This is a genomic window from Alcanivorax nanhaiticus (assembly GCF_000756665.1).
GTDB lineage: Bacteria > Pseudomonadota > Gammaproteobacteria > Pseudomonadales > Alcanivoracaceae > Alcanivorax > Alcanivorax nanhaiticus.
Window position 1 is genome coordinate 57,398 of record NZ_ARXV01000003.1, and the last position, 341,235, is coordinate 398,632.

Genomic DNA, 341,235 nt, shown 5'->3' on the forward strand with positions numbered 1-341,235 from the left:
GAAACATCAGAAAGGCAAGAAAGATTCCGAGTGTAATGGCCAGTGCATTGCTGGCTACGCGGGCGATATCGAAATCCATCTGGGTGCCGGGCTGAACCAGAATAATAAAGGGGGTACAAAAGCCGAGCCCATAAGGAAGCGTCTCTCTCCGGCTGATGGCAAGCAGGGCGATAAAGATCGGACCGCTGAGAGCCAGGATCAACAGCAAAAAGCTGTGATTGGCCATCGATAGCAACGGCAGTGCCAGGAACAGGCTGACCGGGCCTGCGAGGGCCGAGCTCAGAGTGGCGCGTTTGAGTACCAAATCCGGCTGGGGCAGGCGGGCAAAGGTAATAGTGAAAATGACTGGCATGATCATCAGCATGATGGCCATCGGGCTGGCGGTGCCAATCCAGAGAATGCTGGCGAGCAGGAAAACCAGGGCACTGCGCAGTCCGACCGCCGCCGCAACCTGCCAATCCCGATAGGGCTTCAGGGTTGGGGCGCGCAGCTGGGTATCTTCAGCAGAATACAGTGCCCGATTGGCCTCCAATGCCAGAATCAGGTCGTTTGTCAGATTGCGGGCCACGAGGAACAGCCGGCGCTGTAGTGCTGGGGCGTCTTCGGCTTGTTCCTGGCGTGCTATTTTCAGGTAACGGCGAAGGGCCTGGGCTTCTGTCATCGCCTGCTCTGCCGAGTGAGTCTCTCGCATGGCGGTAAACGAGGTGCGCAATACCACCAGCAACTTGCGCATCTCATCGGTCATCAGATCATCGTGGTAACGCATCAGCCGGCCGATGACACGGATGCGTGCCACCAGCGACAGAGTCTTGTGGCAAATCAGGATGGCGGCTCTGGCTCGGCCTGGCCCCTGGCTTCCTTCGTAGGCAACCGCTGAGCTATCGTCACTGAGTGCAAAGATATCCTGTAGCAGGCCATCAACCTGTTGATGGCGGCGGTCATGGGTGCCACTGAGATCCAACTCAAGCTCAAGATACGCGAGGGTCTGGTTGAGCGCGTTGCGGGCATGACTGCGTAGTAGTCCTTCCACACGGGCTGGCCAGAATAAATTGCTGACCAGAGTGGCACAGACTGCCCCCAGAATGATTTCACTGACGCGGGCCGTGGCGACATGGAAAATACCGATGCTGGAAGTGGCATGGGGGTTGGCGATGGGGATCACCACAATCAGAGTGGCGGTCACACCCGCCATGGCAAAGCCGTAGATGAAGTTGGCCTGACGTACCCAGGCTGACGCCCCCGCATTGAGACCTATCCATAATGTCAGGGCGGCAATGGCAAGTATCGGGTAGGGCAGCAGCCAGGCCAGAATCAGCAGGCCGAGCGCACCACCAACCAGGGTCCCGCCGATCTGACACAAGCCCTTTTCTATCACCAGCCCGGTTTCCGGACGTATCTGCAGAAATACCGCAGAGATGAGCGCCCAGTAAGGGCGCTCCAGTTGCAGCTGCATGGCGAGGAACAGCGCCAGCGCCATGCTGAGAATCCCTTTGCAGGCAAAGATCACCGAACGTTTGTCCGGGGTCAGTACCGTTGCCAGCCTCGGGTTAATCGTCATGCAGGCGAACTGTGGCAGTCATGCCGGCGGCCAGAACAATGTCGTCAGGAATGCTGTCCAGTTCGATATGAACCGGGATCCTCTGGGCCAGTCGTACCCAGTTGAAGGTCTGCTGCACTTCCGGGAGTAACTGTTGATCTGTGCGGGTGTTGGCGTTGGCGATGGCCTGGCCCACGCTGGTGACCTTGCCTTGCAGCGTGTGGGCACCGTTCATCAATACTACGGAGGCGCGCTGGCCGATGTGTACCAATGGCAGCTTGGTTTCCTCGAAGTAACCCGTGACGTAGAAGCTGCCGGCTTTGACCATGGACAGCAGCGGCTTGCCCCGGTCGGCAAAGTTACCCTGCTGGAGGGTCAGATTGACCACGGTACCATCGGCTGGCGCTCGCACTTCGGTACGCTCCAGATCCAGTTCCGCTGCAGCCAGTTTGGCGCGAGTCATGTCCAGATCGGCGCTGGCAAGTTTGACCTCCAGTGCAGCTTGTCGCTGCGCATCACCACTGCTTTTCTCCCGCCTGACTTCGGCCATGGCCAGTCGCGTCCGGGCGATATCCAGCTGCGCCCGGGCTTGCGAAACAGCAGCCTGATAGCGCAGTGGGTCAATGCGCAGCAGCAGCGTGTCTTTGCTAACGGTCTGGTTATCGGCGACCGGCAGAGCGGAAACCCAACCCGACACGTCCGGTGACACGGTGATGATCTGGGCGCGTACCTTGCCGTCCCGTGTCCAGGGGGCATAGAGGTAGTAATTCCATATCCAGTTGCCGGCGATGATGGCTAGCACCACGACCACTACAGTAACAAGAATGCGAAGGGGTTGAGACATGGTGTCCGTAGTCCTCAGAGCCTGTTTACGATCTATACGCAGCCGCGCCGGAGTCAATTTTTTGCGTCAGGTCGTGATTGCGGTTGTGACGTGTAGTCATTTTACATAAGCAAACGAAATCGCGGGCTGGCGGCACTCTCCACCTGCTCCACCTGAAAAGAATGGGCCCGGCCCTTCGGGTTGCCGCTGTAAATGGCGCCATGCTGTGTTGTGAACCTTGAGCTTGACCCGTCAGGCCCTGCGGTTCACGCCTTGCCTGGCGCCATTTACAGCGGCAACGCGGTTGCGTATGGATCATAAACAGGCTCTCAGCTCATCAAGCCCAGAGTCAGGGCCAGGTAGCAGACAAAAAGAGAAAGATAAAACCAGGGGCCTTTCCAGATGGCCCGATGCCAGCCCAGCTGACGTAACAGCAGCCAGCTGGCAGCGGTACAGGCCAGCGCTACCAATACAAACAGCACCATGGGACTGACCAGTAACCCACCAACCGGAATTTCATGCAGCCACATTGTCGTCCCCGGCGATGATACTTTCAGACATGGTAGCGGATATTGGCGGGGGGCTGTAGGCGCGACGTACTGCTGTAGGGGTGAGCCTTGGCGAGGTAGGGATACCAGAGGCGAGTTGCGAGTACCGAGTTTCGAAAATCAAAAAACAACAACCGGGCACGAGGTTTGAGGTTTTGCCTTTCGAAACTCGGTACTCGCAACTCGAAACTCATATCTCGCCCAGGCTCGGATCGCTTGCAGGCAAGCTCCTACAGCGGGGTATAGCTAGGGTTTTACCAATGCAAAAAGGCCCGCCCGGTTACGGGTGGGCCTTTTTGCATCAGGCATCACGATCCCATCAGATTTTCCAGCAGGCGCGTATAGATCCTGGTGAGCGTTTCCAGCTCGCTGATGCTGGTGTGTTCGTCCACCTTGTGAATCGTGGCATTGATGGGACCGAGTTCCACTACCTGGCTACCTGTTGGCGCGATGAAGCGGCCGTCGCTGGTGCCGCCGGCGGTGGACAGCTCGGTGTCGCGGCCAGTGACGTCGCGGATGGCATCCACGGCGGCATTCACCAGCGCACCGCGGTCGGTGAGAAACGGCTGGCCGGAAAGGGTCCAGGTCAGGTCGTAGTCCAAGCCGTGCTTGTCCAGAATCGCCTCGGTGCGTTCGCGCAGGATGGTGTCGGTGAGCTCGGTGGAAAAACGGAAGTTGAAAATGACTTCGCAGGTGCCGGGGATCACATTGGTGGCGCCGGTGCCCGCGTTGATGTTGGAAATCTGGAAGCTGGTGGCGGGGAAGAACTCGTTGCCCTGATCCCACTCCGCTGCGGCCAGTTCCGCCAGTGCGGGGGCTGCATCATGGACCGGATTACGGGCCAGATGCGGGTAGGCCACATGCCCCTGAATCCCCTTGACGACCAGTCGTGCCCCCAGTGAGCCACGCCGACCATTCTTGATCACGTCGCCCACGGTGTCGGTGGAAGAGGGTTCCCCCACCAGGCAGTAGTCGATGTGCTCGTTGCGCGCCTGCAGGGCTTCCACCACCTTGACGGTACCGTTCACGGACGGGCCTTCTTCGTCGGCAGTGATTAGCAGTGCCAGGCTACCGGTATGGTCAGGGTTGGCCGTGACGAAGTCCTCAATGGCCACCATCATGGCGGCAATGGAACCTTTCATGTCGGCGGTGCCGCGACCGTAAAGCAGATCGCCTTCCTCGGTGGGAGTAAACGGATCGTACTTCCAGGCCGACACATCCCCGGTGGGCACCACGTCAGTGTGACCGGCAAAGGCAAACACGGGCGCAGCATTGCCTCGCCGTGCCCACAGATTGCGCACTTCCTCAAACCACAGGGTTTCACACTCAAAGCCAAGCGCTTCCAGTTTTTCAATCATCCATTCCTGACAGCCTTCGTCTTCAGGCGTGACGGAGGCGCGGCGGATGAGTTCCTTGGTGTAGTCGAGGGTGCGGGACATAGGGTTTCCAGTATCGGAGCTGACGTCTTTCGGACCGGGGCGAGAAGCGAGTAACGAGTTTCGAGTTGCGAAGGTCAAAACCGGTTTTGATCTTCGAAACTCGTTACTCGAAACCCGCCGCTCAATGCCTGTTAGATGCTTCTGCGTATCAATCCGCGGGAACGCCGGCGTGTTGCGTGAAGCGTACCGCGTGTTGCATTAGTTGTGCTTATGCAGTTCTTCGTTCAGTGCAATGGCGCTCTTGTTGGTAAGGCATTGCACGGCACCGTTGGTGGTGTTGCGGCGGAACAGCAGGTCGGACTGGCCGGCCAGGTCGCGGGCCTTGACGGTTTCCACGATCTCGCCCTTGTCGTCCATCAACTGCACCTTGGAGCCAGCGGTGATGTAGAGACCGGCTTCGATGGTGCAGCGATCGCCCAGCGGGATGCCGGTGCCGGCGTTGGCACCCAGCAGGCAGCCTTCGCCGAGGGAGATGACCATGTTGCCGCCACCGGACAGAGTGCCCATGGTGGACGCGCCACCGCCGATGTCGGAGCCCTTGCCCACGAATACGCCGGCAGAGATGCGGCCTTCGATCATGCCCGGACCTTCGGTGCCGGCGTTAAAGTTGATGAAGCCTTCGTGCATGATGGTGGTGCCTTCGCCTACGTAGGCACCCAGACGGACACGGGAGGTGTCGGCAATGCGCACGCCAGCCGGAACTACGTAATCGGTCATCTTCGGGAACTTGTCCACGCTATTCACGGACAGCACCTTGCCGCTCAGGCGCGCCATCAGCTGACGCTCCTGCAGTTCTTCCAGATCTACCGCGCCTTCGTTGGTCCAGGCCACGTTGGGTAGCAGCGGGAAGATGCCTGACAGGTTCACGCCATGGGGCTTCACAAGACGATGGGAGATCAGGTGCAGCTTCAGGTAGGCTTCTGGGGTAGAGGCGGGCTCGGCATCGGTTTCCAGCACGGTCAGTACCACCGGGCTGCCGGACTCCTGGAACGCTACCGCATAGCTGGCTTCATGCTCGAAGCCGGCTTCGCGCCATTCGCGGGCGATGTGCTGAACCTGACGGTGGGTCAGTTCGATGGCCGCGTTGCCACCTTCATAACCCAGTTCCTCACGGATGACTTCCACCAGCTTGTCGTCCGGATTGATGGCCGGATCCGGATAATACACTTCCAGCCAGTTGTCGTTGCGGTTCTTGGTGCCGCAGCCCAGTGCGATGGCGAAATAGTTGCTCATGAGGTCCTCTCTGTAAATCGGTTGCGCAGGGCGCTTATTTCAAAAGTGCTTGCCACTCGTCGGCCTTGAAACCGGCGGTGAGAATCTTGTCGTTCTGCAGAATCGGCCGCTTGATGATGGACGGATTATCCAGCGCCACGGTTACCGCCTTGTCGGCATCCATGGTGTCTTTGGTGTCATCATCCAGCTTGCGCCAGGTGGTGCCACGCTTGTTGATGACGGTTTCCCAGCCCAGCGCATCCAGCCATTGCTTCAGGGAAGCCTCTGGCACGCCTTCCTTCTTGTAATCATGGAAGTGATAGGCCACACCGTTTTCATCCAGCCATTTCATGGCTTTCTTCATGGTATCGCAGTTCTTGATACCGAAGATGGTCAGTTCCATGTTTCTTCCTTTCCAAACCTTTCCGTAGGAGCGTCGCTGTTGGCGCGATAACAGACGCCTACGATGCAAGTTTCAAGGCGCGGGATCTGTCAGTGGGAAGCCCTGTGCGCATCTCCGCGATTCACCAGTGGTTTGATCGCTGCATTGAGCGTTTCAGATCGCAAACTCGTCAGGGCGCGTTGCAACTTGAAACTTGTAACTTGCGACTTTCTATAACGTATCCAGCAACGCCTTGATGCGCTTGGCACCTTCAATACACTCTTCCAGCGGTGCCACCAGCGCCATACGAATCCGGTTCTGTCCGGGGTTCTTGCCGCCAACAGTGCGCGACAGATAGCGGCCTGGCAGGACAGTCACATTCTGTTCAGCTTGCAGGCGCTTGGCGAACTCTTCGTCGCTGATCGGCGTTTTCGGCCATAAATAGAAGCCGGCTGCCGGGGCGGATACCTTAAGGGGGCCGCCGAGAATGTCCAGCACCGCATCAAACTTTTCACGATACAGGGCGCGGTTGGCTTCAACGTGTGCCTCATCGTTCCAGGCGGCAATGCTGGCCAGCTGATGATGAATGGGCATGGCGCAGCCATGATAGGTGCGATAGCGCAGAAAGCGTTTCAGTACTTCGCTGTCTCCGGCGACAAATCCGGAGCGCAGACCCGGCAGGTTGGAGCGTTTGGACAAGGAATGGAACACCACGCAACGGCGATAATCATGGCGACCCATTTCCGCACAGGCTTCCAGCAGGCCTGCCGGCGGTTTGTCCCGGTAAATCTCCGAGTAACACTCGTCTGAGGCAATCACGAAATCATACTTGTCAGCCAGCTGGATCAGGGCCTTGAGCTGGGACTTGCTGAGGGTGGCGCCGGTGGGGTTGCCAGGCGTGCAGATAAACAACAGCTGGGTGCGAATCCAGGTGTCCTCGCTTACCGCATCGAAATCCGGTTGCAGGCCGGTGCTGTCGGTGCAGGGCAGGTACACGGGCTCACCGCCGGCCAACAGAGTGGCGCCTTCGTAGATCTGGTAGAAGGGGTTGGGCATCAGCACCAAGGGTTGGCGCTGACGGTCAATCACCGCCTGGGTAAACGCAAACAGGGCCTCACGGGTGCCGTTAACCGGCAGTACCTGACTGCTGGCATCCATGCTTTGCAGGTGGAAACGGCGCGTCAACCACTGGCCGATCGCCTCGCTCAATTCGGGAATACCCGCAGTGGTTGGGTAATTGGACAGCCGTGCGGTGTTGTCCTTGATCACCTGCTGAACAAAATCCGGTGACGGGTGTTTGGGTTCGCCAATGGACAGGGCAATAGGCGACTTGTCAGAGGCTGGCAAGTCGCCGAACAGGGCTTTGAGTTTCTCAAACGGGTAGGGGTGCAGCCGTTCCAGATCTGGATTCATGGGTTAGTTGTTTCCGTTGTTCTTGTCGTCGAGTTCGCGGGTGAGAGTTTCTTGTAGCTCCTGGCACAGGGCAGGGTCAGAAACCGGTTCTCCGTCGAGGTCGGTAATGAAGAAGACGTCTTCCGCGCGTTCGCCCAGAGTGGCAATGCGGGCATTCTGTACCAGCAATTCGAAGCGCATAAAGATACGGCCGATATGCGCCAGTAGGCCCGGCCGATCCAGCGTCTGGATGTCCACGGCGGTACGGTCATTGACGATATCGTTGCTAATCACCACCTGGGTGGGGACATCAAAATGCTTGTTGCGGCGGGGCATGCGACGGCTCACCGTGGTGGAGAACCGGTCCGGGTGTTTGAGGGTCTCGGTCAGCGTTTTGCGGATCTGCTCGATACGTGCCCAGTCGTCACCAATCGGGGTGCCCTGTTCATCCAGCACGATGTAGGTATCCAGGCTGAAACCATCCACACTGGTGATAATGCGGGCATCCATGATGGTCAGCCCAAGGGTGTCGAGGGCATTCACCGTGGCGCTGAACAAGTTGCGAGTGTCCGGGGTGTAGATAAAGATCTGCGAGCCGCCGGCAATGGAGGTCTGGCTGGTTTCGCCAATCAGCACCAGCGGATCATTGGGGTTTTCACGATCCAGCATGGCTTCGGTATGCCAGGCAATGTCACGCGGGGTCTCCCGCAGGAAGTATTCATCGCCGATATTGGCCCACAGCGCTTCGATTTTGGCGGCATCGTGATCCTGGCCAGTGAGCAGCTTCAGAGCGGATTCCCGGGTTTCGTCGATCCAGTCTTGTTTGTCCACCGGATTGTTGAGGCCACGGCGCAGGGCTCGCTTGGTCTCGGTGTAAAGCTGACGCAGCAGGGAGGCTCGCCAGGAGTTCCACAGAGTAGGGTTGGTGGCATTGATGTCAGCCACGGTCAGCACATACAGATAATCGAGGTGTACCAGATCGCCTACCTTGCGGGCAAACTCGTAAACCACATCAGGATCGGAGATGTCTTTGCGTTGGGCGGTGACACTCATTACCAGGTGATTTTTCACCAGCCAGGCCACCAGCTTGCCATCCCAGGCGCTAAGGCCATGTCGCTGGCAGAAATTGAGCGCGTCCACTTCGCCGAGGGCCGAGTGGTCGCCGCCACGCCCTTTGGCGATGTCGTGGTAAAGCCCGGCGGTGTAGAGCAGTTCGGGCTTGGGCAGGCGATAGAACACTTCGGTGGCCAGCGGGTATTCGTCGCGCATGTCTTCATAGCGCAGCCGGCGCATGTGCTTGATCACCAGCAGGGTGTGAGCGTCCACGGTATAAATGTGGAACAGGTCGTACTGCATCATGCCGATGATGGCACCGAATTCCGGCAGGTAACGGCCGAGAATGCTGTAGCGTTTCATGCGCCGGAGCTGGGTGAATAGCGCATTGGGGCTGCGCAGCAGCTGCATGAACAGGGCGGTATTCTTGGGATCAGCCCGGAAGGCATCATCAATCTGGCGGCGGTTGTAAATCAGCGCGCGAATGGTGGTGGCGCGGATGCCCTTGAGGTCCGGGTTCTGGGCCATCAGCACGAAGGTTTCCAGCAGGGCAGAGGGGTGCTCGCTGAAGACCTCGGGATGGGTGATTTCCAGATATTCGTTGCGGACCTGGAAACGGCGATTCAATGGCCGTACCTGTTCCGGCTCATCGCTGCGCAGGATGGCTTCATCAAATAGCTGTAACAGCATTTCATTGAGTACGGACATTGCCAGGGCGACCCGGTAGAAGCCCTTCATGAAGACTTCTACCGCCAGATTGGCGCTGGAATCTTCGTGGCCCAGCCGTGAGGCCAGCTGGCGTTGGTGATCAAACAGCAGGCGGTTTTCATTGCGGCCGGTCAGGGTATGAAGTTGCCAGCGTACCTCCCACAGGTAATCCAGGCACTTGCGCAGCACCGAGTATTCTTCCTTGGTGAGAAACCCCACATCCACCAGTGATTCCAGGCTGTCGGCATTGAAATGGCGCTTGGCGACCCAGGCGATCATCTGTACATCACGCAAGCCGCCTGGCGCATTCTTGAGGTCGGGTTCCAGGTTGTACTCGGTGTCATTAAAGCGTTTGTGGCGGCCTACCTGTTCTTCCCATTTGGCAGCAAAGAACGCTGCGGAGTCCCACATCTGCTCAGGGCCGGTACGTTCTTCCAGTCTGATCCGAAGTCCATCATCTCCCGCCAGGGTGCGGGCTTCCATGATGTTGGTGGCAACGGTGATGTCTTCCCGTGCCAGATCAACACATTCGTCAAGGGTGCGAACCGCATGGCCGATCTCAAGGCCGATATCCCACAAAAAGGCCACAAAGCGCTCAAGCCGATCAAAAACGCTGGCATCGCTGTTATCAGCCAGCAACATCAGCAGATCCACATCGGAGCAGGGATGCAGTTCACCGCGTCCATAGCCTCCCACCGCGACCAACGCGGTGTCGGCCTGGTCGGCCAGGCCAAACAGGCTCCAGGCCGCGATCATGACCTGATCTACCAGGGCGGCACGGGCATGGACCAGATCAGTGATGTCGGTGCTTTCGAATGCCTGGTTCAGGCGCTGCTGGCCTTGCTCCAGGTACTGGCGGGCATACTGGCCGGGCTGAGGGCTCTCCTGCATGGCATCGAGGAGGGCTTGCTGGGTAAGCACGGGGGTGAGCTGCATTATGATCCTGTGGCGGTAAGGCTGATGAACAGCGGGCGTCCAGCCTCATGCAGGACGCGCGCCAGCCATCGGCAGAAAGTATCAGTACAGGTCGTTTTCTTCGTTGCGTGCGGTCAGCACTTCATAGCCATCGGCAGTGACAGCGATGGTGTGCTCCCACTGGGCGGACAGCTTGCGATCCTTGGTCACCACGGTCCAGCCGTCAGGAAGCAGCTTGTTGGCAGCCTTGCCGGCGTTGATCATTGGTTCGATGGTGAACACCATGCCTTCCTGCAATTCCAGACCGGTATCAGGTTTGCCGTAATGCAATACCTGGGGCTCTTCATGAAAGCCCTCGCCGATGCCGTGGCCACAATATTCGCGAACTACGGAGAAGCGTTCGCCTTCAGCCATCTTCTGGATACGGTGGCCGATGTCGCCCAGCTTGACCCCGGGTTTCACCATTTTGATGCCTGCCATCATGCATTCACGGGTGGTTTCCACCAGTCGCTTGGCCAGCACTGAGGGTTCACCCACAAAGAACATCTTGGAAGTGTCACCGTGCCAGCCGTCCTTGATAACGGTGACATCGATATTGACGATATCGCCTTTTTTCAATGCCTTGCTGTCAGAGGGAATGCCGTGGCAGACCACATGATTGACTGAGGTGCAGATAGACTTGGGAAATCCACGGTAGCCCAGGCAGGCCGGAATGGCATGTTGCCGATTGACGATATGATCGTGACAGATCCGATCCAGCTCCTCGGTGGTGACCCCGGGCTTGACGTACTCGCCGATCATTTCGAGGACTTCGGCGGCCAGTTTGCCGGCCTCGCGCATTTTGGCGATCTGTTCGGGGGTCTTGATGACGGCATTCATGAGATTCGAGGAAACTCCTGCTATTTCAGTGAGTTGGCTGTTTAGTGTGCCGAGACAAAACAGTAAAAATGGCAGCTTTTCGTTGCCTGAGGCGGGGTGCTGTGGTATAAAGCGCGCGCTTTCCCGCTCTCGGTCTGCTCTGCGGCAATGGTGCTGCATTGTAACCGTCGAAGCAGGGGAAGGAAATCACACATGCCCCGTCACATAACCCTGGGTGCCTTTACTCCTTATATAAGGTGGTACGGGTTGGGCTTATGCGGGGGCGTGGAGGCCTAACCCAAAGTGGAGTAAAACCAATGTCTAGCGTAACTATGCGCGATATGCTGAAGGCCGGCGTGCACTTCGGCCACCAGACCCGTTACTGGAACCCGAAGATGAACACCTACATCTTTGGCGCCCGTAACAAGATTCACATCATCAACCTGGAAAAGACCCTGCCTCTGTTCAATGACGCCATGGCGTTCCTGAACAAGCTGGCTGCCAGCAACAACAAGATTCTGTTCGTGGGCACCAAGCGCGCCGCTCAGAAGGCTGTTCGTGATGAAGCCATGCGTGCAGGCATGCCCTACGTTGATCACCGTTGGTTGGGCGGTATGCTCACCAACTGGAAAACCATCCGTCAGTCCATCAAGCGGTTCCGTGACCTGGAAGCTCAATCCCAGGACGGTACCTTCGACAAGCTGACCAAAAAAGAAGCGCTGATGCGCAAGCGTGAGATGGAGAAGCTTGAGCGCTCCATCGGCGGTATCAAGGACATGGGCGGTTTGCCTGATGCCCTGTTCGTGATCGATGTGGATCACGAAGACATCGCGCTGCAGGAAGCCCGCAAGCTGGGCATCCCGGTTGTAGCCGTTGTTGATACCAACTCCAACCCGGACGGCGTTGATTACGTGATCCCGGGTAACGACGACGCGATCCGCGCTATCCAGCTGTACGTGAAAGCGGCAGCCGACACCATTCTGGAAGGCAAGCAGTATGCTCAGAACCAGACCGGTGGTGAGAGTGAATTCGTCGAGGTAGAAGGCGAAGCTGAAGGCGAGAGCGCCGAAGGCTGATCTGCTCGGGCAGGCGCAAGCCTGCCCGTGTTACCGAAACCAACCGTTTTGAGAGGATAATCATGGCTGCTGTAACTGCTGCAATGGTTAAGGAACTTCGCGAGCGTACCGGTCTTGGCATGATGGAATGCAAGAAGGCGCTGGTGGAAGCCGATGGTGATATCGAACTGGCCATCGACGAAATGCGTAAGTCCGGTCAGGCCAAAGCGGCCAAGAAAGCCGGTCGTACTGCTGCTGAAGGTGCTGCGGTTGTTGCTACCAATGGCGACAACACTGTTGCCGTTATGGTTGAAATCAACTCCGAAACCGATTTCGTAGCCCGTGACGACAACTTCCTCGGCTTCGCTGACAAAGTCGCTGCTGCTGCTCTGGCTGCCGGTGAAACCGATGCTGCCAAGATCGCCGAACTGAAACTGGAAGACGGTTCTACCGTTGAAGAAGCGCGTCAGGCGCTGGTTCAGAAAATCGGTGAGAATATCCAGATCCGTCGTGCTGCCAAGCTGGAAGCCGAAGGTGCCATCGGTGCTTACGTTCACGGTGGCAAGATCGGTGTGCTGGTCGCCCTGAAAGGCGGCGATGCCGAGCTGGGTAAAGACGTGGCCATGCACGTGGCTGCTGTTAACCCGATGGTGGTTAGCGGTGACCAGGTTCCGGCTGAAGTTCTGGAAAAAGAGAAAGAAATCATCCGCGCCCAGCCTGATATGGAAGGCAAGCCGGCTGAGATCGTTGAGAAAATGCTCGGCGGTCGTATCAACAAGTTCCTGAAGGAAGTGAGCCTGCTGGATCAGCCCTTCGTGAAGGATCCCAATACTACTGTCGGTGCCCTGGTTAAGGCTGCCGGTGCTGAGATCGTCGCTTTCGAGCGTCTGGTTGTTGGCGAAGGTATTGAGAAAGAAGAAGTCGACTTCGCTGCTGAGGTTCAAGCTGCGGCGAAAGGCTAAGGCTGCCTGTCGATGAGAAAAGAGCGCCTTGCTGGCCTGCCAGCAGGGCGTTTTTTTCGCCTGTCAGCCGCGTGCGGGCTGGCGAAAAGAGGAAAGTGCTTGCAACCATCGTGCTTGGCGGTACTGTGAACAGGCCCCGGCAGGATGTGCAAACCGGAAACGGCAACCAACTGAATAATGGCGGGTATTCATGAGTGGCGGAGACTTGGACATGCCAACGAACAAGGAGCGCTCGCCGCGCTATAACCGTATTCTGCTCAAGCTGAGCGGTGAGGCGTTGGCAGGTGACGAAGGATTTGGTATCGACCCCAAGGTATTGGACGCGATTTCCCTGGAAATCGGTCAGCTGGTCGGTATTGGTGTGCAGGTTGGCCTGGTGGTTGGCGGCGGAAACCTGTTCCGCGGCGCAGCCCTGCAGAGCGCAGGTCTGGACCGGGTGGCGGGTGATCACATGGGTATGCTGGCGACCGTGATGAACGGTCTGGCTTTGCGTGATGCGCTGGAGCGTTCCAACATCCGTACCCGTTTGATGTCTGCGATTCCCATGAGTGGCGTGGTGGAGCACTATGATCACCGTAATGCCAATCGTCACCTCAAGAATGGTGAAGTGGTGATTTTCTGTGCGGGAACCGGTAACCCGTTTTTCACTACAGACTCAGCAGCATGTTTGCGTGGTATCGAAATCAATGCGGACGTGGTGTTGAAGGCCACCAAGGTGGACGGCGTGTACAATGATGATCCGGAAAAGAACCCGGATGCAGTCAAGTATGACACCTTGACCTACGACGAAGTGCTGGATAAAAAACTGGGCGTGATGGACCTGACGGCAATTTGCCTGGTGCGCGATCACAACATGCCCTTGCGTGTATTTGATATGAACAAGAAGGGTGCGCTGCTCAACCTTATGCTGGGCGGTAATGAAGGCACCCTGGTAGAGGCTGCGCAGTAAGCGCACCCGAAAAGATGGTGAGGAAATACCGGTGATTGACGATATTCGTGACGATGCGGAATCCCGCATGAAGAAGAGTCTGGCGGCGCTGGATACTGCCATGAAGCGCATCCGCACAGGCCGTGCCCACCCGAGCCTGCTGGACAATGTGACGGTGGATTACTACGGCTCTGATACTCCGCTCAAGCAGCTGGGGAACATCTCTGTAGAAGAAGGCCGGACACTGACCATTTCTCCGTTCGACAAGAGTCTGATTCCGCAAATCGAAAAAGCGATCATGACCTCGGATCTGGGCCTGAATCCTTCCACATCCGGTAACCTGATTCGCCTGCCGCTGCCGCCGCTGACCGAAGAGACTCGTCGGGATTTGGTCAAGGTCGTGCGTGGTGAAGCCGAACAGGCGCGAGTGTCCATCCGCAATATCCGCCGGGATGCCAATAGCGACCTGAAAGAGCTCCTCAAGGAGAAGGAAATCTCCGAAGACGAATCCCGTCGCGGCGAAGAACTGGTCCAGCAGCTGACCGACAAGATGGTGGCTGAAGTGGAGAAGGTTCTCAAAGAAAAGGAAGAGGAGCTGATGACCGTCTGATTCGGTCTCAGTTTCAAATTCGACTTGGCGGGCTGTGAAGCAGCCCGCTTTTGTTATTGGCGGAAGTTTTATGTCCAGTGACCAACCTCAATCCAGTGCCCCGGATATCGATTCCCATCAGGGAAGCCTGCCACGCCATGTGGCGATCATCATGGATGGCAATAACCGCTGGGCGCGCAAGCGAGGCTTGCCGGGCGAGGATGGGCATCGGGCGGGTGAACAGGCGGTTCAGACGATCATTCGCCAGGCTGCGACTCGTGGCGTCGAAGTGCTGACCCTGTTTGCGTTCAGTTCCGAGAACTGGCGCCGGCCTCCGGAAGAGGTGGCTCACCTGATGGCGCTGTTTCTCAAGGCGCTGGGGGGCAGGGTAGAGGAACTGCACTCCAAAGCGGTAAGTATACGCTTCATTGGTGATCGCTCTGCCTTCTCGGAGGATCTGCAAACCGGTATGGCTGAGGCGGAAGCGCTGACGGCCGCCAATACCCGAATGACTGTTGTGATTGCGGTGAACTACGGTGGTCAGTGGGATATCGCCAATGCGGCACGGCGCCTGGCTGAGAAGGTTGCAGAAGGTCGCTTGCAGCCGGATCAGGTCACCCCGGAAATGCTGGCTCCCCATATCGCCATGTCGGATCTGCCGCCGCCGGATCTTCTGATCCGAACTGGCGGGGACCAACGTATCAGTAATTTTCTGCTTTGGCAGTTGGCCTATAGCGAGTTCTGTTTCTCGCCTTTGTTATGGCCTGATTTTGACGCCAAAGCTTTTGATGACGCACTGCAGGATTACGCAGGCAGACAGCGTCGATTTGGCCGCTCCGGAGAGGAAGTGGCCAGTCTGAAAGGAGAATAACAATGCTCAAGTTGCGGGTGATTACCGCGCTGGTGCTGCTGCCCATCGTATTGGGGGCCATGTTTGGCCTCGATCGACTGCCGTTTGCCCTGGTGGCGGGCGTGTTTTTCCTGCTGGCAGGCTGGGAATGGGCTGCCATGATGGGGACCGTTACCCAGAAGGTACGTTTGCTGTGGACAGTGGTTTTGGCCGCGACGATGGCGCTGGCTGAGATATATCAGCCCGCCTGGTTGTTGAATGCGATACCGGTCTGGTGGCTGCTGGCTCTGGTTCTGGTGGTGGGCTACCCCGGCAATGCCAAATTATGGTATCGCCCCTGGGTTATGGCGGTGGTAGGGCTGTTGCTACTGGTCCCTTCCTGGGCGGCAGTGGTGCAGTTGCAGGATCAGGGAGCGTTGGGCCTGACAGGGCCGTTGGCGCTGCTGTTTATCCTCTTGTGGGTATGGGCTGCAGATACCGGTGCATACTTTGCCGGCCGTGCGCTGGGTAAGCACAAGCTTGCACCGCTGGTAAGCCCGGGAAAGACCATCGAAGGACTGATCGGCGGTGTTCTGCTGTCCTTGCTGGTTGTCGCCGCTGTCTATGCTTCCGGTCAACTGGATGCTGCCTTGCTGCCCCTGATGGCGGTGGCCTTGATGACGGTGTTGTCTTCCGCATTGGGTGATCTTTTTGAAAGCATGGTCAAGCGTCAGCGTGGCTTCAAGGATAGCGGTACCATCCTGCCTGGGCATGGCGGCATGCTGGACCGGATCGACAGTGTTACCGCAGCCATGCCGATCGCGCTTGCCGGCTTTAACTGGTTCGGCCTGCCCGGGGGCAGCCTGTGACACAGCGCATTACGGTCCTGGGTGCAACGGGCAGCATCGGCCAGCAGACGCTGGACGTGGTAGCGCGTCACCCGGACCGTTATGAAATTTTTGCCCTGACTGCCAGCACTCGCTGGGAGCGCCTTGCCGAGCAATGCCTCGCTACCGGGGCTCGCTATGCAGCGTTGACCGATGAGGCTGCAGCGGAAAAGCTGAGGAACCATCTGCGTTCTGCCGGGTCGGAAACTGAAGTGCTGGCGGGCGATACTGCATTGGCCAGACTGGCCGAACATGAGCAAGCTGACACAGTGGTGGCTGCCATTGTCGGTGCGGCAGGAGTGCATCCCACCTTGGCTGCGGTAAAAGCGGGCAAGCGTGTTCTGCTGGCTAACAAGGAGGCGCTGGTCGTTACCGGGGCCCTGTTCATGGATGCGGTTCGCGATAGCGGAGCCACTTTGTTGCCGCTGGACTCCGAGCACAATGCGATCTTCCAGTGTTTGCCGCCGGAGGGCGTCAATGCCGGGGTGGAGCGGCTGCTGCTGACGGCTTCTGGTGGCCCTTTCCGGGAGTTCAGTGCGGAACAATTGAAGCAGGTGACACCCGCTCAGGCGGTGAAACATCCAAACTGGGATATGGGGCCAAAAATTTCAGTGGATTCCGCTACCTTGATGAACAAGGGGCTGGAGTTTATTGAGGCGTGCTGGCTCTTTGATGTGCCTCCAGCCAAGATCGATGTGGTCGTGCACCCGCAAAGTGTGGTGCATTCCATGGTGGCGTACCAGGATGGTTCAGTACTGGCCCAGATGGGGACACCGGACATGCGCACCCCAATCGCCTGCGGCCTTTCCTGGCCGGAGCGCGTAGAATCGGGTGCCCAGCGGCTTGATTTTTCCCGCTTGGCGGGTCTGAATTTCGAGCTGCCGGATACCACGCGTTTCCCGTGCCTGGCACTGGCTCGAGCGGCCATGGAGACGGGGGGCACTGCCACGGCGGTGCTCAATGCGGCCAATGAGGAAGCGGTCGCCGCCTTTTTGGCGGGAAGTCTCGACTTTATGGGGATCCCGGCAGTGGTGGAACAAACCCTGGCCAAGCAGCAGGCACCGGTGTGTGCTGATGTGGAGGCCGTCATGAATATCGATCGGCAGGCGAGGGAACTGGCCTGCCGCCTGATCAAGGAGCGTGGATGCTGACGGTTCTGGCTTTTGTCGTCACCATCATCATTATTGTGGCCTTCCATGAGTGGGGCCACTTTCTCGCCATGCGCGCTTTCGGCGTTCGCGTGCTGACCTTCTCTGTGGGCTTCGGCCCCAAGCTGCTTCACTTCAAGGACAAGAAGGGCACCGTGTGGACCATCAGTGCGGTGCCGTTGGGTGGCTACGTTAAACCGCTGGATGCCCGCGAAGATGAGACTGCCGAGGGCCACCCAGGGGAATTCTCCTCCAAGCCAGCCTGGCAGCGGGTGGTGACCTATGCCGCAGGCCCGGTATTCAATTTTATTCTCGCTTTGTTGATCTACTGGGTTGTGCTGTTCAGCTATGGCGAGAGTGATCAGCAGGCTGTACTGGGGCCAGCAAGCCCTGGCAGCGTTGCCGAGCAGGCGGGCTTTCAGGCCGGCGACAGGGTTGTAGCGATCGGTGATAAAGAGATCCCGAGCTGGAAACCGGTCTATAACGAGCTGATCATGCATTTGGGCGAAGAGCAGCCGCTGGCGATCACTGTGGTGACAATCGGCGGTGAGCGCCAGACCCGCATGCTGGATATCTCTCCCTGGTCGGACGATCTGGATCAGTCTCCTCTCAAGGTGCTCGGGCTCAATCGTGGACTGGAAGTGCTGGAAGTTGTCGATGACAGCGCCGCGGACCATGGCGGGGTTGAGCCTGGTGATCAGCTGCTGGCCCTGAATGGTTCTCCTGTCTTGGGTTGGGATAGCTGGCAGGAACCGATCATGGCCTCTGCCGGTAAAGAGCTGGCACTATCCGTACTGCGTGACGGGCAGCGGGTCGAACTTGCCCTCACCCCTCAATCAGTGGTTGAGGAGGGCAAGAACATCGGTCGCATCGGTGTCCTGGCTGCCTTCAAGGGCGAGCGCTATCAGTACCACTATGGGCCTGTAGAGGCTGTCTCGGCGGCTGGCGAGCGTTTTGTGGAGCAGATCAATGTTATTTGGTCAGGCCTGGTGAAGTTGTTCACCGGCAAACTGGCACTGGATAACATTGGCGGGCCAATAACGATTGCTGAAGTGGCAGGGCAGAGTGCAGCATTCGGGCTGGCGAGTTTTCTGGCTTTGCTGGCTTATCTGAGCATTACGCTAGGGATTATCAATCTTCTGCCGGTTCCCATGTTGGACGGCGGCTGGATTTTCTTTGGAATCATTGAAATGATTCGCGGTCGCAGTTTACCTGAGCGCTTTCTTCTGGCCGCTCAAGGAGTTGGGCTGACACTGGTGGTCAGCTTCATGCTGTTAGCGATCTATAACGACTTGGTGAAGCAGTTTTCATGAGATTTGGGGACACAACCCGCCGCCTTTGCAAAGGCTGGCTGGCCATAACCTGCCTGGTAGCAGCGACTCTGGCCAACGCCAATGGCAACTTGCCATTCAAGGTTCACGATATCCGGGTAGAGGGCCTGCAACGTCTTCCGGTTGAGCGAGTTTATTCTGAACTGCCCATCCAGGCGGGTGACACAGTCACTCGAGACAATGTGGTGCGAGCTGTACAGACCCTGTTTGCCTCGGGCAACTTCGAGGATGTTCAGCTGGGCCGGGATGGTGATGATCTCGTCGTGGTGGTTGCGGAACGGCCCAGTATTGCCCGTATCGAATTGTCAGGTAACAAGTCCATCGATGAAGACAACCTGCGCAAGGGGCTGACCGAAGCGGGGTTGGCCGAGGGAGAGGTCTTTCAGCGCTCGACTCTGGAAGCCATTGCCGGTGAGCTTGAGCGACAATATGTCAGCCAGGGTCGTTATGGCGCCAGCATCAAGACCGAATCGATCCCGTTGCCCCGCAACCGTGTTGCCCTGAAGATTGAGATTTATGAGGGCAAGGCCGCCCGTATCCGCGACATCAATGTAGTGGGTAACCAACTGTTTGATGATGAGGAGCTGCTCAAGGATTTTGAGCTGCACTCCACCGGTTTCTGGTCGTTCATCAAAGGCGACGATAAATATTCCCGGGAAAAACTCAGCGGTGATCTGGAGCGGTTGCGCTCTTATTATCTGGATCGCGGTTATATCAATTTCTCCATCGAATCTACCCAAGTCTCCGTCAGCCCTGACCGTCGCAGCGTGTTCATTACTGTCAATGTGGCTGAAGGCGAGCAATACACGGTGAACAACGTCAAGCTGGCCGGTGATTTGGTGGTCGGTGAGGATCAGCTGAAGCCGTTGCTGATCGTCAAGAAGGGGCAGGTGTTCAGCCAGCAACTGATGACTTATACCAATGATCTGATCAAGCGCCGCCTGGGGAACGAGGGCTATACCTTTGCCGAGGTGCGTGGCCAGGATCATAACGCTGATGACGAGAACAATACGGTTGATGTGACTTTCTATGTAGAGCCCGGAAGAAAGGTGTATGTGCGCCGGATCAACTTCTCGGGGAATGCAAAGACAACCGATGAAGTTGTACGCCGTGAGCTGAGACAATTCGAAAATGCCCCTGCCAACACCTCGCTGGTGGACCTTTCCCGGCAGCGTCTGCAGCGTCTGGGTTACTTCAGTGTCGTCGAAGCTGACACTCCACGAGTGCCCAACTCTGATGATCTGGTAGACGTTGAATTCAAGGTCGAAGAGCAACCGTCTGGTTCCATCGGTGCCAATGTGGGCTACTCCGACGCTTCTGGTTTCATTTTTGGTGCCAACGTGACACAGAACAACTGGCGCGGCAGTGGTAACCGGGTGTCCTTTGCGTTGAGTCGTTCTGATGTGCGAGATTCCTATAGCTTCTCGCATTACAACCCGTACTACACCTTGGATGGTGTGAGCCGTGGTTTCAGCCTGTTCTTTTCGGAAATCGATTATGACGAAACCTCGGTGGCGTCCTATGCCGCGGATCGCCTTGGTGGCTCGGTGACTTTCGGGTATCCGATCTCGGAATATTCCCGTCTGAGTTTTGGCGGTACCTATGAACGCACGGATATCACTACCGGTGACTTTGTCGCGGTGGATATCTATAACTTCCTGGTCAAGGAAGGCAACAAGTTTGACGAATACAAACTGAATGCGTCCTTGTCCACCAGCACACTTAACCGTGGTATTTTTCCGGATCGCGGCTGGTCCAGCACCTTGGGCCTTGAGGTGGCCGTGCCCGGTTCGGATTACGGTTTCTATCGTGCCAACTGGACAGGGCAGAAATACTTCCCGATCAGTCGCCGCTGGACCTTGCGCATGCGCAGCGATGTGGCCTACGGTGATGGCTACGGCGATGATGAAGTGTTGCCGTTTTTCGAGAACTACTACTCTGGCGGTATTGGTTCCGTGCGCGGCTATGAGTCCCGCTCACTTGGGCCTCGCTCGGAAGGTCTCAGCTATTTCCTGAATGGCACCGTGGATCCGGACCCGGATCCGATTGGGGGCAACCTGTTGACGGAGGCCAGTCTTGAACTGATCTTCCCAACCCCGTTTGCTCCGGAATCACGAAGCGTTCGTACCTTCCTGTTTGTGGATGCGGGTAACGTATTCGAGACAGAGCGTGATGATATTTTTGCGGACTTTGAACCCCAGGATATCCGCACCTCTGCCGGTATTGGCCTGAGCTGGTTGACGGCTATTGGCCCGCTCAGCTTTAACCTCGCCAAGGCACTGAATGATCAGTCCGGCGATGACACTGAAGTATTTCAATTTTCTTTGGGACAGACTTTCTAGGAGTTTAATAATGATGAAAAAATGCCTACTCGCTGCCGTTTTGCTTTTTCCTGCCCTGGCAATTGCTGAAACCAGCATCGGGATTGTTTACCCGCTCAAGGCGCTGCAGGAAACCACGGCGGTGAAAAGCAAGATGTCCGCGCTTGAGAAAGAACTGGGTCCGGATGAAGAAAAGCTCAACAAGCTGGGTATGGAAGTGCAGGAACTGCAGGCCAAAATGCAGAAAGAAGCCATGACCATGTCTCCTGACCAGCAGGAAGAGATGAAGACCCGTGGCCAGCAAAAAATGCTGGAAATTCAGAGTCTGCAACGCAAGCTCCAGGGTCGTGCCCAGGCTACCGAGCGTGAAGTTATGGAAGAAATGGGTCCCAAGTTCCAGCAGGCTATCGAAGTGGTTGCCAAGGAAAAGAAACTGGATCTGGTGATCAATGCCCAGGCTGCCGTGTATGTAGGTGACAGCGCTGTTGATGTTACTGAAGCCGTGAGCCAGCAACTGAACAAGATGAAGTAATGCATACTCTCGGAGAACTTGCCCAAATCCTGAACGCGGAGCTGGTCGGCGACCCTGATCAGCCCGTGGATGGCATGGGTACTATCCAGTCAGCCACCGGGACCCAGATGACTTTTCTGGCGAATCCCCGTTATCGCAATTACCTGGAGCAGACTCGTGCTGCGGTGGTGTTGCTGCAGGAAGACCAGAAGGCGTTTTGCCCGGTAGCTGCGTTGATTGTCAAAGACCCTTATCTGGCTTTCGCCAAGGCAAGTGCGCTCTTTGATGTGGCTCCGCAGGCACAGCCGGGCGTTCATCCGTCTGCGGTTGTCGATGCTTCGGTCTCGATTCCGGCCACCGCCAGCATTGGCCCGAATGTGGTCATTGAGGCAGATGCCCAAGTAGGCGATGGCGCTGTGATCATGGCCAATGTGGTCATCGGCGCAGGCTCAATTATTGGTGAGCAGTGTCGTATCTGGCCAAATGTTACAATTTACCATGGTGTCACCTTGGGTCCGCGCACTATCATACACGCCAACAGTGTGCTCGGTGCGGATGGGTTCGGCTTTGCCTTCAACGGGGCAGGGTGGACCAAGGTGCATCAGGTGGGTGGTGTCAAAATCGGTGCTGATGTGGAAATCGGCGCAGGAACCACGATTGATCGGGGTGCAATTGACGACACCATCATTGGCAATGGTGCAATTCTGGATAACCAGATTCAGATCGCCCATAACGTAGTCATTGGCGACCATACTGCGCTGGCAGGAAAGGTCGGTATTGCCGGGTCTTCCAAGGTCGGCTCCTACTGTATGTTAGGGGGGGCGGTTGGAGTGGCTGGTCACATCGAGATTTGTGACAAGGTGCAGGTGTTGGGCATGACGCTGGTGTCCAGCTCTATTACCCAGCCAGGCACCTATGGCTCTGCGTTGCCAGCAGATGAACAGACCCGCTACCGGAAAAACGTGGCGCGTTACCGCAAGCTGGACGAGCTTGCCCGCCGCGTGCGCAAACTGGAACGTTTGAGTGATTAACGGCCGCAGATTGCGGCCCTGCCTGTGTGGAACACAACGATGATGGATATCCTAGAGGTCAGGGAATACCTGCCCCACCGTTACCCTTTTTTGCTGGTTGACCGTGTGCTGGAGCTGGAGCCTGGCAAGCGTGTAGAAGCGATCAAGAACGTGACGATCAATGAGCCGTTCTTCAATGGCCATTTTCCACATGAGCCGATCATGCCGGGGGTTCTTATCATTGAAGCCATGGCTCAGGCCGCGGGTATTCTGGGTTTCGTCACCGAAAACAAAAAGCCGGCAGATGGTTTCAATTACTTGCTGGTGGGTACCGACAAGACTCGCTTCAAGCGCCAGGTTTTGCCGGGTGATACTCTGCACCTGTTTGCTGAGCATGTGACCACCAAGCGCAATATTCTCAAGTTTTCCTGTGAAGCCCGAGTCGATGGCAAAATTGTCGCCAGCACCGAAATGCTGGTTGCTGAGCACAGAAGCTGATTGCGGTTTGCGGCGGGAAAACTAACGGTCGGATCAAGTTGCGGACTAACGTATACTGGCCCGACTGACACCAAGAACAAGTGATAATTACATGATTCATCCGACCGCCATTATTGATCCGGCCGCTGAGCTTGCAGAGGACGTGCAGGTCGGCCCTTATTCCATTATCGGCCCCGATGTGAAAATCGGTGCCGGTACCGTGATTGGTCCCCATGTGGTTGTTAATGGACCGACAACCATTGGCAAGAATAATCGCATCTTCCAGTTTGCTTCTGTTGGCGAAGAGTGCCAGGACAAGAAGTACAAGGGTGAGCCCACCCGCCTGGAAATTGGTGATGACAACATCATCCGTGAATCGGTGACGATTCACCGGGGCACCATTCAGGATAACTCCCTGACTAAAATTGGTAGCCGTAATCTGTTGATGGCCTATGTACATGTGGCCCACGATTGCATGATCGGCGACGACTGTATCTTTGCCAACAATGCCTCCGTTGCGGGCCATGCTCATGTGGGTAATGGCGTGATTCTGGGGGGGATGACCGGGGTGCACCAGTTCTGCAAAATTGGCTCTTATGCCATGACTTCAGGCTGCTCCCTGGTGCTCAAGGATATTCCCGCCTATGTGATGGTGTCCGGCAACCCGGCTCAGGCCCGCAGTATGAACTTCGAAGGCATGAAGCGTCGCGGCTGGTCCAAGGAAGTCATTGCCAATCTGCGTAATGCCTACAAGCTGATCTATCGCCAGGGGTTGACCCTCGAACAGGCGCTGGTGGAGCTGGAGGCCATGCCAGCCAGCGATGAGCTGCAGATTCTGATCGATTCCCTCAAGGCCTCCGAGCGCGGCATCACACGCTGATATGGAGTTTCGCAAGGACGCTCCGCTGATTGCCCTGATCGCCGGTGAAGCGTCCGGCGATATTCTCGGTGCAGGCCTGATGCAGTCGCTGCAGGCTCGTTACCCCGGTGCCCGTTTTATCGGTGTGGGGGGGAGCGAGATGGCTGCTGCCGGGCTCGATAGTCTATTCCCCATGGAAAAGCTCTCGGTAATGGGAATTACCGAGGTGCTTGCCCATCTTCCCGAGTTGCTGCGGTTGCGCAAGCAACTGGTCCGTTTCCTGTTGGAGCAGCAGCCAGATGTGGTGATCGGTATCGACTCGCCGGATTTCACTCTGCCGATTGCTCGCCGTCTTCATGAGCGTGGCCTGAAGACTGTGCACTATGTCAGCCCTTCGGTATGGGCCTGGCGTCAGGGTCGGATCAAGGGAATCAAGAAAAGCATCGATCTGATGCTGTGCTTGCTGCCATTTGAAGCGCGCTTCTATGAAGACCATCAAGTGCCTGTCGCGTTTGTGGGGCATCCGCTGGCAGACCGCGTACCGCTACAAACCGATACCCCGGCAGCCAGAAAGGCGCTGGGACTGCGCTCCGATGACACTTTGCTTGCCGTGCTTCCCGGTAGCCGCGGCGGTGAAGTCGGACAATTGATGCCGGTTTTCCTTGATGCCATGGTGGCTCTCAATGCAAGCCGCCCAGCGCTGCGGTTTGTCATTCCTGCTGCCAATGCGGCCCGGCGCGAACAGATCGAGACTCTCCTTGAGCAGGCCCCGGATTTGCCCGTCACCCTGGTGGATGGAGAAAGCCGTACGGTAATGGCGGCGGCGGACGTCATTTTGATGTCCTCTGGTACCGCTACCCTGGAAGGCTTGCTGGTAGGCAAGCCCATGGTGGTGGGCTACCGGGTTGGCAAGGTGACCTATGCCATTGCCCGCCGGTTGGTGAAGAGTGAATTTGTGTCGTTGCCGAATTTGTTGTGCCGCGAAGCGATGGTGCCTGAACTGATTCAGGATGATCTGACCTGTGATGCCATTGTTGCCGAGGTGAATCGCTGGCTGGATAACCCGGCTCAAGCCCAGGCGCTGGTTTCCCGTTTTCAGGCAGTGCATGAGCAGTTGCGTGGTGGAGCCAGTGAGAAAGCCGCTGACGCGGTAAGCCAGCTGCTGGAGCGCTGAGATGGATCCCTTTGCCGAGTATGGTTTAGCAGACCCCTTCATCCCGTCCCGTTTCAGCTGGTCACCTGGTATGCGGGTGGCGGGGGTGGATGAAGTGGGTCGTGGCCCTCTGGTGGGGGCGGTTGTGACCGCCGCAGTGATTCTCGATCCCGACCAGCCAATCACAGGCCTTGCTGACTCCAAGAAACTCACCGAAAAGAAGCGCTTGCTGCTGGAAGATGAGATCAAGTCCAAGGCGCTATGCTGGGCGCTGGGGCGTGCTGAGCCGGCCGAAATTGATGAACTGAATATCCTCCACGCCACTATGCTCGCCATGCAGCGAGCAGTGCAGGCGTTGTCCCTTGACGCTCACGCTGTCCTGATAGACGGTAATCGGGTGCCGGGGCTGCATTGTCCGGCTGAGGCTGTGGTGAAAGGCGATGGCAGGGTGCCGGCCATTTCGGCAGCGTCGATTCTGGCCAAGGTGGCCCGTGATCGTGAAATGCAGCAGCTTCACGAGCAATATCCCCAGTACGGTTTTGACCGCCACAAGGGTTACCCTACCAAGATTCATCTGGCGGCCCTGAATGAACATGGCGCCCTGGCCGAGCATCGTCGCTCCTTTGGTCCGGTGTCTGCCGCAATAGCACAAGGTAAGTTGTTTTGAGCCAACCGCGTTTTGTTCACCTGCGATTGCACACTGACTACTCCCTGTCAGACGGGGTAGTGCGGGTTAAAGAACTCATCAAAAGCTGTGTTGAGAAGTCAATACCGGCAGTGGCGGTTACCGACGACTCGAACCTGTTTGCCCTGATCAAATTCTACAAATCGGCCATGGGGGCCGGGGTCAAGCCGATCATGGGTGCGGACCTGTGGGTGCAGTCCACTCATCTGGAAGAGCCTGCCCGTTTGTCGTTTCTGGTTCAGAACGAAGCCGGCTACCAGAACCTGACGCTGTTGATCAGTCGTGCCTGGCAGACCAATCAGGATCGTGGCCGTGCGTTGATCAAGCCAGAATGGCTGGCTGAACTCAACGAAGGCTTGATTGTGCTGTCTGCCGCCAGCCATGGCGAGATCGGTCAGTTATTGCTGGCCGAGAAAAATGATCTTGCTGAACAGTTGGCAGGTTGGCTGGCCTCCATTTATGGCGACCGTTTTTATCTTGAGGTCCAGCGCACCTCTCGCCCAGGTGATGAAGATTGTCTGCATGCGTCTGTGGCGCTGGCTGCACAACTGCAACTGCCACTGGTTGCCACCAACGATGTGCGCTTTATCCGCAGTGAAGATTTTGAAGCCCATGAAGCACGGGTGTGTATTCATGATGGCAATACTCTGGATGACCCGCGACGACCCAAAAAATACTCCGAGCAGCAATACCTGAAGACCGAAGAGGAAATGGTCGAATTGTTCTCGGATCTTCCCGAGGCGCTGGAAAACACCGTCGAAATTGCCCGGCGCTGCACGTTGGATATTCGTCTTGGGGAAAACTTCCTGCCGGATTTCCCGATCCCGGAAGGGATGACCATTGAAGAGTATTTCGAGCAGGTATCCCGGGAGGGCCTGGAAGAGCGCCTCAAGGTGTTGCTCGACGACAAGGACCCTGAGTACCCGGAAAAACGAAAACCCTACGATGACCGACTCAAGTTTGAGCTGGATATCATCAATCAGATGGGCTTTCCCGGTTACTTCCTGATCGTTGCCGACTTTATTCAGTGGGGCAAGGACAACCAGGTGCCAGTAGGGCCGGGGCGGGGTTCTGGTGCTGGCTCTCTGGTGGCCTATGCATTGAAGATCACTGATCTCGATCCGATTGGTTACGACCTGCTGTTCGAACGTTTTCTTAACCCGGAACGGGTCTCCATGCCTGACTTCGATGTGGACTTCTGCATGGAAAAACGGGATCGGGTGATCAACTACACGGCCGATAAATATGGCCGCGATGCGGTAAGCCAGATCATTACCTTCGGTACCATGGCCGCCAAGGCGGTGGTGCGCGATGTGGCGCGGGTGCAAGGCAAGCCCTATGGCCTGGCAGACCGACTCTCCAAGATGATTCCCGGTGTGCCGGGCATGACCCTTGAGAAAGCGCTGGAGCAGGAAGAGACCCTGCGCGAGTTTCTGGAAAGCGACGAAAACTCGGACAAGGAATCCGCCAACGAGATCTGGGACATGGCCCGCAAGCTGGAAGGCCTGACCCGAAACGTGGGCAAGCACGCTGGGGGCGTGGTGATTGCGCCAGGCAAGCTCACCGACTTCGCGCCACTGTATTGTGAAGAAGATGGCACAAACCTGGTGACCCAGTACGACAAGGATGATGTGGAGGCTGCCGGTCTGGTGAAGTTTGACTTCCTCGGACTGAAGACCCTGACGATCATCGACTGGGCGGTGAAGGCGGCGAATGTTAAACGCCATCGTGAAGGTCTGGATGACCTCGTCATCGACCACATTCCTCTCGATGATAGCGGTAGTTTTGAGCTGCTAAAGCGGGGCGATACCACTGCGGTATTCCAGCTGGAAAGTCAGGGCATGAAGGAGCTGATCAAGAAGCTCAAGCCTGACGTGTTCGAAGACATCATCGCGCTGGTGGCCCTGTACCGTCCAGGGCCGCTGGAATCGGGCATGGTAGATAACTTTGTGAATCGTAAGCACGGCCGCGAACCGCTGGCTTACCCCGATCCTCAGTACCAGCATGAGTGGCTGGAGCCGATCCTGAAGCCGTCCTACGGGGTTATCCTCTATCAGGAGCAGGTGATGCAGATCGCCCAGGTGCTGGCTGGCTATACGCTGGGTGGTGCGGATATGCTGCGCCGGGCCATGGGTAAAAAGAAACCCGAAGAAATGGCCAAGCAGCGGGCGATCTTTGAGGAAGGTGCCAAGGGGCAGGGCGTTGACCCGGACCTGGCCATGAAGATCTTCGACCTGGTGGAAAAATTCGCCGGCTACGGCTTCAACAAATCTCACTCTGCGGCCTATGCGCTGGTTGCCTACCAGACGGCCTGGCTGAAGGTGCATTACCCGGCCGAGTTCATGGCCGCCACCATCTCTGCGGATATGCAGAACACCGATAAGGTGGTGACCTTTATCGATGAGTGCAAGACCATGGGCCTGAAGGTATTGCCGCCGGATGTGAACTCCTGTGGTTACCGCTTCACGGTGAATGTGGAAGGCGACATCGTGTATGGACTGGGTGCGATCAAAGGGCTGGGTGAAGGGCCAATTGATGCGATCGTTTCGGCCCGTGACGATGGCAATGGTGAGTTCAAGGATCTGTTCGATTTCTGTCGCCGTATTGATCTGAAAAAAATTAACCGTCGCTCCCTGGAAGCCATGGTGCGTGCCGGTGTGCTGGACAAGCTGGGTCCAACCCCGAACGGGCAGGGCGATAGCTTCCATGACCGCGCGTCTATCCTGGCGACGTTGCCGGATGCCATTGCGGCAGCCGATCAGGATGCCCGTAACGAAGCGGCTGGCATCATGGATATGTTTGGCGCGGTGGATGATTCCCCGGCAACGGCGGTGGAGTGGAAACTGGCGCGGAACTGGAGCGACGACACGCGCCTCAACGGAGAGCGGGATACCCTGGGGTTGTTCCTGACCGGTCACCCCATCGATCAGTACGAAGGCGAAGTGCGCCAGTTTGTGTCATCACGGCTGAACGCCTTGCAGCCGACCGCGAAAGGCGAAGCAGCCATGGTTGCGGGTTTGGTCGTGGCTCTGCGCATCACCCGTAGCAAGCGTAGTGGTGAACGCATGGCTTTTGTAACCCTTGATGACAAGACCGGCCGGCTGGAGGTGTCCGTCTTCGGCAAGACGTTTGCCCAGTTCGGTGATTTGGTGCAGAAGGATGCCTTGCTGATCTTCAAGGGTGGAGTGCGAAACGACGAATATACTGGTGGTTTCAACCTGATCGCAGATGAAGTGATGGACATGCGACAGGCTCGGGAGACTTTCGCCAGGCGCTTGCGTCTGGCGGTTACGGTCCAGGACGCCCTGCCTGAGCGTTTGCAGCAAACCCTGTCACCTTATCAAGGGGGAACCACGCCAGTATTGCTGGATCTGGATCATCAGGTCGCGGCGGCCAGCCTCTGGCTGGGTGACGCATGGAAAGTCAGCCCTCATGACTCCTTGGTGGAGGAGTTGCGGGTGCAGTTCGGCGACGATTCGGTGCGGGTAGAGTATTGATTGCCTCCTGTGCCGGCCGCGACACGCGTCACGTGGCATGCAACACGCAAATTACCTGTAGGCTCCCGAGCTTTACGTAGGGCGAAAATGGGTGAATGGCCATCTCCGCCATGGCGGATTTGATGGCAGCTGCAGGTCAGGCATTGAGGCACCAGAAAGCGGGTCTTTTGCGTGTTGCATAAAGCATGTTGCTTGCAGCGTCTCATGTTGAAACAGTTTGCAACCTTCATCACGGCGGCTTTTCTCGACCTTTTCATCCGGTTCCCGCTACACTTGGGCGGCATATATAGGGTGTGGACCTGAGGAAAGGGTCCTGCCATGACTCATTGAATACACAGGCTCAGCTATGAACCCGAATTTCCTCGAATTTGAACAACCTATCGCAGAACTGGAAGCGAAGATCGAGGAATTGCGCCTGGTGGGCAGTGGCAGTGAGGTCAATATTTCCGAGGAAGTGGGCAAGCTGCAGGAAAAGAGCATCAGCCTCACTGAATCGATCTTCAAAAACCTCTCCTCCTGGCAGATCTCCCAGCTTTCCCGTCACCCCCGGCGCCCTTACATGCTGGATTACATCAAGCGTATCTTTGCTGACTTTGATGAGCTGCACGGCGACCGTGCCTTCGCTGATGATCCGGCCATTGTTGGCGGGGTGACTCGCCTGGACGACCAGCCAGTGATGGTGATTGGCCATCAGAAAGGTCGCGAGGTGAAAGAGAAGGTGCGTCGCAACTTCGGTATGCCGAAACCGGAAGGGTATCGCAAAGCCCTGCGCCTGATGGAAATGGCAGAGCGCTTCAAGATGCCTATCCTGACCTTTATCGATACCCCCGGTGCTTTCCCTGGCATCGATGCGGAAGAGCGCGGCCAATCAGAAGCCATCGCGCGCAACCTGCGTGTCATGTCCCAACTGAAAATCCCGATTATCGCCACCGTTATCGGTGAGGGTGGCTCCGGCGGCGCACTGGCAATCGGCGTCTGCGATCACTTGCAGATGCTGGAGTTCTCTACCTATTCCGTGATTTCGCCGGAAGGTTGTGCCTCCATTCTCTGGCGCAGTGCCGACAAGGCACCGGATGCGGCGGAAGCCATGGGGCTCACCGCAGGGCGACTCCATGAGCTTGGTATCGTTGACCAGGTGATCAAAGAGCCATTGGGTGGCGCTCATCGGGATTACGATATGGCCGCAGATGCCATCCGCAAATCCTTCGTCAAGCAGTTGGGCATTCTCAAAGCCATGGACACTGAGGCGTTGCTGGAGCGTCGCTATGAGCGCCTGATGAGCTATGGGAATTTCACCACCGAGTCTGCTGACAGCTGATCATGACTGAGCCTGCCGGGTTTTGCCGTGAGCTGGCAGAACAGGCACCAGATGGTCCCTTGCTGCTGGCATTGAGTGGCGGGCTGGATTCCTCTCTGCTATTGCATCTTCTGATGCGGGCCGGTCTTGGCCCGCGTCTGTCTGTGGTCCATGTGGACCATCAGCTTCATTCCGAGAGCCAAAGCTGGTCTCGATTCTGCGAATCGCTGGCAGAGAGTCATGCGGTGCCCTTCATTCTGGAGCAGGTTCAGGTGAGCCGGGACGAAGGCCTCGAAGCCGGTGCGAGAGATGCCCGCTATGGGGCACTATTGCCGCTGGCGAAAGCGCTGGGAGCTACCCTGATCACAGCCCATCATCGTTCGGATCAGGCGGAAACCCTGTTGTTACGGCTGCTCCGTGGGGCTGGCGTACAGGGGTTGTCTGCCATGCGGTCTCTTGTGGTTAGGGATGGGGTGGATATCTGGCGGCCAATGCTGGCTCTGGATCAGGCTACTTTGACGGAATGGGCGCTTGAAGCGTCTATTCCGTGGCGGGATGACCCCAGTAACGAGGATGAAAGTCTGCGGCGTAATTTCCTGCGCCATCGTGTCGTTCCGCTGCTGAGAGAGCACTGGAAGGGAGTGGACGCCACCTTGGCCAGAGCTGCCGATCACATGTCTGAAGCTGCAAGCTTGTTGGAAGACATTGCCGTTGGTGATGCTTCTGAGATTGGGGTGGAGGGGCTGGTACTACCACTGGAACCCCTCCATCGTTTCTCTGAGGCTCGCCAGCGCAATCTGGTTCGTTGGTGGCTTCAGCAGCAGGGCGCCACTGCTCCCAGTCAGGCCGTGCTGGCCGAGTTGCTGGCAGTGCAATTCGCCGCAGCGGATAGCCAGGCACGAGTAGAGTGGGGTGACTGGGCCGCCCGACTGTATCGCGGGGCTTTGTATCTTTCTCGCCGAACCGGTTTTGCGCCCTGGGCCGGGCCTGAATGCTGGCCTCAGGGAGCAGCCCCCCCATCACTACCTAACTGGCGCTGGAGTCGAGAAAATAGCGACGGGGCTGTGCCGTTATGGCGCCCTCCTGGCGATCTGGTGCTACGCGGGGTGACCGGCAGCTGTAAGCTTCATCGACATGGCATGCATCAGCAGGTGAAGGAGCTATGGCGATCTGCAGGCGTGCCGCCGTGGCAGCGCCGCCAATGGCCATTGCTCTATCGCGATGATCAGTTGGTGTCAGTGCCCCTGGTGGGGCTGGCAGACGGTCTGGCGTTGGAGGATTGCGAGGCCTGGTTTTTGATTCCCACAATGTAGGCAGTGTAGCCAGTATAAAGAGTGGTGCTTTCTCTGCCGATTGGGCACACCTGTTGTTAAGGATTCATGAGCAACTTGTGTCAGTCATGACTGACATCAAAATACGCTCTCAGACCCTCGTCTTCTCCTCTCCGCTCTGCCACACTTCGCATCGTATACAGGCACTGGCCAAAAGGGCAGTTGTAGGCCGGTGTTCTGGGCCGCCCCTCCCTCACTCCCCCAGAAGCAGAGGAATGTCATGTTGGAAGTCATGCAACAGCGTTTACAGGAAACCTTCGGGCTCAGGGCGTTCCGCCCTGGCCAGCAGCAGGTTATCGAAACGCTGTTGTCCGGACGTTCAGCCCTGGCGGTGTTTCCCACTGGGGGAGGAAAAAGCCTCTGTTACCAGCTGCCAGCATTGATGCTGGAGGGATTAACCCTGGTCGTATCGCCGCTGATCGCGTTGATGAAAGATCAGGTGGATCAGCTCAATGCCCTGAATATTCCGGCAGCCCGGTTGGACTCCAGTGTGGACGGGGATGAACTGAAGCGAATCTATCAGGGGCTGGAGACGGGGAGCATCAAGCTGTTGTATGTGGCACCGGAAAGGCTGGCTAACGAGCGTTTTCTGGCGCGGCTCAAGCGCCTGAATATCAGCATGATGGCAGTCGATGAAGCCCACTGTGTCTCTGAATGGGGGCATAACTTCCGGCCCGATTATCTCAAGCTGGCTCGACTGGCCGATGAACTGAAGGTGGGCAGAGTGCTGGCCCTGACAGCCACGGCAACCCCGCAGGTGGCTGAACAGATTCGCAGCAGCTTTGCCATTGCCCAGGCGGATCATGTGCAAACCGGATTCTTTCGGCCGAATCTGCTGATTGGTGTCATGCCTTGTGCCGCTGAGGAGCGTAACGACCAGCTGTATCGTCAGATTATTTCTGCCTCCACGGGGGCATCTATTGTATACGTGACCCTGCAGAAAACCGCGGAGCAAGTGGCCGCTTTTCTGAAGCGCAAGGGTGTCTCCGCGCAGGCCTATCATGCCGGGTTGAAAGACGACAGGCGTCATCAGGTACAGGAAGCCTTCATGTCCGGTGCGGTGGACGTGGTGGTTGCCACCATTGCTTTTGGCATGGGGATCGACAAATCCGACATCCGAGCTATCTACCACTACAACTTGCCCAAGTCGTTGGAAAATTACATGCAGGAAATTGGTCGGGCAGGACGGGATGGCGAACGCGCCCATTGCACGTTGTTGGCCAGCCTAGATGATTTGACGGTGCTGGAAAACTTTACCTATGGCGATACCCCCGATGATGAATCCCTGTCGGGGTTGATTAACGGGTTGCTGAGCCAGCCGGATCAGTTCGATGTATCGGTGCATGAACTGTCCGGGCAATTTGACGTGCGTCCTCTGGTGATCAATACGCTGCTCACCTATTTGGAACTGGAGGGGGTTATCCGGGCAACGGCACCGTTTTACACTGAATACAAAGTGGGCTTTATCATTCCTCAGGAGCAGGTGCTGGCCCATTTTGATTCACAGCGAGCCGATTTTCTGGAAGCGCTTTTCTCATCAGGTAAAAAGGGCAGAACCTGGCTTACCTTGAAGCCTATTGAGGCGGCTCGTGAATTGCAGGTGGAAAGGATGAGAATCCTCAACGCGCTGAATTATCTGGAGCAGCAGGGCATGGTGGAATTGCAGGTGGCGGGGGTGCGCCAGGCTTTTCGCAAAGTGGCTATGCCTGCGTCGAGCCAGGAATTGATCGCCAGATTACAGTCCCAGTTTCAGCTTCGTGAGCAGCGTGACATCGACCGTCTCCAACAGGTGACGGAATGGGCACAACAAAGTCCTTGTTATCAGCAGGCCTTGGTCGCTTATTTCGGTGAATCACTGGCTGAGCCATGCGGCCAATGCAGCGCTTGCCAGGGACTGGTTGCCAGTATGCCAGCCAGAGCGCGCAGGGATGTGGATCCGTCAGTGATCCGTTCAGTGCAAAAAGAGGAGCATGCCGCCTTGTCCACGCCTCGTCAGCTGGCCCGTTTCCTGTGTGGCATCTCCAGCCCCAAGGCCAGCCGTGCGCGACTGGCCCGCCATTCTGCATTTGGCTCCATGGAGGAGGCTCCATTTTCAGAGGTGCTGGCTCAGTGCATGGATTCCCGGCACTGAATCCCTGGCGGTGGTCGGAGTGTGCGGCTCCCGGACAGTAAATTATTCCTTCAAGATGCAGATTCCCGATTGAGGCGGGCGACCGCTTCTGTTAATATTTTCTCCCGTCCTGATGTAGCGCAAGCCCCTGAAATTTCAGGTGTTCATCCATCACTTGCGTAGCTGGCCAACCCGATCAAAGAGCAACCCTTGCCCGTGATGTCATGAGCAGGGTGTTTTTTTTATTGGGGCCGGTTCACACTTGATGGCGCGCTACTAATCCATAAGGGAATCAGCGGTTTCTCTCTCTTAGCTGAGGTGGTACCAGCAGTTCCCAAGCAATCTGGTGAGTGCATGTCACGTTTCATCTTTGTCACTGGCGGTGTGGTGTCTTCCCTGGGTAAGGGGATTACCTCTGCTTCTCTGGCCACCTTGCTGGAGGCCCGCGGCCTCAAAGTCACCCTGATCAAAATGGATCCCTACATCAATGTGGATCCGGGCACCATGAGCCCTTACCAGCACGGTGAGGTGTTTGTGACCGAAGATGGCGCTGAGACCGATCTGGATCTGGGTCACTACGAGCGTTTTATTCGTACTCGCCTGAGCCGTCGCAACAGCTTTACCACTGGCCGTGTCTATCAGGACGTGCTGGACAAAGAGCGCCGTGGCGAATACCTGGGAGCTACCGTTCAGGTGATCCCGCATATCACTGACGAGATCAAGCTCAAGATTCGTGAAGGGGCAGGGGATGCTGATGTTGCCATCGTGGAAATCGGTGGTACCGCAGGTGATATTGAATCCCTGCCGTTCCTGGAAGCCGCGCGCCAGATGCGTGTGGAGCTGGGTTCCAGCCAGTCCTTGCTGGTCCATCTGACGCTGGTGCCCTATATCGCTACGGCTGGTGAAATCAAGACCAAGCCCACCCAGCACTCAGTGAAAGAACTGCGTTCCATTGGTTTGCAGCCGGATATTCTGGTTTGCCGCGCAGATGACCCGATTCCGCAGAGCGCCCGTGAAAAAATCGCCCTGTTCACCAACGTGGAAGCCCGTGCGGTGATTTCGTCACCGGACTGCAAGACCATTTACCAGGTGCCCCGCGGCATGCACGAGCAGGGTCTGGATGCCATTGTGGTCGAGAAGTTTGGGCTGGATTTGCCTGAACCGGATCTGAGCGAGTGGGATCGTGTAGTTGAAGCCCAGCTGAACCCGGAAGCGGAAGTGACCGTGGGAATGGTGGGCAAGTACATCGAGTTGGCCGATGCCTACAAGTCTCTCAACGAAGCCCTGATCCACGCGGGTATCAGTAACCGTGCCAAGGTCAACATCCTGTATCTGGATGCGGAAGATATTGAACGTGACGGCACAGCAGTGCTGGAGAATCTGGATGCGATTCTGGTGCCTGGTGGTTTCGGCGACCGGGGTACCGAAGGCAAGATTGCAGCGATTCGCTTTGCCCGTGAAAACAAGGTGCCTTATCTGGGCATCTGCCTGGGCATGCAGCTGGCAGTGATCGAATATGCCCGCGATGTGGCCGGCATCCAGCAGGCGCATTCTTCCGAGCTGAAACCTGGGACCCCGGACCCTGTGGTCGGCTTGATTACCGAATGGACCACGGAAGACGGCCGCAAGGAACAGCGCTCTGCTGAATCCGATCTGGGCGGCACCATGCGTCTTGGCGGCCAGGAGTGTGTGTTGGAAGCCGGTAGTCGCGCTGCCGAATGTTATGGCGCAACACGTATTGTTGAACGTCATCGTCACCGTTATGAAGTGAACAACAATTACCTGCCGGCTTTGGAAGAGGCAGGCCTCAAAATTGTTGGCCGTTCTGTTGATGGCGAGTTGGTAGAAGTGATCGAGGTGGCAGACCATCCGTGGTTTGTGGCCTGTCAGTTCCACCCGGAATTTACTTCCACGCCTCGTGACGGCCACGGGCTGTTCAAGGGTTATGTGGCAGCAGCCCTGTTGCACAAGGCTGCGCAATAAACGCACACAAGGAGCAGTGCCCTGTGAGTGATCAGAAAGTGATTCGCCTCGGCGAACTGGAATTTGGTAACGACAAGCCAATGGCGCTGTTTGGCGGCATGAATGTGTTGGAATCCCGGGATATGGCCATGCAAGTGGCCGAGGCCTACGCCGAGGTGACTGCCAAGCTGAACATCCCATGGGTGTTCAAGGCCAGCTTTGACAAGGCCAACCGTTCCTCCCTGAACTCCTATCGCGGGCCGGGGATGGAGGAAGGGCTGAAAATCTTCGAAGAAGTGAAGAAGACCTTCAACTGTCCGGTGATCACTGATGTGCATGAGCCCTACCAGGCGGCACCGGTGGCTGAAGTATGCGACATCATTCAACTGCCTGCCTTCCTGGCGCGGCAGACGGATTTGGTGGTAGCGATGGCGAAGACCAATGCCATCATCAATATCAAGAAGCCCCAGTTCCTGGCCCCCCACGAAATGGGACACATACTGCACAAGTGTGAGGATGCCGGAAACGATCAGCTGATTCTGTGTGAGCGTGGCTCCAGCTTTGGTTACAACAACCTGGTAGTGGACATGCTCGGCTTCGGCATCATGAAAAAATTCAACTACCCGGTGTTCTTCGATGTGACCCATGCGCTGCAGAAGCCGGGTGGTCGCGCCGATAGCGCCGATGGTCGCCGTGCACAGGTGGCTGAATTGGGCCGTGCCGGGATCAGTCAGGGCATTGCCGGACTGTTCCTTGAAGCCCATCCTGACCCGGATAATGCCAAATGCGATGGCCCCTGCGCCCTGCGTCTGGACCGTCTGGAGCCATTCCTTGCCCAGATGCAAACCCTGGATAATACCGTCAAGGCACTGCCTGCCTTCGAAAACCACTGATTAAGAGAGATTGACTGTCATGTCCAAGATCGTTGACATCAAAGCCCGCGAAATTCTGGATTCCCGCGGCAACCCCACCATCGAAGCCGATGTGATTCTCGAGTCTGGCGCAACCGGCAGTGCCTGCGCTCCCAGCGGTGCCTCAACCGGTTCCCGTGAAGCGTTGGAGCTGCGTGATGGCGACAAGAGCCGTTACCTGGGCAAAGGCGTTACCAAGGCCGTGGGGAACGTGAACTCCGAGATTCGTGAACTGCTGATCGGTAAAGAAGCCTCTGATCAGAGAGGCATCGACCAGGCCATGATCGACGCCGACGGTACCGAGAACAAAGGCAAGCTGGGCGCCAACGCGATTCTGGCGGTGTCTCTGGCGGTAGCCAAGGCCGCTGCAGCTGATCAGGGCAAGCCCCTGTACGAGTACATCTCCGATCTGCAGGACGATGACAACGAATACTCTCTGCCGGTACCGATGATGAACATCATCAACGGCGGTGAGCACGCTGATAACAACGTGGACATCCAGGAGTTCATGGTGCAGCCGGTGGGTGCCTCCACCGTGGCAGAAGCGATTCGCTACGGCGCGGAAATCTTCCACGCCCTGAAAGGCGTTCTGAAGAAGCGTGGTCTGAACACCGCTGTGGGAGATGAAGGTGGTTTCGCACCTGACCTGCCCAGCAATGAAGCGGCTTTGGAAGCCATCATGGAAGCCATCGAAATTGCTGGCTACAAGGCAGGCGAAGACGTGACTCTGGCGCTCGACTGTGCCTCCAGCGAATTCTACAAGGATGGCAAGTACGTGCTGGCCGGTGAGGGCCGCAGCATGACTTCCGCCGAGTTTGCCGATTACCTGGCAGAGCTGTGCGACCGTTACCCGATCATCTCCATCGAAGATGGTATGGACGAGTCTGACTGGGAAGGTTGGAAGATCCTTACCGAGAAGCTGGGCAACAAGGTACAGCTGGTGGGCGACGATCTGTTCGTGACCAACACCAAGATCCTCAAGAAGGGGATCGATGAAGGTGTGGCTAACTCCATCCTGATCAAGTTCAACCAGATCGGTTCCCTGACCGAAACCCTGGAAGCCATCAAGATGGCCAAGGATGCTGGCTACACCGCGGTGATCTCTCATCGTAGCGGTGAAACCGCAGACAGCACCATTGCTGATCTGGCTGTCGCTACCGCTGCTGGGCAGATCAAGACCGGTTCCCTGTGCCGTTCCGACCGTGTGGCCAAGTACAACCGCCTGATCCGCATCGAGCAGGAGCTGGGTCGCGTTGCCTACCATGGCCGCAAAGAGTTCAAGTTCCTCGGCTAATCCCTGATGAGCGACACCCGGGCCAGCAAGGCGTCACCACTGGAGGGCAAGCGGGCAGCACTCAAGCTGTCACCCGCTCGTCAGGTGGTTTTCGCTGTGCTGGCCCTGGTGTTTCTGGGGCTACAGGCGCGTCTGTGGTTCGGTGAAGGCAGTGTTCGGCACGTGGCCAGTCTCAAGGACGATGTTGCTGAACTAAAGCAAGCCAATGCCAAGCTGGCAGAGCGCAATCGCCTGATGGCTGCTGACGTTAAAGACCTGAAACAGGGTACCGAAGCGGTGGAAGAAATCGCTCGCAAGGATTTGGGTATGATCCGCAAGGGTGAAACCTTTTTTCTGATCCTCGAACAACCAGGGAGTACCGAGTGAATCCGGTAATCCGTGGTCCTCTTTATGCCGTTGTGCCAGCAGCTGGTGTCGGCCAGCGAATGAAAGCAGGTATTCCCAAGCAGTACCTGACACTGGCTGGCAAAACCATTACCGAACATACCCTGCAGCGCTTGCTTTCTTTTGCGCCTATCGAAAGCGTGGTGGTGGCGGTGTCCGCCGATGATCCCTGGTGGCCAACGTTGCCGGTGGCGACCCATCGCCGTATTCATGCGGTTACTGGTGGTGAAAGTCGTGCTGACTCGGTTCGCAATGCGGTTGCCCAGGTGCTGATGGATGGCGGTGAAGATGCCTGGGTACTGGTGCATGATATGGCCCGGCCATTGGTTCGCCTCTCCGATATCCAGAGCTTGTTGGCAGCCACAACGGAGCAGGGTGCCATTCTTGGCCTGCCAGTGGTGGATACCATCAAGCAGGCCGGCGCTGATCAGCGCATTGAGAAGACATTGGATCGTGAGTTCGTCTGGCGTGCGCTAACGCCACAACTATTCCCTGCTGCTGCCCTCTATGAGGCGCTAAGTGGTGACCTTGCTGCCGTCACCGATGAGGCATCCGCCATGGAGCGGCAGGGCTGGCGTCCTGCATTGGTGGCCGGGCACAGCGACAATATCAAGATAACGGTACCGGAGGATCTGCCACTGGCCCGTTTCTATCTGGCCCGACAATTCGAAGAGCAGGGAGGGCTGTGATGGCGATACGGATTGGTCAGGGCTTTGATGTTCATGCCTTTGATGACGGTGATCATGTGATGCTGTGCGGGGTGGCCATTCCCCATACCCATGGCCTCAAGGCTCATTCCGATGGCGATGTGGCCCTGCATGCACTGTCTGATGCCTTGTTGGGTGCGTTGGCACTTGGCGACATTGGCCACTATTTTCCGGATACCGACCCTCAGTGGAAAGGGGCCGATTCCGGCAAACTGCTGCAAGCCATCTATCAGGACATAACTGCAGCTGGCTGGCAGCTGGGCAATGCAGATCTGACCCTTATCTGTCAGGCCCCCAAGCTGGCCCCGCACATTCTCGTTATGCGTGAGCGGATCGCCGAACTGCTGGGGTGTCAGGTCGCGCAAATCTCGGTAAAAGCCACCACCACGGAAAAGCTCGGTTTCACTGGACGTAATGAAGGCATTGCCGTTCAGGCGGCGGTGCTGCTGGAATCCGTATGAGTTTGCCCCATGCCCATGGTGGCCCGGTGGCCGAGGCTTCGCTCAAGGCTTGCCCGGAAGACTTCCAGGTTTTCGAATGCATGCATGTGACCCCGGAGGGTGAGGGTGAGCATCTGTGGCTGGAGATCGAAAAAACCGGCTGGAACACTGAGGATGTGGCCATGTGGTTGGCCAAAGCCGCAGGCATTCACCGCCTTTCAGTGGGTTATAGCGGTCTGAAGGACAAGCATGCAGTGACCCGTCAGTGGTTCAGTCTGCATCTGCCCGGCAAGGTGGACCCGGATTTCGACTGGCCGGAAGGCGTTCACCTGATGCAGGCCCTGCGACACCGTCGCAAGCTGAATCGTGGTACCCACCGTGCCAATCGCTTCGTGATCCGGGCCACGCACTTCTGCGGTGATGCGGATTTACTGGAAGCACGGCTGGACGCGATTGCAGCCCAAGGGATTCCCAACTATTTCGGTGAGCAACGTTTTGGCCGTGGTGCCGGCAACCTTGTGCGAGGCAAAGAGTGGCTCATGGGCGGCGAAGCACCACGAAAGAAAGCGCTTCGCAGTATCTGGCTGTCTGCGGTACGTAGCGATCTGTTCAATCAGGTACTGGCCGAGCGGGTGAGCCGGGGAGTCTGGAACCGGGTTCTGGCGGGTGACATCCTGCAGCCGGAGGGAAGTCGCGGTTTGTTTATGGCAGATGATGACGCTGAAGCTGCGGCACGGGTTATCAGCGGCGAAGTCCACCCCACAGCCCCTATGCCGGGCGTTGCGGGCATGGCATCATCTGGCCCTTGTCGGCAGTTGGAACAGCAGATTCTGGCGCCGAGTCAGGCCGTTATTGACGGGTTATGTCGGGAAGGGGTGGATGAAATTCGCCGCGCTACCCGGTTACCGGTACAGGACTTGCAGTGGTCCTTACAGCAGGATCAGGAAGGGGAAAACACCCTGCAGGTGGCATTCAGGCTGCCCGCAGGTGCGTTTGCAACAACAGTCATGGCAGAACTGGTGCGCTCACCGGAGCCTTCTGCATAGAGAACGAACTACAACATGGATATCCAACTCAGCGGCATCGGCATGACCTCTGCGCGGACTCGGGATCGTCTGGTGCAGCGCTTGCGTGAGACTGGCATTGAGGATGACCGGGTGCTGGATACGATCCGCAACACACCACGTCATTTTTTCATCGAAGAAGCCCTGGCCCATCAGGCCTATGACGATACCGCCTTGCCTATTGGTCATGGTCAAACCATCTCCCAGCCCTGGGTGGTGGCACGCATGACCGAACTGCTGATGGATGCTGGACGTCGAGGAAAGGTGCTGGAGATTGGCACAGGCTGTGGCTACCAGACGGCCGTATTGGCTCCCTTCTGCGATGAACTTTATTCCGTGGAACGCATCCGACCCTTACAGGAGCAGGCGAGAAAACGACTTTTGCGCCTGGGACTGGCCAAGGTGCAGTTGAAGCATGCCGATGGTGGCTTTGGCTGGAAAAGCGAGGCTCCGTTTGATGGCATCCTGGCGGCCTGCGCGCGCCCGGATATCCCGGATGACCTGCTGGAACAACTGGCCGATGGTGGTCGTCTGGTCATGCCGGTAGGGGATGATCGAAAGCAGATCCTGACGGTCGTCGATCGTGAAGGTGATGAGTTCCATACCCAGTCGCTGGATGCGGTGCGGTTTGTGCCATTCCAGCGCGGGGTGATGCGGTAAAAGCGAGTTACGAGGTACGAGTTGCGAAAACCTGAAAGCGAGAAGCGAAAACCTATTCCATTTTGTGGTTTTTCGTTTTTGCTTTTCGAAACTTGAAACTCGCTCGAGAATAACAAACCCGAAATCATGCCAGCTGTATGGCTTGGTGTATGAGGACAATCAATGATTCAACCCGGTATTTTCTTTCGTGGTATGGCCATGGGCGCGGCGGACGTGGTGCCGGGGGTGTCCGGCGGCACTTTGGCATTGATTACCGGTATCTATGAAGAGCTGATCGATACGCTCGGTGGTTTTACCCCGCGTTTGTTGGGTGTCTGGCGTCGTGAAGGTTTTGCGGCTTTTTGGCAACAGGCGAACCTGACCTTTTTGTTAACCCTGCTGACGGGTATTTTCACCAGCATCGCGTTGCTGGCACGCCTGATCACCTGGTTGCTCGAAAACCACCCCGTTCCCGTGTGGGCATTTTTCAGCGGACTGATTCTGGCGAGTATTTTTCTGGTGTTGGCTCCCTTGCAGAAGAGGGGGCTGGTTCAGGGATTGGCACTGCTTGCCGGCACCGTGATCGCGGTGATGATTGGCCTGGCCCCAGGCTTGTCCGGTGGTGGCAGTGCACTGGTTTTCTTTCTCAGCGGTATGCTGGCGATCTGTGCCATGATTCTGCCCGGCATTTCCGGAAGTTTTATCCTTCTTTTACTGGGCATGTATCAGCCGGTGCTGGAAGCTGTTAAAAGCTTGCAGTTGCCCCTCTTGTTGGCGTTCATGTCCGGGTGTGCGATTGGCCTGTTGAGCTTCGTGCATATTTTGAAATGGACCCTGCATCGTTATCACGACACCGTCATGGCGTTGCTGGCCGGCTTTATGGCTGGGTCGCTGGTGAAACTCTGGCCTTGGCGTGTCGCGGATGCTTCCGGGTTGCAAGACCAATGGTTCAGTCCTGCCGGTTATGCGGCCACGACAGGGGAAAATGCCCAGACCTTGTTTGCCATCGCTACCGCGCTCACCGCTATCGCTTTGGTCTGGCTACTGCATCGGTTGGCTCCTGTGCATAATGATGCCATGACTTCCCGGCAAGACTGATTCCTTCAGCGGCGTTTGAGGACGATTCGTATCAGCAATCACAGCAGGAAAATGACAGAACTGATTCGCACGATGGTGGCGACGGTCTTTCTCGTGCTGATGAGTGGCTGCAGTGCCAGCCTGGCCCCGGTGGTGGATATTTACGGGCAGGATACCCGACAACGGAAAGTCACCTCCGGAACGCATCATGTCAGGGAAGGGGAGACCCTGTACTCTATCGCCTGGCGTTACGGTTGGGATTATCGTGAGTTGGGGGCCGCCAATAATATTCCTGCGCCCTATACCATTTACCCTGGCCAGCGAATCTCGCTGGCGCTGAAGTCAGACACGACGAAGCCGGCCAGTAAGCCGAAGCCTGCCACTACATCTTCTACTTCAAGCAAACCGGAAGCCAGGCCAGTACCGAGCAAGCCGGCAAGCAAACCCGTGACGAGCAAGCCTTCAACATCCTCCGGCGGTGCCAAAACGGTTGGTCCTGTAACCTGGCGCTGGCCAGCCAGCGGGACGGTAGTTGAGCGTTTTTCATCTTCTTCCACGGGGCGTAAGGGGATTGCCATTAGCGGTCGGCAGAACAGTCCCGTGGTGGCGGCCGCTGATGGTCGTGTGGTCTATCGCGGAAGCGGCTTAACCGGCTATGGCAATCTGCTGATTCTCAAACATAATGAACGCTGGTTAAGTGCTTACGCCCATAATGATTCGATGCTTGTCAAAGAAGGCGATGTGGTGAAGGCCGGGCAGAAAATCGCCACTATGGGAGCGTCCGGAACGTATCGTACCCAGCTGCATTTTGAGGTGCGCCGTGACGGTAAGCCTGTCGATCCCATGCAATACCTGCCCAAACAGTAATCCTGATATGAGTCTGTCTGATGAGTGACGGCAGTAACCGAGAACATCGCCTGCTGTTGATAGCGGCCCTGTCGTCCGTGGCGACGGCGTTGATACTGATAGCAGCGAAGACGGTGGCCTGGCTGATGACAGGCTCGGTCAGCATGCTCGCTTCGCTGGTGGATTCAGTGATGGATTCGCTGGCTTCCCTGATCAACTTTGTGGCGATTCGCTATTCACTGGTGCCTGCAGACGAAGAGCATCGTTTTGGCCATGGCAAGGCAGAGGCCCTCGCCGGGCTGGGGCAGGCAATTTTCATCGCCGGTTCCTCCATCTTCCTGATTCACCAATCCGTGCTGAAGCTCATGGACCCGACGCCTATCGAAGCAAGTATGGTGGGGATTGGCGTGATGGTGGTTTCCATTGCACTGACCTTTGGCCTGCTGATGATTCAGCGTTATGTGGTCAAGCAGACAGGTTCAACTGCCATTGAGGCAGATTCTCTGCATTACTTGTCGGATCTGGCCGTCAATGTGGGGATCATCGCTGTGTTGGCGGTGAGCAGCTTTGGTTGGTTGTGGCTGGATGGAGCTGTCGGCCTATTGATTGCCCTGTTTATCCTGCGTAGTGCCTGGCATATCGCCTCTGAATCCAGCCAACTGCTGCTGGATCGAGAAATGCCCGCAGACGTGCGAAACCGCATTGGAGCCATCGTTGCCTCACACCCTGATGCACTTGGATTCCATGACCTGCGAACCCGGCAAAGTGGTCGCACTTGTTTTATCCAGTTGCATTTGGACATGGATCAAAACCTCACTCTACGGGTCGCCCATGATCTTGCCGACAGTATCGAAAGCGGCATCAAGCAGGCGTTTCCCGGGGCGGATGTCATCATTCACCTTGATCCGGTGGCGGTGGGTCCGAGAGTGCCGGTGGAGCCTCCACCCAAACATTGATCGTCGCTTTGTACTGTACTGTCCGGTCAAGTTTGGCTGTCCGGTAAACATATTGTATTCATCTGGGCTTTTCTTTAGCTTGAATAGCACGTTTTCAGGGTAAGGAATGGCGATGAACAGCCAGTCACAGGCACGACAGATTCAGCGAGTCTGGCAACAGGGTTTGGCCCGGCGGCAGTTTCTCAAATGGGGGCTGGGAAGCGTTGCGACGGTGGCGGCAGTGGCCGCAGGAGGCTTCGCGCTATTGCGCCGGTCCCCGCGAGATGCGGTTTCGCGGCCTGGCTGGGCTGCTGATTTGTCCGATGACGAATTTCATCTCTTTGACAGGGCACGAGAGGTGCTCTTGCCCGTTGCCGGTACGGCGTTGGTGGATAGTGCCGCCATCCCTGTTGTCCAGAATATTCAACGAACCCTCAACTACCTTGACCCCGTGACCCGCAAGGAACTCGGGGCCGGGCTCGGCCTGCTCGATAATATTGCGGTGTTCACCCACGGTTGCCGGTTTGTGGACCTGGAACTCCCTGAAGCGCGACAGATGCTGGATCGTTGGGGGGAGGGCGGAGTATTGCAGCGTACTTTGGCTACGGTGCTCAAGCAGTTGGTATATAGCGCCTATTGGCAGGATCCACAGACCTGGCAACCGGTTGAGTTTGATGGGCCGGTGAGTGACAAGTGGGGGCTTTCCTATCTGGGTAATGCCCCACTGCCTGGGCCTTTGGAAGTGAGCGCTCAGGAGACGACAGTATGAGTAGCCCGATCATGAAAGCCTCCGGTCTTGAGGTTCATCAGGCCACTGATGTGACTGATAGCCAAATAACCCTTGAAGCGGATGTGGTGGTAGTGGGTTCAGGCGCTGGGGGTGCTGTCGCCGCCTACGAACTCGCCCGCCAGGGAAAGCGGGTCATCATTCTCGAAGCGGGCCCTTATGTGCCCTCCAAAGCCTTTACTGAAGACTTTACGGATAGCCTGCAAACGCTCTACCAGGATCATGGTGGTCAGGCCAATAGCAGCGGTGATTTGCTGGTGTTGCAAGGGGCCTGCGTGGGCGGCTCGACCGTTGTGAATGGGTGCGTCTGCTTCCGTACCCCGGATTTTATCCTGCAGGACTGGCAGCGTGATTTCGGGTTGTCTGAACTGACGGAAGCTGAACTTGGCCCTTATTTTGATGAAGTAGAGCGTAATCTTTCCGTCCACGACAATGGCGAGCATGAGATTGCCCGCCATGGCCAGGTGATTCGCGAAGGTGCCCGAAAACTCGGCTGGTCTACCAAGCCCCTGCGCAGGAATATCCGCCAGTGCGGGCTCACCGGACATTGTCTGTCAGGCTGCAAGACAGAGCGCAAGCAATCCATGCTGGTGACCTATCTCCCTTGGGCCCAAGCCTACGGTGCAGAGATCTATGCGGATACTCGAGTGGAGAAAGTGCTCACAGAAGGAGGGAGAGCCAGTGGCGTAGAGGCTGTGGTCACTGGCCAGGATGGGATCGTGGTGGCGTCCCTGACAGTCCGGGCTCCGCGAGTCGTTCTGGCTGCCGGGGCAGTGCAAACGCCTGTGCTGCTTCTGAAAAGCGGTCTGGCCAATCGTTCTGGCCAGGTCGGCAAAAATTTCGCCTGTCACCCCTCACTGCTGGTTGCTGCCCGCTATCCTCAGCCCATCTACCCCTGGCGAGGGGCATTGCTGGGGGTTCACATCGATGAATTCATGCATCCCGACAAGGGGGGATTCATCCTCGAGGATGGCGGCTTCGGGATAGTGGAAATGACCATGCTGGCCGAGCCGGGCACAGGGGAGCCCTTCATGGAATACATGGCCAATGCCAGAGACCTGGCTGGGCTGGTAACACTGATCCATGATCACAATGTGGGAACGATCTCCTGGGATGGCGAGCGCAAGCAGATTGACTACCAGCTTAGTGAGGCGGACTTCCCCTCAATGAAGCGAGCTATCAAGGCAGCCGCTAGACTCCATCTAGCCTCAGGGGCGACGGAAGTCTATGTGCCAGCCAGTGACCGGCGGATTATTCGTTCTGAAGACGATATCGATGATCAGGTCGATTCCCTCGAGAACGCGCCACAGCACCTTCGGATGGTCAGTTATCACCCCCAGGGGACTTGTCGGATGGGCGCGGATCCCCTGCAGAGCGTAGTGAAGGCCAATGGCGAGACCCATGATGTCGCCGGGCTGTATGTGGCAGACGCCAGCCTGTTGCCAACTTCGATCATCGTGAACCCGCAGATTACGGTGTATGCACTGGCAACCCGCATCGCACGGCAGATGGCTTAGACGCAGCCAGGTTCACCGCTGGTGGGTGAACCTGGTTACCCCGCAGACCGGCTTTTACGTCACCGCTGCCACCGTTAGCTTTGGTGTTTGTTACGGTTTGTTATAGACTCGGTCTGAAATCTCCACCAATAACAACAAGGGCCACGACTGGCCTGCCCAGGAGAGGGGTAATGAAGGATAAAAACCGTGCGCCTTTGCCCGGCTATCTGGCGGGGCTTGAACCGCTCAGCCGCCGAGGTTTCCTGCGTACTACCGTGCTTGCCAGTGCTGCGTTGAGTAGCGGCTGTGCCAGCCTGTTTGGGCGTAAGGATGCCCCTGAAACCCTCGAATACTATAGCCTTCAGCCAGATGAGATTGATGTCATCACCCGGCTGACTGAGGTGATGTTGCCCGCCGAGCAATTCGGGCTTCCATCAAGCACCTCCGTGGTTCCCACCGTCAAAAATATCGACATGATGGCTCAGCGTATGCCAGAGCAGACCCGTGATCTTCTGGGTTTGGGTATCTGGGTGTTCAATAATCGTCCCATGGTGAGCTTCAAATTCAGAAAGTTCACCTCCCTCCCGGACGACAAGGCGTTGGATTATGTCAACGCCATGCAGGAAGGCGCGTTCTTCGAACGAGGTTTAATGACCACTCTCAAGGCCTTGATTGCGTTGAATTACTGGCGCGACTCCCGCACCTGGCCGGGCCTGGAATACCACGGCCCTGTGACTGAAACCTGGGGTGTTCGTCGCCTCGGCAATGCGCCGCTGCCGAGAGCCTGATAGGGGGAATTATGGCTTTTGTTCGTGTACCAAGAGATGGGGTGCCGGTCACCCAGGCAAAAGACGTGGCCCTGGACCCGAGTCTTGGCAAACGCTTTACCCTGAAAACCGATGTGGTTGTGGTGGGGTCTGGTGCCGCAGGTTCCATGGTGGCTTATGAAATGGCCAAAGCCGGTCGCGATGTGCTGGTGCTGGAGTCTGGCCGTTACTATCCCAGCTCCGAGTTTACTGAGCATCTTGGCGATACCATGACCAAGATCTACCAAGATCAGGTAGGTCAGGTGAATACCACTGCTGACATTATCTTCATTCAGGGTGCCTGTGTAGGCGGATCAACCGTTGTGGGCGCCTGTGTAATGGAAGAGCCTGGTGATGCCATTCTCGATGGCTGGGCAGAGAAATATGGGCTTGATGCGTTGTCGGCAGAGAAATTCCGTCCTTATCTCGACAAGGTGGCGGATGAGCTTCAGATCCATACCAACGAAGCTCATGAGATTAATGCCTGTGCCCACAAGGTGATTCAGGGCTGCGAGAAAATGAAATTCTCGTGGAAGCCGGCCCAGCGGAACGTGAAGCAGTGTGCCTTGACCGGACACTGTCTGGCGGGCTGTCCCTCTGACAGAAAAATGAGCTCTCTGGTTACCCATCTACCTTGGGCGACAGCCTACGGCGCGCGTGTTTTCTCGGATACCGAGGTGATCAGGGTCAAAACCCGTGATGGCCGTGCCCGAGGGCTTGAAGCCCGTGTGGTAGATCCAGACAGCGGTGCTCATGTGGCAGATATGCATGTGGATGCGGACATGGTGGTGATGGCCGCCGGGGCCATCCACACGCCGCTGATTTTGCAACGCAGTCAAATTCCTGATCGCAGTGGTCAGCTGGGTCGAAATCTGGCCATTCAGCCATTCACTCAGGTGTTGGGCAAGTTCAAGGAGCCCTTGTATGGCTTCCGCGGTGCTCTGGTGGGTGTGCAGGTGGATGAGTTCACGCATACGGATGGCTATACCATCTTCTCTGGTCTGGCAGAGCCGGAATCGCTCCTTGCCCAGGGAGACATGAAGGCGGGCAAGGCTCACATCAATTTCATGAAGGACTATAAGTACTACGCCGGGGTGAATGCGTTCAGTAAGGATCTCGGCAAGGGCTATGTCCAGTGGGATGGTGATGCCTACACCGGTGACAAGACCATTCACTTCAATCCCAGTCGTGAAGAGTTCGAGAACATGAAAGCGTCGGCTACGCTGGCCGCAAGAATTTTCTTCTCGGCTGGTGCGGAAAAAGTCTTCCTGCCGACTTTCCAGAGTCTGGAAGCGGATTCAGTATTTGAGCTGGATGCGAAGATGGACAAGGTCGATTACGGAATCAAAGGTCTGTATACCTTCCGCTCCAACAGCTTCTCGCCCCATGGCACTTGCCGGATGGGCACGGACCCTTATCAGTCTGTCGTGTCTCCCAGCGGGGAATTACATGATACACCTGGTCTGTTCGTGGCGGATTCGAGCCTCATTCCTGAGTCCATGAGTGCGCCGATCCAATGGACGGTGCATGCCTTGGCGAAGTATGTCAGTGACCAGATTAACGAGAACGCCAGTAACTACTTCATCGTCTGATTGCTTTTTGATCCAACAGAACAACGCGCCTTCGGGCGCGTTTTTTGTGCATTACATTTAACGGCAAGCAGGGCAAGATTCATGCAAGCGCGCGGCTTTAGCGTCGTTCTTGTGCTCGTCAGTAGCTAAGCCCGGATCAAAACCCTTTCACCACAGCGCCCATAGAGAAACCCCATGGTCCTTTCTCGGTGATCTCTGTGACCTCTGTGGTAAATAATGCTTTCAAAGGTTTCGGGTATCGCTTTTCGTAACTCGACACTCAATACCCGCTTCTGTTTTCTCCTCTGTCTTTGTCTCAAAAGGCATCCCGTATGGCGTCAATTGTCTCCCTGCGCTGTGGTAGCATCCAAGGGTAAAAGACCTTGGAGACTACACCATGTCAGGTTTCGAATTTGCCACCACTCACCGTGTGCTGGTAGAAGCGGGGGCGGCGGCAAGGCTTCCGCAGCTGTGTCAGGAATTGGGAGCCAGTCACGTCATGCTGGTGACGGATCCAGGCATTCGCAGCACGCCCTTGTTAGGGCCGGTAGAAGAGAGTTTTCAAAGCGCCGGGATGCCGTTGAGCATTTACGATCATGTTAGCGCTGACCCGGCCGATCGTATTGTGATCGAGGCAGCAGACCAGGCCCGTGAGGCAGGGGCGGATCTGGTGATCGGCTTTGGTGGAGGCTCCTCCATGGACGTGGCCAAATTGGTCGCCTTGCTGGCCCATCCCCGGGCGACACAGGCGTTAACGGATATTTACGGTGTCGGTTTGGCCACGGGCCCAAGATTGCCATTGATACAGGTGCCAACAACCGCAGGTACCGGCTCTGAGGTTACTCCTGTGGCCATTGTGACCACCGGCGAAACCACCAAGGCAGGAGTGGTCGCACCTTCACTTTTGCCGGATCTGGCTGTGCTTGATGCTGAACTGACACTGCGACTGCCGCCTCATGTGACTGCCGCCACCGGTGTGGACGCCATGGTCCATGCCATTGAGGCCTACACTAGTGCACACAAGAAAAACCCTTACTCCGACATGCTGGCCAGAGAAGCCCTGCGTTTGCTGGGGGACAATCTGGTGGACGCGGTGAAAGAAGGGGGTAATCTCGCAGCCCGAGAAGCCTGCCTTCTGGGTGCCATGATGGCAGGTCAGGCGTTTGCCAATGCCCCGGTGGCGGCGGTACATGCACTGGCCTATCCATTGGGCGGTCACTTCCATATCCCCCATGGGTTGAGTAACTCCCTGGTGCTGCCGGAGGTGCTGCGCTTTAACGTCCGTGACGCTGCGCCGCTCTATGCCCAGCTGGCACCGATTCTGAGTGATCGTCCTTTTGCCGATCACGAGGATGGGGCAGGGGTGCTGATTGCCGCGTTGGAAAAGCTGATTGAAGAGGTGGGGCTGCCTACCCGTCTGAGAGAGGCTGGCGTTACTGAAGACAGTCTCGAAACTCTGGCCTCCGATGCCATGCTGCAGCAGCGTTTGCTGGTCAACAACCCCCGTGAAGTGACAGAGGCCGATGCGTTGGCCATCTATAAGGCAGTGTTTTAAAGGGTGAGAATATGAGCAAGAAAGCCCCGCGCCCTGAGCGTGAGGAATATGGCTACCTGTGTCCGGTAGATACCCGCTGGCGTGACAACGATATCTACGGTCACATCAACAACGTGGTGTATTACAGCTACTTCGATTCCACCATTAATCGTTATCTGATTGATGAGGGGGGGTTGGATATTCACGAGGGAGAGCATATTGCCTATGTGGTCAGCTCTGGCTGTGATTATCTGGAAGCGGCGGCTTACCCGGACAAGCTGGTGATCGGCATGAAGGTGGACAAGTTGGGCAGCAGCTCTGTGCGTTACGGCTTGGCACTGTTCGGCGAAAGCGGCTTGGCCAAGGCCACCGGGTTTGTGGTGCACGTATTTGTGAACCGGGAAACGGGAAGACCGGTGCCGATTCCAGAGCGGTTGAGGAGTGCATTGGCGGCATTGGAAGCGTAGTACGGTGATAGCGAGTTTCGAGTAACGAGTTTCGAAAGGCAAAACCAGAATAAACATGGCGGGGTGGTCAGGCGCTAAATTCGCTTGCAGTGAAGGTCCCCAGGTGTCATGAATAATGCTTGAGAGCGGAAGCAACGAGGGTTTTGCTCTTCGAAACTCGAAACTCGAAACTCGAAACTCGAAACTCGAAACTCGATACTCGAAGCGATGATCCTGGCAGGTCGCATGACGCGCGCAGCTGCCGCAGGGTGGCCCACAAAAAAGCCCGGCATAAGCCGGGCTTTTTTGTGGTGAAGCGATTACCGGGTCTTAAACAGACTGGGCAACCGGGATCTTCACGCTGTCTGCCACTTCCTGGTACTCCGGCAGTTTGTCGAAGCTCAGGTAGCGGTAGATTTCAGAGGACATGGAGTCGATGGTGTTCGCGTATTCCATGTACTCTGCAGGGGTCGGCAGCTTGCCCAGAATGGACGCCACAGACGCCAGTTCGGCAGACGCCAGGTACACATCCGCACCCTGACCCAGACGGTTCGGGAAGTTACGGGTGGAGGTGGATACCGCAGTGGACTTCGGCGCGATGCGAGCCTGGTTACCCATACACAGGGAGCAGCCCGGCATCTCGGTACGCGCACCGGCGCTGCCGAAGATGTTGTAGTAGCCTTCTTCGGTCAGCTGGTGCTGATCCATCTTGGTCGGCGGAGCGATCCACAGACGGGTCGGCATGGTGCCGCTTTCCACTTTCTGCAGCAGTTTACCGGCAGCACGGAAGTGACCGATGTTGGTCATGCAGGAACCGATGAACACTTCGTCGATCTTGGCGCCAGCCACCTCGGACAGGGTTTTGGCATCGTCCGGGTCGTTCGGGCAGCACAGTACCGGCTCTTTGATCTGGTCCATGTCGATTTCGATGACGGTGTGGTACTCGGCATCGGCGTCGGCACGCATCAGGCTCGGGTTGGCCAGCCACTCTTCCATGCCCTGGATACGACGCTCGATGGTACGGGCATCGCCGTAACCGTTGGCGATCATCCACTTCAGCATGGTGATGTTGGACTTCAGGTACTCGGCCACGCTGTCTTCGGACAGGGTGATGGTACAACCGGCAGCAGAACGCTCCGCAGAGGCGTCAGACAGTTCGAACGCCTGCTCTACGGTCAGCTCTTCCAGACCTTCGATTTCCAGGATGCGACCGGAGAACACGTTGACCTTGCCAGCTTTGGCGACGGTCAGGTGACCTTCCTTGATGGCCTGCAGCGGAATGGCGTGTACCAGGTCACGCAGGGTGATGCCTGGCTGGCGCTTGCCCTTGAAGCGAACCAGTACGGATTCCGGCATATCCAGCGGCATAACGCCGGTGGCGGCGGCAAACGCGACCAGACCGGAACCGGCCGGGAAGGAGATGCCCATGGGGAAACGGGTGTGGGAGTCACCACCGGTACCGACGGTATCAGGCAGCAGCATGCGGTTCAGCCAGGAGTGGATGATACCGTCGCCCGGACGCAGGGAAACACCGCCACGGTTCATGATGAAGTCGGGCAGGGTGTGCTGGGTTTCCACGTCAACCGGCTTGGGGTAAGCGGCGGTGTGACAGAAGGACTGCATCACCAGGTCAGCCTGGAAGCCCAGACAGGCCAGGTCTTTCAGTTCGTCACGGGTCATCGGACCGGTGGTGTCCTGGGAACCTACGGTGGTCATCTTCGGCTCGCAGTACATGCCGGCGCGCACGCCTTCCATGCCACAGGCCTTACCGACCATTTTCTGGGCCAGGGTGTAGCCCTTGTTGGAATCACCGGGCTGCTCCGGCTTGCGGAACAGTTCAGACGGATCCAGACCCAGCGCTTCGCGCGCCTTGGTGGTCAGGCCACGGCCAATGATCAGGTTGATACGGCCACCAGCGCGAACTTCGTCCAGCAGTACCTGGGAACGCAGATCGAATTCAGCGATCACTTCGCCGTTCTTCTCAACCTTGCCCGCGAACGGGTAAACGTCGATCTGGTCGCCGGTTTCCATTTTGGAAACGTCGCACTCGAAGGGCAGGGCGCCGGAATCTTCCATGGTGTTGAAGAAGATCGGAGCAATCTTGCCACCGATACACACACCACCAGCACGCTTGTTCGGTACGAACGGGATGTCATCACCGAAGTGCCACAGCACAGAGTTGGTAGCAGACTTACGGGAAGAACCGGTACCCACAACGTCACCCACGTAGGCAACGGGCAGGCCTTTGGCTTTCAGTTCTTCCATCTGCTTCAGCGGACCGATTTCGCCGTCTTTCTCAGGGAAGATGCCGTCACGGGCGTTTTTCAGCATGGCGTTGCCGTGCAGCGGGATGTCCGGGCGGCTCCAGGCGTCCTGGGCGGGGGACAGGTCATCGGTGTTGGTTTCGCCGGTTACCTTGAACACGGTCAGAGACATTTTCTCTGCCAGATCAGGGCGCTTGGTGAACCACTCGCCTTCAGCCCAGGACTCGATCACTTCCTTGGCCTTGGCGTTGCCGGCTTTCATCTTGTCTTCCACATCGTGGAAGGCATCGAATACCAGCAGGGTGCTTTTCAGTTGCTCGGCGGCCACTTCGGCCAGCTCGGCGTCGTCCAGAGCAGCGATCAGCGGAGCTACGTTGTAGCCACCCTGCATGGTGCCCAGCAGCTCAATAGCGCGGGTCTTGCTGATCAGGGGAGAACTGGCTTCGCCTTTCACGATAGCGGTCAGGAATGCAGCTTTAACATAAGCAGCCTGATCCACGCCCGGCGGAACGCGGTTAACGAACAGGTCCTGAATGAAATCTTCTTCGCCAGCCGGCGGGTTCTTCAGCAGCTCAACCAGGTCGGCGACCTGCTGCTCGTTCAACGGCTTGGGCGGCACACCTTCGGCGGCGCGCTCTTCTACGTGTTTGCGATAGGCTTCTAGCACAGCGTTTCCCTCTTACTCGGCTTTCTGTTACGAATCCTGCTGAATTCTTTTGGAAATCAGCCTTTTAGGGTGTAACTGGGGGTTGGAATTGCGCGCGGAGTATAGCGGATTCGGTATCAACTGTTAAGCGAAACGAGGGCCACGGTCATTCATCAGGTGAATACTCATAATCACTTGCGGTAAGTTTCTGCCAACTCAATATGGGGCACGTTTGCCTTCAGGAGGGCGGCGAAATCGCTTGTAGCTCCACAGGTATTGCTCTGGGCCTTCATTGATGAGGGCCTCGATAGAACGATTCAGCGCGCTCAGTGAGGCGTCTAGGTCCGCATCTGCGATGGACTCCTCGGCAGGGCGGAAGCGAAGCTCAAAGCCCTGTGTGCCAGGCAGGCGTTGGGCCCAGGCCATGAAGGGGCGAGCCCCCGTCTGCTGGATCAGCTTACAGGCGAGTGTGCCGGTGTAAGCGGAATGGCCGTAGAAGTCTGCATGGCGTCCACTGCGTCGATCTGGAACCTGATCGGGAAGAATGGCCGTCATGGCTCCCTTGCGCATGGCCCGCACCAGGCCGGCTACGCCGCGTGCTGTGGTGGGGTACATGGTAGAACCGAAATGTTCGCGCCCCTCGCGCACCAGGTTGTCTACTTCTGGCAGTCCTGAGGGGGCAAACATCACATGCAGATCATAGTGATCGGCAAGCCAGAAATTGAGAACCTCCCAGCAGCCCAGATGCGGGGCCAGGATCATCACTGGTTGGCCTGCATCGACTGCGGCCTGGAGAGCTTCTCCTCCATCTACAGACTGAATGCGCTGCATGCCGCTGTTGGGGCGAGACCAGAACAGAGCGATTTCGAAGGTGTTCTTGATGCTTTCCACCAGTGATTGGCGTGCCAGACGTCGGCGTTCGACAGGAGATAATTCGGGATAGCAAAGCCCAAGATTGATTTCGGAAACCCGGCGGGCTTCTGAAGGAAAGGCTGCGACAAGATGGCCAATAAAGGTGGCCAGCCAGCGGTTAACAACAAATGGCAGGCAGCCAATCAACCGCAGCATGAAAACAGCCGCGCGTCCCTTGACGGTTTGAATGCGTGGATTACTTCTTCTTCCCATGGCGGGAGAGTATAAGGTGCCTGAAGCTGGACGCCAGATGCGAGACGCAGAAAAGCACAAAAGTTCCGGGATGATGATCAGGTCGGGGGCCGCTATAATGCGCGCCGACCTTGAGGATGCCATGCACGATATATCCCACATTCAGCAGTTTCTTCCCTGTCCGACCCCGCAGTCCTGGATTGATTGGGCACTTCGGCACCCGGATATCCTGCTGATTGATCACGCTCATTGTGAAAAAAAGGCGGCGAGTACCGCGTTGAACCTGATGTTCCGTTACGTGGACCGGCCGGATCTGCTGGATGCACTCAGTCAGTTGGCACGGGAAGAGCTGCTGCATTTTGAGCAGGTGATCCAGATCATGCGGGAGCGCGGAGTCACTTATGATCACCTTTCGCCGGCCCGCTATGCACAGGGTTTGCGCAAACATGTGCGTACCACGGAGCCGGGAAGGCTGGTGGATACGCTCATCGTCGGTGCCCTGATCGAAGCCAGAAGCTGTGAACGCTTCGCGGCCCTTGCGCCCCATGTGGATGAAGAGTTGGGACGCTACTACCGCTACCTGCTAAAAAGCGAATCCCGCCATTACGAAGACTATCTGCGTCTGGCTGAACAATATGCTGGCGAATCCATCGAGGAGCGGGTGGCGTTCTTCAAAAGCGCCGAGCAGGACTTGATCGAGACGCCGGATGAGGAGTTTCGGTTTCATTCCGGCGTACCAAGGCAGTGAACAGTTAACAGTGAATAGTTAACAGTGAATAGTTAACAGCGTCGCGGATCAGGGCATTTTTATCTTAAACGCATGAGGCCGCGCCCATACTCTGGGCGCGGCCTCATTGCTTTGAACATCACCAAAGGCGCTGCTCGCGCAGCTGTTCACTGTTAACTATTCACTATTCACTGATCGCAAAGCTCTCCAACCGCAACCCAAGCTCACTATCCGCCACAATTTGCCACCCAAGCTTTCCCCAATCTCCCAGCACCCAACGTTTGCCGGTGCCGGTGGCGAGGGGGATGTCGTGGACATCGGGGCGGTGGGTGTGGCCGTGAATCAGGTGCTGGACGCCGGCGGCTTCCATGGTTTTGACTACTTCCTCCGGGGTGACGTCCATGATGTTCTCAGCCTTGTTGGCGTTGTTGCCCTGGCTTTGCATGCGCATCCCTTGAGCAATCATGCGGCGCTGTTCCAGTGGCTGCGACAACATGCCCTGTTGCCACTGGGGGCTGCGAGCCATGGCGCGGAACTGCTGGTACTCGGTGTCCAGCGTGCACAGGCTGTCGCCATGCATAAGCTGGACCGGGGTCCCGTACAGATCTACCACGGTACCTTCGTCCAGCAGGGTGCCGCCACAAGCAAGCGCGAACTCCTCACCAAGTAGAAAATCACGGTTGCCATGCATGAAGAACAGTTTGCTGCCGCTGTCCGCAAACTGGCGGAAGGCCTCGATGGCTGCCCTGTTGAACGGGGTGTCGTCATCGTCGCCAATCCAGGCTTCGAACAGGTCGCCGAGCACATACAGTGCATCGGTCTGACCCGCGTGTTTTTCCAGTAGCGCCTTGAGGGCATCCAAATGTTCCGGGCGCTCAGGGTCAAGATGCAGGTCGGAGATAAACAGGGAGTAAGCCATGGTCGTTACTGATCATCCTGCTCATCGGTCAGGCGGTAAGCCTTGAGAATCAGCACCGGATTTGCCGGTACGTCACGGGCCATCATGCCGCTAAGACGCTGGCTGGTGGTCCGTTCACGAGCAATGCTGTCTACTACATTCATCCCATCAGTCACCTTGCCAAACACGGCGTAACCCCATCCGCGCTGATTTTTGCCGGTGAAATCCAGATTGCGGTTATCTACCAGGTTGATAAAGAACTGCGCAGTAGCAGAGTGGGGATCGCCGGTGCGGGCCATGGCCAGCGTGCCGCGGCGGTTGCTCAGGCCATTGTCTGCTTCGTTTTGAATCGGGGCCTGTGTGGCCTTGCGTTGCCCGTCCTTGTCAAAGCCGCCGCCCTGAATCATGAAACCCTGAATCACACGGTGAAACAGGGTGCCATCATAGAACCCACCATCTACATACTTGAGGAAGTTGCTAACGGTAACCGGTGCTTTGTCTTCGTAAAGCTCCACGGTGATTGGTCCGGCACTGGTTTCCATACGGACCAGCGGATTGGCCAGCAAAAGACCAGGGAGAAGGATGATCAGGGCAACAGCAAGGCGCATGGGCTTACTCCTCGATCAGCTCGGCAGATTCGATCAGCACCGGCTCAACCGGTACGTCCTGATGGAAGCCGGAGTTGCCGGTGGCCACTGCACGGATCTTCTCGACCACTTCCATGCCATCGGAAACGGCACCGAATACGGCATAACCCCAGCCGTCCTGGCTGCGTTCTTTGTCCAGAAAGTGGTTATCGGCCACATTGATGAAGAACTGGGCAGACGCAGAGTGCGGATCCGGGGTACGCGCCATGGCGATGGAGCCAACCTTGTTGGACAGGCCATTGCCGGCCTCATTCTGGATCGGTGCGCGGGTGGGTTTCTGCTGCATATCTTCGGTGAAACCGCCGCCCTGGATCATGAAGTTGCTGATCACGCGGTGGAAGATGGTGCCGTCAAAATGGCCGTCCTTGACGTATTGCACAAAGTTTTCGGTGGTAACAGGCGCTTTTTCTGCGTCCAGTTGCAGGGTGATTTTGCCGTAGGTTGTATTCAGCACCACTTTCATTGGGTATTTCTCCACTGGTCGAGCTTGTAAGCCATGGCGGAAATTGCCGATGTGCAGGCCCGGAGTCTTTGACTGAAGGGGGCTGCACTGTACACTAGCGCACCTTTATTTTCACTGTATCCGGCGAAGGCAATGAGCGAAACCAAAGCGCCCAGCAATTTTATCAGACAGATCATCGACCGCGACCTTTCAGAAGGTAAAAATGACGGTCAAGTTGTCACCCGTTTCCCGCCGGAGCCCAATGGCTACCTGCATATTGGCCACGCCAAGTCCATTTGTCTGAATTTCGGCATTGCCGAGAGCTATCAGGGCGCCTGCAACCTGCGCTTTGATGACACCAACCCGGAAAAGGAAGAGGACGAGTACATCCAGTCCATCAAGCGGGATGTGGAATGGCTTGGCTTCGAGTGGGCGGGCGAGGTGCGTTTCGCCAGCAACTATTTCGATCGCCTCTATGAGTTGGCGGTAGAGCTGATCGAAAAAGGCCTGGCTTATGTGGATAGCCTGAGCCCGGAGCAGATTGCCGAATACCGTGGCAACTTCACGACTCCCGGGAAGGAAAGCCCTTACCGTGATCGCAGTGTCGAGGAGAACCTTGCGCTGTTTGAGAAGATGCGCGACAACCAGATGGAAGAGGGCGAGGCTGTTTTGCGTGCCAAAATCGACATGCAGAGCCCCAACATCAACCTGCGCGATCCGATTCTTTACCGGATTCGCAAGAAGGTACATCACCAGACGGGTGACAAGTGGGTGATTTATCCCATGTACGATTTCACCCACCCGTTGTCTGATGCTATTGAAGGCATCACCCACAGCTTGTGTACCCTGGAATTCGAGGATCACCGCCCCTTCTATGACTGGGTGGTGGAGAATACCTCCGTTGCAGCCAGCCCGCGCCAGTACGAGTTTGCCCGTCTCAACCTGAACTACACCGTGACCAGCAAGCGCAAGCTCAAGCAGCTGGTGGACGAAGGCCATGTAGACGGTTGGGATGATCCGCGCATGCCGACCATTTCAGGCCTGCGTCGCCGCGGGTACACTCCGGCCTCCATCCGTCATTTCTGTGAATCCGTAGGCGTGAGCCGTGCTGATTCGGTGGTCGACATGGCCATGCTGGAGGCAGCTATCCGGGATGACCTGAATCAGCATGCTCCCCGTGCCATGTGTGTGATGAATCCCCTCAAGCTGGTGATCGAAAATTGGGAAGAGGGCAAGGAAGAGTCCCTTACCGCGCCGGTACACCCGCAAAACGAGACCATGGGCACTCGTCAGGTTCCCATGACTCGTGAGGTCTACATCGACAAGGAAGACTTCCGCGAAGAAGCCAACAAGAAGTTCAAACGACTGGTGTTGGGTGACCGGGTGCGTCTGCGTTATGGCTATGTGGTGCGCGCTACCGATGTGGTGAAAGATGCCAGCGGCGAGATCGTGGAAATTCGCTGCAGCTATGATCCGGATACCCTTGGCAAGAACCCGGAAAATGATGAGGGGCAGGGCAAACTGCGTGGCGTGATCCACTGGGTAAGTGCCAGTAAGGGATTGCCCTGTGAAGTGCGCCTGTATGATCGCCTGTTCACTGTGCCGAACCCGGGTAAGGTAGAAGAAGGGCAGAGCTTTCAGGACAACATTAACCCGGAATCCCTGAAAGTGCTGAGTGGTTGCTGGGTGGAGCCCGGTCTGCGTGGCGTGCTGGCTGAAATTCGCTATCAGTTCGAGCGCGAAGGCTATTTCTGTGTGGACAAAAGCAGCAGTGAAGACAAACTGGTGTTTAACCAGACGGTAGGGCTCAGGGAGTCGTGGCCCAAAGACAGCTAAAAGAGCAGTGAATAGTTAACAGTGAATAGTTAATAGCTGCGCGGTTGTCCGTAGTGGTTGACTGAAAACAGAGAGGCCGCGCCCGGATGTTGGGTGCGGCCTTTTTTGTGGTAATGGTTTTCATCTTCTGTGGGGACTTGCTTGCAAGTGAAGAGGGTTTGGTCGAGGTTGGTAAAGCTTCGTTTGCAAGCAAACTCCCACATTGTGGCCTACAAAAAAGCCGCGAGCAGCATGGGCTGGTCGCGGCTTTTTTAAGGGCGGGATTTAGCCCAGTGCTTTCTCGCCAGACTGCAGGGTCTGGAAAATCAGGGTGTTGATGGTCATGGGGCCGACACCGCCGGGGACCGGGGTGTAGGCTGCGACACGGTCGACCAGCGGGCCCAGTTCGATATCGCCACATTTTTCCGGGTGGTAGCCTGCATCCACGACCACCGCGCCATCCTTGATCCAGTCTGCCTTGATGAATTCCGGTTTGCCCACTGCCCCCACTACGATATCCGCCTGTTTCACCAGATCCGCCAGATTTTGGGTGCGGCTATGACAGATGGTTACGGTAGCGTTGGCTTCCAGCAGCATCATGGCCATGGGCTTGCCAAGGATGGCACTGCGCCCGACAACCACGGCATGCTTGCCTTCCATCTCTACCTTGTAGTGTTCCAGCAGGCGCATGATGCCTTTCGGGGTCGCGCAACCGTAGGCTGCTTCACCCATGCTCATGCGACCAAAGCCCAGGCAGGTCACACCGTCCACATCCTTTTCCAGGCTGATGGCATCAAAACAGGCGCGCTCATCAATCTGGGCGGGAACCGGGTGCTGCAGCAGGATACCGTGCACGTCCGGGTTGTTGTTCAGTTCATCGATCTTGGCCAATAGTTGTTCAGTCGTGGTGCTTTCAGCCATTTCGATGGCTTCAGACTCCATGCCTACGCGGCGACAGGCATTGCCCTTCATCTTTACGTAGGTGGCAGAAGCCGGGTCGGCACCCACCAGGATGGTGGCCAGAATAGGGGTGCGGCCGTTGGCCTTGGCTTTCAGGGCCTCAACCCGTTGGCGCATTTCTTCTTCGAACTGCTGGGCCAGGGCCTTGCCATCGAGAATCTGGGCGGTCATGGAGTCTCTCTCTGCGTAAAGATAGTGGTTTGTCAGGGCGCGGGATTTTCGCACGGGCGCTCCATCGGCGCAAAAAAAGTAGTGCAGTCGAAAATCATGTTTATCCGCGCAAGTTGTTTAAAATCTGTGCGTTAGGGATTTTTTTGTTCCCGATTACGTTGACGCTTACCGGGGTGCCGAGTATTATGCGCGCCTCGCTTTCAAGCACTGTTAGCGTGACTGATAAACGGGGTGTAGCGCAGCCTGGTAGCGCGCCTGCTTTGGGAGCAGGATGTCGGGGGTTCGAATCCCTCCACCCCGACCATCAGTTTGAGCAGAACCTGCAATGCGCCTGTAGCTCAACCGGATAGAGCAACGGCCTTCTAAGCCGTCGGTTGCAGGTTCGAGTCCTGCCAGGCGTGCCAGGCAGGGAAAGCGACAAGTTTATGGTGACTGTAGCTCAGTTGGTAGAGCCCCGGATTGTGACTCCGGTGGTCGGGGGTTCAAATCCCCTCAGTCACCCCATACGCAGTACCGAAAAAGCCTCCGGGGACTCCCCGGAGGCTTTTTCGTATGTGGCCTGCAGATCCGCGCGCTAAACCGCCGGGTTATGTAGGCATTCCGGGCGGGTTTGATTATAATCTGCGCCCTTGGAATTCAGGTCGTCACGCATTCATGTCGGCGGCGAGCAGCAAAAAGTCTTTTTAAAGAGGATGTTATGCAGGTTTCTGTTGAAACGACTTCAGGTCTTGAGCGCCGTCTGACGGTGGGTGTTCCGGCGGAGAAGGTGGACTCTGCAGTAGAAAGCAAACTGCAGGAAGCCAAAAAGAATATCCGTTTGGACGGTTTCCGCCCGGGCAAAGTGCCAATGGGTGAAGTAAAGCGTCGCTTCGGTAGCGCCGTGCGTAACGAAGTGCTGGCTGACGTTATGCGTGAAGCCTTCATTGAAGCTGTGGAGCAGGAAAAACTGCAACCGGCCGGTATGCCGGGCTTTGAAGCGACCACCAACGAAGCGGGCAAGGACCTGGAATTCGTTGCTACTTTCGAGGTTTATCCGGAAGTTGAGCTGGCCGCTTTCGACGGTGTTGCTGTAGAGAAGCCGGTAGCTGAAGTGTCTGACGAAGACGTGGACACCATGATCGAAACCCTGCGTCAGCAGCGTGCCCAGTTCGAAGAAGTGGACCGTGCTGCTGCTGAAGGCGATCGCGTAAACATCAATTACAAGGGCCTGAAAGGCGATGAAGCCTTTGAGGGTGGCACCGCGGAAGGTCAGAACCTGGAGCTGGGCTCCGGTCAGATGATCCCGGGCTTCGAAGATGGCATCGTTGGCATGAAGGCTGGCGAAGAGAAAGACATCAATGTGACCTTCCCGGAAGAGTATCACTCCGAAGAGTTGAAAGGTCAGGCCGTGGTTTTCCAGATCAAGGTCAACAAGGTAGAAGGCAAGCAGCTCCCAGAAGTGGACGCCGAGTTCATGAAAGGCTTTGGTGTTGACGACGGTGACGAAGCCAAGTTCAAGGCTGAAGTGCGCAAGAACATGGAGCGTGAGCTGAAAAACGCCATTACCGGCAAGGTGAAAGAGCAGGTAATGGAAGGTCTGGGCGAGTTGCACCAGTTTGACCTGCCGGCTGCTCTGGTTGGCCAGGAAGTACAGCGCATGCGTCAGCAAATGGTTCAGCAGTTCGGTGGTGGTCAGCAGTTTGACGCGTCCATCCTGCCTGACGATCTGTTCACAGAGCAGGCACAACGTTCTGTGCGCCTGGGCCTGATCATCCGTGCGATTCTTGATCAGAACGAGCTGAAGGCTGACGCTGACAAGGTTAAAGCCCGTGTTGAAGAGATTGCCGAACAGTATGAGAAGCCGGAAGAAGTAGTGAACTGGGTGTACGGTAACCCCCAGCAGCTGCAGCAGATCGAAGGCGCGGTACTGGAAGAGCAGGTGGTTGACCTGGTGCTGTCCAGCGCCAAGGTAGAAGAAAAGACCATGTCCTACCAGGACGCCGTGAAGCCCCGCGAGCAGGCTGAAGCCTGATCCGGAAGCTTTGCAGCACAAAAAAGGGGCCTTCGGGCCCCTTTTTTTGTGCTGCTGCGCGGTGGAAAATCAGCTACGAGCGAGAAGCGAGAAGCGAGAAGCGAGAATCAAAGCATGGGCTGGCCTGTTTTTGCCTTTCGCAACTCGAAACTCGGCACTCGTTACTGACCCTGATCCCTGTTTAGCCCCCCAATCGAGCCATTTTTTCACTCTTCAGACACCGTTTTTGCACGGTTTTCTGCCTGAATTGACCTATAAATGCACAATTTGGCCAAGAATTGCGCACTTGAACTCCTCCCATGCCCACTTTTATAGACGCCCCTCTGGTGCCGTCATAAGATGCTGGAAGAGTTATTTTTCCTGAACGCCTTGTTTTGCGCCTGATTGGGCCCCATAGCAGCATCAGGAGAGGGCCGTAGCGGCGGCGAAATACCGCCCGCACTCATATAAACAAGAGCGTCCGCGGACGATCGACGAGAAGGAAAGCGCTGCATGATCGACTTGAGCCGTATCCAGTCCATGACCCCGGAAATGAACCAGCTGATCAAGGATCCCACCAATCTGGGACTGGTTCCGATGGTAGTTGAACAGACTGCCCGTGGTGAACGTTCGTTTGATATTTATTCTCGCCTGCTGAAAGAGCGGGTGATCTTCATGGTGGGCCAGGTGGAAGACCACATGGCCAACCTGATCGTGGCGCAGTTGCTGTTCCTGGAGTCCGAAAACCCGGACAAGGATATTCACTTGTATATCAACAGCCCCGGTGGGTCTGTGACTGCAGGTATGTCTATCTATGACACCATGCAATTCATCAAGCCCAACGTGTCCACCATGTGTGTGGGGCAGGCTGCCAGCATGGGTGCCTTCCTGTTGGCTGCGGGTGCAGCAGGCAAGCGTTATGCGCTGCCGAATGCCAGGGTGATGATTCACCAGCCGCTGGGTGGTTTCCAGGGCCAGGCTTCCGATATCGAGATCCACGCCAAGGAAATCCTCAAGATTAAAGGGCAGCTTAACAGTCTGTTGGCGCATCACACCGGCCAGCCACTGGAGCGTCTGGAAAAAGACACCGACCGTGACAACTTCATGGGCGCGGATGAAGCCCAGGAATACGGCATCATTGATGCTGTTTTACAGCAGCGTCCGGTGTAGTTCCGTAACGTTCGTATAAAAAGTGTCCTAACGGAGGGGCAGAGAGGCCCGGCGGACTTGAAAAACCCCCGGTCTCCCTGCATCTTCAAAGAGAACCCGATACCCAATACACAGGTTTAGAGGCAATTCGATGACCGATTCCACTGGCAAGAGCGACGACGGCAAGCTGCTGTACTGCTCATTTTGCGGCAAAAGCCAGCATGAGGTTCGCAAGCTGATTGCGGGTCCCTCGGTCTTTATCTGCGATGAGTGCGTGGATCTGTGTAATGACATTATCCGCGAGGAAGTGCAGGAAGACGCTGCTGATACCGGCGGCGAGCGACTGCCCAAGCCTGACGAAATCAAGGCAACCCTGGATGAGTATGTGATTGGCCAGGAGCGCGCCAAGAAGGTTTTGGCCGTCGCGGTCTATAACCACTACAAGCGGTTGCGCAGCAGCGGTAAAGGCCGTGATGAGGTTGAGCTAGGCAAGAGCAATATTTTGCTTATTGGTCCCACCGGTAGTGGTAAAACCCTGCTGGCCGAGACCCTGGCCCGTCTTCTCAATGTTCCTTTTACCATCGCAGATGCGACCACGCTGACCGAAGCGGGTTACGTGGGTGAGGATGTTGAAAACATTATCCAGAAACTGCTGCAGAAATGTGACTACGATGTGGACAAGGCCCAGCGCGGTATTGTTTACATCGATGAAATCGACAAGATTTCCCGTAAGTCAGACAACCCCTCCATCACTCGTGATGTGAGCGGCGAGGGTGTGCAGCAGGCTCTGCTGAAACTGATCGAAGGTACTGTGGCTTCCGTGCCGCCCCAGGGGGGCCGCAAGCATCCCCAGCAGGAATTCCTGCAGGTGGATACCTCCAACATGCTGTTCATCTGTGGCGGTGCTTTCGCTGGTCTCGACAAGGTGATTCGCGACCGTTCCGAGAAAGGTGGCATTGGCTTCTCAGCAGAAGTGAAGAGCAAGGACGACACCCGCAACCTGGGTGAGCTGCTGGTCGATGTAGAGCCAGAGGATCTGGTCAAGTATGGCCTGATTCCTGAATTCATTGGTCGTCTGCCGGTTATCGCCACTCTGGAAGAATTGAGTGAAGATGCATTGGTTCAGATTCTCACCGAGCCACGCAATGCGTTGACCAAACAGTACGCGCGCCTGTTCGAAATGGAAGGCGTGGAACTGGATTTCCGTGAAGACGCCTTGCGTGCGGTCGCCAACAAGGCAATGGTCCGCAAGACGGGTGCTCGTGGTCTGCGCTCGATTCTGGAGAGCGTGCTCTTGGACACCATGTACCAGGTGCCTTCAATGGATGGCGTGGCCAAAGTGGTTATCGACAGCCCGACCATCAAAGGCGAATCCGACCCGCTGTTGATCTATGAAAACAGTGAGCAGTCTTCCAAAGTGGCGCCGGACTAAGCGGCGCCACCCTGGTTATTAGAGGCAATACGTGCTGAAAGATATTCCGCTGTTACCACTGCGTGATGTGGTGGTGTACCCGCACATGGTGATCCCCCTGTTTGTTGGGCGGGAGAAATCCATCGCGGCCCTCGAAGCTGCCATGGCGGCAGACAAACAAATCATGCTGGTTGCCCAGCGCAATGCCTCCGACGATGATCCCGGTGTAGATGAAATCTATCGCGTGGGAACCGTTTCTACGATTCTTCAGCTGCTCAAGCTGCCTGACGGCACCGTCAAGGTGCTGGTAGAGGGCGGGCAGCGTGCTCACCTGATCAAGGCCGATTTTGGTGATGAGGGAGCCGTTGCGGATGTGCGAGAACTGGAAGAGGGCTTGCCCGATGAGGCAGAACAAGACGCCTTGTCCAAGTCATTGCTTGCCCAGTTTGAAGACTATGTGAAGCTCTCCAAAAAGGTAGCTCCGGAAGTCACTGGTTCCGTTTCGTCCATTGATGAAGTCAGCCGGCTGGCTGACACCATTGCAGCACACCTCCAGTTGAAACTGGAAGAAAAGCAGGATGTGCTGGAAATGGTTGACGTGCAGGAGCGTGTCGAGCATCTGATCGCGCTGATGGAATCCGACATTGATGTGCTGAAAGTGGAAAAGCGCATCCGTGGTCGCGTCAAAAAGCAGATGGAAAAAAGCCAGCGCGAGTATTACCTAAACGAACAGATGAAGGCGATCCAGAAAGAACTGGGCGATCTGGACGAAACCGGTAATGACCTGGACGAGCTGGAAAAGAAACTGGATAGCGTGGGCATGCCCAAGGAAGCCCGCGACAAGGCCCAGAGTGAATTCAACAAGCTCAAGATGATGTCTCCCATGTCTGCGGAAGCCACAGTGGTACGTGGCTATCTCGACTGGATGACCTCGGTGCCATGGAAAAAGCGCAGCCGTGTGAAGCATGACCTTGTGAATGCCAAGGAAGTGCTGGACAGTGATCACTACGGGCTGGAAGAGGTGAAGGACCGCATCCTGGAGTTCCTCGCAGTACAAAGCCGGGTTGGAAAGGTGAAGGGTCCGGTTCTGTGTCTGGTAGGCCCCCCGGGTGTTGGTAAAACATCACTGGGCCAGTCCATCGCCAAGGCCACCAACCGCAAGTTCGTACGGATGGCGCTGGGTGGTGTGCGTGACGAGGCCGAGATACGCGGTCATCGCCGTACCTACATTGGCTCCATGCCGGGCAAGGTAATCCAGAAGCTTTCCAAGGTTGGGGTTCGCAACCCGTTGTTCCTGCTCGACGAAGTCGACAAGATGGGCATGGATAACCGTGGCGATCCGGCGTCTGCCTTGCTGGAAGTGCTGGACCCAGAGCAGAACGACACCTTTAGCGACCATTATCTGGAAGTGGATTACAACCTCTCCGAGACGTTGTTTATCTGTACTTCCAATTCCATGAATATCCCCGGGCCGTTGCTGGACCGGATGGAAGTGATTCGTATCCCCGGCTATACCGAGGACGAAAAGGTCAACATTGCGCAGCAATATCTGGTTCCCAAGCAGATCCGCAACAATGGTCTGAAAAAAGACGAACTGGAAATCAGTGTTGAGGTAATGCGCTATATCGTTCGTCATTACACCCGCGAAGCCGGTGTGCGTGGTCTCGAGCGTGAAATCAGCAAGATCTGCCGCAAGGTGGTGAAAGAAAATTTGCTGGCTGGCACCACGGATACCATCAAGCTGACTGAAGAGCAGGTTGAGCACTACCTTGGTGTGCGTAAATTCAGCTTCGGTCGTGCGGAAGATAAAGATCAGGTCGGTCAGGTGACTGGCCTGGCCTGGACGTCCGTCGGCGGGGAGTTGCTGACGATTGAAAGTGTTTCCACTCCCGGCAAGGGGCGGGTAATCTCTACCGGCTCTCTGGGTGATGTGATGCAGGAATCCATCCAGGCCGCGTGGACAGTGGTGAAAAGCCGGGCGGGAAGCCTTGGCATACGCCGCCGTTCATTGGAGCGAAATGATCTACACATGCATGTGCCGGAAGGCGCAACACCAAAAGATGGCCCCAGTGCGGGTATTGGTATGTGTACGGCAATGGTGTCAGTGCTGACGGGGATCCCGGTCCGTGCTGACGTGGCCATGACTGGCGAAATTACCCTTCGCGGTCAGGTGCTACCGATTGGTGGCCTAAAGGAAAAGCTGCTTGCAGCCCACCGTGGTGGGATCAAGACGGTGCTTATTCCAGAAGAAAATGAACGGGACCTCAAAGAGATTCCGGACAATATCAAGGCATCTTTGGAGATCAAGCCGGTAAAATGGATTGACCAGGTGCTTGATGTAGCGTTGACTCATCAACCCAGCCCGCTGTCACAAGCGGAACAGGATGAAGACTTGGCGCTGTCAGAAGAGAAAAACCAGGAAGGTAATAAACGACCCAGTACACACTGACAGATCATATTTAAAGTAATTTAACGTATTGATCTGTTTGGTTTTTCAACTTTTTAAAACTTGGGTGAGATTGCATTTTTCCTTCCTTGACGGCCCCTATACCCATTGGTATAAAGTCGGCTTCGCTTAGGAGAGTGCATCCGCCTCGACCATAAAACCGGGAAAAAACAGAAAGGGGAACTTTGTGAATAAGTCAGAGTTGATTGATGCGATTGCCGCTAGCGCGGACATTTCCAAAGCTGACGCTGGTCGTGCTTTGGACGCTACTTTGGAAGCGGTAACTGGCGCCCTGAAAAACGGCGACAGCGTTTCTCTGGTTGGCTTCGGTACTTTCGCTGTGAAAGAGCGTGCTGCTCGTGAAGGTCGTAACCCGCAGACTGGCCAGACCATCCAGATCAAAGCTGCCAAGGTACCGGGCTTCAAGGCCGGCAAGGCGCTGAAAGACGCGGTGAACTAAACTGTTTGCAGGAGCGGTAGTTCAGCTGGTTAGAATACCGGCCTGTCACGCCGGGGGTCGCGGGTTCGAGTCCCGTCCGCTCCGCCAGTTTGAGAAAGCGCAGCCGTTCGCGGTTGCGCTTTTTTCCGTTTAAGGGAACGGTTGCTACAGCACCAAGTCCCAATAACAATATTGATTCTCGAAAGTATCCTTACGGAGTTGTTTCATGCAGGAGTTCAGACGTTTTGTCCGCGGTCCCGTGGGCAAGGTCCTGCTTGCCCTGATCATCCTTCCCTTCGTGATTTCCGGTTTTTACGGCTATTTCGTTGGCGGTGGCGGCGGCGATACGGTGGCAGAGGTGGAAGGCACCAGCATTACCCGTAATCAGGTAAATCAACGGGTTGAGCGTGTCCGTGACATGCTGCGCCAGCAAAGCCCCAACATTAACCCGGCCATGCTTGATTCCTTTGTGCGCCCTGAAATGGTGCTGGATGGCCTGGTAGACGAACAATTGATCCTCAGTGCCGCTGAAAAGGCTGGCCTGGTCTATAGCGAAGAGCAGGTTGGTCGAGAGATAACCGGTGTTGAGCTATTCCAGGAAAACGGCAATTTCTCCCGTGACCGTTTTGAGCGTGAACTGCGCATGCGCGGCATGAGCCCGCAGGGTTATATCCGGGGCATGCGTCAGGACATGGTCAAGGAGCAGTTTCGGGCTGGCTTCATGGCAACGGATTTTGCGCTGCCTGCGGAGCTTAACGAACAGCGTCGACTCGGTGAGCAGGTGCGCGACATCCGTTATGTCCAGCTGGATCTGAATGCATTGCGCCAGACCTTTACGGTTTCTGACGAAGAGGTGCAGGCTTATTACGCTGACAATCAGGACGAGTTCATGCGCCCTGAAGAGTTTCGCATTGCCTATGTGGTCCTGAGCCCCAGTGACTATGCCGACAAGGTCACCGTCACCGACGAGGACGTTGCTGCCGAATATGAGGTTCGCAAGGCGATCATGGAGGATTCGGCAGGCAATACGGCACGTCACGTTGCTCACATCATGATTGCGGTTGACGGTGATCGTGATCTTGAAGAAGCCCAGCAGCGTGCCGCTGAAGCGGCTGCAGCGATTGAGGGCGGTATGAGCTTTGCCGATGCCGCAGCCAAGTACTCCGATGATCCTGGCTCTGCGGATGCGGGCGGTGACCTTGGCGTAGTGTCCAAAGGTGCGTTGCCGGAGGAAATGGATGAGGCGATCGCAGACCTGCAGCCCGATGTGGTGTCAGCGCCGGTGATTACTGACTCCGGAGTTCACCTGATCAAGGTGACTGACGTAGCGGAAAAACGTGAAATGGCCCCGTTGTCGCAGCTGGCAAGTCAGATTCGTTCTGATTTGGAACAGGCACGAGCAGAAGCGCTCCTGGCGGAAGATGTAGCGGCACTGGAAGATTCCCTTTACGAGCATGGCGATCTGCAAACGCCGGCAGAAGAGGTGAACGCTGAGGTGCAAACGACGGATTGGGTGCAACTGTCTTCCTTGCCCGCGCCGTTGGCAAATCCGCAGGTATTGCAGGCATTGAGCACCGAAGAAGTTCGGCGTGAGGGCCACAATAGTGAGCTGATCGAGGGCGGCCAGGGGCAATATCTGGCGGTGCGGATTGCTGAAGAAAAGCCTGCCGAGCCCATGCCACTTGAAGAAGTGACTTTTGCCATTCGTGAGCGTCTGAAAGGCGACATGGCTGCTGACAAGGTGCAAACCCTGTTCCAGCAGGCTGAAGCCAGCATTGCGGAAGGCAGTGATCTGGATGCGGTTGCTGCACTGTTCGAAGCCGAGGTGGAAGAACAGGGTGGCTTGCAACGTGGTGGTGCGGAGCCTTCCATGGAGGTGGTAAATGGCGCTTTTGCACAGCCTCGTCCGGCTGATGGTGGAACTGGTGAAGTTATCCTCACCCGTACCGGTAACGGTTCACTGGTCGCGTATCAGATCACCCGTGTAGAGGATGGTAATGCGGAGCCACTTAGTGAAGCGCAACAGACCGTTGCCCTGCGTGAGCTTGGTAATGTGGAAGGTCAGCGTAACTTCCGGCAGGTGGTTGCCATGCTGAGGGAAGAGGGGGATGTTGAGCTTTTCCCATCCCGTCTGAGCCCAAACGCAGGTGATGCCCAGTAAGTTTGGCGAGCTTGTCAGCTTGAAAGAAAAGCCCACGAAAAGGTGGGCTTTTTTTTGTTCGCAGATTAGCGGGAGTGAGAGGGTGGGATAAGCACAGGACGCAGAACCCTGCCTAAAGGTCGCTAAAGGCCAAGGGCCATGATTCAACTGTGGGAGCGACGGTTCAGTCGCGATGCCCCCGGCATCGGCCTTTTCGCGGTCGAACGCCCGCTCCCACAGGAGACGAAACCGCAAGAGGTCCCGGATGGCACAGCAAACGCTGGCTCTCACAGGGGATACGGTTGGTTTGGCGTCAGCGTCCGAAGTCTGGCAAACCTGCATTCCCGCTAACCTGCGATGAGCCAAAACAATAAGCCCGCGCAGTTTCTGCGGCGGGCTTATTGTTTTGGCCTGGGTGGGGCGCTTGACCCGCTGGCCCTGGTGCTACTGTTACTCAGCTTCCAGCTCAAACGGCATGGAAACCGTGCTGGCACCTGCATCCACGTAGGTGATCTCGCCGGTGATACCGGAGGCCAGATCCGAGCACAGAAAGGCTGCGGTATTGCCTACTTCTTCAATGGTCACGTTACGACGCAGCGGTGCCTTGGCTGCGTTGTAGTCCAGCATGGAGCGGAATTTCTTGATGCCGGAAGCAGCGAGGGTGCGAATCGGACCGGCGGAGATGCCGTTCACGCGGATACCCTCCGGTCCCATGCTGGCAGCCAGGTAACGAACAGAAGCCTCCAGGCTGGCCTTGGCAAGCCCCATCACGTTGTAGTTCGGCACGGACTGGCGAGCAGCATGGTAGCTCAAGGTCAGCAGGGCGGCGTTACGACCTTTCATCATCTCGTGACCCGCCTGTGCCAACGCCACAAAGCTGTAGCTGGAGATATCGTGGGCGATCTTGAAGCCCTCACGGGTAGCCACGTCCACGAAGTTGCCGTCAAGCTCGTGGGCAGGAGCAAAGCCAACCGCATGAATGATGCCGTCCAGGCCATCCCATTTCTGGCTCAGGCCGGCGAAAACGGCTTTGATCTCGTCATCATTGGTCACATCACAGGGGAAGCAGAACTCCGCGCTGCTGCCATAACGATCTGCCGCTTTTTCTACCCGGCTTTTCAGCTTGTCGTTCTGGTAGGTGAAGGCCAGTTCGGCGCCTTCGCGGTGCATGGCTTCGGCGATGCCTGTCGCGATGGAGCGGTCGCTGGCAATGCCAACGATCAGATAGCGTTTACCTGCAAGAAATCCCATGATTGTCCCTCGAATCGTGTAATGGTTTCCCGGTGTATCTGGTCAGGGGCCGTTTGCGGCCAAGTATAGGCAATTTCTCGGTTCCTGACGTGATCCTGTGCAAACTCAAATGCAACGGTGTGTTTCCTCGCCCGACATGATCAGGCAAGGGCCGCAGCAATCAGTTTCTGTGTGTAGGCTTGCTCTGGTGAGCCGAAGATAGAGTCCACACTGCCTTGCTCCACCACTTTCCCATCTTTCATGACCATGACCCGGTGGCAAATGGCACGGATCACCTTGAGATCGTGGCTAATGAACAGGTAACTAAGGCCATGCCGTTCCTGAAGTGCTTTCAGCAACTCCAGAATCTGGTATTGAACGCTGCGATCCAGGGCGGATGTCGGTTCGTCAAGGATCAGTAAGTCAGGCTGAAGGATCAATGCCCTTGCGATAGCAATGCGCTGGCGCTGGCCCCCCGAGAATTCGTGGGGGTAGCGATAGCGGGTTTCTGCTGATAATCCGACTTCTTCAAGCAGCGCCGCTGCACGACTTTCCCGCTCGGTACGGGCTAGGGAAGGCTCATGCACAGCCAGGCCTTCCGCAATGATTTGGCCAACGGTCATACGCGGGTTCAGGCTCCCAAAAGGGTCCTGGAAGACTACCTGCATGCGCCGTCGCCAAGGGCGCAATGCACCTTGGCTGAGGTTGTCCAGCTGCTCACCGTCAAGTGAGATACTGCCTTTACTGCCAATCAGGCGCAGCAGGGCCAGTGCCAATGTGGATTTCCCGGAGCCAGATTCACCCACAATCCCCAGTGTTTCTCCCTTGTGGAGAGAAAGGCTGATTCTATCGACCGCTCGAAACAGCGGAGGGGCTTCAAAAAGACGTGTACGTTTGCCCTTGAAAGCGACTTCAATGTTGTCGGCCTGCAGCAGCACCGGGCTATCTGTCGCCAGGGGAGGCATTCTGCCGCTGGGTTCGGAGTCCAGCAGGTGTCGTGTGTAGTCTTCCTGCGGATTGGCCAGAACATGCTCAGTGGCACCGGCTTCAACTCGTTTTCCTTGATGCATGACGATGATGTCGTCAGCAAAACGACTGACCACGCCCAGGTCATGGCTTATGAGCAGGATCGACAGGCCCAGATCGCTTTGCAGGCGCTTGATCAGCGTGAGGATGGTTTCCTGCACGGTGACATCCAGCGCGGTGGTGGGTTCGTCAGCAATCAGAATTTGCGGATCATTGGCCAATGCCATGGCAATCATGACCCGCTGCCGTTGGCCACCGCTGAGCTGATGAGGATAGCGTTGCAGCATATCTGCGGTATCCGGTAGTTCCACCTGCCGCAGTAACGCTTTGCAGCGTTCTCTTGCCCGGGTCTGACTCATACCCTGATGAATGAACAGACCTTCGGTGATCTGCTTTTCCACGTTATGCAGTGGGTTCAGGGCGGTGAGTGGCTCCTGGAAAATCATGCCGATGCGACCGCCACGCAGGCCCCGCTTCTGCTGCTCGTTAAGGTTGAGAAGGTTTTCGCCGTCCAGGGTCATGCTGCTCGCAGACCATTGTGCCGCATCAGGCAATAAATCCAGAAAGGACAAGGCGGTCAGTGATTTTCCTGAGCCGGATTCGCCTACCAGGGCCAGCATACGCCCGGGCTCCAGATCCAGATCCATGTTGTCGACGGCAGCCTGACCAGCAAAACGAATGGTCAACCCGCGAACACTGAGCAGACTCATTGCAGGAACTTCCTTGTGTCGAAGGCATCACGGATGGCTTCACCAATATAGACCAGCAGCGTCAACATGATGGTCAGGGTGGCGAACACGCTGATACCGATCCAGGGAGCATGAAGATTGGCTTTACCCTGGCCGACAAGGCGGCCCAGGGACGGCGCATCTGGCGGGAGCCCGAAGCCGATGAAATCAAGAGAGGTGAGGGTCACCACAGAACCGTTAAGAATGAACGGCAGAAACGTAAGTGTTGCGACCATAGCGTTGGGGAGCATATGGCGGAACATGATTACTGGTGAACGTACCCCCATTGCTTTGGCTGAACGAACATAGTCCATATTGCGGCAGCGCAGGAATTCTGCGCGCACAAGATCGACAAGCGCCATCCAGGAAAACAGCAACATGATCACCAGCAGGGTCCAGAAACTGGGCACTATAAAGCTGGAAATGATAATAATCAGGTAGAGTTGCGGCATGCTAGACCAGATCTCGATAAAACGCTGTCCGAAAAGATCCAGTTTGCCGCCGTAATAACCCTGAACGGCACCGACCATGATGCCAACAATGCTTGATAGCAAAGTTAAAATTAGTCCAAATAACACTGAGATACGAAAACCGTAGAGAAGGCCGGCGAGGATGTCACGACCCTGGTCGTCGGTCCCCAGCCAGTTTTCCGCCGAAGGCGGGGCAGGGGAAGGGACATCTAGATCATAATTGATGGTGTTATGACTGAAGCGAATGGGCGGCCAGACCATCCAACCTTTTTCATTGATCAAATCAGCAACCACTGGGTCCCGGTAGTTAGCTTCAGACTCGAAGAAACCGCCAAAGGCAGTTTCTGGATAAGTATTAAGCACCGGCACAAAAAAATCGCCATCATAGCTGACAAGCAGTGGTTTTTCGTTGGCTACAAGTTCTGCACCGAGGCTGATGGTAAACAGAACCAGGAAAATCCAAAGGGACCAGTAACCGCGACGGTTGCTACGGAATGCTCGCCACTGTCTGGCCCACACAGGGTTGTTCCTGAATTGCTCAGGAAGGAGGGAGAATCTCATCAGTGATCCCTCCGCTCGAAATCAATGCGGGGATCTACCAACATGTAGGTGAGGTCGCTGACCAACTTCATCACCAGGCCAATCAAGGTGAAGATAAACAGGGTGCCAAAAACCACCGGGTAATCACGGCTGATCACGGCCTCGAAACCGAGCAGACCAATGCCATCAAGGGAGAAAATGTATTCAATCAGCATCACACCGGTAAAGAACATACTAATAAAAGCAGCGGGGAAACCGGCAATGATGATAAGCATGGCATTACGGAAAACGTGACCATAGAGCACTTGTTTCTCAGTTAATCCCTTGGCGCGCGCTGTCTGTACATACTGTTTGCGGATTTCATCCATGAATGAGTTTTTAGTCAGCATCGTCAGGGCTGCAAAGTTGCCGGCTACGATAGCGATGGTGGGCAGAGTAATATGCCATAGGTAATCGCCAATTTTGCCTAACATGCTCATCTCTTCAAAGTTGTCCGAAGTGAGTCCGCGTAGCGGAAACAACTCAAAATAAGAACCACCGGCAAACACGACAATCAGTAACAAGCCAAGCAGGAAGCTGGGGATGGCGAAACCGATAATGATAGCGGTACTGCTCCATACATCGAAGCGGCTACCATCCTGTACTGCTTTGCGAATGCCAAGAGGAATGGACACCAGATAGGCAATCATGGTGCTCCACAGCCCGAGGGAGATCGATACGGGAAGACGTTCAATGATCAGTTCTGTTACTGAACGGTCCCGATAGTAGGATTCACCGAAATTACCGGTGAAATAATTTTTCAGCATTAGCCAGAAACGCTCATGGGCAGGCTTGTCGAAGCCGTACATCTTCTTGATGCGCTCTACCAGTTCAGGAGGCATTCCTTTGGCACTTTGGTAATCCCCACCTGTCATTGTGTCGGCGCTGCCGCCAGCAAAACTGCTTCCCGTTCCACCAGTGCCTATGCCTTGAAGTTCTGCCAGGGTTTTTTCAACAGGTCCCCCTGGCGCGGCTTGGATAATGGCAAAATTGAGCAGTAGAATGCCGAGCAGAGTGGGGATCACCAGCAACAGGCGTTTGCCGATATAAAGCTTCATTTGGCTGTGCTGTCCCACCAGGTATCAAGAGAGGTATCCCCGCCCACGTATTTGCCGAAATCCGGGTGGCGCAAGCGTGATTGGTAGGCGATGCGATGTTGATCCGTATACCAGTTCAGTACGCTGTAGTAGTTCCACTGCAGTACCCGGTCCAGCGCTTTGCAGCTGTTGATCAGTGCCTCACGGTCGGGTGCGGCAATGATCTTGTCGACCAGCGCATCCACTACCGGGTTCTGGATGCCAATCGTATTTCGGCTGCCAGGATGCTTGGCGGCTTCGCTGCTCCAGTATTCTTTCTGCTCATTGCCGGGGGAACTGGATTGGCCGATTCGTCCAACCACCATATCAAACTCGAAATTGCGGATGCGCTCCACATATTGGGCAGAGTCGATAGTCACAACCTTGGCGGTAATTCCCAAGGCTTTCAGGTTACGCGAAAACGGCAGGACAATTCGCTCGAAAGCAGGGGAGCCAAGCATGATTTCGAAAGTCACCGGCTTGCCTGCAGGGGAGAACAGGTTGCCATCCCGGAATTGGTACCCCGCAGCTTTCAGTAATTGCTGCGCTTCACGCAGGTTTTCTCGTGGCCGACCTGAACCATCGCTCTTCGGTGGCTGATATTCCTTGTCGAATACGGCGGCGGGCAGTTGCTCCCGAAACGGTTCCAGCAGGGCAAGTTCCGCTTCAGAGGGGAGTCCTGTAGCGGCCATGTCCGAGTTTTCGAAGTAGCTACGGTTGCGCTTGTATTGCCCGTAGAAAAGATTGTTGTTTGACCATTCAAAGTCGAAGGCAAAGCCGATGGCCTTGCGAAGCACAATGTCTTCGAAAAGAGGTTTGCGCAAGTTGAACAGGAAACCTTGAGCGCCCCAGGGATTATGATGAGTGACCGACTCGGTCTTGATGATCCCTTTACTAAAAGCCGGTCCTTTGTAGGAGGTGGCCCATTCTTTTGAGTTGTTTTCGTTGCGCCAGTCGTAATTACCGCCTTTGAAGGCTTCAAGGGCCACATTGGCATCAAGGTAGTAATCGTAGCTGATGGTGTCGAAATTGTTGCGGCCTTTCATCACCGGCAAGTCTTTTGCCCAGTAGTCATCCCGACGCTGATAGACAATCTTCTTGCCAGGATCGGCGCTGGCAACCCGGTATGGCCCAGAGCCAACCGGGATAGTCATGCCTGCCTTCTCGAATTCCTTATCTGCCCAGATATGTTTGGGCAAGATTGGTAGCTGGCCGATAATCAGGGGGAGCTCTTTGTTGACGCTATCCTTGTCGAAACGAAACGTCACTGTAAGGGGATCGTTCACTTCCACTTCTTTTACTTCTGCGTAGTAAAAGCTGTAAAAAGGATGCCCTTTGTCCAGCAGGGTTTTAAAGGTCCAGGCCACATCTTCAGCACGGACCGGATGGCCGTCTGAAAAGGTGGCCTTATCGTTTAGATGATAACGCACCCAGCTGCGGTCCTCAGGCCACTCGATAGTTTTGGCCAGTAGACCGTACTGCGTAAATGGCTCATCCTCGCCGCGTACGGTCAGCGAGTCGTACAGGTGCGAATTATCTGTGGCCCCCATGCCGGCAGCGGGGCGACCTTTCGGCACAAAGGGGTTCAGGCTATCGAAGCTACCGACCACATGGAGCCGTAGGCTGCCGCCTTTAGGCGCCTCCGGATTGGTATACCGGAAGTGTTTGAAGTCAGCGGGGTAGAGGGGCTCGCCATGCATGGCGATGGCATGACCCTTGTTGATAGCGGCATCTGCCAGGCCTGTGCAAAGGCACAGGCCAATGATCAGCCCACGCAGCATTCGTGTGTGAATGGTGCCGTGATTGGCCATATCGACTCCTTGTTATTTTTTCGTCCACCATGTGTCCAGACCGAATCCGAAGGGGATTGGTTCCTCTGGACGGTCGAACTTGTCCCACCAGGCAATTCTGTGATGGCGGATATGATAGTTCAGTACCCCGTAATGCTGGTAGCGCAAACGGCGATCCAGGGCGTGTAATGCCAAGGTGTACGCCGCTTCATTGTTTGCGGCCAGTGCACGCTTCACCAGAAAATCGACAATGGGATCATCGATGCCTGCCAGGTTTCGGCTACCAGAAACACCAGAACTGGAAGAAAGGAAATAGTCCTTTAATTCCGGGCCGGGGTAGTCCCGAATAGGCAGGACAAACATCACTGCATCGTATTCGAAATTATCCAGTTTTTCTTTATAGGCAGCGGGGTCTACTTCGCGATATTCGGCTTCGATGCCCAGGCGTTCCAGGTTGCGGAACCAGGGCGCCAGGATGCGGTAAATGCCTGGATTGTGGTAATTGAGTACGGTGAATTTCAGCGCGGTTCCCTTTTTATCCACCAACTTGTTGTCTTTTAGCTGCCAGCCGCTTTCTTTAAGCAGTGTCAGGGCCTCGCGCATGCGGTTGCGAATCTGGCCGCTGCCATCGTTGACGGGCGGGGTAATGCTGGCAGAAAAATAGTCAGAAGGGAGCTGTGAGTTAAAACTGGCCAGCAGAGCCTTTTCGTCATCGCTGGCAGGAACGGTTGCGCTGTATGGACTATTGGGGAACCAGCTGACGGTGCGGGTATAGGCATCGGCGAACAGGTTGCGGTTTGACCATTCAAAATCAAAAAGCAGGCTTACTGCCTGGCGAACTTTGGCGTCATTGAAGGGAGGACGTCGGCTATTGAGGAAAAAGGCCTGTACGGGTCTGGGGATCTGGTGAGGGATCTCGGCCTTATTAACCCTGCCGTCTCTGAGTGCGGCAAAATCAAAGCCGGTGGCCCATCGCTTGGAGCTGTAGGTGTAATGCAGATCGTAGCCGCCGCTTTTGAAGGCTTCAAAGCCCACATCGGCATCGCGGAAAAACTCGAAAATGACGTTGTCGAAATTATACCGGCCACGGTTAACCGGCAGGTCTTTTGCCCAGTAGTCTTTTACTCGCTCAAAGGTAACCTGTTTGCCGCCCTGTATATGGCTGATGCGATAGGGGCCACTTGAAACCGGGGCTTCCAGCGTGGTGCGTTCAAAATCATGAGATTGCCAATAGTGTTTCGGTAAAATCGGGATGGCTCCCACCACCAGCGGCAAATCCCGGCGGCCTTCTGTGAACGTAAACTTGACGGTCTGGGCATCCAGCGCCTCCACGCTTTTTACATCTGACAGGCGCAGGCTGTACTCAGGATGCCCCTTGCTGTTGAGTATCTCGAAAGAAAAGACCACATCATCCGCGCGAATCGGTTCGCCATCATGAAAGCGAGCCTGGTCACGAAGGTGGAAAATACACCAGCTGCGGTCCTCAGGGTATTCGATCCAGTCTGCAATCAGCCCGTAGGCAGCGCCGGCTTCATCACCAAGAGGATTATGGGGCTGATTGCCCATCAACAGGCTATCGGCAATTTCTGTGACGCCATACATCTGGATGCCGGGCGTGTCCGAGGGGCTGATGCCTTTCAGAATATAGGGGTTGAGGCTATCAAAGGTGCCGTTGCCAAACAGGGTAATGCTGCCGCCCTTGGGGGCATTGGGGTTAACGTAGTCGAAGTGCTGGAAGTCAGCGGGATACTTCAGGTCACCGAAGGGGTGATAGCCATGGCTGCGAGTGATGTCGGACTCTTCCGCCTGTGCCAGCGGAACGATGCTGAAGCACAGGCAGAACAGGGAGGCTAATAAGGTCTTAGTAGGATTGGTGAATATCAACGTAGAGTGTCAGCCGTTGCCCGGGTTGAATGTATCGTTTGCTGGCTACTTTGCTGTTCCAGCTGCGAATGTCGTTAACCGATACATTAAAGCGGTCTGCAATGGCATACAAGGAATCTCCGTTGCGAACGGAGTAGCGCACCTGGCGAACCATATTGCTGTCGCTGCGGCTGGTGGCGGCAGTTGCTGTGGCGCTGCTGCCTTTGGTCCAGACCGCCAGGGTCTGGCCAATCTTGAGGCTGTCACCGGGTGCCATGTTGTTCCAGCGGGCCAGCTCTTTCACGCCCACCTTGTACTGACGGGAAATCTCCCACAGCGTATCGCCGGAACGAACGGTGTGGCTCAATTTCTGGCGGCCGTCACGCTGGCGATTCTGGTTGTCTGCGAGCCGGGACTCCGCGCTCAGGGTATAGGTATCCTTGCCTGCCGCAGGGCCGGGTATCAGCAGAGTGCGCCCGGCAATGATGGTGTTGTTTTTGAGGTGGTTGATGCTGCGCAGCACCTCAGGGGTGGTGCGGTAGCGGCGGGCAATAGCGCCCAGGTTGTCGCCCGGACGGATTTCATAGCGCGCCCACTGCATGCGCTGATCTGCAGGCAGCTCGGCCAGGGCTGTGCTGAATGCTTCGGCTCTGTCTACCGGCACCAGCAGGTTATGAGGGCCATCTGGAGAGGTGGCCCAACGGTTATAGGAGGGGTTGAGCAGGTACAGTTCTTCGATGGAAATATCGGCCAGTTTGGCCGCCTGGGCCAGATCGATCTGGCCTCCAGTATTCACCTGCGCGAAGTAGGGTTCGTTGCGAATAGGTTGCAACGGGACGTTGTAGGCTTCCGGGTCCTTGACGATCTGGGCGATGGCGATCAGCTTGGGGACGTAGGCGGTGGTTTCCCGGGGCAGCTTCAGGTTCCAGAAATCGGTGGGTTTGCCGGCTTCTTCATTCTTGCGAATGGCGCGCGATACTGTACCGCCGCCTGCATTATAGGAGGCGAGGGCGAGCAACCAGTCGCCATCGAAACGGTTGGCCAGCTTTTGCAGATAATCCAGTGCCGCGTTGGTGGATTTCATCACATCGCGGCGCTGATCTTCCCACCAGGTCCGGTGGAGACCGAAATAGTCACCCGTAGAGGGGATGAACTGCCAGGGGCCTGCAGCGCGGCCATGGGAGTAGGCGAAGGGGTCAAAGGCGCTTTCCACGATGGGCAGCAGGGCAAGTTCAAGGGGCATGTCCCGTTGTTCTGCCTGTTCAACGATGTAGTGCAGGTAGCGCTCGGAGCGTGTGGTGACACGCTGGAAGTATTTGGGGTGTCGAGCGTACCAGTCTCGCTGTACACGAATACGGTCATTTTCCACGCTCAGATCGAGACCGTAACCCGCTCGCAGGCGTATCCAGAGGTCTTCGTTGTCAGTGGCAGCAACCGGGGCAGTCTCAACGGGTGCGGGTTCGTCCATGCCGTTGGCCAAATCCATGTCATCCACGGACGGCTCTGCGGCCGGCATGGGGGGGAGTTCATCCACTGAGCGGTGGGTGGCACAGCCGGACAAAACGCCCAGACTGACCAGAATGGCCACGGGTAAAAGTCTTTTCATATCAATGAGTACAGCAAATATTTTCGTTTAGTTTAGAGAATAGAATCCGCAGCCAGCAAGCTGAAAACGCTAGAAGTTATCTTTCCAGCGACGCAAGGATGCAAAGTATTGCACATCGTCATTGGCGCTGCCGGGTTCCCTGGATTCGCAGGCAGCCTGTATGGCGGGTTCTGCGGTTCGCAAGAATGGGTTGGTATGGCACTCCTCGGCGACGGTGGTCGGCAGAGTAATGTGACCTTGTTCTCTCGCTGTTGTGACTGCGGCAAAGCGTGCCTGAACCCGTTGATCATCAGGGGTCACGGCAATGGCAAACGTCAGATTTGCCAGTGTGTATTCGTGGGCACAGTAGACTTGGGTTTGTGCCGGGAGTTCTGCCAGGCGGTGCAGGGATGCGTGCATTTGTGATGGGGTTCCCTCAAATAGCCTGCCGCAGCCCCCGGCAAACAAGGTGTCGCCGCAGAACAACCAGCCATTGTCGGCATCGTGATAAGCGATGTGACCGAGGGTATGACCTGGCACGTCGAGCACCGTCAGGCTGATACCCAATGCATCGACGGTGATTTGCTGGTTGTCTTCGAGCGGGCAGGTCATGCCGGGAATGGTCTCCCTGGCCGGCCCATAGACCGGGATTTGGCGGTCAGCAATCAGTGCATTGATACCTCCCACGTGATCTGGATGATGATGAGTGATCAGGATTGCCGCCAGATTGAGCCCTTTTTCCTCCAGAAATCGCTCTACGGGTGCCGCATCGCCCGGGTCGACCACCGCGCACTGGCCTTCATGGCAGATCGCCCAAATATAGTTGTCGTTAAATGCCGGGATGGCGATGGGGCTGGCTAACATGACGTGTTACGCTCCTGAAATAAGCCTAAGAGGTATTGTGCTGATGCAGCTGCCGCCACTCAACCGGATCTCGTTCAATACGGGGAATCATGATCAGGAAAAGCACTTTGATGCATGGCTGGAAAGCGAGCCGGGTCAGGCCTTGCTGGATGCAGAGCGTACCATGCTTGAGGAATGGATGCGCAGGCAGGTGGGCCAACGAGCGGTGGCCGTTTATAGCAGCCGTGAGCAGGGCCTCATGGAAGACTGCCCCTTGCGCTGGAAGATGTCTCTCGGGCCGGCAGGTTTCCCAGGTGTAACCGTACAGAGCCGCCTGGATAGCCTGCCATTGGCAAAAAGCAGTGTGGATGTGCTGTTGCTACACCATGTGCTCGACTTCGCGGGTGCTCCGCATCAGGTCCTCAGAGAAGCATGCCGCTCCATTGCACCGGGTGGCAAGATCGCCATCGTCGGCTTTCACCCCCTGAGCATGATGGGCATTGCCCGATGGTTCCTCTGGCGTCATCGTCCAGGCTGGGCCGGGCGTTTCTTCCGGCCAAATCGCGTCACAGATTGGCTGCAGGTACTTGGATTTGAGGTCGATGGGATGGCCAGCGGCTTTTATACTATCCCGTTTGGATCGCAGGGCCGGCAACGCATGCGGTTGTTTGAGTGGCTGGGTAGCATGCTATGGCCGCGCCATGGTGGAACCTACCTGCTGGTTGCCCGCAAACGAGCCGGCGTGGTTAAGCCGCTGCCATCCCGGCAGCGCAAGGTGCCGCGTAACACGGTGGTGCCGGTGCCTGTCGCACGTTGGGGCCAACAAAATCGGGAGTCCTGAATTTTTGGAACAGTTAAAACAAGTCGTGATGTACACCGATGGTGCCTGTAAGGGCAACCCGGGCCCGGGAGGCTGGGGGGTACTGCTTCGTTACGGTGACAAACAGAAAGAGCTGCATGGCGGCGAGCCTGAAACGACCAATAACCGCATGGAGCTGATGGCCGCCATTGCCGGGTTGGAAGCGCTACGCACGCCGTGCAAGGTGGTGCTGACCACGGACTCTCGCTATGTCATGGACGGCATCACCCAGTGGATGGCGAACTGGAAAAAGCGCGGTTGGAAGACTGCCTCGAAGCAGCCAGTCAAAAATGTGGATCTATGGCAGAGGCTGGATGCCGCTGCTGCGCCCCACGAGATAGAGTGGCAGTGGGTAAAGGGCCATAGCGGCCACCCCGGCAATGAGCGGGCTGATGAGCTCGCCAACAAAGGGATTGATGAAATGAATAAACAGAAAGGGATCGCGTGATGCGTCAGGTGGTATTGGATACGGAAACAACCGGCCTTGAGCCCAACGACGGACATCGGGTGATCGAAATCGGTTGTGTGGAAGTGATCAGTCGCCGCATTACCGGTAATAACCTTCATCTCTATCTCAATCCTGAGAGAGAGATTGATGAAGGCGCTTTGGCTGTTCACGGGATCTCCACCGAATTCCTCGCTGACAAGCCCACCTTTGACAAGGTGGTTGACCAGTTTCTTGCTTTTGTTGATGGCGCTGAACTGGTTATCCATAACGCCCCCTTCGATGTAGGCTTCCTGAACCATGAGTTGAAGCGGCTGGGGACATCCTTCGGCACCATCGAGCAGCGTTGCGGTGTACTTGATACGCTGGTGATGGCCCGCCAGAAACATCCCGGCCAGAAGAACAACCTTGATGCGTTGTGTCGCCGCTACGATGTGGAAAACGGCCATCGTGAGTTACACGGCGCCTTGCTTGATGCCGAGATCCTCGCAGATGTCTATCTGGCCATGACTGGCGGGCAGACGAGGCTTTCTCTGGGTGGCAGTGATGCGTCCGATCAGGGAGGGGCTGCAGTGGCGGAAGCGATTAGACGTCTTGATGCTGGCCGTACAGCGTTGAAGGTGGTGAGAGCTTCCGAGGCTGAAGTGAGCCGTCACAAAGACAAGATGAGTGCTATTGGCAGCAGCAACGGCGAACCGACCTTGTGGGAAAAAATGGAGCGAGGCGAACTGCACTGAACTGCAATCTACCCGCTGCCGGTCGCCTCGCTGCGCGTGGCTCGTCCCTCAAGTGGGCAGTTCCTCCCATAAACAAAAAGGCCGCTCCTGAGGGTGCGGCCTTTTTGTTATGGTCGTGCAGCATGTTGCGTGAAGCGTGCCGCGTTAAATCTAATGCCCTTGCTCCGGCTTATCTGTGTACTCGCTGGCGGAGTGGTGGCTGATCCAGCCCTTCTCATACATGGCGTCGGTGGCAGGTTCCAGCACGGTGGCGCTCATGATCAGGCCGGTAATGGACATGACAATGGTGTAAGGCAGCGCCATGACCACCATGCGGCCATAGGACAACCTGACCAGCGGTGCCAGGGCAGACGTCAGCAGGAACAGGAATGCCGCCTGGCCGTTGGGCGTGGCCACGGACGGAATATTGGTGCCTGTGTTAATGGCAACAGCCAGTAGATCAAAGGTGTCCCGGTTGATCTCGCCCTTGAGGAGAGCCTGGCCGACTTCATCGACGTAAACCGTGGCCACAAAGACGTTATCGGAAACCGCAGAGAGCACACCATTGGCCACATAGAAGGCGGGACCCTGTATCGATTTTTCCAGGCTCAGTACATATTCGATCACTGGCGCAAACAGTTGCTGATCTGCAATTACAGCTACTACGGCGAAGAACACGGTGAGCAGGGCGGTAAACGGCAGAGCTTCTTCAAAGGCCGCACCCAAGCGATGCTCTTCGATGATGCCGGTAAATGAGGTAGCAAGAATGATTACGGTAAGGCCAACCAGACCCACTGACGCAGCATGGGTAGCAAGGCCAACCACCAGCCACACGGCGGTGAGCGCCTGAATAACCAGGGCCGCACGGTTTTGCGGGGTGCGTTTGCGATCCTGCTCCAGGGCGTACTGGCGCATGATACCGCGGACTTTCTCTGGAATGTCTTCCCCGTAACCAAAGCTGCCACTGATTTCCAGCAAGACACAGGTGAGCAAGCCTGCTACCAGAACGGGTAGGGTAATGGGGGCCATGCGCAGGAAAAACTCACCGAACTCCCAGCCGGCTTTGTTGGCAATCAGCAGGTTCTGGGGCTCGCCCACCAGCGTACAGACTCCCCCCAGCGCGGTACCCACAGCAGCGTGCATGAGCAGGCTGCGCAGAAAAGAGCGGAATCGGCGCAGATCTTCACGGTGCAGGTCTTCTACGGTGGTGTCATCACCATGGTCATGCTTTTGCTGGAATGTCTTGCCGGAAGCAACCTTGTGGTAGATACCATAAAAACCGGTGCAGACCGCAATCACTACTGCGGTCACGGTCAGCGCATCCAGGAAGGCAGAGAGCACGGCAGCTGCGATACAGAACAGCAGACTCAGGCGGACCTTGGATTTCACCCCCAGCAGGATGCGGGTAAACATGAACAGCAGCAGATCCTTGAGAAAGAAAATGCCGGCCACCATAAAAATAAGCAGCAGCATGACTTCCAGGTTGCCCTCCACCTTGTGCAGTACCGTGTCTGGAGAGGTCAACCCAATCAGAACCGCCTCGATGGCCAGCAAACCACCGGGCTGTAGCGGGTAGCACTTGAGCGCCATCGCCAGGGTGAAGATGAACTCGGCAAGCAGCAACCAACCGGCAGCTACCGGCCCCAAAGTGAAGGCGACCAGGGGGTTGATCACCAGAAAACTCATGATGGTGTACTTGTACCAGGCGGGAGCCTGGCCGAGAAAGTTCTGCAAGAAGGCACGGCCAAAGGACGCGGGCATCATCATTACCTGCTGACGTCGGGTGTATAGAGAAGGAGGCGGCGCAATGATAAGGAGTTGATCTGCCCCAGTACAGTGCAAAAGTGGGACATATTGTCCTAGATCAAGGTCGTATTGAGAGGGTGGCAGGTTGGGGGTAAGGAGAGCGTTATCTGGTTGCCCCGCGAGAGTGTGTTAAGGTTAACAAAAATCCGATAAATCAGTTGTTTACCAATGAAAGTTGACGCATTGTTTAATCCCGTGCCAAAGTTGGTGCATCTTGTTTTACAATCGTTGTGCCATGCATTCACCCTTTGGAAGGGAGGGATGGATGTCCGGTGGTTAGCGGGTTTGGCGTTTATGGTGGCGTTCGTGGCCTCTATTAATGTGCCGCCGGAAAAACGATCTGATGATAATAACAGTTTGGTGCTTGCGGAGAGTCCATGGTTGCCATAACAAATACCACCTCCCTGACGTTTCTCAAGGAAGCGATCGATAGCACTCTTACAGAGGCGGAAAATCGCCTGGAAGTGTTTTCCGAGAATCACAGCCTCCAGGAAGAATTGACCTATATCGCAGACTCTTTCCAGCAATTGCGGGGCATCTGCCAGGTAGTTGAATTGCCTGCTGCTGCGCTAATGAGCGAGGAAATGGGGCTGGCTGCAAGGGAGCTGCGGGAAAAGGTGTCCGACGCCCGGGTGCAGGCCCTGGGTAACGCGATTGTGTTGCTTACGCGATATTTCGATTACGTTCAGCTCAAGAATCGGACGCTCCCGGCGCTGTTGATCGGCGGGTTGAATGATCTTCGCCGCGCCAACGGCAAACCCCTGATTCAGGAAAGCCATTTTTTCAGTGCTGACCTGTCAGTGCCGCGTACCCCGGCGGCCAAAGTCAGTGAGTTGAGTCGCTCTGAGCTGCCGGGGCTGGCGCGCCGTTTGCGCCACATGTACCAGGTCGGTCTATTGGGCATTCTCCGGGAAGAGAGCGCCAAACCTAATTTGAAGTTGATGGGCCGTGCGCTTGCCCGCTTGGACAAGGCCGCTGGACCCTGCGGCATGAGCCGTTTCCTGTGGGTGGCACAAGGTGTACTCACCGCCATGTTCAGCGACGATATGGCAATCACTCCCGCACGCAAGGCGCTGTTCTCGCAATATGACCGCCAGCTGAAAAATCTGGTTTACGGTGGCGAACAGGCATTCGATGCGGAAGCGCCACTTTTGCTGGTGAAGGAGAGCCTGTATCTGGTTTCCCTCAGTCAGCTGCAGAGTGGGGTGGTCGATGAGATCAAGACTGCCTACTCACTCAAAAACAGTATTTCTGATGAAGAACTGCAGCGCGAACTGTCGTTGATGACAGGAGCGAGCGGTTCTGTTATTCGCTCTGTCGCTAGCGCCATGCGCGATGAAATCGGAGAGTTGAAGCACAGCCTGGATATGGCCTCTCAGGGCGTGGCGGATACCAATTATCAGCAAGTGGGGGAAAGCTTGCAGCGATTGGGCAGCACGCTTTCCATGATTGGTAAAGATGACGAGGCAGCTGCGATCAAGCAGCGTGGCGTGTTGGTCGCCAAGTGGAGCGCAGATCAGAGTGTGGAAAGTGAAGATTTTCATGCGCTGGTGGATGATTTGCTGACCATCGAAAATGTGGCTGCCAACCTGGAGCGAAGCCTGGCACCGGAAGATGACGTGCACCGTGCAGCGTCCAATTCGGCCATATCCCTGTATCAACTGGATGACGCACGAATGACTGTGGTCGGCGAATGCCGAGCGGGGCTGGCACTGGCCAAGCGTTCCATCAGCTCGTTCATGGACAACAACTGGGACGCCATGCATTTGTCGAACCTGCCTGGCACCTTCGCATCCATCGCTGGCGGGCTGATGTTCCTGGATCTTGAGCGTGCGAAAGGTGTTACCGAGTCTTGCCATAAATATATCGTCAAGCAGCTCATCGAAGGCCCGGAAAATCCCACCCGGGAAAATATGGAAACGCTCGCTGATGCTCTGACCGGTGTGGATTACTACCTGGAAAGCATGGAAGAACAGAAGCCCATTGGTGATGGTGTGCTGGAAGTGGCGGAAGAGAGCATGAAGGCCCTGGGCTATCCGGTTAACAAGGTCGCATGATGATAGACCTGTCCCGTCCAGAGCAGGGTGATGCGGAGCACGGCCGCTGCTATGTGATCCACGAGCAGAACATCTTGCTCGATCAGGATATGCGTATTCCCGTATTGCCGGCGTTCCTGCTGCGTCAGCACCCTGATTATCATTTTCTTGGTTGGCTTGATGGTGAGCCGTGCTATGTCTGTGAATTGGCTCGCCATGAACTGGATGATGGCAGCCTTCAGTCGGTTGCTCAGCGCCACATGCTGGCAGGGGACCTGAATGAAGCCGGCTTTAGCATGTTCAGCAGGGCGCTTCAGTTCCTGAGTTGGCAGAAAAACCATCGTTTTTGTAGCCGCTGCGGGTGCCCCACTCATGCCCATGGCAAAGAGCTCTGTATGCAATGCGAGCAGTGTGGATATACCCAGTACCCGCGCATCACGCCTTGTGTCATTACCCTGGTCACGAACGGAGAGAGAGCCTTGCTGGGCAGATCGACCCGATTCCCAAACGGCATGTTTTCCTGCCTTGCGGGCTTTATGGAAGCCGGGGAAAGTGCTGAGCAGGCGTTGGTGCGCGAAGTGCGCGAAGAAACCGGTGTTGAGGTTGGCAAACTTACCTATTTGGGTAGTCAGTCCTGGCCGTTTCCTCATTCTCTGATGCTGGCATTTCATGCTGACTATGCCGGTGGTGAGATTGTGATTGATGATGATGAAATCGTGGCTGCTGACTGGTTCCATTATCGAGACTTACCAATGATCCCGCCCCGAGGGAGCATTGCACGTACCCTGATTGACAGCTGGATTGCTGGACTGGAATCCAAGGAATAACCATGAACTACACCCTTGCCCCATTAATTCTCTTTGCCTTTAGCCTGTTCTTTGTTCTGGCGGGAGCCTGGATTCTGTTACGGCAGAAATGGTTGTTGCAATGGCTGAAGGGGACAGGAGGTTTGCTGCTGGTGGGTATGGCAGTTTACCTGAGCGTGTTTGCGCTCAATATTTATGGTTATCGTGAGTATGCGCAGGAAGTCCCTGTTGCCACGGTCAGCTTCCGTCAGTCCGGCGAACAGTCTTTTATCGCCACCGTGACTCGAACTGATGGTGTAGCGGAGGATTTCCGGTTGAAAGGAGACCAGTGGCAACTGGACGCCCGCATTCTGAAATGGAAAGTGCCGTTTGCCTTGCTGGGCCTCAAGCCGGGTTACCAGCTTGACCGGATTTCGGGGCGCTACTACGCACTGGAAGACGAGCGCTCCCTGGATCGCACCGTATACAGCCTGCACCGTGATCCTGTTGGCTTTGATGTGTGGAAAATGGCGAAGGATGGCTGGAGCCTGATCATCGATGCCCGTTATGGTAGTGCGGCTTATTTGCCAATGGCGGATGGTGCCCTTTTTGAAGTCACCGCTGGACAAACGGGGCTGGTCGCTCGCCCCATGAATGGAAGCGCTCAGCAAGCCATTTCCGGCTGGAACTGATTTCACACCGGGCCAATCACCATTGATTGGCTCTCCCTCAAGTATCCCCAGCCGCCTTGCTTAGGTAGAATCTTCCGAATTCTGCCTGCCGGGCAGGCAACGATCTTTCAATTCAAGCAGGTATACCGTGATAGCGTTTCTTTCTGAGTACGGCATGTTTCTCGCCAAAGTGGCCACACTGGTGGTGGCCATGTTGTTCATTATTGGTGGTATTGCGGCCACGGCGTCCCGTGGGCGTCACAAGGGCGAGCAGGATGGGGAGCTCAAGGTTCGCCATCTCAACGACGAATTTGATGACCTGAAGGATGCGCTGGAGGCGGAGATTCTGCCTGAAGCTCAGCGCAAGAAAGCGCATAAAGAGAAACAGAAGCAGGAAAAACGGGAAGCCAAGCAAAAGAAAAAGGCGGGTACCGAAGATAAAGTGCCACCGCGACTGTTTGTGCTTGATTTTGATGGTGATGTGCAAGCCAGTGACGTAGAAACCCTGCGCCGTGAAATCAGTGCCATCCTGCAAGTGGCCAACCAGAACGATGAAGTACTGGTGCGCCTGGAAAGCCCCGGTGGTCTGGTCCATAGCTATGGTCTGGCTGCTTCTCAGCTGCGCCGCATTCGTAACAGTGGCATCAAGCTGACTGTCGCCGTTGACCGTGTGGCTGCCAGCGGTGGCTATATGATGGCCTGTATCGCAGACCGTATCGTTGCTGCACCATTTTCTATCATCGGATCCATTGGCGTGGTCGCGCAGATTCCCAATTTCCATCGTTTGTTGAAAAAGAACGATATCGATGTAGAGCTGATGACGGCGGGGGAGTACAAGCGTACCCTGACCATGCTCGGTGAAAACACCGAAAAAGGCCGCGCTAAATTCCAGGAAGAGCTGGAAGACACCCATCAGCTGTTCAAAGACTTTGTTCGTGAGAATCGTCGCGGATTGGATCTGGACAAGGTGGCCACTGGTGAGCACTGGTTCGGCATCCAGGCAAAAGAGATGGGCCTGGTAGACGAGATCATGACCAGCGACGAGCTACTGCAACAGCGCAAGGATACTGTCACCCTCTACCAGGTTAACTGGGAAGTGAAGCGCAAGCTGGGTGAGCGCCTGGGTTTCTCGATGGAGACAACCCTGCAACGCGTTATCGAGCGCCTCTGGCATCGAGGCAGTCAGCGCCAGATTCACTGATTCGCTCTTGGCACAGGAGAAGACCTATGACCTTCCAGGCACTACAGACCCGTGAAACGGATGGTGGCTACCAAACGGATTTGATTGAGCGTGAGTTGTCTGAGCTCGGCAACGAGGGTGTATTGGTTCGTGTGCAGTGGTCTTCACTGAACTATAAAGATGCTTTGTCCGCCACCGGCAACAAGGGTGTCACTCGCAAGTTTCCACACACCCCTGGCATTGATGCTGTGGGGGTGGTTGAGGAAGCGGGGGACGGACCGTTTTCCGTAGGGGATGCGGTTATCTGTACCGGATATGATCTTGGTATGAACACCGATGGCGGCTATGCACAGTATATTCGGGTGCCCGCCGAATGGCTGGTCCCCTTGCCGGAGGGCATGGCCCCCCGTGATGCCATGGTGCTGGGTACCGCAGGACTGACGGCGGCGTTGTGTGTCGAGTCTTTACTGGATACTGGCGTCAATCCTGATCAGGGGCCGGTACTGGTTACTGGCGCCACCGGCGGTGTCGGTAGCGTCAGTGTGGCCATTCTCGCAAAGCTGGGTTTTGAGGTCGTTGCGGTATCAGGCAAGGAAGATGCCGTTGAATGGCTCAAGACGCTCGGCGCTGCTCAAGTGATCGACCGTGCCACTTTCCTCGAGAATGCCGGCAAACCCATGCTCAAGGAGCAATGGGCGGGTGCTGTCGATTGCGTGGGCGGTGATGCACTGACTACCGCCCTGAAAAGCGTCAAGTATGGTGGCAGTGTGGCCTGCTGTGGCCTTGCCGGCTCCCCGGAACTGAATATGACGGTGTTCCCGTTCATTCTTCGCGGTATCAATCTGCTTGGGGTCGATAGTGTTGAGCTGCCCGTCGAGATCAAACAACAGATGTGGCAATTGCTTGCTGATGAGTGGATCCCGGGCGGCATGAGCAAGCTGGAAGCTGCTGAAATCGGGCTTGAAGAAGTCAACGATTGGGTGGCCCGCATTCTTAAAGGCGGCGTAAGAGGCCGCGTAGTGGTTCGCCTGCCCTGATGGAGCGCGCGCGGCTTGGTCGCGCGCACTCTCCCTGTTTTTATGCCCGTTCCGCATTCATTCTAAACTTCCTTCGAGTCACCACATAAAGCAGTTTATTGGCTTTTATGCTTTGTCTCTGCTCACCCCAAGCTGGCTTAATCGTTCTGTCGTGAGGATTGTCTCGCTTACATCATTGAAGTGAGCTACGCGCATCATCGCGGTCGAACGCCCGCTCCCACAGAAGACCGCACCGTGCTTTGTGGGAGCGGGCGTTCGACCGCGAAATCCCCGATCCCATAAGAGACCCTCAGCATTTGAGGAAAACCTAACAGGTAATGACGCTGAAACTCAGCTCAATAAAACCCTGAGTGCTCAGGACTGAAACCCGGTGCATGCAAGGCGGCAAGGATCACTGCCGGGTTCTGCTTCCTCGACAAGTTTCCTCCCTCTGTAAGCGCTGGATTTCAGGGCTACGATTGATTCATTATCAGAGCTGGCAGCGTTGCCAGAGTAAGGACACCGAATGGACAAAGAACATTGGTTCAAGATTGCCTGTTACCTTGATGGTCAGGGTGGTTGTACTCCCTTTGGTTCAGGGGATGAGTTGCAGTCGGAGCGCACGCATTGGGTGCACCTGGATTATACCCAGCAGCAAAGCACTGCGTGGATGCACGCCAACAAGGTTCCCGAGCGGGTCATTGAGGCTTTGACTGCTTCAGAAACACGCCCTAGAGCATCCGAGGTGGCGGGAGGCTTGCTGGTTTACTTGCGGGGCGTGAATTTGCAACCAGGGGCACGCCCCGAAGATATGATTGCCTTGCGGCTGTGGTTGGGGCCGAACGGGGTGATCAGTACCCAGAAGCGCACGCTGTTGACGGTAGAGACTGTAGAGACCGACCTGCTCCAGGGAGAGGGCGTACACTCAAGCACCGCCCTCGTTGCTCGGCTGGTGGATGAGCTCACCTGGCGCATGGAGGATGTGATTGAAAACCTGGAGACAGAAGTGGAGAGCTGTGCCGAGCAGCTGGAGGCCTCACCAACAGCTTCACTGACAGCGCAGCTCAGTCTGCTTAGGCGCCGGGCCATCACGCTGCGTCGTTATCTGGCGCCGCAACGTGAGGCGCTGAGCAAGTTGCAGACGGATCGCATGTTTACCGATGCAGACGTGCTGCAGATTCGTGAAGCCTCGGATCGTTTGTTGCGGCTGGTAGAGGACCTGGATGCCGCACGGGAACATGCCACCCTGCTTCAGGAAGAGGTCTTCGCGGTGCAGAATGAGGCGATTAATGACCGCATGTATCTGCTGGCAATCATCTCTGCACTTTTCTTGCCGCTGGGTTTTCTCACCGGCTTGTTTGGTATCAATGTGGGTGGCCTGCCGGGCGTGGAAAACGAAAAGGCGTTTTGGTGGTTCTGTGCCGGCATGAGTGTGATTGCGCTTGGCGTGGTGATCTGGATGCGAAAACGCCGCTGGTTTTAGCAGCGGCGTTTTCAGAGGGGCAGTGGCAGCCGGATCAGGCGCGACGGTAAATCGGTCGCGGGTCCATCACGTCACCCTGATAGCTGACGGTGAAATCCTTCAGGCCTGCCAGGGCATCTTCAATGCTGCGATCCGAACGGATCTCAAAGGCATTGAATCCGCAGCGCTGCAGATAAAACAGCTGGTCTCGTAGCACATCACCGGTAGCACGGATCTCGCCCTTGAAGCCATAACGTGTGCGCAGCTCTCGAGCATAAGAGTAACCACGGCCATCCTTGAAGGCAGGGAAGTGGATCGCGATCAGAGGCAGTTGCTGCAGATCGTCTTCCAGATCACGGGGCTCTTCACCCGGCGCGAGCCACACCGCTACCTCGCCACGAGCGATGAGGGTGTCACGATTGGCTTGCCAGTAGGCGAGAGGGACAATGATTTTGCCTTCAGGCAGGGCATTCTCCAGAGATTCGCCTTCCAGACGCCGCCACAGGTTGTCCACGATGGCACCATCAATGATGACCTTATCCATAGATGCGCTCCTTGAACGTGTCCATACCAATGCGTTCGTAAGTATCAATAAAGGGTTCGTTCTCGTGGCGCTTTTCCACGTAGAGGTCGATGATCTTCTGAATCACATCAGTGACTTCATCAGCCTCAAATGACGGCCCCAGTTTCTCGCCTACGCGGGTGAATTGATCACCACGACCACCCAGGGTGATCTGGTAGAACTCTTTACCTTTCTTGTCCACGCCCAGAATGCCGATATGGCCAATGTGGTGGTGGCCACAGGCGTTCATGCAGCCGGAAATATTCAGATCCAGCGTGCCCAGGTCATGCAGGTAGTCCAGATCAGAGAAACGATGCTGAATGGATTCTGCAATCGGGATGGACTTGGCATTGGCCAGCGCACACAGGTCACCGCCGGGGCAGCAGACCATGTCGGTGAGCAGACCCAGGTTCGGGGTGGCGAAGCCCAGGGCATCCAGCTTCTGCCACAGGGTGAACAGATCGCTGTTGGCGACGTCCGCCAGCACCATGTTCTGCTGGTGGCTGTTACGGATCTCGCCAAAGCTGTACTGGTCGGCAAGATCTGCGACCGCGTCCAGCTGATCATGAGTAATATCGCCCGGCACCCGAGATGTCTTCTTCAGGGTGAGGGTGACTGCACGATAGCCAGCCTCTTTGTGGGCGTGGGTGTTGGTGTGATACCAGCGGTTAAAGGCCTTGTTATCGGCCAGCTGCGCTTCCAGCTCGCTGTTGTCGGCGCTGCTGTTGTAGGCCGGTGCAGTGAAGCACTGCTTGATGCGCTGAACCTCTTCGTCGGTGAGGGTCATGGGGCCATCTTTCAGCTCGGCGAACTCTTCTGCAACCAGCTCACGGTATTTATCAGCACCCAGTGCTTTTACCAGGATCTTGATGCGGGCCTTGTACTTGTTGTCCCGGTTGCCGTACTTGTTGTACACACGCAGGATCGCTTCCAGATAGGAAAGCAGATGCTGCCAGGGAACAAACTCGCCAATCACGGCACCGGTCATGGGAGTACGGCCCAGGCCGCCACCTGCCCAGACTTCAAAGCCGGTTTCGCCTGCGTCGTTATGGACGATCTGCACACCGATATCGTGAACACCAATAATGGCCGGATCTTCATCCGGTACGGCGTTGACGGCAATCTTGAACTTGCGCGGAAGGTAAGCGAACTCAGGATTGAAGGTAGACCACTGGCGAATGATTTCGCACCAGGGGCGTGGATCTTCAATCTCTTTGGGGTTCACACCAGCCAGTTCATCGGTGGTGGTGTTACGAATACAGTTACCGCTGGTCTGGATACCATGCATCTGCACTTCGGCCAGTTCAGCCAGGATATCGGGCACGTCTTCCAGCGCCGGCCAGTTGAGCTGGATGTTCTGCCGGGTGCTTACATGGCAGAAACCCTTGTCATAGGTGCGGGTGATGTGAGCCAGGCGGCGCAGCTGGGCGCTGGACAGCAAGCCATAAGGAACGGCAATGCGCATCATGGGCGCATAGCGTTGAACGTAGAGACCGTTTTGCAGACGCAGAGCAAGAAACTCATCTTCGCTCAGTTCGCCAGCAAGATAACGGCGGGTCTGGTCACGATACTGTGCCACCCGTTCTTCCAGCAATCGCTGATCATGTTCCTGATAAACGTACATGGGACCGTATACCGTCCTTAATGCTTGAGAATTCAATAAGTAAGGAGTGCCTTACTATAGGCAGTGCGGCACTCTAGCAAAGCGCCCTTATAGTTAAAAGAAATATCTTGGCATATCTCTATAACCTGGGGCGCTTAAAAAATGCGCAAATTTACTTGGCTGCGGCATCCAATACCATGTTGACGGTAATGACCATACCGATCACCAGTGCGATCACCAGAATCACATAGACACCGATGTAGTTACCGGCATCACCCTTGGTGAAGTCTCGTTCGCGGTTCTTGCCACTCTGTACGCCAAACAAGGCGGCCAGAATGCTCTGGATCGTCTGGAACAGAGAAGGCTTGTCCTGCTTTTCGCTATCGCTTGGCTCGGTCATTATGGCCCCTTGGCTGCCAACACGGCTTTGGAGAGGCGCATATTCTACGCCTCCCAACCGAGGACTTACAGCCTGACCGTAAATAGGGCACTGGATCATTTGCAACTGCGGAGTACCTGACTAAAATAGTCGGAATAGTCCGGTGGCTTGAAGCCCCGAGGACTGTCAGAAACCCGGATCAGGAAGGCTAATGTCAGAGCAGTTGATCAAGATTACGGAACCCGCCCAGGAATACCTGCGTGATTTGCTTGGCAAGCAGGACCAGGACGGTATCGGTGTGCGTATTTTTGTAGAGCGCCCCGGCACTCCCCATGCTGAGTGCTGCATGGCTTACTGCCCGGAAGGTGAGCAGGAAGCGGATGATATGCGCCTCGACTTTGAAGGGTTTCATGCCTGGATCGAGGGCAAGAGTGTTCGTTATCTGGAAGATGCGGTTATTGATTACAAGAAGGACAGCATGGGTGGGCAGCTGACTTTCCGTGCGCCAAAGTCGCGTGTGCCGGACATCAGCGACGATGCTTCCATCGAGGAAAAGATCAATTACGTGCTTTATGCCGAGATCAACCCCAATCTGGCCAGCCATGGCGGCAGCGTGCAGCTACTGGAACTGACTGAGGACATGGTTGCCGTTCTGGAGTTCGGAGGCGGTTGTCAGGGTTGTTCGGTGGTCGATGTCACTCTGCGGGATGGGGTGGAAAAAACGCTGAAGGAGCGCATCCCGGAGTTAACCGGAGTGCGTGACAAGACAGACCACACCGTAACGGACAATGCGTACTACAGTTAAAGGCAGCCGCGAGCTACGAGCTTCGAGCTACCAGTAAAAACAAAAAACGCAGCTGTTGAGGCTGCGTTTTTTTGTTTTAGGGTTTTTCTCGTAGCTCGTAGCTCGTAGCTAAAAGCTCATAGCGGGTTTTTACCCGCAGCTCGGATTGCGTCCCGCAGCCTTGGCCTTGTTATACAACGGCATCACTTCCGGCAGCTTTGACTGAAGGCCGTTGATACGGGTTTCGTTGGAGGGGTGGGTAGACATGAATTCTGGCGGTTCGCCGCCATTGGCAGCAGCCATGTTAACCCACAGGTTGATGCTTTCACGGGGGTCAAAACCCGCCTTGGCCATCAGCTGAAGACCAATGATGTCAGCTTCTGCCTCATGCTTGCGGCTGAAAGGAAGGGAAACACCATACTCGGCACCCAGCCCCAAAGCGGCAAAGATTCCTTGCTTCACAGCGGTATCCTGGCCTGCGATGGCGCCAATCAGTCCCAGGCCATTCTGGGTAGCGTATTCAAGCGACATGCGCTCGTTGGAATGTTGCGCCTGAACATGGCCGATTTCATGGCCAATAACGGTGGCCAACTGGGACTGGTTCTTGGCGACCTTCAAAAGTCCGGTGTTTACCCCGATTTTGCCTCCCGGCAGGGCGAAGGCGTTGGCTGCGTTATCCTCGAACAGATTCACTTCCCAGGACTGCTTTTCAGGCAGGGTGGTGGTGATGGCATTGGCCACACAGCGTACGTAGGCCGCCTGACTCTGATTGCCGCTGACGGGAGTCTCTTGCTTGATCTGTGCGTACGCTGTAGCACCCATTTCATTCATCTGATCTTCTGGCATCAGCAAAAACTGGTTGCGGCCCAGCGGAGAGGTCGCGCAGGCGGTCAGCATGCCGACCATTACCGTCACCAGAATTTTTCCTTTATATTTCATTCAATTACTCCCACTCCCTCAGGAAGCGCCTGGAAATAAACATCAGCCAGCTGGCCCAGCCGGCACTACCCAAAAATACCAGCAACCCTAACAGAGACACCCCCCAGGGGGCTGGGGCTACCTTTCCGGCCAACAGGATACTGCCGCTGATAAAGCCTGCAACTACTATCAATGCCTGCACCTGCCGATACTGGCTTCGCTCAAGCCGGGAGACCAGCCGTTCCAGGTGTCGCGGGTCGATGCCGCTATCCTGTTGAGGCCCTTGTCCCGGGACGGACGGCGGGGCGTACACTTTGTCGACAACGTCCAGTGCCCGCAGGCTCAGGCTTTTCGCCAGTCTTACAGGCGAATAACGGGTGCGGATCATGCGCTTGAGCAAAGGTTCCGCTTCCGTCATCAGGTCAAAATCCGGATTCAGCATTCTGCCAAAACCTTCCAGTGTAATGATCGCCTTGATCAGCAGGGCGATGTCACTGGGCAGCACCAGATTGTGGTTGCGCACCATGGCGGTCACATCAACCAGCAGCGCCGTAATATCCAGCTCTGCCAGCGCGACGCCGTGATATTGGCTGATGATGTCTTCCACATCTGACACCAGCTGATCGAATTTGATCGGTTGACCATCGGACCACTGCGTCAACACGCCAGCGCACTGTTCAGCTTCTCGAAGCACGACAGAGCGGGTGAGTTGAAGAATCTGTTCACGACGATTGTGACTGAGTTTGCCCACCATGCCGAAATCCAGCATGGCAATGCGATTGCTCTGCAGGATGATGAAGTTGCCGGGATGAGGATCGGCGTGAAAAAAACCATCTTCAAGCACCATCTTCCACGCGGCCAGGGCGCCTCGCCGCGCTACCAGCTTGCGATCCAGACCGGCTTCTTCCAGTTGGGTAACGGCCCTGGCGGGGATGCCTTGCACCAGATCCTGCACCTGCAGCGTCGCGGAAGACAACTCCCAGTGTACGCGTGGGATGGACAGCCACTTCAGCGAACGCATGTTCTTGCGGATGCGGTCTGCGTTGCGGGCTTCGATGGTGAAATCCAGCTCACGGAGCAAGGAGCGCCGGAATTCCCGCACCAGTTCAACCGGGCGGTAGCGACGCAGTTCCACAGAGTTGTCTGAGGCCAGCTTGGCCAGTTGATCCAGTAGCCGTAAATCAGACTCGATTTTGTCGCGGATACCGGGCTTCTGGATTTTGAGAACCACTTTTTGCCCACGGCGGGTGATCGCGCTGTGTACCTGGCCAATCGAAGCGACCCCAATCGGCTCAGGGTCTACGCGAGCAAACAGCGCAGAGATGGGCTTGCCCAAGGCAGCTTCAACCTGCGGGGTGAGTTCATCAAAGGGAATGGCTGTCGCCTGATCCTGCAACTTCTCGAATTCGTTGATCCAGTCCATGGGGAACAGGTCGACGCGGGTGGCCAGTACCTGGCCCAGTTTGACATAGGTCGGCCCCATCTCTTCCATGGCATGACGAAGCCGTTCTGCCGTGCCCATGCGCAGCATGTCGCCCTTTACCGGGCTGCGCACCAGCTTGCCGGCCTGCTCAATAGGTGTAGACAAGCCAAGACGGCGTATCACATCAGCAAAACCATAGCGAAACAGGATGGTGGCCAGTTCGTTCATGCGCAGCAGGTCTTTGCCGGTATGCATTAGATTCACAAACGTATCCCTGTCATAAAAAAGTGATTCCCTGAAGACTGTGACATTCTCTGGCAAAATGCCAGAGCGACAATAAACAGGAACATTGAAAAATGCCCAAGCCTTATCTGCGTGACGACCTCATCGAGGTCCGGGAAAGTGAACTGCATGGACGAGGCCTGTTTGCAGCCCAGCCAATTGCCAAGGGGACGGAGCTCGGCTTATGCAAGGCCCGGCGTACCAAGGGTGAAGGCCCCCATGTATTGTGGATTGATGATGACGGCAAGGAAAAATATCAGGTTCAGTGTGACCTGAAATTTATCAATCATGGCAAAAAGCCCAATGTGGCCTATTACGATGACCTGACGGTGGTGGCCTTGAAGAAGATCAAGGCAGGGGAGGAGTTGCTGCATGATTATGGTGATGAGTGGGAGTGAAAGAGCAGTTAATAGTTAACAGTGAATAGTTAATAGCTAAAACCCAAATTCAAAACCATCACTGCGGTAATGACTGCTGTAGAAGTCGTGCTTGAGGGACGAATTGTGCGAAGCGCGTTGGGTTGTGCCAAGGCGTGACGATTACTGACCTGGCTAGAACGGGCAGGGCGAGGTGAATTCGCTCCATAGTCCGGTGATGGGGTGGTTGAAGCCTAACCATTCGGCATGCAGTAGCAGCCGGGGGCTGAGGGCTTCTACTTCCGGTGGGGCGTACATGTCGCAGCCGATGATGGGGTGGCCCAGTTCGCGGCAGTGGATACGCAGTTGATGGCTGCGGCCGGTGACCGGGCTCAACGCTACACGGGTGCGGTTACGCCATTCATCTCTTTCCAGAACCTGATAGTGGGTCAGGGCGTGTTTGCCGTTTTCGTAGCACACTTTCTGCAGCGGGCGGTTGGGCCAGTCCGCGATCAGAGGCAACTCAATGCTGCCTTCATTTTGTTCCACGATGCCATGCACCACTGCCTGATAACGCTTCTTGACGGTGCGCAGCTGGAAGAGACGACTCAGTCTGCTTTGTCCTTCACGGCTGAGTGCAAACACCATGATGCCTGAGGTATCCAGATCCAGCCGATGAACCAGGCGGATATCTTCGAACTGTTGTTGCAGACGGGTAATGGCGCAGTCCTTGTTCTCTGGCGCTCGGCCGGGAACGCTTAGCAAGTATGCAGGTTTGTTGATGAGCAGGACATCGGCATCCTGATACACAATGCCCACCCGCTCATGGCAAGTGGGCACGATGTAATAGGAAGCATTGTCGTTGCCAGACATGGAAGCATTAACCCCAGAGAATGCCAAAGACATCGTTGTACTGTTCGGCAAAATGAACGGTCAGTCCATCCTTCAGATACTCGGGTAATTCATCAAAGTCGCGCTGGCAGGCTCCCGGTAGTATCAATTCCCGGACACCCACGCGCCGGGCCGCGATGACTTTTTCACGAATGCCTCCCACCGCCAGTACCTGACCAGTCAGGGTCAGTTCACCCGTCATGGCCACCTTCCTTGGCAGTCGCTTTTTCATCAACAGTGACAGCAGGGCGGATGCCATGGTGATGCCTGCGCTCGGGCCATCCTTGGGTGTTGCCCCTTCAGGGACATGAAGATGAATAAAAGCGTTATCAAGAATGTCGTCGGCAAGGCCAAAATCACGGAGGTGGCTGGCCACATAGCTGTAGGCGATCTCGGCGGATTCTTTCATCACATCGCCCAGTTGCCCGGTCAGTTTAAAACCCCGCTGGCGGCTATGTACCAGGCTGGCTTCTACCGATAGTGTCGCACCGCCCATGCTGGTCCATGCAAGACCAGTGACCACGCCGATTCCACGCTGGGTCTTTTCCGTCTGAAAGTAGGGCTGACCGAGAAAATCGGTGAGATTTTTGCCGCTGATGCTGATCTTGCCTGTGCCATCCAGTAGCTGCACGGCGGCTTTACGGATGATCTTGTTCAGCTGTTTTTCAAGATTGCGCACGCCAGCTTCACGGGCGTAGCCCTCAACAAGCTGTCGCAAGGCGCTATCGCTGATCTTGAGCTGGGCAGATTTTACGCCCGCCCGCTCCAGAGCGCGGGGCCACAAGTGTTGACGGGCAATCTGCACCTTTTCTTCTGTGATGTAGCCGGACAGACGTATGACTTCCATCCGGTCCAGCAAGGGGCCGGGGATGCTGTCCAGGGTATTGGCCGTGCAGACGAACAGGGCATGGCTGAGATCCAGGCGTTCATCAAGATAGTGATCCAGGAAATCCTGATTCTGCTCAGGATCAAGTACTTCCAGCAGGGCAGAGGCGGGGTCGCCCTGGAAGGATTGTCCCAGTTTGTCGATTTCATCCAGCATGATCACAGGGTTGGCTGTGCCGGCTTCTTTAAGGGCTTGCACGAGCTTGCCGGGCATGGCGCCGATATAGGTACGACGGTGACCCTTGATCTCAGCCTCATCGCGCATGCCGCCCAGACTGAATCGATAAAACTTTCGACCCAGCGCCTCGGCGATGGATTTGCCTATGCTGGTTTTACCCACACCAGGAGGGCCAACCAGCAGAATAATGGAGCCTTTGACTTCGCCTCGCAGTGCGCCAACGGCGAGAAACTCCACAATGCGGTCTTTCACATCATCAAGGCCGCTGTGATGGGTTTCCAGCACGGTTTTGGCGTGCCTGAGATCCAGATTGTCTGTGCTGTACTGGCCCCAGGGCACGGTGGTCAGCCAATCCAGATAATTGCGGGTGACCGCATATTCGGGCGAGCCGGTTTCCAGCATGGACAGCTTGTGTAGTTCATCGTCAAAGCGTTTGCTGACTGCCTCTGGCGGGGACAATGCCTGCATGCGTGCACGGAACTCGTCAGCCTCAGCCGTCTTGTCATCTTTGCTCAGGCCCAGCTCACGCTGAATGATTTTAAGCTGCTCACGCAGGAAGAACTCGCGCTGATGTTTGCTGACCTTCTCGTTTACCTCTTCGGTGATTTCGCTCTGCAGCCGGGCGACTTCCAGCTCTTTTTTGACCAGCGTCAGCACTTTTTCCATGCGCGGACGCAGTGGCACGGTTTCCAGAATCGCCTGCAGCTCATCACCGCTAGCGCTGGTCAGTGCGGCAGCGAAATCGGTGAGAGGTGATGGTTCGGTGGGGGAAAAGTTTTGCAGGTAGTGCCGCAACCCTTCGTTATAAAGCGGATTGAGGGGCAGCAGTTCTTTAATGGTATTGATGATGGCCATGCCGTAGGCGCGGATGGTCTCATCGGATTCCTGCTCTGGCTGGGGGTAGCTGACTTCGGCCATGAACGGACGCTTTCGATTCAGCCAGCCTTCAACCCTGAAGCGGGCAGCCCCTTGAGCCACCAGCTGAAAATGATCATTTTCTTCGTTCAGAGCGTGGACTTTTACCAGACAGCCGTAATCCGGCATATCCTCAGCCTGAATGGTGTCGGGATCCTTGTCGCCCACATAGACCAATCCCAGAGATTGATGGGGGGTCTGGCTGACTCGCTCAAGGGTTTGCGTCCAGGTCTCCTTGTCCAGCATCACCGGTTGAACCAGTCCTGGCATGAATGGCCGGTGGCGTACAGGAATCAGGTAAATACGCTGAGGTTTGAGCTGGTCGGGCAGGGCCGGCAGGCCCTGCTGGATGGTTTCGGTGGTTTGGTTGTCGTCGGTCATGGCGTTACTTCCAATGTTCATGGAAACAACATGGTGTCATTAGGATGAATTTCAATTGTTGATAATCAGAAGATCGGCGCTCAATACCTTGGGCGTCTTGGTGCGACGTTCTACCACCCGCGAATTCAGTCCGGCCTTTTCACAACGCTCTGCCAGCGCATAAAACGGACTACGGCCCGGATCGGCGATAATGATCTCTTTGACCCCGGCTTTCAGGCCACGGCGGATCAGCTTGAACAGTACGGGGGTCAATTCGTCCCAGAAGCAGATATCTGCCCCGGCCATGATATTCACATCGCTGAGCATGCTCTGTGTGAGCTTTTCAAATCGTGCCTGCTTTTGCTGGATCTCAACCTTGTTGATCTGGGCATGCAAATCCAGATAGGGAAAGACGTCTTCATCGGCATCGACCGCAGTGACGGTACAGCCAAAGCGCTTGGCAGCAAAGATCGAAAGCGGGCCCCAGCCACAACCGATATCCAGAAGGTGCTGGTCCGCCTGGACTTTTTGCCGGGTAAGGTGATCCATGATCAGGAAGCTGGAATTCCAGACTTTGTTGCCATGAATGGAAGGGGTGTGGTTGGCGCGCTTGAGCCGGCGAATTTCCCGGTGGCCGGAGCGCAACAGGGTGATGCCACGGGTGCGAATGGTATGTGGCTCTCCAGCCCTTATAACTAACCCTGAAGCTGACATAATCGCTCACTGCTGTAAAAGTCTGAAACACTAAGGCCAGGCCCGGTGCGATTCAAGTCCAGAAAGTGAATTGACAGATTGGCATAATGCGAGCAACTGGAATGAAGAAGGGCTGGGTAGTCATTCATGATTAAAGAGGGAGTCATTGGGCTATCTGGCATTGCAGCAGGGCGCTCGCGTTACCTGCGTGCAGCGACTGCTATCAGTCAGTTGATTGCGTTGTATGCGGCGTCAGGGGCCCGTGACCGCTCTGAAACCCATCACCGTGGGGCTGAGATTCTCACCCGTCTATGTCGACGTAATGGGGGCTTTTGGGTCAAGGCTGCCCAGTTTTTCAGTTGCCGCCCGGATGTATTACCCCGCGAATATATCGAGGCCTTCCAACAGCTACAAAATGATGCCCAGCCGGTGCCCTTCACCGCTGTCACAAAGGTACTGGCCCGCGCCTGGGGCAAGAATTGGCGTGAGCGTTTTCTCTGGATTCAGGAGGAACCGGTTGCGGTGGCCTCTATTGCGCAGGTTCACAGGGCGCGCCTGATCGATGGCCAGGAGGTGGCGATCAAGGTCAGACTGCCCAAGGTGCAACGCCTGTTTCTGCAGGATGCGAAAGTGTTTCGCGCGCTGTCTGCGATTGCCGCTCCCCGGTTTCGTGAGTTTGATCTGCGCCAGGCAGTGGAGCAACTGTTGACGATGACGGCCATCGAACTGGATTTTCGGAACGAGGCCGCCAACATGTTGCGTTTTGCTCGCCAACCGCATGCGCCCCGTATTCGTATTCCCGAATTGATCAAGCCCCTGAGTAGTGAGCGAATTCTCGTGACCAGCTGGGAAGGGGAAACACGCTTGAGAGATTACCTGGATGATCATCGTGATCAGGCTGCCGATCTGTTGGGGGTGCTGCTGACCAGTTATCTCCAGCAAGTGACCCGCTTTGGGATTTATCAGGCCGATCCTCACCCAGGCAATTTCCTGGTCAACGACCAGGGACAAGTGGTCATTCTTGATTTTGGGGCCATCGGTATCCTCACCCCGGATGAGGTTCGCCGTTACTCCCGGCTGCTTTACGGCATCATGGGCTTTGAGGGTCAGGTTGATATTGGTGAGCTTTTCGTTCAGGCGGGTTTTAAAGGAGGGTCACCGGAGACCTTGAAAGCACTTGCTCTATTTGTGCTGACCGATCAGATGCGCCAGCAGGGACCGGTTGCGGCGATGGGGGAGCTGATGGAGCGCTTCAGGGAAGAGAGAATCTCCATCCCGGATTCGTACATCGGTATCTCTCGGGTGCTGATTACTCTGGGAGGTTTCCTGATGAGCTATGACGTGCCGTTTGACTGGACTCCACCTGAGCAGCGAACGGGTGCCGCCAGGCAGGTGGAGCCTGAATAGCCCACAAGGCCTCAGGATTGTGGGTTGCCAGTTTCCAGCCAGAAGGTGCGGAACAGATCAGCTGTTTTCCCGGGGGCTTCGGTCATTGGTAAATGACCGATGTTATCGAGAATCGCGGAGCGGGCGTTGGGAAGCGCTTCCAGGAAGACATTTACATTGTCGACGCCCAACAAGCGGTCTTTCTGGCCCCACACGATCAAGGCCGGGGTGGTAAGCGCTTGTAGTTTTCCGCTACCTTCCAGGTTCATGCCCGGGTCATCATTCAGCTGCGCAAAGATGGCTTCTGCGACAGGGGCATTGTCTGCTTTCTCCTGGCCCATGATATCGATGAAGAAATCTGGCATGTAGGGCGGATCTTCCATTGCCCATTCCAGAGTGGTGTTGAATTCATCCGGGCTGGAGGGGATCAATGGATTGTCTTCCGCATTGTCCAGTAGCTTGCGAAATTCCGGTGTTTGCCGTGTCAGGCCGGCTGAGTCGATCAGTCCCATGGATTTAACACGTTCAGGGGCCTGGCTGGCCATTTCAAGAGTGATGGCTCCCCCCATGGAATTGCCTGCCACGTGGAACTGCTCAATTCCCAGTGTGTCCATCAGCGCCAGCAATCGCTTGGCCTGTGAGGCCATGCGATAGTCCAGATCAATGTCGCGGGTAGTTTTGCCGTGGCCAGGCAAATCGGGAACCACAAAGTAGAATTCATCTTCCAGGTCACCAGCAAAACGCAGCCAGTTGCTGGCGTCAGCGCCAAACCCATGAATCAGAAGCACCACTGGTTTGTCCACGTTGCCCTCAGAGGTGAGCAGTGACCATTCTATGCCGTCTGGTGTGACTGTCTGCTGTTGAGTTAATCCCGCCCGTGATTTTTCCAGATTCAGGCCAAACTCATAGGCCTGTTGAGCCGGGTTTTCGCAGCCACTAAGGGCAATCAGCGACAGGGAGGCCAGCAAGCTGACGATTAAACGGTATGAAAATCTCATAAGCGCGACTCGATCCATCGGTGTGCAGGCAATTTTGAGAAGGTATTGTAATGAGCTTCAGGGTGCCAGATGCGCCAATTTACGGCAAAACATCGGGGAGGGCTGTCACTTCTTGCCTTTCAAATTCCAGACCCCGGCGGCCACAATCAACAGGGTACCCAGAATGGTAGTGATCACCAGCGTTTCACCCCAGAACATCCAGCCGAGCAGGGCGGCCCAGACAACTGCTGAATAGTTGTAGACACCGACCTGTCCAGGGCTGGCCATCTGGTAGGCATTGGTCATGGCAAACTGGCCGCCGGTGGCAACCAGCCCGATCCCCATCAGCCAAAGGTAATCGGTACCGCTGGGGAGGGTGTCTACCCAGAGTAGAGGAATCGCGGAGAACAACGAGGCAAATAAAGCAAAATAGAACACCACTCGTTGGGCCGGTTCAGTGACGGCCATGCGCCGAATGCTGACTTTGGCAATGCTCATGATGGCGGCGCCGGCCAATGCTACCCACATGACAGGATCAATGCTGCCGGTGCCGGCCCTCATGATGATAGCCACACCTACGAACCCCACCAGAATCGCCACCCAGGTGCGAGTGCGGATGGTTTCTCTCAACCATAACCAGCCCACCACGGGAAGGAAGAACGGAACCGTCATCTTTACCAGTACCGCTTCTGCCAGAGCGATATGGCCAATGGTATAGAAGAAACAGAACATGGCTGAAACGCCAGTAAAAGCACGGATCAGGTGAAGATGCAGATTGGCAGTTTTGAGCTGACCGAAGCCACCTCGATGCATGATGATAGGTAACAGAAACAACAGCCCGAAGAGGTTACGGGCAAACACGATCACCTCGGTATCAAGGTGATCGGAGAGATTCTTGATCATGGCGGCCATGATGGCCAGCAGACCTTCGCCCAGAACCAGCAGCAAGGCGCCTTTTAGCGGTTGGTCATTCACGCGTCAGGCATTACCCGGTACCGGAGTACCCCAGAGATCATGCTCATCGGCATGCTCAATTTTTACCTGCAATCGCTGGCCCGGCTTGAGATCGGTTTCGCCGTTCAGGTAAACGAGACCGTCAATCTCGGGTGCATCGGCTTTGGACCGGGCGATAGCGCCTTCCTCGTCCACTTCATCCACCAATACTTCGAGCGTCTTGCCGATCTTCTTTTGCAGCTTGTCCGCGCTGATGCGGGCCTGCACGTTCATGAAGCGCTCGCGGCGCTCTTCAGCAATGTCCGGGTCCACCGGGTCGGGCAGGGCGTTGGCAGGGGCACCGTCTACCGGGGAATAGGTGAAACAGCCCACCCGATCCAGCTGTGCTTCCTCCAGCCAGTCCAGAAGCATTTCGAAATCGTCATCGGTTTCACCGGGGAAGCCCGTGATGAACGTGCTGCGTAGCGTGATATCCGGGCAGATTTCGCGCCAGCGGCGGATTCGCTCAAGCGTATTTTCTGCATGAGCGGGGCGTTTCATGGCTTTCAGGACCGATTGGCTGGCGTGCTGGAACGGGATATCCAGGTAAGGAAGGATATGGCCCTCGGCCATCATCGGGATGATGTCGTCTACATGAGGGTAGGGGTACACATAGTGCAGCCGCACCCACGCACCCATTTGGCCAAGCGCCTGACACATTTCCAGCATGCGGGTTTTTACCGGCATACCCTGCCAGAAACCGGTCTGGTATTTGCGATCCACGCCGTAGGCGCTGGTGTCCTGGCTGATAACCAACAGTTCCTGAACTCCAGCTTTCACCAGGCGATCCGCCTCATCGAGCACATCGCCGATGGGGCGGGAATCCAGCTTGCCACGCATGGATGGGATAATGCAGAAGCTGCACTTATGGTTGCAGCCCTCTGAAATCTTCAGATACGCATAGTGACGGGGTGTCAGCTTGATACCCTGCGGGGGCACCAGATCCAGGAAGGGGTCGTGGTCCTGGCTGGGCGGAATGACTTCATGCACCGCACTCACAACCTGCTCATACTGCTGGGGACCACTGACGGAAAGCACAGAGGGGTGCACCTTGCGGATGGTGTCTTCCTCTACGCCCATGCAGCCGGTGACGATCACCTTGCCGTTTTCGTTCAATGCTTCGCCGATGGCATCCAGCGATTCTGCCTTGGCGTCATCAATGAATCCGCAGGTATTAACGACCACCACATCGGCATCGTCATAGCTGGGGGTCACCTGATAGCCTTCGGTGCGTAGCTGGGTGAGAATGCGTTCTGAGTCCACCAGGGCCTTGGGGCATCCCAGGCTGATGAAACCGACTTTACCGGATTTGTTGCCGGACATAATGCACCTCTCGGTTGGCTAACGTGGTCGCTGGCGGGCTGGGTGTCAGGTAGTGGGGGCGCAATTCTACCGGTGTCGGGGTTTTGAAGCCATGCCTGTGATGCGAAGGGCTGTTCGGGGCTGGATCATCGCCATTTGGCGGTTTCCCAGGCGTGAATCACGGTTTAGGAGGTCAGAATGCGCTGTTTTATCGGGGTACCTGTCACCGGGGAGCTTGCCAGTACAAGTGCTGTGCTTGCGAACGGATTGCCCGCTGCGACTCCAGTCCGTAATTTGCACATGACCCTGGCATTTCTGGGCAACTGTCGCCCTGAGCAGCTGGAACTGCTGAATTCCGAGCTGGCGCAATTGGCGCAGCAGAGCTCGCCCTTTGCAATGTATTTCACCCAGTGCGAGCCGTTCCCTGCCAGTGAAGGCCCGTTCCTTGCGCTGACCGGCGAGCCGAGCGCAGCCTTATCCCATTTGCATCAGCAATTGAATGAGCGGCTGGCAGGGCTCGGTTTTGAGCGGGAATCCCGCCGGTTTCGTCCACACATCACACTTGCGAAACCCGGCCATGCCCAGCCGACAAAGACCGGGGAATGGCTCCTCGCGGTCGATACTTTGTGGCTCTATGAAAGTCAGTTGGACGCGAATGGCCGGCCAACATATACATCCTTGTCACTGTTCCCGTTTTCTTGCCCTTGAAAATGTCAGACTAAATCGGTGTTATGAGCTCTCTATTGCGTCAGGGCCTGTTAACACTACCGGGATGGCACCTGTTGAGCCCCCAAAGCCGCCAATCTAGGCATGAGGAGTGATGGTTGGTTTCTCCAAATGAATGACGAATAACGACGAGTGGCGGCTTTTGGGGCTCAACCCGGAGGGCTGATCCCTTTTTCCGCCCAGCAGAGCCAGCCGTTGTTAATGTAGAATGACTACACCACACACCGGCTGACACTACTGGACGAAAAAATGCATTCAGCAGGAGCCATCCCGGTAGTGTTAACAGGCCCTCACAGGAGTCATCCCATGCAGCTAGTCAGCAGCAGTCTGACCGACCAGCAAGCCATTGATACCCGGTATGCGTTTGCGGTGATCGACCCGGAAAATCACGTTGCCTTGTCCGAGAATCTTAATCCTCACCTGGCATGGACTGGTGCACCAGAAGGCACGCGCTCTTTTGCGGTGGTGGTGCATGATCCTGATGTGCCCAGTGCTGGGGATGATGTGAATCAGGAGGGACGGGAAGTCCCTGAATCCCTGCCGCGCGTGGATTTTTATCACTGGACGCTGTTTGATATCCCGGTGGATCAAAGCAGTGTGGAAGAGGGGGCTTACTGTAGCGGCATTACCCCCCGTGGCAAGCCCGGTCCAGATGCAGGTAACAACCTTCGTCATGGTAAAAATGACTATACCGGCTGGTTTGCCGGTGATGCCGATATGGGCGGGGATTACTTTGGCTATGACGGCCCGTGTCCGCCCTGGAATGACAGCATCATTCACCGTTATATCTTTACGGTTTATGCGCTGGATGTGGAAAAATTGCCGGTTGGAGAGGATTTCAGCGGCGCCGGGTTGGCGGAGCTGATCAAGGCTCATGCACTGGATTCTGCTAGTCTTACAGGCACCTATACCCTCAATCCGAGACTGGCATAGGGGATGAATAGCGACATAAAAAAGGCCGCTCATTTGAGCGGCCTTTTCAATTGGTCGGAATAGCAGGATTCGAACCTGCGACCCCTACGTCCCGAACGTAGTGCTCTACCAGGCTGAGCTATATTCCGGATCTAGTGCTGGCGCATTCTAGCAGCGAAATCTGAAAATGCCATACCTAAATAGGCTCTCGGCTGCTGTTTGTCGATAATATGGCCAACCGGCTCATCTGAAGGCAGAATGCGCCTCCCTCGTACCCGGACACCGGAGTTTCCGGCATGCATGAACTGACACACCCCTGGGGAAGCCTGACCCTGTACCGCTGGCCGCGCCGCCGGAATGAGACGCTTCAGGCCTGGGACAATGCAGACCGATATCTCCTCAATACCCTTAATGAACGTGGCGGGGAGGCTGATGAGACCCTGGTGATCAACGATAGCCACGGAGCCCTTGCTCTGGCTGCTGCGCAGCGCGGAACGGTGCTGACCAGCGGCGATTCCTGGCTGGCGTATCACAATATTGGCAAGAATGCTGTCGAAAATGGCCTCTCCACAATCCCCCATTGCTGGCCAGGAGAAAGCCTGTCCTCTGCGCCTGCCCAAGTGATCATGCGGGTTCCCAAATCGCTTGCCCTGTTGGAATCCCAACTCGCCTGGCTTAGCGCGCAGCTGGTTGAAGGAACCCCGGTATGGCTCAGTGGGATGGACAAGCATCTTCCCAGGCAGCTGGTGCCCTTGATGGAAAAATACCTGGGAAACGGTCGGGCCGAATATGGATGGAAAAAGGCTCGCCTTTTCAGCGCAACAGCACCAGGCAAGGAGCTGACTGAATCACCTTATCCAACTTCGGTGGATTCTCCATTGGGGCCGTTGCGGGTTGATGCCGGGGTGTTTTCTCAGCAGCAGCTGGATATTGGCGCTCGTTGTTTCCTGGAGCATCTGCCAGAAACTCTTGCACCTGCAGCGCGGGTGGTGGATCTAGGCTGTGGTAACGGCGTTATCGGGCTGGCGATGCTGGAGAAAATCCCGGACGCTCATGTGACGTTCTGCGATGAATCCTGGTTGGCGTTGCAAAGTGCCCGCCACAATGTGGAGACCTGCCAGCCGGATGCAAACGTGGTATTTCACCACGGCGACGGCCTTGAAGGCCTGGAGATGCGGTTTGACTGTATCCTGCTGAATCCCCCGTTTCATGATGGTCATACGGTGGGAGACCATGTAGCGCGTCGATTATTCAGGCAGGCCAGCAAGCGGTTGGCAGAGGGAGGAGAGTTGCGGGTCATCGGCAATCGCCACCTGGGTTATCACAAGGTGTTGGGGCGCTTGTTCGTGGAAGTTGAGGTAGTGGGGAGCAACAGCAAGTTTGTTGTGCTTTCCTGCCGTAACCCCAAATAGCATGGCCTATGGGTATGCCCCGAGAGGGAAATGGCCTCTCATGAAGAGTCGACATATCGCGGCGGAACCGCCGCTCCCACTGGTACGACCGCGAAAGTCCTTTCAGAAGGCTCAGGTGTTGTGGTGTCCCCGCCACTTCATCCTGGGCTGCTTCCCGGCATAGAAGCTTTCAAAATTGGAAGGGCTTACTGAGGCAGCCTGATCTCGTCGAAGCTGGTCACGACCGGGTGTTTGCTGCTGCCTTGGCTGCCTTCACGGTCCACCCGGATGGTGTTGAAGCCTGCCTCAGCGGCAGCGTCCAGTTCGGCTTCTATATCGGACAAGAACAGCAGATTCTCAGCGGGCAGGCCGATGGCATTCTGGATATTACGATAGCTCTGTGCTGCCTGCTTATGGCCTGAGGTCGTGTCAAAGTAACCGCTGAACAGGTTTGTCAGATCGCCGCCATCGCTATACCCAAAGAACAGTTTCTGGGCAGGGATGGAGCCAGAGGAATAGACATACAGATCCAGCCCTTGTTGTTTCCAGTTTTGTAAGGCGTTTGCTGTGTCGGCATAGAGGTGAGCAGTATAGTCACCATTCTGATAACCGTGTTTCCAGATCATTCCCTGCAGTGATTTGAGGGGAGTGGCTTTGCGGTCTTCGGAGATCCATTGCTGGAACAGAGCGCTGGCTTGTTCTGGAGTTTCCAGTGTTTGTCCGCTTTCCGCCTCTGCGGCGCGCACTTGTTCGCGAACGGCCTGATCATCCCACTGTGCGGCAAGAAAGCCCGGGAAGGCCTGGGCGGCGTAGGGGAACAACACTTCCTTGACAAAGGAAATGCTGCTGGTGGTGCCTTCGATATCAGTGATGATTGCCTTGATCATGATCCTGTCCGTCACTGCTGTTACGTGGGTAGAGAGCGATGAAATGCCGGTAGCGAGGTACGAGTTTCGAGTAACGAAAACCTGAAATCACTTTTCCTTCAGGCTGTGACAGGTTTTGCTCTTCGAAACTCGAAACTCGAAACTCGAAACTCGAAACTCGCGTCTATTGGTTTATCACTTGCAGGCATAGCCTGAAGGGCACAGAGGCTCCCTAGTCCAGGCGCGAGAAACGGCTGGCGATGTCGCTGCCGGTAAAGTTCGCCACCCAGCCTTCCGTATTATTGAACAGACGAATGGCAACAAATCGCGGCTGTGAGCCCATATCGAACCAGTGCGGGGTGTTGGCGGGGACGCTGATCAGATCGCCCTTGGTGCACAGGACCTCGTAAACCTTGTCGCCGATGTGCAAGGTGAACAAGCCTTGGCCCTCCACAAAAAAGCGTACTTCGTCTTCGCTGTGACGATGCTCGTCGAGAAACTTCTGGCGAAAAACCGCTTTGTCAGGGTGATCCGGCACCATGCTGACCACATCCACCGTCTGGTAGCCTTCCGATTCCATCAACCTGTCAATATCCGCCTTGTAGGCAGCAATGACTTCATCCTGTGAAGGCTGCTCAGAGAGGGCCGCTGAGGCTTGCCACTGTTCATAGCGGACACCGGCTGTGGCAAGTACCTTGGCCATGGCCTGCTTGTCGGTGAGGTGTTGCTCGGGGGCGTCGGGGGCATCCGCGCTGAAGACTTTCATTTCACTCATTGTCTAGACTCCACTCAGGCGACGGCGATCCAGCTCGATGGCGAGCAGAACCTCCAAGGCTTCAAGTTGACGGTAACAGGCGGGCAAATCTGCCGCCCAGGTGTACAGGCCGTGACCACGAATGAGATAGGCATGGCTGGCATCACCATCCTCCATGGCGGCATCCACCGCTTCTGCCAGGGCGGCAATATCCTGAGTATTGTCGAAGACAGGAATCACCAGGCGGCTTTCATGGGTGGTAAAGCCATCAAGGGCCTTGAGAAGTTCATAGCCATCCAGCGTAATGCTGTTGGCCGGCCAATGCATGGTGAGTACCGTGCTGGCATGGCTATGGGTGTGAAGTACCGAGCCCACCTTGGGAAAACGACGATACAGCTGCGTATGGAGAAGGGTTTCTGCGGAGGGTTTGCCTGCGCTGGCCGCTTGTCCCTGCATATCCACCGCCATGATATCGGTTTCCCGCAGCAGCCCTTTGTCTTTGCCGGACTGGGTGACGGCGGCGTAATGCTCATTGAGTCGTACGGAATAATTGCTGCTGGTGGCCGGTGACCAGCCATTGCCGTAGATGCGTTGTCCAATGGCGGCCAATGCGCGGCTGGCCTCGCGGAAATCGGCGGTGGAATAGGGGCGTTCGATCATGGTGCTCTCCGCTTCACTGCTGTCGCAGATGGGCCAATACTTTCTCGGTGGTGGGTGCTTCGATAACGCCGCGTTCGGTGACGATCGCGGTAATTAGCTCGCCTGGCGTTACGTCAAAGGCGGGGTTGTAAACTGCCACCTCGCTGGGGGCCACAACTTTACCCTGAATCTGGCGTACCTCGCTGCCATCCCGCTCCTCAATCACAATATGTGAGCCATCGGGCAAGGCCGGGTCAAGGGTGGATACGGGGGCCGCAACAATAAAAGGAATGCCGTGGTGCTTGGCCAGTACGGCCAGATTGTAGGTGCCAATCTTGTTGGCGGTATCACCATTGGCAGTGATTCGGTCTGCGCCAACGATAACCGCCTGGACTTTTCCCTGAGCCATAAGCTGGCCAGCCGTGCTGTCGGCCACCAGGGTAACGGGAATACCATCGTTAGCCAGTTCCCAGCTGGTCAGCCGGCTGCCTTGTAACCAGGGGCGGGTTTCCCCCGCATAGACACCGCGCAGCTGCTGCTTTTGCCACGCGCTCCTGATGATGCCCAATGCGGTGCCATGGCCTCCGGTGGCTAATGCACCGGTATTGCAGTGGGTGTACACAGTAGCGTCCTGGGGCAGCAGGGATGCGCCGAAGTCTCCCAGTGCGTGGTTGGCAGCGATATCTTCTTGATGAATGGCCTCGGCATCCTGGGTCAGAGCTTGCACAAGCTCTGCGCCCTCAAGGGAGCCGCCAGTCGCTTGCAGTCGATCCAGTGCCCAGAACAGGTTCACCGCTGTGGGGCGGCTGGCCGCCAGCGTCTCAACGGCTCCAGCCAGAGCTGACATGCTGGCCCGCTGCTCCATGCGGGCAGCTTCCAGGGCAAGGCCGTAGGCAGCGGTGATGCCAATGGCTGGCGCCCCGCGTACCACCATGTCACGAATGGCCGTGGCTGCATCCTGACTATTGCGCACGGGAAGCCAGACAATCTCGGTGGGCAGCAGGCGCTGGTCCAGTAGTTCGAGGAAATCCCCGTGCCAGCGAATGGCGGCGCTGTTAATCACCATGAATCATGTCCTCAGCTATTCCATCTGGATGTTGGAGTGGTGTTCGCCGGTATTTACGACGAATCCAGTTGGCTGCCCGGAAGACTCCGGGGCGGCGCATGATAGCGCGTTCAAGGCGGTATTTCCCCGGAAATGTACTGGCCATAATGGCAATGAGTATGGTCAGCAACCCCTGGCCGGGTAGCACCAGCATGAGGATGCCGGCTATCAGCAACAGCAGGGCGAGGAGGTTCCGCAGGCACCATAGTAGCCACCCCAATGGGGTGCGACGAGCGGTTGGGTGATAGTCGCCGGTAAAATAGTCAGCAGGCATCCGGGCGATTAACAGTGGAATGGCGACCATGGATGCCAGCGCCATCAAAATGCCGGTAGCCGTCAAGGCGGGCAGCCAGGGCTCAAGGTGATGGGCAAGGGGTGCCAGCCAATCGGGCAACGTGGGCGTCAAGCAGCTTCTCCGCAGGATGAACTGAACGTATCTGAGGGCTACAATGGTACTGGTTTCGGGTTTTTTCAAACCTTATCTCAACCCCCTTTGGAGAAAACATGTCTCTTGCCTGGCAGATTGTTCTGGCGGCTTTGCTCGGCCTGATAATTGGTACCGTGCTTGGTTTGATTCTGTGGCGGTTGTGGACAGCGCGAAGACAGCAACAGGCAATTCGTCAGCAACACGCTGGCGTGCTGGATAGTCTTGAGGTACTCACCCTCGCCATGGCTCAGCAACAAGTGGAATTAAGTGAAGCGGCAATTCGTATCAGTGCCCTGCTGGATACCTTGCCAGAAAGTATTTCGCCGAAAGTGGACTTGTCGGATTTTCATCAATTCGCCGAGACCTGTCGGCAGTTTGACCGAGGGGAGGCACGTGCGGCGCTCACGCCGCGGGTTCGGCACCAGCAGGATAGCTATCGCTGGCAACTCGAGGCTGAGTACAAGGAGCGACTGGAAAGCTGTGCTCAGCGGCTGGAAACCGTGCTGCCAGCCTGGCGTTCGGGATTACGGCTATCCTCGTCGCTCAAATAACGGAATTCGGTCAGTTCAATACGGCCGCGTACGAAAGGGTTTTCCTGATGATCCATGCGGATCATGAAGTATTCCAGTGAAGGGGCTGCCCAGAAACGGGACTTGCGGCCGCGCTCCTCGTAGTCCCGCTCAAGGCCAGATGCCAGCCATTCACCTGCGGGGGTCTTGATCGTTTCGTTATCCAGCGCGCGGTATTGATACTTGGTCATGCCATCGGGTTCCGCCACATCAAAGCTAAAGGACTGATCCGCTTTGGCCATATGGCAGCGAGAAACCATGGCGACACTCAGTGCATCCAGTGCGTTACGTGCCAGGGGATAGACCGCCTTACTGCCTTTGGCGGTCTGGGTATCCCAGTCGAAATCAATTTCGCCTCCACGCTGGATGCCGAAGCCGACACTTTCATGCTGATAGTGATGGGGTTTGGCAACACAGTTACTCCAGTCAAAGAGGGCAGTTTCCTCATGACGGAAGAGGCGATTCTGTGCCTTGAAATGCAGTTGATAGTGTTCGGAGTCCCGGGTCAGGCGGATGGTGGCGTTGAGCCCGACAGGGATGCCATTGACCACAACACGGTAGCTGGCTTCCACCTCCGGCAAGGCCAACGGGAATGTGGCGCCGGGCGTGGATTCTGCATCGCGAGGGGAATCGGCGAAGACGGAGGAAGTGCACAGCAACGCCGCTCCAGCCAGGGAAGGCATTAGTCCGAATGTGCTGTTAGCTGTCACGTCCCTTTGATTCCTGATCTGGAAGAATAAAGTGGCTCGATGATAACACGGTGTCTTTATCTGGCCAGTGTCAGAATCAAGACTGAGATGCCCGGCTGAAACGATAGAATGCGCTGCCGCAGTCGGGATGCTGTGTTAATATTTGTAACTTATGGCGTTGTGATGTCATTGCCGGGGAGTCTGTCGGACTTGGGTCCGAAAGGCTCCTGTTAATTCAGCGCCAGGATGGCGTTGCCAGATACCAAATACGCGGACACGATATGGACAGCAGAGAATCCCGTGGAGCCAACCGGCGCAAGTTGGCCCGCATCAACACCCAGATGCGAGTGGACGTATTCAAACATCGTTTTATTGGAGGCTGGCGATATGTGACCAGGGCGAAAGCGCTGGATTACAACCGCTACGGTATCGGCGTGACCTCCCCAATGCGCCTGTCTCCGGGTACCCGAATCAAAGTTGACCTCTACACCCCGGCCATGATCCTCCGCCAGGTGGATGCTGAGGTAGTGAGCTGCCAACGGGCAGGGCAGGCCTATCGACTGGGGCTCCGTACCTACCAGACCTTGAAAGAAGTGGCGGGTGAGTCTGATCAGCACCAGATTCGCTATCTGGCGGGGATGGAAGAGGTTTTGCCCCAGCGTGCCTCTTAGGGCTTGTTAACAGGCTCAGGTCTCGCAGGCAGTTCGCAGCACCGACTTGCCAGTTAGCCTCGAAACCTCGCGGCGGAGCCGCCGCTCCCACAGGTACCAGCTCGCCAAGGCTGTGCCTGTCGGGCACCGCTGACGCAGCCATGGCGGTTTCACTGGCAGGGGCAAAACAAAAAAGCCCCGACTGAGAGGTCGGGGCTTTTTGTTTAACCGGAACGAAGGCTTAGCTTGCTTTAGGTGCTGGAGCCTTCTTCGCGGCGGCCTTCTTCTTGGCTACCGCTTTTTTCTTGGCTGGCGCCTTCTTGGCGGCAGCTTTCTTCTTGGCTGGGGCCTTTTTCGCAGCCGCCTTTTTCTTGGCAGGTGCTTTCTTCACCGCAGCTTTCTTGGGGGAGACCTTTTTCTCTATTTCCTTGGCGCGCTTCTCCAGGTCTTTCTCGTACTGACCAATGACGCGAGCCAGGCTGTGAGCCTGCTTGGCGGTGGCCTTCAGTACCTTGACCTCGGTTTCGAGAATGCGCTTGCGGGTTTCGGAGTCGTCTACCTGCTTGCGGGCATCGTCAGCGGCTTTGCGGGCGCGGTCCAGCTGACGCTTAACGGTGGCGGTGGCCTTCTCGCGGTATTCGGTTTGCAGGCTCTCGAACTTGCTCAGGTACTCGCGGCGACGCTCCATTTCCTTGTTGAGACGATCGCGCGCTTTTTCCAGCTGTTTTTCCAGCTGACCGATTTGCTTCTCACGTTCTTTATCAAAGCGCTCAGCCAACTTGCGGATCTGCGCCTGAAGTTCCTCAACGGTATCTTTAACCTTGTTAGCAGCCATGGACGACTCCCTTTCCCCTTCGGATGGTATGAAACAGCTTGGCGTAGCGTTGAAGACAACGCTGTTGCAACTTTATGCCACATATATGATGTGAACAACCATTGATCAATTTGTGTCGGACAGAACGGAGTCAAGATGTATCCATTCTCCCTGCATTGCGCTTTGAATCTCACAGCAGGATACTGGCTGCAACCTGGATGGATGAGATAAATCATGCCTGTGTCGTTTGACGGCAAGCTTGTTGTTGCCATTAGTTCACGTGCGCTTTTCGATCTGTCTGACAGCCATAAAGTCTATGTAGAGCAAGGGCTGGATGCGTTTCAGGATTACCAGATAGAGCACGAAGAAGATGTGCTTAAGCAGGGGGATGCCTTTCCTCTGGTAAAGAAGCTGCTTGCCATCAACGAACTGCAAGGTGGTGAGGGCAGGGTGGAAGTGATCCTGTTGTCACGCAACAGTTCTGATACCGGGCTGAGGGTCTTTAATTCCATAGAACATTATGGGCTACCTATTACCCGGGCGGCTTTTGCCGGTGGGGAAAGCCCCTACCGGTACGTGTCCGCCTTTGGGGCTCATCTGTTTTTGTCTACTGACCCTGATGATGTGCGTCAGGTGCTCGAAGCCGGCTATGCGGCGGCCACCATCCTTTCCGGTGGCAGCTGCCAACGAGAAGATGGCGTGCTGCGTGTGGCATTTGATGGTGATGCAGTGCTTTTTTCTGATGAGTCCGAACAGATTTTTCAGAGTGCAGGTTTGGCAGCATTTACCGAGAATGAGAAACGTGCTGCGCGGACTCCCATGAACGGCGGGCCGTTCAAGCCTTTCCTCGCGGCCCTGCATCAACTGCAGAACAGCTTTCCCCATGATGAATGCCCGATTCGCACGGCTTTGGTGACGGCCAGAAGCGCTCCGGCCCATGAGCGTGTCGTGCGGACTCTCAGAGAATGGGACGTTCGACTGGATGAGAGCCTTTTCCTGGGTGGGCTGCCTAAAGGGGATTTTCTGCGGGCATTTGGTGCCGATATGTTTTTTGATGATCAGCAAGGTCACTGCGAGTCCGCTGCAGAGCACGTGGCAGCCGGACATGTACCTCATGGCATTTCCAACGTGGCGTCCGGCGGCGATAAGTAACTACCTGCAAGGCTTCCTATGCTTTTGCTGTATAATTACTTATATTCTTATAACCACTCGTAACCACTAGCCCGACAGCGTGCGGAGGCAAGGATGAAACTGCAGCAACTACGCTATATCTGGGAAGTGGCGCGGCACGATCTCAATGTGTCTGCTACTGCGGCCGCGCTATATACCTCTCAGCCGGGAATCAGCAAGCAGATTCGTATGCTGGAAGATGAGTTGGGGGTGGAGGTCTTTGCCCGCAGTGGCAAGCATTTGACTCACATTACCCCTGCTGGGCAGGCCATCCTCAGGATTGCTGGTGAAATTCTTCAGCAAACCGAGTCCATTCGTCGTGTGGCGCAGGAGTTCAGGGATGAGTCACGTGGTGAACTGAGTATCGCCACTACCCACACCCAGGCCCGGTACGCTTTGCCTCCCGTTATCAATCAGTTTACCCAGCGTTTTCCTGACGTTTCCCTGCACATGCATCAGGGTACGCCCATGCAGATCTCTGAGATGGCGGCAAACGGCAGTGTGGATTTCGCCATCGCTACTGAGGCGCTGGATCTGTTTTCTGACCTCATCATGATGCCTTGCTACCGCTGGAATAGGACGGTGGTTGTCCCGGAGGGCCATCCGCTTACCCAGGTTAGCCCGCTTACCCTGGAGGCCCTGGCCGAATATCCCATCGTTACATACGTGTTTGGTTTCACTGGCCGCAGCAAGCTCGATGATGCATTCGTGGACAAGGGGCTCGAGCCTAAAGTGGTGTTCACCGCGGCAGATGCAGATGTCATCAAGACCTATGTGAAGCTGGGGATGGGAGTTGGGATTATTGCTCACATGGCTGTGGATCCTGTTGAAGACAAAGGTTTGGTGGCTCTGGATGCGGGTCACTTGTTCGAGTCCAGTACCACCCGTATTGGATTCCGCAAGGGCACCTTCCTTCGCGGCTTCATGTACGACTTCCTTGAGGCCTTCGCGCCTCACCTGACCCATGATCGCGTTGAGGCAGCCATCAAGGCCTCAAACCGCGAGGAGCGGGAGGCGCTGTTCGCGGATATCGAGCTGCCGATTCGTTGAAGCCGTTTCTACCACAGAGGGCACAGAGATCACTGAGTAAAACCCTGGCTTATTCGGTTGCTCTGTGCCGCATCTACAGACATGTACCGCCCAATGACCGTCCTGACCAAGTGGGCTCCGTTCACTGTCAAGGCTCCCAGTTCGAGTGGGAGTCTCTCCCTCCAGCCAGTTGAGTGTTTTCCTCGGTGTCCCCTGTGGTAAAACCCCGCCTTTACCCACGCCAATTGATTTCTACTGGGCCGGCGGCTACATTGTGCGCGCCTGATCAACCCATAGGGGAATACCGTGGAATTGCTGTGTCTGGACCTGGAAGGGGTCCTGATCCCGGAAATCTGGATCAACTTCGCTGAAAAGACTGGAATCGAAGAGCTTCGTGCTACCACCCGGGATATCCCGGATTACGATGAACTGATGCAGATGCGTCTGCGCATTCTGGATGAGCATGGTTACGGCCTGCCCGATATCCAGGAAGTCATCGATACTCTTGAGCCCCTCGACGGAGCCAAGGAATTTGTCGACTGGGCCCGCGAAAATTTCCAGCTGATCATCCTCTCGGACACCTTCTACGAGTTTGCCAAGCCCTTGATGAAGAAGCTGGGCTGGCCGACCCTGTTCTGTCACCGCCTGGAAGTGGACGAAAACGGCAAGATCACCGACTACAAACTGCGCCAGAAAGACCCCAAGCGCATGTCCATTAAGGCTTTCCACAGCCTGAACTATCACTGTATTTCTGCGGGTGATTCCTACAACGACACCACTATGCTGGCCGAAGCCGAGCAGGGCATCCTGTTCCATGCGCCGGACAACGTGATTGCCGAATTCCCGCAGTTTCCTGCAGTGCACAGCTACGAAGACCTGAAAAAGGAAATCGTCAAGGCAAGCCCACGGGATATTCCGCTGTAAAACAAGCTGCATAGAGCAGGTTTCACCCATAACGTGAGCGAAGCCTGTCGGACCAATATCAAAAAGCCGCGCCCAGCCTTGGGTGCGGCTTTTTTGTGTCTTGGGTAAGTGATCAGAACCAGAGACTTCGCGTGCAAGCACCCTCCTACAGCTTGGGTTCTGGCTCAAGCTGTGCCCCACAGAGCAGGTTACAAAAACCGTTGTTCCAACGACCCCATCAGCTTTTCTACCTTAAAGCGGCTTTCCTCATATTCCGCTTCAGGATCAGAATCGAACACAATGCCGCCGCCACCATGGCAGTAAAGCTTGTTCCCCTCGGTTTGAAGTGTGCGAATCAGGATATTGCTGTCGAGATTCCCGTGATTATCCATCCAGAAAAAGCTGCCGCAGTAAGCGCCGCGGGGCACAGGTTCCAGTTCATCAATGATTTCCATGGCGCGCTTCTTGGGAGCCCCCGTAATGGAACCGCCCGGAAAGGCACTGATGAGAGCTTCCAACGGAGAAATATCCTCCCGTAGAAGGCCTGTCACGGTGCTGACCAGGTGTTGAACATTACTGAACCGGCGCAACTCGAATAACCGATCGGCGTTGACTGTTCCCGGCTGGCAGACAGCACCGAGATCATTGCGCAACAAATCCACAATCATCAGGTTTTCTGCCCGGTCTTTAGGGTTGAGTAGTAATTCTTCAGCAAAAGCCATGTCTTCAGCATCAGAATTACCTCGAGGCCGAGAGCCTTTGATAGGCTCGGTCACCACACGCTTTCCTGCGATAGAAAGAAAACGTTCAGGTGACACTCCAAAGACAGTTGCCGTACCGGTATCAAAATAGCAGCTGTGTGGGGCAGGGTGGTCAGTTTGCAATCCAAGCCAGCCCAGCAAGGGATCGCCACTGAAGTATGTGGAAAACCGCTGCGCGAGATTTACCTGATAGCAATCGCCAGCTGCCAGATATTCTTTTATACGATTCAGCTTTGCGAGATACGCTGCTTTGCTGATGTCCGGTGTAAAGGGCTGCTCAAGTTGAAATGTGCTTGCTTCGCTGCAGCCGACCAGGCCATCAGGGAAAGGAGTGGGGGCCGCATCATAGAGGTGAACGACTAACGGGATACCTGTGCCCTGCGAGAAAGGATTCATCTCATAGGGGATGACCCCTGCAGCAAAAACACAATCCCTGTTGAGGCGTGCTCCGATGTCTGCAACAAGACGCGGAGCATCCCCAATATTCGTGATGGAAAGTGTCTGCACGGGCTCGGGTAGAGCTACAGTCTGGCCGTTCAGGGTAAAAAGGCAGCTGAAAGTCATGGCGCGTCGTCAAAATAGGGAGGGCTAGTGTACCGGTAACAGACAAACTACCCAACCGTGTTACGACGGGTAACATTTGGAGCGCGATTCAGGGAATGTTGCAATGAGACAGAAGCTAATTCTTGTTTCGTTAATTTCAAAAGCATTTAAAAAACATATGGTTAGAGGATAATCCTTAATGTGAATCTCTTTGTAACTGTTGCATTGGCTTTTGTAACTGATGTGTTAACGTACATGTGTGCTCTCGAGAAACGGGGCGCATATAAAGATTACAAAAACACACGTTGTGCACACGAGGAGAACAACCATGGGTTTTAAGAAACTCGCTCTCGCCGCCGCCGTAGCCGCCGCTCCCATGAGCGCCCTGGCTCTGGAGCCGATGCAAGATGAAGCACTGTCCAGCGTAACTGGTCAGGACGGTATCAGCATGAGCATCACCACCAACGTTACTACTGACCTGTTCATCGAAGATACCGATGGTCACGCAGCTATCGGTACTGCAGGCGCAAATGCAGGTTTTATTGCTGTTCAAGGTGTGAACATCAATGGTCAGATTGACATTGACATTGATGCCGCTTCTGCGGCTGGCACAAATGGTGTTGGTGGCGCTCTGGTTATTGGTATTGATCTGCCTAACCTGACCTTGTCCAACCTGAATATCGGTGTTAGTGGTTCTGATGCTACCAATGGCGAGCGTGTTGCAGTTGATGGCTTGGCCCGTGTAACTGCTGCCAAAGCAGGTACCATTACCAACGTAGTGTCTTTGGGTGATATCACCCTGAACAACTTGGGTATGGATATTCAGCTGGGTCCGGATGCTGCTAACTTCCTGTCCCTGTCTGGTGCCATTGGCGATATTGTAATCACTAACTTTACTCTGAACGATTCCTCTGCCGCTGGCGGTGGCTCCCTGTTCGCTGATAACGTTCTGATCGGCGGCATGGATTTGACTGGCACCACTGCAAGTATTACTCCAACTGGTCTCTCTCTGAGTATTGCCACAGCAGGAGGCTCTGATATTGCCCTGATGGGAGTTGGTATGGGTACTGCTGGTACCAATCCGATTGGTAACGTTTATATCACCGGCCTGAACCTGAATGGCACCACTGTAAGCATCTCCGGTCACTAATTAGAGCTGACCGCTTCAACAAAATGTGCCCCGGCGAAAGCTAGGGCACATTTTTTTTGTCCTGAAAATCCCAATCCTGTTTAATTCGGTGCCATGAGCATGCAAATCGGTCTTCAACAAATTCGTCCTGTTACCGAACAGCTGTGTAATTCTGGTCGTTACGATCAGGCGCTATCAGTGCTTAAGCAGTGCGCACAGCGAGGGGTAACGGACTTTTCAGCACTTAACCGGGCGGTGGATGCTGCTGTCCAAATTGGCGATCTCGGTGCGGGGGCTGAACTTGTTGATCTGATCCTTAAAGGATGGCCAAAAGATTCCCGTAGTTGGGAGCTGCGATACAAGATTCTCCATGCCGGTGCCCAGTGGAGTGAGGCTCGTATCGTTCTCAAGAGGGTCAAAAAATATGCGCAGGAAGCAACGCCAGAATATTTTTTGGCGAATGCGGAAGTGCTTGAGCGCCTTTTTCAGCCAGATAAGGCTCTGGTCTCCCTCGAAGAAATCCCCAAGTTGATTTCGGTTGATGAACATTCTCGTTACTGGTACCTGAAGGCAACCATTTTGCTTCAAATGAAGGATTACCAAGGTGTTGTCGATTGCCTTTCTGGCTGGTTGCCCAAAGCGCCGCATGACAGATTTGCAGCGGCTTGCTGGAAGTTTTTGGGTAAAGCGCAAGATGCCCTTAAGTCATACGATGATGCGTTTCGGGCAATCAAGTCGGGTAACGACCTGCGTGCATCACTCGATTCCAGAATGATCAGTGAGAATAGTCTTCGTCGCCGTGTAGAAGTTTTCAGGACGCTTTTTACCCCTGAATGGGTGTCAGGCTGGGAGGAAATTACGCCCACGGATCATCCGCCAGTTTTTTTGATTGGTTTTCCTCGCTCTGGCACGACACTTCTTGAGCAGGTGCTGGATGCGCACCCGGATGTTCAGGCTCTTGAAGAGCAACCCACCATGGCAGCCGTTCTTCGTCAGTCGGGAGCATGGATGAACGCCAAAGCCAATATGGATGGGGCGCTTAAAACAACTGATAATTGGAAGCAGCAGTGGTTGGCCTCTTTTGATTATCTAAGCCGGATCAATGAGAAGCAGGTGGTGGAGCTGCGTGACGCCTACTACAAGGTGGTCGATGAAAAAATGAAGTACAACCGTTCCAATCTGTTAATCGACAAGATGCCGCTGAATACCGTGGACATGGGGCTAATCCTGAAGATTTTTCCCAATGCTAAATTCATTGTGGCCCTTCGCCACCCCTGTGATTGCGTGCTGAGTGCTTATATGCAGTCATTTCAGATGAATGATGCTATGGCCAACTTCCTTGATCTAGGTGCTGCTGCCAGCTTTTACCGAAATGTGATGAGTCTGCTCTGGCAATATGAGAAGGTTTTTGATCTCAGGGATCGTGTTCATGCGATTCGCTATGAAGATTTAATTGAAGACCTTGATGGCGAAGCAGCCAAAGTCATCAACTTTCTCGGCTTGGAGTGGAATGACGCAGTCACGCGCTACGATGAACATGCTCGCCAGCGCGGTACCCTGGCGACACCCAGCTACCAGGGCGTAACCCAAAAAATCTACAGCAGCTCCAAGGAGCGCTGGCGAAACTATGCACAATGGATGGCTCCGGTATTGCACCATTTCGAGGAGGCAGCGGAGCGTTACGGTTACGATTTGTCGATTTAGGGTCGTATCAGAATAAAAAGCGGCGGCTAACTGTTTGATTTTAATGAATGGTTTGGGCGCATCTCTACTGGCCCGTTAGACCTGGGCTGGCTGCGAGAAAGCGAGTTGCGGTGGTTGCCTGTACAGGGTGACCTAGTTAACATGTGTCACCATATAAGAAACAGACAATAACAATAACGCTGGATGCCATTACATGCTGACTTCCATGCTGGGTGTGGCGCTTATCTACTTTGCCGCCAACGAGTCCGTGGTGATCGACCCCCCGAAGAAAGGGGAGATCTACTATGAGCACCCGACCCAACCTTACCCGCTCAGAGACCGCGGTATTGTGGTTGAGAAGCCGGTATCCGAGTTCCGCTATCACAATGTAGTGCGCCAGGCGTATGACTATTCCTGTGGTTCGGCTGCCCTGACAACGGTGTTAAATCAGTATCTTGGTCGTCAATTCCAGGAGCGCCAGATCATGGAAGGGCTGTTGCGCTTTGGTGAGACGGACAAGATTGTGGAGCGACGGGGCTTCTCGCTGCTGGACATGAAACGTTTGGCGACCGCTTTGGGGCATCCAAGCGGTGGTTTTCGGGCCGAGATCGATGATATTCGCACCCTTGATCACCCGGCCATCGTTCCCATCGCTTACGGGGGCTTCAAGCACTTCGTGGTGCTGAAGAAGTATCAAGATGGCCATATCTATGTGGCAGACCCGGCGCTGGGCAATATCAGTTTCACTGAATCCAAGTTCCTGGAGATCTGGGATCAGAACGTGCTCTTTATTGTCTTCCCGAACGGGTTTGAGCCCCAGGATGGTCTCCAGCTGACGGACTATGATCTGCGACTTCTGGATGAGCGCACCATCAACCGTTGGGCATTTGAAGTGTTTCCGGTGTTTACCGCACCCATTGAGAATTGGGCGGACAAGGCCAGTACCTTGCAGCGAGTGTTGGTGACTGAAGAAGATGGCAGCCAGCGTGTCATCAATGTGCCCACCCGCACCTATTACCGTAAATAACAGCCTGCAGTGGCAAATAACAAACAGAATAAAGGAAGGCTTGCATGAAGATGATGTCTGGGAAGGTGGCCGTAGCGGCTGCACTCTTGTTGGCGCAGCATGTTGCCTGGGCGGCAGAAAGTGTTGACGAAGCTCGCGAAGCCCTGCAGACCCAAGAGGATGACGTCACTCAGGAAAAGAATCTTGAGGAGGTTTTCCAGGCAGCGGAGAAGCAGTATTCACTGTTGCCAAGTGGCCAGATGTCATTGAACTTCTCCGGTAACTATAGCTATTACCGGGATGACCGTATCGATATCGCTATTGATGAGAATACGGGGGGCATCAGTCGTTTCCGTATCGAGCAGGATGCCCAGCACTCTTTCTCTTCTTCCTTGTCGCTGGATTACGGTATCTGGAACAATCTGACCTTCAATACCCGTCTTCCCGTGTCTTACAAGTACGATACCCAGCAAGATATCTCTCAGGCCGCGCTTGGGGATGTCTCTTTCGGTTTGCGCTACCAGCCTTTCCCTGTGCGGCCGGGGGCGATGAATACCACGCTTTACACCACTTTTGTGACGCCGACCGGCGATAGCCCCTATGAGCTGAACGTTCGGGAAGAGGTCTCTAGCGGCTCTGGTTACTACTCTCTGGGTGCTGGTGTGAGTGTCAGCAAGGTGATCGACCCTGTCGTGCTTTTCGGCTCTTTAGGCTACACCTATGCGTTTGATGTGAGTGGGCTTAATCAAGTGCGAGGGAGCGCGATTCTAACTGACGTTCATCCTGGGGATAGTTTGAATTTCTCAATGGGCTTGGCCTATTCCTTGTCTTATGAAGTGTCGCTCAGCGCCAGCTACCAACAATCGTACAACTTTGAGACCGACTTTGTTTTTGAAAATTATACGGCGAGCTCAGAAGATTCCACTTCCAGTGTAGTGAATACCTCGTTGGGTTTGCGTACATCCAGTAACCGCATTATCAACCTCAGCTTCGGTTTTGGTCTGACTGAAGATTCCCCTGATGTGCTGCTTGGTATTTCCATGCCGATTGATTTCTCCGGCCTGAAACCCGGTGCCTAAGCCGCAACTGCAGTTGGATGGGGTGAGCCATGAAGAATAATGATAAAAGGCTGGGATTGAGGCTCGGTGTGGCTGCTGTCGGAATGGTGGCAGGGCTGGCTGACGCGCAACTTGCCAACAACATCGCTATCGATGTGAAAGCCATGAGTATGGGCCATGCGGTGACGGCAGATCCGCCTGGGATTTCTGCGATTCACTTCAACCCGGCGGGCCTGGCCAAACTTGATGGCCGGCGCATGGATCTTCAGTTTGTCGGGGCAGACTTTTCTCTGGAATCGGAGTTCTCAGCTCCTCCAGGCTACAACGTATTTGGATTCTCCGATGATCCCATTGTCTGTAACGATGTGCCTGATGATGGGGTAGATTACTGCCGTAGCTTCAAAACGGCGACAAGCACCGTTGAGGGTATTTCCCTCTATGTGCCTTTCCTGAATGATACTGTTGATCTCCCTCCTGGCCCCCTGATTGCGGGCCCTTTGCCTGCATTTTCTATCCGACCTGCAGGCTCCAAGTTCACTTTTGCCACGGCAACTTATCTTCCGTTAGCGGCAGGTTTTTACCGTGACGAAGATGATGTGGGGAACTACATGGGGGAGCGTGTTGCCCTGGAGCGGATCACATACCTGTCTCCTTCTATTGGTTACAAGGTTAACGATGAACTCTATATCGGTGCCTCTATTGGTATGAGTTACCAGGCGATTGCTCTGGAGCAGGACTTCCGCGCTCCCAACGAATTGCTTGGTTTTGCACGTGTTCTTGATGAGAGCATTTGTGCGCCGTTTGAGGGGGAATCCAATATTGCGCTGGATTTGATCCTGTTCGGTATTTGTCGCCCTGAAGAAGGGCTGGGGCCTTTCAAAAACCTGGCGTCGCTCGATGTCTCCATGGATCAACGTTTCAGTCCCTCATACAATCTCGGCATTTTGTGGGAACCCAGCGAGCGCTTCGCGTGGGGGGCAACCTGGCGTTCTCCGGCCAAGACTCACATGAAAGGCGACTACAAGATCACCTATTCCAATGGGGCCCGTGAGACAATTAACGGCATTGGCGGTTCTGCTACCGGTGCGCTGGCGCTTGCAGTATTGGGTATTCCATCCTATGTGGAAGAGGAGGAAGTAGGGCGGGTGAGCATGGATCTCACCATGCCGGCAACCTTCCAGACGGGGATCAAGATCAAGCCAACAGAGCGTTTGCAGTTCAACGTGGATGCGGTCTGGGCGGATTACAAAGAGTGGGATGCGTTTAATATCGTTTTTGATCGCAGCTCCGCAGTGTTGAGCTTGGCCAGATTGTTTTCCCCGGGTTCAACCCCTACACGTCTGAGTTATCCGCTAAATTTTCAGTCCACTTGGAACCTGGCCTTTGGTGCTGCGTATGACCTGACTGGACGTATTCAACTTCGGGCGGGCTATGAGCCTCGTGCCTCCGCCATTCCTGAAGATCGTCGTAGCCCCATGGTGCCGATCAACGAGGCCCGCTATTACAGCCTCGGGTTGGGCTACAAGTGGGATAAGGATACCGATATCGATCTGGGTATTGGCATGCTGCACAGTAAAGACGAAATTCCGGCAAATACCAGCTGTGCAGCAAACTGCACAGGTATTAATAATGTCGTCTATAACCCCTATGCTGGCCTTGATATCAAGACAGAGGCCAAGGTCACCATGATCGGTTTGGCGTTCAGAACGAAATTTTGATGCGACATCTCCTTGCATTGGCTCTGGTCGCTCTGGCAGGGTGCCAGAGCGCGATGCCCACGGGTGACAGCGCCAGCGGCCTGTATGTGTATACCGACGCCCAAGGCAATCTGGTGACGTTGGAGCGTCCCGCTGAAAAGACTCCCGAGCCGCCATCCGAACAGGCAGAGGCTACCTCCAATCCGAAACCAGCTGCAGTACCTAGAGCGATGGGGGAGGATAGTCTTGAGGACTACCGACCGAGTGGAGAGATTGATCAAGAGCTGGCTGAACGTGAAAACCAGCGTTTTGTCACCTATGTAGACGAGACCGGCCAGCTGGTCAGCCGTGAAATTAATATGGGGGCCGAGTGGGCTGCCGCCAAAGCGGCACCGGACAATTTTCAGGCGCTCACCACCGATGGTTTCATGGAAACCTATCGGGCGATTCGGGCGGATTGTTGTAGTCACCTGCTTGAAACGGCAAAACCGCTGGAAGCGGGTGATGAGCGGCTGGTCAGTTTCGATGGTGGCAGCGAAACCATGGTGGGAGAGAACGCCTACCGGGTACACGCTTACCGAATGGATGACAAGCTGCGCGGTGTGACCCTCAATGCTTTCGTGAAAGGTGAAGGGTATCTGGCCGCGGAAGTATTGTTACTGGATGCTCAGGGCGTGCCGGTAATGCTGGTGGATCAACCGTTCAGTCGTAAATACCCGGAAACCTGGTATCGCTACGGCTACCTGCAAGGAACCCTTGAGCGGGAAACAGGTCAACAGTATCTGGTTGTTTTTCTTCCTTATTTTGAAAGTCAGCCTGGTACTGACGGATTACTAAAAGTGACGCAGGGCGAACTGGTTATTAAAGGCCATTGATTTCGTCTCTGCAGCATCACAGGAATTGAATATGCGTGTTTTGTTTGCGTTAACGGCTGTCGCGTTCGCTTTGGCGGGCTGTAATGGTGGTGAGGATTTCTCAGATGCTACGGTGGCTGGGTGCCCTGCTGGAGGTGCGTGTAGCCCGGTGTCCCGGGGTGATGTCCTGATTGAGCTAGTGGATTACAGCTTCGTTAATCTCGGATACCGCTGCGAAAACAGCAATGTAAATTTCTTTACGTCTGAGAATGAAAAAATATCATCTGCCACAGGAGGAGGGGAAATAACGGTTCCCCCCTATGCTGCTCTTTGCCCTGCAAATTCTCCGTCTATCGAGTTCTTCATTGGTAGTGCCCTGAATCAAGGGGACTCTGTAAGTGAAGGGAAATTCTTCTCACTGGGACGTATGAAAATCGCGCAAGGTCAAAGTGCAGCAGCAAGCTACGACATCAGCATTTCCGATATCGTCGAGTCTCCACGGCGTGTCGTGGCCGACTCAAACACCCAAGTGCGAAATGTTGCGGCCTTCCTTCAAGGGCTCGATTCTAATAACGCGACTCCTAATGTTATCGAGATTCCAGATCAGGCTCATGACATTGCCAACGCGATGGAAAAAACTGTCGTTCAAGGATTACAGCAAACGTTTGCCAGCTCTGATTATCCTGCTTTTTTAATCGCGTGGGACGATTACTTTAATGATGTCCATAATGCAGTACCCAATGGGATTGCGCTGCTTGACCCTGATCCTAATGGCCCTCTGGCTAGCGTGATTAACGCAAAAGGATACTCTTTCGCTGGTAACTACCGATTCGATACTTGCCTGAGTCAGCTGTCCGCCTTCTATTGCGATACAGGTGACGAGTCTTTTGTGCCTACGGATATGCGTTTGCCGTATTTGAAGAGGATAGTCGAAGGCCAAGAGGTAACCTCCGAGCCTCCACTTGTGTTGCCTAATGGTCGCGTGCTGGGACTGGGAAGAGCCATTCGTCGTGAGCGAGTGAATGACAGCGAGTTTGAAACGCGGGAATCTTTTGTCTCGTTTTCTGAATCTACCCATGTCGATGATGTTTTGTTCTTTGCAAATGCTCAGATTCTTTCCGTTGAGCCGGCCGGCGCTGGACTTGATGTCGATATGGATATCAAGGGGCGCTTCCTCAATAAGCGGGTTTATAATAATTATCTCCCTCCTAATGCCCAGGGAGACAATACCGATATTAAATTGGCATACCCTTCTGAAACGCTGCAGTCTCAGGAAGAGGGGGCTGTTAGTGGTGACATATTGTCGAGTGATCCGGTGGATCTTCCGCTAACGGTAGAAGTGTTAACCGTTCCGCAAGTGTTGCCTGACGAGAGCTTCGTGACTGAATTGTCACAAAACGGTCCTTTTACAGTCAGGCTAATGCGTGCCTGTCTGCAAGAAGATATTGATGCAATGGGTAGTGCCTGCACATCCATTGATAATCGCGAGCAGGAAGCAGGCTCTGGCACGGCTTTCAATTACCCCGCACAAATTATTGATCCCGTTGAGCAGGAAATGCCAAGAGAAGACTACTATCAAACTACAGAGTTTTGCCTTGAGGTTTCAGCAGACCTTCCCGGGGGCGACAGCTTTGGCTTGGTTACAGCAGGCCCGATAGGCTCCTGTGATATGTGGGAGGTAGGGTTTGTTAGCCGGACGATTGAAAGCCCGAGAAGTGCCAACCTCACTATTATGCTTAATCCTGGGGCCGAAAATGTAGCGGATCCAAATGCGTCGAATTTTGGCACCTCAATTTTTGGTCGTGTCGATATGGACCTTGCTGGTGACGGTTGCTATCCCCTTTATCGTACCGGTGGGCCCAATGATTCAACCGCCTTTGATAATAAAGTGAGAGCTGCCTGGATTGATGATTATCTTCCGTTTATCAAACGGGATGAGTGGATTGAGGCGGAGGGTCCTGATGCAACCTTTGCTGATCTGGAAGAGGAGAAACAGGCGCTTTTCTTTGCTCTTCAAAGAGGCGCAGTCCAGTTCTTTGCTGGTTTGCCTGGGGATCCCCAATGTGATCCATTGGCGAGTCCTTAAACTAGGTCGAAATTCCCGCTTGACTTTTTAAAGCGTTGCATTGGCGCGACGATGTCGTCGCGCTGCTGCTCCGGAAACAATTCTTTTGTAGAGCGACAGTGTTTCTCCAGGGGAAATCTTTCTTTTTGAAAAGATCATCCCTCTAGCCAATCTTTTCGCGCGCAAGCACCTTCCCACAAGCCCATAGATCCCCCCGTGGGAGCGGCGGCTCGACCGCGATGTGTCCGGGTATGATTGAAGCGCATTATCGTGGTCGAGCGCCCGCTCCCATAGGTGGGAATTTCCTGACGTGCGTGCGGTTTTCTGTGGGAGCGACGGTTCCGTCGCGATGCGCTGAGCCATGATGGGCAATCGCAGTAGGATCTGTTCCAAGCTCTAGCCAGAGGATGTGGAAAAATTACAGTCTGCCACAGCCACCACAGGCGGAGGAGGGGGCTGCGGTGAAGGGCCTGTTGCTGTTTTGCTCACTCACAAGCCAATCATTGTCAACAATGCCCCTTGAAACATCCCGTATAGGGGCGTAGAGTCCTGCCCGGTTGTAGAGATTGTCAACAATCGGGCTAACTTATGTCTGCTGCCTCTCCAGACTCTTTATCGCAAAACCAGGCACGAACCCTGGCTGATCGGGTATTCGCCCGGTTACAGGACGATATTGTGCGTGGAGAGATTCCTCCCGGCTCCAAGGTTAGTGAAACTGAACTTGCTACCCGCTACGGGGTAAGCCGTGGCCCCCTTCGCGAAGCGATTCGTCGCCTGGAATCCCGCAAGCTGCTTGAGCGCGTTGCTCACGTAGGAACTCGCGTGGCATCCCTCAGTTTCGATGACTTGATCGAAATTTATCACGTCCGTGAAGCCCTCGAGGGCATGGCTGCTCGTTTGGCGGCCGAGTGCATGACCAAGGCGGAAGTACGCGGCTTGCTGGATGTGCTCGATCAGCATGAGCAGCAGCAAGACCTGCGAGAGGACACCGCCTATTTCCAGCGCGAAGGCGACTTGGACTTTCACTACCGCATCATCCAGGGCAGCCACAATGCCACCCTCAGCCAGATGCTGATTGGTGAGCTTTACCATCTGGTACGTATGTATCGCTATCAGTTCAGTACCGTGGCCAATCGCCCGCAAAAAGCCCTTAACGAACATCGCCGCATTCTCGAGGCCATCGAGTCTCGTGATGGCGAGATGGCGGAGCTCTTGATGCGCCGTCATATCAGCAGTGCCCGCAAGAATATCGAAACCCAATACGCCGCCCACAAGGCGGAAAACCTGAAATCGGACCAATAGGAGAACGCCATGTCAGCAAACCTGACCGCCGGCGCCCGCTTCCGTAAAGCGCTTGCGGAAGAAAAGCCTCTTCAAATCATGGGTACCATCAACGCCTACGCGGCAATGATGGCCGAGCAGACCGGCTACCGTGCTATCTACCTGTCTGGTGGTGGCGTGGCCAACGCCAGCTACGGCATGCCTGACCTGGGTATGACCAGCATGAATGACGTGCTGGAAGACGTGCGTCGTATCTCCAGTGCCGTAGAAACCCCGCTGTTGGTGGACATCGATACCGGCTGGGGTGGGGCGTTCAACATCTCCCGCACCGTGAAGGAAATGATCAAGGCTGGCGCGGGCGCCGTGCACCTGGAAGATCAGGTTGCCCAGAAGCGTTGTGGTCACCGTCCCAACAAGGAAATCGTGACCCAGGCTGAAATGGTTGACCGTGTGAAGGCCGCTGTTGATGGCAAGACCGACGACGACTTCTTCATCATCGCCCGTACCGATGCGTTCCAGATGGAAGGTCTGGACTCTGCGGTAGAACGTGCCAAGGCGTGCATCGAAGCCGGTGCTGACGGCATCTTCGCGGAAGCCGTACACACCCTGGAAGACTACAAGGCGTTCAAGGAAGGTCTGGGCGATGTACCGCTGCTGGCCAACATCACCGAGTTCGGTGCCACGCCGCTGTTCACCCGTGAAGAGCTGGCTGAAGCCGGTGCAGACATGGTTCTGTACCCGCTAAGCGCTTTCCGTGCCATGAACAAGGCGGCCCTGCAGGTGTACCAGAGCATCCGCGAAAACGGTCACCAGAAAGACGTGGTGGACATCATGCAGACACGTATGGAGCTGTACGATTTCCTCAACTACCACGATTACGAGCAGAAACTGGACGCGCTGTTCGCCCAGAACAAGGGCTGAGCAAGCACCTCATTGTGGGAGGCTGCTTGCAGGCGAATCATTCGCTTGCAAGCAAGCTCCCACAACAGAGATGAAAGATTCAACATCGTAGGGCGGAAATGGGCGTCAGCCCATCTCCGCCAGAGAAAGGACGGAGGAGGTCGGTGTTAACGATTTCCGCCCTACGGTGATCAAGACATTGTTGTAAACAGATTAACCAGGAGATGAACAATGGCAGAAGGCAAAAAACTCGGCGGCGCGGGTCTGCGTGGCCAGGTAGCAGGTAAAACCGCACTGTCCACCGTGGGCGTATCCGGTTCCGGTCTGACCTACCGTGGTTATGACGTAAAGGATCTCGCTGAAAACTGCGAATTCGAAGAAGTGGCACACCTGATCCTGAAGGGCGCGCTGCCCACTCAGGCAGAACTGGATGCCTACAAGACCAAGCTGAAAGGTCTGCGTAGTCTGCCCCAGCCGCTGAAAGAAGTGCTCGAGCGCATCCCGGCTGACGCCCACCCCATGGACGTGATCCGTACCGGTTGTTCCATGCTGGGTAACCTGGAGCAGGAAGACACCACCGTAATGGGCGCTTTCCCGACCCAGGAAGAAGCCATCGACCGCATGCTGGCCTGCTTCCCGTCCATCATCTGCTACTGGTACCGTTTCAGCCACGATGGCGTGCGTGTTGAAGAAAACACTGACGACGAGTCCATCGGCGCCCACTTCCTGCACATGCTGCGTGGCGAAAAGCCCAACGAGCTGCACGAGCGGGTAATGAACGTGTCTCTGATCCTGTACGCAGAGCACGAGTTCAACGCTTCCACCTTCACCGCTCGCGTGTGTGCTTCCACTCTGTCCGACATCCACAGCTGCATCACCGGTGCTATCGGCACCCTGCGTGGTCCGCTGCACGGTGGCGCCAACGAAGCTGCCATGGACATGATCGAGAAGTTCACTTCTGCCGATCACGCCGAGCAGGAAATGATGGGCATGCTGGAGCGCAAGGAAAAGATCATGGGCTTCGGTCACGCGATCTACAGCACTTCCGATCCGCGTAACGCCATCATCAAGGAATGGTCCGAGAAGCTGGCCGCCGACGTGGGCGACACCGTGCTGTACCCGGTTTCCGTACGTTGTGAAGAAGTCATGTGGCGCGAGAAGAAGCTGTTCTGTAACGCTGATTTCTTCCACGCGTCTGCTTACCACTTCATGGGTATCCCGACCAAGCTGTTCACCCCGATTTTCGTGATGAGCCGCCTGACTGGCTGGGCCGGCCACGTGATGGAGCAGCGTGCAGACAACCGCATCATCCGTCCGAGCGCCGAGTACACCGGTGAAGATCTGCGCAAGGTTAACCCGATCGCAGAACGAGGCTGATAGCCTTTTGTGGGAGCTTGCCTGCAAGCGAAATCTTTCGTCTGCAGGCAGACTCCCACAGTTTCATCTAATCCCAGGCTCATCCTGAAAGCACATTCAAAAGAGTCCCAGGCTATGAATACTGAATATCGCAAGCAGCTTCCCGGCACCCAGCTGGACTACTTCGACACCCGTGCGGCTGTCGACGCCATCCAGCCTGGGGCCTATGACAAACTCCCGTTCACCTCGCGCATCCTGGCTGAGCAGCTGGTGCGTCGCTGCAACCCGGCGGATCTGACTGATTCCCTGAAGCAGCTGATCGAGCGTCAGCGCACCATGGATTTTCCGTGGTACCCGGCGCGCGTGGTGTGTCACGACATTCTGGGCCAGACCGCACTGGTCGACCTGGCCGGTCTGCGTGACGCCATCGCCGAAGCCGGCGGTGACCCCTCCAAAGTGAACCCGGTAGTTCCGACCCAGCTGATCGTGGATCACTCCCTGGCGGTAGAGCACCCGGGTTTTGAAAAAGACGCGTTCCAGAAAAACCGTGACGTGGAAGAGCGCCGCAACGCGGACCGTTTCCACTTCATCAACTGGACCAAGACTGCGTTCGACAACGTGGACGTGATCCCGCCGGGTAACGGCATCATGCACCAGATCAATCTGGAGAAGATGTCTCCGGTCGTTCAGGTACGTGACGGCGTGGCCTTCCCGGACACCTGTGTGGGCACCGATAGCCACACGCCCATGGTTGACGCCCTGGGCGTGATCTCCGTGGGGGTAGGTGGTCTTGAAGCCGAGAACGTGATGCTGGGCAATCCATCCATGATGCGTCTGCCCGACATTGTCGGTGTGGAACTGACTGGCAAGCTGAAGCCGGGCATCACCGGTACCGACTTGGTACTGTCCCTGACCGAGTTCCTGCGTAAGGAGCGCGTGGTTGGCGCCTACCTGGAATTCTACGGTGAAGGCGCCGACAGCCTGTCCGTGGGTGACCGTGCCACCATCGCCAACATGACCCCGGAATACGGTGCTACCGCTGGCATGTTCTTCATCGATGGCCAGACCATCGACTACCTGAAGCTGACCGGCCGTGAAGACGAGCAGGTCGCCCTGGTAGAGAAGTTCGCCAAGGAAACCGGCCTGTGGGCAGACAGCCTGAAAGGTGCCGAATACGAGCGTGTCCTTCACTTCGATCTGTCCAAGGTAGAGCGTAACCTGGCTGGCCCCTCCAACCCGCACGCACTGCTGCCGGTATCCGAACTGGGTAGCCGTGGCATTGCCAAGGAGTGGGAAGAAGAGGAGGGCTTGATGCCCGATGGCGCGGTGATCATTGCGGCTATTACCAGCTGTACCAACACCTCCAACCCGCGCAACATCATCGGCGCCGGCCTGCTGGCCCGTAACGCCAACAAGCTGGGTCTGGTGCGCAAGCCGTGGGTGAAGAGCTCCCTGGCACCCGGTTCCAAGACCGTAAAAATGTACCTGGAAGAATCCGGCCTGCTGCCTGAGCTGCAGCAACTGGGCTTCGACGTGGTGGCCTTCGCCTGTACTACCTGTAACGGTATGTCTGGCGCCCTGGATCCGGTTATTCAGAAAGAAGTGATCGAGCGTGACCTGTACGCTACCGCCGTACTGTCTGGTAACCGTAACTTCGACGGCCGTATCCACCCCTACGCCAAGCAGGCGTTCCTGGCGTCTCCGCCGCTGGTCGTGGCCTACGCCATCGCCGGTACCATGCGCTTCGATATCGAAAAAGATGCGCTGGGCAAGGATCAGGACGGCAACCCGATCTACCTGAAGGACATCTGGCCTTCCGACGAAGAGATCGATGCCATCGTCAAGTCTGCGGTGAAGCCGGAGCAGTTCCGCAAGACCTACATCCCCATGTTCGAGAAGAAGGGTGACGGTGAGCGCGCAGCCAGCCCGCTGTACGACTGGCGTCCGCAGTCCACCTACATCCGTCGTCCTCCGTACTGGGAAGGCAACATGGCTGGTCAGCGTGAGATGAAGGGCATGCGCCCGCTGGCGATCCTGCCTGACAACATCACCACCGATCACCTGTCTCCGTCCAACGCTATCCTGCTGGATAGCGCAGCCGGTGCCTACCTGGACAAGATGGGCCTGCCGCAGGAAGACTTCAATTCCTACGCGACCCACCGTGGTGATCACCTGACGGCCCAGCGCGCCACTCTCGCGAACCCGAAACTGTTCAACGAGATGTGCCGCGACGAGAACGGTGAAGTGATCCAGGGTTCCCTGGCCCGCGTCGAGCCGGAAGGCCAGCAGATGCGCATGTGGGAAGCCATCGAGACCTACATGGAGCGCAAGCAGCCGCTGATCATCGTGGCCGGCGCCGACTATGGTCAGGGTTCTTCCCGTGACTGGGCTGCCAAGGGCGTTGCCCTTGCCGGTGTGGAAGTGATTGCCGCTGAGGGTTTCGAGCGCATTCACCGTACCAACCTGATCGGCATGGGGGTAATGCCCCTGCAGTTCGAGGAAGGCACCACCCGCAAGACCCTGAAGCTGGACGGTACCGAGATCTACGACGTGGAAGGTGAACTGGCGCCGCGCGGCACCATGACCCTGGTGATCACTCGCCAGAACGGTGATGTGGAACGCGTACCGATGCTGTCTCGTCTGGATACCGCGGAAGAAGTCTCCGTGTACACCAACGGCGGCATCCTGCAGAAATTCGCCAAAGAGTTCATGGCGGAAGCGGGCTAAGGAAATCCGTAGGGCGGAAATGGGCGTCAGCCCATCTCCGCCGATCCGGAATGACCTTTCAGTAGGAGCCTGCCTGCAGGCGATCTTTTATTTGCAGGCAAGTTCCCACAGAAGCCCTCTAGTAATTCCAACCCCGCCGGTACCACCGCCGGGGTTTTTTTAAAGGAGCAATACCATGGCTCACGCACCACAGATTAAAATCCCCGCTACCTACATGCGTGGCGGCACAAGCAAGGGCGTATTTTTCAGCCTGAAAGACCTGCCTGAAGTGGCCCAGGTACCCGGCGAAGCCCGTGACAAGATCCTGCTGCGCGTGATCGGCAGCCCCGATCCCTACGGCAAGCAAACCGACGGTATGGGCGGCGCTACCTCCAGCACCAGCAAGACTGTGATCCTGGCTAAAAGCGAAAAAGCGGATCACGACGTGGATTACCTGTTCGGTCAGGTCTCCATCGACAAGCCGTTCGTGGACTGGAGCGGCAACTGCGGCAACCTGACCGCAGCCGTTGGCTCCTTCGCTATCAGCAACGGCCTGGTCGCTGCTGATCGCATCCCGGAAAACGGCATCGCCGTAGTCCGCATCTGGCAGGTCAATATCGAAAAAACCATCGTCGCCCACGTGCCCATCACCAATGGTGAAGTACAGGAAACCGGCGACTTCGAACTGGACGGCGTGACCTTCCCGGCGGCGGAAGTGCAAGTGGACTTCATGGACCCGGCAGACGGGGAGGGCGCCATGTTCCCCACCGGTAATGTGGTCGATGAGCTGGAAGTCCCCGGAGTGGGCACCTTCCCGGCCACCATGATCAATGCCGGCATTCCTACTGTTTTCGTGAACGCAGAAGATATCGGCTACACCGGTACCGAACTGCAGGGGGACATCAACGAAAACAAGGAAGCCCTGGCCATGTTCGAGACCATCCGTGCCTACGGCGCCAAGCGCATGGGCCTGATTGAGAACATCGAAGAAGCGGAAGCCCGCCAGCACACCCCGAAAGTGGCCTTCGTCGCCAAGCCGAAAGCCTACGCGGCGTCCAGCGGCAAGCAGATTGGCGAAGGGGATATCGACCTGCTGGTGCGCGCCTTGTCCATGGGCAAGCTGCACCACGCCATGATGGGCACCGCAGCGGTCGCCATCGCCAGCGCCTCAGCCGTACCAGGCACCCTGGTGAACCTGGCTGCCGGCGGCGGCGAGCGTGACAGCGTCACCTTCGGCCACCCCTCCGGCACCCTCCGTGTCGGCGCTGGTGCCAAGCAGGAAGATGGCCAGTGGACCGCCACCAAAGCCAGCATGAGCCGCAGCGCCCGTGTGCTGATGGAAGGCAACGTCCGCATCCCCGGCGACTGCTTCTAAGTAACGTCAAAAGAACGGGTAGGGCGGAATTGGCGTCAGCCAATCTCCGCCATTCCTGCCGCCACTCCTGGTTAAGCAGGAGCAGTGGTTCCAATGCGAAAGCTCCCCCATCAATGCTGTTCACTTAAGCCTTTGAGGCTGCTGTAGGAGCGGCGCTTGAGCCGCGAACCTGCGATGGAGTTTCCTCGCCAAGGCTCGGATTCGCCTCTCAAGCGAGGCTCCTACGATAGCGGCCTTTTTTTCCGGTGAAGTTGCTGTACCGGACTAACGCTTAAACGAACAGCATTACCCTCCCACTAGGCTTTGCTTGTTGGTAGTCGCCTTGGCTCAAGTGGCTGTTGCTGTGGGTGGCTGCTTGCAGGCGAAGGGCTGGCGGCCTGGCTCAGACCGTGTCTCCAGCGAAGCACCTGCAAACGATTATTTTACGCAGGGATAAACAACCCCAAACCTGTCGGCCAATGTCGCCAACCGCTTGTCCCGTGTCCACAACCGGCAGCCGGGAGTGATCAGCGTAGAGGCAAGCAGGGCGATATCTACCAGGCCGCAACCCAGCCCATAGAGCTTCTCATGCTCAATAAAGCGCATCACCTCATCGAGGCTTGCTTCATTGGCATGGCCCAGCAAAGACAAGTCGGAAAGCGTGCGATTTCGTGGCGCAGGCGGTGTGCCACAAGCAATTTCGGCAAGGATAAACGAGTGGGTCAACACTTGGTCATTTGAAAGCAATATGGAGAGTGCTTCGTTGGTATGTTTGAAGTGTGCAACCCAAACTGAGGTGTCAACCAAAACACTCATGCATCATCACTACGTTCAATGTGAGAATGACGGCGAGGGATGTCTTGCATATCAGGCGTGGCCCCACCTAACGACGCCAAACGTTTCGCGGCTTGAACCCGCACATAAGTCCGCATAGCTTCACGAAACAGATCAGCCTTACTCACATCCGGTCCTGCCATCGCCAGGGCCTTTTGATAAAGATCGTCTTCAATCGTCACGGTAGTACGCATTGAAATATCCTGATTACATCATTATTGATGTCAATGTGCATCAATATTTGCGTTCGCACAAGTGGCCACAGGGTAAAATATCTGCGCCGGATCTCTTCATGTCACTTTGTGAGCGTCCCTGGGTGTTCATCGTCAAGGCACGCCTGTCCAGCAATCCGCTAGCAGATTGAAGAAGGTGATGCTGGTTTGTACCCGTATGATGATGGAAGGCTGCGTGCGCATCCCTGATTAATGCTTCTAAAACAGTCACCAAGAAAGGGCAGGGCGGAAACCGGCAAACGCGGTTCTCCGTCTTTCATGCCGGAAGCGCTTTCCCTTTCCCCTCCGCATCCACACCACCGAAAATCGCCACCCCTGTAGGAGTCCCACTAGAGGGACGAACCGCCGCAGGCGGATCCGCAAGCCCCGGATTTAACTCGGGCAGACAAATCAAAAATTCGCACCTCACCAGGCAAAGCGAAGAAACGCCAGAATGGCTCCCCCGAAGGCGTGAACGTAGCGAATAACTGGGGTTTCTTCAGCGAGCCGAACCCAATGGTTGCACTCAGACTCTCATCTTTATGCTTTCTGGTTTATTATCGGCTACATAGGCTGTAGCCCAACCAGAACCCAGTAGGCCACTATGTCCGCGACCATGGAAAGCATTCGTGACTATCTACAGGGAGACCCCGATGTCTGCTTGGCCTATGTGTTCGGCTCGATCGCAACCGGTAGGGCGAATCTGCACAGTGACCTGGATGTGGCGGTCAGCACAAAGACGGAGCTGTCACCGGAGAGAAAGGCTGCCATGGTCGGCGACCTCGCCAGTCTCACCGGTCGGCCTGTGGATTTGATTGACTTGAGGCGTGCAGGTGAGCCGCTGTTAGGAGAAATTCTTAGAGATGGCAGGCGCCTCAAAGGCTCTCATAGTCAGCACGTAGAACTGGTGCAACGGCATATTTACAACTGTGAAGATTTCCTGCCGATAGTCCGTCGTTTGCTGTCTGAGCGGAGGCAGCAATGGATTCGCTGATCGTCGAGCGAAAACTGGAATCCCTCAGACGCTGCATCAACCGGGTCGAACAAAAACGTCCGGATAGCATCGCCACACTGGAAACCGATCCGGACATTCAGGACATTCTGGTGTTAAACCTTAGCCGTGCAGTTCAGTTATGTGTCGATATTGCGGCTCATGTGCTACTGGACTACGAGACGCTCCCTCCAAACACCATGGGTGAGACATTCGACCGTCTTGCAGATTTGAAGCTCATCGAGCCTGAGCTGCGCGATAACCTGAAGCGCTCCGTCGGCTTTAGAAACATGGCGGTGCATAACTACGATGTGCTGGACTGGCGCATTGTCTACGCCATCGCCACTCGCCAGCTTGAAGATTTCACCCGTTTCGCCGCAGCAGTAACCCCCTTGCTAAATCACTAAGCCCGCTGTAGGAGTCCCACTAGAGGGACGAACGGCTGCAGACGGGTCCGAAAGGCCCCGGGTTTTTTCCCGGGCAGAAAAGACAAAAATCTTCGTCCCTCAAGTGGAGCTCCTACAGCAGGGCCGCATCCGGTTGGTCGCTACTAAACCAGTCACAAGAAACATCGTGTAGGGCGGAATTCGGCGAACGCCGATCTCCGCCATTCTTTTGCAGTAAACGCCCACCGATTCTGCTCTTTGAGCAGCTGCCGAAGGTTTTTTGGCCGTATACATCATGCCCATCTATGGATATGTTCAATCAAATCAATGGGATACTAAATATGCGGCAATGTGTATCACGGTAACGCATGTCCCAAAATGAATAAGAGTACGTCCGTGCGCATAATCCCTGCAAATCAACATGAAACTTATAACGCGCTGAATATAAAGGGTTTTAAATAAAGCCATTTGTCGGTGGCAATGTTAACAAGTGTTGCCATGGTTGAGGCCTCTGTGTAGTCTTGTCACGAAACATGACAAAAAACGCCATGCGGGAACATTTCCTGCCAGGCGAATAAAAATAATGAAGAGGTCACAGTGCGCCGCAATCTGTTTCCTGCAAGGCTGCTCCTGGCAGCTGCCATAGCCCTGGGTGCCCCCCAGCTACAAGCGCTAACCGAAATAAGCGATGACTCCCTGTCTGATGTACAGGGGGCGGGCTTCGCCTTTGCGCTGGATAACTTCAGCATGCGCTTCGCGCCGGAAAGTTTTATCGAGTTGACAGGGACGAATCTCGGCCCAACAAGTCCCGCCGCCTTGGCGGGTTGGCAGCGAGGGGATGCTCGTTACTACGGTCTTTCCATGACAAATGGCAGCCAGGTGGGTGGTACGGATTGGTACGCCAGTTTGAACGGAGGCACGGGTGCATGCGCCGGCAGTACCACCTACGGTAATACTTTCCTGGCCTGCCCCCAGGGGAATGGAAACAACATTTCTCTTGGCCAAACAGGTAATGCTTATGGCATTGGTGCAATGGCATCGGTGTATGACCCCTATGTTCTCCGTGTATTCCAATACCCAGGCTGGATTTATCAGGGGACAACCGCAACAAATCTAACCTCTGCAACAGAGATGCCTACCATCCTTGAGCTGATAGGCCCAAGCAATACCGATAACTGGCGATGGAGCTTCTGGGGGGAGCTGGAAGTCAACAGGAACGGCAACGGATTGGACTATGGAAGCGGCAGCACTCTAAACAGCAGTGCAATCGGCGCTTGTAACAAATCAACGGCAGGCTGTGGTTCGGGCGGGGCAGAGTTCTTGCAGAGCCAAACGATTATCCATGGCAAGCCGACAACGGCGGACGGGAAGCCGGCAATTCTTCGTCTTATGCAAACCTCATATGGCACTGAGCCGACATTGGGGATTACTTACCAGAGTGCAATCTCTGGTGATTTTCGATTTTCTGTCAGGCAAAAAAACAGCTCCTTGGGTAGCTATATAACCGATACCCTGCATAACGTTCCAGATTTTGACGACAACGAAGGGTTGTATTTCAAGAACGTTGATGCATTTTTGCCTCTGGGCACACTTCACTATCAGGCAATCACCCTGGATGCGGTCCGAGATGGCAGTAATACGGCAACCGGGGACTTTGTCATTGAGCTCTCCAGCATCCCGAATATTTCCAGCATCTACAATCATTTTTATTGTGGAAGTGCCAGCAATCCAGCTCCCGCCAACTGCGCTTTAGACACCGATGACAGCATCCTTAATCCAAATGAGGACACCCAGGGGTACGTCCGCTGGGGTGATTTTACCAGTGTCAATATCTCAACTGGAGTGGGGCTACCTTCTGCCACCGCAACAAATAACGGGATTTATTTTGTTAACCCTAGTGCGACTCCTGGCAGTCAGGTTACCAATTTGGGGATTTCAAGAGTTGAGGGGATGCGCATTCAGCATCTTAGAATAACCACCCTTGGTGCGGGGGGCAGCTAATGAAAAAAATAACTCGCAAAGAGCATGTCGCCTTGCTTAAGGGGAAATTTAACACTCAGCTTTGGATTGCTGTTTTGCTGGGTTCATGCCTGCATTCTCCGTTCGTTTCGGCACTGGAGCCAATGGCTGATGCTGAGATGGGCGATATCACTGGTCAGAAAGGCATTCTTCTGAGCTTGCAGTATTACTACAACAGCCACCCCAACCTTGATGGCGCCGCTGTTTCTGATTGCGCCACCCCAAATGGCGGAACAAGCCTGAACAACATGAACTGCCGGTTCGCAGTTCAGTTGAAAAATCGAGAAGACGAATGGCTTGTCTTCAAAAATGGCCACGCCTCTATTGATCTGACCCGTATTGCCCTTGATGCATCCATTCTTGGTGATTCAGGTGGAGCAAGTAATACCAGCTTATTTAATCCAGAAAAATTCGAAGACGTTGATGGATCCTGTTTGTTAACTGGTGCTGCCGGCGGCTGCGATGGCGAAGCGCCCACAATTGCCGCTATGGCTGGCCTGCGCCTCAGTTATCCGGTAGGCACCAACGGAGAAAACTTCGGCAATGTTCGTTTTGGGCTTTTCTTTGAAGGCTTAGCCGTGGAGCCAAATGCCTTGGCACCAAACACTAATGGCTGGGAAGGCACGGATCGCGGTTCTTTCATGGGCCTGAACATTGCAGATAACGCCGGCCATCAGGCGAATATTTCATTTGGCGGTGATTTTTACCTTTATGGATTCTAAGCCTGGCATGGCTGTTTCTTGGGTGGATTTATGTGCTCAAAGATAATGAAAAAAAATAATCTGCGGTTTTCTGTTATCGCAACCGTACTGTTATGTCCGCTGAGTGTTCACGCTCTGGAGCCACTTTCCGAGCAAGAACTGAGCACAGTACAGGGGCGTGATGGTGTAACCATTGGATTGGAGGTTCCGCAAACCGGCGCGATTACTGCAGAGCAGATTCGCTGGGAGGTCGATAACGGGCAAGTGGATGGAAACTCTGACTCACTTCAGAATCACATTATTATCGGCGGCACTGATCTGGATTCGAGTCAATTTATTATCAAGCCTATCGACCTGGACGGTACAGCAGCCAGCCAGGCTTTGGAATTTTCTTTAGCCATTGATGCATACACAAACGATCTTGGTACCACGGATACAGCGGATGACAGGCCGGGCCTGGGCATTGACGCTACCTGGAATCGTATGCGCCTGCAAATGGACAGCCTGTCAGTAACGGATACCACGCGCTCCTTTGGCGCTGTTGCATTGGATGCGGGTGGCCGTTTTGCCGTTTTCGGTGATGGAGGTTTTGCTAACACTTCAACAGATCAGGCAAGAGTCATTGTCAATGTTGGCGATATTAATAATGCCAGCCCGGATCCCAACACCTGGGCTCTAGGTGAGCCTGGGCGCCTATTCTATAGAATGGGGCCACCAGGAAGTGCAGAAGTACAGCTGGATAATCTTGGTTTTCTGTTTGACATGCATCAGGGCACCGTGGGTGTAAACAATGATGGCATCGTCGTCAGTAGCGCCCCGGGTTCCAGAACCGACCTTAATCTCACTTTCGATATTTATGCGAATGTTTCAGGTTCGGCCTTCCAGTTTAACGCGCAGTCCATCCCCATGCTTTTGTTCGGTTGGCGCGGGGGTATTGATAACTTTGATTTACAGCTGCTTCCGCAGGGAACCTGGCTCCCGGGGAGTGGCGCCTTCACTCAGGGCCTGACAGCTTCCCTGGGCTTCGATCTGGCCGATAATTTTCAGTTTGTGATTGGTGAGGCCCGGCAAGAGAGCACCGGAAACCAGGGCCAGACATATCTTGAGTTTACACAGCCTGTCAGTATGCCTGCTTCGCTTGGTCAGGTTCGAAAGGATCTTGAATTTGGTTATCTCACACTGGATACGGTGTCAGCGAGTCATCAAAGCGTCGGCGGACTTTGCTTTGGTGGAGCGAATTCTTACGGCAGCAGCCCTTCAAGTTGTACCAGCTCTACTGGGGGCGTGCTGCCAACAGAACTGCTCGAAATTGCACCCTCAGACACAGGCCTGGCCATCATAAACCGTGAGTGGGGGCTTCATGCCTATTCGTCCAAGGTTGTGTATCGAGATGGCGTTTCAGCCGCCAACAATGTCGATGAAGGCTGGGCTCTGATCTATACGCTGGGTGACCTGAGCACAAATTGGTATCTGTATCCCCAGTCTGGCAATGGTACAAGCCGTAACTCCCCGGGATTCACCATGGATGCCCTGGTGGCAATCCAGACAGAGGGCGGGGCGGATGCTAATGGCCGCCCGGACCGGATGCGCTGGGAAAATGGTACCCACCTAATGATCGGTGATACGGATTTTGAAACCCCGTATCACGATCCATTAAACCCGACAGCTGATGGCTTGGCGATTGGTTTGATGGGAGCTGACTTGTTATTTGCCACCAACGATATGGGGGTGGGTTTATCACTTGGTGATGGTCTTAATCTTTCCTCTAACGAAACACGTATACAGCTGCGTGGGATGTTTGGTGGTGGTGACGTGCCGAAAATGGAGTCCCCGGTGTATGGCAGTTATATTGACTTGAACCTGGAGATGGATGATTTCTTTTTCAAACTTTTCCCAAGCTTCAGCGGTGATGCTATTAACTTCGGTGGTTTCCTGAGTTTCACCAGGTTGAATGATATTTCTGGCCGTGAAATCGCAGGTCACGATGATGGCACCTATATTTCTTTTGCTGAGCCTAATCTTAATAAGCTTGATGTAGATGTTCGGCTTGCCGACATAAGAGGTGACATCGAAATTCCCGCCGAGTCAATTCTTGTCGGCGGAGGCGGGACGATTAATCTTCTCAGTGCCACGGAAGAGGGACGCCCGAAACTTCGTATCGAAACCAACATGAACGTCGGCTCGCTGGCGTGCAAGCCAGGAAATCGTAGCGGTACGTCATGTGCTGCAGGGGGAGAGGGTGATCCCTTGATGATTGGGCAACTAGAGTTTGGCGGCAAAGATCTTGGGTCAATGATAATCCCTGCGGCCAGGATATATACATCTGTAACACTTGAGCAACAGAACCCGTAGCGGCGGTTCAAGGATATCGGTGCTGAAAATGAAAATAACAAAACTCATGCTAATGAAAAAAACGCTGCTTAAACCTCTCCTTGAGTCTCTGTTTGCACTCATTGTTATGTGTTTTTCCATTCCTGTTTCTGCGATGGTGGAGATGGAGGATTCCCAGCTTTCCCTTGTTACAGGGCAGGCATTAATTCAAATGAATAAGTTAGTTGGTGACGGCGGCGCCGGTGGCTCTTCAGGTATGACATTTTACACTGCTGGCCTTGATGTCATGCTCGACCTTAACCTGAACATTGAAAAGTTGCAGCTGGGTTGTGGCGGTGTGAACGGTGTGGGTTGTGACCTGGATATTGATAATTTCTCGCTGGGCTGTATTGCCAATGCAGCTGGAAATTGTATTAGCCTTAACCCCCAGGCGGGGAGTAATCAAATATCTGGTGCTGTACCAGACGTCATTGGCGACCAGAACCAGATGAAGGACTTTTCTATCCAGCGTCCTTTCTTTCAGTTTGCCATCAAGAACGATCATACCAAGACATTGCGTGAAGTTGTGGGCATCCGAATGGGGGGCGAGGAGGTTAGTGGTCCGTTGAGTTTCGGCTCCCTGAATACCTTTAGCGGGCGCATGAGTGGCCAGCTTAATTTGGCCATGCGGGGTGCTAATAATGTGGCGGTGACCTGTGCGTATGCGGACAGGCCCTGTGTTGCGCCTGGTGCTAACACCTCGGGCATGAACAATTCTGGTGCCAGCAGCTGGGGGTCGCCTGGCGCTGATTGTGGTATTTTCGGGTGTTCTCGAGCAGGCCTGCCTGCACCTTCTGGCGGGTATCTCAATCTTGGCGATGATATGATTCTCGATATCGGTATTGCTAGCATTCGTTTCCAGGAAGCATTGGTTAATTATCAGGATGTGATACGCAATGGTAATGCTGTTGAGCTTTCGGGCAACCGGGAAAACCAGGCCCTGGTTAGCGGCGTTAACTTGGCAGGTGTCATTAACTCGATCGTTTATGGAAACAATGATGGCTCTACTTCTGTGGGAAGTAACCCGCTGACGCTGGCTGACACGGATGCTGGCGTTTTGGTTGGCGTGTTTGGCCCAACCTTATTGCCTTTACTGCGCGGTGGTATCGCTGACCAGATCAAGCGCCAGCTTGCTCAGGGTTTACGTATTTACGACCCTAACGAGGCCACAAACCAATCCATCATCAATAGCAAGGGCGATGGGGAAATCCACACTGACCTGAATAACTACCAATTGCCATACAATGTGACTAATGTGCATCAGATTGATGTAACTTCAGACGATTTTGGCCTGTCTTTCCAGAAGGAAGCCGTGCGTTATCCTGGCTATACAACAGCTATGTTAACCGGCTGGAGCATGTACTCCCCGGATGCTTTTACATTAAATATCGATCAAGCTACGACCACGCTGATGGCTAATATCCTTGGCAGTTCTGCTGCCAGAGACGGCGACATCATTGGTCTTGAACCCTCGTACCGCAATTGCTGGGGTTCAGCACGGTTCTGTTGATAGCCTTTAGATTATTTTGGCCAGGGCCCCCATTTCTGGTTTGTTGACCTGCTGTGGGGGACTGGCCTTTCGCGTTGAAATTCGCTCCAGCTGGATTATTGATTCCTTTCCTTCTGTGTGCTGCTTCCACTGCGCTGCCAGAGAGCGAAACGTTTTAAGCTATCGACAAACACCCATGCGCAGCCCAAACGGCTTTACAGGTATTCGACGGTCGCCAGAGTGGGGCTGGTTAGCAGGGTTTCCTTCTGATCCGCAATGAACCGTTCACTGCAGCCGCCGCTTCAATCCCTTCATCGCCAGCACCCGCGTACTGATCTCCTCGATCGACAGCTCGGTTGCATCCAGGTACGGAATATTGTGCTTGTTGTACATGGCTTCCAGCGCCCGCAGTTCCATATCGCACTGACGCAGTGACGCGTATTTGCTGTTGGCTTTTCGCTCGCTGCGGATGGCGCTGAGGCGTTCGGCGTTGATGGTGAGGCCGAACAGTTTGTCTTTGTGCTCCTGCAGTGCCTTGGGCAGGCGCAGGTCGTCGAAGTCGTCTTCGGTGAGCGGGTAGTTGGCTGTGAACAGGCCGAACTGCAGCGCCAGGTAGAGGCTGGTCGGGGTTTTCCCTGAGCGGGAGACGCCAATCAGGATGATGTCCGCCTGGTCGTAGTGACGGGTGCGGGCGCCATCGTCATTGTCCAGCGCGAAGTGTACGGCGTTGATGCGGATGCGGTACGAATCGGCATCGCGGATGGCGTGGCTCTGGTTCACCTTGTGGCTGGAGCGCATGCCCAGTTCCGCCTCCAGCGGGTTCAGGAAGGCGCCGAACAGGTCCAGCACCATGCCCTGGCAGCCATGCAGGATTTCCCGGTGTTCACTGTTGACCAGGGTAGAGAACACGATGGGCTTGGCACCATCTTGCTCGCAGGCCTTGTTGATCTTCTCGACAGCTTCACGGGTTTGCGCATCGGACTGGACAAAGGGCAGGGTGACCTGCAGAAATTGGATGTCACCAAACTGGCTGAGCATGCTGTGGCCCAGGGTTTCTGCGGTGATGCCGGTGCCGTCGGAGAGATAGAAGGCTGTTCGGGTCATGGTTTGGCGTCTTCTTGTTGTGAATGTTTGTCTGGTTTCTATCTTGAGGAAAGGCGTGCCGTGTATCAATTCGCGGCTAACGCGAAGCTATACTAGATGTCATCAGCAAGCCAATCCTCATGTTTGTGTCGTACTCTGATAATGAAAATGCCGCCGGCATCCATTACCTGATAGATCACGATGTGGCTGCCGACGGGGTGAATCCGGATTGCCGGGGTAATTTCTTGCCTTTCTGGCGCAGCCTCCGGATTACTGGCCAGGAACTGAAACACATGCTCAAGCTGCTGGTGATATCGCTCTGCCTGCGCCCTGTCAAAGCATTCGCTGCCGGTGAGGAAAATGCGAATGATGTCCTCTTCAGCTTTGCGGCTTAGCAGATAGCTCATTTGGGCTCTTGGCGTGACAGGGCAATGGCTTGGTCTTTGAGCTCTGACATGCTGCGTGAACCCGTTCCGCTATTCAGACCCTCGGAGACGAGCTCTTGTAGTCGGGCGATCTTGGCCTTCTTCTCCTGATCCTGGCGAATCAGGTCGCGGATATAATCACTGCTATTGCTATAGCGGCCCGTTGCCGACTGTTGCTCAACCCATTTTTTCATGGCTTCGGGGAGAGAGACGTTCATCGTTGACATGGTCTGCTCCTAATCTTTAACGCTGTTCATTAAAAGTCGCGATTCTGGATGTTTTGGCTGCGTGCTTCCGCAGAGATCACAGGCTCCATGGACAGCATCATGACTGGCCTTCAATTGAATCAATATTGGCCAACTTTGGCAATCTTTGCCAAGTTGTGCCGGGTTCATGGCTCGAAGCTAAAGTGGCCCTTACTTGCAAGGTCAGGTCCGAATGGCACTTACTTAACCGGCGACAATCACCATTTCCAACTGGACAGCGCGGTTTTCGTAGGGCGGAAATCGGCGTGAGCCGATCTCCGCCGTTGCCTGGACCGTTGGCGGAGATGGGCTGACGCCCATTTCCGCCCTACAGCGTAGCTTGCTTGCAAAGAGGCTCCAACTGTATGCGGCTGTACTTAACGCTTAAGTAAGCGCCATTCTCGTCAGGTCCTGTGGGAGCTGGGGGTCTGGTTGAGAAGTGACAATACGGGGGTGGCGGGGTGGGTTAGTTCGCTTCAATGCTCACAGGGCTTGGCGCGCATAGATCATTGCTGACAGCCGGGAATGCCTTTACACTCCGCGACCTTCCGTTACCTGACCATTAACCCAGCAATTTCAAAGGGATACGGTGCCTGTCGCGGCAAGTCCTTCTTAATATGCAATAGAAGGCCGAAAGTCGGGCGCATTTTCGCGTGAAGGGCAGGCAAAGCGTGACGGTTTTGAGTAGAATGTCGGCTCGATTTGATCCGGCAACGCCGGGGAGCGCCGTGTAGCAAGCCAGAATCGGGCTCCAGGCCCTGTGGCAGTGCAGATTCGGTGGCTTCCGTGCCATCAGGATTTACCCGGTATAAATGTATTTAAGGAGACGACCTTGGCGGAATATGTAGTCTGGTTTCAGGATCTGGGGAAAGACGACGTAGAACACGTTGGTGGCAAGAATGCCTCCCTGGGTGAAATGATCAGCAATCTGTCGGCAGCGGGTGTCTCCGTTCCCGGCGGCTTCGCGACCACTGCTGAAGCCTTCCGTGAGTTCCTCGAGCACAACAACCTGACCCAGCGTATCAATGATGCACTGTCTGCGCTGGACGTTGAGGACGTGGTTGCGCTGGCCAAGACCGGCCAGGAAATCCGTCAGTGGGTGATCGATGCTCCGTTCCAGCCTGCGCTGGAAGCGGCCATCCGTGAAGCCTACGAGCAGATTGGTGAAGGTAACGCCGAGTTGCCGGTAGCGGTGCGTTCTTCTGCCACTGCAGAAGATCTGCCCGATGCCTCTTTTGCCGGTCAGCAGGAAACCTTCCTGAATATCCGTGGCATCGACAGCGTGATGGTCGCCGTTAAGGAAGTGTTTGCTTCCCTGTTCAATGATCGTGCTATCAGCTACCGGGTTCACCAGGGTTTTGACCACAAATTGGTGGCTCTGTCTGCTGGTATCCAGCGCATGGTGCGCTCTGAAACCGGCGCTGCCGGCGTCATGTTCTCCATGGATACCGAATCTGGCTTCAAGGATGTGGTCTTCATCACCGCCTCTTATGGCCTGGGTGAAATGGTGGTGCAGGGTGCGGTGAACCCTGACGAATTCTATGTCCACAAGAATACTCTGCTGAACAACAAGCCAGCTGTGTTGCGCCGTAATCTGGGCAGCAAGATGCAGAAGATGATCTACGGCGCCGAAGCATCTGCCGGCAAGTCCGTGCAGATCGTCGATGTGGATCGTGAAGAGCGCATGGGTTTCTGTCTGACTGATGAACAGGTGGAAAACCTGGCACAGCAAGCGATCGAGATTGAAAAGCATTACGGCATGCCCATGGATATCGAGTGGGCGCTGGATGGTGACGATGGCAAGTTGTATATCGTGCAGGCTCGTCCTGAAACCGTGAAGAGCCGGTCTGACGCCAACGTCATGGAGCGTTATCTGCTCAAGCAAACCGGCAAGGTTCTGGTTGAAGGCCGCTCGATTGGTCAGCGTATTGGCGCTGGCACCGTTCGCGTGGTGCATAGCATCAAGGAAATGGAAAAGGTTCAACCCGGTGACGTGCTGGTAACCGACATGACCGACCCTGACTGGGAGCCGGTGATGAAGCGTGCTGCCGCGATCGTGACTAATCGTGGTGGTCGTACCTGTCACGCTGCCATCATCGCTCGTGAGCTGGGCGTTCCGGCCATTGTGGGCTGTGGCGACGCTACCGAGGTTCTCAAGGATGGTATGGATGTAACGGCATCCTGTGCCGAAGGCGACACCGGCAAGATCTATGAAGGTCAGCTGGACTTCGATATCCAGCGTAACTCCATCGAGTCCATGCCGAAGCTGCCGTTCAAGATCATGATGAACGTGGGCAACCCTGATCGGGCCTTTGATTTCGCTGGCCTGCCAAACCAGGGCGTGGGTCTGGCCCGTCTTGAATTCATCATCAACCGCATGATCGGTGTTCACCCGAAAGCGCTGTTGAACTACGAGACTATGCCGGCTGATATCCGCCAGAATATCGACAAGCGCATTGCCGGCTATGGCGACCCGGTAGACTTCTATGTGGAGAAACTCGTGGAGGGGGTATCTACCCTGGCCGCTGCGTTCTACCCGGAGAAGGTGATCGTTCGTCTGTCTGACTTCAAGTCCAACGAGTACGCCAACCTGATCGGTGGCAAGCATTACGAGCCGGAAGAAGAAAACCCCATGCTGGGCTTCCGTGGTGCCAGCCGCTACATCAGCGAGAACTTCCGCGACTGCTTCGAGCTTGAATGCCGCGCCATGAAGAAGGTGCGCGATGTGATGGGCTTCACCAATGTAGAACTCATGGTGCCCTTCGTGCGTACCGTGGGTGAAGCAGAGCAGGTGATTGATCTGCTGGGTAAAAACGGCCTCAAGCGTGGCGAGAACGATCTGCGCGTCATCATGATGTGTGAACTGCCCACCAATGCTCTGCTGGCAGATGAGTTCCTGCAGAACTTCGATGGCTTCTCTATCGGTTCCAACGATCTGACCCAGCTGACCCTGGGCCTGGACCGTGATTCCGGTATCGTCAGCCACCTGTTCGATGAGCGTGACCCGGCGGTGAAGAAGCTACTGAAAATGGCCATTGATGCCTGTAACGCCCAAGGCAAGTACATCGGTATCTGTGGTCAGGGCCCGTCTGATCATCCGGATCTGGCCCAGTGGCTCATGGAGCAGGGGATCTCCTCTGTGTCTTTGAACCCGGATTCTGTGCTTGATACCTGGTTCTACCTGGCTGGAGAGCACGGCGAGTAAGTCCTGCTTGACCGACCTTGTGCTTCATCGCACAGTAAAAAGCCCGCTTAGCGGGCTTTTTACGTTATGGGCCTTTGTACGGCCTGCCTCTGGCATTCTTACTTCGCTGGCAGGCTGCCACAATGAATGATGCGTCGAGGGTGGGATATGTTTCATCGTCTGGTGCGAACCATGGATCTATATGATGGTCTGCGTATGCCGGTCAGGGTAGGGCGTGATGAATTATTGCTGATCCACGAGGACGGGCAGACCTGGTTGGTGCAGCGCCGTTGTCCTCACGCTGATTTTCCGCTTGATCGATGCACTGTTTCTGGCAGCCAGCTACGCTGCCCGGGCCATGGAATGGAGTTCTCTCTCCGCACAGGGCAGTGTCTCACCGCCAGCTATCGCCTTGAGCAGTATCGGATTGATTATGACGGCCCCTGGTTAGGGGTTGAAGCCTAGTCCACTGGATCACTCTTTGCGCGCGTGAGACCCGAAGCGGGGCGTTGTTGTGTCCTGTCCTGGCTGATGGGGAGGGTTCAGGTTCGGGCAACAGAAGCTACATTTATGCCCTGCGGGTATGGCCGTGATTCGCGCATCTTTTCGCGGCGGAACCGCCGCTCCCACAAAACAGGAGGCTCCTTCTCTTTTGTGGGAGGGTGCATGCACCGTACTGGCTTTGGAGCCGGGTTTTGCGTCAGGCGTCGGGCTGGATATCGCCTTTCCCGCTAATTCGCGATGAACCATTTTTTGTGGGAGCGGCGGTTCCGCCGCGATTATCCGCCAGACAGACTACCAAGTGGGCTGACCCGGAAGAAAGGGATTACCGGGATGCGTAGACTTTTTCATCGCCCATGCTGGCGACAAAATGGGCAGTGTAACGCTGCTGTAGTTGCTTGACCTTGCGAACGTACGCTTGGGTTTCTTTGAAGGGCGGGATGCCGCCGTAGCGGCGGACATTGCCTTCGCCCGCATTATAGGCAGCGAGAATGTCGTCAAGCTTGTTGAACTTGCCCTTCAGGTAGGCGATGAACTGGGTGCCGCCGAGGATATTCTGGCGGGCGTCAAACGGATTGCTGACTTTGAGGTAGTTGGCGGTTTCAGGCATTAATTGCATCAGCCCTTGTGCTCCCACTCGGGAAACAGCGAGAGGGTCGAAGAGGGACTCCGCATGAATGACGGCCTTGATCAGGGCAGGCTCAACATTGTAACGAGTGGCTGCGAGGGAGATCACCGCATCATAGCGATCCCGCTCTGCCTCGCTGAGAGTCCGGGGAGTGTAGCTCCAGCCTTTGCGGATAGACAGCAGGGTGTGGTCGCGACCCACTCGTTCCTGGGGCTGATCGGTAAACAGGATGGTGCCGTCAGCAGCACGATATTTATAAATATCGCCTGCAGACACAGAGCCTGTGAAGCCGACAATGCCGCTGACCAACAGCGCCAGCATAGCGCGCTTGTTCATGATTCCCGTACCCAATTATAAGTGGCAGCTTGCGCCTGCCTTTTATTCTGTCTTTTCGCCGCCGGAGGATGGCGACGATTCCCCTCAATGCTAGTCTGTGCTGCGGTCAGAGCCGAGATTTGCCCGATAAGAGGGCATTATGTTTTGCACAGACGGTCTGCCATCATACAACCTGTTTCGGTCAGGCCCAAGGCCTGCACGAGTGAAAACAAGGAGAGGGTATGTTTCCGGAATCACTGCAACCCTGGCTTGGGGCCATTATTGCCTGGTTGGAACTGGGATTTCTGGTGTTGGTCCTGTTGCTGACCCTGGTGGGATTATTGCTCTGGATACAGGACCGATTCATCCAGAAAAAGCATGCTATCCGCCGCAATTTTCCCCTGGTGGGCCGTTTCCGTTATTTCTTTGAGCATATGGGGGAGTTCTTCCGCCAATATTTCTTCGCCATGGACAGGGAAGAGCTGCCCTTTAACCGTGCGCAACGCAGCTGGGTGTATCGGGCGGCGAAGGATTTGAGTAATACCTCGGCGTTTGGCTCCACCAAGCAGATTGGCGCTGGCAGGGTCGTTTTCATGAACTGCCCCTATCCCACCTTGGCCAAAAATGCGGCAGAAACCTTGCCAATCATGGTGGGGCCGCACTGTGAACAGCCCTATGTGGCTCGTAGCGTTTTCAATGTGTCTGGCATGAGCTTCGGTGCATTATCTCGACCCGCCGTGCAGGCCTTGTCGCGGGGGGCCGCCATGGCCAATTGCTGGATGAATACCGGGGAGGGTGGTCTGTCCCCTTACCATCTTGAAGGGGGCTGTGACATCGTTTTCCAGATAGGCACTGCCCGTTATGGCGTTCGGGACTCGGAAGGCAATCTGGATGATGAAAGGCTGCGTCAGGCTGCTGCCCACCAGCAAGTCAAAATGTTTGAAATCAAACTGAGTCAGGGTGCAAAGCCCGGCAAAGGAGGCATTCTGCCCGCAGGCAAAGTGACCGATGAGATCGCGGCGATTCGCGGTATTCCGGCGGGGCAGGCCTCCATTAGCCCGAATGGCCAGCCGGATGTTCATGATGCGGATTCTCTGCTTGATCTGATCCACAAGGTTCGGGATGTGACTGGAAAACCAACAGGAATCAAGTTTGTCCTGGGGGACTCCCGCTGGCTGGAGGATTTGTTTCTTGCCATTCATGAGCGGGGCCTGGAGTCTGCGCCTGACTTTATTACGGTAGATAGCGGGGATGGGGGCACTGGTGCTGCGCCAATGTCGCTGATGGATGATGTGGGGTTATATCTGGCGGAATCACTGCCCCAGGTGGTGGATTTGCGTGACGGTTATGGCTTGTCTGATCGCATCCGCATCATTGCTTCCGGTAAGCTGATCAATCCCAGCATGGTGGCGTGGGCCATCGCCGTAGGGGCGGATTTTTGTGTCTCCGCACGGGGCTACATGTTTGCCCTCGGTTGTATTCAGGCGCTGCAGTGCAATCGAAACACTTGCCCAACCGGTGTCACAACCCATAATCCGCGGTTACAGCGTGGGCTGGTACCCGAAGACAAGGCGCGGCGCGTGGCGCACTTTCATGACAATCTGGTCAAGGAGGTGGAAACCATTGCGCATTCCTGTGGAGTGAGTGAACCACGCAAACTCAAGCGGCAGCATGCGCGAATGCTCAACAGCAATGGGGAATCCGTGCCCCTGGACCATCTCTGGCCTACGGTTGAAGCAGGTATTTATCTAAGGAGCCTCGGAATAACTCCTTGCATACTCAGTCTTTCAGGCTGGTTCGCCCCCTCGGCAAAGGTACAGAGGGGCGCACTTTTGAAGGCATGCTGGTTGCCTCTTACCTTCAAAGAACGGCAACAACGAGTGCGGACCAGCCTGGAAGACCCGGAGGGCGCGGCCTGAAGCGCACATCTGCTGCGCCTTGCCTCTCAGAAAGGGAACCACCCTGACGATCGAGACAAGACACAACAGCTGCACGCTTCAGGCCACGCTGAGTACGCAAGGAGTTATTCAGAGGCTCCTCAAGACTGGTCGTCCCAGTGAACAGCCAGTAGTTGTCCGTTGGCAGACGGTGCGCCCGTAACAAGTTCGGGTGTTCCGCATCCAATGTCGATCAGCGTATGCAGTAAAGGAGCAGTCAGTGACAAACGAATTTGATTTAGTGGTTATCGGTGCCGGTTCTGGTGGAGTCAGAGCGGCGCGAATGGCTGCTGGCCACGGCGCACGGGTCGCTATCGTTGAGAAACGTTTTTTTGGAGGCACTTGCGTCAATGTGGGTTGTGTACCCAAAAAGCTGTTCTCCTATGGCGCACATTTTCCTGATGAGTTTGCGCTAGCAGAAGACTATGGCTATTCCATTGCCGGCTGGAAATTCGACTGGGCGACGCTGAGGGAGAATAAAACCCGGGAAATTGCGCGCCTGAATGGCATTTATCGCCGTATTCTCGATCAGGCCGGGGTCACCATTTTTGAAGGTCATGGCCGGGTTGAGGCGCCAGGGCAGGTATCCGTTGATGGCAACATTCTCACCACCGATAAAATTTTACTGGCAGTGGGCGGGAAACCCTTCGTTCCTTCGTTTCCTGGCAATGAGCACGTGAAGATTTCTGACGACCTGTTTTACCTCGAAGAGCTGCCAAAACAGGTAGCTGTGGTAGGTGGAGGCTACATTGCCACAGAGTTCGCCGGCATCCTCCACGGTCTGGGATGTGAGGTGACCCAGATTTATCGCGGCGATTTGTTTTTGCGTGGTTTTGATGGCGACATTCGTGAGTTTGTCGCCGAGCAGATGGCAGAGCAGGGCATAAACCTGCGTTTCAACACTGACGTAGATCGCATTGAAGAAAGTGAGGGGCGCAAGCGGGTATTCACGAATTCAGGGGAACAGCTTGAGTTCGATGACGTATTTTATGCAACGGGCAGGATACCGTATCTGGATAACCTGTTTTCAGCCGATGCAACACCTTCACTGGGCAAGAATGGCGCCATTCAGGTGGATGAACACTACCAAACCAGTATCGATGGCGTGTATGCACTCGGTGATGTCATTGATCGATTGCAGCTTACGCCCGTAGCTCTGGCTGAGGGGATGTGGCTGGCAGCACACCTGTTCGGCAAGGCAAAGCCTTCAGGCCCACTGGATTACCGTAACATCGCCACTGCGGTATTCAGCCATCCTAATATCGGGACCGTTGGAATGACCCAAGAAGAGGCTTTGGCCACAATCGGGGCCATTCGTGTCTTCAAAAGCAGCTTTCGGCCTATGCGTTACACCTTGGGCGATCGTCAGGTTCGCAGCATGATCAAGCTGATTGTGGACGACAGCACAGACAAGGTGCTGGGTCTGCATATCGCAGGGGAAGACGCCGCAGAAATCACCCAGGGCTTCGCTGTTGCCATCAAAATGGGCGCAACCAAAGCAGACTTTGACGCCACCGTAGGAATTCATCCGACTGCAGCTGAAGAGCTGGTGACAATGCGGCAGGGGGAGTTTATCCGCGCATGATTAAAAGCGGTTTTACCAGAGCACACAGAGTAAGTTAGTAGCGAGTGACGAGAAGCGAGTTTCGAAAGGCAAACCCCCATTACTTCTTCAGGGTTGGATCTTCGAAACTCGAAACTCGAAACTCGAAACTCGCAACAGCCTTTCACAGCCTTTCAAGTGTTACCGGCAGCCCATCCCCCGGCACCGGCAAGCTGGTCAGGTCTACCGGCATCACATAATCAGCTGGGACGCTCCAGCGATAGTTGAGCAGTACCTGATGCAGGATGGCTTTCACCTGCATTTCGGCAAAGTGGAGGCCAATACATTTATGGGCGCCACCTCCAAAAGGTACCCATGCATAGGGGTGGACCTTGTCTTCCCGCCTGCTTTCGCTGAATCGTTCCGGGTCAAATTTTTCCGGGTTTGGCCAGTATTCATCCATGAAATGGGTGAAGTACGGGCTGATGGTGATGAAACTGCCTTTGGGAATCAGGTAACCATTGAATTCCACATCCCGCACGGTGCGTCTTGGCATAGAGGGGACCGGAGCACAAAGCCTAAGGGCCTCCTTCATGGCCATACCAATACCTTCAAGGCTGCCCAGATCTTCATAATCGATGCATACCTTGTTCAGAGCCTGACTTTCTTCGCGAAGGCGATCCTGCCATTCGGGGTGCTTGGCCAGATAGTAAAAAAGGGTGGAAAGCGTGATAGTAGAGGTGTCGTGTGCCGCCATCATAAGAAAGATCATGTGGTTTACCACATCATCATCAGAAAACTGGTGGCCGTCTTCAGTGGTGGCGTGGCATAGCACACTGAATAAATCGGAATCCTTGCTGGCCCGCTTTGCCGGGAGCTCCTTGCGGAAAAAAGCTTCAAGCACCTTGCGCCCCTTGAGCCCCCTGGACCATCGACCACCGGGAACATTGGCTCGAACCAGCGCCGTACCTGCCCGTACCGTATCGATGAATGCCTTGTTAATTGAGTCGGCTTCCCGGCCAAGTTCGTAACCCATAAACACATCTGTGGCCAGATCCAGGGTGAGTTGTTTTACGGCATTGAGGACATGGAAATCAGGACTGTTTTCCCAAGGTTCTATACCTGCTTCGATATGCGGCCCCATCCGTTGCAAATACCCTTTCAGTACATCCCGATTGAAAGCCTGTTGCATGATCTTTCGATGCCATTTGTGTTCCTCAAAATCCAGCAACATGATGCCCCGGTGGAAAAATTTGCCGATGAAATAGTCCCAGCCATCATGGTTGGAGAACAGATCCCCCCGATTCAGCATGACAAACTGATTGGCATCCGGCCCCACCATTTGCACCATGCGCAGCCCAAAGGCGCCGATCCAGGATATAGGACCAAAGCGTTGGTAACGCTGACGAGCAACGCGGATTGGATCCTTCATTAACGCGAGGGTGTAGCCGATCACGGGCAGACCACGATCGCCGGGAATGGCTTTAAGGTGACTGTTGGCGGGCACACTGCTGAACGGCTGGGGCATCATTTTTTTTCTCCTGATCAACACTGTGTTTACTATTAGCGCTACTGTATTGAATGGAGCAATAGTGGCGGGATAGATTTTCCCTTCATGTTTACCAGATCATTGAAAACGGCCCGAGATGATCAGCCCTGGGTTTTCAAGCAATCCAGTTTGAGAGGTTGGGTGATTTTTTGAGCAGTTTTGCCCGGAAGCGGATAGTGCAGGCTTGGAGAAAGTCCTCAAGAGGTTATCAAGCGGGTTATCCACAGCTTCTGTGAGTAACTCCGGCATTTGAGAATACTGTGAGTCTGCGGGGTAGCTGTGTATGATTCAGCATCTATTCGCTGCCCCGTGCAGCGGGCGTCCGCGGTCTGTTGCGGCCAGATCCGGGCCATCATCCGAGCTGTTTAAGGAGAACAAGGAATGCGTCGTGTGGTGTTTAACCAAAAAGGGGGCGTGGGCAAATCCAGTATCACCGTAAATTTGGCGGCCATCAGTGCAGCGGAGGGTAACCGGACGCTGGTGGTGGATCTGGATCCGCAATGCAACGCCAGCCAGTACCTGTTAGGGATGGATGCCTACAGCCACGGTGAAGGCCCGAAGCCCAATATCGGCACTTTCTTTGCCCAGACCCTGTCGTTCCGACTCAAGGAGAAGGAGCCCCGGGAGTACGTGCACGCCACTCCGTTTGAAAACCTTTATGTGCTGCCCTCCGATGGTGAGCTGGGGGAAATTGAGCACATGCTGGAGTCCAAGCACAAGATCTACAAACTCCGGGGACTGCTGAAAACCTTGTCCCGCGACTTCGATACCATCTTTGTAGATACGCCGCCTGCGTATAATTTCTACACCCTGTCAGCGTTGATCGCCACAGACCGGGTACTGATTCCCTTCGACTGTGATGCGTTCTCGCGCAAAGCGCTGTATACCCTGCTGGAGAACATTCAGGAAGCCCGTGAGGACCACAACGATGAACTCAAGGTGGAGGGGATCATCGTCAACCAGTTCCAGCCACGTGCCCGTCTCCCTCAGGAACTGGTTGCGTCGTTGCAAGAGGAGGGGCTTCCGATTCTGGAGAGCAAGCTGTCCTCCAGTGTCGTCATGCGTGAATCCCATGAGCGCGCCACCCCGTTGGTGAATTTACAGCCGCGACACAAGCTGACGGACGAATACCGCGCGTTGTTCCGGGAGTTGTCACATTAATCCTTTCCGCCGCCAGGCACTGATCCGGGCGGGGCGGATACTGCAGTCCGTGTCTGCCAGTCGTTGGCTGGCGACGCTGGCTGGCCGACGCTCTGAACGGTTTGCCTCCAGGCTGGGGGAAGGAGCGGGGCAGCTCAAGTTGCTTGCTGGCATGCTCTATGACTGGGCGTCTGGGCGATATCCCAATCTCCCCGCTTCAACGCTGTTGTCAATCGCGGGTGTACTGGTGTACTTCATGATGCCACTGGATGCTATTCCTGATCCTATCGTGGCTCTGGGATTGCTGGATGATCTTGGCGTCCTTGCGACTGTATGGCTGCGTTGTCAGAGTGACATTGGCCAATATCGGGACTGGAAGGCATTACAACAAAAAACCGGAGAGGGTGATGACGGGGAATGATTACTACGACGCGCCTAGTCTGCGTCCAGGCTATCAGGGGAGGGGGACCATTGTTTATGAGCCCCTCTCGGCATTGAGTCTGACCCAGCGTTTGGGACGCCTACGATTTGCTTGCTACCAACTGACATCTTACCTGATAGCTGGCTTATTGGTGTTGTTGATGCTGCTGCTGTCCCGAAGCCTTATCCCTGAGCTGGCGGCAATGGCTGGGGCGGCTGTGATCATGCTAGCACTGACCGTCTATCTGGTTGGATTGATGGTTCGTCGCTTTCACGACATGGGAAAGTCTGGCTGGTGGGCGGTGCTGGGCCTGGTTCCGGTGTTGAATCTCGCTGTGATGTTGTATCTCTATTTAGGTGACGGTGACAGCATGGTGAATCGTTTTGGCACACCGAATCCTCCTCCCGGAATACTGGTAATCCTTGCCGGTGGGCTCTATTGGCTATTCAACGTGCTGAGCTTGATCGTGACAGCTGTGCTACTGGTTGTTGCCTGGCAGTACCCTGAACAGCTTGAAGGGTTTATGCAAAGTGTTCCTTATGAGATGCCGACGGGTCGTTGGTAACGACTAGTTCAAAAGAATGCTGTGCCGGGTTCCTCATTTCGATATTTTTTGTGGTACTGTTTGCCTATTACTTTGGTCATCGAAGCCATTGACGAATAGCTAACAATAAAGTGAAGAATAATTTTACGGAAAAAAGGGAGAAGCTGATGGCAAAGCGTTTGTTGGGGAGCCTTGTGGCCCTCGCCATCTTTCCAATGAGCGGCATGGCAGCCATTAGCAATGCCGATCTGGAAGAATTTGAGTTGGGCCTCTGGCAGGTTCGTTCTGATTTTCACATGCTGACGATCATGACCGGTGGTGACACCTACGCTGCGGATCTTGATGACTCCATTGATCGTGCGCGCCGGACTCTCAAGCGCCTGGAGTCTGATGCTGAAGGTGGAGAGGAGCGTAAACTGGTTGGTGAGCTGACCAACGAATGGAAAATCTTTGAGGCCGCTGCCAGTGCCAATACCATGGCGGAGCAGGGCTACACGAATGCCTACACTATTCAGGATGTGAATGAAGTGCCGGCGTTGATGCTGGAAAAAATTGAACTGTATGAAGGCGGCACCGATGGCCAGTACGACGACGTGCGGGCCATGGCGGCATTTCTGCAACGTATGACCTCCGAGTATCTGAACCTGGCCGCTGACCCCAGTGGTGGTATGGCAGCAGGGACTGACGAAGGTCGTCTGGAATTCAAGGATGCAGTCCCCCAGTTTGAGTCCATGCTGGCCAATGCCAAGACCAAGCATGCCAGTGATGAAGCCATGAGCCGTGCACTGAATCAGGTTGGCCTCAAGTGGCAGTTTATTCGCGAGTCCATGGTCAAGTTCTACGAGAATGCGGTGCCGTTTCTTGTCTACCGCTATACCAAGCAGATGGTAGAAACGATGGATCAGGCAATTAGCCTGGCGTCGACCGAAGTGGAGAAACCTACCTTCGGGCCGGTTGAATAAGCATTACCAATTAGCAGTTTGATTGATACGCCCCCGCTTCTGGCGGGGGTTTTTGATTGAGAGAGAAAAAGGGGTATCGGGTGAGAAACACGTTATGGATGACTGTGACCGGCGGTTTGCTGGCATTGGCGGCAAGCGGTCATGCGGCTATCAAGGCCACGGATCTGGCTGTTATCGAGGCGAACGCCTGGCGCGCGAGAATGGGGTTTCATCTGTTGGCGATCCGGGGTGACAACCCTGAAGATCGTGAATCGCTGCGTATCCTCCTGACCGAGGGCGAGAAGGATACGGCGGCATTGCAGGCTGAGGCCGACCCGACCAATGAAAAAAATGCTCAGGCATTGAATGCTGCCTGGCAGGATTTGGCTGTCAGGGCCATGGATAACCCTCTGGCATCACTGGGGTACGCAGACTATGCGGCCATGAGTGAGATGAATACCCGCACCCTGGCGGTGGTGGCGCTGGCAGACGAAACTCCCGACGCTGCAAGCTCCCCCTACCTCGATATCGCTGATCTGTCGGTCGCCATGCAGCGGGTTGCCAGTGAATATCTTGCCTTGGCTGCGTTTCCGTCAGCGGGTCTGCCTACCGGTACAGGACTGGAACCCATGGATTTTGCCAAAGAGGCCAAGCAGATTGATGACGCACTTGTCAGTCTGAAGACGAAGTACAAGGATGACGCTACTGCCAGTGAAGTGCTTGCGTTTGTCAGTCAGCGCTGGTCATTTGTGCGTAGCACGGTCCCCACCATGAATGATGCAGAGAGCAAGAAGGTACCGTACCTGTTTTACCGCTATGTCACTCAGGTGGCTGAGCATGTAGAGGATCTGGTGCAAAGCCGCTAAGACAGAAGGGCAGGCGAGAGCCCATCTCGCCTGCATTCTGTTGGTACGTTGGAATCAGTCTGAGCGTGTTGATAACCAATCGGCACTGATGCGCCAGGCATGGGATGGGGCTTTGGAGCCTGAAAACACACCCGCATGCCCTCCAGGTACTTCCTCAAAGCGCTTGTCTTGGCTACCTACCAATTTCATGATTTCTCGCGCAGCGCGCAGGCTGACAATGCCATCGGTTGTGCCGGCAAAAGCAAGCAAATCCTGTTTGATAGACGCGAAATCCACCGATTGCCCCCCAATCCGTATTCGCCCCCTGGCCAGGCTATTGGCGAGGATCATCTTTTCAATCACTTCCCGCACAACTGCACCGGGGTAGTCCACCATTTCGTTAAACCACTGGCCCATGGTCATGTACTCGGACACGTACTCACGGTCCGCCAGGTTACGAATCAAGTCCATATAGGCCTGAACTACGCCTGGCGGGTTGGTCATCTTGAAACCGAATGCCAGCAGGCCTGCCGGGATGTGGAACAACTTGTCGTCCAGCGGCTCCAGGCGAACCTTGAACCAGTCATGAATCTTCATGGCGGGAATGGCCGCAAGTCCCATGGCTTTGCCAAATGGCCCGCTCTTGTGAAAATTCACCGGACTGGCAATGGTGATCAGGCTTCTCACTGGGTTTTCAGGGTGTCCGCCAAGATACATCAGCGAGAGCAGCCCGCCCATGCAGTAGCCCATCAAATTGACTTGCTCTGCTTCTGAATGAGTTCTGACTGCCTCGACAGCAGCTGGCAACCAGCGGTTGACGTAAGTATCCAGATCCAGCCCGCGTTCGTCCTGGGACGGCTTGCCCCAGTCAACAAGATACACATCATAGCCGCGCGCCATGAGGTATAGCACCATGGAGCGGTTAGGCATCAGGTCATAGGTCCAACAGTGAATCCCAAGGGCCGGGATCAGCAACAGCGGAATACGGTGCCGCTTGCGTTCAACGGCAACACGGTCGTTATTCAGTGGAATGCTGTCTCCGGGCGGGAGACTGTAGTGCCGTACCGCCATAATGCCGTCACGATAGATTTCATCCCAAGGCGCCTTGTCCACCTGAATGAAACGTTGCGGATGGCGGCGACGCTCAACGATATGACCAACGGCCCGCAGGCCGGTCTTGAGTCTGGAAGGGGGTGCCAACGCGATTCTCCCTGAGGCGCTTGCGGCCAGAATAGGCAGCAGCGGAAACACTATTCCACGGTAAAAAAGTAACAAGAGGCCGGTTATTGTGCCTGGCACACCGGTATATAATCTCTCGTTCGGGTTGCTCACTATTTCCCTCATCGAAGGGCAAATGGCGACCAACAATCCTCACAAGCTACCGTTTTACTGTTTAGGAGGCATTGGCCGCTGTGACAGATAGCTCCCACACATTCACTCGACTGGATATCTGCAATCGCTTTCTGGAGTCGGTTCGGCACTCAAAAGTACTCGGCATGGAAGTGCTTAGTGCAGAAGAATACTGTGTGCGCACCCGGTTACCCTGGCGCGAGGATCTGGTAGGCAATCCAGACTCCGGGGTTATGCATGGCGGAGCAATCTTCGCGATGATGGACCAGGCGGGAGGCATGGCTGTCACATGCCGCACCTTTCCTGCATTTGAGATTACGCCCACTATCGATTTTCGTCTCGACCATTTGCGAGGGCCATCGGCTGGTGCAGCTGTCATTTGTGAGGCCAGCTGCTATCGACTCACAAATCATGTCGCCTTTATCCGGCTGACTAGCTGGGAGGAGGGTAACGAGGAAGAACCCATTGCGACGGGGTTGGCAACCTATACCCGGTTAAAAATTGATAACGCCGGCAAGGTGGTAGGGCAATGAATAAACTCAAAACCCTGATCGAGGACTGCCGTAGTGGCAAGGTAGAATACCAGGCATTGGTTGATCATGTTCCCTATGCCCGCTTTCTAGGAATTCAGGTGATCTCCCAAGGGGATGAGCTGACCTTCGTATTGCCCAAAAATGATAATGTGGTAGGCAATCCCACGCTGCCCGCTCTTCATGGTGGGGCGGTCGCGGGTTTCATGGAGCAGGCGGCAATCATCTTTATTCTCCTGCAAATGGGCGAGCCGCGGGTACCAAAGACTATCGACTTCACCATCGATTACCTGCGAGCGGGCCATTTCCGTGACACTTATGCGGAATGCAGTGTCACCAGGCTGGGGCGTCGTATTGCTAACGTGCACATCAGTGCTTGGCAGAAGAACCGCCAGGAGCCGATCACCATTGCCCGTGCTCACTTCCTACTCTCTGAGGATGCCAACGATAGTTGAGCTCTGCCACATGAAGGTATTGCAACGCTTGCGGCGCAATACCTTTGTCGGTGCATTGCCAGCTCGCTCCCTTCATTATAGTCGCACCAGCCTCTCATCGTGTCCTTGAGGGACGCCGGTTTCGCGCCACATCCTGCATTGTGATTTCGCGCCATTGGTGTGATGGAATGTCACACAAACCCATTCCCTAAGGCCTCTCTCGGGGTTAGCGTGGAGTCATACCCACAACAATGCGAAAAGGTGCCTGCATGAAAATAACCCGAGTCACCACCCCGCCAACACACATCAGTTTCTACGACAACTGGGATGGTCCCGGCGCTGAAGATATCGAAGACAAATTATCGCCTCAGCATGTTGAAGATGTGGTCGAGATTTTTCAGACGCCGCTCACGGGGCACTATAACTGGGACTATGCATCCGCGGATGGCCGTATCCGCAAGCTCTACAAACTGGGTAAGGAGCTGAACTGGAATGCGGACATGGACCTGGATTGGAGCCAGAGCTTTGCTCGCAGTAATCTGCCTCTGGACGAGGCTTTCAATCCATTTAATGGCTGGGAGCCGTTTGAAGCGCTTAGCGAGGATGAAAAGCTCCGTTTTGGCTGGCATAACCTGGCCTGGATGCTCGCCCAGTTCATGCATGGCGAGCAGGGTGCCTTGTTGGTTGCTTCCCAGCTTGCGAGCTGTGCACCCACTTATGATGCCAAACTTTATGCGGCCAGCCAGACGTTTGATGAAGCACGCCATGTTGAGGCATTTACCCGCTATCTACAGGAAAAAGTGGGAATCCTGTATCCAGTCAACCCAAACCTGAAGACCTTGCTCGACAAGATCCTGTCTGATCCACGCTGGGATCTGAAGTTCATTGGTATGCAGATCATCATTGAAGGGTTGGCGCTTGCCGCTTTCAACACGCTCAAAATGACAGCGAAAGACCCCCTCCTCAAGCAGCTAATACATCTGGTGATTCGTGATGAGGCACGCCATGTAACCTTTGGCGTCAACTACTTGGAGGACTTTGTTAAGAGTCTTTCTGATGAGGAAAGAGAAGATCGTGCGCATTTTGCCTACGAGGCTTGCGTGGTCATGCGCGAACGCTTGATCAGCACGGAAGTCTTCGAGCACTTTGGCTGGGACGTGGAAGCGGCCAGGGAGCAGGTGTTGTCTTCCGCAATTATGGGCCAGTTCCGTAATCTGCTGTTCACCCGCATCATGCCGAATCTCAAACGTATCGGATTACTGACGGACTCTGTTCGACCTCGTTTTGAATCTCTTGGTTTGCTGCAGTTTGAAAATCTGGTTGATGACGGCGAGGTGGATTGGGCCGAGTTGTCCCGGCCACTTTATGAATAAGAGGTCAGTTGGCTGATCTCAACTTGATGGTGCCTGGTTGGCCTTGATAGTCAGGCTGCCGGGCGCTCGCCGTCATTGGAAAATACGTGCACACCGCCCAAAGTGACGGGCTGAGCCAGGGCCAGCCGTGTGCTGTGGTATGCCTTCGACAATGCCTGATATCCCTGATCCAGTTTGTTGGGCCCGCTACGAGGCACTCCATCGATGGTTAGTGTCACCAGATTGGGACGTAATGGCGGGATCAGTGCTGAACTTTGTCGCCTTCGCCATGGGGAACGGGACTGCAGGTGGTGATACAGTACCCGCTCGCCCGGCCAGGTACTGGCCAGCCCATGACGATCCGCTATGCCTCCGTCCCAGTAGTTCTGACCTTCGATGTTGGCCGGCTGGAAGAGACCTGGCACAGCGCAGGAGGCATAGATGGCTTCCACTGCATCACCGTTTCTCAACACCCGAGTCCGGCGTGAACGACCATGCCAGGCAGAAACGGCAACTGGCAGTCGGCAGTCGGCAAGATCGGTTACAGGGAGCAGGCCCCTGAGCAGACGGCGAAAGTGATGGCCTGCCAGCAAACCAAGGCCTGGCGCAGGATCCCAGAAATCGGACTTGTTAAGGGATAGCAGCTGCTGTTCCAGCGTGTTTAGCTCGCAGCCAGCCGCGACACAAGCCCCGACCAGTGCACCCGCACTGGAGCCCGTGTAACTGGCTGGAGCAATATCATGCTCATGAAGGGCTTTGACCACCCCGAAATGGGCGAAGAAACCGAAAAAGCCGGACGACATGCCCAGCGTAAAAGGGCGGCAGGAAAGCCAGTCCGCCAGAAGTGGGCCAGGCTGTGACACAAGGTGATTCCTCAATAATGAATAGCGGCAAGCGTAACTCGCGAACCCTGCAACACTCAATTCTGTTGATGGCCGTTGCCGCAACGGCGTTAGGTCAAACCCTGGTTTTCACTCTGCTGCCATCCCTCGGCAGAGCAACCGGAATGGCGGAGATGGAGGTGGGGCTAATCATCAGCTGCTCGGCACTGGTGTTTGCCCTGGCAAGTCCGGTGTGGGGTACGATCAGCGAGTCCATGGGCAGAAAAGCGGTTCTGGTTATCGGTCTCACGGGCTATTCCCTCGGGACCTTGCTGTTCGCGCTGGTCTTTCATGCGGGCCTGAATGGCTGGATAACGGGCGGGCTACTGGTCGGTGGGCTGGTAATCAGTCGCATGCTACAGGCGGCCATCATGGCCGCAACCCCTGCAGCAGCAGCCGCTTACACGGCAGATATCACCACGCCAGAACAGCGCACCCAGGGAATGGGGCGGATTGGCGCAGCGAATAATCTTGGTACCGTTATCGGGCCAGTATCCGGTGGCATCCTTGCCGCAATTACGCTGGTATTCCCTCTTTACGCCGTTTCCGTTGTGACGGGCTTGATGGCGATTGGGACAGCCTGTTTTTTGCCTGCGTCTCCCCAGATCAGGGCCAAGGCTGCCCCCAGTCTGCTGCAAACCTTGAAAAAAGGACTAGGCGCTTACGCTGATCCCCGGTTGCGTGACTTGTTAATGACCGGGGTCATGCTGTTCATGAGTTTTGCACTGATTCAGCAGACATTGGGTTTCTTGTTCCAGGATCACTTTCAAATGAGTCCACAGGCTGCGGCCCGTACGCTCGGCATCACAATGATGGCTGCCGCTATTACTTCGCTGTCTGGGCAGATCATCGTCGTGCAGTGGTTGCGAGCCCCGGCCAGTCTGCTGATCGCCATGGCGGTACCTGCCATTGGCGCTGGCGCGGTGGTGCTCTGGATGGCTGAAGCCCAGCTGGTCATGAGCGGGGCAGTATTGCTGATAGGTCTGGGACTTGGTTTTGGGATGCCTGCCATCATGTCTCTCGCGAGCTTGCGGGTCGGTCATGAAGAGCAGGGGCGGGTAGCCGGGCTTGCCAGTGCGTGTCCTGCCTTGGGCTTTATCCTCGGCCCCTTGGTTGGTACCGGGCTTTACACCCTTGATCATCGCTGGCCCTACCTGTTGGTGATGGTGTTACTCATCCCGTTAAGTTGGCTGGCATGGAGGCTGGTACGGCGGTCTTCGCGGAGCTGACAGAAATTGTCGTAGCCGCTATGGGCAGGGTTGATATGCAATCCGTACCGGCTCAGTCATTTTCCTTCGAGGAACCCTCTTTGGTCCGTCGCAGCTGCTCTCGCTCCAGCAGCTGAGCTTTGCGTTGCACTCCCCATCGGTAGCCTGAGAGCCCCCCGTCCTTGCGCAGGATGCGATGGCAGGGAATGACAACGGCCAGAACATTGCTGGCGCAGGCGCGCGCCACTGCTCGCGCTGCCGTTGGTTTTCCAATTCGTTCTGCCAGTGCCTGGTAATCCATTGTCATACCTGGCGGGATACTCCGGAGTGCCTCCCACACCTGCCGCTGGAAAAGGGTGCCACGAATATCCAGAGGAAGGTCCAGTGGCTCACAAGGCGAATCCAGAAAACCTACCACCTGACTGAGCCAGTCAACAAAATCGGGATCCGGTGGACAGAATTGGGCGTTGGCGAAGTGCGCCTGGAGTTCCTGGACTTGCTGTGCAAAGTCCTCGCCGAGGGAAATCCAGCACAGGCCAGTAGCGCTGGCAGCGATCAATAGCACACCGAGGGAGGTTTCCGCCGCCGCAAAAGTGATCACTTCTCCGCGACCTGCGAGCCTGTGGCTTCCTGCCGGCAGGCTGCTGAACTCCTTGAACTCTGTGTAGAACTGGCTTGCGGACTGGTAGCCGGCAGCATACAGGGATTCGGTCACTGAGCTGCCTTGGCCTAGTTCCCGATAGGCCCTCAGCTGTCGCACGCCCTTGGCATATTCAAGCGGGCTGATGCCAATTTTTTGTGTGAAGGTTTTCTGCAAATGTGATGGAGAATAACCGCAGGCAGAGGCGAGTGTGGACAGTCTCGCCTGTGCGGGATCCTCTTCAATCAAGCGGCAGACAGTTAACACCATGCCGTTATGCGGGTGACTGCTCCCAAGAGGCCGGCAGCGTTTGCAAGGGCGATAACCCGCCTTCATGGCATCTTCGCAATGATCAAAGAAACGGACGTTTTCCTGCCTGGGCAAGCGCGAAGGACAGCCGGGCCGACAGACGATACCGGTAGAGGTCACCGCATAGAAAAAAGGGGCAGAACCTGAGGCTTGCCGGGAAACCAGAATATGCCAACGTTGCTCGGCCTGAGAGTCTTTTTGCATGACGATTCGCTCATTGAGTCCACTGGGTCCATCATCACGCATGATTCTACGCCAGGCATCCGGGATCTTGTGAACATAGCAAATTCAGGGGGGAGAGGGCTTTAATCCAGGTACCCAGACGCAAAAAAGGCAGGCCCGGGGCCTGCCTTTCATTTTTGTATTGCTGAAACTGTTACTCGGTATAGGGGATCAGAGTCAGCTCAACGCGACGGTTCTGCTCACGACCGCTGGCAGTACCATTGCTGGCGATGGGCTGGGTTTCACCGAAACCTACCACATCCATACGAACCTGCTCGACGCCGAAGCCACCAAGCTGGTTGGCTACAGCCTGTGCGCGCTGCTGTGAAAGCAGCAGATTGTAGCGGTCACCGCCAGTGCTATCGGTGTGGCCGGCCACCTGGATCATGGTGGATTTGTACTCTTTCAGGACCTCTGCCACTGCATCCAGCACAGGGCTGAAGCTGGATTTAACGGTGCTGCTATCGGTATCGAAAGTCAGGTTGCCCGGCATATTGAGGATGATATTGTCGCCATCCCGGGTAACCGAAACGCCAGCACCTTCCATTTTCTGGCGCAGCTTGGCTTCCTGAACATCCATGTAGTAACCCACGCCACCGCCTGTGACGGCACCAATGCCGGCACCTTTGAGGGCGCGTTCTTTACGCTCCTTGGCGCTATCTGAAGTAGCGATGCCGATCAGGGCACCAGCAACGGCACCGATGGCAGCACCTGAGGTGGCTTTGGAAGTCTGTTTTTCCCCGGTATACGGATTGATGGTGCTACAGCCGGTGAAAGCGACGGCACTGGCAAGAACCAGAGAACCCGCAAAACGTTTCATGGAAACTCCTTGGACGGTAAAAGTTATTTGATTTTTAATTGTTTAGGCACGTTTTAACCATAGCGACCGTGTAAAAACTGGTAAAGTGCCGCCTCGTTAATTTGCCAACCATACCTCCTACAAAGACAGGTCTGATAGTGAAAAGTTCTACGTTTACCCCCCCTCCGCTCAAAGTACTGGACAGCCGCTTGCGTCTGCAGCGCTGGTATTTTGCGCCCAAATTACGCGGGGCAGACAACGTAAACCCTCAACGTCCCTCTCTCTTTGTGGGCAACCATGGTCTTTACGGACTGATTGACTCCCCCCTGTTCATGGCCGAGTTGTACCGTGAGACAGGCGTATATCCAAGAGCGCTGGGCGATCACTTTCATTTTCAGGTGCCGGGTTGGGGGCCGCTGCTTACCCGCTTTGGTGCTGTAGACGGCACACCGGAAAACTGCCGTGAATTGATGGAAAGTGGACAGCATGTACTGGTCTTTCCCGGCGGCGCGCGTGAAGTTGCCATGCGCAAGGATGAGGCACACAAGCTGGTCTGGAAACAGCGAACAGGATTCGCCAGGATGGCCATTGCCCACGGTTACGACATTGTCCCGTTTGCATCTGCAGGATGTGATTACACGTACGACATCTTGTTCGATGGGGATGCTTTCAAAGCGTCCCGTGTCGGCAAGCGAATCCTCCGAAACGGGCGCGTAAACCGGGTGCTCCGAGACGGGGATCTGTTTATGCCGCTGGCCAAGGGAGTAGGCCCGACCTTGCTGCCCAAGCCAGAGCCGCTGTGGTTTCAGATCGGAAAACCCATACCCACAGAACGCTGGGCTGGGCGCTCGGACGATAAAGCGGCATGCTGGGAGCTGCGCGAAGAAGTGGCAGCCTCCATTGAGGGTATGCTGGCAGAGTTGGAAAAGGATCGTTCAAACGTGCGCGCCAAAGGCTGGCGCAAGTGGCTTCTCAGTCGCTGAAGCGGTGTCCGAAAAAGTTCATCAGCTGTCCTGCTACGCCAGTGAAATGCCCCTGATTCAGCGCTAACATGCGAAAAAATCAGGAGAATTTCCCATGCGACGCTGGAATGGCTGGGGCGACAGCAGCAACGAATATCCCTTGAAGTCTTCTGGGCTGCGCTTTTTGCAGTCTCGCCTTGGCGGCGCCACGCCACTGCAGGACGCCGAGCTTGCCACGGTAATCGCTACCGTGCCAGACACCCGGTTGCCAGCACACCCCCTGATCCAGACTGATCCTGAAATCCGTGTGCGGCATGCTCGCGGGCAAAGCCTGCCAGACTGGCTGGCCATGCGATCCGGCGATTTTGGTCACTTCCCGGATGGTGTTGCCGAGCCAGAAAACTCCGAGCAGGTTCGCGAACTGCTTGACTGGGCGGCAGAGCAGAACATCATTCTGATTCCCTACGGCGGTGGCACATCGGTGGCTGGGCACATCAACCCCCAGCCCGGTGACAAACCGGTGCTCACACTCTCTCTGGCGCGCATGAATACCCTGCTGGATCTGGACCGTGAAAGCCAGATTGCCACCTTTGGTGCGGGCACTCCTGGCCCATTGCTTGAGCAACAGTTAAAGGAAAAAGGCTACACACTGGGTCATTTCCCGCAGTCATGGGAGCTGTCCACCGTTGGTGGGTGGGTAGCCAGCCGTTCCAGTGGACAGCAGTCCATGCGCTACGGTCGTATTGAACAAATGTTTGCCGGTGGCCGTATGGAAACCCCTCGCGGTACCTTGAATATTCCCGCTATTCCCGCTTCATCAGCTGGCCCGGACATCCGTGAAATCGTGCTTGGCTCCGAGGGCCGTCTTGGCATTATCACGGAGGTGAAGGTGCGGGTGACGCCTTTACCGGAGCTTGAGACATTCCAGGTGGCGTTTGCACCAAATTGGGATGTGGCGGTGGAGCTGGTGCGCAGCCTGACCCAATCCCGTCTGCCCCTGTCCATGCTTCGGGTCTCCAATGCGGAAGAAACACGCACCCATCTCACGCTGGCAGGGCACGAGAAACTGGTATCCCTGTTGCATCGATACCTTTCTGTGCGCGGATGTGGTGAGCGCAAATGCATGATCACCTTTGGTGTGACAGGCGAAAAGAATCAGTCGAAGCAGACGCTGGCGGCCTGTAAACGCCGTATTCGTGCTGCGGGCGGTGTGATGGTGGGGGAGCTATTGGGGCGTAAATGGGAGGAATCCCGCTTTCGATCTCCGTATCTACGACATGGCTTGTGGGAACATGGCTATGTGGTGGACACCTTTGAAACCGCCGTTAACTGGAATCAGGTGACCCCGGCAATGACCGCCATGGAACAAGCAGTAAGAGACAATGCTGGTAATGGCGAAGCAGTACACGTCTTTACCCATTTGTCACATCTGTATCCCCAAGGTTCCAGTATCTACACGACCTATGTTTTCCGTTGTTCGGACAGCTACGAGAAGACACTGCAGCGCTGGCAGGCCATCAAGAATGCCGCCGGTGATGCCATTGTTGCCCATGGTGGCACCATCAGCCATCAACACGGGGTAGGGCGTGATCACGCGCCATGGCTCAAGCACGAGAAAGGGCAGCAGGGCATGGCCATCCTTGAGGAGCTGATCCATGCCATGGACCCCCGCAAACAACTCAATCCGGGTTGCCTGATTCAGGACGATTCCGAGACAGCAACGCTCTGATAAGCAGGAAAGGACTATGTTAGGTAAACGACAGGACATCCATCAGCTTGCTGAGCAGCAGTGGGATCTACTGGTGATTGGCGGAGGCATTACGGGCGCAGGTGTCATGTTGGAGGCTGCACGTAGAGGCTTGAAGGTGCTACTGGTAGAGCAGCGAGATTATGCCTGGGGCACCTCAAGTCGCTCTTCGAAAATGGTGCATGGAGGCTTGCGCTATATAGCCCAGGGCGACGTAAAGCTGACCCGGCACTCATTGCTGGAGCGGGAACGACTACTGAAGGAATTACCAGGCCTGGTAGAGCGCGCCACCTATCTTTTCCCGCTTCGAAAAGGCGTATTCCCGGGCCGCTGGCCGATGAAAGCCGTACTGTGGTTGTACGATTTTCTCGCCGGGATTCGTGATCATCGTTACTTGTCTCTGGATGAAGTCAAATCGCGTGCGCCTTCCCTGAACACTGATGGTCTGACTGGCGCAATGAGTTATACCGATGCGTTGACTGACGATTGCCGACTAGTGATGCGCACTTTGCTGGAGGGCGCTCGCCTTGGCGGCGTTGCCTGTAACTATATGCAGGTGGCTTCGGTAAAACGGGACGACACAGGGTTCAGCATCGACCTTCATGATCAGTGCGATGATTCCCGTGGCACCTTGCGTGCGTTGCAAGTGGTGAATGCCACCGGCGCCTGGGCAGATCGCCTTTCCGGCAGTGAGGCCCGCGTTCGACCACTGAGGGGCAGCCATTTGTTTGTCGATCCGCAACGGCTACCTGCTTCGGACTGCCTGACGGTCATGCACCCTGATGATGGCAGGCCGGTTTTCGTCTTCCCCTGGGAAGGGGTCACCTGTGTGGGCACCACGGACCTGGATCATCCTCAGGATATGGATATTGAGGCCAGCGCGTCCAGCCAGGAGGTTGATTACCTGTTGAAACTGATCAACAGCCAATTCCCGGGTCGGAATATCAACCGTGAAGATGTGTTTGCCACCATTGCGGGCGTCAGGCCTGTCATCGCATCGGGCAAAGGTGTCGATCCCTCAAAAGAACGTCGCGATCACGCGGTTTGGGGCGACAATGGGGTGGTGACGGTCAGCGGCGGCAAGCTGACGACTTTTCGCTTGATCGCCCTGGACGCCTTGTTGGCAACAGGCTTGATTGACGCTGCAGAACACCGCAAAGGGCAAAAATCGAAAGCGGCCATGTACGAAAAGCTGGAGGGAGCGCCTTCAGCGGTGGATCATTTTCTCCATGCCGAACAGGATGATGAAGCCTTCTTTTCCTGGCTGCTTGAACGTGAATCTGTACAGCATCTGGATGACCTGATGCTGAGACGGACAAGATTGGGCCTGACCCGACCCAATGCGGGTTGTGCAGTCTTGAAGGCCCGTCGTGAACAGATCCAGAAGGCGCTGGGCTGGACCGATGAACGTTGGCAGGATGAACTAACGCGCTACCTCCACATTCATGAGCGGTTTTACGGTGTCCCCATGCAGCACTCACACGAAACGTTAAAGGCAGGCTGATGGATGCGCCGCTTTTTCTGGCACTTGATCAGGGTACGCAAAGTGCCCGCGCCATGCTGTTCGACGTTAAAGGCGAACTGGTAGCCAAATCGCAACGGCAGATTGAGCCCTATATTTCTCCAGCTCCCGGTGCTGCCGAGCAGGATGCGGACTACTTCTGGGAAGAGCTGGGGCAGGCCTGCCAAGGGCTATGGCTCGATTTTCCCGATCTCAAAGAGCGGGTGATCGGCGTATCCCTGACCACCCAGAGAGCCTCTGTGGTATGTCTGGATGCCAGAAAAAAGCCGCTGCGCCCGGCGATCATATGGCTGGATCAACGTCGCACTGCGTCTCCGCCAAGATTGCCATTATGGCTGTCTGCCCCGGTAAAATTTCTGGGGCAGGGTGAAACGCTGCACCAGTTTCAGGCCAAAGCAGAATGCAACTGGCTGGCCGAGGATGAGCCTCAGCTGTGGGCAAAAACAGCCCACTTTTTGCTGCTTTCAGGCTATCTCACATACCGGCTAACGGGCGAATTGCGTGACTGTACCGCCTCGCAAGTGGGCTATATTCCCTACGATTACAAACGCTGCCGGTGGGCCCCGGTTCATGATTTGAAATGGAAAGCCCTGCGGCTAAAGCCCGAGCAGCTGCCTGAGTTGATCTCACCAGGAGAAACGTTGGGGGTCATTAGCGCTGCGGCCAGCCGGCATACCGGCATACCACAAGGGTTGCCTGTGATTGCCAGTGGCGCTGACAAGGCCTGTGAAGTGCTGGGTGCAGGGGCATTTGCTCCCCAGATAGGAAACCTCAGCTACGGCACCACGGCAACCTTCAACACCTGCAATGCCCGTTACGTCGAACCGATCCCCTTTGTACCGGCCTATGGGGCGGCTGCACCCGGGCGTTATAACTCCGAGATCATTGTTCAGCGTGGTTACTGGATGGTGAACTGGTTCAAACGCGAGTTTGCCCGTGAAGAAATTGACAGGGCAGAGCAGCTGGGTGTGGCACCGGAGACCCTTTTCGAGGAATTTCTCGAGCAGACACCACCCGGCGCCATGGGGCTGACCTTGCAACCTTTCTGGAATCCCGGAGTGCGTATTCCTGGACCGGAAGCGAAAGGCGCCATTGTGGGTTTTGGTGACGTTCACACCCGCGCGCATTTGTATCGTGCCATCATCGAAGGTATCGCCTACGCATTACGGGAAGGCAAAGAGCGGCTGGAAAAGCGTAACGGTGTCAAGATCACTCACCTGAAGGTTTCCGGCGGCGGCTCACAAAGCGATGCCATCATGCAAGTCACAGCGGATATCTTTGGTTTGCCGGCGGAGCGTCCCCATACCAGCGAGACCTCCGGGCTGGGAGCCGCCATCAATATCGCGGTGGCCATGAAAGTGTATCCAGACTACGAAGCCGCGGTTGAAGGGATGACACGAACGGGCAAGGTCTTTTTGCCGAGAAAAGAATTTAGCCCCCTCTATGACAAACTCTACCGTCAGGTTTACAAACAGCTTTACCCCCGTCTGGCACCGCTTTATCGCTCCATCCGCCATATCACTGGTTACCCTGCACGCTAGGGGCTGTCACTAAGGCGTTATTCAGAGGCTCCCTGCAAGCATTGTCCTTCCTTTGTGAACAGGCCCTAAATCCGTTTTACTTGAGAAGCGCTCAGATTTTCCGCGCGCGTCACTATGCTACGCTGAGCTTTCAATTTATCAGGATGAGCACCACTGCATGCAGCGGACAGGCTTGATTCTGGCCAGCTTGCTGGTCGTTATGGTTTCCCCTCTGGTTAGCGCCCAGGAAACGGATACCCTTTCCACATTGCGGCAGGACCTTGGTAGTGGTTCGCTGCGGCCTGTGCTGGAGCGACAGGATATTGTCAATCTTCCAGCAGCTGTGTTGGATCGCTGGTTGGCTGATACCTCATTTCAGGGTTTTGCTATTACTGGTTTTAATCAGGACAGTGAGCGCTTTGCTGCGCGGTTGCGCCTTCAGCACCGGGATCAGGATTCAGAAAATGTCAGTTTCATTCGGATTGCTGGTCGCGTGGGTGATGATTATACAATTGACCAGTTTTACGACTATGGTAGCGGCCTCAACCTCTCGGAATTGGCAAAACAGGCGAAGTGGTTAAAGACAGCACAAGGACAGCAGTTTCTTGTCATGCTGTCACGCGATCCAGGCTCTGCTGAGTTGGAAGCTCTGGCTGACAGCAGAACGCCATTCTTAGCCCTTTGGCTGGCGCAATGCATCGGCCAACCGTGCGAATCCAAAGCGCTGAACGCACAACTCCCCATCGACGAGCCCGCCATCTGGACTCTACGCCGCGGGTTTGCCTGGGAAGATCGTGATACGGCGCTATCCAGTCTTCGTGGTTTACGCCAAAAGCTGGGCGATGATCCCTGGCTATGGCGCATCACAGGTATCTACGCGCACTACTATCAGCACTGCGACTGGATTATCAAGGATCTGCAGGAGGCCTGGACCGCATCAGGCAGTGACGCGCTCGCGGACAGTGCGCTGCAATGCACCCTGTCCAGCATGGAGCATGACGAGAATTCATCATCGGCAGGAACCCACTTTCTGGATCGACTGTCCGAGACTATAGGTCGGGAGCGACTTTCCCGGGCGATCAATGCGTATTATCTGCAAGACCAACGGCCCGTACCCAGCGTGTTCAGCCCCTGGATAATTGGCCAGACAGGAGAGTGAAACCATGCGTGTTTCTGACTTGGCCCGCCAAGCTGCCACAACAACCGAGACGGTTCGCCATTACACAGATATTGGTTTACTGAAGCCGCAACGGGATCCGGGCAATGGCTACCGGCATTACAACCAGTCAGATCTGCGCTTGCTTCGTTTTGCCATCAAGGCTCGCTCGTTAGGCTTCACCCTGACGGATATCCAGTCTCTCGCGACAGCCTCTGAGGAAGGGGAAACCCCATGCGGGCAAGTACGTAGCCTGATTGAACAACGCCTGGAGGATGTTGAGGCCCGCATTCGCGAGTTACAGGCATTGAGCCAACGGATGCGCTCAGCCATGTCTGATTGGCAGGACAAGCCTGATTGTCATCTGGATGACGGCCGGGTCTGTGGTTTGATCGATGCGGTGGTTGGCGAGGACGAGCTGGAAACCTCTCGTTGAGCGTCGTGATCTTTGCCAGCAGGGGATAAGTGAAGGAGGCCGGTCGCGGCCTCCTTCAAAATACAGGTTATTTATCTTTGCTTTTTTCTTCCGGGCCTTTTTCCTTCTCGGCGGCGACCTTCTCCGCAGCTGCCTCAGCCCTGGCTTCGGCTTTTGCTTCTTCCTTGGCGGTATCTTCCTTGATCAACCCGAGCATATGCCAGCCGGCTTTCGGCTCAGGCTGTGATTCAGCGGTGAAAACCTGAACCCGATCCCGCGAATCAATGGCAAACAAGGGCCACACCTGCCGCCCTGGAGCATTGCGATATGCTTCAAAATCGAACTCTTCTGTCAGCCGGGTTTTACGGATCTCCGCTCCCTGGCTCAACAGACTGGCGAGACGAGCATAGGTCATATCCGCACCGAACAGGGTAGCGCCACGGTGCTCGGGCGCCACTTCGTGCTTCACTTCTTTCTCGGTCTTCTGGGTGGGAAGACTGAAGATATTCTGCTCACCGAATTCAATCCGGTAGCGCATGGTGGACATGGTATTCAGTTCCCGGCGGGGGCTCAGGCCCAACAGCTTGCCAAGGCCGATCAAATCGAGATATTGGTCAGCGTGTTGGGAGACAGGGTTGCCGTAAAACGTGCCCAAGCCTTCCATCCGTGCAGCGCGAATCGATTCCCAGCTCGAATCCGTTACCGTGACCGGGAAGTTGTTTTTCTGCAAAGCCGCACCGATAGCGCGGGCAACAGGGTTGGCACCAATGATCAGGAACCCACGTGGCGCCGGCTCTGCCACTTTCAATAAACGGGCAAGCGGACGGGCAGTGAGGCTCTGCAGGGCGACGGTGCCGATAATCACCATAAACGTCAGAGGCACCAGCATTTCGGCACCCGCAACGCCATTCTGTTGCAGGCGTTCAGCGAACAGAGCGGAAATCGCAGCCGCGACAATACCCCGAGGCGCGATCCAGGCCAGCAGTGATTTCTCTCTCCAGTTCAGCGAGGATCCCATAGTAGAAAAAAGCACGGAAAGTGGGCGAGCGACCAGCTGGATAATCACCAGAACAGCAAGCGCTGTGGCACTCAACTGACTCAGCTCTTCCATCTCCAGGCGGGCTGCCAGCACGATAAAGAGCACAGAGATCAGCATCACCGACAGGTTCTCCTTGAAATGGAGAATGTCGTCAGTACGCACCCCTTTGCGGTTAGCCAGCACAATCCCGGTGGCGGTCACGGCAACCAGCCCGGATTCCTCGCTGAGTCCGTTGGCGAGAACGAACTCGCCGATCACCATGGAAAGGACCAGGAAACTGCGCAGATATTCGGGAATCAGATGGCGACGAAGCAGCTCGGCGAGGCCAAGTGCTACCAAGGTGCCGATGGCGCCACCCACCAGAATGGCCTGGAAGAACAGCCACAGCGAATGCAGGATGGCACCATCCTGACCGGTTGCCACCACCAGCTCGTAGGCGAGTACCGCGAGAATAGCCCCGATGGGGTCAATCACAATACCTTCCCAGCGCAACAGCCTCGAGACACTGCTCACCGGACGCACACTGCGCAGCAAGGGGACGATTACCGTCGGGCCTGTAACCACCACCAAAGCACCAAACAGCAACGCCAAGCCAAGCGGTAGCTCCAGCAGCCACCAGGCTGACAGGGTGACCACCGACCAGGTAATCAGTGCCCCCCAGGTCACCAGCCGTTGAACGGTTTTTTCCAACCCGCGTATCTCATCGAAGCGCAGCGTCATTGCGCCCTCAAAGAGGATGATGGATACCGCAAGCGATACGCCGGGCAGAAGCAGATCCCCGAACAGGTCCTGCGGAGAAACCACGCCGGTAAGAGGACCAAGCGCGAGGCCTGTCAGGAGTAGAGGAAGAATGGCAGGCAGTTTTATCCGCCAGGCAACCCACTGACAGCCAAAGGCGACAACCGTGATGATGGCCAACTGAAAGGCGATTTCTAGCTCCATTGGTCACCCTTATGGCTGTCATGTTCAGATTGGTTAAGCGAAGAGAGAATCCGGGCAGGGCAGCGTGTCACCGGACCTGGGTCACCGGCAAGACGTTCAGTTGACGCAGAAAGCATGCATTACACTCATAATGATTCGGGCTAATAGTCACAGCCTGTTCATCCAGAGGCAACCGCTTTCTGAGCCCTTTTACGATTACGCTTTGCCGAGCGGGCGCTTGGTTACGCTGTCGTGAATTAGATTCAATTTTCGATGAAGACGGCACTAAGCTGCGCTAAACTGGCCTATTGCCCACCTTGTGAGACGCTGTTTATGCAAACTGTCAGCCCCGGTCGACTTGCCATTATTCTCGGATCGCTTGTCGCCCTGGGGCCTCTGGCTATCGACACCTACCTGCCAGCACTGCTTACCATGTCCGGTCATTTTCAGGTTCCCATCCATGATGTGGAAATTTCTGTCAGCGTTTATGTGCTGGGTGTGGCGGCGGGGCAATGGCTTGGCGGACCACTATCAGATCAGCTCGGCCGCAAACCGGTGGCATACGGGGGGCTACTGCTATTCATCGCTGGCAGCCTGCTGATTCCATTCTCTGCGGATGTGGAGCAGCTGTATCTGCTGCGCTTCATGCAGGCGCTGGGCGGCGGAGCCACCGCTGTTATTGCTGCGGCCTCTGTGCGTGACCATTTTTCAGGCAAGGAGGCTGCACGGGTTCTGACCTCGATTGGACTGGTAATGTTGCTGGCTCCACTGCTGGCGCCGGCTATCGGCTCCTTCCTGCTTCATCTGGCTGGGTGGGAAAGTATTTTTTTCCTGTTGGCAGGCTATGGTGGGTTGTTGACGCTGGTAGTGGCGTTGCTGTTGCCCAAAGTGGCTTCGCAAAGCAGCGGGGAGCCGCTGTCGAAGCGCCTGTTTACTGCTTACGGGCGGGTAATTCGGCAACGTAGGGCTATGGGCTTCATTCTCGCTAATGGGCTCTCTTTTAGTGCCATGTTCACGTTCATCACCGATGCGGCGTTTCTGTACATGGATTATTTCGAACTGAGCGCCGCTCACTTTCCCCTCGCGTTTGGGGCGAACGTGGTGACCATGCTCGCGCTTAATCGCCTGAATGTGGTGTTGCTTCGTTATTACGACACCGCCGCTATCATGCGCACGGGGCTGATGATTCAGAGCGCGGCAGCGCTTGTGCTGATGGGGCTGGTCCTGACTGGAAGTCTGACCCTTTGGCTGGTGATCCCGTTGATCATGGTGGTGTGCGGGATGATGGCGCTGGTCATGCCCAATGGTATTGCCTGCTTCCTGAGTTTGTTTGAACGTGACAGCGGTGCCGCAACCGGGCTTAACGGCGCCCTGCAATTCCTGCTGGCCGGGATGGTGGGGACTTTGCTGGGCACTTTGCACAACGGTACGCCGCTACCCATGGTGGTGTTAATGGCTGCTGCCAGTCTGATGGCATTGGCGCTGTTTCTGGTACTGACGCCGGAAAAACCCCGGCAATAAATCAAATGCTGTTCCGTTAAGCTCGAAGGTGTCTGAGGAGCTACGCATGCAGGCAAGCTCCAAAGTATGCGCGGGATAAGACAGAGCCTCAGCTCCAGTCCCGTAGGGTGGAAATGTCCGAAGGGCAACTCCACCCGTTGCGCCACCGCCTATCCGTAGGAGCGGGAGCGGACGTTCGGCCGCGATGCACTCATCTTTCGCGGCGGAACCGCCGCTCCCACAAAAACAGGAAGCTCTTCCTCCCCTTCCTGGAAGACGACCAAACCCCATATTCCGACGTTTATTGTCGGGTGTGTTCTGCTGCTTTCATGGGAGGCAGCGCGGCGGCGGCTACGGTGAGTAATACGGGCAGGAACCAGGGCAGGGCGATCCAGCCGCTCAGGGGGAGCTGCCCATCAAACAGTCGCTGTCCCAGCGGCCAGAGTGCCAGTAAATGTATCAGTGACGCCAACAGTGCTGCGCTACCGGCCATGAAGAAAGCTTGCAGTGCTGCGGTTTTTCTCAGTAGCCCGGTGTCTGCCCCTAATGTCACCAACAGACTGTTGTCGCGACGTAACTGGTCTGCGGTGGTTAGCAGGGCAGCCCCAAGCACGAGCATGGCGGCCATCATCAACAACCCTCCGACCCACATCGCGGCTTGGCTGGCCTGACGGACAATGTCTTGCAAACTGGAGAGAATGGCATTGACGTCCAGCAGGCTGATTTGCGGGAAGTGGGCGACCAGCGTGCTCAGTTCAGCGCTTTTGTTTTCCGGCAGGAAAAAACTCGTAATCCAGGTTCGGTTCTGGGCAGATAGCGTGCCTTCGGCAAACATGAAGTAGAAGTTGGGGGCAAAGCTTTCCCAGTCCACTTCACGGAAACCCGTTACCGTGGCAACAATCGGCGTGGCCGAGCCAGTAAAGGTGAGTCGATCACCCAATTGAAGCCCCAGCGAGCCTGCCAGCTTGCTCTCCACTGTTACTTCACCCGGTTGAGCTGCCAGGCGGCCCTCTTTCATCAGGTTGCTATCCGGAAGCTGGTTACTTTCCGTTAGCGAGAGGTCACGATTCAGTGCTCGTTCGGCACGATCTTCTTCCTTGGTGACCGCCTCACGCACTGACTCGCCATTGATCTCCGTCAGGCGGGCGCGAACCACAGGATAGAGGGGCTGAGCTTCACTGTTATGCTCCTTCAGCCACTCGGCAAAGCCCTGAAGATCATCATCAAACAGGTTGATCACGAAGTAATTGGGGGCCTGTGCGGGCAGAGTGCTTTGCCAATCATCGAGCAATTGTCGGCCAGCCTGCATGGACATGGACAGTACTGACAGGGAAATGATCAGTGCTGCCAGTAAAGGCAGGGATGTTGCCTTGCGACGACTCAGGCGACGAAAAGCCAGTCTGACAGGCAGGGGCGCACGGCGCAGCAGACGATCTACTGCCATCATGAGAGGCCAGAGCAGCACCGGCATTCCTATGGCAACTGCGCAGGTAAGTAATAGCAAGGGCCAAAGAGTGGTCAACGAGCCGGTCAGCAGCAAGGCGAGGGGGATGGGTGTTAGCAGGGCAATGATCAAGGGCGCGCGTGGGCCGGTTTCCTCTGCCCCTCGAAGCAGGGACAGTGGAGATTGGCCAAGTTGTTGCCAGAGGGTTGGCGCAGCAAATCCCATCCACATGATAACGGGCCCGAACAGGCCCTGAAGTGCCGCCGCCCACTGGCTCACCCCGCTATCGAGGCGCGAGGCAATCACTGCACCAACTAATGACGCGAGCCCCACACCGAGCATGGCGGGTAATAGCAAAGCAAGGGCATCCCCTCCGAGCAAACGATTGGCAATCTGCCGCTGGTTCGCACCAACCGTTTTCATCACCGCACAAAGCGTCTGCTGCTGCCTTGCACGATGGCGAGCAGTGAGGAAAATTGCGGCAGCACAAAGAAGAACCACCAGCATGATTGCCAATTGCGACCAAAGGAAAAGCTGCTGGATAGGTCCCCTTTCGCGAAGTGCGGTGCTGACAACGGTTTCGAGCTCCTGATCCGGGCGCAGTCCTGGTTCAAGTGTGCGCTGGAGCGTATCACGGTCGGTGTCACTTACCGCAACGAGAAGGTTGTGGTGATAGCGACTTCCAGCACCAAGTACACCCGTGCTTTCCAGGTCCGCCATGGAAATCATGGCGCGAGGATTCATGCTGTAAAAGCCAGACTGTTGATCGGGTTCCTGAACGATAACCTTCTCGATCAGCAGCGTCCGCTCACCCAGTGTGATGGTGTCACCGACATCCAGTGTAAGCCTGTCCAGCGCTTGTCCCGCCAGCCAGATTCGCCCCGGGGATGGCCCGGACGATTGTGCATAAGCGGGAGAAAAGCGACCATCGCTGATCTGTAATTCACCATATAAGGGGTAGCTGTCCGAAACGGCACGGACACTGGCAAGCAGGAACTGCTCATCATGGATCAGTACACTGGCGAAGCTGGTAGTTTCGGCGTGAGAATAGCGTTCAAGAATCTCGCGCTGCTGCGGTTCCGGGAAGCGGGTTCCGTCCAGAATCAGGTCTCCACCCAGCGCTTCTGCGGTACGCTGGTTGAAACGATCATCAACACTGTTTCGCAACACCAGCATTGTGGTCATGGCCAGTGCTGCAATAAATATGGCCAGTGCCTGCAGGCGGAATGCTGCTGAGCGCCATGTAGTGAAGCGCCACGCCTTAGTCACTGAGCTGCCCCTCATTCAGGGTGAATTGGCGTTGGCAGCGCTCGGCAAGGGCTGGGTCATGGGTGACCAGAACCAGGGCAGTACCTTGCTCTTGATTCAGTTGAAAGAGCAGATCCGCCACATGTTGCCCGTTGGCGTAATCCAGACTGCCTGTGGGTTCGTCTGCAAACAGCACAGCAGGAGATACGGCAAAGGCCCGGGCCAGAGCTACCCGTTGTTGCTCCCCCCCTGACAGCTGGGCTGGGTAATGCTGCTGGCGCTGGCTGAGTCCAACCTGTTCCAGCCACTGGCTGGCGAGTTTCCGAGGAGAGGGGCGTCCCAGGATTTCCAGAGGCAGCATGACGTTTTCCTGCGCGGTGAGGTCTGCGACCAGCTGAAATTGCTGGAAGACAAACCCGCAATGCTGCCCACGCAAGCGAGAGCGCAGATCCTCATTCCTGGTGCTGAAGGGCTCCCCCTTGAGTTGCACCTCTCCAGTGCTGGGCACATCCAGTCCGGCGAGAAGGGAGAGCAGGGTGGATTTCCCTGAGCCCGAGGGGCCCGTGATGGCAACACTGTCACCGGCGAAGACATCGAACGTGATATTCTGCAGAAGTTTCAGGTTCCCTTCCGGGCCGTTAACCTCTTTACCCAGATCATGTGCGCGTAAAACCGGAGAAGTGTCATTCATGTTTGTCAGGCTACTCATGTTGCAGCGTTATCGAATTGTGGCAGCTTTGACCGCGATATTGCTTGCCAGTTCGGCAAGTGGCCAGTCTGTGCTGATTCTTGGCGATAGTATCAGCGCTGCCTACGGGATGGAAAAAACCCAGGGTTGGGTACATTTGTTCGAACAGAAATTGCAGCCCTATTGCAACAATTCGCGGGTGATCAATGCGTCAGTAAGTGGAGAAACCACCGCCGGGGGCAAGTCTCGATTGCCTGAGTTGCTTGATGCGCACCAGCCAGACATCGTGGTCATTGAGCTGGGTGGGAATGATGGCCTGCGGGGCCTGTCACCAATCGCCATGCGCCGTAATCTGGAGACAATGATTACCCTGGCACGAGATAGCGGCGCGACACCGGTGCTGCTTGGAATGCGTATCCCGCCAAATTATGGTCCCCAGTACACCAAGCTATTCGAACAACAGTTCCAGCTGGCTGCCCAGCAGCATGATGTCCCCTTTGTCCCTTTCTTTCTTGAGGGTATTCTTGAGCATGGGGGTTTCCAGCAGGACGGTATTCATCCTGCGATAGAAGCCCAGCCTCTACTGTTACGCAATGCGGAATCTGTACTGGGGCCCATTCTTCCTGATTGTTATGCCGGCAGCGATGAAGCGGCGAAGGCGGACGAGCATGTTTGATTTGATGTCTCCCTGGGAGAGCATTCTGGATTACTGGTTCGAAGATGGCCTGAGCCGTGGCTGGCCCAGCGATCCTGCGACCCGCAAGTGGTTTCGCTCTACCCAAGGGGATGATGCGGAGATCGAGCATCGTTTTGGCGATGCGGTGAGCGCCGCGCTGCAGCAAGAGCTGGTGGAGTGGGAGCGCCATCCAGAATCGCGGCTGGCGCTGATCCTGCTGCTGGATCAGTTCACTCGCCACATTCATCGTGGCACCGCGAATGCTTTCGCAGGTGACCATCGTGCTGCCACTTTGGCAGTAGAAGGCCTGTCACGACAGATGATCAACAGGCTCCCGCTGTGCGGTCAGGTTTTTTTCGTCATGCCGTTAATGCATTCAGAGGATATGGATCTACAGGAGCTATGTATTCATACCCTGGAGAAGTTGCACAAGGAGTCGCCAGAATTCGCTGCCGGGCATGTTTATAATCATCTTGCCTCCGCCCGACACCATGCGGAGATTATTCGCCGTTTCAGCCGTTTTCCGCATCGCAATCAGGTTTTGGGCAGGGAAAGCACCCGAGAAGAGTTACATTTTCTTGAGCAGACCGGGCGCTTTGGTCAGTGAGAGGCGGGTTTTCGGCGAATGTAGAGTGTCTTGCTGACCCGGGCCACACAGTTGCCGGTTGCATCGACAATCTCCACTTCCCAGCAAGGCAGGTACTTGTCACCACTGGCGGTGTGCTCACGGATCGCATCAATCTGTTCGTCGCTCAAGGTGAAATGAGCAAAAACCCGGCCTTTGCCTGGACTGACAAAATCAATGCTGGCCGCCTTGTCCCAGACAACATAATCAGGCCCCAGCACATTCATGACCATCAGCATGTAGAACGGGTCAATCATTGAATAAAGACTGCCGCCAAAATGGGTGCCCACATAGTTGCGGTTATACCAGCGCAGGCCCATGGAGACTTTTAGCTCCCGAAAATCCTCCGCCAGGTAGTCAACTCTGACGCCGGCTCCGAGATAGGGGCCGTACAGATTCAGAAACCATCGCAGCCCGGCCGGGCTGCGAGCAAAGCGCTGAAGCAGTTTACGCATTGCCAGGCTCCAGAACGGCAAGGGCAGCCAGCAGACGTTGCCGCTCGGCATCGCGAATACCCGATGAATGAGCTGCCAGCATTTTGGTCATTTCCTCCAGCACCGAGAATCCCTGCTGTTTCATGGCTGAAGGCAGCGCTTCAAGCTGCCAGGCCAGCCGCCGTTGCCGCTCAGGTTCAGGAGAGGGCACACCGGCCAGGGCCTCGAAAGCTACCGCCATACTGAGTTGAGATTCATCCACTTCCTGAACGGAATCAAGGGCGGAAACCTGCTCCTGCAGACGGTGCCATTGCTGCCAGTCTTTCAGCTTGGCCAGCCGCTCCTGGGCGCGGCGACGCAACTGCTGCACCTGCCGATTCAGCGCAGGTGCAAGACGGCCATCCACTGCGTCTTCCAGGTTATGCAGGCATTCCCTTAGCGTGTTGGCGTTATCACTGGAGAAAGGTGCCTGAAGGGCCTGCTCCAGGCTCTCAATTTCGCCTTTGACACGTTCCTGGCGTTGATTTTGATCAGCCTTGAACGCCTCCTTCTGCTTGTCCCGCGCTTTGAATACCTGATCTACGGCCTTGCGGAAACGTTTCTGCAGGGGGCGATGCTGAGAGGGGGGCAGCCAGGCCGTATTGCGCCACTGTTTCTGGATCTTCTGGGCCTCTGCAATGGCATCACGCAGGTCCTCAACCTCAAGATTGATTTGCTCAACTTGCGTAATCAATGCGGTGCGCTGGCTAGCAGCCTGCTCACTATGGACGTCAATTTGTTCGTCCAGCGCGGTCAGCGCTGCTGAAAAGCGTTTCTGTACATCCCGGTTATCGGTAAAACGCACGGGCTGATAGCGCTGCCAATCCCGTGGGGCTTGCTGGCGAATTTGCCACAGACCTTCCCAGTCAACATGGTTCCAGTCCTGGGCAGCGATGAAACCGTCCAGTTGGGCACAGAGCTCAATTCGTTTTTCCAGATTGGCCTTGCGCTGCGCATCCTGCTCGGCAAAGTGAGCTTTACACGGCTCGTAGGCCAGGTCCGTAGCGGCCTTGAAGCGATCCCAGAGCGCCTGGTCTTCATCCTGATCAGAACTCATCAGGCTGCGCCACTCTTCATGCAGTGCCTGGATGGCACTGGCCAGCTGCTGCGGGTCCAGCGTACTGCTGGCGAGCTGATCCATTTGCGCACAGAGTTCCTGCTTTTTTGGCTCGGCGGCAAAGCGATGCCAATCCTTCAGTTCTTCCCGTCTAGCCTTGAGTTTCTCAAGTTCCCGGGCAAGCTGGGGAGCATTGCCCTCGGCCAGCAGGGCCTCAGCCTTATGCCAAAGCCGGTTGGCATGGCGAAGGTTGCCTTTGCCCAGTTCTCTCTTCAGGGCAATCAGCAAGCCTCGGTGAGGATTGCTTTTGGAAGAAGCCGGGGCGCTGTGCTCAGACGGTTTGGGCTCGGCGGGCGTTTCCAGCAGTTTGGAGAGCAAGGAAGGGCGTGCATATTCTGCCGGCCACTGGCTGGCCAACTCTTTCAGTGCCTTCGGGTCATCCCGATGCTCGCCAACGCGGTCCGCCAGGCTAAGCATGCTGTTAAAGGCAGCACAAAGGTTCTCGAATGCAACGCTTTCATCCTGGCTGGGCAGGCTTTGTTCACTGGCTCCATTCCAGCGTCGTTGCTGGGTTGCCAGAGCGGAACGCATTTCTCCCAGTTGGCTGTCCCAGGTGTCTTCGGTTGCCTCGCCCAGTAGCTGATAGAGCGAACGGCAGGCCGCATTGCGTTCCATTTTTGCGGTTTCAGCCAGTTCCTTCCTGCGGTGCTCTTCCTGTAATTCTTTCAGCTGTGTACGGCAGCGGTTGAGAGCAAGATTGACACGATTGGCAAGATCCGGCGTGGCACTGGCTGCTGATTCTTGCCACTGCTGCTCCAGTTGCTCAAGGCGCGGACCGTACAGCGCATCCACTCGACGACGAGCATGCTGCTCGAAACGATCCGCCAGCTGGATAACGCGGGCTGAGGCCGCTTCCTGTCGTTGCTGTTGCTCCTGCAATGCTTTCGCTGCATCACGAGCAATCCGCACCACACGCTTGTCTCTGCCTTCACGGGTAAGACGCTTCAAATCGGGTAGTGAACTGATTTGTTGGGCGGCGGCCACACGGACAGGCTCGCTGGGGCCATCAATCGCCAACGGCAGTAGTGCCGGGTTGCCACTCATACGCTCTATGGCTGCGAGCTGGCAGGCTTCGTCTGGGCTATGTGTGGCGATATGGGCCAACACCTCAGGGTTTTCCGTCAGCCTGACCAGGCGCAAGCGCGTGTCATGAGGAGGGGCGTCAGGGGTGGTGCCGGCAAGCAGTGACATGATGCGCATGGATGCCGCTTCTCGAACGGAAGGCGCGCCGTCCTGATTGAAAATTTCGTCAAGCAACCCGAAATCGGCCAGGCACGCGGTCGCTGCAGCCCTGACCAGGGTGCTGGAGTCACCCCGGGCCAATTTGGCCAGGATTTCTGCATCACTGGCGGCAGACATTTTTTCAATGGCTTTGAGACGGATATCAGGATTGGTGTGTTGCCAGCGCGGTTTTAGTAATCGACCAAACATAGTTATTGGCCCGGCGAGGCCGGGCGTCCTGTTCTGGATTGGAGCCAGTAACGCTTACTGTTGCTCCAGTCGTGAGGCAATTAATGCGTCCTTTTCTTCCCAGAGTTCACCAATCCATTGCTGAAATCTTTCCCGGAAGGCCGGATCCTGCTCATAGTCTCCCTCTGAAGCCCAACCAGGTACCACGCGCTGCGTCACAACAACTTCCACATTCCTCATGGCACCGCCAAGATAGGCGAGCAGGGAGCGAGGGGCTTCCGGGGGATAGATAATGGTCACATCCAGCAAATTTCGCAAATGGCCTGACATGGCACCAAGAGTAAAGGCCGCGCCTCCTGCTTTGGGTTTCAACAGGTAGCGATAGGGCGATTGCTGCTTGTCATGCTTGGCTTGAGTGAAACGCGTTCCCTCAAAGAAGTTCATGACCGAAGTCGGGAAGTAGGCAAATTTCTCGCAGGCTTTACGGGTGGTTTCAAGATCCTTGCCCTTGAGCTCCGGATTTTTGGCCAGCTCTTCCTTTGTGTAGCGCTTCATGAAAGGGAAATCCAGTCCCCACCAGGCCAGCCCCAGCACAGGGACCTTGATGAGCTCCTGTTTTAGGAAGAACTTCAGAAACGGGATACGGCGGTTGGAAATGCGCTGCAACACAAGAATGTCAGCCCAGCTCTGGTGGTTACAGGTCACCAGATACCACTGATCACGATCGAGACTCTCCATCCCGCTGACGGTCCAGCGAATACGGCTGCTTAGTGCAATGATGGCGTTATTGATGCCAATCCAGGTTTCGGCGATGAACACCAGCACTTTTGAGAGCGCCACCTGTGCTTTGTCGAACCGCAGCACCAGACGCAACAGCACGAACAAATAAAGAACCGGGCAAAGGATGAGAGTGTTGAGAACAATGCCTAGCAGGGCCAGGGCGCCACGAATTTTATGCCAGTTATTCATAGTCTTGTCTTATTCAGGAACCTTTGGGAATGCTACCCAATGACCATTCATAAGTCCCATGCGTTTTCGGTCAAAAACTGTTGGTAGAACGCTTTACCCTGCGGCTATTCTGTGAATATGAACAGGATGTTTTGCCAGCAATTCTGGCTATTAGCGGGGTTAAGCCTGGTCTCCGGGGTGCATGCAGAAACACAACAAAGCACCGATCCGGAACCGGGAATCATTACCAATTCCCCCCCTCATCCGTGCATTCACCACAATGGAAACAATGGTTGGGTGGATCGCACGCACAACTGGATGTCCAGAACAGTCTGTGGTCCAAGTCGCTGGGTCGACGGGTTCTTTGCGGGTCCCAACGAAATCTACACAGAGCAGCCGGGCACACAGCTCAGGGTGATTGCTGCGTCCCGCTTTCAAGAACATGACGGCGATGAAAATGAAGTAAAGGTGCGAGCGAAGGCTGAACTGCCGAACGCCGAGCATCGTCTCAGCTTGATGTTCAGGAACGATGATGACACCAGTGATGAACTGCGGAACGACCTGGATAGCCGGCCTGAAGAAGTAGGGCAGAACAACACCGGCTATCGTGCGGCACTCCGCTGGGTTGTTGATATGCCGGAAAGAATGGATATCGACCTTGATGCGGGTGTTCGCTCCGAGTTGACCACTTTCGTCCGTGCTCGCTATCGCTGGACCACGCCCATATCCTCCCTCGCCACCTTCCGCTTTACGGAAAAGATCTACTGGGAAGATCCGGATGGGTTTGGCGCCAACAGTCTTTTTGAGATTGATCGTCCTTTCACTGAACGCTCGACCGTGCGCTTTGCCAGCGAATGGGAGAAAAGTGAGGAATTTAACGAAATGAAGCGTGGCTGGTACTTCAACCAATCCGCCAGCGTCTATTTTAGGCTAGGTGCTCAAAGCGGGGTTGGAGCATCAGTGGGGTTTGATGGTTTTACGGCCCCGGTTTCCGCTATCCAGACTGTGCGAACCAGCGTCCGATTCAGGCGGAATATCTGGCGCCCCTGGTTTTTTTATGAAATCGAGCCTTATGTTTTCTGGCCACGAGAGGAGAACTATAAAGGGATTTCCGGGATTGTACTGAGATTGGAGCTGCAGGCGGGATTACCCTACGACTAGACGGCGAAGCAGGGCAAACCGGCATATGCTGGTCCGCCCTGATCATAATGCTCACTGATGCCTGAGCTCAGTTGGCCCAACCGCTGGTGCGGCGGCGCCCAGAGCGGGAGCGCATTACCAGTCCGATCACCAGACCTGCGCCCAGAATCAACAGGCCAGTCAGCCATTCGCGATAGCGGTTACTGCTGCGAAGCATGACATTCTCGCCTTTCACTTGATCCAGTTCAGAGCGTAGCAGGCTCAGTTCTTCGTTGAGACGACGATTGGCTTGATCGAGGCGAATGGGATCAGAAGCAACTTCCTGGAGCTGTTCCAGTTCGTTGCTTCGTGAGCTCAGGGAGTCTTTGAGGCTCTGGGACTGCTCAGACAGTGCATCGCGCTCGCCCTTGATTTCAGCCAGCTGGGCACGAAGTTTGGCGGCTTCGGCTTTTGCGGCTTCGCTATCACTACGGGCGCGCTCCAGCAGGATTTCGGCAGTCGGCGACTGGCTCAGGTACTGTTTGCCGATATAGCCCTCAATATCGCCATAACGGATTTTGGCCCAGTCGCCATCAAAGCCATAAAACTCGATGCGCGTACCACTTTTGATGCCGCGGTGAACAATCCGGCCACCAGGGTTGGCTGCGGCGCGAATCGGTACATAGATGCTGTCATCCACCCAGGCTGCGGCAGCATAGGTATTGCCCCAACAGGTGGCGAGGATCATCAGCATGATAGCTCTTGTGAGCATGGGTCACTCCTTGGTTCAGGCCGCGCAGTCTAAAACAGAGGTCACGGCGGCGGCGCTACAATAGTCACAATTCAGGCGGCAGACCCTGATTGGATTGTAAAAAATCGAAAATACAGCCGTTAGTATCAGGGCAAAACCTTCTTGAACGGCTTAACGGTTACCTGGGCATACACGCCAGCAGCGATGTAGGGGTCGGCATCAGCCCAGGTCTGTGCGGCCTCAAGGGATTCAAACTCTGCGACCACCAGGGAGCCGGTAAACCCGGCGTCTCCGGGCTCCTCACTATCGAGAGCGGGGTGCGGGCCAGCCAGAATCAGGCGCCCCTGATCCCGCAGGGTTTCCAGGCGTGCAAGATGGTCTGCGCGAGCCTGTTTTCGCAGCGGTAGTGAATCGGGTACATCTTGACTGATGATGGCATACAGCATGGCAGTGTCCTTTGCGGAAATCAGTTACTTGTGGTGTTCCAGCATCTCTTCGAAGGTCAGCCCGGTCAGGCTGGTCAGACGCCGTATCAGGTAAAACAGGGCAGCAGCAAAAACGATCATGGAGGGCAGCACGATGACCGGGTAGCTCAGCGCGGTCATTTTAGCCAGCTCTTCGTTGAATGCCACTGTGCCAGGAGGGCTTTGAAGGATGTATTTGGCCAGACCGTAATTGAGCATTGAAGAGAGAAAAAAGGACCCGGCGATCATCCAGGAAGCGACGGTCAGCGTCCGTTCGAATGCAGCCTCGGTGCCCTTGAATGCCAGCCCGGCGGCAATTTTCTCTGTGGCAAAGACCTTGTCGTTGTAAACGAAAGTGCGCACCAAGGGCCAACGGGTGTAAAGCGAGCCGACTGTCGCCAAGCCCAGAATGCCGGGAATAGCCGCTTCCTTGATGGCCATGTATTCCGCATCCAGCTCCAGCAGACCAATGCCGCCAGTCAGCAGGATGCTGATAATGCCAAGGGCAGAATAAAAATTGATCTTGCTGTTGCTGATCAGATCCTTGAGGCCATAGCCCAACGGGAATGCCAAGGCGACAACAATGGCCCACTTGGTGCCCAGGTATTCATCGCTGGACAGTTTGCTGAGAATCAGGGTGGGGATGATGATGTTCAGCAGCAGGTTGGCGAGCAAGCTCTCTTTTTTTGCTGGCTGAGCGGGTGCTCCGCTGGGGCTGTCGGTCTCGGTAGGGCTGCTCATCGCTTCGGGAATTTAACCTCAGGTAAGTAAAATGGGCTCAGGCGCATGATGGTAACCACATCAGCGCAGCAATTCACCCCACAATATGGTAGCTTGTCGACCTCTCAACAGGGGCCCAGTTCCATGCCTGATCAGGATGCCGAATGTTTCGATTTGCATAGCCACAGTCTGGCCTCAGATGGTGCGCTCGCGCCTGCCGAACTGGTGAAGCGTGCAGCAAACTATGGTGTTACCTGTTTGTCCCTGACGGATCATGACACCCTCGACGGCCTGCCTGAAGCGCATCAAGCGGCTCAAGAGCAGGGGATTCGACTGATCAATGGCATCGAGCTGTCCATTCGGCATGACAATCGTGAATACCACATTCTCGGGCTTGATCTGGATGTGAATTCCCCGCAGCTTTGTGAAAGGGTGGCCGAGCAGCAGCAGGCCAGGATCAAGCGCGCTCAGGAAATTGGGCGGCGGCTGGACAAGGCTGCAGGGCTCGCCAATAGTTATGAGCGAGCCTGCGAACTGGCCAATAGCCCCGCACCGGGCCGACCGCTTTTTGCCAAATATCTGGAACAGGCAGGCCGGGTGCGCAATATGCGCCATGCCTTCAACCGTTTTTTGAAACAGGGGCAATCTGCCTTTGTGGCCACCCCCTGGTGCAACCTGGAGGAGGCGATTGAGGCAATTCACGCAGGCGGGGGGCAGGCAGTGGTCGCGCACCCTCATGGCTACGGGCTAACACGCAAGAAGCTTCGCCAGCTGCTCACCGCCTTCAAGGAAAGGGGTGGTGATGGCCTGGAAGTGGCGATGCCTGGGTTGACGCGCCAGCAGCAGGAGTTACTTGATGAATGCTGGCGACATTTTGATCTCAAAGTGTCGGCCGGGTCTGACTTTCACTCGCCGGAACAGAAGTGGCTGGCGCTGGGTCGCCTGCCACCCTTGCCCAGTGACGCGACGCCGGTCTGGCAAAGCTTTTCGCATTAAAACAAATGGTTAAAGTCTCTTTCTCAAGTAAATTATTGCTCTTGTGCAAGGCTGAAATGGTGGGATCAGCATGACTGAAGTGCTTTACATTCATCCGGAATCTCCACAGCCCAGGCTGATTCGCCAGGCCGTGGAAGTGATCCGCAAGGGCGGGCTGATCGCCTACCCGACGGATACGACCTATGCGCTGGGCTGCTGCATCGGTGAAAAGAACGCACTGGATCGCCTGATCCGCTTGCGCCGTTTGGACAAGAAACACCAGTTTACTTTGCTTTGCGAGGATCTCTCCGCACTGGCTACCTACGCCAAGGTCGAAAACCCGGACTACCGACTGATCAAGGCTCACACTCCGGGCCCTTATACCTTCATCCTCAACGGCACCACCGAGGTGCCGCGACGGCTGATGGATGCCAAGAAGCGCACCATTGGCATCCGGGTGCCAAATCACCCGATCTGCCAAGCGCTGCTTGCCGAGCATGGCCAGCCGATAATGACCTCTACCTGCCATCTACCCGATGATGAATTTCCGCTCACCGACCCGCAGGATGTGCGTGATTTCCTTCAGGGGCAGGTCGATCTCGTCATCGACGGAGGTTTTGGCGGTGTTCAGGAAACCACCGTCATCTCGTTGGTGGATGGCGACGGCCCGCAAGTCATTCGTGAAGGCGCCGGCCCACTGGACAGTATTTACTAATCCTGCTGGCCAACTTTTCACCAGCAGAGACCTGAGGGGTGGCTTTATGCTGTCCCTGATCCCCTTGTTCACCGTATAATCGCTTGCTTTGCTGGTGCCGCCTTTGGGCGGCACCGCTGTTCAGTCATAAGGAGTGGATTTTGAGTTCCGTGGTTTCTTCCCAGCGCGTTGTGTCCGGCATGCGTGCTACCGGCAGTCTTCATCTGGGGCATTACCATGGCGTGCTCAAGAACTGGGTGCGTCTTCAGCATGAATACGAGTGTTTCTTCTTTGTGGCCGATTGGCATGGCCTGACCACGGAATACGAAAACCCGCAAAAGATTGAACAGCATGCCTGGGACCTGGTCATCGACTGGCTGGCGGCTGGCGTCAACCCGGGCTCAGCCACCCTGTTTATTCAAAGCCAAGTGCCTGAGCATGCCGAGTTGCACTTGTTGTTGTCGATGATGACTCCACTGTCCTGGCTAGAACGGGTACCGACCTACAAAGACCAGCAAGAAAAGCTGCGTGAAAAGGATCTCAGCACCTACGGATTCCTTGGCTACCCGCTGCTGCAATCTGCTGACATTCTTGCCTATCGTGCCGGCCAGGTGCCGGTGGGGGCCGACCAGGTCGCCCATGTGGAATTGACCCGGGAAGTCGCTCGTCGCTTTAACCACCTGTATGGCCGTGAGCCAGGCTTTGAAGAGGCCGTGGAAGCCGCGATCAAGAAAATGGGCAAGAAGCAGGCAAAAATTTATGTAGGTCATCGTCGCCAGTATCAGGAAAAAGGCGATGAGACCGCTCTGGAAACTGCCCGCGCACTGGTCGATAGCCAGCAGAACATTACTCTGGGTGACAAGGAGCGCCTGCTTGGTGATTTGGAAGGCGGGGGCAAGGTCATTCTGCCGGAGCCTCAGGCGCTACTGACGCCGGCATCCAAGATGCCCGGCCTGGATGGCCAAAAAATGTCCAAATCTTACGGCAACTTCATCAGCATGCGTGAAGAACCGGCAGAAGTAGATAGCAAGATCCGCCGTATGCCGACGGACCCGGCCCGCGTGCGCCGCACCGATGCAGGCAACCCGGATAACTGCCCGGTATGGCAGTTCCATATGGTTTACTCCGATGAACCGACCCGCCAGTGGGTGCGTGAAGGCTGCACCAGCGCGGGGATCGGCTGCCTGGACTGCAAAAAGCCGATTATCGAGGCCGTGCAGGAAGAGCTGGAACCGATCCGCAAACGTGCCGAAGAGCATTTGCGTAACCCGGATCTGGTCCGCACCATTGTGGCCGAGGGCTGTGAGGAAGCACGAGAAGCCGCGCGTGCCACACTGGAAGAAGTGCGCGCCAGCATGGGATTGAACTACCGCTAAAGCGGGGCAGGGACATGACGGAAACGGCAGATTCGACAACGCAGGCACCACAAGAAGCGCATCATGCCGGGCAGGCTGCCCAGCAGGCAGAGATGCCCTTCGGCCTGGTGTATGGCAAGGCGATCACGAAACTGCCTGATGACCTGTATATCCCGCCTGACGCACTGGAAGTTTTTCTTGAAGCCTTCGAAGGGCCACTGGATCTGCTCCTGTATCTGATCAAGCGCCAGAATCTGGATATTCTGGATGTGCCTGTGGCCACCATCACAGTTCAGTACATGGAGTACGTGGAGCTGATGAAGGCCATGAACTTCGAATTGGCCGCTGAATATCTGGTCATGGCGGCCATGCTGGGTGAGATCAAGTCCCGCATGCTGCTGCCGCGGCAGAAAGAAGATGAAGATGAGGAAGGGGAAGACCCCCGCGCTGAACTGATTCGCCGCCTGCAGGAATATGAACGTTTCAAGAAAGCAGCTGAAGATATTGATGAGCTGCCAAGGCTGGAGCGGGATGTATTTCCAGCAGCGGCCAAACGGCCGGAATACAGCCGTGAAAAGGCTCAGCCTGATGTGGATATGCGCGAACTGCTACTGGCCCTGAAAGAAGTGATGCACAGGGCAGACATGTTCGAGAGCCATCAGGTTTCCAGAGAGAAGCTGTCTACCCGTGAGCGGATGGCGAATGTCCTCGACAAGCTCAAGGGCCGTGAGTTTGTTCCTTTCATCGAGCTGTTTAATCCTGAGGAAGGCAAGCTCGGCGTCGTCGTCAGCTTCCTGGCAGTGCTTGAACTAGTGAAAGGTTCCCTCATCGAGTTGGTGCAAACCGTGCCTTTTGCGCCAATCCATGTGAAAGCCAAGACGCTGGTGATGGAAGAATCTGACGTGCTTGCTCAGCTGGAGCTGGAAGATGAGCCGGAGACGGAGAATGACGCCCATGATGGTACCAAGGGGTAAGCGTGGACGCTGAAAAGATCAAAAAAGTGATTGAAGCCGCCATTCTGGTTGCCGAGGGGCCACTGGATCGCGATGCCATGTTGATGCTGTTCGATGAAGAAGATCAGCCAACCAAACCCGAGTTGGCCAAACTGCTGGAATCCCTGGCGGAAGACTACGAAGAGCGTGGCATTTATCTTCGTGAAGTGGCCTCCGGTTTTCGCTTTCAGGCACGTCCGGAACTGGGCCCGTGGGTAAGCCGCCTCTGGCAGGAGAAGCCGCCACGTTACAGCCGCGCCATTCTCGAAACGCTGGCGCTTATTGCCTACCGTCAGCCCATTACGCGTGGTGAAATCGAAGAAATTCGTGGTGTTTCCGTAAGCTCCCATATCGTGAAGAGCTTGCTGGAGCGAAACTGGGTAAGGGTAGTGGGGCACCGGGATGTACCGGGTCGCCCAGCCATGTTCGCCACCACACGCCAGTTCCTGGATTACTTCGACCTGAAGAGTCTGGAAGACCTGCCACCGCTGTCCGAGATTCGGGATCTGGACAAGGTCAACGAAGAGCTTGAACTGACTGATGTGCCACCGGTCAATGCTGCGCCTGGTGATCACGACGAAGCACCCAGCGGTGAAGATGGCCATGGCTTGCTGGACGAAGAACATGAATCTCGCCTGCCCAGTGATCAGGAAAGCTTCCCGGGCCTGGAACAGGAACCGGATGTGGACGAAGCGGACCTGATGAGCATGGACAACGTGGACGCGGTGTTGGCCAGCTTTGAACAGGAGTTCAGACGCAAACCTGCCTCCGAAACAGCAGAAGAGTATGCCGCTGCCAATCAGGATGACTCCTCTGAGGAAGCAGAAGAAACGCCAACCGAAGACACCCTGACAGATATGACAGCCGCGGAGGCTGGCAATACCGAGGATAGTTCCAACCGTCATGAATGAAACGGAAAAACTGCAGAAAGTCCTGGCCCGTGCCGGCTTGGGCTCTCGCCGTGAACTGGAAACCTGGATCGAAGCTGGCCGGGTTTCCGTTAACGGCGATATCGCCACACTCGGTGACCGGGTTGGCCCTGATGACCTAATTAGAGTGGATGGCAGAGTAGTTAAAGTGAAGGCTGAAGAAGACATCGTCCAGCGTGTGATCATGTACCACAAGCCGCCGGGCGAGGTGTGTTCACGAAATGATCCCGAAGGTCGGGCCACCGTTTTTGATAACCTGCCGCGGCTTAACGGCCTGCGCTGGGTTCAGGTGGGCCGTCTGGATATCAACACCACCGGCCTGCTGTTGTTCACCACAGACGGCGAGCTTGCTCATCGGCTCATGCATCCCTCCAACGGGTTCGTTCGCGAATATGCCGTGCGAGTGCGGGGTGAGCTGACCCAGGAAAAACGTCAGGCCATGCTGGATGGCGTGCTTCTGGAAGACGGCGTTTCCAAGTTCGAAACCATCAGCGATGCCGGCGGAGCAGAAGAGGGAGCCAACCACTGGTACAAGGTCACCTTGGTCGGTGGCAAATATCGAGAGGTGCGGCGCCTGTTTCAGTCCCAGGATCTGGACGTGGCGCGTCTGATGCGGATTAGTTTCGGGGATCTGCGTCTGCCACCTCAATTGCGTCAAGGCCGCTGGATGGAGCTGGAGCCCGAGCAAATTCAAGGTCTGATCGACAAGGTTGAGCTCAAGGGCAAGAAATATACCGGCCTGTATGGTCGTGCCCGTCTGCGCCATCAACGCGGCAACAAACCTCCTCGCAAGGCCCGCCGTGGGCCATATCGTCGTTAAAAATCTTAAAGGCGATATTTACGACAGAGATCACAGCGTTCACTGAGGAAAACCTTGGTGTAGCAGTGATCTCTGTGTCCCTTGGTTGCAGAGCCTTACCGTAGGAGCGGCGCTCGAGCCGCGAACAGCTGGAATGTTAGTTACGAGGAGCGAGTTTCGAGTTTCGAAGAGCAAAATCCTCGTTCGCTTGTGGTGTTTGTTTTCGCCTTTCGCCTTTCGCCTTTCGCCTTTCGCCTTTCGAAACTCGTTACTCGCTTCTCGCTGTCGCTCGGTTCGCGCCTCCAGTGGCGCACCTACACGTCCCCCTGTTTATGTTTTTCCTCAGTGAACTCCGTGATCTCTGTGGTAAAACAAGGCCTTCAGGGAAGTTGCATCAAGCGCCCGACCAGGGCGGGCAGGGCGGTTTCTACCCGTAATATGCGCGAGCCGAAGTTGTGGCAGGTGAAACCCTGTTTCTGCAACATCTCGATCTCATAGTCTGTCCAGCCACCTTCCGGGCCAATGGCCAGGGTCACCGGGCCGCTCAGGCTGTGAGGCATGGTGGGGAAATTACCCGGATGCGCCAGAATGCGCTGGCTGTTGCCGGCCCAATCATCCAGTTCATCCTCAACAAAGGGGCGGAAACGGGGGGCCAGCTTGAGGGTCGGCAAGACGGTGTCCCGTGCCTGCTCCAGCCCCAGCAGCATCTTTTCGTGCAGTAGCTCATTCTTTAGGTTTGGGGTCTGCCAATAGCTTTTGTCCACCTTCCAGCTGTTGATCAGCACAATCTGCTTGATTCCCAGGCTCGTGGCATCAATCAGGATTCGCTTGAGCATCTTGGGCCGGGGAAGGGCCAGCAACAAGGATAGCCCTGGCGGATTAGCTGGATGAGAACCTGCTTTAAAAAAAACCCCTACATTTTTGTTTTCAATAGACTCTATGGTCGCATAGCCGACTTCCCCATTAAGAATCCCGGCGCGGACTTGCTGACCCACAACGGCGTTGAGAACGCCAAGCACATGGGCAGCCTGACGGGGCGTCAGCTGCCAGCGGTTACCCTCGTGCTGTTGTTCTGGTGTGAGAAGTAGCAGATTCATGGCGCGGATTATGGCACAGGACTGACGTAAATCACTGTTTCCTTGGCCCAAATAGCCCTTTGCGACCGGAATCCGGATTGTTAGAGTGGCCTCCTTGTATCGGATAGCACGAAAGAGTGGAGAAATTCATGCAGTTTCAGGGTACTGACCAATACGTCGCCACTGATGACCTAAAAATGGCTGTCAATGCCGCCATCGCGCTCAAGCGCCCGCTGCTCATCAAGGGTGAGCCCGGCACCGGCAAGACTTTGCTGGCCGAACAGGTGGCCGAATCGCTTGGTCTGCCACTGCTCTCCTGGAACGTGAAATCCACTACCAAGGCTCAGCAGGGACTGTATGAGTACGACGCCGTATCCCGTCTGCGTGACTCCCAGCTGGGTGCCGAAGGTGTGGAAGACGTGGCCAACTACCTGAAGAAAGGCAAGCTGTGGGAAGCCTTCACTCATGAAGGTCAGGTGGTATTGCTGATCGACGAGATCGACAAAGCCGACATCGAATTCCCCAACGATCTGCTCCAGGAGCTGGATCGCATGGAATTCTTCGTTTACGAGACCGGTGAACTGATCAAGGCCAAGCAGCGCCCCATCGTGATCATCACCTCCAACAACGAAAAAGAGCTGCCCGACGCCTTCCTGCGTCGCTGCTTCTTCCACTACATCAACTTCCCTGATGCCGAGACCATGCAGGCCATCGTTGATGTGCATTACCCCGAAATCAAGAAGAACCTGGTCACCGAAGCGCTGCAGATCTTCTTTGACCTGCGCAAGGTGCCAGGCCTGAAGAAGAAGCCCTCCACCAGTGAATTGATCGACTGGCTGAAGCTGCTGATGGCCGACGATATCCCCGAAGATATCCTTCGTAACCGTGACACCAAGAGCGCGATTCCTCCCCTGTATGGCGCCCTGGTGAAAAACGAATCCGACGTGCAGCTGCTTGAGCGGCTGGCCTTCATGAACCGTCGCGAAAGCTGATTACTCCATGCTGATTGGTTTCTTCGAAAATCTGCGACGTTACCGGGTCCCGGTGACGTTGCGCGAGCTGCTGGATCTCTGCAACGCGCTGCACGCCCATGTGGCGTTCGGCTCAGTGGAAGATTTCTACATGCTCAGCCGCGCCGTGATGGTCAAGGACGAGAAGTTCTATGACCGCTTCGACCAGGCCTTCGCCAATTATTTTGAAGGGTTGGAAGCGCTGGAGCCAGACTGGCTTAGCAAGGTGATTCCTGATGAGTGGTTGCGTAAGGAACTGGAAAAGAACCTGAGCAAGGAAGAGTTTGAGAAACTACAAGGGCTGGGCAGCCTGGAAAAGATTCTCGAAGAACTGCGCAAGCGGCTGGAAGAGCAGGAAAAAAGGCACCAGGGCGGTAACAAGTGGGTCGGTACCGGAGGTACCAGTCCGTTTGGTGGCCATGGTGCCAACCCGGAAGGGGTGCGCATGACCGGCCCTTCCCGGAACAAGAAGGCGGTGAAGGTCTGGGAGAAGCGGGAATTCCGCAATCTGGATGATTCCGTCGAGCTGGGTACCCGTAACATCAAGCTGGCACTGCGCCGGCTGCGCAAGTTTGCCCGTACCAGCAACCAGGAAGAACTGGATCTGGACGACACCATCCGCTCCACCGCTGCCAATGCCGGTCTGCTCGACATCAAGATGCGTCGCGAGCAGGAAAACCGCGCCAAGGTGTTGCTGTTCTTTGATGTGGGTGGCTCCATGGATCCCTTCATCAAGATCTGTGAAGAGCTGTTCTCTGCCGCCCGGGTAGAGTTCAAACATATGGAGTACTTCTACTTCCATAACTTCGTTTACGAGTACGTGTGGAAGGATAACCGTCGTCGCTGGGACGAGAAGATGTCCACCTGGGATGTGCTGCACAAGTACGGCAGTGACTACAAGGTGATCTTCGTGGGAGATGCCGCCATGAGCCCCTACGAGGTGAATTCCGTGGGTGGCAGTGTGGAGCACTGGAACGATGAGGCCGGCGCGGTGTGGTTTCAGCGTATCATGGAGACCTTCGAGAAGGTGGTGTGGCTCAACCCGGAACCGGAGCGTGCCTGGCAGATGACCACCTCAACCCAGTGGATCAAGCAACTGGTGGAACACAACATGTTCTCGCTGACCCTGGAAGGCCTGGAAAAGGCCATGCGACACTTGAGCAAGTAGGGCAGCCAGATGCTGGATGCCTGAGGCTTGACGTAAAAAAGGCCGGACTAATGTCCGGCCTTTTTGTTTCGTCCGGCATCAGGCATACATTCATGCCACTTCTATTATCTTCACCGGTTCACCATCGGTGATATGCAAATGATCAATGTAGTCGGCAAGGGCGCGTAGCTGGTTGTCGTCCAGGTCGGGCAGGGTTTTCTTCAGCATCAGACGCATCGCGCCTTTCACAGCAGAGGTCGCAGCGCCTGCCATCTTGCGCAGTACGATACCCACCTCAAGCAAGCGAACAGAATCATTGATATACACCTCAACAGCCTGGTCTGTTAGCTGGTCCAGCACGCCCATGGCTACAGGAATGTATTCACTGGGCGTTTCTCCACGCAAGCCTGCCAACAGCGCCTTAATCTCTGTAGAGAGTCCATCCGTTACCGGCACCCCCATCCAGGGCTGAACGTCGCCTTCAACTTCAACATCCAGCATCAACCCCGCCACGTGTTCCCCCATAGGGCGCAACTGCAAGTTGTCCATTTTCTTCAGTGAAGCACTGGCGATGGAGGTGCCTGCCTTGTTGATGGTGCCCGCTGTGCTGCGTACCAGTTTGGCCATGAAGTTCTTCATTTCCAGTACCTCGATCAGGTTCAGGAGAAACCCGTTGAGAAGATCCTCGATCAACAAATCAATTGTGGACATGGCGAGCTGCCTCTGGGGTTCATCAACACCCGCATGCAGGTTGATGATCAGCTTCTCGGTTTCAGTGCGCAGCTCTGACGAGCAAGGGAAGGCTACAAAGGGCTGTGTCATTGATAGGCTCTCGATACGTTGAAGTCTGCAACGAGAGAATAGGGAGGAGGACCCTGGTGAGACAATGACGAGCAATTGTCTCCATCGTTATCTTTTGCCAATCGGTGCGTGTAATTGCATCCCGCTTGTCGGTTACCGCAGCCCTTCTGAACCTTGTTCGCAGAGCCCCATGGCCTGTATACACCTGCATCATTATAGTGCGCGCCTTTCGCGCTCCGCAGGCATGAAAAAACGCCCACAAGGCAACCTATAACCAAACACCAGGGATAGCGGAGCTCCCCAACACTGCCGTAATCCGGCAGAGACCAGGAGAATGCAATGTCCAGGGTGCAATCCACCTTCTGGATGGCGGCATTAGCGGTGGCGAGCGTGTCCACCCCGGCACTGGCTGACAATACCCAGGCCGAAATCCGTCGTCTTCAAGATCAAATCGACTCACTCAAGGCAGAAATCGCCGGCGAACCGGCAAGGTCCCTGTCCCTCCCGCGTCTTGCGGTTTATGGCAAAGTCAGCGTCGATGCCATTTACGACGACCGCAACGCCGGTCTCGATGAACTGCTCATCCCTAGCACCATCCCCATGGGCAACAACGATCAACAGAACTTCGCATTGCATGGCAAGAACAGCCAGCTGGGCGTGCGGGTAGGGGACAAATCTGGCCCTCATGTCGTGTTTGCGGCTGACCTTTTCGGCAGCATCGACAGTTATGAACTGCGGGTACGTGATTTCTACTACAAGCGTGGCGGCTTTCAGGCCGGCTACGGTTACACCAAGCTGCTGGATGGGGCTGCCTGGCCACTCAGCCTGGATGCCCAGGGCCCCAACAGTGCCATCTTTGCTCGTCAGACGGGTGTCAGTTGGCAGGGCGATAACCTGTTTGTCTCAGTGGAAGACCCCAACAGTGAAATCTACGATCCACAAAACCTCACCAGTGCAGCAGGCCGTCGCCCGGATGTAATTGTCGGCTGGCAGCAAAACCTGCCCCAGGGCCATGCCCGTCTGGGGATGGTAAGCCGTGAGATCGGCGTGGAATTCGCCAATGGCGATCAGGAATTTGCCCAGGCAGGGGGCGCGGTTATCAGTGGCTCCCTCGCCCTGGGTGAGGGCGTCCGGTTTCTGGCCAGCGCCAGTGGCGGCAAAGGTTTCGCACACTATTACAACGACCTTTCCGGTTTCGGTGACGGAGGTATGGACGGCTATGTCTTTGCTGATGGGCTGGAGGCATTGGAAACCGCCGGAGGCTATATCGGTGCCGAATGGCAGATGGCCCGAGACTGGACACTGGCTTCCGTCGCTGGGCAAATCGACATTGAATCCGATGATCGCCTGCCAGATGAAGCCATGCGCCGCACCCGCTACGGCACGTTGTCACTGGTGTACCAGCATACGCCACGCCTCAGCTATGGTGCGGAAGCCTCCTATGGCATGCGTGACAATCAGGCAGGAGAGCGGGCGGAGGTTCCCCGTGTTCAGCTCAACTTCACCTACCGGTTCCTGCACGAAAACCGCAACTGATCAGAGCCGGTTACCGATCAAACCCCGCTGTGGGAGCGTGCCTGCACGCGATGAGGCATTTCAAACCGCACCATCGTCTGCAGGCAGACTCCCACAGAAGAGGAGAGGGCGCCCTGTGGCCGTAGGAGCCAGCCTGCTGGCGATACTGTGCTGATCAGAAACCATCCCGTAGCGGAAAAAGACACAGCATCATAGGGCGCGCCCCCAGTTATTAAGCGTCTTCCAACCCCAGGCTGGCATTGAATCCTACAGGCCTGTGGCTCACTTTGCGTTTTGAATAATCAAAAAACACAAACCCCGATTTGGCACGAAAGACCTCAGATCCATCCTGCCGCCGGGTAGCCCGCAGCAGCATGTCACCGCCGTATTTATTGATATCAGCCAGGGCGAGCTCCAGATCCAGTTCGTCACCATGGAAGGCTTCAGCGATATACATCAGCATCAGGTCGGAGTTGACGATACTGATGCCATCCACCACACAGCCGGGAAAGCCGAGGCTGGCAAACCAGGCGTCGCGACAATCACCAATGATGGTGACCACCTTGTCGTGGGCGAGGTGGCCGGCGATATTTTCGTGGTCTTTGCCGATGACCATGCGGTAGTGAAAGATCGGGTTGTAAGGAAACTGGATATTCACTCGCATGTTGGTTCTCGGGCTGGGTTGTGGGAAAAGTGTTGTTTGACACCCGTGCAGCCACAGGTATACGCCAATATGTCGCCAGGCGGGCGTGATGGTACAGGAGGGGGGCCATGTTGGCCGCGGCATGACCCACTGAATTATCTCAAATACTTAATTTAACATAATATACATTATGCAGACTAAATGGTGCCCATGTTATATGTAGCGGCTCCCTCAGCCTTTGATCCCGTTTTCACATTCTCGTCTCTTCAATCAGCTTACAAGTAAAGCCTGTAAACATTAACGATTCATGTTTGCATCTGTTGCTCATGACCCGTTTAATCGCTGCTAATACGGGGTTTTCCACTTTCTGCCGAAATTGCTGACGGAGTTTTGATGTTGCTGCGTGCTTTGCGCTCGACCTGGCTGGTGACCGGTCTGTTGCCTTCATTTGTTTTCGCTGGCGATCCTGTGCCTGTGTCCGTCGCTGCAGTTGAAATGCAGCAGCCTGTGCGCGAATTGCTCATCAACGGCACGCTGGCCGCCGATCAGGCATCACGTCTTTCTCCCTCGGTTTCTGGCTTGGTGAGCCGCCTGCATGTGGATATCGGTTCCCGTGTGGAATCTGGTGATGTGTTGCTGGAGCTGGACCCGGAACTGAATCGTTTGGCGCTGCAGCAAGCTCTCGCTACCTTTAACCAGTAAAAGACGACGCTGGCGGATCTGGAGCGTCAACTTGCCGAGGCTAGCAGCCTGATCGCCAAGCGCAGCATTGCCGCCAGCGAGGTACGCAGCCTGGAAGCACAGGTAGAAGCCGGCAAGGCCGCCTTGGCGGCCAGCCAGGCCGACGTGGGCCGGCAGCAGGCGTTATTGGCGAGACACACCCTGAAAGCCCCGTTTTCCGGAGTGATCAGCGGCAAACTGACAGAGGTCGGCGAGTGGATCACTCCGGGCACTCCCGTGTTCGATCTGGTCGGTACTGGACAGTTACATGCGGATTTTGCGGTTCCACAACGCTACTACAGCCAGATTTCCTCTCAAACCGCCCTCACCGTTCGCCAGGAAAACGCTCCGTCCAATAATCTGTTAACCGATACGGCCGGCATTCCAGCGACCATCTCTGCCATCGTTCCGGTGAGCGATCCTTCTGCTCGCACTTTCATCTTGCGCGCCAGCATTGATGCAGAGGGACTTACGCCGGGTATGGGAGTGTTCGGCTCTCTGGCCATTCAGTCGCAACAGGCAGAGCCGGTGGTGCCTCGTGACGCTTTGCTCCGCGACGTACAAGGCAATGTGTCCGTGTGGTTGGCGGTAGAAGATGAAGAGCATGGCCTGGTGGCACAGCGCCGTGAGATCAAGGTACGACCAGGCCAGTCCGATCCGGTCATCGTCACCGATGGCTTGCGCCAGGGGGATCAGGTGGTAATACGCGGCAATGAAAGCCTGCGTGAAGGTGATGCCGTGCTGGTGACCCAATAATGTTCGAGAAGATTGTTCGCAATGGCACCCTGATGACAGTCATCGTACTGATCATCACCCTGTTGGGAGTGCTCGCTGCCCTGCGCATTCCGGTCCAGATGATTCCTGATCTGGAGGTGCGAACCATCACAGTGGTAACCCAATGGCCAGGAGCAACGCCTCAGGATGTGGAGAAGGAAATTCTTATCGAACAGGAGGAATTTCTTCGTAATCTTCCCAACCTGCGGCGCCTCACCGCCACCGCCCACAGCGATGAGGCGGAGATCGAGCTGGAGTTTCCGTTCGGTGTGGATATCACGGATGCCCTGATTCGGGTCAACAATGCCCTCAGCCAGGTGCCCTCTTATCCCGACACTGTGGATCAGCCGCAAATCCTGTCCACTTCATTTTCCAGCAATTCGTTCATGTATTTCAGTGTCTATCCCCTGCCCGGCAATCCTCGCGGGCTGGATATGGACATGATGCGCGATTTCATCGATGACGAAGTCCGCGCGCGCATGGAAAGCGTGCAAGGGGTTTCCATGGTGCAGATGCGCGGTGGTGCCCAGCGGCAAATTCAAGTTCATCTGGACGCCCAGTCCCTTGCCCAGTTCGGTTTGACCGTTGTGGATGTTCGCGATGCCCTGCGGGCCCGAAACCGGGATGTATCCGGTGGCGAACTGGATAGCGGCAAACGACGTTATCTGCTTCGTACCGTGGGGCGTTTTGGCACGCTTGAGGACCTCAACAATCTGATCCTTTTACGTCAGGGGGATTCACTGGTCAGGCTGCAAGATGTGGCGTCCGTAACTCTGGACCATTCACCGGTGCGAGAGGTGTCCCGCTACAACGGTAATCCGGTGATCACAATGGCGGTGCGCAGGGAGACCGGATCCAATGTGATCGACATTAAATATGCCATGCTGGATCAGGTCGAGCTGATTCGCGAGGAGGTGCTGAAACCTGCAGGCATGACCATGTCGCTGATTTCCGATGATGTCCGTTATGTAGAAGCCTCAGTGGCCAATGTCTGGACCAACCTCGCTATCGGCGCTGCATTCGCCACCTTGGTGATGTTCCTTTTTTTGCGTTCAGTGCGCATCACGGCGGTGGGCGTTATCGGCATTCCCATCTGCACCATTGCGGCCTTTCTCGGGCTGCTGATTGCCGGCCGAACCATCAATGTGATTTCCATGGCCGGGATCGCGTTTGCCATCGGTATGACGCTGGACAATTCCATTGTGGTGCTGGAAAGTATCGAAATGGAATGACGCCGGGGACTGGACCGCATCAAGGCGGCCATCAGCGGCATCCAGAAAGTCTGGCCGGCGGTATTTGCTTCCACCATGACCACTTTGCTGGTGTTCCTGCCGGTGGTATTTATTCAAGAGGAAGCAGGTCAGCTTTACTCAGACATCGCCATTGCCGTATCGGCTTCGATTCTGGTGTCCATGCTGGTGGCCATGACAGTGATCCCTACCCTCTCTGCCCGGCTCGATTTTTCAGCAGTGATTGATCACGACGGCCAACACAGCCGCTGGATGAACGCTATCAATCAATGCGCCTCCTGGCTGTCCGCCAATCGCAAGCGACAAAGCACCACGCTGCTGGCAACACTGCTGGTGGCCGCGGCCATCGTGGTGTTTCTCACCCCGCCGGCGGAATATCTCCCGGAGGGAGAGGAGCCGAAAACCTTTGCCAGCATGAATGCCCCTCCGGGGTACAACCTGGAAACCATGATGGAGATCGCCGCGGAGGTAGAGGCGCAATTGCTGCCGCTGGTGGGGGCAGATCCGCAGGCGTTTGAGCGCGGCGAGCTCTCAATACCGCCCATGAAATATATCAATATGGGCGTCAGTGCCGAGAACATGCGCATCATCGCTGAGCCGGTGGCCCCCGCCCACATGGAGCCATTGATGGACGGGCTAACCCGGGTTTACCAGCAATATCCGGGGATGCGTGCCTTCGCGGCTCGGGGTTCGATCATTTCCAGTAATGATGGCGGTACCCGCAGTGTCACCCTGGATATTGCCGGAGCAGATCTGGCGCAAATCTATGATGTAGCCAGGACCCTGTACCGGGAAGCGGAGAGTGTCTTCGACAATCCTCGCATCCAGTCCCAGCCTGCCAGCCTTTCGCTGGCACAACCGCTGGTGGAAATTCGTCCGGACTGGTCGAGGGCGGCACAAGTGAGGTTCTCAACCCAGGACCTTGGCTACACCGTGGCGGCCCTCACCGATGGCGCTTTTCTTGATGAATTTTTCATGGGTGACGATAAGATCGACATCTATGCTTACAGCCAACAATCCGGTACCGCGCCCAGCCTGACCGCCCTCCCCGGCCTGCCGGTACACACACCGATCGGGGCCACCGTACCGCTATCTTCCCTGGCCGATCTGCAGGAGACGGTGGACACCAGTGTGGTCCGCCGGGTCAACGGACGTCGTACGGTGACACTGAGCATTATCCCTCCTCGAGCCGTTGCCCTGGAAACCGGTGTAGAACAAGTACGGGCCATGGTGCAGCGGCTCCGTGACCAAGGGGTGATACCTGACACCATCAGCATTTCCCTGTCCGGTGCCAGCGACCAGCTGCAGGCCACGCAGCAGTCCCTGAGTGGCAACTATGTGGTCGCCTTGCTACTGGTCTACCTGTTGCTGGTCGCCATTTTCCGTCACTGGGGCTCCCCCCTGCTCATCATGACCACCATTCCACTGGGCATCGCCAGCGGCCTGCTGGGCCTGGCACTGATGAATGCAGCCGGTATCAGCCAGCCCTTTGACATGATTACCATGCTCGGTTTCCTGATCCTGATGGGCACCGTAGTGAACAATCCGATCCTGATCGTCCATCAATCAACAGAAAACCTGCGAGCAGGCTGCGCTCCTGCCAAAGCCGTGAGTGATGCGGTTGCCACCCGTTTGCGACCGATAGCCATGACCACCATCACCACAGTGTGCGGACTGGCTCCACTGGTGTTGATTCCCGGCGAGGGCACGGAGCTTTACCGTGGCGTAGGCGCGATCGTGTTGTTTGGCCTGCTGGGCAGCGCCATCGTGACGGTAACCTTTTTGGCCGCATTGACAGCGTTGGTGCTGCGACCACAACGCGAAGAGAGTTCTCCAGCGGATTGATCCACATTCAACCGGCCCTTCACCCGGTGCGAGTGTCTGTGGCAACATCAATGGCATTACCAAGGATGGGTTATGCCTGCTTTAAGCGAACATACATCCAAAGCTGCCAGGGAGGTGGCTATTGCCAATATCCGCTGGCGACACGAGCGCGTCGCCTCGATAATGGCGCGGCTTCCTGCCATTTCCCTTCTTCCAGCATTGCTGCTCGACTGGTTGACCGGCCACCGTACGGCGTCATCTCCAACCCTGACCGCCTCTACCAACATCCGCCATGTCTTTTTTTCAGGTCCATTCCCTACCGACAACGTCATCCGATTGCTACAGGAAGCGGTCAGGATTCACTGGTTTGTATGTGGCACAAATAACCCGGCTCATCAGTGCCAGTGTGATGCGGTAGGCATGGGACAAAATGTCCATATAAAAAACATGGCTTTACTATCGCCATTGGGCTTATAGCTAAATAGTATAGCCTTATGTTCACATAGTGCCGATAGCCTCAGATGTCGCGAACGGTACAGATAATGATCAAGGCGCTAACCGCTCACAGAAACCCTTGATCTGTATCAAAAAGAGCGAGAGACGTGCCTGCTAGAGTCGCGGGCAGAATCAACCGGAAGGAAACGCACATGGAAAACGCTGTTGCTTCGCCACCCTACAATTACAGGGTTGTCCGGCAATTCACCGTGATGTCGGTGGTCTGGGGTATCGTCGGGATGCTGGTGGGGGTAATCATCGCCGCCCAGTTGGCTTGGCCTGCCCTGAATTTTGAGGTGCCTTGGCTGACATTTGGTCGCCTGCGGCCGCTGCACACCAACGCGGTGATTTTTGCGTTTGGTGGCTGTGCGTTGATGGGCACCTCATACTATGTGGTACAGCGAACCTGTAACGCCGTGCTGGCTTTCCCCAAACTCGCTGCCTTTACCTTCTGGGGCTGGCAGGCAGTGATTGTGGCTGCCGCGATTTCCTTGCCGCTGGGTTTCACCAGTGCCAAGGAATATGCGGAGCTGGAATGGCCCATCGATATTCTGATCACCCTGGTGTGGGTGGCCTACGCCATTGTTTTCTTCGCCACCATCGCGCGACGCAAGCAGGCACACATCTATGTGGCTAACTGGTTCTATGGCGCCTTTATTATTGCCATTGCCCTTCTTCATGTAGTCAACAACCTGGAGATCCCGGTCTCCGCCATGAAGTCCTATTCCGTCTATTCCGGTGCTATCGATGCCATGGTGCAGTGGTGGTACGGTCACAACGCGGTGGGCTTCTTCCTGACCGCCGGTTTCCTCGGCATGATGTACTACTACATCCCGGTTCAGGCACAGCGGCCGGTGTATTCCTATCGTCTTTCCATTGTGCATTTCTGGGCCTTGATTGCCGTTTACATGTGGGCTGGGCCGCATCATCTGCACTACTCTTCCCTGCCTGACTGGGCTCAGTCTGTCGGCATGGTGTTCTCCATTGTGCTGCTGGCCCCCAGCTGGGGCGGCATGATCAACGGGATGATGACCCTGTCTGGTGCCTGGCACAAACTACGTACCGATCCGATCATCCGCTTCATGATTGTTGCCCTGTCTTTCTATGGCATGAGCACCTTCGAGGGCCCGATGATGTCGATCAAGACGGTCAACGCCTTGAGCCATAACACCGACTGGACTATTGGCCACGTGCATTCCGGTGCGCTGGGCTGGGTTGCCATGATCACCATCGGTGCTATCTACGTGATGATTCCGCGCCTGTTCGATCGCAAGCAGATGTACTCCATCAGCTGGATCAATGCGCACTTCTGGTTGAGCACCATCGGCACTGTCCTGTACATCGCCTCCATGTGGGTATCCGGCATCATGCAGGGCCTGATGTGGCGTGCGGTGAATACCGACGGCACCCTCACCTACAACTTCGTGCAGGAACTGGTTGAGCGTCAGCCGTTCTACATTATCCGTCTGCTGGGTGGGGTGATCTTCCTGGCCGGGATGGTGCTGATGGCCGTGAATGTCTACAAGACCATTTGCGGTGATCGCGATGTCCGCGGCGACGATAACGTGATGCAGGCAGCCTGAGGAGAACGACATGTCCAATGCCCATGAAGTAGTGGAAAAGAATGTCGGCCTCATGATTGTGCTGACACTGATTGCGGTGAGTTTTGGGGGGCTGGCGGAAATTGTGCCGCTGTTCTGGCAGAAGGCCACCACCGAGCCACTTGAAACCCTGCGCCCCTATACCGCGCTGGAACTGGAAGGTCGGGATATCTATATCCGTGAAGGGTGCCATGTGTGTCACACCCAGATGGTTCGGCCTCTGCGCGCAGAAACCGAGCGTTTTGGCCCCTATTCTGTTGCTGGTGAAGATGTATGGGAGCACCCATTCCTGTGGGGCTCCAAGCGTACCGGTCCGGATCTGGCGCGTGTGGGTATTCGCCCGATTACAGAGCAGTGGCATCGTGAGCACCTTCGCGATCCTCGTCAGGTGGTGCCAGAGTCCAATATGCCCGCGTATCCCTGGCTTGAAACTACGCCTGTGAACTGGAAACACACTGAACGCAAACTGCGGGTTTTCAAAGACATGTTCGGCGTGCCCTACAGCGAAGAAGATCTGAATCAGCAGCTTGCCAAAATTGAAGGTGAATGGGCTGAAGCCACAGAAGAGGACGCTCTTGTCGCCTACCTGTTATCCCTTGGCCAGGAACGCAAGGAGGTTGTCCAATGAGTTACCACGCCTTGTTGACACTGGTGTTCTTCGTGACGTTCATCGTCATGGTGGGCTGGGTATATCGCCCGGGACGAAAGCAGGATTACGAGAAACTGGGTGAGATTGCACTGGAAAAAGATCGCAATCACCAAGGGGGTGAGCAATGAGCGATTTCTGGAGTTGGTTCATTATCGTAATTGTTGTTCTCAACTTGCTCGGCTGCGCGGGTCTCTTGCTGTGGAACAAATCCATCTCCCCCGAGGAGGCAGCGAAGGAAACCACCGGGCATACCTTCGATGGCATCGTTGAGCGCAACTCACCCCTGCCGCGCTGGTGGCTGGGTCTTTTTATCGGCACCCTGATTTTTGCCTGCGTATACCTGGCATTGTATCCAGGCCTGGGCAAGTTCGATGGCATGCTGGGCTGGACCAGCAGTAACCAGTACGACAGCGAAGTCGCACTGGTGGAGCGTCAAACCGGCCCCTTGTTCGAGCAATATGCCCAGGTGCCGATTGAGGAGTTGATCAATTATCCAGAAGCACTGGCTGTGGGTGGCCGGCTGTTCGCCAACAACTGTGCTATCTGTCATGGTTCGGATGCACGAGGTGCCAAAGGCTACCCGAATCTGACCGATGACGACTGGCTATATGGTGGTGAGCCCGAACAAATCGTCACCAGTATCACCGCCGGTCGCCATGGCATGATGCCACCCATGGCGGCAGCTGTTGGCAATACCGACGAAGCGGTTCGCGACATGGCAATCTATGTGCAAAGCCTGAGTCGACCTGATCTCGCCAAGGATGCACAGAAGGCTGCAGCAATAGAGCGGGCAAAACCAAAATTCATGGTTTGCGCAGCCTGTCACGGGCCGGATGGCTCAGGGAACCAGATGTTGGGAGCCCCGAATCTGACGGATGCAGTGTGGCTCTATGGTCCTCGCATCGAAGATATCGAGCACACCATCAAACAGGGGCGCAGTGGCAATATGCCAGCGCACGAGAACCTGCTTTCCCCCGAGCGCATTCACGTGATTGCCTCCTACGTGTATAGCCTCTCCCACCCTGCACAGCAGTAACGCACGCAGGTAGGACAATCTGTCGCAGTGCCAGCAAGCCTGGTCTGCGGCAGACTTGATAGATATCAAGTCCATGGAGGTCAGCCATGTCAGATCCTCGTCGTATCGAGGTCAAAGACGCCAGCCCCGACGGTGCCGTCAGCCTTTACAGCAAGCGCGAACGGATTCAGGTGAAATCCATCTCCGGGCGCTTTCAGACCATCCGCAACATCACCATTCTGAGCACCATGGGACTGTATCTAATCCTCCCGTGGCTTCGCTGGGATGGACAACAAGCGGTACTGTTTGATTTGCCGGGGCGGCAATTCCGTATCTTTGGTATGACCTTTTGGCCTCAGGATTTTCTGTTCCTGTCCTGGTCATTGATCATTGCCGCCTTTGCGTTATTTTTCTTTACCGTGCTGGCGGGTCGCGTTTACTGCGGATATGTATGTCCGCAAACCACATGGACCCGTTTCTTTCAGTGGATCGAACATTGGCTGGAGGGCGACCGGCACAGCCGCCTGAAAATGGATCAGGCACCGTGGACTGCCAGCAAGATTCTTCGCCGAGGCAGCAAGCATGTGTTGTGGCTGCTTCTTGCCTTCCTGACAGGCTTGACCTTCGTTGGTTACTTCTCCCCCATCACGGATCTTTCTGCACGTATCCTTACGTTTGGCTGGGGCGGCTGGGAGCTGTTCTGGGTGGGTTTTTTCACCGTTGCCACCTATGGCAATGCGGGATTCATGCGGGAGCAGGTTTGCCTCTACATGTGCCCCTACGCCCGTTTTCAAAGCGTGATGTTCGACAGAAACACGTTGATAGTTTCCTACGATGAGGAACGCGGCGAGCCCCGTGGCAAAGGCGCGAAGAAGAAACAAACTGTCGCGGATAACCCGCTCGGTGACTGCATTGACTGCGGTTTGTGTGTGCAGGTTTGCCCCACCGGCATCGATATTCGTGATGGTCTTCAGTATGAATGCATTACTTGCGCAGCCTGTATTGATGCCTGTGACGATGTCATGGATCACATCGACAAACCTCGCGGACTGATTCGATATACCACAGAAAATGCACTGGAACACAAGCCTTCCAGCGTGATTCGCCCCCGTTTGATTGGTTATGGCATCGCATTAGTGTTGATGGGCACCCTGTTCATGGCAAGCCTGTATGGACGTGTCCCTTTGCAGGTGGATGTACTGCGTGATCGCAATCAGCTCTATCGCACCACCAGCAGTGGCACCATCGAGAACATTTACCGTCTGGTGATTCTCAACAAAAGCCAGGATACGGAGCGCTATGAATTGCTGCTTGAAGGCCCGGAAGGGTTGAGCATGGAAACCCGCAAGCAATTTACACTGCAAGGTGGGCAGACTCTCAATCTGCCAGTGACCGTCAGCTATGATCCCTATGTGGTAGAAGTCCCCTCCTCTACCATCTGGTTTACGGTCCGCTCCCTGGATGACCCTGATATGGAGAAGCGTCATGAGTCACGTTTCATCGCACCCGGACGCTGAAAAGCCCTGGTATCGCCATCCGTTTCTGTGGCTGGCGATTCTGCTGCCCGCCTCAGCAGTAGTTGCCGGTCTGGTCACACTCTACATCGCCATCATCAATGCCGATGATCCGGTGGTCGATGAGTGGTACAAGGAAGGCAAGTCCATCAATCGATCGGCAGAACAGGAACAACTGGCTGAGCGACTGGGGATTGGCCTCGAGCTATCCCAGGTGGGTGCCAGTGTGCAGGCACGACTCCTTTCCAATGCCTCCATCCCCATGCCCGCCAGCATTACCGTCGCGCTGCGGCACCCCACGCTGGCTGACCGGGATGTCATCATTGAGTTGGTGAATCTGGACGATAATCACTACCGAGGCGATGGCATGCTGCCTGAAGATGGCCGACGCAATGTGACGGTCACGTCTGCTGGCGGGCACTGGCGACTTTACCAAACCGTGATGACCGACAAGGGCGTCCTGCAGCTGGGGGAAGCTCCCGCTTCATGACAGCTTCCTGTTGGCACTGTGGCAACCTGGCTCCTGCAGGTGCGTTCCAGGCTCGTACCCCAGAGGGCTCACGCGATGCTTGCTGTCCGGGCTGTGCCGCAGCCATTGAAACGATCTACGGCCTTGGACTCGACGATTACTATACAGTGCGCGAAAGCGAGGCGCCGGTGCCGGATGAGACCCGTACCGCTCTCAACCGTGCCTTGTTCCAGGTTCCAGAACTGGTTGCCCCACACATTACTGCCATTACCGGTGGCGAGCGGCTCAAACTGCAACTGGGCGGGCTGACCTGTGCAGCTTGCAGCTGGTTGATTGAAAAAGCGTTGCGTGATCAACCCGGAGTCACGGCGGCATCTGTCAACCTGGCCGGCATGACCCTGTTGGTAGATTTCAAGGGGCCTGCAAAGCCTGAAGCGGTAGCTAATCGGGTTCTGCGGCTTGGCTATAGCGTTACCCTTCCAGGCGACCCAGCTCAGAGCCAGCAGCAGAAACAGGAACAGCGGCGACTGACTGGACGGCTTGCGCTGGCGGGGCTCGGCGCGATGCAGGCGATGATGTATGCCACCGCACTTTATATCGGCGCCTTTGAGGGCAAGGATGCCATTTATGAGTGGGTGTTCCGCATCGCCAGCCTTGTGGTTGCAACCCCTGTCGTGTTCTACGCAGGCTGGCCATTCTTCACTGGAGCCTGGCTCGGGCTGAAGAACGGTCGCCTGAACATGGATGTCCCCATTGCCCTTGCCCTATCGCTGGCCTGGGCCGGCAGCCTTATTGTCATGGCCACCGGAGGGCAGCATGTCTATTTCGATTCTGCTGCCATGTTTGTTTTCTTTCTCCTCATCAGCCGCTGGCTGGAACAGCGTCAACGGCAGGCAATCCATGAGAGCTATCGCCAGCTTGGCGAGACACTTCCGCAGGCGGTACGCAGGCTTGATAACAGCGATAATGCTGTCTGGATTAGTGCCCGCCAGGTAGCCAAAGGCGACCGCCTTCAGCTTATTCAAGGTGATACTGTGCCTGCGGATGGCCAGATTCTTCACGGCGAAGCCGCGCTGGATGAGTCTGCCTTTACCGGTGAATCGGTGCCTGTCCAGCGCAGGCCAGGCGAGAGGGTTCATGCTGGCACCCGAATCGCCGAGGGCGGACTGGTGATGGAAGCCAGCAGCACAGTAGCCACCAGCCTGATGGCACAGATTGGCGAGCAAGTGGACCGGGCCCAGCAAGAACGGGTCGAGGTGGTAAGGGACTGGCAACAAGTCGCTCCTTTGTTCACGTTCGCCATTCTGCTTCTGGCAGGTGCGACGATGGCCTGGCATTGGTCGTCCGGCCCTGCGGTGGCCTTTGAACATACCCTTGCTGTGCTCGTCGTCACCTGTCCGTGTGCATTGGCCCTGGCGGTTCCTCTCACGCTGTCTGCGACTCTGGGGGCCGCACTGAAGAATGGCGTGCTGATCGCATCACCACGGCAGCTGTTAGCGTTGCCGAACATCAAGGGTGCGCTGTTTGACAAGACCGGCACACTGACTTCCGGGCAATTCACCATTGTGGAGACCCGTAAATCCGTAAATACGCCAGCCAGCCTTAATGAAGATACCTTGCTCGGCATTGCTGCGGCTCTGGAGTGGCAAAACCCACACCCACTGGCCCGTCCCTTCCAGACTATGCCTCGTGATCCTGCAGTCACAGATGTTGTCGCATCCCGAAATGGCGTGCGGGGCACGCGGGATAATCTCACCTGGAGCATGACTGGCGCTCCTGAGAAAAGCCATGCCGGCATGACCTGTCTGGCACTGAGTTGCAATGAAGCAGTCATGCTGCACCTGTGGCTGGAAGACACGGTACGACCTGAATCTGCCAGCACGGTATCTTGCCTTGCTGACCAAGGCATTCGCTCTCGCATGGCCACTGGCGATAACCCCGGAGCGGCACGGAAAGTGGCCAGCCAGACCGGCATCGAGGAATGGCACGCAGAAATGACGCCGGAAGCAAAGCAGCAATGGATCAGCGAACTGGAGCAGGCTGCTCCACAGATGGTCGTGGGAGACGGCATTAACGACGCCAATGCCATGTTAAGCGCATCGGTATCGGTCGCCACCGCCAATGCCACCAGCCTCACCCAGCGCGCCGCCGGGTTATATTTATTACAGGACAACCTGGATGCCATCCCGGCGCTACCGGCCCTGGGCCGCCAATGTCGGCGGCTGATACGTCAAAACCTGAGCTGGGCTTTGCTTTACAATCTGCTGGCGGTGCCGTTTGCGGTGGCCGGCTGGATCCCCCCCTGGGCTGCCGCTATCGGAATGTCTGCCAGCTCGTTGCTGGTTACCTTTAATGCTGCACGGATAAGTCGATGGAAATTGTCATCCTCCTGATCCCCCTGGCCCTGATTTTTCTGGGGGGTGCCATCGCGTTTCTGTTCTGGGCGCTGCGTAAGGATCAGTTTGAGGATCTGGATAATGCGTCCTGGCGTGTCGTTTTTGATGACCGCGAACAACGCCGTAAGCCGCCATCGTCACCTTCAGAAAAGCCCGTAACGGAAAAGTCCCAGAACGATGAGCCCTGATTCCTGGTTCGCATTAATCGCCAGCAGCGCCCTGATTGCCGCCACCGGCAGCATTCATTGTGTCGGTATGTGCGGCGGCATCAGTAGCGCCTTGAGCTTTGCGATACCCGAGGCTCGCCGTCAGGGGCAAACCCTGTGGCTCTGGCAAGCCGTGCTGGGGTTGGGACGTGTCACCACCTATACCCTGCTTGGCATACTGGCCGGGACCCTGGGTCAGGGCTTGCTGGGTTGGTTGCCCGGCCCCTCGATGGCTGTGGGCCTGGCGTTGTCCGGGATTCTGATGTTGCTACTGGCCTTGCACCTTTCTGGTAAAGGTGGACTGCTGGCACAACTGGAGCGATTCGGTCAGGGAGTCTGGCGCACTCTGCAACCGCTGACCCGCAAGCTGATGCCGCTGGATTCGTTCCTGAAAGCCTGGCTGCTTGGCATATTGTGGGGTTTTTTGCCCTGTGGACTGGTTTACACCGCGCTGGCGCTGGCTGCGACCTCCGGCGGCCCTGCCTCTGGCGGAGTCATCATGGCGGTGTTTGGGGCAATCACTGTGGTTCCGGTTGCCACAACTGGCGTAGTCGCATCTCACTTGCAAGGTTTTCGTGGCCCTGTCGCCCGCAAGATCGCCGTCGCGGTTACCCTGATTCTGGCAATCACATTCCTGCTGATGGCCTGGCAAATGGCTAACGGCACGGGCCATGTCCACCATCACAATGGGCACGGCGGGCACAGCAGCCCAATGGAGTCGACGCCTGCTGAGGAGCAAAATCACGCCCACCACCATGATCATTGATCCATATCAAGAAAACGGAAAGGTGGCGGCCCCATAATTCCTCCGTCTTGTCAGGAGGAATCACTGTGGTCGAATGGAATGAATCGTTGATCCATCAATACGGTGGTCCAGGCCCGCGCTATACCTCCTACCCCACCGCGCCGAATTTTCATGGCGGAATAAGCCATCAGGATCTGGCCACTGCGGTTGAAGAAGGCAACGCCGCACGGCGCCCGCTTTCCCTGTACTTCCACATCCCGTTTTGCAGCACGGTTTGTTACTACTGTGGCTGTAATCGCATTGTCACGGCCAACAAGGCGCGTGCTGGCGAGTATTTGCAGCATCTGAAGCATGAGATACGCATGCGAGCAGCCATGGTTGACCCGCGACGCCAGGTTACCCAGATTCACTGGGGTGGCGGCACCCCCACTTACCTCAGTGATGCCCAAATGACTGAGCTGGTCTACGACATGGCTCGTCATTTCAACCTTCGCGAAGATGACCGGGGTGACTACGCCATCGAAATCGACCCCCGAACGGTTGATCGATCCCGCCTGGGTCTTCTGCGCGGGTTGGGCTTTAACCGTGTCAGCCTTGGCGTTCAGGATCTGGACACTGATGTGCAGACTGCCGTTAACCGGATTCAATCCTGGGAAATGATTCGCGACACCATGCGCTGGGCGCGGGATTTTGGCTTTCGTTCCATCAATCTGGATCTGATTAGCGGGCTACCCAGACAGTCCGAGGCCTCAATGAGGCGAACACTGGAAAAGATCATTCCGCTGAAGCCAGAGCGAATCTCCCTCTACAACTACGCGCACCTCCCGGACCGATTCAAGGTGCAGAGACAAATCAACAGTGCGGAATTGCCCAGCGCAGAGGAAAAGGTACGCATGTACGCCCGTGCCGGCGCCATGCTCCAGGATGCGGGTTACCGCTTTATTGGTATGGATCATTTTGCGCTGGAGAGTGACGAGATGGCGGTAGCTCAAAATAATGGGCTTCTGCATCGCAATTTTCAGGGCTATAGCCTGCATGGTGATGCCGATTTGCTGGCCATGGGTGTCAGCGCCATCAGCCAGATTGGCAACCTGTACGTGCAGAATGAGAAAAATATCACGCAGTGGCAGAGTCGCATCGAAAACGGTGAAATCCCGATTGAGAAAGGCTATCTGTTAACCACTGATGATCAAATGCGCCGTGATCTGATCATGCGCCTGCTTTGCGATCTTAATCTTGATATTCCGGCTTTCGAACAGCGCTGGGAAATCCGCTTTGCCGATACCTTTGCCGAAGCGTTACAGCGTTGGCATTTATTTGCGGATCAGGGGCTGGTGAGCCTGTCTGCAGACCATTTGAAGATCACCGAACAGGGCCGACTGGTAAGCCGTGCCCTGGTGCAACCGTTCGACCGGTACATTACCCAGCAGGAAGCGGTAAAATATAGCCGCATTCTCTAGGCAATCACCGGTTTAATTGCTCTACACTAATGAGAGCCTATACGCAGCGTTTTATTAGGGAGTTTCCCGTGTCACAGCACGTTTCATGCAATGAGTGCAGTCTCAGCCCGGTTTGTCTTCCCCTGGCGGTTGCCCCCGCACAGCTGGACCAACTGGACAACATCATTCACCGTGGCCGCCCCCTGAAACGTGGCGAGCACCTGTTTCGTGCTTCGGATAATTTTGAAGCGGTGTATGCGGTCCGCTCCGGCGCGATCAAAACCTATGTACTCAGTGATCAGGGCGACGAGCAGGTAACCGGCTTCTATCTGCCTGGCGAAGTGCTGGGCATGGACGGCATCAGCACTGCACACCATGTTTCCAACGCCAAGGCCCTGGAAACCGCTACGGTGTGTGAGATCCCGTTCGCCCAACTCGAAAATCTCTCGCAGAAAATTCCCTCCTTGCAACATCACTTTTTCAGTCTGATGAGCAACGAAATTCGGGCCGACCGTGAATTGCACATGCTGTTGAGCAAGAAAAATGCAGATGATCGCGTTGCGTCCCTGCTGCTCTCCCTGTCAGCCCGTCATCAACGTCGCGGCCTGAGCAGCAGGGTATTTCGCCTGCCCATGTCACGCTACGACATTGCCAACTACCTTGGCCTTGCCGTTGAAACGGTCAGCCGTATTTTCACGCGCTTCCAGCAAAACGGCTGGCTGCGGGCTGAAGGCCGGGAAGTCGAAATTCTGGATCGCGGAAAGCTGTGTGGCCATGACCCGGCGCTGGAGGATTCACTGTGAAACAGCCCGTGATGGTGGTGCTGGACCCGACGCTCAAAGCACCCCAGCCTGCATTTGAGAAGGCCAAGCAGCTGGCTGCTGCCCGTAACACTTCGCTCGTGGTAGCCGTTAACGGTTACTCGTCTGCCATGGTGCGTGCTGTAGGCTATGACAAGCAAAGGCTGGAGGCTGCAACTACACAGATTCGTCATGCCTGGGAACAACGTATCGCCTCACTGGCACATGGCATGACTTGTAGCGCTCATGTGCTGTGGGAGAAACGGGAAATTGACGCCCTGAAAGGGATTATTCTGAACTATTCCCCTTCTGTGGTGGTGGTTCATACCAGCGCGGAAACTGGTTTGAGGCGTCATTTGTTTACCCCGCGTGACTGGCAACTGATCCGCAAGGCCCCCTGTGATGTGCTGTGTATTCATGGGCAACCCTGGCCCGAGCGCCCCGGCATCCTGGCAGCACTTGACCCTGATACCGGGCAATCTACCCCAGACGCCCTTTCAGTAAAGGTAGTCAACGAAGCGCAGGCTCTGAGCGATGCTCTCGGCGGCACACTGCACGCTACCCATGTGATGGATGCGGTAGATGACAGCCTGGTTCTGCTCATGGGTGAGACCCTGTCGGAATTCAGCGGCAGCCTCGAGGACATCAAGGAATCCCAGAAAGCAGCTTTCCGACAATTTGCCAGTGGACAAGGGCTATCGGCAGAGCAGTTGATTCTGTTGGAGGGCCCTGTTGCCCGCACGCTGTCCCATTACTGCAAGGATAACGAACTAGACTTGCTGGTTGTCGGCACCGTGCACCGCAACTTGCCAGAAAGGCTGTTGCTAGGGGCCACCGCCGAGGCCGTTATTAGCCAGGCCAGCTGCGATGTGCTGGTAGTCAAACCCGATGATTTCCAGACTCCCTGGAAATCCTGATTGCGGAGAAGCAACCGATGTCTGAGAAAAAGGACTTTATCGAATCCCTGCGCCAAAAGCTGGAAGATTGGGACTATCAACGCGACCGTCTGGCGGCACGAATCAGTGATCTCAGTCAGGAATGGCGAGAAGAAGCAGAGGAAAAACTGGCGGACTTCAAAGAGGAACGCAAGGAACTTGAAGCCAAACTGGAAGTGCTGGAATCCCGGACCGAAGATGCCTGGCAAGACATCAAGGATGGCATTGAACTGGCCTGGGATGGCCTGAAGACCGGCCTGCTTGCCGCGCGCAGCGAGTTTGAAGACAAAGACAAATAAGCAGTGACGAGTCGCGAGTAACGAGTTGCGAAACCCGGAACCATTCGTGTTTTGAATTTCGCAACTCGAAACTCGTGACTCGAAACTTGCTTACTGCTCTTCCCTTCTGAACACCGGCTTGTCAGCCGTAGATTCATTTTCACAGTAGCGATAGCCCGCCACATCGAAGTTCACCAGCTTGGCAGGATCCTTGATGCCTTTCTTCAGAATCCAGGCCGCCATCAACCCTCGCGCTTTCTTCGCGTAGAAGCTGATTACCTTGTATTTTCCGTTCTTCTCGTCCTGAAACACCGGCTCGATGATACGGCCGTTGATGTCCTTGGACTTCACTGACTTGAAGTACTCATTGGATGCCAGATTGACCAGGACGTCGGTTTTCAGCGCTTTCATGTCTGTGTTGAGCTGGTCAGTGATGGTGTGCCCCCAGAAGGCATAAAGATCCTTGCCTCGCGCATTTTCCAGCTTTGTGCCCATTTCAAGGCGGTAAGGCTGCATCAAATCCAGAGGTCTCAGCACACCATATAAGCCAGAAAGCATACGAAAATGACTCTGGGCACGTTCAAGCTGCTTATCAGTGAACGTTTCGATTTCCAGGCCGGTGTAGACGTCGCCCTTGAAAGCAAACGCGGCAGGACGTGCATTTTTCTTGTTGAAGGGGCGCTGCCACTGGGCAAAACGCTCCACATTGAGGTGAGCAATCTTGTCGCTGACTTTCATCAGGCTCCCTACATCGGCCGGAGACAGCTGGCGAGCCCGTTCGATCAGTATTTCGCTATCATCAAGAAGGCGCGGTTGAGTCGTCTTCAGAGGCGGTAACGGGGTCTCGTAATCCAGTGTTTTGGCTGGGGATACCACGATCAGCATGATGTTCTCCTTTACAAGTTGCTGTGGGATTATATGAATCAATACCGTTCAGGTCTTCAAAAGAGGAGGTGAAATGCGCCTATTGTTGGTATTGACGGTGGTTATCGCTGTCGTGGCCCTGCTGGTTGCCAGCTGGCAACGGGGCAAACGGGTGTTTTTGATTACCGCCAGCGTGGCTACCGTTGCCGCTATCTTCCTGATTTACGGAATAGTGAAACCCGGAAAGCATGACCAGATCACCCTCCCCCCTGAGCAAATCCGGTTGGAAATAACGGATACCGCGGATTCCGAGTCTGGCGTGCGCTTCAGCGGCCGTCTCTTTAACGATAGTGAACTTGATCTGGCCGGCGTGACACTGCGAACCAAAGCGCTGAGCTGCGAACAGGGTCTACAAAATTGCAAGCCTATTGAGACACAAGAACAGCAGCTGCTTATCTTTATACCCGCCGGCAGGGACTACCGTTTTTCGCTGGTCGCCCGACATCCTGACAGCGAAACGCCCCCCGATAAATGGGACGTTGATGTGGTGTCCAGACTCGCTTATCCAGACCCTTGAGCCCCACGGGCTGGCAAGATGGCGTGATAATGGTCACAATTCGCCTTCCTGACACCCTGGAGTCGTTATGGCGTCCTTGATCCCAGGCCAGGCCACCCCCATCGGCACACATGCCTGGCGAGTGCTGGCCCGCAATCCGGGCATGATGACCGGACCTGGCACCAACAGCTATCTGTTTGGCAAGGACAGCCTCACAGTCATTGATCCCGGCCCTGCGGATCATGATCATCTTCAGGCATTGCTCCATGCCGCCGAAGAACTGGGCAAACCCATCACTCAAGTGATCGTTACCCATACCCACCGTGATCATTCCCCCGGCGCGTTGGCGCTCGTTGCCGCCACAGGCGCCCGTTGTCTCGGACCATTTGTACCGGATGACGGGCTTCAGGATGAGAGCTGGCAGGCGGACACCCTGCTCAGTGATGGCGATGTCATCGATTGCGGCGGAGTCGATCTGGAGATCATTGAGACCCCCGGCCATGTCAGCAACCATCTTTGCTTCCTGACCGAACAGGGCTTGTTGTTTACCGGTGATCATCTGATTCAGGGCTCCACTGTGGTGATTGCCCCGCCCTCCGGCTCCATGGGGGCTTACTTCGCTTCACTGCGAAAGCTCCAGGGGCGCGGCATTACCATGATGGCACCGGGCCACGGGGATGTGATTGAGGATCCTGAGGCGGCCCTGAGCCAGACCCTGGCCCATCGTCAAAAGCGCGAAGACAAGGTGCTGGAAAATCTCACCGACTCCCCCTCTCCACTGAACCAGCTGGTCAAATCAGTCTACGATGATGTGCCTGTGTTCTTGCACGGTGTTGCGGAGTTTTCACTGCTGGCCCACCTGATCAAACTGGCCGAGGACGGCAAAGCCCGGGAATCCGAAGCTGGATGGCATAAAAGCGAGTAACGAGTTACGAAAACCCAAAACCCCGAAGTCACGGGGTTTCGCCTTTGATCTTAACTATTCACTATTCACTATTCACTGTTAACTATTAATTGCTCTTCACAGCCATCCCTTGCGCTTGAAATACCAGTACGGTGCGATGCCGGAGAGGACCATCAGACCGATGGCCATGGGATACCCGAATTCAAAGCCCAGCTCGGGCATCACCCTGAAATTCATACCATAGATACTGGCAATCATGGTCGGCGGCAGAAAAACCACTGCGGCGATGGAGAATATCTTGATGATCTGGTTCTGCTGGATATTGATAAAGCCCTGCGCTGCATCCATCAGGAAGTTGATCTTGTCGAACAGGAATGTGGTGTGTGACATCAGCGTGTCCAGATCGTGCTGGATCTCCGCACAGGTACGGCGCATGGCCTTATCAGCCCTGACATAACGCTGAATGAAGGAAATGGATCGCTGGGTATCCATCAGACACAAACGGATTTTTCCGTTGGTGTCCTCCAGGCGCGCCAAACGCTCGATATCCTGATCCAGCTCGCCGTTTTCCTCTTCCAGAACGCTGTAGCCAACCTGCTCCAGGTCCCGGTGCACATCTTCAATGGCATCCGCCAGGTTTTCCACTTTCTGGTCGAGGATACTCAGAAGAATATCCATGGGCTGGGAAACCTTTACCCAGCCTCGCCGGATACGCATCCGCATCAGGCGGAAGTCGGCCATACGGATGTCATCCCGGAATGAAATCAACCGGTCATTCTGTACCACAAAAGCAACGGTGGATGTCCTGGAGCGCCCCTCGGACTGCAACATGAACAACGAGTGGACATGCAGCCCCTGTTCATCGCTGAAATAACGGGCCGAGGACTCAATTTCTTCCTTGTCCTCGGTAGGGAGTTCATCCTTGAAAAAGGATTGGACAAGATCTCGCTCATGTTCTTCAGGCTCAACAAGATCCAGCCACTTTGCCTGCAGCGCTTTTTCTTCGAGACTGCCCGCGCCGTCAGCCGAGGCATCCTTCTCTCTGAGCACACCGTTTTCAATGTTGAAAAGATGCAGCATGATGCGTCCTTATATCCGTTCGATATCCATAGCCAGTAGTTGCTGATGATGACTGCCATTCACCGGCCTTGCCAACCTGAAATTGTGACATTAGCGGCCCAGTCCCATCTGACACTATGGCGGCAGGCATTGCCCCGCGCGGTGCATGAAGGGCTGTATGAAAGCCTGATTTCAGCTCTTGCCTGGCGTCAGTCAGTAGTCAGGGTCTATGGACGAGAGCATCTGACACCGCGCCTGACTACCTGGGAAGGAGATGAGGGCGTCAGCTACCGCTACTCTGGCTTGACGGAAACAGCCAGTGGCTGGCCGCCAGTGTTGCTGCCCGTGCTGGAGCATGTGCAGAGCATCACCGGCCATTCGTTCAATAGCGTGCTGGGCAATTTCTATCGTGATGGTAGCGACAGCATCGGCTATCACAGTGACGATGAGACCGAACTCGGTCCTCAGCCCTGGATCGCCTCTCTCAGCCTTGGCGAAGTTCGGGACTTTGTCTTTCGCCCACGCAGGGGCAGCAGAAAGCAGTGCGCCAAAATCGCTCTTCCGGACAATTCTCTGCTGCTAATGAGCCCACAAGTGCAGCGGGATTTTGAGCATGCCCTGCCCCGCCGTGCCAGGGTAGACAAAGGGCGGATCAACCTGACTTTCAGACAGATTATTCAGCCCCAGAATGCGTAGCTGATGAGGATCGCACAGAGCAGCCCGGCAGCATCTGCGGCCAGCCCACACCACAGGGCATAGCGGAAATCGCGAATCCCCACACTACCGAAATACACGACCAGCACGTAAAAGGTGGTCTCGGTAGACCCCTGCATCACTGCGGCCATTCTCCCGGCAAGGGAATCGACCCCTTGAGTCTGCATCACGTCGATCATGGCCGCCCGCGCCCCGGACCCACTCAGTGGCTTCATCAGCGCCACCGGGAGCGCCTCCACAAACCGAGTATCCATGCCCATGGCAGTAGCAAGCCAACGAAAACCGGCCAGAAACAGTTCCAGCACCCCGCCGGCCCGAAGCATGGCAATTGCTGCCAGCATGGCGACCAGATACGGAATGATCCGCACCGCCGTCGTGAAGCCCTCCTTGGCGCCTTCGACAAATACATCATAGCTATCCACCCGGGTGCGCCAGGCTGCGACAAAGAAAGCGGCCAGCACCAGCAGCAGGATTCCATTGCCCAGCAGGCTGGAGAGCGTGTTGGCCAGCTCAGCCGGGGCCAACCAGACCACCAGCCCCAACCCTGCCAGCAGAGCCAACCAGAGGCCTGCCACCAACAAGATCAGGGGCTGGAACAGGGAGATCTTCTGCACCTTGCTGGTCAACCAGATGCCCACGAATGTTGAGGCGGTGGTGGCCATCAGCAACGGCAGATACACGGCAGCCGGATCAGCAGCGCCCTGCTGGGCGCGAAACAACAGTACCGTGACGGGCACCAGGGTAACCGAGGACGTATTCAGCACCAGAAACATGATCTGGCTATCTGTTGCGACCCTGGGAGCCGGGTTGTTGGCCTGCAACGCTTCCATGGCCTTTAACCCCAAGGGGGTTGCCGCATTATCCAACCCCAGCATGTTGGCAGCGAGATTCATGGTCACCGGGGCCGTCGCCTTCGGGTTGCGGACAAGTCCAGGCATTAATTTGCTCAACAAAGGTGTCAGCCAGCCGGACAGCCGCTCCGCCAGGTTGCTGGCCTCAGCCAACCGGAAAAGTCCGCTCCACAAGGCCAGCACCCCGATCAACCCCAGAGAGACCTGCACCGCCAGATCTGCCGCCGCCCACAGGGCATTGACTAATCGCCCCGGGGCCTCCATGTCTCCCATCAGAAGCTGAATACAGGCGCCAGCGACGCCCGCGAGGAAAAACAGGCTAAAGAGTCTGTGCAAACCTTCCCCCTTGCGCTAGGGTTTACATATAAGTGTATGAAAATCAGATAATTGGTGTTTGCTGTTCACAGCTTACGGGAACACCCTATAGATTGCCGGGTCAATAATAATAGCCATGATGGAAATGACCATCGGCTGCCCGGTCACAAACAAGGTAAACCATTGAGAAAACGCATGTCATTAGTCCGAAAAGCCTTTCCTGTCGTGCTCGCGGTTCTGCTGCTGGGTGGCGCTCTCCAGGTCACCGGTAGTCTGCGTGCCTCGCCTGAAATCCAGGGGGCGCTGAAGCCAACCAGCGAACAAGTTGATGCGGCCGAGGAAATTGCGGACAAGCTCAAGTATCACTACCGAAAGCTGCCCTTCAATGACGCGCTGTCCAGCCGTGTTCTGGATCAGTATCTCAAGGACCTTGATCCCAACCGCCTCTATTTTGTTGCCGGTGACATCAAGGAGTTCGAGCGCTACCGCAAACTGCTGGACGACCAGCTGCAAGATGGCGAGCTTGAGGCAGGCTACACCATATTCAATCGCTTCCAGGTGCGCATTGAAGATCGTTTGAATAGCATGCTGGAAATGGTCAATGGTGATCTTTCCCAGCTAAAATTTGATGGTGATGACAGCGTTCGGGTTAATCGCGAAGAGGCGGACTGGGCTGCTGATGAAGAGGCGCTTGCCGCTATCTGGGAGCGTCAATTCAAGAACGCCGTGCTCACCATGCGTCTCAATGACACTGCAGACGAAGACATCCAGACTCGCCTGACTCGTCGTTACGAGAGCCAGCTCAAACGCATCCAACAGAATACCCCCGAGGACGTTTTTCAGGTCTATATCAATGCGCTGACACAGACCTTTGACCCTCATACCACTTATTTCACCCCGCACAACTCCGAAAACTTTGATATCAGCATGAGCCGTTCCCTCGAAGGGATTGGTGCTGTGCTGCAGTACGAAGATGGCTACACCAAGGTGGTTCGCCTGGTGCCGGGTGGCCCGGCCGCAAAAAGCGGTCAGCTGAAGCCCGCAGACCGTATTGTCGGTGTTTCTCAGGAGGATGCCCCTCCTCTGCCAGTAATCGGCTTGCGCCTCGATGAGGTAGTGGACCAGATTCGCGGCCCCAAAGGCACCACTGTGAACCTGGAGATTATTCCCGCTGGCACCAACAGCGAGCATGACACTCGCATCATCACCATTGTGCGTAACAAGGTGGTACTCGAGGAGCAGGCGGCCAAGAAAGACATCATTGAAATTGAGCGTGATGGTGAAACCCGCAAGCTTGGCATCATCGAGATCCCCGCGTTCTACCTGGATTTCGCCGCCTTCCATCGTGGTGATCCGGATTACACCAGCACTACCAGCGATGTGGCCAAGCTGCTGGTGGAATTGCGCAAGGAAAACATCGATGGCCTGGTCATCGATCTGCGCAATAACGGTGGCGGCTCGTTGCTGGAAGTGAACAAGCTGGTCAGCCTGTTCATTAACCGTGGCCCCACGGTTCAGGTACGTGAATCCAGCGGGCGTGTCAGCGTGGAAGCCGACAAATTCCCCGGTGTGCTGTATGCCGGCCCTATGGCGGTGATCGTCAACCGCTACAGCGCCTCAGCGTCAGAAATTTTTGCCGGTGCCATGCAGGATTATGGCCGTGCCCTGATTGTGGGTGACCAGACCTATGGCAAGGGTACGGTGCAGACCCTGCTGGATCTGAATCATGGCAAATTGAAGATGACTAACGCCAAGTTCTATCGGGTATCCGGCTCCAGCAACCAGAACCTTGGCATTGTTCCCGACGTGGATATGCCCTCACTCATCGACAAGGCCGACGTGGGCGAAAGCTCACTGCCCAACGCCATGCCATGGGACGAGATCGATTCAGCCAACTACCAGCGTGTCAGCGACATGGTGCCCTACCTGCCAATGCTGCGTGAGCGCCATGATCTTCGCATCAAGCAGGATCCTGAATTCGTTTACGTCGAGGCTTTACGGGATCTACTCGACCACAACCGCAAGATGACCGAGCTGTCCCTGAACATGGACAAGCGGGCCTCCCTGCAAAAGGATTTTGATGCCCAGCGCCTGGATATTGAAAACAAGCGCCGCAAGGCCCGTGCAGAAGAGCCACTAGCCAGCATCAAGGCCCTTCGCGACCTCGAGGAACAGCGTGCTCTCGACCCTGAGAGTCATGAAGAAGCCATCGACGAAGACCCCTATGTTCGCGAGACTGGAGAAATTCTGGTGGATCTGATTGATCTGATTCGCGACAGCCAGGTGGCCAGAAAAAGCTGATCAGCTCAACCCGCGACAGATAGCAAAACGCCGGCTCCAAGCCGGCGTTTTGCATTATCCTCATCATGGTCTAGGCAAGAGATTTGAAACCCCATCGTGCCGGGTTCTCACCCAAGCCGATCTGAAGGGTGCGCCGCCCGAGACGATGATTGAGGCCCTCCAGTACCCTTTTGGCGGGATCTGGCAGCATCCGTATGCTGATGCTGGCGGCCTGAATTGCCGTTTTGACGATCCGTACTGCTGAGCCTGCGGGTACCGAGCTATGGATATTCAGATCATCCGCCACCTTGTCACCAATCAGATAGCGGCTGAATGCCAGCAACACATCGTAGGAAAGATTGAATGGCGGCTTGCCTGACATATCTCTGAGCAATGCCTTGGCCAGGGATTCGCTATCCGGGGTCGGATCGTAGAGGTGTGACGTCAGTTGCAGCGCCATGATCTCCTGCTCTTCCAGCGTCGTCGTCAGCAGCGCCTCGTCTACCCCCAGCAAATACCCCCCATAGCGCCAGAAATAATGCATGGACTCATGCTCGCGCCGGGAAATATTGACGCCAAGCCGCTTGAGCCCCCGGACCACCATGAAATCGAATTCCAGAATCGTGCCGGCCATATCTTCCTGATTGATAGGAAGATCGTATTTCTCCACATCCCAACGCGGATTGTCACTCAGGAACTGCCGTACTGCAGCGTGTAGTAAACGCACCTCCATGATGGTTCGGTGCCCGAGGCCTCCTGGGCGCAGCCCGTCATCACCCACAATGTTGTGCAACATCTGGCCGGTTTCATAGATGCGACGGGAGACATCTTTCTGCAGCCTCCCTGTGGCTACCAGCACCTGTGAAGGCTTGTTGTGGGCGTACCCTTCCACCAGACTGGAGCACATCAGCACCAGCCCCTGAAGCGCACCATTGCGGCGATACATGCGCCGACCCAGCTCCATTTCGTCGAAGTCGACCCAGCTCGGCACGGTATAGCAGTGATCAAGGAAAGCCTGAAAGTCACCCCCCTCCTCTTTTGCCCTTCTTTCTACTTCATTGAGCAACCCGGAGGGACGAGTAAATTTGATCTGGGCCGCACAACGGTCAGCCAGCGGATCCTGCACCCTGCGCCAACGCTCAAGGTTGGCATGAGAATAGCGATCCCACCAGACCCGCTCCTGCGGGTTCTGTGGCCCCAATTGATAACGTGCAAGCTCCTGCGGAGTAGCCATACATACCTCACAACCTTTGTTGTTATCTCAGAACTCACGAGTTCTGAGATAAAGGTAGAGGCACATCGCCAAGGGGTCAATACACTGTTTATAGCTTTATGTATCCCCTTCAATCAGCGTATTGATGAGCCATTGCGGCGCATCAAGGGGCAAATCATGGCCAGCCTGTGGATGCACTTTGATGGGGAGCTGCCACGCTTCGGCAAGGCGCCGCGAGCAGGCTGGGTTAACAAGCCGATCGTCGCCTCCGCTGATGATCAGGGTCGGGACCCTGGTCGGCAGCGAGGATGGCGCCCGGAAACGCATGGCCGCTACCAGTTGTCTCAGGCTGTTAATGGCTGAAACTGGCTGCTCTTCTGCATAGCCCGCCCACTTTTCTGCCAGTTGGTGCAGATAAGCCCGATCATGAAGGTTCGACGTTATCTCGAGAATCGTCTGCTCTTTGAGGACCCGATCGCGAGTAAACAACCCATCACGTAGTAACCGCAGATAATTGGCCGGCCGCAGCCGGTGCCAGAACGGGCTGTAACGACTCGCGGAGGTATTGATCAAGGCCGCAAATGCCACCTCCTTCGGCGCTTGTGATAGCCACTGTACGGCCATCATCGCGCCCAAAGAGAGTGCCACGAGATGATAGGGACCACTTAATCCCTGCGCCTGCAGCTGGGCTCTGGCATGGGCGACCATGCCTCCGATCCGTGTCGGGCTTGGCTGATCGTGAAACTCACCGTTTCCCGGCAAATCGAGAGTAATCACTCTGTCATTTGGTACTGAAGCCTGCATTTTGGAAGGGAAGTCCTCCCAATGCTTCTGTTCCCGCACCAGACCTCTCAATAACACCCAGGTTCTTGCCATTTCTTGTAACCTTATATGGTAAAGCCGCTATCAGCCCGGCGGTTAGGACAATGACCGGGTCACGTTTACCCGCTAGAATGCCACCGGCATTCAGGATGGCAAATGGAGTTTCCTCGCCAATGACACGAAAAACGGTAAAACGGGTAAAAACTGGCTCAGTGGAGCGTCGCTTTTCCATGGCGAAAGCCGGATTTATGGCTGGGGCCAAATATGCCACCGCCAGTGCCGGCACGTTTTTTACCAGCAAAGACAAACGTGAAGAGCGTCGTAAGGAAATTCTCTCAGCCCGGGCCCAGGAGCTGGTAGAAGAGCTTGGCAAGCTTAAAGGGTCGGTGGTCAAGATCGGCCAAATGATGGCGCTGTTCGGTGAGCATTTTCTACCTGACGAAGTCACCACTGCCCTGCATACCCTCGAGAGTCAGACCACCGCGCTTGAATGGTCTTCTATCGAGAAACACCTTCAACTTCAGCTTGGCGAGGTGAAGTTGTCGCAGCTGGAGATTGACCCGACCCCACTTGGGGCCGCTTCTCTGGCTCAAGTGCACCGCGCAACGCGCAAGTCTGATGGCCGCCAGCTGGTGCTAAAAATTCAGTACCCCGGAGTGGCTGATGCTATCGACTCGGATATGCGCGCCCTCGTACGTCTTCTCAAGTTGAGCCGCCTTGTTCCCATTACCGAACAGTTCAACATGTGGCTCAACGAAGTGCAGGAAATGCTGCGCCGAGAGGTTGATTATGATCTCGAAGCCCACACCACCCGGCACTTCCGGCACATTCTGGCCGACGACCCGCGCTTTGTGGTCCCGGAAATCGTGCCGGAGTTTTCCAGCCACAACATCATGTGCATGACCTTTGAAGAAGGCATCAGCGTTAATGATCCTGCGGTGCTTGAGCTTTCCCAGACTCGCCGCAACTTCATTGGCCGGGCCATCATGGAGCTGTGCTGCCGTGAGGTATTCGAATGGAACAAGATGCAAACGGACCCCAATTTCGGTAATTACTTGCTGAGGATTGGAGAGGTTCCCGAGCAGGACCAGATTGTGCTACTGGATTTTGGCGCGATCCGCGATTTCGATAACGAAGTACTGGGGCCGGGCCGTGAAATGATTCGTGCCTCATACCATCATGACACCGATCGCCTTATTCGGGCCCTGAACGCCCTGGATTTCCTGGCACGGGGCACTCCCCGTCGTCTTCTCGATGATTTCTCGGCGCTGTGTTTCGAAGCTGTGGAAGTCCTTCAGGATCCAGAGCGCTTCCCGCCCCCGGCTGAACTACTCAATGAAAATCTCGAGTACCGCTGGGGCAAAAGCAATCTGCCTGCCAGGATCATGAACAAAGCAGGCAAGAACGCCCTGTCGATTCACTTCGATGTTCCCCCCAAGGAGTTCATCTTCCTGTTCCGGAAGCTGCTCGGGGCTTACACCTTCCTGCATGTGATTGATGCCGAGGTTCGCGGCAATACCATCCTGGACCCCTTTATTCACATGCAGGAGCAGGATGACATCCTGTTGGTTGACCAAAAAACCATCAGCCCGGTGGATTGACGGGTGAGTGCTGCGGCTTCACGATAGCCGACGACATATATAAGAGGGGCACATGCAGCCCCTCTTCTGCTCTTTAGGCAGTCAAATCAGGCCACCGGAGACGCCCCAAAGGCCCAACTCCACGTCTACAGCCTGTTACCTGCTTATCGGTACGATAACCATTTGTCATTTGCCAAGCTGGAAGACCCGCAATATGGTTATCACCCTGCTGAGGCCCTGCACCCTTGTCTGACATGTCGTCAGTGAGCTGCAGGCCTTACTTTACGCGGCTTTCAGGGAATGGGGTTGCCCTTTATTCCTCTCCGGAAGTCGATTATTTGCGAACCACAGACGGGGGTAACGCAGGTGATTATCGGTGTTCCCAAAGAAATCTGCCCTGGCGAGCAGCGCGTTGCTTTAACGCCTGCCAATGTCAGCGCACTGCTGAAAAAACAAGGTGTCGAGATCAAGGTCGAGCGTAATGCTGGCGACATCGCCGGCTATCCGGACAGCGCTTTTGAAGCTGCCGGCGCCAAGATTGTTGATCGTGACGAGATTTTCTCCACTTCCCAGATCGTACTTCAGGTTCAGACCCCTGGCAGCAACACCGCCAACGGCAACGAAGACCTGGACAAGCTGAAGGAAGGCCAGACCCTGATCGGCATGACCGATCCGTTGGCTAACCCGCAATTTGCCCAGTCTCTGGCCGCCAAGAAGGTTTCCGGTCTGGCTCTGGAGCTGGTACCACGTATTACCCGCGCCCAGGCAATGGATGTACTGTCTTCCATGGCCATGATTGCCGGTTATAAGTGTGTGCTTCTGGCAGCCACTGAATCCCAGCGTATGTTCCCCATGAACATGACCGCGGCAGGCACGCTGAATGCATCCCGCGTCTTCATCATGGGTGCAGGTGTTGCCGGTCTTCAGGCCTGTGCGACAGCCAAGCGTCTCGGCGCTGTCGTTGAAGCCTACGACGTACGCCCGGCGGCCCGCGAGCAGATTCTCTCTGTTGGCGCCAAGCCCGTAGAACTGGATCTGGACACCGGCGAAGCAGAAGGCTCTGGTGGTTACGCCAAGGCTCAGGGTGAAGATTTCCTCAAGCGTCAGCGTGAATTGATGACCGAAGTCGTCAAGGAAATGGACGTGATCATCACCACCGCCGCCGTTCCCGGTGCCAAGAGCCCGATCCTGGTGACCGAAGACATGGTAAAAGCCATGAAACCCGGTTCCATCATTGTGGATTTGGCCGCTGAGCGTGGCGGTAACTGCGAAGTGACCGAAGCCGGCAAAACCGTGGTCAAGCACGGTGTCACCATTATCGGTCCGGAAAACGTTCCCTCTTCTGTGGCTTTCCATGCCAGCCAGATGTTTGGCAAGAACATGGAAAACCTCCTTAACCTGCTGCTCGACGACAATGGCGACCTGCAGCTGGACTTCGAAGACGAAATCGTTGCCGAAACCGTGATCAGCCACAATGGCGATGTGCCTCAGGCCCGTTTGCGCGACCTGCTTTCTCTGCCTGCTCTGGCCAAACCGGAAGCGCCAGCAGAAGAAGCTGACAGCGAGGAGGAAAAATAATGGATTTCGTAGCTCAACTGACTCTGTTCGTGCTGGCGATTTTCCTCGGTGTTGAACTGATTACCAAAGTTCCGCCGACCCTGCACACGCCGCTGATGTCCGGCTCCAACGCAATCTCTGGGATCACCGTGGTGGGTGCCCTGATTGCCGCGGGTTCAGACTCTGGCCTGCTGATCAATGTGCTGGGCTTTGCCGCGGTGGTTCTCGCCACCATCAACGTGATTGGCGGCTTTATGGTCACCAATCGAATGCTGGCAATGTTCAAGAGGAAGTAATTCATGCACGTTTCCCAGAACTGGATCGATATCGCCTACTTGATCGCCGCCGTACTGTTTGTTGTCGGCATCAAGGGGCTGACCAAGCCCAAGACCGCTGTACGCGGCAACCTGCTGGCTGCCGCCGGTATGGGTGTTGCTGCTGTAGTGACCCTGCTTAACGAGCACATCGTTACTTATGAAATCATCATCGCCGGTGTCGTTGTCGGCGGCCTGATTGGTGCCATCATGGCCAAGAAGGTACAGATGACTTCCATGCCGCAGATGATCGCCCTGCTGAACGGTTTCGGTGGTGGTGCATCCTTTGCCGTGGCTTCTGCAGAATTCTTCCGTGGATCTGCCGATAACACCGTGTCCATCATCGCCACCGGCGCTGCTGTACTGATCGGTGCGGTTACCCTTACTGGCTCCCTGGTGGCTTTCGCCAAGCTGCAGGAACTCATCGATGGCAAGCCCATGGGCTTCCCTGGCATGAAAGTGGTTAACGCCATCCTGTTTGTTGGTTCACTGGTGGGCATCGGTTACCTGGTGGTTAACCCCGGCAATGAAACCGTATTCTGGGGTCTGGTGGCTGCCGCCATGCTGCTCGGTCTGCTGCTGGTACTGCCAATTGGTGGCGCTGACATGCCTGTGGTTATCGCACTGCTGAACTCCTACTCCGGTGTTGCCGCTTCTGCTGCCGGTTTCGTAATGGGCAACAGCGCCCTGATCATCACCGGTTCCCTGGTAGGTGCATCCGGCCTGATCCTGACCAGCATCATGTGTAAAGCCATGAACCGCTCTCTCACCAACGTTCTGTTCGGTGTAATGGCGGAAGCTGGCGAAGCCATGGACGAAGATGAAGTCTACGCTGGCAAGGTAAAATCCACCTCTGCAGAAGAAGTCGCCATGCTGCTGGAAACTGCTCAGCGCGTAGTGATTGTTCCTGGTTTCGGTCTGGCGATGGCCCAGGCGCAGCACGCTGTGCGTGATATGGCTGACACCATGGAAGCCATGGGCATTGAAGTGGAATACGCTATCCACCCGGTTGCCGGTCGTATGCCTGGTCACATGAACGTTCTGCTGGCGGAGGCTGAAGTGCCCTACGAGCAGCTCAAGGACATGGACCAGATCAACCCGACCTTCGAGCAGACCGATGTGGCTATCGTTCTGGGTGCCAACGACGTAACCAACCCCATGGCCCGCGAAGACAAAGGCAGCCCGATTTATGGCATGCCGATTCTGAACGTGGACAAAGCCAAGACTGTGGTTGTGGTCAAGCGCTCCCTGAGCTCTGGTTTTGCCGGCCTGCCCAACCCGCTGTTCGCCAAGGACAATACTCTGATGTTGTTCGGCGATGGCAAGGGTGCAGTACTGGACATCACCACTGCGTTGAAAGAAGGCTGATTATCAGCCAAAGAAAAAGGCGCCCTCTTGGGCGCCTTTTTTTTGTTCATCGCGGGTTGGCCGCCGACACCAAACCAGCCCGTATCCCCGAGAGAACCGGCGCTGACTGAGCCCTCTGGGTGCGACCGCGAAAGGCCGATGCCACGGCATCGCGACGGAACCGTCGCTCCCACAGTTGAATCATGCTCCCCGGGCCTTTAGCGACCCTTAGGGAGGGTTCTTCGTCCTGTGCTTACCCCACTCCCATTCCCGTAAATCCGCGCTGAACCCACAAAAAAAGCCCCGGTCTCTCACGAGCCGGGGCTTTTTCATCCCTGAAAATTATTTACTTCAGGGTATAAACCAGACCTACCGAGAAGGTGTGGTCGGTCTCACTAGTGCCGTCGGGCGCATCAGAATCATGCTCAAGGAGATGACGCAGACGGAGGGAGAACTTGGAGTTGATCGCCGTAGTCAGAGAGGTTTCTGCACGGGTGTCGGCACCCTCTTCACCCACTTCAGTGGAGAAGTCCTCACGGAACACCGTATTGTCACTGACCTTCAGATCATATTTGATACCGATACGAGCGATCGCATCCTCTTCAGAATCCTGACAGCTGAAGTAGGTATCCTGTGGGTCGAGACACTTTACCCGGTAACCAGGACCGAATTCAGCATCCAGAGTCTGCCGGTCAGACTCAATCCAGCGACGACCAAGACCGATAGCGTAACTGGCTTCGTAGTGGTAACCGGAGAAATTGTCTTTCTTGTAGGTTGCCACGTTGAACAGGTAATTCCTGGATTCTTCACCCAGCTTGCGGTCGAGCTTGTAGGAAGCGAAATAATTTTCGTCGGTACGGGTGTACTCTTCCGTATCCGGATCCTCTTCCTTCTCGTTGTTGGCGTCTGCCTTGAAGGTATGACGCCACTTGGCGCTATCACGCGCCATGTTGACGTTGCCATTGGTGGAATCAGAATTGGTGTTGCCTCGCTTGAAAAGCAAACCGACACCGATATCCCCCGTCCACTTAGAGGCACCTTCGGCTTCTTCAGCAGCCGCTGATACTGCCGGCAAGCCGGCAGCAATCAGCATGGCAGCCAAATACTTACTGCGCATGAATCTCTCCTTTACTCACTCTTGTCCAGATGGATATCCATCTGCGGGAACGGAATGCCAATACCCGCCTCATCGAAGCGGCGCTTCACGGTTTCCGTGGTGCCCCACAGAACAGGCCAGTAATCCGCACTGTTCACCCAGGGGCGGCAGAGGAAGTTCACTGAGCTATCAGCCAACTCGCCAACGGCGATAACAGGAGCGGGATCTTTAAGAACACGCTCGTCTGCTGCCAGCACTTCCTCAAGAATCTTCTTCACTTGCGACAGGTCGGCATCATAGGCAACCCCGAACACCATATCCACACGGCGGGTAGGCATCTCAGAATAGTTGACGATGTTTCCACCCATGATGGCACCGTTCGGAACGGTAATTACCTTGTTGTCCGGTGTACCCATAATGGTGGCAAAGATTTTGATTTCCTTGACCGTACCGGCAGCACCGCCTGCTTCAACGTAGTGCCCAACGCGGAATGGCTTGAACAGAATCAACATGACACCGGCAGCAAAGTTGCCCAGTGAATCCTTGAGGGCAAGGCCAACCGCCAGGCCAGCAGCACCGACAATGGCCACCAGCGACGTGGTCTCAACGCCCAGTTGGTCCAGTGCCGCGATGATGACAAAGGCAAACAGAATAATATGTACGATATTGCCTACGAATTTGGCCACCGTGCCGTCAATTCGCTTGTCCATCATGCGATTAACCGCATGAGCGATCTTGGATACCAGCCACTTACCAATAACGAAAATGACCAAAGCCGCAATAATATTCCATGCATACGGCATCAGGTTTTCATTAGCGAAAGTCTGAAGTTGATCCAAATATTGATCCATTTAACGTACTCCTCATCCAGTGAGCGCGAATTATGCCCCGAATTGCGTGAATCCCAAGTAGACAGGCGCCTTGGGTCTTCTGATTTTACAAATGTTTCACCTGATGCTGGCAAAACAGGGGAGCTCTCTCCCCCCGGGAGCCCCATGATGCTGTCTAATCCCTCTCTTGGCCAGCAAGATGCCGCCTAAATCACCGTTTTATAACACTTATCCTGCGGATTGTTGGGTATCTCGAGATGGCACCGGTATAATGCCTGCCCTCAACATTTGCTGTCCCTGTCGGAGCCTTTCATGACGTCAAGCCTGCGCGCCCAACTCACTGCCCAGCTGCAAGAACGCATTCTGATTCTTGATGGCGGCATGGGGACCATGATCCAGCGCTGCAAATTCACGGAAGAGGATTACCGCGGCACACAGTTCGCCGACTGGCCCTCTGATCTGAAAGGCAACAACGATCTGCTTTGCATCACCCAGCCCGAGCGCATCAAGGCGCTGCACAAGGGGTATCTGGACGCCGGTGCCGACATCATTGAGACCAACTCTTTCAATGCCACCTCCATCGCCATGGCTGACTACGACATGCAGCACCTGGCGCGTGATATCAACGTAGCAGCGGCCAAGGTGGCCCGGGAAGCAGCGGATGAGGCCTCCACCCCTGACAAACCCCGCTATGTGGCCGGGGTGCTTGGCCCAACCAACCGCACAGCCAGCATTAGCCCCGATGTTAACGATCCGGGCTTTCGCAATGTGACCTTCGACGCCCTTGTTGCAGCCTACCTGGACGCACTGGACGGACTGGTGGAAGGCGGCATCGATCTGGTATTGATTGAAACCATCTTCGATACCCTTAACGCCAAGGCGGCGGTGTTCGCAGTCGATCAGTACTGCTACGAGAACAATCTCGACCTGCCGGTGATGATCTCCGGCACCATTACCGATGCCTCCGGCCGTACCCTCACAGGGCAAACTACCGAAGCCTTCTACAACTCCCTGCGCCATGCCAAGCCCATCAGCTTTGGCCTTAACTGTGCCCTCGGGCCGATGGAACTGCGCCAATACATCGAAGAGCTGTCGCGTATTTCCGAGACCTTTGTGTCTGCCCACCCCAATGCAGGCTTGCCCAACGAGATGGGTGAATACGATCTTGATGCGGCCACCATGGCCAAAGAGATCAAAGGCTGGGCCGAGAAAGGTTTCCTGAACATTATTGGTGGCTGTTGCGGCACCACCCCGGAGCATATTGCGGCCATGGCCAACGCCGTTGAGGGAATGCCCCCTCGAGCCCTGCCCGATATCGAAGTCGCCTGTCGCCTGTCCGGCCTGGAGCCGTGCACCATCGCCAAGGACTCGCTGTTTGTGAACGTGGGTGAGCGCACCAACGTGACCGGCTCCAAGCGCTTCCTGCGTCTGATCAAGGAAGGCGAGTACGATGCTGCCCTGGACGTAGCCCGGGATCAGGTAGAGAACGGCGCCCAGATCATCGATATCAACATGGATGAGGGCATGCTGGAATCCACCGAGTGCATGGTGCGCTTCCTCAATCTGGTCGCCTCCGAGCCAGAAATCGCCAAGGTGCCGATCATGATCGACTCCTCCAAGTGGGAGGTGATCGAAGCCGGCCTGAAGTGCATCCAGGGCAAAGGCGTGGTGAATTCCATTTCCATGAAGGAAGGCGAAGAACCCTTCCTGCACCAGGCACGCCTGCTACGCCGCTACGGTGCGGCTGTGATTGTGATGGCCTTTGATGAAGTGGGCCAGGCCGAGACCCGCGAGCGCAAGGTGGAAATCTGTACCCGTGCCTACAAGTTGCTCACTGAGGAAGTGGGCTTTCCGCCGGAAGACATCATCTTCGATCCCAACATCTTTGCCATCGCTACCGGCATCGAAGAGCACAACAACTACGCGGTGGATTTCATCGAGGCGGTTGCCGATATCAAGCGCACCCTGCCCCACGCCATGATCTCAGGCGGGGTCTCCAACGTGAGCTTCTCGTTCCGCGGCAACGACCCGGTCCGTGAAGCCATCCACGCAGTCTTCCTCTACTACGCCATCAAGAACGGCATGGACATGGGGATTGTTAACCCCACCATGCTGGCGGTGTATTCGGATATTCCCGAAGAGCTGCGCAATGCGGTGGAAGATGTGGTGCTTAACCGCCACGAGGAAAGCACCGAGGTGCTGCTGGATCTGGCCGAGAAGTACCGTGGTTCTGGCGCAGAAAAGACAAAGAAGGAAGACCTGGCCTGGCGTGAATGGCCAGTGGAAAAGCGCCTGGAACACGCCCTGGTGAAGGGCATCGCCGATTATGTGGAAGACGACACAGAGCTGGCTCGCCAGAATGCCGAGCGTCCGCTGCATGTGATCGAAGGCCCTCTTATGGACGGCATGAACGTGGTCGGCGATCTGTTCGGCGAAGGCAAGATGTTCCTCCCCCAGGTAGTGAAATCTGCCCGAGTCATGAAGAAAGCCGTGGCCTACCTGATGCCTTTCATGGAGAAAGAGAAGGAAGAACTGGGCACCCAGGACGAGTCCAACGGCAAGATCCTCATGGCCACGGTAAAAGGCGATGTGCACGACATCGGCAAGAATATCGTCGGTGTGGTGCTGCAGTGTAACGGCTACGAGGTCATCGATCTGGGCGTGATGGTGCCCTGCGAGACCATTCTCGACACTGCCAAAAAGGAAAATGTGGACATCATTGGTCTGTCCGGTCTGATTACCCCGTCGCTCGATGAGATGGTGCACGTAGCCAGCGAAATGCAGCGTCTGGATATGGATCTGCCGCTAATGATCGGCGGTGCTACCACCAGCCGCATTCATACCGCGGTGAAGATCGATCCGGCCTATCAACATGCCGTGGTCCACGTGGCCGATGCCTCCCGCGCCGTGGGTGTCGCCTCCAAATTGCTCTCCAAAGACGCCAAGGCCGACTACGTGGCGGAACTCAAGGACACCTACGAAGGCCTGCGCGTGCGTCGCCAGCAGCAACAGGTGGACCGTAGCCTGATCTCCATCGAGCAGGCCCGTGAGCATCGCTTCCAGCCCGACTGGAACGGCTACACACCGCCAGAGCCGAAGGTGAAGGGGCTGAAGGTCTTTGACGACTACCCTCTGGATGATCTGGTACAGCGCATCGACTGGACCCCCTTCTTCCGCTCCTGGGAGCTGGCCGGCAAATTCCCCAACATTCTGGAAGACAAGGTGGTGGGCACAGAAGCCACCCGCCTCTATCGGGATGCCCAGGCCATGCTTGAGAAAATAGTTGAAGAAAAGTGGCTAAGTGCCCGCGCAGTAATAGGTTTTTGGCCGGCCAACTCCAACATGGACGACATAGAGCTGTACCGCAACCCGGGCGACAAGGAGGCCTTCATGACCCTCCACCACCTGCGTCAGCAGCTAGACCGCAGCAAGAACGATAAACCCGACTACTGCCTGAGCGACTTCATCGCCCCGAAAGAAACTGGCCTCACTGATTGGCTGGGCGGCTTTGCCGTCACCGCCGGCATCGGCATCGACGAGCACGTGGCCCGCTTTGAAGCCGACCACGATGACTACTCCGCCATCATGCTCAAAGCGTTGGCAGATCGTCTGGCCGAAGCCTTCGCCGAGCGCATGCATGAGAAGGTGCGCAAGGAATACTGGGGCTACGCCAGCGACGAGGCGCTCAGCAACCAGGACATGATCAGCGAGAAGTACCGCGGTATCCGCCCTGCCCCCGGCTACCCGGCCTGTCCGGATCACACCGAAAAGGGATTGTTGTGGGAATTGCTGGAGCCGGAAAAAAACGCAGGCATGTCCATCACTGAAAGTTACGCGATGCTGCCAGCTGCAGCCGTCTCCGGCTGGTACTTCTCGCATCCAGAGGCCAAGTACTTCGGCACCGGCAAGCTGGCCAAGGACCAGATGGACGATTACGCCGCGCGCAAGGGAATGAGCCGCAAGGAAATCGAACGGATGGTGCCGCATCTGCTAGGCTACGTTGAAGAGCAGTGAACAAGTAACAGTGAACAGTGCGCGTTCAGCGCATTGGGGTTCATCAAGCATTGAGGCCGCGCCCGGCACCTGGACGCGGCCTCTTGCGTTAGGGAAACGACCAAGGCGCGCACGCGCGCTGTTAACTATTCACTGTTAACTATTCACTGTCTTCCGGTGGCAATTCAAACCGTGCATCCCACTCGGACGCGTCGATGGATTCCCGATAGGCATGCCAGGTGGCGTAGCCGAGGACCGGTAGCAATATCATCAGCCCAACATAGGCAGTGAGGAGTCCGATCAGCAGGCAGATGCCGATCAAAGAGGCCCAGACAAACAACGCCAGTTTATTACGCAACACCGCATTGGCACTGGTGATGACGCCAGTAACCATGTCTGTTTCACGGTCCATGATCATGGGCAGCGAGAACGCACTGGCGGTAAAGACAATGGCACAGAACAGGGCCCCGACACTGCTGCCCACACCAAAGAACAACAACACATCCTCCACCCGCCATTCGTTCACCGGGTAAAAGATGTAGATCAGATTAGCGGCACGGGCCCAGACCAGAAACACGACCACCATGATGACAGTGAAGGTAAGTGCGTCGCCAATACAGATTCGTACCTGACGGAAGCTTTCGCTCAATGATGGCTGCTTGCCCTGCTGCAACTGAATGCTAATGCCGTACAGATTCAGTGCCAGAATCGGGCCGAGAAACACGAAGCCGGAAATCAGCGATAGATACAGCCCCATATTGCCAAACGCCCAGGCGGCTGCAGTGATCAAATAGCTGATCACCAGCATAATGAATCCGTAAATCAGGCTGACGCGAGGCGCTGCACAGAAATCCTGCCAACCCTTGCGCAGCCAGCGCAAGGGGGCAGACGGCTGAATCGCCCGGCAAGGAGCAACGAAAGGCCGGGTATCCTCCGGCAATCCATTGGCTTTGGTTCGAGGTGGCTTTTCGTCCATGTCACCATTCTCCCTCAGGCAGGGGACGATGCTCTGACCCAGATCAAGCTATCACTCTAAGCCCTGGTCATCCACATCACCAGAGGCAGCAGTCTCCAGCGCCAAAGTCCCCTGTCCAGCTTCAAGAACGGCTTGAAGATCATCCTGAACACTATGCATAACATCACTGGCAGCCCAAATGGCTGGGATACCGAACTCTACAGCGAGACTGGCAGCAGGATTGGCCGGGTCCTGTTGGCTGATAACGATACCGGCAGCTTGCAACAGCCACGGCAACCAGGAAGAGTCCACCTGATCGACCACCACAATGTCGCCCGGTCTTACCCTGTTCAGGGTCCAAGCGCTGCTCACCCTGCGAATTGGCCCTTCCACCTGCCCGGAAACAAGCGTTTGCCCCCGCAACAATGGGCTGACACGCTGGCCGCCACCAAAACCGTAGCCAATTTGGTCCATCTTCCAGTCTGGCGCGCCCTGCAGACTATCATCCAGATAACGCAACTTCCTGTCGGCGATGGTTTCCAGGCTTGCACTGGCCGGTAGCCGCGATCCCATCCACAACTGCCACAGCTCATCGAAATAGAGGAAGTAGATGTCGTCGGGATGCTGGATCAAGCCCTTGTTGACCGCCAACGCCCCCATGTCACTCAGCAGGATCCGAAAACGATTACCCAACGCCACCCGCAATGCACGCGCCCGGCGAAGCAGCTCTACTGGGCGCGGAATGACCTTATCGTTGGCGACAGAGGAACGAGGCGTCCTGAGACAGGCATTCAAACTCTGCGCCTGAGCGGGTTTTTCATGCAGCGCGGCATGCACAGGATCACTGCCCGGTCGTAGCCCGAAATCATCAATCTGAACCGGCTCTCCCCTTGCCAGCTCGTTCAGCAGGTCTAGTTCTGTGCTGGTCGTTAGTGCCTCCAGCGGCAACGGCGATTGCGCTGTTGCGAGCAGATCCGGCACGACCAGGTAGGATAGCCGCCCTTCAATTTTGCTGAGTCGCTCACCCAAGGCATCAAGATGCATGAACGAATGCCACAGTGATTCCTGGGTAATCTGGGGCGCCTGCCAGTTTTGTATTTCCCGGCTCATAAGCCCGAGAGAAAAGCCGTCACGTGTAGATTGATAGGTGGAGTAATGCTGTTGGGTTAGAGCAGTATCCAGTTTCTGCCACGCTGGTGGAACATGCCGGAAGGCGCCGGCGTGGCTATCCTGCAAGGCTGCGAAATAGGCACAGTTGGTATAAATATGGCTATGCTGTCGACGGTAGGGCTCCACTTTCTCAAGCTGCTCCCAACCCCGCTGGCGGACCAGCGGCTCCCAAAATGACGACTTGAACCAGCGTGCCGCCAAGGTATACCAAAGTGGACTTTCCGCCTGCACAAACAGATTGGTGCCTGCCCGGCGCGTCCAAGCCTCCTTGGGTGCCGGCAACGAACCTACGGGGAGCGTTTGCAACAACCAGATCTGGCTACCGTCATACACCCATTCACCGGCCTGGGGACGATCAAAATTCTGTTTCAGTGATTGGTAAAGAGCCAAAAGCTGTTGATGGGCAACCGTATCCGCTAATGATGCCGTCTCATGGCTGGCATGCACCAAACGACCTTGATCATCAAAGATGATCCGCTGGCGCTCACTGTTGCCATCGGCCACCCCTTCTACCACCACATGCGGTAGATCCTGCCGCAATGGGTGACGGGTGAAGAGCACACCAGCCGCACGTTGGCCAGGCAATGCCTGAATGATGACCTGCTCAGGGGATTGTTCGCGACCAAAGATCGCCGAGAGCGCGGCGGCCAATGCACTGTCTGAATCGAGATTGAGCAAACTTTCACGGCATGAATCCGGGTTCATCGGCCCTTGCTGGAGCACCCAATAACGCTCCTCACCAAACATTCTTGGCAAGGCCCGCAGTTTCTGGATCAACTCCTCGCTCTCTACGCCCAGCACATCCTGCCGATGCAGGCGCCAGCTTGGGGGCACGGGCAAACCCATGGCGGCCCAGCGCTGCAGGTTTTCGGCTCCCTGCTCGTCTGCCGTCAGTACTTCAATGCTCATTGCCGATTCTTATTTGGTGTGTAATTTTCCCGCTACCCTCAAGCCCAGTCCGTAGTAGACCGGCAACAGGAATAGCGCCCCCAGGGTAATAACCACAGCGATCCCGCCAAACAATACCGGCGCCTTCATCAGGGTGCTCATCAGGGAATCCTGCCAGTAGAAGAACCATTGATGATCCGCAGGAAACAACCAGAGGTGGAATTGATAGAACACCTGGGTGGGGCCGACAATGCCCAGCCACGCTAACACAGCACCAAGAGCGATGACAGCCGCAGCAAGACGCCGCCGCATGGATGGCAATCCAAGCCGACGAGCCAGCATCGCCATGGGTAACCACAGAATCAGCAGGATCCAGAACAGCACCCGACCATGATCAATAAGATTGGCCACATCTTGCAGGTGCTGGACTTCTGCAGCGTGCAATAGAGTACGTGCGGACCACCCCGGCGGTTGGTAAACAATGGTAGCCAGACCATTACCGTGGTCATGCACCGCATCCCGAATTTGCTCAAATGCCTGCCAGTGCTGTTCGGGTGGCAATAGATCAAGGCCGGATTTAAAGCGATTCTGGGGGCCGTACTGCTGAATGTGTTCGCCGATTTCGAGCTGCTCATACCAGAACGGATAGCCATAATCGGCTGTGCTGTACAAGGCCCAACTGCTCAGCACCGCAAGCAATACGGAGATGACAGCATAGCCAAACCACACTAAAGTGGCTGAATTCTGGCGCCTGATTGCCGGTTTTGTCATTTCACCCTCTCAATACTGAACAGAATAATAAAAGAGGATGTTGCGTCATGCGACCGCTCTCCCGTATTGAAACACCGAACCACCACAGGCAGCGCCCTGTTTATCGCTCATTATCGCCCGCAAAATGGTTGGGATTGGCACTGCCACTAATCCTGTTGCTGGGGGGCTGCGCCACTACCAAGCTGCCCGAGACCAACGCCCCGCGAACCACCGCCGCCCAGGAAGCCGATTACTTCCAGGTCCGAATTCATACCCAGGATGGCAAAAAGCTCGCGGCAACGGTGTATCAACCAGAACTGCAAGCCGGCCAAAGCGCGCCCCTGATTATTGCCACCCATGGCTTTGGTGGCTTCCGTGCCAAGCGCCCCATGTCCATTTATGGCAAGGCCATGTTGACAGGGGAAGCGGCTATTGCTGCCTGGAAAGCCGGATACTGGGTTGTCTTCTATGATCAGCGCGGCTGGGGGCAATCCCAGGGGCATGTCCATATGATGGATCCGGATTATGAGGTGGCAGACCTGAGCAAGGTGATTGACTGGTCACTGGCACATCTGCCGGGTATTTCCCGCCTGGATGACGGCAGCCCCGCCATCGGCATGATTGGTGAGTCATACGGTGCCGGGCTTCAGAGTCTCGCCAGCTTTACCGAACCGAGACTAAAGGCCCTTGTGCCACTGGCCGGCTGGCATGATCTGAACAGCATCGCACCCAATGGCGAGTTCCGTACAGCCTGGGGCACAGTACTACTCGGTGCAGGCGGCATTAGCAGCGGGTTTGATGTAGGTGCAATGTTCGCCTCGCCTTGGAACAGTGCCTTCGATGGCACCATTAGTTCAGAAATGTCACAGCTAATGTACGAACGCAGTCCAGCCAGTTTCTGCGACAAGGGCATGGCCCCACAGAGTGATGCCCTCTTTATTCAAGGCTTCACCGATACCCTCTTCTCCTTCCAGGAAGCAGAAAAGAATTACGATTGCTGGCGTAATGCCGGCCGTGATGCCCGCATCATCGGTCTGCAAAGTGGACACGCCATGCCTTGGCCCATTCAGAAAATGCGCGGCGGGCTGCCCTTCTTCCACACCGATGACACGGTTCACTGTGGTGACTATGAAGCCTCTACAGTCGACACCATCGTGAGCTGGTGGGACGAAAAGCTGCGCGGGCAAGAAAGCCTGGTACCGCAATACTGTGTCAACATCACCGAAGACCGCGGGCTCGCCATCGAAGAACAACTGCCTCCCGCGAACCAATTCTCTTTGCCACGTGAAAAAGTTACCGTGCCACTGGCAGGAGCATTTGAATGGCTTATGGTGCCTTTTGACACCGGATCTGACATGTTTCGGGCTATCTGGCCAGGTGCAGACTTACGGGAATTGAAGACCAATGGCGGCTTCGGGCGCCCCAAATTCATCCCTCTCTACATCGCTCGTGGTGATGATGAACTGCTGCTTGGCAAACCACGTATCGACCTTCGGGTGGCAGGTTCCAGCAGTGGAGAGAGCATGCCCATGTTTGTCGGGATTGGCGTTCAGCATGCCAACCGCCGTCGTGTTCGCGTGGCCAGTGAGCAACTCACACCACTGACTGAAAAAGGTATTCACCGACAGGAGCTGGCCGCGGTTAGCCAGCCGCTCAAACCGGGAGATCGCGTGGGAGTGGTAGTTTACGGCTTCACTGCACAGTTTCCGCTGAACTCAGCTTTCCTGGCACGTAATGCCAGTATTAAAGGCGATGTCTGGCTGCCTCTGACTCGCGAAGAAGACGTGGCGCTGAGACCTGAGCGGCCCTTCTAGACTATCCTTGCGTTAGACTCTGTGGCCCTGCCACAGAGTCTTTATCTTCATTCCGCCACTGTTACCTGAACGTCATTGCCTCGCTGTTCAGCATAGTCCTCAGCAACGAAACCGCGCATGCCGCTGTCAAAATACAGACTGACAGTAAAGCGTAATTCCCGCTGATCCGGCCAGCCCTTGAGCATATAACCCAGGTTCGGAAGTTGGCCGGTAAACTGCTCAGGCTCCAACGACAACGCCGTATCATCTTCATAAATCAGCTGCACCGGCACATTCATCAGTTCCGGGGGGACCGTCAGGCGTGTAAGAAGCGTGAAGTCCTTTCCGCTGTCAAAAAGAATCCAGTTCTGCGCCATGCTGATTGCCTGACCGGCAAAATCGCCATCATCACTAATGCCATTTACCGTAATCGGGCTATCAGCAAAGTTGTGGGTGTAGACCCGGGCTCCCAGCTGGTTATTGCCATCCACCGACACCGATACTTCAGGCTCTTTCAGGGTGGCCCGGTACAGCTCAGGAATCTTGGCGTAGGTATGTGCCTCGTAATGAGCAGCATAACGCATGGCCTGTACCTGAATGGTCATCACTGGTATCCCTGCCAGAACAACCCGGGTACGCAGATGCATCACCGAGCGAATGGGCCCCAGTTTATGCCCCACAAGCTTGGGTCGAAGGTTGTGATTATCCAGGGTCATGCGGGTGAACTTGGAAAGCACACCTGCGCTCATTCTCATCTTCAGCGTATCAATGATCGAGCCTTCACCCTGATATCCCTGATAGCTTAGATAGCGCCAGTTAAGCTCATTTTCCGGGTCCACATCGAGCTCATAGAGTGCCGTATGAGTCCTGCCAGTAGTGGTGTCATGGGCGACATAGTGGTTCTGGCTTCGGGCCGGGCTCCCTTTTACCAGATAAAAGTGGCAATCATTGGCCACTTCCAAGTCAGCCAGGACTTCGCCTTCAGCGGGTTCCAAAGCATCAGGGCGTCGTGGGCCGGCATCAGTCAACATGGCGAGCAAGCGGTCTTCACCATCCAGCACATCAGGCTTGCCCAGCCGCTCAAAACCGGCTCCTTCGAACCAGACCATCTCATGCTCACCAAGTTCGTCAAACTGGAAAGCCACAGGCACTAACCGACCGTCCTCCACACGCATAAGCGAAAGGTCCACAAGAGGGATGCCAGATGCGGCTTCGAGCCGTGACGCCGGCAGCTGCATGACCTTGCCCTGATCCAGCGGGTCAAACAGGCACTGCGCGGTTGCATGGGCCCCAAACAGCAATAAAGGCAGGGGCAAGAATCGAGTTATTATCATTATTGTTGCAAGGTGGCCCGTACCGTGGCTGTCCCTGATTTGTCCCCTGGGGTCATTTCCAAGTTGCTGATTTGCACCCCTTTCTCCTGCAGGGATTGCAGCCAGAGAATGCTCTGGCCGGCAGGCTGATCTTCCATCTGAATGCGGACAGACGCATTTCCGTCCGGAGTAAAGCCCTTGAGCGTCAAGCCGAACGCATTGGCACTACGGCTCACCTCGCTGACCCAGTTGCGGGGCAAACTCGGCGACTTGCCGTTGGAAGCACCGCGCACAGCACTCGCATTGGCCTGAATCCATTCCAGGGTCTGCATGTTTGAGACATACCGCTGCATAGCCTGGTCCCGGGCGCTAACACTGGGGGCCCACAGTATCCAATACAGTAGCACCACGATAAAGACCGCGCCCAGTATCTTCAGCACCAGCTGCTCACGAGGCTCGCGAGACTGATACCATTGAACGGCAGGGAGCAGACGCTGCTGAAGCTGTTGCTGGTAGCTGGCTAGGCTCATCCTGGCTGCTCCACTTTGATTCTGGCATTCACACCCTGTGCGCCATTGCGATAATTAGCGATGGAGGCCTTGGCACCCTGCTCTCGCAAGGCAGTCTGCAAAGCTTCCAGTTGAGCATAATCCTTGGCACCCACATCCAGAAGCAGACTGTTCTGGCGCTGGTCGTATTGCAGTCTTTTCGGCTCCACTTCGCTTTTCTTCAGCACCTCAGCTACTGGAACCAGCATGGGGAAAAAGGCACTCCCGCCCCCTCCTCCACCGCCTGAGAGGCGGGAAAGTCGACTCTGAAACTGACGCACCAGGGCTGAGGTTGCCTTTTCGCCCGGAAATAACTGCTCATACTGGCTTTTGGCACTGGCAAGGGCCTCATCTGCCGCCTGCTCATAGCGCCATGCCTGAACTCGTAGTCCGATGATGGCAAGCAGCAAAATTGATGCCGCAAGAATCATCAGCGGGCGCCATTCCGCCAAGGCCCCAGAGGCTCCGCCTTGCTTGCGGGGGGTATATACGCCAGTCAGCAGTTGTTGACCTGAATGATGTCTGAAAACGTCGAACAAGCTGCCGTCAGCTGCCAGCTCGGTCGCCCCGTTGAGGGCTTCGCCAAACAGCGGCTCGACTTCGTCACGGGCGGATTCATCCACCACCAGATAGGCATCACGTTCAGCGGCAAGCAGGCATTGCCCCTGAGGCAACCCGATGACGGCAGGCAACATCTGCGCAAGGCATTCCACATCCACTTCTACGGACTGAAGATGGCCACCGGCTTGCGTCACCCGGTCATGGAGGCTACTGATCAACGCTTGGTCCAGGGCGGTGATCAAATGCTCATCACCCTCACCTTTGCGAGAACTGAAAAACAATTGGTCCGGTGTATCGAGAAGGTGCTCTTCCAGGAGGAATGGCATCACACGATCAAGATGGCGTGCCTGTTTACGACTGAGCGTCACCCGGGTAAGACGAACCAGAGAGGCACACAGGATAACCCGCAATGGGCCACTTTCCGCGGCTGAGGCACAGGCTTCATCCAGGCTTTGTGACACGACTGGGGCTCCCTCACCGGCCTGAAACAACACCTGACCGGTGCCACTCAGGGGCAAGCCACCCATGTCATAAAGATAGATCAATGGAGCTTGTGACACTGCATCCGTTCCTTTTTCATTATTGTTGGCTCATCAAGCCTCTATTCTACATTCTGTTATTCCAGATTGTAGAAGGGATTACACGCTGGTTCGAGAGACGTCAGCAGCGGACTGACCTGTCGGCTGATAACCACCGTCTGTTCATCACTGCCACCGCCCCGGTAAAGCCGCGTTACCAGCCTGCTGAGCTGACCATCCACTTCCACGTCCACCATGACCTGGAAATACTCGCTGCTGACTCCCAGTCGAGCCCCAAGCAGGTCGCGTCGATCCTGATCAAGATCACTGAATGCCGGCATGGCTAGCAAAGCATTAATATCTGTGATCGGCGCATCCGCACGGGAGTCCAGAACCGCCTTGACGCCTGCAGGCCCGGCCACCGAGCCTACCACAGCATCCAGCACCAGTTGTGGTGCCGTATTCACATTAAGTGTGGTGCCTGTGGGCAAAGCGGTCAGCAGCCCCCAGGACATGGGATCTTCTGGTTGATCCGCTACCTGAAAGCCCAGCAAGGCTCGTAACTCGCTCTCGTGGGCGGCCGGCATGTTTGGCGTCCGTCGATCCCGATATTCTGGGTCTTCAGCCCCCTCCACTTCATCAACAATATTGTTACTGTCCAACCAGTCCGCCATCTCGTTGGCCAAACGACTGCTATTGGCCTGGTCCGACAGGATGGCCTCCAGAAGTCCGCTGAATTCAGCGACACGATCTGGCTGCCGCACAAACTGGTCTGCATCGGCCCTGATCAACCAGTTGAGGTTATAGCGGCCCTGGAGATCCTGAACACTGGCACTCAGAAATGCATCTTCGTAGGGAGTCGGCGGCAGCTGTACCGCCCATTGCTCCTCTACGCAATCATCGATCTGGGCGTTGTTCTTCACATCATCCTGCAGATCATCAATCAGGCCCTGCTGGGCCACCACTTCTGCAGCCATGGCATACTGATAGCGCTTGTCCCATTGCAGCAGATTATCTGCACGATTCAGAAAGCGGTCCTGGCGAAACAGCACCTCGGCCATCAATACCGAAATAATCGCAAACAGCATCAACACGATAATCAGGGCCATACCCTGTTGGCGACCACGATTCATGCCCACGGATTCACCACCGTCCGATAAAAACGATGGATGACATCACCGTTCTCCAGTTCAATCTCGATCTCGATACTCTTTGGCAAGCGTTGCGTCCAGACCGGCTGGGCAGCCATGCTCACATCGGGCCAGAGCTCCAGCCACTGCCAATCACCCTGTGGGGTCAAGTCCAGGTAGCGCACAGTGAACCGGGCCACCTCTTTCAACAAGATGTCTTGCTGGTATTCGGTCGCCACGGTGGTATCCAGTACCGGCCAGTAACGGCGATACAAATCGCCGTTTTCCAGTGTGTAGACCACCCGCTGCATTTCGCTGCGTTTGCGCAGTCCAAAAGGGTTCGACCAGCCCAAACGGCTGAACTCTACATAGTTATCACGCCCAACGATCGCAGGCTGAGGGTCACCATAGGGATCACGCACCGGACGGCTGACCAGCTGCTCAAAGTCCAGTGTCAGAAAAGTAATGGCGCGCTGACTTCGCTCCATCTTGTCGGCACTTTCCGTCAGCTGTTCACGTCCGTTGAGGGCGCTACTCAGAAAAGAAGCGGCCCAGACATAGATGAAAGCGAAAATAGCGATGGTGACGACCATCTCAAGCAGAGTAAAACCACGGATCGAGCGAAGCGCCGTCATGATGCGGGCTTCCCGATCAAACTCGCCAAGTGGTAGGCCAAACCTTCTTTCTCATCACCCCGAAGCAACCCTACGTTGATATCCACACGGCGCGTATCGGGATAAGGCCCCTCGCTGACAATGGTTTCAATCCACCAATCCCGCCCATTACGGGTTACTTCGGTATCGGACTGCCCCGTAGACGGCCACTGCTGATAAACCTGCATTTCAACCAGTTTGTCTGATGCCACCAGAAAGCCGAGATGGGTTTCGTTGATGTTGGAATAGGCTCGGGCGCTGGCCCCTAGCGTCTGGCCAAGCGTCACCATTACCAGCGCCAGAATCGTCACCGCAATCAACACTTCAATCAGTGTAAAGCCCTGGCTGCGAACGCCGCGTTTCACTGCTCCTCCTCGAAGGGATCGTCATCCTCTTCTTCTGGATCAGCGTCTGGATCAGTGACTTGGCCCAACGCACTGATCTGCCAGCGCTGGTATCCCTCGAGCTCGCTATTGGCCCGCTCGTCATTGGAGAGTAGCGTAAGAGTGACTGGGGTCACCTCTCCACTGGGAAAGAAAAAGACCTGGGGAAGATCTTCGTCTTCTTTCTGCTTTTTCGTTTCGGTTGTGTCCCTTGAAGTCTCGTCGCCCTCGTCATCCTGACTTAACCCCTCCGGGGTTGCCATGACGTCCTCTTTGACAAGATTTTCGGCTACGGCAGACAGGGCGATCTCATCATCCTCAAGAACATCCACCTGCCATTCCAGTGTCAGTTCTGCACCCAGACTTCGCCCTTTGAGAGACGTATTATCGATAGCAATGAATGCCTTCTCATCACGGTCGTAAACCAGAGGCGTCCAGCCATCGCTGCGCAGACGCAATGCCAGCAAGTGCCCGGAGAAAAGGCTTTCTTCGTTGAGCAATTCCAGAGTGTCGCGTAGTCGGGAGGATTCTTCTTCCAACCCGTCTTCACTTAACGTCCAGTTTCCCTGTGTCGCGATCACGGCCGTCAGCAGCCCGATCAGCATTACCACCACCATAATTTCCAGCAGTGTAAAGCCTGACTGACGAGCCGTTGCAGACATGATTACTGCACGTCACGCCAGTTGATGTCAGCGTCGTTGCCCTCACCACCTTCGGCACCATCTGCGCCCAGAGAGAGCAGATCAAACGGGCCATCCACGCCAGGGCTCAGATATATGTAATCATTGTTCCAGGGATCTTGCGGCACCTTGGGCAGATAGCCGCCGTCAGGCCACTTGCGAGCAGACGCCGGACGCTCAACCAGGCCATTCAAACCTTCCTCGGTGGTCGGGTAACTGCCGTTATTGAACTTGTAGAGATCGAGCTGCTGCACGATCTTGCCCATATTGGCCTTGGTCAGATCCACTTTCGCTGCCTCACCCTGACCAATCACGTTCGGCACGATCACCGCAGCAAGCAATCCAATGATGGCAACCACCACCATGATTTCGAGGAGGGTAAAGCCGGACACGGCCTTTTGTCGTTTTAGGGTTTTCATGTTATCCACCTAGCAGGTTATTCATTTGCATGATCGGCATCATCACCGAGAGTACGATCATGACCACCATCCCGGCCATCACCAGCAGCATGATCGGCCCCAGCAGGCCCACCATTGTATTGACCGTGCTGGTAAGCTCACGTTCCTGGTAATCGGCAGCCCGAGTCAGCATGTGATCCAGCTCGCCACTGGCCTCACCACTGGCGATCATTTGCACCAACATGGGGGGGAAATAGCCACTCGCATCCAACGCCCGACTAAGCCCGCCCCCTTCTCTTACCTTTACCGCGGCCTGTTTCACTGCCTCGCGAATCGCCAGATTGCCCACCACTTGAGCGGCGATGAACAGGGCATCCACCAAGGGCACGCCGGAGCGCCCAAGAATACCCAGCGTACTGGCCAGCCGGGCACTATCAGACGCCCGAAGCATGGTGCCCACCAGCGGCATGCTGGCGAGACGGCGATGCACGCGCATACGGAATCCCGGGTTCTGCATTGCCCTGGAGAAGCCCACCCCTCCAGCCACCACCAGCAGAACCAACAACCAACCCCAGTCACGAGTAAAGTCACTCAAGGTCATGACAATTCGGGTGAGCAGCGGCAAAACCTGATTCCGGCCCTCAAAAACCGCCACCAGTTTGGGCACAACGAAAGTCATCATCAACATGATAACCACGGAGGCGAAGACCATGATAAAGGCGGGATAGATCATCGCCTGTGCGACGGAACGCCCGGTATCGTGGCGGGTTTCAAGATAGTCCGCCAACTGCTCCAATACCTGCTCAAGGTGGCCGCTCTGCTCACCCGCTGACACAGTGGCCCGGTACATTTCAGGGAAGGCGCGCGGGAAGGATTCAAAGCTCTTGGCGAGACTGTAGCCCTCACGGACCCTAGCCCTCACGGCAAGCATAATACGCTCTATACGGTCATTTGCAGCCTGCTTGGACACCGCCGACAACGCCTGCTCGACCGGCAAACCAGACTTGAGCAAGGTGGCAAGCTGACGGGTGACCAGCGCCTGCTCTGCCCCCTTGAGCTTCCCCGATGAGGAAAACAGGTTCATCCCGGACGCTGAATCGGTGTCCCGGGTTTCGTTGACCTCGATCGGGACCCAACCCTTTTCGCGCAGTTGCTGGCGAACCTGGCGAGCGCTGTCTGCCTCAAGCGTCCCTTTACGAATTTTTCCCTTATGGTCGAGGGAGCGGTACTCAAATGCGGGCATGCGCGCTAATCCTGTCAGTCTTCGCGGGTCACGCGCAGCACTTCTTCAACGCTGGTCTGGCCGGCCAATACCTTGCGCCAACCATCCTCCCGGATGCTGCCAGTCATGGTGCGCGCATGGCGAGTCAATGCCAATTCGCCAGCCTGATCGTGGATCAACTGACGCATGGCTTCATCAATCAGCACCAGTTCATAGATGCCCGTTCGGCCACGATAACCCTGATTGTTACAGTGTTCGCAGCCATTGGGATGATACAGGGTATGTGGTTGGTCTTCCGGTAGCCCCATCATGCGAAGCTCCCCTGGAGTCGCTTCATAGGGCGTCTTGCAGTCATCGCAAAGTACCCGCACAAGGCGCTGCGCCAGCGCTCCCAGCAGAGAACTGGAAAGCAGGAACGGTTCGATGCCCATATCCTGAAGACGCGTCACCGCACCAACGGCGGTATTGGTATGCAAGGTCGAGAGCACCAAGTGACCGGTCAGGGAAGCCTGCACTGCAATTTCTGCGGTTTCCAGATCCCGGATCTCCCCCACCATGACCACATCAGGATCCTGCCGGAGGATGGCCCTGAGCCCACGGGCAAACGTCATGTCCACCTTGCTGTTCACCTGGGTCTGGCCAATCCCCTCCAACTGGTATTCGATGGGATCTTCCACTGTGAGGATGTTGCGGGAACTGTCGTTCAGCTCAGTCAGTGACGCATACAGCGTGGTCGTTTTACCCGAGCCAGTGGGACCAGTCACAAGAATAATGCCGTGGGGCTTGCTGATCAGCTCACGCATGATCTTGTCGTTCTGTTCTTCCATGCCCAGGTGTGCCAGATCAAGGCGCCCTGCCTGCTTGTCCAGCAAACGCAGCACCACACGCTCACCATTGCTGGAAGGCATCGTAGAGACACGCACATCCACGTCACGCCCGCCAATCCGCAGTGAGATTCGGCCATCCTGAGGGATCCGCTTCTCAGCGATATCCAGCCTCGCCATTACCTTGATACGGGAAACCAGCAACGGTGCCAATTCCCTTTTGGGGGCCAGGATTTCACGCAACACGCCGTCCACCCGCAGGCGAACAACCAGTTTGCGCTCAAAGGTTTCAATATGGATGTCAGAGGCATCTTCACGAATCGCCTCCTGCAGCAGGGCATTGATCAATCGGATGATGGGCGCATCATCTTCCTGCTCCAACAGATCCGAGGTTTCCGGCAGCGAATCAGCAAGGCTGGCCAGATCCAGCCCTTCCAGGTCATCTGCAGCTTCCGCAGCCGCTCCTCGCTGCTGTTCGTAGGCCAGGGCCATGGCAGCGGTAAAGCTGGCCTCATCCAGGGCCACCAACTTGGGCAAGGCACCGATTTTGCGTTGCACTTCACCCAGCGCGGAGACAGGAACGTCATCCCGGTAGCACAGCTCGCGGTTGCCATCCCGCTCACGCAGAAGCACACCAAAGCGACGGGCAAAGCCGTAAGGCAATAAATACGGGGCTAATGCCTGAATGTCGCTGTGTTCCGCATGATCCGTCATGTTCAGTACTTATCCATCAGATTTTCAATCACTTGCTTGGTCACACCGCTCAGGTTCACAAACTGGAATCCAACTTGAAACTCGCCGGGTGCATCCAGATTCTCACACCAGATGGACTTGGCATCAAAGCTGATTGTGTTAACGCCAGCAATCTGGTCCGGCAGCACCATCCCAAGGTGCAAGCGCTGCCCGGGCTCAATATCACGGCGGGAAAACAGCTTGAAGCCATCCGGGCTCAGATTCATCAGGCGGCCCACATTACCACCGGTACTGCGGTCAAACACCACCATTTCCCGAAATAGTTTCTTGCGAGGGTGTCTACGGTGATCCTTGCGGCTATCACGCACATCGTTTTCATCTTCCGCCTGGCGCACCACCACCACAACGCCGTTAAAGTTGCCATCATCATCGGTAATGGCATTGGCGCGCAGGGCCAGGGAGACCAGCCCGTTACCATCCTCGGCATAGAGGGGGTGCTCATTCTTCCAGCTCTCCCCTTTCTCGCAGGCCAGTCGCAACGGATTGTCTTTCCACTCCCAGCGCTTCTTGCCCGCATCATCGTTAAACAGCAGGCTGGATAAATCTTGACCAACCAGATTGTCACGATCCCGATTAATCAAGGCACACGCCGCTTCATTACAAAAAGTGATTTGCCCCCTGGCATCCGCACCCACCAGCGCCTCACCAAGGGCATGTAGCAAACGTTCGTTTTCGTCCTTGAGGCGCTTCATCTGGATAACGGCCTGCTGCAGCTTCCGCCGTTGCAGATCCAGTTCAAGGAACACGCTTACCTTTGCCTCAAGAATTTTTTGATCGATCGGTTTGAACAGATAGTCAACCGCACCGCATTCATAGCCACGGAATACGTACTTCTGTTCTTTGGAAATTGCAGTTACGAAAATGATAGGAATACTGCGCGTCTTTTTATTCTTGCGCATCAACTCGGCCACTTCGAACCCATCCATCTCGGGCATCTGGACATCCAGCAGCACCAGCGCGAAATCGTGCTTGAGGGCTAGATTCAACGCTTCATTGCCAGATTGGGCCATGACGAGGTTGCGGCCATCCCCTTCCAGAATTGCCTCAAGAGCAATCAGGTTTTCCTTGTGGTCATCCACAACCAAAATATTTTGCTTCATTGCATTAACTACCCTGCAACCTTTCCGCCAAATAAGGGCCTATCTTTTCAAGATCAAGCACCCTGGAAACCGCACCTGTTTTTATTGCCGCTTCGGGCATTGTTGGTGCTTCCGAACTGACTGGAGACTGCGCAATCGTAAAGCCTCCCCGCCGGTGTATATACTCTATTCCTGCCGCACCATCGTCATTGGCTCCGGTGAGGATCACTGCGGCCAAACGGTCGCCATAAACCACCCCGGCAGAGAAAAACAACTCATCTACTGATGGCCGCGAAAAGTGCACTTGCTTGCCAACTGAAAAAGCAATGGTCTCATCCTGATCAACCAGCATGTGGTAACCCGGTGGAGCTACGTAAACATGCCCCGGCAGAATGGGCTCCTTGTCTTCCGGTGCAATCACCGGCAAATCACAATAGCGCCCCAACAGCCAGGGTAGCCGATTCTCGGAACTGGCATGTTGATGCTGAACCAGCAGGATTGCCGCAGGAAAACTGGCGGGCAACGCCGCCAGAACCTGAGTGTAGGCATTCAACCCACCCCAGGATGCACCCATGACAACAGCCTTCACTGGCCCCATGTTTTCCCTCACGAATTGCTGCCTTCACCTCCATCGCGGCTTGCCTTGCCAGCTTCATAAGCCGCGCGATGAGCCTGCGCCTGCTTGAGCTTTTCCTGCAATTCGCGGCGCTGACGGTCCAGGCCGAGGAAGAAGTCCACTTTACTTTTAAGGATGAGCGGATCAAGCGGTTTGAACAGATAATCTACTGCACCTGCCTGATAGCCCTTGAATACGTATTTCTTTTCCTTGCTGATCGCTGTTACGAAAATAATCGGGATTGTCTGTGTGTCCTTGCGCTGTCGCATCAGTTCTGCGACCTCGAAGCCATCCATACCCGGCATCTGCACATCCAGCAATACCAGGGCGATGTCTTCCTTGAGCAACACCTTCAGCGCCTCCTGCCCGGAGTGAGCCTTGATCAGTGTACGCCCCTCCCCCTCCAGCACCGCCTCCAGCGATACCAGATTTGCAGGTTGATCGTCGACTAACAGCAGCTTCTGCTCAATCATCAAATTTCTCTAATCAAACGTCAGGAATGACGAATCTGTCGCTTACGGAAGATTCTCAGCGACGGGTTAATCATTTCAAAGGCCTCTTCCTGACCCGTGAATTTCAGACTTTCCTTGGTGCCAAGACACAGGTAACCACCCATATCCAGGCTGTCCACAAACAGACGGATGACGCGCTCCTGCAGGGCCCGGTCGAAATAAATAAGCACATTCCTGCACAGGATAACGTGCATTTCACCAAATACCTGATCGGTGGCCAGATCGTGGTCTGCAAACACAATATTGCGTTTCAGCCGCTGATCCATAATCACACTGTCATAGCGCGCAGTGAAATAGTCAGACAGGGAGTGTCTGCCCCCCGCACGACGATAGTTATCGCCATACTGTTTGACCGCCTCGATGGAGTAAATTCCTTTCTTCGCTGCAGCAAGGACATTCTTGTCAATGTCTGTGGCATAGATCATGGCGCGGTCATACAGACCCTCCTCCTCAAGAAGGATGGCCATGGAATAAATCTCTTCACCTGTAGAACAACCGGCGTGCCAGATCTTGATGAACGGGAAGGTCTTGAGAACAGGGATGACCTCTTCCCGAAACGCCCGGTAAAACTCCGGGTCCCGGTACATCTCAGTCACATTGACGGTGAGATCGTTAAGCAGGGTAACGAAGAACCTGCGATCACGTAGCACCTTGTCGGTCATTTCCATAATGCTGGAAAAACCTGACATGCCGAGGCGATGCATGATCCTGCGGCGTATTGAAGCCTTGCTGTAGGACCGGAAGTCATAGCCGTACATCTGGAAAATCGCCTCCAGCAACAAGCGGATCTCGATGTCTTCGACATCGATCTCATCATCATCAATCGGAAATGAGTCCGCCATTACCTTCTCCAGGGCGCTTATTTATGCAGCCAGACACGCAACAGGGATGTCAGCTTGGCCATATCAATGGGCTTTGAACAGTAGTCGTTAGCCCCTGCGTCAATACATTTGGCCCGATCATCCTTCATGGCCTTGGCCGTCAACGCCAACATCGGCAGCTTCTTGAAGCGGCTCTGTTCACGAATCAGTCCCATCGCCTCGTAGCCATCCATTTCAGGCATCATGATATCCATCAGGACAATATCCATGGCCGGGTTCTCATCCAGCGCAACCAACGCCTCTTTGCCGTTGTTGGCAATGGTAATTTCAAACCCGAGCTCTTCAAGCTGGGCAGATAGCGCATAGATGTTGCGCATATCGTCATCGACCAGCAGCAACTGCTTTCCTTCAAAGATATCGTCCCGGTGCTCAATGGAGGTTTCCTGGGGCGCGTTGCGATTGCTGGGCAATGTGGATTCCAGCCAATGCAGGAACAAGGAAGCCTCGTTCAACAGGCGCTCATGAGACCGCTCAGTCTTGAGGATAATGCGGTCAGCGTACTTGCGCAGCTTGGCCTCTTCTTCCCGGGTCAGGTCCTTGCCGGTATAGATAACCACGGGAACACTATCGTAATCATCACCGTTATTGATGATTTCAAGCAGCTCAAAGCCACTCATGTCCGGCAGTGTCAGGTCCAGAATCATGCAATCGAAGACCGTGGTTCGCAGAGCCTCCAAGGCTTCTTCACCACTGGTAGCGGCAGTGATTTCCACCCCTTTCTGGTCAAACAACTCGCGAATACTTTCGTGCTGGATCTCGCTATCTTCCACAACCAGCAAGCGCCGTACATTGGTCTCGATGGCCCCCTCAATCTTCGCGAATGCCGACAGGATATCCTCCTGGTTGACCGGCTTGGTAAGCAAATCAAGCGCGCCAAGATCCAGCGCTTTCTTGCGCTCATCACGGCCGGAGAGGAAGTGCACCGGAATATCCTTGGTGCGCGGGTCCGCTTTCAGCTTTTCCATGACTTCCCAGCCATCAATGCCGGGCAAGCCAATATCCAGGATAATGGCACTGGGTCGATAATGGCTGGCGTATTCCAGGCCTGCCTCTCCATCGTGGCAGATATGGCCTTCCAGCCCGTAATCCGCTGCAAGTTCCATGAGCACGCCCGCGAATTCTTCATCATCTTCGACGATCAGAACCGTTTTTTCGCGAACGACAAAATCATCGTCCCCAGCCTGTTCCGGCACCATGGCCGCAGTATGCGCTTCAGCATTGGAACCAATATCGGCTTCGTGGAGACCCGATTGCTCAACCACATCCAGTGAATCCGCAGAACCTTCCGGCAGGTACAGCGTGAAAGTCGACCCCTGACCTTCCCCATCACTATGGAGACCGATTTCACCACCAAGAAGACGTGCCAGTTCCCGGGAAATGGTCAGGCCCAAGCCAGTACCACCATATTTACGGCTGGTGGTGCCATCTGCCTGTTGGAAGGCCTCAAAGATCAGCTTCTGTTTCTCGGCGGGAATGCCCGCGCCGGTATCGGTAACCGACAATTTGACCGCTTTCTCGGCCGTCAGGTGGCGCGGCAAGGGATCACTGGCCTCAGGACGTTCGATAGCAAGGGTTACCGAGCCCTGTTCAGTAAACTTGAGCGCATTGGAAAGCAGGTTCTTGATGATCTGCTCAAGCCGCTGCCGGTCAGTATAAAAATGCTCTGGTACACCCTCGCCCACGTTAACGTGGAAATCGAGACCACGGTTCTCTGCCACATGAGCAAAGTGCCTGCGGAAATGATCGCCTAACTCCACTGGGGAGAGATCATCGATGACCACATCCATTTTGCCTTCCTCGATCTTGGAAATATCGAGGATGTCGTTAATCAGACTGAGCAGATCAGAGCCCGCGGAATGGATAACCTGCGCATGCTCGACCTGCTTGTCTTCCAGATTCCCGCGCTTGTTCTGACCTAGGGCATTAGAAAGAATCAGGATGGAATTGAGCGGCGTACGCAGCTCATGACTCATGGTAGACAGAAACTCTGACTTGTATTTGGAAGACATCTCAAGCTCGCGAATCTTGTCTTCCAGCTCATGATGCAGAAGCTCAAGCTCATCATTCTTCTGCGCCATCTCGGTTTTTTGCTCTGTCAGCAGTCGCGCCTGGGCTTCCAGCTCTTCATTGGTCACCCGCAGTTCTTCCTGCTGCGCCTGCAGGCTTTCTTCAGAAGCTCGCAGAGCCTGGGTTTGAGACTCAAGCTCTTCGTTAATGGCCTTTAGCTCTTCCTGCTGTTGCTGCAGGCGAGATTCAGAGGCCGACAGTTCCATGGCCTGCTCTTCCAGGTCATTGTTGACCTGAGCCATTTCTTCTTTCTGCTTCTCAAGCTCAACCGCCTGTTCACGGGTCTGCTCCAGCATTTTCGCCAGGCGCATCCGACTCAGGGCGCTACTGACGGAAATAGCGATCACATCGGAACACTGCTCAAGGAAGGCCAGGTCATCATCACTGAACTGGCGGAAAGCACCAATCTCAAGAACGCCTTTCAGCTCTTCCTCGTGAATGACCGGCATCACAATCACATTGCGAGCTTCACTGGCACCGGTGCCAGAGCTGATGCTGATATACCCCTCGGGTACTGTCTCCAGCAGGATGGTCTTGCGCTCCAGCGCACACTGCCCTACAAGCGATTCGCCCAATGCAAAATCATTACCCAGATGCTTGCGGCGCTGCATGGCATAAGAGCTACTCAGGCTCAGGCGCTGGCTCTCCGGGTTAAAGCTGTAAAAGGCTCCCACCTGTGCCTCAAGGACCGGCACCAGGAAGCTCAGCATGTTATTGCCAAGTTGCTCGTAGCTCAGTTCACCGCGCATGCGGTTGTTCAGCTCGGCCAGATGATTCTTGACCGTTTCCTGACGACGGTCTTCCTGATGCCGTCGCACCAGAGCGTCCCGCATTTTCCGGATCGCATGGAGCAACTGCCCGGTCTCATCACGGCCAGTGGAGACGATCTGGGTGTCCCATTTTCCATCAGCGATGTTATCTGCTGCTGTTACCGCCCCTTCCAAAGGCAAGGTGATGGCGCGAGTTACCCGCAGTGCGATCATCGCCAATGCAGAGAATGCTACCAGCCCAAGGAACAAGCCAATTTTCTGGGTGCCCTGATTATCCCCCCGACTCTTGTTCAGGGTTTCCCGAAACGCTTCGTATCGCTGGGTTTCAAATGCTTTCTGGTTGGTTTCATAGGTGTTCTGGAGCTCTCGAACACGAGTGATGCGCTGATAAATGTCTTCACTGGCAGAGGAATCATCTATCAGGCTGCGCGCCAGGGTATCGGCGGCGTAAATATAGTTGGCAAAGCTTTTCTTCAATTCGCCAACACTTTCGGAAAGCTCAGGATCCGTCTGCCGAATCTGATCGAGCCTTTGCTCAAATTTTTCTGAGCGATCCAGCGCTTCCTGCAACAGGTCCGGGTCTGCCTGGGTAATGGCGGCAATGAACGATTCGCCAATGGCGATGAAGTCCACGTTATTCGCGTTCACCAACTCAAGAACAGGAAAGTCCTGATCTTCAATCCGTTCCAGATGGTGAATGTTCGTTTCGGCGATGTAGTAGCTATAGGCCGCGTAGACCACAAAAAGCACAATGCCAAGACCTGCCACTGACAGAATCTTCAACCTGACAGACAGGTTCTGAAACCAGTTCATTCTGTTGCCCCTCGAGCCTTCCCGGCCTTGTTGTTCTGATGCCCGGAGAAACGGGCTAAGACTAAAGTGTGAGGCTACCAGAAAGGCAGGCAGAACGGCAATAAACAGCCTTAACAGGATTTACCATCCTATTGATTTGGCTGGATTTTGATAACCAGAAAACAGATAAAGGGAGGAATTAATGGTGCCCGGGGCGGGACTTGAACCCGCACGACCAAAGGTCAACGGATTTTAAGTCCGTTGCGTCTACCAATTTCGCCACCCGGGCGGTGACCGTGCGGGTCGGTAATTGGAGGCGCGGGTCGGAATCGAACCGGCGTACACGGAGTTGCAGTCCGCTGCATAACCACTCTGCCACCGCGCCTTTTACTGGTACCAAGAAAAAACCTCGGCCAGACCGAGGTTTTTTGGAATCTGGAGCGGGAAACGAGATTCGAACTCGCGTCCCCGACCTTGGCAAGGTCGTGCTCTACCAACTGAGCTATTCCCGCTTTTTTGCCGAAACACCCGATTACTGTGCTCCGTTGCGGGAAAGAATTCTACCCATCACCCTCCGGGTGTCAACCCGCAGCAGGGTATTTTTTCTGATATTTCAGGACTTTGACTGACTTTTGAGCAATTGCGGGGCCGCTGCTCGCAGATAGGACATCATTGACCACAACGTCAGCCCTGTCGCCAGGTACAGCAGGCCATAACTGAGCCACAACCACTGGGTCATGACGATATCGCCTGCCATATCAAAATCCGGCTTTTGCGCCAGCAACAAGGTAATCGCCGTCATCTGGGTGGTGGTCTTGATCTTGCCAAGCTGGCTGACCGCCACCTTCGCACGCTGCCCCAGCTCTGCCATCCACTCGCGCAGTGCCGAGACCGTGATTTCTCTGGAAACAATCACCATGGCGGGCACCGCCAACCAGGCTGTGGCGTGCACCTGAACCAGCATCACCAGTGCCACACCGACGATCAACTTGTCAGCAACCGGATCCAGAAATGCCCCGAACGGACTGGTCTGATTGAGCTTGCGTGCCAGATAGCCATCCAGCCAGTCGGTGATGCCAGCAGCCAGGAACAGCGCCGCAGCACAAACACCGCTCCACTTGAATGGCAGATAGAAGACCAGCACCAGTACAGGAATTGCCACCACTCGTATCAGAGTCAGGATATTGGGCAAATTCAGTACCGGGTGATTCTTCTGCATAACACTACCGCTCGTTAGTTAAGCGGACAGTATAGCGAAAACCGGACCGGGACTCATGGTCGATTTTGCTCTTGTTTGTCATGTCATGCCGCTCGAGATGTAAAAATGTCTGTCTCACAGCCGCTCACGGCACACCTTAATTGTGGAACCAGTCGTAAACGGTCTCGGCCATCTGCGCATTAATGCCCGGCACTCTCGCCAGCTCTTCCAGGGAGGCGTTGCGCAGCTGCTTCAGACCACCAAAGTGCGTCAGTAGCGCCTTGCGCCTCTTCGGCCCGATACCGGGAATTTCGTCCAGCGATGAGGTTTTGCGAGCCTTTCCTCTTCTTGCCCTGTGCCCGGTCAGCGCAAAGCGATGCGCTTCATCACGTACCTGCTGTAAAAGGTGCAATGCCGAATGGGCAGGCCCCGGTGTCAGCTCCCGGCCATCCGGCAGATACAACACTTCAAACCCCGGGCGGCGACTTGGCCCCTTGCCAATCCCCATGACTTCCATACGCCCCTGCAGACCAAGCTCACCCATCACATCCCAGCCTCGTTGCAGTTGCCCCTTGCCACCATCAATCAACAACAGATCTGGCAACCGGCTACCCTCATTCAGGACCCGCTGATAACGACGGCGAATGGCTTCCTCCAGCGCGGCGTAGTCATCCCCTGCCTGTGGAGGACTAACGTTGAAATGGCGATAATCCGGCTTTCTTGCCCCCTGCTGATCAAACACCACGCAGGAGGCTACCGCTTTTTCACCCTGGGTATGGCTGATATCAAAACACTCGATCCAGCGCACTGGTTTGTCTGAGCCAAGCAAAGCTTCCAGGGCAAGAAAACGCTGCTCAAGATGCTCCCGTGCCGCCAGCTCTGTGGCCAGCGATTGAGAGGCATTGGTTCTCGCCATGTTTAACCAGGCCGCCCTGTCGCCCCGCACCCGGGTAGCCAGCCTGACTTTTTTATTCCACTGCGTCGCTAACGCCTGCTGCAGGGTTGCCATGCCAGCTACTTCGTGACTCAACAAAATCTCTGGCGGATTCACCGGGTCTTCCCGGTCCCCCAGATAGTACTGTCCAGCAAAGGCCTCAAGGATTTCAGCAAGATCTTCTTCACCCCGTGTTTGCGGACTGAACGTACGGTGACCCAGAATTCGCCCCCCGCGAATCATTAGTACATCCACCACGGCCAGGCCATGGCGACCTTCAACCGCAACCACATCCAGATCCCCCTGCCCGGTTTCTGCGTATTGCTTCTGCTGGACCGCCTGGATCGCAGCCAGCTTGTCCCTGAGCAGGGCGGCCTCTTCGAAAGCGAGAGACTCTGCCGCCTGCTCCATCTTCTGGCTTAAGTGCTCAACCACATCACGGCTACGGCCATCGAGAAAGTCGGTTGCCAGCCGGACCTGCTGGGCGTAGTCCTGCTCGGAAACCAGCCCAACACAAGGCGCCGTACAGCGCTGAATCTGATGTTGCAGGCAGGGGCGCGTACGGTTACGAAAATAGCTGTCACTGCAGTTACGAACCTGGAACACCTTTTCCACCAGTGAAATCGCTTCACGCACTGCCCCGCCACTAGGGTAAGGGCCGAAGTAGTGGCTGCCTTTGCGTCGGGTGCCACGATGAAAGGTGATGCGGGGGTAACGATCCGACGTTGTGAGCCGAATATAGGGGTAACTTTTGTCATCCCTGAGCAGGATGTTATAGGGGGGGCGCAGGCTCTTGATCAAAGATTGCTCAAGCAGCAAGGCTTCCGCTTCGCTGCTTGTCACCGTGGTCTGCACATCAGCAATCCGTGCCACCAGGGCACGGGTTTTCACACTGGCGACATTTTTCTGGAAATAGCTGCTCAGCCGAGCCTGAAGATTACGCGCCTTGCCGACATAAAGGACATCGCCGTCCGCGTTCAGCATGCGATAGACACCCGGTTTACGGGCGCAGTGGTCAAGAAAATGTTTGGGGTCGAAATCTGGCAAGGAAATGTCTCCGGCGTTACCTGACAAGTATATCAGTGCACGCGGCGACATTCCCTTGAGGGGAGGAAATACTTTAGCCAGGCAAAGGCTGATCCACAGCGTCAAGCATGCCATGCCTGACAGCCAGCAATGCCATTTCTACATCGCTGGAAACGCCCAGCTTGTCGAATATACGGTAGCGATAGGTGTTGACGGTTTTCGGAGAGAGACAAAGCTTGTCAGCCACATCCTGCACCTTGTGGCAGTTGACGATCATCATCATGATCTGCAGTTCACGCTCAGACAGCATATCGAGGAGGTTTGCCTCTTCGCCCACATAAGGTTTGAGGGCCATGGCCTGAGCGATTTCAGGGCTGATATAACGCTGCCCGGTGGTCACAATCTTGATGGCACGAACCATTTCCTCAAGATCCGCCCCCTTGGTCATATAGCCTGCGGCACCGGCTTTCATCAGGCGCGAAGGAAAAGGCTCTTCTTCACACATGGTCACCGCGATAACCCTTAGAGCATCGTCCACTCTCAGCAGCTTGCGGGTCGCTTCCAGGCCACCTATGCCCGGCATCTTGATGTCCATGAGAACCACATCCGGTGAGTGCTCGCGGGTTTGCTGGATAGCCTCTTCCCCTGAGCAAGCCTCCCCTACCACCTTGATGCCTTCAACTTCACCCAGCATTCGCGCAATGCCGGTTCTGACCAGATCATGGTCATCCACTACCAATACTTTGATCATTCTTTTACCTCCGGGTAGTTCCATTACCCGCCGTACATAACAAACCGGCAACCATACGCACTACCCTTGTTGTTTCATAGCACATTTTCGGCAAACGTTGATCGCTGTCACCCATACACAAACTGTATATTAGCCTTTGGTCGCGTTGACCAGCGAGTCAGTCGTGAGAGACTGGTTCTTTAGAGCAAAGCCAATCAGGAACATGAGCCAAGGGCAACTTCCATGAGCGCAATTATTTTGCTCCTGCTGGGGCTGGGCGGAATGGCCGCCGGTTATTTATTCTACTCCCGGTTCATCGCCAATCGCATCTTCAAACTGGACCCGAATTTCAGAACCCCGGCCCACGAATATGAAGATGGTGTCGATTTCGTCCCGACCAATCGCTATGTGTTGTGGGGGCACCATTTCACCTCCGTGGCTGGCGCAGCGCCCATTGTTGGCCCAGCCATTGCCGTCATTTGGGGCTGGCTTCCTGCCTTTATCTGGGTAGTACTGGGCACTATCTTCTTTGCTGGCGTTCACGACAGCGGCGCGCTCTGGGCCAGTGTCCGCAACCGGGCCAAATCCGTTGGTGCCTTGACCGGTGAAGTGGTTGGTGCCCGCGCCCGCACCATCTTCATGATCGTCATCTTCCTTGTGCTGCTCATGGTCAACGCAGTGTTTGGTGTAGTCATCGCCAAACTGCTGATCAACAACCCCGGTGCAGTAGTGCCGGTTTGGGGAGCCATTGCAGTCGCCCTGATAATCGGACAATTGATTTACCGACGCCTGATCGGCCTGGGTGTCGTTTCGGTGGTCGGTGTCGTTGCCCTCTATGCACTGATCTATGTTGGCCCTCAGGTGCCCGTAGCGCTGCCTTCTGAGGTTATGGGGTTATCGGCCAATGCCAGTTGGATTCTGCTGCTTTTCGCTTACGCAGCCATTGCCTCCCTGCTGCCTGTATGGATGCTGCTGCAACCCCGCGATTACATAAATGGTCTGCAGTTGTTTGTCGGCCTGATTCTGCTCTACGGCGCGGTCTTGATTGGCAACCCCACCGTAGTCGCCCCCATGATTAACGTTGACGTCCCGGCGGGGACGCCTTCTCTCATTCCTCTGCTGTTCGTGACTATTGCCTGCGGTGCCATCTCTGGCTTCCATGGCCTGGTCGCCTCAGGCACCAGTTCCAAGCAACTGGACAAGGAAACCGATGCCCGCTTCGTCGGCTACTTTGGCGCAGTCGGCGAAGGGTCTTTGGCCCTCGCGGCGATTATTGCTGCTACAGCGGGTTTCGCCACGCTGGCGGACTGGCAGGCTGTTTACACTGCCTTTGGCAAGGGCAGCCTCACCGCCTTCGTCGATGGGGGAGCCAGTATTCTTGCCGGTGGCCTGGGGCTCGATATCAGCGTCGCCGCGACGCTGCTAACCGTGATGGCGGCGCTGTTTGCCGGCACCACTATGGATACAGGGCTTCGACTGCAGCGTTATATATTCCAGGAATGGGGGGAAATCTATCAGCAAAAATGGATGACTCGCCCCCTTCCCGCCACCCTGCTCTCCGTGGTCAGCTGTCTGCTGCTGGCCTTTGGCGCGGGCGGAGCTGACGGCAGCGGAGGCTTGCTAATCTGGCCGTTATTCGGCACCACTAACCAACTGCTGGCAGGCCTCACCCTGCTGGTGATCACCATTATGCTGGTCCGTCGCGGTCGACCCGCCATTTACACCCTTGGCCCACTGGTCTTCTTGCTGGCCATGACACTGATCGCACTTTTGCTGCAGCTCAAGAATTTCTATGACAAGCAGGACTGGTTCCTGCTGGGGCTGGATCTGGTGGTACTGGTCGCCGCCTTACTGGTCACTCTGGAATGCGCTGCCGCCCTCAAGCGCGCCTTCGCCGAACCCGTGGAGCAATCCTGATGGGCAACCGGATCATGGGCGCGCTGCGGCGGCTCAACGAGCTGGGCAACCAGTACTACAACGCACCCTACCGCGCAGCCATTGCCCGCGCCAAACGGGACGAGGAAGACCTGTTCATGTTGCTGGTATTTTCGGAAATGATGGGCATTCCCAACCCGGCTGCATGGAGCACTCTGGAGCTGCAACCTTTGCTAATGGATCGCTTCCACGAATGGCATACCCGCATGGGCATGGAGCGTTCGCCACTGGACCACTTTCGTTGCTGCTGATGACCGACACGACACTGAACATCGATGATCTGATTCAGCACCGCAGGCTATTGATGGTGGGAGGCAAAGGGGGCGTAGGGAAAACCACCACCGCAGCCGCTGTTGCCTGTCGCGCTGCCGATGCCGGACGCAAGGTGCTGCTGGTCTCCACCGACCCGGCACACAGCCTTGGTGATGCCTTTGCCCAGCCGATTGGCAACGCTATCACCTGCATGACAGAGAATTTGTATGCGCTGGAGCTGGATCCGGATGAGGAAGTTGAGCGCTATCTGGACAAGGTAAGCGCACAGATGCGCCGCTTTGCCAGGCCAGACCAATTCAGGGAACTTGAGAAACAGCTGCGACTCAGTCGTCAGTCCCCCGGAGCCCAGGAAGCTGCCCTGCTTGAGCGATTGTCACAGATCATCGATGACAGCAGTCAGGATTACGACCTGGTGGTTTTCGATACCGCGCCTACCGGCCATACACTGCGCCTTCTCAGTCTCCCGGAAGTCATGGCCGCCTGGACCAACGGATTACTCAGACACAATCACAAGGCCAAGCAGCTTGGCAAGGTGCTGGACCACCTCAGCCCCGGCAAGGATCTGGACAGCCCACTACAGGATCCCAACCAGCACGCCAATCAGAACCTGGACCCACGCAGCCAGCAGATTGCCGACACCCTGCTGGCCCGACAGCGCCTGTTTCACCGCGCCCGCCGACAACTCTCTGACCCACATACTACCGGCTTCATCTTCGTGATGACCCCGGAAAAACTCCCCATCCTGGAAACTCGCCGCGCAGTGGACAGCTTGCAGGAATCCGGCATTCCCGTTGCAGGCATCGTCATCAACCGGGTTCTGCCAGATAACGTCGAAGGCGCCTTCTTTGCAGCCAGACTTGCTACCCAGCAACGCCATCTGGACGACATTAGCCAACAATTCAGCAAACTCGCGACCCTGCAAATCACTCTTCAAGAAGATGACGTTCAGGGCCTTAACGCGATCCGAAAGTTTTCCGGGATGCTGAGCCAGGACATGTGAGCGCGCGCATTGCTTACGGGACCGGCCAAGAAACGACAATAAAAAAGCCCGCGCTCATCGAGCGCGGGCTTTTTATTTGGCGGAGGGGGTGGGATTTGAACCCACGGACGGTCTCCCGTCGCCGGTTTTCAAGACCGGTGCATTCGGCCACTCTGCCACCCCTCCAGACTGGCCAGCAATAATACATGAGCCCGTTTGTCAGTCAACGACCACAACCCTTGGCGATCGACAACTGTTGGAAAGTTGACCAGCTAACCCGTGTTACGCCTTGTATTGGCCAAAAATTCGGCGCTTGGCGCGCTCGTAACGCTCCTTGCTGATCGCTCCGCTGCTTTGAAGGCGGCGATGCTCTGCCACTTCCACCGCCAGACGCTCGCGCCCTGCCGGCAAATGATTCCAGGCTTGCTGGCCTCGCTTGGCCAGGATGCCAATCAATTTTTGCAGTCGCTCCGCATCTGCCCGGCATTGGCGCAGCTCAAACAAGGCAATGCGGCCGTGCCTGCTATAAAAGATCCAGCGGTTTCGTTGCTTGCGGCGAGCAACAACCATAGAGAGTGCAGTCCAGATAGCGCCACCGGCAGCCACCGGCCACAGTTGCAGATAAGCCCCTGCCAGAATCGCCACTCCGCCGAGCACAGCAGAGGCCCAATAAGGGAGGGCAAGCTCCACATCATGGGCCGGCTTCGGATCAACAAAAGCCAGATTGAATACCACTGCAGCGCCTTTACGTCGGGCCACACGGCGATATTCAACAAACCTGCCATTAAAAAGCGAAAGGCTGCAGGCGACACCTGATTTCGGTGTGAACACCAGCTCCACTTTTCTGTCGCTTTGGTCCGGTACGGCCACCAGTTGGGCCTGATCAAGCGCCGCAGGGACGCCCTGGAGTTCTATCTGCTCTTCACGGGGTGCAATGGATAGTGTTGTCATAGTCAATGTGAACCTCCCCCAAACTACGAATATAGTATGAAAATTCGCCGTCAGGTCCCGAGATTCGGTTCACAAAGCCCGAATTTCACTCAACCGCGCGAAAAATAGCTTACCGCTATAAAAAACAGTAGCTTAGAGAATCCGGTTTCCCTTGATTTTGCGCCCCGCGCCCTTATCATCACAGGTACCATTCACAAGGATGATCCAGATTATGAATAACCCGACCAACCCCTACTCTACTCCTCAGCAGCACGGCATGGCCGTCACGGGAGAACGTGCGGCTCAGGTACTCAAAAACACCTACATGCTGCTGGGGCTGTCACTCATCGTGGCCACAGGTGCCTCGTGGTTTGCCATGTCCAGCAACATTGGCTTTATCAATGTATGGGTCACTATTGGCGTGTACTTTGGGCTGTTGTTTGCTACCAACATGCTGCGTAACAGCGCCTGGGGCATTCTTGCCGTGTTCGGTCTGACCGGCTGGCTGGGCTTCACCACTGGCCCAATCATCAATATGTACGCTCAGATTCCGGGTGGTATGGAGATTGTCACCACCGCTCTCGGCGGCACCGCCTTCATCTTTGTTGCCATGTCAGCCATTGCGCTGGTGACCCGCAAGGATTTCAGCTTCCTGACCAACTTCATCATGATCGGCATTCTGGTGGCTTTCGTTGCCAGCCTCGCTAACATCTTCTTTGGTATCCCGGCTCTGAGTCTGGCGGTTTCCGCTGCTTTCGTGCTGCTGTCTTCCCTGCTGATCATGTGGCAGACCAGCGCTATCATCCACGGCGGTGAAACCAACTACATCATTGCCACCGTGACCCTGTTTGTGTCCCTCTATAATCTGTTTATGTCTCTGCTGAGCATTCTCACTGCCCTTGGCGGCGACGATTAATGCAGTTTGCCCTTCTGGTCAACGCGGCGGCGGATTCCCCCGCCGCCTTGACCGCCCTGCACACCGCCAAAGCGCTACACACCCACCCCGATCATCATTTCTACCGTCTCTTTCTCTACGCCGATGCCGTGCATCTGGCCAATTGTCATGCCTGGCGCGGGGATGGCGACAACGCCAATGCTGCTCAGCAGTGGCAGCAATGGATCAAGGAAAGTGGCGTTTCGGCTGAAGTCTGTGTCGGCGCGGCCCAGCGCCGTGGCATCGTGTCCGATGAGCACGGCCAAACACTGGCAGACGGCTTTGTACTGGTCGGACTTGGCCAATGGGCCGACGCCATGATCAACGCTGAACGAGTACTGCAGTTTGGCTAATCAGCTCTATATCGCCAGCGCCGCCGCCCCGTTCAGTGACCGCTTTCAGGAAATGCTGGACATGCTGATGACCGGTGCCGCCTTTGGTTTACCCACCACCCTGTGGCTAACTGATGGCTGCCTCGCGGCCTTGTCGGCAATGCCGGACAATGCTGCTCTGCATCAGCTGGCAGACTTCGGGGTTCGATGTGTCGCCAGTGACACCGCCCAAGGATCCGGCATACCGGTAGAGAGCCTCAGCGCTCACGACCTCAAGCGCCTTCGTGACGACTGCAAACAAGTCCTGGTGTTCTAACATGCTGCATCTGATTGGACTCAAACCTGACGATCGCGCCAGCATCGATAGCTTCCTTACCCTCTATCAGCCAGATGACATCTGCGTGTTCACGGATGCCGGCTTGATGCTTGCATCCACGTTAAAACTTACCGGCAAGGCTTATCTGTTGGCGCACCCCCACATAGTGGTTAGCGACAGCGGGTTTGAGCAAATCGACCATACAGCCCTGCTTGAGCTGGTAGCCAGGCATGGCCCCGCTACCAGCTGGTACTGACGCGAAGCCCATAGCGAGTTCCCAATGACAGAACATGCCTTTGCTGAATATGTGCGCACCCTGGGGCGCGGCAAACGTGCGCGCCGCAGCCTGAGCCGGGAAGAGGCCCGAGATGCCATGGAGATGATCCTCGATGGCAAGGTTGAAGAGGTGCAACTAGGCGCCTTTTTGATGCTGCTGCGGGTGAAGGAAGAAACCCCGGAAGAGCTGGCCGGCTTCCTTGATGCTTGCCGCAAACGCTGTGACGACTCACTGGCGGATTTTCCAGCTGTGCAGCTCGATTGGCCCAGCTACGCCGGAAAGAAGAAGCACCACCCCTGGTACCTGCTAGCCACTGTATTGCTGGCAGATCAGGGCATCCGCACCTTGCTGCACGGTGGCCCGGCGCACACGCCCAATCGGGTTTACACCGACGAATTGCTCCCTGCCCTCGGCCTCAAGGTAGCCTCCAGTGTCGACCAGGCTGCCGAGCATCTGGAGGAACAGGGGCTGGCTTACCTGCCGATTGAGCAGTTTTGTGCCCCGCTCTCTTATCTACTGACCTTGCGCTTTTATCTGGGGTTGCGCTCGCCCATCAATACCCTGGCGCGCAGTCTTAACCCGGCACGCGCACCGCTTTCCATGCAGAGCGTTTTTCATCCTGCCTATATCGCGCTGCATCAGGGGGCTGCAGAACTCTGTGGTGACCGTGATCTGCTCCTGTTCAAAGGGGAAGGCGGCGAACTGGAAATCCGTCCCGACGCACGCACCAGCATCACCGGCATTCGCCATGGCGAAGCGCTCGAAGGTGCCGTTTTGGACAACCTAATGCCACGCCACGCCCCGCCGGGTTCTCCCAATGCAGAAGCCCTGAAGCAAGTCTGGCGCGGTGAGACGAAAGATGAATACGGTGAAAACGCTGTCATCCAGACTGTCGCCGTGGCGCTGTGGGGGCTGGACAGAGCGGAGAATCTGGAAGACGCACAAACAAGGGCCGCTGAACTCTGGGCCAGCCGCGACCGATCCCGGCTATAGCGACCATCCCCCCGCAGGAGCGGCGCTTGAGCCGCGAATTCAGGCCCTGGAGAAGGAGAAAAGCTTCGCCAGGGCTGACCTCACCTTCGCGGCTCAAGCGCCGCTCCTACAAAAAAATCGCTTTTACCGTCTCTCTATCGCTTGCAGGCAAGCTCCCACAGAAGCACAAAAAAGGCGGAGATGCCCTGAGGCATTTCCGCCCTACGCCAGATCTCTGCAACCTGGTTTTTTCATGGTTTAGCTATTAATTATTCACTATTAACTATTCATTGCTCTTTTTGAACCAGCCAAACTTCGGATGCAAACTAACAACGCTGCCCACAATAATCAGCGTGGGAGCATGAATTTCCCGGCCTTCGATATCATCAGCCAGGGTCTCCAGCGTCCCGGTGATCACTTCCTGCAGATCCGTGGTGCCGCGGGATACCAATGCAATCGGCGTATCGCCTTTGCGTCCATGGGCCATCAACTGCTCACATATCTGACGCAGCCCTACCAGCCCCATGTAGAACACCACGGTTTCCGTTTCACTGACCAGATGCTCCCAATCCAGCGTGACGGTACCGTCCTTGCGATGACCGGTGACAAAGCGCACTGACTGGGCATGATCCCGGTGCGTCAGCGGGATACCACCGTAGGCTGCACAACCACTGGCAGCAGTAATCCCCGGCACCACCTGAAAGTCGATGCCCTCCTGAACGATGAGATCAATTTCTTCACCGCCCCGCCCGAAAATGAACGGATCACCCCCTTTCAGACGACAGACTTTCTTACCCTGTTTAGCGTAGTGGACCAGCAATTCATTGATGTTGTCCTGAGGCAGTGCATGCTTGTCGCGGGCCTTGCCCACATAGACCAGCTCCGCATCACGGCGGGCCAGATCCACAATCCCCTTGCCTACCAACCTGTCGTAGAGCACCACATCGGCCTTTTGCAGCAAACGCAAGGCTCGGAAGGTGAGAAGATCCGGGTCACCAGGGCCTGCCCCGACGAGATAAACCTCGCCTCGGCTCAGCTTGTCCGCATCTGCATCCGCAATCGCTTCGGCCAGCAAGACTTCTGCCTCGCTGTCCTTGCCCGCAAGAACCTTTTCAACAATGGGGCTGTCCAGTGCTTGCTCCCAGAACAAACGGCGAGCGCCAACATTATCCAGTTTGTCTTTGAGCGGCTGACGAAAACGCGCCATCAGATCGGCCAGCTTTCCCCAGCGAGCTGGCAGTGAGGATTCCAGCTGACTGCGCAGCTTTCTGGCCAGTACCGGTGAGGCACCGGAAGAACTGATGCTGATGAGCACGGGCGAGCGATCCACGATGGCGGGAAAGATGAAGTCGCCCAACGAAGGGTTGTCCACCACGTTCACCGGCACATTGCGCGCACCAGCCAGATCGGCGATATGGGCGTTGACAACACTGTCATCCGTCGCGCAAATCACCAACCCGCAGCCGTCCAAATCAGCATCTTTGAACGGCCTCAGCAGAAGCTGGCCACCCGAATCTGCCACAATTTGGCGCAACTCATCGCACACTTCCGGCGCAACAACATCCAGAATCGCACCAGACCGGTGCAAAAGACGACCTTTTCGCAAGGCTACTTCGCCGCCGCCGACCAGCAGGGCCTGTTTGCCCTGCAGTCGCCAGCTAATTGGCAGGAATTCCATGACTGCTCCCAGGTTCAGTGAGCCGGGAGCGTATTACTGCAAACGCTCCAGGCCTCTCATATAAGGGCGCAATGCCTCAGGCACCGTGACGGAGCCGTCCGCATTCTGGTAATTCTCAAGAATGGCTACCAGTGTACGCCCTACTGCTAGACCAGACCCATTCAAAGTGTGTACCAGTTCTGGCTTGCCGGTCTCGGGATTACGCCAGCGAGCCTGCATTCGGCGTGCCTGATAGTCACGAAAGTTGGAACAGGAGGAGATTTCCCGGTATTTCTGCTGACTGGGCAACCACACTTCCAGATCGTAAGTTTTGGTAGAAGAGAAGCCCAGATCGCCACCGCACAAGATCACCTTGCGGTAAGGCAAATCCAGCTTTTGCAGAATGGCTTCAGCGTGGCCCGTCAGCTGCTCCAGGGCCTCATCAGATTCCTCAGGACGGACCATCTGCACCAGCTCGACCTTTTCAAACTGGTGCTGGCGGATCAGGCCGCGGGTGTCCCTGCCGTGGCTGCCGGCTTCTGAGCGGAAACACGGCGTGTGGCAGGTAAACCGACGCGGCAATGTGTCTGCTTCAAGAATGTCTCCCGCCACCAGGTTGGTCACCGGCACTTCAGCAGTCGGGATCAGGTACAGTTCCCGCTCGCCCTGCATTTTGAACAGGTCTTCCTCAAACTTGGGTAGCTGGCCCGTGCCTCGCAGAGCTTCCGGGCCTACCAGATATGGCACATAGACTTCTTCATAGCCATGCTCGCTACTATGGATGTCGAGCATGAAGTCCACTAGCGCCCGATGCAGACGGGCCACGCCGCCACTCATTACCGCAAAACGGGTACCGGACAGTTTGGCCGCATTTTCAAAGTCCAGTGCGCCGCCCTTGAGGGCCTCGCCTACATCAACATGATCCTTTGGCTCGAAGTCGAAACTTTTCGGCGTCCCCCAGGTGCTGACCTCAATGTTGTCGTCCTCATCTGCACCTTCCGGAACGCTGTCCTGTGGCACATTGGGAACCCCCATGAGAAATTCGGTTATCTCGTCATGGATCGCCTTGGCTTTTGCCACTTCCTGATCCAGCTCTGCATCCAGGGTCTTGAGGGTTTCCGCCACCTGGGCCTTCGCCTCATCCACATTCATGCCGGACTGGATCAACTGCCCTACCTGCTTGGAGGCTTTCTTGCGCTCTGCCTGAAGGTCCTGGGAACGCACGTCAGCCTGCTTGCGCTTGGCATCCAGTGCAGAAAAAGCGTCCAGGTCCAGGCTGTAACCACGTTTGGCCAGCGCCGCTTTGATGGCTTCGCCGTCCTGACGCAGGGCACGAATATCCAGCATGTTTTACTTACTCCAAAATCGAAAGGCGAGATGCAAGTGACAAGTTTCAAGTTGCAACGCGATGAAGATTGGCCGCTAGCTGCAATTCCATCTCCGCGTTCAAACGCGGGCAGAAACCTACAGCCGCACTCCTCGCTTAACCCGCGTTGCAACTTGAAACTTGCGACTTGCTCCTCATCAGTTATTCAAAAATCAGTCGCCCGACTGCCAATCCCAATCCGGCGAGCGTGACGCAAGCCAGCACCGAAGCTGCCGCATAACCCGCAGCCAGATCCAGCGCTTTCACTTCCACCATCCGCACCAGCTCGAAAGAGAACGTGGAAAAGGTCGTCAGGGCGCCAAGCATGCCCGTCATGATGGCTAGCCGCCAGGCTTCACTGCTGGTCAACGTGGCCAGAGCCACCGTCAGCAACCCAAACAGAAAGCTGCCAAGCAGGTTTACCGAGAAGGTGGCCCAGGGCCAGGCTGGCATGGTCGGTACGCCAAGCCACAAGGTCGTGCCGAAACGCAGGCAAGCCCCGGTTGCTCCACCGGCAGCGACCGCCAACCACGGCACCAACCCTACATCAGCCATCGGCATCCCCTTTCCCCTTCCCTTCCTGGTAGCGTTGCCAGTCACTCTGGGCATTACGCTGCCTCAGGCGCGCCAGTTTTTCCCCCACCTTGATCTCAAGCCCCCGATTCACCGGCTCATAAAGCCGCGTCTCGCGCAGGCTGGGCGGGAAATAATTCTCGCCATCCACAAAGGCATCCGGGAAATCATGGGCGTAATGATACTCGGCTCCGTAGCCTTCGTCTTTCATTAGCTTGGTCGGAGCATTACGCAGGTGCAACGGCACCTCGTTGGTGGGCTTTTCGCGCACCAGCGCGCGAGCCCGGTTATAAGCCATGTACACCGCGTTGCTCTTGGGCGCCACCGCCAGATAGGCGATGGCCTGAGCGATGGCCAACTCCCCTTCCGGGCTGCCCAGGCGCTCTTGTACATCCCAGGCTTGCAGACACAACGTGAGCGCTCTGGGATCCGCATTGCCGATATCTTCGCTGGCCATGCGCACCACACGACGAGCCAGATAGAGCGGGTCACAGCCACCATCGAGCATACGGGCAAACCAGTAAAGCGCCGCATCCGGGTCAGAGCCGCGTACCGATTTGTGCAAGGCGCTGATCTGGTCATAAAACAGATCACCGCCCTTGTCGAAACGGCGCACCGCATCCCGCAAAACCTCACTCATCAGCGCCGCATTGATCACTGGCGCTTCGCCTTCGGCAAGATCTGCTGCCACTTCCAGCATATTGAGCAGACGACGGGCATCTCCGTCGGCATAGTTCAGGAGCAGCTCGGCCGCATCATCCTCTACCGTCATGCCGTTCAGACGAGGCTCTTTCAGCGCCCGCTGCAACAGGCCGGACAGGTCTTCCGGTGCCAGCGAACGCAGGCGATACACTCGCGCCCGTGACAGCAGCGCATTGTTCAATTCAAAGGATGGATTTTCAGTGGTGGCACCAATAAAGGTGATGGTGCCGTCTTCTACATGAGGCAGGAAGGCATCCTGCTGTGACTTGTTGAAGCGATGCACTTCATCCACAAACAGCACGGTGCGACGCCCTTGAGCAAGGCGAATCTGCGCCTGCTCCACTTCAGCGCGAATATCCTTTACCCCGGACAACACCGCAGAAAGGGTCACAAAGGCGGCATCGACAGCCTGGGAGAGGATTAATGCCAGGGTGGTTTTGCCTGTGCCCGGTGGCCCCCACAGAATCATGGAGTGGAGCTGACCACGCTCCAGGGCCTGTCGTAGTGGTTTGCCGGGCCCGACAAGATGCTGCTGGCCCACATAATCATCCAGGGTGGCAGGACGCAAACGCGCAGCCAGGGGCTGCGCTTGTTGGGCGTTGTCGGCGGCAAACAGATCGTTCATTACTGTTCGATGATGTCAGTCCCTTCCGGGGGCTGAAACTGGAAGAGCGCGGCATCAATGCCTTTGTTGATGGTCAAATCCCGGAAATCGATGATGGTTTTCTGTCCCAGGGCATCCTGCAAACGCATGGAATGAGGCTGCTCGCCAATGAAAGACACATCCAGCTGATCAAACAGTGGATCTTCGCCTTTTGGGGTCAACCTGTAGGTCACTTCCGCACCATTGCGATCCTGTTCGGCAATACTGAAGGCCGCCGCCACATCTGAGGGTTTACCACTGAACAACAACGCAGGAGTTTCCCCCAGGTCATTACTCAGTGGACGGACTACAACCTGCTCCAGGTCCTCATCGTAAACCCAGACAGTCTCACCATCAGAAACCGCCAACTGGGAGAACGGGCTGGTGGTAGACCAATAGAACCGGTTGCCACGGGCCACCTGAAACGAGCCTTCCGCCTGTTGCATGTGGGTGCCGCCTTTATCCAGCACCATCTGCTCAAACCCGCCTTTCAGGGATTGCAGTTTCTGCAGACGATCCAGCAGATCCTCGGTGGCGCCGGCCCAGACCAGAGACGGAGCCAGTAGCACCGCCATTACCAATTTACGCATCAAATCTCCTTGTGCAGGACGGTCGCTGTCGCACTATTGCGCACTTATTACACAGGGGGAGGCGCAATCACTTCCCGCTGACCGTTATGCCCTGCTTCTGTCACTACCCCGGCCATTTCCATGGCTTCCACCAAACGGGCGGCACGGTTGTAGCCAATTTTCAGTTTACGCTGTACCGACGAAATTGAGGCCCGGCGGGACTGGGTCACGTAGGCTACCGCTTCGTCGTAGAGCGGATCATTTTCATCATCCCCGTCGCCACTGCTTTCCATACCGGGCATCGGAGCGTTGAGGTCTGAGCCGCCATCAAGAATTTCTTCCAGATAGTTCGGCTCACCGCGCTTGCGCCAATCGTCACAAACCCGGTGCACCTCTTCATCTGAGACAAAGGCACCGTGAACTCGTTCCGGAACACTGGTGCCGCCGGGTAAATAAAGCATGTCACCATGCCCCAGCAGCTGCTCGGCACCACCCTGATCCAGCACCGTGCGCGAATCAATCTTTGAGGACACCTGGAAACCAATACGGGACGGCACGTTGGCTTTGATCAGGCCGGTGATCACATCTACGGAAGGCCGTTGCGTGGCCAGAATCAGGTGAATCCCTGCGGCACGAGCCTTCTGGGCAATTCGCGCAATCAACTCTTCCACTTTTTTGCCGACGATCATCATCATGTCGGCAAATTCGTCGATCACAATCACGATGTAGGGAAGATGCTCGGCCAAAGGCGCCTCTTCCTCCAGGTTCATCGGGTCTTCCGGCTTCCAGAGCGGATCCTTGAGTGGCTCACCTTTCTTCTTCGCGTCATCAACCTTGCGGTTGTAACCAGAGATATTGCGCACGCCCATCGCCGCCATCAGCCGGTAACGGCGCTCCATCTCGCCGACGCCCCAGCGCAATGCTCCAGCGGCTTCCTTCATGTCCGTCACCACCGGGGTCAAGAGATGGGGAATGCCGTCATAAACCGCCAGTTCCAGCATCTTGGGATCAATCAGAATCAGGCGAACATCTTCAGGGTTGGACTTGAACAGCATGGAAAGCAGCATGGCATTCACGCCCACTGACTTACCGGAACCGGTGGTACCGGCCACCAGCAAATGCGGCATCTTGGCCAGATCCGCCATTACCGGATTGCCGGAAATATCCTTGCCCAGTGCCATGGTGAGCGGTGACGGAGACTGATCGAACATCTGTGTTCCGACCACTTCCGTGAAACGGATCATTTCCCGCTGCTCGTTGGGAATTTCGATCCCCACAGTGGTTTTACCCGGGATGACCTCCACCACACGAACGCTGATCACCGCCAACGAACGGGCCAGATCCTTGGCCAGATTGGTGATTTTGGACACCTTGATGCCGGGTGCCGGCTGAATTTCAAAGCGGGTAATCACCGGGCCAGGCTGAACGGCCACCACTTCGGCTTCGATGTTGAAATCCTTGAGCTTGATTTCAAGCAGCCGGGACATGCCCTCCAGCGCTTCTTCCGAGTAGCCGCCCTTGGCTTCTTCAACCGGGTCCAACAAGCCGATCGGGGGCAACTCGCCGGTGACTTCCGTCGTAAACAGCTTCTGCTGTTTCTCCTTCTGGACCCTGACGCTTTTTTCCACCGGCTTGGCGGGTTGGGCAATTTTCACCGGTTTGCGGGTCTCTGCCTTCTTGCGGGCCTCCTCAATCACCTTGGCCCGCTTCTCATGGGCATCTTTCTTCTGCTTCTGAGCTTCACGCTTCTGCTTGCGCGCCTGCCACCAGGCCGGCAGTTTCTCGAAGGCATCCATGACCAGTGCACCCAGTCCTTCTGCCAGCGCAATCCAGGAAAGGTCGGTAAAGACCGTCACCCCGATCAAAAACAGTGCCACCATGACCAGGGTGCCGCCCAAGGGGTTAAAGCCATCCAGCGCGGCCTGCCCCATTTGATGGCCAAGAATGCCTCCAGCTCCTTCAGGCAGATGATCCCCGACGCTGAAATGCATGTAGGAGAGCGCGGTTCCCGCCAGCATAGTCAGCACAAACCCGACCAGGCGAAGACTGAACAGCGGCCAGCTACCGGGCAAACCCGCATGGCGCTCTTTAAGCACCTTGCCAGCCCAGAAAGCCACCAGTACCGGAAACAAATAAGCCATGAAACCAAACAGGCTGAACAACATATCAGCACTGAAGGCCCCTGCCCGCCCGGCAGCATTGTGCACCGCATTGGTGTGGCCCACGTAGGACCAACCGGGATCTCGGCTGTCAAATGTGACCAACGCCAGCAGCAGATACGCGGACAGCGCAATCAAGGCAATTACTGTGCCTTCGACCAGCCCGCGCTTGAGATGACGGGAAAACCCGGACTCTCCTTGCCCGGCTACGGTTTTGCTCACGCCTTGCCCCTATAAATAATGTTCCAGACACTTTATGAAAAAGTGACGATAACAAATTGAAATTATTGCGATTGTAGTCAAACTGAGCGGTGCCGGCCAGCACCGGGATGACCGTTTGAAGCAGAGCAGGAAGAATATCACATAAATTTTCAGACCACGGCTAACCATTACTCCTGCCTATCGTGCTGACAGGCTTCACGGACGGCGGGTTTTACTGTAGTTTCTCTCGCCTTGAAAAGGCAGCCGTTACCCCAACCTATAGGCCTGCTTTCACCTACTTTTACTGGAGTCCCCACCATGAGTGACGTGCAGCACCACCGCCTGATTATCCTCGGTTCCGGCCCTGCGGGTTACACTGCGGCAGTTTATGCTGCACGCGCCAACCTCAAGCCGGTTGTGATTACCGGGATTCAGCCGGGTGGCCAGCTCACCACCACCACGGAAGTGGATAACTGGCCTGGTGATGTAGAAGGCCTGCAAGGCCCTGATCTCATGGTACGCATGCAGCAGCATGCCGAGCGTTTCGACACGCAGATGGTCTACGACCACATCAATGAGGTAGAACTCAACAACCGCCCGTTTACCCTCAAGGGTGATTCCGGCACCTATACCTGTGATGCACTGATCATCGCCACGGGGGCCTCCGCCATGTACCTGGGGCTGGATTCTGAAGAAGCGTTCATGGGTCGAGGCGTCTCCGCCTGTGCCACCTGTGACGGATTCTTCTACAAGGGTCAGCGTGTCGCAGTGGTAGGCGGCGGCAACACCGCCGTTGAAGAGGCACTCTACCTCTCCCACATCGCCGAGCATGTCACCCTGATCCACCGTCGTGACACCCTGCGTTCGGAAAAAATCCTGCAGGACAAGCTCCTCGCCAAGGAAAATATCAGCGTAGAGTGGAACCACACACTGGAAGAAGTACTCGGTGATGACAGCGGCGTGACCGGCATTCGTATCCAGTCCACTCAGGGCGAAGGAAGCAAGGACCTGGAGCTGCAGGGCGTTTTCATCGCGATTGGGCACAAGCCCAATACCGATATTTTCGCCGGTCAGCTGGACATGAAAGACGGCTACCTGAAGGTCAACAGCGGCACCGAGGGGAATGCGACTCAAACCAGCATCGAGGGTGTATTTGCTGCCGGTGACGTGGCGGACCACATCTACCGCCAAGCCGTGACCTCTGCGGGTTCTGGCTGTATGGCCGCGCTGGATGCCGAGCGTTACCTGGACAACCTGAAAGGCTAATTCAACCCTCAACAGGTCCAGAAGCCTATGGTGCCATGGCTGGAACCGGGAGCGCCGTTCCCGGATACCCGTGATGCGCTCACCGACCCCGACGGCCTGCTGGCCGCCGGGGCGGATCTGAGCCCGGACACACTTGTCCGGGCTTATTCTTCTGGGATTTTTCCTTGGTATGATGCGGACTACCAACCCATTCTGTGGTGGTCACCCGCGCCTCGCTGCGTCTTCTACCCTGATCAAATCCACGTTAGTCGAAGTCTGCGTCGCCACGTGAATCAGGTACCACTGACAATAACGCTGGACTCTGCTTTTTCTTCGATCATGGCACTGTGCGCCGCACCCCGTGGCGACGGTCAGGGCACCTGGATCAGCAGTGATATGGTCAATGCCTATGTCAACCTCCATAAGCTCGGCTACGCACACAGCCTTGAGGTCTGGCAGGGAGACAGCATCGCGGGCGGCATTTACGGTATTCAGCTGGGCAATATCTTTTTCGGCGAGTCCATGGTCTCCCCCCTGCCCAACGGTTCCAAAGTCGCCCTGGCTGCGCTACAGGCACTAGCAAAATCCCTCGATATCCAGCTGATCGATGCGCAGGTAGAGAACCCGCACCTTCGTAGCATGGGTGCCTGCATGATTGACCGTGCCACCTTTAGCCAACACCTTCGGCAATGGATTCCTGCTCACCCCGCCCCCGCCCAGTGGCCCAAGGAGAGCTGGACATGGGCCACTTTACCGGCTGACGACAAAAGACCGGCCTGACCAGCTGTCAGGTAAGGATTCTCAGCCCTGATCCTGTTGGCTAAACTGGACCCATGACTGATCTTTCCACCCTGCGATTCTTCCGGACCCCGGCCCATGCTTGCAGCTATCTGGAAGACCGCCAGGCATCGACATTGTTTGTGGACCCTCAGGCCACGCTGTCACCGGCGCTCTACAGCGAATTGAGCCTGCTGGGGTTTCGCCGTAGTGGCGATTATCTTTACCGCCCCCATTGCGAAGAATGCTCAGCCTGCATACCTGCCCGGGTACGGGTCGCAGATTTCCGGCCACGTCGTCGCCACCGGCGAATCCGCAAGTTGAATAAAGACCTGGTGGTCAACCGTGAGCCAGCCCGCTTTACCCGTGAGCTGTATAGCCTTTATGCGGATTACATCAACCAGCGCCACGGCGACGGTGACATGTATCCCCCTTCCGAGGAGCAGTTCACCAACTTTCTGACCTGCGAATGGGCCGATACGCACTTCTATTGTTTCCGGGAGAACGGCAAGCTGCGTGCCGTTGCCGTGACGGATCAACTGGAAGACGGCCTGTCTGCGGTGTATACCTTCTTCGATCCACGCCAACACGACCGCAGCCTGGGCGTGTTGGCGCTGCTCTGGCAAATCGAGCAATGCCAACGCCTCTCTCTGCCTTATCTGTATCTCGGGTACTGGATCAACCAGTGCCAAAAGATGAGCTACAAGAACCAGTATCAACCCCTCGAAATCCTGCGTAGTGGAGCCTGGAAAGACCTGCCTGACCAAGGGGAATGACCGTCTCCCGCATCAAAGTGCAACAGGTTTTGCAGCCGGCCCGCTTTCTAGGCATAATTGCGCCCTCGCTCGTAGCCGGTAACCCAAGGTATTCGTTGGATGGCGAAAGAAGAACAGATTGAACTCGAAGGTGTGATCGTTGAAACCCTGCCCAACACGATGTTTCGTGTGAAGCTGGACAATGGTCATGTAATCACTGCCCACATCTCCGGAAAGATGCGTAAATTCTATATCCGCATCCTGACCGGTGACCGGGTGAAGGTGGAAATGTCCCCGTACGATCTGACCAAAGGTCGCATCACTTTCCGCATGAAATAAAACGGGCCGCTGCACGCAGCAAGCCAAAGAAATACCCCCGCCTCTCTCGAGCCGGGGGTATTTTTGTTTGCGCCTTTAGCTGTTAACGATTCACTGTTAACTGTTCACTAAATCACGCCGGCTCCGCCTCCGCAGATTTCACGGTCAGGTCGAGCTTGCCGTCTTTCTCGGCCACATCCACCTGTCCACCCTGCTCGGCCAATTCGCCAAACAACAGCTTTTCCGCCAGTGGCTTCTTGAGCTGTTCCTGGATCAGGCGAGCCATGGGGCGCGCGCCCATATCCTTGTCATAGCCCTTTTCAGCCAACCAACGGCGAGCAGAGTCGTCTACGTGCAGCACCACACCCTTCTCATCCAGTTGCGCCTGTAGTTCCACCAGGAACTTGTCCACCACGCCGAGGATCACCTCGGTGGTCAACGGCGCAAACTGCACGATACCGTCCAGACGGTTGCGGAATTCAGGGGTGAATACCTTCTTGAGCATCTCCATGCCGTCGGTACTGTTGTCCTGCTCGGTGAAACCAATGGAGCGCTTGTTCAGCACCTCAGCGCCAGCATTGGTGGTCATGATCAGGATCACGTTACGGAAGTCTGCCTTGCGACCGTTGTTGTCGGTCAAGGTAGCGTTGTCCATCACCTGAAGCAGAATATTGAACACTTCCGGGTGCGCTTTCTCGATCTCATCCAGCAGCAACACGCAATGCGGCGTCTTGGTAATCGCCTCGGTAAGCAGGCCACCCTGATCATAACCAACATAACCCGGAGGCGCGCCAATCAGACGGCTTACGGTATGCCGTTCCATGTACTCAGACATATCAAAGCGAACCAGCTCCACACCCAGTGCACGGGCCAGCTGACGGCTGACTTCCGTTTTACCCACCCCAGTGGGGCCAGCAAACATGAAGCTACCGATGGGTTTGTTCTCGCCCTTGAGGCCTGCCCGTGACAACTTGATGGCCGCCGAAATCGTGTCGATGGCATCGTCCTGACCAAACACGGTCATCTTCAGGTCACGTTCAAGATTACGCAGCAGCTCCTTGTCTGAGGAAGACACCTGCTTGGGCGGAATTCTGGCAATCTTGGCCACCATATCTTCCACGTCGGTCTCTTCGATGGTGTGCTTGCGCTCATCCTCAGGACGCAGACGCTGCCAGGCACCAACCTCATCAATCACGTCAATGGCTTTGTCGGGCAGATAGCGATCATTGATATAACGGGCGCTCAATTCAGCGGCTGCCTTCAGCGACGCATCGCTATAGACCACATCATGGTGCTTCTCAAAACGGGATTTCAGCCCCTTGAGGATACCAATCGTGTCTTCAACGGACGGTTCCACCACATCGATTTTCTGGAAACGGCGCGACAAGGCACGGTCTTTCTCGAACACCCCACGATATTCCTGGAAGGTGGTAGATCCCATGCACTTGAGCTCACCGTTGGCCAGCAGCGGCTTGAGCAAGTTGGACGCATCCATTACCCCGCCGGAAGCCGCACCAGCTCCAATAATGGTATGGATCTCATCGATAAAGAGGATCGCGTTGGGTTCTTTCTTCAGGTCGGACAGGAGCGTCTTGAGACGCTTCTCGAAATCGCCCCGGTACTTGGTGCCCGCCAGCAGCGCACCCAGATCCAGCGAATAGACCGTGGCATCCAGCAATGGCTCGGGAACCTTGCCTTCAACGATCATGCGCGCCAGCCCTTCTGCGATGGCGGTCTTGCCCACACCGGGCTCGCCTACCAGCAACGGATTATTCTTGCGTCGACGGCACAGGATCTGCGCCGCCCGTTCGATCTCGAAGGCTCGCCCTACTAGTGGATCAATACGATCCTCCTGAGCCAGCACATTCAGGTTGGCAGCATAGTTCTCCAGCGCAGAAGCTTGTGCAGCGGCTTCTGCTCCCTCCGCTTCCTGCTCTACTTCCGGAGCCTGGGTAGAATCCTGCAACTGAGAGATACCGTGAGCAATGAAGTTCACCACATCCAGGCGATGGATGTCCTGGCAGTTCAGGAAATATACGGCCTGGCTTTCCTGCTCATTAAAAATCGCCACCAGCACATTCGCACCTGTGACTTCCTTCTTGCCTGAAGACTGGACACTGAACACCGCGCGTTGCAGCACACGCTGAAATCCCAGTGTCGGCTGGGTATCCCGCTCCGGATCGCTTTCCGGCAACAGCGGGGTGGAATCTTCAATAAACTGGCTCAGTGAATCCCGCAGGTCCTCCAGATCCGCGCCACAGGCGCGCAGCACTTCCACGGCTGCCTCGTTTTCCAGTAATGCCAGCAACAGATGCTCCACGGTCATGAACTCATGACGGTGACTGCGTGCATGGCGAAACGCTTCATTGAGCGTCATTTCCAGTTCTTTACTGAGCATAAGGCTACCTCACTGCCAGTACCCGATTCAGGCCTCGTCGACCTGACACATCAGCGGATGCTGATTTTCCCGGGCATATTCGACCACCTGAGTGGCTTTCGTTTCGGCGATGTCCTGGGGATAAATCCCGCAGACAGCCTTTCCTTCCGTATGAACCGCCAACATGACCCTGGTGGCCTGCTCGCGCCCCATATTGAAGAAGTCCTCAAGTATCTCTACCACGAAGTCCATCGGCGTGTAGTCATCATTCAACATCCACACCTTGTACATGGAAGGCGGCTTGAGTTTGGGTCTGGCCTCTTCAATGGCCAGGTCTCCATGGCGATCCGGTTCTGAGGGTGAATCCGAGGGACCACTGACTACCTGGCCGTTCAGTTCATTCATATCCGGGTGCCATTGATATTGCCAATTCATAAGTCTTTAAACCGTTGTAACCCTGCTGGCGTCAACAGGCAATGATGAAATGATGGGCGGTCATGCTTTTTTCAACCCCCCGCTACCATTGATTCCACGCGGGGTTGACACCCATGCAGTGCATGTTTAAAAGTTGCACAATAGTGTGCTTTAGAATCCTTGTATCGCACCTACATTGTAACGCAGCGGATACCGTTGAATAAAAATAAACGATGTGCCGAAAGGCACTTCAAGCCATCGGATAGGCAGAGGGAAGGACCATGGCAACGGGAACAGTCAAGTGGTTTAACAACGCCAAAGGGTACGGATTTGTTAGGCCAGACGAAGGGGGAGAAGACCTGTTTGTGCACTACTCCTACATTCAGATGGACGGCTACAAGAGCCTCAAGGCCGGGCAACCGGTTGAGTATGAAATACAGCCGGCCAACAAGGGTTTTCATGCAGTGAACCTGCGCGCCCACGGTGAAGCCAGTAACGAAGCCGATAGTAGCGAAGGCCCAGCCAGCTAAACCAGCGCGTTCTTGGTACTCCTCCGCCGGGCCAGACGACTGGCCCGGCCGTTTCTACAGTCAGCCCAATCCCCTCCCCTTGAGCTGTAGCCCCTCCTGTCCAGCATCGAACCAGCAATAGTCGCCATCCAGCTTCTCCACGACACAAAAAAAGCGAGCCTCTTACGAGACTCGCTTTCTTACTGGAGGCCAAGGCCTGCCAGTCACTCACTGGTACAACACCTGAAGGATCCTTACAGCTTGTCCAGAATGCCGTTAAAGGTCGCACTCGGGCGCATGGCTGCAGAGGCCTTACTGAAGTCAGGGTTGTAATAACCGCCGATATCAATGGGCGAACCCTGCACCGCCACCATTTCCTTGACGATGTTCTCTTCGTTTTCCGTCAGAGAGGAGGCTATCGGGGCAAACTTGGCCTTCAGCTCCGCATCATCATCCTGGGCAGCCAGCGCCTGGGCCCAGTACATGGCGACGTAGAAGTGGCTGACCCGGTTATCCGGCTCACCCACTTTACGTGAAGGAGCCTTGTTCTGCTCAAGATACTGCTCGTTGGCCTTATCCAGAGCAGCGGCAATAACCTTGGCCCGTTTGTTGCCGTACTTTTCGCCCAGTTCTTCGATGGAAACCGCCAGCGCGAGGAACTCGCCCAGCGAATCCCAACGCAGATGATTCTCTTCCAGGAACTGCTGGACATGCTTGGGCGCAGAACCACCTGCTCCAGTTTCATAGAGGCCACCGCCCGCCATCAGCGGCACGATAGAGAGCATCTTGGCACTGGTCCCCAGCTCCAGAATCGGGAACAGATCAGTCAGATAATCGCGCAGCACGTTACCGGTCACGGAAATGGTATCCTTGCCGCGAATCATCCGCTCCATGGTGTAGCGGATCGCCTGCACCGGAGACATGATACGAATATCCAGGTCGCTGGTATCGTGGTCCTTCAGGTACTCGCGCACCTTGATAATCAGCTGCGCATCGTGGGCACGCTCTTTATCCAGCCAGAAAATAGCCGGGGTATTACTCAGGCGAGCACGGGTCACAGCCAGTTTCACCCAGTCACGGATGGGCAGGTCTTTGGCCTGGCACATACGCCAGATATCGCCCTCCTCTACATCGTGACTCAACAACACCTCACCGTCTTCACGGACCACACGCATAGTGCCGGCACCGGTCATCTCGAAGGTCTTGTCGTGGGACCCGTATTCCTCAGCTTTCTGGGCCATCAGGCCCACATTGGGTACCGAACCGCAGGTCACCGGATCAAAAGCCCCGTGGGTTTTGCAGAAGTTGACCACTTCCTGATAGATGGTGGCGTAAGTGCTTTCCGGGATGACAGCCTTGGTATCTTTCAGCTTGCCATCAGCCCCATACATCTTGCCGCCCTGGCGAATCATGGCCGGCATGGAGGCATCAACGATCACATCTGACGGCACATGCAGGTTGGAAATGCCGCGATCAGAATCCACCATCGCCAGTTCAGGGCGGTGCAGATAGCAGGCACGAATCGTGGATTCGATCTCCAGGCGCTGGGAAATCGGCAGTTCCTCAATCTTCTGATAGATGTTGCTCAGGCCGTTATTCGGGTTGGCGCCAATCTCTTCCAGCACCTCACCGTGCTTCTCGAACAGCTCCTTGTAGAAACGACGAACCGCATGACCAAACACGATGGGGTGAGAGACCTTCATCATAGTGGCTTTCACATGCAGGGAGAACAGCAGCCCGGTGTTCTTGGCGTCTTCAATCTGCTCGTCAAAGAAATCGCACAGCGCCTTTTTGCTCATGTACATGGCGTCGATGACTTCGCCATCCAGTAGCGGAAGATCGGGCTTTTTGACCGTGACATTGCCATCCGCATCCACAAATTCGATGCGGACATTACAGGCCTTCTCCACGGTGGTAGATGTCTCATGGGAGAAAAAGTCGCCGCCACGCATATGAGCGACATGGGTGCGGGACGCCTGGCTCCAGTACCCCATGCTGTGGGGATTCTTGCGAGCATAATTTTTGACCGCCAGCGGTGCGCGCCGGTCTGAATTACCTTCCCGAAGCACCGGATTTACTGCAGACCCCAGCACTTTTGTATAGCGTGCCAGGATGTCCTCTTCTTTCTCATTGCGTGGCTCGTCAGGATACTCCGGCACCTTGTAACCGTGCTCATTCAGCTCGGCAATCGCCTCCCGAAGCTGCGGGATTGATGCACTGATGTTGGGAAGCTTGATGATGTTGGCTTCAGGATCCTGGGTCAGATCGCCCAGCTCGGCAAGCGTGTCGCTAACCCGTTGCTCTTCGGTAAGGCATTCAGGGAAATTGGCGAGGATGCGAGCAGCGAGAGAAATATCGCTACTTTCGACTTCGATTCCTGCGATCGAAGTAAATTTTTCAATGATGGGCAAAAAGGAATAGGTCGCCAGCGCTGGCGCCTCGTCGGTCATGGTATAAATAATTTTAGGCGTGGTCATCGAATTATAAGTCCCAATTGTATTGGCAGTGTTTCCCACCTGATATGAGTCGGCTTTTGACCGTCAGATCAGCGGGTTTAAACAGATTACTCCCTCTTAATAAAGGCTTGCGCTGGCGAGTATAGCACCGACCGTTTAGCCTTGTTAGCGCAGCCGGCCAGCAACACAACGCATTTTATCAATCAGAACCATCAGGATTGTCAGACTCCATGGCGCAATTGATCTTACTCAACAAGCCTTTTCAGGTCTTGTCCCAGTTCCAGGATAATCAGGGGCGGCGGACACTCAGCGAGTTCGTTCCGGTTCCGAAAGTCTATCCGGCTGGCCGACTGGACTGGGATTCTGAGGGCCTCCTGTTACTGACTGATGATGGTAATCTTCAGGCCCGTATCAGCAGCCCACGCTTCCACCTGCGCAAAACCTATCTGGTGCAGGTAGAGGGCAAACCCGGGGCGCAGGAGCTGCAAAAATTACGCCAAGGCATCACCTTGAAGGACGGCCCCACCCGACCAGCTCAGGTCGAGCTGATTCAGGCACCCGATCTCTGGCCTCGTAACCCGCCGGTCCGCTCACGAAAAACCGTAGCCGATAGCTGGCTCAAACTCACCATAGACGAAGGTCGAAACCGACAAGTGCGCCGAATGACTGCCGCCATCGGTTGTCCGACCCTGAGACTGATACGCTGGCAAATTGGCGACTGGACTGTCGCCGGCCTGGCCCCCGGCGAATGGCGTGCTACCGAGGTTCATGCCCCGGCTCGCCGGCCAGCCAGGCGGCAGCAGCAAGGGCGTCGCGCTCGCGGGCCTCGACCCAATGCCAAGAGCCGTCAATAAGCTCTTTCTTCCAGAACGGGGCGCGGGTTTTCAGGATATCCATGATGTAAGCACAGGCCTCAAAAGCAGCCTGCCGATGCTCCGCGCTCACCGCCACCTGAACGATCTCGTCGCCCTGCCGCATAGTGCCAACCCGGTGCACCACCCAGGCACCATTAAGGTGCCAGCGCTGCCCTGCACGCTCAACAATGGTGCCTAAAAACCGCTCCGTCATGCCAGGGTAATGCTCCAGATGGAGAGCCTCCACTCGCCCGTCCTCATCCCGTACATGCCCCGAGAACAGCACAATGGCACCACTGACGCCCTCATCACGAAGCCATTGCTGGGGAGCTGTCGCATTGAGCGGAGCATCCTGCACTGCGATACAGGTTTTCATCCTCCGGTCACCGGTGGAAACAGTGCCACGACATCACCGTCTTCTAAACTGGCCTCTTCGCTGGCCAGCATCTCGTTCACCGCCACCATTCTGCATGGCGTCGCGGCAAACGCCGCTGCCAGCGTCTGGTCGGATTGCTCCAGCCAGCCAATAAGCTCAGCCACCGTCGCCACCCCGTCCGGCAACGCCATCTCGAGACACTCTTTCCCTGACCGTTCTCGCAGCGCCGCAAAGAAACGCACCTGAATCATCTTGCTACCCTTCGCTATTATCGGTGTGCCCGGAAGCTCTGCGGTAATGGCCGCTACGGCCCCCGGCCTTCTCAAGCAGACATACCGTTTCAATAACCATGCCGCGATCCACCGCCTTGCACATGTCATAGAGCGTCAAGGCCGCCACAGAGGCACCTGTCAGCGCCTCCATCTCCACCCCGGTGGTGCCACTGAGCTTGCACAGCACCTCAATCCGCAGGGCATCCTCGCCCTCCGGTTCGATATTCACATTCACCTTGGTGAGCAACAACGGATGGCAAAGCGGAATCAGATCCCAGGTCTTCTTGGCTGCCTGAATGCCAGCAATACGTGCCGTGGCCAGCACATCCCCTTTCGGGTGGCGCTGATCCAGTATCATGGCCAGGGTTTCCGGGCGCATGCGCACCCGCGCTTGTGCGACCGCAGTGCGCTGGGTTACCGCTTTCTCGGTCACGTCCACCATCTGCGCCTGACCCTGGTCATCCAGATGGGTAAAGCGATCCTCTGACATCCTCACTCCCGGCCTGTTGTCGAAGCGCAGGCTGCGCTACCATTCCCGCCTTTCCATACCGCATCGTGCCTGATTACCTTGTCACAGGCACCCGTATTGGCAGAATCGCTATGAACAGCTTTGAGCCGCACATTACTGTGGCCTGCGTAGTGGAACAAGACGGACGCTTCCTCTTCGTACGAGAAATGAGCAAAGGGCTTGAGGTCATCAACCAGCCCGCAGGCCATGCCGAGTTTGGGGAAACCCTGGTCCAGGCCGCCTACCGGGAAACCCTGGAAGAAACCGCCTGGCAGGTGGAAATCACCGATTTGCTTGGCTGGTATATCTTCCAGCCCCACAAAGGTGGCGGTGTCTATTACCGAACCTGCTTTGTGGCTCGCCCGATCAGTCATGATCCGCGTCAGAAGCTGGACACCGGCATCCTGGAAGCCGTCTGGCTGACCCCGGATGAACTTCGCGCCCAGCGCGATCAGCATCGCAGCGCCCTGGTGGAGCGCTGCATGGACGATTATCTGTCCGGGCGACGCTTGCCCCTGGACAGCATTTATCAGCATCCCTGGCCGCTTCAGCGCGGCTAATGGCGACAGGCGCTAGTATGACTAAAGCTCCCAAAGATACCCGCGTCATCGTTGGCATGTCCGGCGGTGTCGATTCGTCCGTGGCCGCGGCCCGCCTGATTGATGCGGGTTATCAGGTCGAAGGCCTGTTCATGAAGAACTGGAACGAGGACGACGGCACGGAATACTGTACCGCCCGTGAAGACCTGCTGGACGCCATGCAGGTAGCGGGCGTGCTTGGCATCGAGCTACACACCGCCAATTTCGCCGCCGAGTACTGGGATCGGGTATTCGAGCACTTCCTCGAGGAATACCGGGCCGGGCGCACCCCTAACCCGGATATCCTCTGCAACAAGGAAATCAAGTTTCAGGCGTTTCTGGATCATGCCGTCACGCTTGGTGCGGACTATATCGCTACCGGCCATTATTCCCGGGTGGACCACAATGGCCCGGCAAAACTGGTGCGCGCAGTAGATACCAACAAGGACCAGACCTACTTCCTTCACGCTGTCGACTACCGCAAGTTTGATCAGACCCTGTTCCCGCTGGGCGACCTGGAAAAACCGGAAGTGCGCCGTATCGCCGAGGAAAAGGGGTTCGCCAACCACAAGAAGAAAGATTCCACTGGTATCTGCTTCATTGGCGAGCGACGCTTCAAGGACTTTCTGGAACAGTACCTCCCCGCCCAACCCGGCAAGATCGAGGACGATCACGGCAATGTGATTGGCGACCACGACGGGCTGATGTACTACACATTGGGCCAGCGCCAGGGGCTGGGCATTGGAGGCCGAGCCGACGCCAGCGACGCCCCCTGGTATGTGGCAGGCAAGGATCTGGATCGCAATGTACTCATCGCAGTGCAGGGAACGGAGCATCCGCTGCTCTATAGCCGCGAACTCACCAGCGCCCCAATGCAGTGGGTAGCACTTGAGGCTCCAGAATTACCCGCCAGACTCACCGCCAAAACCCGCTATCGCCAGCCGGATCAGGCTTGCACAGTAAGCGATGCGGGAGAGGGTCGGGTTCACGTGGTATTCGATGAGCCACAGCGTGCCGTGACACCAGGACAGTCCGTGGTGTTTTACGACGGTGACACCTGCCTCGGCGGTGCACCTATTCAGCAAACCGCATGAGCGAGTCAGGAGACAGCATGAGTGAACGCTTCAGCCCTGAGCAGCAACAGGTACTGGCTTTGGCGGCTGTGTTTCAGGCGGCACAGCTAGGCGATGATCTTGCCCTTCGTGGAGATTGCGACCCGCGCGCCCTGCGGGCACTGATCGAAGGCGTGATGGCACTGGATGCTGACAACTTTGATGCCATCTACCCACAACCCCAGTTCCTGCGCGAGGGCCTCGCTCTGCTGGAATTGAGCCTCAATCGCAACAGCGGCGGCGCCTCGCTCCGCCCACTGAATTATGGCCTGTCGCTCCTGCATCTCGCCTCGAAATTGCGCAAGAGCGAAGAGACCACCAACATCCTTCGCCACAGGCTCATGGCGCTAAAGGGCCAGCAAGCGCATTTCTCGGATCTGGCGGACGATGCCTTCTGCCACAGGCTGGCGAGCATTTATGTGGATACCCTTGGCTCCTTCCGTTTCCGCATTCAGGTTAAGGGCGAGCCAGCCCATCTTCAGGACGAAGACAAGGCCGCGCGTATCCGCACACTGTTCCTGGCTGGCGTGCGTGCCGCCTTCCTCTGGCAACAACTGGGAGGCCGACGCTGGCACATCCTTTTCAAGCGAAAGCAGATTCTTTCCGTTCTCGAATCAATAAATATCAGTTAGTTAGGATCTTTTATTAAAGTCGCTTATCATTTCTTGCTCCTGCAAAACCGCTGCAGAAGCACCTCTTGAGAAGCGGGTTACCCCTGCACACAGTAAATGCCTCAGACAGCCCCCCCCCCTCAAGGTCAGGGGTTTTGATCTTCGAAACTCGCTTCTCGTAACTCGCCACCCCTATGCTCCGCCCCTACCCGCAAGAGCACGCCGAAAGTGGCATCAGCGCCGGCTGCTACGCATCCTCAATCAAACACGCAACCCCGCCTGTTTTGCTGTATCATTGCGCCGCTTTTACACCTTACTTGGATGATTCCGGAGCCTGACTCATGTCCAGCCTGAACACGCTTACCGCCATTTCACCGGTCGACGGCCGCTATGCCGGCAAGGTCGATGCCCTGCGTAACACCACCAGTGAATACGGTCTGATCCGCTTCCGCGTTCATGTGGAAGTCAGCTGGCTGGAGCAACTCGCTCACGACAAGAACATCCCGGAAGTTCCCCTGATGAGCGGCCAGGCGGCCTGGCACCTGCGCGGTATCACCCGCGACTTTGAAGCGAAGCATGCCGAGCGCATCAAGGAAATCGAAGCCACCACCAACCACGACGTAAAGGCGGTTGAATACTTCATCAAGGAACAGATGGCCGAGCACAAGGAACTGGCCGGCATGAGCGAATTCGTGCATTTCGCCTGCACCAGTGAGGACATCAATAACCTGTCCTACTCCCTGATGCTCAAGGAAGCCCGCGAGATCCTGCTGCCGAAGATGGACCAGGTGATCAGTGCTATCCGTCGTCAGGCTCATAGCCTCGCCGATCAACCCATGCTGTCCCGCACCCATGGCCAATCCGCCTCCCCCACTACCGTGGGCAAGGAAATGGCTAACGTGGTGGCCCGCCTGCAGCGTCAGCGCGATCAATTCGCCGCGGTGGAATTGCTGGGCAAAATCAATGGTGCGGTGGGTAACTACAACGCCCACCTCTCCGCCTACCCGGAACTGGATTGGGAAGCCTTTGCCCGTCGTTTTGTGGAAAGCCTGGGCCTGACGTTCAACCCCTTCACCACCCAGATCGAACCGCATGACTGCGTGGCCGAATACTTCCACGCCCTGATGCGCTTCAACACCATCCTGCTCGACTTCGACCGTGACGTGTGGGGCTACATCTCTCTGGGTTACTTCAAGCAGAAAACCGTGGAAGGCGAAGTTGGCTCCTCCACCATGCCGCACAAGGTCAACCCCATCGACTTCGAGAACTCCGAGGGCAACCTGGGTCTGGCCAATGCCATCATGGATCACCTGGCAGCCAAACTCCCCATCTCTCGCTGGCAGCGTGACCTCACTGATTCCACCGTGCTGCGAAACGTAGGCGTGGGTCTGGCCCACAGTCTGATCGCCTTCGAAGCCAGCCTTAAGGGCATCGGCAAGCTGGAAGTGAACCCTGCTCGTCTGGACGCTGATCTGGAAGCCGCCTGGGAAGTGCTGGCCGAGCCCATCCAGACAGTGATGCGCCGCTACGGTATCGAGAAACCCTACGAGAAGCTGAAAGCCCTTACCCGTGGCAAAGACGGCATCAACCAGGAAACCCTAACCGTGTTCATCAATGAACTGGCCATCCCTGATGAAGCCAAAGCGCTGCTGTTGGCCATGACCCCTGCCAGCTATGTGGGTAACGCAGCCGCACAGGCTCGCAGCATCTAAGAAGCCCCCCCCCGTGGCACCAACGGTGTCACGGGGCATGCCCGGACGATTCCATGTCAGCTTCCCTTCCCCACTTTGTGCTGCCCATGCCAGCAGAGGATTTTCTGCGTGATTACTGGCAGAAAAAACCGCTGTTCATGCCCGCTGCCGCCAGCGGACTGGACAGCCCTGATGCCGATACCCTGGCGGGGCTGGCACTGGAAGACGGCGTCGAAGCGAGGATTATTCAGGGTGCCGGCAACGGCCCCTGGAAATTACAGCAAGGGCCTCTGGAAGAATCGGTCTTTGCCGAACTGGGTGAGGAAAACTGGACCCTGCTGGTTCAGTCCGTCGACCACTATCTGACCGAAACCTCCCTGCTGCTGGACTGCTTCAACTTCCTGCCCAACTGGCGCCTGGAAGACATCATGATGAGCTATGCAGCCAAAGGCGGCAGCGTCGGCCCGCATTTTGACCGTTACGATGTCTTCCTGATCCAGGCCAGCGGTACACGCCGTTGGCAGATTGGCGACGTCTGTGATGACAGCAGCCCCCGGCAAACGCATCCAGACCTGAAACTGCTATCGGACATGACCGTGCGGGAAGAATTCATTGCCCAACCTGGCGATGTGCTCTACCTGCCACCCGGCGTTGCCCACCATGGTGTCGCCGAGGACAGCGACTGCATTACCTGGTCAGTGGGCTTTCGCGCCCCGGATTACCAGATGTTGATGGCAGAAATCGCCGGGGAATGCCTGGCCGATGCTGAGAGTCAGCTCTTCTGTGACCCTGACCGCACCCCCAACGGCAACCCGGCCATTCTTGCCGATGGGGATCGCCAGCAACTGATTCGCGGCGCGCTGGAACTTTTACAGCCAGAGGCCATCGAAAAAGCGGTTTATCGCTGGCTCTCAACCCCTCGGCAGGATGGCCTTGAATTTGCCGTCGACGACCACCATATTCGCATGCGCGATGGCGATATCCGTCTGGTTCGCCATGGCAGCACCCGACTGCTCCTGCAGGGCAATCGGGTCTGGCTGAATGGGGAATCACACCCTCTGACTGAAAAACAACGCCCGCTGGTGCAACTTCTGGCCAGCCAAAGACGCTACAACCATAACGAGCTGGAAGCGGTCATGACAGAAACCGCCCAGGAATTGCTTCATGAATGGATTGAACAGGGCTATTTCGCCCCGCTATAACGAGACCCCCATGGCTATCAGCATCATCGAAACCCGCTGGGATGAACATCAGGACGCCCTAAAAACGTTGCGTCAAAAGGTATTCATTGACGAGCAACACGTTCCCGAAGAACTTGAGTGGGATGGTGAGGATCAGGAGGCGGTCCACTTCCTGGCCATGGATGCGAATCAGAAACCGGCAGGCTGTATCCGTCTTCTCCCTACCGGCCAGATCAGCCGCCTGTGTGTACTCTCCGAGCAACGCAACAATGGCGTTGGCAGCTCCCTGCTAATCGCAGCAGAAGAGGCCGCCCGCGCCAAAGGGATGGAAGAAATCTTCCTGCACGCCCAGACCCACGCGACCAGCTTCTATGAAGCTGCAGGCTTCTCTGTTTCCGGTGGTATTTTCATGGATGCCAACATCCCCCACCGACAGATGTTCAAACCCCTGCTCTAACCGGCATGGCTTTCGAAATCGGCAAGGACGACACCCTGCTTTCCCTGCCCCACGGTGAGGCCAGTCAAGGACTGGCTTCACTGATTGAAGGCTGCCGCCGCACCCTTTGGCTGCGCCTGCCATTACTGGATGGTCTAACCGCCGACAGCGCCGTCTGCGATGCCATCAAGACGCTGGCCATCAGTAGTGAACGGGTAGATATCCGCATCCTGTTTGATAGTCAGGAGGCTGCTATCCGGGATGGTCACCGATTGATTCACCTGGCTCGCCGCCTGCCATCACGTCTGCAATTACGTCAAACGCAACAGGACGACCGTGATGAACTGGCCTGCCACGCTATTGGCGATGGCACAGGCCTGTTTGAGGCCAAAGGCTGGCCACGGCCGGCACGCATCCATCTCTGCGGCCATCGCCTGCCACAGGCACCCAGGTTGGCGCGGGATTTTCAGACCATCTGGGAGCGAGCTGGTGGTAATCCTGAGTTGCGGGAATTGAAGCTTTAAAAGCAGCTGCGGGCTACTAGCTGTGAGCTGCGAGGAAAACATCAGATACGGTAGCGTTGGCTGAGTCTTGAGGCATGAGAAGCGAGTTTCGAGATACGAGTTTCGAAAGGCAAAGGCCAAACCCTCGTATCGAGGCAGGATTGTCGTCACTGGGGACTCGAGACTCGAATCGGGTTGTTCGCGCCTCAAGTGGCGCCTACAGCATGATCATCGGATCTGCAAAGCGAAAGCGCCCTGATTTTTCCTCACCCAAAACACCCTCCGGTGTCTGGACGCGGCCACCAATCTGGCTGTCGCAGCCCCACCATCCCCCGCCGCTGTTCACTATTCACTGTTAACCGATCCTCGAAACCAACCGCCAATTTACCTGCCCACTAGCCTGATACTTTTCCTCAAAGTCAGTCACCGGCTCAAAACCTTCAGGCAGCGACTCAATAACAGCCTGATAATCACTCAGCGCCAGCGCCACTTTGACCTCTTCCAGGTACACAGGCCAGTTACTGCGCAGTTCCAGTTCGCCACCCAGGGCCAGTACCGCTGGCCATACCGGGTGACCGTGCCAGCGGCGCTTGAGGTGGGCGCTTTTGGGCCAGGGGTTGGGATAGAGGATCTGATGGCGAGCCAGCTGCCAGCCAGCCTCCACCATCAGTCGCCACAGGCCGGCACAGTCGCTTCGCAGCAACAGCAGGTTCTCCGGTAACGGAGAGAAACGACGCCGGGCCTTTGCCAGCCTGTCCGCTGACTGGTCCACGCCGATCACCAGTACCTCAGGGTTCGCCAAAGCCAGATGAACCGAAGAGCGACCTGTACCACAGCCGCTATCCAGCATCAGAGGCAGCTGCTCACCACGCTCCTGACGCCAGCGTCGAGCCAGCTCAAAAGCTTCACGGTCAAAATCCGCCAGCGGTGCACGCCACGGACTGGCCAAATGGCGTCTTACCACCTTCTCAAGATCCGCATGGACGCCATCCTGATTGGACTGGACCTCTCGACTATTGGCAAACATGGACAGACATCTCACTCAGGAACCGGGCAGCTATTATGCCTGTCTGATCAGAGGGATGCAGGCGTGAAGGTCTGATAAAAATGCACAGGCACAAACACTCGTTCGGTATTGGCGTAAAGCCAGTTCACATGCGCCAGGCGTCCGACCAACTTGAATTTCCGGCCTGGTGCGACAAACTTGATGTCATGATGGCTACAAGGATACCCATGGTAAGGACACTGTTTTTTCTGCTTCTGCTATGCAGCCTTAACGCCTGGTCACAGGACATGAGCCTGCATGTGATATCACGTCCGGATGCCGACGCACTGGTGCCGGTGATAGGCCCGCTGTTGCCAGAGGGAGGTACAGTGAATGCCTACCAGGGCAAACTGATCATTCGCACCACCCACCAGAACTTCCAGGAACTGCAGTCCGTGCTGGGTGAACTCAACCGCAAGCCAAGCTCCGTCACGGTTTTCTTGCGACGGGCCGGCAGCGCCGAGAGCGCGCATTCGAGAGCAGGTATCGACATTGTCAGGCGTCCAGCTCAAACCAATGCCAGAGTCCATATACAGCAACAACGGGAAAACCAGCGGCATCAGGACGACTACCGCATCCGCACCCTCAGCGGCTATCCCGCCGGCATCAATCGCGGCACCCTGCTCGCCCTCAGCGGCGGGAACTACGGTACCGTGCTGCACAATCTCGAGCGCGGCATCCAGGTCACGCCTCAGGTCAATACGGATGGCTCAGTCACCCTGCAGATCCGGCAACGCCACGATCAACCCGGAGGCCCCGGTGTAGCCGACACTCAGCATAGCGCTTCTACCCTGCGACTTGAGCCCGGCCAATGGCAGCAGATGGGCAGCATCAATACCATCAAACAGAGTAACCAGCGTGGGATCGGTCGTTACCAGACCTCGCGGCAAGCTGTGACGTTGCCGATAGAGGTGATGGTTCAGATCAGTGAATAGTTAACAGTGAACAATGAATAGCTGCGCGAGCAGCGCTTGTCAGGCTCTATAACGCAAGAGGCCGCGCCCAGAATCTGGGCGCGGCCTCTTGGCTTTCAGGCAACCAACGACGCGCGAGCGCGCCGCTGTTAACTGTTAACTATTCACTGTTAACTGCTCACTTGCCTGCTTTCAGTTCACGGCGACGACGGTGCAGAACCGGCTCGGTGTAACCGCTCGGCTGGGAGCAGCCCTCGAATACCAGCTCAACAGCTGCCTGGAAGGCAACAGAACCATCGAAGTCCTTGGCCATGGGGGTATACAGGGGATCGTTGGCGTTCTGACGATCCACCACATCCGCCATGCGCTTCAGGGTTTCCATCACCTGCTCTTTGTTGGTGATGCCGTGGTGCAGCCAGTTGGTCACGTGCTGGCTGGAAATACGCAGGGTGGCACGGTCTTCCATCAGGCCCACATCATTGATGTCCGGCACCTTGGAACAGCCCACGCCCTGGTCGATCCAGCGCACCATGTAGCCCAGGATGCCCTGAGCATTATTGTCCAGCTCCTGCTGGATTTCCTCGGCGGTCAGTTCGCGATCCAGCAATGGCAGGGTCAGGATGTCATCCAGCGACGCACGCTCACGGCTAGCCAGCTTGGCTTGTACTGCGGCCACATCCACTTCGTGGTAGTGAGTCACGTGCAGGGTAGCGGCAGTCGGGGACGGAACCCAGGCACAGTTGGCGCCCGCGTTCGGGTGGCCGGCCTTGTTGGCCATCATCTGAGCCATCTCGTCCGGCATGGCCCACATGCCTTTACCAATCTGGGCGTGGCCCGGCAGGCCGCATTCCAGACCGATATCCACGTTCCAGTCCTCATAGGCCTTGATCCAGGCCATGCCCTTCATGTCGCCTTTGCGCGCAAACGGACCGGCTTCCATGGAGGTGTGCATTTCATCACCGGTACGGTCAAGGAAACCAGTGTTGATGAAGATCACGCGGTCGCTGGCCTGACGGATACACTCCTTCAGGTTCACGGTAGTGCGACGCTCTTCATCCATGATGCCGATCTTGAGGGTCTTGTCGGCCAGGCCCAGGGCCTTCTCGACACGACCGAACAGCTCAACGGCAAAGGCTACTTCTTCCGGGCCGTGCATCTTCGGCTTCACGATGTACACGGAACCGGTGCGGCTGTTGCTCAGCTTGTTGATCTTCTTCAGGTCGTGCATGGCCGCCAGTACGGTCACCATGCCGTCCATGATACCTTCCGGGGTTTCCTCACCATTCATGAGGATGGCCGGGTTGGTCATCAGGTGGCCCACGTTACGCACCAGCAGCAGGGAACGGCCGTGCAGGGTCAGGGTGGAACCGTCCAGCGCGGTGTACTCACGGTCACCGTTCATGGAACGGGTCATGGTCTTGCCGCCCTTCTCAAAGCTTTCCTGCAGGTCACCCTTCATCAGGCCTGCCCAGTTGCGGTACACCTCAACCTTGTCTTCCGCATCAACGGCGGCAACGGAGTCTTCGCAGTCCTGAATGGTGGTGATGGCAGATTCCAGCAGCACGTCTTTCATGTTGGCTGCGTCGTCAGCACCGATCGGGTGGCTGGCGTCGAACTGGATTTCCGCGTGCAGGTTGTTGTGCTTCACCAGTACACCGGTGGGTGCAGCGGCGTCGCCCAGGTAACCTTTCAGCTGGGATTCGTCTTTCAGGCCGGTCTTTTCGGCGCCGAGAGACACAACCAGCTTGCCATCAACGATGGCGTAACCTGTGCTGTCTTTGTGGGAGCCAGCAGCCAGCGGGAAGTAGTTGTCCAGGAAGTCGCGAGCCCAGGCAATCACCTTGGCACCACGCTTCGGGTTGTAGGCCCCACCTTTCTCGGCGCCGCCTTCGTTGGAGATGACGTCTGTGCCGTACAGAGCATCGTACAGGCTACCCCAGCGAGCATTGGCCGCATTCAGGGCGAAACGGGCATTCTTCACCGGTACTACCAGCTGCGGGCCAGCAATGGTGGCGATTTCTTCGTCAACGTTCGCGGTAGTGACCTTGAACTCGTCGCCTTCCGGCAGCAGGTAGCCGATCTCGGTCAGGAATGCCTTGTACTCGGCCATATCGATGGTTTGGCCCTTGCGCGCCTTGTACCACTCGTCCAGCTGAGCCTGGATGGCTTCACGTTTTTCCAGCAGCGCCTTGTTCTTCGGCGCCAGGTCCTTGAGGATGGCTTCCAGCTCGGCCCAGAAGTGTTCCGGGTCAACGCCGGTACCCGGCGCAATCTCGTTGACTACCAGATCATGGAGTTCGGCAGCGATTTCGAGGCTACCCTTCTGAATACGATCGGTCATGGTGCTCCTACCCTTCTGGTCCAGAGAAGTCTTGAGTAAATCGGCGCTTTCCGTGAAAACCGGCAGTAAACCGGTTTGTCCGACCCAGCCAGAAAGCGGGTCGGGCCATCACATCAACCCCGGGAAGTACGACTGCGGCGAGACGACCCAGCCGGGCCACTCGCGAAAAAACGGTGGGTATTCTAGCCGAAACGCGGCCACGAATCATGTTTAGTGACAACAATTAGCGTGACTGTGTGGTCTGCGATCAACCGAAGAGGTTGACCACATCCAGCCGGTGTGCCTGCTCACCGCCACGTTGCTGACCGTCTTCCAGATTTTCGAAGTCGAACAGGCGGGTATCGGCCAATTGGGAGGGGGCGATGTTCTGTACGGCGGCAAAGATATTCTCGATGCGACCGGGTTGTTCACGATCCCATTTCTGCAGCATTTCCTTGATCACCTGACGCTGCAGGTTCTCCTGAGAACCACACAGATTGCAGGGGATGATGGGAAAATCCTTGAAGCCGGAGAATTCGATAATGTCTTTCTCGCGGCAGTAGGCCAGCGGGCGAATCACGATATTGCGGTTATCGTCACTGCGCAGCTTGGGCGGCATGGCCTTCATCTTGCCGCCGTAGAACATATTCAGGAACAGGGTTTCAACAATGTCGTCACGGTGGTGGCCCAGAGCAATCTTGGTGGCACCGATCTCTTCGGCAAAGCCATACAGGCTGCCGCGACGCAGACGGGAGCACAGGCCACAGGTGGTTTTCCCCTCAGGCACCTTTTCCTTCACGATGGAATAGGTGTCTTTTTCCAGGATGTGATACGCCACCCCTTCCTTTTCCAGGTACTCGGGAAGGATGTGCTCCGGGAAGCCCGGCTGCTTCTGGTCCAGGTTCACCGCTACCAGCTCGAAGTTAACTGGAGCCGAATGCTGCAGATTACGCAGGATCTCCAGCATGGTGTAGGAATCCTTGCCGCCGGACAGACACACCATCACCTTGTCGCCTTCACTGATCATGTTGAAGTCGGCGATGGCACGCCCCACTTCCCGCCGCAACTTCTTCTGCAGCTTGTTGAAGCGGGTACTTTTTTTGGATGCTGCGCTGTCAGACATCAGGTGACCTTCATTTTGCGGATCAGTCGGCGATACAGTGCGGGGGACCAGCGTTTAAGGTAAACACCAGCCTTTTCGCGGCCGGCGATGATAACCTGATCCCTGCCCTGCTGCACGGCCTTGAGCAACCGTTCAGCACATTCATCAGCACTAATGCCTGCCTCCTGGGCGTCATCCATACTGCCCTGGGCTGAGCCGTCGGCAGTCAGCGCGTTAACAGACACCTGGGTACGGACGAACCCGGGCATCACCAATGTCACCCGGATACCATGGTCGTACTCTTCTGCCCGTAATGACTCGAAAAAGCCATGAAGCGCATGCTTGCTGGCGCTGTAGGCACTACGCAGCGGCGTGGGCAGCTCGCCCACCAACGAGGTAACCACCACAAAGCGGCCTCCTCCTTGCGCTCGGAACAGAGGTAGTACGGCTTTGGTCAAGGCCACTGTGCCAAAGAAGTTCACTTCCATAATGCGCCGATCCACAGACAAATCCGTGTCTGCTACCAGCGAGCGCTGGGAAATACCCCCGTTATGGACCACCAGGTCAACCTGTCCAAACTTGCCTTTCACCGCCTCAACAGCAGCGGGCATAGCGTCGCTGTCGGCCAGATCCAGGGGCAGAATAAAATGCTCTGCCGCGTTCACCAGCCCTTCCCGAACCCGCTCAAGCTCCGCTTCGCGACGAGCGGACAGCACCAGCCGCGCGCCTCGCCGGGCAAAGGATTTCGCCACCGCTTCACCAATGCCGGAGGATGCACCGGTAATCCAGACCACGTTGCCAGCCAGGCTCTTGGACATGCTGTTATCTCCCTGATTGCGAATACCGCAGAGAGTAATGGGGAAGAAGGTAAAACCAAAGCGCAGCGTGTAATTGAGGAGTTTGAAAGGACACTGACTGCCTGAGCGATAACGCAGAAGCGAGTGACGAGTTTCGAGTTGCGCGTTGCGAGAACCCTAACCCGGGCAGCTTTTGGGTTTTGGCCTTTCGAACCTCGCTTCTCGCAACTCGATACTCAGTATTCGCCCGCAAGCGGCGCCCTTTCAAGGTATGTTATTTCAGCTCCTTCGACGACAGTCCCAGCAGATGCCGCGCGATGATCAGTTGCTGGATCTGTTGAGTGCCTTCGAAGATATCGATGATTTTCGAATCCCGTGCCAGCTTCTCCAGCAGGGTGCGCTCCGAGTAGCCCAATTCGCCACACAGGGCCACGCACTTGAGAGTAACCTCATTACCCATTCGCCCGGCCTTGGCCTTGCACATGGAGGCATCCTTTGAATTGGGCTGGCCGTTGTCTGCCATCCAGGCGGCCTTGAGGGTCATCAGGCGGGCGGCCTCCAAGTCGGCCTCCAGTCGGTACAGCTCGAGTTCACGAGCAGTAGAGTTATAATGCAGTTTCGAGAAATCAGCCTTAACCCCTTCTTTTTCATATATTTCACGGGTAATTTCCAGTGCGGCACGAGCGACACCCAGGGCCATGGCTGCCACTTGTGGGCGGGTGTTGTCGAAAGTCTGCATCACCCCACCGAAGGCTTTCTTGCGTGCCTCTTCACTGTCGGCTATGTCCGGTGAACCAAGGATATGATCCTTCGGTATCCTGCAATCATTCAGTGACAGTGCCGCAGTATCCGACACCCGCAATCCCATCTTGTCCTCTACCCGCACCAGGCTCATACCGGCATTGTCGCGAGGCACAATGAACGACTTGATCGCCGCCTTGCCCAGCGACTTGTCCAGTGTCGCCCACACCACTACGGCATCGCATCGCTGGCCGCCCGTACAATAAATCTTCTCGCCATTGAGTACCCACTCATCGCCCTCCAACCGGGCGGTTGTGCTAATGGCGGCAGAATCAGACCCGGCGCCCGGCTCGGTGATCGCCATCGCGCAGTAGAGCTTGCCGTATTTTTCCTTTTGCTCAGCAGTCCCCACCGCCATCACGGCAGCGTTGCCCAATCCAGTGCCGGGAATCGAGAGCATCAGCCCCACATCACCCCAGCTCATGGCCTCTACGCCCATGATGCCCATCATGTTCGCACCATTACGGATCTCATCGGATGGTTCCGCTTTACCCTTTGGGCCGCGCCCCATCGAAGCCATCATCTGGGCGACCGGCTTCAGTTCATCCGGCGTCTCACAGTGCTCGATGGCATCATACTTGCGCGTGATGGGACGAAAGACGCCTGCTGCCAGCTGCTGCGCCATATGCTGAACCTGGGTCAGCTTCTGGGGAAGTTCCAGATTAATCATGATCTCTCTCCTTACACCATCAGGCTGCCGTGAAGTACGGCCATGCTGCGCAAATTGCGGTACCACATCTCCAGGGGATAATCGCGTACAAACCCTGCACCACCGAACAGCTGAATACCATTGGTACCGATTGCCATGGCCTTTTCCATGCACTGCAACTGGGCCAGGTACGCTTCACGATAGAAAGGCAACCCCTGCTCTGCACGACTGGCAGCACGCAGCATCATCAGCCGCATCCCTTCGATTTCAATGGCCATATCTGAAACCATGAAGGCCACGGACTGCCGCCAGGCAATAGGCTCGCCAAATGCCTTACGCTCCTTCACATAGGGAATGGCGTAATCCAGCACCGCCTGACAACAGCCGACGGCCAGTGCACATTGCCCAATCCAGGACAGTGCCAGCAAGCGATCCAGATCAAAACCGGGTAACCGGTGCGAAGCAGGCACAAAGACCTTATCGAGCGTCAGCGTGCAGAGTTCTGCGCTCCTTAATCCCATGGTGGGCTCTTGGCTTACGGTAAGCCCCTCAGCTTCAGCTGGCACCATAAACGCTGCCGCACCCTCAGGGCTGTCGGCAATGACCAGGAAGCACTGGCAATGCTTTCCCGCCGGCACAAGGCTCTTTATGCCATTGAGACGAAAGCCTCCTTCATCTGGCGCCGCCAGGGTTTGCAGCTGCGAGGGTTCAAACGTGGCCCGAGGCTCGACCAGTGCGATCGCAGCCCCCTGCCACTGCTCAGAAATCAAACCCGGCAGCCACTGTTCCTGCTGCTCCTCACTGCCAAAGTCGATCAATGCATTGACGACGGCCATAGGCTGTAACGCAGCCAGTGAATGGGACATGTCCCCGGCCCCGAGATCCTCGCAGGCAAGCGCGTTGGACAATGGTGAGCGCGACAGTCCGACACCTCCAAGCGCCTCTGGCACGGGCATGAATGCCAGGCCGAAGTCGTGAATCGCCGCAATCAAATCCTGATTCATGCTACCCGCATCGTCGGCTGCCCTGGCCTGCGGCCCCAGAGAATCACGCACCAGACGCTGCATATTCTCGCGGGTAATTCTCTGTTCTTCATTGAGTGTCAGATCAAAAAGCGCTGCTTCCATGACATCCTCTTCCTGCTGCTTCTGAATGGCTTGCCATTGAGATCCTTATTAAGGCCATTGGCGCCAACCAATCAAACGGTTGTTTGAATACCATGGTAGAGTGCCCAAATGTTTACACCGTGTCACCCCCGGTCTGTGACCTTATTCCGCAAAAGCGGTAAAGTAGAATAAAAATGCATCACCAAAACAAATGAACAAAGGCTGCAACGCTTAAGTGTTTACCCTGATCCCAGAGGACCCGCCTGAACGCGCAGTACGCCTGCGTCGGCAATTGATGGCGTTTTACTCCTACTGCCTGCTCTGGTTCGGCACTTTTATGGGTGTGGAACTCACAGCATTTGACCCTGTCACCCCACACGTTGCCATTTTCGGTCTGCTGTTTTCTGTCAATGCGGTTTTCTATGTATTGATTCGCAGCGGCTTCAGCGAGCGCTTTCGTGATCCCAGCCTGACCGTTTTGCAGATGGTGACGGGCATTCTTGCCATCACAGCCGTCCTTTACTACTCAAGAGAGCTTCGCGGGGCCATGCTGAGTATTTATCTGATGGTGATGACCTTCGGGGTGATTTCACTCGATCGCCGCCGGCTGATGCTGATGGCTATCTTTATCCAGAGCTGCTTCAGCATGTTACTCATCGGCGAAGGACTGCTGGCCCCTCAACGAGTGATCTTCTCCTACCAGCTTGGGCACTGGTTTATCCTTGCACTGGTGCTGGGCTCCTTTGTTTATGTCGGTGGGTACATTCACAACTTGCAAAGTCGCGTCAGAGAGCAACGTGAGGGATTGCGCGAGGCCCATGATCGCCTTGCTGCAATTGCCGTCCGGGATGATCTCACCGGGCTGTATAACCGGCGCTATTTCCTGGAGCGGCTTGAGGAAGAAATGTCGCTGGCATCGCGCAGTGGCTCCAGCTTGCACCTTGCCATCATCGATCTGGATCACTTCAAGCAAGTCAACGACACCTATGGTCATCCCGCTGGCGATGAAGTGATTCACCGCTTCAGTATCACGGCCAGTCTGGGGTTACGCCGTTCAGATATTCTGGCCCGCTATGGTGGCGAAGAGTTTGTGGTGCTGTTTCCCCATGTCTCATCCACTGCCTGTGTGGCCGCACTGAATCGTTTACGTGAGACTTTTGCCGCGCAAACCTATCCTTTTGCGGAGGAGTTGCGAAACACTTTCTCTGCGGGTGTGGTCGAATACCAGAAGCACGAAAGCGCACAGGATTTTACCCGTCGCGCTGATGCCGCCCTCTATCAAGCCAAGGCCAAAGGCAGAAATTGCGTGGTGAAGGGCTAACGCCAGGGGCCAGAAACGGGTAACCTCCCTCCCATCCAGTCTCAATGCTTGCCCGCCCGGAGGGGCCTGATGTCCGAAATCACCAATCCCAGCCTCAAAAACACGGTTCGTAACTACTTCAAGTCGCTCGGCGAGGATGCCCCCACATGGACCGAGATCCATGGCTTGCTGTGCGCATTGGCGGTAGGCCCGGTCGGTGACGTGGATTATGCGGCAGTGCTTGAGCTGGAAGTGCCTGAAGAAGTGGCCGCCGCCATGGAAAAATTGCGCCAGCGCCTGGTCACCCAACTGTTGGCCGGCGATGCCATCAACCTGCCCTGCCTGCTTGATCCCTATCAGGAAGACGACGGCCAGGATCTGGCCAGCTGGTGCGCAGGCTTCATGAGTGGTGTATTTGAAGATGAAGCAGCCTGGTATCAGGATGACGAGGCTCAGACCGTGGACTTGATGCTGCCCTTCATCCTGATTTCCGGACTGGATGAAGATGAAGAACTGGACGCACTCTGGGAAAACACCCAGGTAGTACGCCAGATGGCACTGAGTATCCCGGAGTTATTGGAAGAATTCTTCCTGCAATTCCACGGCCCGGATCAGGGCGACGAAACCGAATAACACGTTTCAAAGGCACTTTTACCACAGAGATCACAGAGGCACAGAGAGAGGCCCTTGTTTTAGCTCAGTGAACTCTGTGGTTAAACGCCTTGTACTCAACTATCCGAGCTCAAGGAAAGGTGGCTGATATCTGGCACCTTAACCTCCTCATCCTTCTTCTTCTGCCCCAGATCCTCCCCGACACCCGCCATGGAAAGATGACTCACATCAGGGGCTGGCGGCGGCGGCGCATGTTCACTGTTATCCATGTCTTCCCCCACAGCCGCCACACTATAAGGCCCCGAGAACCCGGTCCCGCCCGTTCGGATAGTTCCGACCGTTTCGAGGTCTCCCGAATTCTGCTCGACCTCAGCCTTCCCGGCCGGGGCAACAGCAGGTGCGGCCGGAGCCGACCCGGCACCTGGTGCTGAAGGCTCAGCCACTGCCACTGTTTCCTCCACAGACTCCAACGGCTTGAGTACACACTCCGCACCGGCCTGCTTCAAAGCAGCACGAAACTTCATTGCCGTCGCCTGATCGGCGTCCTTCTTGAGCACCACCGGCTGACCGGCAAACAACTTCTCTACCTTCGCCGCGTCCATTTTGAACAAGCGCCCCAGATTGGCCTTTACTGTGGCCGGATCTGCGCCTTTGACCAACTGGCCAGCAAATACAACATGGAAACGGGCTTCACTCATCATGGATTCCTTTGTCGCTCACGCCGGGCCGGGCCCGGCATGTACTTAATTCATCTGGCTGGCAGAAAACTCGGCAAGCGCCAGGATGGTTCTGGAGGGGTTCAGACCCAATGATCTCGGCACCATGGCACCATCAATCACAAACAGATTTGGGTAGTTGAACACCTCACCCCGGTGGTCGACCACACCTTGCTCAATGGTGTCCGCCATATTGCAGCCACCCAACGGATGGGGAGTGATCAGATCCTTGAACAACGACCAGGTTGCCGGAGTGGTTGGATCACCACCAGTGGCCTTGGTCAGCGCAAGATGACGGTCTGCCAGCCCCTGCACCGCCTTCTCGGCCTTGCGGTAGTCCCAGTCCAGTTTCAGTGTGGTTTTCTTCCACGGCCAATACCAGCGTCTTCCCAGATAAAAGCGACCGCCGGGCTCATCCATGGCCTGACCAAACCAGGGCATGATATTGCCGAACGGATCACTCTTGTCACCATAACGCAGCATGGCATCGCCCAGGCGAGTGCGAGCGATGATAGCGCTCTTGCCCATGGCTTCCAGCCAGTTGCCCAGCACATCCGGGATGCCGCCGTCTTCGACGAAATAACGGGCACCGCCATCGCTGCCATCCAGATAATCGATGGCGCTGGAGATGGTCGGACCACGGGTGGGTGAAATCACCCGGTCTTTGTAACTGGCGGGGGTGGCAAAATCGCCGTTACAGGTCCAGTTATCACCGAGACGACGGCTCAGCAGAGGCAAAGTGCGATACTGGTCTCGACAGCGCAAAAGCAATTCGGTAGATCCGACGGAGCCAGCTGCCACAATCACTTTTTCCGCACGGAACACGCGCCAGCACTGACCATCCAGATCCCTTGCCCGTACTTCATAACCGCCCCCCGCCACCGGCGAGATGGTGCGAACATGGTGCAGTGGGCGAATCTTTGCCCCCGCCGTTTCTGCCGCCGCCAGATAATTCAGATCCAGGGTATTTTTTGCCTGTACCGGACAGCCCAGGTCACAGTTGCCGCAGTGAGTACAAGTGCCTTGCTGCTTACCCTGGGCGTTCACCCAGCTTTTGCTGTGCTTGTAATCATAGGGATCCGGATCCATGTCGCTGGTCCAGTCCGGATTAAAGGTCACCGCCTGATCCACCATCCGGAAGCGATGACCATCACCCAGTGCTTCAGCCGCTTCTTTCATCAGCCTGGTGCGTGGCGTCCATTGGTTATCCGGCAACGTCTGCACATTCATCATCACGCCCGCCGCATCATAGTGCGGCTTGAGTGCCTGATAAGTGATAGCCTCCGGCCAGCCGGAGTCAAATGTCTCAGGGGTCGCTTCAATACTCACGTTGGCATAGATCAGCGAACCACCGCCGACCCCGGCCCCCATGGCGACACTCATATCGCCGAAGTAACGAAAATCGATCCAGCCGTTTTGTTTTTCCGGCTCATCTTCATCCCACAGCCAGTTTTTCTGACTGACCGAGGGATAATCGGCGGGCTGCCAGCGGCGACCACGTTCCAGTACTACGACCTTGCTTCCCTTCTCTGCCAACCGGCATGCCATGGCTGCACCACCAAAGCCACTGCCAATGACCAGAACATCCACTTTTTCCATGTTTTCCCCAGATTTTTATCATGCCGGCAGCTCTCCTTGCCGGTTCTTCTAATCATCGAATTGCACTATAAAATCTGCGGTCAATCCTGTCTATTTCAGACGCTTTCAAGTAACCTTCCGTCCCTTGTTCGTGAGCCCTCCCGCCTTCTGCCGTATTTAGTCCCGCACCATGGAACAAATCGATTTCGTCACCGTTGAAGAACAGCAGCGCCCTCGCAAACGCAACGGAACCACCAGCGCTGCCGCGGCTCGCACCACAAAAAAAGTGGCACGCCAGGGGGCTGCGCGTGAAGGCTATCGCCGGCTCACGGCGGATATTCCTGCCGACCTGCACAAACGGCTGAAGATGCAGGCCTTGATGGAAGACCGTTCTGTCACCGAACTGATTGTGCAAGCTGCAGAGAGTTTTCTTCGCAACCGGGACTAACCGGGCTCTCCCCCGTCATCACTCTTTCATCCAGCTGTCACGCTTTCGCACATCTCAAGCGTCACCATAGTCATCAATCGTCCATGGAGGTTCGATAATGACTGCTGATATTTTTCTTCTCGGTTGTGCTCTACTCTCCGCGCTTTGCTTTCGCTTCCTGTTCAGACACCTGCCTGAGGAACGCTGGCAGTTTGTCGCCTCCCTGCCACTGAAAAAGAATGACGATGGCTCGTGGCAAGGCCTCAACCTCACTTTTTATGGGCTGTTTACCGGCCTGGCCGGAGGTGTTGGCGTCGCCTGCTTCATTCTACTGACAGCATCAGTTCACGTGCCTCTCAGCACCTCACTGCTTCTGACGCTTGGGGTGCTGGCTATCTGTCTGCCCGCTGCCAAGATCATTGCCACTGTGGTGGAAAAGAATCGCCATGGTTTTACGGTAGGTGGCGCCAGCTTTGTGGGCATTCTGATTGCTCCCTTGTTCCTTTGGGCTGCGGATCTGCTCTGCCAGCGCTACTGGCAAGTCACGCTGCCGATCCTTCCCATGCTCGCCGCCATGGCGATTGCCTATGTGATTGGTGAGGGCATTGGCCGACTGGCCTGCATCAGCTTTGGCTGTTGCTACGGAAAAGCGCTGTCGCAGTCACCACGCTGGGCCAGACGACTGTTTGCCACCTTGCATCATGTTTTTATTGGCAAGACCAAAAAAATCGCCTTTGCAGGCGAAATGGAATCCGTGCGTGTTATCCCTATTCAGGCCGTAACCTGTGTGGTTTACACCACACTGGCGTTGATCTGCAGCGCGCTTTTTTTCCACGCCGAATTCGGGATGTCATTCTCACTGGCACTCATCGGCAGCCAACTCTGGCGCGCCTGGTCGGAAACATTACGAGCGGATTATCGGGGTGGCAGCAAACTGTTCTCGGCCTATCAGGCCATGGCGCTCTTCGCCGCGCTCTACGGCATCGTCATCAGCCTGTTAATGCCTGCCCATACTGAACTGACTCCAAGCCTGGCAGCAGGCTTCACTGCGCTCTGGTCACCCGGAGTAATTCTCAGCCTGCAGCTGATCACTGTGATTATGTTCTTCTTCTCCGGCACCAGCACCATCACCACCGGGGAACTGCGCTTCGGGCTGGCGGCGGACTGGCGTAGTCAGGCGGGATGTGAAGACGAAAAATGCAAGCACACAGGAAATGCCACCGCCTGAGCGGCAAGCCTCAAGCTGCAAGCTACAAGTTGCAACGCGGACAAAGGCTTGTGAATTTTTAAATCATGGTACCCGCGGCCACGCGATAAGCGCGGGCACCAGCGTTCCGAACCGATAGAACATTTGCCGCGTTGCAACTTGTAGCTTGTAGCTTGTAGCTTGAAACTCACAGCTCGTAGCTCGCAAATGACAACTACACCAACGCCGCCGCTTTCACCTGCGCAAACAACGATTCTCCCACCATGATATTCAGCTCCCTCACAGAACGGGACGACAGCCGCGCCAGCAGAGTCTGAGAATGTAACGCGAGTTTCACCAGATGCTGACCTGCTCCCGTTGGCGTCACTTCCTGCACGGTTACCGGGTGGATATTCAGAATACTGGATTGCATGGGCTGGACTCTGCACAAGCTCACGTCCCTGGCGGCGATGCGCAGCCGTACAAGCGCCCCTTCTGGCTTTGCCTGCGCCAGTGGCACCATAAAAGCGGCGCCGTCCACCAAAACGGTTTGCAGATGATCGGCTTCATCAAAACTGCCACATACACCGCTTAGCATTGAGGATGCATCACTGCGCTGGGCCAGTGGTCCAGTCAATGAAACCAGAGCGGTCGTCACCGGCCCCTGCGCAGTAAGCCGGCCCTGATCCATCAACCATACCTGATCCGCCAGTAACAACAGCTCATCAAGGCTGTGGGTCACATAGAGCACCGGCACTTTTTGCGCCACCCGCTGTATCATCGCCAACAGGCTCTCGCGGTGGGGAAGATCGACGGCCGACAGTGGCTCATCAAGTAACAGCAGTTCTGGATTACCCACCAGGGCTCTCGCCAAGGCGACGCGTTGAGCCTCACCACCAGACAGTTTGTGTACCGCCCTGTCCAACAGATGCCCAATGCGGGTTTCCTCGATAATGGCCTCAAGATTAACGCCCTTACCGCGTCTTTTTTGGACGTACTGGATATTGCCGCGCACGCTGAGATGATGGAAAAGAGTAGGATGTTGCAGAAGCATACCAAGCGGCCGCTGCCAGACGGGCAAGACCGTCTTGGCCGGCTCATCCTGCCATGCTTCATCATCGAAACGAATCATCCCCTCGCAGGCATGCAGCCCTGCCAGCATGCGCAACAAGGTACTCTTGCCGGTACCGGAAGGCCCAAACAACACGGTCACACCATTGTCGGGCAGCTTCCCGGAGGCCTCGACACTCAATGTGCCGGCCCTGCCCTTGATAGCGAACTCCAGGCTCATAGCCAGCTACCCGAAGTACGCTGACGCTGCCAGCGGAACAGTCCCCACAGCATCAGCAGGGAAGCCACCAGAAGCACCAGCGCCAGACGGTGGGCATTGGCGTAATCGCCCGCTTCCACATGCTCATACAGCGCAACGGATGCCACCCGGGTTTCACCTGGCAAGCTACCGCCTATCATCAGCACCACACCAAACTCTCCCAGGGTATGCGCAAAGCCCAGCATGGCAGCACTCAAATAACCCAGCCGGGCTTGCGGAAAAACCAGGGAGCAAAAGCGGTCTAACGGGCCTGCCCCACAAACAGCGGCCATCGCCAGCTGATCTTCTTCAAGATTGGCGATGGCATTTTTGAGAGGCTGCAGCACAAACGGCAACGAATAGACCACTGAGCCAATTACCAGGCCCGGGAAACTGAATGCCAGCGATCGCAATCCAGCCAGATCGCCAATCCAGCCCCCCGGACCATTGGGCCCCAGCAGCAGCAGCAGGTAAAAACCCAGCACAGAGGGAGGCAATACCAGCGGCAATGCCAATGTCGCCTCCAGCAAGGCCTGCCCCGGCCAGCGACGGCGTGCCATCACCCATGCCAGCGGCGTACAAATCAGCAGCAGAAGAAGGACCGTGACGAAAGCCAGTTGAATACTGACCCACAACGCCAACCAGTCGCCATTACTCAGCATCGGTCACCTGATAACCATGATTGATAATGATGGCTCGCCCTTCATCGCTGAACAGAAACTGGTAAAAGCCGCTGACCTCTGGGGAATCAATCAACTGGATGGCTTGCTGGATAATTGCCGGGTACCTGGCCTCGGGGATCAACCACAATGAACCGCCCTGCTCCCGTACCTGACTGTAGGCAACGAAAGCCGCTGCCGCGGCACCACTATGAGCGAAATGATAACTCTGGCCCACATTTTCCGCCTGCACCAGCGGAACACTGTCCGGTACAGCAAGGTCATCAAGGACGAAACGAGCAGCCAGGCCATAGGGAGCCGTTCGAGGGTTGGCCAGCGCGACAGGCTGGATGGCGCCACTTCGCAGCATGTCTGGATCGAGCATGAGGTCCGATTGCGGTGACCACAGGACCAGCAGCCCGCGCGCATAACTCCTGACGCTGTCGGGCAGGCCCAATCCTTCCCGGGCAAGCTCACGTGGGCGACGGGAGTCAGCCGCAAGAAACAGGTCATAGGGAGCACCGTGACGTATCTGCGCGGCCAGTTTTCCGGTGGATGCGACGGTCAGAGCAATATCGATATCAGGGTGCAGTTGCCGGTATTGCGCCACGATTTCCCGAAGTGGTTCGGCAAAATTGGCAGCAACCGCAATCTGGATACGGTCTGCATTTGCCCAAGCAGAAAGGGCCAGCAACAGTAAGCCAATGAGGGGGCGCATCGAGATCTCACTCAAACGGGTGAGCTCAGTCTAGGTGACAAGCAAAGCCCTGTCAGGCCTTTCCTCTTTGCTCTTCCTCACCAGCATCAGCCTGCACTTTGCGCGGATTCTGCCCCCTGTGCGCCTGACCACGCGAACGCGCCAACTCAATCTGTTTCTGGCGCTCTGCAAAACGGGCCTTCTGCTCGGCGCTGGATTCGTCATAGCACTGCGGACAGGACACCCCCAGCTGGAACATGGGGGAAGACTTGTCTTCTTCGCTGATCGGGCGGCGACAGGCATGGCACTGATCATATTCGCCCGGGTTCAGATCATGATCCACTGTGACACGCTCATCGAAGACAAAGCATTCACCTTCCCATAACGAGTCTTCCTTGGGCGTTTCTTCCAGGTATTTCAGAATCCCACCCTTGAGATGATAAACCTCTTCAAACCCCTGCTCCTTGAGATACGCCGTCGATTTCTCGCAACGGATACCGCCGGTACAGAACATGGCAACTTTCTTGTGCTTGGCCGGGTCCAGGGTTTCTTTCACATAGTCCGGGAATTCCCGGAAGGTACGGGTATGGGGATTGATCGCCCCCTTGAAAGTCCCGACTTCCACTTCGTAGTCATTGCGGGTGTCGATGAGAATTGTCTCGGGATCGCTGATTACCTGATTCCATTCTTCCGGGGAAAGGTAGGTACCCACAGTGCGATTGGGATCAATCCCCTCAACGCCCATGGTGACGATTTCCTTCTTCAGCTTCACCTTGGTGCGCAGGAATGGATGCTCATCGTGGTATGACTCCTTGTGCTCCAGATCGGCGAGGCGCGCGTCGCTGCGCAACCAGTCCAAAACGGCATTGATGCCGGCACGAGGTCCGGAAATGGTGCCATTAATGCCCTCACTCGCCAGCAACAGAGTGCCACGCACATCCTGTTTCATCATCAAGTCCAGCAGCGGATCTCGTAGCGCTTCGTACTCGTCGAGCCGAACAAACTTGTACAACGCGGCCACCACAATGCTGCTGGCGGTTTCTACCGAATGACGATTACTCACTGACTCACTCCAATGAAGGATTCAAACCCGAGGTTCTTTTCGTACAACTAATGGATGAAGGATGCGAAAACCGGGGCTCAGTGCTGCCCGAACTCCGGGTCATGCTTGCTACCACCCAGACAATCCGGCGATTCTGCCACCTCGCCACCCAATGCCTTCCACTCATCGACCGTATGGGCATGCAGAGCCAGCGCGTGTACCGGTCCTGCCAGCTCTTCGGCCAGTAGCTGATAAAGCATCTGATGGCGCCGCACCGGCATCATGCCAGCAAAGGCATCGCTCACCAGCACCAGCTTGAAATGGGTTTCCGAGTTGGGGGGAACACTGTGCTTGTAGCTTTCATTCTCAAGCACCAGATGGGCCACCGGCACCGCATCCCGGATCTTGTTTTCAATCTGCTCAGCTACCGCCATGGTTTCACCCTGAATCATCCGACATCCCAATAATAACGCCTCACTGTCACCAGCGGGGCGCATATTCTACGCCTTTTGGCGCAAGGGAGAAATGTCAGCCAGCGGAAGTCGGCAGCGGGATAATGGTTTCCCACAGTGCCTCGCCAGCCTCATCCAACAAGGCCGCAAAGGGCTCTCCAGGACCAAACTGACAAACCTGCCGAGTGTCCTGCCAACGAGGCCAGTCCAGCTCATTGCCATGGGCAAACTGCCCCCAAACTGACATCACCCGCTCAGACAAAGCCTTGGCTTCTTCACCTCCGCCCGTGAAATAAACACCCGCCGGCGTGTCGGTCACACCAAATACAAAGGGAATATCCACCACATGACAGGCCCCCAGCGGCAGGCCAAACGGGGCACTGGGCCAAGTGAACTGGAACCCCCAACAATCATTATTATGGGCGGAGTGGCTATCCAGCAGGCGCAACGTTGGCACCCGGAACAACCGGTCCGATTCCATGGCGGAGAGCCGGTCGAGGTCGCAGCGACCGGGATCGGGGGTCACCGTTTCACGGTAATATCGGTCAGCCTCTGCACCATGGCCCGGCAAGCCCCGCTCGAAACGACGCAACAGCTCGTCATCACCGATTTCGCGCAGCGCCTCCATGGAGGTCTTGCCGGCCAGCACCCCTCCATATTGGAAGAAGTGATATTCGTCCGCGCACACCCCCGCCAGCAATCGCTTTTCTGCAGCTGCACCGCGGGCAATTGCCTCAATGGGCAACTCGGGTAAAAAATCGCCGTCGACCACTGGCAGGAAATTCATGGCGAACTGGGGGGTGGTTTTTCGCAGCCCCCTGTCCACCAACACCTTGACAGAGGCGTTCTGCGCTCTGATCCAGTCTTTGTCGGAACAATTCAATAACCGCGCAGCGGCATTGCCATCCCCGGGGAGCGCCGCAACCATTGCCTCGGCAACCTTGCTGGCCTCCTCTGGCGACAGCGCAAAGTCGGCAGCGCCCGACTGTACGATGGCTGCATGAAACAGGTCTGTTGCTGCTGGACATGCCAGCAACGAGCAGACACTAAAACCACCTGCAGATTCACCAAAGATCGTCACCGATGCGGGGTCACCGGCAAAAGCCGCAATGTTTTCAGCTACCCACTCCAGCGCTGCCACCTGATCACGTAATCCGGCATTGGTCACCGCTTCCAGCTCCGGTGCCACCGCACTGAAATCCGCAAAGCCCAGCGCTCCAAGCCGGTAGGCAGCATTCACCACCACCACGCCCTGGCTGCGCGCCAGCTGCGCACCGTTGTACAACACCTGGGAGATAGAGCCGGACAAATAACCACCACCATGGAACCAGACCATCACCGGGAACGGCCCTTCACCTTGCGGACGCCAGATATTCAGATACAGACAATCCTGGCTGGACTCATTAACACCCATGATTGGGTTATTCATCTGCAGTGAAGCCAGCGGAAACTGATCTGCCCGGAACGCTTCATCGCTATCCGGTAGCGGCTGCGGTGACTTGAAGCGACGCTCTCCAACCGGAGGCATTGCGAAAGGGATGCCGCGATACTCAATGACCCCTTTGTTGTGAAGGCCTTCATAGTGTCCCTGACGAATAACTGCTGTCATGGGTTCTCCCTGAATCAAAAAATGGACTCAAACCACAGTTTTGTTACTGATTAGTAACTGAATCTGGCTCATGTTTTATTGTTCTACAACAATAATTCCCACCCTGAAAAGCTGGCATACACTTGCTTCGCCCTCAGGGCACGCCAATCAATCTAAGGAGGGATCCCCTTATGAGCAACAACGTTATTGAACAGCTGAATGAGCGCTACGAGCAACTGAATTCCGAAACCCGTGCAGCAGCTGAAAAAGTCAGCAATGCCCTTCGCGGTGCCGCCAAGCGTGTTGAACAATCCAGCACTGAACTGTTTGACTCCCTGGTGAAGACTGGCGAAAAGCGTCAGAAGAAACTGGCCAAGACCGCCAAGGCCACCAGCAAAAAGGCGGCGGCAAAAGCCTCCACCCTGGATGAACTGCGCGGCAAGCTGGCTGAAGCCCTTGGCCTGCCGACCCAGAGCGACGTTGAAGCTCTGAACAAGAAACTGAACAGCCTGACCCGCAAGGTCAACAAGCTCGCCAAAGAAGCCAGCTGACGTTAGCCCACAAGGATTGGCGTGGGGAGGGCATGCCCTCCCCGCCTTCCTGTGCTTCAGCACATCAACAGTTGACTTCATCCTCCTGCTCTCGTTAGCTACTGCTCGGGATAACAACACATCACGAGCTCATGCCGCCCAGCTATACAACACTTCTTCAACAACGCACTGTCGCCCCCTTCTGGCTGGAGTTTCTGCTGGATGCAGCCTTACGCTCTGGCGTTGACCTCAGCAGCTCGCTTGTTGAACTGGGCGTCAGCAACGAAGACCTCGAAAACCCTCAGTCTCGAATTGCCATGGCAGTGGAAGACCAGCTGATTCGGCAGGCACTCATTCACAGTAATGATCCCCTGTTTGGTCTTCATATGGGCGAGGTGATCCGTCCGCGTTTTATGGGCGAACTGGGCTATGCCAGCATGTCCAGCGCCACCCTAAGGGATGCCATCGAGCTGATGATTCCCTTCATGAAGGTCACCACTGAATATGCGGCACTGCGCTTTGAGTGGCGGAACAATTACCTGTGGCTGATCTGGGAAAGCGACATGGAATCCCTGCCCACCTACCCCATGCGCATTGATGCGAATTTTGCCGCTGCGATCACCTTTGGACGCTGGATTCTGGGCAAGAACTACAACCCCGAACTGATCCATCTGCGCCATCCGCCGCAGGGAGCGGAGGCAGAGTACTTACGTATCTTTGGTTGTGAGGTGGCGTTTCAGCAGTCAGAAAATGCCATTGTGCTGAGTGACGATATACTCGATCTGCCCCTGCGTGATGCCGACCCGGAAGTGCACAAACTGGCTCGCTCGCGGATGCAGCGTGCCGTCACCCAGTATCATGCCCGTGACAACCTGCTGGATCAGGTGCGACTGGAAATCCAGAAATGTCTGCAAGATGGTGTTCCTCAACTTGAACCCATTGCCGACGAATTGGGTGTCAAACCGTGGACCCTGCGTCGACAGCTACGCGCCGAAAACACCGACTTTTCCTCGATGCTCGAAGAGGAACGCCGCCGGCTTGCCTGTGACTGGTTACTCCACAGCGAGCGCTCAGTGAACCAGATTGCCCTTGATCTCGGCTACTCGGAGCAGAGCGCCTTCAACCGGGCGTTCAAGCGCTGGTTTGGCATGACTCCAGTCAGCTATCGGGAACAAGGGCGCGATGCGCCAGCGCCCTAGGGGCTCCCCAGGAGCCTCTGTTAACTCAAGCCAGACGGACACTACCCCGCCAGCGACGCTTGCATTCACCCAGGGTATAACCCCGTGAGAACCCCTCCACCAGGGTCCCGCCCAGGGCACCTTTGAGCATGGGTATCGACATCGGCAGCAGGCCGTAGAATAGCGAGGACAGCTGCGCCACCTTAGTCAGCTCCTCACGCCAACCCGACAGTAATGTCAGATAACTTTCAGGCTGGTCCGACAACAGAGCCTGGGCCGCCAGCTGGCCGCTCAACACGGCCCCGTAGATCCCCTCTCCCAATAGTGTCTCGGTTGCCCCCACCGCATCCCCGACAAACAGGATACGGCCGTGCTTCAGTCTTACCTTGGGCAACCAGGTTCCTAACGGGAAGCCCGAAACGTGATGCGGCTTCACTCCCAGGCGGTCAAGACAGTATTGATCAAGTGCCTTGCGATCCGGTGCAGCCAGGCCATGCTTCCAGATATACAGGCCCACGTTGATATGATCCCCCTTGGGGAACAACCAGCCATAGCCGCCCTTGATGGCCTGGAAATCCAGCGTCATGCCCGGATACGCCTTGAGATCGGCACGATCAATGTGACCCTCAATGGCCATCGCTCCCTTCAAGGACGATTCACCCAGCAGATGGCGTACCCGACTGTTAGCACCATCAGCCGCTACCAGATATGTCGCCCGGATCGTTTCACCTTCCTTTGTGTGAACCTCTACACCACTGCCGTTCTGGCGGATCGCAGCCACCCCTTTGGTGAGCTGAAATTCTGCCCCCTGCCGCTGAGCCTGCTTTAGGCAGAACCGGTCCAGCTCACTGCGTTCGGTCATTACGCAGAAACGCTGCGTCGATTTGAGCTGCCCTTCCGGGCCGGGGTAACGACTGACATGCAGGGTGTCTACCGTCTCCCGGATCACCGGATCGATGGAAAAGCGATAGCGGTTGAGGGTCTTCACGGTCACCCCCCCGGCGCAGGGTTTTCCCGCTCCTGCCACCCGCGATAGCATCAGCACACGGCGGCCACCCGCGGCCAGATCCCAGGCCGCAGCACTGCCCGCCTGCCCCGCCCCGATCACCACCACATCCCAGGTATTCATATTCCTCCTTAGGAGTTCGTGCGATTACTCGCCAGCTCCTTTATAATGCGCGCCGTTCGGACCTCTGACCCATGCAAGGCATGGTTCAGAGGTTCATCGTTTCTGCCACCTCTCCCGAATTCAAGCTAGGAGATTGTTCATGAAAGCACCCGTACGCGTAGCCGTTACCGGCGCCGCTGGCCAAATCAGCTATTCCCTGCTGTTCCGCATCGCTTCCGGCGATATGCTCGGCAAAGACCAGCCCGTTATCCTGCAGCTGCTCGAAATCACCCCCGCCCTGGAAGCGCTGAAAGGCGTCATCATGGAGCTGGAAGACTGCGCATTCCCGCTGGTTGCCGGCATCTCCGGTACCGACGATGCCAACGTGGCCTTCAAGGATGCCGACTACGCGCTGCTGGTTGGTGCTCGTCCGCGTGGTCCGGGTATGGAGCGTAAAGATCTGCTGGAAGCCAACGCAGCCATCTTCTCCGCCCAGGGCAAAGCCATCAACGACAATGCCAGCAAAGACATCAAAGTCCTGGTAGTCGGTAACCCGGCCAACACTAACGCCCTGATCGCCCAGCGCAATGCGCCGGACATCAACCCGCGTCAGTTTACTGCCATGACCCGCCTTGATCACAACCGTGGCATGGCGCAGCTGGCCACCAAACTGGGTAAAACGGTCAACGACATCAAGAAAATGACCATCTGGGGCAACCACTCCTCCACCCAGTACCCTGACCTGCACCACTGCGAAGTGGACGGCAAGGTTGCTGTGGATCAGGTTGAACAAGACTGGTACGAAGGCACCTACATTCCGGAAGTTCAGCAGCGTGGCGCGGCCATCATCAAGGCTCGTGGTGCTTCCTCTGCCGCTTCCGCAGCTAACGCTGCCGTAGATCACATGCGCTCCTGGGCGCTCGGCACTGCCGAAGGCGACTGGGTTTCCATGGGTATCTACAGCGATGGCTCCTACGGTATTCAGGAAGGCCTGATCTACTCCTACCCCTGCACCTGCAAGGACGGCGACTGGACTATCGTTCAGGGCCTGGAAGTCAACGACTTCTCCCGTGCTCGTATGCAGGCTACCGAGCAGGAACTGGCGGAAGAGCGTGACGCTGTTTCCCACCTGCTGCCGTAAGGCGTAGCGGTAAAAGAAAAGGGGCTCTTCGGAGCCCCTTTTTTATGCGTTCAGCTTGGATCAGCCATCAGTAATCCGAAAATTCCATCTGCTGACCAGCTTCTGCCCGCTGCATGTAATCCTGGTACGCAGGAATCGAAATAGCCGCAACAATCCCGCCTACAAAGAACAACACCCAGAGCACCAGCATCACGGCAAACACACCCTTCACGCGACCACTGTTCGGCACCGGCGCGGGGCCGTAATCATTACCGCTGGGAGAGCCTTTCTTGAAGAGCAGCAGCAGCATCATGATGAGGTTGGCAATGGGCACCAGTAACAGTAGCGACAACCAGCCCGACGCATTGAAGTCATTCAGTCGACGGACCATGAAAATCACACTGAACACCAGTAGCGCAATAATCATTGCAAAATACAGGAATCCCAGGATAACCACTCCGCCGCCTTGCTGGGCCTGCTCCAACCCACCGGATACAGCGGCAATGATGCCCATTGCGATAGCCAGCACAGCATAAAAAATGACTGACATTACCGCGCCATAGACGAAATAGCGCATTCGGCCAATTCGACCAGACGCCGAAAACATTTTTGGATGATAGGTCTGTTCCTGTGTTGCAGCGGCAACATCGGACACCGGAGCCTGATACGGCTGGTTCATAGATCCCCCTTAAGGATGGTGATAGAAAAAGAAAAATCAGGATTGGCTACGATTGAAATCGTCCATGGCCCGCAGCAGATCACGGCGACTGATCTGCCCGATCAGTTTGCCCTCCTCCACCACCGGTAACCGGCGACGATGATCAGCCAGGAAAATTTCAGCCGCGTCCAGAATGGAAGTCTGGCCAGATACGGTTTGCAGATCGACTGTCATATATTCAGACACCGGACCGATTCCAGTGTCGTGATAACTGGCTTCAAGCGCCCCTTTAAGGCAATCGGATTCGGAAAACATCCCCTGGAGCTCACCCGATTCATTGACCACCGGAGCACCGGAAATCTGGTTCTCAAGCAGTACCCGGATGGCTTCATGTACAGACAGGTCAGGAGAAAGCGTGATCACACGACGGCTCATGTAATCCGCCACTAACATGGATTTAAGCATAGTTCTTCCTTGCCGATAGTGGGCCAGGCCCAACGATTCCCTTCAGCCTTTATAGCAGAAAAGCCCTGCCAAACCAGTCATCTAGGTCAACTTTCAGAAATTCGGTACGCCACAAACATTGGCCCGGAACACAAATAACGACCGGGCCCGGCCTCCAGGAACGAAATCCCATCCCTGAATGACGCCAAACCTGCACCAAAGTACCATTCTGACCGACGGTGATGGAAACAAAAAAAGATGAAGTGCTAATTTATTGCTATAAATAACTACTTGATCGACAACTTATATGGGAAGGGATACCGATGACCTGTCGTGAAGACGATCAGAATGAACGTACTTGGTTCCGAAGCGACCGCTTCTTTAATGAGGGGCCCAACTGGTATTTTTCCACCCGGGAAAACACAATAGAAGGCCCCTACCCGAACCGGGAAGAAGCCGAGAGCGGCTTGATGATGTATCTGCGGGACATGAAGGCCATGGAGAACTACGGTTTGAAACCCGCAAGAATGCCGGACTGAATCCCTGCGGGTTTAGGCCACGCTCAACGCTATAGCAGGGCTTTGGGCGCCGTAATAATGCCATTGTTATCCGCATAAACGTATTCGCCGGGGCGGAATACCACACCACCAAATTCAATATCGATATTGAGTTGCCCTTCGTCCCGGCGCACTGACTTGATCGGCACGCAGCCCAGTGTAACAACACCGATATCCAGCTGAGCCAGAGCATCCACATCACGGCATGCACCGTAAATAATAACGCCCTCCCAACCATTCTTAACCGCATTTTCAGCAATCATATCGCCAATCAGTGCATTGCGTAGACTGCCACCACCATCCACAACCAACACTTTGCCTTTGCCCTCTGTGCCAAGGTGCTCTTTCACTCGGCTGTTATCTTCAAAGCATTTCACGGTCACAATTTCACCGCCAAAGGCACTACGACCGCCGTAGCTAAACCAGTTAAAGCCGGTTACCACTGACACGATATCTGCATTGTCATCGCAGAGATCACAGGTCACGAAAGACATATTGACTCCTTGCTTTGATCCACCCGCAGCACTGCGGTCTATTAGGGCCTGTTAACACTACCAAAATAGCACCTGCTGAATGCATTTTTTCGTCCAGTAGTGTCAGCCGATGTGCAATGTAGTCATTCTACATAAACAGCGAATGGCGCTGCTGGGCGGAAAAAGGGATCAGCCCTCCGGGTTGAGCCCCAAAAGCCGACACTCGTCGTTATTCGTCATTCATTTGGAGAAACCAGACATCATTCCTCATGCCTAGATTGGCGGCTTTTGGGACTCAACAGGTACCATTTTGGTAGTGTTAACAGGCCCTAACCGGATTTTCCCTGTCGCTCGTGCAATTTGCCCGAGTACACCAGAAAATCCCGATAACGAAGTTTGTACAGGCCAGAATCCGGCCCCTCAAGCGCCATGCCCACCATTCCTTCTGCTACCTTGCTGCCATCGACTGGCAGCCAGTGTGCATCGGTCCAGCGAGTGAGTGGCTCGATAACGCGATTGAGCAGATTTCCCCAATCCTCAGCGGTACGCTTGTCTTCACGATTGCCTCGCAACAGGGACGGCTGAACCAGCACCAGTAACGGCAACTGCAAACGCTCCAGTGCTCGTTCCATCTGCCCTTTTACTCGTGAGTAAAAGAACGGAGAGCGGGCATTCGCATTAATGGCGGATACCACCAAAAAACGCTGCACCCCTGCCCGCTTGGCCATCTGCCCGGCCAACACCACCAAGTCATGGTCCACATGGCGAAACGCCTGCCGTGAACCGGCCTTCTTCATGGTAGAACCCAGGCAACAGAAGACGTCGTCTACCTGAAACTGCTGCTGGCAGGCTTCCATCTGATCAAGATCCACCACCTGCCAATCCAGTTTCGGATGTGACAGGCTGGACTCACGCCGCGAAAGCACTGTCACGCTGTCATAGGCATCATTGTCCAGCAGCTGCGCAAGACACTCCCCCCCCACCAAGCCGGTGGCGCCCAGTAACAAGGCCTTTCTTGTCATTCTTGTTCCTCGTTATTACTCGGTTGCTCTGGTAACCAACGGCGCAAAACCGTTTCCAGCGCATCCAGGTGTACCGGTTTAGCCAGAAAATCATCCATTCCTGCCGCCAGACATCGAGCTTGAACGCCCTCTGCCGTATTCGCTGTGATCGCCACCACAGGAATGCGCTCAGTGCCACGGCTTTTTTCCAGTTCACGCAACTGCCGGGTAGCTTCAAAGCCATCCATTTCCGGCATCATGCAATCCATCAACACAAGATCAAAAGGCTCTTGTTCCAGCAGAGCCAATGCGGTCTCACCATTACTGACCGTCTTCACCTGATAACCCAGCTTGCTCATCATGCCTCGGGTTACCAACTGGTTAACCTCATTATCCTCCACCAGCATCAGGCGGAAACGCTTGCGACGCTGGCGCTCTTCAGGGGTCTGTAGAGGAGCATCACCCACCGGAACATGGCGCTGCAGCCCCATGATTCTAGACAACGCCAGACGGATACTGGAACGGTGTGCAGGCCGCACAAGCACCACCAGATCATGCTGATCCACCATTTTTTGAATGGCGGGCAGGCCGCGTTCTTCGATGGTCGCCATCAGGACCAGTCGCACCGGACGCAACAAGGGATCTTCGAGCACATTACGACACAGATTCAGTGCCAGCTCCGGTCTTGAACAGGTATCCACAAACAGCAGATCAAAGTCCGTGTGTTCACGGTGCCCTGCACGCAACGCCTGCAGGGCATGGTCATACCCTTCAGCGGAGGAGCACTGGCAATCCAGTGCCTCCAGTTCCTCCTGAAGACAGGCCACGGTGCCCGCTGCAGAGCCCACAACTACCGCCTGAGCACCATCCAGTGCACGAATCAGGCTTTGTGCCTCGCGCATATCCGGCTGCATCTGGACGGGAACGGTAAACCAGAACGTGGAGCCTTCCCCAGGCACACTCTCGGCACCGATATGTCCACCCATGGCATCCACCAGCCCTTTACAGACCAGCAGGCCGAAGCCGGTATGGTGGCTACTGTAAACGTCCTGACCGTCTTCGATAAAACGATCCAGGAACAGGTGGCGCAGGGTTTCCGGATCCATACCCGAGCCCTGATCACTGACCCTCACACGCAGCACACCACCGCTCTCACCTTCCACCGTAAAATCTACATCAAGGCGAATTTCACCGCGGTCGCTGAACTTGATCGCGTTGCTGAACAAGTTGTTGAGGATCTGCATCAGCCGCTCGCGGTCACCACGAATGCGCTTGGGCAGCATACGATCGATGACACAGGTCAACTCCAATCCACTGGTCTGCGCCATGGGGCCAAACGCCTCCAGGGCTTGCTCAATAGCATTGCGAAAATCGAAAAACTCGGAGTTCAATGTCACCCGGCCAGATAGAATCCGGGAGTAATCCAGCACATCATCGATCAGAGTCAGCAGCAGCTTGCCACTGCGGCCTGCCACCTGCATGTAGTCCTTCTGCTCATCATTGAGCCGGGTATCTTCCAGCAGTGACATCATGCCCATAAGGGAATTCATCGGCGTCCGTAATTCATGGGCAAGCCGGTACACCAGGCTCAGCTGAATTTCGGTGTTGGTACGAACAGGCTGGGACGGGCCTTCGCTCTTGTTTCGACGTTCCCTCGTAACGGCATGCCAGAACGTCTCATACTGGCCCCGGTAAAGTCGGAAAAGATAAAACGCATAGCTGCCAATAAGGATAGCGATGACCCAGTCATGCAATGCGCCGGTGACAAACAACACCAGCAGGGTCGGTAGGAACATGAGCAGAATATAGGCCTGCCGTACACGCAGACCAGCCATCCATGATGACCCCAGTGCGGTGGTCACTCCCACGTTATAGAGAAGAATGGCAAAGAAATTGAAACCGGTGCCAACGCGCCAGGCCAGCCAGGCAGGAATCAGGCCCCACAGGAGCGCATGCAGTGACAACCCGACACCAAACAACCGCCGCCAGCGAGCGGGACCCGCACCATAGAGCGCATCAAATCGGGCGAACAGCCAGAGCCGGTATGCCGTCACGGCCAATACCGCCCCTCCACCGATCAGCGCTTCCAGTTCATAACTCTGGTACACCTGCCCCCAGGCAAACACCAGCGCATAAACCAGCAGGGCCGCCAGCACTCCCATCAGGGAATTCTTGGCGGCCCCATAATCGACCTTTCGTAAAACCTTGCGATCTTTCTTGTACGTCACAGTGTCCGTTCCGTAGAACCTGTTATAGCCGTGTGGCGCTACGTTAGCACTGCTTACCCGGGCTGGCTAGGCCCGGACACCCTTGCGTCTGCGATCCAGCGCCACCAGCAAAGGCACGAAGAAGAAGAAATCCACCACCAACGCCATACCAATGGTAATCGCAGAAAGCAGCCCCATGCTGGCATTGGGGTAGAAATGGCTGGTTCCGATCACCGCGAAATTGGCCACCAGCACCAGGGACGTTGCCACCAGCGCCACCCCCACCGTGCGAAAAGCATACTCCACCGCTTTTTCAGTATTGAGACCCAGCTCGCGTTTCGCCCTGACATACTTGCTCAGGAAATGCACGGTATCATCAACAACGATACCCAATGTCATACAGGCCACCACAGACACTGCCAACCCGACCTCGCCGTTAATCAGCCCCCACAGACCAAACGCCATCCCCGCTGGCAACAGATTCGGAATCAGAGACAACATGCCATAACGGAAAGAACGCAAGGCGATAATCAGCAGAACCGACACGCTGACCAGAGCGATCAAGGCGCCACTCAACATGCTCTGGATATTGCGCATGGTGACCCGGCCAAACAGGATGTCCATACCGGTGCCATGGGTCTGCATGTATTCGGGCCAGTTATCCTGTATCCAGTTTTCTACCCGGTCATTGAACAGCAGCACAGGATGGGAACCGATATTTTCCAGCATCACAACCAGGCGTGCCTGTGACTTGTCGATATCCAGCTGATCTTCCAGCCCCAAGCCCTGAGGCAAGGACAACTCGTAAAGCAGGGTGTACTGGGAAATCAGCTCGCGGGAATCCGGAATCCGGTAGTACTCCGGGTCTCCGCCGTGCATATCCCGGTTCAGGCGTTTGATCACATTCGTATAGGAAGTGGCATAAACCACCTCATCCTGCTGCTCAAGCCAATTAATCAGGTCATCCATGTGCTGCAGGAACTCAGGCTCCATAGCGCCACCGGAGTCTGCAGCAGGAACCGCATAGTCGATGCGGTGCATACCTGTGAGTTCAGCCATGGCGAAGTCATTCACCCGCCGCACCTCGAAACTTTCATCGAAGTACTCATTGAAGACATCGTTGATCTGGTTCATGCCAATGCAGGCTGTCAGCACCACCACGAATACCGACATGCCCATCAGCCACGCCCGGTAACGTTGGGTGAGATAGCCGGCCAGGGCAGCCATTTGGGGAGCAAAATCCCGCTGGCGGCCCGGCTCTATCTTGTGCGGCACCAACATCACAAGCGCAGGCAGCAATACCACGGAGAACAGAAACGCCAGCAATACCCCGATCAACACCACATTACCCAGTGCACGGAACGGCTGCGATTCCGAGAAGTTGAGAATGGCAAAGCCGATTGCCGTCGTCAGACTGGTAAGCCATACCGGCTGAAGATTAATACGCAAGCTTTCGACAATACTGTCCGCCTTGGCTTTCCCGTCAAGACGTTCATGGCGATAACTGGCAAGTATGTGTACTGAATCTGCCACCGCCAGCGTCAGAATCATGGCCGGCGCCATGCCAACAATCGGTGAGAACTCGATTCCCAGCCACATGGCCACGCCCATGGCCGAAGCGATCGAGAAAGTAATAATGAATACGGTAACCACCACAAACATGACACTGCGGAGAATCAGCCAGAGGCAGAGCAGCATGATCACAAAGGCCAGTGGCAAGGTACTCGACATGGATTGCTCGGTCGCTTCCGCGGCAGCCTGATTGAACACCACCGTCCCGGTCACCATAAAATCGATGCCCGGGTAGCGCTGATTATAAGTCTCGGCCATTTCCCGAGCTGCGGCGGTGATTTCTGGCGCTTCGGTTTTGCCCTCCCCCATCGTCACGGTCGCAGCGATACCCGCCACATGCCCTTTGCCGGAAATTAGCCGACCCAACAACGAGGGCTCGTTAAGGGCAATGCCACGTATTCTCTCCAGCTCCGGCTCGGACAACCCTGCCGCATTCTCTACCAGTGGAGCGACATACAGCTCATCGCCTTCCACTTCGGTGTGCTGGAAATTAGCTAACGAATCTACCCGGGTAGCATGCGGGAGCAGCCACGCATCCTCGGTCAGGGACTCAATAGCCGCCAAGGTTTCAGCCGTAAAGAGATTGTCGTTTTCAGGGTGAATAACAAACAACACCACTTCATTGGCAGTGAAGTTGTCCTCCAGGGAAACGAAGCGTTTGAAATCAGGATTGTCTTCGGTGAAAAAAATACGTGGGTCATTGTTGTTCTGGAACTTGCTCAAGCCCCCGGCCAAGCCCATCGTCAATACAATACACCCGAACAACACCCACACCGGATGCGCAACCACCCAGCGACTCCAAGCGTCTCTCATGTCTTCCCCTTTATCACTTATCTCTACAGTAGCGCTTTTTTCATATTCAACAGGGCAATGCCAGCCTGAAGTCTATTCAGGGGTAAACACTCTGTCACGGACCGATAAGGCCAAAACCTGACACAAACCCATTCTTTACGTTAACGTAAACTTCCCCTATTCTTTCACCATGACGAAAAAACAGACCTACAGCATCGGCGAATTGGCGCGCGAGTTTGATGTCACCACCCGCACGATCCGTTTCTATGAGGATCAGGGGCTGGTGTCTCCTTCCCGCCGTGGGCAGACCCGTATCTACTCCCCGGCGGACCGGGTCACGCTGAAGCTGATCCTGCGAGGCAAGCGTCTCGGCTTTTCCCTGGCTGAGTCCAAGGAGCTAATTGGCATGTATCAGCCTCAAGGTGATAACCGCCACCAGCTTCTGGCGCTGCAGAACAAGATCCAACAGCGCCGGGAACAGCTTGAACAACAATTACGTGATATCCACGCATTGCAGCTGGAACTTGATGACGCTGAGCAACGCTGCGTGGACGCCATGAAAGAACTGGAGAATTAAACCTATGTTCAACAGCAGCTTTAATTTTGATCTTGACGAGACCCTGGTTGCCCTGCGTGACAGTGTTCGCCAGTTTGCCCAGAAGGAAATTGCGCCCATTGCTGCCGAGGTGGACAAAAGCAACCAGTTTCCGCTGGAGATGTGGAAGAAGCTGGGCGATCTCGGGGTGCTGGGTGTCACCGTCAGCGAAGAATACGGCGGTGCGGACATGGGCTATCTGGCCCACACTATTGTTATGGAAGAAATTTCCCGGGCATCGGCCTCCATCGGCCTTTCCTATGGTGCCCACTCCAACCTGTGCGTGAACCAGATTTACCTTAACGGGAATGAAAGCCAGAAAGCCAAATATCTGCCCGGCCTGGTCAGCGGCGACCAGATCGGAGCCCTGGCCATGAGTGAGCCTGGCGCGGGCTCTGATGTGGTCAGCATGAGCTTGCGTGCGGATAAAAAAGGCGATCACTACATCCTTAACGGCAACAAGATGTGGATCACCAACGGTCCGGATGCCCACACCTATGTGATCTATGCCAAGACCGACACCAGTGCCGGCCCGCGAGGCATCACCGCCTTTATTGTTGAACGTGATTTCCCCGGCTTTTCCCGTGCCCAGAAACTGGACAAATTGGGCATGCGCGGTTCCAACACCTGTGAACTGGTGTTCGAAGACTGCGCCGTGCCAGCGGAAAACATTCTGGGCAAGGAAAACGAGGGCGTGAAAGTCCTGATGAGCGGCCTGGACTATGAGCGGACCGTTCTCTCCGGCGGCTGCACCGGGCTCATGCAAGCGTGCATGGACGTGGTGGTGCCCTACGTTCATGAACGCAAGCAGTTTGGTCAAGCCATTGGTGAGTTCCAGCTCATGCAAGGCAAGCTGGCAGATATGTACGTGATGCTGAACGCCAGCCGCAGCTATCTCTATAACGTGGCACGAGCCTGTGATCGCGGCGAAACCAACCGCAAGGACGCGGCAGGGGTCATTTTGTATTGCGCTGAAAATGCCACAAAGATGGCACTGGAAGCCATCCAGACTCTGGGCGGCAATGGCTACATCAATGAATACCCTACTGGCCGCCTACTCCGTGACGCCAAGCTCTACGAAATTGGCGCCGGCACCAGCGAAATTCGCCGCATGCTGATCGGCCGCGAGCTATTTAACGAAACCGCATAAAAGCCATCCACTACAGAGCACACAGAGCTCACGAAGAAAACCACTTCAGCTCTGTGCTCTCTGTGACCTCTTTGGCTAACCGTTTTTAAAAGAGGCATCCATGCCGAAGATTAACAGTCAGATCAATCCAGCCAGCCCGGAGTTTCAGGCGAATCGCGAGCATAACCTGCAACTGCGTGAGCACCTGCAGGCAAAGCTGGATCATATTGCCCATGGCGGCGGTGAAGCAGCCGAACAACGCCTGCGAGAGCGCGGCAAACTGCCTGTGCGCGAGCGCATCAATCTGCTGCTGGATCCAGGTTCTCCGTTTCTGGAAATCTCGGCACTGGCAGCCGACGGTGTCTATGGCGAAGATGTGCCAGCCGCAGGCTGCGTGGGAGGCATCGGCCATATCCATGGTGTGGAATGTATGATCGTTGCCAACGATCCCACCGTAAAAGGCGGCAGCTACTACCCGCTTACGGTAAAGAAGCACCTGCGCGCCCAGGCTATCGCTGCTGAAAACCGCCTGCCCTGCGTCTACCTGGTGGATTCCGGTGGAGCCAACCTGCCCCGTCAGGATGAAGTATTCCCGGACCGGGAGCACTTTGGTCGTATTTTCTTCAACATGGCCAACATGTCAGCCCGAGGCATTCCGCAAATCAGCGTGGTACTGGGCTCCTGTACCGCCGGCGGAGCCTATGTGCCTGCCATGGCGGACGAAGTGATCATGGTGAAGGAACAGGCAACCATTTTTCTCGCAGGTCCGCCGCTGGTAAAAGCCGCCACCGGTGAAGTGGTGACTGCCGAAGAACTGGGTGGAGCCAATCTGCACTGCGAACAATCCGGTGTCGCCGACCATCTGGCCGAGGACGAACCCCATGCGCTGGAACTGGCTCGCCGCTCCATCGCCCATCTGAACTGGCACAAGCCCGATCAGGTAAAGCGTCAGCCGGTACGAGCACCCGCTTACCCTGCGAATGAACTGTATGGTGTGATCCCCACCACCACACGCCAACCCATGCCGGCCCGCGAGCTGATTGCACGAATCGTGGATGGCTCTGAACTGGATGAGTTCAAGGCTCGCTACGGCACCACCCTGGTGTGCGGCTTTGCCCATATTCACGGTTACCCGGTGGGCATTCTCGCCAACGATGGCGTGCTCTATTCCGAGTCAGCCCAGAAAGGTGCTCATTTCATAGAACTGTGTAACCAGCGCAAGATACCGCTGCTGTTCCTGCAGAACATCACCGGTTTCATGGTCGGCAAGAAATACGAATCCGAAGGAATCGCCAAGCACGGCGCGAAAATGGTGAATGCCGTGGCCTGTGCCACCGTACCCAAGTTCACTGTGATTACCGGCGGTAGTTTCGGTGCCGGTAACTACGGCATGTGCGGCAGAGCCTACGACCCTCGCTTCATGTTCATGTGGCCCAATGCTCGCATCTCGGTCATGGGCGGCGAGCAGGCCGCCAGCGTACTCACCCAGGTAAAACAGGCCTCTCTGAAGAAGAAGGGAGAGCAATGGAGTGACGAGGAAGCTGCGGCGTTTCAGGCAGACATGACAGAACGTTATGAGCAAATGGCCCAGCCCTACTATGCCAGTGCGCGTCTGTGGGATGACGGCGTCATCGATCCGGCAGATACCCGCGATGTACTGGGCCTGGCCATCTCTGCCAGCCTGAATGCCCCCATCGAGGACACGCGTTACGGCGTGTTCAGGATGTAATGGGAGACGCGACATGCAGCAAGCTTCGCAACACGCAAAAACCGGGGGTCAGCCATGAGCGTTAGCACACAAATCGAAGGCAGGGTTGCTCGCATTACGCTGGACAATCCTGACAAAAGAAATGCGTTTGATGACAGCATTATCACCTCGCTGACCGAAGCATTTGAGAAGGCAGGTAGTGATGACAGTGTCCGCGTGGTGGTGCTGCAGGCCGCCGGCAAGCATTTTTCTGCCGGCGCCGACCTGAACTGGATGCGCGCCATGGGCAAACAGGATGCGGCGCAGAACAAGGCCGATGCGCTGCGCCTGGCGCGGCTGATGCAGACGATTGACCAGTGTCCCAAGCCGGTTGTCGCCCGGGTTCAGGGCGCGGCTTTTGGTGGCGCACTAGGGTTGATCTGTGCTGCCGATATGGCGGTGGCCACCGACAGCGCACGCTTCTGTCTCAGTGAAGTGAAGCTCGGCATCGTGCCTGCGGTGATCAGCCCCTATGTGGTCCGGGCGCTGGGGCCGCGTCAGGCCGGCCGCTACTTCATGAGCGCCGAGGTGATTACCGCCGACAAGGCCGAGGCTATGGGCATCGTCCATGAAGTGGTACCGGAAGCGGAGCTGGATCAGGCGGTGGACGCGCTAGTGAGCAACCTGTTGCTGGCCGCACCCCAGGCACAGATCGAGGCGCGCAACCTGATTGAGCGGGTCAGCCAAGGCCCCATCGACAACGCCATGCTCACAGGCACCGCTGAACTGATTGCCCGGCTTCGCACCGGGGCCGAAGGCCAGGAAGGGTTGACGGCATTTCTGGAAAAACGCGCACCCAACTGGATGTAACCCACTTTTCCGTAGCAGCGTTGCTGGCGACGCGATCAACCCACGTAGGGGATCGCACTGCCAGCGACGCTTCTAAAAGCCCAAATAGGCATTTGTCATGGCCAAGATTAAAAAACTGCTGATCGCCAACCGCGGGGAGATTGCCCGCCGCATTATGCGTACCTGTCGTCAACAAGGTATCGCCACTGTGGCGGTCTATTCCGACGTGGATGCCACCCTGCCCCACGTTCACGAAGCGGATCAGGCGGTCTGTCTGGGTCCGGCACCGGCCCGCGACAGCTATCTGGTGATCGACAAGATTATCGCGGCCGCCAAAGAAACCGGCGCTGATGCGATCCATCCCGGTTACGGCTTCCTGTCTGAAAATACTGAACTGGCCGCAGCCTGTGAGAAAGCCGGCATCATCTTTGTTGGTCCCAACGCCCGAGCCATTGAGGTGATGGGCGACAAGGCAGCGGCACGCCAGCTAATGGCCGCCAGTCAGGTGCCAGTATTACCCGGTTTTGATGAAGAAGGTGCCCGTGACGAGGATTTGATCGCCGCCAGTACTACCGTAGGATTCCCGCTACTGATCAAAGCCGTGGCCGGCGGTGGCGGCAAAGGCATGCGAGTCGTCAATGACGCCGCAGAATTCAATGAAGCCCTGGCCGCGGCACGCCGTGAAGCCCGCAGTGCGTTTGGCGATGATCGGGTACTGCTGGAGCGCTATTTGCCCGCCGCCCGCCACGTGGAAGTGCAGGTATTTGCCGATAACCACGGCAATGTGGTGCACCTGTTCGAGCGGGATTGCTCAGTGCAACGTCGTCACCAGAAGATCATTGAGGAAGCGCCAGCACCTGGCCTTGACGAAGCTACCCGCAATGCCTTCGGCGAGGCCGCCGTACAGGCAGCCAAAGCCATCGACTACCGCGGTGCTGGCACCGTAGAGTTTCTCTACTCTCCAGCCAGTGGCGAGTTCTTCTTTATGGAGATGAACACCCGCCTACAGGTGGAACACCCGGTAACGGAAATGATCACTGGCGAGGATCTTGTGGCCTGGCAGCTGAGCGTCGCCGCAGGCGAAACCCTGCCCAAGGCCCAAGAAGATATTCACCGCCATGGTCATGCCATGGAGGTGCGACTCTATGCGGAAAACCCGGAACAGGGCTTTCTGCCCTCGTCCGGGCTGCTCAGCCACCTGCGCTGGCCCCACGAGCATGCCCGCGTGGATGCAGGCTACGAATCCGGTGACCGGGTGGAAGAATATTATGATCCCATGATCGCGAAGCTGATCTGCTATGGCGAAGATCGTGATGCGGCCCGTCAACAGCTCATTACTGCACTGCAGAACCTGGAGCTCAGTGGCATCCATCACAATACGCCCTTCCTGCTGCGGGTGCTGGCGGACGACGCCTTTGCCAACGCAGATCTGGACACCCGCCTGCTTGAACATCGCCCACACCTGATGGAAGCAAGCAGTGCCGCGCCTGAACTGCTGGCCTTGGCCGCCAGTCGCATTCTGGCAGCATCCGATCAGGCAGGGACGCAAGATAACCCGTGGCAGAGCCTGTCCGGGTGGCGTCCACTGGGGCAGCGTTTTCAGCTCAGTCAGCTACAGGTTGATGATGCCGTGCTGACCGTGCGAGAACAGGATGGCCATGCTGCTGTTGGCGAGCAAAGCCATGCCCTCGCCCTGGCACTACAGGAACAGGGGTTCCGGCTTCATTGGGGCGCTCATGGCTTGCAGGGACGCTATAGCGTCATTGATGCCGACACCCTGTTGTTGTTCGTGGACGGCCAGGCCCACCGCATTGTTCGCAACCCCAGCCGCGATAGTGCGCAACACGGGGCCGAAGGTGGCTTTGTGGCCCCCATGAGCGGCACCATCGTCGCACTGCACGTGGAACCGGGCAGCCACGTAAACAGCGGTGACGCCGTTATCACGCTGGAAGCCATGAAGATGGAACACACCCTGCGCGCCACAGTACCCGGTCGGGTGCATGATTTTCATGTGGCGGCTGGCGACAGCGTCAGTGAAGGCACTTTGCTGGTGGAATTTGAAGCTGACATCGAAGCATAGACCCCACTGGCATCAGGAACGCGGCGGAGATCCCCTGCGGGCATTTCCGCCCTACATTACCAATCAACCACCGTAGGGCGGAAATGGGCGTCAGCCCATCTCCGCCACTGGCAGGAGTTCCCCATGGCTTCCCCCCTTTGGCAACCCGGCAACGCACAACAGCACAGTCAGCTGGCCAAATTCTGGCAACAGGCCCGTGATAACAGCGGCCAGCCGTTGGCAGACTACAACGCCTTGCATGACTGGTCTGTCAACGAGCCGGAGGCCTTCTGGCAGCAGGTTTGGGATTTTTGTGAGCTAAAGGGCACACCCGGCGACACCGTATTGGCCCGGCAGGAACGCTTTCAGGATACTCGCTGGTTCCCTGACGCGCGGTTGAACTATGCCGAAAACTTACTGCGTCGCAATGACCAGCATTCTGCCCTGATAAGCGTACTGGAAGACGGCCATCGGCAGGTCATCAGCTACGCTGAACTGCGGGTGGCCGCAGGCCGGGTAGCCGCCCAGCTCAAGGCAGCGGGCATCCAGCCTGGTGACCGGGTCGCCGGGTTCATGCCGAACCGGATTGAGACCGTGATTGCCGCTCTGGGCGCAGCATGGATCGGTGCTGTGTGGTCATCCTGCTCCCCCGATTTTGGGGTTTCAGGGGTACTGGATCGTTTCGGCCAGATTGAGCCTCGTGTCCTCATTGCCTGTGATGGCTACCAGTACAATGGCAAATGGATTGATCTGGAGCCGCGCATCGATGCCTTGCATCAGGCCCTGGAACCAGAACTGTTGATTGTGGTGCCCGGCAAGGGCACAAGCAGCCGGGTAGAAAAAGCACTGATCTGGCAGAGCTGGCTGGATGGGGCTTCAACCGCCCCGGAGTTCACTCCCCTGCCCTTCAATCATCCGCTCTTTATTCTCTATTCCTCCGGTACCACCGGACAGCCCAAGTGCATTGTCCATGGGGCTGGCGGCACGCTGCTGCAACAGGCCAAGGAATTACAACTGCATGGCGATGTGGGCAGCGACGACACATTGTTCTATTTCACTACCTGCGGCTGGATGATGTGGAACTGGCTGATCTGCGGCCTGCACACTGGCGCGACCCTAGTGCTGTACGACGGTAATCCCGGCTATCCAAACACGGCCCGCCTGTTCGACTTGATCGACGCTGAAGCCATCAGCCACTTTGGCACCAGTGCCAAGTTTATTCAGGCGGTGGAGAAGTCCGGGCTCGTGCCCAGGGAAAGTCATCAGCTCGGCAGCCTGCGCATCCTGTTTTCCACCGGCTCACCGTTACTGCATGAAAGTTATGATTTCCTCTACCAACAGGTAAAACCGGATCTTCTGGTCAGTTCCATTTCTGGCGGGACCGACATCATTTCCTGCTTCGCCCTGGGCAACCCCTTGTTGCCGGTCTATCGCGGTGAACTGCAATGCGCAGGTCTGGGCATGGATGTAGCAGTACTGGATGATCAAGGAAACCTCCTGTCAGGCAGCAAGGGAGAGCTGGTCTGCCGACAGCCGTTTCCCTCCTGCCCGGTACAGTTCTGGAACGATCCCGATGGTAGCCGTTTCCACAACGCCTATTTCGCCCGTTTTGACGGCATCTGGGCCCATGGCGACTATGCCGAAACCGTCCCCCACGAGCATCATGATGGACTCATCATTCATGGCCGCTCCGATGCAGTGCTCAATCCTGGAGGTGTGCGGATCGGTACCGCAGAGATTTACCGCCAGGTAGAAACCCTGGATGAGATCCGCGAAGCCATTGTCGTAGGACAGGAATGGCAAGGTGACGTGCGAGTAGTGCTGTTTGTGGTACTCACTGCGGGTGAAGCATTGACGGATGCCCTGCAAGCCCGGATTCGCAAGGCTATCCGCGAGGGAGCCAGCCCTCGCCACGTACCCGCTGTCATTGCCGCCGTACCGGAAATTCCTCGTACCGTCAGCGGCAAGATTGTCGAACTGGCAGTACGCGAAGTCATTCATGGTCGCGAAGTCAGTAATCGCAACGCGCTTGCCAACCCTGACGCCTTGGCCCATTTTGCCCACAGGGTTGAACTCCAGGCATAAAGGAATCGCATTACAGTCATTGACGATCAGTCAGAAAGGCGCATCATGTGTGGAAACGGCAGTTTTGTGACATAAGGCACATGAATAACAATAACTTTTTCCGACTTCCGGCACTGTTCTTTCTGCTGATCTTTTCGCTGTCCCTTCAGGCCCAGATCATCACCCTCACCGGTGAGGATCTGAAACCCCTGCAGGGAAAACAGACGGGTCTTTATTCTTTCTTTTCCGTACAGGACGGTAAACTTCAGCCCGTACCCCACCAATGGGTGCAATGGTCTGAAGAAGGCTTCCCGTTTTTCGAGGAAGATGGCAGTACTCATCTTGCCGGTGACCCGGCTCGAATTGACGCAGCTGATCGATTGCTACTGCGATTCGAGGATGGTGGCACCGCACTCACAAACAGCACCTCTGAACAAGTCGCCGCAGAGCTGGCAGTGCAGCAAGGCGGAGAAACCCGGCTGTTTTATCTGGTCAAGAATGCCTACCTGCAAAGCACAGAGCGCTATGTGCAGTTTGATCCTGACACACTCACGATCAAGAGCACCGACTTTGCCCTGACCATGGCAGATCGCAATCTGTTCAAATGGAGTGACTTCTACTTTCGGGGCTTCAAAGGCGAAAACGGCCAGCGCCAGAGCATTCTCGATACACTGAAATTACGGCTCAGTGCCGGCATCTTTGGTGAAGGTAACCGCATTACCCTCAGCAATGACAATCTGGACCCCAAGGTAAAAGAAGTGATCAGCGGCCCCCTTGCTGCCATGGTCTATGCATCCACCTCCGTGAAGGTCGCCCGTGTACCGGTGCTGCGTATCCACAACTATTTCCTGGTCATGCCGCAACAGGTGGAAATCCACAGCCGCTTTACCCTTCCCGGCATCGCCGACACCGTGCTGGAACGGCCTGCACTGGATATCTCACTGGATGGCAACGGCCTGTATAACAGCAAACTGGTTACCAGCTGGACCGGAAACCATGTGGCCATCACCGATGGCAAACTGTCCAAAGCCGAGCAGGCCATGCTGAAGATGCCGCTACAGGGTGACAACTGGATCTGGTTTGGCACTGGCCGAGGCTTCGATATGCTGGCTCAACTGGCGTTCGTGAAAGGATTCAACACCCCCGCCAAACTGCTGTACCAGGACGATGCCAACCAGATCAATGAACCAGAACGTTTTGCCGGGCAGCTACCCAATGTGGGCTTCTCGCTGACCGAGTTGCCCTTTGGCGAGGAGTTCTACTTCATCACCCGCCTTTACTACAGCAAAGACAGCAACGGCCAGGGGCCGGGAGAGTACGCGCAAACCATGCTGGCCACACCCAGGACCAGCCTCACCGTCAAATAATCATCGCCTCGGACGGTCGTTACAATGAAAAGGGCCCGCATGAAAATGCAGGCCCTTTTTTACATCCTTTCATTATGAAACCGCATCAATCCGTTCTCATAAGGCGCTGGTAAATATGATCTTTCAACTGGAGCCGTTGATGCTTCATGGTTTCCATCTGTGCATCAGCCACCGGGCTTTCCCGCATCTCCAACCCGCGAATCTGCTTGTCGAGCTTGTCATGTTCCAGTATCTGCTCACGGAAAACCGGATCCTCCCTGGAAAGCAGGTCGATCTTCTCGTGTAGGTCGGGAAATTCATGATGAATGCTGTGATTTTCGCCCAACATGCTGATGACTCCTGTCTTCATTTCCGAAAACCAGCACATCTGATACAGACGTACTGAATCAATCACTAAGGAACCTCCGAACCATTCCGAGTTACTCAGAGGCGCGCTAACCTAACTAAATCACCACAATTCCTGATTAGATTCAAACTCTCATCCCCGTAACATTAAGGTGTCTCTGAATAACTCCTTACATGCTCAGTCTTTCAGGCTGGTTCGCAATCTAGGCGCGCTTTTGAAGGTGTATGTCCATCCATCAAAAAAGCGCAACAACGAGTGCGGGCCAGCCTGGAAGACCCGGAGGGCGAGGCCTGAAGCGCGCATCTGCTGCACCTTGCCTCTTGGAAAGGGAACCACCCTGACCAT

Annotated in this window: 307 protein-coding genes, 9 tRNA genes and 1 pseudogene (1 of these 317 running past the window's edge); 182 read left to right on the forward strand and 135 right to left on the reverse strand. The window is 56.0% G+C overall.

Features of this window, described 5'->3' with window-relative positions:
* The 9 genes from Y5S_RS04335 to map all read right to left on the reverse strand — a co-directional run.
* Positions 1-1,558, reverse strand: the 5' portion of a protein-coding gene (locus tag Y5S_RS04335) for an FUSC family protein (RefSeq protein WP_035230826.1). 539 nt of this gene lie to the left of the window's left edge; the window shows 1,558 of its 2,097 coding nt (coding positions 1-1,558); its start codon is at positions 1,556-1,558; its stop codon lies off the left edge, out of view.
* Positions 1,548-2,381: an efflux RND transporter periplasmic adaptor subunit gene (locus Y5S_RS04340; RefSeq protein ID WP_035230828.1), complete on the reverse strand. Its 834-nt coding sequence runs from the start codon at positions 2,379-2,381 to the stop codon at positions 1,548-1,550. The genes Y5S_RS04335 and Y5S_RS04340 overlap by 11 nt, the downstream gene beginning before the upstream one ends.
* A 308-nt stretch (positions 2,382-2,689) precedes the next feature.
* Complete coding sequence (locus Y5S_RS04345) at positions 2,690-2,890, reverse strand: DUF1656 domain-containing protein (protein WP_035230830.1); 201 nt, start codon at positions 2,888-2,890, stop codon at positions 2,690-2,692.
* A 326-nt stretch (positions 2,891-3,216) separates the two neighbouring features.
* Complete coding sequence (gene dapE / locus Y5S_RS04350; RefSeq protein WP_035230832.1) at positions 3,217-4,347, reverse strand: succinyl-diaminopimelate desuccinylase; 1,131 nt, start codon at positions 4,345-4,347, stop codon at positions 3,217-3,219.
* A 198-nt stretch (positions 4,348-4,545) separates the two neighbouring features.
* Positions 4,546-5,580, reverse strand: coding sequence for a 2,3,4,5-tetrahydropyridine-2,6-dicarboxylate N-succinyltransferase (gene dapD / locus Y5S_RS04355; protein WP_035230834.1), 1,035 nt, complete (start codon positions 5,578-5,580; stop codon positions 4,546-4,548).
* Positions 5,581-5,614: 34 nt separating this feature from the next.
* Positions 5,615-5,962, reverse strand: a complete 348-nt coding sequence (locus tag Y5S_RS04360) for an ArsC family reductase (protein ID WP_197055098.1) — start codon at positions 5,960-5,962, stop codon at positions 5,615-5,617.
* Positions 5,963-6,172: 210 nt separating this feature from the next.
* Positions 6,173-7,354 (reverse strand): succinyldiaminopimelate transaminase, encoded by a 1,182-nt coding sequence (gene dapC, locus Y5S_RS04365; RefSeq protein ID WP_035230835.1) that lies wholly within the window; start codon positions 7,352-7,354, stop codon positions 6,173-6,175.
* Between the two features lie 3 nt (positions 7,355-7,357).
* Positions 7,358-10,030 carry a [protein-PII] uridylyltransferase gene (locus Y5S_RS04370; RefSeq protein WP_035230837.1) on the reverse strand — a complete coding sequence of 891 codons (2,673 nt, stop codon included), beginning with the start codon at positions 10,028-10,030 and terminating at the stop codon, positions 7,358-7,360.
* Between the two features lie 81 nt (positions 10,031-10,111).
* The gene (map, locus tag Y5S_RS04375; RefSeq protein WP_035230839.1) at positions 10,112-10,888 is read right to left on the reverse strand and encodes a type I methionyl aminopeptidase; all 777 of its coding nucleotides are present in this window, start codon (positions 10,886-10,888) and stop codon (positions 10,112-10,114) included.
* A 296-nt stretch (positions 10,889-11,184) separates the two neighbouring features.
* Between map and rpsB the strand changes: the two genes are divergently transcribed.
* From rpsB to Y5S_RS04555, 36 genes are all read left to right on the forward strand, one after another.
* A complete protein-coding gene (gene rpsB / locus Y5S_RS04380) occupies positions 11,185-11,943 on the forward strand; it encodes a 30S ribosomal protein S2 (RefSeq protein WP_035230840.1) in 759 nt (252 codons plus the stop codon).
* 62 nt (positions 11,944-12,005) lie between these two features.
* The gene (gene tsf, locus Y5S_RS04385; RefSeq protein ID WP_035230843.1) at positions 12,006-12,884 is read left to right on the forward strand and encodes a translation elongation factor Ts; all 879 of its coding nucleotides are present in this window, start codon (positions 12,006-12,008) and stop codon (positions 12,882-12,884) included.
* A gap of 211 nt (positions 12,885-13,095) precedes the next feature.
* The gene (pyrH, locus tag Y5S_RS04390; protein ID WP_035231219.1) at positions 13,096-13,833 is read left to right on the forward strand and encodes a UMP kinase; all 738 of its coding nucleotides are present in this window, start codon (positions 13,096-13,098) and stop codon (positions 13,831-13,833) included.
* A gap of 31 nt (positions 13,834-13,864) precedes the next feature.
* Positions 13,865-14,422: a ribosome recycling factor gene (gene frr / locus Y5S_RS04395; protein WP_035230845.1), complete on the forward strand. Its 558-nt coding sequence runs from the start codon at positions 13,865-13,867 to the stop codon at positions 14,420-14,422.
* Positions 14,423-14,492: 70 nt separating this feature from the next.
* On the forward strand, positions 14,493-15,272 hold the full coding sequence (gene uppS / locus Y5S_RS04400; protein ID WP_052041395.1) for a polyprenyl diphosphate synthase: 780 nt from the start codon (positions 14,493-14,495) through the stop codon (positions 15,270-15,272).
* Positions 15,273-15,274: 2 nt separating this feature from the next.
* Entirely contained in the window at positions 15,275-16,099 is an 825-nt protein-coding gene (locus Y5S_RS04405) for a phosphatidate cytidylyltransferase (protein WP_035230847.1), read from the forward strand.
* Positions 16,096-17,268: a 1-deoxy-D-xylulose-5-phosphate reductoisomerase gene (ispC, locus tag Y5S_RS04410; RefSeq protein ID WP_052041396.1), complete on the forward strand. Its 1,173-nt coding sequence runs from the start codon at positions 16,096-16,098 to the stop codon at positions 17,266-17,268. Before Y5S_RS04405 ends, ispC begins: the two co-directional genes overlap by 4 nt.
* Positions 17,262-18,578 carry an RIP metalloprotease RseP gene (gene rseP, locus Y5S_RS04415; protein ID WP_035230851.1) on the forward strand — a complete coding sequence of 439 codons (1,317 nt, stop codon included), beginning with the start codon at positions 17,262-17,264 and terminating at the stop codon, positions 18,576-18,578. The genes ispC and rseP overlap by 7 nt, the downstream gene beginning before the upstream one ends.
* A complete protein-coding gene (gene bamA / locus Y5S_RS04420) occupies positions 18,575-20,938 on the forward strand; it encodes an outer membrane protein assembly factor BamA (RefSeq protein WP_035230853.1) in 2,364 nt (787 codons plus the stop codon). The genes rseP and bamA overlap by 4 nt, the downstream gene beginning before the upstream one ends.
* A gap of 10 nt (positions 20,939-20,948) precedes the next feature.
* On the forward strand, positions 20,949-21,449 hold the full coding sequence (locus Y5S_RS04425; RefSeq protein ID WP_035230854.1) for an OmpH family outer membrane protein: 501 nt from the start codon (positions 20,949-20,951) through the stop codon (positions 21,447-21,449).
* Complete coding sequence (lpxD, locus tag Y5S_RS04430; RefSeq protein WP_035230856.1) at positions 21,449-22,459, forward strand: UDP-3-O-(3-hydroxymyristoyl)glucosamine N-acyltransferase; 1,011 nt, start codon at positions 21,449-21,451, stop codon at positions 22,457-22,459. The genes Y5S_RS04425 and lpxD overlap by 1 nt, the downstream gene beginning before the upstream one ends.
* Before the next feature lie 39 nt (positions 22,460-22,498).
* A complete protein-coding gene (gene fabZ / locus Y5S_RS04435) occupies positions 22,499-22,936 on the forward strand; it encodes a 3-hydroxyacyl-ACP dehydratase FabZ (RefSeq protein ID WP_035230858.1) in 438 nt (145 codons plus the stop codon).
* Positions 22,937-23,027: 91 nt separating this feature from the next.
* Positions 23,028-23,795: an acyl-ACP--UDP-N-acetylglucosamine O-acyltransferase gene (lpxA, locus tag Y5S_RS04440; protein ID WP_035230860.1), complete on the forward strand. Its 768-nt coding sequence runs from the start codon at positions 23,028-23,030 to the stop codon at positions 23,793-23,795.
* A gap of 1 nt (position 23,796) precedes the next feature.
* Positions 23,797-24,948, forward strand: coding sequence for a lipid-A-disaccharide synthase (lpxB, locus tag Y5S_RS04445; RefSeq protein ID WP_035230862.1), 1,152 nt, complete (start codon positions 23,797-23,799; stop codon positions 24,946-24,948).
* A 1-nt stretch (position 24,949) separates the two neighbouring features.
* The gene (gene rnhB, locus Y5S_RS04450; RefSeq protein WP_035230864.1) at positions 24,950-25,594 is read left to right on the forward strand and encodes a ribonuclease HII; all 645 of its coding nucleotides are present in this window, start codon (positions 24,950-24,952) and stop codon (positions 25,592-25,594) included.
* Positions 25,591-29,109 (forward strand): DNA polymerase III subunit alpha, encoded by a 3,519-nt coding sequence (dnaE, locus tag Y5S_RS04455; protein ID WP_035230865.1) that lies wholly within the window; start codon positions 25,591-25,593, stop codon positions 29,107-29,109. The genes rnhB and dnaE overlap by 4 nt, the downstream gene beginning before the upstream one ends.
* 346 nt (positions 29,110-29,455) lie before the next feature.
* Complete coding sequence (locus Y5S_RS04460; RefSeq protein ID WP_035230866.1) at positions 29,456-30,427, forward strand: acetyl-CoA carboxylase carboxyltransferase subunit alpha; 972 nt, start codon at positions 29,456-29,458, stop codon at positions 30,425-30,427.
* 2 nt (positions 30,428-30,429) lie between these two features.
* Positions 30,430-31,719, forward strand: a complete 1,290-nt coding sequence (gene tilS, locus Y5S_RS04465; RefSeq protein ID WP_052041397.1) for a tRNA lysidine(34) synthetase TilS — start codon at positions 30,430-30,432, stop codon at positions 31,717-31,719.
* Between the two features lie 238 nt (positions 31,720-31,957).
* Positions 31,958-33,868 carry a RecQ family ATP-dependent DNA helicase gene (locus Y5S_RS04470; RefSeq protein WP_035230867.1) on the forward strand — a complete coding sequence of 637 codons (1,911 nt, stop codon included), beginning with the start codon at positions 31,958-31,960 and terminating at the stop codon, positions 33,866-33,868.
* 333 nt (positions 33,869-34,201) lie between these two features.
* Positions 34,202-35,830 carry a CTP synthase gene (locus Y5S_RS04475; protein ID WP_035230868.1) on the forward strand — a complete coding sequence of 543 codons (1,629 nt, stop codon included), beginning with the start codon at positions 34,202-34,204 and terminating at the stop codon, positions 35,828-35,830.
* 23 nt (positions 35,831-35,853) lie between these two features.
* Positions 35,854-36,702: a 3-deoxy-8-phosphooctulonate synthase gene (kdsA, locus tag Y5S_RS04480; RefSeq protein ID WP_035230869.1), complete on the forward strand. Its 849-nt coding sequence runs from the start codon at positions 35,854-35,856 to the stop codon at positions 36,700-36,702.
* Between the two features lie 19 nt (positions 36,703-36,721).
* Positions 36,722-38,014, forward strand: a complete 1,293-nt coding sequence (gene eno / locus Y5S_RS04485; protein WP_035230870.1) for a phosphopyruvate hydratase — start codon at positions 36,722-36,724, stop codon at positions 38,012-38,014.
* Between the two features lie 6 nt (positions 38,015-38,020).
* On the forward strand, positions 38,021-38,380 hold the full coding sequence (locus Y5S_RS04490) for an FtsB family cell division protein (RefSeq protein ID WP_081939666.1): 360 nt from the start codon (positions 38,021-38,023) through the stop codon (positions 38,378-38,380).
* Entirely contained in the window at positions 38,377-39,087 is a 711-nt protein-coding gene (ispD, locus tag Y5S_RS04495) for a 2-C-methyl-D-erythritol 4-phosphate cytidylyltransferase (protein ID WP_081939667.1), read from the forward strand. The genes Y5S_RS04490 and ispD overlap by 4 nt, the downstream gene beginning before the upstream one ends.
* Complete coding sequence (gene ispF / locus Y5S_RS04500; RefSeq protein ID WP_035230871.1) at positions 39,087-39,566, forward strand: 2-C-methyl-D-erythritol 2,4-cyclodiphosphate synthase; 480 nt, start codon at positions 39,087-39,089, stop codon at positions 39,564-39,566. The genes ispD and ispF overlap by 1 nt, the downstream gene beginning before the upstream one ends.
* Positions 39,563-40,591 (forward strand): tRNA pseudouridine(13) synthase TruD, encoded by a 1,029-nt coding sequence (gene truD / locus Y5S_RS04505; RefSeq protein WP_035230872.1) that lies wholly within the window; start codon positions 39,563-39,565, stop codon positions 40,589-40,591. Before ispF ends, truD begins: the two co-directional genes overlap by 4 nt.
* 15 nt (positions 40,592-40,606) lie before the next feature.
* On the forward strand, positions 40,607-41,269 hold the full coding sequence (locus Y5S_RS04510) for a protein-L-isoaspartate(D-aspartate) O-methyltransferase (protein ID WP_035230873.1): 663 nt from the start codon (positions 40,607-40,609) through the stop codon (positions 41,267-41,269).
* Positions 41,270-41,431: 162 nt separating this feature from the next.
* Entirely contained in the window at positions 41,432-42,346 is a 915-nt protein-coding gene (locus Y5S_RS04515) for a DUF368 domain-containing protein (protein WP_035230874.1), read from the forward strand.
* A 51-nt stretch (positions 42,347-42,397) separates the two neighbouring features.
* On the forward strand, positions 42,398-43,192 hold the full coding sequence (locus Y5S_RS04520) for a peptidoglycan DD-metalloendopeptidase family protein (RefSeq protein WP_035230875.1): 795 nt from the start codon (positions 42,398-42,400) through the stop codon (positions 43,190-43,192).
* A 20-nt stretch (positions 43,193-43,212) separates the two neighbouring features.
* Complete coding sequence (locus tag Y5S_RS04525) at positions 43,213-44,127, forward strand: cation diffusion facilitator family transporter (RefSeq protein ID WP_081939668.1); 915 nt, start codon at positions 43,213-43,215, stop codon at positions 44,125-44,127.
* 112 nt (positions 44,128-44,239) lie between these two features.
* Positions 44,240-44,875: a gluconate 2-dehydrogenase subunit 3 family protein gene (locus Y5S_RS04530; protein ID WP_052041398.1), complete on the forward strand. Its 636-nt coding sequence runs from the start codon at positions 44,240-44,242 to the stop codon at positions 44,873-44,875.
* Positions 44,872-46,410 carry an FAD-dependent oxidoreductase gene (locus Y5S_RS04535; RefSeq protein WP_035230876.1) on the forward strand — a complete coding sequence of 513 codons (1,539 nt, stop codon included), beginning with the start codon at positions 44,872-44,874 and terminating at the stop codon, positions 46,408-46,410. Before Y5S_RS04530 ends, Y5S_RS04535 begins: the two co-directional genes overlap by 4 nt.
* Positions 46,411-46,580: 170 nt before the next feature.
* Positions 46,581-47,177, forward strand: coding sequence for a transcriptional initiation protein Tat (locus tag Y5S_RS04540; RefSeq protein ID WP_035230877.1), 597 nt, complete (start codon positions 46,581-46,583; stop codon positions 47,175-47,177).
* A gap of 11 nt (positions 47,178-47,188) precedes the next feature.
* Positions 47,189-48,787 (forward strand): FAD-dependent oxidoreductase, encoded by a 1,599-nt coding sequence (locus tag Y5S_RS04545; RefSeq protein WP_035230878.1) that lies wholly within the window; start codon positions 47,189-47,191, stop codon positions 48,785-48,787.
* Between the two features lie 376 nt (positions 48,788-49,163).
* On the forward strand, positions 49,164-50,321 hold the full coding sequence (locus Y5S_RS04550; protein ID WP_035230879.1) for an iron-containing alcohol dehydrogenase: 1,158 nt from the start codon (positions 49,164-49,166) through the stop codon (positions 50,319-50,321).
* A gap of 11 nt (positions 50,322-50,332) precedes the next feature.
* Positions 50,333-50,767 (forward strand): acyl-CoA thioesterase, encoded by a 435-nt coding sequence (locus tag Y5S_RS04555; RefSeq protein ID WP_035230880.1) that lies wholly within the window; start codon positions 50,333-50,335, stop codon positions 50,765-50,767.
* Between the two features lie 309 nt (positions 50,768-51,076).
* Here the strand turns inward: Y5S_RS04555 and Y5S_RS04560 are convergent, their stop codons facing one another.
* Together Y5S_RS04560 and Y5S_RS04565 are read right to left on the reverse strand one after the other, a co-directional pair.
* Positions 51,077-53,677 (reverse strand): bifunctional aconitate hydratase 2/2-methylisocitrate dehydratase, encoded by a 2,601-nt coding sequence (locus Y5S_RS04560; RefSeq protein ID WP_035230881.1) that lies wholly within the window; start codon positions 53,675-53,677, stop codon positions 51,077-51,079.
* Positions 53,678-53,872: 195 nt separating this feature from the next.
* Positions 53,873-54,724 carry a lysophospholipid acyltransferase family protein gene (locus Y5S_RS04565; RefSeq protein WP_231552625.1) on the reverse strand — a complete coding sequence of 284 codons (852 nt, stop codon included), beginning with the start codon at positions 54,722-54,724 and terminating at the stop codon, positions 53,873-53,875.
* A gap of 178 nt (positions 54,725-54,902) precedes the next feature.
* On the opposite strand from Y5S_RS04565, the gene miaE reads away from it, so the two are divergent.
* Positions 54,903-55,508 (forward strand): tRNA-(ms[2]io[6]A)-hydroxylase, encoded by a 606-nt coding sequence (gene miaE / locus Y5S_RS04570; RefSeq protein WP_156107598.1) that lies wholly within the window; start codon positions 54,903-54,905, stop codon positions 55,506-55,508.
* A gap of 163 nt (positions 55,509-55,671) precedes the next feature.
* Here miaE and Y5S_RS04575 read toward each other — a convergent pair whose 3' ends face one another.
* Genes Y5S_RS04575 through Y5S_RS04585 form a run of 3 tightly spaced genes read right to left on the reverse strand, consistent with a single transcriptional unit; the run spans position 55,672 to position 57,495 of the window.
* Positions 55,672-56,406: a UDP-2,3-diacylglucosamine diphosphatase gene (locus Y5S_RS04575; protein ID WP_035230883.1), complete on the reverse strand. Its 735-nt coding sequence runs from the start codon at positions 56,404-56,406 to the stop codon at positions 55,672-55,674.
* 5 nt (positions 56,407-56,411) lie between these two features.
* Positions 56,412-56,993, reverse strand: coding sequence for a peptidylprolyl isomerase (locus tag Y5S_RS04580; RefSeq protein ID WP_035230884.1), 582 nt, complete (start codon positions 56,991-56,993; stop codon positions 56,412-56,414).
* A gap of 4 nt (positions 56,994-56,997) precedes the next feature.
* On the reverse strand, positions 56,998-57,495 hold the full coding sequence (locus tag Y5S_RS04585; protein WP_035230885.1) for a peptidylprolyl isomerase: 498 nt from the start codon (positions 57,493-57,495) through the stop codon (positions 56,998-57,000).
* A 132-nt stretch (positions 57,496-57,627) separates the two neighbouring features.
* On the opposite strand from Y5S_RS04585, the gene Y5S_RS04590 reads away from it, so the two are divergent.
* Complete coding sequence (locus Y5S_RS04590; RefSeq protein WP_035230886.1) at positions 57,628-59,310, forward strand: glutamine--tRNA ligase/YqeY domain fusion protein; 1,683 nt, start codon at positions 57,628-57,630, stop codon at positions 59,308-59,310.
* A 264-nt stretch (positions 59,311-59,574) separates the two neighbouring features.
* Here the strand turns inward: Y5S_RS04590 and folD are convergent, their stop codons facing one another.
* A complete protein-coding gene (folD, locus tag Y5S_RS04595) occupies positions 59,575-60,420 on the reverse strand; it encodes a bifunctional methylenetetrahydrofolate dehydrogenase/methenyltetrahydrofolate cyclohydrolase FolD (protein ID WP_035230887.1) in 846 nt (281 codons plus the stop codon).
* 227 nt (positions 60,421-60,647) lie between these two features.
* Here folD and Y5S_RS04600 point away from each other — a divergent pair.
* The 10 genes from Y5S_RS04600 to Y5S_RS04645 all read left to right on the forward strand — a co-directional run bounded on the left by Y5S_RS04600 (position 60,648) and on the right by Y5S_RS04645 (position 70,016).
* Positions 60,648-60,724: transfer RNA gene (locus tag Y5S_RS04600), tRNA-Pro, on the forward strand.
* Between the two features lie 23 nt (positions 60,725-60,747).
* Positions 60,748-60,824 (forward strand) — tRNA-Arg (locus Y5S_RS04605).
* A gap of 24 nt (positions 60,825-60,848) precedes the next feature.
* Positions 60,849-60,924: transfer RNA gene (locus Y5S_RS04610), tRNA-His, on the forward strand.
* 193 nt (positions 60,925-61,117) lie between these two features.
* Complete coding sequence (gene tig / locus Y5S_RS04615) at positions 61,118-62,431, forward strand: trigger factor (RefSeq protein WP_035230888.1); 1,314 nt, start codon at positions 61,118-61,120, stop codon at positions 62,429-62,431.
* 492 nt (positions 62,432-62,923) lie between these two features.
* Positions 62,924-63,580 carry an ATP-dependent Clp endopeptidase proteolytic subunit ClpP gene (clpP, locus tag Y5S_RS04620; protein WP_269319428.1) on the forward strand — a complete coding sequence of 219 codons (657 nt, stop codon included), beginning with the start codon at positions 62,924-62,926 and terminating at the stop codon, positions 63,578-63,580.
* Between the two features lie 130 nt (positions 63,581-63,710).
* On the forward strand, positions 63,711-64,991 hold the full coding sequence (gene clpX / locus Y5S_RS04625) for an ATP-dependent Clp protease ATP-binding subunit ClpX (protein WP_035230889.1): 1,281 nt from the start codon (positions 63,711-63,713) through the stop codon (positions 64,989-64,991).
* 31 nt (positions 64,992-65,022) lie between these two features.
* Entirely contained in the window at positions 65,023-67,419 is a 2,397-nt protein-coding gene (lon, locus tag Y5S_RS04630) for an endopeptidase La (RefSeq protein WP_035230890.1), read from the forward strand.
* A gap of 184 nt (positions 67,420-67,603) precedes the next feature.
* Complete coding sequence (locus Y5S_RS04635) at positions 67,604-67,876, forward strand: HU family DNA-binding protein (protein WP_022986573.1); 273 nt, start codon at positions 67,604-67,606, stop codon at positions 67,874-67,876.
* Between the two features lie 10 nt (positions 67,877-67,886).
* Positions 67,887-67,963 (forward strand) — tRNA-Asp (locus Y5S_RS04640).
* 118 nt (positions 67,964-68,081) lie between these two features.
* A complete protein-coding gene (locus tag Y5S_RS04645) occupies positions 68,082-70,016 on the forward strand; it encodes a SurA N-terminal domain-containing protein (protein WP_035230891.1) in 1,935 nt (644 codons plus the stop codon).
* Positions 70,017-70,445: 429 nt separating this feature from the next.
* On the opposite strand, the gene Y5S_RS04650 is transcribed toward Y5S_RS04645, so the two are convergent.
* From Y5S_RS04650 to gloB, 8 genes are all read right to left on the reverse strand, one after another.
* On the reverse strand, positions 70,446-71,246 hold the full coding sequence (locus Y5S_RS04650; protein WP_035230892.1) for an enoyl-ACP reductase FabI: 801 nt from the start codon (positions 71,244-71,246) through the stop codon (positions 70,446-70,448).
* Positions 71,247-71,386: 140 nt separating this feature from the next.
* Complete coding sequence (locus Y5S_RS20085) at positions 71,387-72,961, reverse strand: ABC transporter ATP-binding protein (RefSeq protein ID WP_035230893.1); 1,575 nt, start codon at positions 72,959-72,961, stop codon at positions 71,387-71,389.
* Entirely contained in the window at positions 72,958-74,010 is a 1,053-nt protein-coding gene (locus Y5S_RS04660) for an ABC transporter permease (protein ID WP_035230895.1), read from the reverse strand. Before Y5S_RS04660 ends, Y5S_RS20085 begins: the two co-directional genes overlap by 4 nt.
* Positions 74,010-75,086, reverse strand: coding sequence for a microcin C ABC transporter permease YejB (locus Y5S_RS04665; protein WP_035230897.1), 1,077 nt, complete (start codon positions 75,084-75,086; stop codon positions 74,010-74,012). The genes Y5S_RS04660 and Y5S_RS04665 overlap by 1 nt, the downstream gene beginning before the upstream one ends.
* A complete protein-coding gene (locus tag Y5S_RS04670) occupies positions 75,083-76,915 on the reverse strand; it encodes an extracellular solute-binding protein (RefSeq protein WP_035230898.1) in 1,833 nt (610 codons plus the stop codon). The genes Y5S_RS04665 and Y5S_RS04670 overlap by 4 nt, the downstream gene beginning before the upstream one ends.
* A 12-nt stretch (positions 76,916-76,927) precedes the next feature.
* Entirely contained in the window at positions 76,928-78,778 is a 1,851-nt protein-coding gene (locus Y5S_RS04675) for an extracellular solute-binding protein (protein WP_231552626.1), read from the reverse strand.
* Positions 78,756-80,363 (reverse strand): lytic transglycosylase, encoded by a 1,608-nt coding sequence (locus tag Y5S_RS04680; protein ID WP_035230899.1) that lies wholly within the window; start codon positions 80,361-80,363, stop codon positions 78,756-78,758. Before Y5S_RS04680 ends, Y5S_RS04675 begins: the two co-directional genes overlap by 23 nt.
* Positions 80,364-80,432: 69 nt before the next feature.
* Positions 80,433-81,206 carry a hydroxyacylglutathione hydrolase gene (gene gloB / locus Y5S_RS04685; RefSeq protein ID WP_035230901.1) on the reverse strand — a complete coding sequence of 258 codons (774 nt, stop codon included), beginning with the start codon at positions 81,204-81,206 and terminating at the stop codon, positions 80,433-80,435.
* Positions 81,207-81,249: 43 nt separating this feature from the next.
* Here gloB and Y5S_RS04690 point away from each other — a divergent pair, with 43 nt between their 5' ends.
* The 3 genes from Y5S_RS04690 to dnaQ are packed head-to-tail and all read left to right on the forward strand — an operon-like array spanning position 81,250 to position 83,226.
* Positions 81,250-82,026 carry a class I SAM-dependent methyltransferase gene (locus Y5S_RS04690; RefSeq protein WP_035230903.1) on the forward strand — a complete coding sequence of 259 codons (777 nt, stop codon included), beginning with the start codon at positions 81,250-81,252 and terminating at the stop codon, positions 82,024-82,026.
* A 4-nt stretch (positions 82,027-82,030) separates the two neighbouring features.
* Positions 82,031-82,492, forward strand: coding sequence for a ribonuclease HI (gene rnhA, locus Y5S_RS04695; RefSeq protein ID WP_269319429.1), 462 nt, complete (start codon positions 82,031-82,033; stop codon positions 82,490-82,492).
* Positions 82,492-83,226 carry a DNA polymerase III subunit epsilon gene (gene dnaQ, locus Y5S_RS04700; RefSeq protein ID WP_035230907.1) on the forward strand — a complete coding sequence of 245 codons (735 nt, stop codon included), beginning with the start codon at positions 82,492-82,494 and terminating at the stop codon, positions 83,224-83,226. Before rnhA ends, dnaQ begins: the two co-directional genes overlap by 1 nt.
* A gap of 150 nt (positions 83,227-83,376) precedes the next feature.
* Here the strand turns inward: dnaQ and nhaB are convergent, their stop codons facing one another.
* On the reverse strand, positions 83,377-84,966 hold the full coding sequence (gene nhaB, locus Y5S_RS04705; RefSeq protein WP_035230909.1) for a sodium/proton antiporter NhaB: 1,590 nt from the start codon (positions 84,964-84,966) through the stop codon (positions 83,377-83,379).
* Positions 84,967-85,388: 422 nt separating this feature from the next.
* On the opposite strand from nhaB, the gene Y5S_RS04710 reads away from it, so the two are divergent.
* The 6 genes from Y5S_RS04710 to Y5S_RS04735 all read left to right on the forward strand — a co-directional run bounded on the left by Y5S_RS04710 (position 85,389) and on the right by Y5S_RS04735 (position 92,182).
* Positions 85,389-87,068 (forward strand): hypothetical protein, encoded by a 1,680-nt coding sequence (locus Y5S_RS04710; RefSeq protein WP_035230910.1) that lies wholly within the window; start codon positions 85,389-85,391, stop codon positions 87,066-87,068.
* On the forward strand, positions 87,065-87,874 hold the full coding sequence (nudC, locus tag Y5S_RS04715) for an NAD(+) diphosphatase (protein WP_231552627.1): 810 nt from the start codon (positions 87,065-87,067) through the stop codon (positions 87,872-87,874). Before Y5S_RS04710 ends, nudC begins: the two co-directional genes overlap by 4 nt.
* A gap of 2 nt (positions 87,875-87,876) precedes the next feature.
* Positions 87,877-88,524: a hypothetical protein gene (locus Y5S_RS04720; RefSeq protein ID WP_035230913.1), complete on the forward strand. Its 648-nt coding sequence runs from the start codon at positions 87,877-87,879 to the stop codon at positions 88,522-88,524.
* Positions 88,525-88,651: 127 nt separating this feature from the next.
* The gene (sohB, locus tag Y5S_RS04725; protein ID WP_197055099.1) at positions 88,652-89,704 is read left to right on the forward strand and encodes a protease SohB; all 1,053 of its coding nucleotides are present in this window, start codon (positions 88,652-88,654) and stop codon (positions 89,702-89,704) included.
* A 26-nt stretch (positions 89,705-89,730) separates the two neighbouring features.
* Positions 89,731-90,720, forward strand: a complete 990-nt coding sequence (locus tag Y5S_RS04730) for a YhdH/YhfP family quinone oxidoreductase (RefSeq protein WP_035230915.1) — start codon at positions 89,731-89,733, stop codon at positions 90,718-90,720.
* Between the two features lie 505 nt (positions 90,721-91,225).
* Positions 91,226-92,182, forward strand: a complete 957-nt coding sequence (locus tag Y5S_RS04735; RefSeq protein WP_035230916.1) for a zinc transporter ZntB — start codon at positions 91,226-91,228, stop codon at positions 92,180-92,182.
* Positions 92,183-92,216: 34 nt separating this feature from the next.
* Here Y5S_RS04735 and Y5S_RS04740 read toward each other — a convergent pair whose 3' ends face one another.
* The 3 genes from Y5S_RS04740 to Y5S_RS04750 all read right to left on the reverse strand — a co-directional run bounded on the left by Y5S_RS04740 (position 92,217) and on the right by Y5S_RS04750 (position 94,726).
* The gene (locus Y5S_RS04740) at positions 92,217-92,705 is read right to left on the reverse strand and encodes a DUF934 domain-containing protein (RefSeq protein ID WP_035230918.1); all 489 of its coding nucleotides are present in this window, start codon (positions 92,703-92,705) and stop codon (positions 92,217-92,219) included.
* The gene (locus Y5S_RS04745; protein WP_035230920.1) at positions 92,698-94,347 is read right to left on the reverse strand and encodes a nitrite/sulfite reductase; all 1,650 of its coding nucleotides are present in this window, start codon (positions 94,345-94,347) and stop codon (positions 92,698-92,700) included. Before Y5S_RS04745 ends, Y5S_RS04740 begins: the two co-directional genes overlap by 8 nt.
* Positions 94,348-94,498: 151 nt before the next feature.
* Positions 94,499-94,726 carry a DUF2970 domain-containing protein gene (locus tag Y5S_RS04750; RefSeq protein ID WP_035230922.1) on the reverse strand — a complete coding sequence of 76 codons (228 nt, stop codon included), beginning with the start codon at positions 94,724-94,726 and terminating at the stop codon, positions 94,499-94,501.
* Positions 94,727-94,916: 190 nt separating this feature from the next.
* On the opposite strand from Y5S_RS04750, the gene nfuA reads away from it, so the two are divergent.
* Positions 94,917-95,510, forward strand: coding sequence for a Fe-S biogenesis protein NfuA (gene nfuA, locus Y5S_RS04755; protein ID WP_035230924.1), 594 nt, complete (start codon positions 94,917-94,919; stop codon positions 95,508-95,510).
* Between the two features lie 129 nt (positions 95,511-95,639).
* Here the strand turns inward: nfuA and Y5S_RS04760 are convergent, their stop codons facing one another.
* Together Y5S_RS04760 and Y5S_RS04765 are read right to left on the reverse strand one after the other, a co-directional pair.
* Positions 95,640-96,428: a M48 family metallopeptidase gene (locus tag Y5S_RS04760; protein ID WP_035230926.1), complete on the reverse strand. Its 789-nt coding sequence runs from the start codon at positions 96,426-96,428 to the stop codon at positions 95,640-95,642.
* 4 nt (positions 96,429-96,432) lie between these two features.
* On the reverse strand, positions 96,433-98,085 hold the full coding sequence (locus Y5S_RS04765) for an ABC1 kinase family protein (RefSeq protein WP_035230929.1): 1,653 nt from the start codon (positions 98,083-98,085) through the stop codon (positions 96,433-96,435).
* A gap of 101 nt (positions 98,086-98,186) precedes the next feature.
* On the opposite strand from Y5S_RS04765, the gene Y5S_RS04770 reads away from it, so the two are divergent.
* The gene (locus Y5S_RS04770; RefSeq protein WP_035230931.1) at positions 98,187-98,510 is read left to right on the forward strand and encodes an SET domain-containing protein; all 324 of its coding nucleotides are present in this window, start codon (positions 98,187-98,189) and stop codon (positions 98,508-98,510) included.
* Positions 98,511-98,663: 153 nt separating this feature from the next.
* Here Y5S_RS04770 and Y5S_RS04775 read toward each other — a convergent pair whose 3' ends face one another.
* The 3 genes from Y5S_RS04775 to Y5S_RS04785 are packed head-to-tail and all read right to left on the reverse strand — an operon-like array spanning position 98,664 to position 102,411.
* On the reverse strand, positions 98,664-99,374 hold the full coding sequence (locus Y5S_RS04775; RefSeq protein ID WP_407921413.1) for an RluA family pseudouridine synthase: 711 nt from the start codon (positions 99,372-99,374) through the stop codon (positions 98,664-98,666).
* The gene (gene lon, locus Y5S_RS04780; RefSeq protein ID WP_035230934.1) at positions 99,349-101,718 is read right to left on the reverse strand and encodes an endopeptidase La; all 2,370 of its coding nucleotides are present in this window, start codon (positions 101,716-101,718) and stop codon (positions 99,349-99,351) included. The genes Y5S_RS04775 and lon (Y5S_RS04780) overlap by 26 nt, the downstream gene beginning before the upstream one ends.
* 51 nt (positions 101,719-101,769) lie before the next feature.
* On the reverse strand, positions 101,770-102,411 hold the full coding sequence (locus Y5S_RS04785) for a class I SAM-dependent methyltransferase (protein ID WP_035230936.1): 642 nt from the start codon (positions 102,409-102,411) through the stop codon (positions 101,770-101,772).
* A gap of 126 nt (positions 102,412-102,537) precedes the next feature.
* On the opposite strand from Y5S_RS04785, the gene Y5S_RS04790 reads away from it, so the two are divergent.
* Entirely contained in the window at positions 102,538-103,797 is a 1,260-nt protein-coding gene (locus Y5S_RS04790) for an ABC1 kinase family protein (protein WP_035230937.1), read from the forward strand.
* Positions 103,798-103,808: 11 nt separating this feature from the next.
* On the opposite strand, the gene Y5S_RS04795 is transcribed toward Y5S_RS04790, so the two are convergent.
* From Y5S_RS04795 to rimO, 3 genes are all read right to left on the reverse strand, one after another.
* On the reverse strand, positions 103,809-104,774 hold the full coding sequence (locus tag Y5S_RS04795; protein ID WP_035230939.1) for an alpha/beta fold hydrolase: 966 nt from the start codon (positions 104,772-104,774) through the stop codon (positions 103,809-103,811).
* Between the two features lie 105 nt (positions 104,775-104,879).
* Complete coding sequence (locus Y5S_RS04800; RefSeq protein ID WP_035230940.1) at positions 104,880-105,728, reverse strand: DMT family transporter; 849 nt, start codon at positions 105,726-105,728, stop codon at positions 104,880-104,882.
* Between the two features lie 3 nt (positions 105,729-105,731).
* On the reverse strand, positions 105,732-107,069 hold the full coding sequence (gene rimO / locus Y5S_RS04805) for a 30S ribosomal protein S12 methylthiotransferase RimO (RefSeq protein ID WP_035230942.1): 1,338 nt from the start codon (positions 107,067-107,069) through the stop codon (positions 105,732-105,734).
* Positions 107,070-107,246: 177 nt separating this feature from the next.
* Between rimO and thpR the strand changes: the two genes are divergently transcribed.
* Positions 107,247-107,756 (forward strand): RNA 2',3'-cyclic phosphodiesterase, encoded by a 510-nt coding sequence (thpR, locus tag Y5S_RS04810; RefSeq protein WP_035230943.1) that lies wholly within the window; start codon positions 107,247-107,249, stop codon positions 107,754-107,756.
* 324 nt (positions 107,757-108,080) lie between these two features.
* The gene (locus tag Y5S_RS04815; protein WP_035230944.1) at positions 108,081-108,707 is read left to right on the forward strand and encodes a YbhB/YbcL family Raf kinase inhibitor-like protein; all 627 of its coding nucleotides are present in this window, start codon (positions 108,081-108,083) and stop codon (positions 108,705-108,707) included.
* A 51-nt stretch (positions 108,708-108,758) separates the two neighbouring features.
* Here Y5S_RS04815 and Y5S_RS04820 read toward each other — a convergent pair.
* Positions 108,759-108,835, reverse strand: a tRNA-Pro gene (locus tag Y5S_RS04820).
* A gap of 147 nt (positions 108,836-108,982) precedes the next feature.
* Here Y5S_RS04820 and Y5S_RS04825 point away from each other — a divergent pair.
* Positions 108,983-110,098 carry a methyltransferase gene (locus Y5S_RS04825; protein WP_035230946.1) on the forward strand — a complete coding sequence of 372 codons (1,116 nt, stop codon included), beginning with the start codon at positions 108,983-108,985 and terminating at the stop codon, positions 110,096-110,098.
* Positions 110,099-110,283: 185 nt separating this feature from the next.
* Here the strand turns inward: Y5S_RS04825 and mtnC are convergent, their stop codons facing one another.
* From mtnC to Y5S_RS04850, 5 genes are all read right to left on the reverse strand, one after another.
* Complete coding sequence (mtnC, locus tag Y5S_RS04830; protein WP_081939669.1) at positions 110,284-110,964, reverse strand: acireductone synthase; 681 nt, start codon at positions 110,962-110,964, stop codon at positions 110,284-110,286.
* 211 nt (positions 110,965-111,175) lie between these two features.
* Positions 111,176-111,718, reverse strand: coding sequence for a 1,2-dihydroxy-3-keto-5-methylthiopentene dioxygenase (locus tag Y5S_RS04835; protein WP_035230948.1), 543 nt, complete (start codon positions 111,716-111,718; stop codon positions 111,176-111,178).
* Between the two features lie 3 nt (positions 111,719-111,721).
* The gene (locus Y5S_RS04840) at positions 111,722-112,357 is read right to left on the reverse strand and encodes a methylthioribulose 1-phosphate dehydratase (protein ID WP_035230950.1); all 636 of its coding nucleotides are present in this window, start codon (positions 112,355-112,357) and stop codon (positions 111,722-111,724) included.
* Positions 112,358-112,370: 13 nt separating this feature from the next.
* Positions 112,371-113,402, reverse strand: a complete 1,032-nt coding sequence (mtnA, locus tag Y5S_RS04845; RefSeq protein WP_035230951.1) for an S-methyl-5-thioribose-1-phosphate isomerase — start codon at positions 113,400-113,402, stop codon at positions 112,371-112,373.
* Positions 113,392-113,847: a PGPGW domain-containing protein gene (locus tag Y5S_RS04850; protein WP_035231232.1), complete on the reverse strand. Its 456-nt coding sequence runs from the start codon at positions 113,845-113,847 to the stop codon at positions 113,392-113,394. Before Y5S_RS04850 ends, mtnA begins: the two co-directional genes overlap by 11 nt.
* 98 nt (positions 113,848-113,945) lie before the next feature.
* Here Y5S_RS04850 and Y5S_RS19400 point away from each other — a divergent pair, with 98 nt between their 5' ends.
* Positions 113,946-114,419, forward strand: a complete 474-nt coding sequence (locus Y5S_RS19400; RefSeq protein WP_035230953.1) for a DUF2489 domain-containing protein — start codon at positions 113,946-113,948, stop codon at positions 114,417-114,419.
* On the opposite strand, the gene Y5S_RS04860 is transcribed toward Y5S_RS19400, so the two are convergent.
* Positions 114,353-115,147: a DUF3108 domain-containing protein gene (locus Y5S_RS04860; RefSeq protein ID WP_035230955.1), complete on the reverse strand. Its 795-nt coding sequence runs from the start codon at positions 115,145-115,147 to the stop codon at positions 114,353-114,355. The genes Y5S_RS19400 and Y5S_RS04860 overlap by 67 nt on opposite strands.
* A 260-nt stretch (positions 115,148-115,407) precedes the next feature.
* Here Y5S_RS04860 and Y5S_RS04865 point away from each other — a divergent pair, with 260 nt between their 5' ends.
* On the forward strand, positions 115,408-115,797 hold the full coding sequence (locus tag Y5S_RS04865) for a PilZ domain-containing protein (protein WP_156107576.1): 390 nt from the start codon (positions 115,408-115,410) through the stop codon (positions 115,795-115,797).
* A 220-nt stretch (positions 115,798-116,017) separates the two neighbouring features.
* Here Y5S_RS04865 and Y5S_RS19645 read toward each other — a convergent pair whose 3' ends face one another.
* Entirely contained in the window at positions 116,018-116,611 is a 594-nt protein-coding gene (locus tag Y5S_RS19645; protein ID WP_035230957.1) for a hypothetical protein, read from the reverse strand.
* A gap of 213 nt (positions 116,612-116,824) precedes the next feature.
* On the opposite strand from Y5S_RS19645, the gene Y5S_RS04875 reads away from it, so the two are divergent.
* The 3 genes from Y5S_RS04875 (at position 116,825) to thrH (ending at position 119,713) form a co-directional block, all read left to right on the forward strand.
* Complete coding sequence (locus Y5S_RS04875; protein ID WP_035230959.1) at positions 116,825-117,742, forward strand: 5'-nucleotidase; 918 nt, start codon at positions 116,825-116,827, stop codon at positions 117,740-117,742.
* A 93-nt stretch (positions 117,743-117,835) separates the two neighbouring features.
* Positions 117,836-118,810, forward strand: coding sequence for an HTH-type transcriptional regulator CysB (gene cysB / locus Y5S_RS04880; protein ID WP_035230960.1), 975 nt, complete (start codon positions 117,836-117,838; stop codon positions 118,808-118,810).
* A gap of 285 nt (positions 118,811-119,095) precedes the next feature.
* A complete protein-coding gene (gene thrH / locus Y5S_RS04885) occupies positions 119,096-119,713 on the forward strand; it encodes a bifunctional phosphoserine phosphatase/homoserine phosphotransferase ThrH (RefSeq protein WP_035230962.1) in 618 nt (205 codons plus the stop codon).
* Positions 119,714-119,901: 188 nt separating this feature from the next.
* Here thrH and Y5S_RS04890 read toward each other — a convergent pair whose 3' ends face one another.
* A complete protein-coding gene (locus Y5S_RS04890) occupies positions 119,902-121,017 on the reverse strand; it encodes an anthranilate synthase component I family protein (protein ID WP_035230964.1) in 1,116 nt (371 codons plus the stop codon).
* Positions 121,018-121,324: 307 nt separating this feature from the next.
* On the opposite strand from Y5S_RS04890, the gene Y5S_RS04895 reads away from it, so the two are divergent.
* The 12 genes from Y5S_RS04895 (at position 121,325) to prpF (ending at position 138,106) form a co-directional block, all read left to right on the forward strand.
* Positions 121,325-122,146 (forward strand): DUF6160 family protein, encoded by an 822-nt coding sequence (locus Y5S_RS04895; RefSeq protein WP_035230966.1) that lies wholly within the window; start codon positions 121,325-121,327, stop codon positions 122,144-122,146.
* A 99-nt stretch (positions 122,147-122,245) separates the two neighbouring features.
* Positions 122,246-123,829 carry a tetratricopeptide repeat-containing sulfotransferase family protein gene (locus Y5S_RS04900; RefSeq protein ID WP_035230968.1) on the forward strand — a complete coding sequence of 528 codons (1,584 nt, stop codon included), beginning with the start codon at positions 122,246-122,248 and terminating at the stop codon, positions 123,827-123,829.
* 193 nt (positions 123,830-124,022) lie between these two features.
* The gene (locus Y5S_RS04905; RefSeq protein WP_035230969.1) at positions 124,023-124,835 is read left to right on the forward strand and encodes a C39 family peptidase; all 813 of its coding nucleotides are present in this window, start codon (positions 124,023-124,025) and stop codon (positions 124,833-124,835) included.
* A gap of 44 nt (positions 124,836-124,879) precedes the next feature.
* A complete protein-coding gene (locus Y5S_RS04910; RefSeq protein WP_052041401.1) occupies positions 124,880-125,893 on the forward strand; it encodes a transporter in 1,014 nt (337 codons plus the stop codon).
* Between the two features lie 29 nt (positions 125,894-125,922).
* Positions 125,923-127,590, forward strand: a complete 1,668-nt coding sequence (locus Y5S_RS04915; RefSeq protein WP_035230971.1) for an OmpP1/FadL family transporter — start codon at positions 125,923-125,925, stop codon at positions 127,588-127,590.
* Positions 127,590-128,444, forward strand: a complete 855-nt coding sequence (locus Y5S_RS04920; protein WP_156107578.1) for a hypothetical protein — start codon at positions 127,590-127,592, stop codon at positions 128,442-128,444. Before Y5S_RS04915 ends, Y5S_RS04920 begins: the two co-directional genes overlap by 1 nt.
* A 31-nt stretch (positions 128,445-128,475) precedes the next feature.
* Positions 128,476-130,509: a hypothetical protein gene (locus Y5S_RS04925; protein ID WP_035230973.1), complete on the forward strand. Its 2,034-nt coding sequence runs from the start codon at positions 128,476-128,478 to the stop codon at positions 130,507-130,509.
* Positions 130,510-131,076: 567 nt separating this feature from the next.
* Positions 131,077-131,790: a GntR family transcriptional regulator gene (locus tag Y5S_RS04930; RefSeq protein WP_052041402.1), complete on the forward strand. Its 714-nt coding sequence runs from the start codon at positions 131,077-131,079 to the stop codon at positions 131,788-131,790.
* Positions 131,791-131,799: 9 nt separating this feature from the next.
* Positions 131,800-132,690 (forward strand): methylisocitrate lyase, encoded by an 891-nt coding sequence (gene prpB / locus Y5S_RS04935; RefSeq protein WP_035230974.1) that lies wholly within the window; start codon positions 131,800-131,802, stop codon positions 132,688-132,690.
* A gap of 210 nt (positions 132,691-132,900) precedes the next feature.
* Positions 132,901-134,046, forward strand: a complete 1,146-nt coding sequence (gene prpC / locus Y5S_RS04940; RefSeq protein ID WP_035230975.1) for a bifunctional 2-methylcitrate synthase/citrate synthase — start codon at positions 132,901-132,903, stop codon at positions 134,044-134,046.
* Between the two features lie 114 nt (positions 134,047-134,160).
* Positions 134,161-136,752, forward strand: coding sequence for a Fe/S-dependent 2-methylisocitrate dehydratase AcnD (gene acnD / locus Y5S_RS04945; RefSeq protein ID WP_035230976.1), 2,592 nt, complete (start codon positions 134,161-134,163; stop codon positions 136,750-136,752).
* A gap of 175 nt (positions 136,753-136,927) precedes the next feature.
* On the forward strand, positions 136,928-138,106 hold the full coding sequence (gene prpF, locus Y5S_RS04950; protein ID WP_035230977.1) for a 2-methylaconitate cis-trans isomerase PrpF: 1,179 nt from the start codon (positions 136,928-136,930) through the stop codon (positions 138,104-138,106).
* A gap of 417 nt (positions 138,107-138,523) precedes the next feature.
* Here the strand turns inward: prpF and Y5S_RS04955 are convergent, their stop codons facing one another.
* Positions 138,524-138,901, reverse strand: coding sequence for a type II toxin-antitoxin system VapC family toxin (locus Y5S_RS04955; RefSeq protein ID WP_035230978.1), 378 nt, complete (start codon positions 138,899-138,901; stop codon positions 138,524-138,526).
* Complete coding sequence (locus tag Y5S_RS04960) at positions 138,898-139,113, reverse strand: type II toxin-antitoxin system VapB family antitoxin (protein WP_035230979.1); 216 nt, start codon at positions 139,111-139,113, stop codon at positions 138,898-138,900. Before Y5S_RS04960 ends, Y5S_RS04955 begins: the two co-directional genes overlap by 4 nt.
* Before the next feature lie 622 nt (positions 139,114-139,735).
* Here Y5S_RS04960 and mntA point away from each other — a divergent pair.
* From mntA to Y5S_RS04990, 6 genes are all read left to right on the forward strand, one after another.
* Entirely contained in the window at positions 139,736-140,125 is a 390-nt protein-coding gene (gene mntA, locus Y5S_RS04965) for a type VII toxin-antitoxin system MntA family adenylyltransferase antitoxin (RefSeq protein ID WP_035230980.1), read from the forward strand.
* Positions 140,113-140,529 (forward strand): type VII toxin-antitoxin system HepT family RNase toxin, encoded by a 417-nt coding sequence (gene hepT / locus Y5S_RS04970; protein WP_035230981.1) that lies wholly within the window; start codon positions 140,113-140,115, stop codon positions 140,527-140,529. The genes mntA and hepT overlap by 13 nt, the downstream gene beginning before the upstream one ends.
* A 576-nt stretch (positions 140,530-141,105) precedes the next feature.
* The gene (locus Y5S_RS04975) at positions 141,106-142,509 is read left to right on the forward strand and encodes a hypothetical protein (protein WP_035230982.1); all 1,404 of its coding nucleotides are present in this window, start codon (positions 141,106-141,108) and stop codon (positions 142,507-142,509) included.
* Positions 142,509-143,249 (forward strand): hypothetical protein, encoded by a 741-nt coding sequence (locus tag Y5S_RS04980; protein ID WP_156107580.1) that lies wholly within the window; start codon positions 142,509-142,511, stop codon positions 143,247-143,249. The genes Y5S_RS04975 and Y5S_RS04980 overlap by 1 nt, the downstream gene beginning before the upstream one ends.
* 45 nt (positions 143,250-143,294) lie before the next feature.
* Entirely contained in the window at positions 143,295-145,580 is a 2,286-nt protein-coding gene (locus Y5S_RS04985; protein WP_231552628.1) for a DUF6160 family protein, read from the forward strand.
* Positions 145,581-145,608: 28 nt separating this feature from the next.
* Positions 145,609-147,108, forward strand: a complete 1,500-nt coding sequence (locus Y5S_RS04990) for a hypothetical protein (protein ID WP_156107582.1) — start codon at positions 145,609-145,611, stop codon at positions 147,106-147,108.
* Positions 147,109-147,372: 264 nt separating this feature from the next.
* On the opposite strand, the gene ppsR is transcribed toward Y5S_RS04990, so the two are convergent.
* The 3 genes from ppsR to Y5S_RS05005 all read right to left on the reverse strand — a co-directional run bounded on the left by ppsR (position 147,373) and on the right by Y5S_RS05005 (position 148,822).
* Complete coding sequence (gene ppsR / locus Y5S_RS04995) at positions 147,373-148,191, reverse strand: posphoenolpyruvate synthetase regulatory kinase/phosphorylase PpsR (RefSeq protein WP_035230986.1); 819 nt, start codon at positions 148,189-148,191, stop codon at positions 147,373-147,375.
* A 92-nt stretch (positions 148,192-148,283) separates the two neighbouring features.
* The gene (locus Y5S_RS05000) at positions 148,284-148,577 is read right to left on the reverse strand and encodes a type II toxin-antitoxin system RelE/ParE family toxin (protein WP_035230987.1); all 294 of its coding nucleotides are present in this window, start codon (positions 148,575-148,577) and stop codon (positions 148,284-148,286) included.
* Positions 148,574-148,822: a type II toxin-antitoxin system ParD family antitoxin gene (locus Y5S_RS05005; RefSeq protein WP_035230988.1), complete on the reverse strand. Its 249-nt coding sequence runs from the start codon at positions 148,820-148,822 to the stop codon at positions 148,574-148,576. The genes Y5S_RS05000 and Y5S_RS05005 overlap by 4 nt, the downstream gene beginning before the upstream one ends.
* A gap of 850 nt (positions 148,823-149,672) precedes the next feature.
* On the opposite strand from Y5S_RS05005, the gene ppsA reads away from it, so the two are divergent.
* Together ppsA and Y5S_RS05015 are read left to right on the forward strand one after the other, a co-directional pair.
* Positions 149,673-152,045, forward strand: a complete 2,373-nt coding sequence (ppsA, locus tag Y5S_RS05010; protein ID WP_035230989.1) for a phosphoenolpyruvate synthase — start codon at positions 149,673-149,675, stop codon at positions 152,043-152,045.
* Positions 152,046-152,192: 147 nt separating this feature from the next.
* On the forward strand, positions 152,193-152,489 hold the full coding sequence (locus Y5S_RS05015; protein WP_035230990.1) for a Rieske (2Fe-2S) protein: 297 nt from the start codon (positions 152,193-152,195) through the stop codon (positions 152,487-152,489).
* Positions 152,490-152,850: 361 nt separating this feature from the next.
* Here Y5S_RS05015 and Y5S_RS05020 read toward each other — a convergent pair whose 3' ends face one another.
* Positions 152,851-153,489 (reverse strand): transglycosylase SLT domain-containing protein, encoded by a 639-nt coding sequence (locus Y5S_RS05020; protein WP_035230991.1) that lies wholly within the window; start codon positions 153,487-153,489, stop codon positions 152,851-152,853.
* 221 nt (positions 153,490-153,710) lie between these two features.
* Here Y5S_RS05020 and Y5S_RS05025 point away from each other — a divergent pair, with 221 nt between their 5' ends.
* Both Y5S_RS05025 and gorA read left to right on the forward strand, forming a co-directional pair.
* A complete protein-coding gene (locus Y5S_RS05025) occupies positions 153,711-155,387 on the forward strand; it encodes an FMN-binding glutamate synthase family protein (protein WP_081939672.1) in 1,677 nt (558 codons plus the stop codon).
* 238 nt (positions 155,388-155,625) lie between these two features.
* The gene (gene gorA, locus Y5S_RS05030) at positions 155,626-156,990 is read left to right on the forward strand and encodes a glutathione-disulfide reductase (protein ID WP_035230992.1); all 1,365 of its coding nucleotides are present in this window, start codon (positions 155,626-155,628) and stop codon (positions 156,988-156,990) included.
* 142 nt (positions 156,991-157,132) lie between these two features.
* On the opposite strand, the gene Y5S_RS05035 is transcribed toward gorA, so the two are convergent.
* Positions 157,133-158,479 (reverse strand): cytochrome P450, encoded by a 1,347-nt coding sequence (locus tag Y5S_RS05035; protein ID WP_035230993.1) that lies wholly within the window; start codon positions 158,477-158,479, stop codon positions 157,133-157,135.
* A gap of 399 nt (positions 158,480-158,878) precedes the next feature.
* Here Y5S_RS05035 and Y5S_RS05040 point away from each other — a divergent pair, with 399 nt between their 5' ends.
* The 5 genes from Y5S_RS05040 (at position 158,879) to Y5S_RS05060 (ending at position 162,409) form a co-directional block, all read left to right on the forward strand.
* Entirely contained in the window at positions 158,879-159,658 is a 780-nt protein-coding gene (locus Y5S_RS05040; RefSeq protein WP_035230994.1) for a ParA family protein, read from the forward strand.
* 49 nt (positions 159,659-159,707) lie between these two features.
* Positions 159,708-160,058, forward strand: a complete 351-nt coding sequence (locus Y5S_RS19830; protein WP_231552629.1) for a YkvA family protein — start codon at positions 159,708-159,710, stop codon at positions 160,056-160,058.
* Positions 160,045-160,623, forward strand: coding sequence for a DUF805 domain-containing protein (locus tag Y5S_RS05050; protein WP_035230996.1), 579 nt, complete (start codon positions 160,045-160,047; stop codon positions 160,621-160,623). The genes Y5S_RS19830 and Y5S_RS05050 overlap by 14 nt, the downstream gene beginning before the upstream one ends.
* A 146-nt stretch (positions 160,624-160,769) precedes the next feature.
* Entirely contained in the window at positions 160,770-161,564 is a 795-nt protein-coding gene (locus tag Y5S_RS05055) for a hypothetical protein (protein ID WP_035230997.1), read from the forward strand.
* 80 nt (positions 161,565-161,644) lie between these two features.
* Positions 161,645-162,409, forward strand: a complete 765-nt coding sequence (locus Y5S_RS05060; protein WP_231552630.1) for a hypothetical protein — start codon at positions 161,645-161,647, stop codon at positions 162,407-162,409.
* Positions 162,410-162,463: 54 nt separating this feature from the next.
* On the opposite strand, the gene Y5S_RS05065 is transcribed toward Y5S_RS05060, so the two are convergent.
* Positions 162,464-163,588: an alpha/beta fold hydrolase gene (locus Y5S_RS05065; protein WP_035230999.1), complete on the reverse strand. Its 1,125-nt coding sequence runs from the start codon at positions 163,586-163,588 to the stop codon at positions 162,464-162,466.
* 212 nt (positions 163,589-163,800) lie between these two features.
* Between Y5S_RS05065 and Y5S_RS05070 the strand changes: the two genes are divergently transcribed.
* From Y5S_RS05070 to Y5S_RS05080, 3 genes are all read left to right on the forward strand, one after another.
* On the forward strand, positions 163,801-164,271 hold the full coding sequence (locus tag Y5S_RS05070; RefSeq protein ID WP_065130265.1) for a PaaI family thioesterase: 471 nt from the start codon (positions 163,801-163,803) through the stop codon (positions 164,269-164,271).
* Positions 164,268-164,723 (forward strand): PaaI family thioesterase, encoded by a 456-nt coding sequence (locus tag Y5S_RS05075; RefSeq protein ID WP_035231000.1) that lies wholly within the window; start codon positions 164,268-164,270, stop codon positions 164,721-164,723. The genes Y5S_RS05070 and Y5S_RS05075 overlap by 4 nt, the downstream gene beginning before the upstream one ends.
* A 248-nt stretch (positions 164,724-164,971) precedes the next feature.
* Entirely contained in the window at positions 164,972-166,075 is a 1,104-nt protein-coding gene (locus tag Y5S_RS05080) for a ferritin-like domain-containing protein (RefSeq protein WP_035231001.1), read from the forward strand.
* A gap of 50 nt (positions 166,076-166,125) precedes the next feature.
* On the opposite strand, the gene Y5S_RS05085 is transcribed toward Y5S_RS05080, so the two are convergent.
* Positions 166,126-166,917 carry a patatin-like phospholipase family protein gene (locus Y5S_RS05085; RefSeq protein WP_035231002.1) on the reverse strand — a complete coding sequence of 264 codons (792 nt, stop codon included), beginning with the start codon at positions 166,915-166,917 and terminating at the stop codon, positions 166,126-166,128.
* Positions 166,918-166,934: 17 nt separating this feature from the next.
* Here Y5S_RS05085 and Y5S_RS05090 point away from each other — a divergent pair, with 17 nt between their 5' ends.
* Complete coding sequence (locus Y5S_RS05090) at positions 166,935-168,164, forward strand: MFS transporter (RefSeq protein ID WP_052041404.1); 1,230 nt, start codon at positions 166,935-166,937, stop codon at positions 168,162-168,164.
* Positions 168,165-168,216: 52 nt separating this feature from the next.
* On the opposite strand, the gene ada is transcribed toward Y5S_RS05090, so the two are convergent.
* Positions 168,217-169,338: a bifunctional DNA-binding transcriptional regulator/O6-methylguanine-DNA methyltransferase Ada gene (gene ada, locus Y5S_RS05095; protein ID WP_052041405.1), complete on the reverse strand. Its 1,122-nt coding sequence runs from the start codon at positions 169,336-169,338 to the stop codon at positions 168,217-168,219.
* A 130-nt stretch (positions 169,339-169,468) separates the two neighbouring features.
* Positions 169,469-170,134 (reverse strand): OmpA family protein, encoded by a 666-nt coding sequence (locus Y5S_RS05100; protein ID WP_035231003.1) that lies wholly within the window; start codon positions 170,132-170,134, stop codon positions 169,469-169,471.
* A 137-nt stretch (positions 170,135-170,271) separates the two neighbouring features.
* Here Y5S_RS05100 and Y5S_RS05105 point away from each other — a divergent pair, with 137 nt between their 5' ends.
* From Y5S_RS05105 to Y5S_RS05130, 6 genes are all read left to right on the forward strand, one after another.
* Positions 170,272-171,096 carry a lysophospholipid acyltransferase family protein gene (locus tag Y5S_RS05105; protein WP_052041406.1) on the forward strand — a complete coding sequence of 275 codons (825 nt, stop codon included), beginning with the start codon at positions 170,272-170,274 and terminating at the stop codon, positions 171,094-171,096.
* 94 nt (positions 171,097-171,190) lie between these two features.
* Entirely contained in the window at positions 171,191-172,804 is a 1,614-nt protein-coding gene (locus Y5S_RS05110) for an FAD-binding oxidoreductase (RefSeq protein ID WP_035231004.1), read from the forward strand.
* 16 nt (positions 172,805-172,820) lie between these two features.
* Complete coding sequence (locus Y5S_RS05115) at positions 172,821-174,326, forward strand: glycerol-3-phosphate dehydrogenase/oxidase (RefSeq protein ID WP_035231005.1); 1,506 nt, start codon at positions 172,821-172,823, stop codon at positions 174,324-174,326.
* Complete coding sequence (locus Y5S_RS05120; RefSeq protein ID WP_081939675.1) at positions 174,326-175,885, forward strand: FGGY-family carbohydrate kinase; 1,560 nt, start codon at positions 174,326-174,328, stop codon at positions 175,883-175,885. Before Y5S_RS05115 ends, Y5S_RS05120 begins: the two co-directional genes overlap by 1 nt.
* A gap of 157 nt (positions 175,886-176,042) precedes the next feature.
* Entirely contained in the window at positions 176,043-177,023 is a 981-nt protein-coding gene (locus tag Y5S_RS05125) for a hypothetical protein (protein WP_052041407.1), read from the forward strand.
* A 4-nt stretch (positions 177,024-177,027) separates the two neighbouring features.
* Entirely contained in the window at positions 177,028-177,456 is a 429-nt protein-coding gene (locus Y5S_RS05130; RefSeq protein WP_035231007.1) for a MerR family transcriptional regulator, read from the forward strand.
* A 67-nt stretch (positions 177,457-177,523) separates the two neighbouring features.
* On the opposite strand, the gene Y5S_RS05135 is transcribed toward Y5S_RS05130, so the two are convergent.
* A complete protein-coding gene (locus Y5S_RS05135; protein ID WP_052041408.1) occupies positions 177,524-179,416 on the reverse strand; it encodes a cation:proton antiporter in 1,893 nt (630 codons plus the stop codon).
* 312 nt (positions 179,417-179,728) lie between these two features.
* Here Y5S_RS05135 and Y5S_RS05140 point away from each other — a divergent pair, with 312 nt between their 5' ends.
* A complete protein-coding gene (locus tag Y5S_RS05140; RefSeq protein WP_035231008.1) occupies positions 179,729-180,916 on the forward strand; it encodes a multidrug effflux MFS transporter in 1,188 nt (395 codons plus the stop codon).
* Between the two features lie 280 nt (positions 180,917-181,196).
* On the opposite strand, the gene Y5S_RS05145 is transcribed toward Y5S_RS05140, so the two are convergent.
* Positions 181,197-183,608 (reverse strand): ABC transporter permease, encoded by a 2,412-nt coding sequence (locus Y5S_RS05145; protein WP_035231009.1) that lies wholly within the window; start codon positions 183,606-183,608, stop codon positions 181,197-181,199.
* A complete protein-coding gene (locus Y5S_RS05150) occupies positions 183,601-184,278 on the reverse strand; it encodes an ABC transporter ATP-binding protein (protein WP_035231010.1) in 678 nt (225 codons plus the stop codon). The genes Y5S_RS05145 and Y5S_RS05150 overlap by 8 nt, the downstream gene beginning before the upstream one ends.
* Between Y5S_RS05150 and Y5S_RS05155 the strand changes: the two genes are divergently transcribed.
* Positions 184,277-184,951, forward strand: a complete 675-nt coding sequence (locus tag Y5S_RS05155) for an arylesterase (RefSeq protein WP_231552631.1) — start codon at positions 184,277-184,279, stop codon at positions 184,949-184,951. The two genes, Y5S_RS05150 and Y5S_RS05155, sit on opposite strands and share 2 nt — an antisense overlap.
* Entirely contained in the window at positions 184,944-185,558 is a 615-nt protein-coding gene (locus Y5S_RS05160) for a DUF924 family protein (protein ID WP_035231011.1), read from the forward strand. Before Y5S_RS05155 ends, Y5S_RS05160 begins: the two co-directional genes overlap by 8 nt.
* Here Y5S_RS05160 and Y5S_RS05165 read toward each other — a convergent pair.
* The 3 genes from Y5S_RS05165 to Y5S_RS05175 are packed head-to-tail and all read right to left on the reverse strand — an operon-like array spanning position 185,552 to position 189,545.
* Positions 185,552-186,031 (reverse strand): DUF4442 domain-containing protein, encoded by a 480-nt coding sequence (locus tag Y5S_RS05165; RefSeq protein WP_035231012.1) that lies wholly within the window; start codon positions 186,029-186,031, stop codon positions 185,552-185,554. The two genes, Y5S_RS05160 and Y5S_RS05165, sit on opposite strands and share 7 nt — an antisense overlap.
* The gene (locus Y5S_RS05170) at positions 186,024-188,597 is read right to left on the reverse strand and encodes a DUF349 domain-containing protein (protein WP_035231013.1); all 2,574 of its coding nucleotides are present in this window, start codon (positions 188,595-188,597) and stop codon (positions 186,024-186,026) included. The genes Y5S_RS05165 and Y5S_RS05170 overlap by 8 nt, the downstream gene beginning before the upstream one ends.
* Positions 188,598-188,651: 54 nt before the next feature.
* On the reverse strand, positions 188,652-189,545 hold the full coding sequence (locus Y5S_RS05175; protein WP_035231014.1) for an acyltransferase: 894 nt from the start codon (positions 189,543-189,545) through the stop codon (positions 188,652-188,654).
* A 117-nt stretch (positions 189,546-189,662) separates the two neighbouring features.
* On the opposite strand from Y5S_RS05175, the gene Y5S_RS05180 reads away from it, so the two are divergent.
* Positions 189,663-190,685, forward strand: a complete 1,023-nt coding sequence (locus tag Y5S_RS05180) for a hypothetical protein (protein ID WP_231552638.1) — start codon at positions 189,663-189,665, stop codon at positions 190,683-190,685.
* A 67-nt stretch (positions 190,686-190,752) separates the two neighbouring features.
* Here the strand turns inward: Y5S_RS05180 and Y5S_RS05185 are convergent, their stop codons facing one another.
* The 3 genes from Y5S_RS05185 to Y5S_RS05195 form a co-directional block, all read right to left on the reverse strand.
* A complete protein-coding gene (locus Y5S_RS05185) occupies positions 190,753-191,415 on the reverse strand; it encodes a TIGR04211 family SH3 domain-containing protein (RefSeq protein WP_035231015.1) in 663 nt (220 codons plus the stop codon).
* A gap of 125 nt (positions 191,416-191,540) precedes the next feature.
* Positions 191,541-191,840, reverse strand: coding sequence for a YciI family protein (locus tag Y5S_RS05190; RefSeq protein WP_035231016.1), 300 nt, complete (start codon positions 191,838-191,840; stop codon positions 191,541-191,543).
* Positions 191,841-191,864: 24 nt separating this feature from the next.
* Positions 191,865-192,599, reverse strand: a complete 735-nt coding sequence (locus Y5S_RS05195) for a VC0807 family protein (protein WP_035231017.1) — start codon at positions 192,597-192,599, stop codon at positions 191,865-191,867.
* 123 nt (positions 192,600-192,722) lie between these two features.
* On the opposite strand from Y5S_RS05195, the gene Y5S_RS05200 reads away from it, so the two are divergent.
* From Y5S_RS05200 to rluB, 6 genes are all read left to right on the forward strand, one after another.
* Complete coding sequence (locus Y5S_RS05200; RefSeq protein ID WP_035231018.1) at positions 192,723-193,574, forward strand: PHP domain-containing protein; 852 nt, start codon at positions 192,723-192,725, stop codon at positions 193,572-193,574.
* Positions 193,575-193,644: 70 nt separating this feature from the next.
* Positions 193,645-194,268: an L-threonylcarbamoyladenylate synthase gene (locus Y5S_RS05205; protein ID WP_035231019.1), complete on the forward strand. Its 624-nt coding sequence runs from the start codon at positions 193,645-193,647 to the stop codon at positions 194,266-194,268.
* Between the two features lie 140 nt (positions 194,269-194,408).
* The gene (locus tag Y5S_RS05210; protein ID WP_081939677.1) at positions 194,409-195,623 is read left to right on the forward strand and encodes a tryptophan--tRNA ligase; all 1,215 of its coding nucleotides are present in this window, start codon (positions 194,409-194,411) and stop codon (positions 195,621-195,623) included.
* A 14-nt stretch (positions 195,624-195,637) separates the two neighbouring features.
* Positions 195,638-196,576, forward strand: a complete 939-nt coding sequence (locus tag Y5S_RS05215; RefSeq protein ID WP_052041410.1) for a segregation and condensation protein A — start codon at positions 195,638-195,640, stop codon at positions 196,574-196,576.
* 2 nt (positions 196,577-196,578) lie between these two features.
* Entirely contained in the window at positions 196,579-197,505 is a 927-nt protein-coding gene (scpB, locus tag Y5S_RS05220) for an SMC-Scp complex subunit ScpB (protein WP_035231020.1), read from the forward strand.
* The gene (rluB, locus tag Y5S_RS05225) at positions 197,498-198,343 is read left to right on the forward strand and encodes a 23S rRNA pseudouridine(2605) synthase RluB (protein WP_035231021.1); all 846 of its coding nucleotides are present in this window, start codon (positions 197,498-197,500) and stop codon (positions 198,341-198,343) included. The genes scpB and rluB overlap by 8 nt, the downstream gene beginning before the upstream one ends.
* A 359-nt stretch (positions 198,344-198,702) precedes the next feature.
* Here the strand turns inward: rluB and Y5S_RS05230 are convergent, their stop codons facing one another.
* A complete protein-coding gene (locus tag Y5S_RS05230; protein ID WP_035231022.1) occupies positions 198,703-199,419 on the reverse strand; it encodes a 16S rRNA (uracil(1498)-N(3))-methyltransferase in 717 nt (238 codons plus the stop codon).
* Positions 199,420-199,547: 128 nt separating this feature from the next.
* Between Y5S_RS05230 and Y5S_RS05235 the strand changes: the two genes are divergently transcribed.
* On the forward strand, positions 199,548-200,390 hold the full coding sequence (locus Y5S_RS05235) for an AAA family ATPase (protein ID WP_035231023.1): 843 nt from the start codon (positions 199,548-199,550) through the stop codon (positions 200,388-200,390).
* A gap of 7 nt (positions 200,391-200,397) precedes the next feature.
* Positions 200,398-201,576 (forward strand): vWA domain-containing protein, encoded by a 1,179-nt coding sequence (locus Y5S_RS05240; RefSeq protein WP_035231024.1) that lies wholly within the window; start codon positions 200,398-200,400, stop codon positions 201,574-201,576.
* Positions 201,577-201,666: 90 nt separating this feature from the next.
* On the opposite strand, the gene Y5S_RS05245 is transcribed toward Y5S_RS05240, so the two are convergent.
* The gene (locus tag Y5S_RS05245) at positions 201,667-202,377 is read right to left on the reverse strand and encodes a hypothetical protein (RefSeq protein ID WP_035231025.1); all 711 of its coding nucleotides are present in this window, start codon (positions 202,375-202,377) and stop codon (positions 201,667-201,669) included.
* Between the two features lie 318 nt (positions 202,378-202,695).
* Between Y5S_RS05245 and Y5S_RS05250 the strand changes: the two genes are divergently transcribed.
* Positions 202,696-203,892, forward strand: coding sequence for a hypothetical protein (locus tag Y5S_RS05250; RefSeq protein ID WP_035231026.1), 1,197 nt, complete (start codon positions 202,696-202,698; stop codon positions 203,890-203,892).
* 211 nt (positions 203,893-204,103) lie between these two features.
* On the opposite strand, the gene Y5S_RS05255 is transcribed toward Y5S_RS05250, so the two are convergent.
* A complete protein-coding gene (locus tag Y5S_RS05255; RefSeq protein ID WP_052041411.1) occupies positions 204,104-204,535 on the reverse strand; it encodes a thioesterase family protein in 432 nt (143 codons plus the stop codon).
* Positions 204,536-204,907: 372 nt separating this feature from the next.
* On the opposite strand from Y5S_RS05255, the gene Y5S_RS19410 reads away from it, so the two are divergent.
* From Y5S_RS19410 to Y5S_RS05335, 17 genes and pseudogenes are all read left to right on the forward strand, one after another.
* Positions 204,908-205,216, forward strand: coding sequence for an efflux RND transporter periplasmic adaptor subunit (locus Y5S_RS19410; protein WP_052041412.1), 309 nt, complete (start codon positions 204,908-204,910; stop codon positions 205,214-205,216).
* 9 nt (positions 205,217-205,225) lie between these two features.
* A complete protein-coding gene (locus tag Y5S_RS05260) occupies positions 205,226-205,990 on the forward strand; it encodes an efflux RND transporter periplasmic adaptor subunit (protein WP_081939678.1) in 765 nt (254 codons plus the stop codon).
* A pseudogene (locus tag Y5S_RS05265) lies at positions 205,990-209,103 on the forward strand (efflux RND transporter permease subunit). The gene Y5S_RS05260 and the pseudogene Y5S_RS05265 overlap by 1 nt, the downstream one beginning before the upstream one ends.
* A 72-nt stretch (positions 209,104-209,175) precedes the next feature.
* Positions 209,176-209,559: a hypothetical protein gene (locus Y5S_RS05270; RefSeq protein WP_035231027.1), complete on the forward strand. Its 384-nt coding sequence runs from the start codon at positions 209,176-209,178 to the stop codon at positions 209,557-209,559.
* Positions 209,560-209,729: 170 nt separating this feature from the next.
* Positions 209,730-211,160, forward strand: coding sequence for a cytochrome-c oxidase, cbb3-type subunit I (ccoN, locus tag Y5S_RS05275; RefSeq protein ID WP_035231028.1), 1,431 nt, complete (start codon positions 209,730-209,732; stop codon positions 211,158-211,160).
* Positions 211,161-211,170: 10 nt separating this feature from the next.
* The gene (gene ccoO / locus Y5S_RS05280) at positions 211,171-211,806 is read left to right on the forward strand and encodes a cytochrome-c oxidase, cbb3-type subunit II (protein ID WP_035231029.1); all 636 of its coding nucleotides are present in this window, start codon (positions 211,171-211,173) and stop codon (positions 211,804-211,806) included.
* Complete coding sequence (locus Y5S_RS05285) at positions 211,803-211,955, forward strand: cbb3-type cytochrome oxidase subunit 3 (RefSeq protein ID WP_035231030.1); 153 nt, start codon at positions 211,803-211,805, stop codon at positions 211,953-211,955. Before ccoO ends, Y5S_RS05285 begins: the two co-directional genes overlap by 4 nt.
* Positions 211,952-212,863 (forward strand): cytochrome-c oxidase, cbb3-type subunit III, encoded by a 912-nt coding sequence (gene ccoP / locus Y5S_RS05290; protein WP_035231031.1) that lies wholly within the window; start codon positions 211,952-211,954, stop codon positions 212,861-212,863. Before Y5S_RS05285 ends, ccoP begins: the two co-directional genes overlap by 4 nt.
* A gap of 86 nt (positions 212,864-212,949) precedes the next feature.
* Positions 212,950-214,359, forward strand: a complete 1,410-nt coding sequence (gene ccoG, locus Y5S_RS05295; RefSeq protein ID WP_035231032.1) for a cytochrome c oxidase accessory protein CcoG — start codon at positions 212,950-212,952, stop codon at positions 214,357-214,359.
* On the forward strand, positions 214,328-214,846 hold the full coding sequence (locus Y5S_RS05300; protein WP_035231033.1) for a FixH family protein: 519 nt from the start codon (positions 214,328-214,330) through the stop codon (positions 214,844-214,846). Before ccoG ends, Y5S_RS05300 begins: the two co-directional genes overlap by 32 nt.
* Positions 214,843-217,218 (forward strand): heavy metal translocating P-type ATPase, encoded by a 2,376-nt coding sequence (locus tag Y5S_RS05305; protein ID WP_035231034.1) that lies wholly within the window; start codon positions 214,843-214,845, stop codon positions 217,216-217,218. The genes Y5S_RS05300 and Y5S_RS05305 overlap by 4 nt, the downstream gene beginning before the upstream one ends.
* Positions 217,197-217,409 carry a cbb3-type cytochrome oxidase assembly protein CcoS gene (ccoS, locus tag Y5S_RS05310; protein ID WP_035231035.1) on the forward strand — a complete coding sequence of 71 codons (213 nt, stop codon included), beginning with the start codon at positions 217,197-217,199 and terminating at the stop codon, positions 217,407-217,409. The genes Y5S_RS05305 and ccoS overlap by 22 nt, the downstream gene beginning before the upstream one ends.
* Positions 217,399-218,193, forward strand: coding sequence for a sulfite exporter TauE/SafE family protein (locus Y5S_RS05315; RefSeq protein ID WP_035231036.1), 795 nt, complete (start codon positions 217,399-217,401; stop codon positions 218,191-218,193). The genes ccoS and Y5S_RS05315 overlap by 11 nt, the downstream gene beginning before the upstream one ends.
* 65 nt (positions 218,194-218,258) lie before the next feature.
* Positions 218,259-219,632, forward strand: a complete 1,374-nt coding sequence (hemN, locus tag Y5S_RS05320) for an oxygen-independent coproporphyrinogen III oxidase (protein ID WP_052041414.1) — start codon at positions 218,259-218,261, stop codon at positions 219,630-219,632.
* Between the two features lie 68 nt (positions 219,633-219,700).
* Positions 219,701-220,414, forward strand: a complete 714-nt coding sequence (gene fnr / locus Y5S_RS05325; protein ID WP_035231037.1) for a fumarate/nitrate reduction transcriptional regulator Fnr — start codon at positions 219,701-219,703, stop codon at positions 220,412-220,414.
* On the forward strand, positions 220,411-221,328 hold the full coding sequence (locus Y5S_RS05330) for a universal stress protein (protein ID WP_156107588.1): 918 nt from the start codon (positions 220,411-220,413) through the stop codon (positions 221,326-221,328). Before fnr ends, Y5S_RS05330 begins: the two co-directional genes overlap by 4 nt.
* A 17-nt stretch (positions 221,329-221,345) precedes the next feature.
* Entirely contained in the window at positions 221,346-221,645 is a 300-nt protein-coding gene (locus Y5S_RS05335; RefSeq protein WP_035231038.1) for a sll1863 family stress response protein, read from the forward strand.
* 90 nt (positions 221,646-221,735) lie between these two features.
* On the opposite strand, the gene yaaA is transcribed toward Y5S_RS05335, so the two are convergent.
* Complete coding sequence (gene yaaA, locus Y5S_RS05340; protein ID WP_035231039.1) at positions 221,736-222,509, reverse strand: peroxide stress protein YaaA; 774 nt, start codon at positions 222,507-222,509, stop codon at positions 221,736-221,738.
* A gap of 73 nt (positions 222,510-222,582) precedes the next feature.
* On the opposite strand from yaaA, the gene Y5S_RS05345 reads away from it, so the two are divergent.
* A complete protein-coding gene (locus tag Y5S_RS05345; protein ID WP_035231040.1) occupies positions 222,583-223,065 on the forward strand; it encodes a hypothetical protein in 483 nt (160 codons plus the stop codon).
* A 67-nt stretch (positions 223,066-223,132) separates the two neighbouring features.
* Positions 223,133-223,969 carry an MBL fold metallo-hydrolase gene (locus Y5S_RS05350; protein WP_035231041.1) on the forward strand — a complete coding sequence of 279 codons (837 nt, stop codon included), beginning with the start codon at positions 223,133-223,135 and terminating at the stop codon, positions 223,967-223,969.
* A gap of 96 nt (positions 223,970-224,065) precedes the next feature.
* On the opposite strand, the gene corA is transcribed toward Y5S_RS05350, so the two are convergent.
* Entirely contained in the window at positions 224,066-225,028 is a 963-nt protein-coding gene (gene corA / locus Y5S_RS05355) for a magnesium/cobalt transporter CorA (protein WP_035231042.1), read from the reverse strand.
* A gap of 45 nt (positions 225,029-225,073) precedes the next feature.
* On the opposite strand from corA, the gene Y5S_RS05360 reads away from it, so the two are divergent.
* Complete coding sequence (locus Y5S_RS05360; RefSeq protein ID WP_081939679.1) at positions 225,074-225,703, forward strand: alpha-ketoglutarate-dependent dioxygenase AlkB family protein; 630 nt, start codon at positions 225,074-225,076, stop codon at positions 225,701-225,703.
* Here the strand turns inward: Y5S_RS05360 and Y5S_RS05365 are convergent.
* Positions 225,685-226,908 carry a nucleoside recognition domain-containing protein gene (locus Y5S_RS05365; RefSeq protein WP_035231043.1) on the reverse strand — a complete coding sequence of 408 codons (1,224 nt, stop codon included), beginning with the start codon at positions 226,906-226,908 and terminating at the stop codon, positions 225,685-225,687. The two genes, Y5S_RS05360 and Y5S_RS05365, sit on opposite strands and share 19 nt — an antisense overlap.
* Positions 226,909-227,082: 174 nt before the next feature.
* On the opposite strand from Y5S_RS05365, the gene Y5S_RS05370 reads away from it, so the two are divergent.
* A complete protein-coding gene (locus Y5S_RS05370) occupies positions 227,083-229,188 on the forward strand; it encodes a carboxy terminal-processing peptidase (RefSeq protein ID WP_052041416.1) in 2,106 nt (701 codons plus the stop codon).
* A 70-nt stretch (positions 229,189-229,258) separates the two neighbouring features.
* Here Y5S_RS05370 and Y5S_RS05375 read toward each other — a convergent pair whose 3' ends face one another.
* The 3 genes from Y5S_RS05375 to Y5S_RS19835 form a co-directional block, all read right to left on the reverse strand.
* Positions 229,259-230,401, reverse strand: a complete 1,143-nt coding sequence (locus Y5S_RS05375; protein WP_035231047.1) for an oxygenase MpaB family protein — start codon at positions 230,399-230,401, stop codon at positions 229,259-229,261.
* Positions 230,402-230,497: 96 nt separating this feature from the next.
* A complete protein-coding gene (locus Y5S_RS05380) occupies positions 230,498-231,256 on the reverse strand; it encodes an alpha/beta fold hydrolase (RefSeq protein ID WP_035231049.1) in 759 nt (252 codons plus the stop codon).
* Positions 231,162-231,434 (reverse strand): hypothetical protein, encoded by a 273-nt coding sequence (locus tag Y5S_RS19835; RefSeq protein WP_197055109.1) that lies wholly within the window; start codon positions 231,432-231,434, stop codon positions 231,162-231,164. Before Y5S_RS19835 ends, Y5S_RS05380 begins: the two co-directional genes overlap by 95 nt.
* Here Y5S_RS19835 and Y5S_RS05385 point away from each other — a divergent pair.
* The 4 genes from Y5S_RS05385 (at position 231,433) to Y5S_RS05400 (ending at position 236,021) form a co-directional block, all read left to right on the forward strand.
* Positions 231,433-232,803 (forward strand): ABC1 kinase family protein, encoded by a 1,371-nt coding sequence (locus tag Y5S_RS05385; RefSeq protein WP_065130269.1) that lies wholly within the window; start codon positions 231,433-231,435, stop codon positions 232,801-232,803. The two genes, Y5S_RS19835 and Y5S_RS05385, sit on opposite strands and share 2 nt — an antisense overlap.
* Positions 232,804-233,148: 345 nt before the next feature.
* Positions 233,149-234,360 (forward strand): Re/Si-specific NAD(P)(+) transhydrogenase subunit alpha, encoded by a 1,212-nt coding sequence (locus tag Y5S_RS05390; protein WP_035231053.1) that lies wholly within the window; start codon positions 233,149-233,151, stop codon positions 234,358-234,360.
* The gene (locus Y5S_RS05395; protein ID WP_035231055.1) at positions 234,360-234,635 is read left to right on the forward strand and encodes an NAD(P) transhydrogenase subunit alpha; all 276 of its coding nucleotides are present in this window, start codon (positions 234,360-234,362) and stop codon (positions 234,633-234,635) included. Before Y5S_RS05390 ends, Y5S_RS05395 begins: the two co-directional genes overlap by 1 nt.
* 3 nt (positions 234,636-234,638) lie before the next feature.
* On the forward strand, positions 234,639-236,021 hold the full coding sequence (locus Y5S_RS05400; RefSeq protein WP_035231058.1) for an NAD(P)(+) transhydrogenase (Re/Si-specific) subunit beta: 1,383 nt from the start codon (positions 234,639-234,641) through the stop codon (positions 236,019-236,021).
* Positions 236,022-236,346: 325 nt separating this feature from the next.
* On the opposite strand, the gene Y5S_RS05405 is transcribed toward Y5S_RS05400, so the two are convergent.
* Both Y5S_RS05405 and Y5S_RS05410 read right to left on the reverse strand, forming a co-directional pair.
* A complete protein-coding gene (locus Y5S_RS05405) occupies positions 236,347-237,117 on the reverse strand; it encodes a DUF481 domain-containing protein (protein WP_035231059.1) in 771 nt (256 codons plus the stop codon).
* A gap of 11 nt (positions 237,118-237,128) precedes the next feature.
* Positions 237,129-237,947 carry a mechanosensitive ion channel family protein gene (locus tag Y5S_RS05410; protein ID WP_035231061.1) on the reverse strand — a complete coding sequence of 273 codons (819 nt, stop codon included), beginning with the start codon at positions 237,945-237,947 and terminating at the stop codon, positions 237,129-237,131.
* 291 nt (positions 237,948-238,238) lie between these two features.
* Here Y5S_RS05410 and metH point away from each other — a divergent pair, with 291 nt between their 5' ends.
* A complete protein-coding gene (metH, locus tag Y5S_RS05415; RefSeq protein WP_035231063.1) occupies positions 238,239-241,940 on the forward strand; it encodes a methionine synthase in 3,702 nt (1,233 codons plus the stop codon).
* A gap of 139 nt (positions 241,941-242,079) precedes the next feature.
* On the opposite strand, the gene Y5S_RS05420 is transcribed toward metH, so the two are convergent.
* The 3 genes from Y5S_RS05420 to Y5S_RS05430 are packed head-to-tail and all read right to left on the reverse strand — an operon-like array spanning position 242,080 to position 245,703.
* A complete protein-coding gene (locus Y5S_RS05420; protein ID WP_035231065.1) occupies positions 242,080-242,895 on the reverse strand; it encodes a DUF2189 domain-containing protein in 816 nt (271 codons plus the stop codon).
* Positions 242,896-242,946: 51 nt separating this feature from the next.
* A complete protein-coding gene (locus Y5S_RS05425) occupies positions 242,947-244,953 on the reverse strand; it encodes a PEP-utilizing enzyme (protein WP_035231067.1) in 2,007 nt (668 codons plus the stop codon).
* A 9-nt stretch (positions 244,954-244,962) separates the two neighbouring features.
* Complete coding sequence (locus Y5S_RS05430; RefSeq protein ID WP_035231069.1) at positions 244,963-245,703, reverse strand: lipoprotein intramolecular transacylase Lit; 741 nt, start codon at positions 245,701-245,703, stop codon at positions 244,963-244,965.
* Between the two features lie 47 nt (positions 245,704-245,750).
* On the opposite strand from Y5S_RS05430, the gene Y5S_RS05435 reads away from it, so the two are divergent.
* Positions 245,751-247,496, forward strand: a complete 1,746-nt coding sequence (locus Y5S_RS05435; RefSeq protein ID WP_156107590.1) for an alpha/beta hydrolase — start codon at positions 245,751-245,753, stop codon at positions 247,494-247,496.
* A gap of 47 nt (positions 247,497-247,543) precedes the next feature.
* Here the strand turns inward: Y5S_RS05435 and Y5S_RS05440 are convergent, their stop codons facing one another.
* The 21 genes from Y5S_RS05440 to uvrY form a co-directional block, all read right to left on the reverse strand.
* The gene (locus Y5S_RS05440; protein ID WP_156107592.1) at positions 247,544-248,809 is read right to left on the reverse strand and encodes a hypothetical protein; all 1,266 of its coding nucleotides are present in this window, start codon (positions 248,807-248,809) and stop codon (positions 247,544-247,546) included.
* Positions 248,809-249,318 carry a type II secretion system protein GspM gene (gspM, locus tag Y5S_RS05445; protein WP_035231072.1) on the reverse strand — a complete coding sequence of 170 codons (510 nt, stop codon included), beginning with the start codon at positions 249,316-249,318 and terminating at the stop codon, positions 248,809-248,811. The genes Y5S_RS05440 and gspM overlap by 1 nt, the downstream gene beginning before the upstream one ends.
* Positions 249,315-250,457: a type II secretion system protein GspL gene (gene gspL, locus Y5S_RS05450; protein ID WP_035231074.1), complete on the reverse strand. Its 1,143-nt coding sequence runs from the start codon at positions 250,455-250,457 to the stop codon at positions 249,315-249,317. The genes gspM and gspL overlap by 4 nt, the downstream gene beginning before the upstream one ends.
* Positions 250,458-250,513: 56 nt before the next feature.
* Complete coding sequence (gene gspK / locus Y5S_RS05455) at positions 250,514-251,548, reverse strand: type II secretion system minor pseudopilin GspK (protein WP_197055107.1); 1,035 nt, start codon at positions 251,546-251,548, stop codon at positions 250,514-250,516.
* Positions 251,545-252,180: a type II secretion system minor pseudopilin GspJ gene (gene gspJ / locus Y5S_RS05460; RefSeq protein ID WP_035231076.1), complete on the reverse strand. Its 636-nt coding sequence runs from the start codon at positions 252,178-252,180 to the stop codon at positions 251,545-251,547. Before gspJ ends, gspK begins: the two co-directional genes overlap by 4 nt.
* Positions 252,177-252,563, reverse strand: a complete 387-nt coding sequence (gene gspI / locus Y5S_RS05465) for a type II secretion system minor pseudopilin GspI (protein WP_035231078.1) — start codon at positions 252,561-252,563, stop codon at positions 252,177-252,179. Before gspI ends, gspJ begins: the two co-directional genes overlap by 4 nt.
* Positions 252,560-253,243 (reverse strand): prepilin-type N-terminal cleavage/methylation domain-containing protein, encoded by a 684-nt coding sequence (locus tag Y5S_RS05470; protein WP_052041417.1) that lies wholly within the window; start codon positions 253,241-253,243, stop codon positions 252,560-252,562. Before Y5S_RS05470 ends, gspI begins: the two co-directional genes overlap by 4 nt.
* Before the next feature lie 2 nt (positions 253,244-253,245).
* Complete coding sequence (gene gspG / locus Y5S_RS05475) at positions 253,246-253,680, reverse strand: type II secretion system major pseudopilin GspG (protein WP_035231080.1); 435 nt, start codon at positions 253,678-253,680, stop codon at positions 253,246-253,248.
* A gap of 1 nt (position 253,681) precedes the next feature.
* A complete protein-coding gene (gspF, locus tag Y5S_RS05480) occupies positions 253,682-254,902 on the reverse strand; it encodes a type II secretion system inner membrane protein GspF (protein WP_035231082.1) in 1,221 nt (406 codons plus the stop codon).
* A 14-nt stretch (positions 254,903-254,916) separates the two neighbouring features.
* Positions 254,917-256,419 carry a type II secretion system ATPase GspE gene (gene gspE / locus Y5S_RS05485; RefSeq protein ID WP_052041418.1) on the reverse strand — a complete coding sequence of 501 codons (1,503 nt, stop codon included), beginning with the start codon at positions 256,417-256,419 and terminating at the stop codon, positions 254,917-254,919.
* Positions 256,420-256,421: 2 nt separating this feature from the next.
* Complete coding sequence (locus tag Y5S_RS05490; protein ID WP_035231084.1) at positions 256,422-257,558, reverse strand: response regulator; 1,137 nt, start codon at positions 257,556-257,558, stop codon at positions 256,422-256,424.
* Positions 257,559-257,562: 4 nt separating this feature from the next.
* Positions 257,563-258,111: a chemotaxis protein CheB gene (locus Y5S_RS05495; RefSeq protein ID WP_052041434.1), complete on the reverse strand. Its 549-nt coding sequence runs from the start codon at positions 258,109-258,111 to the stop codon at positions 257,563-257,565.
* A gap of 32 nt (positions 258,112-258,143) precedes the next feature.
* Positions 258,144-258,626 carry a response regulator gene (locus Y5S_RS05500; protein ID WP_035231088.1) on the reverse strand — a complete coding sequence of 161 codons (483 nt, stop codon included), beginning with the start codon at positions 258,624-258,626 and terminating at the stop codon, positions 258,144-258,146.
* Positions 258,627-258,646: 20 nt separating this feature from the next.
* Entirely contained in the window at positions 258,647-259,507 is an 861-nt protein-coding gene (locus Y5S_RS05505; RefSeq protein WP_035231089.1) for a CheR family methyltransferase, read from the reverse strand.
* Positions 259,508-259,524: 17 nt separating this feature from the next.
* A complete protein-coding gene (locus Y5S_RS05510; protein WP_035231091.1) occupies positions 259,525-263,196 on the reverse strand; it encodes a response regulator in 3,672 nt (1,223 codons plus the stop codon).
* Positions 263,197-263,378: 182 nt separating this feature from the next.
* A tRNA-Leu gene (locus Y5S_RS05515) sits at positions 263,379-263,464 on the reverse strand.
* Between the two features lie 22 nt (positions 263,465-263,486).
* Positions 263,487-263,560: transfer RNA gene (locus Y5S_RS05520), tRNA-Cys, on the reverse strand.
* 51 nt (positions 263,561-263,611) lie between these two features.
* Positions 263,612-263,687 (reverse strand) — tRNA-Gly (locus Y5S_RS05525).
* A gap of 101 nt (positions 263,688-263,788) precedes the next feature.
* Positions 263,789-264,394, reverse strand: coding sequence for a CDP-diacylglycerol--glycerol-3-phosphate 3-phosphatidyltransferase (gene pgsA / locus Y5S_RS05530; RefSeq protein ID WP_081939680.1), 606 nt, complete (start codon positions 264,392-264,394; stop codon positions 263,789-263,791).
* A 136-nt stretch (positions 264,395-264,530) separates the two neighbouring features.
* A complete protein-coding gene (gene uvrC / locus Y5S_RS05535; RefSeq protein ID WP_156107594.1) occupies positions 264,531-266,354 on the reverse strand; it encodes an excinuclease ABC subunit UvrC in 1,824 nt (607 codons plus the stop codon).
* Positions 266,355-266,427: 73 nt separating this feature from the next.
* Positions 266,428-267,084 carry a UvrY/SirA/GacA family response regulator transcription factor gene (gene uvrY / locus Y5S_RS05540; RefSeq protein ID WP_035231092.1) on the reverse strand — a complete coding sequence of 219 codons (657 nt, stop codon included), beginning with the start codon at positions 267,082-267,084 and terminating at the stop codon, positions 266,428-266,430.
* Between the two features lie 222 nt (positions 267,085-267,306).
* On the opposite strand from uvrY, the gene Y5S_RS05545 reads away from it, so the two are divergent.
* From Y5S_RS05545 to Y5S_RS05555, 3 genes are read left to right on the forward strand one after another with little or no spacing between them, the layout of a single operon-like run.
* Positions 267,307-268,980 carry a carbon starvation CstA family protein gene (locus tag Y5S_RS05545; RefSeq protein ID WP_035231094.1) on the forward strand — a complete coding sequence of 558 codons (1,674 nt, stop codon included), beginning with the start codon at positions 267,307-267,309 and terminating at the stop codon, positions 268,978-268,980.
* Complete coding sequence (locus Y5S_RS05550) at positions 268,980-269,249, forward strand: cory-CC-star protein (protein ID WP_035231097.1); 270 nt, start codon at positions 268,980-268,982, stop codon at positions 269,247-269,249. Before Y5S_RS05545 ends, Y5S_RS05550 begins: the two co-directional genes overlap by 1 nt.
* A complete protein-coding gene (locus Y5S_RS05555; RefSeq protein ID WP_035231100.1) occupies positions 269,249-270,271 on the forward strand; it encodes an ArsA family ATPase in 1,023 nt (340 codons plus the stop codon). The genes Y5S_RS05550 and Y5S_RS05555 overlap by 1 nt, the downstream gene beginning before the upstream one ends.
* Positions 270,272-270,348: 77 nt before the next feature.
* Here Y5S_RS05555 and Y5S_RS05560 read toward each other — a convergent pair.
* Together Y5S_RS05560 and Y5S_RS05565 are read right to left on the reverse strand one after the other, a co-directional pair.
* A tRNA-Ser gene (locus Y5S_RS05560) sits at positions 270,349-270,436 on the reverse strand.
* A 96-nt stretch (positions 270,437-270,532) separates the two neighbouring features.
* Entirely contained in the window at positions 270,533-271,207 is a 675-nt protein-coding gene (locus tag Y5S_RS05565; RefSeq protein ID WP_156107596.1) for a hypothetical protein, read from the reverse strand.
* 205 nt (positions 271,208-271,412) lie between these two features.
* On the opposite strand from Y5S_RS05565, the gene Y5S_RS05570 reads away from it, so the two are divergent.
* From Y5S_RS05570 to Y5S_RS05590, 5 genes are read left to right on the forward strand one after another with little or no spacing between them, the layout of a single operon-like run.
* Entirely contained in the window at positions 271,413-272,096 is a 684-nt protein-coding gene (locus tag Y5S_RS05570) for a Bax inhibitor-1/YccA family protein (RefSeq protein WP_035231105.1), read from the forward strand.
* Positions 272,096-272,467 carry a sulfurtransferase complex subunit TusD gene (gene tusD, locus Y5S_RS05575; RefSeq protein ID WP_035231106.1) on the forward strand — a complete coding sequence of 124 codons (372 nt, stop codon included), beginning with the start codon at positions 272,096-272,098 and terminating at the stop codon, positions 272,465-272,467. Before Y5S_RS05570 ends, tusD begins: the two co-directional genes overlap by 1 nt.
* Positions 272,460-272,762 carry a hypothetical protein gene (locus tag Y5S_RS05580; protein ID WP_035231108.1) on the forward strand — a complete coding sequence of 101 codons (303 nt, stop codon included), beginning with the start codon at positions 272,460-272,462 and terminating at the stop codon, positions 272,760-272,762. Before tusD ends, Y5S_RS05580 begins: the two co-directional genes overlap by 8 nt.
* 1 nt (position 272,763) lies before the next feature.
* Positions 272,764-273,018: a hypothetical protein gene (locus Y5S_RS05585; protein WP_035231110.1), complete on the forward strand. Its 255-nt coding sequence runs from the start codon at positions 272,764-272,766 to the stop codon at positions 273,016-273,018.
* Positions 273,019-273,042: 24 nt separating this feature from the next.
* Positions 273,043-274,032, forward strand: a complete 990-nt coding sequence (locus tag Y5S_RS05590; RefSeq protein WP_035231112.1) for a glycosyl transferase family protein — start codon at positions 273,043-273,045, stop codon at positions 274,030-274,032.
* Positions 274,033-274,294: 262 nt separating this feature from the next.
* Here Y5S_RS05590 and cysG read toward each other — a convergent pair whose 3' ends face one another.
* The 6 genes from cysG to Y5S_RS05620 all read right to left on the reverse strand — a co-directional run bounded on the left by cysG (position 274,295) and on the right by Y5S_RS05620 (position 281,902).
* Entirely contained in the window at positions 274,295-275,689 is a 1,395-nt protein-coding gene (gene cysG, locus Y5S_RS05595) for a siroheme synthase CysG (RefSeq protein ID WP_035231115.1), read from the reverse strand.
* A gap of 33 nt (positions 275,690-275,722) precedes the next feature.
* Positions 275,723-277,015, reverse strand: coding sequence for a serine--tRNA ligase (gene serS / locus Y5S_RS05600; protein WP_035231117.1), 1,293 nt, complete (start codon positions 277,013-277,015; stop codon positions 275,723-275,725).
* Positions 277,016-277,196: 181 nt separating this feature from the next.
* Entirely contained in the window at positions 277,197-277,595 is a 399-nt protein-coding gene (locus Y5S_RS05605) for a fluoride efflux transporter FluC (protein ID WP_052041419.1), read from the reverse strand.
* Positions 277,582-278,934, reverse strand: a complete 1,353-nt coding sequence (locus Y5S_RS05610) for a replication-associated recombination protein A (protein WP_035231121.1) — start codon at positions 278,932-278,934, stop codon at positions 277,582-277,584. The genes Y5S_RS05605 and Y5S_RS05610 overlap by 14 nt, the downstream gene beginning before the upstream one ends.
* Positions 278,934-279,542: an outer membrane lipoprotein chaperone LolA gene (gene lolA, locus Y5S_RS05615; protein WP_035231123.1), complete on the reverse strand. Its 609-nt coding sequence runs from the start codon at positions 279,540-279,542 to the stop codon at positions 278,934-278,936. The genes Y5S_RS05610 and lolA overlap by 1 nt, the downstream gene beginning before the upstream one ends.
* Positions 279,543-279,589: 47 nt before the next feature.
* Positions 279,590-281,902: a DNA translocase FtsK gene (locus Y5S_RS05620; protein ID WP_035231125.1), complete on the reverse strand. Its 2,313-nt coding sequence runs from the start codon at positions 281,900-281,902 to the stop codon at positions 279,590-279,592.
* A gap of 297 nt (positions 281,903-282,199) precedes the next feature.
* Here Y5S_RS05620 and trxB point away from each other — a divergent pair, with 297 nt between their 5' ends.
* From trxB to infA, 4 genes are all read left to right on the forward strand, one after another.
* The gene (gene trxB, locus Y5S_RS05625; RefSeq protein ID WP_035231126.1) at positions 282,200-283,147 is read left to right on the forward strand and encodes a thioredoxin-disulfide reductase; all 948 of its coding nucleotides are present in this window, start codon (positions 282,200-282,202) and stop codon (positions 283,145-283,147) included.
* Between the two features lie 27 nt (positions 283,148-283,174).
* The gene (aat, locus tag Y5S_RS05630; RefSeq protein WP_035231128.1) at positions 283,175-283,906 is read left to right on the forward strand and encodes a leucyl/phenylalanyl-tRNA--protein transferase; all 732 of its coding nucleotides are present in this window, start codon (positions 283,175-283,177) and stop codon (positions 283,904-283,906) included.
* Between the two features lie 53 nt (positions 283,907-283,959).
* Positions 283,960-284,679, forward strand: coding sequence for an arginyltransferase (locus Y5S_RS05635; RefSeq protein ID WP_035231130.1), 720 nt, complete (start codon positions 283,960-283,962; stop codon positions 284,677-284,679).
* A gap of 99 nt (positions 284,680-284,778) precedes the next feature.
* Positions 284,779-284,997, forward strand: coding sequence for a translation initiation factor IF-1 (infA, locus tag Y5S_RS05640; RefSeq protein ID WP_022984063.1), 219 nt, complete (start codon positions 284,779-284,781; stop codon positions 284,995-284,997).
* 112 nt (positions 284,998-285,109) lie between these two features.
* Here infA and clpA read toward each other — a convergent pair whose 3' ends face one another.
* Both clpA and clpS read right to left on the reverse strand, forming a co-directional pair.
* Entirely contained in the window at positions 285,110-287,374 is a 2,265-nt protein-coding gene (clpA, locus tag Y5S_RS05645; RefSeq protein WP_035231134.1) for an ATP-dependent Clp protease ATP-binding subunit ClpA, read from the reverse strand.
* Between the two features lie 27 nt (positions 287,375-287,401).
* A complete protein-coding gene (gene clpS / locus Y5S_RS05650) occupies positions 287,402-287,788 on the reverse strand; it encodes an ATP-dependent Clp protease adapter ClpS (RefSeq protein WP_197055102.1) in 387 nt (128 codons plus the stop codon).
* Between the two features lie 260 nt (positions 287,789-288,048).
* Here clpS and Y5S_RS05655 point away from each other — a divergent pair, with 260 nt between their 5' ends.
* Positions 288,049-288,297, forward strand: coding sequence for a cold-shock protein (locus Y5S_RS05655; RefSeq protein WP_035231138.1), 249 nt, complete (start codon positions 288,049-288,051; stop codon positions 288,295-288,297).
* A 233-nt stretch (positions 288,298-288,530) separates the two neighbouring features.
* Here the strand turns inward: Y5S_RS05655 and Y5S_RS05660 are convergent, their stop codons facing one another.
* A complete protein-coding gene (locus Y5S_RS05660) occupies positions 288,531-290,753 on the reverse strand; it encodes an NADP-dependent isocitrate dehydrogenase (RefSeq protein ID WP_035231139.1) in 2,223 nt (740 codons plus the stop codon).
* A 209-nt stretch (positions 290,754-290,962) separates the two neighbouring features.
* Here Y5S_RS05660 and Y5S_RS05665 point away from each other — a divergent pair, with 209 nt between their 5' ends.
* On the forward strand, positions 290,963-291,586 hold the full coding sequence (locus Y5S_RS05665) for a pseudouridine synthase (RefSeq protein WP_035231141.1): 624 nt from the start codon (positions 290,963-290,965) through the stop codon (positions 291,584-291,586).
* On the opposite strand, the gene Y5S_RS05670 is transcribed toward Y5S_RS05665, so the two are convergent.
* The 3 genes from Y5S_RS05670 to moaC are packed head-to-tail and all read right to left on the reverse strand — an operon-like array spanning position 291,489 to position 292,724.
* A complete protein-coding gene (locus Y5S_RS05670) occupies positions 291,489-291,962 on the reverse strand; it encodes a molybdenum cofactor biosynthesis protein MoaE (protein ID WP_035231143.1) in 474 nt (157 codons plus the stop codon). The two genes, Y5S_RS05665 and Y5S_RS05670, sit on opposite strands and share 98 nt — an antisense overlap.
* Positions 291,959-292,213, reverse strand: coding sequence for a molybdopterin converting factor subunit 1 (gene moaD / locus Y5S_RS05675; RefSeq protein WP_035231144.1), 255 nt, complete (start codon positions 292,211-292,213; stop codon positions 291,959-291,961). Before moaD ends, Y5S_RS05670 begins: the two co-directional genes overlap by 4 nt.
* 4 nt (positions 292,214-292,217) lie before the next feature.
* On the reverse strand, positions 292,218-292,724 hold the full coding sequence (moaC, locus tag Y5S_RS05680; RefSeq protein ID WP_035231146.1) for a cyclic pyranopterin monophosphate synthase MoaC: 507 nt from the start codon (positions 292,722-292,724) through the stop codon (positions 292,218-292,220).
* A 110-nt stretch (positions 292,725-292,834) separates the two neighbouring features.
* On the opposite strand from moaC, the gene Y5S_RS05685 reads away from it, so the two are divergent.
* From Y5S_RS05685 to Y5S_RS05715, 7 genes are all read left to right on the forward strand, one after another.
* Complete coding sequence (locus Y5S_RS05685) at positions 292,835-293,302, forward strand: NUDIX hydrolase (protein WP_035231148.1); 468 nt, start codon at positions 292,835-292,837, stop codon at positions 293,300-293,302.
* Between the two features lie 17 nt (positions 293,303-293,319).
* Positions 293,320-294,414 carry a tRNA 2-thiouridine(34) synthase MnmA gene (mnmA, locus tag Y5S_RS05690; RefSeq protein ID WP_035231151.1) on the forward strand — a complete coding sequence of 365 codons (1,095 nt, stop codon included), beginning with the start codon at positions 293,320-293,322 and terminating at the stop codon, positions 294,412-294,414.
* Positions 294,415-294,431: 17 nt separating this feature from the next.
* Positions 294,432-295,064 (forward strand): high frequency lysogenization protein HflD, encoded by a 633-nt coding sequence (gene hflD / locus Y5S_RS05695; protein ID WP_035231154.1) that lies wholly within the window; start codon positions 294,432-294,434, stop codon positions 295,062-295,064.
* 320 nt (positions 295,065-295,384) lie between these two features.
* A complete protein-coding gene (gene purB / locus Y5S_RS05700) occupies positions 295,385-296,755 on the forward strand; it encodes an adenylosuccinate lyase (protein WP_035231155.1) in 1,371 nt (456 codons plus the stop codon).
* A 53-nt stretch (positions 296,756-296,808) separates the two neighbouring features.
* Positions 296,809-297,936, forward strand: coding sequence for a JmjC domain-containing protein (locus Y5S_RS05705; protein WP_035231157.1), 1,128 nt, complete (start codon positions 296,809-296,811; stop codon positions 297,934-297,936).
* Between the two features lie 10 nt (positions 297,937-297,946).
* Positions 297,947-298,372: a GNAT family N-acetyltransferase gene (locus tag Y5S_RS05710; protein WP_035231159.1), complete on the forward strand. Its 426-nt coding sequence runs from the start codon at positions 297,947-297,949 to the stop codon at positions 298,370-298,372.
* 5 nt (positions 298,373-298,377) lie between these two features.
* Positions 298,378-298,875 (forward strand): DUF7931 domain-containing protein, encoded by a 498-nt coding sequence (locus Y5S_RS05715; RefSeq protein ID WP_035231161.1) that lies wholly within the window; start codon positions 298,378-298,380, stop codon positions 298,873-298,875.
* Positions 298,876-299,209: 334 nt separating this feature from the next.
* Here Y5S_RS05715 and trmB read toward each other — a convergent pair whose 3' ends face one another.
* A complete protein-coding gene (gene trmB, locus Y5S_RS05720) occupies positions 299,210-299,881 on the reverse strand; it encodes a tRNA (guanine(46)-N(7))-methyltransferase TrmB (RefSeq protein ID WP_035231162.1) in 672 nt (223 codons plus the stop codon).
* A 206-nt stretch (positions 299,882-300,087) separates the two neighbouring features.
* On the opposite strand from trmB, the gene Y5S_RS05725 reads away from it, so the two are divergent.
* Positions 300,088-300,834, forward strand: a complete 747-nt coding sequence (locus Y5S_RS05725) for a hypothetical protein (protein WP_035231164.1) — start codon at positions 300,088-300,090, stop codon at positions 300,832-300,834.
* 157 nt (positions 300,835-300,991) lie between these two features.
* Here Y5S_RS05725 and Y5S_RS05730 read toward each other — a convergent pair whose 3' ends face one another.
* The 5 genes from Y5S_RS05730 to Y5S_RS05750 all read right to left on the reverse strand — a co-directional run bounded on the left by Y5S_RS05730 (position 300,992) and on the right by Y5S_RS05750 (position 307,609).
* The gene (locus Y5S_RS05730) at positions 300,992-303,154 is read right to left on the reverse strand and encodes a malate synthase G (RefSeq protein WP_035231167.1); all 2,163 of its coding nucleotides are present in this window, start codon (positions 303,152-303,154) and stop codon (positions 300,992-300,994) included.
* Positions 303,155-303,401: 247 nt separating this feature from the next.
* A complete protein-coding gene (gene ttcA, locus Y5S_RS05735; RefSeq protein WP_035231170.1) occupies positions 303,402-304,256 on the reverse strand; it encodes a tRNA 2-thiocytidine(32) synthetase TtcA in 855 nt (284 codons plus the stop codon).
* Positions 304,256-305,053 (reverse strand): SDR family oxidoreductase, encoded by a 798-nt coding sequence (locus Y5S_RS05740; RefSeq protein WP_035231171.1) that lies wholly within the window; start codon positions 305,051-305,053, stop codon positions 304,256-304,258. Before Y5S_RS05740 ends, ttcA begins: the two co-directional genes overlap by 1 nt.
* A 253-nt stretch (positions 305,054-305,306) precedes the next feature.
* Positions 305,307-306,503: an acyl-CoA dehydrogenase family protein gene (locus Y5S_RS05745; protein WP_035231173.1), complete on the reverse strand. Its 1,197-nt coding sequence runs from the start codon at positions 306,501-306,503 to the stop codon at positions 305,307-305,309.
* Between the two features lie 11 nt (positions 306,504-306,514).
* Positions 306,515-307,609 carry an acyl-CoA dehydrogenase family protein gene (locus tag Y5S_RS05750; RefSeq protein WP_035231175.1) on the reverse strand — a complete coding sequence of 365 codons (1,095 nt, stop codon included), beginning with the start codon at positions 307,607-307,609 and terminating at the stop codon, positions 306,515-306,517.
* Between the two features lie 214 nt (positions 307,610-307,823).
* Here Y5S_RS05750 and Y5S_RS05755 point away from each other — a divergent pair, with 214 nt between their 5' ends.
* Together Y5S_RS05755 and Y5S_RS05760 are read left to right on the forward strand one after the other, a co-directional pair.
* Entirely contained in the window at positions 307,824-308,909 is a 1,086-nt protein-coding gene (locus Y5S_RS05755) for a GGDEF domain-containing protein (RefSeq protein ID WP_231552633.1), read from the forward strand.
* Between the two features lie 69 nt (positions 308,910-308,978).
* Positions 308,979-309,521, forward strand: a complete 543-nt coding sequence (locus Y5S_RS05760) for a YecA/YgfB family protein (RefSeq protein WP_035231177.1) — start codon at positions 308,979-308,981, stop codon at positions 309,519-309,521.
* A 95-nt stretch (positions 309,522-309,616) separates the two neighbouring features.
* Here Y5S_RS05760 and Y5S_RS05765 read toward each other — a convergent pair whose 3' ends face one another.
* Together Y5S_RS05765 and Y5S_RS05770 are read right to left on the reverse strand one after the other, a co-directional pair.
* The gene (locus Y5S_RS05765) at positions 309,617-310,198 is read right to left on the reverse strand and encodes a hypothetical protein (RefSeq protein ID WP_035231179.1); all 582 of its coding nucleotides are present in this window, start codon (positions 310,196-310,198) and stop codon (positions 309,617-309,619) included.
* A 45-nt stretch (positions 310,199-310,243) separates the two neighbouring features.
* A complete protein-coding gene (locus tag Y5S_RS05770) occupies positions 310,244-311,815 on the reverse strand; it encodes a GMC oxidoreductase (RefSeq protein WP_035231182.1) in 1,572 nt (523 codons plus the stop codon).
* Positions 311,816-311,984: 169 nt separating this feature from the next.
* Between Y5S_RS05770 and Y5S_RS05775 the strand changes: the two genes are divergently transcribed.
* Positions 311,985-312,242 (forward strand): hypothetical protein, encoded by a 258-nt coding sequence (locus Y5S_RS05775; RefSeq protein WP_035231184.1) that lies wholly within the window; start codon positions 311,985-311,987, stop codon positions 312,240-312,242.
* A 97-nt stretch (positions 312,243-312,339) separates the two neighbouring features.
* The gene (locus Y5S_RS05780; RefSeq protein ID WP_035231185.1) at positions 312,340-313,449 is read left to right on the forward strand and encodes a prolipoprotein diacylglyceryl transferase family protein; all 1,110 of its coding nucleotides are present in this window, start codon (positions 312,340-312,342) and stop codon (positions 313,447-313,449) included.
* A gap of 193 nt (positions 313,450-313,642) precedes the next feature.
* On the opposite strand, the gene modC is transcribed toward Y5S_RS05780, so the two are convergent.
* From modC to Y5S_RS05810, 6 genes are all read right to left on the reverse strand, one after another.
* Positions 313,643-314,698: a molybdenum ABC transporter ATP-binding protein gene (modC, locus tag Y5S_RS05785; protein ID WP_052041420.1), complete on the reverse strand. Its 1,056-nt coding sequence runs from the start codon at positions 314,696-314,698 to the stop codon at positions 313,643-313,645.
* Positions 314,695-315,378: a molybdate ABC transporter permease subunit gene (gene modB, locus Y5S_RS05790; RefSeq protein ID WP_035231187.1), complete on the reverse strand. Its 684-nt coding sequence runs from the start codon at positions 315,376-315,378 to the stop codon at positions 314,695-314,697. The genes modC and modB overlap by 4 nt, the downstream gene beginning before the upstream one ends.
* Positions 315,368-316,093, reverse strand: coding sequence for a molybdate ABC transporter substrate-binding protein (modA, locus tag Y5S_RS05795; protein ID WP_035231188.1), 726 nt, complete (start codon positions 316,091-316,093; stop codon positions 315,368-315,370). Before modA ends, modB begins: the two co-directional genes overlap by 11 nt.
* Positions 316,094-316,145: 52 nt before the next feature.
* A complete protein-coding gene (trhO, locus tag Y5S_RS05800; protein ID WP_035231189.1) occupies positions 316,146-317,135 on the reverse strand; it encodes an oxygen-dependent tRNA uridine(34) hydroxylase TrhO in 990 nt (329 codons plus the stop codon).
* 77 nt (positions 317,136-317,212) lie between these two features.
* The gene (locus Y5S_RS05805; RefSeq protein WP_035231277.1) at positions 317,213-317,548 is read right to left on the reverse strand and encodes a BolA family protein; all 336 of its coding nucleotides are present in this window, start codon (positions 317,546-317,548) and stop codon (positions 317,213-317,215) included.
* A gap of 94 nt (positions 317,549-317,642) precedes the next feature.
* The gene (locus Y5S_RS05810) at positions 317,643-319,175 is read right to left on the reverse strand and encodes a carboxylesterase/lipase family protein (protein WP_035231190.1); all 1,533 of its coding nucleotides are present in this window, start codon (positions 319,173-319,175) and stop codon (positions 317,643-317,645) included.
* Positions 319,176-319,345: 170 nt separating this feature from the next.
* Here Y5S_RS05810 and Y5S_RS05815 point away from each other — a divergent pair, with 170 nt between their 5' ends.
* Together Y5S_RS05815 and Y5S_RS05820 are read left to right on the forward strand one after the other, a co-directional pair.
* Positions 319,346-319,705, forward strand: coding sequence for a poly(hydroxyalkanoate) granule-associated protein (locus Y5S_RS05815; RefSeq protein WP_035231191.1), 360 nt, complete (start codon positions 319,346-319,348; stop codon positions 319,703-319,705).
* Positions 319,706-319,836: 131 nt separating this feature from the next.
* Positions 319,837-320,883 carry an AraC family transcriptional regulator gene (locus Y5S_RS05820; protein ID WP_035231192.1) on the forward strand — a complete coding sequence of 349 codons (1,047 nt, stop codon included), beginning with the start codon at positions 319,837-319,839 and terminating at the stop codon, positions 320,881-320,883.
* Between the two features lie 25 nt (positions 320,884-320,908).
* Here the strand turns inward: Y5S_RS05820 and Y5S_RS05825 are convergent, their stop codons facing one another.
* Positions 320,909-321,991, reverse strand: coding sequence for an NAD(P)/FAD-dependent oxidoreductase (locus Y5S_RS05825; RefSeq protein WP_035231194.1), 1,083 nt, complete (start codon positions 321,989-321,991; stop codon positions 320,909-320,911).
* Between the two features lie 139 nt (positions 321,992-322,130).
* Between Y5S_RS05825 and Y5S_RS05830 the strand changes: the two genes are divergently transcribed.
* Positions 322,131-323,111 carry a malate dehydrogenase gene (locus tag Y5S_RS05830; protein WP_035231196.1) on the forward strand — a complete coding sequence of 327 codons (981 nt, stop codon included), beginning with the start codon at positions 322,131-322,133 and terminating at the stop codon, positions 323,109-323,111.
* Between the two features lie 67 nt (positions 323,112-323,178).
* On the opposite strand, the gene Y5S_RS05835 is transcribed toward Y5S_RS05830, so the two are convergent.
* Positions 323,179-323,769: a DUF805 domain-containing protein gene (locus Y5S_RS05835; protein WP_052041421.1), complete on the reverse strand. Its 591-nt coding sequence runs from the start codon at positions 323,767-323,769 to the stop codon at positions 323,179-323,181.
* Between the two features lie 36 nt (positions 323,770-323,805).
* A complete protein-coding gene (locus Y5S_RS05840; protein WP_035231198.1) occupies positions 323,806-324,213 on the reverse strand; it encodes a CBS domain-containing protein in 408 nt (135 codons plus the stop codon).
* Positions 324,214-324,515: 302 nt separating this feature from the next.
* Between Y5S_RS05840 and Y5S_RS05845 the strand changes: the two genes are divergently transcribed.
* Positions 324,516-324,731 (forward strand): DUF6316 family protein, encoded by a 216-nt coding sequence (locus Y5S_RS05845; protein ID WP_035231200.1) that lies wholly within the window; start codon positions 324,516-324,518, stop codon positions 324,729-324,731.
* Between the two features lie 29 nt (positions 324,732-324,760).
* Here the strand turns inward: Y5S_RS05845 and rraA are convergent, their stop codons facing one another.
* The 4 genes from rraA to Y5S_RS05865 all read right to left on the reverse strand — a co-directional run bounded on the left by rraA (position 324,761) and on the right by Y5S_RS05865 (position 330,815).
* Positions 324,761-325,243, reverse strand: a complete 483-nt coding sequence (gene rraA, locus Y5S_RS05850; RefSeq protein WP_035231201.1) for a ribonuclease E activity regulator RraA — start codon at positions 325,241-325,243, stop codon at positions 324,761-324,763.
* A gap of 308 nt (positions 325,244-325,551) precedes the next feature.
* Positions 325,552-326,244 (reverse strand): NAD(P)H-binding protein, encoded by a 693-nt coding sequence (locus Y5S_RS05855; RefSeq protein WP_035231202.1) that lies wholly within the window; start codon positions 326,242-326,244, stop codon positions 325,552-325,554.
* Entirely contained in the window at positions 326,241-328,451 is a 2,211-nt protein-coding gene (locus Y5S_RS05860) for a response regulator (protein ID WP_035231203.1), read from the reverse strand. The genes Y5S_RS05855 and Y5S_RS05860 overlap by 4 nt, the downstream gene beginning before the upstream one ends.
* Positions 328,452-328,517: 66 nt before the next feature.
* A complete protein-coding gene (locus Y5S_RS05865; protein WP_035231204.1) occupies positions 328,518-330,815 on the reverse strand; it encodes an efflux RND transporter permease subunit in 2,298 nt (765 codons plus the stop codon).
* A 169-nt stretch (positions 330,816-330,984) separates the two neighbouring features.
* Between Y5S_RS05865 and Y5S_RS05870 the strand changes: the two genes are divergently transcribed.
* The 7 genes from Y5S_RS05870 to Y5S_RS05900 all read left to right on the forward strand — a co-directional run bounded on the left by Y5S_RS05870 (position 330,985) and on the right by Y5S_RS05900 (position 340,544).
* Positions 330,985-331,371 carry a MerR family transcriptional regulator gene (locus Y5S_RS05870; protein WP_035231205.1) on the forward strand — a complete coding sequence of 129 codons (387 nt, stop codon included), beginning with the start codon at positions 330,985-330,987 and terminating at the stop codon, positions 331,369-331,371.
* A gap of 4 nt (positions 331,372-331,375) precedes the next feature.
* Complete coding sequence (locus Y5S_RS05875) at positions 331,376-332,539, forward strand: isovaleryl-CoA dehydrogenase (RefSeq protein ID WP_035231206.1); 1,164 nt, start codon at positions 331,376-331,378, stop codon at positions 332,537-332,539.
* Positions 332,540-332,639: 100 nt separating this feature from the next.
* On the forward strand, positions 332,640-334,247 hold the full coding sequence (locus Y5S_RS05880) for a carboxyl transferase domain-containing protein (RefSeq protein ID WP_035231207.1): 1,608 nt from the start codon (positions 332,640-332,642) through the stop codon (positions 334,245-334,247).
* 54 nt (positions 334,248-334,301) lie between these two features.
* Complete coding sequence (locus tag Y5S_RS05885; RefSeq protein ID WP_035231208.1) at positions 334,302-335,075, forward strand: enoyl-CoA hydratase/isomerase family protein; 774 nt, start codon at positions 334,302-334,304, stop codon at positions 335,073-335,075.
* Positions 335,076-335,172: 97 nt separating this feature from the next.
* Positions 335,173-337,134: an acetyl/propionyl/methylcrotonyl-CoA carboxylase subunit alpha gene (locus Y5S_RS05890; protein WP_035231209.1), complete on the forward strand. Its 1,962-nt coding sequence runs from the start codon at positions 335,173-335,175 to the stop codon at positions 337,132-337,134.
* A gap of 123 nt (positions 337,135-337,257) precedes the next feature.
* On the forward strand, positions 337,258-339,198 hold the full coding sequence (locus Y5S_RS05895; RefSeq protein WP_035231210.1) for an acetoacetate--CoA ligase: 1,941 nt from the start codon (positions 337,258-337,260) through the stop codon (positions 339,196-339,198).
* An 80-nt stretch (positions 339,199-339,278) separates the two neighbouring features.
* Complete coding sequence (locus tag Y5S_RS05900) at positions 339,279-340,544, forward strand: hypothetical protein (protein ID WP_035231211.1); 1,266 nt, start codon at positions 339,279-339,281, stop codon at positions 340,542-340,544.
* Between the two features lie 85 nt (positions 340,545-340,629).
* Here Y5S_RS05900 and Y5S_RS05905 read toward each other — a convergent pair whose 3' ends face one another.
* Positions 340,630-340,938 carry a YdcH family protein gene (locus Y5S_RS05905; protein ID WP_231552634.1) on the reverse strand — a complete coding sequence of 103 codons (309 nt, stop codon included), beginning with the start codon at positions 340,936-340,938 and terminating at the stop codon, positions 340,630-340,632.
* Positions 340,939-341,235 lie beyond the last annotated feature (297 nt).

What these genes read in the sequence shown, in the direction of transcription:
- Y5S_RS05500 (WP_035231088.1), bottom strand. Translation starts at nt 258,626, where the DNA reads ATGATTGAGCAGAAGCTGCTGTTAGTCGACGATCAACCTGCAAATCTG.
- Y5S_RS05710 (WP_035231159.1), top strand. Translation starts at nt 297,947, where the DNA reads ATGGCTATCAGCATCATCGAAACCCGCTGGGATGAACATCAGGACGCC.
- Y5S_RS04985 (WP_231552628.1), top strand. Translation starts at nt 143,295, where the DNA reads ATGAAAAAAAATAATCTGCGGTTTTCTGTTATCGCAACCGTACTGTTA.
- Y5S_RS04865 (WP_156107576.1), top strand. Translation starts at nt 115,408, where the DNA reads ATGGACAGCAGAGAATCCCGTGGAGCCAACCGGCGCAAGTTGGCCCGC.
- Y5S_RS05885 (WP_035231208.1), top strand. Translation starts at nt 334,302, where the DNA reads ATGAGCGTTAGCACACAAATCGAAGGCAGGGTTGCTCGCATTACGCTG.
- Y5S_RS04550 (WP_035230879.1), top strand. Translation starts at nt 49,164, where the DNA reads ATGTCAGGTTTCGAATTTGCCACCACTCACCGTGTGCTGGTAGAAGCG.
- Y5S_RS05760 (WP_035231177.1), top strand. Translation starts at nt 308,979, where the DNA reads ATGTCCGAAATCACCAATCCCAGCCTCAAAAACACGGTTCGTAACTAC.
- metH (WP_035231063.1), top strand. Translation starts at nt 238,239, where the DNA reads ATGACGTCAAGCCTGCGCGCCCAACTCACTGCCCAGCTGCAAGAACGC.
- tsf (WP_035230843.1), top strand. Translation starts at nt 12,006, where the DNA reads ATGGCTGCTGTAACTGCTGCAATGGTTAAGGAACTTCGCGAGCGTACC.
- Y5S_RS05080 (WP_035231001.1), top strand. Translation starts at nt 164,972, where the DNA reads ATGAAAATAACCCGAGTCACCACCCCGCCAACACACATCAGTTTCTAC.
- Y5S_RS05170 (WP_035231013.1), bottom strand. Translation starts at nt 188,597, where the DNA reads ATGTTTGGTCGATTACTAAAACCGCGCTGGCAACACACCAATCCTGAT.
- eno (WP_035230870.1), top strand. Translation starts at nt 36,722, where the DNA reads ATGTCCAAGATCGTTGACATCAAAGCCCGCGAAATTCTGGATTCCCGC.
- Y5S_RS05725 (WP_035231164.1), top strand. Translation starts at nt 300,088, where the DNA reads ATGGTAAGGACACTGTTTTTTCTGCTTCTGCTATGCAGCCTTAACGCC.
- Y5S_RS05375 (WP_035231047.1), bottom strand. Translation starts at nt 230,401, where the DNA reads ATGGCTACTCCGCAGGAGCTTGCACGTTATCAATTGGGGCCACAGAAC.
- Y5S_RS05410 (WP_035231061.1), bottom strand. Translation starts at nt 237,947, where the DNA reads ATGGATCAATATTTGGATCAACTTCAGACTTTCGCTAATGAAAACCTG.
- Y5S_RS04580 (WP_035230884.1), bottom strand. Translation starts at nt 56,993, where the DNA reads ATGCGCCTTGCTGTTGCCCTGATCATCCTTCTCCCTGGTCTTTTGCTG.
- Y5S_RS05115 (WP_035231005.1), top strand. Translation starts at nt 172,821, where the DNA reads ATGTTAGGTAAACGACAGGACATCCATCAGCTTGCTGAGCAGCAGTGG.
- Y5S_RS04575 (WP_035230883.1), bottom strand. Translation starts at nt 56,406, where the DNA reads ATGGCTTACTCCCTGTTTATCTCCGACCTGCATCTTGACCCTGAGCGC.
- Y5S_RS05005 (WP_035230988.1), bottom strand. Translation starts at nt 148,822, where the DNA reads ATGTCAACGATGAACGTCTCTCTCCCCGAAGCCATGAAAAAATGGGTT.
- corA (WP_035231042.1), bottom strand. Translation starts at nt 225,028, where the DNA reads ATGCTGCATCTTTTCAACATTGAAAACGGTGTGCTCAGAGAGAAGGAT.
- Y5S_RS04740 (WP_035230918.1), bottom strand. Translation starts at nt 92,705, where the DNA reads ATGGATAAGGTCATCATTGATGGTGCCATCGTGGACAACCTGTGGCGG.
- ccoS (WP_035231035.1), top strand. Translation starts at nt 217,197, where the DNA reads ATGGAAATTGTCATCCTCCTGATCCCCCTGGCCCTGATTTTTCTGGGG.
- Y5S_RS04925 (WP_035230973.1), top strand. Translation starts at nt 128,476, where the DNA reads ATGCGTGTTTTGTTTGCGTTAACGGCTGTCGCGTTCGCTTTGGCGGGC.
- Y5S_RS04760 (WP_035230926.1), bottom strand. Translation starts at nt 96,428, where the DNA reads ATGAAATATAAAGGAAAAATTCTGGTGACGGTAATGGTCGGCATGCTG.
- Y5S_RS05825 (WP_035231194.1), bottom strand. Translation starts at nt 321,991, where the DNA reads ATGAATACCTGGGATGTGGTGGTGATCGGGGCGGGGCAGGCGGGCAGT.
- Y5S_RS19645 (WP_035230957.1), bottom strand. Translation starts at nt 116,611, where the DNA reads ATGGCTGCTAACAAGGTTAAAGATACCGTTGAGGAACTTCAGGCGCAG.
- ispF (WP_035230871.1), top strand. Translation starts at nt 39,087, where the DNA reads ATGGCGATACGGATTGGTCAGGGCTTTGATGTTCATGCCTTTGATGAC.
- Y5S_RS19410 (WP_052041412.1), top strand. Translation starts at nt 204,908, where the DNA reads ATGTTGCTGCGTGCTTTGCGCTCGACCTGGCTGGTGACCGGTCTGTTG.
- clpS (WP_197055102.1), bottom strand. Translation starts at nt 287,788, where the DNA reads ATGAATTGGCAATATCAATGGCACCCGGATATGAATGAACTGAACGGC.
- lpxB (WP_035230862.1), top strand. Translation starts at nt 23,797, where the DNA reads ATGGAGTTTCGCAAGGACGCTCCGCTGATTGCCCTGATCGCCGGTGAA.
- Y5S_RS05730 (WP_035231167.1), bottom strand. Translation starts at nt 303,154, where the DNA reads ATGACCGATCGTATTCAGAAGGGTAGCCTCGAAATCGCTGCCGAACTC.
- Y5S_RS05815 (WP_035231191.1), top strand. Translation starts at nt 319,346, where the DNA reads ATGAGCAACAACGTTATTGAACAGCTGAATGAGCGCTACGAGCAACTG.
- Y5S_RS04555 (WP_035230880.1), top strand. Translation starts at nt 50,333, where the DNA reads ATGAGCAAGAAAGCCCCGCGCCCTGAGCGTGAGGAATATGGCTACCTG.
- Y5S_RS04425 (WP_035230854.1), top strand. Translation starts at nt 20,949, where the DNA reads ATGATGAAAAAATGCCTACTCGCTGCCGTTTTGCTTTTTCCTGCCCTG.
- Y5S_RS04360 (WP_197055098.1), bottom strand. Translation starts at nt 5,962, where the DNA reads ATGGAACTGACCATCTTCGGTATCAAGAACTGCGATACCATGAAGAAA.
- nfuA (WP_035230924.1), top strand. Translation starts at nt 94,917, where the DNA reads ATGTCAGAGCAGTTGATCAAGATTACGGAACCCGCCCAGGAATACCTG.
- Y5S_RS04520 (WP_035230875.1), top strand. Translation starts at nt 42,398, where the DNA reads ATGACAGAACTGATTCGCACGATGGTGGCGACGGTCTTTCTCGTGCTG.
- Y5S_RS05685 (WP_035231148.1), top strand. Translation starts at nt 292,835, where the DNA reads ATGAACAGCTTTGAGCCGCACATTACTGTGGCCTGCGTAGTGGAACAA.
- Y5S_RS05305 (WP_035231034.1), top strand. Translation starts at nt 214,843, where the DNA reads ATGACAGCTTCCTGTTGGCACTGTGGCAACCTGGCTCCTGCAGGTGCG.
- Y5S_RS05215 (WP_052041410.1), top strand. Translation starts at nt 195,638, where the DNA reads ATGACGGAAACGGCAGATTCGACAACGCAGGCACCACAAGAAGCGCAT.
- Y5S_RS05820 (WP_035231192.1), top strand. Translation starts at nt 319,837, where the DNA reads ATGCCGCCCAGCTATACAACACTTCTTCAACAACGCACTGTCGCCCCC.
- Y5S_RS04840 (WP_035230950.1), bottom strand. Translation starts at nt 112,357, where the DNA reads ATGATCGAACGCCCCTATTCCACCGCCGATTTCCGCGAGGCCAGCCGC.
- Y5S_RS05345 (WP_035231040.1), top strand. Translation starts at nt 222,583, where the DNA reads ATGCGCCTATTGTTGGTATTGACGGTGGTTATCGCTGTCGTGGCCCTG.
- Y5S_RS05155 (WP_231552631.1), top strand. Translation starts at nt 184,277, where the DNA reads ATGTTTGTCAGGCTACTCATGTTGCAGCGTTATCGAATTGTGGCAGCT.
- pyrH (WP_035231219.1), top strand. Translation starts at nt 13,096, where the DNA reads ATGCCAACGAACAAGGAGCGCTCGCCGCGCTATAACCGTATTCTGCTC.
- acnD (WP_035230976.1), top strand. Translation starts at nt 134,161, where the DNA reads ATGAATACTGAATATCGCAAGCAGCTTCCCGGCACCCAGCTGGACTAC.
- Y5S_RS05140 (WP_035231008.1), top strand. Translation starts at nt 179,729, where the DNA reads ATGCAAACTGTCAGCCCCGGTCGACTTGCCATTATTCTCGGATCGCTT.
- mnmA (WP_035231151.1), top strand. Translation starts at nt 293,320, where the DNA reads ATGACTAAAGCTCCCAAAGATACCCGCGTCATCGTTGGCATGTCCGGC.
- Y5S_RS05750 (WP_035231175.1), bottom strand. Translation starts at nt 307,609, where the DNA reads ATGGAAGCAGCGCTTTTTGATCTGACACTCAATGAAGAACAGAGAATT.
- Y5S_RS05505 (WP_035231089.1), bottom strand. Translation starts at nt 259,507, where the DNA reads ATGGCGGACTCATTTCCGATTGATGATGATGAGATCGATGTCGAAGAC.
- lpxD (WP_035230856.1), top strand. Translation starts at nt 21,449, where the DNA reads ATGCATACTCTCGGAGAACTTGCCCAAATCCTGAACGCGGAGCTGGTC.
- Y5S_RS05110 (WP_035231004.1), top strand. Translation starts at nt 171,191, where the DNA reads ATGCGACGCTGGAATGGCTGGGGCGACAGCAGCAACGAATATCCCTTG.
- nhaB (WP_035230909.1), bottom strand. Translation starts at nt 84,966, where the DNA reads ATGCCCGCGTCCTTTGGCCGTGCCTTCTTGCAGAACTTTCTCGGCCAG.
- Y5S_RS05050 (WP_035230996.1), top strand. Translation starts at nt 160,045, where the DNA reads ATGACGGGGAATGATTACTACGACGCGCCTAGTCTGCGTCCAGGCTAT.
- Y5S_RS04720 (WP_035230913.1), top strand. Translation starts at nt 87,877, where the DNA reads ATGAACTACACCCTTGCCCCATTAATTCTCTTTGCCTTTAGCCTGTTC.
- Y5S_RS04490 (WP_081939666.1), top strand. Translation starts at nt 38,021, where the DNA reads ATGAGCGACACCCGGGCCAGCAAGGCGTCACCACTGGAGGGCAAGCGG.
- Y5S_RS05175 (WP_035231014.1), bottom strand. Translation starts at nt 189,545, where the DNA reads ATGAATAACTGGCATAAAATTCGTGGCGCCCTGGCCCTGCTAGGCATT.
- Y5S_RS05420 (WP_035231065.1), bottom strand. Translation starts at nt 242,895, where the DNA reads ATGGACGAAAAGCCACCTCGAACCAAAGCCAATGGATTGCCGGAGGAT.
- Y5S_RS05125 (WP_052041407.1), top strand. Translation starts at nt 176,043, where the DNA reads ATGCAGCGGACAGGCTTGATTCTGGCCAGCTTGCTGGTCGTTATGGTT.
- aat (WP_035231128.1), top strand. Translation starts at nt 283,175, where the DNA reads ATGGTGCCATGGCTGGAACCGGGAGCGCCGTTCCCGGATACCCGTGAT.
- Y5S_RS04660 (WP_035230895.1), bottom strand. Translation starts at nt 74,010, where the DNA reads ATGAGATTCTCCCTCCTTCCTGAGCAATTCAGGAACAACCCTGTGTGG.
- Y5S_RS05440 (WP_156107592.1), bottom strand. Translation starts at nt 248,809, where the DNA reads ATGATAATAACTCGATTCTTGCCCCTGCCTTTATTGCTGTTTGGGGCC.
- Y5S_RS05740 (WP_035231171.1), bottom strand. Translation starts at nt 305,053, where the DNA reads ATGTCCAAGAGCCTGGCTGGCAACGTGGTCTGGATTACCGGTGCATCC.
- Y5S_RS04775 (WP_407921413.1), bottom strand. Translation starts at nt 99,374, where the DNA reads ATGTCTTTGGCATTCTCTGGGGTTAATGCTTCCATGTCTGGCAACGAC.
- Y5S_RS05495 (WP_052041434.1), bottom strand. Translation starts at nt 258,111, where the DNA reads ATGGGTGCATCCTGGGGTGGGTTGAATGCCTACACTCAGGTTCTGGCG.
- Y5S_RS04585 (WP_035230885.1), bottom strand. Translation starts at nt 57,495, where the DNA reads ATGAAAGTGGTGCTGAATACAACCTACGGCAAAATCACCCTGCAACTG.
- mtnC (WP_081939669.1), bottom strand. Translation starts at nt 110,964, where the DNA reads ATGATCAAGGCAATCATCACTGATATCGAAGGCACCACCAGCAGCATT.
- ada (WP_052041405.1), bottom strand. Translation starts at nt 169,338, where the DNA reads ATGCGTGATGATGGACCCAGTGGACTCAATGAGCGAATCGTCATGCAA.
- Y5S_RS04875 (WP_035230959.1), top strand. Translation starts at nt 116,825, where the DNA reads ATGCCTGTGTCGTTTGACGGCAAGCTTGTTGTTGCCATTAGTTCACGT.
- Y5S_RS05715 (WP_035231161.1), top strand. Translation starts at nt 298,378, where the DNA reads ATGGCTTTCGAAATCGGCAAGGACGACACCCTGCTTTCCCTGCCCCAC.
- Y5S_RS04955 (WP_035230978.1), bottom strand. Translation starts at nt 138,901, where the DNA reads ATGAGTGTTTTGGTTGACACCTCAGTTTGGGTTGCACACTTCAAACAT.
- lolA (WP_035231123.1), bottom strand. Translation starts at nt 279,542, where the DNA reads ATGCGTAAATTGGTAATGGCGGTGCTACTGGCTCCGTCTCTGGTCTGG.
- Y5S_RS04645 (WP_035230891.1), top strand. Translation starts at nt 68,082, where the DNA reads ATGCAGGAGTTCAGACGTTTTGTCCGCGGTCCCGTGGGCAAGGTCCTG.
- Y5S_RS05035 (WP_035230993.1), bottom strand. Translation starts at nt 158,479, where the DNA reads ATGATGCCCCAGCCGTTCAGCAGTGTGCCCGCCAACAGTCACCTTAAA.
- rraA (WP_035231201.1), bottom strand. Translation starts at nt 325,243, where the DNA reads ATGTCTTTCGTGACCTGTGATCTCTGCGATGACAATGCAGATATCGTG.
- Y5S_RS04730 (WP_035230915.1), top strand. Translation starts at nt 89,731, where the DNA reads ATGACCTTCCAGGCACTACAGACCCGTGAAACGGATGGTGGCTACCAA.
- Y5S_RS04565 (WP_231552625.1), bottom strand. Translation starts at nt 54,724, where the DNA reads ATGCTGCGGTTGATTGGCTGCCTGCCATTTGTTGTTAACCGCTGGCTG.
- Y5S_RS05235 (WP_035231023.1), top strand. Translation starts at nt 199,548, where the DNA reads ATGCAGTTTCAGGGTACTGACCAATACGTCGCCACTGATGACCTAAAA.
- dapE (WP_035230832.1), bottom strand. Translation starts at nt 4,347, where the DNA reads ATGTCCCGCACCCTCGACTACACCAAGGAACTCATCCGCCGCGCCTCC.
- Y5S_RS05805 (WP_035231277.1), bottom strand. Translation starts at nt 317,548, where the DNA reads ATGGCGGTAGCTGAGCAGATTGAAAACAAGATCCGGGATGCGGTGCCG.
- cysG (WP_035231115.1), bottom strand. Translation starts at nt 275,689, where the DNA reads ATGGAATTCCTGCCAATTAGCTGGCGACTGCAGGGCAAACAGGCCCTG.
- Y5S_RS05200 (WP_035231018.1), top strand. Translation starts at nt 192,723, where the DNA reads ATGCCTGATCAGGATGCCGAATGTTTCGATTTGCATAGCCACAGTCTG.
- Y5S_RS04340 (WP_035230828.1), bottom strand. Translation starts at nt 2,381, where the DNA reads ATGTCTCAACCCCTTCGCATTCTTGTTACTGTAGTGGTCGTGGTGCTA.
- Y5S_RS04990 (WP_156107582.1), top strand. Translation starts at nt 145,609, where the DNA reads ATGAAAATAACAAAACTCATGCTAATGAAAAAAACGCTGCTTAAACCT.
- Y5S_RS04515 (WP_035230874.1), top strand. Translation starts at nt 41,432, where the DNA reads ATGATTCAACCCGGTATTTTCTTTCGTGGTATGGCCATGGGCGCGGCG.
- Y5S_RS04470 (WP_035230867.1), top strand. Translation starts at nt 31,958, where the DNA reads ATGTTGGAAGTCATGCAACAGCGTTTACAGGAAACCTTCGGGCTCAGG.
- Y5S_RS05555 (WP_035231100.1), top strand. Translation starts at nt 269,249, where the DNA reads ATGACCGACACGACACTGAACATCGATGATCTGATTCAGCACCGCAGG.
- Y5S_RS05585 (WP_035231110.1), top strand. Translation starts at nt 272,764, where the DNA reads ATGCTGCATCTGATTGGACTCAAACCTGACGATCGCGCCAGCATCGAT.
- Y5S_RS05660 (WP_035231139.1), bottom strand. Translation starts at nt 290,753, where the DNA reads ATGACCACGCCTAAAATTATTTATACCATGACCGACGAGGCGCCAGCG.
- Y5S_RS05090 (WP_052041404.1), top strand. Translation starts at nt 166,935, where the DNA reads ATGAATAGCGGCAAGCGTAACTCGCGAACCCTGCAACACTCAATTCTG.
- Y5S_RS04765 (WP_035230929.1), bottom strand. Translation starts at nt 98,085, where the DNA reads ATGCATACCGGCAAAGACCTGCTGCGCATGAACGAACTGGCCACCATC.
- Y5S_RS04650 (WP_035230892.1), bottom strand. Translation starts at nt 71,246, where the DNA reads ATGGGATTTCTTGCAGGTAAACGCTATCTGATCGTTGGCATTGCCAGC.
- Y5S_RS04835 (WP_035230948.1), bottom strand. Translation starts at nt 111,718, where the DNA reads ATGAGTGAAATGAAAGTCTTCAGCGCGGATGCCCCCGACGCCCCCGAG.
- Y5S_RS05705 (WP_035231157.1), top strand. Translation starts at nt 296,809, where the DNA reads ATGTCAGCTTCCCTTCCCCACTTTGTGCTGCCCATGCCAGCAGAGGAT.
- Y5S_RS04750 (WP_035230922.1), bottom strand. Translation starts at nt 94,726, where the DNA reads ATGACCGAGCCAAGCGATAGCGAAAAGCAGGACAAGCCTTCTCTGTTC.
- Y5S_RS05765 (WP_035231179.1), bottom strand. Translation starts at nt 310,198, where the DNA reads ATGAGTGAAGCCCGTTTCCATGTTGTATTTGCTGGCCAGTTGGTCAAA.
- Y5S_RS05335 (WP_035231038.1), top strand. Translation starts at nt 221,346, where the DNA reads ATGTCTGAGAAAAAGGACTTTATCGAATCCCTGCGCCAAAAGCTGGAA.
- uppS (WP_052041395.1), top strand. Translation starts at nt 14,493, where the DNA reads ATGTCCAGTGACCAACCTCAATCCAGTGCCCCGGATATCGATTCCCAT.
- Y5S_RS05745 (WP_035231173.1), bottom strand. Translation starts at nt 306,503, where the DNA reads ATGATTAATCTGGAACTTCCCCAGAAGCTGACCCAGGTTCAGCATATG.
- Y5S_RS05610 (WP_035231121.1), bottom strand. Translation starts at nt 278,934, where the DNA reads ATGAACGATCTGTTTGCCGCCGACAACGCCCAACAAGCGCAGCCCCTG.
- Y5S_RS05165 (WP_035231012.1), bottom strand. Translation starts at nt 186,031, where the DNA reads ATGCGTAAACTGCTTCAGCGCTTTGCTCGCAGCCCGGCCGGGCTGCGA.
- clpA (WP_035231134.1), bottom strand. Translation starts at nt 287,374, where the DNA reads ATGCTCAGTAAAGAACTGGAAATGACGCTCAATGAAGCGTTTCGCCAT.
- ppsR (WP_035230986.1), bottom strand. Translation starts at nt 148,191, where the DNA reads ATGACCCGAACAGCCTTCTATCTCTCCGACGGCACCGGCATCACCGCA.
- trxB (WP_035231126.1), top strand. Translation starts at nt 282,200, where the DNA reads ATGAGTGACGTGCAGCACCACCGCCTGATTATCCTCGGTTCCGGCCCT.
- Y5S_RS04370 (WP_035230837.1), bottom strand. Translation starts at nt 10,030, where the DNA reads ATGCAGCTCACCCCCGTGCTTACCCAGCAAGCCCTCCTCGATGCCATG.
- Y5S_RS05510 (WP_035231091.1), bottom strand. Translation starts at nt 263,196, where the DNA reads ATGAACTGGTTTCAGAACCTGTCTGTCAGGTTGAAGATTCTGTCAGTG.
- ttcA (WP_035231170.1), bottom strand. Translation starts at nt 304,256, where the DNA reads ATGTCTGACAGCGCAGCATCCAAAAAAAGTACCCGCTTCAACAAGCTG.
- Y5S_RS04545 (WP_035230878.1), top strand. Translation starts at nt 47,189, where the DNA reads ATGGCTTTTGTTCGTGTACCAAGAGATGGGGTGCCGGTCACCCAGGCA.
- Y5S_RS04895 (WP_035230966.1), top strand. Translation starts at nt 121,325, where the DNA reads ATGGGTTTTAAGAAACTCGCTCTCGCCGCCGCCGTAGCCGCCGCTCCC.
- clpP (WP_269319428.1), top strand. Translation starts at nt 62,924, where the DNA reads ATGATCGACTTGAGCCGTATCCAGTCCATGACCCCGGAAATGAACCAG.
- Y5S_RS05880 (WP_035231207.1), top strand. Translation starts at nt 332,640, where the DNA reads ATGCCGAAGATTAACAGTCAGATCAATCCAGCCAGCCCGGAGTTTCAG.
- tig (WP_035230888.1), top strand. Translation starts at nt 61,118, where the DNA reads ATGCAGGTTTCTGTTGAAACGACTTCAGGTCTTGAGCGCCGTCTGACG.
- Y5S_RS05150 (WP_035231010.1), bottom strand. Translation starts at nt 184,278, where the DNA reads ATGAATGACACTTCTCCGGTTTTACGCGCACATGATCTGGGTAAAGAG.
- mtnA (WP_035230951.1), bottom strand. Translation starts at nt 113,402, where the DNA reads ATGGTGATTAACAGCGCCGCCATTCGCTGGCACGGGGATTTCCTCGAA.
- Y5S_RS04680 (WP_035230899.1), bottom strand. Translation starts at nt 80,363, where the DNA reads ATGAAAAGACTTTTACCCGTGGCCATTCTGGTCAGTCTGGGCGTTTTG.
- Y5S_RS05470 (WP_052041417.1), bottom strand. Translation starts at nt 253,243, where the DNA reads ATGTCTGCAACGGCTCGTCAGTCAGGCTTTACACTGCTGGAAATTATG.
- yaaA (WP_035231039.1), bottom strand. Translation starts at nt 222,509, where the DNA reads ATGCTGATCGTGGTATCCCCAGCCAAAACACTGGATTACGAGACCCCG.
- Y5S_RS05025 (WP_081939672.1), top strand. Translation starts at nt 153,711, where the DNA reads ATGTTTCCGGAATCACTGCAACCCTGGCTTGGGGCCATTATTGCCTGG.
- Y5S_RS05670 (WP_035231143.1), bottom strand. Translation starts at nt 291,962, where the DNA reads ATGAAAACCTGTATCGCAGTGCAGGATGCTCCGCTCAATGCGACAGCT.
- Y5S_RS05810 (WP_035231190.1), bottom strand. Translation starts at nt 319,175, where the DNA reads ATGACAGCAGTTATTCGTCAGGGACACTATGAAGGCCTTCACAACAAA.
- Y5S_RS05870 (WP_035231205.1), top strand. Translation starts at nt 330,985, where the DNA reads ATGACGAAAAAACAGACCTACAGCATCGGCGAATTGGCGCGCGAGTTT.
- Y5S_RS05865 (WP_035231204.1), bottom strand. Translation starts at nt 330,815, where the DNA reads ATGAGAGACGCTTGGAGTCGCTGGGTGGTTGCGCATCCGGTGTGGGTG.
- Y5S_RS05385 (WP_065130269.1), top strand. Translation starts at nt 231,433, where the DNA reads ATGGCGAAAGCCGGATTTATGGCTGGGGCCAAATATGCCACCGCCAGT.
- gspE (WP_052041418.1), bottom strand. Translation starts at nt 256,419, where the DNA reads ATGACGGATCATGCGGAACACAGCGACATTCAGGCATTAGCCCCGTAT.
- Y5S_RS05845 (WP_035231200.1), top strand. Translation starts at nt 324,516, where the DNA reads ATGACCTGTCGTGAAGACGATCAGAATGAACGTACTTGGTTCCGAAGC.
- Y5S_RS05195 (WP_035231017.1), bottom strand. Translation starts at nt 192,599, where the DNA reads ATGAGCAGCCCTACCGAGACCGACAGCCCCAGCGGAGCACCCGCTCAG.
- uvrY (WP_035231092.1), bottom strand. Translation starts at nt 267,084, where the DNA reads ATGATCAAAGTATTGGTAGTGGATGACCATGATCTGGTCAGAACCGGC.
- Y5S_RS19835 (WP_197055109.1), bottom strand. Translation starts at nt 231,434, where the DNA reads ATGGAAAAGCGACGCTCCACTGAGCCAGTTTTTACCCGTTTTACCGTT.
- Y5S_RS05300 (WP_035231033.1), top strand. Translation starts at nt 214,328, where the DNA reads ATGAGTCACGTTTCATCGCACCCGGACGCTGAAAAGCCCTGGTATCGC.
- Y5S_RS04785 (WP_035230936.1), bottom strand. Translation starts at nt 102,411, where the DNA reads ATGTCAGCTTCAGGGTTAGTTATAAGGGCTGGAGAGCCACATACCATT.
- gloB (WP_035230901.1), bottom strand. Translation starts at nt 81,206, where the DNA reads ATGTTAGCCAGCCCCATCGCCATCCCGGCATTTAACGACAACTATATT.
- Y5S_RS05020 (WP_035230991.1), bottom strand. Translation starts at nt 153,489, where the DNA reads ATGAACAAGCGCGCTATGCTGGCGCTGTTGGTCAGCGGCATTGTCGGC.
- Y5S_RS05190 (WP_035231016.1), bottom strand. Translation starts at nt 191,840, where the DNA reads ATGCTGTATGCCATCATCAGTCAAGATGTACCCGATTCACTACCGCTG.
- truD (WP_035230872.1), top strand. Translation starts at nt 39,563, where the DNA reads ATGAGTTTGCCCCATGCCCATGGTGGCCCGGTGGCCGAGGCTTCGCTC.
- Y5S_RS05100 (WP_035231003.1), bottom strand. Translation starts at nt 170,134, where the DNA reads ATGAAACGTTTTGCGGGTTCTCTGGTTCTTGCCAGTGCCGTCGCTTTC.
- Y5S_RS05130 (WP_035231007.1), top strand. Translation starts at nt 177,028, where the DNA reads ATGCGTGTTTCTGACTTGGCCCGCCAAGCTGCCACAACAACCGAGACG.
- Y5S_RS04690 (WP_035230903.1), top strand. Translation starts at nt 81,250, where the DNA reads ATGCAGCTGCCGCCACTCAACCGGATCTCGTTCAATACGGGGAATCAT.
- Y5S_RS05840 (WP_035231198.1), bottom strand. Translation starts at nt 324,213, where the DNA reads ATGCTTAAATCCATGTTAGTGGCGGATTACATGAGCCGTCGTGTGATC.
- Y5S_RS04525 (WP_081939668.1), top strand. Translation starts at nt 43,213, where the DNA reads ATGAGTGACGGCAGTAACCGAGAACATCGCCTGCTGTTGATAGCGGCC.
- Y5S_RS05775 (WP_035231184.1), top strand. Translation starts at nt 311,985, where the DNA reads ATGGAACAAATCGATTTCGTCACCGTTGAAGAACAGCAGCGCCCTCGC.
- Y5S_RS05380 (WP_035231049.1), bottom strand. Translation starts at nt 231,256, where the DNA reads ATGGCAAGAACCTGGGTGTTATTGAGAGGTCTGGTGCGGGAACAGAAG.
- Y5S_RS04795 (WP_035230939.1), bottom strand. Translation starts at nt 104,774, where the DNA reads ATGAGATTTTCATACCGTTTAATCGTCAGCTTGCTGGCCTCCCTGTCG.
- Y5S_RS04475 (WP_035230868.1), top strand. Translation starts at nt 34,202, where the DNA reads ATGTCACGTTTCATCTTTGTCACTGGCGGTGTGGTGTCTTCCCTGGGT.
- thpR (WP_035230943.1), top strand. Translation starts at nt 107,247, where the DNA reads ATGCGCTGTTTTATCGGGGTACCTGTCACCGGGGAGCTTGCCAGTACA.
- Y5S_RS05350 (WP_035231041.1), top strand. Translation starts at nt 223,133, where the DNA reads ATGGCGTCCTTGATCCCAGGCCAGGCCACCCCCATCGGCACACATGCC.
- prpF (WP_035230977.1), top strand. Translation starts at nt 136,928, where the DNA reads ATGGCTCACGCACCACAGATTAAAATCCCCGCTACCTACATGCGTGGC.
- Y5S_RS05890 (WP_035231209.1), top strand. Translation starts at nt 335,173, where the DNA reads ATGGCCAAGATTAAAAAACTGCTGATCGCCAACCGCGGGGAGATTGCC.
- trmB (WP_035231162.1), bottom strand. Translation starts at nt 299,881, where the DNA reads ATGTTTGCCAATAGTCGAGAGGTCCAGTCCAATCAGGATGGCGTCCAT.
- Y5S_RS05055 (WP_035230997.1), top strand. Translation starts at nt 160,770, where the DNA reads ATGGCAAAGCGTTTGTTGGGGAGCCTTGTGGCCCTCGCCATCTTTCCA.
- Y5S_RS05180 (WP_231552638.1), top strand. Translation starts at nt 189,663, where the DNA reads ATGAACAGGATGTTTTGCCAGCAATTCTGGCTATTAGCGGGGTTAAGC.
- Y5S_RS05435 (WP_156107590.1), top strand. Translation starts at nt 245,751, where the DNA reads ATGCGACCGCTCTCCCGTATTGAAACACCGAACCACCACAGGCAGCGC.
- nudC (WP_231552627.1), top strand. Translation starts at nt 87,065, where the DNA reads ATGATGATAGACCTGTCCCGTCCAGAGCAGGGTGATGCGGAGCACGGC.
- Y5S_RS04915 (WP_035230971.1), top strand. Translation starts at nt 125,923, where the DNA reads ATGAAGAATAATGATAAAAGGCTGGGATTGAGGCTCGGTGTGGCTGCT.
- purB (WP_035231155.1), top strand. Translation starts at nt 295,385, where the DNA reads ATGTCCAGCCTGAACACGCTTACCGCCATTTCACCGGTCGACGGCCGC.
- Y5S_RS04345 (WP_035230830.1), bottom strand. Translation starts at nt 2,890, where the DNA reads ATGTGGCTGCATGAAATTCCGGTTGGTGGGTTACTGGTCAGTCCCATG.
- Y5S_RS05590 (WP_035231112.1), top strand. Translation starts at nt 273,043, where the DNA reads ATGACAGAACATGCCTTTGCTGAATATGTGCGCACCCTGGGGCGCGGC.
- Y5S_RS04825 (WP_035230946.1), top strand. Translation starts at nt 108,983, where the DNA reads ATGCATGAACTGACACACCCCTGGGGAAGCCTGACCCTGTACCGCTGG.
- prpB (WP_035230974.1), top strand. Translation starts at nt 131,800, where the DNA reads ATGTCAGCAAACCTGACCGCCGGCGCCCGCTTCCGTAAAGCGCTTGCG.
- gspM (WP_035231072.1), bottom strand. Translation starts at nt 249,318, where the DNA reads ATGAGCCTAGCCAGCTACCAGCAACAGCTTCAGCAGCGTCTGCTCCCT.
- Y5S_RS05240 (WP_035231024.1), top strand. Translation starts at nt 200,398, where the DNA reads ATGCTGATTGGTTTCTTCGAAAATCTGCGACGTTACCGGGTCCCGGTG.
- folD (WP_035230887.1), bottom strand. Translation starts at nt 60,420, where the DNA reads ATGACCGCCCAGATTCTCGATGGCAAGGCCCTGGCCCAGCAGTTCGAA.
- Y5S_RS04405 (WP_035230847.1), top strand. Translation starts at nt 15,275, where the DNA reads ATGCTCAAGTTGCGGGTGATTACCGCGCTGGTGCTGCTGCCCATCGTA.
- dnaQ (WP_035230907.1), top strand. Translation starts at nt 82,492, where the DNA reads ATGCGTCAGGTGGTATTGGATACGGAAACAACCGGCCTTGAGCCCAAC.
- Y5S_RS05490 (WP_035231084.1), bottom strand. Translation starts at nt 257,558, where the DNA reads ATGAAGCAAAATATTTTGGTTGTGGATGACCACAAGGAAAACCTGATT.
- fabZ (WP_035230858.1), top strand. Translation starts at nt 22,499, where the DNA reads ATGATGGATATCCTAGAGGTCAGGGAATACCTGCCCCACCGTTACCCT.
- Y5S_RS05855 (WP_035231202.1), bottom strand. Translation starts at nt 326,244, where the DNA reads ATGACAAGAAAGGCCTTGTTACTGGGCGCCACCGGCTTGGTGGGGGGG.
- Y5S_RS05395 (WP_035231055.1), top strand. Translation starts at nt 234,360, where the DNA reads ATGGATTTCGTAGCTCAACTGACTCTGTTCGTGCTGGCGATTTTCCTC.
- Y5S_RS05135 (WP_052041408.1), bottom strand. Translation starts at nt 179,416, where the DNA reads ATGGAGCTAGAAATCGCCTTTCAGTTGGCCATCATCACGGTTGTCGCC.
- Y5S_RS04920 (WP_156107578.1), top strand. Translation starts at nt 127,590, where the DNA reads ATGCGACATCTCCTTGCATTGGCTCTGGTCGCTCTGGCAGGGTGCCAG.
- Y5S_RS05770 (WP_035231182.1), bottom strand. Translation starts at nt 311,815, where the DNA reads ATGGAAAAAGTGGATGTTCTGGTCATTGGCAGTGGCTTTGGTGGTGCA.
- Y5S_RS05205 (WP_035231019.1), top strand. Translation starts at nt 193,645, where the DNA reads ATGACTGAAGTGCTTTACATTCATCCGGAATCTCCACAGCCCAGGCTG.
- Y5S_RS20085 (WP_035230893.1), bottom strand. Translation starts at nt 72,961, where the DNA reads ATGAGTCTGCTCAGTGTTCGCGGGTTGACCATTCGTTTTGCTGGTCAG.
- Y5S_RS04980 (WP_156107580.1), top strand. Translation starts at nt 142,509, where the DNA reads ATGAAAAAAATAACTCGCAAAGAGCATGTCGCCTTGCTTAAGGGGAAA.
- Y5S_RS05900 (WP_035231211.1), top strand. Translation starts at nt 339,279, where the DNA reads ATGAATAACAATAACTTTTTCCGACTTCCGGCACTGTTCTTTCTGCTG.
- Y5S_RS05570 (WP_035231105.1), top strand. Translation starts at nt 271,413, where the DNA reads ATGAATAACCCGACCAACCCCTACTCTACTCCTCAGCAGCACGGCATG.
- Y5S_RS05285 (WP_035231030.1), top strand. Translation starts at nt 211,803, where the DNA reads ATGAGTTACCACGCCTTGTTGACACTGGTGTTCTTCGTGACGTTCATC.
- dapC (WP_035230835.1), bottom strand. Translation starts at nt 7,354, where the DNA reads ATGAATCCAGATCTGGAACGGCTGCACCCCTACCCGTTTGAGAAACTC.
- Y5S_RS05545 (WP_035231094.1), top strand. Translation starts at nt 267,307, where the DNA reads ATGAGCGCAATTATTTTGCTCCTGCTGGGGCTGGGCGGAATGGCCGCC.
- Y5S_RS05605 (WP_052041419.1), bottom strand. Translation starts at nt 277,595, where the DNA reads ATGCCGATGGCTGATGTAGGGTTGGTGCCGTGGTTGGCGGTCGCTGCC.
- Y5S_RS04910 (WP_052041401.1), top strand. Translation starts at nt 124,880, where the DNA reads ATGAAGATGATGTCTGGGAAGGTGGCCGTAGCGGCTGCACTCTTGTTG.
- Y5S_RS05075 (WP_035231000.1), top strand. Translation starts at nt 164,268, where the DNA reads ATGAATAAACTCAAAACCCTGATCGAGGACTGCCGTAGTGGCAAGGTA.
- Y5S_RS05400 (WP_035231058.1), top strand. Translation starts at nt 234,639, where the DNA reads ATGCACGTTTCCCAGAACTGGATCGATATCGCCTACTTGATCGCCGCC.
- cysB (WP_035230960.1), top strand. Translation starts at nt 117,836, where the DNA reads ATGAAACTGCAGCAACTACGCTATATCTGGGAAGTGGCGCGGCACGAT.
- Y5S_RS05185 (WP_035231015.1), bottom strand. Translation starts at nt 191,415, where the DNA reads ATGCTCACAAGAGCTATCATGCTGATGATCCTCGCCACCTGTTGGGGC.
- bamA (WP_035230853.1), top strand. Translation starts at nt 18,575, where the DNA reads ATGAGATTTGGGGACACAACCCGCCGCCTTTGCAAAGGCTGGCTGGCC.
- Y5S_RS04900 (WP_035230968.1), top strand. Translation starts at nt 122,246, where the DNA reads ATGCAAATCGGTCTTCAACAAATTCGTCCTGTTACCGAACAGCTGTGT.
- Y5S_RS04510 (WP_035230873.1), top strand. Translation starts at nt 40,607, where the DNA reads ATGGATATCCAACTCAGCGGCATCGGCATGACCTCTGCGCGGACTCGG.
- Y5S_RS04530 (WP_052041398.1), top strand. Translation starts at nt 44,240, where the DNA reads ATGAACAGCCAGTCACAGGCACGACAGATTCAGCGAGTCTGGCAACAG.
- Y5S_RS04960 (WP_035230979.1), bottom strand. Translation starts at nt 139,113, where the DNA reads ATGCGTACTACCGTGACGATTGAAGACGATCTTTATCAAAAGGCCCTG.
- Y5S_RS19400 (WP_035230953.1), top strand. Translation starts at nt 113,946, where the DNA reads ATGTCTCTTGCCTGGCAGATTGTTCTGGCGGCTTTGCTCGGCCTGATA.
- hepT (WP_035230981.1), top strand. Translation starts at nt 140,113, where the DNA reads ATGGATTCGCTGATCGTCGAGCGAAAACTGGAATCCCTCAGACGCTGC.
- pgsA (WP_081939680.1), bottom strand. Translation starts at nt 264,394, where the DNA reads ATGCAGAAGAATCACCCGGTACTGAATTTGCCCAATATCCTGACTCTG.
- rseP (WP_035230851.1), top strand. Translation starts at nt 17,262, where the DNA reads ATGCTGACGGTTCTGGCTTTTGTCGTCACCATCATCATTATTGTGGCC.
- Y5S_RS05370 (WP_052041416.1), top strand. Translation starts at nt 227,083, where the DNA reads ATGTCATTAGTCCGAAAAGCCTTTCCTGTCGTGCTCGCGGTTCTGCTG.
- hflD (WP_035231154.1), top strand. Translation starts at nt 294,432, where the DNA reads ATGAGTGAACGCTTCAGCCCTGAGCAGCAACAGGTACTGGCTTTGGCG.
- Y5S_RS05835 (WP_052041421.1), bottom strand. Translation starts at nt 323,769, where the DNA reads ATGAACCAGCCGTATCAGGCTCCGGTGTCCGATGTTGCCGCTGCAACA.
- ccoN (WP_035231028.1), top strand. Translation starts at nt 209,730, where the DNA reads ATGGAAAACGCTGTTGCTTCGCCACCCTACAATTACAGGGTTGTCCGG.
- Y5S_RS05015 (WP_035230990.1), top strand. Translation starts at nt 152,193, where the DNA reads ATGTTTCATCGTCTGGTGCGAACCATGGATCTATATGATGGTCTGCGT.
- Y5S_RS05000 (WP_035230987.1), bottom strand. Translation starts at nt 148,577, where the DNA reads ATGAGCTATCTGCTAAGCCGCAAAGCTGAAGAGGACATCATTCGCATT.
- gspJ (WP_035231076.1), bottom strand. Translation starts at nt 252,180, where the DNA reads ATGACGGCGCTTCGCTCGATCCGTGGTTTTACTCTGCTTGAGATGGTC.
- Y5S_RS05270 (WP_035231027.1), top strand. Translation starts at nt 209,176, where the DNA reads ATGCCTGCTTTAAGCGAACATACATCCAAAGCTGCCAGGGAGGTGGCT.
- Y5S_RS05425 (WP_035231067.1), bottom strand. Translation starts at nt 244,953, where the DNA reads ATGAGCATTGAAGTACTGACGGCAGACGAGCAGGGAGCCGAAAACCTG.
- Y5S_RS04890 (WP_035230964.1), bottom strand. Translation starts at nt 121,017, where the DNA reads ATGACTTTCAGCTGCCTTTTTACCCTGAACGGCCAGACTGTAGCTCTA.
- Y5S_RS04905 (WP_035230969.1), top strand. Translation starts at nt 124,023, where the DNA reads ATGCTGACTTCCATGCTGGGTGTGGCGCTTATCTACTTTGCCGCCAAC.
- Y5S_RS04590 (WP_035230886.1), top strand. Translation starts at nt 57,628, where the DNA reads ATGAGCGAAACCAAAGCGCCCAGCAATTTTATCAGACAGATCATCGAC.
- Y5S_RS04710 (WP_035230910.1), top strand. Translation starts at nt 85,389, where the DNA reads ATGGTTGCCATAACAAATACCACCTCCCTGACGTTTCTCAAGGAAGCG.
- Y5S_RS05245 (WP_035231025.1), bottom strand. Translation starts at nt 202,377, where the DNA reads ATGACACAGCCCTTTGTAGCCTTCCCTTGCTCGTCAGAGCTGCGCACT.
- tilS (WP_052041397.1), top strand. Translation starts at nt 30,430, where the DNA reads ATGACTGAGCCTGCCGGGTTTTGCCGTGAGCTGGCAGAACAGGCACCA.
- Y5S_RS04670 (WP_035230898.1), bottom strand. Translation starts at nt 76,915, where the DNA reads ATGGCCAATCACGGCACCATTCACACACGAATGCTGCGTGGGCTGATC.
- serS (WP_035231117.1), bottom strand. Translation starts at nt 277,015, where the DNA reads ATGCTGGATATTCGTGCCCTGCGTCAGGACGGCGAAGCCATCAAAGCG.
- Y5S_RS05665 (WP_035231141.1), top strand. Translation starts at nt 290,963, where the DNA reads ATGGCGCAATTGATCTTACTCAACAAGCCTTTTCAGGTCTTGTCCCAG.
- clpX (WP_035230889.1), top strand. Translation starts at nt 63,711, where the DNA reads ATGACCGATTCCACTGGCAAGAGCGACGACGGCAAGCTGCTGTACTGC.
- Y5S_RS05895 (WP_035231210.1), top strand. Translation starts at nt 337,258, where the DNA reads ATGGCTTCCCCCCTTTGGCAACCCGGCAACGCACAACAGCACAGTCAG.
- gspF (WP_035231082.1), bottom strand. Translation starts at nt 254,902, where the DNA reads ATGCCCGCATTTGAGTACCGCTCCCTCGACCATAAGGGAAAAATTCGT.
- modB (WP_035231187.1), bottom strand. Translation starts at nt 315,378, where the DNA reads ATGCTGAGTAATGGCGACTGGTTGGCGTTGTGGGTCAGTATTCAACTG.
- gspG (WP_035231080.1), bottom strand. Translation starts at nt 253,680, where the DNA reads ATGAAAACCCTAAAACGACAAAAGGCCGTGTCCGGCTTTACCCTCCTC.
- ccoO (WP_035231029.1), top strand. Translation starts at nt 211,171, where the DNA reads ATGTCCAATGCCCATGAAGTAGTGGAAAAGAATGTCGGCCTCATGATT.
- ccoP (WP_035231031.1), top strand. Translation starts at nt 211,952, where the DNA reads ATGAGCGATTTCTGGAGTTGGTTCATTATCGTAATTGTTGTTCTCAAC.
- Y5S_RS04790 (WP_035230937.1), top strand. Translation starts at nt 102,538, where the DNA reads ATGATTAAAGAGGGAGTCATTGGGCTATCTGGCATTGCAGCAGGGCGC.
- Y5S_RS04460 (WP_035230866.1), top strand. Translation starts at nt 29,456, where the DNA reads ATGAACCCGAATTTCCTCGAATTTGAACAACCTATCGCAGAACTGGAA.
- Y5S_RS05160 (WP_035231011.1), top strand. Translation starts at nt 184,944, where the DNA reads ATGTTTGATTTGATGTCTCCCTGGGAGAGCATTCTGGATTACTGGTTC.
- modA (WP_035231188.1), bottom strand. Translation starts at nt 316,093, where the DNA reads ATGCGCCCCCTCATTGGCTTACTGTTGCTGGCCCTTTCTGCTTGGGCA.
- Y5S_RS04770 (WP_035230931.1), top strand. Translation starts at nt 98,187, where the DNA reads ATGCCCAAGCCTTATCTGCGTGACGACCTCATCGAGGTCCGGGAAAGT.
- rpsB (WP_035230840.1), top strand. Translation starts at nt 11,185, where the DNA reads ATGTCTAGCGTAACTATGCGCGATATGCTGAAGGCCGGCGTGCACTTC.
- Y5S_RS04930 (WP_052041402.1), top strand. Translation starts at nt 131,077, where the DNA reads ATGTCTGCTGCCTCTCCAGACTCTTTATCGCAAAACCAGGCACGAACC.
- rluB (WP_035231021.1), top strand. Translation starts at nt 197,498, where the DNA reads ATGAATGAAACGGAAAAACTGCAGAAAGTCCTGGCCCGTGCCGGCTTG.
- miaE (WP_156107598.1), top strand. Translation starts at nt 54,903, where the DNA reads ATGCACGATATATCCCACATTCAGCAGTTTCTTCCCTGTCCGACCCCG.
- dapD (WP_035230834.1), bottom strand. Translation starts at nt 5,580, where the DNA reads ATGAGCAACTATTTCGCCATCGCACTGGGCTGCGGCACCAAGAACCGC.
- Y5S_RS05655 (WP_035231138.1), top strand. Translation starts at nt 288,049, where the DNA reads ATGGCAACGGGAACAGTCAAGTGGTTTAACAACGCCAAAGGGTACGGA.
- tusD (WP_035231106.1), top strand. Translation starts at nt 272,096, where the DNA reads ATGCAGTTTGCCCTTCTGGTCAACGCGGCGGCGGATTCCCCCGCCGCC.
- Y5S_RS04815 (WP_035230944.1), top strand. Translation starts at nt 108,081, where the DNA reads ATGCAGCTAGTCAGCAGCAGTCTGACCGACCAGCAAGCCATTGATACC.
- lpxA (WP_035230860.1), top strand. Translation starts at nt 23,028, where the DNA reads ATGATTCATCCGACCGCCATTATTGATCCGGCCGCTGAGCTTGCAGAG.
- Y5S_RS05315 (WP_035231036.1), top strand. Translation starts at nt 217,399, where the DNA reads ATGAGCCCTGATTCCTGGTTCGCATTAATCGCCAGCAGCGCCCTGATT.
- infA (WP_022984063.1), top strand. Translation starts at nt 284,779, where the DNA reads ATGGCGAAAGAAGAACAGATTGAACTCGAAGGTGTGATCGTTGAAACC.
- Y5S_RS05250 (WP_035231026.1), top strand. Translation starts at nt 202,696, where the DNA reads ATGTCCAGGGTGCAATCCACCTTCTGGATGGCGGCATTAGCGGTGGCG.
- Y5S_RS05830 (WP_035231196.1), top strand. Translation starts at nt 322,131, where the DNA reads ATGAAAGCACCCGTACGCGTAGCCGTTACCGGCGCCGCTGGCCAAATC.
- Y5S_RS05040 (WP_035230994.1), top strand. Translation starts at nt 158,879, where the DNA reads ATGCGTCGTGTGGTGTTTAACCAAAAAGGGGGCGTGGGCAAATCCAGT.
- Y5S_RS04665 (WP_035230897.1), bottom strand. Translation starts at nt 75,086, where the DNA reads ATGAAGCTTTATATCGGCAAACGCCTGTTGCTGGTGATCCCCACTCTG.
- Y5S_RS04535 (WP_035230876.1), top strand. Translation starts at nt 44,872, where the DNA reads ATGAGTAGCCCGATCATGAAAGCCTCCGGTCTTGAGGTTCATCAGGCC.
- Y5S_RS05635 (WP_035231130.1), top strand. Translation starts at nt 283,960, where the DNA reads ATGACTGATCTTTCCACCCTGCGATTCTTCCGGACCCCGGCCCATGCT.
- map (WP_035230839.1), bottom strand. Translation starts at nt 10,888, where the DNA reads ATGAATGCCGTCATCAAGACCCCCGAACAGATCGCCAAAATGCGCGAG.
- Y5S_RS05550 (WP_035231097.1), top strand. Translation starts at nt 268,980, where the DNA reads ATGGGCAACCGGATCATGGGCGCGCTGCGGCGGCTCAACGAGCTGGGC.
- Y5S_RS05120 (WP_081939675.1), top strand. Translation starts at nt 174,326, where the DNA reads ATGGATGCGCCGCTTTTTCTGGCACTTGATCAGGGTACGCAAAGTGCC.
- Y5S_RS05360 (WP_081939679.1), top strand. Translation starts at nt 225,074, where the DNA reads ATGATGACTGCCATTCACCGGCCTTGCCAACCTGAAATTGTGACATTA.
- ccoG (WP_035231032.1), top strand. Translation starts at nt 212,950, where the DNA reads ATGTCAGATCCTCGTCGTATCGAGGTCAAAGACGCCAGCCCCGACGGT.
- Y5S_RS05405 (WP_035231059.1), bottom strand. Translation starts at nt 237,117, where the DNA reads ATGCGCAGTAAGTATTTGGCTGCCATGCTGATTGCTGCCGGCTTGCCG.
- gspK (WP_197055107.1), bottom strand. Translation starts at nt 251,548, where the DNA reads ATGAATCGTGGTCGCCAACAGGGTATGGCCCTGATTATCGTGTTGATG.
- moaC (WP_035231146.1), bottom strand. Translation starts at nt 292,724, where the DNA reads ATGTCAGAGGATCGCTTTACCCATCTGGATGACCAGGGTCAGGCGCAG.
- moaD (WP_035231144.1), bottom strand. Translation starts at nt 292,213, where the DNA reads ATGATTCAGGTGCGTTTCTTTGCGGCGCTGCGAGAACGGTCAGGGAAA.
- rimO (WP_035230942.1), bottom strand. Translation starts at nt 107,069, where the DNA reads ATGTCCGGCAACAAATCCGGTAAAGTCGGTTTCATCAGCCTGGGATGC.
- Y5S_RS05230 (WP_035231022.1), bottom strand. Translation starts at nt 199,419, where the DNA reads ATGAATCTGCTACTTCTCACACCAGAACAACAGCACGAGGGTAACCGC.
- prpC (WP_035230975.1), top strand. Translation starts at nt 132,901, where the DNA reads ATGGCAGAAGGCAAAAAACTCGGCGGCGCGGGTCTGCGTGGCCAGGTA.
- Y5S_RS05780 (WP_035231185.1), top strand. Translation starts at nt 312,340, where the DNA reads ATGACTGCTGATATTTTTCTTCTCGGTTGTGCTCTACTCTCCGCGCTT.
- rnhB (WP_035230864.1), top strand. Translation starts at nt 24,950, where the DNA reads ATGGATCCCTTTGCCGAGTATGGTTTAGCAGACCCCTTCATCCCGTCC.
- Y5S_RS05255 (WP_052041411.1), bottom strand. Translation starts at nt 204,535, where the DNA reads ATGCGAGTGAATATCCAGTTTCCTTACAACCCGATCTTTCACTACCGC.
- Y5S_RS05875 (WP_035231206.1), top strand. Translation starts at nt 331,376, where the DNA reads ATGTTCAACAGCAGCTTTAATTTTGATCTTGACGAGACCCTGGTTGCC.
- modC (WP_052041420.1), bottom strand. Translation starts at nt 314,698, where the DNA reads ATGAGCCTGGAGTTCGCTATCAAGGGCAGGGCCGGCACATTGAGTGTC.
- Y5S_RS04735 (WP_035230916.1), top strand. Translation starts at nt 91,226, where the DNA reads ATGGACAAAGAACATTGGTTCAAGATTGCCTGTTACCTTGATGGTCAG.
- Y5S_RS05430 (WP_035231069.1), bottom strand. Translation starts at nt 245,703, where the DNA reads ATGACAAAACCGGCAATCAGGCGCCAGAATTCAGCCACTTTAGTGTGG.
- mntA (WP_035230980.1), top strand. Translation starts at nt 139,736, where the DNA reads ATGTCCGCGACCATGGAAAGCATTCGTGACTATCTACAGGGAGACCCC.
- Y5S_RS04745 (WP_035230920.1), bottom strand. Translation starts at nt 94,347, where the DNA reads ATGTACGTTTATCAGGAACATGATCAGCGATTGCTGGAAGAACGGGTG.
- lon (WP_035230934.1), bottom strand. Translation starts at nt 101,718, where the DNA reads ATGACCGACGACAACCAAACCACCGAAACCATCCAGCAGGGCCTGCCG.
- Y5S_RS04540 (WP_035230877.1), top strand. Translation starts at nt 46,581, where the DNA reads ATGAAGGATAAAAACCGTGCGCCTTTGCCCGGCTATCTGGCGGGGCTT.